This window comes from Pseudoalteromonas amylolytica (assembly GCF_001854605.1).
Classification (GTDB): Bacteria; Pseudomonadota; Gammaproteobacteria; order Enterobacterales; family Alteromonadaceae; genus Pseudoalteromonas; species Pseudoalteromonas amylolytica.
Map to the genome: position 1 here is coordinate 1 of NZ_MKJU01000022.1, position 387,647 is coordinate 387,647.

At 43.6% G+C, this 387,647-nt stretch carries 343 protein-coding genes, 13 tRNA genes, 1 rRNA gene and 1 riboswitch; of the genes, 235 read left to right on the forward strand and 122 right to left on the reverse strand.

Going from position 1 to position 387,647, the window contains the following annotated elements; translation table 11 throughout:
- Positions 1 to 23: 23 nt before the first annotated feature.
- Positions 24 to 977 (reverse strand): tyrosine-type recombinase/integrase, encoded by a 954-nt coding sequence (locus tag BET10_RS04350; RefSeq protein WP_070983698.1) that lies wholly within the window; start codon positions 975 to 977, stop codon positions 24 to 26.
- 116 nt (positions 978 to 1,093) lie between these two features.
- The gene (locus BET10_RS04355) at positions 1,094 to 1,984 is read right to left on the reverse strand and encodes a LysR family transcriptional regulator (protein ID WP_070983700.1); all 891 of its coding nucleotides are present in this window, start codon (positions 1,982 to 1,984) and stop codon (positions 1,094 to 1,096) included.
- A gap of 123 nt (positions 1,985 to 2,107) precedes the next feature.
- On the opposite strand from BET10_RS04355, the gene BET10_RS04360 reads away from it, so the two are divergent.
- The 9 genes from BET10_RS04360 (at position 2,108) to BET10_RS04400 (ending at position 10,118) form a co-directional block, all read left to right on the forward strand.
- On the forward strand, positions 2,108 to 2,743 hold the full coding sequence (locus tag BET10_RS04360; RefSeq protein ID WP_070983702.1) for an NAD(P)-dependent oxidoreductase: 636 nt from the start codon (positions 2,108 to 2,110) through the stop codon (positions 2,741 to 2,743).
- Between the two features lie 120 nt (positions 2,744 to 2,863).
- Positions 2,864 to 4,297: an NAD-dependent succinate-semialdehyde dehydrogenase gene (locus BET10_RS04365; RefSeq protein ID WP_070983704.1), complete on the forward strand. Its 1,434-nt coding sequence runs from the start codon at positions 2,864 to 2,866 to the stop codon at positions 4,295 to 4,297.
- A 112-nt stretch (positions 4,298 to 4,409) separates the two neighbouring features.
- On the forward strand, positions 4,410 to 5,261 hold the full coding sequence (locus BET10_RS04370; RefSeq protein ID WP_070983706.1) for an NTP transferase domain-containing protein: 852 nt from the start codon (positions 4,410 to 4,412) through the stop codon (positions 5,259 to 5,261).
- A 52-nt stretch (positions 5,262 to 5,313) separates the two neighbouring features.
- Positions 5,314 to 6,387, forward strand: a complete 1,074-nt coding sequence (locus BET10_RS04375) for a phosphotransferase enzyme family protein (protein ID WP_070984043.1) — start codon at positions 5,314 to 5,316, stop codon at positions 6,385 to 6,387.
- Between the two features lie 136 nt (positions 6,388 to 6,523).
- A complete protein-coding gene (locus BET10_RS04380) occupies positions 6,524 to 7,906 on the forward strand; it encodes a Gfo/Idh/MocA family oxidoreductase (protein ID WP_070983709.1) in 1,383 nt (460 codons plus the stop codon).
- An 11-nt stretch (positions 7,907 to 7,917) separates the two neighbouring features.
- Entirely contained in the window at positions 7,918 to 8,412 is a 495-nt protein-coding gene (locus BET10_RS04385) for a hypothetical protein (protein WP_083330438.1), read from the forward strand.
- 37 nt (positions 8,413 to 8,449) lie between these two features.
- Positions 8,450 to 8,698 carry a hypothetical protein gene (locus BET10_RS04390; RefSeq protein WP_070983713.1) on the forward strand — a complete coding sequence of 83 codons (249 nt, stop codon included), beginning with the start codon at positions 8,450 to 8,452 and terminating at the stop codon, positions 8,696 to 8,698.
- A gap of 24 nt (positions 8,699 to 8,722) precedes the next feature.
- Positions 8,723 to 9,325: a nicotinamide riboside transporter PnuC gene (gene pnuC / locus BET10_RS04395; protein ID WP_240503643.1), complete on the forward strand. Its 603-nt coding sequence runs from the start codon at positions 8,723 to 8,725 to the stop codon at positions 9,323 to 9,325.
- A complete protein-coding gene (locus BET10_RS04400) occupies positions 9,279 to 10,118 on the forward strand; it encodes a phosphotransferase (RefSeq protein WP_083330439.1) in 840 nt (279 codons plus the stop codon). Before pnuC ends, BET10_RS04400 begins: the two co-directional genes overlap by 47 nt.
- On the opposite strand, the gene BET10_RS04405 is transcribed toward BET10_RS04400, so the two are convergent.
- Complete coding sequence (locus BET10_RS04405; RefSeq protein ID WP_070983720.1) at positions 10,115 to 10,297, reverse strand: helix-turn-helix domain-containing protein; 183 nt, start codon at positions 10,295 to 10,297, stop codon at positions 10,115 to 10,117. The two genes, BET10_RS04400 and BET10_RS04405, sit on opposite strands and share 4 nt — an antisense overlap.
- Positions 10,298 to 10,548: 251 nt before the next feature.
- Here BET10_RS04405 and BET10_RS04410 point away from each other — a divergent pair.
- Positions 10,549 to 10,623 (forward strand) — tRNA-Arg (locus tag BET10_RS04410).
- Positions 10,624 to 10,655: 32 nt separating this feature from the next.
- Here BET10_RS04410 and BET10_RS04415 read toward each other — a convergent pair.
- The gene (locus BET10_RS04415; RefSeq protein ID WP_070983722.1) at positions 10,656 to 11,627 is read right to left on the reverse strand and encodes a zinc transporter ZntB; all 972 of its coding nucleotides are present in this window, start codon (positions 11,625 to 11,627) and stop codon (positions 10,656 to 10,658) included.
- A gap of 142 nt (positions 11,628 to 11,769) precedes the next feature.
- On the opposite strand from BET10_RS04415, the gene BET10_RS04420 reads away from it, so the two are divergent.
- The 3 genes from BET10_RS04420 to BET10_RS04430 are packed head-to-tail and all read left to right on the forward strand — an operon-like array spanning position 11,770 to position 14,157.
- The gene (locus BET10_RS04420; RefSeq protein WP_070983725.1) at positions 11,770 to 12,210 is read left to right on the forward strand and encodes an ATP-dependent zinc protease family protein; all 441 of its coding nucleotides are present in this window, start codon (positions 11,770 to 11,772) and stop codon (positions 12,208 to 12,210) included.
- Entirely contained in the window at positions 12,207 to 13,112 is a 906-nt protein-coding gene (gene rimK / locus BET10_RS04425; RefSeq protein ID WP_070983727.1) for a 30S ribosomal protein S6--L-glutamate ligase, read from the forward strand. Before BET10_RS04420 ends, rimK begins: the two co-directional genes overlap by 4 nt.
- A complete protein-coding gene (locus tag BET10_RS04430) occupies positions 13,099 to 14,157 on the forward strand; it encodes a succinylglutamate desuccinylase/aspartoacylase family protein (RefSeq protein ID WP_070983730.1) in 1,059 nt (352 codons plus the stop codon). Before rimK ends, BET10_RS04430 begins: the two co-directional genes overlap by 14 nt.
- A 44-nt stretch (positions 14,158 to 14,201) precedes the next feature.
- Here the strand turns inward: BET10_RS04430 and BET10_RS04435 are convergent, their stop codons facing one another.
- The 4 genes from BET10_RS04435 to recQ form a co-directional block, all read right to left on the reverse strand.
- Entirely contained in the window at positions 14,202 to 14,765 is a 564-nt protein-coding gene (locus BET10_RS04435) for a mechanosensitive ion channel domain-containing protein (RefSeq protein ID WP_170829112.1), read from the reverse strand.
- Between the two features lie 52 nt (positions 14,766 to 14,817).
- The gene (locus BET10_RS04440; RefSeq protein ID WP_070984045.1) at positions 14,818 to 16,467 is read right to left on the reverse strand and encodes a POTRA domain-containing protein; all 1,650 of its coding nucleotides are present in this window, start codon (positions 16,465 to 16,467) and stop codon (positions 14,818 to 14,820) included.
- 126 nt (positions 16,468 to 16,593) lie between these two features.
- Entirely contained in the window at positions 16,594 to 16,890 is a 297-nt protein-coding gene (locus BET10_RS04445; RefSeq protein WP_070983732.1) for a DUF3630 family protein, read from the reverse strand.
- Between the two features lie 18 nt (positions 16,891 to 16,908).
- Positions 16,909 to 18,726 (reverse strand): DNA helicase RecQ, encoded by a 1,818-nt coding sequence (gene recQ / locus BET10_RS04450; RefSeq protein ID WP_070983735.1) that lies wholly within the window; start codon positions 18,724 to 18,726, stop codon positions 16,909 to 16,911.
- 109 nt (positions 18,727 to 18,835) lie between these two features.
- Between recQ and BET10_RS04455 the strand changes: the two genes are divergently transcribed.
- Together BET10_RS04455 and rarD are read left to right on the forward strand one after the other, a co-directional pair.
- Positions 18,836 to 19,291 (forward strand): thioesterase family protein, encoded by a 456-nt coding sequence (locus tag BET10_RS04455; protein ID WP_070983737.1) that lies wholly within the window; start codon positions 18,836 to 18,838, stop codon positions 19,289 to 19,291.
- Between the two features lie 105 nt (positions 19,292 to 19,396).
- The gene (gene rarD / locus BET10_RS04460) at positions 19,397 to 20,308 is read left to right on the forward strand and encodes an EamA family transporter RarD (RefSeq protein ID WP_070983740.1); all 912 of its coding nucleotides are present in this window, start codon (positions 19,397 to 19,399) and stop codon (positions 20,306 to 20,308) included.
- Between the two features lie 12 nt (positions 20,309 to 20,320).
- Here rarD and BET10_RS04465 read toward each other — a convergent pair whose 3' ends face one another.
- Both BET10_RS04465 and BET10_RS04470 read right to left on the reverse strand, forming a co-directional pair.
- The gene (locus BET10_RS04465; protein WP_070983742.1) at positions 20,321 to 21,556 is read right to left on the reverse strand and encodes a response regulator; all 1,236 of its coding nucleotides are present in this window, start codon (positions 21,554 to 21,556) and stop codon (positions 20,321 to 20,323) included.
- 196 nt (positions 21,557 to 21,752) lie between these two features.
- Positions 21,753 to 22,124 (reverse strand): MaoP family protein, encoded by a 372-nt coding sequence (locus tag BET10_RS04470; RefSeq protein WP_070983745.1) that lies wholly within the window; start codon positions 22,122 to 22,124, stop codon positions 21,753 to 21,755.
- Positions 22,125 to 22,211: 87 nt separating this feature from the next.
- Here BET10_RS04470 and BET10_RS04475 point away from each other — a divergent pair, with 87 nt between their 5' ends.
- The 5 genes from BET10_RS04475 (at position 22,212) to BET10_RS21320 (ending at position 26,322) form a co-directional block, all read left to right on the forward strand.
- Positions 22,212 to 23,057, forward strand: a complete 846-nt coding sequence (locus tag BET10_RS04475) for a LysR family transcriptional regulator (RefSeq protein ID WP_070983747.1) — start codon at positions 22,212 to 22,214, stop codon at positions 23,055 to 23,057.
- Positions 23,058 to 23,271: 214 nt separating this feature from the next.
- Positions 23,272 to 24,201, forward strand: coding sequence for a porin (locus BET10_RS04480; RefSeq protein ID WP_070983749.1), 930 nt, complete (start codon positions 23,272 to 23,274; stop codon positions 24,199 to 24,201).
- Positions 24,202 to 24,423: 222 nt separating this feature from the next.
- Positions 24,424 to 24,873: a hypothetical protein gene (locus tag BET10_RS04485; protein WP_070983750.1), complete on the forward strand. Its 450-nt coding sequence runs from the start codon at positions 24,424 to 24,426 to the stop codon at positions 24,871 to 24,873.
- 351 nt (positions 24,874 to 25,224) lie between these two features.
- On the forward strand, positions 25,225 to 25,677 hold the full coding sequence (locus tag BET10_RS04490; RefSeq protein ID WP_070983751.1) for a hypothetical protein: 453 nt from the start codon (positions 25,225 to 25,227) through the stop codon (positions 25,675 to 25,677).
- 435 nt (positions 25,678 to 26,112) lie between these two features.
- Positions 26,113 to 26,322 (forward strand): hypothetical protein, encoded by a 210-nt coding sequence (locus BET10_RS21320; RefSeq protein WP_139158534.1) that lies wholly within the window; start codon positions 26,113 to 26,115, stop codon positions 26,320 to 26,322.
- Positions 26,323 to 26,375: 53 nt separating this feature from the next.
- Here the strand turns inward: BET10_RS21320 and BET10_RS04500 are convergent, their stop codons facing one another.
- On the reverse strand, positions 26,376 to 26,627 hold the full coding sequence (locus tag BET10_RS04500; protein WP_070983753.1) for a YfhL family 4Fe-4S dicluster ferredoxin: 252 nt from the start codon (positions 26,625 to 26,627) through the stop codon (positions 26,376 to 26,378).
- A 2-nt stretch (positions 26,628 to 26,629) separates the two neighbouring features.
- Positions 26,630 to 27,988, reverse strand: a complete 1,359-nt coding sequence (gene trhP / locus BET10_RS04505; RefSeq protein WP_070983754.1) for a prephenate-dependent tRNA uridine(34) hydroxylase TrhP — start codon at positions 27,986 to 27,988, stop codon at positions 26,630 to 26,632.
- 255 nt (positions 27,989 to 28,243) lie between these two features.
- Between trhP and ndk the strand changes: the two genes are divergently transcribed.
- The 10 genes from ndk (at position 28,244) to BET10_RS04555 (ending at position 39,093) form a co-directional block, all read left to right on the forward strand.
- Positions 28,244 to 28,675: a nucleoside-diphosphate kinase gene (gene ndk, locus BET10_RS04510; RefSeq protein WP_010377338.1), complete on the forward strand. Its 432-nt coding sequence runs from the start codon at positions 28,244 to 28,246 to the stop codon at positions 28,673 to 28,675.
- A gap of 193 nt (positions 28,676 to 28,868) precedes the next feature.
- Complete coding sequence (gene rlmN, locus BET10_RS04515; RefSeq protein WP_070983755.1) at positions 28,869 to 30,005, forward strand: dual-specificity RNA methyltransferase RlmN; 1,137 nt, start codon at positions 28,869 to 28,871, stop codon at positions 30,003 to 30,005.
- A 93-nt stretch (positions 30,006 to 30,098) separates the two neighbouring features.
- Positions 30,099 to 31,655 (forward strand): type IV pilus biogenesis/stability protein PilW, encoded by a 1,557-nt coding sequence (gene pilW, locus BET10_RS04520; RefSeq protein ID WP_070983756.1) that lies wholly within the window; start codon positions 30,099 to 30,101, stop codon positions 31,653 to 31,655.
- Positions 31,652 to 32,590 (forward strand): RodZ domain-containing protein, encoded by a 939-nt coding sequence (locus BET10_RS04525; protein ID WP_070983757.1) that lies wholly within the window; start codon positions 31,652 to 31,654, stop codon positions 32,588 to 32,590. The genes pilW and BET10_RS04525 overlap by 4 nt, the downstream gene beginning before the upstream one ends.
- 6 nt (positions 32,591 to 32,596) lie before the next feature.
- Positions 32,597 to 33,715, forward strand: a complete 1,119-nt coding sequence (gene ispG / locus BET10_RS04530; protein WP_070983758.1) for a flavodoxin-dependent (E)-4-hydroxy-3-methylbut-2-enyl-diphosphate synthase — start codon at positions 32,597 to 32,599, stop codon at positions 33,713 to 33,715.
- A gap of 168 nt (positions 33,716 to 33,883) precedes the next feature.
- A complete protein-coding gene (hisS, locus tag BET10_RS04535; protein WP_070983759.1) occupies positions 33,884 to 35,161 on the forward strand; it encodes a histidine--tRNA ligase in 1,278 nt (425 codons plus the stop codon).
- Between the two features lie 9 nt (positions 35,162 to 35,170).
- Positions 35,171 to 35,791, forward strand: coding sequence for a YfgM family protein (locus tag BET10_RS04540; RefSeq protein WP_070983760.1), 621 nt, complete (start codon positions 35,171 to 35,173; stop codon positions 35,789 to 35,791).
- Between the two features lie 11 nt (positions 35,792 to 35,802).
- On the forward strand, positions 35,803 to 36,981 hold the full coding sequence (gene bamB, locus BET10_RS04545; RefSeq protein ID WP_070983761.1) for an outer membrane protein assembly factor BamB: 1,179 nt from the start codon (positions 35,803 to 35,805) through the stop codon (positions 36,979 to 36,981).
- A gap of 73 nt (positions 36,982 to 37,054) precedes the next feature.
- Positions 37,055 to 38,530 carry a ribosome biogenesis GTPase Der gene (der, locus tag BET10_RS04550; protein ID WP_070983762.1) on the forward strand — a complete coding sequence of 492 codons (1,476 nt, stop codon included), beginning with the start codon at positions 37,055 to 37,057 and terminating at the stop codon, positions 38,528 to 38,530.
- A 173-nt stretch (positions 38,531 to 38,703) separates the two neighbouring features.
- The gene (locus BET10_RS04555) at positions 38,704 to 39,093 is read left to right on the forward strand and encodes a VOC family protein (RefSeq protein WP_070984046.1); all 390 of its coding nucleotides are present in this window, start codon (positions 38,704 to 38,706) and stop codon (positions 39,091 to 39,093) included.
- On the opposite strand, the gene BET10_RS04560 is transcribed toward BET10_RS04555, so the two are convergent.
- From BET10_RS04560 to BET10_RS04575, 4 genes are all read right to left on the reverse strand, one after another.
- Entirely contained in the window at positions 39,070 to 39,420 is a 351-nt protein-coding gene (locus BET10_RS04560) for a DUF2750 domain-containing protein (RefSeq protein WP_070983763.1), read from the reverse strand. The two genes, BET10_RS04555 and BET10_RS04560, sit on opposite strands and share 24 nt — an antisense overlap.
- Before the next feature lie 26 nt (positions 39,421 to 39,446).
- Complete coding sequence (locus tag BET10_RS04565; protein ID WP_070983764.1) at positions 39,447 to 40,025, reverse strand: glutathione S-transferase family protein; 579 nt, start codon at positions 40,023 to 40,025, stop codon at positions 39,447 to 39,449.
- Between the two features lie 68 nt (positions 40,026 to 40,093).
- Entirely contained in the window at positions 40,094 to 40,375 is a 282-nt protein-coding gene (locus tag BET10_RS04570) for a peptidylprolyl isomerase (protein ID WP_070983765.1), read from the reverse strand.
- Positions 40,376 to 40,453: 78 nt separating this feature from the next.
- Complete coding sequence (locus BET10_RS04575; RefSeq protein ID WP_070983766.1) at positions 40,454 to 40,999, reverse strand: glutathione peroxidase; 546 nt, start codon at positions 40,997 to 40,999, stop codon at positions 40,454 to 40,456.
- A gap of 71 nt (positions 41,000 to 41,070) precedes the next feature.
- Between BET10_RS04575 and BET10_RS04580 the strand changes: the two genes are divergently transcribed.
- The 3 genes from BET10_RS04580 (at position 41,071) to BET10_RS04590 (ending at position 44,803) form a co-directional block, all read left to right on the forward strand.
- Positions 41,071 to 41,559, forward strand: coding sequence for a GNAT family N-acetyltransferase (locus BET10_RS04580; protein ID WP_070983767.1), 489 nt, complete (start codon positions 41,071 to 41,073; stop codon positions 41,557 to 41,559).
- 76 nt (positions 41,560 to 41,635) lie between these two features.
- Positions 41,636 to 43,582: a hybrid sensor histidine kinase/response regulator gene (locus tag BET10_RS04585; RefSeq protein ID WP_070983768.1), complete on the forward strand. Its 1,947-nt coding sequence runs from the start codon at positions 41,636 to 41,638 to the stop codon at positions 43,580 to 43,582.
- A gap of 81 nt (positions 43,583 to 43,663) precedes the next feature.
- Positions 43,664 to 44,803, forward strand: coding sequence for a response regulator (locus BET10_RS04590; RefSeq protein ID WP_070983769.1), 1,140 nt, complete (start codon positions 43,664 to 43,666; stop codon positions 44,801 to 44,803).
- Between the two features lie 67 nt (positions 44,804 to 44,870).
- Here the strand turns inward: BET10_RS04590 and queG are convergent, their stop codons facing one another.
- On the reverse strand, positions 44,871 to 46,004 hold the full coding sequence (queG, locus tag BET10_RS04595) for a tRNA epoxyqueuosine(34) reductase QueG (RefSeq protein WP_070983770.1): 1,134 nt from the start codon (positions 46,002 to 46,004) through the stop codon (positions 44,871 to 44,873).
- 3 nt (positions 46,005 to 46,007) lie between these two features.
- Here queG and BET10_RS04600 point away from each other — a divergent pair, with 3 nt between their 5' ends.
- The 11 genes from BET10_RS04600 to BET10_RS04650 all read left to right on the forward strand — a co-directional run bounded on the left by BET10_RS04600 (position 46,008) and on the right by BET10_RS04650 (position 58,152).
- Positions 46,008 to 47,501, forward strand: coding sequence for a bifunctional ADP-dependent NAD(P)H-hydrate dehydratase/NAD(P)H-hydrate epimerase (locus tag BET10_RS04600; protein ID WP_070983771.1), 1,494 nt, complete (start codon positions 46,008 to 46,010; stop codon positions 47,499 to 47,501).
- 2 nt (positions 47,502 to 47,503) lie between these two features.
- Positions 47,504 to 47,974 carry a tRNA (adenosine(37)-N6)-threonylcarbamoyltransferase complex ATPase subunit type 1 TsaE gene (gene tsaE / locus BET10_RS04605; protein ID WP_070983772.1) on the forward strand — a complete coding sequence of 157 codons (471 nt, stop codon included), beginning with the start codon at positions 47,504 to 47,506 and terminating at the stop codon, positions 47,972 to 47,974.
- Between the two features lie 40 nt (positions 47,975 to 48,014).
- Positions 48,015 to 49,304, forward strand: a complete 1,290-nt coding sequence (locus tag BET10_RS04610) for an N-acetylmuramoyl-L-alanine amidase (protein WP_420820119.1) — start codon at positions 48,015 to 48,017, stop codon at positions 49,302 to 49,304.
- Positions 49,305 to 49,310: 6 nt separating this feature from the next.
- Positions 49,311 to 51,152 carry a DNA mismatch repair endonuclease MutL gene (gene mutL / locus BET10_RS04615; RefSeq protein WP_070983774.1) on the forward strand — a complete coding sequence of 614 codons (1,842 nt, stop codon included), beginning with the start codon at positions 49,311 to 49,313 and terminating at the stop codon, positions 51,150 to 51,152.
- Complete coding sequence (miaA, locus tag BET10_RS04620) at positions 51,145 to 52,062, forward strand: tRNA (adenosine(37)-N6)-dimethylallyltransferase MiaA (protein ID WP_083330440.1); 918 nt, start codon at positions 51,145 to 51,147, stop codon at positions 52,060 to 52,062. Before mutL ends, miaA begins: the two co-directional genes overlap by 8 nt.
- A gap of 79 nt (positions 52,063 to 52,141) precedes the next feature.
- Complete coding sequence (hfq, locus tag BET10_RS04625; protein ID WP_070983775.1) at positions 52,142 to 52,405, forward strand: RNA chaperone Hfq; 264 nt, start codon at positions 52,142 to 52,144, stop codon at positions 52,403 to 52,405.
- A 21-nt stretch (positions 52,406 to 52,426) separates the two neighbouring features.
- The gene (gene hflX, locus BET10_RS04630; protein ID WP_070983776.1) at positions 52,427 to 53,713 is read left to right on the forward strand and encodes a ribosome rescue GTPase HflX; all 1,287 of its coding nucleotides are present in this window, start codon (positions 52,427 to 52,429) and stop codon (positions 53,711 to 53,713) included.
- A 103-nt stretch (positions 53,714 to 53,816) separates the two neighbouring features.
- On the forward strand, positions 53,817 to 54,983 hold the full coding sequence (gene hflK, locus BET10_RS04635) for an FtsH protease activity modulator HflK (RefSeq protein WP_070983777.1): 1,167 nt from the start codon (positions 53,817 to 53,819) through the stop codon (positions 54,981 to 54,983).
- 5 nt (positions 54,984 to 54,988) lie between these two features.
- Positions 54,989 to 55,867, forward strand: a complete 879-nt coding sequence (gene hflC, locus BET10_RS04640) for a protease modulator HflC (RefSeq protein WP_070983778.1) — start codon at positions 54,989 to 54,991, stop codon at positions 55,865 to 55,867.
- Between the two features lie 178 nt (positions 55,868 to 56,045).
- Positions 56,046 to 57,362: an adenylosuccinate synthase gene (locus tag BET10_RS04645; protein WP_070983779.1), complete on the forward strand. Its 1,317-nt coding sequence runs from the start codon at positions 56,046 to 56,048 to the stop codon at positions 57,360 to 57,362.
- A gap of 178 nt (positions 57,363 to 57,540) precedes the next feature.
- Complete coding sequence (locus BET10_RS04650) at positions 57,541 to 58,152, forward strand: tetratricopeptide repeat protein (RefSeq protein WP_070983780.1); 612 nt, start codon at positions 57,541 to 57,543, stop codon at positions 58,150 to 58,152.
- A gap of 240 nt (positions 58,153 to 58,392) precedes the next feature.
- Here BET10_RS04650 and BET10_RS04655 read toward each other — a convergent pair whose 3' ends face one another.
- Positions 58,393 to 60,258 carry a cation:proton antiporter gene (locus tag BET10_RS04655; RefSeq protein ID WP_070984048.1) on the reverse strand — a complete coding sequence of 622 codons (1,866 nt, stop codon included), beginning with the start codon at positions 60,256 to 60,258 and terminating at the stop codon, positions 58,393 to 58,395.
- A 684-nt stretch (positions 60,259 to 60,942) separates the two neighbouring features.
- Here BET10_RS04655 and proB point away from each other — a divergent pair.
- Together proB and BET10_RS04665 are read left to right on the forward strand one after the other, a co-directional pair.
- The gene (gene proB / locus BET10_RS04660; protein ID WP_070983781.1) at positions 60,943 to 62,052 is read left to right on the forward strand and encodes a glutamate 5-kinase; all 1,110 of its coding nucleotides are present in this window, start codon (positions 60,943 to 60,945) and stop codon (positions 62,050 to 62,052) included.
- A gap of 3 nt (positions 62,053 to 62,055) precedes the next feature.
- Complete coding sequence (locus tag BET10_RS04665) at positions 62,056 to 63,303, forward strand: glutamate-5-semialdehyde dehydrogenase (protein ID WP_070983782.1); 1,248 nt, start codon at positions 62,056 to 62,058, stop codon at positions 63,301 to 63,303.
- A gap of 149 nt (positions 63,304 to 63,452) precedes the next feature.
- On the opposite strand, the gene BET10_RS04670 is transcribed toward BET10_RS04665, so the two are convergent.
- A tRNA-Ala gene (locus BET10_RS04670) sits at positions 63,453 to 63,528 on the reverse strand.
- A 134-nt stretch (positions 63,529 to 63,662) separates the two neighbouring features.
- Here BET10_RS04670 and BET10_RS04675 point away from each other — a divergent pair.
- Together BET10_RS04675 and BET10_RS04680 are read left to right on the forward strand one after the other, a co-directional pair.
- Positions 63,663 to 64,067: a hypothetical protein gene (locus BET10_RS04675; protein WP_070983783.1), complete on the forward strand. Its 405-nt coding sequence runs from the start codon at positions 63,663 to 63,665 to the stop codon at positions 64,065 to 64,067.
- Positions 64,064 to 64,567: a prolyl-tRNA synthetase associated domain-containing protein gene (locus BET10_RS04680; RefSeq protein WP_070983784.1), complete on the forward strand. Its 504-nt coding sequence runs from the start codon at positions 64,064 to 64,066 to the stop codon at positions 64,565 to 64,567. Before BET10_RS04675 ends, BET10_RS04680 begins: the two co-directional genes overlap by 4 nt.
- Here the strand turns inward: BET10_RS04680 and BET10_RS04685 are convergent.
- Positions 64,540 to 65,679 (reverse strand): MFS transporter, encoded by a 1,140-nt coding sequence (locus BET10_RS04685; protein WP_070983785.1) that lies wholly within the window; start codon positions 65,677 to 65,679, stop codon positions 64,540 to 64,542. The two genes, BET10_RS04680 and BET10_RS04685, sit on opposite strands and share 28 nt — an antisense overlap.
- A gap of 236 nt (positions 65,680 to 65,915) precedes the next feature.
- On the opposite strand from BET10_RS04685, the gene BET10_RS04690 reads away from it, so the two are divergent.
- The 4 genes from BET10_RS04690 (at position 65,916) to BET10_RS04705 (ending at position 68,960) form a co-directional block, all read left to right on the forward strand.
- The gene (locus tag BET10_RS04690; protein WP_070983786.1) at positions 65,916 to 66,458 is read left to right on the forward strand and encodes a DUF2058 domain-containing protein; all 543 of its coding nucleotides are present in this window, start codon (positions 65,916 to 65,918) and stop codon (positions 66,456 to 66,458) included.
- 107 nt (positions 66,459 to 66,565) lie between these two features.
- Positions 66,566 to 66,889, forward strand: coding sequence for a c-type cytochrome (locus tag BET10_RS04695; protein ID WP_070983787.1), 324 nt, complete (start codon positions 66,566 to 66,568; stop codon positions 66,887 to 66,889).
- Positions 66,890 to 67,007: 118 nt separating this feature from the next.
- A complete protein-coding gene (locus BET10_RS04700; protein WP_070983788.1) occupies positions 67,008 to 67,775 on the forward strand; it encodes a class II aldolase/adducin family protein in 768 nt (255 codons plus the stop codon).
- Between the two features lie 9 nt (positions 67,776 to 67,784).
- Positions 67,785 to 68,960 (forward strand): mandelate racemase/muconate lactonizing enzyme family protein, encoded by a 1,176-nt coding sequence (locus BET10_RS04705; protein WP_070983789.1) that lies wholly within the window; start codon positions 67,785 to 67,787, stop codon positions 68,958 to 68,960.
- A 122-nt stretch (positions 68,961 to 69,082) separates the two neighbouring features.
- Here the strand turns inward: BET10_RS04705 and BET10_RS04710 are convergent, their stop codons facing one another.
- The 3 genes from BET10_RS04710 to BET10_RS04720 all read right to left on the reverse strand — a co-directional run bounded on the left by BET10_RS04710 (position 69,083) and on the right by BET10_RS04720 (position 71,936).
- Positions 69,083 to 70,714 (reverse strand): methyl-accepting chemotaxis protein, encoded by a 1,632-nt coding sequence (locus tag BET10_RS04710; protein ID WP_070983790.1) that lies wholly within the window; start codon positions 70,712 to 70,714, stop codon positions 69,083 to 69,085.
- A gap of 125 nt (positions 70,715 to 70,839) precedes the next feature.
- On the reverse strand, positions 70,840 to 71,550 hold the full coding sequence (gene rsuA / locus BET10_RS04715) for a 16S rRNA pseudouridine(516) synthase RsuA (RefSeq protein ID WP_070983791.1): 711 nt from the start codon (positions 71,548 to 71,550) through the stop codon (positions 70,840 to 70,842).
- A 56-nt stretch (positions 71,551 to 71,606) separates the two neighbouring features.
- A complete protein-coding gene (locus tag BET10_RS04720) occupies positions 71,607 to 71,936 on the reverse strand; it encodes a tautomerase family protein (protein ID WP_070983792.1) in 330 nt (109 codons plus the stop codon).
- A 65-nt stretch (positions 71,937 to 72,001) separates the two neighbouring features.
- Here BET10_RS04720 and BET10_RS04725 point away from each other — a divergent pair, with 65 nt between their 5' ends.
- The 6 genes from BET10_RS04725 to BET10_RS04750 all read left to right on the forward strand — a co-directional run bounded on the left by BET10_RS04725 (position 72,002) and on the right by BET10_RS04750 (position 76,998).
- A complete protein-coding gene (locus BET10_RS04725; RefSeq protein WP_070983793.1) occupies positions 72,002 to 72,472 on the forward strand; it encodes a CreA family protein in 471 nt (156 codons plus the stop codon).
- A gap of 2 nt (positions 72,473 to 72,474) precedes the next feature.
- Positions 72,475 to 73,260 carry a hypothetical protein gene (locus tag BET10_RS04730; protein ID WP_070983794.1) on the forward strand — a complete coding sequence of 262 codons (786 nt, stop codon included), beginning with the start codon at positions 72,475 to 72,477 and terminating at the stop codon, positions 73,258 to 73,260.
- Positions 73,253 to 73,879: a LysE family translocator gene (locus tag BET10_RS04735; protein WP_070983795.1), complete on the forward strand. Its 627-nt coding sequence runs from the start codon at positions 73,253 to 73,255 to the stop codon at positions 73,877 to 73,879. Before BET10_RS04730 ends, BET10_RS04735 begins: the two co-directional genes overlap by 8 nt.
- Before the next feature lie 16 nt (positions 73,880 to 73,895).
- Positions 73,896 to 74,420, forward strand: coding sequence for a gamma-glutamylcyclotransferase family protein (locus tag BET10_RS04740; protein ID WP_070983796.1), 525 nt, complete (start codon positions 73,896 to 73,898; stop codon positions 74,418 to 74,420).
- Between the two features lies 1 nt (position 74,421).
- Complete coding sequence (locus tag BET10_RS04745) at positions 74,422 to 76,011, forward strand: serine hydrolase (protein ID WP_083330441.1); 1,590 nt, start codon at positions 74,422 to 74,424, stop codon at positions 76,009 to 76,011.
- 69 nt (positions 76,012 to 76,080) lie between these two features.
- Positions 76,081 to 76,998 (forward strand): histone deacetylase family protein, encoded by a 918-nt coding sequence (locus tag BET10_RS04750; RefSeq protein ID WP_070983797.1) that lies wholly within the window; start codon positions 76,081 to 76,083, stop codon positions 76,996 to 76,998.
- 7 nt (positions 76,999 to 77,005) lie between these two features.
- On the opposite strand, the gene BET10_RS04755 is transcribed toward BET10_RS04750, so the two are convergent.
- Positions 77,006 to 77,305: a hypothetical protein gene (locus tag BET10_RS04755; RefSeq protein ID WP_070983798.1), complete on the reverse strand. Its 300-nt coding sequence runs from the start codon at positions 77,303 to 77,305 to the stop codon at positions 77,006 to 77,008.
- A 77-nt stretch (positions 77,306 to 77,382) separates the two neighbouring features.
- Here BET10_RS04755 and BET10_RS04760 point away from each other — a divergent pair, with 77 nt between their 5' ends.
- A complete protein-coding gene (locus BET10_RS04760) occupies positions 77,383 to 79,899 on the forward strand; it encodes an EAL domain-containing protein (protein ID WP_070984050.1) in 2,517 nt (838 codons plus the stop codon).
- Here the strand turns inward: BET10_RS04760 and BET10_RS04765 are convergent.
- Together BET10_RS04765 and BET10_RS04770 are read right to left on the reverse strand one after the other, a co-directional pair.
- Complete coding sequence (locus BET10_RS04765) at positions 79,875 to 80,687, reverse strand: DUF2797 domain-containing protein (protein WP_070983799.1); 813 nt, start codon at positions 80,685 to 80,687, stop codon at positions 79,875 to 79,877. The two genes, BET10_RS04760 and BET10_RS04765, sit on opposite strands and share 25 nt — an antisense overlap.
- A 113-nt stretch (positions 80,688 to 80,800) precedes the next feature.
- Complete coding sequence (locus BET10_RS04770; protein WP_070983800.1) at positions 80,801 to 82,312, reverse strand: S10 family peptidase; 1,512 nt, start codon at positions 82,310 to 82,312, stop codon at positions 80,801 to 80,803.
- 346 nt (positions 82,313 to 82,658) lie between these two features.
- Between BET10_RS04770 and BET10_RS04775 the strand changes: the two genes are divergently transcribed.
- The 3 genes from BET10_RS04775 (at position 82,659) to mrcB (ending at position 86,724) form a co-directional block, all read left to right on the forward strand.
- Entirely contained in the window at positions 82,659 to 82,997 is a 339-nt protein-coding gene (locus BET10_RS04775) for a P-II family nitrogen regulator (protein WP_070983801.1), read from the forward strand.
- 10 nt (positions 82,998 to 83,007) lie between these two features.
- Positions 83,008 to 84,240, forward strand: a complete 1,233-nt coding sequence (locus BET10_RS04780; protein WP_070983802.1) for an ammonium transporter — start codon at positions 83,008 to 83,010, stop codon at positions 84,238 to 84,240.
- A 129-nt stretch (positions 84,241 to 84,369) separates the two neighbouring features.
- On the forward strand, positions 84,370 to 86,724 hold the full coding sequence (gene mrcB / locus BET10_RS04785; RefSeq protein ID WP_070983803.1) for a penicillin-binding protein 1B: 2,355 nt from the start codon (positions 84,370 to 84,372) through the stop codon (positions 86,722 to 86,724).
- A gap of 6 nt (positions 86,725 to 86,730) precedes the next feature.
- Here the strand turns inward: mrcB and BET10_RS04790 are convergent, their stop codons facing one another.
- From BET10_RS04790 to BET10_RS04810, 5 genes are all read right to left on the reverse strand, one after another.
- The gene (locus tag BET10_RS04790) at positions 86,731 to 88,566 is read right to left on the reverse strand and encodes a methyl-accepting chemotaxis protein (RefSeq protein ID WP_070983804.1); all 1,836 of its coding nucleotides are present in this window, start codon (positions 88,564 to 88,566) and stop codon (positions 86,731 to 86,733) included.
- Positions 88,567 to 88,708: 142 nt separating this feature from the next.
- Positions 88,709 to 89,989 carry a glutamate-1-semialdehyde 2,1-aminomutase gene (gene hemL, locus BET10_RS04795; protein ID WP_070983805.1) on the reverse strand — a complete coding sequence of 427 codons (1,281 nt, stop codon included), beginning with the start codon at positions 89,987 to 89,989 and terminating at the stop codon, positions 88,709 to 88,711.
- Positions 89,990 to 90,004: 15 nt separating this feature from the next.
- Positions 90,005 to 91,021, reverse strand: coding sequence for an aspartate carbamoyltransferase (locus BET10_RS04800; RefSeq protein WP_070983806.1), 1,017 nt, complete (start codon positions 91,019 to 91,021; stop codon positions 90,005 to 90,007).
- A gap of 109 nt (positions 91,022 to 91,130) precedes the next feature.
- On the reverse strand, positions 91,131 to 91,565 hold the full coding sequence (locus BET10_RS04805; RefSeq protein ID WP_070983807.1) for a CopD family protein: 435 nt from the start codon (positions 91,563 to 91,565) through the stop codon (positions 91,131 to 91,133).
- A 10-nt stretch (positions 91,566 to 91,575) separates the two neighbouring features.
- On the reverse strand, positions 91,576 to 93,258 hold the full coding sequence (locus BET10_RS04810) for a chloride channel protein (protein ID WP_070983808.1): 1,683 nt from the start codon (positions 93,256 to 93,258) through the stop codon (positions 91,576 to 91,578).
- A 186-nt stretch (positions 93,259 to 93,444) separates the two neighbouring features.
- Between BET10_RS04810 and erpA the strand changes: the two genes are divergently transcribed.
- The gene (erpA, locus tag BET10_RS04815; RefSeq protein WP_070983809.1) at positions 93,445 to 93,783 is read left to right on the forward strand and encodes an iron-sulfur cluster insertion protein ErpA; all 339 of its coding nucleotides are present in this window, start codon (positions 93,445 to 93,447) and stop codon (positions 93,781 to 93,783) included.
- Positions 93,784 to 94,324: 541 nt separating this feature from the next.
- Positions 94,325 to 94,567, forward strand: coding sequence for a helix-turn-helix domain-containing protein (locus tag BET10_RS04820; protein WP_070983810.1), 243 nt, complete (start codon positions 94,325 to 94,327; stop codon positions 94,565 to 94,567).
- 64 nt (positions 94,568 to 94,631) lie between these two features.
- On the opposite strand, the gene BET10_RS04825 is transcribed toward BET10_RS04820, so the two are convergent.
- Genes BET10_RS04825 through BET10_RS04840 form a run of 4 tightly spaced genes read right to left on the reverse strand, consistent with a single transcriptional unit; the run spans position 94,632 to position 98,365 of the window.
- Positions 94,632 to 96,029, reverse strand: coding sequence for an AmpG family muropeptide MFS transporter (locus BET10_RS04825; protein ID WP_070983811.1), 1,398 nt, complete (start codon positions 96,027 to 96,029; stop codon positions 94,632 to 94,634).
- A 15-nt stretch (positions 96,030 to 96,044) separates the two neighbouring features.
- On the reverse strand, positions 96,045 to 96,668 hold the full coding sequence (locus tag BET10_RS04830; RefSeq protein ID WP_070983812.1) for a peptidylprolyl isomerase: 624 nt from the start codon (positions 96,666 to 96,668) through the stop codon (positions 96,045 to 96,047).
- Positions 96,668 to 97,219, reverse strand: coding sequence for a YajG family lipoprotein (locus BET10_RS04835; RefSeq protein ID WP_070983813.1), 552 nt, complete (start codon positions 97,217 to 97,219; stop codon positions 96,668 to 96,670). The genes BET10_RS04830 and BET10_RS04835 overlap by 1 nt, the downstream gene beginning before the upstream one ends.
- 3 nt (positions 97,220 to 97,222) lie before the next feature.
- On the reverse strand, positions 97,223 to 98,365 hold the full coding sequence (locus BET10_RS04840; protein ID WP_070984051.1) for a methyltransferase: 1,143 nt from the start codon (positions 98,363 to 98,365) through the stop codon (positions 97,223 to 97,225).
- Between the two features lie 38 nt (positions 98,366 to 98,403).
- Between BET10_RS04840 and BET10_RS04845 the strand changes: the two genes are divergently transcribed.
- From BET10_RS04845 to ung, 21 genes are all read left to right on the forward strand, one after another.
- Entirely contained in the window at positions 98,404 to 99,024 is a 621-nt protein-coding gene (locus BET10_RS04845) for an alpha-ketoglutarate-dependent dioxygenase AlkB family protein (RefSeq protein ID WP_070983814.1), read from the forward strand.
- 20 nt (positions 99,025 to 99,044) lie between these two features.
- On the forward strand, positions 99,045 to 99,359 hold the full coding sequence (locus tag BET10_RS04850) for a BolA family protein (protein WP_070983815.1): 315 nt from the start codon (positions 99,045 to 99,047) through the stop codon (positions 99,357 to 99,359).
- A gap of 70 nt (positions 99,360 to 99,429) precedes the next feature.
- A complete protein-coding gene (gene fabV, locus BET10_RS04855; RefSeq protein WP_070983816.1) occupies positions 99,430 to 100,620 on the forward strand; it encodes an enoyl-ACP reductase FabV in 1,191 nt (396 codons plus the stop codon).
- 490 nt (positions 100,621 to 101,110) lie between these two features.
- On the forward strand, positions 101,111 to 102,454 hold the full coding sequence (locus BET10_RS04860) for a Na(+)-translocating NADH-quinone reductase subunit A (protein WP_070984052.1): 1,344 nt from the start codon (positions 101,111 to 101,113) through the stop codon (positions 102,452 to 102,454).
- Between the two features lie 2 nt (positions 102,455 to 102,456).
- Positions 102,457 to 103,656, forward strand: a complete 1,200-nt coding sequence (locus BET10_RS04865) for an NADH:ubiquinone reductase (Na(+)-transporting) subunit B (RefSeq protein ID WP_070983817.1) — start codon at positions 102,457 to 102,459, stop codon at positions 103,654 to 103,656.
- Entirely contained in the window at positions 103,649 to 104,395 is a 747-nt protein-coding gene (locus tag BET10_RS04870; RefSeq protein WP_070983818.1) for a Na(+)-translocating NADH-quinone reductase subunit C, read from the forward strand. Before BET10_RS04865 ends, BET10_RS04870 begins: the two co-directional genes overlap by 8 nt.
- Entirely contained in the window at positions 104,395 to 105,027 is a 633-nt protein-coding gene (locus BET10_RS04875; protein ID WP_070983819.1) for an NADH:ubiquinone reductase (Na(+)-transporting) subunit D, read from the forward strand. The genes BET10_RS04870 and BET10_RS04875 overlap by 1 nt, the downstream gene beginning before the upstream one ends.
- Positions 105,028 to 105,037: 10 nt before the next feature.
- Complete coding sequence (gene nqrE, locus BET10_RS04880; RefSeq protein WP_070983820.1) at positions 105,038 to 105,646, forward strand: NADH:ubiquinone reductase (Na(+)-transporting) subunit E; 609 nt, start codon at positions 105,038 to 105,040, stop codon at positions 105,644 to 105,646.
- Positions 105,647 to 105,663: 17 nt separating this feature from the next.
- On the forward strand, positions 105,664 to 106,890 hold the full coding sequence (nqrF, locus tag BET10_RS04885) for an NADH:ubiquinone reductase (Na(+)-transporting) subunit F (RefSeq protein WP_070983821.1): 1,227 nt from the start codon (positions 105,664 to 105,666) through the stop codon (positions 106,888 to 106,890).
- Positions 106,891 to 107,055: 165 nt separating this feature from the next.
- Positions 107,056 to 108,075 (forward strand): FAD:protein FMN transferase, encoded by a 1,020-nt coding sequence (locus BET10_RS04890; protein WP_070983822.1) that lies wholly within the window; start codon positions 107,056 to 107,058, stop codon positions 108,073 to 108,075.
- A gap of 90 nt (positions 108,076 to 108,165) precedes the next feature.
- Positions 108,166 to 108,378, forward strand: a complete 213-nt coding sequence (gene nqrM / locus BET10_RS04895; RefSeq protein ID WP_070983823.1) for a (Na+)-NQR maturation NqrM — start codon at positions 108,166 to 108,168, stop codon at positions 108,376 to 108,378.
- A gap of 80 nt (positions 108,379 to 108,458) precedes the next feature.
- Positions 108,459 to 109,058: a histidine phosphatase family protein gene (locus tag BET10_RS04900; protein ID WP_070983824.1), complete on the forward strand. Its 600-nt coding sequence runs from the start codon at positions 108,459 to 108,461 to the stop codon at positions 109,056 to 109,058.
- 6 nt (positions 109,059 to 109,064) lie between these two features.
- A riboswitch (cobalamin riboswitch) is annotated at positions 109,065 to 109,195 on the forward strand.
- 111 nt (positions 109,196 to 109,306) lie between these two features.
- On the forward strand, positions 109,307 to 110,122 hold the full coding sequence (locus BET10_RS04905) for an ABC transporter ATP-binding protein (RefSeq protein WP_070983825.1): 816 nt from the start codon (positions 109,307 to 109,309) through the stop codon (positions 110,120 to 110,122).
- Complete coding sequence (locus BET10_RS04910; protein ID WP_096348927.1) at positions 110,119 to 111,114, forward strand: FecCD family ABC transporter permease; 996 nt, start codon at positions 110,119 to 110,121, stop codon at positions 111,112 to 111,114. The genes BET10_RS04905 and BET10_RS04910 overlap by 4 nt, the downstream gene beginning before the upstream one ends.
- Before the next feature lie 8 nt (positions 111,115 to 111,122).
- Entirely contained in the window at positions 111,123 to 112,190 is a 1,068-nt protein-coding gene (cobT, locus tag BET10_RS04915) for a nicotinate-nucleotide--dimethylbenzimidazole phosphoribosyltransferase (RefSeq protein ID WP_070983827.1), read from the forward strand.
- Positions 112,187 to 112,960 (forward strand): adenosylcobinamide-GDP ribazoletransferase, encoded by a 774-nt coding sequence (locus BET10_RS04920; protein WP_070983828.1) that lies wholly within the window; start codon positions 112,187 to 112,189, stop codon positions 112,958 to 112,960. The genes cobT and BET10_RS04920 overlap by 4 nt, the downstream gene beginning before the upstream one ends.
- Positions 112,957 to 113,487, forward strand: a complete 531-nt coding sequence (cobU, locus tag BET10_RS04925) for a bifunctional adenosylcobinamide kinase/adenosylcobinamide-phosphate guanylyltransferase (RefSeq protein WP_070984053.1) — start codon at positions 112,957 to 112,959, stop codon at positions 113,485 to 113,487. The genes BET10_RS04920 and cobU overlap by 4 nt, the downstream gene beginning before the upstream one ends.
- Positions 113,487 to 114,965 carry a cobyric acid synthase gene (locus tag BET10_RS04930; protein ID WP_070983829.1) on the forward strand — a complete coding sequence of 493 codons (1,479 nt, stop codon included), beginning with the start codon at positions 113,487 to 113,489 and terminating at the stop codon, positions 114,963 to 114,965. The genes cobU and BET10_RS04930 overlap by 1 nt, the downstream gene beginning before the upstream one ends.
- Before the next feature lie 23 nt (positions 114,966 to 114,988).
- On the forward strand, positions 114,989 to 115,600 hold the full coding sequence (cobO, locus tag BET10_RS04935) for a cob(I)yrinic acid a,c-diamide adenosyltransferase (protein WP_070983830.1): 612 nt from the start codon (positions 114,989 to 114,991) through the stop codon (positions 115,598 to 115,600).
- On the forward strand, positions 115,600 to 116,442 hold the full coding sequence (locus tag BET10_RS04940; protein ID WP_070983831.1) for a cobalamin-binding protein: 843 nt from the start codon (positions 115,600 to 115,602) through the stop codon (positions 116,440 to 116,442). Before cobO ends, BET10_RS04940 begins: the two co-directional genes overlap by 1 nt.
- Positions 116,443 to 116,453: 11 nt before the next feature.
- Positions 116,454 to 117,113 carry a uracil-DNA glycosylase gene (gene ung, locus BET10_RS04945; RefSeq protein ID WP_070983832.1) on the forward strand — a complete coding sequence of 220 codons (660 nt, stop codon included), beginning with the start codon at positions 116,454 to 116,456 and terminating at the stop codon, positions 117,111 to 117,113.
- An 84-nt stretch (positions 117,114 to 117,197) separates the two neighbouring features.
- Here the strand turns inward: ung and BET10_RS04950 are convergent, their stop codons facing one another.
- Complete coding sequence (locus BET10_RS04950; protein ID WP_070983833.1) at positions 117,198 to 117,389, reverse strand: DUF3545 family protein; 192 nt, start codon at positions 117,387 to 117,389, stop codon at positions 117,198 to 117,200.
- 211 nt (positions 117,390 to 117,600) lie between these two features.
- Positions 117,601 to 118,551: a transaldolase gene (tal, locus tag BET10_RS04955; RefSeq protein ID WP_070983834.1), complete on the reverse strand. Its 951-nt coding sequence runs from the start codon at positions 118,549 to 118,551 to the stop codon at positions 117,601 to 117,603.
- Between the two features lie 266 nt (positions 118,552 to 118,817).
- On the opposite strand from tal, the gene yaaA reads away from it, so the two are divergent.
- The 3 genes from yaaA (at position 118,818) to BET10_RS04970 (ending at position 123,783) form a co-directional block, all read left to right on the forward strand.
- The gene (yaaA, locus tag BET10_RS04960; protein ID WP_070983835.1) at positions 118,818 to 119,597 is read left to right on the forward strand and encodes a peroxide stress protein YaaA; all 780 of its coding nucleotides are present in this window, start codon (positions 118,818 to 118,820) and stop codon (positions 119,595 to 119,597) included.
- A gap of 262 nt (positions 119,598 to 119,859) precedes the next feature.
- On the forward strand, positions 119,860 to 121,119 hold the full coding sequence (locus BET10_RS04965) for an ABC transporter substrate-binding protein (RefSeq protein WP_083330455.1): 1,260 nt from the start codon (positions 119,860 to 119,862) through the stop codon (positions 121,117 to 121,119).
- A gap of 12 nt (positions 121,120 to 121,131) precedes the next feature.
- Positions 121,132 to 123,783 carry an ATP-binding protein gene (locus tag BET10_RS04970; RefSeq protein WP_070983837.1) on the forward strand — a complete coding sequence of 884 codons (2,652 nt, stop codon included), beginning with the start codon at positions 121,132 to 121,134 and terminating at the stop codon, positions 123,781 to 123,783.
- Positions 123,784 to 123,847: 64 nt separating this feature from the next.
- Here the strand turns inward: BET10_RS04970 and srmB are convergent, their stop codons facing one another.
- Positions 123,848 to 125,080, reverse strand: coding sequence for an ATP-dependent RNA helicase SrmB (gene srmB / locus BET10_RS04975; RefSeq protein ID WP_070983838.1), 1,233 nt, complete (start codon positions 125,078 to 125,080; stop codon positions 123,848 to 123,850).
- A gap of 68 nt (positions 125,081 to 125,148) precedes the next feature.
- Here srmB and BET10_RS04980 point away from each other — a divergent pair, with 68 nt between their 5' ends.
- The 9 genes from BET10_RS04980 (at position 125,149) to BET10_RS05020 (ending at position 135,603) form a co-directional block, all read left to right on the forward strand.
- Entirely contained in the window at positions 125,149 to 125,850 is a 702-nt protein-coding gene (locus tag BET10_RS04980) for a tRNA1(Val) (adenine(37)-N6)-methyltransferase (protein WP_070983839.1), read from the forward strand.
- Between the two features lie 212 nt (positions 125,851 to 126,062).
- Entirely contained in the window at positions 126,063 to 127,340 is a 1,278-nt protein-coding gene (ribA, locus tag BET10_RS21425; protein WP_070983840.1) for a GTP cyclohydrolase II RibA, read from the forward strand.
- On the forward strand, positions 127,333 to 128,796 hold the full coding sequence (locus tag BET10_RS04990) for a hypothetical protein (protein ID WP_070983841.1): 1,464 nt from the start codon (positions 127,333 to 127,335) through the stop codon (positions 128,794 to 128,796). The genes ribA and BET10_RS04990 overlap by 8 nt, the downstream gene beginning before the upstream one ends.
- A gap of 14 nt (positions 128,797 to 128,810) precedes the next feature.
- Positions 128,811 to 130,646: a WD40 repeat domain-containing protein gene (locus BET10_RS04995; RefSeq protein ID WP_070983842.1), complete on the forward strand. Its 1,836-nt coding sequence runs from the start codon at positions 128,811 to 128,813 to the stop codon at positions 130,644 to 130,646.
- Positions 130,639 to 131,379, forward strand: a complete 741-nt coding sequence (locus BET10_RS05000; protein WP_070983843.1) for a hypothetical protein — start codon at positions 130,639 to 130,641, stop codon at positions 131,377 to 131,379. The genes BET10_RS04995 and BET10_RS05000 overlap by 8 nt, the downstream gene beginning before the upstream one ends.
- A gap of 10 nt (positions 131,380 to 131,389) precedes the next feature.
- Positions 131,390 to 131,905 (forward strand): KdsC family phosphatase, encoded by a 516-nt coding sequence (locus BET10_RS05005; protein WP_070984054.1) that lies wholly within the window; start codon positions 131,390 to 131,392, stop codon positions 131,903 to 131,905.
- Positions 131,906 to 131,915: 10 nt separating this feature from the next.
- Positions 131,916 to 133,226, forward strand: a complete 1,311-nt coding sequence (locus BET10_RS05010; protein ID WP_070983844.1) for a type III PLP-dependent enzyme domain-containing protein — start codon at positions 131,916 to 131,918, stop codon at positions 133,224 to 133,226.
- A gap of 146 nt (positions 133,227 to 133,372) precedes the next feature.
- Complete coding sequence (locus BET10_RS05015; protein ID WP_070983845.1) at positions 133,373 to 133,792, forward strand: hypothetical protein; 420 nt, start codon at positions 133,373 to 133,375, stop codon at positions 133,790 to 133,792.
- A 23-nt stretch (positions 133,793 to 133,815) separates the two neighbouring features.
- Positions 133,816 to 135,603, forward strand: a complete 1,788-nt coding sequence (locus BET10_RS05020) for a hypothetical protein (RefSeq protein WP_070983846.1) — start codon at positions 133,816 to 133,818, stop codon at positions 135,601 to 135,603.
- Positions 135,604 to 135,631: 28 nt separating this feature from the next.
- Here the strand turns inward: BET10_RS05020 and BET10_RS05025 are convergent, their stop codons facing one another.
- The 3 genes from BET10_RS05025 to BET10_RS21670 form a co-directional block, all read right to left on the reverse strand.
- Complete coding sequence (locus BET10_RS05025) at positions 135,632 to 136,648, reverse strand: glycosyltransferase family 8 protein (protein ID WP_070983847.1); 1,017 nt, start codon at positions 136,646 to 136,648, stop codon at positions 135,632 to 135,634.
- On the reverse strand, positions 136,645 to 137,478 hold the full coding sequence (locus BET10_RS05030) for a hypothetical protein (protein ID WP_070983848.1): 834 nt from the start codon (positions 137,476 to 137,478) through the stop codon (positions 136,645 to 136,647). Before BET10_RS05030 ends, BET10_RS05025 begins: the two co-directional genes overlap by 4 nt.
- 67 nt (positions 137,479 to 137,545) lie before the next feature.
- A complete protein-coding gene (locus BET10_RS21670; protein ID WP_070983849.1) occupies positions 137,546 to 139,012 on the reverse strand; it encodes a mannan-binding lectin in 1,467 nt (488 codons plus the stop codon).
- A gap of 271 nt (positions 139,013 to 139,283) precedes the next feature.
- Between BET10_RS21670 and BET10_RS05040 the strand changes: the two genes are divergently transcribed.
- Positions 139,284 to 139,775 (forward strand): hypothetical protein, encoded by a 492-nt coding sequence (locus BET10_RS05040; protein ID WP_070983850.1) that lies wholly within the window; start codon positions 139,284 to 139,286, stop codon positions 139,773 to 139,775.
- A gap of 142 nt (positions 139,776 to 139,917) precedes the next feature.
- Entirely contained in the window at positions 139,918 to 141,624 is a 1,707-nt protein-coding gene (locus BET10_RS05045) for a methyl-accepting chemotaxis protein (protein ID WP_070983851.1), read from the forward strand.
- A 5-nt stretch (positions 141,625 to 141,629) separates the two neighbouring features.
- Here the strand turns inward: BET10_RS05045 and fldB are convergent, their stop codons facing one another.
- Complete coding sequence (fldB, locus tag BET10_RS05050) at positions 141,630 to 142,151, reverse strand: flavodoxin FldB (protein WP_070983852.1); 522 nt, start codon at positions 142,149 to 142,151, stop codon at positions 141,630 to 141,632.
- Between the two features lie 80 nt (positions 142,152 to 142,231).
- Here fldB and xerD point away from each other — a divergent pair, with 80 nt between their 5' ends.
- The 10 genes from xerD to BET10_RS05100 all read left to right on the forward strand — a co-directional run bounded on the left by xerD (position 142,232) and on the right by BET10_RS05100 (position 149,711).
- Complete coding sequence (gene xerD / locus BET10_RS05055; protein ID WP_070983853.1) at positions 142,232 to 143,158, forward strand: site-specific tyrosine recombinase XerD; 927 nt, start codon at positions 142,232 to 142,234, stop codon at positions 143,156 to 143,158.
- A 62-nt stretch (positions 143,159 to 143,220) separates the two neighbouring features.
- Positions 143,221 to 143,958, forward strand: coding sequence for a bifunctional protein-disulfide isomerase/oxidoreductase DsbC (gene dsbC, locus BET10_RS05060; RefSeq protein WP_070983854.1), 738 nt, complete (start codon positions 143,221 to 143,223; stop codon positions 143,956 to 143,958).
- 78 nt (positions 143,959 to 144,036) lie between these two features.
- Positions 144,037 to 145,767 (forward strand): single-stranded-DNA-specific exonuclease RecJ, encoded by a 1,731-nt coding sequence (gene recJ, locus BET10_RS05065; RefSeq protein WP_070983855.1) that lies wholly within the window; start codon positions 144,037 to 144,039, stop codon positions 145,765 to 145,767.
- A gap of 121 nt (positions 145,768 to 145,888) precedes the next feature.
- Positions 145,889 to 146,987 (forward strand): peptide chain release factor 2 gene (gene prfB / locus BET10_RS05070; protein ID WP_096348928.1). Its coding sequence is split into 2 segments (ribosomal slippage): positions 145,889 to 145,963 and positions 145,965 to 146,987, totalling 1,098 coding nucleotides; the frame shifts between segments, so codons are not numbered across the junction.
- Between the two features lie 27 nt (positions 146,988 to 147,014).
- Positions 147,015 to 148,556: a lysine--tRNA ligase gene (lysS, locus tag BET10_RS05075; protein ID WP_070983857.1), complete on the forward strand. Its 1,542-nt coding sequence runs from the start codon at positions 147,015 to 147,017 to the stop codon at positions 148,554 to 148,556.
- A 209-nt stretch (positions 148,557 to 148,765) separates the two neighbouring features.
- A tRNA-Ser gene (locus tag BET10_RS05080) sits at positions 148,766 to 148,858 on the forward strand.
- 58 nt (positions 148,859 to 148,916) lie between these two features.
- Positions 148,917 to 148,993: transfer RNA gene (locus BET10_RS05085), tRNA-Arg, on the forward strand.
- Positions 148,994 to 149,127: 134 nt separating this feature from the next.
- Positions 149,128 to 149,204, forward strand: a tRNA-Arg gene (locus BET10_RS05090).
- Positions 149,205 to 149,423: 219 nt separating this feature from the next.
- A tRNA-Arg gene (locus tag BET10_RS05095) sits at positions 149,424 to 149,500 on the forward strand.
- Between the two features lie 134 nt (positions 149,501 to 149,634).
- Positions 149,635 to 149,711: transfer RNA gene (locus BET10_RS05100), tRNA-Arg, on the forward strand.
- 493 nt (positions 149,712 to 150,204) lie between these two features.
- Here BET10_RS05100 and BET10_RS05105 read toward each other — a convergent pair.
- Genes BET10_RS05105 through BET10_RS05115 form a run of 3 tightly spaced genes read right to left on the reverse strand, consistent with a single transcriptional unit; the run spans position 150,205 to position 153,244 of the window.
- Positions 150,205 to 151,182 (reverse strand): Gfo/Idh/MocA family protein, encoded by a 978-nt coding sequence (locus BET10_RS05105; RefSeq protein ID WP_070983858.1) that lies wholly within the window; start codon positions 151,180 to 151,182, stop codon positions 150,205 to 150,207.
- Position 151,183: 1 nt separating this feature from the next.
- The gene (locus BET10_RS05110; protein ID WP_070983859.1) at positions 151,184 to 152,770 is read right to left on the reverse strand and encodes a GMC family oxidoreductase; all 1,587 of its coding nucleotides are present in this window, start codon (positions 152,768 to 152,770) and stop codon (positions 151,184 to 151,186) included.
- Between the two features lie 12 nt (positions 152,771 to 152,782).
- Positions 152,783 to 153,244 carry a hypothetical protein gene (locus BET10_RS05115; protein ID WP_070983860.1) on the reverse strand — a complete coding sequence of 154 codons (462 nt, stop codon included), beginning with the start codon at positions 153,242 to 153,244 and terminating at the stop codon, positions 152,783 to 152,785.
- A gap of 651 nt (positions 153,245 to 153,895) precedes the next feature.
- Between BET10_RS05115 and BET10_RS05120 the strand changes: the two genes are divergently transcribed.
- A complete protein-coding gene (locus BET10_RS05120; protein ID WP_070983861.1) occupies positions 153,896 to 155,041 on the forward strand; it encodes an exo-beta-N-acetylmuramidase NamZ family protein in 1,146 nt (381 codons plus the stop codon).
- On the opposite strand, the gene BET10_RS05125 is transcribed toward BET10_RS05120, so the two are convergent.
- On the reverse strand, positions 155,038 to 155,886 hold the full coding sequence (locus BET10_RS05125) for a MurR/RpiR family transcriptional regulator (protein WP_070983862.1): 849 nt from the start codon (positions 155,884 to 155,886) through the stop codon (positions 155,038 to 155,040). The genes BET10_RS05120 and BET10_RS05125 overlap by 4 nt on opposite strands.
- Before the next feature lie 227 nt (positions 155,887 to 156,113).
- Between BET10_RS05125 and BET10_RS05130 the strand changes: the two genes are divergently transcribed.
- A complete protein-coding gene (locus BET10_RS05130; protein ID WP_070983863.1) occupies positions 156,114 to 157,490 on the forward strand; it encodes a Na+/H+ antiporter NhaC family protein in 1,377 nt (458 codons plus the stop codon).
- Here the strand turns inward: BET10_RS05130 and BET10_RS05135 are convergent.
- From BET10_RS05135 to BET10_RS05145, 3 genes are read right to left on the reverse strand one after another with little or no spacing between them, the layout of a single operon-like run.
- Complete coding sequence (locus tag BET10_RS05135) at positions 157,487 to 158,077, reverse strand: DUF4035 domain-containing protein (protein WP_070983864.1); 591 nt, start codon at positions 158,075 to 158,077, stop codon at positions 157,487 to 157,489. The genes BET10_RS05130 and BET10_RS05135 overlap by 4 nt on opposite strands.
- On the reverse strand, positions 158,070 to 158,612 hold the full coding sequence (locus tag BET10_RS05140; RefSeq protein ID WP_070983865.1) for an RNA polymerase sigma factor: 543 nt from the start codon (positions 158,610 to 158,612) through the stop codon (positions 158,070 to 158,072). The genes BET10_RS05135 and BET10_RS05140 overlap by 8 nt, the downstream gene beginning before the upstream one ends.
- 37 nt (positions 158,613 to 158,649) lie before the next feature.
- Positions 158,650 to 159,282, reverse strand: coding sequence for an energy transducer TonB (locus BET10_RS05145; RefSeq protein WP_070983866.1), 633 nt, complete (start codon positions 159,280 to 159,282; stop codon positions 158,650 to 158,652).
- 128 nt (positions 159,283 to 159,410) lie between these two features.
- On the opposite strand from BET10_RS05145, the gene BET10_RS05150 reads away from it, so the two are divergent.
- The 7 genes from BET10_RS05150 (at position 159,411) to csrA (ending at position 166,117) form a co-directional block, all read left to right on the forward strand.
- Positions 159,411 to 159,917, forward strand: coding sequence for a DUF3087 domain-containing protein (locus tag BET10_RS05150; protein WP_070983867.1), 507 nt, complete (start codon positions 159,411 to 159,413; stop codon positions 159,915 to 159,917).
- Between the two features lie 115 nt (positions 159,918 to 160,032).
- The gene (locus BET10_RS05155) at positions 160,033 to 160,659 is read left to right on the forward strand and encodes a GTP cyclohydrolase II (RefSeq protein ID WP_070983868.1); all 627 of its coding nucleotides are present in this window, start codon (positions 160,033 to 160,035) and stop codon (positions 160,657 to 160,659) included.
- 95 nt (positions 160,660 to 160,754) lie between these two features.
- On the forward strand, positions 160,755 to 161,552 hold the full coding sequence (locus BET10_RS05160) for a BPSS1780 family membrane protein (RefSeq protein WP_070983869.1): 798 nt from the start codon (positions 160,755 to 160,757) through the stop codon (positions 161,550 to 161,552).
- Entirely contained in the window at positions 161,552 to 162,016 is a 465-nt protein-coding gene (locus tag BET10_RS05165) for a regulatory protein RecX (protein ID WP_070983870.1), read from the forward strand. Before BET10_RS05160 ends, BET10_RS05165 begins: the two co-directional genes overlap by 1 nt.
- A gap of 4 nt (positions 162,017 to 162,020) precedes the next feature.
- A complete protein-coding gene (gene alaS / locus BET10_RS05170) occupies positions 162,021 to 164,624 on the forward strand; it encodes an alanine--tRNA ligase (protein WP_070984055.1) in 2,604 nt (867 codons plus the stop codon).
- 3 nt (positions 164,625 to 164,627) lie between these two features.
- Positions 164,628 to 165,827 carry an aspartate kinase gene (locus BET10_RS05175; RefSeq protein ID WP_070983871.1) on the forward strand — a complete coding sequence of 400 codons (1,200 nt, stop codon included), beginning with the start codon at positions 164,628 to 164,630 and terminating at the stop codon, positions 165,825 to 165,827.
- Between the two features lie 101 nt (positions 165,828 to 165,928).
- On the forward strand, positions 165,929 to 166,117 hold the full coding sequence (gene csrA / locus BET10_RS05180) for a carbon storage regulator CsrA (RefSeq protein ID WP_070983872.1): 189 nt from the start codon (positions 165,929 to 165,931) through the stop codon (positions 166,115 to 166,117).
- 36 nt (positions 166,118 to 166,153) lie between these two features.
- Here the strand turns inward: csrA and BET10_RS05185 are convergent, their stop codons facing one another.
- Positions 166,154 to 166,618, reverse strand: coding sequence for a YcxB family protein (locus BET10_RS05185; protein ID WP_070983873.1), 465 nt, complete (start codon positions 166,616 to 166,618; stop codon positions 166,154 to 166,156).
- A gap of 411 nt (positions 166,619 to 167,029) precedes the next feature.
- On the opposite strand from BET10_RS05185, the gene BET10_RS05190 reads away from it, so the two are divergent.
- The 4 genes from BET10_RS05190 (at position 167,030) to BET10_RS05205 (ending at position 170,499) form a co-directional block, all read left to right on the forward strand.
- Positions 167,030 to 167,266: an OadG family transporter subunit gene (locus tag BET10_RS05190; RefSeq protein WP_070983874.1), complete on the forward strand. Its 237-nt coding sequence runs from the start codon at positions 167,030 to 167,032 to the stop codon at positions 167,264 to 167,266.
- Between the two features lie 12 nt (positions 167,267 to 167,278).
- Complete coding sequence (oadA, locus tag BET10_RS05195; protein WP_070983875.1) at positions 167,279 to 169,066, forward strand: sodium-extruding oxaloacetate decarboxylase subunit alpha; 1,788 nt, start codon at positions 167,279 to 167,281, stop codon at positions 169,064 to 169,066.
- Positions 169,067 to 169,075: 9 nt separating this feature from the next.
- A complete protein-coding gene (locus tag BET10_RS05200; RefSeq protein ID WP_070983876.1) occupies positions 169,076 to 170,206 on the forward strand; it encodes a sodium ion-translocating decarboxylase subunit beta in 1,131 nt (376 codons plus the stop codon).
- A gap of 110 nt (positions 170,207 to 170,316) precedes the next feature.
- Positions 170,317 to 170,499, forward strand: a complete 183-nt coding sequence (locus BET10_RS05205) for a hypothetical protein (protein ID WP_070983877.1) — start codon at positions 170,317 to 170,319, stop codon at positions 170,497 to 170,499.
- A gap of 46 nt (positions 170,500 to 170,545) precedes the next feature.
- Here BET10_RS05205 and BET10_RS05210 read toward each other — a convergent pair whose 3' ends face one another.
- Entirely contained in the window at positions 170,546 to 173,335 is a 2,790-nt protein-coding gene (locus BET10_RS05210) for an ATP-binding protein (RefSeq protein WP_070983878.1), read from the reverse strand.
- 331 nt (positions 173,336 to 173,666) lie between these two features.
- Between BET10_RS05210 and BET10_RS05215 the strand changes: the two genes are divergently transcribed.
- The 9 genes from BET10_RS05215 (at position 173,667) to BET10_RS05255 (ending at position 177,562) form a co-directional block, all read left to right on the forward strand.
- A tRNA-Phe gene (locus BET10_RS05215) sits at positions 173,667 to 173,742 on the forward strand.
- An 11-nt stretch (positions 173,743 to 173,753) separates the two neighbouring features.
- Positions 173,754 to 173,829, forward strand: a tRNA-Thr gene (locus BET10_RS05220).
- Between the two features lie 199 nt (positions 173,830 to 174,028).
- Positions 174,029 to 174,104 (forward strand) — tRNA-Phe (locus BET10_RS05225).
- Between the two features lie 11 nt (positions 174,105 to 174,115).
- Positions 174,116 to 174,191, forward strand: a tRNA-Thr gene (locus BET10_RS05230).
- A gap of 68 nt (positions 174,192 to 174,259) precedes the next feature.
- A tRNA-Phe gene (locus tag BET10_RS05235) sits at positions 174,260 to 174,335 on the forward strand.
- A 281-nt stretch (positions 174,336 to 174,616) separates the two neighbouring features.
- Positions 174,617 to 175,414, forward strand: a complete 798-nt coding sequence (locus tag BET10_RS05240) for a helix-turn-helix domain-containing protein (protein ID WP_070983879.1) — start codon at positions 174,617 to 174,619, stop codon at positions 175,412 to 175,414.
- 369 nt (positions 175,415 to 175,783) lie between these two features.
- Complete coding sequence (locus BET10_RS05245; protein ID WP_070983880.1) at positions 175,784 to 176,023, forward strand: hypothetical protein; 240 nt, start codon at positions 175,784 to 175,786, stop codon at positions 176,021 to 176,023.
- Between the two features lie 157 nt (positions 176,024 to 176,180).
- Positions 176,181 to 176,930 carry a hypothetical protein gene (locus tag BET10_RS05250; RefSeq protein WP_070983881.1) on the forward strand — a complete coding sequence of 250 codons (750 nt, stop codon included), beginning with the start codon at positions 176,181 to 176,183 and terminating at the stop codon, positions 176,928 to 176,930.
- A 53-nt stretch (positions 176,931 to 176,983) separates the two neighbouring features.
- Positions 176,984 to 177,562 carry a hypothetical protein gene (locus tag BET10_RS05255; protein WP_070983882.1) on the forward strand — a complete coding sequence of 193 codons (579 nt, stop codon included), beginning with the start codon at positions 176,984 to 176,986 and terminating at the stop codon, positions 177,560 to 177,562.
- A gap of 35 nt (positions 177,563 to 177,597) precedes the next feature.
- On the opposite strand, the gene BET10_RS05260 is transcribed toward BET10_RS05255, so the two are convergent.
- Positions 177,598 to 178,305, reverse strand: a complete 708-nt coding sequence (locus BET10_RS05260) for a hypothetical protein (RefSeq protein WP_139158536.1) — start codon at positions 178,303 to 178,305, stop codon at positions 177,598 to 177,600.
- A 654-nt stretch (positions 178,306 to 178,959) separates the two neighbouring features.
- On the opposite strand from BET10_RS05260, the gene BET10_RS21765 reads away from it, so the two are divergent.
- The 6 genes from BET10_RS21765 (at position 178,960) to BET10_RS05285 (ending at position 183,146) form a co-directional block, all read left to right on the forward strand.
- Positions 178,960 to 179,196, forward strand: a complete 237-nt coding sequence (locus BET10_RS21765) for a phage integrase N-terminal domain-containing protein (RefSeq protein ID WP_240503646.1) — start codon at positions 178,960 to 178,962, stop codon at positions 179,194 to 179,196.
- A 32-nt stretch (positions 179,197 to 179,228) separates the two neighbouring features.
- Positions 179,229 to 179,843 carry an integrase domain-containing protein gene (locus BET10_RS05265; protein ID WP_240503647.1) on the forward strand — a complete coding sequence of 205 codons (615 nt, stop codon included), beginning with the start codon at positions 179,229 to 179,231 and terminating at the stop codon, positions 179,841 to 179,843.
- A gap of 13 nt (positions 179,844 to 179,856) precedes the next feature.
- On the forward strand, positions 179,857 to 180,075 hold the full coding sequence (locus tag BET10_RS05270; protein WP_070983884.1) for a hypothetical protein: 219 nt from the start codon (positions 179,857 to 179,859) through the stop codon (positions 180,073 to 180,075).
- Positions 180,068 to 180,997, forward strand: a complete 930-nt coding sequence (locus BET10_RS05275) for a hypothetical protein (RefSeq protein WP_070983885.1) — start codon at positions 180,068 to 180,070, stop codon at positions 180,995 to 180,997. Before BET10_RS05270 ends, BET10_RS05275 begins: the two co-directional genes overlap by 8 nt.
- A gap of 140 nt (positions 180,998 to 181,137) precedes the next feature.
- A complete protein-coding gene (locus BET10_RS05280) occupies positions 181,138 to 181,485 on the forward strand; it encodes a hypothetical protein (RefSeq protein WP_070983886.1) in 348 nt (115 codons plus the stop codon).
- Positions 181,482 to 183,146, forward strand: a complete 1,665-nt coding sequence (locus tag BET10_RS05285; RefSeq protein WP_070983887.1) for a conjugal transfer protein TraG N-terminal domain-containing protein — start codon at positions 181,482 to 181,484, stop codon at positions 183,144 to 183,146. Before BET10_RS05280 ends, BET10_RS05285 begins: the two co-directional genes overlap by 4 nt.
- 421 nt (positions 183,147 to 183,567) lie before the next feature.
- Here the strand turns inward: BET10_RS05285 and BET10_RS05290 are convergent, their stop codons facing one another.
- The 3 genes from BET10_RS05290 to BET10_RS05300 form a co-directional block, all read right to left on the reverse strand.
- A complete protein-coding gene (locus BET10_RS05290; protein ID WP_070983888.1) occupies positions 183,568 to 184,170 on the reverse strand; it encodes a HEPN domain-containing protein in 603 nt (200 codons plus the stop codon).
- A 1-nt stretch (position 184,171) separates the two neighbouring features.
- Positions 184,172 to 185,191, reverse strand: coding sequence for a DUF262 domain-containing protein (locus BET10_RS05295; RefSeq protein ID WP_070983889.1), 1,020 nt, complete (start codon positions 185,189 to 185,191; stop codon positions 184,172 to 184,174).
- 374 nt (positions 185,192 to 185,565) lie between these two features.
- Positions 185,566 to 185,784, reverse strand: coding sequence for a hypothetical protein (locus tag BET10_RS05300; RefSeq protein WP_070983890.1), 219 nt, complete (start codon positions 185,782 to 185,784; stop codon positions 185,566 to 185,568).
- 139 nt (positions 185,785 to 185,923) lie between these two features.
- On the opposite strand from BET10_RS05300, the gene BET10_RS05305 reads away from it, so the two are divergent.
- The 4 genes from BET10_RS05305 (at position 185,924) to BET10_RS05320 (ending at position 187,996) form a co-directional block, all read left to right on the forward strand.
- A complete protein-coding gene (locus BET10_RS05305) occupies positions 185,924 to 186,415 on the forward strand; it encodes a dual specificity protein phosphatase family protein (RefSeq protein ID WP_240503648.1) in 492 nt (163 codons plus the stop codon).
- A 267-nt stretch (positions 186,416 to 186,682) separates the two neighbouring features.
- On the forward strand, positions 186,683 to 186,910 hold the full coding sequence (locus BET10_RS05310; RefSeq protein ID WP_070983891.1) for a DUF4224 domain-containing protein: 228 nt from the start codon (positions 186,683 to 186,685) through the stop codon (positions 186,908 to 186,910).
- Between the two features lie 6 nt (positions 186,911 to 186,916).
- Positions 186,917 to 187,450, forward strand: a complete 534-nt coding sequence (locus tag BET10_RS05315; RefSeq protein ID WP_070983892.1) for a hypothetical protein — start codon at positions 186,917 to 186,919, stop codon at positions 187,448 to 187,450.
- Positions 187,451 to 187,504: 54 nt separating this feature from the next.
- Positions 187,505 to 187,996: a site-specific integrase gene (locus BET10_RS05320; RefSeq protein WP_139158537.1), complete on the forward strand. Its 492-nt coding sequence runs from the start codon at positions 187,505 to 187,507 to the stop codon at positions 187,994 to 187,996.
- Between the two features lie 115 nt (positions 187,997 to 188,111).
- Here BET10_RS05320 and BET10_RS21770 read toward each other — a convergent pair whose 3' ends face one another.
- From BET10_RS21770 to BET10_RS05365, 9 genes are read right to left on the reverse strand one after another with little or no spacing between them, the layout of a single operon-like run.
- A complete protein-coding gene (locus BET10_RS21770) occupies positions 188,112 to 189,743 on the reverse strand; it encodes a recombinase family protein (RefSeq protein WP_070983894.1) in 1,632 nt (543 codons plus the stop codon).
- On the reverse strand, positions 189,733 to 190,041 hold the full coding sequence (locus BET10_RS05330) for a hypothetical protein (protein ID WP_070983895.1): 309 nt from the start codon (positions 190,039 to 190,041) through the stop codon (positions 189,733 to 189,735). Before BET10_RS05330 ends, BET10_RS21770 begins: the two co-directional genes overlap by 11 nt.
- Positions 190,042 to 190,101: 60 nt before the next feature.
- Entirely contained in the window at positions 190,102 to 190,479 is a 378-nt protein-coding gene (locus BET10_RS05335) for a hypothetical protein (protein ID WP_070983896.1), read from the reverse strand.
- Positions 190,463 to 190,744, reverse strand: coding sequence for a hypothetical protein (locus tag BET10_RS05340; protein WP_070983897.1), 282 nt, complete (start codon positions 190,742 to 190,744; stop codon positions 190,463 to 190,465). The genes BET10_RS05335 and BET10_RS05340 overlap by 17 nt, the downstream gene beginning before the upstream one ends.
- Before the next feature lie 54 nt (positions 190,745 to 190,798).
- Positions 190,799 to 191,059 carry a hypothetical protein gene (locus tag BET10_RS05345; protein WP_139158538.1) on the reverse strand — a complete coding sequence of 87 codons (261 nt, stop codon included), beginning with the start codon at positions 191,057 to 191,059 and terminating at the stop codon, positions 190,799 to 190,801.
- 29 nt (positions 191,060 to 191,088) lie between these two features.
- The gene (locus tag BET10_RS05350) at positions 191,089 to 192,843 is read right to left on the reverse strand and encodes a type IV secretory system conjugative DNA transfer family protein (protein WP_070983899.1); all 1,755 of its coding nucleotides are present in this window, start codon (positions 192,841 to 192,843) and stop codon (positions 191,089 to 191,091) included.
- 16 nt (positions 192,844 to 192,859) lie between these two features.
- Entirely contained in the window at positions 192,860 to 193,717 is an 858-nt protein-coding gene (locus BET10_RS05355; protein WP_070983900.1) for a hypothetical protein, read from the reverse strand.
- Entirely contained in the window at positions 193,714 to 194,928 is a 1,215-nt protein-coding gene (locus BET10_RS05360) for a hypothetical protein (protein ID WP_070983901.1), read from the reverse strand. Before BET10_RS05360 ends, BET10_RS05355 begins: the two co-directional genes overlap by 4 nt.
- A 22-nt stretch (positions 194,929 to 194,950) precedes the next feature.
- Positions 194,951 to 195,250 carry a hypothetical protein gene (locus BET10_RS05365; RefSeq protein ID WP_070983902.1) on the reverse strand — a complete coding sequence of 100 codons (300 nt, stop codon included), beginning with the start codon at positions 195,248 to 195,250 and terminating at the stop codon, positions 194,951 to 194,953.
- A gap of 206 nt (positions 195,251 to 195,456) precedes the next feature.
- Here BET10_RS05365 and BET10_RS05370 point away from each other — a divergent pair, with 206 nt between their 5' ends.
- The 12 genes from BET10_RS05370 to BET10_RS05425 all read left to right on the forward strand — a co-directional run bounded on the left by BET10_RS05370 (position 195,457) and on the right by BET10_RS05425 (position 211,099).
- Complete coding sequence (locus tag BET10_RS05370) at positions 195,457 to 195,771, forward strand: hypothetical protein (RefSeq protein ID WP_070983903.1); 315 nt, start codon at positions 195,457 to 195,459, stop codon at positions 195,769 to 195,771.
- Between the two features lie 77 nt (positions 195,772 to 195,848).
- The gene (locus BET10_RS05375; protein WP_070983904.1) at positions 195,849 to 199,118 is read left to right on the forward strand and encodes an ankyrin repeat domain-containing protein; all 3,270 of its coding nucleotides are present in this window, start codon (positions 195,849 to 195,851) and stop codon (positions 199,116 to 199,118) included.
- 158 nt (positions 199,119 to 199,276) lie between these two features.
- Complete coding sequence (locus BET10_RS05380; RefSeq protein ID WP_070983905.1) at positions 199,277 to 199,651, forward strand: hypothetical protein; 375 nt, start codon at positions 199,277 to 199,279, stop codon at positions 199,649 to 199,651.
- 28 nt (positions 199,652 to 199,679) lie between these two features.
- A complete protein-coding gene (radC, locus tag BET10_RS05385; RefSeq protein ID WP_070983906.1) occupies positions 199,680 to 200,120 on the forward strand; it encodes a RadC family protein in 441 nt (146 codons plus the stop codon).
- Between the two features lie 537 nt (positions 200,121 to 200,657).
- Positions 200,658 to 200,843, forward strand: coding sequence for a methylation-associated defense system helix-turn-helix domain-containing protein MAD1 (gene mads1, locus BET10_RS05390; protein ID WP_070983907.1), 186 nt, complete (start codon positions 200,658 to 200,660; stop codon positions 200,841 to 200,843).
- Positions 200,844 to 200,877: 34 nt separating this feature from the next.
- Positions 200,878 to 203,907, forward strand: a complete 3,030-nt coding sequence (locus tag BET10_RS05395) for a type I restriction endonuclease subunit R (protein ID WP_070983908.1) — start codon at positions 200,878 to 200,880, stop codon at positions 203,905 to 203,907.
- Complete coding sequence (locus BET10_RS05400) at positions 203,900 to 205,153, forward strand: restriction endonuclease subunit S (RefSeq protein ID WP_070983909.1); 1,254 nt, start codon at positions 203,900 to 203,902, stop codon at positions 205,151 to 205,153. Before BET10_RS05395 ends, BET10_RS05400 begins: the two co-directional genes overlap by 8 nt.
- Positions 205,150 to 206,334 carry an AAA family ATPase gene (locus BET10_RS05405; RefSeq protein ID WP_070983910.1) on the forward strand — a complete coding sequence of 395 codons (1,185 nt, stop codon included), beginning with the start codon at positions 205,150 to 205,152 and terminating at the stop codon, positions 206,332 to 206,334. The genes BET10_RS05400 and BET10_RS05405 overlap by 4 nt, the downstream gene beginning before the upstream one ends.
- Positions 206,331 to 207,962 (forward strand): type I restriction-modification system subunit M, encoded by a 1,632-nt coding sequence (locus BET10_RS05410; RefSeq protein WP_070983911.1) that lies wholly within the window; start codon positions 206,331 to 206,333, stop codon positions 207,960 to 207,962. Before BET10_RS05405 ends, BET10_RS05410 begins: the two co-directional genes overlap by 4 nt.
- An 11-nt stretch (positions 207,963 to 207,973) precedes the next feature.
- Positions 207,974 to 208,999, forward strand: coding sequence for a PDDEXK family nuclease (locus BET10_RS05415; RefSeq protein WP_070983912.1), 1,026 nt, complete (start codon positions 207,974 to 207,976; stop codon positions 208,997 to 208,999).
- Positions 209,000 to 209,293: 294 nt separating this feature from the next.
- Positions 209,294 to 210,013 carry a hypothetical protein gene (locus BET10_RS05420; protein WP_070983913.1) on the forward strand — a complete coding sequence of 240 codons (720 nt, stop codon included), beginning with the start codon at positions 209,294 to 209,296 and terminating at the stop codon, positions 210,011 to 210,013.
- A 186-nt stretch (positions 210,014 to 210,199) separates the two neighbouring features.
- Positions 210,200 to 211,099 carry an HNH endonuclease gene (locus BET10_RS05425; RefSeq protein ID WP_070983914.1) on the forward strand — a complete coding sequence of 300 codons (900 nt, stop codon included), beginning with the start codon at positions 210,200 to 210,202 and terminating at the stop codon, positions 211,097 to 211,099.
- Positions 211,100 to 211,167: 68 nt separating this feature from the next.
- Here BET10_RS05425 and BET10_RS05430 read toward each other — a convergent pair whose 3' ends face one another.
- Complete coding sequence (locus tag BET10_RS05430; protein ID WP_071038870.1) at positions 211,168 to 211,452, reverse strand: hypothetical protein; 285 nt, start codon at positions 211,450 to 211,452, stop codon at positions 211,168 to 211,170.
- Positions 211,453 to 211,680: 228 nt separating this feature from the next.
- On the opposite strand from BET10_RS05430, the gene BET10_RS05435 reads away from it, so the two are divergent.
- Positions 211,681 to 212,292, forward strand: coding sequence for a tyrosine-type recombinase/integrase (locus BET10_RS05435; protein WP_070984057.1), 612 nt, complete (start codon positions 211,681 to 211,683; stop codon positions 212,290 to 212,292).
- A 29-nt stretch (positions 212,293 to 212,321) separates the two neighbouring features.
- On the opposite strand, the gene BET10_RS05440 is transcribed toward BET10_RS05435, so the two are convergent.
- Entirely contained in the window at positions 212,322 to 213,584 is a 1,263-nt protein-coding gene (locus tag BET10_RS05440; protein WP_070983916.1) for a relaxase/mobilization nuclease domain-containing protein, read from the reverse strand.
- Positions 213,581 to 214,024, reverse strand: coding sequence for a hypothetical protein (locus BET10_RS05445; RefSeq protein ID WP_070983917.1), 444 nt, complete (start codon positions 214,022 to 214,024; stop codon positions 213,581 to 213,583). Before BET10_RS05445 ends, BET10_RS05440 begins: the two co-directional genes overlap by 4 nt.
- A gap of 530 nt (positions 214,025 to 214,554) precedes the next feature.
- Here BET10_RS05445 and BET10_RS05455 point away from each other — a divergent pair.
- Both BET10_RS05455 and BET10_RS05460 read left to right on the forward strand, forming a co-directional pair.
- Positions 214,555 to 214,818: a helix-turn-helix domain-containing protein gene (locus tag BET10_RS05455; RefSeq protein WP_070983919.1), complete on the forward strand. Its 264-nt coding sequence runs from the start codon at positions 214,555 to 214,557 to the stop codon at positions 214,816 to 214,818.
- 136 nt (positions 214,819 to 214,954) lie between these two features.
- A complete protein-coding gene (locus tag BET10_RS05460) occupies positions 214,955 to 215,545 on the forward strand; it encodes a hypothetical protein (RefSeq protein ID WP_070983920.1) in 591 nt (196 codons plus the stop codon).
- 190 nt (positions 215,546 to 215,735) lie between these two features.
- On the opposite strand, the gene BET10_RS05465 is transcribed toward BET10_RS05460, so the two are convergent.
- Positions 215,736 to 216,956: an FG-GAP repeat protein gene (locus BET10_RS05465; protein WP_070983921.1), complete on the reverse strand. Its 1,221-nt coding sequence runs from the start codon at positions 216,954 to 216,956 to the stop codon at positions 215,736 to 215,738.
- A 538-nt stretch (positions 216,957 to 217,494) separates the two neighbouring features.
- On the opposite strand from BET10_RS05465, the gene hpf reads away from it, so the two are divergent.
- From hpf to BET10_RS05500, 7 genes are all read left to right on the forward strand, one after another.
- On the forward strand, positions 217,495 to 217,851 hold the full coding sequence (hpf, locus tag BET10_RS05470; RefSeq protein WP_070983922.1) for a ribosome hibernation-promoting factor, HPF/YfiA family: 357 nt from the start codon (positions 217,495 to 217,497) through the stop codon (positions 217,849 to 217,851).
- A 98-nt stretch (positions 217,852 to 217,949) separates the two neighbouring features.
- Positions 217,950 to 218,867 carry a glutaminase B gene (gene glsB, locus BET10_RS05475; RefSeq protein ID WP_070983923.1) on the forward strand — a complete coding sequence of 306 codons (918 nt, stop codon included), beginning with the start codon at positions 217,950 to 217,952 and terminating at the stop codon, positions 218,865 to 218,867.
- A 450-nt stretch (positions 218,868 to 219,317) separates the two neighbouring features.
- On the forward strand, positions 219,318 to 220,556 hold the full coding sequence (locus BET10_RS05480; protein WP_070983924.1) for an SAM-dependent methyltransferase: 1,239 nt from the start codon (positions 219,318 to 219,320) through the stop codon (positions 220,554 to 220,556).
- A gap of 5 nt (positions 220,557 to 220,561) precedes the next feature.
- Positions 220,562 to 221,494, forward strand: a complete 933-nt coding sequence (locus BET10_RS05485) for a formyltransferase family protein (protein WP_070983925.1) — start codon at positions 220,562 to 220,564, stop codon at positions 221,492 to 221,494.
- Positions 221,495 to 221,639: 145 nt separating this feature from the next.
- Positions 221,640 to 222,134, forward strand: a complete 495-nt coding sequence (locus BET10_RS05490) for a hypothetical protein (protein ID WP_070983926.1) — start codon at positions 221,640 to 221,642, stop codon at positions 222,132 to 222,134.
- Between the two features lie 131 nt (positions 222,135 to 222,265).
- A complete protein-coding gene (locus BET10_RS05495; protein ID WP_070983927.1) occupies positions 222,266 to 222,880 on the forward strand; it encodes a phage tail protein in 615 nt (204 codons plus the stop codon).
- Between the two features lie 175 nt (positions 222,881 to 223,055).
- Positions 223,056 to 235,466 (forward strand): Ig-like domain-containing protein, encoded by a 12,411-nt coding sequence (locus tag BET10_RS05500; protein ID WP_070983928.1) that lies wholly within the window; start codon positions 223,056 to 223,058, stop codon positions 235,464 to 235,466.
- A gap of 84 nt (positions 235,467 to 235,550) precedes the next feature.
- On the opposite strand, the gene BET10_RS05505 is transcribed toward BET10_RS05500, so the two are convergent.
- Complete coding sequence (locus BET10_RS05505) at positions 235,551 to 236,855, reverse strand: inosine/guanosine kinase (RefSeq protein WP_070983929.1); 1,305 nt, start codon at positions 236,853 to 236,855, stop codon at positions 235,551 to 235,553.
- Between the two features lie 268 nt (positions 236,856 to 237,123).
- Here BET10_RS05505 and tadA point away from each other — a divergent pair, with 268 nt between their 5' ends.
- Positions 237,124 to 237,627 (forward strand): tRNA adenosine(34) deaminase TadA, encoded by a 504-nt coding sequence (gene tadA, locus BET10_RS05510; protein WP_070983930.1) that lies wholly within the window; start codon positions 237,124 to 237,126, stop codon positions 237,625 to 237,627.
- Here the strand turns inward: tadA and BET10_RS21430 are convergent.
- A complete protein-coding gene (locus BET10_RS21430; RefSeq protein ID WP_170829113.1) occupies positions 237,618 to 237,776 on the reverse strand; it encodes a hypothetical protein in 159 nt (52 codons plus the stop codon). The genes tadA and BET10_RS21430 overlap by 10 nt on opposite strands.
- A 92-nt stretch (positions 237,777 to 237,868) precedes the next feature.
- Positions 237,869 to 239,236, reverse strand: coding sequence for a membrane-bound lytic murein transglycosylase MltF (gene mltF, locus BET10_RS05515; RefSeq protein WP_070983931.1), 1,368 nt, complete (start codon positions 239,234 to 239,236; stop codon positions 237,869 to 237,871).
- Positions 239,237 to 239,464: 228 nt separating this feature from the next.
- Here mltF and purL point away from each other — a divergent pair, with 228 nt between their 5' ends.
- The 3 genes from purL (at position 239,465) to BET10_RS05530 (ending at position 244,242) form a co-directional block, all read left to right on the forward strand.
- Positions 239,465 to 243,349, forward strand: a complete 3,885-nt coding sequence (gene purL, locus BET10_RS05520; RefSeq protein WP_070983932.1) for a phosphoribosylformylglycinamidine synthase — start codon at positions 239,465 to 239,467, stop codon at positions 243,347 to 243,349.
- 89 nt (positions 243,350 to 243,438) lie between these two features.
- Complete coding sequence (locus BET10_RS05525) at positions 243,439 to 243,750, forward strand: cupin domain-containing protein (protein ID WP_070983933.1); 312 nt, start codon at positions 243,439 to 243,441, stop codon at positions 243,748 to 243,750.
- A 33-nt stretch (positions 243,751 to 243,783) separates the two neighbouring features.
- The gene (locus BET10_RS05530; RefSeq protein ID WP_070983934.1) at positions 243,784 to 244,242 is read left to right on the forward strand and encodes a hypothetical protein; all 459 of its coding nucleotides are present in this window, start codon (positions 243,784 to 243,786) and stop codon (positions 244,240 to 244,242) included.
- Between the two features lie 78 nt (positions 244,243 to 244,320).
- Here BET10_RS05530 and BET10_RS05535 read toward each other — a convergent pair whose 3' ends face one another.
- Together BET10_RS05535 and BET10_RS05540 are read right to left on the reverse strand one after the other, a co-directional pair.
- Complete coding sequence (locus BET10_RS05535; RefSeq protein WP_070983935.1) at positions 244,321 to 245,037, reverse strand: hypothetical protein; 717 nt, start codon at positions 245,035 to 245,037, stop codon at positions 244,321 to 244,323.
- A 975-nt stretch (positions 245,038 to 246,012) separates the two neighbouring features.
- Positions 246,013 to 246,513, reverse strand: coding sequence for a lactoylglutathione lyase family protein (locus BET10_RS05540; RefSeq protein WP_070983936.1), 501 nt, complete (start codon positions 246,511 to 246,513; stop codon positions 246,013 to 246,015).
- 94 nt (positions 246,514 to 246,607) lie between these two features.
- Here BET10_RS05540 and BET10_RS05545 point away from each other — a divergent pair, with 94 nt between their 5' ends.
- Complete coding sequence (locus BET10_RS05545) at positions 246,608 to 247,483, forward strand: LysR family transcriptional regulator (RefSeq protein ID WP_070983937.1); 876 nt, start codon at positions 246,608 to 246,610, stop codon at positions 247,481 to 247,483.
- A 6-nt stretch (positions 247,484 to 247,489) separates the two neighbouring features.
- On the opposite strand, the gene BET10_RS05550 is transcribed toward BET10_RS05545, so the two are convergent.
- The gene (locus BET10_RS05550; RefSeq protein WP_083330447.1) at positions 247,490 to 248,152 is read right to left on the reverse strand and encodes a hypothetical protein; all 663 of its coding nucleotides are present in this window, start codon (positions 248,150 to 248,152) and stop codon (positions 247,490 to 247,492) included.
- A gap of 233 nt (positions 248,153 to 248,385) precedes the next feature.
- Here BET10_RS05550 and BET10_RS05555 point away from each other — a divergent pair, with 233 nt between their 5' ends.
- From BET10_RS05555 to BET10_RS05565, 3 genes are read left to right on the forward strand one after another with little or no spacing between them, the layout of a single operon-like run.
- A complete protein-coding gene (locus BET10_RS05555; RefSeq protein ID WP_070983939.1) occupies positions 248,386 to 250,923 on the forward strand; it encodes an intermembrane phospholipid transport protein YdbH family protein in 2,538 nt (845 codons plus the stop codon).
- On the forward strand, positions 250,920 to 251,099 hold the full coding sequence (locus BET10_RS05560; protein WP_070983940.1) for a YnbE family lipoprotein: 180 nt from the start codon (positions 250,920 to 250,922) through the stop codon (positions 251,097 to 251,099). Before BET10_RS05555 ends, BET10_RS05560 begins: the two co-directional genes overlap by 4 nt.
- A gap of 11 nt (positions 251,100 to 251,110) precedes the next feature.
- Positions 251,111 to 251,431 (forward strand): YdbL family probable chaperone protein, encoded by a 321-nt coding sequence (locus BET10_RS05565; RefSeq protein WP_070983941.1) that lies wholly within the window; start codon positions 251,111 to 251,113, stop codon positions 251,429 to 251,431.
- 78 nt (positions 251,432 to 251,509) lie between these two features.
- Here the strand turns inward: BET10_RS05565 and BET10_RS05570 are convergent, their stop codons facing one another.
- Both BET10_RS05570 and waaA read right to left on the reverse strand, forming a co-directional pair.
- Positions 251,510 to 252,061: a DUF1415 domain-containing protein gene (locus BET10_RS05570; protein ID WP_070983942.1), complete on the reverse strand. Its 552-nt coding sequence runs from the start codon at positions 252,059 to 252,061 to the stop codon at positions 251,510 to 251,512.
- Between the two features lie 13 nt (positions 252,062 to 252,074).
- Entirely contained in the window at positions 252,075 to 253,337 is a 1,263-nt protein-coding gene (waaA, locus tag BET10_RS05575; RefSeq protein WP_070983943.1) for a lipid IV(A) 3-deoxy-D-manno-octulosonic acid transferase, read from the reverse strand.
- A gap of 150 nt (positions 253,338 to 253,487) precedes the next feature.
- On the opposite strand from waaA, the gene BET10_RS05580 reads away from it, so the two are divergent.
- The 3 genes from BET10_RS05580 to hldE are packed head-to-tail and all read left to right on the forward strand — an operon-like array spanning position 253,488 to position 257,040.
- On the forward strand, positions 253,488 to 254,939 hold the full coding sequence (locus BET10_RS05580; RefSeq protein WP_070983944.1) for a capsule assembly Wzi family protein: 1,452 nt from the start codon (positions 253,488 to 253,490) through the stop codon (positions 254,937 to 254,939).
- Between the two features lie 53 nt (positions 254,940 to 254,992).
- Positions 254,993 to 255,583, forward strand: coding sequence for a D-sedoheptulose-7-phosphate isomerase (locus tag BET10_RS05585; protein ID WP_070983945.1), 591 nt, complete (start codon positions 254,993 to 254,995; stop codon positions 255,581 to 255,583).
- The gene (hldE, locus tag BET10_RS05590) at positions 255,583 to 257,040 is read left to right on the forward strand and encodes a bifunctional D-glycero-beta-D-manno-heptose-7-phosphate kinase/D-glycero-beta-D-manno-heptose 1-phosphate adenylyltransferase HldE (protein WP_070983946.1); all 1,458 of its coding nucleotides are present in this window, start codon (positions 255,583 to 255,585) and stop codon (positions 257,038 to 257,040) included. Before BET10_RS05585 ends, hldE begins: the two co-directional genes overlap by 1 nt.
- On the opposite strand, the gene BET10_RS05595 is transcribed toward hldE, so the two are convergent.
- A complete protein-coding gene (locus tag BET10_RS05595; RefSeq protein WP_070984058.1) occupies positions 257,037 to 257,756 on the reverse strand; it encodes a 3-deoxy-D-manno-octulosonic acid kinase in 720 nt (239 codons plus the stop codon). The two genes, hldE and BET10_RS05595, sit on opposite strands and share 4 nt — an antisense overlap.
- 122 nt (positions 257,757 to 257,878) lie before the next feature.
- On the opposite strand from BET10_RS05595, the gene BET10_RS05600 reads away from it, so the two are divergent.
- From BET10_RS05600 to glpG, 6 genes are all read left to right on the forward strand, one after another.
- Positions 257,879 to 258,925 carry a glycosyltransferase family 9 protein gene (locus BET10_RS05600; protein ID WP_070983947.1) on the forward strand — a complete coding sequence of 349 codons (1,047 nt, stop codon included), beginning with the start codon at positions 257,879 to 257,881 and terminating at the stop codon, positions 258,923 to 258,925.
- Positions 258,922 to 259,488: a D-glycero-beta-D-manno-heptose 1,7-bisphosphate 7-phosphatase gene (gene gmhB / locus BET10_RS05605; RefSeq protein WP_070983948.1), complete on the forward strand. Its 567-nt coding sequence runs from the start codon at positions 258,922 to 258,924 to the stop codon at positions 259,486 to 259,488. The genes BET10_RS05600 and gmhB overlap by 4 nt, the downstream gene beginning before the upstream one ends.
- Positions 259,489 to 259,655: 167 nt before the next feature.
- A complete protein-coding gene (locus BET10_RS05610) occupies positions 259,656 to 260,852 on the forward strand; it encodes a glycine C-acetyltransferase (RefSeq protein ID WP_070983949.1) in 1,197 nt (398 codons plus the stop codon).
- 42 nt (positions 260,853 to 260,894) lie between these two features.
- Entirely contained in the window at positions 260,895 to 261,920 is a 1,026-nt protein-coding gene (gene tdh, locus BET10_RS05615; protein ID WP_070983950.1) for an L-threonine 3-dehydrogenase, read from the forward strand.
- A gap of 66 nt (positions 261,921 to 261,986) precedes the next feature.
- Entirely contained in the window at positions 261,987 to 262,304 is a 318-nt protein-coding gene (gene glpE / locus BET10_RS05620) for a thiosulfate sulfurtransferase GlpE (RefSeq protein WP_070983951.1), read from the forward strand.
- Positions 262,301 to 263,116, forward strand: coding sequence for a rhomboid family intramembrane serine protease GlpG (gene glpG / locus BET10_RS05625; RefSeq protein WP_070983952.1), 816 nt, complete (start codon positions 262,301 to 262,303; stop codon positions 263,114 to 263,116). The genes glpE and glpG overlap by 4 nt, the downstream gene beginning before the upstream one ends.
- Here the strand turns inward: glpG and BET10_RS05630 are convergent.
- Positions 263,113 to 263,475 carry a flagellar basal body-associated protein FliL gene (locus BET10_RS05630; RefSeq protein WP_420820120.1) on the reverse strand — a complete coding sequence of 121 codons (363 nt, stop codon included), beginning with the start codon at positions 263,473 to 263,475 and terminating at the stop codon, positions 263,113 to 263,115. The genes glpG and BET10_RS05630 overlap by 4 nt on opposite strands.
- A gap of 209 nt (positions 263,476 to 263,684) precedes the next feature.
- On the opposite strand from BET10_RS05630, the gene BET10_RS05635 reads away from it, so the two are divergent.
- Entirely contained in the window at positions 263,685 to 264,236 is a 552-nt protein-coding gene (locus BET10_RS05635; protein WP_170829114.1) for a chorismate--pyruvate lyase family protein, read from the forward strand.
- Complete coding sequence (ubiA, locus tag BET10_RS05640) at positions 264,214 to 265,083, forward strand: 4-hydroxybenzoate octaprenyltransferase (RefSeq protein ID WP_070983954.1); 870 nt, start codon at positions 264,214 to 264,216, stop codon at positions 265,081 to 265,083. The genes BET10_RS05635 and ubiA overlap by 23 nt, the downstream gene beginning before the upstream one ends.
- A gap of 58 nt (positions 265,084 to 265,141) precedes the next feature.
- On the opposite strand, the gene BET10_RS05645 is transcribed toward ubiA, so the two are convergent.
- From BET10_RS05645 to BET10_RS05655, 3 genes are all read right to left on the reverse strand, one after another.
- Complete coding sequence (locus tag BET10_RS05645; protein ID WP_070983955.1) at positions 265,142 to 266,041, reverse strand: LysR family transcriptional regulator; 900 nt, start codon at positions 266,039 to 266,041, stop codon at positions 265,142 to 265,144.
- Positions 266,042 to 266,153: 112 nt separating this feature from the next.
- Entirely contained in the window at positions 266,154 to 267,680 is a 1,527-nt protein-coding gene (locus BET10_RS05650) for a DUF3369 domain-containing protein (RefSeq protein WP_070983956.1), read from the reverse strand.
- Between the two features lie 63 nt (positions 267,681 to 267,743).
- Positions 267,744 to 268,139, reverse strand: coding sequence for a DUF2721 domain-containing protein (locus tag BET10_RS05655; RefSeq protein ID WP_070983957.1), 396 nt, complete (start codon positions 268,137 to 268,139; stop codon positions 267,744 to 267,746).
- A gap of 36 nt (positions 268,140 to 268,175) precedes the next feature.
- Between BET10_RS05655 and BET10_RS05660 the strand changes: the two genes are divergently transcribed.
- The 3 genes from BET10_RS05660 to tsaD all read left to right on the forward strand — a co-directional run bounded on the left by BET10_RS05660 (position 268,176) and on the right by tsaD (position 270,182).
- A complete protein-coding gene (locus BET10_RS05660; protein WP_070983958.1) occupies positions 268,176 to 268,508 on the forward strand; it encodes a putative signal transducing protein in 333 nt (110 codons plus the stop codon).
- Positions 268,492 to 269,082, forward strand: a complete 591-nt coding sequence (locus BET10_RS05665; protein WP_070983959.1) for a YjaG family protein — start codon at positions 268,492 to 268,494, stop codon at positions 269,080 to 269,082. Before BET10_RS05660 ends, BET10_RS05665 begins: the two co-directional genes overlap by 17 nt.
- A gap of 86 nt (positions 269,083 to 269,168) precedes the next feature.
- The gene (gene tsaD / locus BET10_RS05670) at positions 269,169 to 270,182 is read left to right on the forward strand and encodes a tRNA (adenosine(37)-N6)-threonylcarbamoyltransferase complex transferase subunit TsaD (RefSeq protein ID WP_070983960.1); all 1,014 of its coding nucleotides are present in this window, start codon (positions 269,169 to 269,171) and stop codon (positions 270,180 to 270,182) included.
- Here the strand turns inward: tsaD and plsY are convergent.
- Complete coding sequence (plsY, locus tag BET10_RS05675) at positions 270,179 to 270,766, reverse strand: glycerol-3-phosphate 1-O-acyltransferase PlsY (RefSeq protein WP_139158539.1); 588 nt, start codon at positions 270,764 to 270,766, stop codon at positions 270,179 to 270,181. The two genes, tsaD and plsY, sit on opposite strands and share 4 nt — an antisense overlap.
- Positions 270,767 to 270,880: 114 nt before the next feature.
- On the opposite strand from plsY, the gene folB reads away from it, so the two are divergent.
- From folB to BET10_RS05690, 3 genes are read left to right on the forward strand one after another with little or no spacing between them, the layout of a single operon-like run.
- Entirely contained in the window at positions 270,881 to 271,234 is a 354-nt protein-coding gene (gene folB / locus BET10_RS05680) for a dihydroneopterin aldolase (RefSeq protein WP_070983961.1), read from the forward strand.
- Between the two features lie 2 nt (positions 271,235 to 271,236).
- A complete protein-coding gene (gene folK, locus BET10_RS05685) occupies positions 271,237 to 271,725 on the forward strand; it encodes a 2-amino-4-hydroxy-6-hydroxymethyldihydropteridine diphosphokinase (RefSeq protein WP_070983962.1) in 489 nt (162 codons plus the stop codon).
- Positions 271,722 to 272,525, forward strand: coding sequence for an undecaprenyl-diphosphate phosphatase (locus BET10_RS05690; protein ID WP_070983963.1), 804 nt, complete (start codon positions 271,722 to 271,724; stop codon positions 272,523 to 272,525). Before folK ends, BET10_RS05690 begins: the two co-directional genes overlap by 4 nt.
- A gap of 44 nt (positions 272,526 to 272,569) precedes the next feature.
- Here the strand turns inward: BET10_RS05690 and BET10_RS05695 are convergent, their stop codons facing one another.
- On the reverse strand, positions 272,570 to 273,676 hold the full coding sequence (locus BET10_RS05695) for a tRNA nucleotidyltransferase/poly(A) polymerase-related protein (protein WP_070984061.1): 1,107 nt from the start codon (positions 273,674 to 273,676) through the stop codon (positions 272,570 to 272,572).
- Positions 273,677 to 273,779: 103 nt separating this feature from the next.
- Between BET10_RS05695 and BET10_RS05700 the strand changes: the two genes are divergently transcribed.
- Both BET10_RS05700 and BET10_RS05705 read left to right on the forward strand, forming a co-directional pair.
- Positions 273,780 to 274,694, forward strand: coding sequence for an ExeA family protein (locus BET10_RS05700; protein ID WP_070983964.1), 915 nt, complete (start codon positions 273,780 to 273,782; stop codon positions 274,692 to 274,694).
- 10 nt (positions 274,695 to 274,704) lie between these two features.
- On the forward strand, positions 274,705 to 275,727 hold the full coding sequence (locus tag BET10_RS05705; RefSeq protein WP_070983965.1) for a general secretion pathway protein GspB: 1,023 nt from the start codon (positions 274,705 to 274,707) through the stop codon (positions 275,725 to 275,727).
- 3 nt (positions 275,728 to 275,730) lie between these two features.
- On the opposite strand, the gene BET10_RS05710 is transcribed toward BET10_RS05705, so the two are convergent.
- Together BET10_RS05710 and putA are read right to left on the reverse strand one after the other, a co-directional pair.
- Positions 275,731 to 276,951, reverse strand: coding sequence for a cyclic di-GMP phosphodiesterase (locus BET10_RS05710; RefSeq protein ID WP_083330449.1), 1,221 nt, complete (start codon positions 276,949 to 276,951; stop codon positions 275,731 to 275,733).
- 174 nt (positions 276,952 to 277,125) lie between these two features.
- Positions 277,126 to 280,929 (reverse strand): bifunctional proline dehydrogenase/L-glutamate gamma-semialdehyde dehydrogenase PutA, encoded by a 3,804-nt coding sequence (gene putA, locus BET10_RS05715; protein ID WP_070983966.1) that lies wholly within the window; start codon positions 280,927 to 280,929, stop codon positions 277,126 to 277,128.
- Between the two features lie 287 nt (positions 280,930 to 281,216).
- Here putA and BET10_RS05720 point away from each other — a divergent pair, with 287 nt between their 5' ends.
- Positions 281,217 to 281,702, forward strand: coding sequence for a winged helix-turn-helix transcriptional regulator (locus BET10_RS05720; protein WP_070983967.1), 486 nt, complete (start codon positions 281,217 to 281,219; stop codon positions 281,700 to 281,702).
- 39 nt (positions 281,703 to 281,741) lie between these two features.
- Here BET10_RS05720 and BET10_RS05725 read toward each other — a convergent pair whose 3' ends face one another.
- Entirely contained in the window at positions 281,742 to 282,383 is a 642-nt protein-coding gene (locus BET10_RS05725; RefSeq protein ID WP_237125483.1) for a TIGR04211 family SH3 domain-containing protein, read from the reverse strand.
- 165 nt (positions 282,384 to 282,548) lie between these two features.
- Between BET10_RS05725 and BET10_RS05730 the strand changes: the two genes are divergently transcribed.
- The 4 genes from BET10_RS05730 to BET10_RS05745 all read left to right on the forward strand — a co-directional run bounded on the left by BET10_RS05730 (position 282,549) and on the right by BET10_RS05745 (position 287,895).
- On the forward strand, positions 282,549 to 284,069 hold the full coding sequence (locus BET10_RS05730; protein ID WP_070983968.1) for a CYTH and CHAD domain-containing protein: 1,521 nt from the start codon (positions 282,549 to 282,551) through the stop codon (positions 284,067 to 284,069).
- 6 nt (positions 284,070 to 284,075) lie between these two features.
- The gene (locus tag BET10_RS05735) at positions 284,076 to 284,738 is read left to right on the forward strand and encodes an START domain-containing protein (protein WP_070983969.1); all 663 of its coding nucleotides are present in this window, start codon (positions 284,076 to 284,078) and stop codon (positions 284,736 to 284,738) included.
- A 105-nt stretch (positions 284,739 to 284,843) separates the two neighbouring features.
- Positions 284,844 to 285,770, forward strand: a complete 927-nt coding sequence (locus BET10_RS05740) for a DMT family transporter (protein ID WP_070983970.1) — start codon at positions 284,844 to 284,846, stop codon at positions 285,768 to 285,770.
- Positions 285,771 to 286,077: 307 nt separating this feature from the next.
- Positions 286,078 to 287,895, forward strand: a complete 1,818-nt coding sequence (locus tag BET10_RS05745) for an FAD-binding oxidoreductase (RefSeq protein ID WP_070983971.1) — start codon at positions 286,078 to 286,080, stop codon at positions 287,893 to 287,895.
- A 47-nt stretch (positions 287,896 to 287,942) separates the two neighbouring features.
- Here BET10_RS05745 and BET10_RS05750 read toward each other — a convergent pair whose 3' ends face one another.
- On the reverse strand, positions 287,943 to 288,758 hold the full coding sequence (locus tag BET10_RS05750; protein WP_070983972.1) for a sterol desaturase family protein: 816 nt from the start codon (positions 288,756 to 288,758) through the stop codon (positions 287,943 to 287,945).
- 457 nt (positions 288,759 to 289,215) lie between these two features.
- Here BET10_RS05750 and BET10_RS05760 point away from each other — a divergent pair, with 457 nt between their 5' ends.
- Positions 289,216 to 290,196 (forward strand): AraC family transcriptional regulator, encoded by a 981-nt coding sequence (locus BET10_RS05760; RefSeq protein WP_070983974.1) that lies wholly within the window; start codon positions 289,216 to 289,218, stop codon positions 290,194 to 290,196.
- A gap of 53 nt (positions 290,197 to 290,249) precedes the next feature.
- Here BET10_RS05760 and metK read toward each other — a convergent pair whose 3' ends face one another.
- Complete coding sequence (gene metK / locus BET10_RS05765; protein WP_070984064.1) at positions 290,250 to 291,401, reverse strand: methionine adenosyltransferase; 1,152 nt, start codon at positions 291,399 to 291,401, stop codon at positions 290,250 to 290,252.
- Positions 291,402 to 291,665: 264 nt separating this feature from the next.
- Here metK and tkt point away from each other — a divergent pair, with 264 nt between their 5' ends.
- Positions 291,666 to 293,657: a transketolase gene (gene tkt, locus BET10_RS05770; protein WP_070983975.1), complete on the forward strand. Its 1,992-nt coding sequence runs from the start codon at positions 291,666 to 291,668 to the stop codon at positions 293,655 to 293,657.
- 146 nt (positions 293,658 to 293,803) lie between these two features.
- Here the strand turns inward: tkt and BET10_RS05775 are convergent, their stop codons facing one another.
- The 7 genes from BET10_RS05775 to lptD form a co-directional block, all read right to left on the reverse strand.
- Positions 293,804 to 295,819 carry a methyl-accepting chemotaxis protein gene (locus tag BET10_RS05775; protein WP_070983976.1) on the reverse strand — a complete coding sequence of 672 codons (2,016 nt, stop codon included), beginning with the start codon at positions 295,817 to 295,819 and terminating at the stop codon, positions 293,804 to 293,806.
- 116 nt (positions 295,820 to 295,935) lie between these two features.
- Entirely contained in the window at positions 295,936 to 296,736 is an 801-nt protein-coding gene (locus BET10_RS05780; RefSeq protein WP_070983977.1) for a symmetrical bis(5'-nucleosyl)-tetraphosphatase, read from the reverse strand.
- A 5-nt stretch (positions 296,737 to 296,741) separates the two neighbouring features.
- Positions 296,742 to 297,131, reverse strand: a complete 390-nt coding sequence (apaG, locus tag BET10_RS05785; RefSeq protein WP_070983978.1) for a Co2+/Mg2+ efflux protein ApaG — start codon at positions 297,129 to 297,131, stop codon at positions 296,742 to 296,744.
- A complete protein-coding gene (gene rsmA, locus BET10_RS05790) occupies positions 297,115 to 297,921 on the reverse strand; it encodes a 16S rRNA (adenine(1518)-N(6)/adenine(1519)-N(6))-dimethyltransferase RsmA (protein WP_070983979.1) in 807 nt (268 codons plus the stop codon). The genes apaG and rsmA overlap by 17 nt, the downstream gene beginning before the upstream one ends.
- A complete protein-coding gene (gene pdxA / locus BET10_RS05795) occupies positions 297,918 to 298,910 on the reverse strand; it encodes a 4-hydroxythreonine-4-phosphate dehydrogenase PdxA (protein WP_070983980.1) in 993 nt (330 codons plus the stop codon). Before pdxA ends, rsmA begins: the two co-directional genes overlap by 4 nt.
- Before the next feature lie 6 nt (positions 298,911 to 298,916).
- Complete coding sequence (gene surA, locus BET10_RS05800; protein ID WP_070983981.1) at positions 298,917 to 300,209, reverse strand: peptidylprolyl isomerase SurA; 1,293 nt, start codon at positions 300,207 to 300,209, stop codon at positions 298,917 to 298,919.
- Between the two features lie 16 nt (positions 300,210 to 300,225).
- Complete coding sequence (gene lptD, locus BET10_RS05805; protein ID WP_070983982.1) at positions 300,226 to 302,472, reverse strand: LPS assembly protein LptD; 2,247 nt, start codon at positions 302,470 to 302,472, stop codon at positions 300,226 to 300,228.
- Positions 302,473 to 302,559: 87 nt separating this feature from the next.
- On the opposite strand from lptD, the gene BET10_RS05810 reads away from it, so the two are divergent.
- The 3 genes from BET10_RS05810 to djlA are packed head-to-tail and all read left to right on the forward strand — an operon-like array spanning position 302,560 to position 305,095.
- Positions 302,560 to 303,573, forward strand: coding sequence for an aminoglycoside phosphotransferase family protein (locus tag BET10_RS05810; protein WP_240503650.1), 1,014 nt, complete (start codon positions 302,560 to 302,562; stop codon positions 303,571 to 303,573).
- Positions 303,570 to 304,238 carry an N-acetylmuramate alpha-1-phosphate uridylyltransferase MurU gene (gene murU / locus BET10_RS05815; RefSeq protein WP_070983983.1) on the forward strand — a complete coding sequence of 223 codons (669 nt, stop codon included), beginning with the start codon at positions 303,570 to 303,572 and terminating at the stop codon, positions 304,236 to 304,238. The genes BET10_RS05810 and murU overlap by 4 nt, the downstream gene beginning before the upstream one ends.
- Positions 304,238 to 305,095: a co-chaperone DjlA gene (djlA, locus tag BET10_RS05820; protein ID WP_070983984.1), complete on the forward strand. Its 858-nt coding sequence runs from the start codon at positions 304,238 to 304,240 to the stop codon at positions 305,093 to 305,095. The genes murU and djlA overlap by 1 nt, the downstream gene beginning before the upstream one ends.
- On the opposite strand, the gene BET10_RS05825 is transcribed toward djlA, so the two are convergent.
- The gene (locus BET10_RS05825; protein ID WP_083330450.1) at positions 305,096 to 305,941 is read right to left on the reverse strand and encodes a DUF3530 family protein; all 846 of its coding nucleotides are present in this window, start codon (positions 305,939 to 305,941) and stop codon (positions 305,096 to 305,098) included.
- Between the two features lie 162 nt (positions 305,942 to 306,103).
- Here BET10_RS05825 and BET10_RS05830 point away from each other — a divergent pair, with 162 nt between their 5' ends.
- Together BET10_RS05830 and nhaD are read left to right on the forward strand one after the other, a co-directional pair.
- A complete protein-coding gene (locus BET10_RS05830) occupies positions 306,104 to 307,039 on the forward strand; it encodes a polyprenyl-phosphate transporter (RefSeq protein ID WP_476704240.1) in 936 nt (311 codons plus the stop codon).
- Positions 307,040 to 307,332: 293 nt separating this feature from the next.
- Positions 307,333 to 308,706, forward strand: coding sequence for a sodium:proton antiporter NhaD (nhaD, locus tag BET10_RS05835; RefSeq protein ID WP_070984067.1), 1,374 nt, complete (start codon positions 307,333 to 307,335; stop codon positions 308,704 to 308,706).
- Here nhaD and BET10_RS05840 read toward each other — a convergent pair.
- The 4 genes from BET10_RS05840 to BET10_RS05855 form a co-directional block, all read right to left on the reverse strand.
- The gene (locus tag BET10_RS05840; protein WP_237125496.1) at positions 308,698 to 309,693 is read right to left on the reverse strand and encodes a 6-phosphofructokinase; all 996 of its coding nucleotides are present in this window, start codon (positions 309,691 to 309,693) and stop codon (positions 308,698 to 308,700) included. The two genes, nhaD and BET10_RS05840, sit on opposite strands and share 9 nt — an antisense overlap.
- A 168-nt stretch (positions 309,694 to 309,861) precedes the next feature.
- A complete protein-coding gene (locus BET10_RS05845) occupies positions 309,862 to 310,263 on the reverse strand; it encodes an MmcQ/YjbR family DNA-binding protein (protein WP_070983987.1) in 402 nt (133 codons plus the stop codon).
- A 761-nt stretch (positions 310,264 to 311,024) separates the two neighbouring features.
- The gene (locus BET10_RS05850; RefSeq protein WP_240503655.1) at positions 311,025 to 313,106 is read right to left on the reverse strand and encodes a putative bifunctional diguanylate cyclase/phosphodiesterase; all 2,082 of its coding nucleotides are present in this window, start codon (positions 313,104 to 313,106) and stop codon (positions 311,025 to 311,027) included.
- Between the two features lie 249 nt (positions 313,107 to 313,355).
- On the reverse strand, positions 313,356 to 316,028 hold the full coding sequence (locus BET10_RS05855; protein WP_070983989.1) for an insulinase family protein: 2,673 nt from the start codon (positions 316,026 to 316,028) through the stop codon (positions 313,356 to 313,358).
- Between the two features lie 162 nt (positions 316,029 to 316,190).
- Between BET10_RS05855 and sixA the strand changes: the two genes are divergently transcribed.
- The 6 genes from sixA (at position 316,191) to yegD (ending at position 322,860) form a co-directional block, all read left to right on the forward strand.
- On the forward strand, positions 316,191 to 316,658 hold the full coding sequence (gene sixA / locus BET10_RS05860; RefSeq protein ID WP_070983990.1) for a phosphohistidine phosphatase SixA: 468 nt from the start codon (positions 316,191 to 316,193) through the stop codon (positions 316,656 to 316,658).
- 426 nt (positions 316,659 to 317,084) lie between these two features.
- Positions 317,085 to 319,403 carry a TonB-dependent receptor gene (locus tag BET10_RS05865; RefSeq protein WP_070983991.1) on the forward strand — a complete coding sequence of 773 codons (2,319 nt, stop codon included), beginning with the start codon at positions 317,085 to 317,087 and terminating at the stop codon, positions 319,401 to 319,403.
- Between the two features lie 121 nt (positions 319,404 to 319,524).
- Positions 319,525 to 319,824 carry a hypothetical protein gene (locus BET10_RS05870; RefSeq protein ID WP_070983992.1) on the forward strand — a complete coding sequence of 100 codons (300 nt, stop codon included), beginning with the start codon at positions 319,525 to 319,527 and terminating at the stop codon, positions 319,822 to 319,824.
- A 21-nt stretch (positions 319,825 to 319,845) separates the two neighbouring features.
- Positions 319,846 to 320,502 carry an HAD family hydrolase gene (locus BET10_RS05875; RefSeq protein ID WP_338053291.1) on the forward strand — a complete coding sequence of 219 codons (657 nt, stop codon included), beginning with the start codon at positions 319,846 to 319,848 and terminating at the stop codon, positions 320,500 to 320,502.
- 54 nt (positions 320,503 to 320,556) lie between these two features.
- Positions 320,557 to 321,393 (forward strand): DNA ligase, encoded by an 837-nt coding sequence (locus tag BET10_RS05880; protein ID WP_070983994.1) that lies wholly within the window; start codon positions 320,557 to 320,559, stop codon positions 321,391 to 321,393.
- Between the two features lie 102 nt (positions 321,394 to 321,495).
- Complete coding sequence (yegD, locus tag BET10_RS05885) at positions 321,496 to 322,860, forward strand: molecular chaperone (RefSeq protein WP_070983995.1); 1,365 nt, start codon at positions 321,496 to 321,498, stop codon at positions 322,858 to 322,860.
- A 36-nt stretch (positions 322,861 to 322,896) separates the two neighbouring features.
- On the opposite strand, the gene BET10_RS05890 is transcribed toward yegD, so the two are convergent.
- The 4 genes from BET10_RS05890 to BET10_RS05905 form a co-directional block, all read right to left on the reverse strand.
- Positions 322,897 to 323,355: a methylglyoxal synthase gene (locus BET10_RS05890; RefSeq protein WP_070983996.1), complete on the reverse strand. Its 459-nt coding sequence runs from the start codon at positions 323,353 to 323,355 to the stop codon at positions 322,897 to 322,899.
- Between the two features lie 8 nt (positions 323,356 to 323,363).
- Positions 323,364 to 323,993, reverse strand: coding sequence for a LysE family translocator (locus BET10_RS05895; protein WP_070983997.1), 630 nt, complete (start codon positions 323,991 to 323,993; stop codon positions 323,364 to 323,366).
- Positions 323,994 to 324,116: 123 nt separating this feature from the next.
- Positions 324,117 to 325,949 (reverse strand): S8 family serine peptidase, encoded by a 1,833-nt coding sequence (locus tag BET10_RS05900; RefSeq protein ID WP_070983998.1) that lies wholly within the window; start codon positions 325,947 to 325,949, stop codon positions 324,117 to 324,119.
- A 295-nt stretch (positions 325,950 to 326,244) separates the two neighbouring features.
- Complete coding sequence (locus BET10_RS05905; protein WP_070983999.1) at positions 326,245 to 327,432, reverse strand: multidrug effflux MFS transporter; 1,188 nt, start codon at positions 327,430 to 327,432, stop codon at positions 326,245 to 326,247.
- 157 nt (positions 327,433 to 327,589) lie between these two features.
- Between BET10_RS05905 and BET10_RS05910 the strand changes: the two genes are divergently transcribed.
- Positions 327,590 to 328,060, forward strand: coding sequence for a hotdog fold domain-containing protein (locus BET10_RS05910; RefSeq protein ID WP_170829115.1), 471 nt, complete (start codon positions 327,590 to 327,592; stop codon positions 328,058 to 328,060).
- Here BET10_RS05910 and BET10_RS05915 read toward each other — a convergent pair.
- From BET10_RS05915 to BET10_RS05965, 11 genes are all read right to left on the reverse strand, one after another.
- Positions 328,047 to 328,460, reverse strand: coding sequence for a bactofilin family protein (locus BET10_RS05915; protein WP_240503651.1), 414 nt, complete (start codon positions 328,458 to 328,460; stop codon positions 328,047 to 328,049). The genes BET10_RS05910 and BET10_RS05915 overlap by 14 nt on opposite strands.
- Positions 328,450 to 329,628, reverse strand: a complete 1,179-nt coding sequence (locus BET10_RS05920; RefSeq protein WP_070984001.1) for a M23 family metallopeptidase — start codon at positions 329,626 to 329,628, stop codon at positions 328,450 to 328,452. Before BET10_RS05920 ends, BET10_RS05915 begins: the two co-directional genes overlap by 11 nt.
- A gap of 123 nt (positions 329,629 to 329,751) precedes the next feature.
- On the reverse strand, positions 329,752 to 331,065 hold the full coding sequence (gene fahA / locus BET10_RS05925; RefSeq protein ID WP_070984002.1) for a fumarylacetoacetase: 1,314 nt from the start codon (positions 331,063 to 331,065) through the stop codon (positions 329,752 to 329,754).
- Positions 331,066 to 331,165: 100 nt separating this feature from the next.
- Positions 331,166 to 332,212 (reverse strand): 4-hydroxyphenylpyruvate dioxygenase, encoded by a 1,047-nt coding sequence (gene hppD, locus BET10_RS05930; RefSeq protein ID WP_070984003.1) that lies wholly within the window; start codon positions 332,210 to 332,212, stop codon positions 331,166 to 331,168.
- A 455-nt stretch (positions 332,213 to 332,667) separates the two neighbouring features.
- Positions 332,668 to 334,101 carry a peptide MFS transporter gene (locus BET10_RS05935; protein ID WP_070984004.1) on the reverse strand — a complete coding sequence of 478 codons (1,434 nt, stop codon included), beginning with the start codon at positions 334,099 to 334,101 and terminating at the stop codon, positions 332,668 to 332,670.
- Positions 334,102 to 334,470: 369 nt separating this feature from the next.
- Positions 334,471 to 338,538 carry a poly-gamma-glutamate synthase PgsB gene (locus tag BET10_RS05940; protein WP_240503652.1) on the reverse strand — a complete coding sequence of 1,356 codons (4,068 nt, stop codon included), beginning with the start codon at positions 338,536 to 338,538 and terminating at the stop codon, positions 334,471 to 334,473.
- Positions 338,528 to 342,787, reverse strand: a complete 4,260-nt coding sequence (locus BET10_RS05945) for a hypothetical protein (RefSeq protein ID WP_070984006.1) — start codon at positions 342,785 to 342,787, stop codon at positions 338,528 to 338,530. Before BET10_RS05945 ends, BET10_RS05940 begins: the two co-directional genes overlap by 11 nt.
- Positions 342,766 to 343,521, reverse strand: a complete 756-nt coding sequence (locus tag BET10_RS05950; protein ID WP_070984007.1) for a 3'-5' exonuclease family protein — start codon at positions 343,519 to 343,521, stop codon at positions 342,766 to 342,768. The genes BET10_RS05945 and BET10_RS05950 overlap by 22 nt, the downstream gene beginning before the upstream one ends.
- Entirely contained in the window at positions 343,508 to 345,721 is a 2,214-nt protein-coding gene (locus BET10_RS05955) for a hypothetical protein (RefSeq protein ID WP_070984008.1), read from the reverse strand. The genes BET10_RS05950 and BET10_RS05955 overlap by 14 nt, the downstream gene beginning before the upstream one ends.
- A gap of 43 nt (positions 345,722 to 345,764) precedes the next feature.
- Positions 345,765 to 348,875, reverse strand: coding sequence for a poly-gamma-glutamate biosynthesis protein PgsC/CapC (locus tag BET10_RS05960; RefSeq protein WP_070984009.1), 3,111 nt, complete (start codon positions 348,873 to 348,875; stop codon positions 345,765 to 345,767).
- Entirely contained in the window at positions 348,875 to 350,857 is a 1,983-nt protein-coding gene (locus BET10_RS05965; RefSeq protein WP_070984010.1) for a hypothetical protein, read from the reverse strand. Before BET10_RS05965 ends, BET10_RS05960 begins: the two co-directional genes overlap by 1 nt.
- Before the next feature lie 469 nt (positions 350,858 to 351,326).
- On the opposite strand from BET10_RS05965, the gene tyrR reads away from it, so the two are divergent.
- Positions 351,327 to 352,883 carry a transcriptional regulator TyrR gene (gene tyrR / locus BET10_RS05970; protein ID WP_070984011.1) on the forward strand — a complete coding sequence of 519 codons (1,557 nt, stop codon included), beginning with the start codon at positions 351,327 to 351,329 and terminating at the stop codon, positions 352,881 to 352,883.
- 17 nt (positions 352,884 to 352,900) lie between these two features.
- Here tyrR and BET10_RS05975 read toward each other — a convergent pair whose 3' ends face one another.
- On the reverse strand, positions 352,901 to 353,401 hold the full coding sequence (locus BET10_RS05975; RefSeq protein WP_070984012.1) for a hypothetical protein: 501 nt from the start codon (positions 353,399 to 353,401) through the stop codon (positions 352,901 to 352,903).
- A gap of 125 nt (positions 353,402 to 353,526) precedes the next feature.
- On the opposite strand from BET10_RS05975, the gene BET10_RS05980 reads away from it, so the two are divergent.
- On the forward strand, positions 353,527 to 354,060 hold the full coding sequence (locus BET10_RS05980; protein ID WP_070984013.1) for an acyl-CoA thioesterase: 534 nt from the start codon (positions 353,527 to 353,529) through the stop codon (positions 354,058 to 354,060).
- 54 nt (positions 354,061 to 354,114) lie between these two features.
- Here the strand turns inward: BET10_RS05980 and BET10_RS05985 are convergent, their stop codons facing one another.
- Positions 354,115 to 354,765 carry an OmpW/AlkL family protein gene (locus tag BET10_RS05985; RefSeq protein WP_070984014.1) on the reverse strand — a complete coding sequence of 217 codons (651 nt, stop codon included), beginning with the start codon at positions 354,763 to 354,765 and terminating at the stop codon, positions 354,115 to 354,117.
- Between the two features lie 273 nt (positions 354,766 to 355,038).
- Between BET10_RS05985 and dapE the strand changes: the two genes are divergently transcribed.
- On the forward strand, positions 355,039 to 356,220 hold the full coding sequence (gene dapE / locus BET10_RS05990; RefSeq protein WP_070984015.1) for a succinyl-diaminopimelate desuccinylase: 1,182 nt from the start codon (positions 355,039 to 355,041) through the stop codon (positions 356,218 to 356,220).
- Between the two features lie 175 nt (positions 356,221 to 356,395).
- Complete coding sequence (locus BET10_RS05995) at positions 356,396 to 356,842, forward strand: Hsp20 family protein (protein WP_070984016.1); 447 nt, start codon at positions 356,396 to 356,398, stop codon at positions 356,840 to 356,842.
- A 183-nt stretch (positions 356,843 to 357,025) separates the two neighbouring features.
- Here the strand turns inward: BET10_RS05995 and BET10_RS06000 are convergent, their stop codons facing one another.
- The 3 genes from BET10_RS06000 to BET10_RS06010 are packed head-to-tail and all read right to left on the reverse strand — an operon-like array spanning position 357,026 to position 359,735.
- Positions 357,026 to 357,544, reverse strand: a complete 519-nt coding sequence (locus BET10_RS06000) for a hypothetical protein (RefSeq protein ID WP_070984017.1) — start codon at positions 357,542 to 357,544, stop codon at positions 357,026 to 357,028.
- Positions 357,541 to 358,725: a peptidylprolyl isomerase gene (locus BET10_RS06005; protein ID WP_070984018.1), complete on the reverse strand. Its 1,185-nt coding sequence runs from the start codon at positions 358,723 to 358,725 to the stop codon at positions 357,541 to 357,543. The genes BET10_RS06000 and BET10_RS06005 overlap by 4 nt, the downstream gene beginning before the upstream one ends.
- A complete protein-coding gene (locus BET10_RS06010) occupies positions 358,725 to 359,735 on the reverse strand; it encodes a phospholipase C/P1 nuclease family protein (RefSeq protein WP_070984019.1) in 1,011 nt (336 codons plus the stop codon). Before BET10_RS06010 ends, BET10_RS06005 begins: the two co-directional genes overlap by 1 nt.
- Before the next feature lie 204 nt (positions 359,736 to 359,939).
- On the opposite strand from BET10_RS06010, the gene BET10_RS06015 reads away from it, so the two are divergent.
- Both BET10_RS06015 and BET10_RS06020 read left to right on the forward strand, forming a co-directional pair.
- Entirely contained in the window at positions 359,940 to 360,761 is an 822-nt protein-coding gene (locus tag BET10_RS06015) for a MipA/OmpV family protein (protein ID WP_070984020.1), read from the forward strand.
- Positions 360,751 to 361,155, forward strand: coding sequence for a DUF3019 domain-containing protein (locus BET10_RS06020; protein WP_070984021.1), 405 nt, complete (start codon positions 360,751 to 360,753; stop codon positions 361,153 to 361,155). The genes BET10_RS06015 and BET10_RS06020 overlap by 11 nt, the downstream gene beginning before the upstream one ends.
- Positions 361,156 to 361,178: 23 nt before the next feature.
- Here BET10_RS06020 and BET10_RS06025 read toward each other — a convergent pair whose 3' ends face one another.
- Together BET10_RS06025 and BET10_RS06030 are read right to left on the reverse strand one after the other, a co-directional pair.
- The gene (locus BET10_RS06025; RefSeq protein WP_070984022.1) at positions 361,179 to 361,685 is read right to left on the reverse strand and encodes a hypothetical protein; all 507 of its coding nucleotides are present in this window, start codon (positions 361,683 to 361,685) and stop codon (positions 361,179 to 361,181) included.
- Between the two features lie 56 nt (positions 361,686 to 361,741).
- Positions 361,742 to 362,221 (reverse strand): globin family protein, encoded by a 480-nt coding sequence (locus tag BET10_RS06030; RefSeq protein ID WP_070984023.1) that lies wholly within the window; start codon positions 362,219 to 362,221, stop codon positions 361,742 to 361,744.
- Between the two features lie 404 nt (positions 362,222 to 362,625).
- Here BET10_RS06030 and BET10_RS06035 point away from each other — a divergent pair.
- The 20 genes from BET10_RS06035 to BET10_RS06135 all read left to right on the forward strand — a co-directional run bounded on the left by BET10_RS06035 (position 362,626) and on the right by BET10_RS06135 (position 387,601).
- Positions 362,626 to 362,702: transfer RNA gene (locus tag BET10_RS06035), tRNA-Met, on the forward strand.
- Between the two features lie 261 nt (positions 362,703 to 362,963).
- Complete coding sequence (gene rimP, locus BET10_RS06045) at positions 362,964 to 363,419, forward strand: ribosome maturation factor RimP (RefSeq protein WP_070984025.1); 456 nt, start codon at positions 362,964 to 362,966, stop codon at positions 363,417 to 363,419.
- Positions 363,420 to 363,459: 40 nt separating this feature from the next.
- Positions 363,460 to 364,962: a transcription termination factor NusA gene (gene nusA, locus BET10_RS06050; protein WP_070984026.1), complete on the forward strand. Its 1,503-nt coding sequence runs from the start codon at positions 363,460 to 363,462 to the stop codon at positions 364,960 to 364,962.
- A gap of 26 nt (positions 364,963 to 364,988) precedes the next feature.
- On the forward strand, positions 364,989 to 367,637 hold the full coding sequence (gene infB, locus BET10_RS06055) for a translation initiation factor IF-2 (protein WP_070984027.1): 2,649 nt from the start codon (positions 364,989 to 364,991) through the stop codon (positions 367,635 to 367,637).
- A 111-nt stretch (positions 367,638 to 367,748) separates the two neighbouring features.
- The gene (gene rbfA, locus BET10_RS06060) at positions 367,749 to 368,171 is read left to right on the forward strand and encodes a 30S ribosome-binding factor RbfA (RefSeq protein ID WP_070984028.1); all 423 of its coding nucleotides are present in this window, start codon (positions 367,749 to 367,751) and stop codon (positions 368,169 to 368,171) included.
- Positions 368,171 to 369,106: a tRNA pseudouridine(55) synthase TruB gene (gene truB, locus BET10_RS06065; RefSeq protein ID WP_070984029.1), complete on the forward strand. Its 936-nt coding sequence runs from the start codon at positions 368,171 to 368,173 to the stop codon at positions 369,104 to 369,106. Before rbfA ends, truB begins: the two co-directional genes overlap by 1 nt.
- A gap of 108 nt (positions 369,107 to 369,214) precedes the next feature.
- A complete protein-coding gene (gene rpsO / locus BET10_RS06070) occupies positions 369,215 to 369,484 on the forward strand; it encodes a 30S ribosomal protein S15 (protein WP_070984030.1) in 270 nt (89 codons plus the stop codon).
- A 229-nt stretch (positions 369,485 to 369,713) separates the two neighbouring features.
- Complete coding sequence (gene pnp / locus BET10_RS06075) at positions 369,714 to 371,852, forward strand: polyribonucleotide nucleotidyltransferase (RefSeq protein WP_070984031.1); 2,139 nt, start codon at positions 369,714 to 369,716, stop codon at positions 371,850 to 371,852.
- 105 nt (positions 371,853 to 371,957) lie between these two features.
- Positions 371,958 to 372,836 carry a lipoprotein NlpI gene (nlpI, locus tag BET10_RS06080; RefSeq protein WP_070984032.1) on the forward strand — a complete coding sequence of 293 codons (879 nt, stop codon included), beginning with the start codon at positions 371,958 to 371,960 and terminating at the stop codon, positions 372,834 to 372,836.
- A complete protein-coding gene (locus BET10_RS06085) occupies positions 372,823 to 373,959 on the forward strand; it encodes a hypothetical protein (RefSeq protein WP_070984033.1) in 1,137 nt (378 codons plus the stop codon). Before nlpI ends, BET10_RS06085 begins: the two co-directional genes overlap by 14 nt.
- A gap of 279 nt (positions 373,960 to 374,238) precedes the next feature.
- A complete protein-coding gene (locus tag BET10_RS06090) occupies positions 374,239 to 377,031 on the forward strand; it encodes a monovalent cation/H+ antiporter subunit A (protein ID WP_070984034.1) in 2,793 nt (930 codons plus the stop codon).
- On the forward strand, positions 377,031 to 377,381 hold the full coding sequence (locus tag BET10_RS06095) for a Na+/H+ antiporter subunit C (RefSeq protein WP_070984035.1): 351 nt from the start codon (positions 377,031 to 377,033) through the stop codon (positions 377,379 to 377,381). Before BET10_RS06090 ends, BET10_RS06095 begins: the two co-directional genes overlap by 1 nt.
- Positions 377,378 to 378,898, forward strand: coding sequence for a monovalent cation/H+ antiporter subunit D (locus BET10_RS06100; RefSeq protein ID WP_070984036.1), 1,521 nt, complete (start codon positions 377,378 to 377,380; stop codon positions 378,896 to 378,898). The genes BET10_RS06095 and BET10_RS06100 overlap by 4 nt, the downstream gene beginning before the upstream one ends.
- Complete coding sequence (locus BET10_RS06105) at positions 378,898 to 379,434, forward strand: Na+/H+ antiporter subunit E (protein WP_070984037.1); 537 nt, start codon at positions 378,898 to 378,900, stop codon at positions 379,432 to 379,434. Before BET10_RS06100 ends, BET10_RS06105 begins: the two co-directional genes overlap by 1 nt.
- On the forward strand, positions 379,428 to 379,697 hold the full coding sequence (locus BET10_RS06110; protein ID WP_070984038.1) for a K+/H+ antiporter subunit F: 270 nt from the start codon (positions 379,428 to 379,430) through the stop codon (positions 379,695 to 379,697). Before BET10_RS06105 ends, BET10_RS06110 begins: the two co-directional genes overlap by 7 nt.
- A gap of 8 nt (positions 379,698 to 379,705) precedes the next feature.
- On the forward strand, positions 379,706 to 380,038 hold the full coding sequence (locus BET10_RS06115; protein WP_070984039.1) for a Na+/H+ antiporter subunit G: 333 nt from the start codon (positions 379,706 to 379,708) through the stop codon (positions 380,036 to 380,038).
- A gap of 273 nt (positions 380,039 to 380,311) precedes the next feature.
- Entirely contained in the window at positions 380,312 to 382,414 is a 2,103-nt protein-coding gene (locus BET10_RS06120) for a methyl-accepting chemotaxis protein (protein ID WP_070984040.1), read from the forward strand.
- Between the two features lie 160 nt (positions 382,415 to 382,574).
- Positions 382,575 to 384,503 (forward strand): DNA topoisomerase III, encoded by a 1,929-nt coding sequence (locus BET10_RS06125; protein WP_070984041.1) that lies wholly within the window; start codon positions 382,575 to 382,577, stop codon positions 384,501 to 384,503.
- Positions 384,504 to 384,567: 64 nt separating this feature from the next.
- Complete coding sequence (locus BET10_RS06130; protein ID WP_070984042.1) at positions 384,568 to 385,425, forward strand: tetratricopeptide repeat protein; 858 nt, start codon at positions 384,568 to 384,570, stop codon at positions 385,423 to 385,425.
- Between the two features lie 637 nt (positions 385,426 to 386,062).
- Positions 386,063 to 387,601: ribosomal RNA gene (locus BET10_RS06135) — 16S ribosomal RNA — on the forward strand.
- Positions 387,602 to 387,647 lie beyond the last annotated feature (46 nt).

Sequence of the window (387,647 nt, forward strand, 5' to 3'; positions counted from 1 at the left end):
ATAATTCCTAGTTATCCTTACTTTTAGAATATGCCTCCTCGGGTATTGGCTTTGGTGATTTGTTTTTGTAGCGCATTGTCGTTGACATGAGTGTACAGTTGCGTGGTCAAGATACTTTGATGGCCGAGCAAGCGCTGTACAAATCGAATGTCTACGCCTGATTCAAGTAGTTGGCACGCGGCTGAGTGTCGATACATATGTGGCGTAACTTTTTCGAGCTTGGCTGCATGTGATGTTTCTCTGATGAGTTTACGAATAAAGTGAGCGGAGGCCGGTTTTCCACGGCTGTTGGTGAGTAATAATGAGTGCCCAGCGGTGGTGATGTTTCTTAATGGCAAATAGGCCCTAATGAGTTCTACAACTTCACTACTAGGAATAAAAACATAGCGCTCCCTTTGGCCTTTACCAAATATTTTGATTTTCTTTTCGCTTAGATGAATGTGCTTTATGTCGATGTTGATCAGTTCACTCACTCTCACTCCTGTAGCAAACAACAGTTCTATCGCTAAAAGCGTGGTAAGTTGATTGAGTTGCTTGGGTGTTTTGATCAAAGCGCTTAGCGTAGTGATGTTATAGCTGTCATGCTTGCAAATATTAAGGTTCGTACGCGCGGCTCTGAGCATTTTTCTTAGGCTACTTTTTGGGATATTACGAGGTAGTTGAGTGGGTACCTTGATACTAATGTCTGCCTTATGAAATGGATTCGTTTGTATAAACTCTTCTCTTTCAAGCCATCTAAACATGGCTTTTAGGCAGGCGAGGCGCCTTTTTATTGTACGCACACTGAGGTTTGTTTGCTGCAATCTGTGTAGGTAGTTTTGTAGTTGCTTTTTATCAAATTCACTAATTTCTTGTTCGCGAACCAATGATTGAAAGGTTGTCAGGTCTTGGCGATATGCCTTTAGGGTAAGTGTTGAAAGTTGTTTATTGGTCTTACAGTAGGCTAGAAATTGTTCGCATGTTTCGCTGATTTGCATTGATACTACTCTATATAAATTCAATGAAATTAATATGATAGTGTAGTTGTTGCGAAAATAGAAATATTACCTACTAAGATGCACCAATCATTTATCTGTCAGTCCAAGCGCACCACTTAAGGTGCTTTAATATCCGTCTGCCACTGTGCGGCTAGGTGATCGATAAAGGCGCGTACAGCGGGTCTTTGATAGCTTCTGGACAAATACACTGCCCACAGTGACATGGTCGGTAATATGGTGCCCCGAAGCAGTCGCACCAGTTTGCCAGATTGGATGTGTGGATTGGCTAAATCGCAGGGGAGATAGGCAACTCCTAGGCCGTCGATACAGGCGTTGATCAAAACCGACACATCATTGGCTTTGATATTTCCATTTACTTCAATGGTGCGTAATTGCTCTTGCTCTATAAAAGTCCAGCTGCGTTGCGGCACATGCACAAGACAGTTGTGATGTTTGAGTTGACCAAGAGCGTCTATCTGCCCATGTTTTTGTATGTACTCGGGTGAGCAACATAGCGCACTATCTATGCTCATCAGTTTGCGCGCGATAAGGGAGTCATCGGGTTGGTTTGTGTAGCGTAGGGCAACATCGATATGCTCTTCGACAAGTTGGGCATTACTATCTGACATCACTAACTGAACACGTACTTTAGGGTGTTGCAAAGTAAACGGCACGAGCGCTTCATAGAGTAAGTTCTGGCCAAGTCCAATAGGGCTTGCGATACGGATCTCACCGATCAGCTCTTCATTGTGACTATGAGCAATCCTTTCTAAATGAGCAACTTCATGCAGTACGCGTTCGGATTGAGATATGAGCTCTTCTCCAGGTGCTGTTAAGCTCACCTTACGTGTTGTGCGGTGCAATAAACGCACATTAAGCCAGTCTTCTAATTCTTTGATATGCCTTGTGACTTTAACCCGACTAATGCCCAACTGCTCCGCCGCTTGAGTATAGCTACCGGTACTGGCCACCTCGGCAAAGCTTCTGAGCGCTGTGATCTTATCCATAACACACTTTAATTGTTTCTATTTGTGAACTAATTATGTTCATATTTCTATATTTATTACAAATATTGTTTTGAACATAATTGCACCACTGGCTAAACAGACATATCGTAATTGGAGACAAACATGAAAATAGCAGTAATAGGTGCAACAGGCTGGATTGGTTCAACTATCGTGGGAGAGGCGTTAGCACAAGGCCATCAAGTAATCGCTATCAGCCGTGAGGTGGTACCGACGGATAACTCAAATGTGGTTGTGCGCCCATTAGACTTGTTAGCGACAATGGGACTTAAAGAAGCGGTCTTGGGAGCGGATATAGTGATAAGTGCTATAGGCGGTCGTGCCGCTGGTAATCATGAGATAGTTGTAAATACAGCACAGCGTTTACTAGATGAGCTACCACAACTGGGAATTGCACGACTGCTGTGGGTTGGGGGAGCTGGCAGCCTGATCACCTCAAGTGGTGAGTCATTATTATCATCACCTAACTTTCCACCAGAGCATAAAGATGAAGCCATAGCACAAGGGCAAGCGTTGGATGTGTTCAAAAATACCCGAAGCGAATTGGACTGGGTGTTTGTCAGTCCTGCTGCGCAGATATTTCTAGGTGAGCGCACGGGCACATATCGTGTTGGCGGCGATCAGTTATTATTGGATACACAAGGTAATAGCACTATTTCGGTACAGGACTATGCCAAAGCGCTGGTAGATGAGGCGCAAAACTCGGTGTATCACCGCCAGCGCATCGGTATTGCATACTAAAGTGATACCATGGCGATTCGGTTTGTTCTAATGCAGGTTTAAGATTAGTATTACATCATTGAGCAAATAACTATAAACCGTAGTGGAAGCTGCGGTTTTTGCGCTTTTATGAGGTGAAAGATGAGTTTATTAGAAGGGCTGGAACATTCACTAATAGCGGGTGAGTCTTATCACACAGAGCAACATTTTTCAGTTTTGAACCCTGCCACAGGTGAGCCGTTGGCGTATGTTAGTGAGGTTGATGAGCGAGGCACTGCGCTGGCACTACAAAGTGCAACAGGCACCTATGAAGTGCTAAAAGCGACCAGTGCTAAGCAACGTAGTGAAGTGTTATGGCGCTGGTACGAGCTGGTAATGGAAAACAAACCGCTACTTGCTCGCTTACTAACACAAGAGCAAGGCAAACCACTCAAAGAAGCGATGGGAGAGGTTGATTATGCTGCTGGGTATATTCAGTGGTATGCGGAACAAGCAAAGCGCAGCTATGGTGAGATTATTCCGGCCAATGATGCGCAACATCATTTAAGCGCTATAAAACAAGGGGTTGGCGTAGTCCTTGGGATCACGCCATGGAATTTTCCACTGGCAATGATCACACGTAAAGTCGCCCCTGCTTATGCCGCAGGTTGTAGCTTTATCCTTAAACCTTCGGAGCAAACCCCATTATCCGCATTGGCACTGGCTCAACTTGCTTTGCAAGCTGGAATGGAAAAGGGCGCTTTCCAAGTATTGTTAACATCCGATTCTGCGGGGCTCATTAAACCGCTTTGTCAGACAAGCCGCATTCGTAAGCTCACCTTTACTGGCTCAACACAAGTTGGCCGTATTTTGCTTGAGCAATGTGCAAGTACGATAAAGCGCACCTCGATGGAGCTTGGCGGCAATGCGCCTTTCATCATTTTTGAATCCGCAAATTTAGATGAGGCAGTGGCTGGGCTGATGGCTGCAAAGTTTCGCAATGCAGGTCAAACGTGTATCGCTGCAAACCGTATTTTATTACAACAAGGTATTGAAGAGCATTTTCTTGAACGTTTGATTAAAGCAGTAGATAAGCTCATTGTGGGTGATGGCTTAGAAGAAGGGGTTGATATTGGTCCGCTTATCACGCTTGAGGCCAAGGAAAAAGCACAAAAGCTTATTGATGATGCCATTAAAAAAGGTGCAGAGGTTATTTATCAAGGTAAGCAGCAATCAGGCCTATTTATGGCGCCTGTGATATTGACGGGGGTTACCACAAACATGGATATTGCAAATCAAGAAATATTCGCCCCCGTGGTGAGCATTATGTCATTCTCAGGTGAATCTGATGCCGTTAAATTGGCCAATAGTGTAGAAGAAGGATTAGCAGCTTATTTTTACTCTCAGGATGTGTCACAAATACATAGGGTATCTTTATCCTTGGATTATGGCATGGTGGGTATTAATGAGGGCATAATTTCAAACCCTGTGGCACCATTTGGTGGTGTAAAGCAGTCTGGCTTAGGCAAAGAGGGCGGTCATCAAGGTTTGGATGAATACTTAACGGTTAAATACCTTTGCCAAAAGTTTGATTAGCGCATTTTTCGCAATGACTTTTCATTAATCACAAAGAGCGATAAACTTTCGCGCTGGATTATTTTTTTCTTTCAAGCAAGGAGCAAAACCATTGCAACACGTCAATACACCTATGTTGGTGGTTTTAGCAGCTGGGCTTGGTAGCCGTTTTGGTGGTGGCAAACAAATTGCGCTGTTACCGAAAGTAAATCGCACTATTATGGAGCTGAGTATTGAAGATGCTTATCATGCTGGTGTGCGTGAGGTTATTCTAGTTATTAATGCGCAGGTAGAAGCAGCAATACAGCGGGACATTTTGCCGCGTTTACCTTCGCAAATGAAAGTTACCTTGGTTGAACAAAGCATTAGGCAAGTACCAGAGCAGTTTGCAAGTTATGCTGCGCAACGACAAAAACCATGGGGAACGGGCCATGCTTTACTATGCGCCAAGGCATATATAACTAAACCCGCAATAGTGATCACTGCCGATGATTATTATGGTCCGACCGCGTATCAACAAATGGTAGAACACTTTCACAGGCGGCCTGAAGATATGGCAATGGTGGCTTACCCGTTATTGAACACCTTGTCTCAACTGGGTGGTGTTAACAGAGGTATATGCCAGTTAAATGATGATAAATTAATCAGTGTTAAGGAATATACAGATATCTATCATACCGCAAACGGGGTTGTCGGGTGTTATGAAGGCCGACAGCAACTTCTGCCTGACTCTGCGCTGGCATCAATGACATTCTGGGGAATAACGCCTAAGTTGATAGAAAGCCTAGAGCAGGGCTTTGTTGAGTTCTTAATGAGTTATGACAACGGTGTCAAAAAAGAGTATTATTTACCAAATTGTATTGAACAATGCATCGTATCAAGGAACCTGGATTTGATTGTGTATTCAGCCGAAGATCATTGGTATGGCGTTACGTTTAAAGAAGAATTAGCAGCGGTGGCAGGAAAAATACATGAACAACGCTAATAATGAAAGAGAAGTGCTCTTCGGTTGTATGCCATTATTCAATGAGGTTAGTATGGAAAATCGTGCAGTAGCGGCACACCTATCACAGCAGTTTGGACTTCAGGGTGAGCAGCCTGTCATGAATCCAATTGGCAATGGACACATTAATACCACAATGTTACTCAAAGATACAAAACAAGCTGTGGTCGTCCAAAAGCTCAATACCGATGTGTTTCCCAATCCAGAGCAACTGGTAGAGAATGCGCGTGCCATTGAGCAACATTTATCTGATAAAGTGGTACAAGGTGAATATGGCTTACATATTATTAAGCACTTGCCCACTGTCGAAAATGAATATCTAGTTAACCACAATGGCGGCGTGTGGCGGGCATTGGAGTTTATTGGCGGTAGTTATAGTGAAGATGTGGTTGACTCCACAAGTAAGGCGCAAACGGCGGCTAACGCATTTGGTCAATTTGCCAAGGCGCTTGAAGATTTTGAAGCCCAGCAGTTACATCATGTGATCCCTGACTTTCACAATCTTGCCAAACGTATTGAAACCTTTAAAAAGACACTCCAACAGGACCGCCACAATCGTGCGCAACTATGTATTGATGATATCGCTTTTTGTCAGTCTCAATTTAGCTTAGCTGATGAATTGCAAGTATTGCTTAAATCCATCCCATTGCGCCCTTGCCACAACGATACAAAAATCAATAACATGCTATTTTGCACTAAAACTAATCAAGGAAAGGCTGTGATCGATATGGACACATGTATGCCTGGCTATTGGTTATTTGATTTTGGAGATATGGTGCGCACGTTCTGCTCACCAGAGGCGGAGGATTCTCTTAATCTGGAAAATGTTGTGGTTCGCGAAGAAATATTCTCAGCGATTGTAAAAGGTTATGTGGAGCCGTTGGCAGATACCTTGACCGAGCAAGAAAAAAACAGCTTTTTACTGGGGGCTAAAGTGATGCCCTTTATGATTGGCCTACGCTTTTTAACTGACTATCTAGACGGAGATAATTACTTTGCAGTGCATAGAGAGCAGCACAACCTTCAGCGCTCTCGTAATCAGTTTAAGCTATATCAAGATGTGTTGGCTAAGGAGAAAATACTGAAAGATATTTTGGCTCAATACTGACATGAAAAGGCGCTACGGCGCTTTTTTAGTATCACGTGAATTATCTTAAGCCGTGGGGAGTTAGTCGCATTCTTTTTTGCATTGCTGCCCGTATGCGGTAGCGTGCAGATGAAGTATCTTTTAAGGAACAATAATAATGACAAAAATGAATCGTAGAGACTTTCTCAAAGCGGCAGGCAGCGCAGTGGGGGCAACAGCCATTGCTGGAACCGCTCTGACTGGGTGCGCACAAAATTTAAAAGGGAGCGTACCACCTCGTGCAGGGCAATCCGTGATGGGATTGGTTACAAAAAAGCTAGACATCGTGAGAGTTGGCTTTATTGGCGTTGGTCAACGCGGTTATGGTCATGTCAAACGTATGAGTCAAATTGAGGGGACGCAAATAGTGGCTATTTGTGATACTCATCAAGAGGTCCTAGACCGGTCGATTAATTTCCTGAGTGAACAAGGCCAGCAAAGACCAGCAACTTACACGGGCGCAGAGCTGGCCTATCAAGACTTGTTAGCGCGCGATGATATTGACATTGTCATTATCTCTACACCTTGGAAATGGCATGCACCGATGGCTATAGATACCATGAACAGTGGTAAGCATGCCTTTGTTGAGGTGCCTTTAGCGCTTAGCGTTGAAGAAATGTGGGACGTGGTAAACACCGCAGAGCGTACCCAACGTCATTGCATGATGATGGAAAATGTAAACTATGGTCGTGATGAACTAATGGTATTGAACATGGTTCGTCAGGGCCTGTTTGGTGAGTTGCTCCATGGTGAGGCAGCGTATATTCATGAACTACGCTGGCAAATGAAGGAAGTGGAACATAAAACAGGGTCTTGGCGCACGGATTGGCACAGCAAACGTAACGGCAACTTATATCCGACCCATGGCTTAGGTCCTGTGTCTCAATACATGAATATTAATCGGGGCGATCGATTTGATTATTTAACGTCGATGAGTTCTCCCGCTTTGGGCCGTGCCGCATACGCTCAGCGAGAGTTTTCGCCTGAACATATACGTAATCAGGCAAAGTATATCTCAGGGGATATGAACACGACTTTGATAAAGACGGTGAAAGGCCGCAGTATTATGGTTCAGCATGATACAACCACACCACGACCATATTCACGCCATAATCTTATTCAAGGTACTAATGGGGTATTTGCAGGGTTCCCTAATCGCATTGCATTGGAGCATGGCAGTGAGACCAGCTTCCATGAGTGGGATTATGAGATGAGCAGTTGGTACGCTAAGTACGATCATCCACTTTGGTTACGCATGGGCGAAGAGGCAAAACGTAATGGCGGACACGGTGGAATGGATTTTCTGATGTTCTGGCGTATGATTTATTGTCTACGCAATGGCGAACCTTTGGATCAAGATGTTTATGACGGTGCAGCGTGGTCGGTGATTTCTCCTTTATCGGCATTATCGGTGTCTAATCGCAGTGCATCTATTGATATTCCTGATTTTACTCGTGGAGCTTGGCAACAGGGTAAACCGCTAGGCATCGTAGGCGTTTAAGAGATTAAGTGATGAAACTACCAGTTCTTTTTATAGTTAGCACCCTGTTGCTCAGTGCATGTGTAACGCAAAAAGCTGATCTATCGCTTGAGCAAACCGTTAATCGGTATCTCGAAGTGTATCAACAGCGTACAGACTTCGATACGTTTTTATCATTTTATGATGAACGCGCGCAGCTCGAGGATATGGTATATGGTCACTACGCAGCGAACCGAGCTGAGATAGAGCAGTTTTATGCTTGGCCGACAAGTCAGGTTACGGTACTTGATAACAAACCCTTATTTAGTATCGAGCAGCAGATTATCGACGTGCAGCAACGAGTAGCAATCGTATCAGGTGAGTTTCATCGTTTTGATTATGGTGGTGATAAACTTGGGCCTTGGCGCTTTTTAATAAAACTGCAATTTAATGAACATGGCCTGATAACATATCAGCAAGACTGGATAAACTATACCCCTAAAGCCATGGTAAGCGATGGAAAAAACCTCAATCTACGAATAGATTAGGTATTGGTTTTTTAGTTTTACAAACGTTGGAATTGTAATGAAACTATCAGTTGAAATCAGTAAATATCCACTACATGAAGATTATGTACCATTTATTAAAGACTTCATTGAGCGCCTTAAAGCACATCAAGAGCTTAAAGTGATTAGTAATAGTATGTCTACACAAGTATTTGGTGACTATGATGTCGTTATGGGTCAGCTGCAAAAGAATATGAAACGCTCCTTTGAGGAGTATGGAAAAGTAGTGTTTGTATGCAAATTTATCAGCGGTGATTTGTCAGCCTGATGTTAGAGAGTTAGAGGAGGCATATTGAGTACATTCGTGACACTACCATATTGGGAGTATACGGCCGTATTGTTTGCGCTTCTTTATCTCGTTTTAGCGATTAAGGAGCACAATGGCTGCTGGGCATTCGGCTTTTTTAGTACATTTATGTATGCCGTGATGTATTGGCAAGGAGCCCTCTTTGTTGAGTCTTTACTGCATGGCTATTACATGTTGATGTCGTTCGTTGGCTGGTGGATGTGGCGACAGGGTTTTAATAACAACAAGTTACCCATTTGCTCGTGGCCCCTTAAATTGCATATGCTGCTTGTGTTTGTGGCCGCCTCCCTTGCTATTATGGTGGCATTATTAGCCAAGGTGGCGGGCTATTATATACAGGTCGCTTACATAGACTTTTTAACCGTTTTTTTCTCAATATTGGCAACCTATCTGCTGGTAAATAAAGTGCTTGAAAACTGGTTGTATTGGATAGTGATTAATACAGCGACGATGTATTTGCTTTTGGTGAAAGGTTATTATGCAACGCTGTTGCTAAGTGTTGTTTATACGCTGATGGCTTGTTGGGGTTACAAGTGTTGGTATGAAAGCTATGAGTATCGTCAGGGCAAGTCACTTGGAAAGCTATGAGATGAAAGAGCAAGCATTGATTGCCAAACTTACACAACTCAAACCTGAATTGAAGATTTATCAACTGAGACCACTCAACAAGGGCTTAAGCAATGAAAATTACTGGTTAGACTCTTCACTTGGTCCATTATTGCTCAAACTATATCGTAGTCACTTTCCACTGAGTGCGCTTAAAGCTCAGCAACGCCTTGCAATAGAAACAACCGTCACCCAGCCGGTCGTTATGTGGCACAAGGAAGAGAAGCTTGCTCTGTTTGCATTTGCACCAGAGATCAAACAGTCGCTCGACTTAAACGCGATTCTGTCATCTCTGTTTGAAATCCATGAATTTCAAGCCAAAGAAGACAGTGAAATTTTGGATATAGGAAAATTATTACAAGAGATAGACACGACACGTTATTCATTTGCTGAGTGTAGATTACATTGGGCGGTGGAGAAAATAGCATCCTTACCTAGGGATATGGCATTTTGTCACAATGACTTAGTTACTGATAATATTATTGCAAGTAGCCAGGGTATCAAGTTCATTGATTTCGAATATGCAGGCTATAACGATGTGTTTTTTGATTTGGCTGCGCTTTGCTGTAGTTTTAATTTAACAGTAGTACAGCAAAGTGAAATGCTGGACATGTACTTTTCATACAAGCATATGTCGACGCCTGAATATGCAACTGATAAGTTGCGGGCGTACCAGATTGGCTATTTACTGTTAAGCATACAGTGGTATGAAAGTCGCGATTACGTTGAGTTAGCAGCGCCTTTGCGACTTCAACTACAGGGGTTAGCGGTTTAAATACCGCCCAAGCGTTGTGCAAGTTCTTTATACTTTTCAACATCCGCGCGGTCAAAAATGGGCTGTCCCTGAGGGTCTTGCTCCTTCGCAACGAGTAGATTTTCTCTTGCCAAGCGTCTAACACGTTCAACTTTTACGCCAAGGAATTCTGCGACTTGCTCAGTGGTCATAGGGGTCATAAATATCGTCCTCTTGATGTACAAATACGTAATGACGCTTTGTTGTTAAAATGTGTGGTCATTACTTTGTTTTACGTTATTACAGTGCCTAGCTTAGGCAACCGTACCAATAAGCATAGTTAAATATCGTGTTTTTTGTGTCTTGTATAGTATTTTTTTGAATTTCAGGTGGTTTATTAACCATATAGCGCACAAATGCTAGTATTTATTTTTCGATGCCATTATCATAACGCCTCAGGTCATACTGATGTGCTCTCGTGGTGAAATGGATATCACGTAGCTCTCCGGAAGCTGAGTTGCAGGTTCGATCCCTGCCGAGAGCGCCAGTTACCTTATCCTCAACACTCACTTTTGTATGTTATAGCCAATGCTTGGCTCTGAAATAATAGCCAATTCCGCCCGTTAATAAGCACAAAGAGATGACAAACAGCGCAAAGGCATAAGGTGACTCTGTGCCTGGAATTCCACCAATATTGACTCCCAGTAAGCCCGTCAAAAATCCCAATGGTAGAAACAAAGCTGCGACGACTGACATAACATACATACGCTGGTTTAACTGTTCGCTCAGTTGGTTTGATAGGCTATGCTGTATGACCTGTGCTCGCTCTATTGCCGACTCCAATTCTTCAACATAACGACTCAATGCGTTATTTGCTTCATCCAATTTATGTATCGCGCTATCGTTAAGCCATGATGGCTGGCAATCAACAAGCTCTGATATGGCAACCTTTTGCGGCTTTAAGTAACGTTTTAAAGCGATGGTTTGACGGCGGGTGGTAGAGAGTACACCAGCATCAATTTGCCCATCATGATTATCTAGACAATCTTCAAAGGCATCGAGTTGTTCGTCAATTTGATAGATCACATCCTGCATTCTTGAGGTCAGGCGCTGAACCAAGCAGCTCAGTAGATCAGCAATATCACAGGGGCCCTTTTTATGCTTTAGTGACTGCAACACGTCTTGTGCAGACATCAATTGGCGTTTGCGTAGGGTAATCAACAGGTTCTCATTCACAAAGCAACGGATTGAGACCATATCTTCAGGGCTTTGTTGAGGATTTAAATTCACACCCCGTAAAAACAGTAGCAGGCCATGTTCCGCTTGGGTGACCCGTGGTCTCGTTTCATCTGTTGTGAGTGCTTGCCATTCCCACTCTTGCAAATAAGACTGAGCTTGAAGCCAAGTTATTGTGTCGTTAGCACTATAATCAAAATGCAACCAAATGAGCTTATTTTGCGCTTGTAGCTGGGTTACGTTTTGTAAATCATTTAGCTCAAGGGCGCCACCTAAGCCATCTAGTTGTACCGCATGTACTAAACCTGAATTCATTGTATTACTCCTTTGCGACAGCTTTATCATGGTTGTATAAAATTATTGATACTTCAATGTAATTTTCTAATTGTTTGGATAAATAATACTCGCTGTTATATGCTGAAAATTGCTGTATAAGACAGTTTTTTAAGGAGCGAGTATGTCTGACAAGATTAATGTTGGTTGGCGTGAGTGGTTATCGTTGCCAGAGCTTGGAATTGCTCGCATTAAGGCAAAAGTAGATACCGGTGCACGTACTTCTTGTTTACATGCATTTAGGGTTGAACCATTTGATAACCAAGGGCAGCCTTGGGTCAGGTTTTGGCTTCATCCAGAACAAGATCGCACAGATGTGGAACTCTATTGCGAGGCGGCAATTAAAGACGAGCGGCAGGTTACAGATTCTGGTGGTCATAGAGAAATGCGCTACGTTATAGAGAGTAACGTCGTCATCGCTGGGCAAACTTGGCCGATAGAGATTACCTTGACGAACCGCGACAACATGAAATTTAGAATGTTATTAGGACGTACAGCAATGGCTGGTCGAATAGTCGTTGATCCAAACGCTTCATATTTAACCAAAGAAACGGAACAACAATGAAAATAGCGATTTTATCCCGCAACAAGCAACTTTACTCGACTCGTCGCTTAATCGAAGCAGCGAAGCAACGAGGTCATGAAATTATTGTATTGGATGCGTTGCGCTGTTACATGAACATTAATTCTCAAGAACCTGAAATTCACTTTAAGGGCGAGCGCATCACCGAAGTAGAAGCCGTGATCCCTCGTATTGGTGCCTCGGTTACATTTTATGGTTGCTCGGTATTGCGTCAGTTTGAAATGATGGGCGTTTATCCGCTGAACGAATCTGTCGCAATTACGCGCTCACGAGATAAACTGAGATCATTACAATTGCTGTCACGAAAAGGTGTTGGTATGCCAATTACTGGGTTTGCCAGTAAGCCCGATGACGTAAAAGACCTACTTGAGATGGTCGGTGGTACACCTGTCGTGATCAAGTTGCTAGAGGGCACCCAAGGGATTGGCGTGGTATTGGCAGAAACCCGTAAAGCCGCTGAAAGCGTGATTGAAGCGTTTATGGGCCTCAAAGCCAACATCATGGTGCAAGAGTACATCAAAGAAGCAGGCGGTGCTGATATCCGCTGTTTTGTTATCGGCGATAAAGTGATTGCAGCAATGAAGCGCCAAGCACAAGAAGGTGAGTTTCGCTCTAACCTTCATCGTGGTGGCAGCGCCAGCCTTGTACGTATTTCTCCAGAAGAGCGCAAAACGGCGGTAGCTGCGGCTAAAGCGATGGGTTTGAACGTGGCTGGGGTAGATTTACTGCGCTCCAGCCGTGGTCCTTTGGTGATGGAAGTAAACTCATCACCAGGATTAGAGGGTATCGAAAAAGCAACGGGCAAAGACATTGCCGGTATGATCATTGATTTTATCGAAAAAAACGCTGCATCTAAGAGGACTGCAACACGTGGCAAAGGCTAGAATAAACAGGCCATTCACCCTACTAGATACCTGTATCGGTGTAGGTGAAAGAAAAACATTATCGTTGGAAGTTGCTAAGCTATACACGCACACGCCGTTGACCATCCCAATAGAGGTGGTTAACGGGCTTGAGAAAGGACCAGTTGTCTTAGTGTGTGCTGCAATTCACGGAGATGAACTCAATGGTGTTGAAGTGGTTCGTCAATTACTTGGTAAGATAGACGTTCGAGAACTTAAAGGCACCATTATCGCAGTGCCAGTGGTTAACGTATTTGGGTTTGTACAAAAGTCACGTTATCTGCCAGATAGACGCGATTTGAATCGTTGTTTTCCAGGTTCAGAGCGGGGCTCGCTTGGCGCGAGAATGGCGCACATGTTTTTCTCTCAAGTGGCCAGTTTATGTACGCATATTATTGATCTCCATACGGGGGCTATACATAGGTCAAACTTGCCTCAAGTGCGTGCTGACCTATCATGTCCTGAGACGGCTGAAATTGCCCATGCGTTTGGTACGCCTGTGGTGATTGACGCCACGTTGCGAAATGGTTCATTGCGTAGTGAAGCCAGTAGCCGAGGTATTCCAGTCGTCACTTATGAAGCCGGGGAAGCGCTAAGATTTGACCCCTTGGCCATAGCGGGCGGTTTACAAGGCGTTGAAAATGTCTTGAAAAAGCTAAAAATGCTAAAAGGAAGAAGGCGCAAAAAAGGGCCAGAACCTGTCATTGCAGCGTCAACCAGCTGGATCCGTGCAGAGGTAGATGGCATTGTTCGTGCCCAAGTCAATTTAGGCGCACGGGTCACCAAAGGGCAGGTGTTAGCTTATATCGATAACCCGTTAGGCAGTAACGAGCTGGCACTCAAGGCGCCACGCAGTGGTATTGTTATCGGCCAGCAAACGCTACCTTTGGTAAATGAAGGGGATGCAGTGTTTCATCTAGCCTATTTTGCACATGCAAACTCGCTGGTGGAGCAGCAGGTTGAGTCATTTATTGATGAACTTAGCGAAACCAATGAAACGAACGGTAGTGTAGAGTTAAATAACTAACTATCTACATAGCTTAGTAACCTGCATAAACACAGGTTACTCGTTTACTTTTTTGGGCCCAATACACGTTTTGGCGCGGGTACTTTGGGTTTGCTTGGCTCTTCACGAAGTACTAATACTGGACGGGTAACAAATAAGTTGTTTGGGTAGATTACACGGTGGCCATCAACGTTTTTCAGAACAACATTCATTAAGCCCATTTCAACGATACAGCCTTCAATGTGGTTTGCACCATCGACAATACGAACCCAGTTTCCGACACGACAATAGTTTTGTATAAACATCAGTAAAAATGAGGTCAAATTACTGAGCAAAGACCAGCCTGCAAACAGCGCTACACCTAGCATTGCGAACAACGAAGACCCAAGTACCAGTAAGCCTCTAAGCTCTATGCCCCAAAAAACAAGCAACAAACATATCAGCACGATGGCTGTGATTATTTTTAGCAATAGCTCCGCTCTGAGCTGACGATGCGTATCTATCTTGCCTTGAGTAACTCTATCAAGTACCCGTTGACTGTATTTAAAAATGATAGGAAAAAGTAGTAACACGAATGCCGTGACTACTAAGCGGTACTGTTCCGCTAATATAGTCGTTAAATAAGACAAGTCTCTATCCCATAACTGAAATTTGCATGGTTATAGCATAGTGATACAGTTCTTAAAAGCGATTCTTTACGGTGAATAACCATTGAATGTCGTCGATGTTTTCTGGCCCGTTGATTGGGGTCGCAACATCTAAATGCAGCACTAACCCCGCGTTGGCACGGCTAGGGGCAAGGCGCAGTCCCATCCCGATGTTTTTCAGGTAGTCAGGGTTACTGTCAACTAACGAATGGCCACGCACGCGACCTATATCGAAAAACACTGCTGCACCGACTTTGAACAGTTGCAGCAAGTCATACTCCCAATAGTAGCGTTTTTCTAAATTCACCAATACGCTTTTGCTGCCATGTTGATATTTAATTGGAAAGCCTCTCAAGCCTGTTTCGCCTCCCAAAGTCAGTTGCTTGTCTTGGGTAAGGTTTTTAGCAAATCGTAGTTGCACTTTGGCATACCAAGACTGGTATAAACTGGTATTGAGATAATATTCAAAATTGGCCTCAGTGACCATGTTACGTGCGGTATTTTGTTCGCTATTCCATTGTCCATCGACAGATAAAGCCATTCGCCACAGGCTTCTGTCCGATGTGAAGTGGGCTTTTTGTGCGGACAGTTGATAAACCAAGTGACTGGCCTCATTGCTCAACTGATCATCAGAATACCCAAGCATGGCGTTGATGTTCCAGCCCAGATTTAAATCCTCCGTGCGGTAGATGGAGTCAAAGTTTCTGACTTTGATGTAATTGTCCTCGAACCAGTGACCTTTGAGGTAGGGATAACTTACCGTTCTATTTTCAGCAATCGGCAAACGAGTATTTGAGGTGCTTTTAAATTCATCCTCTTGGTGATGAAAGCCGACACTTAGGCGTTGGGTCCAATCACGAGAAAGCGTGGTAGCAGCACCAAAATATATATCTGATATTTGGGTTAAATGTTCAAATTCAGACACCACTTCGCCAGCTTCGTACAAAGATTCAATACGCCGGTTTTCGTAATCAGACATACCATAGCTATAAGGCGTTTCTGTTGAAAAAAATGGGTAGTGCACACCGATGTAGTGGCGTTTTCCGTCGTCATTATCAGCATATTCAACACGGCCACGATAGCGGGTTGACAGTATGTTGGGGTCGTCATACACAAATAAGTAACCAGAGCGGTCTTTGTCACTGGTATGAGTCAGTGATAGGCGCTTACCCCAACCTAGTAAGTTAGTTTCTCTAAAGCCGATGCGTGATGAATTTTCGCCACCGCTACGGCTAAAGCTCAGTTCAGGCAGCAAGGTCCAAAGATCACGGGTAACGACACTCACATGAATGTTGCCATGGCAGTCTTCTTCGGCAAATACTCTGGCGTCGTACAAAAAGTTTTGGTTTCTGAGCAATCGCTCCGACTCAACAAGCCTTTTTTGCGAATACATATCGCCTTCTTGGAATAACAATATGCTACGCAATACTTCAGGTTTGGTGGTTATATGGGCGCGGTTAGCAAAGCGAAATAGTGCGTTATCTTCTTCTGGTAAACTGGTATCAAAAACATTGAGCTGATGAAAACTCACCGTTTCAATGCGCCTAGATTCACCTTCAGGAGGGAGGTTGGGTTCTTTATCCAGCTGGCGTTGTAAATTGCTGTTGAGTGGTTCTTCAGCTCTTTGATTCGCACAGCTTTGGGTTGCGTGTTCAAGGTTTTGAGCGACGCTTGGAGCGGACATTAGGGCGCTGAAAATGGCTAAAAAGTGATTGCATTTCAGTGCCTTCATTCGCAACTCCCAATCAATTATTTAACCATATGAATGCTTTACTATAAACAAACCTTAGTCTTTAAGTCTATTTCATAATTAAGAATTTGATAGAAATAATTGAGCGAGTTTTGGCAAAAAAGGTGCCGCATCTTGTCCTTCAGGGGCTATCCAAATACTCTCACTGTAATGTTCAAAGTTGAGGTTGAAGCTTTGCTGAGCGTAGCTAAATCGTAGTTGATGACGGTCAGCCCCTTGCGCAAACTCTATGATTTGGATGTGCTGTGGATGGTGCAAAAAAATACTGCTCCACAGTTCAAATTCATCTGCTTCGGGCAAGCATGTTGGTGTAATGATCAATATTTGGTATTCAGGGTCAAATTCGACTTGGCTCATGATTTTTCTCTTAGCTAATTAGCTGGCTGCCAGATAGTTGCGAATAAGTTGCATAAAAGGCGCGCCGTATTTGCTGAGCTTGGTAAAGCCAACTCCAGAGACTTTCAAAAACTCGCTGTCTGTGGTTGGCATAAGCTGCGCCATTTCTGCCAGCGTTTTGTCATTAAAGACCACATAGGGTGGTACGTCGTCTTCATCGGCCAGCTCTTTTCGTAAACTACGTAGCTTCGCAAAGAGCTTTTTATCGTAGTTAAATTGAGCCAGTTTGTCCTGATAAACGTGTTTAGCCTCAAGTCTTGGCTGTGCAAGTTGTAGCGTGTACTCGCCCTTTAAAACCGCTCTGGCGGCCTCAGTTAAACGCAGGCTAGCACCTTGTGTAATATCTTGTGCGAGTAATCCATGGTGAATAAGTTGGCGTAATACACTGAGCCAAAATTCATTGCTGTGTTGTTTACCAATACCGTAAGTGCTCAGTGTGTGATGTTGATTATCTCTGATACGGCTGGTATTTGCCCCTCGCAACAGGTCAACAATATACCCCAGACCAAATCGTTGTTCTGCCCTGTACACACACGAAAGCGCTTGCTGGGCTACTAAAGTGCCATCAAAGCGCTTCGGTGGGTTTAGACAAATATCACAGTTACCACACGGTTCACGCTGATATTCACTGAAATAGTTTAAAAGAATTTGTCTACGACAGGTTTGTGCTTCAGCAAAGCTGGCCATCGCGTTAAAACGTTGCTCTTCAACACGGCGTCTGTGCTCGTCTTCTATATCTTCAAAAAAGCGTTTCACGCGGCCAATGTCTGCAGGGTCAAAGTACATGATCGCTTCCGCTGCGAGGCCGTCTCTACCTGCGCGTCCTGTTTCTTGGTAATAGGCTTCGATACTTTTTGGAATGTCGTAGTGTAGAACGAAACGCACATTCGATTTGTTAATACCCATGCCAAATGCGACGGTGGCTACCACGATGTGAATATCGTCTCGAGCAAAGGCTGTTTGTACAAACTGGCGCTGTTCATTGCTCATCCCTGCGTGATAAGCCGCGGCATTAAAACCTGCATCTGCGAGCTTTTCAGCTATCTCATCAACTCTTTTTCTACTGGTACAGTAGATGATACCACTTTGGCCCTGCTGAGTTCTCAGATAGCGCATGAGCTGGGACAGCGGCTTGAACTTTTCTTCGATAGTGTAGCGAATATTCGGTCTATCAAAACTGCCGGTGTGGATATAGGGCTGGTTAAGCCCTAGCTGATGAACAATGTCTTTACGTGTTGCAATATCCGCAGTGGCGGTGAGTGCCATCATTGGAACGGTAGGGAACTGTTGTTTTAGTTCGCTTAGGCGGCAGTAATGTGGTCGAAAATCATGCCCCCAATGTGACACGCAGTGCGCTTCATCAATCGCAAACAAGCTAATATTGAGGTTTCTCAAGCGCTCTTTAAATTCGTATTGCAGTACTTTTTCTGGTGCGACATACAGCAGTTTTACATCGTTGTGATGTAGGCGTTGATAAATTTCTTGCTGCTGCTCGAAGGTGAGGCTGTTATTAATAAATTCAGCTTTGATCTCTAGCGCTTGAAGCTGAGCAACTTGATCTTGCATCAGTGAAATGAGTGGTGATATGACCACTGTCAGGCCCGGTAAGGTTAAAGCTGGAATTTGATAGCATAATGATTTACCACCACCGGTCGGTAGCAACACCAAAGCATCTTGTGCACCAAGAACAGCATTAATCACGGCGCTTTGGCCGTCACGAAACTCACTGTAGCCAAAGATTTCTTTGAGTACGGTGTGTATATCGGTTTGTTCTATAGTAAGGGCTTGGTTTTCCATCGCCGTGCATTCTAGATGTTTTTGTCACGCTTGTCTGTAACTTTTAGTGCTTGCAAAATGACCATTCTGGGCTTAAATTTACTGGTCAGATGAGTTTGAGGGGAAGTACATGGATAAGGCAGTGTTGCTAGATCAAGTTGGCAATATTTTTGTAGAAAAAATGCCGTTTAATCGCTTTTTAGGGATGAGTGTTCAAGCGCTCAGTGCAGAAAAAGCACAAGTTCAATTACCTTGGAAGGACGAATTTATTGGCAATCCAACACAAAAAATACTCCACGGAGGTGTGATCTCTGCACTTCTCGATAATGTAGGGGGCTTGCTCGCTGCTGCCTCAATTATTGATAAACTGCCAGAAGATGAGTTACATAGCGTTCCTAGTAAATTAGCGACATTGGGCACGATTGATATTCGCACTGACTTTATACGTCCTGGTAGAGGTGAATACTTTATTGCCAGCGCGACTTTGATACGCTCGGGCAATAAAGTATGTGTTTGTCGTATGGAGCTACACAATGAACAGGGAGTGCAGCTGGCCTTTGGCACAGGCACTTATTTAGTGGGATAGCAACTTACAATCTGCGCATAATAAATTTACGTCTATATGGCCAAATTAGTCATTAAACTTACCGCAAAAAAGGTATAATGCCGCCTCAAATTTTTAGGGGGTGGTATGGGCCAAACAGGAACTCAGCAACAGGGATATATTTTTGCTGCACTGGCATTTTTTATGTGGGGCCTTGCGCCTATTTACTTCAAACAAATAGATACTATTGATGCGATTGAAATTTTAACCCATAGGGTGATCTGGTCGATGGTATTTATCGCCATCATCATTGGTTTCTTAAAACAATGGCATAAAGTTCAGCACGTACTGAAAAAGCCAAAGTTATTGTTGATGCTGTGTATCAGTGCAGGGTTGTTAGGGTTTAACTGGGGTCTGTTTATTTGGGCGGTGAATAACAACCATATGCTTGATGCAAGCCTAGGTTACTATATTAACCCATTGCTCAATGTCTTACTGGGTATGGTGTTTTTAGCAGAACGATTGAGAAAGTGGCAACTTGTCGCGGTGGCGATGGCCGTAATAGGTGTTACCATTCAAGTGATAAGTTTTGGTTCTTTCCCCGTGATTGCTTTCTCACTGGCCAGTTCGTTTGCCGTGTATGGGTTGATCCGCAAAAAAATTCCTGTGGAATCTTTACCGGGGCTACTGCTTGAAGCGGTAATACTCACACCGTTTGCACTGGCCTATTGGTATTTTAGTGTGCCCACGGCCACATCTGATTTAGCCCAAAATAATCTGATGACGAACATACTGTTGGTAAGTGCTGGGGTGGTCACCACTTTACCACTATTATGCTTTACCGGTGCGGCGAAGCGTATTCCTTACTCAACACTCGGGTTTTTCCAATACATAGGTCCGAGTTTGATGTTTATCTTGGCTGTGGTGTTTTATGGTGAAGCGTTCTCCACACAGCGCGTGATTACATTTGCCTTTATATGGAGCGCGTTAGCTTTATTTAGTTGGGACTCTTATCAAAATGCACGAAAAGCCAGAAAGGGTGATTTAAAGGGCGTATAGCCCTTTTTACCGTTAATGTGCGATTTGGTTTCTACCATTGTCTTTGGCGACGTATAGCTTTCTATCAGCCAGTTTGAGTAGTTCATCAATCTTAGGTTCCAGTGCCGAGATAAAGCCAATAGAAACGGTGAATGCGACTTGGTGCGCCGAGAATGAGGCGCTATTGAACTCAATATACTGCCGAAACAGTTCGAGCTTTTCTAGGTTTTGCTCGGCTGTGTTATCTGTAAAGTAAACGGCGAATTCTTCGCCGCCCATTCTTGCTGCTAATTGACCTGGAAAGAACTTTTCAAACAACATAGCGAACGAACTCAATACGTCATCTCCTACATCATGTCCATAGTTGTCGTTAATACGCTTAAAATGGTCAATATCAATCATGGCTAGATTGCTCTTAAGCTTTTTGACGGTATGCAGCTTTTGCTCTCGATTAGCTTGTTCAAAAAAGTATCTGCGGTTGGGAAGCTTCGTCAAATAGTCTGTGTTAGCTTGTAGCCTTATGGTCGCGATGTGATCGAGCATATCCACGTTAAGACTGAGTCGGCAGTAAAATTCTTCTGCATTAAACGGTTTGCGTAAATAGTCATTGGCGCCGCTTTTTAAAAAGCGAGCAGATAAATGCGGTGTGTCTGATCCCGAGACACCAATGATCACTTTATCCTCATTGCTGTATAGGCGGCGGATCTCTGCACAGAGCTCCTCGCCATTCATTTTCGGCATTTCATTATCGACGATGATCACCGAAATATCTGGATTTTGCCTAAGTACTTCTAGCCCTTCAACACCGTCGGATGCCTCGAGAATTTGATATTTATGTCGTTTGAGCAGGCTACAAATGTACATTCTAGAATGGCGAGAGTCTTCAACAACCAGCACTTTTACGCTTTCGTTTCTGGGTAAACGTGTGAGTTGGTTTTTAAGATACTGATAGGCTTGTTTGTTCTCTTTGGTGATGTAGTCAATGATGGGGTACTTATCGACCGCTGCCCGAGTGCGGGCATCAATATTGCCTGTCATCACTATGGTTGGGATTTCATTTTTAACGGTAAAAGGTATCGCTTCGCCGCTTGGCGCATCGGGCAGTATAAAATCAACGACAGCGCAAAAATACTTGTGATCTGTAACTAATGTTTTAGCCTGCGCAAGTGATCCTGCAATATCAGCTTCATAACCACAAGATATTGCAATGTGTTTTTGTACCTTTGCAATTGTTGGGGTATCTTCAATAATAAGAATTCGTCGAGCCACAACCCAGCCTTGTTATTTTTATTCACCCGTTAGTTGTAAACTGATCTGCCATAAAAAGCAACGTTAGGAGTGAGACAAAAATATTAGTTTTGATATATTTTGAATAAGTTATAAGGGGTTAATATTTTGTTCAGTTGGGGTGGGGTAGTGCAGGTATACTTGGCAAAACAGTCTAGCATACACTGCACTAAATTATTTATAGCTCGTCGTCTGCGCTGCTATATTGATGCATTGATGGGTCCGGCACGATTCTTGAGCGGCCAAAAAGCGTGTGAAACTTGGTTTTACAGGTTGTAAGCTTAAGATATTTGGTCCAAGTGCGTTCAAAAATATTGCTTGGAGGCAGTTGGCCCTCCATCACATTAACAAACTGAACTTGAAAACTATTTTGTGGTTCACAGTCTTTGTTGTATAAGCTTTTTAGAATTACGCCATGTTGCTCTAAGACCTGTGCTTCAGCGAGAGTAAAGTGACCGCTGCGGCTAAAGCCTCTAGGAAAGTTAGCATCATCGTAAAAGGCGCGTGGGCTTGCAAAGGCGTTATGTAAGTTCGCTAGGTTTTGTTCCATAACTTTATCCTCACTTTGATATTGGGTGGAGTATGGATCAGGAATAGAATTTTTTTAAACAAGTTTTTTTTATCGTAAGGAACAAAAGTGGACATAGATCTGTTAAAGACTTTTGTGGAAGTAGTGAAGACTCGTCATTTTGGTCGAGCTGCAGAAAATTTGTATATAACTCAGTCGGCTGTCAGCTTTAGAATTCGCCAATTGGAGCAAAGCTTAGGGGTGAATTTGTTTATTCGTCAGCGTAACAATATTCAGCTGACAGCACCTGGTGAGCGCTTATTGCCTCATGCGACTATGATCTTGACGGGGATGCAGCGGGCGAAGGTTGATGTTGCGCTGGCAAACAATATGCACAAGCAGTTGTCACTCTCTGGTACGCCCAATATTTGGGATGCATTTTTGCAATTTGGTATCAATAATATCGTCGCTGCAATGCCTGGTGTTTCTTTGGTTGCAGAAGTTAAAGCACAACAAGAAAGTACGAGGCTGTTGTTGGAGCGTACACTTGATCTAGCGGTTTTATTTGATCCCCCAAAAGTTGATGAGCTGGTCGTAAAGTCTATTCGCGATTTGCCGATTATTCCGGTCAGTACCTTTGAGTGTGAAGATGCGTTGGCATTTTTTAATAATCAGTACGTCTACGTAGATTGGGGCACCGCGTTTTCACTATGGCACGCCAAGCAGTTTAGCGGCACTACGCCACCTTATTTTAGAACCAGCACCGGAAGAATTGCCCTAGATCTAATCATGCAATGTGGCGGGAGCGCCTTTATTCCACAGGCGCTGGCGCGAGATATGATTGAACAGGGTAAGTTATTTCATATTGAGTGTGTTGATCAGGTATCTCGAGAGATCTTTATCGCTTATCACAAAGACAATGAGCAAAAAGAGCAAATAGAAACCATCACAAGCTTACTTATGTCATTAAAATAATGTCACTTATATTGTTTTTTTATGACATGTTTTCTTTTTAGGTAATTTTGCATCTATTTGTTATTAAAGATGTATTTTGTAATATTTCTTAATGGTTTCATATTTAAGTCAGTTTTTTTACTTCTTTTGAGTGTATGTAATATTTCTGTCATTAAGCGCTGGCAAACTGCGCATGTTTTAAAAATTTACGTGTTGCGATATTGAGGAAATACACATGAAACTGACTAACTCTGCACTTTTGTTCTCTGTATTGAGTGCGCTTTCATTAAATGCCTATGCTGATGTAACGGTATACGGTAAAGCGAACGTTTCACTGCAATCGAGTGATGAAGGTGAAGGTTCAGCAACTGAGATCAAAAGTAATGCATCTCGCTTTGGCTTCAAAGGCGCTGAAAAGCTAGAAGGTGGTCTAGAAGTTATCTACAAACTTGAGTTTCAAGTAGACTTGTCGGATGCTGATTCAAAAGGCGATAAAGACAACATCACAGCACGTAACCAATACGTTGGTTTAAAAGGTAGCTTTGGTGAAGTAGTGATTGGCCGTAACGATACTGCATTCAAACAATCTCAAGGTAAACTTGATTTGTTCAACGACCTTGAAGGTGATATCAAAAACCTGTTCAAGGGTGAAAACCGTCTTGGCAACTCAATCTCTTATAAGTCTGCAAGTTTCAATGGTTTTAAATTCTTAGGTACTTATATCGCTGAAGATAACACAGACGGCGAAAATGGCTTTTCAACAGCGTTGACGTATGGTGATAGCAAGCTTAAGAAAGGTAGCGTTTACGCAGCGATTGCGGTAGATAGCGAAGTTAAGGGTCGTGACGCGGTACGTTTCTCAGTACAAGGTAAAGTAGCTGACTTTAAACTTGGCGCTATGTACCAAATGCAAGAGAAAGTGGATGGTTCTGAAGAAGCTGATGGCTACATGCTAAATGCCGCTTATAGCTTTGGCGCAAATACGTTAAAGGCTCAGTATCAAGTACTTGATTTTGACCAAGGCGACAAGCTAGACGGCGTTTCAATCGGTATCGATCACAAGCTGAACAAAGTAACTAAGCTATATGGTTTCTACTCAACATTTGATGGCGATAACCAAGTTGAGCGTGATTACCTTGGTTTAGGTATTGAATACAAATTCTAATAAAACAGAAGATTCCCACCAAAAGGCTCACATTGTGAGCCTTTTTTGTTTTTTCTTAAAGCTATCTGAGCAATTACATATTGAACAGGATACATATTAGGCATGATCGGCCAACTATTAGGGATCAAGTATAAATTTGTTGATTCGGTTGTACCTGTATCGTACCCTTATTTGCCCCTTGTACTGTCAAAAAGCTATAGCCATTACCATTGAAGGAGCTAAGTGCTAAAACTGAAAAAGAAGTTAATTAATTATGAAGTGATTATATCTCTTTATTTTACCTTGCATGGTGTTTTTTTATACTACAATCCAGAGTATATTGATGAGAGTAAAATAAAGATACTGTATTTTTTGACTCCTATGTTTTTTGTGGTTTTTTTATACGTATCATTTTCTTTTTTTAGAATGTATAAAAATGTCACTTTGTGTGAGAGTTATTTATCTTTAGATGACCGTAAGATTGATATGAATGAACTTATTTATGTTAATGTTCATATTATATATGCATTTGAGTCATTTAACTGGGCTAGAAAAGTCGAGGTCTACTATAAATACAATGATGGCGAAATGTTTTTCTTTTCAGGTGTTTTTAGCCTCAATGCTAGGTATGAAACGTTAATCGATATGTTTAAAGGTAATGGGAAAATAATCATTGACAAAAATAATGAGTGAGCACTGAGCGATATAGAGTTCTTACTTTATTTTCTAGTTTTTCCAGAGTCCACTTTTTAGAAAACTTATTTAGAGACTGATATTCCATACAAAGACCACGCTGCAGAAAGATAGTTAAACGAAATGATGTTTTTGAAAGCAAAGATAGCGTAGCGACATTAGACAGGAACAGTAATCTGGCAGATTTATTAGAAAGCGATGATGGATGCGCTACAAATGCTTGGCTGAAGCAAACTTGAATTCGCTAGATGAATTGTTCATTTGGCGTGGAGCTGGCCAGCTCACACATTACCAAACCTGATTTTTACAAAATGTGGAGAGTAATGTATCCACTGTGTTTTTAAGGAAAGTATGAAGAAACTACATCTAAAAAAGAAAAAAGTGAACTATGAAATTGTTTTGTCATTTTTTTTCTCATGCCAAGGCGTGTATTGGTATTTTAATGAAAATTTAGTTGATTATGGGAAAGAAAAGGTTTTGTACTTCCTAACACCATTTTTTATTATTTACTTTATTTACTCATTATATTCTTACTTTAAAGTTGTGAAGGGTATATTTCTTACTGACAAATATGTTTGCTTTGATGGCGAAAGAATTTCGCTAGATGAGTTGGAATCTTTAAGTTTTCATTTCTTTTATAGTTGTAAAAATAGAAATTGGATTAGAAAGGTTAGGGTTGATGTTAAACGTAAGGGGCAGGCCGACTTTAGGTTTTCTGGTCATTATAGTGTTAATCTGAAATATGAAAATATATTGGAGCAGTGGGGGGAGTATGGAAATATCATTTTTAATGAAAGTGAGTAGTAACAATATCTAGGTCGGGTTGCTTGGTGGTGACATAAAAAGGAGGTGCGAACATTTATCTAAACTTGACAGTATCGTGGATGGGATACGTGAAATAACACCAGAAATTATCCAACGAGGGAATCAATCTCTTCCTCATGAACAAAACTATTTAGTCTACAAACTGTATGCAAGCATTGGCCATAAAGTTCTTGATATCGTGATGCAAAACGCATGGTATATTAATTTTTATAAAGCTTCTTTTTTGGAGGCGGCGACGGATGACTACCATCAATTTTTGAATGATTAAAAAGCAGTCGGCAAAACATCTCCGTCTGTAATGTATGAAATGATATGTGAGCGTAACTATGGTCGTGCATTAGAGCTAGCAGAGGCATTTCCGTATTTAAATGCTATAAATTTGGTAGAGATAGCCTTCATTTACTGCTAGACAGAGTGATCCCTTTCAGAGCCGCCTATATAAACTCAGAGCAGAAAAAGCTACTGGACTACCTATTGAGTAATACTCAGTTAGATAAGTATCACTATCAGCGTTTACGTCGTCTTAAGATGAAGATGCCTATTTATTTTAGCGTGTTGGAGAGGAAGTTCACTCAGCTACAAGATGTTGACGCCTATGAACCCAGTCGCTTTTTGGGGCCTTAATAGCTTAAATAATCTGAACTAGCCTGTCATAAAGCTAGTTCAGAATGTTTGAATTAAATTTGACCTGTCAAACGCAAGTATTTTTCAGCCAAAGTATCTAAGTCTTCTTTGTGGTTAGGATCGGGTTTGATACAGTCAATAGGGCAGACACTCACACAGGTTGGGGTATCGTAATGCCCTACACACTCAGTGCATTTATTTGGGTCAATCTCATAGATTTTCTCACCAAAGTAAATAGCTTGATTTGGGCATTCAGGGTCGCACATATCACAATTGATGCATTTGGAATTAATCATCAACGCCATGTTTATGCCTTTTTGAATGGATTACGCGTATCTTGGTTGTCATCTAGATTACGCATTAAAATGGCGTGATCTAAATTTATGTCCTCAGGCAATGGAATTTTTACGATGTGACCGGAGCCCTTGGCATCATCAATGCGCTCACCTTTTTTGTTTTCCATGTGTTCAAGGTTAAAGGCAATATTACCCTGCGGTGTCATCAACTCCAAACTGTGACCGGTACAGAATTTGTTTTTAACGTCAATTTCGACCAAACCATTGTCATGGCGGCCAAGTACTTCGCCAACAAACTGTTGTTTATCAGAAACGGAGTGGCCGTATTCATAGTTTTGGTAGTCTTGATGGGCATGACGCTTCAAGAAGCCTTCGGTATAGCCGCGATGTGCCAAGTTTTCTAAGGTATGCATTAGATTGGCGTCAAATGGTTTGCCAGCAACGGCGTCATCAATCGCTTTACGGTAAACCTGTGCGGTGCGAGCCACATAATAAAAAGACTTGGTACGGCCTTCAATTTTCAAGCTATGTACGCCCATTTTTGTGAGCTGATCCACATACTGCACGGCGCGTAAGTCTTTTGAATTCATGATATAAGTACCATGTTCATCTTCAAAAGCAGGCATGTACTCGCCTGGGCGACCTTGCTCTTCGAGCATAAATACTTCAGATGTGGGCTGGCCTTCACCGAGTGTTGGTATCACGGATTTAGGGTCAATTTTGTGCACTACATCACCTGTTTCGGTTTCTTTACCCGGTTTGACGTCATATTCCCAACGGCACGCATTGGTGCAGGTGCCCTGATTGGGATCGCGCTTGTTTATATAACCAGATAACAAACAGCGGCCAGAATAAGCCATACATAATGCGCCGTGCACAAATACTTCTAACTCTGTTTGTGGACATAGTTCACGGATTTCTGCGATTTCTTCTAGTGATAGTTCGCGAGATAAAATGACTCGTTCAATGCCTTGCTTGGCCCAAAATTGTACGCTGGCATAGTTCACCGCATTGGCCTGTACAGATAGATGAATAGGCATATCAGGCCATTTGTCGCGTACTAGCATGATGAGGCCGGGATCTGACATGATCAGCGCATCGGGTTGCATGGCAATGACAGGTTCGATATCGCGTAAGTAAGTTTTTACTTTGCTATTGTGTGGCGCAATGTTTGAAACGACATACAGTTTTTTATTTTGTTGATGGGCTTCATTGATACCCAAAGCTAAGTTGTCTAAATCAAATTCGTTATTGCGAACACGCAAGCTATAGCGAGGCTGACCGGCATACACCGCATCGGCACCGTACGCAAAAGCGTAACGCATATTCTTTAAACTACCCGCAGGCGAAAGGAGTTCTGGTACAAACATAGTAAAACCTCATACATCGAACTGGTTACAAGCCAGCTGTTGGGGTCAAAATTGACGCTGAAATAAAAAAGCGGGGCAGTATAAGAGATGTATGAAGGGGTTATTTTGATGTAGATCATAAATTGTTTTATTGAGAATGTCGTTTGCTTGTGCATCAACTTCGCAACATTACAGGTAAATGTAGTAGGTTTTTGCAGCTAAACCGCGTATAATTCGCGCCCGTCAATAATCACAAACTATTTTGGAGCAAAAAAGATGGCTTTAGAGCGTACTTTTTCAATCATCAAGCCTGATGCGGTAGCTAAAAACCACATCGGTGCAATCTACAACCGTTTCGAATCAGCTGGTCTTAAGATCGTTGCTTCTAAAATGGTTCACCTTTCTCAAGAGAAAGCTGAAGGTTTCTACGCAGAGCACAAAGAGCGTCCTTTCTTTGGTGCTTTAGTTTCTTTCATGACTTCTGGCCCAGTAATGGTTCAGGTTCTTGAAGGTGAAGATGCAGTTCGTAAGAACCGTGAAATCATGGGTGCTACTAACCCTGCTGAAGCACTAGCTGGTACTTTACGTGCTGACTACGCAGACAGCATCGACGAGAACGCGGTACACGGTTCAGACGCGCCTGAATCAGCGGCTCGCGAAATTGCATACTTCTTCGCTGAAGAAGAGATCTGCCCACGTACTCGTTAATTTCGAGTGTGAGCATGAAAGAAGGGCTTTTGAGCCCTTTTTTCGTCCCTAGGGTGTTTTGCTAAGGCTTTAGCGACTCAAATGCTGAATATTTAGCAAAACACGCGTACTAAGATTGTTATAGTTGTTCGTTTTTTGTACAATGCGCGGCTACCTTATTAATGTATACCGTCACCTGAATTGAGGTTGTTTCATGGCCAATACCGAGAAAAAGATTAATTTACTTGATTTAAACCGCGAGGGGATGCGCGAGCTATTTGCTTCATTCGGCGAAAAGCCATTTCGTGCTGATCAAGTGATGAAATGGATCTACCACTTTGGTGTTGACGACTTTGAACAGATGAGCAACATCAATAAAAAGCTTAAAGCAAAGCTAGCTGCGGAATGTGAAATCAGAGCACCGGAAATTTCTGTCAAGCAGGTAGCCAGCGATGGCACCATAAAATATGCATTGTTATTGGATGGCGGTCAGGAAGTTGAAACTGTTTGGATCCCAGAAAAAGACCGCGCTACGCTATGTGTGTCTTCACAAGTGGGCTGCGCGTTGGAATGTACGTTCTGTTCAACAGCGCAACAGGGCTTTAACCGCAACCTAAAAGTATCTGAGATCATCGGTCAGGTGTGGCGTGTAGCAAAAGACATCGGTATGCACGATGGCGACAGTACGAAACGTCCAGTAACCAATGTGGTGATGATGGGGATGGGCGAGCCTTTGCTAAATCTTAACAACGTTGTACCTGCGATGGAATTAATGATGGATGACTGGGCATTTGGTTTGTCTAAACGTCGTGTTACATTAAGTACATCGGGGGTAGTACCTGCCTTAGATATTTTGAAAGAAAAGATAGATGTAGCGTTGGCGATCTCTTTACATGCCCCCAATAACGAATTGCGCGATGTGCTTGTTCCAATCAACAAAAAGTATCCAATTGAAGAGTTTTTAGCGGCTTGTCGTCGTTATATCGACGGCTCTAAAGCGAACAAAGATATCACCATAGAGTATGTTATGTTGCAAGGTGTGAATGACAGTACAGATCATGCCCACGAGTTAGTTAAGGTACTCAAAGGGACACCATCGAAAATCAATTTGATCCCGTTTAATCCATTTCCTGGCAACGAGTATGGCCGTTCAAGTAACAGTCGTATTGACCGTTTCTCAAAAGTGCTACAAGCTGCGGGCCTGACGTGTATTGTTCGTCGTACGCGTGGTGATGATATTGACGCGGCGTGTGGACAATTAGTGGGCGATGTTGTAGACAGAACCAAGCGTTTAGCCAAAAAACAGCAACGTGCCGATAATGCCATTGCTGTAAAGGTCAATGCGGGTTAACACTAAAAAGTTGTCCTTATGGTAAAAAATAGATGAATCATAAGGACTTTTAGGTAGTATAAGGGCACAATGTTATTACATGGTAGGTGGTGCATGCGTTCTTGTTTTATTTTACTGACAGTTTTGAGCCTTTTGGGCGGATGTGTGACTGAGACAAGCTCTGTGACCCGCAATAAACCAAATGTAAGAACTGAAGCAAATAACCAAGAGGCTGCAAAAACTCGTATTACCCTAGCGCTTCAGTATTTAAGAGCGGGTAATAATAGCCAAGCCAAATATAATCTCGAAAAAGCGCTTAAGCTTGCGCCTGAATTACCGCAAGGTCACTACTCATTGGCCTATTACTACGAACAGGTAGGAGAAGAAGAGCGTGCAGGTAAAGCGTATCGCAAAGCTCTCGAACTTGATCCTAGCGATCCAAACACCTTAAATAACTACGGCACGTTTTTATGCCGTATGGGCGAGTACCAAGCGGCTCAAGAACAGTTTTTTAAAGCCATTGATGTGCCTAGTTACTTACGCGTCTCTCGTAGCTATGAAAATTTGGCTTTGTGTGCCATCAAACAAGATAACTTTACGCAAGCACAAGACTACTTAAATAGTGCGATTGCCCATGATGGCCGCAGCCAGTCTGCGCTAATAAGTTTAGCGGCGTTGTTTTATGCAAAGAGTGACTTACATCAAGCAGTGGCAGTGATGGAAAACTACGCTGATAAAGGGTTTATTTCTCCTCGTAGTTTGTTGTTACAGCACTTGCTGTACACCAGTATGGGGCATCTGCAAAAAGCACAAGAAGTTGTCGATTTACTCATTAAGACTTACCCGGAGTCTTATCAAGCAAAGTTGGTAATAAACAACGAGCTGGCAGACAGTGAGTTTGTGCGATTAAAAGAGCAATATCGGTTAGCGCAGTTAAAAACTATCACGCAACAAGCCCCGGCTCATGTGGTAAAAAATCCACAGATAAAAATTAAGCGTAAGGTTATCTCAGAGCCAAGTGGTGCAAACCCAACTGTAACGTCAAATAGTGGCAGCGTTTCTTTAAGAACTAATGCTGAATTCACAGCGCATTCAGGCAACAAAACTACCATAGCGGACGAACAAAACGGTTCCAATCGCGACAACGGCAAGACAATAAACTCTGTCGGCAAAAAATCGAGTTACAATACGCCACCACCTGATGAACAGGGGGTTGGTAAGATTCGATTTTATGAGCCAGAACCTGGGGAAGTTAAATTTATACCAAACTCCGGTACGATAGTTAAAATGCGTCCTGTGCGTAGTGAAATTGCTGCCAGCCAATTACCGTTGGTGAATAACAAAGTGCAGGCACCTAGGGTGCCATTTCACATTATGAATGCCGGTGAAAATGTATTCAGTTTATCGGTAAAATACGACATTAAGTTGGTTGATTTGTTGCGTTGGAATAACTTAAAAGAATCGGATAAAGTGGCTGCGGGTCAAAAAGTTTATTTAAATAACCCAGCTATCACCCACGAGATTAAAACGGGTGAAACTTTGTTTACAATAGCGACTCAGTATGGACTGCAGATCGATGATTTAATGCGATGGAATGAGTTAACACCCGATGTAGCTTTAACAGAAGGCTACGGGATTCTGATAGTGGACCCTGATAGTTACGTTTTATGAAACAAGAAAACATTGAAATGGAAGAGCAGACTCCAACCACAGGACAATCGTTACATACAGCGAGAGTTTCTGCGGGGTTAAGTATTGATGACGTGTCAGCGCGTTTAAAGTTAACGGCATTACAGATAACAAAACTCGAACAAGATGATTATCAAGATTTAGGTCCGATGACCTTTGTGCGTGGTTATATCCGCAGCTATTGTGGTTTGCTTGAATTAGATGCTGAAAAAACGCTAGCATTGATAGATGCACCAAAAGCACCTGAGGCAACAAAGCGGATGCAAAGCTTCTCACGACGCACTGAAAAAGAAGCCAGTGACAACCGTCTAATGGTGTTTAGCTATCTTATTTTAGCACTTGTGATTGGCTCATCTGGCGTGTGGGTTTGGCAAAGTAGCAACAGCGCAGTTGAAGAGTTGCCTGCTGAAACAAAGACTTCAGTTGTCACGTCAGACGAAAATTTGCAGGAGCCGCTGAACCAAGATGGCACAACCGCTTCAAATGTTCAAAGCACCAGTCCTGTGCAAGATAGTAATAACCCAAAAATAACGACTGAAAGTGAGAACACCGCAGCACAAAATGATACTATAGGGGCTCTTGAAGAAGAGGCTCAAGGTGATGACGTAGTGACTGTGGCAGCACCACAGGCAAACACATCACAAAGTATCACTGAGAATAAAGATACCTCATTGAGTACCATAGTTATGCGTTTTAACGACGACAGTTGGGTTGAAATTTTCGATGCAACAGAAGAGCGTGTTGCCTTTGGCGTTAAAAAAGCAGGCTATACCATGACTGTGGAAGGCAAAGCGCCTTTTTCGGTGGTGTTGGGTAAGCATCAAGTTGTCGAGGTAGAGCTTGATGGCCAACTCGTCGACTTGTCAGCGCTACCTAGAAACCGTTTAGCAAAATTTAAATTACCGTTAGCAGAGTAATCGTCCATGTTTTCAGAATCTCCTATTAAACGCAGAAAATCGACTCGTATCAATGTGGGAAATGTGCCGATTGGAGACGGTGCACCTATTGCAGTTCAGTCTATGACCAACACCAATACGCTTGACATAGATGCAACGGTGGCACAAATTCGAGCAATTCAAGATGCTGGGGCTGACATTGTACGGGTTTCTGTGCCGACAATGGATGCTGCACAGGCGTTTAAAAGTATTAAAGAGCAGGTTGATATTCCATTAGTGACAGATATTCACTTTGACTATCGCATTGCCTTGAAAGTCGCTGAGTATGGTGCTGATTGTTTGCGAATTAACCCGGGTAACATTGGCTCAGAAGACCGTATTCGTGCTGTTGTTGAGGCGGCTTCAGAGCGCAACATTCCTATTCGTATTGGTGTTAATGGGGGCTCTCTTGAGCGTGACCTGCAAGAAAAGTATGGTGAACCAACACCAGAGGCATTATTAGAGTCGGCAATGCGCCACGTGGAAATTCTTCAGCGTCTTAACTTTGATCAATTCAAAGTGTCAGTTAAAGCTTCAGATGTATTCCTTGCAGTCGGTGCGTACCGTTTACTCGCAAAGGAGATAGATCAGCCATTACATCTTGGGATCACAGAAGCGGGTGGATTTCGATCTGGCTCAGTAAAATCTGCGGTTGGTTTAGGTATGCTGTTGGCAGAAGGGATAGGCGACACACTTCGAGTATCGTTGGCCGCTGATCCTGTTCAAGAAATTAAAGTCGGTTTTGATATTTTAAAGTCTTTGCGAATTCGTTCTCGCGGTATTAACTTCATCGCCTGCCCCAGCTGTTCTCGTCAGGAGTTTGATGTAGTCAATACGATGAACCAACTCGAAGAGCGCTTAGAAGACATTATTACTCCAATTTCTGTCTCAGTGATTGGCTGCGTGGTAAACGGCCCAGGTGAGGCCTTAGTGAGTGATATCGGTTTGGCGGGGGCGAATCGTCGTTCAGGCTTATACATCAATGGTGAGCGCCAGAAGCTGCGTATCGACAATGATAATATTGTTGAACAGTTGGAAGCCCAAGTTCGTGAGTTTGTTGCTAAAAAAGAGCAACAGGGCGAGATAGACATAAAAATTGTTGAGTAACTGATAGTTACCATTTAGCTATCAATAAAAGTGGACCTAGTCTGGCTATGTTCGCTAGTTGGTCGCATTTTTAGTCGGTTTGGGTATAATAAGCGATTCATTTTTTACGCAAGTACGGTACTTTGCGGCAATCGCTTTGATAAAAAACAGATTTATTTAGGAATTTCAGTGGCAAAACAAATTCAAGCAGTTCGTGGTATGAACGATTGTCTGCCTGGTACAACGCAAATATGGCAGAAGGTCGAAGCAACATTACGTGAAACGGTGGCGTCTTATGGCTATCAAGAGATCCGTTTTCCGATTGTTGAATCTACCGATCTATTTAAGCGGTCAATTGGCGAAGTGACCGACATTGTTGAAAAGGAAATGTATACCTTTGAAGATAGAAGTGGCGATAGCTTGACACTTCGCCCCGAAGGTACGGCCGTGTGCGTGCGCGCAGGAAACGAAAATGGGCTGCTATACAATCAAGAGCAGCGTCTTTGGTACATGGGTCCGATGTTCCGTCATGAGCGTCCGCAAAAAGGGCGTTATCGTCAGTTTCATCAGTTTGGTGTAGAGACATTTGGTATCGCCAGTGCAGATATTGACGCGGAAGTGATCCTGATGACGGCGCGTTTATGGAAAGAATTTGGGATTAGCCAGTATGTTCGCTTAGAGCTTAACTCGTTAGGTTCAAATGAAGCCCGTGCGCAATATCGTGATGCTTTAGTTGCCTTCTTAGAACAGCATGTTGAGCAGTTAGATGAAGACAGCAAGCGTCGTATGCATAGCAATCCTCTACGAGTATTAGACAGCAAAAACCCTGACGTGCAGGCACTACTTGTTGATGCACCTAAGTTGTCAGAGCACCTTGATGAAGAGTCAAAATCACATTTTGCAAATTTATGTGAACGTTTAGATGCAGCAGGCGTCGAATACCAGGTTAATGAAAAGCTAGTTCGCGGCTTAGACTATTACAATCGCACAGTATTTGAGTGGGTGACAGAGAGTCTAGGTGCACAAGGTACAGTGTGTGCGGGTGGTCGCTACGATGGTCTCGTTGAACAGCTTGGTGGTAAAGCCACCCCTGCTGTAGGTTTTGCCATGGGCTTGGAACGTCTAGTACTGATGCTCCAAGAGTTAGAATGTGTTGGTCAAATTCGTCGTAGTGCAGATGTTTATGTTGCTGCGATGGGTGATAAAGCCAGTATTCAAGCACCTGTGATAGCCGAACAACTACGCTCTGAGGTATCAGGGTTACGTGTCATGGTTCATGCCGGCGGCGGTAACTTCAAGAAACAATTGAAACGCGCAGATAAAAGTGATGCTTTAGTTGCCCTAATTTTGGGTGAAGATGAGCTTGCAGAGGGTAAAGTCACCGTAAAATATCTGCGAGAACAAAAAGAACAAATTACAGTGACGTTAGCTGAGGTGAAAACCTTATTGCAAGCACTGACAGTATAAGAGGTTAGAATGGAAATTTACTCAACAGAAGAACAACAAGCAGAAGCCATAAAACGATTTTTCCGCGATAATGGCGTGTCGTTGACGTTGGGCATTGTGATTGGCCTTGGTGGTTTATATGGCTGGAAAGCTTATAACCAGAATCAAATTGACAGTGCTGAAGCTGCATCAAATGCTTATAACCAGTTTGTTGAAAGTGATGATGTACTTACAGCTAGTGAGAGTTTTGTAAAAGACAATGCTGATTCTAGCTATGCAGTTTTAGCGGCATTCGTTGCAGCTAAAGAAGCGGCAGATAAAGAACAACTTGACGTAGCTGCGCAAAAATTGCAGTGGGCTGCTGATAATGTAGCAAGTCTTGAACTAAAGGCTACTGCATTAACGCGTTTGGCTCGTGTGCAATTAGCACAACAACAGTTTGATGCGGCAATGACGACTTTAGATCAGCCTATGCCAGAGAGCTTTAAAGCACAAATCGCTGAAATTAAAGGCGACATACTGTTGGCTCAGGGTGATAAGGAACAGGCAAAAAGTCAGTATCAAGCTGCTTTAGATGCATCATCTGGCAATGCAAATACTCTGCTGAAAATTAAGCTAGACGACTTAGCAGCCGCTCAGCCTGCTGCATAGGAGTCATCTGTATGAAAAAGCTTAGTATGGCAACCTTGGCGCTATGTATGGCGTCGCTGTTAGGATGTTCATCAAGTGACGATGATGAAGAAGAACTGGTATTGCCACAAATAACCAATCAGTTTGAAACGCAAATTGTATGGCAGGAGAGTGTCGGTAGTGGTGTTGAGCATTACTTTTCACGTCTGACACCTGCGGTATATCAGGATATGGTATTTGTGGCTGAACGCTACGGTAAAGTTAAAGCGCTCAACGCTGACACTGGTAAAACCTTGTGGGAAACAGACACGCGTAAATCCCCCGCATTTTGGCCGTGGGAAGATAATGACAGCGCCAAGTTGTCTGGCGGCATTTTGCAGGCATATGGCAATATTTACATCGGCTCTGAGCATGGCGAAGTGATTGCCATTAATAGAGATAGCGGTGAAATAGTTTGGCGTAAAAATGTGCCAGGTGAAGCACTTTCATCTCCAGCGGCTGGCGATGGACTGATATATGTAAATTTAGGATCTGGTAAGTTACTTGCGCTGCATCCTGATACCGGCGAAGAGCGCTGGCGTCATGAACAAGAAGTACCTGCTTTGACATTACGAGGATTAAGTTCTCCTACATCAGCAAATGGTGGTGTGCTGTTTGGTGAGGAGAGCGGCAAACTTTCAGTGTTGATTGCAGAAAACGGTTACAGTGCATGGAGCGTTGATGTTGCTTTGGCGAAAGGCTCTTCAGAGTTTGAACGTTTGGTTGATGTTGATACTAAGCCTGTAGTTAGCGGCGCTTTAGTGTATGCAATCGGCTATAATGGTAATTTAGCAGCAGTTGATGTTCGTAACGGTAATGTGGTTTGGAAGCGAGAATATAGTAGCTATCGTGATCTGACCATAGACCTAAATATTATTTATATTGTCGATAGCGATGGTGTGATCTATGCCTTGGACAAAGAGTCGGGTATTGAACGCTGGAGTCAACCGGCGCTTAGAGGGTGGTATCTAACTGCGCCAACGGTTGCTGGCAACTACATAGTTGTGGGTGATCAAGAAGGTAACTTGCATTGGCTTGATAAGCAATCAGGTCAGCTAGTATCACGCGAATCGTTTGATAGTTCGGGCTTTTTTACTGAGCCAGTGAAAGCTGATGATAGGCTTATTTTGTACACCCGTGATGGTGAAGTCAGCGCAGTTAAAATTCCGTAACACTTAATATTTAGTTAAGTTTGTTAAGGCTTCGCTTTGCGAAGCCTTTTGTTGTTTATTAAAGAGGTAGTCTATGCTTCCGGTGATCGCTCTTGTTGGGCGACCTAATGTGGGTAAATCCACACTGTTTAACCGCTTAACGCGTACTAGAGATGCTTTGGTGGCTGATTTTCCAGGTCTTACGCGTGACCGTAAGTACGGTCAAGCCAATTATGATGGTTATGAGTTCATCGTAGTCGATACCGGCGGTATTGATGGCTCTGAAGAAGGTATTGAAACAGAAATGGCCGAGCAATCGCTGTTAGCGATTGAAGAAGCTGATATTGTACTCTTTTTGGTAGATGCGCGTGCGGGCATGAATGCTGCCGATCAGGCCATTGCGCAACACTTACGTAAACAGCAAAAAAAGTGCTTTTTGGTGGCCAATAAAACGGATGGTATTGATGCAGACTCTAGCTGTGCTGAGTTTTACCAGTTAGCTCTAGGTGAGGTTTACCATATCGCCGCAGCGCATGGTCGAGGCGTTACCCAATTACTTGATGTAACTTTGCAGCCTGTTATCGCGGAGCTTGCTAGCCAAGAAGATGAATTACAACAAGATGATGCCGAGTTGGCCGAGCTTTACCTTGAAGGAGAAGATGGCGAAGCTGAGGATGGTAAAGCTGGCTTTGAAGACAAGCCAATTAAGCTTGCTATCATTGGTCGTCCTAATGTTGGTAAGTCAACACTAACTAATCGTATATTAGGTGAAGAAAGAGTGATTGTGTACGATATGCCTGGCACAACACGAGATTCTATTTATATCCCAATGACGCGAAATGAGCGCGAATATGTGCTTATCGACACGGCAGGTGTACGTAAACGTAAGAAAGTTAGTGACGTGGTCGAAAAGTTTTCGGTTATCAAAACGCTTAAAGCTATCGAAGATGCTAACGTTGTATTGTTAGTTGTAGATGCAAGAGAAGGCATCTCGGATCAAGATCTAAGCCTATTAGGCTTTGCTTTAAACTCAGGGCGTTCACTGGTAATTGCAGTGAACAAATGGGATGGGCTGGATGACTACGTAAAGGAGCGTATCAAGTCTGAACTTGACCGCCGTTTAGGGTTTATCGACTTTGCTCGTTTACACTTTATCTCAGCCTTGCATGGCACGGGAGTGGGCCACTTGTTTGAGTCAGTGGACGAAGCTTACGACTCCGCGACTAAGCGAATCAGCACGGCGATGCTGCGTCGTATCATGGATATGGCGCAAGCGGATCACCAGCCTCCACTGGTACGCGGTCGTCGTGTAAAGCTGAAATATGCGCATGCCGGTGGTTATAACCCACCACGGATTGTGATTCATGGTAATCAGGTTCATGACTTGCCAGATAGCTATAAACGTTATTTGATGAACTACTATCGAAAAGCGCTCAATATTATGGGTACGCCAATCAAGATAGAGTTTAGAGAAGGGGACAACCCTTATGCTGGCCGCAGCAATAAGATGACATTATCTCAAAAGCGTAAGCTAAGAGCATTTACTAAAGAGAATCGCAATAAGTCATAACCTCATCGAAAAACGGCACTTAATGTGTCGTTTTTTATGTCTACATACTATTCACTAGTTTGATTTAACGTTGTGGCTCCCTTTGATTGTATTTTGCACTGCTTTGATTTTATGCTTAAGTAAAACAAAACCAGTTATGAATATGGCTGATGGTATTATTGAGTGGTGTATCCATGCGCTATGCAAAAACAATCATATATGTAGATAACGTAGAAGAAGTCCTAGATTTTTATTACCAAGCGTTTGGTTTAAGCACCCAAGCGTTAACAGAGTCGGGTGACTATGGTGAAATCGACAGTGGGGAAGTGATTCTAGGGTTTGCATCTCACCCTTTGGCTCAGGCACAGTTTAAGCAAAGCTATATTCGGGCGCAGCCTAAACAGCCTGCGTTAGGCTTTGAGCTGACTCTATGTTGTGACAATGTCAGTGAAAGCTATGATAAAGCAGTTATTGCGGGGGCGGAACCGTTAATGCCTCCAAGTGTTAGAGGCGAAGGCGCGCAAGCATATGTACGCGCCATAGAAGGAACTTTGATTGCATTAGTCAACGAGTGCGCGGGCTAGTCCTACAGGCTCGATTTCTACACAAACATTATCATCATTCCAGTTAAGGCCGAACAGGGCTTGATCTTCATTCAGGTCTTCAACCCATTCGTCTAAAAATTCGTTCAGGGTAATTGCAACAGGAGCGTAATCTTGCCATTCATCTTTACATTGCGCCTGTGCTTTTTGCTCACTATCCCATATTAGAAGTACATCTGTTTCTTCGAACTGATTTGATTCACAGACTACAACGCCACCATCCTCTGCGCCAAGCGCCCAAATTTGTTCACTTTTGCGTACTTGCTCAACAAATGTGACCAATTCTGATTCTATTTCAATGTCGTTCATGACTCTTTACCTCTTTGATTTGACCATCATATTCTTGGATCAGAATGTGTACTTCCCGGTAAGCTTTTGTGAACTTCATAAAAGTCCAACAGTGCGTTGTAGGGGGCCAGTTCGGCTAAAGATCTAAATATGATCCAATCCAGCAAGCAGTATAAACTGATCTGCAAATAGTCGCAGTCTAAAAAATCAGTTTTAACGCATTGTTCATTTAAATCGGTTAATACCGCCGCAATTCGCTCTCGCTGTAGATTGAAAAACAACGTATCACTTTGAGTATCAAAACCAGAGCGCTCGCATAGCAGAAGCTCTACCAAAGAGTCATTACATGCATTAATATTAGTGAGTTGGTTTTCCTGCCAATACGTCATCTTAGACAAGTTGAACTTCTCCGTTAGGTAGCGGTACACCGCACCAGAGTCACAAATCGTGTGCTCACCATCCACAAGAAAAGGTATTTTCCTTGCAGGATTATTGGCCACTAGCACAGCCTTGCCCTGGTCACTGAAAATATCTAAATGTAGGTAGTCAACGTTTAAGTTATGGCGTGCGCAAAACATCCGAATACGGCGGGCGTAGGGAGACGTATTAGAACCGTACAGTTGCATGGTATTTCCTTATCAAAAAAGGTATAAAAAAAGCCGCATAAAGCGGCCTCACAAACTTAATTAGTAACTTACTCGGTGCGGCTGGTAACTTCAAGTAAATGATAGCCAAACTGTGTTTGTACTGGACCTTGCACCTCGTTAACTGGCGCTGAAAAAACGACCTTATCAAACTCTGGCACCATCATGCCTGGGCCAAATTCGCCCAATGCACCACCATCTTGTCCTGATGGGCAGCTTGAATACTGCTTTGCTAACTCAGCAAAGTCTTCACCGGCTGCGATGCGGGCTTTCAGATCTAAACATTCAGCCTCACTGTCTACTAAAATGTGTCTTGCACTTGCAACTGTCATATGGTCTCCATAAATTCTTATGATTATTTTTTTGCTCAAACTTTATTCTAATACAAGAACATCAAAAACTCACGGTTTCTACTTTAGCGACTTCTCAATCGCGCTGACCAATTCTTCAGACTGGGGCTTAGTACGACTGTTAAAGCGAGTCACTTGTTTTCTGTCTGCAGACACCAAATATTTGTAAAAATTCCAATTAGGTGAACTTGTTTGCTCATTCAGATGTTTGAAAATAGGGTTAGCATCTTCGCCACGTACAGCAGAGGTGGCAAACATATTGAAGGTTACGCCGTAATTTATAAAACAGACCTTTGCTGTTTCTTTTTCGTCATCTTCTTCTTGAAAGAAGTCATCGGACGGGAATCCTAGTATTACCAGCCCTTTGTCTTTATAGGTTTTATGTAGCGATTCTAAACCTGCAAATTGATCAGTGAAGCCACAATTACTGGCTGTGTTCACAATCAGTAACGGTTTGTTTTTAAACTGGCATAAGTTAACTGTTTCTTCTGAGCGCAACTTCCTAAGCTCAACGTTTGTAAAGTCGTCACACTCGCTGGCTAATGAGTGTGTATTGGCGAGCATGCCGCACAATACTAACGTTGGAAGTAATAATTTTCTGAACATCGGCTTTCCCTCTATGGTGAATATCTTCTATGATACGCCAACCCGTTATGATTTGATCAAGTTTTCACGAAATGACAATAAGAGTAGCACAACCAAGAGACCTGCAGCACATAGTAGATATTTATAATGAAACTATCGCCAGTCGTATGGTTACCGCGGATACCGAGCCGACAACTATTGAGCAGCGCTTGTCTTGGTTTGATAGCCATCACTCACAGCGGCCATTGTTTGTGTATGAAGAGGGGGAAGAAATATTAGCGTGGTTGAGCTTCAAGTCATTTTATGGCCGACCAGCATACGATCAAACTTGTGAAATTAGCATTTACATTGCCACCAGAGCCAGAGGTAAGGGACTTGGACACTCGCTTATGACATTTGCGCAAGAGCATGCACCAAGTATTGGTGTGACGACCCTGCTTGGGTTTATTTTCAGCCATAACATCCCTAGTATAAATTTATTTAAAAAGCATGGTTTTAGTTGTTGGGGAGAGTTACCAGCAGTCGCAGTGATGGATGAAAAACATTACAACTTGACCATTATGGGTAAGCACTTAAGCTAACCTTTGGTGCGCCACATTCAAGCGCGCAAAATTCGTCTACACTAGAAACACACGAAGGACAGATCTGTGTGGCAATATGACGAACAAGGTTTTGATCATCGATAGTAACAGTGTGTTGGCAATGCGCATTAAAGTATTGTTTGAACTGCTTGGGGGAGAGGTTGAGCATATTCATTATAGAATGTTGGAACAGCTTGATGATCTTACCAAGTACAACGCGGTGGCTATCGCCAATGGTATTCCAGATACTTGCTTAGAAAAACTTGCCACGTTACGCCATCACGATAAACTGATTTTACTTGCTCCCAAACCTGACAACGCGCAACAACTGTCTATTTTTAGCCAGTTCAATAAAGCTCTACCCAATGGCATTGTGGTATACCCATTTTTTTCAAACAAAGAGATAACCAACCTGCTTGAAAGGGTATTTGAAATCGGCTCAGAACACCGATTAATTTTACCAACGGTTCTGTTGGTTGATCATTCTCTGTCTCGTTTAGCTGATTTAGCGTCAAGCTTGTCGGGGGCTCAACTGCAAGTTTATACAGCGGAGTCTAGCTTTGCTGGTATCACTCAAGCGCAGCATCAGAATATTGATTTGCTCATCGCAGCGTTTGAACCACATGATAAAAGTGCTTTGGATCTATTCAGCCAGCTGAAATCTATCAATGCAGGAACGCGTTGTTTGTTGTACACCGAAAAAGCCGATCAGATAGATATGTTAGAGGCAATTCGACTGGGGGTTGAAGATGTGCTAATTAGCCCGTTTGATGACGGTGACTTACTAAAATCCTTACATAAGCTTTGGCAAACAGAGGTGTTAAAACGTCATAATCAGGAGCTGGTTGAACGACTACAAGATACAGTTGATGCACTTATTGAACGAGATAGTTTGCTGCGGGTAATTTATAAACATACCCCAGACTCAATTATGCTTTTCTCTCGCAATGGCAATATTATCGAAGGGAATGATGCGTGTGTAGAGTTGTTTCAATGTTCACAAGAGCAAATATGCTCAAGATCAATATTCGAAATTTTTGATGATGAATCAGTCGAGAAATTGAAGCAACAAATACAAGATCTGAAAGGGAAAAGAAGTTTTGACTGTGAGTTATTGTTGACTCACGAAAATAAAGACATTCCTTTGATGGGGACTTTTCATGAAATTGACCATCACGGTGAGCTAGCGTTTTCAGTGATCCTAAAAAATGTGACACACTTGAAAAAAAGGCAGCAGGTGTTGGAAGAGGCAAAGGAGGTGCTAGAGGCGGAAGTTCAGGCGCGTACAGCACAATTACAGAAAGCCAAAGAAGCCGCGGAAGCCGCGAACGTGAGCAAATCAGAATTCTTGGCCAATATGTCGCATGAATTGCGCACTCCCATGCACTCAATTTTGAGCTTCGCTCGTTTTGGTATCGACAAACTCGCCGGTGACGACGTGCCCCTTGATAAGCTAGGCAAGTACTTGTCTAGGATAGAAACCAGTGGTGAACGGTTACTGTTGTTACTCAATAATCTGTTGGATTTATCGAAATTAGATGCGGGACGTTTTCCGTTTAATCCCAGTCTTCAAGATTTATGTACCACAGTCAAAACGGGGATTGATGATGTCTCTGGCAGCGCATTAGCCAAGCAAATCCAATTTAAATTATCTGCACCGATAGAGCCATTTATGGTTGTTTGTGACCCAGAGCAGATGAATCAGGTTATACGCAATATATTAGGCAACGCTGTTAAATTTAGTCCAGAGAAGGCGATTGTGTTTATTAGCATTAAAGATCTGGGCAATTTAGTAAAAATTGAAATTCGAGATCAGGGAGTTGGTATCCCAAATGACGAGTTAGATCAGATTTTTTCGAAGTTTGTACAAAGCAGCACGACTAACAGTGGTGCAGGAGGCACGGGGTTGGGGTTGGCGATTTGTAAGGAGTTTGTGTTACTGCATAAAGGTCGAATTTACGCAACTAATAACGATGATGCAGGGGTGACAATGCATATTGAGTTGCCGGTAGATAAACAGTAACCCATCGCATTTACATTCGCATAACAGGGTAAGCGCAGCTATAACTATATAGAGGCTTACGATAATACAAGGAGTATAAGCATGGCATTACAACGTGTACTCGCCGTGGATGATGAACCATTCAACCTCGAGATCATCGAAGAAATTCTAGAAGACTTAGATTTTGAACTGCGCACTGCTTGCAGTGGTCCAGAATGTTTAGGCATGCTTGAGGATTTTGACCCTCAGGTGGTCTTGCTTGATGTTAGTATGCCTAATATGAATGGCTACGAGGTGTGCCGTAAAATCAAATCGAACCCAGAAACGAGTCATATTGTGGTTATGTTTGTGTCGGCTAGAGGTTCAGTTGAAGAGCGTATGGAAGGATATGCTGTCGGTGCTGAAGATTACATTGTGAAGCCCTTTGGGCAAAGTGAGCTCACATCAAAGCTTATTAAACTTGGCCAGATGTTGCTTGAGAAGGACATTTTAGAGCAACAAGTAGAAGATGCCACATCAACGGCATTCAGTGCTATGGCGACCAGCAGTGAAATGGGGCAAATTGTCAATTATATTGAGCACATCGGAAATATTGACAATATACCTGACTTGGCTGCAGCACTAATAAACTGTATGGCGAACTTTGGGCTTAGCTGCAATGTTGAGGTCCGCACGGATACACAAAACATGCACTTTGCGTCGTCAGGCGTCTGCTCTCCGATAGTTCTGGAATTGTTTGAGATATTAAAATCCAAGGGGCGTTTACATGAGTTCACCAGTAGGATTTTGGTGAACTATGACTACATCAGTGCACTAGTGTTAAACATGCCAGAGGGAGATGCGGATAAACATGGCCGTATTCGAGATCACATTTGTTTTATTGTGAGCGTTACGGAACAGCAATTATTAGCGATTCAAACTCGTAATGAATTGCGGCAGCAACAGCAAAACCTCAATGGTGCCATTGCCATGATTAACAGCAAATTCAAAGGGTTGATTTCCTTACTGGACAACAATCGTAAACAGAATGAGGCGGTTTTTAGAGGCTTACAGGAACAGTTTGAGCACCGAATTCCAACCATGGGCTTGGATGAAGACCAAGAATTGTATATTTATAATCATGTTGACGAAGCAATTCAAAAGTCAGTGGCAAGACAAGAAGCTGTTATGCAAGTTAAAGCCGCATTTGCTGAAATAGAAACCGATTTAGCGGCCTTGAGCCATAAAGTTGATGAGAAGTAAATTAAATTGGAGTGGGGACGTTTCGGATACTTCTGGTTACTAAGCGTCCCTAACTAAGCGTCCCTAACTAAGCGTCCCTAGGTAAGCCCTTTTCTATAATACGGATCAAGCGAGCTTGCTTACGTTGCGTTTGCTGTTGCTTATGGCTTTGTTGTTTCAGTGCCCAGTTGATATGTTCTTTAACCAAATCGGATGCATCCTCTAGGCGCTTTTCTAAAGCCTCGACAATACTTTCATCGTAGTCAGCATTACCTAGCCCAACAGCTAGATTACGTAGCCATCGTTGATGGCCAATACGGCGAATTGGGTTACCCTCAGTTACTTTTAAAAAAGTCGCTTCATCCCACATAAATAGCTCAATTAACGATCGGTCTTTCAGCTGAGTTCTAGCCATAAAGTCTTGCTCTTTGGTGAGCTGACCATATCTGTTCCAAGGACATACAAGTTGGCAGTCGTCACAGCCATAAATTCTATTGCCTATGAGTGAGCGATATTGCTCAGGGATTGCGCCTTGTAATTCAATCGTGAGGTAGGAAATGCATTTGCGAGCGTCGACGACATAAGGTTCTATAATGGCGCCTGTAGGGCATAAGGTGATACAAGCATTACACTTACCACAGCCTTCAAACGGATCTTTTTGGTCTACGGGTAGGGGAATATCAACAAACAATTCACCGAGGAAAAACCATGAGCCCGCCTGTTTTTGAATTAATAAACTGTTTTTTCCTCGCCAGCCTAACCCCGCCTTTTCCGCAAGCTGTCTTTCTAATACGGGAGCGGAGTCGACGAAAGGCCGATATCCTAACGGTTCAACTTCGCTAGATATTTTTTGGCCAAGTTGTTTTAGCCTGTTTCTCATAACCTTATGGTAGTCGCGTCCAAGTGCGTAACGACTGATATAGGCCGTACTTTTGTTTGCTAGTGCTTTAGCAAAGCTGGCATCAGGTGGTAGATAGTTCATCCGCACTGAAATGACTCTTTGCGTGCCAGGAACCAACTCATCAGGGCGAGCTCTTTTCATCCCGTGCGCTGCCATATATTCCATGTCGCCATGGTAGCTGTGATCAAGCCAGCGTTGCAATTGCTCTTCATGAGCAGATAAATCTATATCTGTAATACCTACATCGGCAAAACCGAGGGCTTTGCCCCATTGCTTAATTTTTTCGGCCAGTTCAATATAATTAATACTATCAGTCGTCACGGAATGTTTATCTTGGAAGCTAAATACTCGACTAATTTACCACAAGTTGCCTACAGCGCCCAACAGGTCAAGCAATATGAAGGTGAAGCCGCACGTATGTCCGCCACCAATCTATCACAATTAATGCACCGCGCAGGTCAAGCATTGTTCTCATTGTTTGACCACGAATTAGTGACCGCTCAACGAGTACTGCTACTTGCGGGCAAAGGCAACAACGCGGGTGACGCTTATGTGCTGGCTAAGCTCCTACATCACGCTGGGCGCGAAGTATGCGTTTATGCAGTGTTCCCTCCTGAACAACTGTTGGGTGACGCTCAGCAGGCTTATTTATCGGCTGGACAAAGTGGGGTAAATATTGTGACGGAGCAGCCCGAACTTCAAAATTTTTGCGTGATAGTTGATGGGGTATTTGGCACTGGATTTAAAGGGCAGCTTCCACCGCTATTAATAGAGTTATTCCGCGCTTGCAAAAATAGCCTAGCAAAGCGTGTCAGTATTGATATACCCAGTGGTGTTAACGGAACCACATCCGTGGTTGCACAGGGGGCTTTTGCTGCCGATATGACGATGACTTTTATCGCATTGAAACAGGGCACATTAACGGGATCTGCTAAAGCCTGCTGTGGTCAGTTACTGTATGCTTCATTAGATGTCGCTGATGCCTTCGAGCAGCTGGTGAAACCTAGCGCAACTTTGCTCGCTTCACATTCTTTGTTGAGCCAACTTAAACAAAGAGCGGAAGATAGTTATAAAAATAGCTGTGGTCATGTATTAGTCATCGGTGGCAATAAAGGTATGGCAGGGGCGGTGCGACTAGCCGCGGAAGCCGCACTTCGCAGCGGTGCTGGGTTGGTAAGTGTAGCAACACATCCAGATAGCGCTGCAAGTGTACTACAAGGGCGATACGAACTTATGGTACATGGCATCGATAAAGCGGATGAGCTAGAGCTGCTCATGGATAAGGCGGATGTAATAGTTATAGGCCCAGGTCTTGGTCAGAATGATTGGGCAAAAACAGTGTTCGAAAAAAGCCTATCATTTGAGGGACCAGTAGTGGTTGATGCGGATGCCTTAAACATGCTAGCAAGTTCACACAAACACTACGCTCATGCTGTGTTGACACCACACCTTGGCGAAGCAAAGCGTTTACTCGCAGACGCTCAAGATGTTGACCCTTTGTCTCGCTTTACATTGGCCACTTGGTTAGCGACCAATTACAAGGCTACGATAGTGTTAAAAGGACCTGGTTCACTGGTCGCAGATACCAAGCGCATAAATATTAACCGTTCAGGGTGCTCTGCTATGGCAAGCGCTGGGATGGGGGACGTTTTATCTGGTATAATTGGCGCTTTGAGAGCGCAAGGCATGGAGCCATTTGCGGCAAGCTCTTTAGCTGTGTATATTCATGGTTTAGCAGCACAAATCGCCGCAAAAGAAGGTGAACGGGGATTACTCGCCAGCGATCTTTTTGTGCATATACGACGTTTATTGGGGTAACCATGAGTAATACTTTTAGTCAGCATTTGGCCGATGAGGCCCAAACGGTGGCTATGGGCGCACGCCTGTGTAAATATATAAAAGACGGAGCAGTATTGTTTTTACACGGAGATTTAGGTGCTGGGAAAACCACTTTGTCCAGAGGTATAGTGCAAGGAATGGGGCATAAAGGAAAAGTAAAAAGCCCAACTTATACTTTGGTTGAACCCTATGAGCTCAATGAGGTCTCAATATATCATTTTGATTTATATCGTTTAGGTGACCCAGAAGAGCTAGAATATATGGGGATTAGGGACTATTTTAGTCCTGAGGCTATCTGTATTGTAGAGTGGCCAGAGAAGGGGCGTGGGTTTATTCCAAACCCTGATCTGAACGTTGAAATGGCATATGATGGGCAACACAGAAATATTACTGTGTCAGCAACAAGTGAACGTGGACAACAAATCATAAAACAATTAGGGCAAGATGCGTAGTATAGGATTTCTGATAAACAGCTTTTTTGGCATCATAATCATGATGCTAAGTTTGGTTGTCGAAGCAAAAAATGACATTGAAGGGGTGCGAGTTTGGCCTTCGCCAGATAGCACACGTGTTGTATTTGATTTATCAAACAAGCCTGATTATAGCTATTTTATGCTGAAAAACCCGCTGCGATTGGTTGTTGACTTCGATAACACAAGTAAAGCCGATGCGTTGCCACAGATCCCCGATGAACATCGTATCATATCTAAAATTCGCTACAGTAAAGCAAAGAACTCACGAAGTACTCGAGTGGTCTTTGATTTATCAAGCAGTGCAAAGCCTGTCGTGTTTGCGCTTGCGCCCACGCCACCTAAGAAACACCGTTTGGTGGTTGATTTATACGCGCAACAAACCAGCCTATATAGTAACGACAAGCCACAATCGAAAAAGCGTGAGAGAGTGACAGATCGCGATATTATCATTGCAGTTGATGCTGGGCATGGTGGTGAAGACCCAGGCTCAATAGGCCCTTCCGGTACATATGAGAAAAATGTCACGTTGCCAATAGCAAGACGCTTAGCAAGACTAATAGATAAACAACCGGGTATGAAAGCACGTTTAACTCGAACGGGCGACTACTTCCTAAAATTGAATACTCGTTCCGTCAAGGCTCGCGAGAAACGCGCAGACTTTTTTGTATCAATTCATGCGGACGCGTTTTTTACGCCGGGCCCAAGTGGTGCTTCAGTATGGGTTCTATCGTTACGCAGAGCGAATTCTGAAATAGGTAAGTGGCTGGAAGATAAAGAAAAACATTCTCAGCTCTTGGGTGGGGCTGCGGAACTCATTAAAGATACAGAAAACGAAAAGTACTTAGCAAAAGCCTTATTGGATATGTCGATGGACCACTCAATGCGAACCGCGGTACAGGTTGCCGATGAAGTGGTTGGTGAGCTAAAAAAAGTGACTAAATTACACAAAAAAAGACCTCAGTCGGCTAATTTAGGGGTTTTGAAGTCGCCGGATATTCCTTCAATTTTGGTTGAAACTGGATTCATATCTAACCCAAAAGAAGAGCGTTTGTTACAATCAAGTAGTCACCAAGAAAAGCTAGCAAGGGCTATTTTCAAATCCATTAAGAGCTACTATAAACGTAATCCGCCGGATGACTCGCTCTTTGCACGCCAAAAAGGGCCAGGTCAGCACGTGGTAAAAAGTGGCGAGTCATTAAGTTTGCTGGCCAGCCGCTATGGTGTATCCGTTGCGGCATTAAAGCGAGCAAACCAACTAACAAAAGACATTTTATATGTTGGCCAGGTTTTGACGATTCCAAAGGCTTAATTCGATATGACAATAGAGATTTTACCGGCGCGGTTAGCTAACCAGATCGCAGCGGGTGAGGTAGTTGAACGCCCCGCTTCTGTTGTAAAAGAGCTGGTAGAGAACAGTATTGATGCCGGGGCAACCCGAATTCATATTGATATTGAACGTGGCGGTCATAAACTAATTCGGATCCGTGACAACGGTAAAGGCATTGCTAAAGGTGAGCTGACGTTGGCGCTTTCTCGCCATGCAACCAGTAAATTAAAAAGTCTAGATGACTTAGAATGTATTTTGTCTCTTGGGTTTCGCGGTGAAGCGCTTGCCTCTATCAGCTCAGTATCGCGTTTGACCCTTAGTTCGAAACCTGCCGAGCAAGAAACGGCCTGGCAAGCCTTCGCGGAAGGGCGAGATATGGCGGTGCAAGTCCAGCCAACCGCTCACCCCGATGGCACAACCATTGAAGTGAAAGATCTGTTTTTTAATACCCCAGCGCGACGTAAATTTTTGCGTACTGAAAAAACAGAATTTAGCCATATTGATGAACTGGTTAAACGCATTGCGTTAAGTCGCTTTGACGTCGCCATTACCTTAACACACAATCAAAAAGTAGTACGCCAATATCGTGCTCGCAGCAAAGAGGACGGGGTAAAGCGCGTAGCGCAGGTTGGTGGAAAAGACTTCGAACAGCAAGCAACCTATATTGAGTCGGGCTCGGAAGGGTTAATGCTTCATGCTTGGGTACTACCAGTTGGTTGCACCAATAGTGCTCAATACACTTACGTGAATGGCCGTATGATGCGTGATAAGCTGATTTTACATGCTATTCGCCAAGCATTTGAGGAAGTGGTTGGTGAACAAGAAGTGCCAGGCTTTGTTGTGTATTTAGAAATAGACCCCCGACAAGTGGATGTTAATGTGCACCCTGCAAAACATGAGGTGCGTTTTCATCAAGCTCGTTTGGTCCATGACTTTATCGTGCAGGCCATAAAGCAGGCCGTGATGCCACTAAACTCAGAGCTGGCTAACGTGACTGTGGATACTCATGTGTCTGATGTAGATCATCAAGAGTATCGTAGTACTTTGCAGCCTCTATCTGATTCAGGTGCTTATAAAGCGACCAATTCGAGTGATGAATATGAACCTCGATCGCCAAGCTTTGGGCTATCCGCAGGGGGAGGTAACTTTAGCCAAAGTAAAGGGGGCACACGCCCAGAGGCAAACTCTCGACACTATAATGTGAATCAACTTTATCAAGGTTTGTCACATCAACAGGCGAGTGAGTTTGACGTTCAGCCACGCACCGAGGAGCAGCTACACAGCCAAGCTAGGTATGTATCATTGCTGACCTTAGAAGATGGCGTTGTGCTAATTGAGCAGCAAAAAGAGCTTCGGGTATCGCATTTCAAATATGCACTTCACAATTATTGGCTGGAACTGTTGGAAAAAGATGCAAGTTTGCCTTGCAAGGCATTGTTGCTACCTGTCAGGGTCAATCTTGAAAAGCAAGAAATTGCGCTGCTGGCAGAGTATGAGTCTTGGTTGACTTTACTTGGCTTTGATGTGCAACTGTTTGACCGTTACATCATGGTGAAAAAACTTCCTGTGAGCCTTTATAGTATTGATGTGGGAACATTTATTTCTAAAGTCATACTGGCGTGTCAGAATGGTTTAGACAGCGTGGAAGGGTGGTTAACTTGGTTGGTGGCGCACACTCCTAGCCGCTACTTTTCATCTGAGCAATTTGCAAAAGCACAGCAATATATTGAAAAAAATCAAAAATGTTTGGCGCGCATTCAGGAAAAAGCGGTTAAAATAGATCAGAAGATGTTTTCAACGTTATTACCACAAGAGTTTAAGAGTGAATAATTTACCTGTTATAACCCTGATGGGGCCAACTGCGGCAGGAAAAACGGCCCTAGCAATAGAGTTATGTCAGCACTTAGATACTGAAGTGGTCAGTGTTGATTCTGCCTTAGTTTATAAAGGCATGGATATTGGTACTGCCAAGCCAGATGCAAATGAATTAGCTTTGGCGCCGCACCATTTAATAGATATTATCGACCCACTCGAAAGTTATTCGGTTGCAGATTTTCGCCGCGATGCCTGTCATCACATAGATGCTTTGCATCAAAGAGGAAAAGTGCCGATCCTAGTGGGTGGTACTATGATGTATTTCAAAGGGCTGATTGAAGGGCTATCTCCACTACCTGAAGCTGACCCTGATGTACGCGCACAATTGGAAATTGAAGCCACCGAACTGGGATGGTCTCAGTTGCATAAGCAGCTTAGTGAAATAGATCCAGAAGCCGCTGCAAAAATAAGTGAGAACGACTCTCAGCGTATTAATCGTGCGTTAGAGGTGTTCCGTATCACTGGCAAAAACATGACAGAATTACAAAAACAAAAACAGTCGCCTTTGCCTTATCAATTTCATCAGTTTGCGATTGCTCCGACAGATCGAAAGGTACTTCACCAACGTATTGAAAAAAGATTCCAAATTATGTTGGAACAGGGGTTTAAAAATGAAGTTTTGGCCTTATATCGTCGAGGAGACTTACATCCTGATCTTCCCTCAATACGTTGTGTCGGTTATCGACAGATGTGGGAGCATTTAGCTGGTGACTGTGATTACGACCAAATGGTTTTCAAAGGTATCGCAGCAACCAGACAATTAGCAAAGCGGCAACTTACTTGGTTAAGAGGTTGGCCGGATGTGACTTGGTTAGAGACCGATGAGCAACAAAACTTGCAACGTGTATTAACTTCGCTAAGCTAATAGTAGCTGTTAAATCAAGCTACTGAAGATTTAATCGACGGCGAAACTAATAATAACACCTAGAACGAAGGAAAAGAAAATGGCAAAAGGCCAATCGTTACAAGACCCGTTTTTGAATGTCTTACGTCGTGAGCGCATTCCTGTTTCAATTTTTTTAGTTAACGGCATTAAATTACAAGGTAAAATTCAATCATTTGATCAGTTCGTGATTTTACTAGAAAACACGGTCAACCAAATGGTGTATAAACATGCTATCTCTACGGTCGTACCAGCCCGTGCGGTAAACTTCCAAAGTGCTCAGGGTAGTGAAGGTAGTGACCAAGTTGATGATGGTAATTATTAATTTTTAGTAGGAGCATAATGCTTGTTTGACCGTTACGAAGCCGGCGAACAGGCAGTCTTAGTTCATATCGACTTTCCCAATGAAGGCGATCGTGAAGATCTGCGCGAGCTGGAAATGTTGGTTTCTTCTGCAGGTGTTAGTAGTTTGGCGATTGTGCAAGGCAGTCGTCAAGCACCACATGCCAAACTATTCGTCGGTACGGGTAAAGCAGAAGAGATTGCTGAGATTGTCAAAATCCACAATGCAGATGTCGTTATATTCAACCATCAACTTAGTCCTTCTCAAGAAAGAAACTTAGAGCGTGTTTGTCAATGTCGGGTATTAGATAGAACAACCCTGATACTTGATATTTTTGCACAGCGAGCACGTACTCACGAAGGTAAGTTGCAAGTTGAATTAGCCCAACTTAGGCATATCTCAACTCGATTGATTCGCGGCTGGACTCACCTTGAAAGACAAAAAGGGGGTATCGGTCTGCGAGGGCCAGGTGAAACCCAACTTGAAACCGATAGACGTCTGTTACGTGAGCGTATTAAAAGTATCCGCAAGCGTTTAGAGAAAGTAGCCACGGTTCGTGAGCAAGGGCGTCGGGCACGTAGTCGCAATGAGGTACCAACGGTGTCCTTGGTCGGTTACACCAATGCCGGTAAGTCTACGCTGTTTAACCTCATCACTAACTCAGATGTGTACGCTGCTGATCAACTATTTGCGACGTTAGACCCAACGTTAAGAAAGCTTCAAATAGATGATATTGGGCCTGTAATATTGGCTGACACGGTTGGCTTCATTCGTCATTTGCCACATGACTTAGTGGCAGCATTTAAGGCAACGTTAACTGAAACTCGTGAAGCTGACCTACAAATCCATGTAGTCGATGTAGCCGATAGTCGCCGTAAGGAAAATATCGAAGAGGTTCAATCCGTTTTAAAAGAAATTGAAGCGGATGACATTCCGCAGTTGTTGGTTTATAACAAAATTGACCTACTCGAGGATGTGCGACCTAGAATAGATCGAAATGACGAAGGGCAGCCTATTCGTGTTTGGTTGTCGGCTCACTCTGGCGTAGGAACAGAGTTACTATCGCAAGCAATATCAGAGCTGCTTGCAAAGAAAATTTTTAATCATACCCTGTGTATTCCGCCCGCTTTTGGACGTTTACGAGGTGCGTTATTCAATCTAAATGCGGTACAGCAGGAGGATTATGATGAGCGAGGCAATTGGCTGATACGGGTGCGTTTACCGGAAGTTGATTGGGAGCGGCTAAAAAAAGAACAGGGTATGGACATCGAAAAATTTATTGAAACATAATTTTTACATAGAAAAGTGTAGTTTTGTTCGCATTTGGGTATGAGAATCGCCGCTTATTTGGTAGATTTACCTTAATTGACTTTAATAACAATGGAGTATAGCTATGGCCTGGAATGAACCGGGTAATAATGGCAATGATAACGATCCGTGGAAAAACCGCGGAGGACGGGATCAAGGCCCACCTGATCTAGACGAAGTATTCCGTAAATTCAGCAACAAGTTTGGTGGTTTGTTCGGTGGCAAGTCTGGTGGTGGAGGCAGTGGTGGCATTGGTGGTGCTGGCATGACCTTCATCCTACTAATTGCGGCTATCGTTTGGGCACTTAGTGGTATTTATACCGTAAAGGAAGCTGAGCGAGGCATAGTGTTGCAGTTTGGTCAGTTTGACCGTATTGCAGAACCCGGCTTACGTTGGAAGATGACCTTTATTGAACAAGTGATCCCTATTGATATTGAAGCGGTTCGCTCATTGTCGGCGTCTGGTTTTATGTTGACCGAAGACGAAAACGTGGTGAGTGTTGAATTTGAAGTTCAGTATCGAGTGATGGACCCAAGACTTTACAAGTTTAGCGTGACAGATGCTGATCACAGCCTACAGCAGTCTTTGGACAGTGCATTACGCTATGTTGTTGGTCATTCGAGAATGGACCAAGTGCTTACGACAGGCCGTGAATTGGTTCGTCAAAGAACTTGGGATGAACTAAATAAGATCATTGAGCCATATAATCTAGGTATTTTGGTCACTGATGTGAACTTTAAAGACTCTCGCCCACCTGCGGAAGTAAAAGACGCATTTGACGATGCAATTGCAGCACAAGAGGATGAAGAACGCTTTATCCGTGAAGCAGAAGCTTATGCTCGTGAAATTGAGCCTAGAGCACGTGGTCAGGTGACGCGTATGACGCAAGAAGCGGAAGCTTATCGTGAACGTGTGACTCTAGAAGCTCGCGGTGAAGTGGAGCGCTTTGAGAAGCTATTACCTGAATATCAGGCCGCTAAAGAAGTTACCAGACAGCGCTTATACATAGATGCGATGGAAGAAGTATTGGGTCGCAGCACAAAAGTATTGGTTGATGTGAAAGGTGGTAACAACATGATGTATCTGCCCCTAGATAAGATAATGGGTCAGAATACGTCTGGTACACAAATTACGTTACCAAGCAAAAACGATATCAATGAACTTAGAAAAACATTAGGCCAGTCTCGCAATAGTACTGTGAATGGTAGCAATGATCGTTTTTCGCAAGACAGATTCAATAACGGGAGATAAGCGCAATGAAGAATTTTAGTATTGTGATTTTACTCGCTGCGGTATTGATGTCTTTTTCATCGGTATTTGTAGTCACAGAAGGACAACGTGCAATCGTCTTACTGTTCAGTAAAGTACAAAAAGACAGTGAAGATAATGCGGTTGTTTATGCGCCAGGATTACACTTTAAAGTGCCATTTTTTAGTCAGGTGCGTAAGTTGGATGCACGTATACAGACTTTAGATGGCGCGCCAGACCGTTTTGTAACAAGTGAAAAGAAGGACTTAATTGTTGATTCTTTTGTTAAATGGCGCGTGAATGACTTCAGTTCCTTTTATCTGCGTGCTCGCGGTGATAAACAGTATGCCGAAACACTATTGAAGCAAAAGGTAAACAATGGTCTGAGAACAAACTTTGGTTCGCGTACCATCCGAGAAATTGTTTCTGGTGAGCGTAGTGAACTGATGGAAGAGGCGCTGGTTCAGGCTTCTGAAAGTGCAAAAGAGCTAGGTATTGAAGTACTAGACGTTCGTGTTAAGCAGATTAACCTGCCAAATGAAGTGAGTAGCTCTATTTTCCAGCGTATGCGTGCTGAACGTACTGCGGTGGCAAAAGAGCACCGTTCAGAAGGTCAGGAAAAAGCCGAGACGATTCGTGCTGAGGTGGATAGACGTGTAACAGTCATGCTGGCGGATGCGGAGCGTAATGCTCGCGCTGTACGCGGTCAGGGTGATGCTACTGCGGCTAAAGTTTACGCCGATGCATATAACAAAGATCCTGAGTTCTTTAGTTTTGTACGTTCGTTAGAAGCGTATAAGAAAACTTTCCAAAACAAAGGTGATGTGATGGTGCTTTCCCCAGATAGTGAATTCTTTGACTATATGAAAGGGGCAAACGGCAAATAATACATACAATTGCCTTCACCGCTTAAAAAAGCTCTGAAATTTATCAGAGCTTTTTTGTTTTAATTCAGTTGTTTTCAATAGTATTTCAGTGAATGCGGAAAAAACACTCAAAACGGGGTGATCTCCTACCCGATTTTCTGGTAAAATCTGCGCCTAATTTTTTCTAAGTGATTTTGCAATGGGTAAAAACGTCGTTGTATTAGGCACCCAATGGGGTGACGAAGGTAAAGGTAAGGTTGTAGACTTACTAACAGATAAAGCTTCTCTAGTTGTGCGTTATCAAGGTGGTCATAATGCTGGCCATACTTTGGTGATCAATGGTGAGAAAACAGTATTACATTTAATTCCATCAGGTGTTTTGCGTGATAACGTAAAATGTGTGATTGGTAACGGTGTGGTGTTAGCTCCAGATGCGTTAATGAAAGAAATCGGTATGCTTGAAGAGCGTGGCGTACCAGTTCGTGAGCGTTTATTAATAAGCGAAGCGTGTCCTTTGATCTTGCCTTATCACGTGGCACTGGATCAGGCTCGTGAATTAGCGCGTGGTGAGAAAGCCATCGGTACAACGGGTCGTGGTATCGGTCCTGCATACGAAGATAAGGTCGCACGTCGTGGTCTTCGCGTAGGCGACTTATTTAACCCTGAGCAGTTTGCTGCGAAACTAAAAGAAGTACTTGAGTATCATAACTTCACGCTAGTGAACTACTATAAAGTTGATGCTGTGGACTTCCAAAAGACATTTGATGACGCAATGGCTGTGGCACAAATTCTGAAGTCAATGGTTGTTGATGTGACTGAATTGTTAGATCAAACTCGTGCAGCTGGCGAAAACATCTTGTTTGAAGGTGCGCAGGGTACGTTGCTAGATATTGACCACGGTACTTATCCGTATGTGACATCGTCTAACACTACTGCTGGTGGTGTAGCAACAGGTGCAGGTTTTGGCCCACTTAACCTTGACTACGTACTTGGTATTGTTAAAGCATACACAACTCGTGTAGGTTCAGGTCCGTTCCCAACAGAGCTGTATGATGGACTAGACAAGCAAGACCCAGTTGGTAAGCACTTAGGTGAGAAAGGCCATGAGTTTGGTGCTACAACAGGTCGCTTGCGTCGTACAGGTTGGTTTGACGCTGTGGCAATGCGCCGTGCGGTACAGATTAACAGTATCTCAGGGTTCTGTTTGACTAAGCTAGACGTACTTGACGGTGTAGAAACGATTAAGATCTGTACCGGTTATCAGTTGGAAGACGGTACAGTAACTAACGTTACTCCGCTTGCCGCTGAGGGCTATGAAAAAGTAACACCAGTGTATGAAGAAATGCCTGGTTGGAGCGAAAACACATTCGGTGCAACCAGCATTGAGCAACTTCCTCAAGCTGCGGTTAACTATATTAAGCGTTTAGAAGAAATTACTGGTGTTCCAGTTGATATTATTTCAACGGGTCCAGATCGTATCGAGACTATGATTGTTCGCAACCCATTCGGCGCATAATTTAATAGTTGATTTGAAAAAAGCTGCATAGTGCAGCTTTTTTTGTGCCTATAATAAACGAGACTCCGTTGTAATGGGTTGCAAGCGTACTATCATGCAATGGAAAATGTGCCAATAAATGAATAACTGGTACGGACTTTGTATAATTTTAAAGCGTGTCAAAAAAATCAGGTAAGTTATGATCAAGAAGTTGTGTTGCATTGCTTTATTAATGAGTGTGACGGCGGTGGCACAGGAGCCACTCACCGCAGTACCTTTGTATACTGAAGCAGAGTTAATCGAGCTAATTAAGAAAAATCAGCACTTAAAGAGAGTTAAGGATGATGATTGCCAGCTTGTTCAGGACATTGAGGCTCGAGCAGAAACAATGGAGCTGCCCTCGTATCAATTTCTGTATGGCGATATGTTAGCTTATGCGGTGTGTGTCGATAGAAATGTTGAGCTGGGTTTGTATTTTATGCGCAAGGCCGCTGAGCAGGGCCTATCATCGGCATTAGAGCAATTAGGGCGCTACTACGATGTTGGTCAGTTGGTACAGGCTGACAAAGCGCTGGCGGTAATATATCTCAGAGAGGCTGCATCACAGGGGAATCTTGCTGCACAGTTGCGCTTGGTTAATCTATTTAACAGCGGACATGGTAGCCCAAGAGATTACGAAGATGCTTACCGCTGGTTGTTTCACTCTGCAGTGGCAGATAAAAAACTCCATCAGCAAATACAAAACGCACTTGCTCGCTTGGCTGAGAAAATGCCTGAAAGCGTTGTGCGCCGAGCCAGATTACCGATGTAATTTCAGCTACACATAAGTGAATTAGCCTAATAAAACTATCTTGTACATTATCTTCGTTATTTCTACTGGTAATAGCTGGCTATTACTGTGTAAAAACGCTTTAATTTTGCGCAAAATTTCATCATCGGATGCTACAATCGCAAAGGGTTAATTTCTTAATTCTAGTAAAACTTTTATCCGCAGCTGAGGTTATGTAAAAAGTCATCACCAATGTTGAGTTACATTGATGATGACCGACTTTTATTGACTCCCGAGCTTCTCTCCTAAAGTACCGCTTTGCTCTTTGTTTAGCGTGGGCTCTTTGAGCACTGACATTTTAGGTGGCTGTAAAGCTACGATACGTTCACCTTGCTCTGGTGGCTTTTTCATATCAATAACAAATGGCCTGATTTGCTGCTCTTCACCACTATTAGTGTCCGAAATAATAAATAGTGGGATGGCTTCTTTATTGACCTCAAGATACTGCTGCCAGCTAAACTCTTCTGATAAGCGTGTTGCACTTACTTTGCCGCCCTTTGCTATCAGGCTACTCAGTCTGGCGTAATAGCCTTGTTCACCAAACAAGATCTGTCTGGATAAAAAGGTGGCGCTGTCTTTGTTTGCTTTGGCATGATTGGTTGATGAGCGTAAAGAGTATACACTTTGCTCATTCAACAAGTGGGAGAAATATTGTACACCTAATGCGTTGTGGTGCCTGTTAGGTGATAGAGCTAAAACGGACTTAAGCGCTGTTAGCGGTAAATAGCGCTCGGCATGTTCTGACTGAGGGTTACCGTAATAGCAGGGCAGACCATCCATTCTTGCCATTTTACAGTTTTCCCACGCTGGGTCCGATAAGTACACATCAATGTTTTGTTCTTTTAATCCCTTGGCTATGGCGCGAGCAACGTGGTTCGCACCAATAATCAGCAAGGTATTGGGGCTTGGTTGACGCACACCTAGCAGCTTAGCCAGCGGCGTCGCTGTCAGGCTTTGTAGTACGACGGTAACAATAATAACGGTGAAGATTAGCGGCACTAGTTTGTTCGCATCGGGGATTTGCGAGTCTATCATGCTTAGCGCAAATACTGAGCCTACTGCCGCAGCGACAATCCCTCGTGGCGCGATCCACGAGAGTAATACCCGGGATTTAAATGGCAAATCTGTGTTGTGAGTTGAGATTGCAATACAAATAGGACGTGCGACAAATAAGACCACCGCTAAGAAAATAAAAGTTTCGACACCGAGCAACATTAAATCACTCAGCTGCAATCGAGCTGCGAGTAAAATAAACAGACTAGAGATCAAAATCATCGACAAATCTTCTTTAAACTCCAGCACAGAGTCAATTTCTAAGTCATCTTGATTCGCTAGCCAAATACCAAAAATGGTTACGGCTAAAAGTCCTGATTCATGGGCAAGATGGTTTGAAAATGTAAAACTAAATAGCACCAGTGCCAGTATGCCAAACTTATGTAATTCATAAGGGAGCCACTCTCGACGTATTAATGTGCTGGTGATCCAGCCCGCGACAACGCCTACGCTGATACCCACGCCTAGTGTTGAAAACAGAGCGATTAGCGTGTGACTGAGAACCTCCCCTTGGCCTACAAAACTAACAGCTTCAAATACAAGTACCGCGAATAGCGCGCCAATCGGGTCAATAACGATGCCTTCCCAGCGAAGTACACGGTCTATATCTTGATTTGGCCTCATGGCATTGAGCATGGGGGCAATCACTGTCGGACCCGTTACGACCAGAACTGCACCTAGTACAGCAGCGACCCGCCAATCTAAATCCAGAATAAAATAACCACATAGTGCAATGATGACAAAGGTTGCAAACATTCCTATGGAGCAGAGATTACGGACAATCTTGCCAATACCTTTGAGCTCTCGAAAATGTAAAGTGAGTGCACCTTCAAATAAAATAATAGCGACTGACAGTGACACGACTGGAAACAATAATTCACCCAGCAAATCATCTGGGCTTAGTTGGCCTGTAAAAGGGCCGAGCAGCAAGCCGATTAATAATAAAAACAAGATCGCGGGTACTTTGAGTACCCAAGCAAGCCATTGGGCAAGCACAGAAAATATGGCAATTCCAGCGATATAAATAGCTGACATAATGTCTCCAGTTAACTCTTTGGTTAACATAGTTAAAAATACACTAAGCGGGTTATACCACAGTTATATTACGGCGACGAAGTTGAATTCGTTGCTAAGCCGAACATTCTTAGTTAAACATAGTCTTTATCAACAAAAATGGATCATTACGTTGTTCTCTTTGATGGCAATCTATCATGCAGACTTTGTCCCTATAAAGTGCTATTTATCATATTTATGGTCGGTATATGAGATTATTTTGCTATGGAGTTGAAAAATGTCTGACGAATGCGTAAGCTATAAAGCGTTCGGTAGATGTACACCGAAATTCTTTTTGGCTTTGCTGTAGCAATTATAGCAAGCTAGCTTTTGGTACTGATTATAAGCTCATTTTTATATGTGCAAGATTTGGTACTGTTCAACAATTAAACTATTCATTGCGCAATCATTCATTGCGGTATAGGTCTTTTCAGCCTCATCAAACCATGATGTACCTGCTGAAAACGGCTCGACATTGTAGAAGTATTACAGTGTCACAATCCATTTTTTAGTAAAGCGACAGCCAGTGTTGGGCACATGTGTGTTAACGCGTAAGCTGTATTGTATATTTGTATTGTTCAACTCTGGTTGTTTTTACTCGCGCACGTCCAAAATAAGTTGGCGCTGCGTGAATTTTAATTTAGTAAGGCAACGACAGGAAACAATATGAACATTTCAAACTCTCGGCGTATCGTGATCAAAATAGGTAGCGCACTGATTGCACCAGACCAGGACGGTTGTCGTGCGCGTTACTTGTTGACCATTGCACAATTTATTGTTCGTTGCCGCTCTATGGGCAAAGAAGTCGTGCTGGTTTCATCGGGTTCCGTCGCTGCGGGGTCACACCTGTTTCCACAAGGTGCTAAAAACTCATCCGTAGTGCTCAAAAAAGCGATGGCAGCTGCTGGGCAGACTGAAATGATGGCCACTTGGGATCGATTTTTTGACTTCCCATCGGCACAAATTCTTTTAACGCATGGTGATTTACGTGATTTAGAGCGCTATAACAGCATTCGTGAAACTATATTCGCTTTACTTGATCATGGCATATTACCTATTATCAATGAAAATGATGCGGTGACGACCGACGACCTAAAGGTGGGTGACAATGATAACTTGTCAGCTATGGTTGCGGCGGCGGCTGATGCAGATGTGTTATTGATGTGTTCGGATGTCGACGGCCTTTATGACAAAAATCCAAATTTGCATGAAGACGCAAAGTTGATTCAGCAAGTGCCTGAAATATCAGAAGATATATATGCAATGGCAGGGTGCGCCACAAGTCAAGTGGGTACAGGTGGTATGAAAACCAAAATAGAAGCTGCTGAAAAAGCAACATCTCATGGTATTAGTACATACATAGTGAATGGCTTTAAAGATCTAACATTTGAGCGCTTACTCAGAGGAGAAAACCCAGGCACGGTATTCTTACCGTACGATGAGCCGATGCACGCTCAGCAGCACTGGATGACACATACCGCATCTGAACAAGGTGAAATTGTTGTTGAACATGATTATGCCGAAGAGTTGAAGGATCACGCCGAACCATTAGCTGCTAGTAATATTTCGCAGATTAATGGCGAGTTTTCGGTGGGAGACACAGTACTTGTGCGTACTGAAAAAGGTGAACGACTCGCTAAGGCTACAACTAACTACAGTAGCTGTTTGCTAAACTTTTTAGCAGAACAGGAACAAACTTCGGATAATGGGCAGTTACAACAAAATATAGGCCCCGTTGTTTCGGAACAAGATATTGCAATTTTGGAGAAATCGTAACTCATGAGTTTAATTACAGAATTATCACAACAAGCAGCAAGTGCAGCAAAACAACTGGCACTTCTGAGCACTAAGCAAAAGAATGCGGTACTGACAGACATGGCAGCGGCACTCGTAGCTCAAAGCAGTGATATTTTAGCGGCGAATGAGCACGACTTGTCCTTAGCACGTGACAACCATTTACCTCCCGCAATGGTAGACCGGTTAACATTAACGCCGGAGCGTATCGCTGATATGGCGGAGGGTATTAAAACCATCGTAGAACTAGACGATCCAGTTGGTTTAACTCGCGATATGGGCGTGCGACCAAACGGAATAAAAATTAGCAAAATGCGCGTACCTCTTGGGGTTGTGTGTATGATCTACGAGGCGCGTCCAAATGTAACAGCAGATGCAGGCGCTTTATGCTTTAAATCTGGTAATGGTGTGATCCTTCGCGGCGGTAAAGAAGCGCTACAAAGCTCTCAAGCAATTGCTAAGGTAATGCACAATGTTTTAGAACAGCATGGCTTACCAAAAGCACTTATCACCGTTGTACCAGATCCAGACAGAGCACTGTTGATGGAATTGATGCAGCAAAAAGAATATATCGATTTGATCATTCCTCGCGGTGGTGAAGGGCTTATCAACTTTGTTACACAGAACAGTACGATTCCTGTGATCCAACACTTCAAAGGGGTGTGTCATTTGTATGTTGATGAAGACGCTGATCTTGATATTGCACTTAAGCTTGCATTGAATGGTAAAACACAGCGTACGGGAGTGTGTAACGCATTAGAGGGCATTGTGGTCCACAAAGCAGTTGCTTCGCAATTTTTACCACGTTTACAAAAGGCGTTTGCTCATAAACAAGTTGTTATTAACGCCGATAGCCAATCAGCCAAGTACTTTGACAACGCAAATATCATTGCTGACGACCAGTTTGGTGAAGAGTACCTAAGCTTAGAAGTTGCAGTACGAATTGTTGAAGATTTTGCGGGTGCTATCGAACATATCGATCGTTTTGGTAGTCATCATACCGAGGTGATCTGTACGCAAGATAGTAATAAGGCGGAACTATTCCAGCGCAGCGTCGATGCATCTGTGGTGATGGTGAATGCTTCGTCACGTTTCTCGGATGGTTCACAGCTGGGTCTCGGTGCTGAAATTGGTATTGCGACAACTAAATTGCACGCTTACGGTCCAATGGGACTTGAGTCTTTAACGACAGAAAAGTTTCTAGTAACTGGCGAAGGTCAGGTAAGAGAATAATAGATATATAAAGAAAAATCTTAAAGCGGGCTAATTGGCCCGTTTTTTTATGCAAAAACGCGAGACTTAACAAAGATTAAAAGTGATAAAACTGAACAATCAGACCTATGTAATCATTGCAATGGAGTTTAGACAAGGAAGGCGGAAAGTGGTGGAGCTAAGCAGGATCGAACTGCTGACCTCCTGCGTGCAAGGCAGGCGCTCTCCCAGCTGAGCTATAGCCCCACATTCCGTTTCGAACGCTGCGAAATTTAAAACTTTTTGCATAACTCGTCAAGTCTTTATCCTGAAATTTTTTTCACATTTTTGTAAGTTGCTTTGATAGACTAAGCGAAAAGACTACCAAGATAGAATATTTGATGTTTCAAAAGAATGTACGTCTACTATTATCCAGTTTATGTTTTATTGTATTAGCTGGATGTGCCTCTGCACCTGAGCCAGTTGAATTTCAAATAGCAGAACAAACACTTCATACCAAGCAATCCGAGTCGGGAGATTTGCTTTTCGTATATATTGTTACTGTAGAACCAACGCCTATTATGAAAGTGAGCAGTCATAAACCGATGAGCCGTACCGAGCTAAAAAAGTACGCTGAACATCAACGAGTTGAGGACTCACCAGAACTGAAATTACAATTAGAAGAGCGCGCAGTGCAACTTTTAGATACGGCGCTTGCGCAGCGTAATTATTGTCAAACCGGTCACAAAGTAAACCGTGTTTATTGGCGCCAGCGCAGTGTTCAGCTTAGAGGTATGTGTTTGTGAGCGCTTTATTAGAAAGTGATCTTGCAAGGGCTCTACAAGCGCTAAATATTGAACCTGTTCAATATGAACATGCGGCACTGCACACCTGTGATGATGCGGATAGGCTACAACTTGAGCGCCAAGGAACAAGGATTAAAAACCTGTTTTTAAGAGACAATTATGGGCGTCGCCATATATTGTTATTGCTACAAGCTCATCTAAAGGTTGACCTAAAAGCTCTGTCTACGCAACAAGGTCTTTCTCGTCTGGGCTTTGCATCTGATCAACGTTTGGAAAAGTATCTAAAAATTCGTCCTGGATGTGTGTCAGCGCTGGCATTGTTCAACGATAATGAACACCATGTAGAGCTCTGGGTTGACAGTGGACTTTGGGATGCGCAATTGTGGCAGTGTCACCCGCTTGATAACCGCAAAACTTGGGTGCTATCTAAACGCCAACTTCTTCAGTTTTGGCAGCATACCGGGCATCAGCCTCATGTCATTGATGTGCCTTGTCTATAGGTCATATAGGACAGTAGTAAACCCGTTGCGCAAACGAGCAGCAGGGAAAACAAAAAGGCATGGTAGCCATAGTTTTGTAAAACGAGACCCGGTAAAAAAGACCCTAATGCGCCACCACTATAATAAAATGAGACGTAGGCGCCATTGGTTACGGTGGGCGGGGCATCGCTTATCTTATTTGCCAACGGAGCCGCACTGGCATGGATCATAAACATACAGGCGCAGAACAGCGTAAATGTTACCAAGAATACACTCAAAAATGGCATTTGCATGGCCACAAGTGTCATACAGTACATCGCAAATAAGGTGCTCAGCCACCGCCAAGAGTTGTTGAAATACTGATTAAGGCGCGGTGTGGCCATTGAAATAACCGCCCCTATCAGATAGCCGCTATATACCCAGCCAATAGTTTTACTGTCGGTTATATCGAACATGTCTTGAAGAATGAAAGGCAGGTAATTCATTAATGCTGCGAAGCAGAAAAACATGCAAAAAACGCAGCCAAATAAGCGTACGATTAACCGGTTATGTAAAGGTTTTAGATAAGCTTTTGGAGACGCAGGCGCCTGCTCTGGACGTTGACAGCGCTGAGGTTTGATGCACAAAGCTAAAACGAATAATGAAAACGCAAATAAATAGTAGAAGCTCTGCCATGAAAACCAACTGGCAAAGTTTGCTGCCAATACTCGCCCTAAATACCCTCCCAGAATTGTACTGCCAATATAGCGCGTCATATTTTGTTGTAGCTGCATGCCGCTGTACTGTTGGCCAATAAACCCTGTCATGGCCGTGAGGGCTGCGGGCAGTGTTAGCCCTTGGACAAACCTAAGCGCAAGCAGTAACTCAAAACTGGGTGCAAGGGTAAACAAAACACTGGTAAGTGCTAGTATCAGCATGGCCTTTTTAAGGATATCAAGCGGGTTCTTGCGGGCAAACAATAGGCCATAAAAAATAGGTGCGATAGCTAAAGGCACCATAGTGATAGACATAAGTACGCCGCTAGTGGCTGGAGAGACGGAAAAAGATTGTGCAAAAATTGCCAGCAGTGGCTGTGGTGCATAAAGCACAAAAAATATAAAAACACAGGAGATAAGCAGCTGTATTAAAGGCATTAAGGTTCCAAAACGTGGGTTGCACAGTCCGTCTCCATTATGCGTGGATTTGTATTAATTGAACAGTTTTGGATCAGTTAGTTAGTATTTCTTTGCGGTAAATCATATAAGTAAAACCAGTGCTTTGCTAAGGTAGCTTGTAAAGGTAAAAAAATCCGTTATTACAAGTTTTGTATATGGTCAAAAAAAACCACTGCGTTAAAATATGACAATTCGTATTTCATGGAGCATGCACAATGGGTTCTTTACAAGAGCAGCTACTAAAGGCAGGGTTAACGACAGAGCATAAAGCAAAGGTTGCTAAGTCGGAAAAGCGTAAAGCACAGAAGAAGAAAAAGAAAAAAGGTGCAACCAGTGATCCGAGTGATCTGCAAAAGCATATTGCTCAAACAAAACTTGAGCAACAACAAAAAGCTGAAGAGCTAAACAAGGCGAAGCAGGCTGAGCTAAAAGAGCGCGAGCAAATCGCACGCGTTAAGCAGATACTTGAACACCACAATCAGGATTCGATACGTGGCGAGGTTACCTTTAACTTTACCTATGAAAATAAGGTTAAAGAGTTGGATGTGAATGAGCAGACTAAACAAGCCTTGTCTAAGGGGCGTTTGGCTATTTGTGTGCTTGAAGGTCAGTTCTACGTGCTCCAAGATGAGCCCGCGCGGAAGATTGCTGAGGTGGATGAAAAGTACATTGTTTTCCATGTGGAAGATGATAGTAACGGACCTGATGAGGACGATCCGTATGCAGCTTACGAGGTTCCAGACGATTTAATTTGGTAACCGTTTTTACTCATCATAGGTCTACTAATTAGCAACTAATGTGTAGCGCTGACAAATGGTCTACACTGTAAAGGAATTATCCGTTAATTAATAAAAAGAGTAATGTTATGAGTAAGATAAAAAAATTAATATGTGGGGTTGGGTTGTCTGTGGCTGCGCTAGGTGCCAATGTGGTGCTGGCAGAGGATGGCAAAGCATTATATACCGCTAAAATGTGTCAAACTTGTCATGGTGCAGAGGGCAAAGCCCCAATCATGCCAATGTATCCAAAAGTTGCGGGTCAGAGTAAAGAGTACTTACTAGCCCAGATGAAAGACATTAAGTCAGGTGCTCGCAGTAATGGTATGTCGGCGGCGATGAAAGCCATGGTTGCGAATGTATCAGATGCGGAATTAGAAGCTATCGCTGAGTATTTATCGCAAGTTAAATAAGCATCTTCCACATGTTTTGCAAAAGCCACCGCTTGTCGGTGGTTTTTATTATGTTGAACAAATGCCCAGAGTCATTTAGACTTCTATACATCTATTTGGGCGTATTTGAGGACCCTCTATGTTTGAACTACCTAAACTCAACCTCAAAGGTAAAGTATCTGAGCAAGAATGGCAGTTAAGAGTTGATTTAGCTGCTTGTTACCGTTTGGTTGAGCACATGAGGTGGGGGGATTTGATTTATACCCATATGTCGGCGCGTTTACCGGGAACTGATCAGTATTTAGTAAATGCATTTGGTTTGAGCTTTGATGAAGTAACCGCGTCCAACTTAGTTAAGGTGGATTTGCAAGGTAATATTTTGGATGACACACCATTTAAAATAAACCCCGCGGGTTTTACCATTCACAGCGCAATCCATGAAGTAAGAGAAGATGCTCACTGCGTGATCCATTTACATACTAAAGAGACCGTGGCAGTTGCCAGCCTAGAATGCGGATTGCTGCCATTAAGCCAGCACTCAATGTTCTCACTGCCTTCGCTGTCTTATCATGGCTATGAAGGCTTAGCGGTAAATGATGATGAGCGTAAACGACTTCAGGATGATTTGGGCAATACCAACCATATGTTGTTGGTAAATCATGGCGGATTAACGGTTGGTCCAACGGTTGGCGATGCCTTTATGCGTTTTTATGACTTGCAGCGAGCGTGTGAGATTCAAGTGGCTATCCAGTCAACTGGCCAACGCGCTGTGCCAGTTCCTCAGCCCATAATAGATAATATTTATAATCAAGCTAATGTTGTTCACAGCGGCAGCACAGGCGGGCAACTCGCATGGCCTGCCATGCTCAGAAAAGCATACCGCTTAGACCCAGGCTTTGCACAATAGGAATCTGCAATGAAAGTTAATCGCGTCGAAGTATTTGATATTCACTGTCTTGATAGACCAGCATGGACCCCTGTATTTGTAAGAATTCACACCGATGAAGGTATCACTGGCGTAGGTGAGGCCGGTCTGGCATATGATTTAGGACACAGCGCTGCGGCCAGCATGATCAAAGAAATGGCTGAAGCATTTTTGATTGGTCATGACCCATTTCAAACGGAGTTACTCTGGTCACGTATGTTGCGTGAGAGCTTTTGGGGACTCGGTGGTGGGCCGGTGGTTTACGCTGCCATGAGTGCAATTGATACCGCACTTTGGGACATCAAGGGCAAGGCGCTGAACTTGCCTGTTTATCAATTACTCGGTGGTAAGGTGAACCCAGAGCTTAGAACCTATGCATCACAGTTACAATTTGATTGGGACAAAGAATTTAAAGCCTTGGTTGAACCGCAGGAATATGCCGAAGCTGCACTTAAAGCTATTGCTGAGGGATATGATGCCGTTAAGGTAGACCCAATTCAGTATGATAAATATGGTAATACCTACTACGATCGCACTAAGATCATCTCTCGTGCCGAAATGAAACTTTATCGCGCACGTATGCAAGCTATTCGTGAAGCGGTAGGGGATGAAGTTGACATTATATTTGAGTGTCATAGTTTACCGGGGGCGACTTCAGCTATCCAAATTGGCGAAATTGCAGAAGAATTCGATTGTATGTATTACGAGGAGCCAGTGAATTATCTAAACCATTCGCTACATGCTAAGGTTGCCGACAAAGTCGCGGTGCCCATTGCAGGCGGTGAGCGTTTGTATAATCGCTGGGGCGTGCGTCCGTATTTAGAAGACCAGAGCATTGACGTGCTTCAACCTGATATTGGCTTATGTGGTGGTTTTACTGAAACCAAAAAAGTGTGTGATTACGCAGATATTTTTGATGTTCGTATTCAGGCGCATGTTTGTGGTGGTCCGGTTGCTACCGCAGCGTCACTACATCTTGAAACGGCAATCCCGAACTTTTTAATTCACGAACATCACACTTATGCGATCAAAAAGTGGAACCGTGAACTGTGTATTCAAGATCCTCAGCCTAAGAATGGGGTGTTTAAGGTATCTGAGGAACCAGGTATCGGCATTGAGCTCAACGACGAAGTGGTGATGCGTTCACAGCGTGTAGAAATCAAATAAATGACAAAAGAGTAGTGGAGTCGTAATACGGACGAAGCTACTTTTTTGTTAAACATAAAAAAGGACCTGACGGTCCTTTTTAGTTACAAGGTATACAAATGTATGCTTTACATCAATGTAGGTTAACAGCTGAACTTGGCGATTTCTGACTCCAAATTCACGGTTAACTCTTTGATACTGTCGGTAGCGTGATGGGCTTTTTCAGACACATGAGCGGTTTGTGAGGCTGTGTCTGAAATGGTCACCACACGGCGCGCGGTGTCTTCTCCGGCCTCTAGTTGTTCTTTTGCTGCATGGGCAATTTGGTGACTCATTTGCGAGATCTCACCTAAAGAGTTGGCAACTTTACGCAACTCTTCCCCTGCTTCTTTAGACATACTGACGGTTTTCTCACTAGTATGAATAGACACTGTGACCGATGATTTAGCCTCCTGCGTGGCCGATTGCAGCTTGCCAATCATGGTATGGATTTCTTCAGTGCTGGTTTGGGTACGTTGAGCAAGTTGTCGAACCTCATCTGCAACAACAGCAAAGCCTCGGCCTTGTTCGCCAGCTCGAGCCGCTTCTATGGCAGCATTAAGTGCCAGCAAGTTCGTTTGCTCAGCAATGCTTTGGATCACACTCAATACATTGGCGATATTGGCCACTTCTTCATCTAAGGTTTGGATATTATTACCAGCGCTGTCAATTTGCTGCTCCAATAAAGCGATGGTTTTTGCTGCCTCAGTTGTCAGTTTATCGGCGTTTTGGCCCTGACGTTCTGCTTCTTGTACGGAGTTGGCGGTTTGCTCGGCATGTTCAACAACCGTTTGCGCGGATGCTGTTAGCTCGGTGATGGCTGAGGCGACCATTTGTGTTTCGCTGCTCAGGCTACGCGTAAGTTGCTCTAATTCGTTGGAACGTTTTTCGCCATCGTTGCTTTGCGCTTTAAGCGCGTCACTGACCGTAGCGATTCCACCAACCACGCCTTGTAAGCCTTTTTGCATATAGCTCATAGCGGCAATGATACTGTCTTCTTTGGCGGCACTGGTGTTGATCGGTGAGCTCAGGTTACCGCGAGATACTTGTTTAACGATGGTCAGTACATCATCTAATTCACCACCGAGCTTATTCGAAAGACCTAGACCAAATTTTGCCAAGGCAAAAGTCAGTGCCACCGCGATCAATAGTGATAGAGTTAATAGCCAGCGAGCTGTAGCCCAGTAACGTTCATCGGTCTCTTTGGCGCTGATCCCTGTACCTACATACCAGCCAAAAACAGGCGTCTTTTGTACCACAGAGGTTAGGTCTACGATTTCGCCTTCACGAACTGAATCCCACTCATAAGTGATAATTTGATTGGTTTTATTGCCAACTAAACGCTCTACCATTCGACCAATACTATTGCCTTTAGCATCTTTGAAGTCGTTAAAACTGGTGCCGTGTAATTGTGGGTCGTGTGGGGTGGCAACAAAATCTAGCTGGTCGTCGACCACATACACGTACTCAGAGTCATGATATTTATTTTCCCTGAGCATCTTAGTGGCGAGCTTTTTAGCCTGTTCTTCATTCAGGGCGCCGGATTGTACATATCCTTCAAATTGCTCAACAATGTTTACCGTGCTCTTCATCAGTTGGTTGATACGCGCAATGTTGTCAGATTCACTGGCATGGCGTAACGCTTGTAATCCTAAGATGGCGACTAGCAAAAGTGAGAGGAAAATAGCCGCTGCGAAAAGTATTATTTTAATTCTTAATGTTAAACCTGATAGCACAATACGCCCCTTTCAGATAATAGAATATTATTATCTACCATGTTTAATGAAATCATGTAAGTAACATATAGTGTATTTCGATAGAAATAGAGATGATATTTCCTCATAATGATGAGGAAATATCATTATTTTGCATTGATTATGTCGACTTCTTGGTCGGTCAGTTGACGGTACTCGCCACTGGCTAGGTTGGCGTCAAGCTCAATATCGGCTATTTTTTCACGATGTAGTTCAACGACTTTGTTGCCTACGGCTGCAAGCATCCGCTTCACCTGATGGTATTTACCTTCGCAGATTGACAATCGCAAACTGTAGCTAGCAAGTTGTTCGGCCATCGCAGGTAATGTGGGTTGTTTTTCATTGTGAAGCTGCACGCCTTCTCTCAATCGTTGCAATGTTTCTTCGGTTATAGGCTCTTGCGTTTCAACAAGATAGGTTTTGTATTTTTGCTTTTTGGGAGACGTAATTTGATGCGACCAGTCACCATCGTTGGTCAGTAGCACTAAACCTGTGGTGTCGATGTCTAAACGCCCAGCAACATGAAAATCTTTTAAGTTAGGCTCATCAAGTAATTCAAATACTGTTGGATGCATTTCATCACTATTTGCACAGACGTAGCCCACCGGCTTGTTGAGCATAAAGTAACGCTTACCAAGATATTGTAATGACTTACCCTGCCAAGTAACTTGATCATTTTGTGTAACCGAATAATCAAATTTCGTGATTACTTCACCGTTTACCGTTACATAACGTTTTTTAATACCTGCTTTGACTTTAGTTCGTGGTAACTCGGCCAGATGGCTCAAAAATTTATCCAGTCGGCAAGGAAATTTCATAATACTTTGTCTGTAAATTAAATAGGTTGATAGTATACGTGATCGTAGGGTTTTAATCAGTTCTTTCGGTAGATAGACGGGAGTAAATCATATGGATGTACACTCAGTAGCCAGTTTGTATCAAACATAGTTTGCAGTACTTCCAGCAGTGCGTTACTCAATAATTGCTTTTGTGCTTCGCTGCGACCCTCTATGAGATGTGCGTGAATGTGCACAAAACCGATTTTTCCTTCTGCCAGTTTATAATAGTCGGTGCTCTGGGTGCGCGTTTTTAATGTTGTGGGGTCAAATAAAGCAGTACTTTGTGTTGCGAGGTGGACCGCTTCGACCAATTGTTGTGCAGGTATAGGCAAGTTATTAGAGTGTTCAATGATAAGGTGTGGCATGATGACTTATTGCTTCAAGTATGAGTAAATGGGCCTATGTTAGGTGATTTATAGGGAAACACCAGATGTATAAACAAAAAATTTGGTTGATGTTGGCGGGCGCGATGACACTGTTTGGATGTAGCGATGATGCGGCGAAAGTTAGCCTTGGGCTATTCACCACCAAAGATGTCGTCGTCTCTGCACAACAAGATCCGATCGTTACGGGCGTTACATGTCATATCAGCCATGTAGAGGCGAATTTAGATTTTTCAGACCCCTCTGATATGTCGATAGCATGTCGACAGACCGGTGAGATCACAGCCGAGCAGATGCAACAAATCGATTTATCAAAAGATGGTGAAGTGGTGTTTAAAACATCCAAAAGCATTTTGTTTAAGTCTTTAAAAGTTCGTCGTATTTATGATGCTAAAGCCCGCACTTTATTGTATTTATCATATTCAACGAAAGAAACCAGCGGCAGTCACCATCATGCGCTCTCCACCGTGCCTTTATATAACACTCAAGCATGGCAGTGGGCCACAGAGACAGAGTAATTATGTTAGCGTTATTTAAATCAAAACCCTTGTTAAGTGATGGTGAAGTGGCATGGCTTGTCGATACATTTGCGTGGGCCTGTGAAAACTTTGACGGGCAACATTTTTTATCACAAACAAAGATAATTGAGCCGACAGGGCAGTATTTCCCCGATCAGGTATCCAGTGTTGAACAGATGGCACAAACAGTATTCGCTCGTGTGCGTGACTATGCGGGTATGCAAGCTTGGCCATTACAATTGGTAAACCCCGCACATTTACCGGCGCAGCAAAGCATTCCGGCATTTAGCTTCAGTGGTATATCAAGGGGTGAAACAGCGGAGATAGCAGTCGCGCCTTCACAGCCAGTGCTGTTGTCTTATAACCCCAATCAAATAAACCAGCCACAGGATTTAGTTGCAAGCTTTGCAGGAACACTGGCAACAATCGCTATCTACCAAAAAGGCGTATTACCCCCAGGTGGCGAAGCACAAATTGCCGCGGCAAGTGATGCTTTGGCCTGTTTTATGGGGTTTGGTGTGATGATGAGTAACACCGTGTACCAGTTCAAAGGTGGTTGCGGTTCTTGTTACAACCCGTATGCAAACCGACAAGCAGCATTAAGTGAAGAACAAACGGTGTTTATGCATGCCTTGATATGCTACTTCAAACCTGAAGTCGACGGCAAAAAGCATTTAAAACCGCATCTTAAAAGTGTTTACAAAAAGGCACATAAACAGATCCAAGAATACATAAAAGGCACTCCTAACCCATTACTGTTAATGCTCAAGGAGCAAAGCGGTGCTTGAATACGTAGATGAATTTTTATTGATAGCACTGGCGCACTTTTTTGCGGTAGCCAGCCCAGGCCCTGATTTTGCGATTGTTTTAAAACAGAGTATTCAGCGAGGCAGAGCCAATGCTTTGTGGACCAGCGCGGGTGTTGCGCTAGGGATTTTGGTCCATGTTACCTATTGTTTGCTCGGCGTGGCTATCGTGTTATCTCAATCTCCTGCGATGTTTAATGTTTTGAAGTATGTTGCGGGCGCTTACTTGGCGTATATGGGTATACAAGCATTACGTGCTAAACCTGCTGGCGACACGCAAAGTGTAAAAGGTGTAGAACATCAAACCTCAGAACGTGCGATACAAGCGCTAAGAAGGGGCTTTTTGGTTAATGCCCTCAATCCCAAAGCTACGTTGTTCTTTCTATCTCTATTCACCTTGGTGATATCACCCACGACGCCAACAATGGTTCAGGCGTTTTATGGACTCTATATGGCATTGGCAACCTGGGTATGGTTTTCGTTTTTGGCGATAGTGCTGAGCCGTACTCAGGTCCGATCATTTTTTCAAAAAGCAGGTCATTGGTTTGACAGAGGGATAGGCGTTATTTTAATCGCACTGGCAGTGCGCGTGGTATTGTAAAAGGTTTTAAGTCGTTATGAGTAATAAGCCGCATATTAATTTTGCATTTGGTTCTAACTTATCAACCAAAAGATTGTTTGCTCGTCTTCCACAAGCTCGATGCCTTGGCGTTGCTAAACTGTATCAACATAGACTGACGTTCAATATGCTCAGTACTGATGGTTCAGCAAAATGTACCATTGAACCTACAAGCTACCGTGATGATGTTGTCATTGGCGTGCTATACGGGCTTGATGATGAAGAACTCGCCATGCTGGATGCCATTGAAGGAGAGCGTTACGACAGGGTGAGTATCGAAGTGGACTCGGCTCAGCATGGTTTGATAGAGGCATATTGTTACATCGCTAACACCTTTATTGAAGATCAGCTTCCTTTTGATTGGTATGTTCAGCATGTACTAAACGGTGCGCTGGAGCATACCTTCCCAAGCGAGTACGTCGCACTCATTGAGGCCCAAACTCATGTTACGGATCACTTCACCGAGCGCTCAGAACGAGAGTGGCAGTTACATCGCCCACTAAAGAAAACTAAAAAGGCATAGTATGAATTTGCATAACATGATTGGTGCGGGTCTTGCGCTGATATTAACCCTGCCATCGTTGGCTCAACAAACTGACTCCTCTACTGCGAAAAACGCTGTGAATGTGCAAGATGTAGATACAGCAGTACGCCAAGCAATGACACGTTTTAATATCCCAGGGCTTGCGATTGCGGTTGTTGAAAAAGGGCAAGTCGTGATGGCTAAAGGCTATGGTGTTAGGCACCTTACAACATCAGAGCCAGTTGATAAGCATACTCTGTTTGGTATTGCGTCAAATACCAAAGCTTTCACCAGTGCAGCGTTGGCGATGCTGGTGGATGAAGGCAAACTCAATTGGGATGATAAGGTGATAAAGCATCTGCCAGAATTTAGGATGTTTGACGCTTATGTGAGCGCTGAAATGGCCATTAGAGACCTGTTGAGTCATCGAAGTGGCTTAGGGTTGGGCGCGGGAGATTTAATGATCTGGCCTGATACCAACAAAACCACAGAGCAACTCATAGCAGGTATTGCTAACATAAAACCCAGCTCAAGTTTTCGCAGTGAGTATGCCTATAACAATCTAATGTTTGTGGTGGCAGGAGAAGTGGTCGCCAGAGTCAGTGGTATGAGCTGGCAAGATTTTGTTGAGCAGCGTATGTTCACCAAATTGGGGATGGATGATTCAAAAGCTGGTTTCTCGCGTATTAGCCCTGACAATCGTAATTGGGCGACAGGGCACATCCCGATGGATGGTCAGCTGAACCCTTTTTTCGTGAATTATTTGGAAGATTTTCGTGGCGCTGGAGCTATTGCCTCAAATGTTGATGATATGAGTCAGTGGTTATTAACGCAGCTGAATGCGGGCAAAACACCACAAGGCCAGCAGTTATTTAGTGCGCAGCAACAACTGCAAATGTGGCAGCCTCATATCATGCGAGAGGCAAAGGAAGAGAGTTTTACAACCCATCGCCAGCAATTTAGAGGTTATGGGTTAGGCTGGGCAATTGAGGACTACTTTGGGTATAAGAAACTGGGTCATGGTGGCGGAATTTTGGGTATGGTGTCTCAGGTTGCGCTACTTCCAGAGCGGCAGTTAGGAGTCGTGCTACTATCAAATCAGCAAGCATATCCAGCACTGACAGGTATCATCGATGAGGTGTTTGAAGATGCCCTAGGATTGCCTGAGATAGACCGAGTGGAGGTCGCCTTACAAAACTATGAGCAAGAAAAGGCCAACAACTATGCCACTGCGGGCATAAAACCACTCACAACTGTTCAAGCAAGTTTACCACTGAAGCATTACACCGGTACGTTAACAAGTGACTGGTATGGTGATGTGATTGTAAAGCAAGTAGGTGGTAATTTGATGATAGATTTTACTCATACCGATTTGCTTAAAGGTAAGCTTGAGCACTATAGCGGTAATACCTTTGTGGTGCGTTGGCAGGAACGATTACTTGAAGCGGATGCCTATATCCAGTTTAACATGAATAACTTTCAGCAAGTAGTGGGTGCTAACATGGAGTTTGTGAGTCCAGATGTAACCGACTTTAGTTTTGATTTTCACGATTTAGAACTAACCGCTTTGCCTGCTGCTGAGGCAGAGTAACACCAAAGTCTCACTGTGTATGGTGAATAAGCTTGTTACACTGCTTGAAACGAAGATAAAGAGAGTGTTATGCGTACCGCTGTGATCACACACCCACACTGTAGAAAGCACAAAATGCCAGATGAGCATCCCGAGTGTCCACAGCGTCTGGATGCCATTGCGGACAGGCTGCTGGCATCGGGGTTAGATATTGCGCTTCAGCAGCTACAAGCGCCCAAAGCGTCTATGCAGCAAGTTGCGTTGGTGCACGAGCAAGCGTTGATAGATAAAGTATGTGCAAGTATCCCAAGCGATAAAATCAATGCTTTTTGTGAAGATGTGTGGCTAGCGCCAGAGTCTTTACAAGCGATAGAGCGTGCGGTTGGCGCGGGCATTCTAGCGGTAGATCAAATTCTAGCGGGTGATTTGGACGCAGCATTTTGCAGTGTACGTCCTCCGGGTCATCATGCTAATCGAAGCCATTCATCAGGTTTTTGCGTGTTTAACAATTTGGCGATAGCCGTGGAGTATGCCAAAAGTTTAGGTGTTGAGCGGGTCGCAATTTTAGATATTGATGTGCACCACGGTAATGGGACGCAGGATATCTTTAAAACGCATGAAGACGTATTGTTTTGCTCGTTATTTCAATATCCTTTTTACCCTAACAGTGACATTGAAAACAATGAACATATCATCAACTCACCGTTGCCTTTGGCGAGCAAAGGAGAAGATTTACAAGCTTTGTTCACTCAGCAGTGGCTCCCAAGGCTCAGGGAGTTTAAGGCTGAGTTGATATTTATTAGTGCCGGATTTGATGCCCACTTGGAAGATGATATGGGCGGCCTGCAGTTTGTTGAGGCTGATTATCAGTGGCTCACAGAACAAATCGTGCAGCTGAGTAAAGAAACTCAAGCCAAAGGAATAATCTCATTTTTGGAAGGTGGGTATGCATTATCTGCTTTGGGTCGCAGCGCTGTGACACACATCAAGGCATTGGTCGAGGGGTAGTCTTTACTTACCCAGAACAAAGCAGTGAAAAGACTTGTTTAATATCTGTAAGTACGACCTTTTGCACACAACACTGGCCATCATCGAGCAGTGCTTGCTGAACTCTCCCTGTGAGTTGAGATAGCGTAGGCAGCTCTTTCTTATAACCTTGTAAATCATAACATTGACCATTGTCATACAGGCATAGCGCGTGCTGTGTTTGCGTATTGCTCAGATAAAATAGGGCGTGATTGAGTGTTTCTTCACAATCAATAAACTCAATACTTTCTTCTAAATAGAGCAAGAATGGGTAATATTTTATTGGCATTGTTTGTTCTCAATCAAAGTATAAAAGGTGTACAACATTATACTTCGTATTCAAGTCAAAATGCGAGGTTGTGCTTAATGGTCTCTGATAACCGTCAATTACAAATCAAAGATATTTTCTCTAATCAACTATTGTCATGCGATCAGCAAACGCCGCTTAGTGAGGCGGTAAAAATGATGCGCAAGCGCCGAGTAAGCTCTATTTTTGTTACTCAGCAACAGCAGATTGTAGGCATTTGGACGGAATCAGATTGTGTCAAACTTAACTTTAATGACCCTGATTTTGCTAAAGCACCCATCGGCACATCGATGACGTCGCCAGTGCATGATATCCAAGTTGATAAAACACTAAGTGAAGCTACGATAAAATTTCATCAGTTAGGGATCCGACACCTGCTGGTCAAAGACCAACAACAAGCGCCGGTTGGTGTGGTTTCGTTGTCTGACATTGTGCGCAACCAAGGGCTCGACCATTACTTGCATTTTCGCCCAATCGAAGATCACTACAACCGCAACGTGGTTATTTTGAAGGCCACTGATTGCGTGTCAAAGGTGATTGAAGTCATGCGGTTAAAGCGGGTGACAGCGGTGTTGGTATACAATCATGAGTTGGTAGAGTATGGCATCATTACACAGCGTGATATTGCCTATATGCTGCTTAATCCAGATTGGCGAATGCCATGCTGGCGGCTCGCTACATACCCAATGTTGCAAGTCAGTCCAAAGGACAGTTTGTTTGATGCATATCGCTTAATGACCTCAGAATCGATTCGCCACTTGGTCGTAAAAGAGCCATGTTCTGGTAAAGTCATTGGTCTGCTGCCGTTGAAAAATGTGCTGACTGAGATAGAAACAGCTTACTGTAGTGAGCTTGAAAAGGTATTGGTACAGCGCGACCTTGCCTTACAAAAATCAGAGAAAAACCTGTATTTGGCTAACCGTATTATCGATGCCTCTTTGGATGGCATTATGATCACCCGTGGGGATGGCGAAATTTTACAGATCAACCCTGCTTTTAGTGAGCTTACTGGGTATCAGGACTATGAAGTGATAGGCAAGAACCCTAGCATCTTGAGTTCTGGCCTTCATGATCAAGAGTATTATGACCAAATGTGGGCTGAGCTAAGAAAAAATGGTGTATGGCAGGGGGAGATCTGTAATCGTAAGAAAAGTGGAGAGATCTATGTCGAGTGGTTAACCATCATCGCAATTAATGAGCCTTATAGCGATGATGTGTTATACGCGGCAATTTTCAGTGATATTACCGAGCGTAAAAATGCAGAAGAGAAGATAGCTCGGCTTGCTTATTTTGATGAATTAACAGCCTTGCCTAATCGGCGTTTATTTTATGACAGGTTATCCATGGCGTTGGCCTCCGCGCACAGAGATAACCATAAACTTGCTGTGATGTTTATCGACCTTGACCGTTTCAAGGAAGTTAATGACAGTTTAGGTCACAGTGCTGGAGATGAATTGCTGGTGCAGGTGAGCGAGCGTATCAAGAGCCTGTTAAATGAGGGCGATACCTTAGCGCGTTTGGGGGGAGATGAGTTTGTGGTATTGCTTACTGAAGTAAAACATATCTCCGATGTGGCAAGTTTTGCCAACAAAGTACTGTCAAAGCTAAGCGTTGCGTTTGAACTCAATGAGCTAAACGTCACCACCACAGCTTCGCTCGGAGCCGCTGTTTACCCCGAAGACGGGCTAGACAGTGAAACTTTATTAAAACATGCGGATGTGGCGATGTATCGCTCCAAAGAAATTGGTCGCAATTCATTTCAATTATACAAAGCGTCTATGAATGCTCGCTCCTTGGAGCGTTTGTCTATGCTGAGCCGTTTTCAGTATGCGTTGGAGCATGATGAATTTGAGCTATATTTTCAGCCCCTACAATGTTTAGCTAGTGGCCGAATATCCAGCGTCGAGTGCTTGTTGCGCTGGAATGATCCTAATTTGGGAATGATCTCTCCCGTTCAATTTATTCCATTGGCAGAAGAATTGGGGCTTATCATTAAGTTGGACCAATGGGTGATCAATAAAGTCTGTGAGAGCATGGCGCTTTGGCGTCGTCAGGGCAGTGATATTAGACGGATTGCAATAAACGTATCGGCACAGCACTTATGTCAGGGAGATCTTGCAATCACGGTTGCTAATGCTTTGAATAAACACGGTTTAGATGGTCGTTTCATTGAGCTTGAATTAACGGAAAGTAGTTTTATCAGTAATTTACATGAGGCAAAAAGCGAGCTACAAAAACTTAAGAGCTTGGGGGTTGCCATTGCATTGGACGATTTTGGAACAGGGTATTCGGCGCTCAGTTATCTAACCAAGTTGCCAATCGATACGTTGAAAATTGACGCGAGTTTTGTGGCGAAGATCCCTGATGAATACGGCAACAGTGAAATTGTCAGTGCCATTATTGCGATGGCAAAAGCGCTTAATTTACAGGTCGTCGCTGAAGGTGTTGAAAAAAGTGAGCAGCGCCAGTTTTTACAAAAACTGGGCTGCAATATCATTCAAGGCTATTGGTTTTGCAAGCCGCTGTGCGCCGACGAATGGTTGCGCTTTTATCATGCGCAGAAAGTGACTTCGTAAGCGGTAAACTTGCGAATATTGATAACGCCAGTATCAAAAATCAGGTACTGGCCTTTGATGCCGAGTAACGTGCCCGTCACCTCAGGGTTTTTATCAAAGTTAAAGGAAGTAATTTTGCTCGGGAACTGTTCAACAGGGAAGCTTAAGTCCACAACTTCCTCATCTAAGCGCTCAATGGCTGTAGCGCCAAACAACTCGGCCAACTCATCAAGCTTGCTTTGAATTTGTGGGATTAACTCCTGAGCAGTTGCTTTTAAATCTACTTCATTGCTCACGCCTTTGAGCATATTGCGCCAATTGGTTTTGTCTGCGATAAATTCAGCCAAGGCCACTTCCACAAGACCTGATTGCAATCTGGTTTGGACTTTAAAAATAGGTAATGCCTGTGTGGCACCTTGATCTATCCAACGAGTAGGAATTTGGGTATGGCGTGTAATACCTACTTTTAGTCCTGATGTATTGGCAAGGTAAACATAGTGGGGGATCATGCAATTTTCTTCGCCCCATTGCGGCTCGCGACAGGTACCCTGATCAAAGTGGCACGTTTCAGGCTTCATAATACACATGTCGCAGCTTGCGAGCTTTTTCATGCATACAAAGCAATGGCCTTGTGAGTAACTTTTTTTGGTTTTCTTACCACAGTTGCAGCAGTAGATGTTGCCTGTGTGGGTCAGTGTTAGCTGTTTGCCAATATAGTCATTTAAATTGACTCGCTCATCGCCAATGGGAAGCTGATATTGAATTGGTTGGGTGAGCTGTGCTTTGAGCTTGCTTAAAGTGCCTTGCATCTTTACGCCCCTAAAGATGTTAAAAGGGCGATACTACCAAGCTGGTGAATAAGTCACAATGGTTAGACGAGTTTGTTAAAAAGAAGCGGGTAGCTTTTGCTACCCGCCAAATGTTATTTGTACTTCGCTGAGCGCGTTTGGCTCGTTAATGATTCAAGAATAAATTCTCGCAGGTCATCGTTTGAAGCTTTTAGATCTTCATGTCTAAGATACATCATATGACCAGAACGGTAGCCTTTGAAGCTTAAACGGTCACGCATTTTTCCACTTGGGTCTAGCTGCCACATGGTGTACTTGGCGTCAAAATAGTTGGTTGCACCATCATAGTAACCCGCTTGAACCAATACGTTCAAATAAGGGTTTTCAGCCATAGCAGCACGCAGTTGTTCGCCGGTATGGTTATTAGTGCGATCCCACGGATGAACATTGGCCAGCATGTTGTATTGCACATCGGTTTTGTAGTTCAGCTCTTCACGAATATAGTGATTGATTGATGGTGTAAAGGCGTGCAACCAAGCGCTTAACTCAGGGAAGTAGTCTGGCGAGTCACCAGCGTCACGTTTGTCGATACCTAAATAACGAGAGTCTAAACGACCTAAGATGTAGCCTTGATCTCGCAGCAGTTCTTTCCAGAACGCATCATCGCTAACATCCAGATTGTTTTGTAATACAAATTGCTTTGACAGGCCGCTATACAGTGCCACACGTTCGGCAATGGATTGTTTATCTTGCTCTGAGATAAATGCGCCTTTTGCTAAGGCCGGTAAGTACTGATTTAAAGTGAAGGCTTCAACTTCTGACAATAACTCAAGTAAGTCTTTTTGTTGTAAGTGTGCTGGTAATACTTTGTGATGCCACGCAGTTGCTGCGAAATAAGGTAAACGGTTGGCGGCTTTCACAGGCCCATCTCGGTTGATACCAATATCCGTTGGAGAAACTAACACCACACCATTTAAGAACCACCAATGCGCTGATTGTAACTCTTTAGCAAGGCCTGATACTCGGGTGGTGCCATAACTTTCACCAATTAAAAATTTAGGTGATAGTGAGCGGCCATTACGGGTGACAAAGGTGTTGATCCAGCTGGCGAGATATTTAATATCAGCATTGACGCCAAAGAATTGTTTTTGTTGTTCTTCTTTGCTGGGCATTTTGCCATCTTTGTCAGGCAGCACGCGAGAGTACCCCGTGTTTACTGGATTCACAAACACAATATCTGCAACATCAAGTACAGAGTAAGGGTTGTCTTTCATGCCATAAGGCTGAACAGGATAACCTTCGTCATCGATTTTTAAAACGCGTGGGCCTGTATAGGCAATGTGCATCCAAACCGACGCAGAACCGGGTCCACCATTGAATGAAATAAGCAGTGGGCGTTTACTTAAATCGTCTACTTTGTCTTTTTTGTAGTAGTTGTAATACAAGGTAGCGGTGGGTTCACCCTGTTCATTCCAAACAGGCTGTGTGCCAGAGGCGACGCTGTAGTTTATACGCTCACCATTAATGGTCGCTTTGTGGTTGGTAACAACTTTACTATCAATATCAATCTTACGTTGGTGCTCAGCTGCGTTGCTACCAAAGCTTATTACTATGGTGCACACAACCAACAGTTTGGTTAAGTTCATACATTTCCCCGAACGATAATTTATTCCCATTAAAATTGCTTTTGTTCCAGTTTTCAAAGGGTATGAGTCGAATGCCCCCAATGGTGGGACGACTGGTGAACCCCGAGTGAAACTGTAAGTGCATTATGCATAGTCAGCAAATCGCTGACGAGCCCATAACAGCTACATTTTTACATTTGCACCAGTAATGAGCATGACGCGCAATATTGCACCCAATTGGTGCGAAATTATACAGAAATCGCCGATGGTAATCATCTAATTATTTGAAATTATTCATTTTAACTTTGTGGCACGAAGGTTGGATTAGCTAAGTAATCAGGATAAACCTGTCCTAAGGGGACCAACAATGAAAATGATAAGTGCAATAATAAAACCATTTAAATTGGATGAAGTTCGCGAAGCGCTAGCTGATTTGGGCGTAGAGGGTATGACAGTCGTAGATGTAAAAGGTTTTGGCCGCCAACGAGGTCATACAGAACTGTATCGTGGCGCTGAATATCAAGTCGATTTTATTCCAAAAATAAAGCTAGAAATAGCAACTCGCAGTGAAAACACACAGCGTGTGGTAGATACACTGACCAAAGCTGCCAGCACCGGTAAAATTGGTGACGGTAAAATATTTGTATATGACTTAGACCAAATCGTGCGGATCCGTACCGGCGAATTAGACGAAGACGCTATTTGAGGGGCCGAAGATGGAAAACGCAATCATAGAACTAAAATTCTCTTTGAATACATTTTACTTTTTAATTTCTGGTGTGTTGGTGATGTGGATGGCAGCAGGTTTTGCCATGCTAGAAGCGGGTTTAGTCCGCTCAAAAAATACCACAGAGATACTCACTAAAAACATTACGCTTTATGCCATCGCTTGTACCATGTTTTTACTCGTAGGGTACAACATCATGTATGTTGGCAATACTGAAGGTGGGATAGTACCAAGCTTTGGTGCGTTGATTGGTGAAGCGTCTGCGGATGCGGATCATGCCTTAGAATCTGACTTTTTCTTCCAAGTAGTATTCGTCGCTACAGCAATGTCGATAGTTTCTGGTGCCGTAGCTGAGCGTATGAAGTTGTGGGCATTTTTAGCATTTACTGTGGTGTTAACTGGGTTTATTTATCCTATTGAGGGGTTTTGGACGTGGGGCGGTGGCTTCTTATCTAAGCTGGGCTTTGTAGATTTTGCAGGCTCTGCGATTGTGCACGGTGCTGGTGCAGCGGCAGCGTTAGCCGGTGTACTATTACTGGGTGCTCGTAAAGGTAAATATGGGAAGAACGGGGAGATTTATCCTATTCCTGGTTCTAACATGCCGTTGGCAACATTAGGTACATTTATTCTATGGATGGGGTGGTTTGGCTTTAATGGTGGCTCGCAATTGTTCTTGGCAGATAAAGCAAATGCCGTTGCTGTGAGCCAAATTTTACTTAACACTAATGCTGCTGCAGCAACGGGGGCGATAGCTGCACTACTTGTGTGTAAAGCGTTGTGGGGTAAAGCTGATTTAACTATGGTACTCAATGGTGCACTGGCAGGTCTTGTGGTGATCACTGCGGAACCTGCATCTCCAACACCTTTATTAGCGTGTCTATTAGGTGCCTTGGGTGGCTCATTAGTCGTGTTTAGTATCGTATTTTTAGACAAAGCTAAAATTGATGACCCAGTAGGTGCGATTTCTGTTCACGGTACATGTGGCATGTTAGGTGTGATGTTGGTGCCATTGTCAAACGGCGATGCAACGTTTGTGAATCAGTTTATCGGCTTGGTATGTATTCTCGGGTTTGTATTTATTGTGTCTTACTTGGTATGGGCTCTGTTGAAAAATACCATGGGGATCCGTGTTGGCGAGGAAGAAGAAATTAACGGTATGGATCAGCATGATTGTGGCATTGATGCGTACCCAGAATTTGTCTCTGTGCGTGGCAATAGTTAATTCATCGAAATCACGTCGAACGTTATCACGTCGAACGGACCCATTGTGGTCCGTTCGCTCTTTCAGGCTTGGTTAATCTAGGGTACTCTATGCTCTGGCATATTTAATTTTGAAGTTTATATAAGTGGTATGGTAGATAAAAAGAATAACAACGCAACGAAGACAAACACTAAATCCACACGTACCACATCTAAATCCACACGCGCAAAAAACACTAAGGGCAAAGCGAAAAAAGCACCGCCGAGCTCGACATTGGGTCGCTTTAGGCAACGCACGTTGGCAACCTGTTGGCGCTTATTATGGAAAGGTACGCTGGCCATAGTAGTGTTAGTCAGCTTTTATATTATTTATCTAGATTCAAAAATTACCCGACAGTTTGAAGGCAGCAAATGGCAACTGCCTGTTCAAGTATATGCTCGCGCTATGAACTTCTATCCTGAACAATTTTTGTCTGAACAGGAGGTGATCTGGGAGCTAAAGCGCCTAAATTATTCGCAAGTTAACCATCTTAGCCGTACAGGTCAGTACATAATTCAAGGGCGGACGATAAAAATCTACCGCCGTGCATTTGAATTTTACAATGGTGTTGAAGAAGGTCAGATCTTTACCCTTAATTTTGCAGGAAAACGCCTTGCCAGTATTGTTGATAAAGGTGGGCGACGTATTGAGCAGGCACGTTTAGAGCCAGTTCAAATAGCGCGTATTGGTAATGAATCAAAACAGGATAGAGAGTTTCTACCGCTCGAAAAATTCCCAAATATTCTTAAACAGGCGTTGTTAGTGGTGGAAGACCGTGAGTTTTACGACCACCATGGTGTTTCTGCATGGTCTATTCTACGAGCGTTGTATACCAATCTAAAAGCTGGGCGTACGGTACAAGGCGGAAGTACGTTGACCCAGCAATTGGCAAAAAATTTCTATTTAAGTCGTGAACGTTCTCTAGTACGAAAAGTGAACGAAGCATTTATTGCTTTAATATTGGACTATCGATATAGCAAAGACGAAATTTTAGAAGCTTACCTCAACGAAGTGTTTATGGGGCAGGCTTATAATCAAGGGGTTCATGGCATGGGGCTGGCGGCTGAGTTTTATTTTGCCAAGCCAGTGGATGAATTGGAGTTTGATCAGATTGCTATGCTGGTGGCCATCGTTAAAGGGCCTTCATATTACAATCCCAGACGCTACCCTGAGCGTGTTCGCGAGCGCCGTGATTTGGTGCTACGCCTACTTGCAGAACAAGGCTATATTTCAACCAATGAACTACGTCAGGCTTTGGTGCGGCCGATAAAAATTCAGCCTTTGGACAAAAGCCGTCAACAGAGCTACCCAGGCTATCTAGAGTTGGTCGACAGAGAGCTTCAAACTTTGCTAACCAATCAAGAAATAATCAATGCGGGCGTGCGTATCTTCACTTACTTTGATCTACAAAAACAAGCTGCTATGGAAAACGCGGTGGAGCAAGGTCTACCGTATCTCGAAAGGCGATTTGATACGTCAAAGCTAGAAACAGCAATGATTTCAGTCAACGTTGAGAAGGGAGGGGTGTCGGCACTGGTTGCAGGGCGAAATATGCGCTTTAGCGGTTTCAACCGTGTGCTGGATACAAAGCGTAACATTGGCTCTTTGGTGAAACCTGCGGTGTACTTAACGGCATTAGAACAGCCGACATACAACCTAGGGACCTTAGTGGAAGATGGGCCTTTGCAAGTGACCGATGAATCGGGAGATGTGTGGCGTCCAGAAAACTTTGACCGAAAATACCGTGGTACATTACCTCTGTATCAAGCGTTTAGTAATAGCATTAATATCCCTGCAGTTAACTTAGGGCTTGATTTAGGCGTACATAATGTCGCATCGACGTTGCAAAAACTAGGTGTGGCAGAGCGGATTAACCAATACCCCTCTTTATTACTTGGAGCGCTAGAGCTGTCTAGCTATGACGTGGCGCAAATGTATACGACCTTGGCTGCCAACGGGCAGTACCGACAGTTAACGACCATTTCAGCCATGACTAACGCCACCGGAAAGGTTTTGTACGAGCATGATGTATTTAGCCGCGAGCGCTTTACACCCGAGGCGAGCTATATGACGAAGTTTGGCCTTAAAAAGGTCACCAAAGAGGGCACCGCAAAGCGTCTTAATCAGCATTTCCCTTCGATTCAATTAGCGGGTAAAACGGGTACTAGTAATGACTTACGAGATAGCTGGTTTGCAGGTTTTGACCACAACACGGTCACCGTTACTTGGATTGGCCGAGATGACAATAAGTCCACTGGGTTAACCGGTGGTAATGGTGCGTTGGAGTTATATATTCGTTATTTAAAACCACTTAACCCGCAAGCGATTGCTGATAACCGCCCCAAGGGAATACGCTGGGCGTTTGTAAATACTCTAACGGGTAAGCAGGCTCCACCGGGATGTGGCCGAGTGGTTCAGCTGCCAATACGCGTCAGCGAGTTTGAACCTAGGCCACTGTGTGAGTAACAGTTGCTAGGTCTTAAATTGACTCATGGCAGATTGTAGATGTTGTGCCATATTGGCCAGTTTCCTAGCGTCGCCTTCAGTGGACACCGCTGAGCTGAGTGTGTGTTCTGCCAAGTTGTTGATCTCACCAGCATCACTGAGTGCTTGTTGCGTGGCGTGACTTTGCTGACGAACAAGCTGGGCAATATGATCACCTTGTTCATCAATATTCACCATGCTTTGTTGGGCAAGCAGTAAAACTTGATTTGTTTGCTCTGCAGCGCTCACACCTTGCTCCATTTTTTCTACACTGCTGCGCATCTTTGTTTGTGTATCATTTGAGGCGTTTTGCAACGAATTAATAATGCTATGAATTTCTTCTGTTTGCTGTTGAGTACGCTTTGCCAGTGTGCGCACTTCATCAGCAACAACGGCAAAGCCACGACCTTGTTCTCCCGCACGGGCGGCTTCGATTGCGGCATTCAGTGCTAATAGGTTGGTTTGTTCGGCAATTTCACTGATAGCAGCACTCACTTTACTAATGTTTTGACTATCTTGCGCCAATTTATCCAAGGCAACTCGGCTTTCTTCGAATTCCTGCTGAAGCACGGCCATATGTTCAGCCAGTTGGGTGGTGTTATGCGACCCTTGTTTCACTTGTTCTGCCGCTGTACTGGCAAGCTCTGTGGCATGTTGCGCCGAGTGTTCCACGGAGTCTGCTGCTTGTGCCATTTCGCTTAGCGCGCCATGAATCGTACTGATTTTCTCTTGCTGTTGATCAACATCATTACGTGTATCTTGGCTGATCTGGCTAAGCTTTTTTGTTGCAGTATCAAGGTTTACACTGGTGCTATTGACTTCCTTAAGCAGCGCTACAAATGCGCTAATCACTTTATTGTACTGTTCAACGATGATAGACATTTCATCGTTGCCGAACGCGGTAGCCTTAGCGCTTAAATCACCTTGAGCTGCACGCCCTGCTGATGTGGAAAAGGCTGAAATACTATCGACTACTGCAAAGTAGAAACCAAACATCAGGTATATAGCCAACAACAGACTGATCATAGCCGCAGTGTCGACACTGTTTCTTATCCAACTTTGTCGCGTTACTTTTTGGGCTAATAACTGCTTGAGTAATGGAGTTGCGGTGCCAATGAAGCGACTTACATCTTTTATGACATTGTCGTGAATTTTTTGGAATTGTGCACCAGATAGTTGTAGCTCATCTGGGTCTAAGAGGTTCTTTTTAATATTGCTTTGGTAATTGTTTAAGCTGGCTTGTAAGCGCTCAAGATGAGGCTGTAACTGTGGTCTAATGTCATTATTTGCAGCCATTGCAACATTGAGTTTACTGCTTAGCTGTGTGAATAGAGCGGGCAGGGCTTTATTGAGATTGGATAGTGAAATAAAGCTATCGGGATTAAATTGCCCATCACTTATCACAACATTTGCTTGCTCTGAGAGTTTATTTACATGCTCAAGCAATTTTGGTGTTGATTCAACCAAGGCGCGGTTGATGTAAGAGCGGGCTAAATCATCATCAATTGCCAACAAAGATTGAATAGACACTTGCTCAATGACAGAGTTTTTGCCATCAACATTATAACCCGCGCGTTTGGCAAGCGAAGCGTTCGCTGCTTCTTGCATGTTCATGGTATTGTCGAGCAAGGCTGGGTAGAGGTTTAACCCAGCCTGTTGACCAATGCTGATGTTGATTGACTGAGACAAGATAGTTGTTAAGAAAAATAAACTAAGGCTCAGAGGTACCAATAAAATACCAAACACCAATCCGATTTTTGTTTTGTACTTGAGGCTCGCCATGAGCCGAATTGCCGGAGCGCAGAATGATCTTATGCCTTGCATGGAGTTCTCTTTAGGTTGCAGTTACAGTGATAAAGACCTGCCAAATGCTAATGTTAGTTCAATTTAGTTGAGTTTGTGCAAGGGAAGGAGAAATGTTTTGCTTCGGCCAGCGATTTGTACGCTGGCCGAAATGAGGCGCTAGTTACAGCTTTGCAAAAGCACGCTTGGCAGCGGCAATGGTATTTTCAATATCTTGTTGTGTATGCATGGTACTGACAAAACCCGCTTCAAATGCAGAAGGAGCAAGGTACACCCCTTCCTCAAGCATCAAGTGGAAGAATCGCTTAAAACGCTCTAGATCGCACTCGGTCGCTTGTTGATAGCTACTTACGCTATGAGCAGTTGTGAAGAAAAAGCCGAACATACCACCTGCGTAGTTAGTTGTTAGTGCAATACCAGCGTCATCAGCGGCTTGCTGGAAGCCTTCACAAAGCGCTTTACTCTTAGCTTCAAGTTGCTCGTGCAAGCCTGGCTCACAAAGTAGTTCTAACGCTTTGAGTCCTGCCGCCATCGCAATTGGGTTACCCGAAAGCGTACCAGCTTGATAAACAGGACCAACAGGGGCAATAAAGTCCATAATCTCTTGTTTACCACCGAATGCGCCAACCGGCATACCGCCACCGATGACTTTTCCTAGACAGGTAAGATCTGGAGTGATGTTATAGTACTGCTGTGCGCCACCTAAAGCGACGCGGAAACCGGTCATCACTTCGTCAAAAATCAGCACTGCACCATGTTCGTCACACACTGAGCGTAACCCCTCTAAAAAGCCAGGGGTTGGTGGAATGCAGTTCATGTTGCCCGCGACGGGTTCCACGATGATACAAGCTATCTCATCTTTGTATTGAGCAAAGATTGCTTTTACTTCATCTAAGTTGTTGAACGATACAGTGAGAGTATGCTTTGCAAAGTCCGCAGGGATCCCAGGAGAGTTTGGTACGCCCATAGTTAGCGCACCTGAGCCAGCCTTGACCAGTAGTGAGTCAGCATGGCCGTGGTAACACCCTTCAAACTTCAATATTTTATCGCGCCCTGTGTAGCCGCGAGCAAGGCGGATGGCGCTCATAGTTGCCTCTGTACCTGAACTGACCATGCGCACTTTTTCAATTGACGGAACCAGCTGTTTAACTTTTTCTGCCATTAAAATTTCGGTTTCAGTTGGTGCGCCGTAGCTTAGGCCATTTTCAACAGCTTCAAGTACAGCCTGTTTGATTTGTGGGTGATTATGACCCAAAATCATTGGCCCCCAAGAACCAACATAATCTATGTATTTGTTATTGTCAGCATCATAGGTGTGCGAACCTTCTGCTTTGGTAATGAATAGTGGTGTGCCGCCTACGCCATTAAATGCGCGAACTGGTGAGTTTACGCCACCTGGGATAGATGCTTGGGCACGAGTGAATAGATCTTGGCTAATCGTCATGGTTATTCCTATTAATTAACTGTTTCGTTTGCGGCTAAACCAAGGTACATCTGCTTCATACTTTTCAACCTGATTTTCGACCCCAAGGGTCAATGCAAACAGAGCCATACGAATCAGTACGCCGTTTTGTACTTGGCGGAAAATGGCCAGATTATCATTGCTATTTAAGTCGTTATCCAGCTCATTTGCATCTAAGCGACTATCACGTGGCAAAGGATGCATTAAAACTGAACTGGGCTTACAGTGTGCGTTGTAAATAGCCTGACTAATTCTAAAACCACCGCGATACTTGTTGGCTTCTTCTTGGGAAGGGAAGCGTTCTTCTTGGATGCGTGTTTGATATACGATGTCAGCGGCTAGATTGCCTTCCATTTGTGAGGCCAGTTCAATTTTGTGGCCCGCGTTAGTGACGCTATCCAAAATGTAATCAGGCATTTGCAAACCATCAGGCGCGACCATCGTGAAGCGAATATCTTTGTAATGACAAAGCAACTTGGAAAGTGAGTGAACAGTACGGCCATATTTAAGATCGCCCACCAAAGCGATGTGCATTCCATCAATAGCACTGTTAAAACGACCGAGTTCTCGCTCAATGGTGAGTAAATCTAACAATGCTTGTGTTGGGTGTTCGTTGGGACCGTCGCCACCATTGATAACGGGCACATCTGAACCTGTAGCAAATTCGCTCACTGATCCTGCATCAGGGTGGCGCATGGCTACCGCATCCGCATATGCTGAAATGACTCGTGCAGTATCGTATAGTGATTCACCTTTTGCTAAGGCCGAACTCTGCATTCCAGTGGTTTCGCGTACCAATCCACCTAATAAGTTAAATGCTGTACCAAAGCTTACTCGCGTGCGCGTGCTTGGCTCAAAGAACAAATTAGCCAAAATAGCACCTTCGAGTACGCGAGTTCGCTTGTGCTTTTTCGCGTAAGGTTCCATCTTTTTGGCAACAGTAAAGATATGCTCTATCGCTTCTCTGTCTAACTGATTGACAGAAAGTATATTTTCACCTTGGAAACTTAACATGGGGGCGGTTCCTAATCACACATAAACAACGGGTTGTATGTTACAGACAACCCAGCCGTGATAACGCGCACATAACATCGCGGTTATTTGGCGCGCTATCATAGCATAGTTATAGATTAGGTTTGAGTACTGCGAGCAGAACTATTGCTAATAAAAGTAACACTGGAAACTCATTGAAGTAACGATAAAAGCGATCGCTTCGTTGGTTTCTATCATGTTTGAAGTTGCTAAGTAGCTTAAAGCAGTAACCGTGATAGATATAAAGCAGGATTACGAATACCAGTTTGTAGTGCAACCACATGCTGTGACGAAACCAATCACGGCCATATTCAATGATGGTAAGTACACCAAACAATAAGGTAAACACAGCAAAAGGCGTGACAAAATAAAGTAAACGACGTTCCATTATTTTCAGCATGGCACTACAGGACTTCTCTTCGGTCATCGCATGGTATACAAACAGGCGGGGGACATAAAAAATACCTGCAAACCAAGCTACCATAAAAAATATATGTAGTGCTTTATAAATAAGTAATGCGCTCATAACGTCCTCGTTAAAGTAAGCTGTTTCGAATGGTTAGAATATGGCGAATCTGGTCCCAACGCAGTAGCCCCATTATTTGCTTTTTATCTTTTTGGTTGTAGACATAGACAGCACCACTGCGTTTATCTTTTAAAATATCAAATGCATCAGACAACGTCGCTTGGCTACTTAGCCCTTGCAGTGGAATATATGAAATACTCATGCTTTGATCACTCATCAAGCTGAGATCATATTCTGCTAGACGATAACCATTTTGCTCATCATATACGATGAGTGGTGTTTGGCTGTTGACGGCTGCTAAGGTATCTTTAATTTGCTCTTTGTCGTCGGAATAAAGTAATTTAAAGTTTTCATCCATTTCTTCCATGATCCCCACTTTTTGAAGTGCTTCACTGGCTGGTGACACTTGATAGGGCAAGCCTTGAAAGTCGAGCTGTTGTAAAAAGATGGAGCGATTACCAAACACTTGCAATGCGGTAATGTATGCAGCTGAGATCACTAACATCGCGGGTACGATAATTTTCGGGTTTGAAGTTAACTCCATTACAGCGGTCAGAGCAGCCAGTGGCGCATGTAAAGTTGCTGCCAACAACCCAGCCATACCTAGTACGCCATATGTACCACTCACATCGACACCAGGTGAAATATATTGTGCAAAAAAAGACATCAATGTACCCATCACAACTCCTAAGCCGATGACTGGACCTATCAGGCCCCCGGGGATCCCCAGTCCAATAGCAAATAAAGTGGCGAGTAGCTTTGCAATTAACACGGTAGTCAGAAGTTGGATATTATCGGGGGACTCAACGGCCAAGCGTATGGCACTCATACCTGAGCCCATCGCTTCCGGCACTAAATAGCCTATAAAACCAGCAATAAGGCCCGCCAGCATCAGTCGTGGAAACATGCTGACTGGGTTAAAAGCCCTGATAATGAGCATCAGATTTTGATTAAAGCTAAATGCAATAGCACCGAGAATTACGCCACACAGGATAAGGTACGGATAATGCCAAAAGCTCAAGGTGCTGATACTAATCAATGCCAACTCGCTGTCATTGCCGAAAACGAATTGTGTGGCTAACGCCCCTGTGACCGCAGCCAACATAATTGGCACAAAAATATGCACCTTGTATTCACGCAACACGACTTCCATAACAAAGATAACCGCCGCAAGGGGGGTATTAAAGGAAGCTGCAATCCCTGCTGCTACACCACAGCCTGCAAGCGTTCTGGCTGAGTTAAGCGGTAAGTGAAGACGCTCTGCTAAAATACTTGCGCCTGTGGCCCCCATATGTACGGATGGACCCTCACGACCAACAGAAAAGCCGCAGATCAGTGCAACGGCACCACCAAAAAACTGGTTTGCGGTATTCCAAATGGGCATTTGACCATAGTGATGCTTTATTCGGTGGATAACAAAAGGAATACCTAGGCGGTAGTGTTTGAAACCCGTTAAGTCTGCAAATACTGCAATCAACAACGCAGCGATAACTGGGAGAATAACGCGCTGATGCTCAGCAAGTGTTGAAAAATCCTCAGAAGTTTCTAAAAACAACCCTTGTACACTGGCAATTGTCAAACGAAATAGGATGATCAGAATAGCTGCTAGTAACCCAGCAGCAACACCAAGCAAGCATAACTGCACTGAAGTTTTAGGTTTAGCAAGGCGACGCCTGAGAGTATCCAGCGACATGTTTAAATTCCAAGTCATAATAAGGACTTAAGTCTACCAAAAAAATGTCATATCGTCCTTGTTCATTGCATATAAAGTTTCAAGGTTTAGTGCACAAACACGGATTTTTAGAGAAATAACTATACTTGATTAAAATACTCGGGTATTAGATAATTGCCTTATAGAGTGTATAAAGGTCGAGCGAATATGTCTGAACAGTTACCTATTCAATTTAGTGACGCAGCAGCGAAAAGAGTAAAAGAGTTGATTGAGGAAGAGGAAAACTCAAACCTTAAGTTACGAGTTTATGTAACAGGTGGTGGCTGCTCTGGTTTTCAGTATGGTTTTACATTTGACGAAAAAGCCAACCCAGGCGATCTGGAAATTGAAAAAAATGGTGTGACCATGGTGGTTGACCCTATGAGTATTCAATACCTAATCGATGGTGTTGTTGACTACACTGAAGGCTTAGAGGGGGCTCGCTTTTTTGTGAACAACCCGAATGCCACAACAACCTGCGGCTGCGGTGCAAGCTTCAGCGTTTAATTTTTATTTGATTTAGAAGCCACTCATAGCAGTGGCTTTTTTATGTATTTTGTGTGACTTGAATCATTAATACAAAGAAGCCTAATACAAAGGTACTAAATGCCAAAATATACACAAATCCGCGTTTTCCTTTCTTAATTGGCACTCCATTAGTGCGTAAAAAGCAATACCACGCTATGCAAAGTAAAATTGGTAACAAAAACAGCAATCTGATCATTTATATTCAGCCTACATTATAGTTAATATGTTAATATTAGACCTAACTATATATTTTTTAAAGAAAAATATTTTATTATTAAAAGTGGTACATTTTATAAAATTTTTGTTAAAGTTAAGGTGTCTAAACACTTAAACAAAAAGTTTTTCATAACAGAAGTTTTAATTAGGTGTTAAAAGAATTATAGTCTATACCTAATTTGGTACATGGGAACAAAGAGTGAATACTTGGCGTTCTTTATGGTATACAATACAACAGCTCAATCGAGACGGGCATATTTCGTTTGAGAAATTTATTAATATCATCTAGTAGGAGATGTTTAATATGATGGGAAAAACTGTTTCTTCTGAAGAGAACGGTAAGCTAACTAAATGGCTTAAGTCAAAGCGCCATGAAAAAGGCCATACAATGCGTAGCCTTGCTCAAGTGTTAGGAACGCCGCATTCGTTCATCGGTAAAATTGAAAATCAAGAGCGTCGCTTAGATGTCATTGAATTTTTACGTTATTGCGAAGCATTAGAAGTAGACCCGTATGAAGGTCTTCATTTATTGAAAGATGAGCAGTAACAGTTCATTTTGATAGGTGCAGGGATTTGCACCTCAATTATTCTCTCACCTTTTTAATCCAGTGCTAAACCTTTTCCTTAAAGTTTACTCTAGAATGATATGATGCCTCGATGGCGTATAATTTGTGCCTTATAAAGTATAAAAATGCCAATGATGGCGTGACCATCAGTGCTGTTAGTGCAAAAAATACCGCCCAGTTACCAGCTAGCCAATCATCAATAACTACGCCACTGTAGCTCGAAAGCACGGTTCTACCTAAACTACTGAGTGATGCTAACAGTGCATAATGTGTCGCACTAAATGCTCTGTCACAGAGCATAGAAATGAAGGCGACCATGGCAACCAAAGACCAAGCTTGAGTAAAACCATCAATCACAATAGCCATAGCGTATAGGTGCTCCTTTGGGCCCGCGATAGCAATCCACGAGAACATCAAGTTTGATGCGGCCATGGCAACACCACTGACAAACAATCCTTTGACGATTCCATAACGGTGATTAAATATACTGCCCAAGAAAGCAAATATGATAGTGATAACACCCGATCCGAGTTTAGAGTATTGTCCTATCTGACTGTTTGTAAAGCCAATTTCTTTGTAGAAGACGATCGACATACGCGCCAGAAATGACTCACCGATTTTGAACAAAAAGACAAATGCCAACAGGGCTATTGCTGTTTTTACGCCGTTTTTGCGAAAAAAGCTCTTGAACGGTTCTATCAGTGTAACCGCAAGCCATGCTGTGAGCTGACTAAGCTTTCCAGGGGCTAACTCAATTAACTTAGCTTGGTAGGCTTGTTCCAGTTGCGCTTGTACAACGTCACGATTAGATTCGGGCTCCTTTGCTAATAAGGTAACCACGACCAGCATTAACATAATTGCGGCGAGAAATACGTAAATGTGTGGCCAATTTAAGTTAGGAAGATCGGCTAGAAAAAATGGCATAGCGCCAAGTAAAGCATATCCTGTCCACCATCCCGATGTAGCCATAGCGGCCGCCGCAGTTGCTTTTTCGCTTTCTTCCTCGGGAAGTGAGTCAATACGAAAAGCATCAATGGCGATATCATGGGTTGCAGATGATAAGGCGATGACGAAGCAAAGTAGTGCGGCTACAAATAGCTGCTCTTTTAGCGCCACAGTAGACATCGCTAGGGTGGCGGCTGCGATGATACACTGGCACAGTAAAATCCAGCTACGTCGCTGCCCAAGTAAGCGTTCTAAGATAGGCAGTTTGACCCGATCTATAAGCGGCGACCATAAGAAATTAACCGTGTAGGCTGCAAAGACAAGGCCAAACAAACCTATCATACTGCGACTGAGGCCCTCGTCTTTTAGCCAAGCAGACATCACCGAGCCAATTAATACCCATGGGAAGCCACTGCTGATCCCCAACATGAAAATGGTCACTAAGCGTTTGTCTTTATAGTAGCTTAGGTACTCGCGCAAACTGGCTTTGAGGATCATATACTTCCTTGTTTATTAAAGAGGCTGTGCTTCTAATACACTGACATCAAAGATAATGACAGGAGTTTTAGGAATGAAGGTGTAGCCGAGTTTACTGTTATAGCCGGTCTCTACTTGCATAATTTTATCAAGTGTTTCATAGCCTTCTACAACACTACCAAAGACAGCAAAACCCCAGTCTCGACCAGGGTTTAGGTGATCATTATCGTTCATATTGAAGAAGAATTGACGGGTGCCTGAATGCGGCTTGTTATCCTGATAGGCCATTGCTACGGTATACATATCATTTTTTAAGCCATTGCCGCTTTCGTTAAAAATCGGTGCGCGCTCAAACATACCATCGTACTCTTTGTCGTATCCGCCACCTTGGATCACAAAATCGGTTTCATTTACTTCATCGCGCTCTACACGATGAAAAACAGAGCCTTTGTAATCGCCATTAATGACGTAAGTTAAAAAGTTATTGACCGTTATAGGGGCGCGCGAGCGATCCAGCTCAATCACAATGTCGCCAAGGCTAGTTGCTATTTTGACCCTTGGAAACAAATTGTCTTTTTGAACAAAGCGGCCTTCTTTGTTCATCGCTACGCTTGTAAATGAAAATAATAAGCACGATAAAAAAATGATGATATTTTTCATTATGATCCCTGTAAGAAGTGTATGAGTTCTTGGTCTGATACAATGCGAGTGATGAGCATTTCAGTCAAGTCATTGAGTTGAGATTCAATTTTTGCCTGATCGTGGCGCAGCGGACCATTTAGCTCAGATTTTGCTGAGTAGCTTTTCTCAAAGCTTCTATTTCCTTTTGTTACTGTCACCTTAAATTGAGCTTTGGCGATGCTGTGGTGCTTGCTCAGCGATTCAGTAATCAAGCTTGAAAATTCGTTAATGTGTAGCACTAACTGGTTGTTTGCAAGTGTCGACACCGTTGCACCATTAACTTGTAGCGCTTGCTTAAACGCGTTGCCCACGACGGTTGGCACATTGGCGTCGGGTAGGTAAAGTGCCGGCTCTTGATTGAGCACTCGTATGGTAAAGTTACCGATCCGATTGTCAGAAACAGACAACTGCACGGGTGCTTGAATATTTACAAGTGCCCCAGATGAATAGCTTGGATTGAGTATCACCGTTTTTGGTGAACTGGCACAACCGGCCAAAAAAATTAGTAAGATAGCAAAAATTAATTTCATTTATTAACCTCTTCTTATCGTACTCAGTACGGTAAATTTTTTGTTGTTGCCAATGATCTTACAGTTACCGAACAGTCGATTAAGTTTGTCTTGGTAATCAAGATGTCGATTGCCGATGATTCGTAATTCTCCGCCTTTTTTTAATACGTGCTTTGCCTGTACAAACATTTGCCAAGCGATATGGTCGGTAATTGCCTGTGCTTGGTGAAAAGGAGGGTTACATAACACTAAGTCAGCTGAACCTGAGGTGAAATCGCTAAGACAGTCGTTTTGGATAAACTGACAACGCTCTAGTGCTTCGGGTAAGTTTTGAGTGATATTGTCTTTAGCGCTGGCAACCGCCATCGCCGATTCATCCACAAAAGTGAGGCGTGCGTTTGGCATATGCTGCAAAGTTAGCAAGCCTATTACCCCATTACCACAGCCTAAATCAATGACTTTGAGTGGCTTTTTTCCTCGTGGGAGATAGTTCATAAAGAATCGCGCTCCGATATCTAAAGAGTCTCGAGAGAACACGTTCGCATGGTTCGTTAAAACAAACTCTGTTTTTTCCAAAGGCCAAGACACCGGAAACTTGCTCGTTACGGGCTTGGCAGTTGTCTCACTGAAAATGAGTCGGGCTTTTTTAACCGCCAAACTTGTGGTCGGTTCATGCAAATAATGGCTAAAGCTCTTTAACGTAGAGGTGTGAATTTCTTTAGCTTTGCCTGCCGCAATGACTTTTATATCGGCTGGTAATTGGCTTAACAAAGATAGCTGGTGTGCCAAAAAACCCGCATTCTTGGGGACTTTAAGCAACACTAGATCGACATCATTTGGTAGTGCACTCAGACTATCCAAATAACGAACATCACTATCATCTAACTGGTTTTCAATCAGGTTGTATTGACATGCTTGATGGGCGATGAAAGAGTCGCTCACGTTGGTAACTTGTCGCTTTGCATTGGTTGATAGTAATGCACAACTTAAAGCGCCAAAACCGTCATTGAGTACCAAAATACGCTGCGCTTGGTTATGATGCTCAAGCACGTAGTCAACGAGGTATTCGTCAGCAGCATCCCATGCTTGCAGACTGCGGTTTTTTTGTTCTAAAGGAAAACGGTGTAGGGTTAGGGTATTGCCACCTAATAACGCATCAGTTGTCATAATATAAAGAAACATGTATCGAATAGGTGAATAGTATCATGACATTGTCTCAGCCTGAACAGCTCTTACCCTCGGGTTTTGATTATCATCCCGCTGTCATCAGTCTAGATAAAAGCATTGCCCTGTATGATTATCTTTGTGAGCAGCTGATTTGGCAGCAGCCTCGCATTCAGGTTTTTGGTAAATATCACACTATTCCCCGTAAGCAATGCTTCATCGCTGACGATGATGTGGTCTATAGCTATTCAAAACAAACGCTCAACAATTCGCCTTGGCCTGCGCCTCTTTTGGCAATGCGACACCGGCTGCAACGCACGTATGGCTTTGACTTTAATGCCTTATTGGTCAATTGGTACCGAGATGGTCAAGATAAAATGGGCTGGCATAGTGATGATGAAGCTGAGCTTGGCCAAGAGCCATGTATCGTATCTATTTCTCTTGGTGCATCACGCAAGTTTAAGATAAAACACAAAGTGACAGGTCAGCAGTATGAACTGTTGCTACAAAGCGGTAGTGTGCTGGTGATGCATGGCGACAGCCAACAGTTGTACCAACACGCTTTGCCAGCGCAAGCAAAAGTATCGGGTGGGCGAATCAATTTAACTTTCAGAACGGTTGGTCAAGCGTTAACAAAAGCGTATAGTAACGGCCGTAAATAAATTCGAATTAAGGGGTTAGCATGTCGATGCAAGCGCAAATCTACGATAAATTGGCGGCGGCAATTAGCTGTAAACACCTCAATGTCGTAAACGAAAGTCATATGCATAGTCGTGGCGAAGAATCTCATTTTAAGGTCGTAGTGGTGAGCGAGGAGTTTGTTGGAAAACGTTTGCTACAACGCCATAGAAAAGTGAATGAGGTTTTGCAACAAGAGTTGGCAGAGCATATTCATGCTTTGTCTATCCATGCCTATACGCCTGAAGAATACAGCGAAAAAGCAGGGCAAATACCTGATTCACCTAATTGTTTAGGTGGCTCTAAGTTGGATAACTAGCTGATCAGACCTGTATTTGTCTGATCAACCATTAAACTATGACAGTTTTTGAAAAATTATAGGATTGATTATGGTCGTTAAACCGAAAATTCGTGGTTTTATTTGTACCAATGCACACCCAGTGGGTTGTGCTGCGCACGTAAAAGAGCAAATTGCTTACGTTAAAGCACAAGGCCAAGTTGCCAATGGCCCTAAAAATGTACTGGTGATTGGTGCATCAACAGGCTACGGCTTGGCATCGCGTATTACTGCGGCTTTTGGTGCCGGTGCTAAAACGCTAGGCATCTTTTTCGAAAAAGAAGGTTCTGAGCGCAAAACTGCTTCGGCAGGATGGTACAATACTGCGGCTTTCCAGCAAGCGGCTGATGAAGCAGGGTTATGGTCAAAAAATATCAATGGCGATGCTTTTTCTGATGAGATAAAAGCTAAGACCGTTGAGACGATTAAAGCTGAAATGGGTAAAGTAGACCTTATCATCTACAGCCTAGCATCACCTCGTCGTACAGACCCGAAAACGGGTGAAGTTTACTCTTCAACACTTAAGCCAATTGGTCGTGATGTTACGACTAAAAACTTAAACACGTCTAAGCGTGAAATCGATGAAGTGAAGGTAGAAGCTGCAAATGAAGATGAAATCGCTAACACCGTGAAAGTAATGGGCGGCGAAGATTGGGAGCTTTGGATTGAGGCTCTAAAAGATGCAGACGTACTGGCTGACAACTTCAAAACAACGGCCTACACCTATATTGGTAAAGAGCTTACTTGGCCTATCTACGGTCATGCAACCATTGGTAAAGCAAAAGAAGACTTAGACCGTGCAACGGCGGCCATTAAAGAGTCTACAGCTGCGCTAAACGGTGAAGCATATGTATCATCACTAAATGCGGTTGTGACGCAGGCAAGCTCAGCAATTCCGATTATGCCTTTGTATATCTCTGCATTATTTAAAGTCATGAAAGCAGATGGCACATATGAAGGGACCATCGAGCAGATTGATGCGTTATTCCGTGAAAACCTATATGGCGAAACACCTCGCTTTGATGACGGCGGTCACTTGTTCCAAAACTATAAAGAATTGGAAGATGACGTGCAGGCCCGTGTGCAGCATATTTGGGATACGGTAACGACAGAAACTATTGATGAGCTGACTGATTATGTAGGTTACCATAATGAGTTTTTACGCTTGTTCGGTTTTGGTATCGATACCATTGATTATGAGCAAGACGTTAACCCAGATGTGGCAATCAACAATCTAATCTAAGTCGAATTATATTAGATAAAGCGGCTAAGTTGACCATTGGCTTTGATGGTTGGTTAGCCGCTTTTTTATTGTCGCTATCTTCAGAAAATCGCAGCCTGTTTCTAGAACACTCACTCAGCAGTAACAATCGTTATTTTTATCTATGACTTTATCAACTCGTTGAACGATGTTGTTCAGTGGTCCAGCGCCACGGCGACTACGCATAGAGAAAGCGAACTCTCCAAAGGACAAACTTTCTATTGTGCTACTTTAGTCTATACTGCTCTCAATGCTGGCGGCAAAGCCAATGAAAGCCATATTAATTTTGCAATTCCACTCGCATAGTTTGAGTGATTAATGTTAAAATCACAGAAATATATGAGAATACAACTACGATGCTTGTTCGATATTTGTTCAAGTGGCTCTTTGATACTGAATTGATATGAGGCAACAAGCGCCGTGGTAACTAAAGATTTTTCAATTTCTTTCCGTTAATGTAATGCAAGTGCGTATGATCAACATAAAAAAAGGTCTGGACTTACCCATAGAGGGCGCGCCTCAGCAAGTGATTCATGATGGTTCTGCCGTCAAACGAGTTGCTGTGCTTGGCGAAGAGTTTATTGGTATGCGTCCTACCATGCATGTTCGTGTGGATGACCAAGTCAAAAAAGGCCAAGTTCTTTTTGAAGACAAAAAGAATCCTGGCGTCAAGTTTACTGCACCAGCTGCTGGTGTAGTTAAAGAAATCAACCGTGGTGCTAAGCGTGTACTGCAATCCGTAGTGATTGAGGTACAAGGCAACGAGCAAATCACTTTTGACAAGTTCTCTGCTACCGAGTTAAGTGGCTTAGAGCGTGACAAAGTGAAAGAAGTGCTTGTTGAGTCAGGTCAATGGCCTGCGCTAAGAGCACGTCCTTTTAGCAAAGTAGCTGCAATTGATGCAACACCAAGTTCTATCTTCGTGACTGCAATCGATACTAACCCGTTAGCTGCGGATCCAGCTGTGATTATTGCCCAAAATGTGGAAGCATTTGAAGCAGGTCTTGCAGTGGTATCTCGTTTGACTGATGGCAAAGTATTTGTTTGTAAGAAAGCGGGTAGCAAGGTGCCAAGTTCATCGCTTTCTCAAGTAGAAGTGCATGAATTTGCTGGTGTTCACCCTGCAGGTTTAGTGGGTACTCACATTCACCACTTAGACCCAGTATCTGCGAATAAGCAGGTATGGCACTTGGGATATCAAGACGTGATTGCGTTTGGTCAGTTATTCTTAACTGGCGAAATCTACGCTGAGCGTGTTGTTTCTCTTGCTGGTCCTCGTGTTAAAAACCCACGTTTAGTTAAAACTCAACTAGGTGCGTCGCTAACAGATTTAGTAGCAGGCGAGCTTGAAGACGGTGATAACCGAGTCATTTCTGGCTCTGTGTTAGCTGGTAAAACAGCAACTGGCCCTCACGCTTTCCTTGGTCGTTACCATGTTCAAGTATCAGTATTACTTGAAGGCCGCGAGAAAGAGCTATTTGGCTGGATTGCACCAGGTAGTGACAAATTCTCAGTAACACGTACGTTTATTTCACACTTAGCGCCAAGTCGTTTATTTAAGATGACAACCTCAACGGGCGGTTCTAAGCGTGCCATGGTACCAATCGGTAACTATGAGCGTGTTATGCCACTCGATATCTTACCAACACCACTATTACGTGACTTAATCTCACGTGATCTAGATGGTGCAATTGCGTTGGGTGCGTTGGAGCTGGATGAAGAAGATTTAGCACTATGTACCTTCGTATGTCCTGGCAAGTATGAGTACGGTTCAATCCTGCGCGATTGCCTGACTACTATCGAGAAGGAAGGTTAAAAATGGCCTTAAAGAAATTTTTAGAAGACATTGAACCTCACTTTGAACCTGGTGGTAAACACGAAAAGTGGTATGCGTTGTACGAAGCAGTGGCAACCATTTTCTACACGCCGGGTTATGTAAACAAAGGTGCAACTCACGTACGTGACAACATCGACCTAAAACGTATTATGATTTTAGTGTGGATGGCAACATTCCCTGCTATGTTCTTTGGTATGTTCAACATTGGTCACCAAGCAGCTATCGCACTTGGTAACGGTTTTGAACTAGCAAACACTTGGCAAGTAGCGATTTTCCAAGCATTGGGTGGTGAGTTAACCGCACAATCAGGTTGGGGCGCTAAGATGTTTTACGGTGCATGTTTTTACTTACCTATTTACGCCACAGTGTTTGCTGTAGGTGGTTTTTGGGAAGTACTATTTGCGTCAATCCGTAAGCACGAAGTAAACGAAGGTTTCTTCGTAACATCGGTACTTTTCTCTTTAATTCTTCCTGCAACGATTCCTCTTTGGCAAGCAGCCCTTGGTATTACCTTCGGTGTTGTTGTTGCAAAAGAAGTGTTTGGTGGTACAGGCCGTAACTTCCTAAACCCTGCGCTTGCTGGTCGTGCATTCCTATTCTTTGCATACCCTGCAAATATTTCAGGTGACACAGTATGGACAGCGGTTGACTCATTCTCAGGTGCAACATACCTAGGTCAAGCAGCTCAAGGTGCTTTAGACTTCAATAACATGGTTCTTTGGTGGGATGCGTTCTACGGTTTCATTCAAGGTTCTATGGGTGAAACGTCTACGCTCGCGCTGATGATCGGTGGCTTCTTCCTGATGTATGTTCGTATTGCATCATGGCGTATCGTACTAGGTGTATTCCTAGGTATGGTGGCGATGGCGAGCCTGTTTAACGCATTAGGTTCAGACACTAACGCTGCGTTTGCTATGCCTTGGTACTGGCATTTAGTATTAGGTGGTTTTGCATTTGGTATGTTCTTTATGGCGACTGACCCAGTTTCTGCGTCGTTCACTGATAAAGGTAAGTTTGCATACGGTGCACTAATTGGTGTGATGGTTGTATTAATCCGTGTGGTTAACCCTGCATACCCAGAAGGCATGATGTTAGCAATTCTTTTCGCTAACTTGTTTGCTCCACTATTCGACCACTTTGTAGTGCAGTCCAATGTTAAGAGGAGATTAGCACGTGTCTAGTAACAATGAATCTATCGGCAAAACATTAGGCGTCGTTGTTAGTCTTTGTTTGGTATGTGCAGTCGTAGTATCTGTTGCTTCGGTACAACTACGTCCATTACAACAAGCTAACAAAATCCAAGACGTGCAACGCAATATTCTTGCAGCTGCTGGCTTTAAAGATGTGAAAGACGTTGAAGCAACATTTAAAGCAAATATCGAACCTCGCGTTATCGATATGAAAACAGGTGAATATGTAGATGTAGATCACAGTTCATTTGATTTCGAAAGCACTAAATATGATGCAGCTCGTAGCTTTGCTATCCCTAAAGAGGATGACTTAGCGGGCATTCAGCGTATGACTCATAACTCTCCGGTTTATCTTGCAAAAGATGAAAGCGGTCAGGTGTCTACGGTTATCCTACCAATTCAAGGCTATGGCCTTTGGGGTGTTATGTTTGGCTTCCTAGCATTGGATGATGATGGTCAAACAATCAAAGCGATTCAATTCTACAAGCACAACGAAACTGCGGGTCTAGGTGGTGAAATCCAAAACCCTAAGTGGACAGCAACGTGGAATGGTAAGCAGCTTCCGGTTGATATCGTTAAAGGTACAGCAGGCGACAACGAGCATAAGATCGATGGCTTGTCTGGCGCTACCTTGACGTCAAACGGTGTGGATAACACGATTGATTTTTGGACTAGCAACAAAGGCTTTGGTCCATTCCTTGCGAAAGTACGTAAAGGAGCATTGAACTAATGGCTAACACTAAAGAAATGAAAGAAGTCTTGTTTGGCCCTGTCTTTGCAAACAACCCGATTGCCCTTCAGGTATTAGGTATTTGTTCAGCATTGGCGGTAACATCAAGCCTTAAAAATGCTTTGATCATGTCAATTGCTTTGACATTGGTAACCGCATTTTCAAGCTTATTCATCTCTATGATGCGTAACCACATTCCTTCGAGTGTACGTATTATTGTGCAGATGACCATCATTGCCTCATTGGTAATCGTTGTTGATCAGGTGCTACAGGCGGTTGTTTACTCAACGGCTAAAGAGCTTTCAACGTTCATCGGTTTGATCATTACTAACTGTATCGTAATGGGTCGCGCTGAAGCTTATGCGATGAAGTCACCACCTGCGATGTCATTCTTAGATGGTATCGGTAACGGTTTAGGTTACTCAGTGGTACTACTAACGGTTGGTTTCGTTCGTGAACTATTCGGTTCTGGTACTTTATTTGGTGTTGAGATCTTGCCACTCGTTTCTGACGGTGGTTGGTATCGCCCAATGGGTCTACTGATTATGCCATTCAGCTCGTTCTTCTTGGTAGGTATCTTTATTTGGATACTTCGTACATACAAGAAAGATCAAGTAGAAGCGAAGGCGTAAGGGGAGAGAGATGGAACAATATATTAGTTTATTCGTTAAAGCGGTTTTTGTTGAAAACTTAGCTTTATCTTTCTTCTTGGGTATGTGTACATTCCTAGCGGTATCTAAGAAAGTAACTACGTCACTAGGCCTTGGTGTTGCTGTAATCTTTGTACTAGGTGTTGCTGTACCAGTAAACAACCTAGTGTATTACGCTGTATTAGCACCCGGTGCACTTGAATGGTTAGGGTTCGCTGAAGCTGACTTAAGTTTCTTACGCTTTTTGACCTTTATCGGTGTAATCGCTGCGTTAGTTCAAATCCTTGAGATGGCACTAGACAAGTTCTTCCCTGCACTTTACAACGCGTTGGGCATCTTCTTACCTCTTATCACTGTAAACTGTGCAATTTTCGGTGCGGTTTCATTCATGGTTGAGCGTAACCTTAACTTTGGTGAGTCAGTGGTGTTTGGTATTGGTTCTGGTGTGGGTTGGGCATTGGCAATCGTATTGCTTGCTGGTATCCGTGAGAAAATGAAATATGCAGACGTTCCAGATGGTCTTCGTGGTTTAGGTATTACCTTCATCACTGTAGGTTTGATGGGCTTTGGCTTTATGTCATTCTCTGGTATTTCACTGTAAGGTAGCGAGGAAAAATCATGCTTGAGGTATATTTAGGCGTAGGGATGTTCATTGCTATCGTTGTTATCTTAGTTTTAGTAATTATTGCAGCTAAATCTAAGTTAGTAGCAAGCGGTGACATCACAATTGGAATTAACGGTGATCCTGAAAAAGGTATTACTACTTCTGCTGGCAGCAAGTTACTTGGTGCTCTATCAGAATCGGGGATCTTCGTATCATCAGCTTGTGGTGGCGGTGGCTCATGTGGTCAGTGTCGCGTACATGTAAAATCAGGTGGTGGCGATATTCTACCAACGGAACTTGATCACATCTCTAAAGGTGAGGCTCGTGAGGGCTGCCGTTTAGCGTGTCAGGTAAACGTGAAAAACGACATGGAAATTGAGCTTGAAGAGTCAATTTTCGGTGTTAAGAAGTGGGAATGTACAGTTATCTCTAATGATAACAAAGCGACTTTCATCAAAGAGCTTAAGCTTGCTATTCCTGATGGTGAGTCAGTACCTTTCCGTGCAGGTGGTTACATTCAGATTGAAGCGCCACCACACCACGTTAAATATGCAGACTACGATATTCCAGAAGAGTATCGCCCAGATTGGGAGCGTTTTGGCTTCTTTAATCTTGAGTCTAAAGTGGATGAAGAAACAATTCGTGCATACTCAATGGCTAACTACCCAGAAGAGTTCGGCATTATCATGCTAAACGTACGTATTGCGACTCCGCCGCCAAATAACTTGTCACTACCATGTGGTAAAATGTCGTCGTACATTTGGTCACTTAAAGAAGGTGATAAAGTTACTATCTCTGGTCCGTTCGGTGAGTTCTTTGCTAAAGACACAGACGCAGAAATGGTATTTGTTGGTGGTGGTGCAGGTATGGCACCGATGCGTTCACACATCTTTGACCAGCTTAAGCGTCTTAACTCTAAGCGTAAGATGTCTTTCTGGTATGGTGCGCGCTCTAAGCGTGAAATGTTCTACGTTGAAGACTTCGATGGCCTAGCGGCTGAGAACGATAACTTCGTATGGCATACTGCATTATCAGATCCACAACCAGAAGATAACTGGGAAGGTTACACAGGCTTCATCCATAACGTACTTTATGAAAACTACTTGAAAGATCATGAAGCACCAGAAGATTGTGAGTTCTACATGTGTGGTCCTCCAATGATGAACGCTGCAGTAATCAACATGCTGAAAGACCTAGGCGTTGAAGACGAAAACATCTTACTAGATGACTTCGGTGGCTAATTAGGCTTTTAGCACATGATCCAAAACATAGTTTTGAGATAAAATATCAGCCCCAAGGCGTTATCGTCTTGGGGCTTTTTTATACATAAAAATGAACGAACGCTATATACACAGGGATGAATGTGGTAGCGCTTGCGAATAAACAGATGAACGATAGGATGGAAGATGGCACGAATTTTTTTACCCGTTTTGATTTTGCTGACCTTAGTTTTAAGTGGGTGTGACAACAGTACAGTACAGACCTCTGGGGCCATGGTAATAAATGGTAAAACAATGGGCACTACCTATAACATTAAGGTTTTTCCAGAGGGGCAGGCGCTTGAACAAGCACAGCTGAAAAAACAGATCGATGACACCTTGGTTGCGGTAAATCAGTCGATGTCTCCTTGGGTTGAAGATTCAGAAATCAATCAATTCAATGCGCTTTCCCAGAGGGAAGTGATGGCGATTAGCGAAGATTTTCGTACGGTAGTGGCTGAGTCCATACGCCTTGGTGAGTCGACCAAGACATTGGATGTTACTATGGGTCCGTTAATCGATCTGTGGGGCTTTGGTCCTGATAAGCGTCCTACAAAGCGTCCATCTCAGGCACAGCTAGATGATATGCGTAGTCGTATTGGTGTCGATAAGCTGCTGTTGAGTGAGCAAGGCTTGGCGAAAACGGTTGATGGCTTAGAGGTATCGTTTTCAGCTACGGCAAAAGGTTTCGGTATAGATAAAGTCGCTGCTTTGTTGGAGCAACTTGGCATTCATAATTACATGGTTGAAATTGGCGGAGAGCTGCGTGTTTCGGGTAGTAAACCGAATGATAAACCTTGGATCATTGCCATAGAGCAGCCTGATGCTCCTATGGGGAAAAGGCAAGTACACCGCGAACTCAAGTTAAGAGATACCGGGATTGCGACCTCGGGTGACTATCGTATCTTTTATGAAATGGATGGTGAAACCTTTACTCATCTAATCGACCCCGCAACGGGCATGCCAGTTAAACATGAGTTGGTATCGGTGACAGTTTTGCACCCATCGGCAATGACGGCGGATGGCTTAGCCACTGCATTGACTGTTATGGGCACTGAGCGTGCCAAGGCGTATGCAGAGCAACATCAGTTGGCGGTGTATCTAATTAGTAAATCAGACCAAGGCCTTATAACTTATGCCAGTGAGGCGTTTAAACCTTATTTGTGACTAGAGAATAAGCGAGTTATAATAAAGTGGTCTTAGACCGTCACAGGCTCAGTACGCTGAGTCCATTTTTATATTTTAGAGGCCAGTACCATGTCACTGTTTTTACTTACCTTTGGTTTGCTTATTTTGATTGTTACAGCAATGGCTGTCGGTGTTATCGTACAAAAGAAATCAATGGCTAGCAGCTGTGGTGGATTAGGTGCTGTTGGCGTAGAAAAGGCCTGCGATTGTGATGACCCTTGTGACAGACGTAAAAAGCGTCTGGCGAAGGAACAAGCTTGGAAAGAAAATCAAATTTTGTAAGTCATTGCTTTAGTGAAAATGCGAGCCTCGGCTCGCATTTTTGATCACCACAACTAGATGTAGTAGACACAGGTGAACCTATGCAGCAAACTTGGTACTTTATCCGCCATGGTCAGCCGCAAGCTACAGGGCACTTGCTTGGGCGCAGTAATGTTGAGTTAAGTAAAGTTGGCTGGCAACAGCTTAGCAAAGCCGTGGAATCTGTGAGCAGTGGCGCGCTTGTTTTTAGTTCACCGTTAAAGCGCTGCAAAGAATTTGCTCAGCATTACGCACAGTTACATGGCTACCAGTTTGAGCTTGATGAGGCACTCAAAGAAATGGATTTTGGGGATTGGGACGGTCAATCTTACGAGTCACTATGGCAGCTCACAACTAAACCAACTCTTGGCCAGTTTTGGCAATCACCTCATTTATATACACCGCCAAATGGTGAGTCTTTACTGGAATTTAAAAGACGCGTCGAACAATGGTGGTGCTTTCAATTAGACAGCAATAGAAGCCCTCACAATGTAGTGTTCACACATGGTGGGGTCATAAAGCAACTCGTGGCATATATTTTACAGATACCGATTAGTAACAGCTGTATATTTAGCGCGCTAGACATTGAGTATGGCAAAGTGCTTAAAGTGAAAGTTTATTACGATGAGCAGGATAAAGGTTGGCCAAAAGTTGTATTTTAGACGTCTAGACAGCATAATGGCAACCAACTTTGTTGGTGAATCTTGGGAATGAGTTGCAAATACTCAACTGTCCCCGCAACTGTGAAGGTCCACGCTTGTGGCCAAAGTCAGATACCAAGACCGGCAAATATACTCTTAGCGGGCGTACTTTGAGTCACATGCAATAATACTTTTCCTAGTGTTCATGTCATTACGTGAATGCGCTATTGTTTGTGCTTACGACTCGCGGTTATGTGTTTAAGGTAAGCATGAATCAGTCAGTACACGCAACGTGCTCTATGTTGGATGTCCAGCAGGTTGGGTTGCAAATAAATCAATCGAATATCCTCAAAGATGTCAGCTTTAGCATCAAAGCTGGGCAGTTTGTGGGCCTACTGGGCCCTAATGGTGCAGGAAAATCGTCTTTATTGAGATGTATCTATCGTTTTATCAAACCAACCTATGGTCAAATTCAGTTGCTTAATGCGCCAATTGAGCGCTACTCAAGACCGGAATATGCAAAACAAGTTGCTGTGGTGCTGCAAGATGTACCAGAGCAATTTAATCTCGGGGTATTTGATGTGGTCGCTATGGGAGTGACACCACATAAGCCACTTTTTTCTTCCATAAATCATAAAGATAAAGATGATATTGCCATGGCGCTTGAAAAGGTCGGCCTTTCACATAAATCCAATCAGATGTTCAGTTCATTATCTGGTGGTGAAAAACAACGGGTGATGATCGCCAGAGCGATGGTGCAACAGCCGCAACTGTTAATCATGGATGAGCCAACGAGCCACCTAGATGTGAAATACCAAATTCAGATCATGGAGTTGGCGAAGTCGTTGGGCGTGAGCGTATTGGCATCATTTCACGATCTCAATTTGGCAGCGGCCGTATCAGACCATTTGTTGGTACTTCAAAATGGTGAATTGAAAGCACAGGGTGCGCCTTTACAGGTGCTCACCAGTGAGTTACTCAGTGATGTGTTTGGCGTATGTGCACAGGTGACTCAAGTGCCTAACGCCCACAGTGAGCAAACATTAGTGCCACACATTCGCTATCACTATGGATATATTCAATGAATAAGTTTGCATTGAGCGCTCTGTCACTAGCGGTGCTGACCAGCTTTGTATCGGCTTTGAGTCTGGGGGTGATAGCCATTGAGCTATCTGATATTTGGCAAGCTTTACTGTCCTATGATGCTACTAATCTAGAGCAAAAGATCATTATAGAGTTGCGTTTGCCGCGTGCCATATTGGCATTTTTAGCGGGTGGTGGCTTAGCAATGGCTGGTCTTATTTTACAGACTGTTACGCGTAACCCGTTGGCCGACCCGTACTTATTTGGGGTGTCATCGGGTGCTTCATTTGGGGTGGTGTTGCTATTTGCATTCACAGGAGTACAAGCGGGCTTAGTACTGTCAGGCGCAGCGTTTGCAGGCAGTTTATTGGCAATGAGTGCGTTGTTGTTAATTGCTAAAGCGCAACTGAATAACCAAGTGGAGTCTATGCTGCTGGCAGGCGTTGCTTTGTCTTTTTTGTTCAGTGCTTGTACTAGCTTGCTGCTGTACTGGAGCGACCCACAAGCGATCACTGCCATTGTATTTTGGACATTAGGCAGCTTCTCGCGCGCTGATTGGCAGACATTGTGGCTGCCAGCAATCGTGGTTTGTTTGAGCGTAGGTTGCATGTTGTTATTTCGAAGAACGCTCAACGCCATGCTGTTGGGCGATGAAAGTGCCACAACATTGGGCGTGAATGTGACTAAGTTACGTTTGGGTATGTTGCTATTAAGCTCGTTATTGACTGCGGTATTGGTTGCTATGTGTGGTGGCGTTGGATTTGTGGGTCTAATGATCCCACACATAGTGCGCTTTTTTGTGTCGCAAGCAAGCACCGCAGGTTTACTTATTACTGCTTTGAGTGGTGGGCTATTTATGTTGTGGGTGGATATTGTTGCTCGCACCGTACTTGAGAATCAAGAGTTACCAGTCGGTGTGATCACAGCGGCCATTGGTAGTGTGTTTTTCTTAACTTTGTTGGTGCTACGTAAGCGCACAACAGCCTCAATATAGGAAAGTATATGGGTGAGGTACGTAAATTAGACCTAGAATTTGCGGCGCAAATACAACAGAGAATTGATCTTAAAACAAAACCACTCGGTGCGCTGGGTGATCTTGAGGTACTGGCTAAACAGTTGGTATTGATCTTTTCTCAAGGTTTGAGCTTAGCGCAGTTTGAGTGCGCACGTTTTACCATTACTCAGCCTCAACTAGTTGTTTTTGCCGGTGACCATGGCATTGCAGCGCATGGGGTATCGATTGCCCCCAGCGAAGTGACAGGGCAAATGGTCGCAAATTTCGCCAACGGTGGGGCGGCTATCAATGTGTTTTGTCGTCAGTTTGACTGGCAACTCAGTGTGGTTGACTGTGGAATCTTAACTACGCCAGAACCCGAGTTAGGCGTTATTTCCCAGCGCCTTGGCACGAGTACTTCGTGTTTTACCACGTCTGCAGCGATGTCACATCAGCAGCTTGAACAAGGTTTGGCGTACGGCAAACAATTAGTAGAAAACAAACTGAATCGCAATAGCAACTTGCTGGCATTTGGTGAGATGGGCATTGGCAACACCAGCTCGGCGGCGGCAATTTTTTCGGCATTAAGTGGCTTGGCTCCGGAGCAAACTGTGGGTAGAGGCACGGGAGTCGATGACGATGTACAAGCCAAAAAGTTGCGATTGATAACACAAGCTTTGCAATTTCATGGCGAACACTTGAGTACAGCGCGGGATGTTTTACGCTGTTTGGGTGGCTTTGAAATTTGTCAGATGGTTGGTGCCATGCTGGCGGGCGCTCGGCTTCAAAAAGCAATTTTGGTTGATGGCTTTATCGCAACTGTCGCTGCGATGCTGGCGATTGAAATGGAACCAAACTGCCGTGATTACATGATTTTTGCGCATAACTCGGGTGAGCAAGGGCACAGCAAAATGCTGGCTTATTTGCAGGCTAAGCCTTTGTTGAATTTAGAGTTGAGGTTAGGCGAAGGGACTGGGGCCGCACTGTGTCTACCTATATTGCAAAGCGCATTAGCATTTTACAACGATATGGCCAGTTTCTCACAAGCGCAGGTCAATGATGTGGTGAGCGTGTGAACAAAGGTGCTTTTTTGTTGGCCGTGGTATTTCTCACCCGTTTGCCAGTACCAATTAAAGATAAGGTTGATGATTCACAGTTGAACCAAGCTAGCGGTTACTTTTCACTGGTGGGGCTGCTTGTTGGGTTGTTATTGGCGTTTATCTATCTATTACTGCAAAGCATTTTAACCGCTGAAGTCGCGGTCATATTAACACTCGCTACGGGAATATTCGTGACTGGTGCCTTCCATGAAGATGGTTTTGCTGACGTGTGGGATGGCTTCGGTGGGGGTTGGTCGGTTGAGCAAAAGCTCGACATTATGAAAGATAGCCGACTTGGCACATATGGCGTCGCCGCTTTGTGTTTATTGTTACTGTTGAAGTACCAACTGTTGGTTAGCCTTGCTGAGCATGGGTACTGGGTGTGTATTGCGCTTATCTGTGGGCATACCTTAAGTCGAGCCATGGCGACAAGCATAATCGCTCTTTTACCCTATGTACAACAGGATACGCAAAGTAAAGTTAAGCCAGTTGTTCAAAGCTTATCAAACCATGCTCGAGTGTATTTGTATGGCTGTGCATTAGCTGTGTTGGTGGTTTTTTGGTGTTTTGATTATTTTAGCATTTGGCACTGTGCGGCACTGATTGTGAGCTTAACGGTGGTGAGGCGTTTGTGTGTAACTTGGTTTAATCAACAACTCGGTGGATATACGGGAGATTGCCTAGGGGCTGCCCAGCAAATCTCAGAAGTAGTGATTTATATGGTGTGTTTAGCGATATGGCAATGAGCAAAGAGGTTCAACTGATACTAGGGGGAGCACGTTCAGGAAAAAGCGCGCTGGCGGAGCACAAAGCCAACACTTTACTTACCAATGGTAAGGTCGAGCAGATTGTATATTTGGCCACAGCGCAAGCAAAGGATGATGAGATGCTAAGTCGTATTGCTCATCATCAAGCACGTCGAGATAAACAATGGCAGCTTATTGAAGAGCCTTGGCTTGTGCCTGAACAGTTGATGGCACAGCCTTCACGCTGCTGTGTGTTAGTTGATTGTTTAACGCTTTGGTTGACCTATGGGTTATGTGAAAAAGGGCTGGCAGAATACTTGGCCAAGAAACAGCAGCTGTTGGCAGCTTTGCAAGGTACTTTAGCTGATGTGATCATGGTCAGTAATGAAGTCGGTCATGGCATTGTGCCTATGGGGGAGTTGAATCGTGAATTTGTTGATCAGTCCGGTTGGTTACATCAAGACATCGCAAACATCGCGACCCATGTTGAATTTGTCATGGCCGGATGTAGCTTGAGGCTCAAATAATGGCGAAAACACTGATGGTACAGGGGACCACCTCTGATGCAGGTAAAAGCACGCTTGTGGCGGGGTTGTGTCGTGTGTTTGCACGCAGAGGCATGCAGGTTGCCCCTTTCAAACCACAGAATATGGCACTGAACAGTGCGGTGACACCTTGTGGTGGAGAGATAGGGAGGGCGCAAGCGCTGCAAGCGGTTGCCGCAAAAGTTGCCCTCAACACGGACTTTAACCCTATATTGCTAAAGCCAAATAGTGATACCGGTGCACAGGTGATCATCCACGGCCGTGCAATTAGCAATATGGAAGCGGCGAAATACCATGACTATAAAAAAGTGGCGATGCAAGCTGTATTGCAATCTCATCAACGGCTAGAAGCACAATATGAGTTGATATTGGTCGAAGGGGCGGGCAGTCCGGCGGAAATTAACTTGAGGGAAAATGATATCGCCAATATGGGCTTTGCCTGCGCGGTTGATTGTCCTGTTATCATCGTGGCGGATATCGACAAAGGAGGGGTGTTTGCTCACCTTGTTGGTACCTTGGCGCTGCTTAGTGAGCAAGAGCAAGCCTTGGTGAAAGGGTTTGTGATCAACCGCTTTCGTGGAGACATAAGCTTATTACAATCAGGTTTGGACTGGCTTGAGGAATATACTGGCAAACCCGTGTTGGGTGTGATGCCGTATTTGCATGCACTTAACCTTGATGCAGAGGATGCCGTAACAATCGAAAACCATGTGGTAGACACACAGTTAAAGGTGAGTGTGCTGCTGTTGCCGCATATTAGTAATCACACAGATTTTGATAGTTTGCGGTTACACCCCAACGTGGATTTAACTTATGTGCGCCATGAACAACAAATAGGCCCAACGGATCTCATCATTATTCCGGGCAGTAAAAATGTGCTCGGTGATATGGCCTTTGTGAAGACGCAGAGTTGGCAGGCAGAGATAACACGGCATTTGCGTTTTGGTGGCAAATTATTGGGTGTCTGTGGTGGCTTACAAATGTTGGGGCAGGCGATTTATGACCCCGAAGGCATTGAGTCATCACAAAAACAAATCAGTGCGTTAAATCTTGCCCAGTTCACCACCACGCTTGGGGGCAACAAAACTTTAACCCAAGTATCGGGGCAATGTTTGCTGGGCGATGCAGCAACGGCCATCAAAGGGTATGAAATTCACTGTGGTATCAGCGAAGGGAAGGCTTTGAATCGGCCATTTATACGCTTTACTAATCACCCTGAAAATATCACTCAAGATGGTTTTATATCAGGTGATAATCAGATTGTGGGTACTTACTTACATGGGCTGTTTGATACCCCGGATGCAGCCAATGTGATACTTGCATGGGCCAGTGATGGACGCGTGCAGGCCAATGCATTTGACCTCGCTGCGCATCGAGAACAACAGCTAGAGCGTTTAGCCGATACCTGCGAGCAACACTTGGATATAGATAAGCTGCTAGCCTTAGCATCAAAAGCATAGAGAAAATTAATAACGAGGAATTTATGAGCGACTCAGAAAGTAACAAGAATCAGCAAAAGCATCGGCAAAGGCAGCAAAAAGTTAAGGAACAAGTGGACGCCAAGGTTGCCGCCGCTGACAAAGTGCAAGGCATTTTTCAAGTGATCACAGGTAATGGTAAAGGCAAATCAACCTCGGGGTTTGGGACAGTGGCACGCTGTGCCGGTCATGGTAAGCAAGCGGTTGTGGCACAATTTATCAAAGGAATGTGGGAATGTGGTGAGCGTAACTTGCTAGAAAAGGCGGGGGTTCCTTTTGCGGTGATGAAAACAGGATTTACCTGGGAGACGCAGAATCGTGAAACTGACACTCAAGCCGCGCAACAAACTTGGCAGCAAGCTAAGGCATGGTTACAAGATGACAGCATTGATTTGGTGCTGCTTGACGAACTTACCTACATGGTCAGTTACGATTATATTGATCTTGAGGAAGTACTTCATGCAATCGCACATCGCCCTAAAATGCAGTCAGTGATTGTGACAGGTCGTGGCGCGCATCGAAAACTTACGGAATTAGCTGATACGGTCAGTGAAGTTCGCAATGTTAAGCATGCCTTTGAGTCTGGTATTAAAGCGCTAGAAGGGTTTGACTTCTAATGTTTTATATACGTTTATGCTTAGTTATCATTGGCTTATCTTTTAGCTGTGGGCATGCCAATGAGGCAAAGCGGATCGTTGCATTGGCGCCTCATATTGTCGAAAACTTGTTTGCCATAGGGGCAGGTGAGCACATCGTCGGCACAGTAGAGTATGCAGATTATCCAGCTGCTGCGAACGACATTGTTCGTGTTGGAGGTCACAATGGCATCATGCTAGAAAAAGTATTGGCATTGAAGCCTGACTTAGTGATTGCTTGGCATTTGGGCAACAAAAAGGATGATCTTGATAAACTCGAAAAGCTGGGTATTCGTGTGATTTTCAGCGATACCAAAGACATTAGCAAGGTTGCAGATGAATTACGCTTATTTGGTACGTTAACTGGCAAAAGCGTGCGGGCAGAGCAACTCGCTCAACAGTTTACGACGCGTTTTAATAGCATAAAAAAGCGCTACCAAGGAGCTCAACGATTAAAGGTGTTTTATCAGCTTTGGCCCGAGCCAATGATGACGATAAACCGTAATACATGGATTCATCAGCTATTGGAATTGTGTAGTGTAGATAACGTATTTGCTGATAGCTCAATGGAGTATCCGCAAATTAGTGTTGAAAATGTGCTTAAGAGAAAGCCTGAAGTTATTGTGCTGCCCAATGAAAAAAGCAAAAAGGTGATGCCCACCACTAATTGGCAAGCTTGGCCTGAGATCCCAGCGGTTCAATCTCAACAATTTATCGAGGTAAATGCGGACTTACTGCATCGCTACAGTACACGGGTGCTTGATGGGGTGACGGATATGTGTGATAAAATGCAATTAGCTCGCGCACACTATGATAAAAACTAAAGGAAACCAGCATGACAACTTGGCAAGATGTACTGGGTCAGGAAAAACAGCAAGGCTATTTTCAAGATACACTAAACTATGTGGCGCAACGCCGCAGTGAGGGTGTCACGGTTTACCCACCACAAGAGCAAGTCTTTGAAGCCTTCAAGGCTACGCCGTTTGAAAACGTCAAAGTCGTGATATTAGGACAAGACCCGTATCATGGTCCAAATCAAGCCCATGGCCTGTGCTTTTCAGTGCTCCCTGGTATTAAGCCGCCGCCGTCATTAGCAAATATGTACAAAGAACTGGCTCAGGATATTGAGGGGTTTAGCATTCCTAATCATGGCTACTTATTACCATGGGCTGAGCAAGGTGTATTGCTGCTCAACACGGTATTGACTGTTGAGCAAGGTGAAGCGCACTCCCATAAAAAGTTGGGCTGGGAGCGCTTTACTGATGTGGTCATTGAGCAATTAAACACGCACAGTGACGGTATCGTGTTTTTGTTGTGGGGCGCACACGCGCAGAAAAAAGGTAAAAACATAGATAAGCGCCGCCACCATGTTTTGCACGCTCCGCATCCTTCTCCCTTGTCAGTCCACCGAGGGTTCTTTGGCTGCCAACACTTCTCTAAAACCAATCAGCTACTACAGGAGATGGGTAAGCAACCCATTAACTGGCAGGTTTAGAGCTAGATAGTGAAGAACATTTGACTTTGACGAACATTAAAAAAGGCTCAAAGGAGCCTTTTTTAATGGTTAAATTTAGATGAATTAGATGAAGTCTAATTCGTCTAAATCTAGGTTGTCTGCGAAGTAATCTAATTCCTGTAGTTCTTTGCGAAGACGCTGTTTATCTTTTAGCGCTTCTATTTCACGCCATTTTCGTTTTTGCTTTTTCTGAGAGGTTCGTTTTTGTATTTCAGGACCTTCTAATATTTCTATTATATCGTCTAGGCTATCCATGAATTTCTCCTATTGATTATTAACCTCAATAACGCTTTTGCGCTTAATTTCGCACGTTAAGCAACTTTGGTATATCACAACTTGCGTAAAAATAAAACACAAATGTGTCGATTGGGTTAAAGTCAAGTGACAGTTTGATGAAAATCAACAAATAGGAGGGATTAAAAAACGCCACATGAAGCGGCGTTATTTTAGGAATTAGTGGGCGCGATTAAAGGGCTTTAAAGCGCGTCTCTAGTTCTTCTTGCGCTTGGGCGAAAGCGCGAATACCTTCGGCTAGCTTTTCTGTTGCCATGGCATCTTCGTTATGTAACCAGCGGAATTGCGCTTCACTTAATGGTGCAGGTTTAGCCTCTAGGTCATAGTTGCTTTCGAGTAAATAATCAGGTGCATCGGTTAACTCACCTAACTCTTCAAGTAACGCAGGACTAATCGTTAATTTGTCACAGCCCGTTAGTGCGATTATTTCACCCGTGTTTCTGAAGCTTGCACCCATTACTACCGTTTTATAACCATGACGCTTGTAAAACTCGTAGATGCTGCGAACCGACTGAACACCAGGATCGGCAAGTGGATCGGTTGGTTTTTCTAAGCCGTTGGCAACATGCCAGTCTAAAATTCTGCCCACAAATGGAGAAATCAAAAACACGTTTGCATCAGCACATGCGCGGGCTTGAGCTTGGCTAAATAGCAAGGTCAAATTACATTTGATACCCTCTTTTTCTAATTGCTCAGCTGCCTTGATGCCTTCCCAAGTGGATGCAATTTTAATCAGTATCTTGTCTTGGCTCACACCTTCTTTGCGATAAAGCGACAATAAGCTTTTTGCTTTATCAATGGTCGCTTGTGTATCAAACGATAGGCGAGCATCCACTTCTGTAGAGATGTAGCCTGGGACGATATCTGCGATTTCTTTACCAATTAAAACTGCAAAATAATCACATGCAAGCTCTAACTGTTTATCCATGTCTGTGTGTGCTGACTTTGCGTAGTCCCATGCTTTTTGAAGATAAGCTTGATAGGCTGGCATTTCGCTCGCTTTTAAAAGCAGCGATGGATTAGTTGTAGCATCTTCTGGTTGATGCTTACGAATTGCTTCAATATCGCCAGTATCGGCAACGATCGAAGAGTGCTGTTTGAGCCTATCTAGTGCTGATGTCATTGGTTTTCCTCATTCCTATTTGCAGCAAAATTTCGAGAAATCTTAGTGCTCCTATGTTGCAGTACCATGACGGCCATTAATAGGTCAATTGTCCGTATTTATGCGGATAACACTATTAGGTGGGCGTTCACAGTGTACAAAAAGTAGGGACACTTGATTTGAATTGTTGTTATCCCCTATAAAATCAAGGGTTATTCAACACTTGAAGTAAATGGGGGATAGTGTTGAAATTGACATTAAACAAATTTTAAGTCAATAGGCTCACCATGATCACGGTTATCTCACCTGCAAAAAATTTAGACTTTGAAACGCCATCTCATATATCGCATTTTACACAACCAGAATTACTACAGCACAGTGAAGAGTTGATAAAAGTATGTCGCACCTTATCAATGCAACAGGTTGCTAGCTTAATGAAGATTAGTGACAAGCTTGCTGGGTTGAACGTAGCGCGCTTTAATGATTGGTCTGTGCCTTTCACGGCTCAAAATGCAAAACAGGCGGTACTGGCTTTTAATGGTGATGTATATAGTGGGCTGGAAGCCAACACGCTTAGTGAGGATGCGCTTGCTTATGCGCAGCAGCATTTGCGGATTTTATCTGGTTTGTATGGTGTATTAAAACCACTGGATTTGATGCAGGCGTATCGATTAGAAATGGGCACTAAGCTCGACAATCCCAAAGGTAAGAATTTATATGAATTTTGGGGCAGTATTATCGCTCAAAAATTAAATGAAGCGTTGGCACAGAGTAAATCATCACAGTTGGTTAACCTCGCTTCCAATGAGTATTTTAAGGCCGTGGATAAGAAATCTCTTGAGGGTGAGATTATTACGCCGGTCTTTAAAGATTGTAAAAATGGCCAATATAAAGTGATTAGCTTTTATGCGAAAAAAGCGCGAGGGATGATGGCTCGCTATATTATGGAACAGCAAGTGACAAGTCTGGACACGTTACGAGAGTTTGATATGGCAGGTTACTACTACAGCGAGCAAGCCACGACAAAAGCCAATGAGCCTGTCTTCTTGCGAGAAGAACAAAACTAGAACGATGAAAGCGTGCATTGCACGCTTTTTCAATTTGCTTCCAACCCCCTCCTATTTGCTAAGTTAAGCCATCTGTTTAGACTCGCAAAATGTCATCTTTTCTTTGTTATCTAATGGCTATGATGCCAAGGTAAAAATTTATACTGGCGCATACCAAATACCAGCTGCTCTTCTATACTTGATTAAAATTTAAGTAATTTATGTGTCGTACGGTAACGACAAAAAGGAAATAGTAATGGCTGACAAACCGCGGCATTGTGATATTGACCAAAGTAAGCGCAAGTTACTAAAGGGAGCAGCTGGGCTTGGAGCATGTGGCTTACTCGGGTTTAATGCGCCCTATGTGTTTGCCAAAAAAACACATACTGTTAGGGTGCTTGGCACGCATGTGACCTTACAAGCAGCGCTTAAAGAGCAGGCGCAGAAGGACTTGGGCATAAACCTGTCATTTGAACCTAAGGGTAGTGCTGCGGTATTGCAAAAGGCAGCAATGTCGCCAGAGTCTTTTGATTTGTATGAGCAATGGTCTAATAGTATTAACGTGCTGTGGTATACAGGGTCAATTCAGCCTATAGAAAAGAAGCGGTTACGCTACTGGGATGAAATTAACCCATTGACCAAAACCGGCCGCGTGCAACCGAATGCGAATATTGGCGCCGGAGACGCGCCATACAAATTACTACATGTGCAGCCAGATGGCAGTATTTCAGATAAAGAAACTGATTTTATTAGCTATTTACCTTATGTACACAATGTTGATTCATTTGGCTATAACACCAATATCATCGAACCTGGAATTCCGTACAAAACGGAGAGTTGGGGATGGTTACTTGATAAAAAGTATCGGGGTAAGGTGGGGGTAGTGAATGCGCCAACCATTGGCTTGTTCGATTTAGCACTCGCAGCTCAAGCCCAGCGGCTAATGACCTTCGGTAATATTGGTAATATTACCAATCAGGAGCTGGATCAATTATTTAAAATCTTAAGTGAGTTTAAGCAACAAGGTCACTTTAGTGGTTTTTGGACATCGGTGCCTGAGTCCGTTGATTTTATGAAAAGCAACCGTGTGGTTATTGAAAGTATGTTTTCACCAGCCGTGTCTGCGCTTAATGGCCAAAATGTGCCTGTGATTTATGCCGCACCGAAAGAGGGATATCGGGGCTGGCATGGCGTAATGTGTTTGTCTTCACATACACAAGGTGCGGTGAAAGATGCAGCATATGAATACATGAATTGGTGGTTGTCGGGTTGGCCTGGTGCCTTTATTGCGCGTCAGGGGTATTACATTTCTAACCCGCAGAGGGCAAAAAACTACTTGTCAAAAGATGAATGGGATTATTGGTATGAAGGCTTGCCCGCGGCAAGTGACTTAGCAGGGACTGATGGCCATTTGTCTGTGAAAAAGGGAGAGGTACGCACTGGAGGCAGTTATCTGAAACGTTTTAGCAATGTGGCGGTTTGGAATACGGTCATGCCCAGTTATGACTACAGTTTGCAAAAATGGTATGAGTTCATTAACTAGTAGGAGAGAGATATGAGGTTTTATCGCTCTCTGACATTTCAACTGGGCTTTGGTTTATTGTGTATTGGGTTGATGGCGCTAATATCAGCCTACTTAACTGACATAAGCTATCAGCTGTTAGAACAGCGCGATACGGAAATTGAGCAATCCAGTCAAATGGCAGAAATCGCTCATGATCTTGAGCTTGATGTCATTGACCTGCAGCGTAATGTACTCATCTACAAACAGTCGGCAAGTTTGGTTACGATGAATCGCAGTCAAGCGCTTATAGAAACGATCGAAAGCACATTGTTAAGACTTGAGCAGTCGCCCAATCGCACTGAGGAGGGGAGTGATATTATTAGGCGGATGCGTACTCACGTCAATGACTATCGAGATAATTTATTGATGGTTATTTCGGGTAGAGAAAAGCGCCAGTCTTTATATCAAGATGAGTTACTGGGTTTGATTAATCATGCACAACAAGCCATAGATAAAGACGTTGATGCAAACAACCGAGCACTTATATCATCTCATCTGCTTAGTGCTCACAATTCGGTACTTGCCTATCTGAATACACAAAGTGCAGAACATATTAGCAAATTTGACGCTCAAATATCCGCGGCAAAAGCAAAACTTAGCCAGTTAAATAAACCAACCGTAGCGGATCATTTTCAAAACATTCATTTGGCCTTTAGAAAGCTACATCAAACCATTCGTGGTTATTTGTATTTAACCAATGTTGTTTTAACGGGCAGTGCCAACGAGATATTACATCTATCTTCAAAGCTGCGTGAACTCGAAGAGCAGGAGATGCGCGCAAGAATTGTTGCGGCAAGACAAACCATGCACTCGCTGCAACAGCGTAGCGAGCTCTTCATCCTATTGAGTATGCTATTGGTTGCTGTGTATGCCGCGTTTTTAATTCTCAGGGTGATTAGACCAATTCGCACTTTGACTGCACTGTTTCAGCGACTCAGCAATAATTTACATGTCGCCGATATCCCCTATTTAAAGCGCTCAGATGAAATCGGCCAACTGTCACTCGCGGCCAGTGTATTCCATAAAAAGAATATTCAAATAACTGAGCTATTCGAACGGACAAAAGAGTTAGTAGTAGAGCAAAAAGAACTCAATAAGGAATTGGATATTAAGCGTCAGGAAGCTGAGCAAGCAACCGTTTCAAAAAGTTTATTTTTGGCAAATATGAGCCACGAAATCCGCACCCCAATGAATGGCATTATCGGACTGGTTGAACTTATGAAAAAATCTGATTTGCAGGAAGAGCAGCGCGAATGTCTTGATAAAATTGATTATTCAAGTGGTGTGTTAATGTCGGTGATCAATGACATTTTAGACTTTTCTAAAATCGAAGCCGGTAAACTTGATATTGAAGAAAAGGAGTTTGCACTTGATAAGATGCTTGAGAACATCCTTGCGTCAGTTAGCCTCAGAGCCGCTGAAAAGAATTTATATCTTAGGTGCTTATGTCCAACCGAATTAAGCCATTTTGTTGGCGACGAAGTACGTATCACGCAAATTATCTTAAATTTATGTAACAACGCCATTAAATTTACTTCGATAGGCGGAATAGACATACGATTGTCAGCGCATGGTAGTGCAACCGGTGAAGTGATCCTCAGTATAGAAGTTGAAGATACAGGTGTGGGTATGTCACAACAACACCAACGGGACGTGTTTGAGCGGTTTTCTCAGGCAGATGTATCAACCAGCAGAAAGTATGGCGGTACAGGTTTGGGGCTGGCGATTGTTAAGCAGCTTTGTGAGCTTATGCATGGCAGTATCAGCGTGCGCTCTCAACCAGACAAGGGATCGGTTTTTTCGGTCTTATTAAGGTTAAAACCGGCACAACATCAGGAGATATTAAAACTTCCCGAGTCAAATAATTTAGCAGTGACTTTGATATATCATAGCCACGACACGAGACCGCTCAACCTTGTCAGTGAATATTTTACGGTTAATAATTGTAAGGTCAATTACTTACAGTTGGGTAAGTCAAAGCACATATCTCAGCAGCAAATTGCCAGTAAACACGTGGTCTTGATGTTAGATCACGAACTATCTAAGACATTAAGCCTGTCAGATATGGCAATGCTACAGCACTATTGTGAAAAGCTATGTGTTGTTATTGATAAAAGAGATACGGTATTGCTTACCCGAGCAGGGATTGCTGACGATGTATTGGTCATGGAAATGCCATTTACTTACGTGACCTTCTATGACTATTCATGCAAGTTGTTTGGTCTGCGCAATGGGAAAAAGCAAGTTCATGTAGAGCCAGAAATAGAACTGAATTTACGTGGTCATATTCTGTTAGTTGAAGACAATGCCGTGAACCAGATGGTCGCTAAAAAGCTCTTAAATAATTTGGGGCTTGAGGCGGATATCGCCGAAGATGGCAAACAAGCAATCAATAAGTTAAGTAACACACCGTATGCATATGATCTCGTTTTAATGGACATACAAATGCCAGTAATGGATGGTTTTAAAGCTACTGAGTGCATCCGCAAAGAACTAAAATTGAATATTCCAATATGTGGTTTGTCTGCTAATGCAATGTCTGAAGACTTTGACAAAGCTATTGCACATGGGATGGACAATTTCCTAACCAAACCGATAGAAATGGACAAACTCAAGGCGGTCTTATTACAGTATCTTCATTGACAATCAAACAAAGCCTAAACTCAACGTGCTACAAGTGAGTTTAGGCTGCATTACGAAAGAGAGGTTACTTCTTTTTCTTTTGCTTAGCTTTAAGCTTTTTCTTTGCTTTGATTTTTACAGGGTCTTTTTTCTTTTTTGGGAGCTTAGCTTCTTTGTGTTTCGGTTCTATCCCTTTGATCACTCTACGCTTAAGACTTTGCTCCGTATAACGTTCAACTTTAGCCAGTATTGCCGCATCATGGGCTTCGACTAAAGAGATGGCTGTGCCTTTTTTACCAGCACGGCCAGTTCTACCAATACGGTGTACATACACATCAGCAGTTCGTGGCATGTCAAAGTTAATAACATGCGTAATGTCAGGCACATCAATACCACGAGCGGCAACATCGGTGGCGATCAAAATGCGAGTTCTACCACTGTGGAAGCTGGCCATCGCTGCCATACGTTTGTCTTGCGGCATTTCACCACGAAGCCAAGTTGTTTTAATGTCGTTGGCGTAAAGTTCGCCGACCAACTGCTCCAATCGCTCGCGAGTCTTTACAAACACAATGGCTTTTTGTACTTCTTCATCATTTTGTAGCAGGTGGGTGAGCATAGCGAGTTTGTGTTTGTAGTCATCCGCCAAATGCACCCACTGATGGATTTTGGCTTTTTCTTTTCGAGATGATTCAGCTTCTAGCAGCGCGGGATCATTAAGAATACGCTCGGCAAACAACTCAACACTATCACCTTCCAATGTTGCAGAAAACAAGAAACATTGACGGCGATTCTTTGCTTCATCACAAATACGCAGCATCTCTTTTTTGAAGCCCAAATCAAGCATTCGGTCGGCTTCATCTAAGATCAGTAATTCTACATTCTCGGCGTGGAAGTTTTCAGTCTCTAAATACTCCATTAGGCGCCCAGGTGTGGCGATAAGAATATCATTGTTTTTTTCAAAAATTTCCTTGTGGCTACCGTAGTTAATACCGCCTGTTACAACTCCTATGCGTAGATGAGTGTGTGCAGCAAGTAACTGACACTGCTCATGTACCTGATAAGCCAGCTCGCGAGTAGGTGCCATGATCAGCACGCGTGCGAATCCTGGGTCGCGGCGAGGAAAATCTAGCAAATACTGAATCGCAGGGATCAAGAATGCAGCGGTTTTACCGGTACCAGTGGGTGCTGAAGCTAAGATATCGCGACCAATTAAGGCTTCAGGTATCGCAAGTTGTTGAATGCTGGTGGCTGTTTCAAAGCCCATTTTGTCAATGGCGGCCAAAACTTTGGCATCAAGATCGAATTCAGAAAATTGCATAGCGCATCATAAATAAAGGACAATGTGCGCAATTATACGCGCGATGGCTATTTTGGAAAAGGTGAATCATGTCTGGGTTTGCATTTAAGCAGTTTAAAATACAACAAAGCAATACCGCAATGAAGGTGTCAACCGATGGAGTCATGCTCGGTGCATGGGTAAACTTGAATAACACCAAATATTTACTGGATATTGGCTGCGGCACGGGCCTGCTCTCTCTGATGTGCAAACAACGTCAACCAGACTTGCACGTGGATGCGGTGGAAATTGATTCTGGAGCGGTTAAGGATGCGAGGGTGAATATCAAGCGCAGTCCGTGGAGCGAGATCACTGTATACCAAGGTGACATTCAGTCTTTTGAATGCCAGTGTCAGTTTGATGTCGTTATTTGCAATCCGCCTTATTTTAATAACAGCTTAAAAGGGCCAAGCAAAGCGCGTAATACTGCTCGCCATACCGATAGTCTAACGTTTGAAGCGTTAATTAATGTGTTTTTAAGAGTCAGCCATAGAGAGTCTAGATTAGCGGTAATTCTGCCATGTAAAGAAGCACAGCAGCTACAGTCAATAGCGTCTGCAAACGGTTTATCTTTGTTACGCCATTGTTTGGTTTCTAGCACATCTGAGAAAGGTCCAACTCGCAGTATGATGGAGTTCCAGTATGCTCAGCCATATGCTATTCAAGTTGAAGCATTGTGTATTTATCAGCAGGATAAAACTTACAGCGGTGACTTTATCGAACTTTGCAAAGACTTTTATTTAAAAATGTAAATTTATCAATGGTGGGCAGTTTTCTCCCCCCCCCCTTCCACACATGCCAAATTACCCCCTTGTAAGCCGTTGTAATTTCTTTTTCAGGATTTTGAACTAGAGTAGTTATACATTGTTAATATTTTGTTTCGCATTGCTGTGAGCGGTAAGGGATGCGCGATTGATACTGGGTTTGTATGGCCCAGTCACCGGTAAGAAAAGGAATGTGCGTTATGATCTTAACTGCAAGTACCGTTTTACCCACCCAGCTTGGCTCGTTTGATGTAAAAATTTATCGCAACCACAAAGGTGAAGAGATCACCGCTATCTGCAAAGGTGATTTACAGGGCCATAATGACCTGCCCGTTAGAATGCACTCAGCATGTTTTACTGCAGAGGTATTAGGGTCATTAAAGTGTGACTGTAAACAGCAACTGGATTTTGCTTTGTCCTACATTGCAAAGCACCATGGCATGGTGATTTACCTGCCCCAAGAAGGGCGTGGTATTGGCTTGAGCAACAAAATTAAAGCGTATGCCCTACAAGAGCAAGGCTACGACACGATTGAAGCAAACGCGATGCTGAATCTACCGATAGATGCAAGAACCTATGATGATGCCGCGCAGATAATTCGCTTACATGATTTAGAGTCAGTACAGCTACTAACCAATAACCCATTAAAAATCAAGCAACTTACGGAGTTGGGGATCAAGGTAACAGGTCGGCTGCCAGTACCAAGTGACCCGACATCTCATGCAGTTGACTACCTTGAAACCAAACGTCAACAGATGGGCCACATGTTAGCCAGTCAAAACGCCAGATCTAAAACGATACCAGATCCCATAAGCAGGCCATTTATTCATATTAATTTCGCTATTGACGGGCATGCCAATACTTGTTGTCCAAATGGTGAAGCGCTATCGGTGTCGTGCAATTCAGATTGGCAGCGCGTGCATGAACTGAGGCAAAAATATGATGCCATTGCAGTGGGAGCAAACACTTGGCTCAACGATAGCCCTAAATTGACCGTTAGAGAAGAGGTCTTAGGTCGAGAGCCTATGCGCCAGCCTGCGAGAATAGTCTTTGCTGGTAAAAGAGCGGCAAAGCTTCAAAACTTAGAGGTCGATCAACCTAATATCCACAGAGCAACATTCTTGGTGGGCTCTGCCACTGTAAGAACAAAAAGAGGTCTGACCCATGTCAATGCTGACGATTATTTGTTGGCCCAGCCTCTTGCGCAACTAAAGCAAAAAAAAGTTGAGAGTATGCTGGTTGAAGGCGGGATCACGTTAATCCAGTCGTTTGTCTCTCAACAATTGTACGACCTAGTGACCATTTATGTTCGCACTCCTTCGATCTGCAAAGCTGTTAGGTTGGCAACTGAGGTGCTGCAGGGGATCTGTGCCGATCAAATTGAGGCGAGAGCTTTTGGTGAAGGAATTTTACTGAGTGTTGTTCTAGAACAATCACAGCTCGATGCGAGAAAAAAGCAGGAATTAGCTTATGAATAAACTCATTTTTGGTTTGCTTAACCCTTATGGCGAACAACTGAGTGCGCTACAAAGTAAACTTCGAGAGCTTACCATTGCGTTTTCTCGCTACCGCTACCGCCAAGAGATACTAGAAGGGCAGAGCATCGCTGAAACACTTAACATGGCTGTTGATAGAGGCGCACAGTATTGCCTTATCCAATCAGTCGGGCATGTGATTGACGAGCAGTGGTACTTACCTCATTGGCAGCGTCAGGGATTTCATAAAAGTATAGCGGCACTTTGCCAGCAGCAAGACTTTCTCGTAGCGGGGCAGTTGTACCGTTCAGAAAACCATACTTTGGGCATTGAACCCAATTGTATACTGGTAAACCTCATTCAATATCAAAAGGTTGGAATGCCAGAATTTGGTGAAGTGGATTGGCAACCACGGGAAGTTGTCACCGTCGTATCTGAATCGGCGCTTAGCAATAGCGCGCAATGGCAAATTAAAACCCAGCCTAGTGATGTCCAAGGCTGGCAATTCGTGCTGCATAGTTTGCAACATAACCTTGGTGTCAGGGCTTTTACTCAAGATATTAACTACAATCGATTTGACCTCAATGTACCAACAAGCCAACAACACTTTGCAAAGTGTTTGCTTGACTCTCACAGCTTATCAGAAGTTGAGAATAAGCTCGCACCGACTCAGTTGGCGTTTTTGCAGCGGGCGCAAAAGCAAATCCAAAACGCCAAAAAGGGCGTTTTTCTGCTGAATATTGAGTCATACGATGATTTGGATAATGAGCCTAAGGATCAGGCGCTTGACAGTGTATTTAGTGTTGCGGCGGGTTTTAAGGCTTACCGAATATTGGCCACACAAGGATTTCATGCCAATAGTGAAGTGGTGTTTTTCGATTACAGTCAACAGGCGTTGGCTGTTCGCCAATTCATTGTTGAGCATTGGGATGGTGAAGATTTTCCGGCATTTGTAAAAAGAGTCTTTGCGCATTTCCCTGAGCCAGGGTGCTTCTACCAACTATGGCATAACACTGATACCAAAAACATTGATTGGCAAGACTTAGAGCACCTGTGGCAAACAGAGTTAGAGCGCTGGGGTGGTGCACAGAGCTTTAAAGCACAGTGGCAACGTTTCAAAGCTTTGCCTCATCGTTATATGCACATCGATTTGCTTGCGGATAGGCAGGCATTGTTCGATGTAATTGAAAGTGCGGGCCACAGTTATATTTGGTGGAGCAATGCCTTCTTTACAATCTATAGCCATTGGCACTTTAACGCACAGCAACGCGAGTCTTTTTATCGTGATTGGGTGTCATCATTGGCACAGTGTGCTCCAAAGTGCCGAGTCAATGGCGCGGACCACAATAATTGTGCTGTCAATGGCTTAACGGCAGGGCGCTATCAAGGTTTGCTGGAGGAGCAAACAGGGGGGGAGTTAAACCCGCAGACACTGCCATGCTTGGATATGCAATTTTAATAAAGGAATGGATTATGAGTGTTTCAGAACAATTTCTACATCATCGAGGCCCAATCACTTGTGCGGCTCAAATTGGTAATAGTCAGCAGATCATTACCTCTGGTTACGATAGCGCCGTTGCTTTATTTGATATTGATACTGAGCAGGTTGAATTGCTTGGCTACCATGAGCACTTGGTTAATCGAGTCACGGTTAATCAAGCTGGGACATTGGCCGCCAGTGCCTCATCAGATTACAACATTTACTTGTGGGATTTGACGGATAAAAGTCTTAAACGTGTTTTAAAAGGGCATGACGATGATGTTGAGGACTTTGTATTTATCAATGACCATTTAGGCGCATCAGTATCTCGGGATTGGCGGATATTGCTGTGGGATCTTGATACCGGATCGATTGAGCGCGTCATTTTAGGGCATGAAAAAGATGTGCTGTCGATCAACTACTTTGCCGGGAAACTGTACACATCGGGCGATGATATGACGCTTCGTGTGTGGGATATAACCACGGGCAAGCAACTGGCCAAAATAGGTCCTTTTACGACGGAAACTGATAGCTGCGCAATTGATGAGCAAAATCACAGACTGGTACTCGGATGTGATGACGGCATTGTAAGAGTTTTTGATCTGCAAACACATGAGTTGATAGCGCAATTACAAGGCCACACTTGTGCAATTAAAAAGGTGGCGGTCTCGCCAACCAATGGAAATATTTTATCGGCGGCCTATGACCAACGGATTTTGATTTGGGATCATCAAAACTTTGAGCAAATACAGCAATTAGAAAGCAAAAATGCTTTATGGGAGCGCTCGTTTAACTGGGCGTCGGATGGTCAAAGAGTCGTTGCGGGTAGTTTTGATGGCACTGTGTTTGTCTGGGATGTTACATCAGGGGCCTGTATACATCATTTAGGTGCCCAGCACGCACATGGCAATGCATGCTTCAATGACGTTGCATCTAAAGGGGACGGAACTTTGGTGGCTGTCAGTGATGATGGCATTATTCGTGTTGGAGAGCTTACCAGCGAACAAGCGCGCTGGCATACCCAGTATGTTCCACAAAACGGACGTGTATTGATGAACGCTGTTCACTTTTGCCCACACATGCAAAAAGCTATAGCAGGCGCTCACAATCAACATTTGTACTTATTTGAACGCTCGCAACAAAACCTACATGAACAAGCAAGTATTGCGCTCTTGGAGGGGCCAATCAACAGCATTGTGAGCGCACATCATAACGGTTTTGAGGGAGACTTATTTGTAGCCTGTTATAGCGGTAAGGTTGCACATTTAGCCAGTGATGGTAGACAAATCAAAAAGATTGCTGCGCATGACAATGCTGTTAAAGCGCTCGCTCTGCATCCTCACAAACGCTTAGGAGTAAGTTGCTGCGCCGAAGGTGAGTTGGTGAGTTGGGATTTTGAGGGCAATATTTTACAGCACTATCTAGGCCACACTGCCATTATCGATGATGTAGCGATAGACCCAAGTGGCCAGTACGTTGCCAGTGCAGGGCGTGATTTCATTTTAAAAGTACACGGTCTTGAAGATGGCAGGTTACTTCACTGCATTCACATAGGAAAACGCTCTCCTAAAGGGTTGCTGTTTTTAGACCAAAGCACGGTGATCATCACCAATTACTGGGGAGAACTATTAAAAGTAGACTTAACGAACGGCGCGGTGATACGTAATTGTATTGCTAAAAATGGCATTAGCACGGTGGTACGCCATGGTGAGCTTTTGGCTGCGACATCTTACGATGGAGCAATTTATTTGGTCGAACCTACACAGTTAACAACCGTTAATAGTTTACGTTCTATGGCACAAAAAACTTCTGAGCCAGCTTATGCCTAATAAAAAAGTTGAGCGTTTTGTCATACTGTCTGCCCCGAGAAGTGGCAGCAATATGTTGTGTACTATGTTGCAATCTCACCCGGATATTTTATGCCATCATGAGATTTTCAATCCAAACGGGTTGTTTTACGCTTTGCCGTTGCGAACAAGTGAATTCAGTCTGGCCGATGGTATACAGCATAGGGACGCGCAACCACTGCGTTGCTTAAGTCGTTTATGGCAGTCGAACTTAGGTCACAAAGCTATAGGCTTTAAAATGACTCATTGTCAGAATCAAACGGTGTTCTCTCATTTACTTCATGACTCAGGAATAAAGAAAATCATATTGGAGCGTCGAAACCAGCTGAAAGTTCACGTCTCCAAATTGATTGCCGAACAAAGCGGCGTGTGGGAGGACTATAGCACTTTGCCACCGCATGCCCGCTGTCAGGTGAAGGTCGATATCGAGCAGCTACAAACCGACATCGCTTTGAATCAATCTTACTACCAGCAGATTAGAGATACGCTTCACCTCTCTGGGCAAGACTGGTGCGAGGTTGAGTATGAGGCTATCAATACGCCATCACAGCGGCGGCTTATGCTGGAATTTTTAAACCTAGACAATGTGCCGTTAGTCGCTCAAAGCCGTAAACAAACTCCCAAAGATTTAAGCGAGGTGATTGTAAATTATCAAGAATTATTACGCTGTGAGGAACCCGCATTACGTTCCCAATTGACTAGTTTAGATGGATAGCAGAGATAGTATGGATAGTGAAAAAGCAAAACAAATTCGCATGGTGTTGCTAGACATTGACGGGGTCATGACAAATGGCTTAGTTGGCTACGGGGGAGCAGAGAGAATCAAATTTTTTCATTCCCAAGATGACCACTTAATTCGCATGACGATTCGCGCTGGCATTCCAGTCGGTATTATTTCAGGTAGGGCTGATCCTGCCAATACTGAACACGCACAAGAGCTTGAAATGGCGCCATGTTGTTTTGGCGAAATTGTAAAATTGGACGCGTTTAAACGGGTGTTGGAAGCGCACCAGTTAAGTGCACAGCAATGTTTGTACATGGGTGACGACTTGATGGATATACCAGTGATGCGCCGTGTAGGCATTGCGGCGTGTCCAGCTGATGCCAGTGTTGAAGCCAAAGAGGTCGCGCATTGGACGACACAAGCTAGTGGGGGGCAAGGTGCGGTAAGAGAGGTACTTGTTGCCTTACTTAAAGCAAAAGGCCTGTGGCAGCAAGCAACAGCAAGATATTTAGAGTAAGGAGTAAGTTATGTCTACGTATAAGGAGTATACAGGTGTTCATGTTCCCAGCTTTGAAAAGTCTCCAGCCCGCTTGCAGCGCTTGAGCTATGCGCAGTTAAAAGAATTAGCGGATATTGCTGAGGATGCGTACTATTTATTAGACCTGAACAAGGTCAGTGACAACTACCACCAGTTTAGAAGCTGTTTTGCGCAGCAGTATGAAGCGTGTCAAGTCGCATATTCATTTAAAACCAATTACACGCCTGCACTGTGTCACCACTTGAAAGAACTTGGATGTTTTGCTGAGGTTGTGTCGAGGATGGAATATGACATTGCCACTAAAGTAGTGGGTTATCATCCTTCTCAAGTGATTGTAAACGGTCCTGTTCATAGTCAGCAGTTTGTAGAAACTGTGATGACGGATGGTGCGCTGTTCAATGCTGATGCTTGGTACTTGTTGGCGATGGTTGAAAAAGTGTGTCAACGCTATCCTGAGCGTCATTTTAAGATAGGCGTGCGAATTACCTATCCAATCACCGAAGGTGGTGATTCACGTTTTGGGATCCCAAGCGATAAAGCTAATATGAGCAAATTAATCAATTGGCAAAACAGTCTCAAAAATTGTGAAATAGTAGGCTTTCACAGCCATTACTCCAACTCATCTCGCAGTACAGTTTCTTTTGCTTCTAGAATTAATGGCTTGCTTAGCGCTAGTGAAGCTTTCTTCTCATCAACCACGCCTAATTTTATAAATGTTGGAGGCGGATTTTTTGGTCATATGCCGGATTCTTTGGCTGTTCAATATGGCGAAAGTGTCGCGACGTTCGAGCAATACGCCGAAGCTATCTGTACGCCTATTAGATCTCAATACACAGTGCAAGAAGGGGTAAACCAGCCGTTACTTTTGCTAGAACCTGGCACTGCTTTGGTGTCAAACGCCATGGTATTTGTGGCACAAGTCTTAGAGGTTAAAAGTTGCTCAGGTAGAAAGGTCGCACTTATAAATGGCAGTAACCACAACGTTAACCATAAATGGCAAGGTGAAACCTTGCCCGTGCAACTAATAACAAAGCCTGGCAGTCGCTCCACGTCTAATTCAGGTGAGACCTTTGATATTGTCGGCAATACCTGTATTGAGAAGGATATCATTTGCCAAACGGTCAATGGCACCGTACAGGCTGGAGACTTTGTGGTGTTTCAATACATGGGTGGCTATAGCAATGTACTCAAACAACCATTCATTCACCCATGCCAAGGGATCTATGCTTGGCACAATCAGCGACTGCTTCGGATTAAAAGATCAGGAGATATGCACTCAGTACTTAGTGATTATCAGTAGTGCAATCTTCAAAATGAATACATGCGTAGTCGGTGTTAATCAAGCATAACACCGTGCCTGTACACACAATAAGCAAAGAATATTGAATGCTTATTTAACTTCGCGAGCCATGCTCGCTTAAACGCATTGTTGAAGAGGAAATTAACATGTCTAATTGGTCAGCACCCCAGGCGCTTAGTATTCCAGCGGGAAAACTCGTCATTTTTTGTGCCACTCACCAAGCGCAATTCCAGCAGCAGATACAGATTATTGATACTAACGGTCAACCTATTACCTTCCAAACGTTTGATGGGCAATCACATTCATTTCCCATTACTGGACAAGGGACCGGCGTGAATCTGTTTGCCAATGGCAATGGTAAATTCATCATGGAATCTGGTTACCAAATCCAGTTCAGAAATGATCACTCACAGACTTCGCTGGTGGCGGCTAGTACTGTTGAGTTTGATCTCAATGGCATTGTTTATGGTGGTGGAACGCTATTTGTAACCGATGATCAGGGAGGGCCAGAGCCTGATTACAATGATACCAGTTTATCACTGCAATGGTTTAACTCTCAGGGTTAACTGTCGTCAAAAAGGAATTCACTATGAATATGCAAGTAAAAGGTTTATATAAATTTGTTTCACAGGCGGCATTGTCGGGGGCGATAGCTATGGGGTCAAGCGTTGTGGCAGCACAAAGTTTTCCTGGTGGGTCGCCTATCACTGCAAGTGATTTAACGGCAACGCCTGCGCAGTTACCAGCACCGCCACCACAATATCAGTTGAATGACCCAATAAGTCATGAACAGTTTGCACGTTTTGCTTGGCGGCAGTTTATTTACTTGAACTCGCCGACCAAGAAAGCCAGCTCGGGACAAAGCAATGTTTCTCCCGTTGTTAGGGGAACGGTCGATCCTAATGCAAACTTTGTGACATCGGGTAATCCACGTTTTTATCAATCGGGTAAAAGCTCAACGGATAATTTCAGTAATAATATTCTGCTCTGGGAGAGCTATGCGCATCGCTCAGAGCTGTTCCCTAAAAATGCGAAGGCCAGTGGTGACTTTCCGACTTTGTTACCGAAATACGACTTTATTAATCTGAGTGTGCCATCCAGCCAGGCGCGCTTTAACAACCTAGATGAAAACTCCCAGATAGGTCAGAATAAAATATTTTTTCCAAAAAATGGCAGTACGCCTTCGGCTAATCCATATGACGACTATGAAGTATTGTTTGAAGCTAAAGTCAACCAAACCGAATATGATTACATTAAAGGATTAAATGTTACACCTAATGAACCATTAGAGAACTTTGATTTACCAAATGAAACGATAGAAATAAAAGCAGCGTGGCGGGTACTAAGTGATGATTTGGCTCAATCTGGACGGTACCATACTGCAGAGGCCTTGTACTACAAGGGCGAAGGGAGTGAGGCACAAGCACATGTCGCCACCTTTGGTTTAATCGGTTTGCATATAATTAGGAAAATGGAAAATTACGAAGCGTTTGTATTTTCTACATTTGAGCACGTAGATAACCTGAAAAAGCCCAATGGCGCAGAAACAGGTTTGTATTTTTATACGACTTATAACCAGTTGAGCTATCAAAGTACGGTGTCATCAACGCCTCATGCGATTGTGAATACTGGTACAAATTTAGTGCAATTACCATTACCTACAGCGGGTGATATTACCCCTGCAAATGGTTATGAGTTTATCAATGGTAACTTTACCCAGCCAACCGCCACCTCAGCAGGGCCAATTAAAGTGGTTCAACCACCAACGATTACCAATGCGGTTACCAGCGTCAATCAAGAAGTGAAAAATGCCATGGCGCAATCAAAACAGTTTGGTAATTCTGTATGGCAGTATTACCAACTAAAAGGAGTTCAGCCATTACCTGTGAACGAAGACAGCAGTGTGGCCGGCAAAGCAAACCCACTCACGCAAGACTATTTCTTAGCAAATAATGTAATAGAAAGTAGCCAACCAGGTATTCAGTTGTTTAAAGGCGGGGCTCCGGGTCCACTTCCTCAACCACCTAATACGACTAATTGTAGTCAGCCCGTTCCAAGCGCAGGCCAGCCCAGTGTAAACTGTTTACCTAACCCACGAGCAGGTTCAACGGCGGCCAATATACAGAATGTGCCTAACTTAGTGGTTCCAGGTATTAGCCATGGGGATCAAAACTCCATTGTGATGGGGGGCTGCATGGGGTGTCATGGTCAGGCGAAATATACAAATAAAGACGGTACGACAAGCAGTATTTTTAGCTTCTTGATCAGTCAGCCAAACCTAGAAGGTAACGGAGGCTTTACCGCAGATCCATTCGACCAAACTGGCGTCAGCTTAAGTACAGCTGCACAAAAGTATATGGCTACACAAGGTAAGTAACAGTGAAAAGGAGTGCTTGGCACTCCTTTTATATTTGGTTGACGACTTTTACTGGGGAGAGCGGCGCTTCATATTCACAAGATAAAGCTTGCATTGTCAGGGGTTGTTTTGCACCACTGTGTTCTGTCCAATCATATTGTTGAGTGATTTTCCAAGCTGCGAACTGATCATCTGAGCCAAGGGTGCACTCAGTCCAAACATCTCGCCATAAATGCAGGTATTTTAGGTAATGTGGCGCTAATTCAAGTATTTCACTGTCATCATAATTAAACCATGGCTTGATAACGCCTGCAAAGTGAATGAATTTAGCATCTAATAGTGTCAGTTTGTCCAGTTGGTGTATGTACTGCTCGATAAATGGCATAAAGTTGTAACGACCATCTACCAAAGTCACTTTATGCTGAAAATAGATATTCAACAGCATTTGGTCGGTAAAGCCTTTACTACCGAAGTCTTTCCAGAGCGAAAGGTCGTCAATGAGACTGACAACGCCTTGATAATGCTCATCAGTAAGATAGGCGCTTGAAATAGCCATAAAACCTGAGTTAAATGTGTGAATGAGATTGTTCTGACCATAGCTTTGCGGAATTGTTAAGGCATCAAAAGGTGTTTTTTTCAGTAACTCATTTGCTCTGTGCTCGTATGCAAAACCGTCTCGTGCGGCTAAAAAGTCATTGGGGCTGTCAAACACCTCTTTGATGTTATTGCAGCACATACCATCGCTATCGAGAAACACCAACTTTTCGTAGTCACGTAAGCGCAGGATTTCAAGTGACAATAACCGCAAATGAAGATCCGCACGCAGAGTGGGCAAATGCTTGCGCAGCCTGTTGGTAGCGTTTTCAATTTGCTCAGAGCGCTTAATAAACTTAACTGGGTAATGAGCACTTAAACGCGCTTTGTTGGCCGATGACAAGTGGTCAATAAAGACGACAATGTCGCCGTCAAACCAAGGGTTATATTTCAAAAAACTATAAATTAAAACCTCTGTGCCGAGTGCGAAGTTATCGCAAGTTACAGTGGCCAAGCAATAAGCTTTTTTCATAGATTATGTGCTCCGATTGGGTTGGCAAATTCAGAGGTGGAATTATCAACAAGTAACTTATTGATTGCTCTATCGAAGGTTTCTGTCAGCATATCTAATGCAGCCTCTTTATCTTGGGGATGCCATGAAAAGTAATTTAGCATTCCATATCCTGCCGGTGTTTTATTAGCGTCTAGAATGAACAAACGCTGGCTTTGAGAGCACCTTACAATGTCTAGCTCGCCAAAATCTAAACCGATTAGTTGACAAAATTTGGTGATATTTACCTGCTCTTGGTAACTAAACATCATATGGGTACCTAATAGTTCAGGTGGCTTTTGGACACGGTAATCCAATGAGTCGTTAGCGACAGCTTGTTGTACTAAATAAACAATGGGAAGCTGGCCAAAAATAACAGGCACTCGGTACTCCTGTTGGTAGTCGCCGACTGTAGAGTCAATCAGTGCTTGATAAACTTTACTGTCATCGAAAGAATCTATCGGTGTGTCGATTACTCGACCACCCTTAACCCCATTAGCATTAGGCTTTTCGACGCAACGACCTTTATGAGTTAAAGGATCAATGAAGCTACCATACCCAAAAACGGCATATTGTAATTGTTCAACATGCTTCTTACTGATATCGAGACAGTTTTGGTTGATGATATGTTTGCCATCTGCTGCGTCAAGTAGCTCGGGTGGACAGTCCAACTCCGTTACATCGCTCCACAAAAAAGCCACGTCAAATGAAGCTTCTAAATCACGGGTTACCTGATAGCCCAATCTATTGATGATGTGGGTGATGGAGTAATACTCTTTGTCGGGGTACTGGGGATAAAAAAGTAATTTCATAGGATGGCGCGCCTTTAATAATACTGAGCCAATAACAAAGGGTATTGGCTCAGGTGTATGGATTAAGTTATTTACAGCAACCGCACACTGACATGACGCCCTCTTCGGTCGTACTCCATTGACCATTCCATGTTAACCCGAGGTTTGGACATACACCTTTTGCATCAGAGGTACCGTCTTTACATTTTTTTACCGCATCTTGCTGGCTATATATTGGTCCAGCTTGAACATCAACGCACTGACCCATACCAACAACGATGTCGTCAAATATGTGGCTTAGCAACCCAGAGGTCGTGTTCTTATTTTTTACCGTGTCTGTACCTGCATATCCATGGCAGCCAAAACAGTTAGAAGCGAATCCGTCATTAGTTTTTGGGTTCGTATCAACCCATTGAAATGTGGTCTCAGCAACGGTGTTTGCTAAACGTAAAGAGCCTCGTTGATTGCTGACATCGCCATTGACACTGGAGTCTTTGGTGATATCGCTTACCCAAATGGCACCAACATTAAAGTAGTTTTTGAAAATGCTCATATCACCCGTTAACTGCTTATGAACACTGCTGTTCATCGATACAATATCGCTAACATTTTCTTCCGCTTTCCAGTCATCGGCAGCGGTGCCATGCGGATAGACGCGGCATATTTCAGTGGGCACGCCGGTAAGTGTCCCGTTTGGTGCTGCTTGGTTTAGACACTTAGACATTGATGTATTGTCTGAGTTTGCAAGGGCAGCTGAACATGACTCACTGATAAATGACCAGCCAGTATTGGTGGCGGGTTTGTTACAGTCAGGCGCATTTTTATTGTGTTCAAATGTTGCCCAGATAAACTCTGGATGATCGGGGGTTGCGATAGCAAAATGAAAGCCAATCAAACCAAGCGTGGTGTTGGCGGGCGCGCCTTGTGGGTTGTTCCACACAAGGTAGTCTGCTTGATTGTCTGTTTTAGTTAAGACTTTCCAAGCGGTTTTTAACTCAGTTGTGCCACCTGGGAAATTGGTTGCATTCTTTATTTTATCTGCATCATCACACATGTTGCGGCTAAAGCGCATATCGTAATAAACAATATTGCCGGCTTGATCGAAAATTACATCGCCACCACCTGCCTCACCATGAATGAAGCTACCGCTTTTGTCTAAGGCGTTTTTCAACGTCACGCCCGTAATTGTGTTGTCACATGAGTTCGCAGGCGCGCCATTCGCACCTAGCTCATAAAGAGGGTAGTCGCTGGTGTTTGAGAAGTTTCGATTTTCTGCGTTGTTTTCAGAGTCGGTTGAGGCGCTTTTGTAGGGAGACATCAAACTGATGAATGATTGCCATGTAAATTGATAAAAATCACAGAAGTCATTACCGTTATTTGGTACTTCTTCGGGAATACCTGGGTCACCTGAAAACCAGCTTGCTGGCGCGGTACAGCTAGTCGTTTGCGTTTGAGCACTAATGGCTTGCTTAGCTGGTAGTGCTAAGATCAAACCACAGCTAACAATTGGTAGATATCTTTGCCACGGGAATTTGGCATTGCTTTTATTTTTCATGACTCGCCCCTGAGAGTGTAAAAGTAAACAGCGATTTAAAGGATACTGCGTTACATAAAAGTACAAGAGGCTAGACTGCTGCAAAGACGCGACCTATAAATAGGTGATACACAAGCTTCCTTACCATCCATACAAACTGGATGACTGAAGTATAGTTAGAAAGCCAAAAAACAAAAATTACATCTTATTACAAATATGACGATCTAGATTAATTAAACAGTAATATATACCTTACTTACAGATAAAAGCATTAGAAGAAGGACAACAGGTAATGCATGCAAGCGTATTGGCTATTTTGGATTTTCTTGAGCATATAGGCATCCCGCATGAGGTATGCTCCATCGAGCAAAAAACGTTTTTACCAGGACTGAGGCTCAAACGGGGCGTGTTACAGATAGACGCAGAAAAGTTACTTTATCCCGGTGATATATTGCACGAAGCGGGGCACCTAGCTGTTTGTGAACCGACAGAAAGGCATATGATGAGTGATGATGTATATAAAAGTGGCCGCAATCAAAACTGGATGCAAGGAGAAGAAATGGCGGCGATTGCTTGGTCGGTCGCGGCAAGTAGATTTATTGGCTTACCACTTGACGTTGTTTTTCATCCCCATGGATACAAAGGGGCAAGTGATCATTTTATCAAGATATTTTCTGAAGGAGAGGCATTCGGTACACCCTTGTTGAAAGCGTGGGATATGGTTGACCCTGATTTGGGGTTTCCATTCATGAAATGCTGGCTAAGGGAGCTTTCGTGGTATTAGGCAAGTATGTACCTGAAGGTGTTATACACATCTTTGATATTTATTGATTTTTATTTTACTCGGATATAGGGTGGGACCATGCATTTTTCTTAACCTGAACTAAACTTATTAACTATTCAAGATACACTGGTGTGAAGCTCAGATGGCTATTCCCTATTTTGATAAGCTCAGTACACGTTTATTTGCACCTTTGGTCTTCATTTTCTTAGTTGTCCTGTTGGTGTTGCTTATCTACGTGCCAAGTATTACCAAACAACATACCATTGATAATGCAATTGCATCGGCAGAAAGTACCGTTAAGCAATATAAGGCAATTCGTGGGTACTATACCAAGAACATCATCAAAAAAATCACCAGTGGTAGCGAGTTTTCCCCACATTTTGAGCACAAAGATAACGCCAAACACATACCGCTGCCCGCGACATTTATTCATGATATCAGTGAAGAGTTTTCTGAAAAAGGAATAATCGCATTAAAGCTTTATAGTCCATACCCATTTCCAATTAGACAGAATAGGAAGTTAGACCAATTCGCTCAGCAAGCTTGGCAAAAGTTGAATGATAACCCGAAGCAGACTTTTAGCTCGGTGGAAGAAGTTGCGGGCAAAGAGGTTGTGCGCGTTGCACTTGCAGACACTATGGTGGCACAAGGGTGCGTAAATTGTCACAACAGTCACCCCCAAACACCTAGAACAGGTTGGAAGCTCAATGACGTTCGAGGGGTATTGGAAGTTCAAGTACCTATTGACGGTGTATTAGCTGGTGCGCGAAGTTTAAATCTAGTCATCGCAGGGATTGTGGTCGGTGCTTTGGTGGTTACCATTGGTATTTTGTTCTATTTGTTTAGAAGGTTAATTTCCAATCGCCTACGTAGTTTGCACAAGGCATTAGATGAGATTGTAGCCGGTGAGGGTAATCTTAGTCATCGACTTGAAGAACACCCGAAGGATGAGATTGGTGTGGTATCGGTGGCATTTAATGAGTTTATGAACAAGTTTTCTTTGGCGTTAACCAGTATCGCAAGCCAAGTCGAACAGTTATCTGGTGCAACGTTTGAGATGCAAGAGATAAGTAAAACCACAAACAGCGGAGCGAAAAAGCAACAACAGATAACTACACAAGTTGCAGATTCCATGACGGATATGTTGTCGTCTGTAGAAGATATGAACTCTATTGCACAAGTAACGGATGAAAACACTAGAGCAACACAACAAGAGGCTTCGCATGGACGCAGTATTGTTAAAGAAAGCTTCGAATCTGTTGAAGCGCTATCTCGTGTAATGGAAAACGTTGCTGATGTAGTGCGAAACCTAGAATCAGATAGTCAAAATATAGGTGGAGTACTGGATGTTATTAAAAACATCGCTGAGCAAACTAATTTACTCGCACTAAATGCCGCGATTGAAGCTGCTAGGGCTGGAGAGCAAGGCCGAGGTTTTGCGGTGGTTGCCGACGAAGTCAGAACGCTCGCGAGTCGAACACAAGAGTCCACAGAAGAAATTAACAATATGATCACGCAACTTCAGGCGGGCGCTAAAAATGCGGTGCAAAGTATTGAGAATGGTGATCAGAGCATTCAAATGAGTCAGCAAAAAGCTAACGAAACCAAAAACATGATTGAAAGCATCAGCAATTCAATCAATGAGATACAAAAGCAAAATGAGCAACTCACGCAAGCAGCTAGATTGCAAGGGCAAACCATCAAAGATATTAGCTCTAGCATTACCGAAATACACGAAACATCAAGTACGACTAATGCCAGTGCGAGTGAAATTCTGGCAGCTGCTGATGAAATCAATCAGGCTGTGAAACAAATTAATGAGCAGCTACATAGATTTACAGGCAGCTAATTAGGTTAAAGTGAGTCGCTATATTCGGTCATGATCTGAGTAATCCAAGTGGCGATACGGTCGTCACTTTTATCATATTGGCTGTCTTCATCAAGGGCTAACCCGACGAAATGTTTCCCATCTTCGGTAAGTGCTTTGGAGGCTTCGAATTCATAGTCGGCAGTGTTAGGCCAATAACCTAAAAACGTTACCCCTTGCGGCGCTATCTTGTCATGTAACATCCCAAGAGCGTCTTGAAACCACTGTCCGTAGCCCTGCTGATCGCCCATGCCAAATAGCGCGATGGTTTTGCCTGCTAAGTTAACTCCTTCGATATCGTCCCAGCATGATTCCCAGTCTTCTTGCAACTCACCAAAGTCCCAAGTGGAAATACCAAAAATCAAAAAGTCATACTGTTGGGCATTGACCAGTGGCTCGTCTTTGATGTTGTGTAATGACACAATATCCTCACCAATAATGTCTCTTATTTTTTCGGCCGCCATTTCGGTATAGCAGGTGGTTGAACCGTAAAATAACCCGATTTGCATAGTATTTATCACTTTTAGATTGACTGATATGATAGGCGCGAAGTCTACCTTATGACGCATTAAATTGATACAGGAAGCCTGTGAGCGAAAATATCTCAAGAAAGCCATTAAACGACGTCAATGCGCAAGCCATAGAATTGTTTTTGGACACTTTATACCTAGAGCAAGGGCTAAGCGAAAATACGCTAGCAGCTTATCGCAGTGACTTAGATAAGTTTGCTCAATTTATTCAATCAATAGATAACAACTGCTCACTGTTAAAAGTTCAAAGTTCAGATGTTGAAGCGTATTTGGCACATCGACATGATTTAGGGCTAAAATCGCGCAGTACCGCTAGGGCGATCAGTGCACTCAAACGGTTTTATTTATTTTTTTTACGCCAAAAAGAGATCACCGCTACGCCACTTTTGAATATTGCACAACCTAAAACAACACAAGCCTTACCTAAGACTCTAACAGAGCAAGAAGTAGAAGCTTTATTAGACGCACCCGATTTAGGTGATGCCATGGGGCTCAGAGACAAAGCCATGCTGGAACTTTTATATGCCACAGGACTGCGGGTAACGGAGTTAGTTGGCATGAGAATGGAGCAGATCAATTTACGCCAGGCTGTTGTGTTGGTAAAAGGCAAAGGAGGTAAAGAACGTTTAGTGCCAATGGGCGAAGAAGCATTGCACTATATCGAACAGTTTCTGAAGGTCGGTCGCCCTGAAATGGTTAAACATGCTACCGATTTTGTGTTTCCATCAAAACGCGGCACCGGTATGACACGTCAAACTTTTTGGCATCGTATTAAACACTATGCTATTTTGGCAAATGTAACGTCACCATTATCACCACACACGTTACGTCATGCATTTGCAACACATTTGTTGAATCATGGCGCTGATTTAAGAGTTGTACAGATGATGTTGGGGCATAGTGACTTATCGACGACACAGATTTATACACATGTTGCCAGTGAACGTTTAAAAACGCTTCATCAGCAGCATCATCCCAGAGCTTGATGGAATTTTATTTGAAATTGTCGGTCTACTGGGTGATTGGATAATAATTGAAAGAGCATAATATGAAAAAACTAATGTATGTAGCGGCAATGGCATGCTGCTTCTCAACCTTCGCCAACACAGCGCCAGAAGTCGTTCCTGCTGAGCAGAGCGTAAACTCTATTGAAGAAAGTTTTGCTAAATTAGGCGTAACGGTATCAAGCATAGAAGATAGCCCAATAGCGGGTTTGAAAACAGTGCTGACCGATAAAGGCGTGCTTTATGCCAGTATGGATGGTAAATATTTGATGCAAGGCAATCTCATTGATTTGGAAAACCGCATCAACGTAACCGATCAAGCACTAAGTGGTGTACGTAAAGAGGGCGTTGCACAATACGAAGATTCAATGATCGTTTACAAAGCTGAAAATGAAAAGCACCAGATCACGGTATTTACGGACATTACTTGTGGCTATTGCCGCAAGCTACACAGAGAGTTGGAAGACTATCTGTCAGCTGGAATTACAGTGAAATATTTAGCGTATCCACGTGGGGGCCTGCAGGGCTCTGGCTATGAAGATTTAAGAAATGTGTGGTGTGCAAAAGACGCAGCAAAAGCACTTACAGACGCTAAAGCTGGTCAAAAAGTTGCTAAAGTAGAAAACTGTAGTGCGCCGGTATCAGAACATTACCAGTTAGGTCAGAGCTTTGGTTTGTCAGGCACACCAGCGATTATTCTTGACGATGGCACGCTAATTCCAGGTTATCAACCTGCAGACTCGCTATCAAAAATGTTAGAAGAGAAAAGCACGAAGTCGTAATTGAGGGTATAATACCGTCAACGAGAAAAAGGCCGTCAGGCCTTTTTTATTGCTCCAAATTTAAGGTTTAGTTAGTTAATGAACACCCATATTCAAGTGCGTTCGCGCGTTGATGATAGTCATCTGCCAAACCAATTACACCCGGTAATCAAACAGATTTATGCCAGCCGAGGCGTGCAATCCACCCATGAATTGGACAACAGAACCAATACGCTGATTGATTTTCGTTTGTTAAAAGATATCGACAAAGCGTGCGATATTTTACAGACGGCATTACACAGCCAAGCGAGGATATTAATTGTTGGCGATTTTGATGCGGATGGCGCGACCAGTACCACGGTACTGATGGAAGGGTTAGCGCTGTTTGGCTATCAGCACGTAGATTATTTGGTACCGGATAGATTTAGCTTAGGATATGGCTTGAGCCCAGCTTTAGCAGAGCAAATTGTTCAGTTACAGCCAGAGCTGGTGATCACCGTTGATAATGGGATTTCTTGTATTGCTGGAATAGACATTGTTAAGCAAGCTGGCATTAGCGTGATAGTCACCGACCACCATTTACAAGGTGAACAGCTGCCAAATGCCGATGCAATAGTAAACCCAAATCAGCAAGGGTGTCAGTTTCCTTCAAAATCAATCGCAGGTGTCGGAGTGGCGTTTTATTTGCTGATGGCACTTCGCAGCACGTTGAGAGAGCAGGGGTATTTTGAAAGATTAGGGCAAACACCACCTAATCTAGCCGCTTTGCTAGATGTGGTAGCGCTTGGAACTGTGGCAGATGTGGTGGCACTGGATGCTAATAATCGAACCTTAGTTTATCAAGGTCTAGCGCGTATACGCAGTGGCCATACACGACCTGGGATTATGGCCCTGATAGAAGTTGCCAATCGAAATGCGGCGCGATTAACAGCCAGTGACTTTGGTTTTGCGTTAGCACCTCGGCTCAACGCTGCTGGTCGTCTTGATGATATGAGTTTGGGGATAGCCTGCTTGCTTTCTAAGGACTTACATCAGGCGCGGCGTATTGCAAGTGAACTAGATAGCCTCAATCATGAGCGACGTGAAATTGAACAAGGAATGCAACAAGAAGCGCAAGCCGTGTTAGAACGCTTGGTATTGAGTAGTCAAAATGTGCCAGATGCCGTGTGCTTATACCAACATGATTGGCACCAAGGGGTTATAGGTATTTTAGCTGGGCGCCTCAAAGAGCAATACCATCGTCCAACCGTTGTTTTTGCTCAGGGGGATAACGGCGAACTTAAGGGATCATGCCGCTCTATCGAAGGTGTGCACATGCGCGATGTGTTAGAGTCTCTGAATACCTGTTACCCTGGTCTCATCGAGAAGTTTGGCGGACATGCTATGGCAGCGGGTCTCACTATTAGTGAGGCAAACTTTGATCGCTTTAAGCAAGCCTTTGTACAAACCGTGAGCGAGAACTTGTCTGACGAGCACAAGCAAAGCGTACTATTAACTGACGGGGTGTTACCTACAGATTGTTTTACGATGGAATTTGCCCAGCTTCTACAGCAAGCGGGCCCTTGGGGACAGCATTTTCCAGAGCCTGTTTTCTGTGGTGAGTTTGAGCTGGTTCAACAGCGAATTGTAGGTGAAAAACATCTTAAATTGGTACTCAAACACCAATCAGGAAAGTTGGTTGATGCGATTGCCTTTAACGTTGATGTGCGCTCATGGCCTAATTCACAAGCTACGCATTCACAAGTGGCGTATCAGCTTGACATTAACGAGTTTCGAGGCAAGTTTTCATTACAGTTGATAGTACGAGAAATCAGCGCAATAACCTCATAAAGGCATTTATAGCCAGAGCAAACTTTGCTATTATGGCGTGTTTAATAATTGTCGCCTTGTAGTGCCATTACTGGCGTTGTGAACAAGTGCAGAAGATCGATAAATTTTTGGAGTAATATGCATGTTTGAAGTGAATCCTGTGATTAATCAAATCAAGGACATTCGCGAACGTACTGAGCTGCTTCGGGGGTACCTTTGACTACGCTCTTAAACAAGAGCGTTTAGAAGAGGTTAATGCAGAACTTGAAGATTCGGCGGTATGGAACGAGCCTGAAAAAGCACAAGCTTTAGGGCGTGAAAAGTCAGCGCTTGAGGAAGTCGTTGAAACCATAGATAACTTGGTTTCGGGTGCTGACGATGCGGAAGGTCTCGTCGAGCTTGCTGTTGAAGCCCAAGATGAGGAAACCTTTGAAGAAGCGCAACAAGAATTAGATACATTGTTGGCCTCTTTGGAAAAGCTTGAATTCCGTCGCATGTTTTCAGGTCCTCACGATAACAGCGATGCATATTTAGATTTACAGTCTGGTTCTGGCGGTACCGAAGCGCAAGATTGGTGTAACATGCTCCTGCGCATGTATTTGCGCTGGGGTGAAGCAAAAGGCTTTAAAGTTGAACTCGTTGAAGCAACAGACGGCGATGTGGCGGGTATCAAAGGTGCAACCGTGCGGTTTGTCGGCGAATACGCTTATGGTTGGTTGCGCACAGAAACGGGGGTTCACCGTTTAGTACGAAAAAGTCCTTTTGATTCAAGTGGACGTCGTCATACCTCTTTTGCTTCTGCTTTCGTATACCCAGAAGTTGACGATAATATCGAGATTGATATCAACCCAGCCGACTTACGCATTGACGTATATCGTGCTTCGGGTGCCGGTGGTCAGCACGTAAACACCACCGAGTCTGCGGTTCGTATTACCCACGTGCCAACAAATACTGTTGTACAGTGTCAGAACGAACGTTCGCAGCACAAAAACAAAGCGCAAGCGATGAAGCAGTTAAAAGCCAAATTATTTGAGCTGGAAATGCAAGCGCAAAATGCTGAAAAGCAGTCACAAGAAGACGCTAAGTCAGATATCGGCTGGGGTAGTCAAATACGTTCATACGTATTGGATGACTCACGTATCAAAGACTTACGTACTGGCGTTGAAAACCGTAATACGCAGGCCGTATTAGACGGTGATTTAGACAAATTTATCGAAGCTAGCCTGAAATCAGGCCTTTAATCAACAAGCTAAACTAAGAGCTAAAAAATGACAGATCAAATCCAAGACGAAAATAAACTCATTGCTGAGCGTCGTACCAAGTTGGATGCGATTCGCGAGAATTGCAGTGCCAATGGCCACCCTAACAGCTTCCGCCGTGAAGACTATACGGCTGATCTACAGGCTAAGCTTGGTGATAAATCGAAAGAAGAGTTGGTTGAATTAGATCACCAAGTTGCAGTTGCTGGCCGCATTTTAGCTAAACGTGGTCCATTCTTGGTTTTACAAGATATGAAAGGCCGTATTCAGGCATATGCTTCAAAAGATGTACAAAAAGATTTGAAAGAAAAATATGGCCAACTAGATATTGGCGATATTATTGGCGTTAAAGGCCCTGTACACAAATCTGGCAAAGGTGACTTGTACGTGGATATGGTTGAGTATGAACTACTGACCAAATCATTGCGTCCGCTGCCAGAGAAGTTCCATGGCTTAACAGATCAGGAAGCTAAGTATCGTCAGCGTTATGTTGATCTAATCACTAATATGGAAACCCGTGAAACCTTTAGAATTCGCTCTAAGGTAATCGAGGGCATTCGTCGTTTCTTAGCTGAACGTGACTTTATGGAAGTTGAAACACCGATGCTACAAGTTATTCCTGGTGGTGCTTCTGCGCGTCCTTTTGTAACGCATCATAACGCCTTAGACATCGATATGTACTTACGTATTGCGCCTGAGCTTTACCTTAAGCGTTTAGTTGTGGGTGGTTTTGACCGTGTATTTGAAATTAACCGTAACTTCAGAAATGAAGGGTTATCAACGCGTCACAACCCAGAGTTCACTATGATTGAATTCTACCAAGCGTATGCGGATTACAATGATCTAATGAACCTGACTGAAGACATGTTACGCACGGTTGCTCAGGATGTGCTTGGCACGACTACAGTTGTGAATACCACAAAGAATGCAGACGGCGAAGTGGTAGATACGATTGAATATGACTTTGGTCAACCATTCACGCGCCTATCAATGGCTGATGCTATCATCGAACACTCAGAAGCTGCAGCAGCACAGGCACATATCTTTAAAGACCCTGAAAACCACTTTGAAGAGTTGAAAGCGTTTGCTAAGCAAGTACACGTTAAAATACCGGAGAACTGTGTGTGGGGTGCGGGTAAGTTCTTGTGTGAGATCTTCGAAGAAGTGGCAGAGCACAAGCTTATTCAACCAACTTTTATCACTGAATATCCGTGGGAAGTATCTCCACTTGCGCGTCGCAACGATGAAAACCCATTCATCACTGACCGCTTTGAGTTCTTTGTCGGTGGCCGTGAACTTGCAAATGGTTTCTCTGAGCTTAATGACGCAGAAGATCAGGCGGCACGTTTTGCTCGCCAGGTTGAAGAGAAAGATGCAGGTGATGATGAAGCGATGCACTTTGATGAAGACTACATTCGCGCGCTTGAATATGGTTTACCACCAACAGCGGGCGAGGGTATTGGTATTGACCGCTTAGTGATGTTATTCACTGACTCACCAACAATTAAAGACGTTATCTTGTTCCCGCATATGCGCCCGCAAGCTGATTAATTTAATCTTTGCTAAAAAGCCGCTCAAAAGAGCGGCTTTTTTGTATTTTTACAGACGTTTGTTGTATTTTTGGTCGCAAAGTGCGGAAAAGTTAAACGTAGTCATATAAATGACTTAAAAGCTGCACATTCTATGAGCATACGGTTCACTTTTACCATAAAAGTGTTTGACTTATTTTCTCAAGCCTTTATTATACGCATCCACAAGACGGAGAGGTGGCCGAGTGGCTGAAGGCGCTCCCCTGCTAAGGGAGTATAGGGTTTGTAGCCCTATCGAGGGTTCGAATCCCTCCTTCTCCGCCATTTTTTATTAAATGGCTTCTTGTAATCGAAAAGTAACGATCAATAATACTTAAACAACGGACGCGTAGCTCAGCTGGATAGAGTACCTGGCTACGAACCAGGCGGTCGGAGGTTCGAATCCTCCCGCGTCCGCCACTTCTCTCAAGTGGTTAAATATAGAGAATTGTGATGCAGGCAGTAGGAGGTTCACTCTTACAAGATACGCCCCGCGTCCACCACTTCTCTCAAGTGGTTAAATATAGAGACATTGGAAAATGAAAATTCACGATGGACGCGTAGCTCAGCTGGATAGAGTACCTGGCTACGAACCAGGCGGTCGGAGGTTCGAATCCTCCCGCGTCCGCCACTTTATCTCAAGTGGTTAAATATAGAGAATTGCGATGCAGGCAGTAGGGGGTTCACTCTTACAAGATACGTCCCGTGTGCGCCACTTTATCTCAAGTGGTTAAATATAGAGAATTGCGATGCAGGCAGTAGGTGGTTCACTCTTACAAGATACGTCCCGCGTCCGCCACTTATCTCAAGTGGTTAAATATAGAGACATTGGAAAATGAAAAGTCACGACGGACGCGTAGCTCAGCTGGATAGAGTACCTGGCTACGAACCAGGCGGTCGGAGGTTCGAATCCTCCCGCGTCCGCCACTTCTCTCAAGTGGTTAAATATAGAGAATTGCGATGCAGGCAGTAGGAGGTTCACTCTTACAAGATACGTCCCGCGTCCGCCACTTCTCTCAAGTGGTTAAATATAGAGACATTGGAAAATGAAAATTCACGACGGACGCGTAGCTCAGCTGGATAGAGTACCTGGCTACGAACCAGGCGGTCGGAGGTTCGAATCCTCCCGCGTCCGCCACTTTATCTCAAGTGGTTAAATAGAGAGAATTGCGATGCAGGCAGTCGGAGGTTCACTCTTATAAAATATGTCCCGCGTCCGCCACTTCTCTAAAACAGAGTGAGCAATCAACCGACATGTTCTTAAAAGACAGTCGGTTTTTTTTGCCTGAAATTTGTGCCTGAAATTTGAGTCTGCTTAAAGCATGTGAAATGCTCGGAGGTTCACTCTTATAAAATATGTCCCGCGTCCGCCACTTCTCTAAAACAGAGTGAGCAATCAATCGGCATGTTCTTAAAAGACAGTCGGTTTTTTTGTGCCTGAAATTTATGAGCAGGAAATGCTTACTTATCGGCGTTAGAGGTTGGCTGCTGTAAAATACGTCCCTCTTCTATGGTGGTGAAGTGAGCAATTAACCAATAGGCATGACTAGGCTATTAGTTAATTGCTAGAGCGAAAGCAGAATTCCTGACTATGGAGTAATGTAGAGATTTCTATATTGCCCTATAGTGCTTTATATTGTGTTTAAGATTTTATCCATAACCCAAGATGTATGTAGTGCAGTTAGGCCCGTAGAAGGGTGTTCGAGTTCGCCTAAAAGGTCACTTTTGATATTCTCAACATGATGGATTTGAATGTGCTTAGGATATTCGTGTACAGTTTTTTCAGTACCATTTGGGGTGATAAGTGTCACTTCTGGGTCTTGGAAAATCGAAAAATGGATTTCTCCCTTGCTGCCGAAAATGACGACATTATCTTGTCTTGTAAAGCTGCCAAAATTCCACATAGCAGAACCTGTCGCACCGCTTTGGTGAACCCAACAAGCGCTCACAGAATCTAGTGCGCTGTACAGCGCTTGTTGATTGCTTCCGACCCCTTTAGCCTCTTTATAACCTCCGAGCAGATATCCAAATATATCGAGCCCATGACTGGCTAGGTCATCAAAATAGCCACCCGGAGCAATATTTTTATCGGTTCTCCAGTTATACGTGTCAGACAAATCTACATCATATACGGGACGACTATAGTTCCAAGATACATGACGAACGTCTCCGATAGCACCTTGGTCAATGTACTCTTTTACTTTATTGAAAAGTGGCAGTGAACGCCGATAGTAAGCCGTAAACAGAGGGAGGTCACGTTCTTCAAATGCTTGGCAAATTTCTAAGCTTTCTTGATAGCTTGGCGATAAAGGCTTTTCTATACAACAGATTTTCCCTGCTTGAGCGACTTTTAATGCATAGTACAAGTGGCTATCTGGCGGAGTTGCGATATAAACAGCATCGATGTTTTGATCGTTAATCAACTCCTCTGCGTCTTTATGAACATGTGGAACGTTATGTCTTTGTGCATAGTCAATAGCAAGTTGATGATCTCTTCTCATCACGCTGAACACATCAAACCCTTCAACTTGCTGGTATGCAGGAAGGCTTTTTACTTCAGTTACGCTACCGCAGCCAATGACTCCCCAGCGTATTATTCTATTTTTCATACTATTTTTCCTTAATTAGTGAGCTTAATTTCTCGCTAAGCCTTATAGATAGTGCCGCAACGGTCAAAGTTGGGTTTACGGATGATGAGCTGGGAAACACAGCGCCACCTGCTACCGTAAGGTTACTATGATCATGGCTAAAGCAATCAGCGTTAACGACGGATGTTTTAGGGTCGTCTCCCATTATCGTGGTGCCAAGCATATGTGCGTTAGAGGCTAAGTTAACGTTGATTTTGGTGTCAGTAGCACCTAACAACTTACCAAGCTGTTGGTATACTTTGACACTGTGCTCAGCACTTTTGATGACATATTCTTCAACATCCCATGTCACTTCTGGGTAGGGTAAGCCTAACGCATCAAACTTTGTGCTACTTAATGTCACTTTGTTGTCTATCGATGGTAGTTGCTCATGTTGGGTATGAGAACCTATTCTACGAATCGTTTTGTGTTTTAGTTGGGCTTTAAAGTCTTTGTTCAGCAGTAGATCACCTATCATTTCAGTCGCGATAATCTCACTGAAGTTGCCATTGCCGATAGCCAGCTTTTTAGCGGCATAGTCTTTTCTAAAGTCACCATCCATGAAATCTGTAATTGCGGAAATCCCCACAGGGCCTCGTCCCGAGTATACGGGCTCTTCAATATCAAATGTCGCGTGAACTGTTGGGTGGTCCATTAAGTTTTTACCAACGAGTCCACTACTGTTAGCGATCCCCTTTGGGCTATGTACTGTTTTTGATAAGAGCAGTATTTTAGCTGACTCGATTGCATTGGCTGCCAATATAAAATATTTACCTTTAACACTGACATCTTTGCCGTCTGGTGTTCTATAAATAACGTTTGTTATTTCCCCTTTTTGATTATCCTCTAGGCGGTGTACGACTGCGTTTTCTATTAACTCAACGCCACTTTTTATCGCCTTTTCTAGTGTATGCATTGCACTATACTGTGCACCGATAGGGCAAATAGGGATACAGTTGTTGCTTCCACAACAGCTTGGCCTTTTGTCATAAGGCTGAGTGTTTCGTGCTGCAGGTTCCGCTTGAAGGTTGAGGTTGGCACTCGCAATTTTATCTTTAATAAAGCTATCCATGTAAGAGAGTGGCACCGGTGGAAGAGGATATGGTGCACTTCTCCATTGCTTTAGCTGTTTGATCTCTTCACCTGAGATCCCCATTTCTCGTTCGGCCAATACGTAGTAGGGTTCTAAATCTTGATAATCAATCCCCCAATCTCGGCCAACACCAAAGTTACTCTTTAACTTAAAATCTGATGGTAAAAAGCGCCACGAAGCCCCTCCCCAATGCCAAGTTGTGCCACCAACTGTTCTGATGTAACTTGTATCATATTGTCTTTTTTGAGAGCTTGGGTAGTCTTTTAATAAAACAGGATCTGGATGTGGTGCGTGGGGCAACAGGGGGTATGGCGACATTGAGTCATCGCGACCAGAGCGAAGTTGATTTAACACCAAGTCTGCTCGTTGTAACGTGTGTCCAGCATCGAGTACAGCAACCTTGAGGCCTTTTTTGACCAGCTCGTTTGCACATATGCTGCCAGCAACGCCTGAACCTACTATAACTACATCATACATAAATAATATCCTTTATACTGCCGTAGGAGGTTTTTGCCAAAAACCAGTTTGGCCACCACAATAAGCTTTAAAATTGTGTGTTTCTGCATTTGCTCTTCTCGCGATGGATGGATCTGAGCTATAGACTTTACATCTATCATTTAAAGTCGTGTTTAAGTAAAACGAAACGGCAATTTTGTTGACAAGGCTTTTAAATTTTGGCGTTTTTTTAATAACAGCCTTAGCGTGCACTTTCTCTCGTCTAAAAAGGTTATTCATTTGGGAAGTTAACTCGAGTTCCTGTTCAGAAAGCTCATCGAATATCCTATCTTTTTCGCCTCGACTGTCATTTAAATGTAAGTAATGTAGTAGTGATTCAAACTCTTCTCGGCTTTTATTAAAGCTAGTGCTTAAATAACTTCCTGCCGAAGAATATACTGGTGTTAGTAATAAGCAGCTTACTCCTAAGCAGCTTATAAAGCTTCGCCTGTCCATCAATCTTCCTTTTGTAAAATGATCTATAAATAATTTTATCTTTCAAATGACAGCGTTGTCAATCTGATAACCCACAAGAAATATCAATATGAAATTTTATTTAAAAATAGTGGGTTAAATTTGGTTTTGTTTTTGAAGAAGAAGGGAGGTGTGTATGTGGAATGTTGAGAGTTGTTCTTTTTTATCATTCATATAAATCAGTCTTTTTATAGTGGATACGGGGCTAATGAGTGGTATTTTAAAATAAATTTATAAATGTTTTTTAATTTGGGTGTCAGTTTTCTACTTTACTTTTTTATAAAAATTATTTCTAAATTTCACTAGCGAACTGTAGCCAGAGGTATGCTTATTTTCTGTGGTAGTTTAGTTGTGTTGCATTAGGAGGGCGATTGCCTTACTTGAATATACCGGAAAAATATTTCGTTTCTAGTACCAAGCGACAATTATATTTTGGTTTCTGTCACTCTGCAGATGGTTATAGTCCACATTCATATATAGATTGGTAGGATCGGTTAAACAATGAAGCGTGTTGGCTTTCTAATACGAGAGTGAGCACAGATGAAGTCATAATTTTATTTACCCGTCTAAATTGAGATTGCATCATCTGTGTATTTCTCCCATCATGAGGCAAACTTTCTAGGCTTTCAGATTATGCGTTGTTTTATTGTTTTGATACTTCTGTGTGTTTCAGCTTCGTCACAAGCTTTACAAGTTGGCGCTGAGCGATACAGTCACTACCTTCCTTTGTTAAAGGGCCAGCGTGTCGCTTTGGTGGTGAACCAAACGGCGCAAACTCAAGATGGACACTTACTCGATAGCTTACTCGCCAAAGGGGTCGATGTTCGCAAGGTCTTTGCACCTGAACATGGTTTTAGGGGGGACCATGATGCGGGAGCAAAAGTGGACTCAGGAAAAGACGCTAAAACAGGGCTACCCATAGTATCTTTATACGGTAAAAATAAAAAACCAAGCACAGAGGCGTTGCAAGATATCGATACGGTTGTGTTTGATATTCAGGATGTGGGGGTACGATTTTATACTTACATCAGCACCATGCATTACGTGATGGAAGCCTCTGCTGAGCATGACAAGCAGCTATTGATACTGGATAGACCTAATCCAAACATTGCTTATGTGGATGGACCTGTGCTTGAGGCAAAGTTCCGCTCGTTCGTAGGTATGCATCCAATTCCCGTTTTACATGGTATGACGGTCGGGGAGTTGGCAAAAATGATTTATGGAGAAGGCTGGCTAAAAACGAGTCGAGCACTTGATCTTAAAGTGATTTCCATCGCTGATTACAATGCTAGTATGGGGTATGAACTGCCGATTAAGCCCAGTCCAAATTTACCAAATGCGCAGGCCATTGCTTTATATCCGTCGCTGTGCTTTTTTGAAGCAACCCCTGTTTCAGTTGGGCGTGGTACGCCAATGCCGTTTCAGATATTTGGGCATGATAGCGTCAGATTAGGTACTTTTAGCTTTGCTCCAAAGCCTGTGATTGGTGCAGCGGCTAACCCTAAACTCAATGGCAAAACGGTCTATGGTAAGGACCTGCGTCAAGTACGCAGCAATGGGTTGAATTTGAACTGGTTTTTAGATGCATATAAGGCATTCTACGTAAAAAATGAGCCATTTTTTACGCATGCTGAGTTTATGGATAAGTTGGCTGGTACGGATAAACTACGCTTGGCAATCGAAGCTAAGCAATCTGTCGCACAGATCAAAAGTGGTTGGCAGGCTGACTTAGAAGCGTTTAAGCTTTTGCGTCAGCCCTATTTAATATACAAGCGTTAGCTGTGGCGGATATCGTACATATGCTCATTTGCCCGTTCAGCCCGCTTTTGCCATCGTAGATTTGACTGGGTTAGCGCGACAAATAGCACATCAATCAAATAGCTTTGTGAGACTCGAGTCAACATAGATGCATGTCTTACGGGCTCTTCACCTGTGACGTTATATAGATTAATGGATGCCATATCATGAAGTGGATTAACACCATAGCGTGATAGGCACAATATTGGGCAGTTGTTGTTCTTAGCTTGCCTAGCAACTCTAAGCACAGATTTACTTTGTCCTGAATCACTAATGGCGATTAGTAGGTCATCTTTACCCATAGTTGCAATGTAACTAGCCGCTGAAAGTTCATCTGTCTGTGCAATGGCCGGTAATCCTAATTTTTGCAATTTTAAAGCGAAGTCCTGGGCCATAGTAAAGCTACCACCAACCGCACAAAGTAGAATTCTTTTTGCTGATTTGATGGCACTAATAGCTGCTTCAAATTGTTCAACATCATTCAGCTTATTCGTTTCACTCAAAACTCCTTGCTGATGTGTTAGCAGTTTTTGTGCGATTAAATCTATGGAGTCTGCATGAGTAATATGTGAATGAGCCGGCTCAGGCTGACCTGCTTGTAAGTTTAAATCGTCTATAACTGCAAGTTTGAAGGCCGGAAAGCCCTTGTAGCCTAGTTTTTGGGCAAATTTCACGACGCTGGATTGGCTTACTCCGGCCTGCCTGGCTAGTTCTACGGATGATAAGGAGCGAATTTTTGCACCTGAGCTAAGTGTGAAATCAGCCAACTTCGCTTCACTGCTAGAAAGGCTGGGCTTGAGTGCCTTTATTTTTACAAATGTCGACATTTCGATACTTCTTAGTTACTGAGTTGTATTCATTATAGGTTCAAATGAATGTCAGTGATAGTCGATGAAATAACTATTGTGTTTTTATCATGTTTTCTTGGTTGTTTTAGGGACAAATGTTGCCAAGGTGAAGGCAAAGATGGTAAAAGCCTTGTTTTTAATAGGGAACCCTTTAAGCTACTAAGCCTTAATAATAATGACTAAAATGCTCTGCTGTAAGGGAATGTATGACCTGGTACTCAATTTTACCACCATTGATCGCAATTCTAGTGGTGTTTTGGCGTAAAGAAGTGATCCTTGCATTGCTACTAGCGCTGATTTCCTCTGAATTTTTGTTGCTTATGCAACATGAAACGAGTCAACTTTTAATGACGCCTGTAAACAGTATTGAACGTATAGTTGACGTTGTTACCTCTGCTGGCAACAGCCGTATCCTATTATTCAGTCTTATTATCGGGGCGTTACTCGCGTATATAAGAGAGTCTGGTGGTGTAGCCGCAACCGTTAACATATTGATGAATAAAGGTGTTGCTAAGAGTAAGCGGCAGGTTGGACTATTGACAATGTTTACCGGCACTGCAGTATTTATTGAGTCGAACATGAGCGTGTTAACATCAGGTATCGTCTCACGAGGATTATTTGATAAATTCAAGATGAGCCGAGCACGTCTGGCTTATATTATCGATAGTACCAGTGCGCCTGTGTGTATTTTGGTGTTGCTCAATGGCTGGGGCGCATATGTACTTGGCTTATTGAGTAACTATGAGCTAGAGCAGTCTGCGGTTAGCATTTTATGGAGCAGTGTTGCTTTTAACTTTTACGCTATTATTGCCTTACTTATTGTTTTATATACGATTGTGTTTGATAAAGTACATGGGCCTATGAAACATGCAGAGCTACAACTTGAAAAGCAACAGGTAGAGCTTGATGTTGGACCAAAGGCGAGCAAAGCACGTTTTATGTTGTTACCTTTACTTACCCTTATCGTGTCTATGGTCGGGTTCATGTTCTGGACAGGAGATGGCGTACTGGCCAATGGCAGTGGCTCTAAATCCGTTTTATATGCAACAGTGCTAGCTACAGCATTGGCATACTTGTTATTACTCAGTGCAAAACATTTTAGCCATCACGAATTGGTAGAAGTTGGTTTTAAAGGCATGGGCGAGTTACTTCCATTAGTGACCATTGTACTTCTGTCACTCACACTAGGTGCAAGTCTAAAAGAGTTGGGGACAGGTGTGTTTGTGGCGTCTTTAGTCGGTGACTATTTGCCAATTTACTTTATTGTACCAGTGCTGTTTTTAGCGGGGGCTATCATGTCATTCACCACCGGTACGTCTTGGGGAACCTTTGCCATACTGATCCCGATAGGTGTCCCTTTAATTCAAGCGCTTGGACTGCCACCAGCCTTGGTACTCGGTGCCATTCTAAGTGGTGGTATTTTTGGTGATCATTGCTCGCCTATTTCAGATACCAGTGCGGTGTCTGCACTGGCATCGGGCTGTGACTTATTGACGCATGTTAAAACTCAATTGCCTTACGCCTTGGTTGGCGGTGGGCTATCTTTGCTGTGTTTCTTTGTCGCTAGTGTCATCATGATCTAACTACAAGTGGTTGAATCACTATTCTCAAGGGCTGATAGGCTGACTAGCTGCCCTTGGGGGTTTCTTTTAAAAGCCAATAAAGTACCGATCTGATTAGCTTGATAATCACTTCGTTGAGTGAGCTGCGCGACGAGTTCCGTGCTTATTTCTAGTAAAGTTTGTTGCTGGCAGTCGGCAATAAACCAAGTATCCCCTTGTTTTTCTATTAATTTACCATGTGTTGCATACGCTTGATTTAGATTGCTTTTTGCGACTTGCATCTCATTATCTAACTGTTGTTTTTGTAATATCAAAGAGCGCTTGTATTGACCCGCGTGCAGTGTATGTTTCTCAACTCGTTGGTACTGTTCAAAGTCCAGCGTATATAGCGGTTGTTGGGTCACCTGAGATTCAGTAAATACTAAATATGCGAGAAATACAGCTGCAAGGCTGGCAAACGTCCATTGTACTCGTGGCCATACAGGCTTCACTTTTTGTGATGTACACTGTGTTTTCAACTGATTTATTTGCGCTCGACTGAGTCTGTTTTGCTGCTTTTGTTTGCTAAACTCAGCCCTCAGCTGGTTATCAAATTGCTCATCATTCATGAGTCTCTCCAATTGCACTTTTGAGCTGTTGTTTTGCGTACCGTAGCCGAGTTTTTATGGTCTCTCTATTGCTATGGGTGATGTCAGCAATTTCTTGCAACGAAAAGCCTTCCAACTGCAATGACAGTGCCTCTTTTTGCAAAAAGGGTAATTGTTTGATTGCCTGATTTAACGAAATGCTTTCTTGGCTAATCGCAATCGATTCTAACGAATTTATATCGTCTATACAGGTAAAGCGTTGCTGTTTTCTCAGCTCATCTATCAAGGCGTTACGGGCCACGGTAAACAGCCACGCTTTAGGTGACTGTTGTTGATGGTATAGATGCTTCTTTTCCATAGTATTCAGCCATGTTTTTTGGCATAAATCTTGGGCCAAAGTAGCGTTGCTTTGACTACATAAAAAGTAATACAAATCCTGGCTATAGCTATCAATAAGTTGTTCCAAGTATTTACTGTCACCGCTTTGTTTGTAGGCATAGAGCGCATCATCTACTACTTCATTATTGTAAAACCACGACTTTAGAGCTATCAGCATAGGCACTCTCTTAGGGGGAGTGTCCCCCAACTAAAAACTACTGAGCGAGTTTGAACTCTAACACAACGCTTTGGTTATTTTGTATAACCGCCTGACCATTTTCGATTTTAGGGCGGTACTTCCAGCGTTTGAGTGCAGCGACGGCGGCACGATCGAAGGTGCGTTTAGGTTCGGCATCTATCACGTTAATGTCAATCACTTCACCGGAAGTTGAGATAGCAAAACTTAATTGTACCCAGCCTTCAATACCATCTCGTGCTGCATGTATGGGGTACTTAGGCTCACTTCTAACAATTGGCGTCGCGCCTTGCCCTCGTTCACCAAATGTTGGCCCCGCAATTTTTATCTGAGTAGTTGATACTTCAGGGGCAAATGGTATACCTGTCGTCAGTGTTGGCTCTGAGCTTGGCTCTGCTACCGAGCGCACAGGAGGTGGCTGCATTTTTGGCGGTTCAGGTAGCTTTTCGATTTCCTGAACGGGTGTGTCCTCTTTCAGTTGTGGCAACTCTACGATTTCGGTAGGTGTTGCTTGAGGTACACGAATATTATCTTGTGTTATTAAACTGTGCATGAAAACAAACGCTGCTCCGGTCATCAATACGCCGCCAGCAATAGCAGAAGCTAGCTTGGTGTAGTTCATGTTGTTTTGTTGGTATTCGATGGCTTGCATAATGGCACCCCTTTATGTGTTTCTTTTTCTAATACAACGGTTCAGCTTTCCAAAAGGGGTGGATATTTTTAAAATTTTTTTTGCGCGCAGATCGCGATACAATGTCGGCCTGTTTTTTAGAGGTGACTATGCAGTTACAAAAAATTGATAAGGCGCGTTATCGCAGCCATCTGAACAAAGTGATATTCGCATGTATTATTTGCTTAACAGCGGGTAGTTTGGGAATTTCACAAACTTTGATTGTACTATTTCCAGATCAAGACGGTAGCCACTTTCACTGGAACTTACTAGGCGTGGTGACAAGTGCGCTGGTTATTGGTTGGTTGCTGAATAAATTTCGCGCTCACCCATTTATGTATGAGGTGGTTTATGTGTGGGATCTCAAACAAGCACTCAACCGAGTGACCCGTAAAATGCCTAAACTTAAAAAAGCAGCGCAACAGGGCGATGTGGATGCAATGTTAGCGATGCAATTTAGTTATAGCGGTTCAAAGCAATTGTGGGAGCTAGATGACAACACCATTACTTTAGAAGATTTGGGTCTTTGGCAGGCTGAATTAGACACATTGGCTGCCAAGTATCAGGTCACTTTGGATATTCAACAATATGATGAAGCTATACTGAAGAAGTTTTAGGTGGTGATATGAGGTAGTGGTGCTTGTTTTTCTAGATTTAGACACCATATCTATGTCATCAATACAATAATGTGATATTATAACACTTATCTATTTTTAAGGTCTTAATTAAGTCGTGGCAGAAGTAAGAGCAAGAGTTCAGTTAAACGTAGGGCAACACAGTCATATTCCTGCAGAGATAGTTTCTTTTAGTGGCCTTAAAGATGGTCAGGAACATGTTGCGCTGATTTTTAACAAGGCGGATACTACACAGGCAACGCCGTTAATTCGAATGCACTCGGAGTGTTTAACTGGAGATGTGTTTCATTCATCCCGTTGTGATTGTGGTGAACAGCTCAACGAATGTATTGAAAGTATGCATCAGCAAGGCGGTGTGCTACTTTATTTACGTCAAGAGGGCCGAGGTATTGGTCTTTACAATAAAATTGATGCCTATGTATTACAATCGCAAGGTATGAATACCTACGAAGCAAACAATCATCTTGGCTTTGCTGATGATTTAAGAGATTTTTCAGACGCGGTATTGATGCTCAATGCACTGGGGTTGAGCAAAGTTAAGTTAATGACCAACAACCCAAACAAACTCAATGCGCTGCGCGATGCGGGTATAGAAGTTGAGGCAGTTGTAGGTACTCAAGCGCATATAAAGGCGGGCCATGTAGGTAACCGCAGCTATTTAGAAACCAAAGTAAAGCATGGTTCACATATGTTGGACATAAAAAAGATTTCTAAACCCGAATAGATCTGGTGATAAGGTGTTTTTAAAGTGCGACCTGTTGGTCGCATTTTGCGTTCTAATAGGTATAATCACAGGGTTTTTACAAGCATAGAGTTAACATGTCAGCCAAGTTTAAAGTGTTTAAAGCAGCGATGGGCGTCCAGTGGCTAAAAGCCGGATGGGAAATTTTCAAAATGCAGCCCATGACATTTATTATGATGTATGTATTTATGGTCGCGGTTGCATTGAGCCCGTTGGTGGCTCCTCCGCTGCAATTGCTTGCTGCATTTGCAGCGCCGTTTCTTACAGCGGGGTTTTACATGGCTGTGTTGAGTAAACAGCGCGGACAAGCCATTTCTCTAGCCAGCATACTCGCTGCATTTTCTGCAAAAGGGCGGCGTCTACATTTGTTTCGCTTAGGGCTTTATCAGTTAGGTGTGGTGATCCTGTTAACGTGGGGAGCCGGCATTTTATTTGAAGAGGCTCTGAGCATGATGCAAAATGCCTCTCCTGATCAAGCGCCTGAAGTATTGATTAGTAATATATTGGCAACCATCTCAATAACAGATGTCATGTTGTTTTTTGTCGCACACTCAATAAATATCATGGCGTTTGCTTATGCTTTGCCCATCGTATTTTTTCAAGGTGAGACACGCATTACCAAGGCATTGGGATTGTCGTTGAAAGTGTTTTACTCGAACATGGCCTCGCTCGGTGTTTACGGGTTACTTATTGCGTTACTGGTTTTGGCGTCTATGCCACTGAGCATGATCCCACTGTTGGTGGTGATGCCCATCGCTTACATCAGCTTTTTTGTTACTTATCAGGCTATTTTTATCGACCAGCAAGATAATTCAGGCGAGTCTAAACAAAATGTTAAGCATCAATCGGAAGATTCAGGGCGCTTTGACGCATAATGGATGAACAAGAAAAGCAAAAATTAAAAAATTATGTACTTTGGCTGCTAGGCAGACAAGAGTACTCAAAAAAAATGCTCACACAAAAGCTCCAAGCCAAAGGTGCCGATGATGCGTTTATAGAAAAGTTACTCGCTTGGTGCGAATCACTTGGATATATAGATGAAAATCGGTATTGTGAGAGCTTTTTAAGAACACAGATAAATAAAGGCTTGGGTCTTAAAAGGGTACTAAGCGACGCGGGGAACAAGGGGGTTGATCGAGCCCGTTTGATGCAACTAGTTGAAACTCAGGAAGTAGACTGGTTTGAACTGGCGCAGCAAGCATATGCTAGGAAATATGCTACAACCCCAGAAAAACTCGATTATAAAGAAAAAGCAAAGCGCATACGTTACATGATGTACCGTGGCTTTAGCTATGAAGAAATAGATTTTGCAATGCAAGCAGCAACAATGGGTGAATAATCACATGCAGCACATGACTACCGCACAGATCAGGCAAGCGTTTTTAGACTTTTTTGCCAAACAACAACACCAAGTTGTGCCTTCAAGCTCGTTGATCCCGGGCAATGACGCCACTTTGTTATTTAACAATGCAGGCATGGTGCAATTTAAAGATGTTTTTCTAGGGGCTGAAAGTCGCCCATACAACAGAGCAACCAGCTCACAACGTTGTGTACGTGCCGGTGGTAAGCATAATGACTTAGAGAATGTGGGCTATACAGCACGCCACCACACTTTCTTTGAAATGCTTGGTAACTTTAGTTTTGGTGATTACTTCAAACAAGATGCTATCAAGTTTGCTTGGCAGTTTTTAACTGAAGTACTACAGCTACCAAAAGAAAAGCTGCTAGTCACCATTTATCACACCGATGACGAAGCTTTCGACATTTGGAACAAAGAGGTTGGTATGCCAGAAGATCGTATCGTTCGTATCGATACGGCTGATAACTTCTGGTCTATGGGTGATACAGGCCCATGTGGTCCTTGCTCTGAAATTTTCTACGACCACGGTGAACACATTTGGGGCGGACGCCCTGGCACACCAGAAGAAGATGGCGACCGCTTTATCGAGATCTGGAACCTAGTATTCATGCAATACAACCGTCATGCTGATGGCACGATGGAACCACTCCCTAAACAGTCTGTTGATACTGGTATGGGTCTTGAACGTATCTCTGCGATCATGCAAGGGGTGCATTCAAACTACGAGATTGACCTGTTCCAAGGCCTAATCAAAGCCGCTGCTGAAGTAACTAATGCGCAAGACCTTGAAGACAAGTCTTTACGCGTTGTGGCGGATCACATTCGTTCATGTGCGTTCTTGGTATCTGATGGTGTGATGCCTTCAAATGAAGGTCGTGGTTATGTACTGCGCCGTATTATTCGCCGTGCTGTTCGTCACGGTAATAAGCTAGGTGCAAATGGTGCGTTCTTCTACAAGCTGGTAGCGGCGCTGATCGAGCAAATGGGTCAAGCGTACCCTGAGCTTGCGAAACAACAAGCTATTATTGAAAAAGTATTGCGCATAGAAGAAGAGCAGTTTGGCAAAACTCTAGACCGTGGTTTGGCTATTTTAGAAGAGAGTCTCGCTGATATTAAAGGTGATGTGATCCCAGGTGAGCTGGTTTTCAAACTGTATGACACTTACGGTTTTCCAGCAGATTTAACAGCGGACGTGGCTCGTGAGCGCTTCATGACGATTGACGAGCAAGGCTTCCAAGAGTGCATGGACGTTCAGCGTAAAAAAGCGCAACAAGCAGGTAAATTCGGTGCTGACTATAACGATAAATTAAAATCAGAAAAAACCACTGACTTTAAAGGCTTCGATTCTGAGCATTACACAGGCACTGTGGTTGAGTTATTCCACGAAGGTAAGCCTGTATCTATGTTACAAGATGGTCAGCAAGGTATTGTGGTACTTGACCGTACACCGTTTTATGCGGAGTCAGGTGGTCAGGTTGGTGATACTGGCTCATTAACTGTCACTGGCGGCGAGTTTACGGTAACAGATACTACCAAGCTGGGTAATGCATTTGCTCATCACGGCACAGTGACTGGAAGCATCAGTATTAATGAAAAAGTTGATGCGCGTATCGACGCACAGCGCCGTGAAAGCATTAAGAAAAACCACACTGCAACACACTTGGTACATGAAGCTCTGCGTCAGGTATTGGGCGAGCATGTGGCGCAAAAAGGCTCTTTAGTAATGCCGGATCGCCTACGTTTTGACTTCTCACATTTTGAAGGCGTTTCTAAAGCACAGCTTCGTGAAGTTGAAGACATGGTGAACGCGCAGATCCGCACTAATTTTGCACTAAACACCGAGCTTATGAATATCGATGCTGCGAAAGAAAAAGGCGCAATGGCACTATTTGGTGAAAAGTACGACGATGAAGTACGCGTTGTTTCAATTGGTGACTACTCAATTGAATTATGTGGTGGTACACACGTAAACCGCGCTGGTGATATTGGTCTATTCAAAATCGTATCCGAAGGCGGTATCGCGGCGGGCGTGCGCCGTATTGAAGCGGTCACAGGTGTTGAAGCAATTAACTATGTTGCAGAGCAAGAACAGCAATTAAGTGAGATCGCAGCGCTGGTTAAAGGTGACATGAGCAATGTGCTGGAGAAAGTGGCCAGCTTACTTGAAAAGAACAAAGGACTTGAAAAGCAGATTTCGCAACTGAATGATAAGCTGGCCAGCGCTGCTGGTGCATCATTGTTAGAGTCCGCTGTTGACGTAAATGGCATCAAACTGTTGGTGGCAAACGTGGCAGGTACTGAGTCTAAAGCGCTACGCGGTATGGTTGATGACTTGAAGAACAAGATGGGCTCTGGTGTTATCGCATTAGGTGTTGCTGATGGTGACAAAGTAAGCCTAATCGCAGGTGTAACCAAAGACCTTGTTGGTAAAATTAAGGCTGGTGAACTTGTAAATCACATGGCTGCACAAGTGGGTGGTAAAGGGGGAGGTCGTCCTGATATGGCCCAAGCTGGTGGTTCAGAACCTCAGCACCTAGATGCCGCATTAGCAAGTGTTAATCAATGGGTTGCAGAGAAAACTCAGTAACTCGTGGCGTTAATCGTTCAAAAATTTGGTGGCACCTCGGTAGGCTCACTAGAGCGTATTGAGGCTGTCGCTGAACTCGTCATCAAGACCCAACAACAGGGCCATCAGGTTGTGGTTGTTGTCTCAGCCATGTCTGGCGAAACCAATCGTTTACTAAATCTAGCCAAGCAAATAGACAGTACACCGAGCGCTCGGGAGTTAGACGTGCTGCTAACCACGGGAGAGCAAGTGAGCGTGGCGCTATTGGCAATGGCAATTATTAAACGCGGTCATTCAGCTGTTAGTCTATTGGCTGATCAGGTGAGTATTAAAACGGATAACATGTCTGGTCGTGCTCGCGTAGAGCACATTGATACTGAGCGGCTACATCAAGAGCTTGAACACAATCGAATCGCAATCATCGCGGGTTTTCAGGGTCGCGATGGCGAAGGGAATATCACCACTTTGGGGCGAGGTGGTACAGACACCACGGCGGTGGAGGTAGCCGGTGTGCTACAAGCCGATGAGTGCCAAATCTATACCGATGTCGATGGGGTATACACTTCAGACCCGAGAATAGTGGCAAATGCACGCCGATTGCCTGAAATACATTATGCAGAGATGTTAGAACTCGCCAGTCTCGGCGCTAAGGTGTTACACCAACGCTCAGTGGAAGCTGCTAGTCGTTATCATACACCGTTACGGGTGTTATCCAGTTTTAAACCTGACAAGGGAACTTTGATTAGCTATAAGGAAGGATGTGTGTCAAATAATCCAGTAACAGGCATAGCCAATCAAGAAGCGGTGTATTATCAGTTCACTACGAGTAATGTGAAAATGCTCAGTCAGCTTTTGATGGCATTGGCTAAATTACAAATAGAAGTTGATATGTTACATCAATGGTGTCGCCAAGTAGGGATTTTCGACTATGCTTTTACTGTGCATAGCAATGATCACCTAGTTGTATTGGAGGTATTGCAGTCTGCGCCATTTGCACAGGATATCAACGAAATGACATTTGAGCAGGGCTTGGTAAAAGTCTCTGTTGTTGGTTTGGGTATAAAGTCTCACCCGCAAATACTTGCGCAAACTTTAGATGCGTTAGCGTATGAAGATATTTATCCCAAGTTAATGAGTACAACCGAAATTAAAGCTTCGATTTTAGTGGCAGAACTCGACCTGCAACGTGTTGTTAATAGGTTGCACGTAACATTTTTGCCTTAAAGTGCTACAAAGCTCGGTTTTTTGCTTACTTTTACGCTCACTTTTCATTAAAATGGCGAAGACGCGGAATCTTTTAATTATTGGAATACAGGAGCAAGAGAATGCTAATACTAACTCGTCGAGTAGGTGAAACCCTAATGATTGGTGATGAAGTTACCGTTACAGTACTAGGCGTAAAAGGTAATCAGGTGCGTATTGGTGTAAATGCACCAAAGGATGTGTCAGTACATCGCGAAGAAATTTATATGCGTATACAAGCTGAAAAGTCGAGCCCTTCTGGTAATATGTAGGCCAACAGCTTGTAAAGAAATATAGCCACAAAGTGGCTATATTTTTGTCTTTTCTAAAATAAAATCAAAGGCTTGTTGGCTAATTGCTGCCCGAGAAATATACTGCATTCCTCGCTTTGTTTTTAAGACAACACCCTTATCAGTCTGCTCAGCTGCTACTATTTCACTCCAGAGAAATTGATACTGCTTATATGGGTTAACCGCCTTAATACCGTCATTATCCATATCTAAAACCACTAAACTGCCCGCGGCTCTACTGAGCATTTGTCTGGCAACCCACCAAGGTTTTCGATAAACAAAAGCCACTACCTCAAGCACAGCCATTAGGGCTAAAAAACTTGCCAAGTACTGGTTTTTCACCACCACCCACGACAAAGTGGCCAACACTATTAGAAATACTAATAGAGGATACTTAGGTTTTGCTCTATCACTTAAGGGTAATGATTCGTCAAAACATTCTCTAAAGTATGCTTTATCTAGGGTGAATTTTTCCCTGAACATTAACAACTCCGAATTATCTAAAACGCCGCTATTGTAGCTTATTGCGCTGGGTAAAACAGTCTAAAGCTAGCAACTCAATAATGTACGATGTAAAGCAATGAAAATAACTATTGGTATTACCAATTTCACTGTAAATAAAAGGTTGTTTTCATCAGGATTAAGATGTCCTTAAAAGTAATATTGTGTGACACTATTTTGAATATTTTTCATATTTATAGCAGAAGTATGACGGGTGTTCGGTTGTTCTTTGTGTAAGTGGTTGAAAGTGCTTACGTACTTTGTTTGGTATTACCAATTTACAATGTTATTTACATGTCACATTGTTTTGTTATGATGGTGCATAAATATTTATAAAAAGCGATTAATAAATCGTGATGTGTCATAAAGCGCATCATCCAAGGGGAGAGCAGCATGGATATCATGAGCCTATTGCTACAGGCAGCCAACTTAATGCTGACAGGTATGGTTGGGGTTTTTATCTTTTTGTCGATTTTAATTTTTGCGGTGAAGAGTTTGGAAAAACTATCAGACCCGCAACAGCCAGAAGAAGTCGCTACACGTGCACCTAAGAAATCCTTTTCAGGTGTTTCAAATGCTCATATCGCAGCAATTACAGCAGCTATTGCACAGTACAGAACAAAAAAATAACAGGGGCCTACTATGTCACAACTAAAACTCACCGAGCTGGTATTACGTGATGCGCATCAGTCGCTACTCGCAACACGGATGCGTTTAGAAGATATGCTACCAATTGCAGAGCAACTCGATAAAGCAGGTTATTGGTCTGTCGAGTCATGGGGCGGTGCTACATTTGACGCATGCATTCGCTACCTTGGTGAAGATCCTTGGCACAGAATTCGTGCGCTAAAAGAAGCCATGCCTAACACCAAGCAGCAAATGTTGTTACGCGGCCAAAACCTGCTGGGATATCGTCACTATGCAGATGATGTGGTAGAAAAATTTGTACAGCGGGCGCATCAAAATGGTGTGGATGTGTTTCGTATTTTTGATGCGATGAACGATATTCGCAATCTAGAAACAGCCATTAAAGCCGCGATTAAAGTTGGTGCGCATGCCCAAGGCACTATTTCTTATACCGTAAGTCCTGTTCACACGTTAGATATGTGGTTAGAGCAAGCCAAGCAATTGGAAGCCATGGGGTGTCACTCAATTTGTATCAAAGATATGGCGGGACTATTAAAGCCGTACGATGCAGAGCAGCTGATCAGCGGTCTTAAAAGCACCGTGTCTATTCCAATCGCAATGCAGTGTCATGCCACAACGGGGCTGAGCACCGCAACCTATCAAAAGGCCATTGATGCGGGAATTGATATGCTAGATACCGCAATTTCATCAATGAGTATGACTTATGGTCACAGCGCCACAGAAACCATGGTCGCTATCACACAAGGAACCGCTAGAGATACAGGTTTAGACCTTGCTGAGCTGGAAAATATCGCCAGTTATTTCCGAGAAGTTCGCAAAAAATACGCAGCGTTTGAAGGCAGCTTAAAAGGGGTGGACGGGCGAATTCTGCTGGCACAAGTGCCCGGTGGCATGTTGACTAACATGGAAAACCAGTTGAAAGAGCAAGGAGCTGGAGACAAGCTTGATGCGGTGTTAAAAGAGATCCCAAGCGTACGTGAAGATTTAGGTTTCCTACCTTTGGTTACGCCTACGTCACAGATAGTTGGTACGCAAGCCGTGTTGAATGTGCTGACAGGCGAACGTTATAAAACCATTACCAAAGAAACTGCCGGTGTGCTCAAAGGTGAGTATGGTGCAACTCCTGCCGCCGTGAATACTGAACTGCAACTTCGTGTGCTCGACGGTGAGCAAGCAATTACCTGTCGTCCAGCAGATTTAATTGAGCCGGAGCTTGAGACTCTAGAAGCTGAGCTACTGAAGCAGGCAAAAGAAGATGAAATCGAGCTTGCCGATGAGCAAATCGACGACGTATTGACCTACGCATTGTTTCCGCAAGTGGGTTTAAAATTCTTAAAAAACAGAAACAACCCAGATGCGTTCGAGCCTAAGCCTAGTTTGGTAAAAGCGCCCAGTGAGAGCGAAAAGCAGACAACGAAAGCTGCCAAAAAGCCAGCAAGTGCGGCAGAGCGTTATAGCGTACAAGTAGATGGCAAAGTCTATGATGTGGTTGTGGCACCAGGTGGAGAGCTTAAAGAAGTTAAAGTACAAGACAGCGAATTGATGCCGCAATCGGCTTCGGTTAGCTCATCTGAAACCATGAACGCACCGCTTGCGGGCAATATCTTTAAGATCAAGGTAAAAGCTGGCGATCAGGTAGATAAAGGTGACGTCGTACTGATCATGGAAGCGATGAAAATGGAAACCGAGGTCAGGGCAACACACTCTGGCACTGTGTCTCAAGTATTAGTCAAAGAAGGCGACTCGGTGGCAACCGGTGAAGCTATCCTGGCATTGTCGTAGGAGAGAGACATGGACGGATTGTTGAATCTGTGGCAGGCCACAGGGCTTGCCAATTTTACGCTGCCTGCACTCGCTATGATGGCTGTCGGGTGTGGATTATTGTACTTGGCGATTGCCCGAGGGTTTGAACCGCTGTTACTCGTACCTATTGGTTTTGGTGCCATCTTAACTAATATTCCGGTGGCGGGCTTGGCGCAGCCGGGCGGGTTACTTTATTACGTTTATTACATTGGGATAGATAGCGGTGTGTTTCCGCTGCTTATTTTTATGGGGGTCGGGGCGCTAACAGACTTTAGCGCGTTGATAGCCAACCCAAGAATGTTGTTGTTAGGCGCTGCTGCGCAGTTTGGCATTTTTGCCACGTTGTTTGGTGCGATTGCATTAAACTTTGTGCCTGGGTTTGAGTTTACCCTCAAAGATGCATCTGCCATCGCAATTATCGGTGGCGCGGATGGCCCGACAGCAATATTTCTAGCGTCTAAACTTGCGCCAGAGTTACTCGGTGCAATCGCTGTAGCGGCATACTCATACATGGCGTTGGTGCCTATTATCCAACCGCCGATTATGCGTGCGCTCACCACGGAGCAAGAGCGTAATATTGAGATGCCACAACTAAGACCGGTATCCAAGAAAGAGAAGATCCTCTTTCCACTGCTGGTGTTGAGCTTAACCATTGTATTTTTACCAGCGGCAACACCGTTAGTTGGCATGTTTTGCCTTGGCAATCTGATGCGCGAATGTGGTGTGGTAGATAGATTGAGCAACACCGCGCAAAATGAGCTTATCAATATCACCACTATTTTCTTAGGGTTAGCGGTTGGTTCTAAGTTGGCCGCGGATCAGTTCTTAACGGTTGAGACAATCGGTATTTTGGTGCTGGGCGCACTGGCATTTTCAATTGGCACAGCCTCGGGTGTGTTTATGGCAAAAGCAATGAACCGCCTATCGAGTAACCCAATCAATCCATTAGTGGGAGCGGCGGGGGTATCAGCCGTACCTATGGCTGCTCGTGTTGTTAATAAAGTTGGCCTTGAGGCAAATCCGCATAACTTTTTACTGATGCACGCAATGGGCCCTAATGTGGCGGGGGTATTGGGCAGCGCTGTTGCTGCGGGGATTTTGCTGGCGCTGGTTGGCTAAGACTAACAAATCAGTTCACTTCCAACCGACTGCGCAGCGAAAGCTGCGCTTTTTTTGTGGTTATGGTTCGTGTTATAACAAGATAACACGAACCAATAATCTGCTAGCTCATGAATATTATCGTTATTTTAGTTTCTTTAGTGGTTGCGTTACTGATCTTAGTGCCTTTGCTAGAACGCTACCAACACACACTCGGATTACATAAAATGCAGCGCTATAGCAAATATGTTTTACCTTTGATCATGGTTTCATTGATCATCAAGCTGTTATATATGCTTTGGTATGAGGGCTAGTAAGCTGTGACTGAGGTTGTTAAAAAAGGGCGCTCTGCGCCCTTTTTTATTCTTCGTCTGGTGCAGGCGTTTGTAGATAGTTTTGAATAAACAGGGTTGCTTGTGTGTACACTTGGTCAAGCCCATCACGTAACGCTATCAGCGTATCTGACTCCAACTGTTGCGCTTTACATTGCGCTTCAAATTCGGTGGCAGCCTTAGCCACTTGTTCAGCACCAATTGTATTTGAGATTGACTTGAGCTGATGACAAGACTCCACGATTGCATCTTGATCCATTGAGATCACTGCGCCATATATTTCTCGTGTCAGCTGGCTACTTTGCTCTAAATACATTCTGAAGAAGCGACGCTGCTTTGCCTCGTCATAGTTCACGTACTTACTGAGCGTTTCTAGATTGATAGGGCAGCTGTTTGTACTAGGTTGCGAGTCATTCGTTTGCTCAGTAGCTTGTGCCTGTTCAGTAGCGGCCTCTGGGTGTGGCTTTTTGCTGGCCACGCTATCTACGTACTTTTGTAATGTGGCTTCTAACACATTGAGTTCAACAGGCTTGGTGATGTAATCGTTCATACCCGCGCTTAAACATCGCTCTCGTTCGCCTTTTAGGGCATTGGCAGTGACTGCGATGATGTATGGTTGAGCATTGATGTCATCGCTTTTTTCAGCCAAGTCGCGAATTTCTTTGACCATGTCATAGCCTGACATTCTGGGCATATGTAAATCGGTCAGAATGATAGGGTAGGTGCCGCTTTTCCAAACCTCTAGACCTTGCTCACCATTTTCAGCCACTTCAACGCCATAACCGAGTAGGTGTAGCTGATCTACCAGCACTTGTTGATTCAGAATGTTATCTTCAACTAACAATACCAGTCGGTTTTGTTGTTTCGCCTGTTCAACGCTTAGGTAGTTATTGAGTGTACGGGTGGGCTTAAGTTGCTTTGGTTGATGTAACCCAGCTGCAACAAGCACAGCGGTCATAAAACTGGTTTTACACAATGGTGAGGCATTGAGGTAAAAAATGTTTTTATGGTTGATAGCGGCTTCATCCATGGTGCTGAGCACAATGACTTGCTGATTGTTGTTCTCAAGCGAGTAAAGCAGTGAGCGGATTTGATCGTTTACATCGGCCATGTTTTCAAGTCCATCAAGGACCCAAATGATTGACTGCTTATGTTGAAAATCATCGGCGTCGTCAAATGAATTATGGGTTGTAGTTTTTGCCCCCATAAACGACAAGTAGCGTTGTAGTATCTTTTGGCGGTCATTGTTGTCTGTGATCATGACCACTTCTTTTTGATTGAGCACACTCTTGTTCACGTGTTGCACTTGGCCGTCGGTGCTAAAGGGTAGTTCAACGATAAATTCACTGCCCATGCCGATGTCGCTAGAAACATGAATGGAGCCGAGCATCAGCTCGATTAAACTTTTACAAATGGATAGTCCCAGCCCAGTCCCCCCAAACTCACGGGTAATACTGCCCTCGGCTTGAATAAATGGGTTAAAAATTTCTCTAAGTTGCTTTTGATCCATACCTTTACCGTTGTCGCTTACGGTAAAGCGTAAGGTGTAATGCTCTGAGGTGTTCTGAGCCACTTCAGCAGAAATCCTAACAAACCCTTGCTTGTCTTCATCTGTGGTGGTGAACTTAATGGCGTTGCTGCACAGGTTATACAGTACTTGGCGAACGCGCACTGTATCGCCAACTAAATTGTTGGGAATATCAGGGGCTATGGATAGTTGTAGGTCTAACTTTCTTTTTTTAGCAACCGATGACAGCACTCGAGCCACCTCTTCAACGGTCTCGGTCACTGAAAATGTGCGGCTGTCGATTTGTAATTTACCCGCTTCGATTTTTGAAAAGTCTAGAATATCATCCAAGATACCCAATAAAGAAAACGCTGAGTCTCTAATAATGGTGCTGAGCCTGTGTTGTGCGCCATCCAGCTCGGTTTGCCTCAATAGATCAATGGTGCCAATGACGCCATTCATAGGCGTTCTTATCTCATGACTCATGGTGGCAAGGAAGGTGGTTTTTGCCTCACTTGCGCGCTCAGCGTTTAGGGTGGCCTTTTCAAGCGCCAGAGTACGCGCCTGAACTTCTGTTTCTAAACTGGTTTGTAATTGCTTAAGTTCTTTATGAACTTCTTGGTCGCTATCAATTACAGACTGTATTTGGTCGAGCAACTGATTGATAAGGCCAGCAATGTGATTAAGGCCAAAACCTAATTGTGATGAGATATGAGCGTGGTAGTCTTGGCTGTTTATAATGCTTTGTAGTTCTTCTTGCAGTTGTTGATTGTGTTTAACTAACCCATTTGCCACGCGGCGACTGCTAAGCCAAGCCATCAACAACGCTACAAGAGCGGCTAAAATAAAGCCCGCATAGCCAAGCCATACCAATGATGAGCTACTCGTACTTTGATAGCGCAATATAAGCTCACCCACTAGTTGCCCATCAAGGTGCAAAGGCTGATGGGTCACTATGGTGTTGTTATCATGGCGAGTATCAACGGTAGAAAGGGTGCTTGGTACATCGCTTGATGACTGATAAATAATTTCAGGTTTGCTGGCACCAGTATGACTATATAAGTAGTACTGAATATCATCGGTTGCATACTCAACGCTGGCTAGCATTTTTTTCGCATCGTCAAAACCTGACTTAACCATCAAGCTTGCCAAAGGTGCGGATAGCTTAGTTGCTTGAATATCCAGTTGTGGTGCTTTTTGAGTTGTGGGTATAAAAAAGCTGGCAGTGGCACACATTGCGCCGGTTATTAGTGCCGTAATGAAAATTAACGGCATCAGGCTCGGTATTTTTATTTGCGAAGCATTTTGCATTATTGAAGTGTTCCAGTCTTTGCTATTCTGCGCTGAATAGCTCTAAAGCATACTACTTATCCAATCGTAACACTGTATATCTACAATTTCTCTACGTTTTTAGCTGCTAACGCTGTCGGTGCGATTTTACTATGAACAAGTATGTTTCATTCATTATTGACCAAAGCTTAGGCAAAAGAGTGTATTTTTGCTCACTCTGTCTGAAAACTGTGCAAACGCACGCTGGTTTTAAAAAAAGGGTTGACTTAAAAGGGCAAAACCCTTTTAATACGCCGCACGCCCAGACAGCGAAGTGATTAAAACTGCTCAGGGTTGTGTTGAAAAGTATTTTGCCCAGATAGCTCAGTCGGTAGAGCAGAGGATTGAAAATCCTCGTGTCGGTGGTTCGATTCCGCCTCTGGGCACCATCTTTCGGTGCGCCGACTTAGCTCAGTTGGTAGAGCAACTGACTTGTAATCAGTAGGTCATCCGTTCGACTCGGATAGTCGGCACCATTTCCTCGCTAGGAATAAAAATATAAGCAAAAAATTTTAATCTAGATGGTTCAATTAGTTGAACGGTTTAGTGTAGTATTGAAAATTCTGCTTAGGTTTTCTTTAAAAAGTGTTTTTGCCCAGATAGCTCAGTTAGTAGAGCCATTCGGGATAGCATTGAAAATCCTATTTAGAGTGATTTTCTTTAAAAAGTATTTTTGCCCAGATAGCTCAGTCGGTAGAGCAGAGGATTGAAAATCCTCGTGTCGGTGGTTCGATTCCGCCTCTGGGCACCATTATTAAGTGTGCCGACTTAGCTCAGTTGGTAGAGCAACTGACTTGTAATCAGTAGGTCATCCGTTCGACTCGGATAGTCGGCACCATTTAATTCTTAAGCAAGCCAAAAGCTTGTTCAAGTACTCACCCTAGAGTCACTTGACATAGTGTTTATGCCCAGATAGCTCAGTCGGTAGAGCAGAGGATTGAAAATCCTCGTGTCGGTGGTTCGATTCCGCCTCTGGGCACCATCCCCTCTCGCTTAGCGCGCATTTTTAAAATACCGTTTCCTACAAAAACACCCATTTCCTACAAAATCTATAACTTTGTCGCGCATGACGGAGGCGATTTAGCGAACGCCAGAAAGCAAAAAACCGCGATAAAGAAACTCAGATTAAGTTTGGCGACTTAAGTTTCCAACGCGGCTTTCATAAACATTCGAAAGTGTTTATATGGCTATCTTAGCCGTAGGGTAATCCTGTGTCTAGTAGGTAGTTAAAAATTTGCTGACGACGTTCCTGTCGAAAATGAGTTGAGTCACAACCAAAAAAATAAATTTGCACCAAGTGCAAAGCAAAACTTGGGCAACCAAGGTAAAAAGAAGCAAGTTTTCTTCTCGTTAGAAGTGCTGCATGAAACTAAATCTGATACCCAGACATTAGTTTTGGGCCATATTGCCTATCACCACGCTAAACACGGAAAATTTAACTCCAGCGTTTCATCTATTGCAAAACACCTTTGCTATTCCATCAACGCGGTAAAAAGTGCGCTGACACAGCTTCTCAGCGCTGAAAATAAAGAAAAACAGCCTCTGCTGCTTGAAGAATGTACAAAAGGCTACAGCCGTACATTGAGGCTTAATTTAAAACATCCACTAGGCTACCGGCTACTTCAAAGCTACACGCAAATCATTCATGGCCAACAAGCAGTGAATACTCTTCCCCTCTTTGGTCTTCAGTTACATTTATTCGACTCAAAAAGCCGATATGACTCTCGTCATCAACACAAAATGTTGATGCTACATGCGTTGATCAGTAGTAAAATAAAAGCTAGCAAACTATCTACACGTAATAAACGAGATACCTACCAACAAAGCATTTCTCAACTATCTAAAAAGTTGGGGTGGGCGTATATGACGGTAAAGTCTTTAATTGAAACCATGCGGCCACTTGGTTTGTTGTCTGTGACAAAAGAGCAAGTACGTCGTGTAGCAAAGTTTGTATTTGGTGAAGTGAAGGCAAGTAAAGCCAAAGAGCGCCGAACGATAATCCCCAAAAAAGAGCGCGAAGCACCTCCAATCGAGCGATACCGCGATATTCCTATAGCTTAATTCAGCTTTCGCAAAGCTAAATCAGAACTGCCTCGATGCAGGGCTTTGTCGTGTCTGAAGCTCAAGAAATAAAGCACGCAGACTTTCTGTTGGCTTCTTCAGGTGAATAAAAGTCAGAGTATTCCGGATTTAAGCAACTCGAGAGTCTGAAGGCGCTCTTTGCAACGCCTTTAGAGTACCGTGTGGATAAATCAGTGATAGGTGTTTTACGTTCAGTCTAAATCAGTGATCAAAGCTGAAAACTTAGTGATCTATCACTTTTAACTGGTGATGCCTTTAAATATAGTGTTTAAATATAAATAGATAGATTTTTACCAAAACGTAGTTTGGCCAAAATCATTTTTAAGTTTTTTAAAGGTAGCCGTTGTAATGGAAAAGATTGAGCTTGGAGTTGAGCCAGTAACGTTTCAGCATGATCTGAATGGTGAAAATGTATTTTTCTGTGTTGGTCAAACTGACTTTGAGCGATTTGGTGTCGAGTGCGTTTCAAAACGAGCTGTGTTGAAAGGTGTGTCAGATGATGAAAGTGAAGCAATTCATGACTATATGATGCAAGTTATTTTGAGCATGTCTGATGAAAAGCCTTTGAGTAGTAGTGGTACACACTAAAAAGTGAACAAGTCTAGGAGGTGGTGCGTTTCGCCGTGGTTGAGGCTTTAGATATTTCCCCTCTAGTTTCTTGCGTGGAGTACCTTCAGATTGACAATTTAGTTCAGACTATGAGAAAAGTTATGCTTAATCGACATTGTTTAAGGAAGGAGACGCTGTGAATTTATCTCAATTGATTGGACGCATGGTCAACTTTTTACAAAAGCATATTTGGCTATTGAGCATCTTTTTCTACTTACAAGGAACTGTTTATTATGTCGAGTATCTTAAGGTATTGAGAGTCGATCCCGATTACTACCCATTGACCTTCGAACAAGTCCTGTCATATTCAGTGACGATCTATATGCAAGAGCCTTTTTTAACCGGCCTTTTACTTCTTTTTTGTTTTGGTATATCAGCGTGCCTGTTGACTGATAGGGTTATGAACTGGGTGAGAAACAAGTTTAATAAAGTATTAAAAAAACAAAAGCGTAAAGAAAATATAGTAAGAGACATAGACTTGATTACGCCACTTGAAAATATTCAGCCGAACTCAGTGCAAAAGGGAGGATTACAGGTTGCAATTATTGTTTATTCGGTACTTGCGTTTCTAATTACAGCAATCTTACCTGCAGGAGTGGTGGGGCATATTGACGCTAAAGAGTTGCTAGAAGATGCAAAAAGCCAGATTGAATCAATGAGTAAAAACGAAGGTCTTAATGATGGGAAAATTCAGATAAAGTGTAAGTCATTTCATGATACCTTCTCAGGCCCATATTTTAGTTTAAAAAATTCAACTCAATATCACTCTTTGTTCAATGGAGTACATACCATAACTATTCCAAGCAGTTGTATCGAGTTCACAAGTGAAAGGCATGAGAGCGTAAAAGCTTTAAACAATGGAAGTTCTAAAGTTGCAGGTTCTTAGTTAAACGGCTGATATATGGTATTTATTCAGATTGTTAATATTTTGGAGTGAGTGTGGTAATAAATTTAGAACTAGTGAAAGTTGTTATTTCCGGCCTGACACCACTGTCAATTTTTATCGCTTATATGACATATCGCTCCAATGTTAAAAAACAGAGATTAGATATGGAAATGGCACAGGATATGGAGATTTTTGAACAAGCTGTACTCTCGTTAAAATGGGCTTATGATGCACTAACCGATGAAGGGAGGTGTGCTCCACCTTCAGCCGACAGATTAAACTGGCTAACTTGTGCTAGGCATTTATGTAGGTACTATCAGATAGCTAAAGCGATAAAAACAGATCTATACAAAACATCACTATCTGAACACGAAGAATATTGGCGGCATAAGTTCTATATGGTTCTAGATTTCAAAGAGTTAAATAGGAAAGACTATTATATGAATGAGAGAGAAGTACTGTGGCCTGAAAATATAGAACCAACTTCTGCAAGTATAATCAATGAGTTTTCTTCTTGGAAAGAAAGCGCTATTGATCCAATAGACTCATATGAAGTTGAAACTGTTAGTAACGGGGTGATAAGTAGAGGCCTAAGTGCTTATAGGAGTGTTTTTGACTCTCTAAGCAAGTAATTAGGCTCCATTATCAGGTTGCCGCTAAGAGTTCTTCATTCTAAGCAATTACGCTTATATTCACTGAGTTGTCTACAAACATCGCTATACTGGTAAAATTGGCCAGAAAGCCAACCCATATTTGGATTCTCAATCATATTTGCTTGTTCGTATACCGCTTTTTTAAGCGTGAGAGAGTGCAACTTTTGCAGAATGAAGATCAGCTCACCATCCATAAAATGTGATAGACGGATGAGTTGTGCAAGAAGCTCGTCATTTTCTCGTAAGCAAAGTTCCAAGTATTGGTACCAGTTAGCATTACAATTCATGCGTGCCAAAAACACGGGCGCAGTTTTGTCTCTAGGACATATTTTCGATAATGAAACTTCTAGCTCATCTTTTGTCGGGTACTGATTAAGTTCTGTATCGGTGTGATCTTTAAAATGCTGCAATTGCATCTGGTGAGATTTCAAAATTGTAGAAATAGGTGCCGTTATTGATGGCTTTATTGCTTGCCAGTCATCAAGCTCTTTTTTGTGCACAACAAACAAGTAGAATACATAACTTGCGATAATAGATAAGCAGATCTGACTACATATCAAAGACACTTCAGCACCCCACCAAAATAGCTCAGGAAGCTTTGAAAGCCAAAGCTCATAAACGACTACAAAAGTTACAGCACTAAATGCAACACAGTTGATAGGGAGCTTTACAGAGGCAACATACTTAAACAAGGATGTCTTAGGTTGGTTGTTATTTTGCATTTTTAAGCCTTTTTTGAGCATTCTGCTCGAACTCATAGTCTACAACTTTAACACAAATGACCGCGTCATTCCGCGAAGCAAAGAGGAATGACGCGGTGATAAGTCCCGCGCTAAACAAAGCAGAACAAAGAGGGGAAATTATTTGTTGAGCTTATGTGCGCGTTATGACACTCTAAACATGATTCCAACAATAGCGAGACATCGGTCATCGCGTCATCAAACAAAGCCTTTGGCTTTGTCATACCAGTGAGATCTACTCACAACTAGAAACCAAGCTTTCGGGCTTTTTACTTCACAAATTAGTTAATCTGATTTAGGCACTTTTATGCCTTAGATGTGGCTATTTGTACCTGCGTTTTGCAGAGAATTAAGCGATCCCTAACGAACCCAAATAGGAGAAATGTTATGACCTAACTGACCTGTGCTGAGCACATTTTTATTTGCGTTTTATCATGCACGCCCACTACGGGAAGCATCTAAAGCGAGGCTAATTTGGCCATTTTGAACTGTTGTGCCTTTATTCGTATTTATACGGAAATTGTACGCTCCAACGTGCAGTTGGCATTTAAAACTTACCATTTGGATATTGGTTCAAATAGTTAGTTGGGTTGGTAACGTGTAATCGAATTTATAAACACGGTGAGTGAACAAATATTGAGTAATTTAAAATATCAGCTTCAAGGGCTTATGCTCAGAAACCAAGACGGTAGTTTTGGAGTTAAGGCTGAGCGTAAAAAAGTACTGGTCCAGATCTCTGCTCAGCTTAAACAGGGCGGATACCGCTTGCAATCAGTACAATCACTCAAGCCCAAACACGTAAACTATCTTGTTGAGCGCTGGCAGGAGAAGGGCTATCTGCTGGCACCATTAAAAACCGACTTAGCCATGTAAGATGGTGGGCGGAAAAAATCGGCAAAGCCTCGATGCTGCCAAAGTCTAACAATGGTGCAAACCAAGCAATCAAACTGGATTTGGAAAAGCGAACCTACACACCTACCGAGTCAAAAGCAAAAGAACTAGAACAAAATAAGCTTGATAAAGTCAGCGACCCACTTGTTAAGCTCTCACTTCGGCTGCAGCGAGAGTTTGGCTTACGTAGAGAAGAAGCCATTAAATTTCGACCTAATTATGCCATTCGAGGCGAACAGTTAGTGCTAAAACCCAGCTGGACAAAGGGCGGTCGTCCCAGAATCATTCCTATTAGAACAGAATCTCAGCGACATCTACTTCAACAAGTGCAAAAGCAAGTCGGTGGAGGTGCGCTGATCCGCCCCGACCGAAACTATATTCAACAACTCAAAGCGTATGAACGGCAAACAAGCCAGGCAGGGCTAGATAAAAACCACGGGCTTAGGCACATGTATGCCCAAAAGCGCTACTTAGAACTAACCGGTTGGCACTCTCCAATTGCCGGTGGGCCAACAAGCAAACAACTCACACCAGAACAAAAACAGGTTGATAGGCAAGCGCGATTACAAGTTTCTAATGAACTCGGCCACAGCCGAGAGCAGATCACAGTCATATATTTAGGTCGATGATGGGGGCAATTAGATGGCAGAAAAAATAACGTACCGCGATGTGAAAGGTATATTCATTCCCGACGCTGAATGGGCACAATTTTTAGATGATGTAAGCACTATTAAGCAGCGTTCAACAGAACTGGAAAAAGTAAACGGTGAGCAACAGTACAAGTTAAAAAAGCTGGCAAGAATCATTCAACGCAAGGATAGACAGCTGGCTAAGTTCAATAAGGGAGGAAGCCATGTTTGAAGGAACACTTGATTTCAAAAATGAAGCGGCACAGTTGCTAGTTCAGGGGATATGTGAGCTTAGCGCTTATGATGGTATTGACTCCGCGGTTCAAGAACTTGGAATTAGCAGGCAGGCTGGTGTGTTTATTACCGAATTGACAGTATGTGAGCTGCATGAGTTTTGCCTTAAGCTGTCGAGTCAAAAAGCAGTTGAGCTAAAAGTTAACTTTAATACTGCTACAAAGTTGGCTGAGTTAGTTGCGGAACTAAATTTATCTCAATTACAAAAGCTTAATGTATCGACTCAATTATACGTAAAGAGTTTGGGCGCAAGGTTCGAACATGATCAACTTTTAGCGAGTAAGTTTTTAGGTTTGTTGAGTGGTGCAATGGAACATGCGGAGCAAGCTCCAAGCAATTACTTTATGTTTCCGGTACCGTCTGAGTTGATAGTTGTAATGCAACGGTTACAAGCCGTTCATCTCAATTTGTATATGAGATTGTTAATTCAAAAAAACGTGGTTGGACTTGAAGTGGATAGTGCTAAGGTCGATAGAGTGGTTGCGTCAATGAAGATTCAATTACAAAAGACTCGGCCAATTAAAGAACTTATCGCAGCCGGAGCTGATTTAAGCTTTGTCCGCAAATATACAGGGGTAAAGCATGTTAGCAGCAAGCTCTTTACTCAATGCCGAATGCTGTATGGAGCCCATTGGCAAACCGAGTTCATCACTGCAAAAGATTGTGAAACGGTGTATGAGCAATTCAAGTCAATGGTGCAATCAAGAGCTCCTGTGGTAAAGATATACCTAGGCTTGCATCACACATTTGGTTATCGAATTGAAACCTTATACCAGTTTATTCAAAAGACATTGGTTTCAGAGTTTGAACATGATGATTATCAATTAAATTTAGAGGTAAGCAAACTACTCAATGACTAATAGACCTGCTGAGTCTGTAAACCAGTAAACGTAATAACGAGGCATCGGCCATCGTGGATCAGAGCAAAAAAGAAGAATTTAGTTGAGGCGTGGATTGGCTGCGGCTCGATGTTTTTGATTTACGAAATACGGAGCTTTGTATGAAAACATTTCTTAAAAATACCCTTATCATTTCAGTTGCAGTTCTGGCGCTTCAAGCCTTGTTGTTAGGCCTTGTTATCAGTAATCCTAGTGCGATAGTGAACGGAGCTGATAGTTTCCTTGCTGGCTTAGTGGCCATGAATAAATCTACTGTAACTATTGGTTCTATCACTGATATTCTGGTCATCGTTGCCTCATTGGTGCTGACTTTTCGCTTTGAAAAAGGCTTAGCTTGGTTAGTGAGATCCAAGCGTCTATCACAAGCACAAGCAGACTATCTACAAACTAAGAAAGTGCGTGTTCTGGTTGCATTGTTAGCCGTTCCAATTTTGACGGTGATCGCATGACATTCACAAGCCTAAGCGACCTGTATTTTTTTGCTACAGGGGTATATGCCCTCAACACTATAACTGATATTGCTATCAGCACTAAACTGATAGTTGCACCTGTGATTGTGTTCATTGTAACCCAATTAATAAAAGCGTTTGAAGGTGATGAAGAAGCGAAGGTGGCCATACTTAACAAGCTGGAAATTGGCATCTATATGCAAATGTTTGTGTTTCTAGTTGCCTTTTATCCGATGGTGCCGCTTAAGGTAGATAGCTTTCAGCTATACAGCAAGCAGTGCGAAGGTTACAAGCAGCCAGAAATTAACAACGGCTTCTTTAAAGAAAACGGCCCCGCAAAGGATTTGGGGGTCTTGCTATCGAATAATGAGTTAAGAATTCCTCTTATTATTGGGCTGGCTAGAGCTTACGGAACTGGCTTTTCTATTGAAGCGGTGGACAGTTTACCTTGTGGTTTTAATTTAACAGGGGCTAGAAACACTTTGTTGAATAGTCGTATTGCTGATACAGCGCTACGCATCGAAACAAAGGAATTTATAAAACAGTGTTATCAACCGGCACTCAATAGAGCGTTACGCCAAGGCGATAAGAATATGCCGTGGATAGATGATCCTCGTACAGATGCTCAACCGTGGCCAGGACATAACTCATTTATGAATAACGCTTACTACGGAAACATAGGAAATGGCTTCTATTCTCAAGTCTTGTTACCTGGTTGGCAAGGAGCGCGAACCAATAAGCATATCCCTAAGTGGTCTGAGAGCCAGCAAGCGGAAAGTAACGGGGAAATTGATTGCAACGGTGGCCAGTGTATTCACCAAGTGGGCGGTTTCCCTTCGTGTCGTGAATGGTGGCAAGGTATCGGAGCAGGTTATGGCGGTATCAGCGTTAGCAGTAACGATATGAGCCTCCGTAAGCGTCTATGGGATAGTATGCCTGAGGATGATAAGAGCAGTATATGGGCGCTCTTGCAGGTATCTTACCATGACGTTTCTGATACCTGGTATGAAGATAAGCTAATGGAAAAGGCTTATTTCAGCAAGGTGGCCATGCACCGTATTCAAGGTGCAGAAACAAGAGACTATGGACTGCAAAGTGAAGGTTTCTGGGGGACTGCTGGCAATTGGTTTAACCGACTAATGGGTACTGTCGGTAATATAGTTTCTGCTGTTCCTGATTATGCCGAAGCTAGTTTAGTTCAATCAGCCGCGCCTATGATTAAAGGCGCTGCAATACTGATTCTATTGGCGGCCTTTCCTTTGGTTCTCATGGTAAGCCAGTATAGTATAAAAATGGCTACGACCGTTGGGGCGCTATTTGTTTCGATACAGTTCTGGCCATTCTTCTGGGAGCTTACAATTGTTTTTCAAAAGGCGTTTATTCAGACGGTTGCTAATAGCTCAAGCGTTCCCGTCGTTGATGTGTTAACGCAACCTAACGTTATGATGAACAGCCAGCGTATAACAGATATGATGTTTATTGCGTTCCCTTTCATCCTTACATCGTTATTAACCTATGCTGGTTTGGGCTTAGGTGGCGCTATTGGAAGCTTTCAGGGCATGAGTAAAGGAGCTGGCTCTGCCGGTCGAAGTGGTGGTGATGCTGCTAGAAAGGTTGGTGGTAAAGTTGCCCGAAAAGCGGCGAGCAAAGGTGCTAGGTAGTACATATTCAAAGGTGATTTTTTATGAGGATTATCAGGTTTAATTTCTTTGCAGCAATTAGACATGACATTAGCTGATTCTTAGCTGTAGTAGCTAAGATGAATAAGTCTTAACCTAATCTGCCAGGTTTGATTGTGAGGGCTTAATCAAAACTGATAGTCACATGAGTGCCCACAGCGAACCTTCAAGCATAACTCGTTTTTGCCCCCAAGTGACTTTCATCAATTAGATAGGTGGTCAAATTCAACTCCGTTTACTTATTTTCTCTCATGCTTTTTCGAACACAGCGCCTAACTTAAAACGCGTTAAGCCAGCCGAAGACGACTTTCTGTCCATTAAAGTCTTTATATTACAGGTATATAATCAGAAACTACGACAGACATAACCACTTTTCAACCTCATGTGGTTTTGACCTGTCATTCTAGTCAATTCGTAAACGATTTAGGCTGCTGCTAATTTCGCTATCTAAGACTCTCATGTATTGCTTTAGCACTTCGACATTTTCGATTATGTCTCTAGCTCCAACGTCACTTGCATCATCATTATAATGTACTATGTTATTTCTTTTAGTTACTATTGCTTCAACCTGATCACTTATATCAGAGAAGTCATCAATCGCTTCAAGGCGAATACCTAAACGAGCAAAAAACGGTATGGTCTTATGAGGATTTGCAGACAAGTTTTTATCAATATCGTCACTACTAATCCCTAAACTAAAAAAGTCACAAATTCCATCGTTGTTATGTTTATACTTTTCTCTTTGTACAGACCACCTGAAAAGGTTTTTGGGGTATGGAGAAGCAACTAAAGCCTCATCAACTTTATCTATGTAGTGCTTTGTTAAGTTTTTAAGATAAGACTCAAGGTACGCACACATCAAAACCATATAAGACCTGACGAACAGGTTCATGTGCTCGCCAAAAAGGTCGTCGTCTGCTTGAAATCGTAGTTCAGACTGTTCAACCAGCTCGACTAGGCTATCCATTAGCTCTTGCGAAGTTAAATACTGTTGAGTGTGTGGCATATCAAATACTATCCATCAACCGTGACCAAACCTTTTCTCTTGCAAGAATTTTGCTCTTCAAAAGAGTGCCACCACTCATAGTTCTTTTGATTGCTGGAGTATTGCAATACTCATTGAACTTCTCGACGATATCTTCTTTATTCTCACGCAAGAAATTTCTATCCCTATTAGAGAAGTCTTTCATCAATAAATCATAGTGAACTAAACTCTGTTTAGGTCTGCTCTTAGTCATGTCTTTGAATACTTCTTCACCGAAAACATCATGACATTTTTCTAAAGCTGACAAGAACATTGTTTTATATTCTTCCACCTTTTCATCAGTCAACTTTCGATTAGCTTGCATGTAATCATCTAAGAATTTCTTTAAGTTATCGTCATACTTATCAGACCAATACTTAAATGCAAAGAAACGTAAAACTTGCTCTTGAGGTTCTTGAGAGTGTTTTTCTTTAGTTCCCAGCTTCCCTTTGCCGAAATCGTATATTCTTGGGTCTGTAGCCAGCTCGTTTAGCAAGTTATTCAGTTGACCGGCATATAGCGCGTGGCGAATCTCCTGATGAGACAAAACTACTGAGCCCTCGTTCAGTCGGGCAAAAATGTCTTGAACTAAGTTTCGGGGATTATCATTGCGTAAAACTATGCAGCGAATAGTGTAGTTTTCTAGGTCATCTTTGAATTGACCTATTTCACTGAATCTTTTGCCATTCAGCTCAGTAAAGACTGTCAGACCGTCGAGCGCAAACTCATCGTCGAAAAAACGCTGAATCGTGGTTATTCGTTGAACACCATCAATAACAAGATGGTTTTTATTCTCATCTTCTGAAAAGTAACATGCCGGTAATGGAATTCTCATCAAGCAAGACTCTATGAAGCGAGAAGCTCTTACTTCACCATCTTTGTCCCATTTATACACTCGCTGAAAATCAGGATCCAAGATCAACTTCTTTTTTTTAACTCGCATGATAAGTGTTTCAAATGGATAGTCTATTGGATATAGATTTAGCGTTTGTACTGAAGACATAAATAGCCCAAAACAGAGAATTTTTTTTATTGTGCCTTAAAATATCATTACCGTAAATACTATCGATTTACCGGTCTATCAACTTATTTTCCAGCATAGTCAGGTGGTTATCCATTTCTTCAATTTTAACCTTCAATTATTGCACGTCTTCCCTCGACGCAACTCCCACTCCACTTGTAGTGATTCATCAAAATTGATTTATGAGATAAAGTCTTTCCATACATATTCTCATGCAAATGAGTTTGGTGTTGTTGCTATTCGTAACGCGAAATTGTCCAAAATGAGTTCGATCGACTATCTGTCCAACGAACCTTATTAAAGCTTGTTATGCGGAGTTATTGCAGTATCTAAGAATGACTGTGTTTCGTTAATCACTATTTAAAATTGCTCTCTTTTCTCAACCACTGACCACCTGTTTCTAGTGCATTATCCCCCTTTAGGTCAGTAATAATCTCGCATTGTTCATTCAGACGGTAAGAATTAGAAAAGTCATCGATATCGTTATAACAATGTTCAGAGGTAGCTTTGTTACTCTCTTCCATAGTTTCCAAAATTGCTTCACCAAGCATTTTCGCAAGAGATATGAATTTCAATTTATCATTCCTATACTTAACTGGGTTACGACTAAAGAAGAGCACATTTACTTTATTGAATCAAGACAAAAGCCCTTTTAGGCTCTTTTAATGAGCTAAAAATCTAGGAACTCAAACACTAAACTTCGTAGTAAGTTTTATGGAGAAAGAAATGTTAAAAATAGGTAACTTAGACTTATATGTTGGAACGAAGGAAGAATACACTGTTGCAAAATCACAAGGAATGAAAATCGTGTGTGCATTAAATCGAGCTGGCGGATTTGTCACTCACCAATCTGTAGTAGGCTGGACAGGAAGAGGTTGTGATAAAAACCATCCACATTACTTATTTAAAGAAACAGAAGAAGCAATTTATTTAAATATGATTGATGGTGAAGACCCAAAATATGTTAACGATGCGATGATAGATCCAGCACTCAACTTTATAAAAAATAACTTAGATCAAGGGTACTCTGTGTTCATATACTGTAGTTTAGGTGAATCTCGAAGCCCTTCGATAGCCCTTATGTATATGCTTGAAAATAATATGATAAATAAAGGAAATGCTGTTGAAGAGTTCAAGAATCAATATTACCCAGCTTACTCTCCAAAGTTCGGTAATTTGGGTTACATTCAACGACGATGGTTATAGATATAGACCCCATAGCAGTGTTTATTAATGAGCTGTTTTCTTCTTAAATAGCTCATGGACTGATTTCTAAATACTACAAATCGCCTCTCTAATTTCATTCGAACTATTGCAAACCAAAAACTCATAAAGTAGAGTAAAAAACGCTGAAATATTGGGAAATCAGCAGAAATAAGCAAAAGCGAAATTCTGATTATCGCGAATAAGGTTAGTCCCAAGCTGATTCACGGCTAGTTGTTAGTCGTGGTTACTTATTCGTTGGAGGATTTCGTGAGCACATTCCTATCTAAAACTGAAGTTGCTGAGTTAACTGGCCGTAAGCAGCGCCAGAAGCAAATTGAGCAACTGATCTCAATGCATATTACTTTCACCCTTGATTCCTTTGGCTGGCCCAAAGTTTTGCGTAAAACGATTGAAACAGAGCTGGGCGCGAGTGATAGCTGTCAAATTAAGCGTGGCGGGGCTACGCTTAGTGATGATGAGCTGTACACGGGGTAAGCGGTCATGGGAAGAAAACGTTCTGCAGAAAATGCAAACCTGCCCAAGGGCATGATCTTTAATAAAAAAGGGAATACCTATTACTTAAGGGCAAGTGGTCAGAAAGATATCCGCCTTGGTAAAACGCTGAGTGAAGCTTTTCGCAATTACTACGCTTACGCATCGATTAATTTTGAGTGTCAAACGATGCATGACTTGATTGACCGTTATCTCAAAGAGATTTCACCCAACAAGGCAGAATCGACCCATAAGAGTAATATTAGTGCGTCAAAGCATTTGATAAAGCGCTTTGGTCATATGAACCCAAGAGTGCTCAGAGCCTGGCATGCCTATCAATATCTCGATCTTAGAAATCGAGAGGAGGCACCGGTAAGAGGCAATCGTGAGTTTGCGTTACTGAGCACCATTATGTCTCATGCTGTGCGTTGGGGCGTAATTGACGACACACCATTTCATGGAATTATACGTAACCCAGAACAGCCAAGAGATCGGCTAGTCACAGATGATGAATTGGCAGTGTTTGTTAAGTATTGCCCTTGATGGCTGCAATTATATGTGGCGCTAAAGCTGGCAACCGGCTTAAGGCAAACCGGCATGCTTAAACTTAGCAGCAAAGACTGGGATGACGAAAAAGGACTCAAAGTTCAAGCATCAAAAACAGGTAGCCGGTTGCAGTTTGAAGCGGTGGATCACCTTAGCTTTATCATCAGCGAGCTTAAACAAATTAATGGTTACCGCACCACTAGAAAGCACAGAACGCCGTTATTACATTGGTATTTCTTTGCATCAAGCGCTAATGCACGAAAGGAACAAGCGCTGACGCCTGACGGTTTTAGAACTGCATGGAACAAAGCGATGCGTGCAGCAATCGAAAGTGGTGAGTTACAACCAGAGCAGCGCTTTCAGGATCGTGACTTACGAGCTAAAACAGCAAGTGAGTGTGAGACGATTACTCAGGCATTTGAGTTATTGGGCCACTCAAGTGTGGCAACAACAAAGCGTGTTTATCGGCGAGGTTACTCACAAGTAACGCCAGTCACGCCTAAGTCGCCAGATGATAAGAAAAAACAAAGCATTGAAAAGTAGTCATAAAAAGGCATTATTTTTAAATTAAGAATTGTATGTTTAGCTAAAATTTCTAAGCTATTAAAAACAAAGTAATTTTAGCTAAATTAACCATAAATATTAAACTAGACGAAAGTTATAGGAAATATTTTGTGGGTTTGTGTAGTAAAAACAGTATGTTAGATGCACAAGCGTTAAGGGTTGAAAATCCTCGTGTCGGTGGTTCGATTCCGCCTCTGGGCACCATTTCTCTTTTATACATAAAAAAATCTCCTAACACCTTAAATGGCAAAGAAAAATTAGGTGTTCGATACATGCCTTTTTCATCCCATGATAACCTCTGGTTTAGTGTTAGCTTTAGAACAGCTCTCTTTTCAGCAAGCCCACCATTTTCCCATATTTTATAAGGACTTGAAAGAAATTCTAAAGCGGTTCGATACATTTCATCAACTGGTTTCATTGGCTGGCCTGCATTGGTGAATTGCTCCTCTAAAAGCAGTTTTCTTTGCTCCATTTGTTCGATCCTTTTTTCGAGTGCTTTAATAACAGTACTGCTTTGCGTATCTATGATGCGATCTAAATACTGTTCAATCTCTCTATCGAGCTTTTTCATGCTTTTTTCTAATGAACTTTTATGCTCTTGTGCAGACCTTTCCCGGTGCTCCCAGAGTTTAGAAAACATTTTTTCAGCAAGCGTGATTAGATTATGGCGAGGTGTAAGTTGTCTGAGCATAGACTCAAACGCTCCTTCCAGTAGGTCTCTTCGGATCGACTTCCCCTTCAATTCACATTTACGGTTTTGACATAGGTAATATGGGTGCAATGTGCCACTTCGGCTTTTTGACCAACAGGCTGTTAGTGCTCTGCCACATTTACACTCGACACTTCCCCTCAAAGGAAAGTCTTCACTGATATTTTTTCGAGTTGGCGCATATGCACTGCCTTTGAGGCGATCTTGTATTTGACAAAATGTGTCATAGGAAATCAAACTTTCGTGACGACCTTTACGCATGCTCACGTCCCAAGGCTTATACTCTATCATCCCCGCATATAGAGGATTAGTGAGGATTTTATCAACTTGGCTGTTTCCAATTCGACCGCTTTTACCTTTTGGGAAGTCAACAGATGCTTCTAAAAAGAACCTCGCTTCTTGTTTGGTCTGAAAACGTCCTGAGGCATAGCCCTCGATCATTTCCTTAACAACGAGCGCAATTCGTTCGTCTTTGACTAATATTTTACCTTCTATCTTGTGTTTAATATATTTGTAGCCAGCAGGCGCGGTAAAGGTATGGTAGCCTTTTTCTAAACGAGATTTCGTTTTTTGTAATGTCTGACGCGCGTTAGATTCGCGCTCGTACTCGCCAGCTGCAACTGTAATTGATTGCTGTAATCGACCCTCAGGTGTTTTCTCGAACACAAAGTTTGGAGACATCGGGATTGCGTCGTATTGCTCTAATTCACGTATAAGCGCCCAGTAAAAATATACATCGCGGCTTGCACGTTTAATGTCATCAAACACAATTGCATATTTTGTATGGCGATTATGTTTTAAATAGTCCAGCAGCTCGGTCATAGCTGGACGTTTTTTAAAGTCACCACCGCCAGTCACATCGTCATGAAAAACACGTTCAACCAACATATTGTGTTGTGCCGCAAACTGAAAGCAGCGGTGTTGTTGACTTTCTAGGCCATGCCCATCTCGTTTCTGTTTTGGGTCTGAAACACGACAATATATAAGAGCTTTTCTCTCTATTGGTTTACTGCTCATTATCATTTTCCTCGCTGTTAGATATATTGTGAAGGTTGTGACGCTTAGATGAGTCACTATTAAACAGCTCAGGCAGTACTATTTGCACAGTATCTACGCCCCATCCAATATTGACCATTGTACTCATTATGTTCCAAAGAGTGGACAACAACTCATTAGCCTGTTCAGGCGTAAGGTCAAGATCTTGAATGTCTGAGTAATAATCTTCAGGAAAAAGCACCAAAGGCTTGGTAGGGGCATTTTCCTCAGCGGGAAGTTCGCTTGCTGTTAAATCAATGTCACTAGAATTATTTGCCATATATAACCCTTTTCTGTCAAAAAGTATTCGCTTGGAAGTTGAGCGCCAAGACATGTTTTATCATCGAGACCGCTCAAATTCGGGAAAATCAGGTGTATTTTTATGGTTGCTGTCATTATCAACTTCACGTTGGGCTTCATGCTGTTGTTGAGCATTTTTGAATTCAACCTGCCATTGCTTCTCAAAGTGCTTGCGCAAAACAGAAAGGCTTAGTGAATTATTTGGCCTTAGCTCTGGAGAGCATGCTTCCTGCTCAACCATGTTAGATTGCCGCTTTTTCCGTTCCTCTTTTATTTTGTGGTGTGCGGCCTGATTAAACTCAGGCCGCAAGGGGGCTATTACCAGCCACTTTTCATCCATTTGTTGGCGCAGTTCCCGATTACTCCACGCATATGTCACACCACTGTTTTTTGAAACAGCCTTATCGTGTGTGCTCATCGGAGCTTTCTCTGTTTTGCTTTAAGTATCCCTCCCCCTTGGAGCTGTTTAGCTTGTGGGTAGGCTGTATTTTCTCGGTGCGCAACTCTCTCAGCGTTAAACGGCCTGACACTGGCGTAGCATCTAACTGTATATCCATTCCCTGACCGTCTTTATGTGACCAAGCAGCGCCTATGCGGCTAAAATGGCCTTTCCCTTGTCGGTCTTGATTCACGTTATAGGCAATAAAGTCTGGACGTTTGCCCGTTGCGTTTTTATCCGTCATATCTATTTCCTCATGTGGAATAAAAAAATGGACTAAGCGCGTTGATTCGCTTTTTTAAAACCAGTGGCCGCGATCTAACATGATCATTGTGGGACATTGTTCACCATCCTGATAACGAACCACCCCATGAAAACCGAGATAGTGACAAACTGTCATTCGCTTCTGCCCGCTGGCATATAGTTTGTATTTGTAGGACCACAGAATGTGCGGTGAGACAGGTGCAACATATAGCCCAGCTAACATCAATAAAGGGCATAGGCGTAGTAAGCGCGCCAAAAAGCGCAGCGCAATGGCGCTCTTTCTGTAACTGTTCATGTAAGGCTTCTTAATCATGGTGGTTATCCTCACCGTTTGATTTTGAGTTTCACTTTCTTAATAAAAGGCTTTTTGTGATATGGGTTAATGCCAACTAGTCGCCGCCAAGGAGTTATCTCAGCATAAGAGACGGGCGCAATTTTTATGGGTGGTTTGTCCTTCACAAATAAAATGCCGTGCTCGGACTGGCGAATAGCATTTGAACTCATCAATGGTTTTTCGGCTTGGCTCACACTGTCTTGTATTCCTTGCCCATGTTTGTCCTGTGATTGATTAACACTGACAATAGCTTGCTGTCCTAGCATCTTGGATATGAGCTCTAAGATTTCTGGCGATTGCTGTTTTGGTAAAAAAAGTTTGTTTTGTGTTTCTGACAATAGGGTTTGCGCGTCTTCTTTGCCGTAAACACGTACGAACTCAGAGTACACCTGAATAAAAATAAATAGGCGAAGCCCAAAACCACGGCCCCATGTCATCAAAGACGATAATCCTTTAATTTTGTAATTGGTTGCTTCATCAAAAAATGCATAAACAGGCACATGCTTGTGTGGATGACGTTTGACCATCAACAAGAGTTGCCATTGCACAAGTTCAATGTATTTTTTGCTGGTTTGTAAGCGGCTTTCATCCAGCATGATAAAAATAGAACTCACGCTATCTGGACTTTTTAGCTCTTTGATGGGAATGGTCGTCTTGTTTGTCACTTTAGCTAATGAACCAAAAGCAAAAGGAGCGATTGCCTGCTGTGCTTGGGTCACAAAGCTATCAAACGTCTTACTGTCTTTACCGCTCATTAACTTGAGCATCGCCCCTGCACGAGCACGGATCAGGGCAGCAAACTCGTTTACGTCTTGCGATGAGTGTTGTTCAGCCCATTGTGCTTGCTCAATCGGCATAGCTCCATCTGACGAGGGCCCGCCATTCATATCGTGTCCGATAATCCAGCATAAATGTTGTTGTAAACGAATTCGATCTTCGATCAATAACGCGACCTGTGAAAGGCGAGCTTCACGACCCTCAATGATGCATTCGATCAATGTAGCAAGCTCAATCACAGATTTTGCGCCAAGCGGCCAAAATGGATCAGTATTGCCCGACGTGTCAGTTATGAGCATGTCGCTAAACTCGCGTACATCTTCCATGATATAGATGAGCTGTCCCGCATTGAACAAATCATCCGTGATCACATCAAGTGGATTCAAACTGGCACTTTTACCCACAATGCTTGAAAACTTGCCCGATGGATTCAAGGTATAAACTTGCTCGCCGCTGCGTGTTAAATAATCGACCATCATGGCGGCAAGTTCCCCCTTAAAATCCACGACTAACTTTGAATACTTGCCAGCCAAAGCGCAGATATTTGGAATAACACAGTAAATACCTTTACCAGAACCAGCAGGGCCAACTACAAGTGCGTTGCTTTCAAAGTCGATGAATAAAGGCGTTTTTTGTTTGTCGGTCATCACTCCCCAAAACGGCGTACCCCCTTTATAAATCAATGGCTTGATGTCTTTATAGCTCGCCCAACGGGAAGCATTTGCATTGGGCTTAGGCTGATGTAAACCCAACCAATCCAATAACCTTGCACCTTGGGTAAGAAGCTGCGCGGTTAAGTTAACAGCAGCTAAAACACCCAGCACACCACATATGGTTGGTAACCAATTAATCATCCCATCAGCGAATAAAAAGGGTTGATTATTCAAAGCGAACCAGCCACATCCGCCACAGACAATTGTCTGTGGCAAGATACGTGATTGGTTTTCAGTTGATGATGTTTGCGTCATAAGTCCAACCTCACGGTTAACGTATACGTGAAAGAGAAAAAGACGACGCTCCGTTATCCAAAGAGAATGCTTTCCAAAAGTCACGTAGTTCTTTTTCTGTGCAATACGGTAGGTAACCCGTTTGACCGTATCCAGATCGCATCAGCATGAGTGCTTCTAAGCTCGCACCGTTGAAAGATTCAGGCTTTAACACGCTATACTGGGAACGCTGCTTAAACCTCTCAAAGCTCGGTAGGTGGCCTTTGTGGCTACAAAAACGTGCAGATTCAGTATTTTGAATAAGGTCGCTTACAACGACAAAACGGTCTCCTGATTTAAACGGACTAATCTGACTAATAGAACGGATTGTTTCTAGAATCGGTGACTGCTTTTTCTGCTCACGTTTAACGTCAGGTGTGATTTTTAAAATCTCCTGCATGCTTGGCGCAAAAATTTGATCATAGTTTCGCTGGCGTTGACGTGATAGATAACCATCGGAGGCACTATCTAATCCTATCTTCGCCAGATCGTGCGCAGTTCTTGCACCACCGCAAAGCGTTAACCTCGGTGTAGGAACTGAAGAAATAACATCTCCCTCTGTTGTGTAAATATTCAGTCGTTCATTGAATCTCAACCCTTGATACAAGCGCGAGACATAGGTGTGTAGCCCCCTTTGTTGCTCGGTCGTCCAGCGTGGGGAAGACGCATCGATAAGCACAGTAGTTTGCGCCCCATTCACACTAGCGTAGCAACCATTTGCGTCAGCAACAGGTTTCCCTAGTGCTTGAACAATATGATAGCCTCCCGTCACTACGCTTCCCGCAAGAAGCGCAGATACTCCAAGCATAAGCGGTAGCTTCTTCTTTTGTCTTCGAGATAGGCGCATGTGTTTCATAGTGTTTCCTCCTTATTGGATGCGAATAGTGCGTCAAGTGCTTTTACTGCCTTGGCTTTTGTGATTCTAAGCGTATTGGGAAGCTTTGCTTCCTTAGGAGGCGGAAAGGCCTGTGGCACATCGACGCTCAACAATGAATCGAAGCGACAGACTATCTCTAGGTTCAAATCGGCAATCTCATCCGGTGTGAGTTTGAACTTACTAACCAGCGTTTGCGCGTTTTGATACAGGCGAGTTTGAGATTGGTATAGATGATTTTCTAAGTCAGAGATAAGTGCCTTAACATCCAGAACGGCGCTGTTGTATGCCTCTCTTGCCTTATCGTCGGCCTTCTTACGAGATTCAAACTCGTCTAAACAGTCCTCAATCAGAACTTCGATTTGTTCTGTTGCTTCTTCCCTTAAGTCTTCTTTGTCCTCAACCGCTTGCTCTAGGGCTCGATAAAGCGCGCTATAGCCAGGAATTGGATCACTAAAAGCTGTTCTCGCTTTTACGAACGACAAAAGAGACAAACAGCTTCCAGTAAGAATTAAGAAGATTGCTTCAGGAACATTAAATATGGCCAAGTAACTATCTACTGAATGCGTTACCACAAGAGATTCTTGCGAACGCACCAACCCTATCTCTAGGTGAAATAGGGCAGCAATAATGACGAACAACGTCAAGCCAACCTTGGCAAGTGATCGATTAAGCCCATAATCACTGGGATCAATCGCATTTTTGCCGTAACTAGAATAGCGCAATACAAAAAAGCCAAACGTTGCGCTAACGGTTACATTTGTAAAGGCAATAAGCCCTGCAAGTGTCAAGGCATCTACCGGCGATCCAGTTAGATGTGCTGTAGCAAAGAACGATGCATTTAATATACTTTCGCAGCCAGTTAGTGCAGCAAAAAACAGGAAGTTAAACAAAACGTTAGGCATAGTCGGATCACGTTCTATGCCTAATTCTGTCTTAAAGGTATTTATTTCATTTTGCGCGTTGTCAATCGCACAAAGCTTGTCGGGTAAATCCTCGGCGGTGCGGGAAAGAACATGATCAATTTCATCTTGTAAACCTGCACTGAAATCAATGCTGTTATTTTGTTCAGGCTCTAACGTCTCAACTTCTAATAAGCCTTGCTCGACTTTTGCTCGCTTATCCCCCAAGGGGGATAAAGCGCTTTGCCTTAAAGCTTCTATACGCTGCTTACAAGCAGTTACATTACTCATAGCATACCTCCTAAAAACGCCATTACGGGCGCTGATATTTTTGGGTTAAAAAATTGAACTCGCGCTCAAGACTGGCTTCCCAATCTCCGGCTTCATAGATATGAATTGCTAAACAACAGTCATAAAACTCTGTCGCGTGAAAGACTAAATCTCCTTTGCTAGTTCTAATGTGAATTTCGGTACTGTCATAGACCGCCGCTGTGATAGTGATACCGTCGTCAAACTCAATTATTTGAGTAAAAGAATCCCCTTCAACATATTCACCAATACTGCCCAGTTCTAAAGCTTGATGATGGATGGTTTCTACTCGGTCATTTTTCATGGTTAGCTCCCGCATCTGGTTGACACGGTTTTTATATCTCGGAAATTCAGGGCAATACGATGAGGGAAAACGGGGCAGAATTTGGACAACTTGTCCAAACTGTTAAAAAGCCATTACTATCAGTATTTTATGGTTTTTTCTTGCGCGATTTTCTTCGTCTGTGATAGGGCTCATTGAGCAAAAAACGAAATAGAAAGTCGAAACTCATGAAAAAAGAGGATAAACCTATTGAGGTTCAAACTGATGGTGATAGTGTAACTGTTACATTCAACGGTGCAGGATGGGCACCAGAGCACACTAGACTCTTGGAATTTATATCTGGCCGCAATCACAAACACGGAAAGTCTGGAACAGGGTTTTTAATGTCCATGATGGACAGCTATGTAAATACCTTATATCCGAACTCCATTGTGGAGGATGAATACGAAGATATGTTGGATACTGAAAAGAGAATACTTGATGGTGAAGCCAGAGAGGCCGCAGGACTACCACCTAAAGGACTCAAATTTTACGAGCCTTAAGGTAAGACGCTTTTGATAGCACTAAGTTTGTTTCATTTAAAATAGAAAGGGCATAACGGAAATAGGACGCTATATCTATGGGTGTAGGCAGCAATCAACCAGAATTTGAGATTTCAGGTGGACTTCTTGAACAACTATTTGATGCGGTAATAAACTGTAAAAATGTCGGTGACAAAAAGATATTTTATATAGGAAGTCAGACGTCTATCCAAAATGACGTGACTTACTATCAGCTTCGACAAGAAGACATTGTTTGCTTTATTCAAGAACAGCGCAAGCATATTGGTGCAACGCATGGCGCTATAAAAACTGCGATGTCCAGCATCGATCCCGATGCAAGTTGGAATACTTTCAGAAATACAGGGGAAGCCTCAGTCACACAAACTGGGGAAGTTCACCATAAAAAAAGTAAACCCCATAGAACTGCCGCGGCTTTTAAGGCCATCGCGTTATTAACGCCCACCACTCTTCAAAATGTCGTCATTGAGTTCTTTGAATTCTATGAAAAAAATCACCTAAAATCGCGACCAATTCATGACATTGAAGATAAGATTAGAAACACAATAACGTCCATATATGCTGGTCAGCCCCAACCAAAAGACGCCACACCAAAAGACGCCACACCAAAAGAGCATAAAGAAAATACACTAGCTCTCAAAACCCCGCTTTTAATTTCAGACGACGACTGGCTCAGCGCTAGTAATGAAACAGCTATCCCCTTTATAGGGCGCGAAGATGAGTTAAAGGCGCTGAATGATTTTGCCAAAGGCCACCCAAACAAAGGTCAGTTTCAAGTATGGGCAGTGGTAGGCCCCTCTGGTACGGGGAAAACACGATTGCTTAACCATTGGGCCAATCAAATAAAGCGAGATGGTTGGGCACACATAAAAGTAACACCAGAAACCAAGATAAATTGGCATGGGTGGACGCCACAAAGTCCGGCAGTTATCTCCATCGATTACCTATATGGCTATGATGAAGAAATTGCATCCATTATATCGAATGCTCAAAAAACGGCCTTCGATCACCCAGTTAGATTGCTGCTACTCGATCATGCAACCCCCAACAGTATGGAAGCATTATTACGTGATCCTCGTTGGGGCTTTGAGGATAGAGGAGGTGATAACTTTATCGTGAATGAAAAACCGCTTTTCTATGCACATGCTCCATTAAAGCTTGTGGTGCCTGATGAAGATGATGAAACGCAATTGGCGAAATACGATGAATTCCTGACACAAGTTATCTGTGCAGTAGTCTACAAGGAAAAAGAAAAACCAACTAATCCAAGTAATGAGCCTGAAATCCGCAATGGGCTAACTTATTTACAGACGACCACTGGTGCAAGGCACGCCTTGTTTGCGGCGCTGGTAGGGGATGCTATCAGACGAAAAAAAGAGCATAAAGAAAGCACAGAAGATTACTTTACGTTTAATCGGCGAGATTTAATTAAACACTATTTTCAAGGTAGCAATCGTCTTACATGGCGATTAAAAGGCAAAGATAAAAAAATGGGCAAATGGGCGGCCTGTTGTATTGCGGCTGCGACAGCTAAACGCGGCGCTAATTTCAGATCACTCATTCACGCCATGCCTAACTCAGCTTTAGACGCGATCGAAGAAACAGAAAAATTTCGAAGCCTCTGTCACAGTGTGGTGTCGGGAAATGATAGCGTCAAACTCAAGCCTTATGAACCTGATATCCTCGGGGAAACCTTCTTCTTACTCTTTCTAGAACACTGTCTGGATATAGAAGAATACCTGCCAGAATTAATCGTATCGGATAAAGGGGCAGCGAGAGAGCGAAGCGCTATTGAGTTTGTGGCCTTTTTAACACGATTAGCGCGCAACCTTTCTAATGATGATCAAAACGCTAGCGTAATCATTCAGTGTTGGGAACAAATAAGTGATCTGCTCCAATCTAAAGCCTTTGCTAACTGCGCGTTGTTTCGTTGGGCATCATCAATGGCTTGCTTTGAAATCTATTTAACCCTGAAAGGCAAAGGGCTAAGACGAAAAGAAAATACTCTTTACATCCGGAACAAAAAGTTAGAAGCAAAAGCAAGTGATTTTTTAAGTCAAGTTAATCCCGACGATCTTTATCAGCCGCCTCTCAATATATTACAAGCAGACCATGTATTGGCCGCGTTTGTATATCTCGGTCTTCATCAAGAAAGGGATCAAGAGCCACCCAAACATGTAATTGAACTCACCTCTATTTGGGATGATTTGGAGGATGATGAATATACTAGCCTGATGCTGGCCATTTTCGCTAACAACTCATTGATTGCTGAAATGCTAATAAATAATGGATCAAATATCATCAAGAAAGGAGGAGGCGGTTGGACTGCACTAATGTACGCTTGCAGTTATGGCCAGGAAAAGGTTGCGCTGATGCTAGTAGAAAGAGATGCAAATCTGATAGCACAAAATAATGAAGGTCGAACGGCACTTATGCTTGCTTGTCGTTATGGGCAAGAAGCGGTTGCGCTGTCACTAGTGGAAAAGGGAGTCGGTTTGGCGGCTCAAGATCACGAAAACTGGACAGCTTTAATGGTTGCCTGTCGTTTTGACCAAAAAAGAGTTGCACTGGCATTAGTGGAGGCTAACGCTAATCTGGAAGTAAAAAATAATGAAGGCTGGACGGCCTTAATGTTTGCTTGCGACTGTAACCAGAAAGAGTTGTCGCTTCAATTAGTAGATAAAGAGGCAAATTTAGCGGCACAAAACAATAAAGGTTGGACGGCGCTAATGATTGCTTGCGATTCCTCTCAAGAAGAAGTTGCGTTAGCGTTAATAGAAAAAGAAGCTAACTTAACTGCTCAAGATAATGAAAACAAAACAGCGTTGATGCTGTCCTTATCCTGTTTTTGTTATGTGAAAAAAGTGGCATTGGCATTAGTGGAAAAAGACGCTAATTTGGCGGCTCAAGACAATATGAACAACACGGCGTTGATGTATGCTTGCTGCCATAGACGAAAAGAAATAGCACTGGCACTAATTGAGAGAGATGCCAATCTGCCAGTACAAAATGATGGCGGTTGGACTGCACTTATGTTCGCTTGTCGGTATGGTCAAAAAGAGGCTGCATTGGCTTTAGTTGAAAAGGATGCGGCTTTGACAGTTAAAGATATTAATGGCTCAACAGCACTAATGGTTGCTTCTGCCAACGGCCAAGAAGAAGTTGTTAAAGCATTATTAGAAAAGAAGGTTGACACTGATAGCATTTTTGAAAAGGACACTGTAAAAGCAACTGCTCTTGGATTAGCAAGAAACGCTGGACACGATGAAATCACTGAAATGCTTGAAGCAGTCGGAGCACTAGAAATCCCTCCATTTAAACCAGAATAGTTTAATGCTACTACTCATAGACTGCATTCAATAGAATGTTAAAAAGCACTATTTACGAAAAATAGCACTAATCTTTCGTTCTTTCCCAAAATCTTCCCACACATCCTTTAGGTTGCAATTCCCCTAAAACAAAAACCTGTAATAGAAAGGAATGTGTAATGCACACTAAGTCTAAACGTGACGTTGTTTTTGTCGCCACTGATCAACAGTTGAATAAAAAAAGTTATTATCGCCGTCTCTGGGTGGCGACTAGAAATATCGATTTACCCCGTCGGTTATGGCTCGATGAAATAGCAGATACGCTAAGGGATTATCATGGTCTTATCTGTCACTACAATGGTAGGCGTTTCAACGTCCCAGTAATTGATGAAGTTTTTCAAGACAGTGATATGCGCTGGCTCAGCTACTTTCTTTCCCCAGACAGCTCTGGACTATCGCCTAAAATGCATGTTCGGAAGCTGGAACGTCTTCGCCTGATCGATTTGTATTTTCGCATCAAACATCCTCATATCGCCGATCATTTTGGACGATAATTAAACCTGTTAAAAGAAAGTTATATGAATGTCAGAACAAGATATCATCACTCAAGCTATTTCCATCCTAGAAAAACGACTACAAAAGCCAGCTCATGCGATTGAAAGCCCTGCTGATACCGCTCATTATCTCAGGTTACACTTATCAGAAAAGGAGTATGAATCCTTTTCAGTGATGTTTTTAGATTCTCAGCATCGGTTATTAAGCCTAAAAGAACTATTTAAGGGAACCATCAATAGTGCCCCTGTCTATCCCAGAGAAGTTGTTAAAGCGGTACTGAGCTTCAATGCTGCGGCTGTTATTTTAGCTCACAATCACCCTTCAGGATTAGCAACACCAAGTAACGCTGATCACCGTATCACTAACCGTATTAAAAGCGCGTTAGAGTTAATTGATGTTAAAACGTTAGATCACGTGGTAGTAGGCCATGACTCAGCGTATTCGTTTGCAGAGCATAATCTCATATAGAAGCTCTATTGTGGCAGGGCGCACTCTGCGCTCTACCTCTTCCCATGGTTAACTTTGTTATACCAAACCTAGGCCAATAAATATCACTAATAGTGACGTTTACGCTACGCGCAAGCTGTGCAATGTAATACCACTTACTCATTTTTTGCTGAACTAAAGTTCAAAAATGATGTGGTAGTACATTGCGCTTGCCAAAGGAGACGTTAACACTCTCCTGTTGGATACCTCTCGTTGTGACGCCGATGCAGCATCTAGCATTTCGATGTCATAAAACGTATCGCCGTTTCATCACTCACAAATAGGACTAATGCCTGTCCTCCTGACTAATCTTAGCAGGAGCTGAAGTCAGCCCCACCATGGTCAGGTGTACTCCCCTCACCGCTGCTATGGCCATAGGGCACTTCTTAGCCTTTTGGAAACTCCAAACGCCCTCTAAAATCGCGTAAATTGAGTATTAGCTGTTTAAACATGTGTTTATAGTTGCTGACTCCTCAATTTTCTCATACCCTACCCATAAATCTCATGGTGGGTAAAACGATGTCTGATGAAATTCTGACCTTGAAAGAAGTTGCTGACTATCTCAAGTTGGCCGAGAAAACAGCCTATAGATTAGCCTCAGAGGGTAAGCTTCCCGGCTTTAAGGTTGGTGGAAGCTGGCGCTTTAAGGCTGAGGATATAGATCGCTGGATAGAAGAAAAAAAGAATAAAGAGACGAATAAATGAGTTTTGGGTTTCGAATAAATGTTGGGGCAGATATATGACTAAAGAACAAGAGATCGAAAATGCTTTGATTGCTAAGCTTCAAGACCTTAAATATACCTATCGTGAAGATATACGTGACAAGGCCAGCCTTGAGCAGAATTTTCGCAAAAAATTCGAAGCCCTTAACCATGTTAAGCTTACTGATTCTGAGTTTGCTCGTTTACGAGATGAAATCGTCAATTCTGATGTATTTGTAGCCGCTAAAACACTGCGTGAACGCAATACTTTCCAGCGTGAAGACGGTACCCCACTTCAGTACACATTAGTCAATATAAAGGATTGGTGTAAAAACGAATTCGAAGTAATTAATCAATTAAGGATTAATACTGACAATAGCCATCACCGCTACGACGTTATTCTGTTGATAAACGGTATTCCCGTTGTTCAAATAGAACTGAAAACGCTAGGCCTCACGCCTCGCCGTGCCATGGAACAAATTGTTGAATATAAAAATGATGTGGGTAATGGCTATGCCAATACACTGCTTTGCTTTATGCAGCTCTTTATTGTAAGCAATCGCGACAACACTCTCTATTTTGCCAATAACCACAATCAGCACTTCAGTTTTAACGCTGATGAACGTTTTTTGCCAATTTATCAGCTTGCCAAAGAAGACAATTCAAAAATCACTCACCTTGACGATTTTGCCGATAACTTCTTAGCCAAGTGTACCTTAGGCCAAATGATCAGTCGCTATATGGTCTTGGTAGCCAGTGAGCAAAAGCTTATGATTATGCGTCCATATCAAATCTATGCGGTAAAGGCGATTGTCGATTGTATTCATCAAAATCGTGGTAATGGTTATATCTGGCACACAACAGGAAGCGGTAAAACTCTAACTTCCTTTAAAGCCTCCACGTTGTTAAAAGACAATCCCGATATTGATAAATGCTTATTTGTGGTAGACCGTAAAGACCTTGATCGTCAGACACGTGAGGAATTTAATAAATTTCAAGAAGGGTGTGTTGAAGAAAACACCAATACCGAAGCCTTGGTTCGCCGCATGTTATCGGACGATTACGCCGATAAAGTCATTGTTACGACAATTCAAAAGCTTGGACTTGCACTTGATGAAAACAGCAAGCGCAATCAACAACATAAACAAAACGGTAAACAAACCTACAAAGAGCGCCTTGAGCCACTGCGTGATCAAAGAATTGTATTTATTTTTGATGAGTGCCACCGTTCTCAGTTTGGCGATAACCATCAGGCCATTAAAACCTTTTTCCCTAAAGCTCAATTATTCGGCTTCACGGGTACGCCTATCTTTGAAGATAACGCGACCTATAAGAAAATTGATGGAACTATAGGTTCATACAAAACCACAGAAGATATTTTCCAAAAACAGTTGCATGCATACACCATCACAAACGCGATTGACGACCGCAATGTGCTGCGCTTCCATATCGACTACTTTGGTGAAAAACCAAAGCTAGAGGATCTTCGTAACTCCAAAGGGCAGAAGAAAACATCAAAACCCAAGCTGCCATCGCCTGAAGCCGTTGTTGGCGAAATACTTAAAAAGCACGATTCTGCGACCAACCATAGGCGATTTAACGCGATACTGGCTACAGCCTCTATCAACAACGCTATTGAGTACTATCAGCTATTCAAACAGGCGCAGGCGGCAAAAATGGAGGAAGATGATAGCTACAAGCAGTTGAATATCGTCTGCGTATTCTCACCGCCAGCAGAAGGCAATAAAGATGTGCAGCAGATACAAGAAGACTTGCCTCAAGAAAAAGAAGATAACCAACAAGCGCCTGATGAGAAAAAAGCTGCGTTGAAAACTATTATTGCTGATTACAACGCGCAGTACGGCACCAACCACACCATAAGTGAATTTGACCTGTATTATCAGGACGTGCAACAACGCATTAAAGATCAGAAGTATACAAACAAGGATTACCCACATAAAAACAAAATCGATATTGTGATAGTCGTCGATATGTTGCTTACTGGCTTTGATTCAAAATACCTCAATACATTGTATGTCGATAAGAACCTGAAGTATCACGGCTTGATACAAGCCTTTTCTCGTACTAACCGCGTTCTTAATGATACGAAACCATACGGGAATATATTGGATTTCCGTTATCAAGAAGATGCGGTTAATACCGCAATAGCGCGCTTTTCGGGGCAGGACAAAGACCGAGCTAAAGAAATCTGGTTGGTTGACCCCGCTCCACAGGTTATCGAACAGTTAGATTGCGCTGTTAGTGACCTAGAAAAGTTCATGGACTCTCAAGGGTTGACCTGTACCCCAGCGAACGTAAACAACCTCAAAGGTGATGCCGCCAGAAGCGAATTTATAAACCGCTTTAAAGAAGTTCAACGTTTAAAAACCCAGCTTGATCAATATACCGACCTAAATGAAGAGCAGGTAGAGAGTGTCAATACATTACTACCCGACGAACAATTGAGAGGATTCCGTGGGATGTACCTCGAAACGGCGAAACGCTTAAAGGCTCAACAAGCCAAAGGCAGTAATGACCCTGATGATCCTGTGCAACAGCTAGAATTCGAGTTAGTGCTGTTTGCTTCAGCTGTGATTGATTACGACTACATCATGAGCTTAATCGCGAAATCTACCGATGACGATAAACCAAGTAAGCATAAAATGAGCCGCCAACAATTAATCGACTTAATTAGCTCCAGCGCCAATTTGATGGATGAGCGTGATGATATTGTTGATTATATCAACAGCCTGCCAACAGATAAAAGCTTGAACGAAAAAGCTATTCGTGAAGGGTATCAAAATTTTAAGGCCGAAAAATCGGCCAAGGAACTCGCCTTAATAGCAGGTAAACACAATATCGAACATGAAGCCTTGCAAGGTTTCATTGATAATATTTTAGATCGCATGATATTCGATGGCGAACAGCTCAGCGAATTATTAGAACCACTAGATTTAGGGTGGAAAGCGCGTACACAGGCAGAGTTAGCGTTAATGGAAGAATTAGTGCCGCTACTAAATAAACTAGCCCAAGGGCGTGAGATTTCAGGATTGGCTGCGTATGAGTAAGTTGAAAAAAAAAGGTTTAGTTCCAGAACTCCGCTTTCCTGAGTATCGGTATGCCGATGAGTGGGGAAAAAAGCCGCTTAATAAAATCGCTAAAATTGTCATGGGGTCTTCACCCAAGTCATCAGCGTACAATAAAAATGGCGTTGGACTACCGTTACTACAAGGGAATGCTGATATTAAAAGCAGGCTATCAGTGCCTAGAATTTTTACGTCACAGATTACAAAAGAGTGTGAAATTGATGATATTTTATTAAGTGTGCGAGCCCCTGTCGGTACTGTAGCAAAATCCAAACATAATGCATGTATCGGCAGAGGAATGGCTGCAATACGGGCTATTCATGGTAATTACCAAGAGTTCATTTACCAGTGGCTGCTTCATTTCGAGCCATTCTGGAGCGATATATCGCAGGGTGGAACTTTCGATGCAGTTAACAGCGATGATATTAGAAAGTTGTTAGCTCCGATTCCAGAGAAAGAAGAGCAAAAGAAAATCGCCGATTGCTTGTCTTCTCTTGATGAACTAATCACCGCTCATACACAAAAGCACGAAGCGCTCCAATCTTATAAGAAAGGATTATTGCAAAAGCTCTTCCCCGCCGAAGATGAAACCGTTCCCGCACTGCGCTTTCCTAAATTTGGGGCTGAACCGGATTGGGTCGAGGAAAAATTTGGTGATATAACTAATTTTTCATCTGGAGGAACACCCTCCAAAGGTCGAGAAGACTATTGGGACGGTGATATACCATGGATTAGTGCCGCTTCTATGCATGATATTACGATTGAAGATTCTGAAAGATGTATTACCAAACTAGCAGTAGAGGAAGGGGCGCGTTTAGCCGTTAAGGGAACGCTCCTATTGCTAGTAAGGGGAAGTATGCTACACAAGCGAATACCACTTGGAATCGCTGGCCGTGATGTGGCTTTTAATCAGGATGTTAAAGCGCTCAACCTTAAAAAACCTATTTTTGAAGAGTTCTTACTTTATTTGTTAATAGCAAGCGAACTTAGGCTGCTTGGTGCTGTCACAAAAACTGGTATTGGTGCTGGAAAGCTTGATACAGCAGATCTTAAGGATTTTAGATTCAGAATTCCCCTAAATACTAAAGAGCAACAAAAAATCGCTGACTGCCTCTCGTCTGTTGACAATCTAATCAGAGCACAAGCGCAAAAAATTGAAGAGTTGAAAGATCATAAAAAAGGATTAATGCAAAAGCTATTTCCTAATATGGATGAGGTGAGTAGATGACGGCTATTCGCACCTATCAAAATCTACGAGGGCTTGTCACACGTCTGCGCGATGATTTAAATGATAAAGAACTTGTTCTTCTCTATGCGTACAATCGCACAGGAAAGACTAGACTTTCGATGAATTTTAAAGATCGAGGAAAGCAGAATAACGGCGGTAAACCAGATACGCTTTACTTTAATGCCTTCACTGAAGACTTATTTACATGGGAAAACGACTTAGAAAATGATGCTACACGTGGATTGCAGGTAAATCAGTATTCTAAGTTTTTTGATGGGTTTACCAACTTGGGGCTTGAACCAACGATTGATGAATACCTTAGTCGGTATGCTGACTTTGGGTTCGACTTTGAATATAAAGAAATTCAACAAGGGAATGAAACATTCACCAAGCCGCACTTTGTAAAATTTAGCAAAGATGGTGAGGAAAATATTAAAATATCCAGAGGCGAAGAGAGCATTTTTATCTGGTGTATGTTTATGGCCATCTGCGAGCGAGTGCTTGATGGTCAAGAGTCATATCAATGGGTAAAATACATCTACGTTGATGATCCTGTGTCATCGCTTGACGACAACAACGCAATTTCCGTTGCCTGTGATTTGGCTAAACTTCTCCGCAGAGCGACTAGTCGTAAGAATGATGATGGTACGCCCAATCCTATGAAAGTCGTGGTTTCTTCGCATCATTCACTCTTTTTCAATGTTATGTGTAATGAGATCGGCAGAGCAAAAGGTAATGAGCCAAAGGTAAGACACAAACGGTATTTTCTTCATCGTCCTAACAATGACAATCGTTACATTCTTCGTGCCACTGAAGATACGCCATATTTTCACCATGTCGCAACGCTTTCGGAACTGCAACGAGCCGCCGATCCTGATGGAGGAACGCTTTATACATTCCACTTCAATGCCTTGCGCAGTATTATGGAGAAAACCGCTGCCTTTTTCGGCCATGCCGATATTAGTTTTTGCCTAAAGGCTTTAGATGATGATGAGAATAGTGCGTTATTTAACCGCGCTCTCAATCTTCTAAGTCATGGGAAATATGCTATTCATGAGCCAACCCCAATGGGGGAAGATAATCAGGATTTATTCCGGCAAATCCTAAGAGCATTTGTTACCAATTTTCAATTTTATCTGCCGGAAATACTTGGCGAGAACACTAGAAGGGCAACACCATGACCGAACAACAATTAAAAGACCTAGGTAAAACACTTTGGGATATTGCTGATAATCTGCGCGGCGCAATGAACGCAGATGATTTTCGTGACTATATGCTGTCATTCCTGTTTTTACGCTACCTGTCAGACAATTATGAGGCTGCAGCAAAAAAAGAACTTGGATCGGATTACCCAACTCTAGACAGTGATGATAAACGCGCGTCGTTAAGTGTATGGTATGCACAAAATGAAGATGATGTTCCTGCATTTGAAAAGCAAATGCGCCGTAAAGTACACTACGTGATTGAACCCGCACATTTATGGAGCAGTATCGCAGAGCTTGCTAGAACGCAACACGATGAATTGTTGCTTACGCTGCAAAGAGGCTTTAAGTACATCGAAAACAAATCCTTCGAAAACAGCTTTCAGGGTTTGTTCTCAGAGATTAATCTGGATTCTGAAAAGTTGGGCAAAAATTACAGTCTGCGCAATGCCAAACTTTGCAGCATTATTACTAAAATTGCCGAAGGAATTTCAGGTTTTTCAACGGACAGTGACACTCTCGGCGACGCATATGAGTATTTGATCGGCCAATTCGCGGCAGGCTCGGGCAAAAAAGCTGGTGAATTTTATACACCACAACAAGTATCGACCATATTATCAGAAATCGTAACACTGGATAGTCAGGAACCTGCAACAGGTAAGAAAAAGAAACTCAATAACGTACTGGACTTTGCTTGTGGTTCTGGCTCGCTGCTATTGAATGTCAGAAAAAAACTAAAAGAAGACGGTGGCAGTGTAGGGCGTATTTACGGTCAAGAAAAGAACATCACTACTTACAACCTTGCTCGTATGAACATGCTGCTTCATGGGATTAAAGATTCTGAATTTGAAATTCATCATGGAGATTCGCTTCTTAATGACTGGGATCTACTAAATGAAATGAACCCAGCTAAAAAGCTAAAATGCGATGCAGTTGTTGCCAACCCACCATTCAGTTATCGATGGGAGCCAACTGAGGCTTTAGGCGAAGATTTTCGCTTCAAGGGCCATGGACTTGCACCTAAGTCCGCAGCTGATTTTGCTTTCTTATTGCACGGCTTTCACTTTCTAGGTGACGAAGGCACTATGGCGATCATCTTGCCGCATGGAGTGTTGTTCCGTGGTGGAGCAGAAGCTCGAATCCGTACTAAGTTGTTAAAGGACAACCACATTGATACGGTCATTGGCCTGCCTGCCAATTTGTTTTTCTCAACAGGTATCCCTGTGTGTATTCTTGTGCTGAAGAAATGTAAAAAGCCTGATGATGTACTTTTTATCAATGCAAGTGATGAAGACCATTTTGAAAAAGGAAAGCGCCAAAATAGCCTTTTGCCAAACCATATTCAAAAAATTGTTGATACCTATCAATTCCGTAAAGAAGAAGAGCGTTACGCTCGCCGAGTATCAATGGAAGAAATCGAGAAAAACGATTTCAACCTCAATATTTCAAGATATGTGAGTACGGCCAAACCGGAGGAAAAAGTCGATCTTCAAGCTGTTCATCAAGAGCTGGTTAATATAGAAAAAGATATTGTTGCTGCGACTGCTAAACATAACACGTTTCTAAATGAACTCGGTCTACCTCTATTACCTCTAGCAAAGGACTAAAAGGATTTGAAATGCCCTTGTACCAAATTACGAATGACGCTCTTTTAGAATTGCCTTCTACTTCGTTTCAGCAGGAAAGTTTGTGGGAGCGTCGTGATCTCCAACGGTTATTGAAGGTAAATATACAAGCTATCGATGAGAACGTTATGGTGATCGCTGAAGAATTTGGCGATTGGAGCGAAAGTGGTAGAAGAATTGATCTTTTAGCCATTGATAGAGATGCTAATTTGGTTGTCATTGAGCTTAAACGCACTGATTGCGGTGGGCATATGGAGTTACAGGCAATTCGTTACGCAGCGATGGTTGCGAATATGACATGGGATCATGCAAAGTCAGCTTTTCAAAAATATCTGATTAACAATCAAATTGATGCAGATGCAGAAGCCAAACTATGCGAGTTTTTGGGGTGGTCAGACCCGAATGAAGATGACTTCGCCCAAAACGTAAGAATAGTATTGGCCTCAGCAAATTTTTCAAAAGAAATTACAACATCGGTACTGTGGCTAAATGATCGAGATTTAGACATTAGTTGCGTTAGACTTTCATTACATAAAATTGACGATAAGCTGGTCCTAAGTGCAGACCAAATCATTCCACTGCCTGAAGCGGAAAGCTATCAAATTGAAGTGAAACAAAAGCGCCGACAGGAGCGGGTATCTCGCACTGAGAACAAAGACCGCTCTCTATTCTCCATTACTTACATGGAAAAGGTATACGCTGAAGGTTTCAAAAAATCGGACATCGCTTATCACACTGTATCATTGTTAGACGAAAAAGGTTTGATCGACGATGATGTTTTTGACTTTCTTCGGTCTGACACCTCTTGTAGCTTTAGGCTTCTTAAACACCTTGAGGAAATGACCGAAACAGAGAAAAGGTATTCTAAATATCGTTTCAATAGAGAGCCAGAAATTCGCTATGGCGACTCTGGTTATTACATAGCGCGCAACTGGGGGGTGAATAACGTCCAGAAGTTCATCGACAAGATTGAAGCTCGCTTTCCTAAGATCTGTTACAGCTCTAATTCAAACATCTAATAATAGGCATATAAGGCACATCTGTGCCTATTTAGTTACTGACACAGCACAAAGATAAGCTCTTTTTAGCCATTGTTAATCAGTTCTTACAACCTCTACACTTTGAACAATTTAACGGTTTATTAAACCTATCGCACTAGAATACAACTATCGATTTAATTCGTTCGGGTGAGACAAAGAGGCGAACAATGACGCATTATATAAATAGTTCTGAGTACATAGGGTCTGGTTCATCACGAATCTATGTGAGCAAAGCTTTAGATTTGCGCGGCGTTCCAGCATTCGGAGCCTTTTATGAATAAGGAATTCGAACAAGCCGAAGCAACTCGTTCAGCTAAGCAGCGCCAAGAAGACATAGATCAAATCAATCAAGAACGAGCTGGCATCGAAACGTCACGCATCCCCAAAACGGGCTTGCTAAAAGCCAAGCATGAAGAACGCCAGCGAGAAAAAGAACACAAAAACCGCATCAATTCACAATTACTGTCTCAGGCATATCAAGACGCACACGATCGTACTCTACGCTTATTAAATGACACGGAAGATCTGCTTTATCAGGCTTTAATCCAATCAAAAGACGACTTATTCCGCATTCAAACAGAGCATGAGAAATTGCTGGATAAGGCCATAACGCTCCCTAATGGCGAAAAAGCTTTTATCAGCGAGCAAGGGGAAGTCTATAATGAAAATGGTGAACGTCTGGAAATCGAGGACGTACAAGCCATTTATGCCAGTCACCCGAATGCACCAAGCTGGGAAGCCTTCTTAGCTAGTCAAGAAGCGTTAATCGCCGCCAATGACAAACACGATCAATTGCTCATTCATGAAGAGCGCTTAGTTGAATTACGCGAAGAGTTAGAGGATGAGAACAACCCGCCATCTATGGATCGACTGGAAAGTATCACTCAAGAACTTCGTGATGTATCAGCGCAGATTTCCCCCAAACCAGATCATGACGTTGCTTTAGAAGTCTCCCACACCCAGCCAGTAAAAGTACCAGACCTATCACTGTAAATACTTGCAGTAGCACATATATTGGTATTACGGTTACCATGTTAGGTTATGGTGATTTAATACCGATTCATTGGTTTCCTCTGTTTTTGACAGTCTATGAAGTTCTGTGTAGTTTGTTGCGAGGCATATCTGAGTAAAAAAACAAACTTTTGCCTGTTAGTTAGGCGTTGGTAACAAGGAAATATTGTGCAGTGTCTATTTTGTAAAGAAGCTAGCCATCATACCAAAGGGGTAGAGCATCTTATTCCTGAGTCATTTGGGAGCAAAAAGTTAGTTCTTCCCAAAGGACTAGTTTGCGATAAATGTAATAACTATTTTGCGAGAAAGGTTGAAAGACCAGTAATGTCTCACCCCTCGATGAGGAATGTCAGGGGTTGGTATCAAGTTCCTAATAAAAAAGGAAAGAGGCCGAGCGTATTAGGTCATATTGCCGGAACAGAAATTCAGATAAACATGAAGCTAGATAAAAATAAAAAGCTTCAAATAAAGGCTGAAAAGGGGTCCGAGCAAGAAATTGTCGACAAGTACTTAAAGGATATGGAAACTACTGGTGAATTTCCTCCATTTCTTTTCCCAATAGATATAGATCCTCCCCAAAAAGAAATGTCAAGGTTTTTAGCCATGTTGGCTTTAGAGGCCTTAGCGCTTAGGTTTTCTTATGGGAATGCGGAGGACAAGATAATTGATGAGCCAAGCTATGACTTGATTAGAGGTTACGCTCGATATGGGAAAGGGGTTGAAGAGTGGCCCTATCATCGTCAAGTACTTTATCCAATGGATACTCTCATGAAACATCCTGACTCAGGTGAATGGGTACAAGTTGGATTTGGTCATGACATTATTCTTACGCCTCACCCTGAGACATATGTATCTTTTAATTTATACGGAGTCCAATTTACTATAAATGTTGGAGGTCCATCCATTCACGGTTATGAAATGTGGCTTAAGGATAATGACCCTTTAGAAAGAACAGGTAGCAAACTCGTAAAAAGAACCGTAGATGGACAAGAAAAATACTACCTAGAAGGAGAGTTCTGCATGAAAAAAGGTGCAGAGTATGATCGAAAGAATTGGCTGGGAAAATAGTGTTGTTACATAACAAGTCAATCAACTACGCGCAGCGAAGCTGCGCCGGTTGTTAAGGCTTATTCAAATTACTTGTGATAAGTGCCGCATTCCCTTTCTGTAAGGGCGATAAATATTGCACTCGGATATGAAGACGGATATTTTTCCATACTCGCTAAAATTAGACTGTTGCGCTCAGCTCGCTTGTCTCCAAAGTACCAATCAATGACACATTTCCCAGTCTCTTTACTTTTGGCAGCAGCGACATGCCCAAGCGAATACATCGCGCCTTGAATCCAAAATTTTTTATAAGAATTATCAAGCTCTAAAAACTCAGCGTTAGTCATTCCAGTAGCAACAGCTTGAAAGCTCACCCCAACGGACAGGGCTCCATATAACAAAAACTTCTTTAATTTATATTTGAAAGTTGATAAAGGTATAATAACTGCGTACTCAGCAAGGATTTAATGGTGCGTCCCACCACACTTACAGCCTGTTGAATCCTTGCTAATCTATTTATACGTAAAGGGAAAATGGATTATGCCAACTTTCAAATAAAAGTTAACAAGCTCAAAAATTTGAGATGTTTTAAAAGACTGCGAATGCCCAAAAGTAACAACAGAAACCACCCTAAGCGGGGCTCTTCGATCAAAGTGCAGCCAATCCGAACACGCCAGGCAATCAACACCATCAAAGCACGCTTAAAACATCAACCCAGAAACCTTTGCTTATTTACCCTGGGCATCAACACTGCCTACAGAGCCAATGAGTTACTATCACTCAGCATAGGCCAAGTCGTACATTTGCAAGTGGGGGATTATTTAGAGCTTAAACAATCCAAGAACAAACAGTACCGTCCTATCACGTTAAACACCTCAGCCATCACCGCAATACAAAGCTGGCTAGAACACCATCCAGACCGCTTAGACCCCTCCGCCCCTTTGTTTGTGTCATTCCGAAGACTGAGGAAACCACTCACTGTACCTGCGTTAAATCGGCTGGTTAAAAGCTGGTGCGAGCATGCAAAACTCAATGGAAACTTTGGCTCACACACGCTCAGAAAAACATGGGGTTACCATCAACGCATTGAAAACCATGTGTCAGTAGCACTGCTAATGCGTGCATTTCGCCACGCCACCGAAGCCCAAACCTTAGACTACCTTGGCATCATCCCCGATGAGATCCATATGCTGTATTTGGGCTTAGAGCTGTAAAAATAAGCGACAATCATAGCTATCTTGAGCTAGCGCTCGGGTGCTTGCCTGCTAATTTCATGCTGGTATTTATCACGTTGCCCACTTTGAATATCTCTATATTGATCAATATCCTTTTCTAAGTAGTCTATTCGTTTTTGTTTGAGACTTTGCAGACGGTCAATTTTGTTATGAAGCTGTTTGACAGTTTCTAGCTGTTCAAAGACCTGTTTATCGCGTTCCTTCTGGTCGCGAATAGTGGCTAAAGCAGCTTCTCGTTCATTTTGTTGTTTTATTCTACGGTGCCTACCATTTAGCAAATCCCATATACCAGCTATGCCTTTGCGATAGCGTTCCTGTCTAATCGCTATCTCTTTGACTTGGCGTTGTTCATGCGTGATAGCGAGCTCTTTTCGCTCGGTTTGATGCCTCAAAATAAGTGTTTGGTGTTTTTTATTTAGGCTAACCAATTTACTGTCTGTACTTTGTATTCGATGGTTTTTCAAATGCGTTAAGCGCTGCTCCATTTGTTTAGCGATCTGCACTTTAACTTTATTAACCTGAACAAGTTCTTTAGTGCCACCGAGTTTGGTTTTTATTTCCTTGGTTTTTAAGCCCAACCAACGAGGCAGTGAGTAAACTTCACAATTCTGGTCCACCACGACATATGCGCGACGATTACCTTTAGCCAATGTGAAGCCTTGGGATTGAAGGCTTGATTGTAATGCGCTTGCTGTTTTGCTGGTGGACCAACAGCTTTTCAAGCGATCTTTGATGTCTTTAGGGTTTTGAGCTGTGCGTTTAGCCTGTTGCCATTGTCCTAGTGTAAAGTTGTTGGGGTCACGATTTTTTTTGCAAAGAAATCCATCTGGCATATCCCAACCATTCTCAAAATATAGCTCGCGTGATATTTCCATTAACTTACGTTTGGTAAAGGGCAGTGGTATAGCTTTCATTGACTCCCCATCAATTCTAGACCACACCACATGGCAATGGCGGCGAAGATTCTTTTCATGAAAAACGATAGCGCGCTGTTGGCCTGTTAGCTTTAGCTTGTCTTCAATGCGCTCTATCGTTTCTTCAAATATGTCTGTAGGTACGCATTCGTTTGCAGGTGGATTTAGACTAAGCGAGAATAAATACTGCTTAGCCTTAGTGCCTCGACTGATTGCTTGAATTTCTTTGAGCGCAGATACAAGGTCTTCTGATGCAAAACCTCTGAGCTCATGAATGGTTACATGGTCGTTTTCATCTTTAAGCAAGTGTAAGGCTAGGTCTCTAGCCCCACCTCGTGAATTACCGTGTAGTATCATTTATGCTTTTCCTCATGCAGCCCTAAAGCTTCAATCAGCATTGATCGCATAGCTATTACAGCAGCGCAGGCGGTTTGCAGTTCTTGCTCTAAATCACCTGTTAAAGGTAACGTGCCAGCATTCACCGCTTTAGCCAGCTGGTTTAGATTTGACGGAATATGAGAGCGGCCCAGAGCCTGTAACAAAGAAGCTAGTGCCTTTTCATCAGATTTAGGCTTTCTCAGTTTCCTCCTTTTTTGAGCTCGATCCTCAAGTATCTGAGCGCGAATATAGCTTCCGAGAGATTGAGAACCCGCTTTTTGCTCCAAGTAGCATCGTTCTTCTGGCGTTAGCCTTAGACAGAAAGGAGAAGGCCTCGAAGGCTTACTCTTTTTCGGGTTGTCATTTGCGCAATCCGTAAAGTCTTTTCTTAACGTTGGCGTATTGAGGAATGGGTTCATAGTGTATTCCTCAATATTGCTTCATTGGTTAGAACGTCTTTTTCCAAGTACTCGTTCCATTGAACAAGTGTTTGGAAGATTTTATCTATCTCTTCTAGGTCTAATTGGTTAATCAGAGGAGTGTCAGTGGAAGAGTTATTGAACGCGGCGTTTAGAAAATCATCCTGAGCAGAGTTCGAGCTATTTCCGTTTAGGGGCACCATCCCCTCTCGCTTAGCGCACGTTTTAAAAATACCGTTTCTTACAAAAATCCCCATTTCCTACAAAATCTATAGCTTCGTTGTGTATGTGAGGAAGTTATGTTTGAAGGGACACTTGATATCAAAAGTGCAGCTGCACAGTTGCTAGTTCAGAGAATATGTGGGCTTAGCGCCCACGAAAGAATTGCTTATTGAAAGAGCATAGATTGTCAAATGCGACGTTAGTAAACAATTGACATATCAATTGGCTTATTCTTATACTTCCCTTGTTGTTAATAGAGTGTGTTTACAATGTAAATCCTTCGGTCGCAAAATAAAGGAAAAAGGAATGTGATAAATGGTGATGATTTAAGTGCAATGCGACTCAATGCAGGGATTTCTCAAAAAGAGATGGCTAAAAAGCTTGGTGTTGATCGTAAAACGATCAGTAACTATGAGCTTGGAGTGATCCAAATTCGTGTAGGAGAGTTGTTTTCATGGTTTTATTACTGCAAGATTGATACAAGCACTGTCCTTTCACAAGTTAGGGTTGTACGTGAAAAAATGGATAGTAATAAAACAACACAATCAGGCACTGAAAGAGGTAAGGAATGAAAGACCTAACGTTCGACAATTGCAAAAAAGTATGTGGAAATGGACCGTATAGACCAGCTGAGCCTAAATCTCAAACTTCGAGCAGAATGGTTCCATATGACAATAAGGTTGGGGATGAAAGAGGAAGTCCTGCTCCATGAAAGCCTCTTATTTTGTTCTAATACTTATTATTGCTTTTTCAGCCTACCTCATTCAGTTGTGGGAACCAAAGTTTACAGCACCACTCTACATTGGAGTGTTGTCATTTTGCTTTATATTTGGTTTGCTTATAAGAAATGTAAATCTGGCGCATATAGCCCTTTTCCTATTTATAATAAATGGTATTGAGTATGTGATCTTCCAGTTTGGAGTGATTAACTTAGTTGCTGAAGATAGAGATTACCTAACACAGGGCACTCTAATATTTGGCACGCAGTTTATTATCAGCTTACTGTCTGTGTTTATATTTCTTTTTCGTGTACAGATATCAAGAAAAATCTCAAATTCTCAACAGGTTGTGTTAACTCACTTTGATACGTTTTTCCATTGGTTTTTTATTCTGTCAGCTTTCAATTGTCTTGCGGCGCTGTTAGAAAATACCTTTAGGAACATCTATCAATTTAATTTTCAACTTTTCTATGACATCTATCCTCTAGTTTCATACATTATATGGGCTCTTACATTAGGCGCCCTAGTGACAATGATGATACTTTCTATCAAAGAAAATGACGCTCAGGTAACCTATTAAAGTTTTTAGCGTACAATAAAGAAGCTTTTTGAAAGCTTCTTTATGACTTTATTTATCAGGCTGTTGCGTCATCTCATCAAATGCTACAAATCACCCCCCTCTAATTTCATTCCACCTACAGCGAACCAAAAATCATAAAGTGGCTTGAAAGCGCTGAAGAAAAGGGTTTGCAAACATCCCTCCACTATGTTTAATCCTCTAAATCAAGCATATACGCTGCGCCTGAGGCATTACCTTTGTCGTCGCGGTGGGGAGTGGCGATGATGGCTTTGTTGTTTGACAGCGCAAGGTTCCAGCCGAATCTGTCTTGTGGTTTGGCGTCACTGGCGAGTATTTTAGATGAATAACGCCATTGGCCGTGTTGTTTTTTGAAGATATACAGTGCGCCGGCGTTGTCGCCTTTGGCATCGTGATGCATGGCACTGATGAGGGCGGTGTTTTGATTAAGTGCTACGCCACGGGCAAATCTGTCGTCTGCTTTACCATCGGGGGCGATTAACTTTTGGGTTTGAGTCCAGTGCCCTTTTATGCGCTCAAAAATATAGGCAGAACCTGCATCGGTGCCTATGCCCTCAACATCGTCGCGTCTTGCGGAGATAAGTGCGGTGTCGCCAAACAATGCGACTCTCACACCAAAAATATCGGTGTTTGCACCATCGCTGGCCATTAATTTTGCTTGATGCAGCCATTGTTTACCGTTGAATACGTAGGCATAAACAGCGCCGGCTTTTTCGGCGCGTTCATCATTTAAATCAGCGCCCACTAAAATGGTATCACCGTCGATTGCCACGCTGATGCCAAATAAGTCGCCAGCAGCACCGTCTTTTGCTGTAAGTTTGCTATGAAAGCGCCATGTATTTTTGTCGCGCATGAAGACGTAGGCAGAGCCCGAGTCCTTGTGTGGTGCATCACTGTGGGGCGCGCCGATAACCACAAAGCGCTCACTCAGTGCTATGCTTTGGCCAAAAGCGTCGCCCGCCTTGGCATCTGTGGCGGTGAGTATTTGTTTTTGTGACCACAAGTTGCCCTTTTGCTCAAACGCAAATACCGCACCGGCATCTTCACCCTTATGGTCTCTTCTACTAGCCCCGAGCATGGCGGTATGGTTTTTAAGTGCCACATTGCCACCAAAAGTATCCCCCGCGTAAGCGGGGTTTGCGATGAGTTTTGCGTGCTGCTGCCAACCTGTTGTACTAAGGGTGTAGACATAGGCCGCGCCTGAATCTGTGAGATTATTCGTGTTTGCTTTGAGGGCGCCAACTAACGCAGTTGTGCCATCTAACGCAACGCTATAGCCGAACTGGTCTTCGGCTTTGCCATCATCAGCGAGCAACTTGTGTTGAGCCCCTAAGCTTTGGCAAGTTGCTAGCAAGGTGAAACAGGATAATAATTTAACAACAGCAGATTTCATGCTGACATCCTTGTGCTTGATAAGGGGAAAATTGTCACTTTATGCAACTTATATCGGCTGTACAAGCAATACTTTGTAAAGAAAAGCTAAGATGATCAATGTGATGGCGGCTACCTCTCGTATCCTGCTAATTCAGCATAGCCTTTAGAGGAGCTTTGGTAATGGTATTATTTTGCATGGATGGGGAGTCTGACAGTGCAACTTATCATTGGCTAGGTGATTTTGTGCCACCAGTCACACCATAAAAAGAGCGAGACATGGTTTAAGTGCGTTGAACCTGCGTTGCTATTTATATGCCAAAAGTGGTCTTCACAATTTGCATGTGACCCTTGACTAAAGTAGTGAATGGCTGGGTAAAAACAAATAAGAATTCTGATTCATAAACTTACCCATGTTTTTAGGCCTGCTCACAGTGAGTCACTTTTTTGATCCTGCGCAGTGGTTTCACATTTATGAAAATAATCTGACTTTTTATCCTTGAGGTTTTCGCAAATGGCCTCAATACTGTAATTGAGGTAAACAAGAAAAGGATAAATATATGAAGATAAATCTATCGGGCCACCATGTGGATGTAACAGATGCAGTAAGAGCTCACGTTCAAGAAAAGTTTGCCAAAACAGCGGTTCATTTTCCGTCGCTATTGTCACTAGACATCATTATAAGTAATGAAAACAAGAAGTTTTATACTGAAATATCGACTACGTATTCAGGCGTACGCATTGCCGTTAAGGGGGAAGGGGACGTAATGTATCCTGCGATCGCGAACGCCGCTAAAAAACTAGATGCCTCACTAAAACATAGAAAAGGGCAACTAAAAGCAAATCTACACAATAAGCCGGTGAGTACTACACCGGAAATCGCACATGAAATTATTCAAGAGATGGATTTACGTTAGGTAATAGTGCCTAGCGTGATATCAGCAAAGGGGGCCTTAACAGGCCCTTTTTTTATGCTAGACTGAGCCACAGTCTCACCCATAATAAAGTAGTTTAAATGACCGATTATCAAGCTGTTTTAGATACCGTGTTCTCGCATGTTCAACCCTTGTTACACTCAGGTAAAGTGGCCGATTATATTCCCGCATTAGCAGAGCAATCTCTCGGTCAATTTGCCATGGCATTACACACAAGTGATGGGCAAACTTTTACAGTGGGTGATAATCATGCGCGTTTTACGGTGCAATCGGTATCCAAAGTGATGACTCTCACCATGGCGTTGCAGCGCTATGAGGATGAGCTTTGGCAACGAGTGGGAAAAGAGCCCTCAGGCACTGCTTTCAACTCGCTAACACAGCTTGAGTTTGAAAACGGTATTCCTCGTAACCCTTTTATCAATGCTGGTGCAATTGTCACTTGTGATGCGCTTTTTTCTCGTTTAGGTGCGCCCATTTATACCATGTTGGAGCAATATCGTCGCCAGTCAGGTAATGATAAAGTGGTGATCAACAAAAAGGTGGCACAGTCGGAGTTTGAACACCGCTTCAGAAATGCGGCGATGGCTTATTTAATGAAGTCGTTTGGTAACTTTACCAATGAAGTTGAAGAAGTGCTTTGGTGTTATTTCAACTACTGCGCGATTGAAGTGAACTGCCGCGAACTTGCTCGTACTTTTTCTTACCTTTCCAACCAAGGGTATTGTGCTCAAAGCCAGCAGCAGCTACTTAGTGCAAAGCAGACTAAACAGCTAAACTCACTGCTATTTACCAGCGGCCTTTATGATGCCGCAGGAGACTTTGCTTATCGAGTGGGAATGCCGGGTAAATCGGGAGTGTCGGGTACGATTATTGCGGTTGTGCCTGAGAAGTTTACCGTTGCAGTTTGGTCCCCTGGGCTTGATAAGTTTGGTAATTCTGTTGCGGGAATTGCAGCTTTAGAGCGCCTGTCTGAACAGTTAAATACTGCCATTTTTTAGCGGTATTTAACGCAATCAGTTGAAGTAAGACTATTTCAAACCACTTCAGAATACACTTTTTCAATAAAAATCAAAGTAATGTGAAACCTTGCTAGCCACTCACTAGTTTAGTATTTCAGTAACAGCTAGTACAAACCTTTCCTCTTGTTTGCGTGTAATGCGCTGTAATTCCCTAAAATTAATGTTGTTGGCACAATGCTATTGGTGCGATTTTTTGAATGTCGTGATCTTTTGGTGGGTAACTACACGGGGTTGCCTAATCTTGGTTGAGCATTGAGTACGAAAACTACAGTTATTTTGAGATCAGTCAAAAAAGTAAGCAATTGCAGCTACTAAATATTTAGTGTTTTTTTTGTGGTTGACTAGACTGAAGGTGTAGTAATGAATACTGACTGAATCATTAGCAATGACTCGCTTTAGTCAAGGACCCTTTAAGCTAGGCAGCGATAAATGGAAAAAAAACAAGAAATTAATGAATCAAAATTGGGTTATGCAGATCCACAAGTAGACGATCTGCTAAAACACTCTATAAGAACTCAGCTCGAGTCTTTATTAAAATCAAAATTAACCACGAGCCAGCGCCTACAGTTATTGCAAAAGAGTTTTGTAGAGGCGATCACGCTGGTACTTAATGACACAAAAGTAGAGCACCAACAGTTAACTAAAGCATTTGAAGCCATGTACGATCAGGCTGTTCAGTCTATGGCTTTGGCAGAACTTAGCCAAGAGGTGCTGACCCGCCAGTATATTTCTGCCACCGGTTTGATAATGTCGGTGCAAAACTGCAAGCACACCATTAAAGATGTATACCGAATTCAAGGTTACGCACGGGGGATTGACCAAGCGATTGCTGGCAAGTTACAAAATAGCCCCTCTATAACGATTTTATATCCCGCCTGTGGCCCGTTTGCCCCGTTACTACTGCCTCTATTAAGTTATTACAAAGACAGTAAAAGCTACACGCCCGATCAGATACAGGTCATTTTGGTCGATGTGCAACCTGGTGCGGTGTTGAGCTTACAGCAGCTCGTAAAAGATTTACAGTTAGAAGACTATATTTCGCAAATAGCAGAAGCGGATGCAACCGAGTTTGTTCCAGATACAGGAATCGATCTACTGGTGCTTGAGGCAATGCAGCACGGTTTTACCAAAGAAGGGCAGTTGAGTATTGCCAAGCACTTGGTGAAGTTTCTCAACATTGACGGCTGGATGATCCCACAAAATGTGTCCATCAGGGGCATGATGGTGATAGGAGAAACTGAGTTTAACCAGCAATGGAAGCAAGTTGATTATAGCCATTCTATGAATATGTCTAGTGAGGCCCAACAAGACAGAATTGAGCTGGGTGAGCTACTCAAGATTAATAAATCGACCTTGTTGGAGATGCAAGAACTTGAGCTGCAAGATGGCATCAAAGTGATACCAGCAAATCAAATTGTATTGCCCACAGATGTTGCAGATATGAGCAAACGCATTTTTGCGGTATATGCTCACATCGAAACGTTTGCTCAAGAAGGGGTTGGTCAATATGACTCTGGGATAACGCACCCTCGACCTGACACAAGCGTGTATATCGACCTTAAACCAAAAGATATTGAGCATACGCATTTTGTGGCCAACAGTGGCGACACCGTGCAGTTTTATTATCAGCTCAGTGGGTTACCTGGCTTTGTGCCAGTAAAAGTGTAGGGGGCATGATGCAACGATTCGCACTATTTACTGGCAGTTGTCAGAGTATTCCAGCGATACAATATCTACACCATTACAGCAAACTTGCTTGCGTTGTGCTGGTGGATGCCGAGCCCACACCTGATTTAGCACAATTACAGTATTGGTTGCAGCAAAGCGGCATACCTACAATTTCTTATAATAAGCGTGATGACGGGGCCTTAATCGCAAAACTGGATGAGCTGGCAGTAAACCGAGGCCTGGTATATATGTTCAGGCATAAATTTCGCAGCAAGCTGATTCAGTACTTTAATGGTTATTTGATGAATATTCACCCCAGTCCGCTGCCTGAGTATCGCGGTCCATACCCACTTTATTGGCAGCTTCGTAACGGTGAAGAAGCGACCAAAATAACGCTCCATCAAGTGAGTGAATCGATTGACTGCGGCGATATAGCTACCCAGATTGATGTCCCAATTCACCCGTTCGATACCATGAACTGCTTACAACAAAAAGTATCGCAAGCGCTGCCACAATTGGTTGATACCTTGTGTCGGCTGGATGAGCAACAGATCCTTAACTGGCGCAAGCAGGCCGATCAAGCAGAAAAAACAGCCCCAGCCGTTGAGCCGCAACAGTTCATTGTCAATTGGTATAAACAATCAGCAAAGCAAGTGGTTGATATGGCACGTGCAGGTAATGTTGATTCTGGGTGTGCCATTTTTGCAGTCGGTCAAGACCAGTTTCAACTGCTACAAGCCAGCAAAGTGGACTGCCAGCTAAACGGTATACAGTCAGGAACGGTGCTTGAACTAGACAGACATCGGGGTCTAATCATTAAAACCATTGATGGTGCGGTGCGCCTTGATGTTATTGGTACGCAGCAGGGATTGTTTGACGGATATCGTTTTGCAACCTTGTTTGGGTTGGAAGCGGGTATGACGTTGTCGGGTAGGTGATAGGGTAAGTCGCCTAAATCGACAAGGTTTGCCAGCTTACTTTGGGAGAGCAATGTTAAGGAAAAACGGTAAATAGATGTGTGTGGGTATTATCGTTTTTAGTTACAACAGTGCTTTGAATTTTACTTCAGATGCGAGTTAACGAATGAAGATAAACGTAGATATTACCAATCAATACGGGTACGATATTGCGGTCTATCCGTATAACAATGGGGCGCTGCCGAGCAATGATAAAGCTGAGATTGTCGGTAAAAGTGAGGGAAAAGGCTCATTAAGTGTTGAACGTTCAGAGTCAGGGATCATTGATATTCCGGGCATGGGAAGCGTGTTAGTGCAGTTTATGGGTGAACAAAAACTCTCGGAATACCATGATAAGTTTTGCGAACACCCAGACGACTTTGACCAATGTGAGCAAATGGTGCTGATCCGTTATAAAACGTCTGAATTGTACTGGCGTTTTCCAAGTTCAGCAGACAATGCGCAGGTCACTTTACAGGTGAACGATGTTGGTACTGTGTGTTTAGGGAAGGTATCAACTGGGAGCGTTCGGCAGGTTGCACTTCCTGAGTTGTTTATTCCGCCAGTATTTTCGGTGAACCCAATGGCTGAGCCACAAGATGAGGCCCAGCAGCCTGAGTAAACAAACTGCACAGGCTTTTTTAGCAAGTAAACTAAGTTTTTGTAAACAATATAGTTGATGTGACACACGAGAGTCGTTATAGCAGTCCGCCTGTCACTGATAAGCAATATATCAATTTAAGAGGACTAATTATGTCAGCAGATTCATATATCGGTACGATGCGACCTTTTGGCGGCACCTTTGCAATTCGCAATTGGTCAATTTGTTTGGGGCAATTACTGGCAGTTGCTGAAAATACAGCGCTATTTTCTTTACTTGGAGATTTGTATGGTGGTGATGCTCGTACCTCGTTTGGCATTCCAGATTTAAGAGGGCGTAGCCCAGTTGGTATGGGGGTCATGCCTGGGGGGAGAGATTACCGATTAGGTATGCGTTTTGGTGTAGAAAATATCGCGTTGGGAGCAACACAATTACCAAAACACACACATAGCGCTGCGTTTATACCTTCAGGTGGTGGTGTTACAGGTTCTCTTCAGGCTGCAACAAATAACGGTAACACAAATACCCCAGACGCCACTGCGTACTTAGCGGGCAATACAAATACCTCGATGTACTACAAGCAGCAAGGCCTATCGCCAGCACCTACATTAACTGAGTTAGCAGGGTTAAGTGTTGATGGTGGTAGTGCTGGGGGCAGCGTAGTGGTCAGTGATACAGGCGCGTCAGAGAGTTTTAGCATTCTTAACCCATTACAAGTTGTGAACTGGCAAATTGTATTGGATGGCATCTATCCATCACGAAACTGATATAGGGCTGAACAGGTCCCGCAGTTAATACTGCGAGGCCTGTTTCTTCTGAGAGCATTTTGATTTGCGGTATGTTTGAACCTAAGGGGTTCAGTAACTCGACAGCTTATAAATAAAACGCTTTTTGAATCTTGGGTACTGTGGAATATACCAAATCAGTCATTTGGAGTGGAAAATGAAGTTGAATCGAATCACAGCAGTTATTAAGGGTACACTTTTTTTAGGGCTATCTTTATCTTGTTTGTCTGCCACGGCTGCCTCTATTGACTATAAAGTGAAGTCAGGTAGTGGAGTAGCGAACATTTCGCATACAGATAGCTCCGTCACGTACTTGCTAGATGCTGGTACAGCGACTTCCTATACGTCGTCAACGATGACCGTGTATGGAGGCACCGCAGCGGCAGCAGATGACTATATCAATGGTTCGCCTTCTGCAACCGCTGGTGGGTATATTTTCTATACCAGTGATTCTAGCAATAACTTTAGTTTTGACTCAATTTCCATTTACCCTAATTTACAAATAGCAAATGATAATTATCAGATCCTCTTGAAAGGATATGATGGAGGAACTTCAGCGACGCCCGTGACCGCTACTATTACCGTACCCCAAGGAAACGCTACAGATGTATTTACGATTACAAGAGACACAGATTTTTCAGGCAATGATTGGCAAAACGTTGATACCGTGGTGTTGGAGTTTTATGACTCGTTTAATAGTGTTTATGACAACCGATTTGCAGTAGATACGATCACCTTTTCCGCTTCTGCTGATAGCACTCCGCCTACAATTAGTGAGGTTACAGCGGTTACTACACCAACAAACGACAACACCCCCAATTATACGTTCACGACTGATGAGGCGGGTGAGTTGTCGATCGGAGGCAGTTGTGGCACATCTAGCTCGACCACAATCAGCACCACAGGCAACCAAACGATAACTCTAACTCAAACAGATAACAGCACGGCTCTAGCCGATGGCACCTATAGCGACTGTACGGTCACTGTGACAGATGCTTCAAGCAACGCAAGCGATGCTTTAAGCATTACCAGTTTTACGGTAGACACCACAGCGCCAACGGTATCAGAAGTGACCGCAGTGACGACGCCAACGAATGATACAACACCAAATTATACGTTTAGCACTACAGAGACAGGCACTTTGTCTGTTGGTGGAAGTTGTGGCACATCAAGTTCCACGACTATTAGCTCGACAGGCAACCAAACCATCACTTTGACCCAAACAGATAACTCGACAGCGTTAGCCCAAGGCACGTATAGCGACTGTACAATTACGGTAACGGATTCTGCGGGCAATGCGAATACAGCGCTGGCAATATCCAGCTTTACAGTGGACACTACCGCGCCGACTGTTTCAGAAGTCACTGCAGTAACGACCCCAACTAATGACAGTACGCCAAACTATGCTTTCAGTACGACAGAGACTGGGACGTTAGCTGTAGGTGGAAGTTGTGGTACATCAAGCTCAACTACAATTAGCTCAACTGGCAACCAAATAATTACTCTGACTCAAACGGATAATTCAACGGCATTAGCGGATGGTACATACAGCAACTGTACCATTACCGTGACAGATTCTGCGGGCAATGCGAATACAGCACTGACGATATCCAGTTTTACGGTTGATTCTACGGCTCCGACGGTTGCGGAAGTGACAGCAGTGACGACGCCAACCAATGACTCAACACCAAACTACACGTTTAGCACTACAGAAACAGGCACATTGGCTGTGGGTGGAAGTTGTGGCACATCAAGCTCGACCACAATCAGTTCGACAGGAAATCAAACTATCACCCTGACTCAAACGGATAATTCAACGGCATTGGCCGATGGTACGTATAGTGACTGTACCATTACAGTGACTGACTCGGCGGGGAATACAAATACAGCGCTGAGCATATCAAGCTTTACTGTAGATACATCTGCACCTTCGGTTGCAGAAGTGACCGCAGTGACGACGCCAACCAATGATTCAACACCGAACTACACGTTTAGTACTACAGAAACAGGCACATTGGCTGTGGGTGGAAGTTGTGGTACGTCAAGCTCGACCACAATCAGTTCGACAGGAAATCAAACTATCACCCTGACTCAAACGGATAATTCAACGGCATTGGCCGATGGTACGTATAGTGACTGTACCATTACAGTGACTGACTCGGCAGGTAATACAAATTCAGCTTTGACGATTACGTCATTTACCATAGATACCACAGCTCCCACGTTTGATGGTGCAAACTCCACGCCCAATGATAATGCCACAGGTGTCACAGCGAGCGATGACATTATTGTCGACTTTAGTGAAAACATCGCATTAGGGTCGGGCAGTATTACCATTCGTGATGTGACTGGCAGTAGTGATTTTGAAGCATTTGATGTAGCAACTGAAAGCGATGGCACGACGACCACCCCAAGTGCAGGCCGTATAGGCATTACCAATGATAAAATCTATATTAATCCAACCAGTGATTTAACTGGCAATCGTAGCTATGCAATTCGTATTGATACTACCGCGGTGGATGATTCTGCGGGTAATAGCTTTGCCGGTATTAGCGACGACACCACCTTTAACTTTACCACCGCCAATACTGCGCCTGTGGTTGATTTAGACTCAACAAGTGGTAGTGATGACAGCAGTGCTTCTTTCTCTGAGGGCAGCGGTGCTGTGGCAATTGCTAGCAATGCTGCGGTTACGGAGGCGGATGGTGATACGATTACGACCATAACGGTTACACTCACCAATGATCAAGACGGCGCTTCTGAGGGGTTAAATGTGAGTGCAGCGGCGCAAGATGCATTGACGGGGATTTCAGGCTCTTCAGATATCACTTTGCAAGACACCATTACTATCTCTGGCGCAACAGCAACCGCATCTGAAGTACAAACCTTCCTACAGGCAATCACATACAACAATACCTCAAGCTCGCCTAATGAAACTGCCAGAACCGTGACTGTGGTGATTAACGATGGCACTGACAATAGCACTTCGCGTACTGCCACGGTCTCAGTGAGCAATGTCACTGCGGCAACAAGTACCGCGGCCAGCTTTAATAGCAGCAATGGTACAAACTTATCACCCGCCATTACTTTCACCAGCGATGACGAAACGCTGACCATAGGTGCGACCACGCATATCACAGGGTCAACCGCAGATGGTGGGGGCGGTACGGATATTTTGAGCGTGCCAACAGGGTCAAATCTGGCTAACTTTACCTCATTGACTAACTTTGAGACGCTCACGCCAGACAACGATGCGTCGTTGACATTGACTGAAACACAGCATGACGCGTTTACCACCATAAATGGCTCGGGTACGAACCAGTTTACTATCTCCAGTGCCAATGGCGATCAGGCTCTAACAGGTGACAGCGACATTGAAACCTATGTGTTAGGTGCTGCAATGAGCTTTACCATGGGCGTGGTGACTCAAAATGTTACGGGTAGTAGTGGGGATGATACGGTCAATGTGACCGGATTTACCGCCACAGGTGTGCTCTCAGGTGGTACAGGTACCGATACTCTGCAAGCGGACACTGGCGCCAACATTAGCGGTGCCACTGTCAGTAGCTTTGAATCACTGACCTTAAGTGACAATGCATCAGTGACAATGACCGAAGCGCAGCATGACAGCTTCTCAACAATCACAGCAGCGGCAACCGAGACGATTACAATCAGTGATGTAAGTGATGGTTTAACGGGTAACAGTGTTATTGAGAGCTATGTACTTTCTGCCGCCAATACCTTCACTTTGGGGGCCGCAGGGCAGAACCTGACGGGCAGTAGTGGTAATGATACAGTCAATGTTGGCACCTTGAGCGCTACAGGCACACTCACAGGTGGTAACGGTACCGATACATTGTCGGTGAGTGATGGCGGTAGTATTGCTGGTGCAACAGTCAGTGGCTTTGAAAATCTATCGGTAACCAGTAATGGCTCTGCAACGGTTACCGTGTCGCAACTATCTTCCTTCACAGGCTCTATTTCGGGCAGTGGCACGGAATCGTTGACGGTATCGGGTGATGGTGATGTGACCACCGTCTCTGCCATTGAGAATTATACGCTGTCAGATGACTCTACCAATACAAGAACCGTTACAGTCAGTGATGCAGGTCACTCAGTGACAGGTACATCAACCACAGATGCTATCACATTTGACCTCGGTTCATTGACCTATACGGGCACCATCACGGGTGATAACACGGTTGCGGATACTCTGTCACTTAGCTCAGGTGCAGATATTACGGGCGGCACCGTGACGGATGTGAGCAACCTAACGCTGGCATCTGGTGCGTCGGTGTCGATGACGGCCACTCAGCATGAAACCTTTACAGGCACGATAACCGCAGCGGGCTCAGAAACCATTACAATCAGCGGCGATGGCGACATTACCACCTTGACGGGCATTGAAAGCTATAGCGTTGGTGATGATAGCACGAATACCAGAACTATCACGGTTTCCACTGGCACCACCTCGGTTACGGCAAGTTCAACAACCGATGCGATCTCATTTGCGATAGGTGGTAGCACCTATACCGGCACTTTAATTGGAGACTCGAGTGTAGCGGATAACGTACAAGTTACAGATGGCTCCGATGTCAGTGGCGGTGTATTTACCAACATCAGTACGCTTAATGTGGGCAGTGGTGCGACGGTTGCCATTGATACTGCTAACCTCAGTGATTTTTCAACGGCCATCACAGGTAGCGCAGGTAGTGAAACATTAAAGCTGATGGATGGCGGTACGTTTGATTTTTCCACTACAACCGTCTCCGCAATTGAAGGGGTTGCAATAGGCACAGACAATACGGCTACTATCACGTTGACGGATAATTTCAGCGTTGATGGACAAACTATTTCTGTGACGAATACCAGTGGCAGTGCTATCACGGCTGATTTAACCATTGATGCATCCGCATTTGTCAGTGATGTACTGCAAATTACCGCCACCGACTTGGATGGTTCAGACACCATTACTGGTGGTAGCGGGGCAGATACTATTCGTCCAGGTGCTGGCACTGACTCTATGACGGGCAATGACGGCAATGATAACTTTGCAGGTGAGGAAGCGGATTTAAATGGCGATACCATTGCTGATTTAGCAGCAGGTGACACCATCACCATTACCAACCTTACAGGAATGACCACCTCGAATGTACGCTTTAACGGCACTGGCACACTAGAGGTAGACACCAACGCCACGACGTTTGCCAGCCCAGAGGTAAGCATCACTCTAACTAATGCACCGGGTAATGACTTGGTGTTCACGGTTGCCGATTCTGGCAGTGATACCTTGATAACGTTTGAAGATGCGAATGACGCGCCGGTGTTTACAAGTCTAAACGGTGGTAACACCTTTACAGAAAATGGCTCAACCATTGTGATAGATAGCGATGTAACGGTCGCTGATACCGAGCTGGATGCACTTAACAGTGGCAACGGTAACTATGATGGTGCCTCACTGACCATTGCTCGTTCAGGTGGTGCAAACACAGAAGATGTATTCAGCAATACTGGTCTACTTGGTACGTTAACCGAGAGCAATGCATTCGACTACAATGGCACGTCAATCGGTACTGTTACCACGAACTCATCGGGTACTTTAGTGCTTTCTTTCAATAGCAGTGCAACATCTGCTTTGGTAGATAGTGCTTTACAGGCAATCGGTTACACCAATAGCTCAGAAGACCCAAGCTCATCGGTTACGCTTAATTACACCTTTAGTGATGGCACCACAAATAGCACAGGCACCAATCAAGCTACGGTAACTATCAGTGCGGTGAATGATGCACCGACCGATATTGCGCTAACAGCAACCAGCATCGATCAGTCAAGTACGGGGGTATCTGCTACGGTAGCGACGGCCAGTACTACAGATGTAGAAAGTGGCGACAGTCATACGTATAGCCTTGTGAGTTCGGGAGCCAGCGACAACGGCACATGTAGTGCAAGCTCGGGCAATGGCAGCTTCCAGTTCTCTGGTAGCACGCTACAAACTCAAGCTTCTACCTCACCGGGTGACTATGTTATTTGTGTGCAAACTAGCGATGGCACAGCAAGCTATCAAGAGTCATTTACTATCACGGTTAATGATGATGTGGCGCCAGATGCGCCTTCAACCCCTGATTTAGACTCTGGATCTGATACAGGTGCGTCGAGCACAGATAATATCACCAGCGACACAACGCCAACCTTTAGCGGTACTGCTGAAAGCGGTGCAACGGTTACTTTATACAGTGACCAAGAAGGAGGCGGTACTACGTCAATTGGTAGCGCTACGGCTACGGGAGGTAATTGGCAAATTACCACCAGTACCTTAACAGCGGGTGTTACACACGCCATTTCGGCTAAGGCTACGGACTCATCAAGTAACGTGAGTAGCAGCTCAAGTTCGTTGAGCGTTACGATTGATTCAACAGCGCCATCAGCACCAAGTACACCAGATTTAGCAACAGCAAGTGACAGCGGCAGCTCTAGCAGTGATAACCTCACCAACGATACCACACCGACATTTACTGGTACTGGCACAACGGGCGACACCATTACACTGATTTCAGATGTTGATGGTTCGGTTGGAAGTACTGTAGTCAGTGGTGGTACGTGGAGTATTACCAGCTCAACACTTACTTCTGGTGCGCACGCAATTTCGGCACGCTCAACGGATACTGCCGGTAACAACACAGATAGTGCAAGCTTGAGTGTTACCATAGACGCCACAGCGCCAACGGGAGTCACAGCTAGCATAGATCAAAGCAAAATAGATGCAGATAATGAAGCGGCAATGAGCTTTACATTATCTGGCTTAGAGGGCTCAGGTAGCTTCACCTATGAAATTTCCGATGGTGTTGACTCAGTTAGCAGCTCAAGTGCTACAACCATTACCAGCTCATCTGCGCAAGTTACTTCAATTGACGTAACAAGCCTTGATGAAGGAACGCTTACACTTTCTGTGACGGTGACTGATACCGCAGGTAATGACAGCTCAGCGTTTACGGATACCGTAACCAAACAGTATAACGATGTGCCTGTGCTCTCTGGTACGCCCGCAAGTAGTGTGGATGAAGACAGTGCTTACAGCTTTACACCTACATTAACGGATTCAGATTCAGGTGACACGCATACCTTTAGTATTAACAACCAGCCTTCTTGGGCAAGTTTTGATACTAGTACTGGGGCGTTGACTGGTACGCCAGATGACAGCCATGTGGGCACGACCTCTAATATCCAAATATCGGTGAGTGATGGCTCAGATTCGGGAAGTCTTAGCGCCTTTAGCATTGAAGTCGTTAACACCAATGATGCGCCAACAGGGCAAGATACTAGCTATACCATTGATGAGGGAGGCACAGCATCCGCCGATAGTAGTAATGGTTTATTGAGTCTGGCTGATGACGATGATTTAGACTCCAATGATAGTTTAACTATAGTGAAAGACAGCGATCCTCAATATGGCACGCTTACGCTCAGTAGCGATGGCAGCTTTAGCTACGTGCATGGTGGCAGTGAAAATCACACGGATAGCTTCACTTACCACGTTGAAGACAGCAGCAATGCCAGCTCGCCTGTTTATACTGTGACTATCAATATGAATGCAGTGGAAGATGCGCCTACAGCGGTAAATGATACCCTGACAACGCTTGAAGATACCGCTAATTCGCTCAATGTTCTGTCAAACGACAGCGACCCTGAAGATAATATGGTTGCATCATCGGTGGTTGTGAAAACATCACCGACTCTTGGGCAGGTATCGGTAAGCAATGGCACGATAACGTATACTCCAAATGCGAATGTCAATGGGTCTGACTCATTCACTTACACAGTGAAAGACTCAACCCAAGCTGAATCAAATGAAGCAACAGTGAGCGTTACCATTACGGCGGTAAATGACTCGCCTGTTGCGGCAGACTTTACACCCAATATTGACGAAGATACATCGACGTCAGCCCTTACAATCAGGAGCAGCGCAACGGATGTGGAAGATACCAATCCAACGGGTGATATTACGCTTGAAACACAACCGAGCAAAGGAAGTGCTAGCATTGACCAAACGGCTGGAACACTCACTTACACGCCTGATGCTAATGAAACAGGAACTGATAGCTTCACCTACTCAATCCTTGATAGTGAAGGTGGTCAGTCAAATATCGCGACCATTTCAGTTAACATTGGTGCTGTGAACGATCGCCCAGTTGCGGGAGATGACTCTACGACCACCAACGAAGACACAGCAACAACGTTGGCTATTCTAAACAATGATTCAGATGTTGAAGATAGCGGCTTCGTTGGTGCTGATATTGCGCTGGAAGATCAAGGCAGTGGTGCTGGCGTGTACAGCCTCGCGAATGTTTCGGTTGCTACAGATGGGGTATTAACGATTGCACCGAATCAGGATCAAAATGGGGTGCTTACCTTCACGTACACGGTTGAAGACAGTGACGGTCTACGTTCAGACCCAGCAACCGTTACCGTGAACATTACGGCAGTCAACGATGCACCTGTTGCGGTTGATAACACCGCGCAATTGGCTGAAGATGGCTCTATCGAAATCAACGTGTTGGGTAATGATACCGACGTTGATAGCCAGCTTAATAGCTCAAGCGTGACCGTTGTGACTGCTGCGCAAGGAGGAAGTACTCAGGTACAAGCATCAGGCAGCATTCTCTATACGCCGAATGCTAATTTCTTCGGCAGTGACAGCTTTACATACACCGTTCAAGACACCGAGGGGCTGACGTCCAATCAAGCGACAGTGACTATCACAGTGAATTCTGTGAATGATGCGCCGGTTATCTCGGGCACACCAGCTACGACGGTCAATGAGGATGAAGCGTATAGCTTCGTGCCAACGGCCAGCGATGCCGACGACGATACACTTACCTTTAGCGTGATTAATCTACCTATCTGGGCAAGTTTTGATACCGCAACGGGCGAGGTATCTGGCACCCCAGTTGAGGGGCAGCAAGGTACTTACTCTGGTATTGTGGTATCGGTCAGCGATGGGCAAAGCACCACCTCACTTGCCGCGTTCGCAATTGTAGTGAATGCGGTAAATGATGCGCCAGAAATTTCAGGCACGCCTGCCACATCGGTTAATCAAGATGAAGCATATAGCTTTACCCCGCAGGCTACGGATGTCGACTCCCAGACCTTAACGTTTAGCATTGAAAACGTGCCAAGTTGGGCGATCTTTGATACCGCAACGGGGGCATTGACGGGCACTCCTGACATTAATGATGTTGGTGTTTACTCTGGCATTATTATCTCTGTCAGCGATGGTGAGCTGCAAGCCAGTCTTGATGCATTTGATATTACAGTCGTCGCGATCAATGCTGCGCCAGTTGCCAACAACATGCAGCGCAGTGTGAATGAAGATGGCACCACCAGCTTTGTTGCGGATGTAAGCGATGCTGATGGCGATGCGCTAACCTTAACACTGCAAGACTTACCACAAAATGGTGTCGCCTCAGTGCAAGGTACGGTCTTAACCTATACACCGCTGCCAAACTTCAATGGCACAGATAGCTTTAGCTACCTTGCATCAGATGGCGTGTTGCAATCCGATGTGGCAACAGTGAGCATTAATGTTGTGTCTATTAATGATCTACCGATTGCATTGGATGATGCATTTACCTTCACTTCAGTGACTGCTAATCAATATACACTGCCGGTACTGGATAATGACTCGGACCCAGATGGTGGCGTGCTTAGCATTATCGGTGCAAAAGCATCCTTGGGTAGTGTCAGTATCAATGGCGATACCTTGACTTACCAAGCGGTACCAAATGCACAAGGCCCAATCGTTGTTGATTATGTGATTGAAGACCAAGGCAAAGCGCGTGCCTCAGCCAAAGCCATGGTAACGATTACCAATGCTGGAGGTGGCCAAGCGCCGACTATCACTGCACCAAGTGATGTGACCGTGAACGCGACAGGCTTGTACACCAAAGTAGAATTGGGCACCGCAGTGGCTACTGACTCTCAGGGCAATACGCTTCCAGTGTCTCTGTTGAATGGCTTCCCACTATTTGCGCCTGGTCAAAGCATTGCGTACTGGCAAGCAGTGGACGGACAAGGGTTGCAAGCTACTGTGAGTCAAAATGTGAATGTGAACCCTCTGGTATCGCTTCAGAAGAATAGTCGCATAGCTGAGGGTAACAAACACAGTGTGGTGGTTTACCTAAATGGTCGTTCTCCAAATTATCCGGTAACAATTCCATACACCGTATCGGGTACATCGGATAGTGCGGATCATGACCTATTATCGGGTGAGGTTGTTATCAACTCTGGTTTCCAAACCAGCATTGAGTTTGAAACATTTGCTGATAGTGACATTGAAGGCAATGAAACCATTGTTATAACCTTAGACAGCAGCCTGAATATCGGCACGCGTGGTTCATCAACGGTGACAATCTCTGAAGCGAATATTGCACCGACACTGAGCACGAAAGTAGTCCAAGAAGCACAAGAGCGAGAGCTGGTTACTTCAACAGACAATGAAGTGACGATTACGGCAACCGTGGCGGATGCAAACCCTAACGACCAAGTCAGTGTTTCGTGGCAAACCTCTGCTCCGTTATTGAATCTTTCTGTTGTGCCAGAGCTGTTTGTATTTAACCCACTGGATGTCGCACCGGGTATATACAAAGTGAAAGTTACCGCAACAGACAATGGTACGCCGAATTTATCCACACAGAAAGACGTCTACATTGAGGTCATCGAGTCGCTCGCGCCGCTTGGAGATACGGATTCTGATGGCGATTTAATTCCAGACTCACAAGAAGGGTACACAGACTCTGATGGTGATGGTATTCCTGATTATCAAGATGCGATTTCGGATTGTAATGTGATGCAGGAACGAGCGCTACAAGCCACTCAATATCTGGTTGAAGGTGACCCAGGCGTTTGTTTACGCAAAGGGGCAACAGTTGTACAAAACCAAACAGGTGGTATTGAGCTGCTCACTGAAGAGCTACCAAGTGACCCTGATGCGCTAAACATAGGCGGTTTGTTTGATTACATCGCGACTGGTTTGCCGCAAGAGGGCGACACGTATAGTATCGTACTCCCTCAGCGTGTGCCTGTACCAGCAGGGTCCGTCTATAGGAAACTAAAAGACGGCCAGTGGCATAACTTTGCAATTGAAGATGGCAACCAAGTATTAAGCGCACAGGGTGAGCCGGGCTTCTGTCCACCACCAGGTGACAATCAATGGACTGTCGGTTTGATTGAAGGTAGTTGGTGTATTCAGCTTAATATTGTTGACGGTGGACCGAATGACGACGATGGTGTTGCCAACGGCGTGATAGTCGATCCAGGCGGCATCGCGGTGCCTATCACTGACAATGCACTACCGGTTGCAACCGCAGACTCTGTGGAAATTGTGTCAGGGCAGACCATTATCATTGACGCACTAGGCAACGATAGTGATGCGGATGGAGATACCCTCTCTATCACAGGCGCAACGGTCGACTTTGGTACTGTGGTTGTGCAAGATAATCAATTGCACTATACCCCGCCTGCCATGTTTGTTGGTGAAGCCCTAATTCAGTACAGCATTACCGATGGAAATGGCGGGACTTCACACAGCACCGCGACTGTTTCGATCATCACCAATAAAGCGCCTGTGACGGTGAATGACACCGCGGTATCTAATGGTTCAGCATTGGTTATTGATGTGCTTGCCAATGACAGTGACCCAGAAGGTACAGCGTTACACTTGGTATCGGCAACCGCTGAGCATGGTAGTGTTGTCGTGAATTCGGATAACATGCTGAGTTACACCCCACAATCAGGCTTTAACGGTACAGATACCATCACTTATGTGGTGCGTGATGAGTATGGCGCGACATCGCAAGGTACTGTGGCTGTGACCGTTAACAGTCAGCAAACTACAACCATTACGAACAGTTCATCAGGCTCATTTGGAGGGCTACTAGTGTTACTAACTTCAGCAATGTTTATACGCCGCAGTAAGTCTTTATTACCGGCATTTGCAATTGTGAGTACTGCGTGTTTGGTCAGCACGCAGGCACATGCATCGGATTGGAAAATAACCGCTTCGCTCGGTCAGGCAAGTGCAGATGCAAACACGGCACAAGCTGACTTAACGACGTTAAAAGTTGATGACAAAGACACCAGTTGGTCTTTTGGGGCGTTTTATAATGTTGCGCCACATTGGTATGCGGGCGTTAGGTATATCAATCTAGGTGAGGGCAGTGTGAGCTTTACTGGCACGGTCAACGACCCTAGTCAAGTACACAGCGCGCTGGCTGATGTTGCCCCCGTATTGCCAGAGGGGATTGCAATTCAAGCTGATTACGCTAAGAGCTTAGCAAATCACTTTGAAGGTAAAGTCTTTTTCGGTGCTTTCAATTGGGAGTATGAGATTGACAGTATCCGTGATGGCGGTTCATCACAAAGGTATGAAGACAGTGGCACAAGTGCCTATCTTGGTGGCGGGCTCTATTACACGGTCTCTAATAGCGTTACTGTGGGTTTAGACTATAGCTACTATTTCGTTTCTAAAAACGACATAGATGAAATCGCTTTGAGTCTACAATATCGATTCTAAAATGTGATTGAATAAGAAAGCCCCATTAGGGGCTTTTTTATTTTTGACTCACGCTAACTTAGCGTGGAAGTGGATAAGATTAGCTTACTTATCCCAATAAGATTGTTCTAATGAGTCTTCTCGCTCAGGCAGACCGCGAGACAGACGAGGAGAGTGCTGAACCAGCACCTCATAGCTTGCTCGGTTAGCATATTTACTTATTTGCGCTAAAGAAGAATAGGTCATAGCCTGTTGTTCATGTTTCGCTGAGTTTGGTACGTTTAATTTATGGTACTCATTGGCTGAGAGGTCATGTAGAACGGCGGCCAAAGCACAGTCGCCAGCGCCATTGGTGTTTTTAATGGTATCTGGGCCACCCATGTACGGAGCTGTGTGGCTATAGGCTCGAATGGGGTTTTTACAATCGGCTTTGCGCATACCACGAGAAAATTCGTAGCGATTAAATTCAGCAATTGCACCCGGTAGCAATGGGTACTCCGTTTCGCGCTTAAAGTCGTCATCGATGTAACCTGCCATAAACAGCCCTCTAGGGCCTGCAGTACAAATTACAAGGTCTACCCAATCCAAAGCTTTGTCTGCGGCAAGTAATGGATCATTAAAGCCTGTGATGGCTTCGCCTTCCTCTTCATTCATCGCGAGAATATCAACATGCCTCTCAACAAACTCGGCCCACCATTGTGGGTCTTGTTCGATCAAAAACTTAGTGCCTAAGGTTAATACCACAGGCACACCAGCTTGGTTTGCATATTTGACCGCCTGCATGGTCGCTTGTGTCATCGTTTCATCTGCGGTGGTACGCATAAGATAAGCACTGATCACAAGCGCAGAAGCATTTTCAATTAAAGATTGAGAGATAGACTCAGGACGTAAATGATTCATCAGTCCTGCGCTAATCGCGAAAGTACGTTCACCACTGTCATCTATGAGCGTAAAACAGCGACCGATAGGGCCATCTACAGGTTGTAGATAATTCAAATCCACTCGGCTTGAGGTGTTACACAAAAACTTATAGGCATAGCTGCCAACTTTGATGTTTTCACTCATCACCCCGAGCAGCACCGAACGGTCATCAGCTAACACTGAGTAGTTGTGCATGGTGTTGCCTATGGTGCCGCCGGCAAACTCGTAATCAATCATATTGTCGCGCTTCAAACGCTCGTAAAGTGCGTTGGTGATGTCACTTTCTATGACTTGCGACATGCCACGTTGCAGACCAAACTCATCTAAAAAGGCTTGGTCAACTTTGGCTTCGATATCAACAACGATCTGGTCGATACCACAGATGTAACTGCGCTTTAAACCGTTATCATTGCCTAACTGGTTGATTAGTGGGTCTTTATCTTCCACTGGAAAATAATGCTTATGCCTACGGCGTCCCGGAAATTTCATGTTTTACCCGTGTGTGTTGAGCTCAGGAAATAAAAAAAGCGGCGAATTATAGCTTAAGTGTAGCCTTCAGGGCCACGTGATTTTGTGATTTTCTAGGATGATTACACTAATATGACGAAAAATAGCCAATTTTTTAGATGGATTTACCTAAAATGGTTAATTTTTGCGAGTCGCTTGCTCATTCGCTTGATTGAATAAAGCGCGTAGGTTTATCGCATGGGGTGTTCACGATATACTAAGCGCGATATTGTCACTAAATTTAACCTTCATGAACGAGCACGAACAAGATCAATACTGGATGTCACAGGCATTGGCCTATGCGGACAAAGCCAAGCAACAAGATGAAATCCCCGTTGGTGCGGTGGTGGTAAAAGACAACCAGTTAATTGCTGCAGGGTGGAACCAGTCTATTTGTCAGCATGACCCTTCAGCTCATGCAGAAATGCTAGCCATTCGTGAAGCAGGTAAGGTGTTGGAAAACTACCGTTTGGTCGATTGTACTTTGTACGTGACGCTAGAGCCTTGCCCTATGTGCGCTGGATTGTTGGTGCATAGTCGTTTAAAGCGAGTGGTGTTCGGTGCCAAAGATGCAAAAACAGGGGCCGCTGGGTCAATCATGAATATTGTCAAAGAACCTAGGCTAAACCATCAGTTAGAGGTTACTGAAGGCGTACTTGCAGAACAATGTAGTGAAAAGCTCTCAGCCTTTTTTAAACGTCGCCGTAAAGAAATCAAGGCGGCAAAAAAGCAAAAAAAAGCGGCTCAAGGTTGAGCCGCCATTTCTTCCATTTGCAATAAGGCAAATAATTTTCTTCGTAGTAGCACTTTTTTGTGTGCGTTTTTGAGCATGACACGACGTCTGTTTGGTGAGGTATGTCGTGTATTGCGTTTAAATTGATGAGTTCGACGTCTTTTTAGCATCTGAACCTCCTTATATGTGTGAGAGAAAAGCACGCTGGCAGCATTACAACTATACATTGCAGTTTAATGACACTTCATAATTAGGTTGCAAGCTACTTGCCAGAAGTTACATCGAGTGCATTATTTTCGTCTAACCAGACTAATGCGTCGTAGTAGCGTCGGATGTTGTCAACATACTGTACCGCAACATCTCCGCGTGCATATCCATATTTGGTCTTTCGATAGTAGCGCTTTTTAATTAACAGCGGTAGTCGTTTTTTTACATCGGCCCAACTGTCAGGATCGGCCCCTTGTTGCTGGGTGATGATCCTTGCATCATTCACATGCCCCCATCCAACATTATACGATGCTAATGCAAACCACGTTCTGTCTGGGTAGGCAATTCTTTTCGGAATACGTTTTAATAATTTTGCTAAATAATCGGCACCGCCGCGAATGTTTTGCTCAGGTTCGAGTCGATTCGTCACGCCAACTTGTTTTGCTGTAGGTTGCGTTAGCATCATTATGCCGCGTACCCCGGTCGGTGATTTGGCTCTAGGGTCCCACATAGACTCTTGATAACTCAATGCTGCAAGCAATCGCCAATCTATATTTCTCGCATATTGTTTAAACCATGCTTGATAGGTGGGTAACACCTCATGTGCAGCCTCAACAAATGCCAGTGCATTAACGTAGTTAAATGAAGATATATGGCCGTAATATTTTTCTTCAAGTGTATACAGTACATCAGTTTGCTTTAACTGAGCAAAAAAGGGCAGCAACAGGGCATATAGCGAATCATCGTCGTCATTACGCAGCACCCATGAAATGGGGTCACCACGGGTAATTGAAAAGCCGATACTCACCGTGGGGTGATAGCGGCGAAACAAGGCGAGTGTATGCGAGTCGGCTATGGTGTAATCTATTTGCTCATCGATAATTGCAAGCAATAGTTCTTCTTCGTCCATGTCGCTGATGGCGAACCAATCTAAAGATGGATGCTGTTGTTTAAGTGCTTGTAAGGTCAACACGTGGCTAGAACCGGCTAACACCGTAATGGGTTTATCTATGTCTTCGATGCTTCGAGGGCGTGTTCGACCTTGCTTAAATACCAACTTTTGGCTGACCGAACGATAACTTGGACCGAAACGATATAGTTGCGTTCTGTTTGGGTGATAGCTCAAACCTGAGGCGATTAAATCCAAGTCGCCTTTATTTAATCGTGCAAACATCTCTGGCAAGCTGAAAAATGGCACCATTTGTAGTTGTACGCCCAAGTAGTCGGCAAATTCGGCGCTGAGTTCGTATTCGTAGCCTTGCTCACCATTGCGAGCCTGAAAATAATTACCGGGGCCTGCCAAAGTGCCTACGCGGATCACTTGCTTTTGCTTAATCTGTTCAAGTTGGTTTTTTGGCGTCTTTTCGCACCCACACAGGATAGCGAACATAATAATGGCCAGTAGCCACTTAATTGCTTGCATTCGTTCTCCTGATTGGGGGTAGCCTTGTATTTCACGTTAGCTAACTTTGCTTGCGAACGCAAAATTTATCCGTCGCTGGCGTTTTAATAACGTATAACTATCTGGATTTACATCAAAAAGAGGTATTTTTGCGAGTTTTGGCATTATTAGTGTTAAACCCAGCCAACATTTCTACTATAATAGCGACCCTAAATATCGTTCAATCCCTAACCCCGGATGAAAATACCTATGTTGATCCTACGTGGTGCGCCTGCACTGTCTGATTTTAGAGTTCAAAAAGTCCTTAAAAACTGCGCGGATGCAAACTTACCTGTTTCAGGTGTGTATGCCGAATTTATGCATTTTGTTGATTTAACCGCTGAGCTTAGCGAGGCTGAACAGGTTAAGTTAAACAAGCTATTAAAATATGGTCCAACGATTGCGGAACACGAACCGCAAGGGCAGTTGATTTTAGTCACTCCTCGTCCTGGTACCATTTCTCCTTGGGCATCAAAAGCGACCGATATCGCAAATAACTGTGGTTTGAGTCAGGTTCACCGTGTTGAGCGTGGTATAGCCTATTACGTTGAAGGCGAACTGAATGCTGAGCAACTAGCACAGGTTGCGGCGTTATTACATGATCGCATGACTGAAGCGACGCATAGCCAACTAGAAGACGCAGCTTTACTATTCAAAGTAGATGAACCGCGCCCAATGTCATCGGTTGATATTTTAGGTGGTGGTAGTGAAGCGTTGGTTAACGCAAACATTGAACAAGGTTTTGCGCTTGCAGAAGATGAAATTGACTATCTGGTAGAAAACTTCCAAAAGTTAGGGCGTAACCCGAACGACATCGAATTATTTATGTTTGCCCAAGCAAACTCAGAGCACTGTCGTCACAAAATATTTAATGCAGATTGGACCATTGACGGGCAACAACAGCCAAAGTCACTGTTCAAGATGATTAAAAACACCTATGAAACACACCCTGAAAACGTATTGTCTGCCTATAAAGACAACGCAGCGGTAATGAAAGGTTCTAAAGCGGGTCGTTTCTTCCCAAATCAAGAGGGTGAATATGCCTATCATCAGGAAGACATTGAAATTCTGATGAAGGTTGAAACACACAACCACCCAACGGCGATTGCACCATTCTCAGGAGCGTCAACGGGCTCTGGTGGTGAAATTCGTGACGAAGGCGCAACGGGCCGTGGTTCTAAGCCTAAAGCGGGCTTGGTTGGCTTTACAGTATCAAACCTGCGTATTCCTGGGTTTGAACAGCCGTGGGAAAGCGACTTTGGTAAGCCAGGTCGTATCGTTGATGCTTTAAATATCATGACCGAAGGCCCACTGGGTGGTGCGGCATTTAACAACGAGTTTGGTCGTCCAAACCTGCTGGGTTATTTCCGTACCTATGAAGAGAAAGTAAATAGCCACAACGGTGAAGAGGTGCGTGGTTATCACAAGCCAATCATGTTGGCGGGCGGTCTAGGTAATATCCGCAACGAGCATGTGCAAAAAGGTGAGATCCCAGTTGGTGCAAAACTCGTTGTGTTAGGTGGCCCTGCGATGAACATCGGTCTTGGTGGTGGTGCTGCCTCGTCAATGGCATCAGGCCAATCAAACGAAGATTTAGACTTTGCTTCTGTGCAGCGTGAAAACCCTGAAATGGAACGCCGTTGTCAGGAAGTGATCGACAAATGTTGGCAACTAGGTGATGCAAACCCAATCGCGTTCATTCACGATGTGGGCGCCGGTGGTTTATCAAATGCTTTCCCTGAACTTGTGGATGATGGTGGCCGTGGTGGTAAGTTCCAACTGCGTAACATTCCAAACGATGAGCCGGGCATGGCACCTCATGAGATTTGGTGTAACGAATCTCAAGAGCGTTATGTACTTGCAGTAGCTGCAGAAGATTTTGCACGTTTTGAAGCCATTTGTAAGCGTGAACGTGCGCAATATGCTGTGATTGGTGAAGCGACAGAAGAGCGTCACCTAACGGTTGCTGATAGTCACTTTGATAACAATCCAGTGGACCTACCTTTGGATGTATTGCTAGGTAAAGCGCCAAAAATGCACCGTGATGTAACATCACAACGTGTTCAAGGCAGCGCATTAGATGTACAAAGCATTGATGTACAAGATGCGGCAAAGCGTTTATTACGCTTACCTGCAATTGCTGAAAAGACTTTCTTGATCACCATTGGCGATAGATCGGTAACGGGCTTAGTCGCACGCGACCAGATGGTTGGTCCTTGGCAGGTGCCAGTTGCAAACTGCGCAGTGACTGCGGCGGCGTTTGACACCTATCACGGTGAAGCAATGTCAATGGGTGAGCGTACACCTGCGGCGCTGCTCAACTACGGTGCTTCGGCGCGTCTTGCGGTGGCTGAGTCTTTGACTAACATTGCGGGTGCAAACATTGGTGGTTTAGAGAACATTAAGCTATCTGCAAACTGGATGGCCGCTGCGGGTCACCCGGGTGAAGACGCAGGTCTTTATGAAGCGGTTAAAGCGGTAGGTGAAGAGCTTTGTCCTGCGCTTGGTTTAACCATCCCAGTGGGTAAAGACTCAATGTCGATGAAAACCACATGGCAAGACAACGGCGAAGAAAAGTCGGTAACGGCACCGTTGTCGCTTATCATCACCGCGTTTGGCCGTGTTGAAGACATCCGCAAAACGGTTACCCCACAGCTTCGCACAGACAAAGGCGAAACATCGCTTATCTTGGTTGACTTAGGTGCAGGCCAAAACCGTATGGGCGCCTCAAGTCTTGCGCAGGTTTACAAGCAACTTGGTGATAAAACGCCAGATGTAGATAGCCCTGAATTGCTAAAAGGCTTCTATGACGCGATGCAAAGCTTAGTCGCTGATGAAAAGCTATTGGCCTACCATGACCGTTCAGACGGTGGTTTATTCACAACCGTTACTGAAATGGCGTTTGCAGGCCATACGGGTGTGACTGTAGAGCTTGATGCTCTAGCTGGTAGCGACATCGAAGTACTTTATAACGAAGAACTTGGTGCGGTTATTCAGGTTCGCAATGAAGATTTAAGCGCAGTCAATGCCGTATTAGCACAACACGGCTTAGCAGCAGTTAGTCACCCAATTGGTACGCTCAACAGCGACGATAGCATCGTATTTAACCGTGCTGGTAACGCAGTATTGAGCAACACACGTACAGAGCTACGTACTATCTGGGCTGAAACGACGTACCAGATGCAAGCGCTGCGTGATAACCCTGAGTGTGCAAAACAAGAATTTGATGCCAAGTTCGATGCAAAAGACCCAGGCCTAAATGTAAAACTCAGTTTTGATATCAACGAAGATATCGCCGCGCCTTACATTGCCACAGGCGCTAAGCCTAAGATGGCTATCTTGCGTGAGCAGGGTGTTAACTCTCATCTTGAAATGGCAGCGGCATTTAACCGTGCAGGCTTTGCAGCGGTTGACGTGCACATGAGTGATATTTTGGAAGGGCGTTTAACGCTTGAACAGTTTAAAGGGTTAGTGGCGTGTGGTGGCTTCTCATACGGTGACGTATTAGGTGCTGGTGAAGGTTGGGCGAAGTCTATCCTATTCAACGACATGGCACGTGAGCAGTTTAAAAACTTCTTTGAGCGCCAAGATACCTTCAGTTTAGGTGTATGTAACGGCTGTCAGATGATGTCGACACTCAGAGAGCTTATTCCAGGCACTGAACACTGGCCGCGTTTTGTAACCAACAAATCTGAGCGTTTTGAAGCACGCTTCAGCTTGGTTGAAGTACAAAGCAGCCCGTCGGTATTCTTTGATGGTATGGCAGGCTCTCGTATGCCAATCGCGGTATCACACGGTGAAGGTCATGCCGAGTTTGCCAATGCTGGTGCGGTACAAGCGGCGCTTGATTCAGGTACCGTAGCGGTTAAGTTTGTAGACAACTACGGCAACCCAACCACGCAATATCCAAATAACCCGAACGGTTCACCAGAAGGGATCACGGGTATTACCTCAACGGATGGCCGTGCAACGGTGATGATGCCACACCCTGAGCGTGTATTCCGCGCTGTGGCGAACTCTTGGCATCCAGATGAGTGGAAAGAGGACAGCCCGTGGATGCGTATGTTCCGTAACGCACGTAAGAACGTGGGTTAATCACTCGATCAATGTAATAAAAAAGCCGCTGCGTATATCACTACCCAGCGGCTTTTTGTTTGATACAGCTGATGAAATGAGCCAAAACAATGAAAGTTATTCGCAAAAAAGAATTCACAGCGCAGCACGCATGGGGCGCATTGGATATCGCCAATATGAATGGCATCACCACACGCTTACATTGGACCAACGAGCCATACAAGTGGCATATCAATGATGGAGAAGAGGTATTTGTGGTGTTAGATGGCAGTGTTGAGATGCGCTACAAAGAGCAGGGCCAAGAAAAATCAGCGCAACTCAACGTCGGTGATATTTTCTATGCAAGCATGGGGACTGAACACGTGGCTCACCCGCAAGGAGAAGCGCGTATTTTAGTGGTTGAGTCTGAGGGGAGTGTGTAAATTTAACCATAACGGACACATTCAGGAGGCAAAATGAATTCTACGGGTAATAAGTATCTTGTCACAGCGGCAATCGCCTGTTTTGTTGCTGCGCTGGCACATGTGGGCTGTATTGTATTTGGCGGTGATTGGTATCGATTTTTTGGTGCGGGTGAACAGATGGCGCTAATGGCAGAGCAGGGGCTTTGGTATCCTACTATTGTGACCACAGCCATAGCCTTACTGCTTTCGATTTGGGGGCTTTATGCCCTGTCGGGGGCGGGGGTAATTAAACGCCTACCCTTTACCAAACTAGCGCTGCTGCTTATAGCCTGTGTATTTTTACTTCGTGGCGTTTGTTTTGTTGGACTCATGCCAATGTTCCCAGAAAATAGCCTAACATTTTGGTTAGTAAGCTCAGGTATCTGTGTGTTTATTGGCGGCCTTTTTGCTGTGGGCTATTGGCAGCGATGCTCAGCAGGTCGGTTAAATAAAATGAGCTACAAAGATTAACAGTACAGCCTCTTTAAAAGCGCGAACCACACCTGTTTTAAAGACAAGTTTGTGTGCCTGTCCTTTTCAACTATCCTCCTACTGTATTTCTTCTGACTTACCAGACAAAAACTCTATAGCCTGTATAGATTTTACGTTTTGCAGCTTTTCTTGGTACTTCTTTATATCTAGGAACCAAAAGCTTCTCCCGCAAGGAGCACCTGTACGTCCTGGCTTGGTATTGAACTTTGTTTCTAGAAAATACCTTGTTCCCAAGCGGTAGCCTATTGCAGAGACAATCCTCTTGTCATTTTCCTCTGCAAACTCTTCCAAAATTTCTTCGGTGGCAATCTTTTTGAGTTTAGAAATAGCTGCCCACTTAACAGGCCACTCTTTTCCGGTTTGGTCTACAACTGCAACTTTGTATATTTCTGTAATGGAAATGCTATCTGGTAAAGAAACACTGACCTCAGCCTTTTCACACTCTCCCAGCTTTATCGTCTTTTTAGGGCTTTGCACCCAAATCCAGCGTCCTTTTTTATGCTGAAAGCGCTTGGTGAGTCTATGTGACCAAATTCGCGGAATAATGAAATATTTAATCTGATCTATTGCTACTGGTCTTCTGCCAACAGAGCGAATCGTAATTTTATGGGTGGGCCTACTTGGTGATTCAAAACCGAATGACGAGTCGCACATTAGTTTTGGCCTATCCATGCCATGCTGCCTAAATCTTAACCAAAGGCCGAGTACACCTGCAATGGTACCGATAGTGCCAGTTACTGCGCCCCACAATGCAAGAATTTCAGTTTGACTCATACCCTTCCTAGAAATTTAACAGCGTATTGCCGAGAATTCCTGTTAACACTCAAGATGTCTATTGCCAGAATTATCAAAATACGATGTTTAATAATTTAACTATTAGTAACTTACACATAACTACAAGGAATTATTATTGTTTAAACTAGTCTATAACCGAGAATTTACTTAATCGAGACTGAATAAAATTACATAACGAGCAAGTAGGTTGGATTAGGTGCGAAGCACCGCCATCCAACGCAAGCGTTTCAATGTCGGATAGCGCTACGCTTATCCGACCTACGGGTTACAAACCCACTCACCGTGTCTTTAACATCTGCTGTAAACAAACGCAGCTTAAGCGCTCATAAAAACAAATATAAAAGGCGCTTTAAACTCGTCCTATTGTTGTTTAGCAAGTAGGTTGGATTAGGTGCGAAGCACCGCCATCCAACGCAAGCGTTACAATGTCGGATGGCGCTACGCTTATCCGACCTACGGGTTACAAACCCACTCACCGTGTCTTTAACATCGGCTATAAACAAACGCAGCTTAAGCGCTCATAAAAACAAATATAAAAGGCGCTTTAAGCTCGTCCTATTGTTGTTTAGCAAGTAGGTTGGATTAGGTGCGAAGCACCGCCATCCAACGCAAGCGTTACAACGTCGGATGGCGCTACGCTTATCCGACCTACGGGTTACAAACCCACTCACCGTGTCTTTAACATCGGCTATAAACAAACGCAGCTTAAGCGCTCATAAAAACAAATATAAAAGGCGCTTTAAGCTCGTCCTATTGTTGTTTAGCAAGTAGGTTGGATTAGGTGCGAAGCACCGCCATCCAACGCAAGCGTTACAACGTCGGATGGCGCTACGCTTATCCGACCTACGGTTACAAACCCACTCACCGTGTCTTTAACATCTGCTGTAAACAAACGCAGCTTAAGCGCTCATAAAAACAAATATAAAAGGCGCTTTAAGCTCGCCCTGTTGTTGTTTAGTAAGCCCCTTCGCTATAAATTAGCTCGTAGCTGTGGCTGTATATCTCTAGGATGTTGCCAAAGGGGTCTTCCATATAAATCATTCGGTATGGTTTTTCGCCGGGGTAGTAATAACGCGGTTGTGCCATGCGTTTTTTGCCGCCAGCTGCCACGATTCGCTCTGCCAACGCTTCCACATTTGGGTCTTGCACACAAAAGTGAAAGATGCCCGTTTTCCAGTATTCAAAGTTATTTTCGGGGTTACTTTGATTGTTAAATTGAAAGAGTTCTACACCAATTCTGTCCCCTGTTGATAGGTGGGCGATACGAAAGTTTTGCCAGCCTGCACCAAATACATCGGTACACATTTGCCCAATGGCGCTGTTATCTTCTGTGATCTCAGTGGGCTCCATAATGAGATACCAGCCCAACACTTGCGTATAAAACTCAACCGCTTTATTTAAATCTGGCACCGAAATACCAATATGAGAAAAGTTCCGTGGATAGGTGTTGTTCATAAATTGCACTCCAAAATAGTGTGAGCGGGCAGGTTACAAACGATAGTTAATTAAGTAAAATTATCATTAATCATAAAAATGAGAATGTTTTGTAATGATTAATCTGACTTGGTTAAATACGTTTTGCACCTTGGTAGAAGTTGGGCACTTTACACACACCGCACAAAAGTTGTTTATGACCCAATCTGGGGTTAGTCAGCACATTCGCAAACTAGAAACGCAGTTAAAGACGGAGCTACTGATAAGAGAGGGTAAGCAGTTTTCTTTGTCGGATGCGGGCCAGCGGCTGTATGAGCAAGGTAAACCTTTGTTAACTGCAATGGTAAACATTGAGCGTGAGGTGACACGGGATGACCCCTACGAAGGGGGGGTGAAGGTGATGTCACCGGGCAGTGTTGGTTTAAAACTATACCCCAAATTGCTAGCCTTGCAAGCGTGCTACCCACGCTTAAGTATTGATTATCGCTTTGCGCCCAATGCAGATATTCAAAAAGCGGTAGGCGAGTCACAAATAGATTTTGGTTTTATGAGCATCAAGCCAACCTCACCCGATGTACGTGGCGAGTTGCTTGCCAGTGAACCGTTATTGCTGGTGACCCCTGCTGATATGCGCACTGTTTCGTGGCAAGGGCTAACTGAGCTGGGGTTTATCGATCACCCAGATGGGGCGCATCACGCCGATTTGTTGCTCAGTGCCAATTTTCAGCAATTTCAACATAGCGATTTATTACACAGGAAGGGGTTTTCCAATCAAATCAGCCTGATATTGGAGCCTGTCAGTAGAGGTTTAGGCTTTAGTGTATTGCCAGCTTATGCAGTTGAGGCATTTAACGCGCAACATGCCATTAAGGCTCATCACCTCAATGTGGCGGTGAGTGAGCCGCTTTATGTGGGTGTACACAGTAAAAAAAGCTTACCAAACCGAGCAAAAACAGCTTTGGATGAAGCGCTTAAGTGGCTCGGTTCGTAAGCAAGGTTATTCCAACCCCTGCGTATCGTAAAACAATGGTTTGAGTGAACCACAGTTGACGAACTTTAAAGTCAGTTCACTGTGCGGGGGCACGCGCTTTGAAGTGCGAAACTTTTGCATACAGGCGCTGGTCAGATCCACATAAATAAGGTGGTTGAAGCTCGGAGACTGTTGAATTTTATGAATATACATATTGCCATCTTCAGATATCGGGATGGCGTCGTATTCTTGCCATTGCGACGAGGGGGTTAAATCCGTGAGCACGCGGGAGTAAAGCTTTTTACTAAATACAATCGGAAAATTCTCATGCATTTGGCTGCCACCGTCGGCAAAGTGGCCGCTGTAAACATCCGCTTTTACTTCTAACTCCTCACCACGCATTAAGCGTTCAATATTAAACTTTTTAGGTTTAATGGTGACCAGTTCAGCATCTCGCACCAAGCTAAGAAATGCCACCCCTGGGGTTTCAATTTTATATACCACCTGGACATTATTTGGAAATTGATAGCGTGGTAGGTTCAGGGCATAAATTCCCGCGCCCTGATTAATTAAAACCATAGGGTGCTCCCCATAATATGCGGGATTGAGCGGAGGTGGCTCTTGCTCTTCTTTAGCGTGTACACACAAAGTTACCAGAGAAAGTAAGAGGGTCAGTATTGTTTTGTTCATCATCATAGCAAGGATATATGTTGGCGGCGTAGGCCGTTTCGTATAAGAAAATGCACCTGTCGGTGCTTAAGTATTAGGCTAGTATAAAGCATTATTCTTTTATCTGCTTGACTATGTAATACGATATTCCAGACTCATAAGCAGCTACAACTTATTACAATTAGTTTGCCACAGCGGTGGTATTTTCCTTTATTATTAGCACATGAAATTAATGATGTTTGGATTGCAACTATATGATCTTTAGGTGGTTAAAATGGCTGTTCGTGGTGGTGTGTGGCTTACTTTTAAGCCTGTACATTGCACGACAACCATTGAGCACTAAGCTTGCTAACCATTATTTGCAACCATACAACTTGCAATTGAGTTGTTTAGATTGGTCATTCGGCAGTTGGCGTGCAATCCATATTGAATCATTGTGTTTAACCGCAGAGACTTTTGCGGTTAATTTGCGCGATATTAATGCGACACGCTCTGATGTTTATATTTCTCAGCTAGACGCTCGGTTAAAACAGACACAGCAATCACAGCAACCGATGCGTTTTACACCCCTTGCTCTGCCTTTGCCAAACAGACCTTTGCTTCATATCGAGCATATCAGTATTGAAGGCGCTCCGTGGGGTGGACAAATCAACGCTTCTTTAACAGAGCGTAAAGCGAATCACTTTTCGCTGTTGGGGGATGTTATTGCCGATGTACATGTTCAACCCAGTGAAGTTCAGGCCAACGTTGATTTACAAAGCCCTTTGCTGCAAGGACTCTTGCCTGATTTTGTTACCTCGTTTACCGGTGATGCAGATGTGGTATTTCAAGGAGAGCATGCAACGGTAAGTGTCGCGCCAAAACTGGCTGCTAATATTCCAAACCAAGGCTGCCAGTTGCCGCTGCAAAGTACAGGAACAATCCAACTGAATGTGGCGCTCAACAGCCAAAAAGTTATCACCGATGCTTCGGGTTTAACTACTACTTTTACCCCACAGGAGTGCGATACCCTGTTGCCAAAAAATTATAGAGAGCAGCTTGAAGTGCTGGTGGGTGAGCCATGGACGTTGGCTTTGTCTACGCCGATTAATTTTCAGGATGGTCGCATCGAAACACAAGAAGTTCTTTTACGCACTAACGCGCAAAGTAGTGTGTTGGTGTTACAAAAGTTACAAGCACAAATACAGGATAAGCAATTTAAAAGCGAATTAACATTTGCTCACAACACTAAGCTACTCGGGGAGGCGTCACTTGATGGTACATTGCGCTATCAAAATAGCGAATTGTACATAGATAGCCAGCTAATGTACCAAAGTGAGCACTTACCTTTTGTGGCGTTTGAACACCAAAACAGCCAGCTTGAGGGTAGCGTTAAACTTGTTATGGGGCCTGCTGTTCGCACGCTGTCATTGGTGGCTAAGGGCGGTATTGAAAGCGCGTCAGTGAGTGGGGTTGAAATAAGTTCAGGTCAGTTAGATATTGAAGGCGCGCTTGGCTTTACTGATACGCTAAGTGGTGAGGCAAGGGCAAAGATAACCGCACCGGCGCTTAAATTTACGGACGGTCATAGCAAGCATAATCGGCTTGAAGTGAATGCAAAACTGAGCGCGGATCAGCAATTGACGTTAGACAGTGAGCTTAACGTAGATAAGGTCACTCACACCGACAAACAGCTGAGCGGGCTTACATCAAAATTTACCGTGAGTAGTGATTTAACACATGGTGAAATCTTCTCTGCGCTCTCGGGGCAAACAAGGTTGGCACAGTTACAGTTACCTAAACTCGCAATAAACGATATTCACATTGATAGCAAGGTACAGCAAAGTCGTGGCGGCGCGTTTGAGCATTATATCCAAGCTGCGGGTATGGAGGGAGTTTTAAAACACCAGTATTCGCCACAAGCGCACCCTTATCAGTTAGTGGTAAGTGCTAAGCCTGTGACTAAGCTACAACCGATATTAGCGCAACTTATCCCTCAGCTTCAGCTGAGTGAAGGGAATGTAAGCATTGTGGCGAATGGGGATTTAAACCTACAAACCGGTGACTTTAAAGCACAGTTCGACGCGGTATCAGCTCTGTATGACACTCATTATATTGATGATATTAATACACAAATTAGTGGTCAGTTTAGTTCAGGTAAGATTAATATAGCGGACTCTAAGGTGACCGTAGGGCAGGTACGCTCAGGTGTGGTGCTCACGAATGTGTCTGCACAGTTGCAAGTAGAAGACAACTTAGCGCAATTACATGACCTAACTGCGCAGGTGTTTGATGGTCAAGTTCACTTAGCGTTGCTTAAGCTATCGAGTGCACCGCAGCAGTTACAGCTCAAGGCTCAGGCGCTTGATTTAGCATTACTCGCGCAAGCAGGAAGAGATGCAGGTGTTGAACTCAGTGGTCGAGTATCAGGGATATTTCCGGTACGTATTGAAAATGGAACCGTGAGCATTGAGCAGGGCAAACTGTTCAATGCTGGGGTTGGCAATCTCAAGGTTGCACAAAATGCTTCAATTGAAGCACTTAAAACGCAGCAACCAAGCCTTGAGTCGGTCATTGGGGTTTTGGATGACCTCACAATAGATACGCTGAGTAGCGATGTGGTGCTAACCTCCGATGGTTGGTTGACCTTGGGGGTACAGATTGTCGGTGAGAACAAAGCCCAGGCACAGCCTGTGAACTTTAACTACACACACCAAGAGAACATATTTACGCTTTTTAGGGCGTTGCGGCTGAGCGACGAGATAACCCAAAAAGTGGAAGACGCTTTAACTAAACAGGAGCAAAGCCCATGAAATGGACCCTAATACTGGTGAGCTTTTTGTGTCTAAGCGCCTGTACTCACAAGGTACAGGTTGAGACCAAAGAGCCAATCACAATCAATTTGAACGTCAAAGTGGATCATGAGATCCGCGTTAAAGTTGACAAAGAACTTGATGATTTATTCAGCGATGACAGCGAACTATTCTAAGGGAGAGAAACATGAAAGCGAGCAAATTATTAGTGACATTCACAGCCCTTAGTATGGCGTTTTCGGCTTGGGCACTGAGCTTAGACAGCGCGAAAAACCAAGGTCTGGTTGGTGAAACGGCAAGTGGCTACTTAGCTGCGGTTAGCAGCAATGCTCAGGTACAGGCCCTGATAGATGATGTAAACGCCAAGCGTAAAGCCAAGTATCAACAATTGGCGAAGAAAAACGGCATCAGTTTGTCTCAGGTGGAGGCACTGGCGGGTAAAAAAGCCATCGAGAAAACGGCTAAAGGGCACTATGTTAAAGTGAATGGCAGCTGGGTGAAAAAGTAAAGGCTCACTAACGGGGCAAAGCAATGCCCCGTTATCTTCTTTTAAATCATTTGTGTCGTGTTAGCATAACGTCCATTGTTATTTTTTATAGCAATTTCTCAGTAATTGCTGCCAAAAAGTTTCACCTTTTCGTCTTGCCAGACGAATATTGTGCTCGGGAATACTCTCAGGTTCATCGTAACTGTCTAATGCCTCGGCCATGCTTTGTTCACGAATGATATGCAATGTTGGATAGGGCGCTCTATTGGTATAGTTTGCCGCGTCGTCTTCGTCACTGTCGGCAAATACGTAGTCTGGGTGGAAGTTTGCGATTTGATAAGTGCCTTCATAACCTTGTACTGCAATCATGGCATTGGCCAAATCGACTAAATCCAAAAAGTCGTCAAACTCTCCAAAACCTTCAGTAAAAATCAGTAAAGCAGTTTCTTTGCCTGTGTCGTCATTCATGGCTGCACATTCGTCTAACATGTCCATCACAGCATCGTCATGGCTGACAGCCGTTGAAACGCGATAATGAATCGCGTTTTGCTCCACTTCTTGGCGTGCAAACGGGCAAAAGTTAAATTTCACAATGACTGAGCTGACCCAATTTTGCATGATTTGCTGCGGGCTTAAAGAAGATGTTGTCATGGTCGATATCGCTCTAGTTTAGTTGCCTGTTTAATAAGTCTAATGTTTTCTCAACCGCGCCTTGGTTTTGCTTGAGGCACTGTAGCGCCAGTTGGCCTTGCTTTTGACGTTGAGGCTCGTCAGTTAATAGCGCACACACGCGCTGTGCTAGTTGTTCTTGACTTGCCACTGTGGTGGCACCTTTTAACGTTAGTAGCTCTGGGTAAATATGTGCAAAGTTATAGGTATGTGGACCACTTAGCACTGGCACTGCGAATGCAGCGGCTTCAAGTGGGTTATGGCCACCGCGTGCTATTAAACTGCCGCCAATATAAGCAATGTCAGCACAGCCAAATAACATCTTAAGCTCACCTAGCGTATCAGCGAGCAGCACCTGACTATGGCGGTCAAATGTTTGGCTACGACGACAGTAAGTTAGACCGGAACTGGTGAGTAGGGCTGCAACCTTATCAAATTGCTCGGGGTGACGTGGCGCTATGATCAGTAAGGCATCGGGATGAGATTGCAATACCTGTTTGTGGGCAGCCAAAACGTGCTCATGTTCATTGGGGTGTGTGGAACCTGCCACCCAAATTGGGCGGCCAGAAAATTCAGCCTTGAGCTGCTTTGCTGCTTTAATATCTGCGTCATTGGGCTGAATATCAAACTTGATAGAGCCCGTTACTGTGACTTTTTCTTCAGTCAGTCCCAATGCGATAAAGCGCTGCGCATCTTGCTCATTGTGGCTGGCAAGCGCGTCAATCGATGCCATTATCCAGCGGCTTATGTTTGGGAACTTTTGATAGCCGCGAAAAGACTTTTCGGAGAGTCGTGCATTGATAACGCACACGGAACAATTTGCTTGCTTGGCATGGGTGAACACATTTGGCCACAGCTCTGTTTCTAATACAACCAACAACTTGGGCTGAAAACGTTTTATAAATCGCTTGCTGGCAAAGTAAAAGTCGATGGGCAAGTAACATATAGCTATGTCGTGGCCAATACTTTGTGAAATTTGTGCTCGGCCGGTGGGCGTGTTACACGTGACCATCACTGACTCGCTCGGATGGGTCTGGATAAACCTTTTTATCAGCGGCGTAGCGGCGAGGACTTCGCCCACAGAGGCGCAATGAAACACCACAGGTTGCTTTACTACTCGCTGGGTATCATATATGCCCAAACGTTCTGCAAAGTGTTGCTTATAGCCAGTATTTTTCTTACCACGAACAACATATAGATACAGTAAAATAAGCGGGCTCAATAACGCGAGCGTAAGAGAGTAAAGTAAACGGGTCATAGCACCTTGGTAGCGATTTAAAACGCCATTTTAGCCTGTTCAGCGCATATAGTGAAATACTATAACAAAATTACACATTTGAGACCGTGCGAGTAGCACAGTTATTTGCTAACATGCTTTCACTTTTATCCACTTAACAGCTGTTATTTTATGTCGTTAAAACTCTCGTCCTGTGTCGCAGCGTTCGCGCTGGTGTTTTCGTGTTTTAGTTATAGTGCACCAACTGCCTATTTACCTATCTCAAAAGACACATCATTAGAATATCAGATAGACCGTATGTTTGCGCTGACCAATGGCGTGCCAATGGCAAAGCCCTATCGGGTCAGCGAGGTAAATATTGCGCTTCAAAAGTTGCGCAGAGTTGACGAACCGCTTTATCGCCATATTCGCGAACGGTTAAAAAAATTCCAAGGACAAGACGAGATTGTCAGACAGGGCGTTAAACTTAGGTACGACTCTGGCACACAAGTGAAACTGGCGAACGATAGAGGTAACATTTCGGGTGAATACGCGGAACTGTCACTTGATGGCGTATGGCGTGGTAGCAGCAACTCCTTGTTACAAGTTGGTATGGATTATCGAGTACGCCAAGGGGATTTAGTACCGTACAACACATTTTATGCTTTGGCGGGAGACACCTTCCAGCTAAACCTAGGCTACAAGGAGCATTGGTTTTCTCCATTTAAGAGCTTTGCACAGGTATACTCGAACAATGCAAAGCCTTCGGCGTCGGTATCGCTGGGTTTGATTGCACCACTTAAAAATTGGTGGAACTTTGACTTTGAGTTGTTTTATTCAGAGCTAGACCGCCAAGAGCAGGGCATCGTCTACCAAGGTCAATTGCACGATGGTTCGCCTAAACTTGCGGGAACCCATTTTAGCATTGAGCCCATTGAAGGCTGGACAATCGGTTTGAACCGTATGATGCAATTTGGTGGTGGCCCACGTGAAGTTGGCACAAGTGATGTACTTAAAGCCTATTTTGACCCCTCTGGGAATGACAACAAAGGGAATGGCTTGAGCCAAGATGATGAGTTGGGAGACCAGTGGGCAACGCTCACCAGCACATTACAAACCAATTTTTATACCCCCGTTGAGTGGTATATTGAATACGGTGGCGAAGATACTAAAAACCACAGCAACGTTCAGTTTGGTAATACTGCTGCAAGCTTTGGTGTGTATCTACCTCAGTTAACTCAGGCTACAACGCTACGTTATGAATATACTAATATGCACAGCTTATGGTATGTGAATGAGATATACCCCACAGCGGGCAACACTAACAAAGGCTTTGTGGTGGGTCATTTTGCAGCGGATCAACGGGTATTTGGCGATGCAGCACCAAGCAAAGTACATACTCTAGAGGCAACATACAGTAGCGATTACAGTACTATGTGGCGCTTGAAATATACACAAATAGATAACCAGAGCGGCTATTTGAATGAGTTTGACCAAGTTGGAGCTGACTACGAACAAGCTCGTGCGCTTGAGCTCAGTAACAGCCAAATTATTGAAGGTCGTCACGTTGAAACCACATTAAGTGTTGGTAAAGATGTATTTGGTGAAAGTTATACTTGGCTGTCGCTCAATGTATACTGGTAACATACGATTAAATTTAAGAAGTTATACCCAAAAGCGGTAATATAGGAATGAATATGTCGCAAAATGAACACATTCAACAGAGTTATTTAGCGAGTCTGGAGCGCCATCAGGCATTATTTGAAACCATGGCAAATTACCATGAAGAATGTCTAAGACTGTTAGAAGCTTGTCACAGTACTTTGGCCAAAGGCGGCAAGGTGATCTGGTTTGGTAACGGTGGCAGCGCAGCTGACGCTCAGCATTTGGCTGCTGAGTTTGTAGTGCGATATAAACTGGAACGTGGGCCGCTTGCGTCAATTGCGTTGACAACGGATACCTCTATTTTGACCGCACATAGTAATGACTATCACTTTGATACGGTATTTGAGCGACAAGTACAGGCATTATGTAAATCTGAAGATTTAGTCATTGGTCTGACTACCTCAGGCACCAGCGCCAACATTAATCTCGCTTTGACAGCTGCAAACGAAATTGGCGCGAATACCGTCGCGTTGACGGGCCGTGATGGCGGTGAAGTTAAAAATATCGCTAAATTACCTATCATTATTAAAAATGATGAAACAGCGCGTATCCAAGAGGCACACATGTTTATTGGTCACTGGCTGTGTGAAGCGGTAGATATGTTGGTAGCGGAGCAACAGTAATGGAGTTCTCTCGTTTACAAAAGCTAAACCAAGCACGGGTTTTGGTGGTTGGTGACGTGATGTTGGACCGTTACTGGCATGGTGATACTGGGCGAATTTCACCCGAAGCGCCTGTGCCGGTGGTTAAAGTAAGTAGCTTGGAAGACAAAGCGGGTGGTGCAGCAAACGTTGCGAAGAACATTGCTCATTTGGATGGTCAGGTGGGCTTGTTAGGACTGATTGGTGAAGACGACAATGGCGTATCGCTGACTAGGATCTTAGAAAGCGAGAAGATTGCTTCTCAGTTAGTGACGGTCGAAGAATTACCGACCATCGCCAAAATGCGTGTTATCAGTCGCCATCAGCAGGTTGTACGCTTAGATTTAGAAGAAACATTCAGCGAACAACACAGCCGTCTATTGCTAGCGCGCTTAGAGCAAGTGCTTGATGATTATGATTTTGTTTTGTTTTCAGATTATAACAAAGGTGCTTTGAGTGCGATTAAAGACATGATCGCATTGGCCAAGGCTGCGGGTAAAACGGTTTTAATCGACCCTAAGTCTAGTGATTTATCGTTGTATCGTGGCGCTGATTATATAACGCCAAACCTCAACGAATTTAAATTAGCAGGTGGCAAGGTTGGCAGCGAGCAAGAACTGACAGACAGCGCGCGACAACTCATTGCCGAGCATGGTATTGGTGCTATGCTCTTGACGCGATCTGAGCAAGGCATGTCACTTATTTGTGCAACGCAGAAGCACGATTTTCCAGCGCAGGTACTCGAAGTGAGTGATGTGACGGGTGCGGGAGATACCGTTATTGCAACGCTGACGACCATGCTGGGTGCGGGAATGGCACCTAAAGATGCTGTTGAAGTGGCAAATATCGCAGCGGGCATTGCGGTGAGTAAGCTAGGTGCTGCAACCGTATCACCTGAAGAGCTAAGCCGTAAAATGGGGCAGTATCTACGTCAAACCGGTGAGCATTATCAAACTCCGTTTGATGATGTACTCAAACACATCGCATTTGCCAAGCAAAACGGTGAGAAGATAGTATTTACCAATGGTTGCTTCGATATTTTACATGCAGGTCATGTTCGTTATTTAGCTCAAGCCAAAAGCATGGGCGACAGACTTGTGGTTGGCCTGAATAATGATGAGTCAATCACGCGCTTAAAGGGCCCACAAAGACCCATCAACGCGTTAAAAGAGCGCGCTATGGTGTTGAGCGCTTTGGCGTCAGTGGATTGGGTGATCCCATTTGGAAGCGAGGCTGAAAACGACACCCCTGCGAAGCTGATTGAGCAGATAAGCCCAGATATCCTAGTTAAGGGCGGTGACTATAAAGTATCAGAAATTGCAGGAGCCGATCATGTGTTGGCTCAGGGCGGGCAGGTTGAAGTGTTAGCCTTTTTAGATGGCTGTTCAACCTCTGGTATTATAGAAAAAGCCAAGCTTGGTAAAACCGCTAAGTCTTAGCTTTGTAGCGCTTGCCAATAAGATTGCTGTAATAGCAGCCAATCGTCTTGTGTAAAATAAAAGGTCGGCCATTTGTCGGCCTCTTTATTGAATGAGCGCTCCAAACGGCTAAGGTTAGCCTGCTGCCATGTTCTGCTTGGTGTTTTTAACTCGCCTCGGTCAAAGTCAATGAGATAGACTTCATCACACTCATCAAACAAAATATTATTAATATTTAAATCAGCATGATAGACACCAGCTTGATGAAAGCGCGCAACCGTTTGGGCAACTTTTTTCAGCGCTAGATGGTTGGCAGGTTCGGCTCGTAAGCGCTCACAAAGACTCTGCGCGCCCTTTACAGCTTCGGTAATGAGGCTGCCACGATAGACCAGCCCTGTTCGAGATATTTTGGCCGCCACTGGCTTTGAGATAGGTAAGCCGAGCTTTTCAAGCTGACAAAGCAGTGCAAACTCTTGATACACACGGGTGTTTTTTAAACCGGTATATAGGTATTGATCAGATAATAATTTACCGACTAAACCACCACGCCAGTAGTGTTTTAGTACATTAACTTTTTGATGATGCTCAAAAAACCATGCAGTGGAACGACCTTCTTTGGTGGCAACAATGGCATTTTTTGCTTGCCAAAATTGTGCATCAAACCAGTTTAGATCGATTGTATCTTTGTTTATATCTGGCGTTAATAAGTAGTGATTGTTGGTCGTGGTGATCTTCATCGACAGGTTAATTCGGCTAAAAGTTGCTGCAAGTGTAACGTGTTTTTTGTTGACCATAAACTTGCAAAGCAAATTGATTAATTTAAGATCTGGCGCAAATATTTTTGATAAGTAGGAAATTTGTGTCTCAGCCTCCTCGTTCTATTTGTATTCTCAGGCTCTCCGCGATAGGTGATGTATGTCATGCTGTTGCAGCGGTACAAGCCATTCAAGCGCGTTATCCTGATGCTGCGATCACTTGGGTGATAGGCAAAGTAGAAGCAATGTTATTGGTAGACTTACCAGGGGTTGAGTTTGTTGTTTTTGACAAAAAACAGGGTAAAGCGGCTTATCAAAATTTGAAAAGCACCTTTAAGGGGCGCAAATTTGATGTGTTGCTACACATGCAAGTAGCGCTGCGTGCTAACCTTGCCGCTCGATGCATTCCTGCCAAGGTTAAAATTGGTTTTGATAAGGGTCGTAGCAAAGAGCTGCATTCCTTATTTATCAATAAGCGTATTGCGCCACAAAACGAGCCGCATGTGCTGGAAGGCTTTCAGCAGTTTGCTCGCACCATTGGTGTTCAATGCGACACTCCAAGTTGGCATATGCCTGTATCTGCAGATGACGAACGCCAAGCATTGGCCTTGTTGGCACAGTGTAATGATAGAGTCTTGGTGATATCACCTGCGGCTAGTAAAGCGGCGCGCAATTGGTTAAGTGAGCGCTATGCAGCCGTTGCTGAGCATGCGGCTGCACAAGGGTTTTCAGTGGTGATCACCGGTGGACCTACATCCTTAGAGCAAGAGCTGGCCAACGCGATTTGCCAACAGGCACAATGTGATATCACCAACTTAGTGGGCAAAACCCAGTTAAAGGTATTACTGTGTGTTTTAAAACAGGCAAGTTTAGTATTAGCGCCCGATACAGGGCCTGCACATATGGCTGTAACGGTTGGTACGCCCGTCATTGGCTTGTATGCTCATTCAAACCCGAAACGCACTGGGCCTTATCTGTATCAGGACTATGTGGTTGAGGTGTATCATCAAAACTTGCTCAAGCAAAAAGGCAAAACGGCGCAGCAATTACCATGGGGCGTGCGCGTGAAAGGGGATGACTTGATGCAGCAAATTCAAACCGAGCAAGTTATTGAAATGTTTGACCATGTGGTAGAGACAGAAAAGCTATGAGCAAGCAGCAAAACAAAGCGATTTTTTTAGACCGAGATGGCGTGATTAATGTTGACCATGCCTATGTTCACAAGGTTGAAGATTTTGAGTTTATTGACGGCGTATTCGAAGCCTGTCAGCAGTTTATTGCCCAAGGTTATATTATCGTTGTGGTGACCAACCAATCAGGCATTGGCCGTGGGTATTATGACCAGCAGCAGTTTGCCACATTGAGTGAGTGGATGTGTGGTGAGTTTGCAAAACATCAAGTCACAATCAGTAAGGTCTATTACTGCCCGCATCACCCTGAAAAAGCACTCCCTGAATTTCAAAAAGAATGTGACTGTCGAAAACCTAGCCCAGGTATGCTCAATGAGGCAATCGCTGAGTTTGATATTGATGTCAGTGAAAGTGTGATGGTCGGTGATAAGCTGTCGGATATTGAAGCTGCCAGAGCCGCGGGAGTTAATCTTGCGATTTTGGTAGAGTCTGGCCAATCCTTCAGTGATGAAGCAAAGCGTCAAGCTGATCATGTGTGTGCCTCTTTAAGCCAAGTCCCGGCGTTATTACCGCTTGTCTCATAAGTATTTACTTTAAGACTTAGCGCACCATAATCACAACCCGTGCATTTACGGGTTGAACCTTTTACAATAGCAACCCAGTTTGATTGACCCAGTACACGCTTAGGCACTCTCACGTGATGGTAAAATGGCGTGTACATTGGGACCCGTGCAAATAATGGAGACTCCAAATGAGAGCATCGGCCTTTTATAGCCAGCTACAGCAACAGCTTGAAGAAGTAAAAGCTGAAGGTTTGTATAAAAATGAACGCGTGATCACTTCTTCTCAACAAGCGCAAATCGCAGTTGAAAGCGGCGAATCAGTAATTAACTTCTGCGCAAACAACTATTTGGGATTAGCAAATCATCCAAGCCTTATTGCTGCTGCCAAGCAAGGCTTGGACGCGCACGGTTTTGGTGTTGCATCGGTTCGTTTTATTTGTGGTACGCAAAACATTCACAAAACTTTAGAAGCAAAAATCAGTGAGTTTTTGCAAACAGAAGACACTATCTTGTACTCGTCATGTTTTGATGCCAATACGGGTTTGTTTGAAACGATTTTAGGCCCTGATGATGCAATCATCTCAGATGCGCTAAACCATGCCTCTATCATTGATGGTGTTCGCCTATGTAAAGCTAAACGTTTCCGCTATGCTAATAACGATATGGCTGATTTGGAGCAACAGTTGATTGCTGCAACACAAGCAGGTGCTAAAACTAAACTGATTGCTACAGATGGCGTGTTCTCAATGGATGGGGTTATCTGTAATTTGGAAGCGGTATGTGACTTGGCTGACAAATATGATGCATTGGTGATGGTTGATGACTCTCACGCGGTTGGCTTTGTAGGTGAAAATGGACGCGGTACACCTGAATACTGTGGTGTTATGGACCGCGTTGATATCATCACGGGTACCTTAGGCAAAGCGCTTGGTGGCGCTTCAGGTGGTTATACATCAGGTAAAAAAGAAGTGATTGATTGGTTGCGCCAGCGCTCACGTCCGTACTTGTTCTCAAACTCATTGGCACCATCAATTGTCACAGCCTCAATCGCCGTATTAGATATGCTAAAAGAAGGTAAAGAGTTACGTGATACTTTGTGGCGTAATGCCGCGTACTTCCGTGAAAATATGGAAGCGGCTGGTTTCACATGTGCGGGTAAAGATCACGCTATTATTCCTGTGATGTTGGGGGATGCTAAGGTTGCTGCGCAAATGGCTGATAAATTACTGGCAGAGGGCATTTACGTGACTGGCTTCTCATTCCCTGTCGTACCAAAGGGGCAAGCGAGAATTCGTACTCAAATTTCAGCTGCACACACACAAGAGCAGCTTGATAAAGCGATTGCTGCCTTCACTCGTATTGGCAAAGAGTTGGGTATTATTTAATTTTAAAGCGAAGCGGTGGCTTCCTTGTTTTGAGTAACGATTATGAAAGCTTTATCTAAGTTAAAAGCCGAACCAGGGATTTGGATGACGGATGCGCCTAAACCGGAAGTAGGGCACAACGATCTGTTGATTAAAATCCGCAAAACTGCAATTTGTGGCACCGATGTACATATCTACAAGTGGGATGAATGGGCACAAAACACCATTCCAACGCCTATGGTTGTAGGTCATGAATATGTGGGTGAAGTGGTTGATATGGGCCAAGAAGTACGTGGCTTTAACATTGGTGATAGGGTCTCTGGTGAAGGGCATATCACGTGTGGTCACTGTCGTAACTGTCGAGCAGGTCGCGTACATTTATGTCGTAATACGACGGGTGTTGGTGTTAACCGAGAAGGGTCGTTTGCAGAATACTTAGTGATCCCTGCGTTTAACGCGTTCAAGATCCCAGATAACATTTCTGACGAGCTGGCTTCAATTTTTGACCCATTTGGTAATGCTGTACACACCGCTTTGTCGTTTGACTTAGTAGGTGAGGATGTATTAATCACAGGTGCCGGTCCAATTGGTATCATGGCTGCTGCCGTTGCAAAGCATGTGGGTGCACGTCATGTGGTGATCACTGATGTGAATGAATACCGCCTTGAGTTGGCTCGCAAAATGGGCGCAACGCGTGCCGTAAATGTCGCTAACGAAAAACTTGAAGATATAATGAAAGAGCTGGGAATGACCGAAGGGTTTGATATCGGGCTGGAAATGTCAGGTGTCCCTGTGGCGTTCAATAGTATGCTCAACAACATGAATCACGGTGGTAAGGTCGCCATGTTAGGTATTCCACCTTCAGATATGGCGGTTGATTGGAACCAAGTGATTTTCAAAGGGTTAGTGATCAAGGGTATTTATGGTCGCGAAATGTTTGAGACTTGGTATAAGATGGCAAGCTTAATTCAATCAGGGTTAAACCTTGAGCCAATTATTACCCATCAATTCCATATCGATGATTTCCAGACTGGTTTTGATACCATGATCTCTGGTCAATCAGGCAAAGTGATCTTAAACTGGGATTAGTAGCCGTATTTTACATATCAAAGGCGACATCGGTCGCCTTTTTGCATTTTATGAGTAGTAAACTTTATGTCAATGAAACACATTTCTGTCGCACAGACCAAACAATTCTTAGAGCGTGATGATGTTGTGATTGCGGATATTCGTGATGAGAACAGTTTTTCGCAAGGGCATATTCCCGGCGCGGAGCACCTATCTAATGCGAATATCGCGCATTTTATGCAAGAAAAAGAGTTTGATCAGCCTATCATCGTGGTCTGTTATCACGGGATCAGCTCTCAAGGTGCCGCGAGCTATTTGATTGAGCAAGGCTTTGAAGATGTTTATAGCATGGATGGTGGCTTTACTCAGTGGGCTTCAGAGTTACCGGACTTTATAAGCAAATGATTTTACTAGGGACGCATAATAATCCTCGTGCAGTCCAAGGGGCTGTTGATTATTTCAAAACACAGGGCATATCTGTGAGTTTGCGCTCCAGCGATGGTGTTAATGTTGAAGTGTGGGTCCCAGAAGCCTATCAGGAAAAAGCCGAAACTCTTTGGCAGGATTTTGTTACTAACCCACATGATCGCAAGTATGCAGACGCCTCGTGGCAAAGCGGACAAACCAACTCGGCATTGATCTACAGCGGTAGTGAGCTCAATATTTGGCAGCGCTTTAGTGCTTTGCATTGGTTTTTGAAACTGATTTTTGTATTGTGCTTAATCGTATTCAGCAGCTTTTATTTATTTGATGCGAACGCTATTTTCGCCAATCTACAGTTTAAACCCGACGCGCCATTGAGCTGGATAACGCCCGCGCTGTTACACTTTGGTGCTTTACATCTGGTATTCAACCTCAGTTGGTGGTTGCACCTCGGCCATCAAATAGTTCAGCGTACTGGTGCGCGCTACCTTTTTGTGCTTTTTATAGTCAGTAGTCTCGTTAGCAATTGGGCTCAATTTTTGATGGTCGATAGTCGCTTTGGCGGGTTAAGTGGGGTGGTCTATGCGCTGCTTGGCTTCGCTTGGATTTACAGCGTAAAACACCCAACACAAGAGCCCATTGTTGGTAAACCAATTGTTGGGTTTATGCTGTTATGGATGATTTTTGGCTTTACCGAGCTATTTTTTATCAGCATGGCAAATTGGGCGCATTTGTTTGGCTTGCTCAGTGGTATGTTAATCGCATTCATACAACCTAGGCGAAAAACAGCCTAGTGATATAAATACTTGGTGAATAGTACGTCACGGATGATTTCTTCACCTGTTTCTTCTTTTAATAGGTTTTTAAGTCTATCTGCACAGCGTCGACGAATTTCTTCACGGCCTGTAAGTGACTTGATGGTTTCTTCAGGCTCTTTGCTTAGAATTTGTACTATTGCATCTCTAAGCAAGGGAGTGTGATGCTCAACAACACCTATATTGCCAACATCATCTAGCATCAAATCTACTGTTACGCGCACATAACCAAGTTTTTTATTTGATTGACCAATGTAATTGGTAATGATATCTGGCTCAAAACCAAAGTAGCCTACATTGGAATTCGCTCGTGCTCCAAAGCTGCTCACAGCCAGCATAAAAATCGCGACAAGTAGATAGTAAGGCTTATTCATAACAATTAGAATTCCCATTGGTTCAACGGTATAGTTTGCAAGGCTAAGTGTATACGTAAATGTAATTAATTTACATATTTGAAGTGTATATCCTATTAAAATATCAGTGAACTTTTGCCAAGAGCGGGGGAGTGCTATGATATACGCGAGTTTATTTGATAGCAGATATTGTTTTGTTAATAACCCCATTTACCATTGATTTTGAATGGCATTCCGCACGCGAATGCTCGTACCTGCCTAATCCTGATGCTTCGATGATCTTGAATGAAGGCTCGTTAACTGCATTACTGAAAAGCCAAAGTGACCAATTTAGAGTCGATGTGTTGCGTGAGCAGTGGTTGGCAAGTAATGTTTTACATAAAGACTTACTCGGTGAGCAGTGTAGACAGATACAATGTCGTGAGGTGCTACTCGTTTGCGACGATGTAGCTCGGGTTTATGCGCAAAGCTGGATTAGTACACAGGCCTCTGATTTAGGTGTGCGTCAACTCGGATCTCGACCCTTGGGAGAGGTTTTGTTTCAAGATGAATCATGGCAGCGCTCAGAATTAGAAGTTGCGTGCGTTAACAATCTTTCAGGATACGACGCTTTATTGAATGACTTGCAATTACCTCTACAAAGGATGTACGCGAGGCGCCGTGTGTTTACCAACCGAGAGGCCAAGATCATGGTCTGTGAAGTATTTTTACCTAAGGTGAATTATGCAGCTCAACTTGCTAAGTAGGTCGCATTTACCCGCTTATTTTCGGCTGATGAGAACAGATAGACCGATAGGCACTTTGTTATTACTATGGCCAACTTATTGGGCGTTGTGGATAGCAAATGCAGGTGTACCACCGATGCATTTATTGTTGGTATTTAGTTGCGGTGTTTTCATCATGCGCAGCGCTGGTTGTGTGATCAACGATTTTGCTGACCGAAAGGTAGACGGTGCAGTCAAAAGAACCTCAAATCGACCATTAGCCTTGGGGGAAGTACAACCGGGTGAAGCGCTAAGTTTGTTCATCGTACTAATTTTGTGTGCATTTGTGCTGGTACTGACGCTTAACTGGCAGACTATTTTACTGTCTATCGCTGCACTTGTGCTTGCGGCCTGTTATCCGTTTATGAAACGCTACACCCATTTACCTCAAGTTGTTTTGGGAATGGCGTATAGCTTTTCAATTCCAATGGCGTTTATGGCCAGTAACAATGCTGTACCTGTGCACGCGTGGTGGTTGTTTTTAGCAAACGTTTTATGGACTGTGGCCTATGACACTATGTATGCCATGGTGGATAGGGATGACGATTTAAAAATAGGCGTTAAATCAACGGCTATTTTATTTGGTTGTTATGATAGGCATTGGATAGCTTTGCTTAATATTGCGTTTGTGTCATTACTTGCTTATGTGGGTATGCAGCTGTCGTTAGCTGGGTACTATTTTGCTGGATTAGTTGTGGCCGTAGCATTATTGGTGAAACTTCAAATAGCCATACACACTCGTGATAGAGACCACTGTTTTAACTCATTTTTGCGTAACAATCGGGTTGGTTTGGTGATATTTGTTGGTATCGCGCTGAGTTATATATAAACCAGAATTTTTAAAAAAAGGATGCCTTAAGCATCCTTTTTCAAAAATATGAAAATATTTATATATTTGATGCGCAAGCTTTGGCTTTCGCTGAGTTTTCTATCAAACCAAGTAAATGTTTGATGTGACCATCTCTGTTAACGTGATGGTTAGTTTGCACAACTAACTGCTCGTGGTTGATATCCTTATTTGTTTTCAAAATCACTAAACTTGGATCCTGTGCGATAGTATTAGCATGCTCAATGCTGGCTATAGCGAAGTGATTCGATTGTTTTAGGCCATCCATGACTTGATCAATGTTACCAATCTTCATACTGCTACTTTTATTAAGCCCATCAACAGCTTCATTGAGCATGGTTTGTACTTGCTTGGATTGTGAAAAACAGCCGAACATAGGGTAATCGTACAGCTCTTCTTTACGTAGTGAGTCTTTACTAGCAAGCGGGTGGTGTTTTGCAACAAACAGAATAAGTTGGTCAGGAAGGTAAATATCACTGACAACATTGCTAGCACTTTGCAAATAGACACTAATATCAATTTCCCCAAGCTGCAACTTACGGGTTAACTCATGCTCGTCTTGCAACTGCATCTCAATTTTAATGTTTGGGTAATCAGCAAGGAACTGACCACATGACATAGGTACAATAGAGCTAGCGTCGTTGGTGTAACCAATGACCAACTTCTGTTGATCTCTACCAAACAGGCTTTGTTTGATAGTTTTCTTGGTCATTTCTAACTCTGACAGCGTTGTTTTACAGTAACTTAAAAACATTTCGCCCTGTTCTGTAAGCCTCACAGAGCGTGTTGAACGCTTAACAAGTTCGCATCCAATTTCATCTTCAAGCGTTTGAATGCTTCTAGTCAAAGCTGATGTACTAATCTTTGTTTGTTCAGCAGCTTGTCTAAAGTGGCGCAAGTTACCTAAAGCGACAAACTGTTCTAGTTGTTCAAATCTCATTCGAAATTCCTTTTAATTTCTACAAGTGACACAACGGTATTGTGTATTTTCCTAATACTAATACAAGTAATGGAAGATTGAAAGTGAAAATTTTACATTCTGCTTACAAAAGTCAATCGGGGTAGCTATCTCTAATTGCAATAAACTGATCTAAGTTGTTTATAAACAGATCAACAAGCTTTGGTTCAAACTGCTTCCCTTTCTCAGATTGTATCAGCGCTAACACTTTTTCTAAAGGCCATGAAGGTTTATAACATCGATCGCTACCTAATGCGTCAAACACATCAGCCAAAGCTGTGATACGGCCAACAATATCGATTTGTTCACCTTTGAGACCTCTGGGATAGCCAGAACCATCCCACTTTTCATGATGCTGATGGGCTATTGTAGCGCCACATTGTAAAATTTCGTTAGAAGAATGTTGTAAAATTTCGTAACCAGTCTGAGCGTGGGTCTTCATAATTTCCCATTCAGCATCGTTCAGTTTGTCTGGTTTATTTAAAATTTCATCTGGTATGCTGATTTTTCCAATATCGTGTAGTGGCGAAGCGAGCTTGATGATCTCGGCGTAATAATCAGACAAGCCGTACAGTTGCGCCATTAGCATACTGTAGTGAGCGACCCTTTTGACGTGTGAACCAGTCTCTTTAGAGCGACGCTCAACGGCCTCACCAAGAATATAGGAGAGTTCTTTTTGTGAATCTTTTACCGTTTCTCTTAATTTAATATTGTCGTAGGCCAACGCGATGTTGTTGGCAAAAAACTCCAGCAGCTGTCTGTCAGTGCTTTTCATTTGCGAGTCTTTGCCAACATACAGCATGGTTTCACCGCCACCAGCGGAAGGAAAGTAGCCGACGTATTCCGTCTCTGTAGATCGAGATGCCTTGAGGTTATGAGATTCGATGAATAGCTCTTTAACATGGTCGGGTATTACGGATGAATTTGGTTCTACGCCTTCACCTGATGCAGCTAATAGCTTGAAGTGTGAACCTGACTCTTTACGGTTATTAATGGCGGCAGCACAATAAATATCGTTATCACTGAGCCCCATCACGTTAGACACATGTGCCAAAATAGTGGAAGCGAACTCCCTGACACTGTTGCATTTCAAAAAAGAGGATGAAGCATTAATTATTTGTTCTAATCCTCGTTTGTGTTTTTCAATGGTTTGAATGTCTCGATGAGCACGTAATGCTGAGTAGAGTAACGTTTTCAATTTAACTGCGGTTAACTCAGTTTTATTCTTGTAGTCGTTAATATCGTAGTCTCTGATCACAGATTCTTCAGGTGCTTCCCCAGGTTGACCTGTGCGTAGAATAAGCCTCACATCATGATTGGCTAAATCGTTACGAATATATTTTATCAGATCGAGCCCAGCATGGCTGGTCTCCATGACTACATCTACCAAACCTACCGAAATGAGCTGCTCTTTTTCGAGTATTGTTTTGGCTTCTTTTGCAGAATAAGCATGGTGAAAACGTAATGGTTTTTTTTCAAATTCAAAACCAGACAGAACTAGTTTTGTAACTTGGTGAATATCCTCCTCGTCATCAACAATCAGAATGTCCCAGTATTCAGACTTTAATTGTGGGGTCGTTGGTTCTTCAATAGAATCATCAGAGAAAAGAAAACTGCTCACTCGTTGGCCCTTTAATGACTGTTTACTTTGTCAGTATAGTCATTAAAGTCAGCATCTGCTTAATCAAGAAGTTGGCTTTTTCTCGATATTTTGCAATTCTATTTCTATGGCATCACACGAAATATGTATCTCGTACAAAGAGATAATCAGTGACACGATGAGGCAGCATAAACTGGTGCCAAACAGGATGATGCCGGTCATCGCGACATCGATGAACAGTGCAAACATTGATAGAGTACACAGTAAAAATGCGACCACGCCCCATACTTGCATGAAGCGAATTAACTTAATGCGTCTTCTCAAGTTATCAATCTGTGCTCGAACTAATGGGCGGATACTGTCACCTTCACGGGCATTTAGCTCCCTGATGAGTTGTGCCAAAACTAAAAATCGATTTGTGTAAGCCAATAAAAGTAGTGATATCGCAGGAAATAAAAGTCCAGGAGTGGTTAGCGTCATTTGAGCCTCTTCAATAATCAAGATTGAGTAATAATTATGACAGATAATAGCTTTAAATGGCGATGCGTATTTACAACAGATAGCCTGCTTGAAGCGCATATCGTAAAAGGTTTGTTAAGCCAAGCTAGAATTGACTCTCGTGTGGATGGTGAACCTTTACTAGGAGGGATTGGTGAAATACCCGCTGATCAGGCAAAATTGAGTTTAATGGTTTATGAGATAAAAGTACGCGCAGCACAAAAAATATTGGTAGACTACGCGCAAAAGCAACTTACCTCAGACTGGCGTTGCAACCATTGTACAGAATTGAACGGACCAGCATTTCAATATTGCTGGCAATGTGGAAAACAAAATGACCAAAGCGAATAATTTCCAGCGCATCAGAGAACTTAACTATTTACAACAGGCTGTGTTAGCAGCGGCTATTATCGAAAGAATGTTGCCTAATTATGGACTATTTAGTGAAGCAACGGGATTTGGTGATGAATCAGCCCTGAGAAATGCACTGAATGTCTGTTGGGAGAAACTATTGTTACCGAAAAGTAAGATTAGTCTCGAAAAGCAGATAGAAAAAGTTGAACCTAATGTACCTGAACTTGCAGAGTTTGATATGTTTGGTACTTATCCCGCAATTGATGCGGCAACAGCATTGTTGGGGTTAATGCATGGTCTGATGGCTAAGGATGAGCAGGAGTTTATCAGTATCGCTAAGATATCTCAGGCGACGGTTGCTCGTTATGTTGAGTTTATATTGCTTAACGAAGACATTGAACCGGACAATAAATTAGTTCGAGATCATCCTGTGATGCAGTACGAGATAGAAGTTTTATCTGAGCTTATTGATTTTGTTGAGAATATGGGACGTATCGGCTCAGATAACGTCAAAGAGCTTAAACAACTCGCTATTGCTGATGGCCAAACGAACATAGGTTTGGCCATTTAAGCGCAAATTCGAGGGGATTCGCTTGCCCTACGAAAGTAGCAGCAGGTAAAATACTCGCCTTTTAATCAAGTCTTGGGAGAATCTGTGTGCGAATTTTAGGCATAGAATCATCGTGTGATGAAACCGGTATTGCGATTTATGATGATGAGCAAGGCCTACTTGCGCACCAACTGTACAGTCAGGTAAAAGTCCATGCAGATTACGGTGGCGTGGTGCCTGAATTGGCATCTCGCGATCATGTGCGTAAAACCATTCCCTTGATTGAAGCCGCTTTTGCGCAAGCTGGATGTGGTCCAGAGTCTCTTGACGGTGTAGCGTATACAGCGGGACCAGGCTTAGTTGGTGCATTATTGGTGGGCACGTCAATTGGTCGCTCTTTGGCTTTTGGCTGGAATATTCCAGCTGTCGCTGTTCACCATATGGAAGGTCACTTGTTGGCACCTATGCTTGAAGACGACCGCCCAGAATTTCCCTTTATTGCGCTGTTGGTATCTGGTGGCCACACTATGATGGTGAAGGTTGAAGGTATTGGTGAATACGAAGTGCTAGGTGAGTCAGTGGATGATGCCGCAGGTGAAGCGTTTGATAAAACGGCAAAACTACTCGGCTTAGATTATCCAGGTGGACCATTACTGGCTAAAATGGCTCAGCAAGGTGTTGCAAAACGCTTTGTGTTTCCAAGACCGATGACCGACAGACCGGGTCTTGATTTTAGTTTCAGTGGCTTGAAAACAGCAGCGGCAAACACCATTCGTTCAGCGGGGGATGATGAGCAAACTAAAGCGGATATCGCCCATGCTTTTCAAACAGCAGTCATCGATACACTGGCCATAAAGTGTAAAAGAGCCTTAAAAGAGACAAACATTAAACGTCTTGTTATCGCCGGCGGCGTGAGTGCTAATATTGAGCTAAGAAACAAACTTGAGCGTGTAATGCAAGGAATGCAGGGGAAGGTGTATTACCCACGTACCGAGTTTTGTACTGACAATGGTGCGATGATTGCGTTTGCTGGGATGCAGCGTTTAAAGGCCAAGCAATATGCACCGCTTGATATGAAAACGCAACCGCGTTGGCCATTGGATAGTTTAAAACCGCTTTAGGTCTTTTTTTGTCCTACTTTGGGCTCCTTACCTTGCAGGAGCCTTTTGATATTCTCTCTGTGTCTGAAGATAATCACTATGGTTAGGAAACTCACAGGTAACGTGTAAATTGGTTTAATCCACCAAGTATACAGTGGTGCCAGCGTCACGGCTGTGATGGCAGCCAAGGATGAGTAGCGAGTGATCCATAAAACTACTAGCCAAGTACCGATAAGTAACCCGCCGAGCGATAAGCCTATTGGTAGCAGCGCACCAAATGCAGTTGCAACTGCCTTACCACCATTGAAGTGAAAAAATATTGGATAAATGTGGCCTAAACATGCAGCCACGGCAACAGCGCCAAGCCAAATAGGTTCAATCTGTAAGAAATATGCCCCCCACACTGGGATTGTGCCTTTGAGTATGTCGAATACTAATACCAGCACAGCAGGCAACTTACCACCCAACCGCAGTACATTGGTTGCGCCAGGATTATGTGACCCTGCAAAGCGAGGATCAGGCAAGCCGAACATACGGCAAACCAACACGGCTGACGAAATAGAACCAATTAAATAGGCACACAGACAGATTAAACTAACTAACACGTTTTTCCTTATTTTGTCTTGTGACGTTTTCGGCTATGATCGGCGTTTCTATGCCGACTGTGGATAACTTAATAAGTAGTCACAGAACCCAGTTATGCAATCAGTGGAGTATCAATGGATAAGGTCTATATCTCACAACTACACGTCGAAACTATAATAGGAGTTTACGACTTTGAGAAGGAAAGTAAACAAAGCTTGTACTTTGATATTGAGATGTTGACCGACATTTCGGCTGCAGCCCAAAGTGATGACATAAATTTTGCGCTTGATTATGCCAAAGTCAGTGAGCGGGTGATTGAGCACGCGACAGCTAAACCTGTAGAGCTACTAGAAACTTTGTTAGAGCAACTGGCCGCCATAATCTTGGCCGAGTTTAATACTCAACAAGTAACAATAAAAGTGAGTAAACCTGCGGCGGTGCCTGCGGCAAAAACAGTTGGTGTTGAAATCACCAGAGTGAAAAGTTAGTTATGGCACAGATTTATATAAGCCTCGGTTCAAACGTAAATCGTGAACATAATTTAAAGGCGGGCCTTATAGCACTGATAGAGCACTTTCCTCGCTATACACATTCTAGCGTTTACGAAAGTGAAGCGGTTGGTTTTAACGGCAGTAACTTTTATAACTCGGTGCTTGGTGCCTCAACAGACCTTTCTTTAGAGCAAGTATGCGTGTTGCTCAAACAAATTGAGCTGGATAATGGTCGTACGCGTCAGGATAAAAAGTTTAGCCCACGAACTTTAGACCTAGATTTACTATTTTATGATGATGTGATTTGTGAGCAGCCAGCCCAATTGCCTAGAGATGAAATAACCAAAAATGCCTTTGTGTTGTTGCCGCTCTTTGAAATTGCGCCGGAACATATTCATCCCGTGTGTCAAAGAAGTATTGCCGATATTTGGCAAGCTTATAACAACCCTAATCAAAAATTGTGGAAAGTGGAGTTTTCGTTGCCGTGAGTATTATTGAAATTATCGTTTTGGCGTTAGTTCAAGGATTAACCGAGTTTTTACCTATATCGAGTTCTGCGCATCTTATTTTGCCATCGCAGATCTTAGGCTGGGCTGACCAAGGAACCGCTTTTGATGTGGCGGTACACGTGGGAACGTTACTGGCAGTCGTGATTTATTTTCGTAAAGAAGTTACAGACATTCTGGGGGCATGGTTTAGCTCCTTTGGTACGCAGGGGAAAAGTGATGATAGCCAACTAGGGTGGTGGATTTTGCTTGCGACCATTCCATCGTTAGTTATTGGCTACTTAGTGAAAGACTTTGTTGAGATATACTCACGCAATGCCTGGATCATTGCCACTACTACGGTGGTGTTTGGTTTACTGCTATGGTATGCGGATAAAAGCGCAAAGCAAATTAAGACCATCTATCAACTTAATTGGCTCAGCGCGTTACTGATTGGACTATCTCAGGTGGTTGCGATGATATTTCCTGGCACTTCACGTTCTGGGATCACCATGACTGTCGGCTTGTTGCTTGGACTAAATAAACAAAGCGCAGCACGCTTTTCATTTTTAATGTCTATCCCTGTGATAGCAGCTGCGGGGTCATATTACGTATATAAGCTTTCAAGCGGTGAAGAAATTATTAACTGGAATGCGATTGTGCTCGGGTCAGTATTGTCATTTATTACTGCCTACGCATGTATTCACTTTTTCTTAAAAGTCATTGAACGCATGGGAATGATGCCATTTGTGATCTACCGATTATTGCTCGGTGGCGCATTGTTTGCTTTCTTGCTCTGGTAATACCTATCGTTTAACCGGGCCCGCATCAAACGATGCGGGCTTTTTTATTTTAATGCCAATGCAATAGCCTCTTCTCTAGCTAATGCTAATTGATGTTTTATTTCTGCTCCCTTAAATCCTTGTTCGATGATACTTTGCGGCGCAACGGCCAGTGCAGCTTGAGCCGCTCGTTTTAGTGTATCGATCACTTGGTTGTTTATCTGCTTGTCTGCTTTGGCAACTTGGCATAACAGCTCAAAACGTTCGGGGCGACGCCAAATGTCTAACCGATTAAACATAGCCAGTGCAGTTTGTGTTGTAACTTGATTGTGTGACAACAGTGATTGATGTTGACAGTAATCTCGTGCACTTTGCGCGTATTTATTAGGGATCTTTAGTTGTTGTTCAATTCCCTGCAACGCATCTAGTGAACTTGGCGCAAGCCACAGGCTAAATTGAATAAGCTTGTAGTTTAGCAAAGTGTCGTCAAGAGATTGGATGGCGCTTGCTAATTGCCTAGCATGTTTTTGGTTCCAGTAAGTGAGCATTGGCATGATTAAGGTCAGCGCACCTAGTTCGTGTAAGATATTACTAAACACATCAATTTGGCCATCACTTAGACTTTTTTCAATCTCCATCCAAACACGCTCTTTGGTAAGTGTTGCCAGCTCTTGGTTTGCCACCATTTTTGCCATTAGCTGTTGGGTTTCAGGTGCGATACTAAACCTAAGGTAGTGGTACCGAGCCCCAAAACGGGCGACCCGTAGCACGCGAAGGGGGTCTTCACTAAATGCCTCGCTGACATGGCGCAAGACACGGTTGGCTATATCTTGCTGCCCACCGTAAGGGTCAATTAAATTGCCTTGCTCATCTTTGGCGATTGCATTGACGGTTAAATCTCGACGGTATAAGTCTTGCTCAAGTGTGATGGAAGGCGAAAAATCACAAATAAACCCACCATAGCCTTGACCTTGTTTACGTTCCGTTCTGGCTAGTGCATATTCTTCTTTGGTTTTTGGATGTAAAAAAACGGGGAAGTCTTTTCCGACTTGGCTATAGCCAAGCGCCAGCATTTGCTCAGGCGTGGCGCCAACCACCACATAATCTCTTTCTGTAATAGGACGTTGTAGTAATTCATCACGTACAGCGCCGCCAACTAAATACACTTGCATCTTAGCCTCAAATAAACAAATTACGCAAAATAAGAAACAGGGTTTTAACTTACCGTGTTTTTTTGCCATTATAGGCACCATCATAACAATAAAGAGACGCATCGTGTATTTACGCTATTTTGGACTAAGCGAAAAACCGTTTTCCATTGCACCTAATCCTGAATATTTATTTCTAAGTGATAGACACAAAGAGGCACTCGCACATTTAACATACGGCTTGGGGGATGCTGGGGGCTTTGTATTGTTAACGGGTGAAGTGGGCACAGGAAAAACCACCGTAACTCGTAGTATGCTAGCACAGTTACCAGAAACAACTCAGGTAGCATTTATTTTAAACCCGGCGCTGTCGGAGATAGAGCTGCTCGCCAGTATTTGTGACGAGTTGAAAATCGACTATCCGGCTGAGCAAGCAAGCTTGAAAGTGTTGACTGATTTAATTAAGGCCAGACTACTTGAGAACCATGCTCTTGGTGGTCACACCATGTTGATCATTGATGAGGCACAGCACCTTGCTGCTGAGGTTTTAGAGCAACTACGTTTGTTGACTAACTTAGAAACTGACCATAAAAAGTTGCTGCAAATTGTGTTGGTAGGCCAGCCCGAGCTGCAACACCTGTTGCAGCGTAATGAGTTGCGCCAGTTGGCACAAAGGATCACCGCTCGCTATCACTTACTGCCGTTAACTCAGTCACAAGTGTATGCGTATATCCAACACCGACTACAAAAGGCTGGCAGTCAAACCATGATTTTTGATCATGATGCGATTGCGTATATGCATAAAGTGACCGCTGGGATCCCTAGACTTTTGAACTTGCTTGCTGATAGGTGTTTGTTGGGCGCTTACTCGGCGCAGCAGCAAGTGGTGGATAAAAAGATTGCGATGCAGGCGGCCAAAGAAGCGTTGCCTCTTAATTTAGTACCTGAAAAGTCCAGACCAGTCCAGCCTAAAGTTTGGTGGTTGTCATCAGCTGCGTTCGCGAGCTTTGCGCTTGGTTTTGTCCTTTCATTCATTTTTTAATTGGTGAGTTATGTCGTATTTAGTTAATGCATTAAAGCAATCACAGCAAGCAGGGCATAGTGAGCAGGATCATTTAGCTTACCAGCACCAAAAACAACTTAAACTCTATCGCACCATGATACTAGGCTTATCAGCGCTCGTGCTTGTCGGTGGCTTTGCTTTTGTAGGCTACCTAAGTGGACACTACCTGCAATCCTCGCTGGCACAACCAGCTGAGCCGGAACTCGCCAAGGTTGAGCAAAGCGCTGAGAAACCAAGTGAAGGTAAAAGTGAGGCTGCTCAAAGGGATGTTGCCAATGCTCCCGTGACGGCTGCAACCCCCCAAATAACCTCATCACAACCGGTAACGGTTAATACCGCTTTACCTGTGCAAGCACAACCTGTGACTCCAGCGATGGTAAATAACGCGGTTATGAACCCACAGGTGCAATATCAATGGATGTCGGTGCAAATAGGAGTGGATGTCAGCGGTCAACCTGTATATAGGCAGCAATTAGTGCCCGTGATGAACCAACAGGTAGTCAATGCGCCACCACAGCAAGCAGCGCCACAGGCTTGGCCACAGTCGCAGGCTTCAGTGCAAGCGCCGTCAACAGTACAAGGTGCGACGGAGGATCTCAGTCAATATAGAGTGTTGGGTAAACCACTGAGCCAACCACTAGAGCAAGCCGCTCAAGACCCTGAGTTGGCTGGCGTATCAAAAGAGTTGCAAGAGGCGTTCGCGCAAGCTGTAGCTGACACAGAAAATGCCCAGCCACATAACGTTACCGCCAGCAGTAAAGACTCTGCACGGGCAACACCTGTTGAATTGTTACCAGACGCATTGCAGCAGTCACTGCCAACATTGCGTTATCAGGCTCATATTTACGCAACGGACCCAGAAAAGCGCTGGATTAAGCTAAACAATCGGGAGTTATATGAAGGAGATAACATCGGGGCTCTCAAGTTGCTAGAGATCACGCCAGAGCAGGCCTTGTTTAACTTTGATGGTTATGAATTCAGCATGAAAGCAATGCAAGATTGGCTGCCATAGGTGTTATGGCAGCATTGAATGTTTAAAGAACTTCATTAGATTGAGGCTGAACTCCTCAGGTTTAATAGCAGCTTCAATCTCATCTTCAACCCGTTTACTGGATAGGTCTATATCTCGCACCTCAGTATAGTGCATGTTCTTGGCGTGATAAAAAACCTTCACCACAGGTTGTAGCGGTGTCTCCGGGTTACTTTGGCTAATGATTCCAACGCGTTGACTCTTTAACTTAACCAACGTGCCCACAGGAAATACGCCAATACACTGAATAAAAGCATTGAAAAGCGATTCATCATAGTGGTGGGGAACATGCTCGCGCAAGATTTTAAATGCGGCGACGGGAGTTTTACCCGTTTTATAAACGCGATCCGCGGTGATGGCATCATAGCTGTCGACGATTGCGACCATACGTGCATACTGAGAAAGCTCGTCGGCTGCTTTTGCAAATGGGTAGCCGCTGCCATCTAAGCGCTCGTGATGAAATCCTGCAATTTCAGTTGCGATTTTACCCAACTTGGCACCGGAAACAATCTCATAACTATAGTGGGCATGTAGTTTCATCTGTTCATATTCATCAGGGCTCAGTGCACCTGGTTTATGTAGAATCTCATCTGGCACCTGAATTTTCCCGATGTCATGTAGCAATGCCCCCGTAGTGACTTGTTCAATAATGTCTCTCTCAAATGAAAGATGCTTGGCCAAAATACTGACTAAAATCGCCACATTAATGGAGTGCTCTAACAGATACGCGTCTTTTTCTTTAATTTGTGCAATACATGCCAGTGCATCTTGGTTTCTAAATACCGAATCAATCAAACCACTTGCTGTATCCTGAAACGGTGATAAATCTAGCTGTTTGCCTTCTTTTAAATCAGAGAAAGTTTTTTGCTGTAGGGCCTTAGCCTGCTGGTATAGCTCATTTGCTTTATCCAGCTCACTCTCTATTGAGGTAGATTTATGCCAAGGATCACGGGCCTTTTGAGGAGCTAACACTTGTTCAGGCTCACCACTTACAGACTCTTCAGCTTGAGAGCTTGCTTCTTGGCTTGCGCTGAGTGTCTTATCGGGGTCTATTTCTACTGCCATCACACCCGACTTGAGTAGGTGTTGGATACCATCTTGTGTTTTCACCCAGCCTTGGTTCTTAACTTTTACATGACCAGTCTGCTTGGTTACGCCAACTACGAACATCCCTGGTTTTAACTCACTGATATCTATAGTTTTCACGGTTTTATCTTACAAGTGACAGGTAATTTAAGGTTAGCAAAGAATCCTTCAAATAAAAGCCAAATAAGAACAAATTATGATGAGATTTTAGGAAAGAGAGCTACTAAGTCACAGTATCGCGAAGGGAAAAAAAAGCCAGCATACGTGCTGGCTTTTTCATTGTTGATAAGAGATTTATTCTTCGTCTTCAACCAAGGTCATCAGTGAGGTATTACCACCAGAAGCAGTGGTATCAATACTGATTGTCTTTTCAGTAACAAGGCGATTGATTAGCGTGTCATAGTACTCAGCACTGATCACAGGCAGAATCGCACCTGAGCGTGCAGCGAGTTGCTGACTGAAGTAACCTAAACGCGAAGAGCGAGCTGCAACGACCGCACCTGAAAGATGTGGGTGTGCCAAAATAGCCTGTAACTGGTTTGGCTTAGCAACTTGGAATACCCCTTCGGCAATACCTGTCGAGATAAACTTGTCTCTAAATGCTTGTGCTTCTTCGTAGAACAGCTCTGATGCCACGGTAATTACTGTGTTACCCGCAGCAAGTGCTGTGATAATAGAAATCGCCCAGAAGTTAAACGAGGTACTCTTATCCGCATAACATACCACACAGCCGCGTGGCTCAAGGTGTAGGGTATTTGATTCACCCGTTGGACCCGGCAATGTTGTAAATGTACGCATACGTTTTTCGAGTCTATTCAACTGCGCACGAGCATCAGCAAGCGTTTTTGCTAAGTCGTCAGCCAACTCATCGATAATCTCAACCGTTGCTATCTTAGCAAGCAACTGACGAACAGCGGATACGCGGTCATTTAGTGCGGTGTTGCGCCAAATCTTCTCATCACGCAGCGAGTTACCCATCAGTAAGTCAACTTGCTCAGAAGCCCCTGGGAAGTCATGGGTCTCAAGCTCATCAGATGTCAAGTTGGTCATTTGCACGTTCTCTGGTGAGGCTTTCTCTTTCACCAAACGATACAAGTAGTTAGGACCACCAGCTTTAGGGCCTGTACCTGATAAACCACGGCCACCGAACGGTTGCACACCAACAATGGCACCGATCATGTTACGATTCACATAAACGTTGCCCGCTCGAGACATTTTAGCTAAATACTGGCAACGCTCTTCAATACGAGAGTGAACGCCCATGGTTAAGCCGTAACCTGTGTTGTTGATCTGGTCAATGACCTTGTCTAAATCGTTTGCTTTGTAGCGTACGATATGAACGATTGGACCAAATACTTCACGCTTAAGCACGGATAAATCAGCAATTTCGTATAAACGTGGTGCAAAGAAGTAAGCACCATTTTCACTGTTATCTGGGATCTTAGATTCAAACAACAATTTACCGTTGCTCTTTAAGTATTCAACGTGTGCTGTTAGGGTATTCAGCGCTTTTTCATCGATTACCGGACCTACGTCAGTCGACAGTAAAGACGGGTCGCCAACATGTAGTTCTTGCAGTGCACCTTTTAACATCGTAATAATGCCATCGGCCACATCATCTTGTATGAACAATACGCGCAGTGCAGAACAACGTTGGCCCGTACTTTGGAAACCTGATGAAATCACATCATCAACTACTTGCTCAGGCAGTGCCGTTGAGTCCACTATCATACAGTTCTGACCGCCCGTTTCAGCAATCAAAGGCACTTGAATATCATTACGTTCAGCAAGAATTTGCGAAATTAATGTACCCGTCTCAGTGGAACCGGTGAACATCACCGCCTGAATACGCTCATCGGGTAGGATATGCTTACCAACTTCGCTACCACGCGCAACAACAGGTTGCACTACATGCTCAGGTAAACCTACCGTGTGCATTAGCTCGATACAACGTAGTGCGACATAGCTAGTTTGCTCAGCTGGCTTGGCAATTACGGTGTTACCAGTGACGATTGCAGCTGCAACCTGACCTAAGAAGATAGCCAGTGGGAAGTTCCAAGGGCTGATACACAAGATCACACCACGTGCTTCAAAACGTTCATCTTGCGCCAGCTCTTCCGCGCGAGCTGCGTAGTAGCGACAGAAATCAACGGCTTCACGTACTTCATCGATACTATCTTGTGCTACTTTACCTGCTTCTTTGATACAGATAGCAACCAGCTCATCGTGGTGACGCTCCAGAATGTCAGCGACGCGACGTAATAAATCTGCACGCTCTTTTACTGGTGTTTGTGACCAATCTGCAAATGCTTTGTCGGCATTTTCCACCATCGCTCTCATGTCATCACTTTGGTGTACGCGTACCTGACCGACCACTTCTTTGTGGTTGGCTGGGTTGCGAACTGCTAAGTAACCTTCTTTTACTGTGCTTTCGTCGATAAGGTGCTCGTTGAACCAAGTATCAAGGTTTTCTTTGAATGGCGTAAGCACATTGATATCAGTCAAGTCCAAGCCTTTTGAGTTAGGTCGCTCGTCACCATATAACTCGATTGGTAGCTTGATCTGCTTATTGAACTTATTACGAAGACCTTGCAGCGTTTCAACAGGATCTGGCAGTAGTGATTCAACTGGTTTAGAGGTATCAACAATGGCATTGACGAATGACGAGTTCGCGCCATTTTCTAGTAATCGACGTACGAGGTAGGCTAGCAAGTCTTCGTGTTGACCAACTGGCGCATAGACACGACACTGAATTTTTTCATTTTCAACGATCTGATCGAATAAAGACTCACCCATACCGTGCAGACGCTGGAATTCAAAGCCTTGATTATCGCCCTTAGCAACCTCTAATATCGTTGCTGCGGTGTAGGCGTTATGTGTTGCAAACTGCGGGAAGAGCACATCACGTGCTTCAAGTAGTTTAATGGCACATGCTTTGTACGATACATCCGTAGTTGCTTTACGAGTAAACACAGGGAAATGGTTTAAACCATCTTGTTGCGTGGTTTTGATTTCGGTATCCCAGTATGCGCCTTTAACTAGACGTACCATTAAACGACGGCCTACTCGACGAGCAAGATCCGCTAACCATTCAACAACGAAAATAGCGCGCTTTTGATATGCTTGAACTGCCAGACCAAACCCTTGCCAATCGCCTAGCTCATCGTTAGAAAATACGGCTTCAATGATATCCAGAGAAATATCTAGACGGTCTGCTTCTTCAGCATCAACGGTAAAACCAATATCATACTGTTTTGCAGCCAATGCCAGTTCTTTGAGTTTTGGCACGATTTCGCTCATCACACGCTCACGGTGACTAAACTCGTAACGAGGATGAATCGCAGATAGCTTAACTGAGATACCAGGGCTTTTAATTGGGCCTCGGCCATTTGCTGCTTTACCAATTGCATGGATGGCGTTCATGTAGCTTTTGAAGTAACGATCGGCATCAGCCATTGTACGCGCGCCTTCACCTAGCATATCGTATGAATATACGTAGCCTTTTTGCTCTTTTTCAGCAGCACGTTCGATAGCTTCATCAATATCTTGACCCATTACGAACTGCTTACCCATGATCTTCATCGCAAAGTTTACAGACTTGCGGATCACAGGCTCGCCTAAGCGGCCAATGGTTTTTTTCAATACGCCGAACTGTTGTTCTTTGTTCTTATCTGTGTAGTTAACCATTTTACCAGTAACTAACAGGCCCCAGCTTGAGGCATTTACGAATAAAGAATCACTGCTACCTAAATGAGAACTCCAGTCACCTTTGGCTAACTTATCGCGGATCAGGTTATCTTGAGTTTCCTTGTCTGGCACTCGTAATAACGCTTCCGCCAAGCACATCAGTACCACACCTTCTTCGGTAGAAAGTGAGAACTCGTTCAATAGCGCATCAACGCCATTTTGGCCGTCTTGGTCTTTACGAATGTTTAAAACCAGTTGACGTGCACGCTCCCATGCTCGGCTTCGAGCTGTAACGCCTACCTCAGCAAGTGGCAAAATATGATCGATAACTTCATTTTCATCAATACGGTAGAAGTCACGGATTTTTTGTCGGATAGGACAGCTAGTTGTCAAATCGCCGTTATAAAGCATAAGCAACCCTCAATAGTGTAGAGTCAAAAATACATGTAATTAGCGCCTGCACCCTTGGTGTAGTGCAGCAGGCCCATGGCCTTTTTAATTACGACAAATTTAATGCAGTGTGTTGAGTGCACCATATCATAATGATTTCAGTGTTTAAAATATCGCCATCACGCATTGTGTTGTATATCAGTTTTCGCGGCCATTCTATCCAAAATACAGCAGTATATGCTGTCTTATTTTTTCCGATTACGGTAAATTAGCGGGAGATTATTAACTCTCACAGAATAAAATGCTGAATGACTACTTCAATCAAAACTCGCGTACTTGATCGCATTGATTTAGCTATTTTAGATGTCTTACAGAAAAATGGCCGAATATCGAACGTAAATTTAGCCAAAGCGGTTAATTTAAGCCCCAGTCCATGTCTGGACAGAGTGAAAAAACTTGAGTCAGAGGGATATATAGAGGGTTATACCGCAAGATTGAACCCGATGAAGCTGGGGCAACATCTGGTGGCTCACGTTGAGATCACGTTAAAAAGTTCCACAGAATCTGTGTTTGATACGTTTAAACAGCACATTGCAGATCTACCTAATGTGGTTTCTTGCGATATGGTGGCGGGCGGGTTTGATTATTTGTTGAAAATTCGTGTACAGGATATGCGTCAGTATCGTGAAGTACTAGGTCAAATTGTCGAAATTCCGGGTGTTGGCACCAATCACACTTATATGGTGATAGAACATATCAAATCTGATATGGGTGTAGAGGTGCTGAACTTGTAATAAAAAAGGTCGCAATCAGCGACCTTTTTTATGTGGCTATTACCAGCCATCGTAACGTTTGCGACGTGACAGCAATAACGTGAGTATAACGCCAAACAGTAAACCCACCAGTGCGATGGCGGCTCCGTATGACAGCAGTAAATGCTGCGCTTTTTGCTTTTTGTTGATATTAGCTTGCTTCTCTTGCGTCAACGCTGTTTGTAACTCGGTAATGCTTTGCTGAAGGCGTTGGTTTTCAGCTCTTAAATCGTTATTGGCCTGCTGTAGGGTCGGTAATTCATCGCGTAAAGAATTAATTTCGCTTTGGCTATTTTCCAAAGCTTCTTTAGCTTGGGTTAGCTGTTGGCTTAATCCCGGCTCTCTAGATACAAACTTTGATTCAACCCAAGCTTCACGGCCTTTGTCATCGACAATTTGCACAAAGTCGTTCTGTTCATTAGAAATAACTGAAATAGCCGTACCCGCGTCTACTGAACCTAGAATTCGGTAGTTTTTCCCTGGGCCTGAATGTATATAAATAAACAAGTTATCGACAATGTAGGCGGCATCACCGGCTTGGATAGGTGCAGTTGTCGTTGTCTCTTCGACCGTTGAGCGTGTTTCATCTGTCTCTGCGACTTCTGCGATAGCCAAATGTGAGCATAATACCAGCAGCGTTGGTAAAACAATTCTGTTTAACATAGGTAGACCCAAGTTTTTGATAGTTTGTAGAAATAGTATGGATTTAACTCGTTAATAGCAAGTCGGCGATGAAACTTCACTGAACTTGCGGTAAAAAGTTTGCAAACAAGCCTATCATTGTATATTTTGAGCGTTCAATAACTATATAGGTATTAACTTGCCCAAATGGACACTGAAATAGAACTGAAGTTTTTACTTTCAGACAATGAAGTTCCTCTGATCCCAGGACTCATCATGCAGTTTGCGAAAACTGTTGTTAATAAACCCGCAAAGAACCTTCAAAATGCATATTTCGACACACCTAGCCGAGAGCTACGCGCCTTAGATATTGGCTTACGTACACGCTGTTGTGATGAAGAATGTGAGCAAACCATCAAGTTGGCGGGAGAAGTTGTGGGAGGGTTGCACCAGCGCCCAGAATATAATCTACCGCTAGACTCTGGCCGTCCTAACTTGCTTGCATTCGATGTGGGTATTTGGCCACATGGTATGCAAGTAGATGTTATTAATGAAAATTTATTCCCGATCTTCAGTACTAATTTCATCCGTCGCACTTGGCTCATAGAGACAGAGCAAGGTAGCAAGATAGAAGTCGTTTTGGACAAAGGTGAAATCGTTGCTCAAGGTCAAGTAGAAGCGATTTCAGAACTCGAAATTGAGTTGGTAGAAGGGCAGCGCAATGATCTGTTTTTATTGGCAGATCATTTGATTAATTTATCTGGGATGCGCTTGGGGTTGTATTCAAAAGCGGCTCGGGGCTATCGTTTGGCAGATAATAATCCACTTAAGCCCAACAAGTTCATTGGTTTTGTGCCTTTAGAACATGGTACGACGCAAGAGCAGGCATTTATTGCCACCATTAATTATTGCATTCAGTTTGTGCAAAAACATGAACAGTGCTACTTCGATAAGCCGAGCCTAAAAACGCTTAAGCGCGTGATTGATGGCATTACCTTAATTCGTCACAGCTTTAGATTGTTCAGTGCTATCGTCGATAAGTCGTCGACAGAGCACTTGCGCAGTGAACTCAAATGGCTTCTCAGTGAGCTTGAGTGGGTTGAAAATGCCATTCACCTGAAAACCTATACCTCCAAGCGCCATGCTTATTACAAGAAAATCAGTAATGCCCCTGAGTTGGCTCAGGTCATAGATGACCTGAAAGAAGTTCAGCCGACTGCCACAGACATCGAAGATTTATTTCATTGTGCCCGCTATAACCGTTTGATTTTATCTTTGACGCGTTGGTTGTTGGACAAAGGGTGGCGTCAAAACTGGGATCAAACAGCGCTCAATGGGGCTCAAATGCCACTAAGCGATGTAGCTAGAGAATTATTTGACCGAGATTGGCAGGAATTGCATGACTTGCTTCCTGAAGGAAAGGTACTGACCAAAGCCGATTACTTGCACCTTCGAGCCCGATTAGAGAATACATTACTCAATGGTAACTGTTTGGGTGAATTGTACGACAAAGAGGCGAGACAAGAGTTTAGAACGCCGTGGATTGACATCGTATATGGTATTTACGAGTTGGACACCTTGTCGTATTTGATGCAATTATGCCAAGGGCAGGAGTCAGAAAGTCTGGAAGATATTCAAGTTTGGCTTGAGAAAAAGGCTGACTTCTTGGTGGATGCGATGGAGCAAAGTCGCAGCGTGTCTTTTAAAAGCTTTCCATACTGGCGCTAATTTGAAATGTTAAAGCTCATTGTAATCGTGACAATTGCAATGAGCACTTTCTCTTGCTCAGCCACACAATGGCGTACTTGGCAAAAAGTTAATGATTTAAGCATCGCTTTTATGCCTCATGAAAGCGGCATTAACTATGTAAAAGTGAATGCCTTTTATGCGGGGGGCAGTGTTGATTCATTACTCAATGTCATGAATGACACAGAATCGGCACCACAGTGGCTAAGCAGTGTATCCTACGTCGAGGTGTTAGCGCGGCCAAATTCCGCAGAAGCTATCGTGTATACCTATTTTGATTCTCCCTGGCCCGTTAGTAATCGAGATATGGTCACGCATTCGTGTTTATCGCAACTGAGCGATACTCGGTTCCGATTAGATATTGTTAATAGCTCACTCGAGGTTCCAAAAAGCAAAGCGATACGGGTTGAACCCGTGCGTGGCTATTGGTTGCTGACGCAAACCGAGCAAGGACTTAATATAGAGCACCAAGTTTATGCTGACCCAAATGGTGCAATACCAAATTGGTTGGTCAACAAAACCGCGTTAAAAAATATTCGCAGTAGCTTTATTGCGTTAAGAGAGTTGATATCAGATGCAAAGTACCAGTCATCACCCAGTGCTTTTGTTGCGGGCAATTGTGAGGCATTTAACGAGCTCAAGGTGCAATAACGATAACCTTTAATGGAATAGATAATAAAAAACGTTTTCTTAACGCAGATTAGTCTGTACAACACATTGTTAAAAAGCGTGCGCTTTTCACCTATAAGGAGCAGTATGAACACATCAATTCAGGCGGAACGTCCCTCAGATTCTCCCATCATTTTGATGCTAGTAACGGCAATGTTGATATGGGGTGCCAGCTGGATCTCTGGTAAATATATTGCTGACCTTGCACCTGCCCCCGTAACAGTCTTTTATCGGCTAGGCATGGCAACGTTGGGTATGATCCCCATCCTTTGGTTGGTGAATCATTTTAAGTTAGTACGCTTAAGGTTCTCACGTAAAGCATTACTGTGGTCAGTTCCAGCAGGCATTATCTTAGCGCTGTACAACCAATTGTTCTTTTTAGGGTTACATGATGGTTTGCCGGGCAAAGGAGGCATGCTGGTTACCACTACCAATCCGGTATTGACCTTTTTGTTGACCATTTTAGTGTTTAAGCAAACCATCAAAAAGCTACAGGCGCTCGGTTTAGCGCTGGGTCTTACTGGTGGGTTGTGTATGATTGAAATTTGGCAGTTCAACTACCAGCAGCTTATCGCCACAGGTAATGCCTATTTTATTATGGCCTCGTTTACTTGGGCTATTCTAACCTTGGTGAGCCAGCAAGGTACTCGTTTTGCGGATTTTTTACTGTTTAGTACGTTGATGTATGCCAGTGCCACGCTCGTAAGCTATGGTTTTGCATTTGACTATTCTCCGCTTCGTAGTGTGACTCAGTACTCGACTTTTTATTGGCAGCATATGTTGTTTTTGTCTGTGATTGTTGTGAGTGTCGCAACCAGTGTGTTTTTTTTAGCAAATCAGCAATTGGGTTCTAATCGCTCTAGTTCATTTATTTTTGTGGTTCCCGCGTCGGCAATGGGGCTATCGGCCTGGTACTTTTCTGAGCCACTCTCGCTACCAGTGTTAGTAGGCGCAATACTCGCTCTTATGGCTGTTTACCTCATCAACAGTAAGCGTGGTAACAAGTTAGCCTGAACTCAGGATAAGCTACATGATACAGCACTGTGCTTTTTGCATATTTCTGCGTTGAATTCGCTATTACATACACGAACTCGCCTTGAACTACACAAAAAATACAGTATTGTATGCCTTTTTCACACAGTGCATTGATTTAATTGCTTTTCTCATATCTATTATCCCGAGTTCAGGTTAGTTATTCGGTGGGCTTAAAACCTGAGGTTATTAAGGTTGTGTTTGATGTAATGTTTTGTAATAGGACATCTTCTGAAAATCCATAATACTTAAGTGCTGATCTTAGCTATAAGTATAAGGATACATAAACATGCATAGTGAACAATCACGGATACAAGACGTTGTTGTTGGGTTAACGGAACACCTTACCCAAAGAGCCTCACAAGACACACCAGACCCACATAACCAGCGGCGTGAAGTACAAGCTGTATACGCTGAGACGGTGAATAGCTTTAAGTTGTTCTATCAAGCCGCCATTGAAGGTGGCTTTAGTCAGTCACGCCTGCTAACTCAGTTACTTAATGGCTTGAGTGATGTTGCTGGGTTGAACGATTATCAAACTGAAGCCATGATCTTCAATACGCGCTTTCAACAGCACCCTTTTGCAATCGCATTGTGTGAGTCGACGCTTGAAGTGCAATTTATCTATAAGTTAGCGATAAAATATAATTTGCCCATCAGAGTGCGAGCCGGTGGTCATGATCACGAAGGGGAGTGCAGTGGCAGCAATACCATATTAATTGATGTGAGTCGCATCAAACACTTCAGCTACGACCCTTCTACGGAAGTGGCAACAATCGGTGCAGGGTATCGGTTTTATCAATTAACACGCAAGCTGGTTGATTGTGGGCGTATGATAGCCCATGGCACGTGTGCTACGGTTGGTTTAACGGGTTACATTCAAGGCGGTGGCTGGGGTCCATGGACACGCAAATATGGCATGTGCTGTGAGTACTTAGTGGCTGCGACTGTGGTGCTCGGCAATGGTGAAGTGGTGAAGGTGAGCGAAAGCTGTGAACCAGATATTCTCTGGGCGCTGCGTGGTGGTGGTGGAATGAGCTGGGGAATTGTCACTGAGTTACAAGTAAAAACATTCGAATTACCTGATGAAATACATCGCTTTGAAGTTGTTTGGAATGCATTGTCAAAGCCTAAAAAAGGCCGCTATACACCTTTATGTCAAAAGCCGACGCTAGAAATACTCAAAGCGTGGGAAGAGGTCATTGAGGCGACTGATACACCTGATCTGTTGGGCACAAACTTGAAGATCAACGCAATTGCAAAAGACGCTGAAAACTCAGCGCTGCCATATGATGAATTGCACCATCCATGCACTATGTATGGTTATTGGCAGGGAACAGAGCAGGCTATGCGAGATTTTATTGATCAGGCATTTGGGCCTACTAAGAGTAATGTTGCTAAGCCAAAGATCACATGCACTAAGGTAGGTGGCAAAGTGAAGCCCAAAGGAAAAGCAAAGGCCAGTAGTACACCTGTGTATAGTTATGACCATACGTTACTTAGTAACTGGGCAAGAGAGAGCCTTGCAGATCAAGATGTGCCTTTACATCAAGATTTACAACAGCATAAGCAAGCGTTTACACCGGATTATGACGCGCCCGCTCCGCACAAAATCACCTCTAAGCTGGTTGAGCATAAAGGGCTCAGTGAGAAGGGATATCAACAGCTGCTGATGTCTTTAACATCTCCACTTCTTCAAGCCGATAACCCTTCCGTTGGGTTGTTTAGCTATGTGACTTTGGGCGCGATAGTGGGGGACTTCTACAACAACCTCAAAGAAGAGAGTAAAGCGCTTGGTGTATCATTTCCGTACCGTGATTGCTTGTATACCATTCAATATCAAACTTGGTGGAACGAAAGTGTAAAAGACAAGCTAGAACTTCAAAATAATGCGGTTTATGTAGACACGAACCGAGCGATGGATTGGATAGCAGCGAGCCGAAGCACTGAAATAGATGGTGCATATGGCGCGTTTATCAGCTTTAAGGATGCGTCCATTCCAACACCGGTTTACTTTCAACAAAACTACGAGCGATTGGTAGAGATTAAAAAGTCATATATCAAGGATGACTACAATCATCTGCGAACCAGAAAAACCATCATTTAATTAGTAGCACAGCTAGGGTTCTCACGGAATGGCAATTTCACTGGGCCCTAGCCAAGTTTTCTGGGACTACTTACTAATAGGTTTAATTTATCCCTTAGTCGCGGTTGATTTTGCATATTTCGTATGAGTACCAGCCAAGGCGTGAAAACCACATCTACAAATGAAAGGCTGTATAACCGGTCGGTAACGCCGTATTTAGGAGGGTGTGAGGACTCGGGTTGGACGAATGTACCAAACAACTTATCCCAGATGATTAATACGCCAGCAAAATTCTTATCTACATAACAGGCGTTATGGGCATGGTGTAAGCAATGGTGAGTGGGAGTGTTAAAAATTTTTCCAAACCACTTCAGCTCTGGTGCATGTTCTGTATGTACAAAAAATTGATAAGCGAGGTTGAGTGCGACGATGGTCATGACCAGTTCGGGTGAATAGCCTAGCAAAATCAAAGGCAACCAAAATAGCCACATACCCACCATGGGATAAAAAAGGCTTTGTCGCATTGCGGTCGAGAAATTCATGTTGATAGAGCTATGGTGTACAACGTGAGCTGCCCATAGCCAGTTACAGTGGTGGCTTGCTCGGTGAAACCAATAGTATAAAAAGTCTTGTAAGATAAACGCTGCAAGTATGGTGTAACCGTTGAGCTCAAATGTAAAGATGGCTCCGTGTTGGTAAAGCCAATGAAAAAATGGCATGAGTAAGGTGAGAGAGAGTAGATCTGTTGCCTGATGCGACAAAGCCAAGCTCGCATTTAATATAAGCTCTTTGAACGTATAACCGGCTTGTGCTTTGTGATATTCCAATAAGATTGCCATCGCAAACACAGGACCAAGTGCCAGAAGGATATACTCAGCTTGCATGATTGAGTTTCCTTAAGCGGCGCATTGCTGCTTTGAAGTCATAAAGTAGTATCAATTTCAGTAACCAATTGGGCAGCAGTGTATTGCTGAGCCCAAATATCTGATATCTGAGCCTCAGATGGGTATTCATTTTGGTTAATGAAATCACGCCTAGGTGATGTTTAATGGGTCCATGGCCTTCAATTTGATAGCACAGACGCTGTGCACTTGAATGTGTGATAACTTCAACGAAGGAGTGACCCCGCATTGTTACCTGCCGCCTTGTTTGCTGGTTAATACTAGGCAAGGCTTGAAATGTACCGTTAAAAATTTTGGCTAAGGTTTTTGAGTCACAAAACTGGGATAAAGTGAGCTGGCTATCCAAAGGTAAGGTAATAAATATATCGAGCAGTCTCATAACCTTCTGGCATTATTATGAAATCCTTGTACTAGCGTAACTTGGAAATAGGCGGCATACTTGACCTTAATTATTTTATTTTTGTCATTTTGCGCCACTATGTTTGATGTTTGTCGGCAATACTGCCAAGTCATTGCTGAATACCTACCAGCACAAGTGTTGGAACAAAGCCGAATTCCCATGTGGCAATATTTTACAGCCCTGGATAAAGGGGCTGTGCAGCACGGTGATCCCCTATGGGGCTTTGAGCTGGGTAAACGAGTCGATAGCGCACATTATGGTTTGCTGGGATATTTAGTTGAGTCTTCGTCTACGCTATTTGAAGCATTAGATGCGTTGCTGATGTTTGATAAAACAGTGGCAGATATTGGTGTGTGTCAATTTAGTCAAGCAAACAGTCACGGCTGTATTGTATGGCAACCTTATGAAAACAATCGCCATGCGATTTTGCGAAACATGACCGGTTGGGTGGCGATGGTACGCAAGATCACCGGAAAAGCTCTGTCTCCTCATCATGTTGAACTCACCAGCCACTGTACAGATACACAATTACAGCGTTTAGTATCTTGGTTTGGCTGCAAGGTGAGCGACAAGGCTATCCGTAATGCAATTACCTTCGACAGCGAGTTTTTAAATTTACCTATTCTAACTAAAAATGAACTAGTTAATGCTAACTTGTATCCGCTGATTCAGGATTTGCAACGAGCTTATAATAGTGGTCAAAGCTGGCTTGCGAAGTTGCAGCCGACATTACATAGCTGTGACTTACAGCTCATGTCGGTGTCGCAGTTAGCACATATGACAGGCACATCAGCAAGAACGTTGCAGCGGCATTTAAGGTTGCATGGATTGAGTTTCAGTAAGCTGGTGGAGCAAGAACGAAAACGCAGATTTACTTTGTTCTGTGAGGTATTAAACAAACAAGCTTTGAGCGAGCTGTTGGGTTATGCCGAACAAGCCTCTCTAAATCGCGCTGTGCGGCGTTGGTACGGTCAATCACCAAGTGAATATGTGGCCCAAAAACAACAAAATATGAGATAAACGCGCAATAAAAAAGGTGCCATTAGGCACCTTTTTTAACGTATGCTTGAAACTTAAAGACCCGCTGCTGCTTTTAGTGCCTCAGCTTTGTCAGTTTTTTCCCAAGGGAATTCATCACGGCCGAAGTGACCGTATGCCGCAGTGGGCTGATAAATTGGACGCTCTAGATCTAGCATCGTTAGAATTCCGTATGGGCGTAGGTCGAAGTGATCACGAATAATCTCGATCAAACGTGCTTCTTCAAGTTTACCAGTACCAAATGTTTCAACGCTGATAGATGTTGGCTCTGCAACACCTATAGCATAAGAAACTTGAATTTCACACTTATCAGCAAGGCCAGCAGCAACGATGTTTTTAGCAACATAACGTGCAGCATATGCCGCTGAACGATCGACTTTCGAAGGATCTTTACCAGAGAAAGCTCCACCACCGTGACGAGCCATACCACCGTACGTGTCAACGATGATCTTACGACCAGTTAAACCACAGTCACCCATAGGCCCACCGATCACGAAACGACCTGTTGGATTAATGAAGAACTTTGTCGCTTGCGTCACAAGCTCAGCTGGAAGTACTGGTTTGATGATAGTTTCCATGACTGCTTCAACTAAATCGCTTTGTGAGATAGTGTCACAGTGTTGTGTTGAAAGTACAACCGCGTCAATGCCTACAGCTTTACCGTTTTCGTATGCAAAAGTAACCTGTGACTTTGCATCTGGGCGCAACCAGCTAAGTTCACCACTTTTACGAACTTCAGCTTGGCGTTGCACTAAACGGTGTGAATATGTGATAGGGGCAGGCATCAACACATCAGTTTCGTTACATGCGTAACCGAACATTAGACCTTGGTCACCAGCGCCTTGCTCTTCAGGACGGGCACGGTCAACACCTTGGTTAATATCAGGTGATTGCTTACCAATGGTATTTAAAATAGCACATGAATCAGCATCAAAGCCCATGTCTGAGTGTGTATAACCGATTTCACGAACAGTTTTACGTGTTAGTTCTTCGATGTCTACCCAAGCGCTTGTAGTAACTTCACCGCCAACCATAACCATACCGGTTTTAACGTAAGTTTCACACGCAACACGTGCTTTTGGATCTTGTTCTAAGATTGCATCAAGTACCGCATCAGAAATTTGATCGGCGATTTTATCCGGATGACCTTCAGAAACTGATTCAGAAGTAAATAAGTGTTTTGCCATTTCATTTATGCTCATAAACATTGCGCTTCACAAACAACATGGATAAGCGCGAAAAAATAAGGCGGGTATTTTAACGAAATTTTGAGCACATGCCTAGTTTTTTTACGCCTAGACGTCCAAATTCATAAAAATACCTTGTAAGGCCCGAAAATCACGGGTCTAAGCAATTTTTTCTGGCATTTTCCGTTGCAGTTTGGCCCAAAAATAAGTAAGAATGGGGTCTTTCAACACCCGCGCATAACAAACTTAAAGGTAGGAGAATTCATGCCATCTCGCAAAGAACTTGCAAATGCAATCCGTGTTCTGTCAATGGACGCGGTTCAAAAGGCCAAATCTGGTCACCCTGGTGCCCCAATGGGCATGGCGGACATCGCTGAAGTGCTTTGGCGCGACTATCTAAAGCATAACCCGAGTAACCCAGAGTGGGCTGACCGTGATAGATTTATTCTGTCAAATGGTCATGGCTCAATGCTAATTTATTCTTTGCTTCACTTGAGTGGATATGAGTTATCGATTGAGGATCTGAAAAATTTCCGCCAGATGCACTCAAAAACCCCAGGCCACCCTGAATATGGTTATGCGCCAGGTATCGAAACAACGACAGGCCCTCTAGGCCAAGGTATCACCAATGCGGTTGGTATGGCGATTGCCGAAAAGTCATTAGCGGCGCAGTTTAACCGTGGCGAGCATAGTATTGTTGATCACTACACGTATGCGTTTTTAGGTGATGGTTGCCTGATGGAAGGGATCTCTCATGAAGCGTGTTCACTGGCAGGCACACTTGGTCTAGGTAAGCTTATTGCGTTTTGGGATGACAATGGCATTTCAATTGATGGTGAAGTAGAAGGTTGGTTTAGCGACGATACACCAAAACGTTTCGAAGCATATGGCTGGCATGTTATCGCAAATGTTGATGGTCACGACAGTGAAGCAATTAAAGCTGCAATTGAGGCTGCTCGCGCTGAATCAGACAAGCCAACACTGATCTGTTGTAAAACAGTGATCGGTTATGGCTCTCCAAATAAATCTGGCAGCCATGATTGCCACGGTGCGCCGCTAGGAGATGAAGAAATTAAAGCTGCACGTGAGTTCTTAGGTTGGGAGCACGGTGCATTTGAAGTGCCAGAAGATGTGTATGCGAAGTGGGATGCTACAGCACGCGGTCAGCAGCAACAAAGCGAGTGGCTAGTTAAGTTTACAGAGTATCAAATGGAATACCCTGAGCTTGCTGCTGAATTTGAACGCCGTATGAAAGGTGATTTACCAGCGAACTGGAGCGAGCATACCGAAACGTACATTGCAAACTTGCAAGCGAATCCTGCAAACCCAGCAACGCGTAAAGCATCGCAAAATGCGCTAAACGCTTATGGCCCGATTTTACCTGAGTTTATGGGCGGCTCTGCCGACCTAGCAGGCTCTAACCTTACGCTATGGGAAGGCTCAAAAGGTCTGACAGCGGAAGATGCATCAGGCAACTACATTTTCTACGGTGTGCGTGAATTTGGTATGTCTGCCATTATGAATGGTATTGCATTGCATAAGGGCTTTGTACCTTACGGCGCGACCTTCCTTATGTTTATGGAATATGCGCGCAATGCTGTGCGTATGGCTGCATTGATGAAGCAACCGAGTATTTTTGTATATACCCACGACTCAATTGGTCTTGGCGAAGATGGCCCTACACACCAACCGGTAGAGCAGCTTGCGAGTATGCGTTTAACACCAAACCTTGTTAACTGGCGTCCATGTGACCAGGTTGAATCAGCGGTAGCGTGGCAACAGGCCATTGAGCGTAAGAATGGTCCAACATCGTTGATTTTCACGCGCCAAGGGCTTGAGCAACAAGCACGTGATGAACAGCAGGTGCAGGCAATTAAGAAAGGTGGTTATGTGCTCAGTTGTGATGGCAATCCTGAGCTAATCCTCATCGCCACGGGCTCTGAAGTACAGCTTGCGGTTGATGCAGCGAAAGAGCTGCGTGAGTCTGGCAAGAAAGTACGTGTTGTTTCTATGCCTTCAACGGATGTATTTGACGCTCAATCGGCACAATACAAAGAAAGCGTATTACCAAGTTCAGTAACTCGTCGTGTGGCTGTTGAGGCGGGCATTGAAGACTACTGGTACAAATATGTTGGCTTAAATGGCGCTGTGGTTGGTATGAGTACCTTCGGTGAGTCGGCACCAGCTAACGAACTGTTTGAACACTTTGGCTTCACAGTACAGAATGTGGTTAACAAGGCAAACAGTCTGTTTTAATTGCTAAATAAAACAAATAAAAACCCCGCAATTGCGGGGTTTTTTTATCCAATGTGAAGCCATTTCGAGTGAAAGGAGGCGTAGGATTTAGCAAATGAGCAATAAAAAAGCGCCATGTGGGCGCTTTTTATATGGTCTGTATAATCTTATACTTTAAATTGTTCAACCGATTGTCTCAGCTCTTCAGCAAGCTTAGCTACTTCGCTGCTTGAGATAGACGTTTGGTTTGCGCCTTCAGCGGTTTGCTCGGCAATAGATACAATCGATTCAAGTCTTTCACTGATCTCCTGAGCGACTTGTTGTTGCTCGTTCGCCGCATTTGAAATCTCTTCACTCACGTCATGTGCCTGAGATACAGCAAGTGTAATACTGTTGAGCGCCTCGTTGGCCAAATCACTTTGCTCAACACAAGACTCGGCTTGCTGTTTACCCTTAGACATGGCTCTTACCGCTTCCTCAGCGCCAGCTTGTAGCGACTCAATCATGGATTGGATCTCTTGGGTTGATTCTTGAGTTTTACTTGCCAGTGAACGTACTTCGTCTGCTACTACAGCAAAACCTCGGCCTTGTTCACCTGCTCTGGCAGCCTCAATCGCAGCATTTAGCGCTAACAAGTTGGTCTGCTCCGCAATACCACGAATTACATCTAAGATACCGCCAATTGATGCGCTATCTTGATGTAATTTATTGATAACGGAGGAAGCTTCATCAACTTCACGTGCCAGTTGCTCAATGGTGTGCTTATTCTCATAAGAGATGCCTTTTACGCGTTCTGCTTCTTTGTCGGCGTTTTTAATTTCCAATAACGCTTGATGGGCACTGTTGCTTACACCATGTGATGTGCTACTCATTTGTGTTGTTGCCGTTGCAGCCTGTTCAACTTGTGCCTGTTGGTTACGTATCGCCTGACTTGACTCTGTGGTGATTGCCGAAGTTTCTTCTGAGGCCGCTGCAAGTTGCGTAGAGCGGGAAACAATACCCGTGATTAGCTCTCTTAAACTAGTGATTAGGGTATTACAACTGCGAGATAATTCGCCGAATTCATCTTTTGCAGAGTCATCAAGTCGCTGTGTCATATCTCCACGTGCAACGATGGTAAGCACACGGTTTACCTCTGTTAGAGGTTTCGTGATCAGGTTTACTGTAATATAAGCCACGACAACAGCCATTAATGTGGCAACGATCATCCCCACCCAAGTCCAAAGGTTTGCTGAATTCACATCCTCACGCACACCCTGTTGTAAATTGAATGCAACTTGACTTGCTTCATCTAACAGCTCATCTAACTGCTTGATAGCACCTTGTGTTGCTTGTTCTGAGTCTTGTAATTCTTTGCGTGTCATATCAAGCGCATTAAGTAGACTCTTTTTATTTTCGTATAAGCTTTGGGCTCCGTTGACTTGCTTGTCCAATGCTTGATAGTACGACTCAAGATCAGCAAACAGATCTTCGTCTAATGCTTTCACAGGGCCTTCCATCAAGGCCATATTACGAGCCAACTCTTCTACCAAGTAGCTTTGGTCGTTTTTAACAATTGAGAGGGTATTTAAATTGTCGATAGAAAGCATATCAGTGCTGTTTGTTACCAAAGAAGAGAAGTTATTCTCCATACTGGTCGCCGCTTGATACGCTCTGGTATTCTGCTCTTTAAGGCCATCTAAATCGATGATGTCCAGAACTACGGTTGTCGCATCTTCTGCATTGAGCTCAATATTTTCTAACTGCACTTGAAGTGTTTTACGCAGTTCTAGTTCCAGTGCTTTGTCTTTTTGCAGGCTGGTTACAGACTTAATGAAAGTATTGAAGCTTTTGCCTACATCTCGTGCACTGTTCGACAGCTTTGGGTTGGTCTGCACAACATCTTGCAACTGAGCATAGGTTTTTTCAAATGTTTGCTGCCTTTTGTCAAACTGTGACTTTAGAGTATCTAGTTCAGGCTGTGTTTGCGCATAGAAAGTTCCCTGTGCCATTTTGCTCATTAAAGAAAACTCAACCTGTAGCTCAGAGCTTTTATCAAGAGCGGGGAGCGATAATCGATTCACTTGTTGCGTGGAGTTATCGATGTTTGCAATCCTTAGCAAGGAGTTTCCGCCAATTAACAGCAGTAAAAGGGTGATAAATATAAAGCCACCCCAAATTCTTTGGCTAACAGTCAAGTTCATACAGATTCCATAAATTTACTAATAGGATTGAATAACTTATCGGTTTCATTCAGGATAAGTTAAGTATTTTATAGCAGAAGCGACTAAAAAATTCAGTAAAACTAGGCGAGTATACCTTATTTGCTTGAAAAATACTCACTTGTTTGTAGATCTATCATAGTCATCGGGCCACCCCAGACGCACCCTGTATCCAAAGCAACGACATTATTCATATTAGTTTTACCTTCTAATGCTGCCCAGTGACCAAAAATATAACGAGTTTTATCTTTGTTAAAGCGCTCATGCTTAAACCACGGTCTGAGGACTTTGGCAGAATGAGCAGGGCCCTTGTGGTTTAAATTCAATTGTCGCTTGTCATCTAAAAACCGCATGCGGGTAAAAACGTTGACGATGGCCTTAAACTTATCCTGTGTATTCAGTCTATTGATTGCTTGGTTTGGGTGCGGCCCATACATATTTGTATAGTACGATAGCGCTTCATCTGACTGATAACATTGTTGCGCAAACAGGGCGTACTCCATCGCTTGTGGGATGCTCCAATCCGGATGGATCCCAGCATGGGATATAAAAGTGTCAAACTCAGGCAGAAATACAGCAAGAGGTTGAGCACGCAATAAAGCAACGTATTGTGGCAGTTTATTGCTGACAAATACATTTTCAAGTTTATCTTTTGGGTTTGGGTCTTTGTTAAGTGCTACACATGCCAAAAAGTGCAAATCGTGATTACCAAGTGTAATACTAACAGCATGTTGATTATGATAAAGAAAGTCTAAGCAGGCTTGCGAGTCTTGACCCCGAGCAATAACATCCCCAACCAGATACAGATGATCTCGGCTGGGGTTAAAGTCGACAACTTCGAGCAGTTGCATAAAAGGTTTATAGCAACCTTGTATATCTCCAATCGCGTATTGAGCCATCGTATTTAATGTAAAATATTGGGGCAGGCTAAACGAAACACTTCAATAGGTGCTTTGAACTCGCTGCCAAACTCGTTACGCATTACATAGTAGCCCTGCATTGTACCAAGCGGCGTATCGAGTACAGCTCCGCTGGTATATTTATAGCTTTCGCCAGGCCCAATGGTGGGTGTTTCACCTACGACACCTTCACCTTCTACTTCGGTTTCCTTACCGTTTGCATCGGTGATAAGCCAATAGCGACTGTGTAACTTCGCATTACACAAGCTATGGTTTTTAATTGTAATGGTATAGGCAAATACGTATTTGTCTTTTTCGGGCTGCGACTGGGCTTCTACGTAAAATGTTTCTACAGAAACCTTAATCGGTGAGCCTATATTACTGCTTGTTGTCATATATCCAGTTAGCTATATCAATAAATTGTGCAAGTGATAAATTTTCAGCACGTTTAGAGGCATCAATACCTAATTGTTCCATTTCTTCACTGGTTAACAGGTTTGATAAGCTATTACGTAGTGTTTTACGACGCTGATTAAATGCCTCTAAACATACGGTGTTTAGTATTTTGGTCGACTTAGCAGTGCGCTGCTCAGGCTTTTTGGGAATTAGGCGAATAACCGCCGAATCAACCTTAGGTGCTGGCTTAAAACACTCTGGTGGTACATCAATGACCGGCATAGCATGGCAATAGTACTGTGTCATCACGCTCAAGCGACCGAAGGCTTTAGAGTCTGGGCCGGCAACCATGCGCTTAACGACTTCTTTTTGCAACATAAAATGCATGTGCTCAACATGGTCTGCAAACTCAAATAAATGAAATAGCAAAGGTGTTGATACGTTATATGGCAAGTTACCGAAGATCTTTAATTTCTCATCGCTTTTGATAAGGCTTGAAAAATCAAATTTCATCGCATCACCTTGATGCACCGTTAACTTGGGTCCCATAAAAGGATGGTGAATCAAACGCTCAGCAAGATCTTTATCAAGCTCCACAACAGTTAATTGCCCACTTAAATCAACGACTGGCTCTGTAATTGCGCCAAGGCCAGGGCCTATTTCAACTAGGTTGTCAGTGGGCTTTGGGTCGATGGCAGTCACGATTTTATCGATGATCATGTCATCGTTTAGAAAGTTCTGGCCAAAACGTTTACGGGCGCGGTGCCCTAAATGTACTTTATCTGTCATGAATTCTGTGCTTTTTCAGTGGCGAGCTTGATAGCTTCGCGGATCGCTAAGTCAAAACTACCCACCTCAATGTTATTGGTGGCGGCCAAATCTAGGGCCGTACCATGGTCAACAGAGGTGCGTATAAAGGGTAATCCTAGAGTGATATTAACCGAATTACCAAATCCTTTGTATTTTAACACAGGTAAGCCTTGATCGTGATACATAGCGAGCACGGCATCTGCATTATCAAGATATTTCGCTTGAAATAGCGTGTCAGCGGGTAATGGGCCGATAAAATTCATGCCTTGCTGGTTCAGCATTTGCAGGGTTGGCGAAATAGTGTCTATTTCTTCTCGGCCTAAATGGCCATCTTCACCAGCATGGGGGTTAAGTCCACATACCAACACTTTAGGCTGTTCAATGCCAAACTTATTCTGTAGATCGTGATGTAGAATAGACGCAACTTTGGCTAGGCGTTCTTTAGTAACGGCTCTGGATACATACTCAAGCGGGATATGTGTTGTGACCAGTGCTACACGTAATCCTTCAGTTGCCAACATCATCACCACATCGGCGGTGCCTGATTGTTGTGCAAAGTACTCCGTATGGCCACTAAAAGAAATACCCGCTCGGTTGATAATGCCTTTATGAACAGGGCCTGTGACTACCGCATCAAATGTACCGTCCATATTCTTTTCAGATGCCAGACGCAGTGTTTCTAAAACATAAAGGCCATTTTTCTCATCTAACACACCCGGAGTGACCTCACCACCTTTATCAACTTGCATGTAGTACAAGCTGCCAGCCTCTGCCGGGGTGGCAGGCTGGCTGGGGTCAAATTCGATCATATTGACTGATAGCCCAAGTTGCGCGGCGCGTTGTTCCATCAAACTTTTGTCAACTACAGCAATCAGTTGCACGGGCCAGCTTTTTTGTACCAGCTTGATAACTAGATCTGGTCCAATTCCAGCGGGTTCGCCCGGTGTGATCGCAATTCTTAAGCTCATAATTACTTACTCATCAGGGAAGATATCAATATGGGCTTGCTCTCTTATTTCGCTTTGCCACTTGAATGCTTCTTCTTTGAACTTACGGTTGTACAGCAAGCCATGAGCGCGGTTCAGTTTAGCCTGCTCGGTTTTGTCTGCTACACGTTTATCAAGCAACTGCACGATGTGCCAACCAAATGAGCTTCTAAAAGGTTCGCTGATTTCATCTTTTTCAAGCGATAATAGGGTGTCTCTAAATGCAGGCACATAAGTTGTTGGGTCTGTCCAGTCATATTCACCCCCTTTAAGGGCTGAGCCTGGGTCCTCTGAATGCTCTTTCGCTAATTCAGCAAAATCCGCTTTCCCCGCCCGTATGTCAGTAACAAAACCTGAGAGCATCTCTTTTGCTTTTTCTTCACTGAGAATGATAGATGGCTTAATCAAGATATGACGAGAGCGAACCTCTGTTGTTTCAACAACTTGACGACCACGAATATCTTGCACTTTCAAAATATGAAACCCTGCGCCTGAGCGAACAGGACCGATGATTTCATCTTTTTTCTTACCTTTGATTGCTTCGGCGAATAAAGAAGGCATTTCGTTAATACTCATCCATCCTAACTGACCGCCCTCAAGTGCTTTTGGACCACTTGATGATGCAATAGCAATACGTTTAAAGTCTCTACCTTCATTAAGAAATTCAATAACTTTGTCTGCGCGTGTTCTCGCGTCTTCGATTTCTTCCGGCGTTGCTTTATTTGGGATCTTGACCAAAATATGACCCAAATCAAATTCCTCGGCGCTACCGGTTTGCTCAGAAAGTATTTTTTGCAAGTTAGCAATTTCGCGAGGGCTAATGTAAATGCGACGGTCAACGTTCGCTCTTCGTACTTGGCCTATGGTAATCTCTTTACGAATTTGCTCACGGTACTCTTGAAAGTTTTCACCACTACTTTCAACTGTTTTTCTTAAATCTGCAATGGTTCCGCCTTGATCTTGCGCGATACTAGCAAGCGTTTGATCAAGTTGTGCATCGGAGATTTCCATCCCCATTCGCTCTCCAAGTTGAAGCATGAGTGTTTGATCGACAAGACGGTCAAGGGCTTGAATACGTAAGGTTTTATCAGAGGGAAGCTCGGTGTTTTGTTGCTTCGCTTGTTCTTTTACTCGCTGGATAATCTGATCTACTTCACTTTGTAGAATCACACCATCGTTTACGGTAGCGACTACTTTATCAATTTGCACTCGCTCAGCGAGTGCGTGTTGGTTGATGCTCATCCCGAATAGGGCAACCAATAACAGCTTTTTAAAATTCATAATGTTCTAATATTTATTAATTATTTAAAAAATAAGGGCGTCGATAATTAAATAGTCCCTGTTGCAGAACTTGTTCAATATCATAATTTGACTTGCCGCCAAGGCCTTTAAGCACAAAGCTAATACCTATACTTGAGTCAAATTGCGCATCGTTTTGATTAATTGTGCGATTTAAATCTGTTTCTATTTGCCTTTTACCCGTAATTTGAACGGCCCAGCAACAGCTTTCATAGCGTATCCCAGCAAACACTTCAACGCTACGCGAGGTGGTTAAGTCTCTGTGATAGCTAGCAACTACCTGCCAATTGTCATTTATTGGTAAACTAGCAAACATACCAGCTTGATCAATTTCATATCCTGAGACATCACTGGCATAACGATGGTTCAATTGAACTAACTTATTGTTGTCACCTTTATAATCCAGTGTTGTATGAGATTCAATGAGTTCTTTTGCGTCGGCGTCGTACTGAATACCTGCAGAGAAGTACCAACGTCTGTGCCAATGTATCATGGTTTCGGCTGCAAACAAGGCATTATAATTTGTTTGACCGTCAAGGCTCTGTGCGCTTGGCTTAACATCATCTTCCAAATAGATAATTTGTCCTGCGCTGAAATTGAACCTCTCTAGATTCTTGTCATCGAACAAGCGTGTCGTCGCACCTAATGTGATCTGGTTGGCTTGCGCGATTCTGTCTACACCAGAAAACCGTTGTTCGCGGAACAAACCGTAAAAGTCATCCTGCGTTTTGGTGGTATCATATAAGCCGATACTCCGTTGGTCACGCTCTGGGGTATATAAATACTGCATTTGTGGCTCTAAGGTTTGAGTGCCATTTTCAAAAAGCATACTGTCACGTTCAAAATTAAGTTGCGTATGCACCCTAACTTTAGGCAAGGTGCGCGTGACGTCACCTGCAAATTGCGTATTGTGTAAATCACCTTCTTGCTTATAGCGTGTGTGTAACAGGCTAACTTCACCAAGTAATGACCATGCGTAATCGCTAATTTTATAACTGGCTTTCGGTTCGATATGAAAGCGTGTCGCTTGTTCAATCAAAAGCGTTTTGTTGCGAAAGTGACTTAGTTCACCTTGCAGATTAAAATCTAAGCCTAACATGTTGTAAGCGTAGCGATTCCGCCAGCTAATTTGCGGCAAGGCGGCATACGATTCAGTATGATCACCTAAAACTTCGAAATTCTGTAATTTAATGTCTGCGAGCCATTGCTCGCCGAGATAGCTCAGGATGCCGGTTCTATCAAGTTGAGTCCCTGTTTCACTTGCATAGTCTGACGTCAGGTCGGTCAGATAGTTATCATCACTGACATTTGTGATATCAAGGCTCAAGCGCCAGTTGTTACTTAAATAGCTTTGTTGGTTCCAGTGAACCAAATAACGCTCGCCAAGCGTAGGCTCGGAATCATCCTTTTCAAGATATTCTATCCCGAGGAGACCCGAGTGATGTTCGGTTAAATACCTAAACTCACTGATAAGCTGCACACCCTGATTTGACATGTATCTCGGCGACAAGGTGGCGTCATAGTTTGGCGCAATATTCCAGTAATAAGGTAGTACCACCTCTAACCCATAGCGGCTCGATGGTGCAATTTTTGGCATCAATAGCCCTGATTTACGTCGATCGTCTATGGGAAATGTGAAATAGGGGATATATAACACTGGTGTATCAAGGATTTTTAGCACTGCGTTGTGTGTCTCACCCCAACCATCTTGTCTCGATAAGATGATGTCATCGGCTTCAAGCGCCCAAAATGGTTTATCAGAAGGACACGTCGTAAAACTGGAATTGAACAATGAAATTTTTTCGCCTGAGGCTGAGAACTTTTCAGCCCCGCCACGACCAAGTTGTTTTGTTAATTGGTAGTCAGCACCAAGTAAGCTAATTTCATTATCATTTAAATCTGCGTATAGCGCGTTGGCTTTTACATCGGTGAATGAGTCTCGGTAGCGCAGAGGGCCTGTGGCATTGAGTAGGCTTTGTTTTTTATCAATGAGTGCGCTGCTGGCAAATAACGACATCTTGTTGGTATTAATCACCACATTACCCGAAAACTCAGCGCTCTCTTTGCCTTGCATTTCGACGTCATCAGCTTGAATATCAATTGCATTGTTTGGTAATGAGCTCAGTGGTTGCCATGGTTGCGGTTGCAAAAATTGTCCACATAATTGTGATGTAGACTCTGATGCAGCCACCGCATTGGCATTGGCCAATACGACGCAGACGATTGCAGCCCATGTTTTGCTCATTTATTAACCTTGAACGCCGTTATTTATATTAAGCAAGACATGATAAAGTAAAACTTAGTGAAATACAGTAATTAAGAGTGGAATTTTGTGACAAATAAGCAAAATAGACAGAGCCTGTACGAAGGCTTTTTAAACTCGTACTTTGGTAATTGTGGTTACCAATACAGCGCAATTACCAGTGATGCAAGCTTTCGCTGTTATCACCGAGTGGTATCTGCACAGCACAGTTACATTTTAATGGACTCAGACCCTGATAAGTTAGACAATCGGCCTTTTGTTGAGTTGAATCGCTGCTTTACGCAAGCTGGCCTAAAGGTGCCAAATATTTTGCATATTGATATGGATAGTGGCCTTATGCTTTTAGAAGACCTTGGTTCGAAGCATCTAGCTGATAGGCTTGATGATCAGACGCGAATGCAAGACTATCAAGAAATAATTGCATTGCTTCCTCGTATCGCCAGTACACCGGCTTCTGATTTTATGAAGCCGTATGATGGCCAATTTATCAACATGGAATTAGACATTTTCTGGCAGTGGTTGATTGGCGATTGGTTGAAGTTAGATGAGCGCAATTTGCCTGTCACGCAGTGGACGACACTGAAAAAGCAATTAATTGATGCGATGCTTGCACAGCCTCAGGTAACTATGCATCGCGACTTTCATAGCAGAAATATCATGAATGTAAGTGGAGAATGGGCACTTATTGACTATCAGGATGCAGTGCAAGGGCCAGTCACTTATGACGCAGTATCCTTACTTAGGGATTGTTATTTTAAGTTGCCACAAGCTGAATTTAACATGCTCCAAAGCGCCAGCTTTGCAAAGCTGGATGAGGCAAACTTGTTACCACACATGACATTTGAGCAGTACCAAAGATACTTTGATATGACAGGAATACAGCGACACCTCAAAGCAGCAGGAATATTTTGCCGTTTGCTGTTACGCGATGGCAAAGCCGGGTATCTGCAAAACATACTTCCAACCTTGCAATATATCCATGATGTAGCGAAATGTTACGAGTCGTTTCAGTGGCTTGCAACTTGGTTACGGCATGACATAATGCCAAAAGTCGAAGCTAAGTTGAGTTATCAAACAGTATGAAAGCCATGATCCTTGCGGCTGGACGCGGGAAGCGAATGATGCCACTGACCGCTGATTTACCCAAACCAATGTTGCCGGTTGCAGGCCGCCCATTACTCGAATATCACATAGAGCGCCTACGTAATGCGGGCATTACACAGATAGTGATCAACCTCGCGTGGCAAGGTGAGAAAATCGTTCAGCATTTTGGTGATGGCAGTGCATTTGGTGTACACATCCACTACAGTTATGAACCGCAAGAGGGGCTCGAAACCGCCGGTGGAATACGCAATGCACTAGATGTATTAAGCGAATGTGATGATACTTTCATTGTGATTAATGGCGATATATTTACTGATTATGATGTGAGCGCTTTAACGCAACTGGCGCTGGGTGAGCAAGAGGCTCATATCGTATTGGTTGAGAATCCAGCACATAATCCTCAAGGTGACTTTCGTTTGGCTCATCAACCACTGAATGAGCAGCGTTACACCTTTGCCGGTATTGGCTTATATCACAGCTCTTTTTTCAGGCAGTTGGCACCTGGCTTTACTCCTTTGGGGCCAATGTTAAGAGAGGCACTTGAGCAAGGGCATGTATCAACGGAGCTTTATTTAGGGCTATGGAGTGACATAGGTACACCCGAGCGTTTATCTGAAATTAATAGCATGTGGGAGCAACAATAATGTGGGGTAAACTGCTTGGTACGTGCTTTGGATTTATGTTTGGACGCTGGGTAGGGGCGATTTTGGGCTTCTGGCTTGGTCATATGTTTGACAAAAGTTTAAAGCAAAATTTTGATAAGGTAGGTGGTTTCCAAGGGTTCTTTAGTGGTGATGATTTACATCAACGCCAAGCGCTATTTTTCTCTAGCTGTTTTGCGGTTATGGGGCATATTGCCAAGTCAAATGGGCGGGTGAGCGAAATTCACATTCAGGCCGCATCGGTGTTTATGGATGAAATGGGCCTACATGGCGAAAATAGACAAGAAGCTCAAAATGCTTTTCGTGCGGGTAAAAGCGCCGATTTCCAATTAAAAGAAGCAATCAGCGACTTTAAAGACGTATTTGCACGTCGCTATGATTTATTGCAGTTGTTCTTAGAAATTCAAATTCAAATGGCCTTTTCAGACGGCCACTTAGCGGCTCAAGAAAAGCAGTTGTTGCAAAAAGTGAGTCAATATTTGGGGATCTCCGCAACGCATTTCCAGTTTATCCTTAAGCGATATCAGGCAGAGTTTAGTTTTCGTCAGCAGCGAGCCCAAGAACAAAGCCAGCAAAATGGCCAACAACGGAGTCACTATCAGCAAAAACAACCCCCTAGCAATGAAGGCACCTTTTCTAAATCTCAGGCACTGGCGGTATTGGGATTGGGAAATGACGCGACCGAAAAAGATATTAAGCGCGCGTACCGCAAGCTGATGGCTCAGCATCACCCCGATAAATTGGTGTCACAGGGTTTACCTGAGCACATGATGGAGGTGGCTAAACGCAAAAGCCAAGATATTCAGTCCGCTTACGAGTTCTTGAAAAAAGCAAGCTGATCACAAGCGTCGTAAGAAACCGTTAAGCTCCTTTCTCAAACGCTGGTGCTGCATCGGTTCATTGCTTGCGCCAAAGAGTTCACGTTGGCGGTAATCATACTTGTTATTGCGTTTGACCCAACGCATTCTTTGCTGTGCGTTGTCTAGTAGGGTCTGATTATCTTGTGAATAGACAATGTCTAAAAGTGGCGGACCAACCAAAGAAAGAACCGCTGGCAAGTGTTTATTTCTTTTGATATTAGGGAGTTGTGCACTAAGGGTGATTAGGGCATCAATTTCAATGTCTGGCAAAGCTGCTAAGTGTTCTGAAAACACCCCCGCACTGGTTCCGGCTGCAATAACAACAAATTGTTGCTCAGAGTTCAAATCTAGGGTTTGCTGCAACGCCTCAAAGCTTGCCAGCAAGTGCTCTTTATATTCGTCTAACATCGCCTCTGACCAAGGGCCTTGGTATTCAGATGTATTACCCTGCGCACTGTCGTCGGGTGTAAACATCCCTGCCTGCCAATTCAGCTCTGGAGTTTGAATTGCATAGGTATCAAAGCCATCATCTGTGAGGGCTTGAGAAAGGTAGCCCAGACCGTGGGGTGATAATGGTCCTTGGTCTGCGCCTGGCAGCATAACAACAACACCACGTTTTATCGCACTCATATAGGGAGAAAATAACGCTAGTACTTTGCCTTGATCAGTTTCTAGCTCGATAAGTTGCTTAGCAAAGTATTTATTGAGGTCACCTTGCTCTACGTTGGTTCGAGCCGGTGGCATAATAAATTGTGCAGATTCTGCACGGCTATAACTGCTTGTCGTTACAAGGATTATGCTTAAAACTAGCAAAATAAACTTCATAACAATGTGTTTGAAAATTGGCTCATATCAGTGTATCGGCAGCAGCGCGATTTTATTTAATCAAATTACCTTACTCTGAATATTGCAGTCATCGCTTTATGGCGCTGTTTGCTAGCATCATTTTCCGTTAGACTAAGCCCAAATTAAAGATGGAGTAGATAAGTGACAAAGCATTGTGATTCCAAAAGAGACTATGTTTGGTTATTTTTGAAAGGGGCCGGAATGGGCGCTGCGGATGTTGTACCAGGTGTGTCCGGCGGTACTATCGCGTTTATAACTGGAATATATTCACGTTTTTTACATGCCATAAAAAGCGTGGATTTAGCCGCGCTGGGCATACTTAAAAACGATGGTATAAAAGCGTGCTGGCGTCATATTGACGGCTCTTTTCTGTTGGCTGTATTTGCTGGCTTAATAACAAGTGCAGCATCGTTAGCAAAGTTAATCACGTATTTGTTAGCTAATCATCAGATCTTGGTGTGGTCATTTTTCTTTGGGTTGATCGTGGCGTCGTTTATTCATGTGGCTAAGCAAGTCACTCATTGGCGTTGGCAAACGATACTAAGTTGCTTTTTAGGAGCAGTGATCGCTTTTGTGATTACGACACTGGCACCAAGTGAAGCTCAACCCCACTGGTGGATGTTTTTTGTTGCTGGTGCAATCGCGGTGTGCGCCATGATTTTACCCGGTATTTCGGGCAGTTTTATTTTGTTGCTTCTCGGTATGTACGGGCATGTGCTTAAAGCTGTCACACAAAAAGAGTTGCTGTTGGTGGGCCTATTCTTGATGGGGTGTGTGGTAGGGCTGATGGCTTTTTCTCGTTTTCTATCTTGGTTATTGGATAGGTACCAACAGGTAACATTTTCATTGCTAGCAGGGTTTTTATTGGGATCGTTGAATTTACTCTGGCCTTGGAAAACAGTGATATCAACTTACATCAACTCCAGTGGCATCGAAAAGCCCCTGTTGCAGCAAAATGTGAGTCCAATGGAGTTTGCTGCTGTAACTGGTATGGCACCACAAACTGGAATATGCATTGCGCTGGCAGTGGCTGGACTATTACTGATTCTAGCGATTGAAAAGCTCACCAATGATTAATTTTAAGCGACCAACATAATATTATGTTGGTCGCTTGTGCCTTTGCATTATTAAATAGACCACACTCTTCAGCATGTACCCACTCCTACAAGCACTTTAATACCAATGGGTAATTTTTAATCTTGACAAAAAAAGCGATCATATAAGCGACAAAAGTATTAATGTATTTCACGAGTGATTCGCCGTGATTTTAATATCTTTGCACACCTTTGTGTTCAGTTAATGAAAGGCAAAATATATCCATGAGTACAGTGAGTTATAAGTTAGGCTTATTGGTTTTTCTGTTGATAGGTATGACTTTTCCTGCCCAGGCAGGTGTCGAGCGGTTGGATTTAACATCCTCTTTATTAGGCCTGTTTTGTATCTTGGTCTTCGTTGTTGCCTATGCATTGGTCATGGTTGAAGAAAAGCTTCACTTGCGAAAGTCCAAGCCGGTTTTGGTTGCCGCTGGCATAATTTGGATAGTGATTAGCGCCTATTATGTTACTCATGATATCTCTTATGTTACCGAGGAGGCATTTAGGCATAATTTACTAGAGTTTGCTGAGCTAATGTTATTCCTGCTCGTGGCAATGACATATATTAATGCGATGGAAGAGCGCAAAGTATTTGACGCGCTGCGGGCTTGGATGATCCAAAGAGGGTTTAGTTATAATAGTTTGTTTTGGATTAGTGGCTTTTTAGCATTTTTTATTTCGCCCATCGCAGATAACTTAACCACCGCATTGTTAATGTGTGCTGTGGTGATGAAAGTGGCCGAGGGTGACAAACGATTTATTAATCTCAGTTGTATTAATATTGTGATAGCAGCGAACGCAGGAGGAGCATTCAGCCCATTTGGTGATATTACCACGTTGATGGTTTGGCAGGCGGGAATGGTGCAGTTTAATGAGTTTTTGGTGCTATTTTTCCCATCGCTTGTTAACTATGTGGTACCAGCATTCATAATGAGCTTTTTTGTTGAGAAGAAAATGCCATCAGCGCTTTATGAGCCGACTAAAATGAAGCGCGGTGCTAGACGCATTCTAGCATTATTTTTATTGACTGTTCTCACCGCGGTGTTGTGCCATAGTTTACTGCATATGCCGCCAGTTCTGGGCATGATGATGGGTTTAGGCTATCTACAGTTATTTGGTTACTTTTTACGTGTCACGCTCGAGAAAAGGCGTGACAAAGCAATACAAGCTGGGGATAAAAGACGTATTGATCTGCTTGGGAGTGTTATGCCATTTGATGTCTTCAATAAAGTGGCGCGCGCTGAGTGGGATACCTTGCTATTTTTTTATGGCATCGTGATGTGTGTTGGCGGCCTTGGTTTTCTGGGGTACTTGGGCCTGTTGTCGGAGGTGCTGTATGGGCAGTGGAGTGCAACGGCAGCGAATGTCTTTTTGGGAGTCGTATCATCTGTCATAGATAACATTCCGGTGATGTTTGCTGTGTTGTCCATGCAACCCGATATGTCGCACGGACAATGGTTATTAATCACCCTTACAGCAGGGGTCGGTGGCAGCTTGCTATCGATTGGCTCCGCTGCAGGGGTCGCTTTGATGGGTCAGGCGCGTGGTTATTACACATTTATTGGCCATTTGAAGTGGGCACCTGTCATTGGCTTGGGGTATGTTGCCAGTGTACTAACGCACCTCTGGCTCAATGCAGAGTTATTTTAAGTAATGAGTTAATTGTTGCTGGTGAGCGTTTACCCAATGAGCGCTCACAGGCTTTGCAGTATTGATCACTTGTTCAAGAGGCGTGGCAATGACTTTACCAGCTTCGCGGCCAATCATCACATTATCTTGTCCAGTGATGATAGCATCAACCGCTGCAAGGCCTAATTCTGTTCCTAAGTTTCTATCTTCAGGGACTGGGCTACCGCCTCGTTGAATATGTCCAAGAATACAGATTGCACTGTCTACTTTGCCTTGCTCGGTTAAGCTTTCTTTGAGCGCCTGAGCGCCACCAGGCCATAAATTTTCCGCTAGTACGATTAGAAAGCTACCGTGTGTGTGTTGTTGCTTATCAATAGCTTTTAATAGCTCTGTAACCTTTTGCAGTGCCCTGTCGGCAGAGAAGTTTTCAAATGAAATAATGGCTTCGGCACCTGTGGCTATGCCGACGTTAAACGCAATATGGCCACTGTGTCTACCCATCACTTCAACAATAAAGATCCGCTCGAATGCATTGGCTGTATCGCGAATTTTATCAATAGCATGAGTCGCCGTGGTGACGGCCGTTGCGAAGCCTATGGTGCAGTCCGTTCCGCTGAGATCATTATCAATCGTTCCGGGCAATCCTATGACTTGCTTTTCCCAGTGTTGTTTGATTGCCTGTAGCCCTCTTAAAGAGCCATCTCCACCTATCACAATCAGTGCGTCAATTTCGTGTTTTCTTAGGGTATTACATGCTTGTATAACTCCCTCTGAAGTTAGCATGGCTTGGCAGCGCGCACTTTTTAAAATGGTTCCACCTTGCTGCAAGGTTGGGTTGACATCAAAATGCTCCATTTCGACGTACTGATCATCAATTAAACCATTGTAGCCATGATAAAAGCCAACACATTGTAGTTGATGATAATTACAACTTAAAGTAATTGCTCTAATTGCGGCATTCATAGCCGGTGCGTCACCGCCACTTGTTAAAACCGCGATCTTTTTCATAATTAATCCTTCATCGAACTGTAACTGTAATTATAGATAACGCATAAGCTGCACAGCTAGCATACAAGCTTATTTAAAAGCTGAGAAGGGAAAAGGTATATCAATAAGGGGAGGTTGAAAAGGGAAATGGCCCTCGCAGGATCACGAGGGGAGCCAAATCCAATAGATTTACTTATTTAAAGACGCTGCAATTTTTGCTAGTTCTTCTTTTTGTGCGGTTGGCAAATTATCTACAACGATATTGTAAGAATTATCGATCATTTCTTTAATTTTCTCTTCAGGCACTGAGCCGTCTAGAATGATCGTATTCCATAAACGCTTGTTCATGTGGTAGCCCGGAACGATGGCTGGAAACTCATCTCGAAGTAACAAAGCTTCATCGGGATCGCACTTCAAGTTAAGCCACCAAATCGGCTCACCGTTGGCATCTACTTGACCTTCTTTACCCTCAGATAAAGTAGCAAACATTTTGTGCTGCACTTTGTAGACATCCACATCTTGAGCAAACGGCTGAGTAATAAACGTCGCAGGTTTACTTTGCAAATAGTCATGTACGCTTTTTTGATCCATATGATCGTGTCCTTGACGTAACTAAATAATTTAAAACAACATGGTTTAATTTTAGCAGCTATTATGAGAATACTGTAATTACCTGTTTATAAAACGGTCTGAAAGCTTCTGTTTACATAGGCCAATTTAGTATTACATATAAAAAACAACAATTTGTACTTAACTAGTTGTTTAAATCGTATAATATTCGACCCTTTATGCACGTTTTAACTCGAACGAGTTAAGAACTATGCGATGTTGGCTCGGCTATTGCTGATACGCATGTAACGCTCTCCAGCGCTAGCCAAATCAGGCTGCTAATGGTGAAAACCATACCTCGTAGTTTCAATTTTCAATGCAGTTTAGTTGATTAGAAAATAAATTATTTAATAATCAAGTAGCTACTATATTAACATCAATCTTATTGCTAATATTGCATCGAACTGAGCTGCTATTAAATTAAATAATGCAATATTTTGCAACAATTAATATTTAATTGTACAAATACTGCGCACTTTGGTACCCTTCGCGCCCTTAGTTAGAGTTGTGAGTTAAGCTGGTTTATGATGTGGATTGTGTTGTCGTTGTTCGGTGCAATATTACTTTATGTTGAAGCGGTTCGTAAGGGGATGCCTATTAAGCGGTGGGTGGTTGCCGGTATAATGTGTGGACCTTGTGCGTGGTGCTTACTGAGAGTTCATCATCGTCGGGCTTGGTTACGCAATCAATTACACCAATGCTGTATGTGGCGTGCCTAAGGACTGATTTAATCTTAGCTTCGGTTAATTGACAACTTTGAGCTGAGGTTGCGCTTCTCTTTGCTTTTGTGCACGCAAGAATGTGGTAAAGTCATCGGCGCAAAGTGGCTTAGAGTAAAAGTAACCTTGAATGGTCTGACAATTAAGTTGCTCCAAAGCACTTAATTGCTCGGCTTTCTCGACGCCTTCAGCCACAACGTGTAGGTCTAGGTTGTGGGCGATAGTGACGATAGAGTCAACCATATTGCGTCCTCTCTCGGAGGACATGTCATCTACGAAGGCTTTGTCCACTTTCAAGGTATTGAGTGGAAATTGCTTCAGGTAGGCTAGTGACGAGTAACCAGTACCAAAGTCATCAATGGCCAAATGTATGCCGCGAGCACTGAGAGAGCGCATAATTGAAATGGCTTCTTGCGGGTCATCCATGATAGTGCCTTCGGTGATCTCCAACTCTAGAAAATACGAAGGAAGTTGGTTTTTTTGCAAGATAATATCAATTCTGGTTGTTAAGTCGGGCAAGCTGAATTGCTTGGCTGATAAGTTAACCGCAACGCGGCCATCAAACAAACCTTGATCTATCCAGCGCTTTACATCTTTACATGCCTTATCTAGAACGACTTCACCAATGTCAATGATCTGCCCAGTTTCTTCCGCGATGGGGATAAATATCCCCGGGCTGATGATCCCTTTTTTCGGGGTGATGAATCGAACCAAGGCCTCCATACCCACTAGGCGGCCAGTTTTTATGTCCATTTTTGGCTGGTAGTAAACGACAAAGTGGTCCTCTTTTAAACCGAATCGCATCAGGTTTTCAATCTGTAATCTTTTTACTGCTTGTTCGTTCATGGAGTCGTTGAAGAACAAATAATGGTTACCTCGCTGTTTTGCGTGGTACATGGCTGTGTCGGCATTTTTAAGCAAAATTTCAGGAGTTGCACCATCTTCTGGAAACAGCACGATACCAACAGATGAAGTGATCACCAGCTCATGGTTTGCCATTTTAAACGGTGTGGCAATCGCTGCGAGGAACAGCTTGGCTGTTCTAGTAATGGTATGAATGTCGTTGGTTCCGGCCATGACCAAAGCAAATTCATCTCCACCTAATCGGTAAAAGGTATCTTTTTGACGAGCGAGTTTGTTTAATCGCATGGCGAGTTTGGCAAGTAGGCTATCGCCTAATTGATGACCAAGCGAGTCATTGATTTTCTTAAAGTTGTCTAAATCGAAAACCAGCAAAGCATGGTGTGTGTCCTGTTGAGCCAACTTTTTCAAATTGGTAAAAAATAGATTGCGATTTGGTAATCCAGTTGTGCGATCTCGATTAGATAAATTATGTAACTGTGATTCTGCTTTTTTACGTTCGGTGAGGTCGGAATAAACCACTACATAGTTTGTTACTTGTCCGTGACTGTTTTTGATTTCATCAATCGTCACTTCTATTGGCAACAAAATATCTTTGTGATTACGAAGTCGCAACTCTTCTTGCCAGTGTTCGGTTTCTTTAAGGCTGGTGATAACCTGATTGATATAGCGCTCATCGTAACCGGGTAAATTAAACGGTTTACCTACATATTGAGGTCGGTTGCCTCCAAACAGCACCAGATAGCTGGGATTTAAATCGACCAATCGAAAGTGGTCGTCATAGATGGCAATCGCGTCCGTCAGGGATTCTACGCATTTGGCGAATAGATTAAGGCGTTCCTCGGTGCTTTTTAGATGGCTGATATCACGGACTGTCCCAGTCATCCTAAGTGGGTTGAGGTTATTATCTTTCTCAATGATTTTACCTCTATCCAAAACCCAGTGATATTGCTCAAGATTGTCTTTTAGTCGGTAGCTTGCCTCAAAGAAAGCACTTTTCTCTGAAAAGTGTTGTTTAAGAAGTTTTTCTACCAATGGTAGATCTTGAGGATGAATTCGATTTGCATTGGGAATAAAGTGGCTAGATTTACTTTTGTGCAACATATATTTGTCGTTGATCCGCACCACTTCACCGGTCGCGATATTCCAATCCCATAGTGTGTCTCCGCTTCCTTCCACGGTGCTTTTTAAACGCTGTTCAGATAGCTGCAATACTGATTGTGCTTTTTTTAGCCTGTTGTTCATTACTAGCAAATAGCTAGTGGCTAGGAAAAAAGTCAAGCAGAGCCCAGCCCAGACTGGGTCTAGGAGTTCTAGCTGTTGACCGGAATTAAGTGCTTGCAGGGGAGCGCTAAGTACGGAGTACAACAGCATCATGATGGAGGTTTTTGTTATTGTTCGCTGTATCATAGATGCATAACTCTTTATTGCGAGCTTTAATCTAAATGATGCAAGAGTCGGAGTCAAAGAGAAATGCGCAAATTAGTTTCTTTTTTAGTTACAAAGAAGCGCTACTTTTGGATGAAGTGGAGAAAAAATCGTTTTAATGTATGCAATAAGCGTGTCTTTATCCATAGAATCAATTTGTGCCACAAGTCGTCGTTGCATATTAAACTTATGATCATCATTAGTGATAGCTATCCAAAAACGCTGGGCGCGAAGCCTTAAGTTTTTGTCCTTTTCTGCAACTTGTAACCGCAATGCCCCAATGGCTTCTAGCCATGTTGTATCATCAAGGTCTGTCAGCCGGTCAATAAATTCAGTCACAAACTGCTCATGTCTGGCGAGTAACTCTTTGGAGTCGTATTGTGGAGATTGGATATAAAATGCGATCCCGGCTCTGGTGTTAAATGGTGCGTAACCAGCACCGACCAAATAGCCAAGTTGCTGTTGAGTTCTTAAGGTTTCGAAGTATTGTTGACTAATAAGTTGGTTAAGCATCATCAGTGCTACTTTCTCAAACACATCTTCAGTTTGGGCTTGAATATAATAAACCAGCGCGTGCTCACTGCCACTTTTTTCTATGTGTTGTTGTTGATAGTTATCAAGTACCACCAAGGGGCGCTTTAAATCTTCTAAGATTTCGCTTTTTTCAAACAGGCGTCTGAGCTTTTTTTGCATAGCTAGCGCATGTGTTTCTTGCCAGTTACCATGTAAAAACGCTTTTATATGTACAGAATCAAAAAACTGATTTCTAAATTGACAAAACTCATTAAAGCTAATGGTTTTCAAGGCACGTGCCAGAGCCATCGGTTCTGGGTTCCAAGGCATTAACTTTGCGCCGAGAACACTGAATAGCTCACTGACTGGTTTGTTGTGGTTGTGGTTTTTCCAGTGTCTGATCAGTTGCTTTTTATATTCAGCGAAGCGGGTTGCACTGATCACGGCGTGCAACATGTGTTCTAGTAGCTGTAAAGCTAAGGTGATTTGATTTCCGGATAGTCCTGCTGTGTGTAAAGTAAGCCCACCTTGATGGGAGTTGATGTGGTAATTCAAGCCCGCAAGTTCAGCAGGGTAGTATTGCTCAGCCATGCTGTCCATTAGTAAGTCGGCGAACAGTCTTGTCAGAGCCATATGTTTAACGCTTTTAATACCAAGCAAAGAGTCTATTTCAATATAAAAATGGCCCTTGGTAACTCGGAAGGTGGCGTCTTGTTTGAACCAAAATGCAAACCCAGGTTTGTCTTTGAGTAAAGTTGGAGTACGACTTTTATTAGTCACATCATACAATACATTATCTACCTGTAAGTAAGGGTTCACTTTAGGAAGCTGCATCTCTGGCAAAGGTGTATCAATAGCGGCAAGCGCATTTAGCCATTCATGATTAAGTTGCTCAACGTCATACGGTGTATGGTACCACTTGGCTTGCATGGTAGGTTCAACATCTGGATGTATTAGTACCATGCGCATGTTGTGTGGTGACAGATAGTTACACAATTTTTTGTGTAACTGTTCATCAAAGCCTTGCATCACATAATCACCATACAGGTAGTCTTGTGGCTCATAGTGATGCATATTCACACTGATACTGCTTGCCCATTCGAGCAAACGGCTTGGTTCTTGGTTGTTAAATGCAATATCGAGCAAAGTTCTTTTATCTTGATAGAGTCTTGGTAATACAGCCAGTTGAGACTTTATGAGCGCAATATACTCAAACAGCATTTCTACGATATCCTCGTAGTAATCAATACCTTCATCAGTGAGTGCAAAGCTAACGTTGAAGTCTTTAAAGTTACTACCGCTTATTCCTCCGCCAGCAGAAAGTGCATTGATCCAACCCTGTTCTTTGAGGATAGAGTAGAGAGAGCCTTCGCCTTCATAGCCTAATAAATGAGCTAAGAAACTCACGCTTTTATGCTTGTACAAGTCATCAATGCCGTTCATAGCAAAGCTGACGATTAATTTCTGCATATGCTTGCGAGGCGCAATATGCAGTAATAAACCTAAATCCTGAGGACGATACAATGGTTCACTAATTTCTGCTTTGTTTTGGTGTGTCCCCGCAATTTGGCGAAAATATTGTTCGACTTGCTGTGCTAACTCTTCAATGGAGTGAGGGCCTGCAACAACTAAGGTCATCCATTGAGCTTGGTAGTGTGTGGTAAAAAAGTCGCGAACTTCTTGCGCGATACACACCTCCCGGTTGTCTAGAGTGGTTTTGTTACCCACCGAGAATTTGGCAAAAGGGTGTAGTGGGTTAACTGTTTCTTTATGAACCTGATAAATTCGACGCCCATCGTCTTTTATTTTCATTTTAAATTCGGCATCTATAGCGTTACGCTCGTTTTCAGTTTGTGACGCATCAAGCAGTGGATCAATAAAAAACTCCGCAAACAATGATAAAGCATTGTAAAACTGCTGAGGTGCACAATCGAAAAAATAACAGCTATGTTCTGTGCCAGTCCAAGCATTGCTTTGCCCACCAGCCTGACTGACAAACTGAGAAAAGTAACCTGGTTGAGGATGTTGCTTTGTACCCAAAAATAACATATGTTCAAGGAAGTGTGCCATACCTTGGCGATCAGCAGGGTCATCGAAATGTCCTGCATTGACAGTAAGCGCTGCGGCAGACTTATCGCTGGATAAGTCACTGACTAATAAAACCTGTAGACCATTGTCGAGTGTAAGCCGGTGGTAGTTGCGATTATCATTATTACTAACTTTCAAATTTTTGCCGCCGATACATAGAATGTAAATAAAGAAAGCTTACAATGCGAAATGAAGAACTTTGCTTTATGTTTATAGGGTCGTTTGTTTTAATATAGCGAACAAACGAGGTAATTAGCTACAGGTTAGCAGGCAAATTTACAAAGAACATTAGAGAGTGCAATGAAAACTATTTTAATTATGCGCCACGGTGAAGCTGTCCCTATGCAAGTTAATGATGAAGCTAGACCTCTTACGGAGCGAGGAATAAAGCAGGCAAAGGAAATGGCCTGGTGGCTTAAAGGGCACTTCAAACCGCAAGCCGCATTAGTCAGTCCATATACAAGAGCACAGCAAACCGCTCAACAAGTGCTAGCAATCAATGATTTCAGTTATGTGGAAATTTGTAAAGATGTAATCCCTACGGGAAATGCTGCGTTTGCCATCGATTATCTCGAAACGCTCATTAGTTTGAATGAACATCTTGATGTATGGTTGGTTGTTGCGCATATGCCCATAGTCAGTTATTTAGTAGAACAGCTATGCCCCGGTAACTCACCTATTTTTAATACGGCGGCTATTGCTGTGATTGAGTATGATGAAGTGACACAGCAAGGCGTATTTAAGAGTATGAACTCACCTTCTTTATAATTATTCGAGCACTTTCTTACCTATATTTGCAACATAATGCCATGACCTTAATTATCTGCTTGTAAAGCTTACGTTTCCAGTCGAGGTAAAAAGCTCAACCCCCTACATTTCAAGTGAAAACCAAGGAAGGACATATGTCCGTATTTTTTGGCTTTTTGGTAGCTAAAAGTTGTAAACGTCTGGCTTCTTGTTGCGAAAAAATCAAAAAAGGCGATTTTTTGTTGTTAGTGTGTCGGTAATATTTTATTTAGCTGCTATACTGTGGGCGTCGCGTTCAGCCTCGCAGGTTCGCTTTGCACTCTCGGTTGTGAGGTCCGCGCTAAATTGAAAAAACGCGCGAAAAATTGAACGTACCACGCCAACGTGATACGGCGACCATACATACCGTTGAACAAAAAGAGTGCACATAAAAGGTTAAGCCCAAACATGAAAGCAATGAAAAGATCTACGTTAGCAACTTTAATCAATGCAACGTTGTTCTCTGCTGTAGCAGGTACTTCATTTTCTACTCTCGCTGCTGAACAAACCCCTGAAGCAAAAAGTAATCAACTGGAAGTAATCCAGATCACAGCACGTAAGCGTGTTGAGAATGCTCAGGAAGTACCAGTGAGTGTATCTGCACTACAAGGGGACAGCTTGGATGCATACAGCTCTGCGGGTATGGATATTCGTTTTATGAATGCGAAGATTCCAAGCTTGTCTGTAGAGTCATCTTTTGGTCGTACATTTCCGCGCTTTTATGTTCGTGGTCTTGGTAATACCGATTTTGATCTAAACGCTTCTCAGCCGGTTTCATTAGTGGTTGATGAAGTTGTACAGGAAAACCCAATTCTAAAAGGCTTCCCAGTATTTGACGTTGCACGTGTTGAAGTTTTACGTGGTCCACAAGGTACATTGTTTGGTCGTAACACGCCGGCTGGCCTCGTGAAGTTTGATTCTGTTAAGCCAAGTCAATCTTTTGATGCTTATGGTGCAGTATCTTATGGCAGCAAAGGCGCAGTAGACTTTGAAGGTGCTGTAGGTACTGGATTAACGGATCGTATTTCGACTCGTGTGTCAGTACTTTGGCAAGATAAAGAAGATTATATTGACGTTAAAGCACCAGGTTTTGAGAAAGAAGACTCACTAGGTGGCTATAACGAAAAAGCGGCGCGCGTACAATTCTTGTATGAAGGCGACGACTTTACGGGGTTATTAAATTACCACGTGCGTGATTTAGATGGTCGTCCCATTGCGTTTCGTGCGAACCTAATTGAAAAAGGTTCAAACAACATTAACCCTCTGTATGATAATGACGTTGTGTATCATGATGCAGCTTCTCGTTCTACGCAGCAAGTAGACTCTCAAGGTCTAAACCTTAAATTAGAGTGGGACTTGGCTGAGCACACGGTAACATCAATTACAGCTTGGGAAAGCGCTGAAATATACTCTCGCGCTGACGTAGACGGTGGTTACGGTGCAGCATTTATCGGTTTCCAAGGTCCAGGTCTAATTCCTTTCCCATCAGAAACTGCGGATGCAATTCCTGATCACGACCAATATACGCAAGAACTTCGTCTATCAAGCAACTTCTCTGGTGATATTAACTATCAAGTTGGTATTTTCCTATTCGAAGAAGATTTAACGATTGAAAGCTTCTCATATGATACGTTGACGTATGACCCAACTGCGAACAACTACGGTTTGCAAAATGGTTATGCAGTTCAAAACCAAGATACATCTGCATGGGCGGTATTTGGTTCAGTTGACTACACGCTTACTGATGATTTAAAAATCACCGCGGGCCTACGTTATTCTGATGATGAAAAAGAGTTTTATGCAAAACGTACTATGAGCCCAATCGGAGCCGCTGCACTGTTAGAAAAAACAGCGAACCCTAGCGATAGCCATGTAAGCTGGGATTTGAGTGCAGCCTATAAATATAGCGATGACATTAACTTGTTTGCTCGAATCGCAAATGGTTTCCGTGCGCCAAGTGTTCAGGGTCGTATCTTGTTTGGTGACGTTGTAACAGTTGCTGATTCAGAGACAATTAATTCAATTGAAGCCGGTATTAAATCTGATGTACTTGATGGTCAGGGCCGAGTAAACGCGACGGTATTCTACTTCCAAATGGATGACCAACAGCTAACAGCTGTAGGTGGTGGAGCGAACTTTAACCGTTTGATCAATGCAGATAAAACAACTGGCTATGGCTTTGAATTAGATACAGAGTGGGTGTTAACGGATGAATTAAATGCAACGTTTAACCTAAGCTACAACAAAACTGAGCTGGATTCTCCAGGCTTAGAAGTGGGTGCATGTGGTTCTGCGTGTACAATCACTGACCCATACCGTCAAGTTGCCAATCCTTTTGCTGCAGATGGCGATGGGTTTGATGAGATTGCTATGATCGATGGCAATAGCTTACCTCACGCTCCTGAGTGGATTGCAAACGCGACACTACGCTATACCACTGAGCTAGAAGGCGGTGAATTCTTTGTGTATGGTGACGTATCTTATCGCAGTGAAATAGACTTCTTCTTGTACGAAGCGGTTGAGTTCAGAGGTGATGCATTGTTTGAAGCGGGCGTGCGTACTGGTTACATGTGGGCCGCTGGCGACAATGAATATGAAGTATCAGCGTTTGTTCGCAACCTGTTTGATGAGCAAGTGGTGATTGGTGGCGTTGATTTCAACAACCTAACAGGCATGTTGAACGAAGAACGTTATGTAGGTGCTGAGTTTAAAGTACGTTTCTTCTAAACGTCACAGTAACTTACAATGATGAAAAGCCCGCTTTCAAGCGGGTTTTTTGTTGTCTGTAATGAAAAGCTTGGCAAGAGCTGATAAAGTCATAGCCAAGTATGAAATGAAGAGAAAGATGATGTCTGGATTTTGGAATTACCGAGTGATTTTTTGTGAAGCGACTAAAGATGAGCAAGCGCTTTATCAAATTCATGAGGTTGAATATAACTTAAACGGAAAAGTTACAAACTGGTCAGAAACCGGTGCTGCGCCATTTGGTCGTAGCATCGAAGAGTTACAGGCCGATACAGAACGCTTAAAGTCAGCGTTTGATAAGCCCGTGTTAAAAGTAGTCAGAAAGCCTAGAGGCTATGAGTTAGTTGAAGTGGAAAGTGGATTAGAAGCCAGTGCAGAGCCGCCAGCAGGGTTAAGCGAATAAAGCCCTAATCAAAAGGAGCGAATGATGAGTTTACAGGCCATTTTATTTGATTTCGATGGAACCTTAGTGGATTCGGAAGCGCTCCACTATCAAAGCTGGATGCGTGTGCTAGAGCCTTGGCGGGTAAGCTATGATGAACTATCATTTTGCTCAGAGTTTTCAGGTGTACCCACACTTCAGGCTGCTGACACGCTCAATCAACGCCATGGGCTTAGTGTTCACGCAGAAGCTTTAACATATCAGAAGAATCAGTTCTTCGTTGAAGTTGCACGAACTGTGCAACCTAAACTGATGCCATATGCACAAGAGGTTTTACATCAAGCGAGTGAACACTTTACCTTAGCGTTGGTAACTGGCAGCACTCGTGCTGAAGCGTTGCCAGTGTTAGAGTTTTATAAGCTTGATCGGCTCTTTAAATATTTTATCTGTAAAGACGATGTGGTGCATGCTAAACCTCACCCAGAACCATATTGTAAGGCGCTTATACAGCTTTCACTAAAAGCCAATCAAGCTGTTGCAATTGAAGACACTTATACAGGTTTGAGTTCCGCGCGCGGAGCAGGTTTAAGAACTATTGTGGTGCCGAACCATCACTCGAAGCAGCAAGATTTTTCTCGCGCAAGCTTTCAAGCCGACAATTTACAAGTTGCTTGGAGGCAAGTACTACAACTGGCATAATGGCATAGTTATACTAAAGTTATAGGCTCATTACCTAGTGCAAGGAGCCTTTTAATGAAAGTATGGATACTATTATTGATAAGCCATCTGTGTATTCTATCCACGAGTAAAGCACATAGCCCACCCAGCGTAGAGTTAGCAAATACCTATCATGAGAGCACGCCTATTGCTCACTATTTAGTGAGCGAAAAGTTCGATGGTGTACGGGCCATTTGGAACGGTTCTGAGTTGTTAACTCGGGGTGGGTTTCGCATTAATGCACCGAAGTGGTTCACTCAACCGCTTGGCAGTATGTCTCTTGATGGTGAGCTTTGGTCAGGATATCAAGCGTTTGCATTTGTAAGCGCCTTAGTTCGTAGCAAACAAGGTTCGGATGAAGATTGGCAAAAAGTGCGTTACTTAGTATTTGATGCACCACACCCCAGCATGCCCTTTGTTAAACGTTATCAACGTTACCAAGATGAGTTAAATCGTATCTCTGCTGCCCACCTGCAAGCCATCAAGCAGTATGACTTTACAAGTAACAAAGAACTGAATGGCTATTATCACAAAGTATTGGCCCGCGGTGGAGAGGGAGTGATGTTACACCGAAAAGGTGCCGTACACCGAGCGGGTAGATCTGATAATGTGCTCAAATACAAACCCTATATTGATGCTGAAGCTATTGTTATTGGTTACACACCAGGAAAGGGGAAGTACCTAGGGATGGTTGGGGCGCTCAAAGTCCGCAATACACAAGGCATTGAGTTTAAAGTCGGGTCGGGGCTCAGTGATAAGTTACGTCGGCAGCCACCGACGATAGGCACACAAATCACCTATCGTTATCAAGGTTTTACTAAACATGGCAAACCCCGTTTCGCGCGTTTTTTAAGAGTGAGAGAGTGGCTATGAAGGCTAACAGTTGAAAACTAGGTATTGGGCGTTGTCATTGAGTTGAGGTTTGATCTGCAAGTGTGTTAACCTGCGCGACCTTTTTTCGGTCGTGAGGTAAGTATGATTGTTGGATTTGACTACGGTAGCTCTAATTGTGCCGTAGGTACAATGAATGGGCAAGACGTGAGCATGCTGGAACTGGAAGCTGGACGTGCGTATCTTCCTTCAACGCTGTATGCGCAGCACAATTCTTTGGTCGTCGATTTTGTTGCAAACCAACTTGCTAATACGCCTGATGACAAAGCTTATCGCCAAGCTCGTGTGGGGATGTTGAACAGCATTCAAGCCGTACGCAAAGATTTAGACTTGCAAAGCGGTGAAACGGGCATTCAAATAGGCAGTGCTGCAATTGACGAATATATAGACTTTCCAGAAGAAGGGTATTTTGTTAAATCACCCAAATCATTCTTTGGTGCCATAGGGCTTAAGCCACAGCAAATAGCCTTCTTTGAAGATATTGCCACAGCTATGATTATGCAGATTAAGCAACGTGCCGAGCGTCAGCTTGGTAAGGCTATAACGCATACTGTGATAGGTCGTCCGGTAAACTTTCAGGCCATAGGTGGTGAGCAAAGTAACCAGCAAGCAATCGATATTTTAACTACGGCTGCCAAACGTGCAGGATTCAAAGAGGTCGAATTTCTGTTTGAGCCGTTAGCCGCTGGAATCGATTATGAGTCAAGGCTGACACGAGACCAAAAGGTGTTGGTTGTAGATATTGGTGGTGGTACAAGTGATTGCTCTTTTGTGCAAATGGGGCCGAGCTATCGAGAGCGCACTGACCGAGAACAAGACTTCCTGTCACACACAGGTAAACGACTGGGCGGGAATGACTTGGATATAGCGATGGCCTATCATAATTTTATGCCGTTGTGTGGGTTGGGTTCGACATTAAAGTCAGGTTTACCTATGCCAAACCAATTGTATTGGCAAGCATGTAAGATAAACGATCTTCATTTGCAAACGGAGTTTTATGGGCAATCAAATAGGCGTGAACTTCACGCGATGCTTAGGGATGTAAATGAACCCGAAAAACTCGCGCGTTTACTTAAAATTCAACAGAATAAGCTAGGCCATCAAGTTGTTCGTCAAGGGGAGCTGTGCAAAATAGCACTGTCCAGTGATAAAGATTATTTAGCACAACTAAACTTTGTTGAGTCTGGCTTGAATACGATGGTGACTCAGGCACAGTTACAAGACGCTGTATCGGATAGCTTGAAACAGATCTGTACTTTAGCTAAGGATGCCATCAGCAGCGCGCAAGCTCAACCGGATGTAATTTATCTGACTGGAGGCAGTGCACAATCACCGTTACTCAAATCAGCTCTACAGCAATCGCTGGGTGACATACCGATGCTAAATGGCGACAACTTTGGTAGTGTTACCGCCGGGCTAACTAAATGGGCGAGCAAAATCTTCAGTTAAGTTCATTGTGAGTATCGTGTGCACGATACTCACAGCTCAATCTAGACGAGTCGCAAGGTATCCTTGGTAATCAGGCAAGTCACGGGTGATCTCATCACTGATGCTTGGTGAAGCGATCAGTAAATCTGCGGTTACTTCGTTACAGGCTACTGGAATATTCCACACCGCAGCGAGTCGCAACAGCGCTTTCACATCAGGGTCATGAGGCTGAGAAGCGAGTGGGTCCCAGAAAAATACCAACATATGAATTTGATGTTCGGCTATTTTTGCGCCAATCTGTTGGTCGCCCCCCATGGGACCGCTAAGTAGTTTCTCTACGCTGAGCCCAGTTGCTTTTTCAATTACATGCCCCGTGGTGCCTGTTGCAAATAGGTGATGGGTTTGCAACACGTTTTTGTGGGTGAGGCACCATGCTTTGAGGGCGGCCTTTTTGCCATCATGGGCAACCAGAGCGATGTTCTTCTTACTTGGTAAAGTTTGTATCTTAGTTTGCATGTTTGTTCTCATATTATCAGGTTGACGGCCAAAGCGATGAAAATTATTCCCGATGTTCTATCTATCCAAATGGGGGCACTAGGGTGGCGACGAAAATACCCAGCTATTTTATCGCCGCCATAAATATACGCACAGTCTATAGGAAAGGCCAAAATAGGGTACAGAAGTCCAAAGATAGCCAGTTGCAATGTTGGTGGTGACAGGCTTGGGTCAACGAACTGTGGAATAAAAGCGATGAAGAACAAAGCCACTTTGGGGTTAAGTACTTCGGTCATCATAGCTTGTAAAAACACATTACCTGGTTTTTTGGTGCTGACATGAGGCTTATCCTCACAGTCTATGCGCGCTTTTAAGGTCTCTCTAATTGTTGTAATACCAAGAAATGCTAAATAGGCTGCCCCTAAATATAACACCGCGTTATAGGCGGTCTCAGACGCCTTTAGAATTGCAGATAGGCCAACAACTGCAAAAATGGTATGAATAACGCCACCTACAGCAAAACCTAGCGCACTTTTCATACCCGCCACACGACCATGGGTAAAGGTCTGTGCCATTAAAAATGCATTTGAGGGGCCGGGGGCGACGGCAATGATGGTACTGGCAATGACAAATGAAACGAGGGATTCAGGATTGAGCATCGTAAATTGAGCAAAGTTCAACAATGCTAATTAGTCTAAGCGGTTTTGTGTAGAAAAGATACGATTAGTAGAGTGGACAGTAAAAAGCGGACCTAGAGGTCCGCTTATAATTTGGTTGGATGCTTAGAATGCAACTGTTTGTGTGTCAGAGCATACTGTCGTGCTGCCTTGCTCACATACTTGATAAATGAAGCTGCCGCTGTTTTTACCAATGTTGTCTGCAAAGCTATTATCGTTGCTAGTTGTTACAATCATGCTACCGTTGCGATAAATATCTACTTGGCTTGTGCTCGCACCTTGCCAGCTTAGGTCTGCATAGTTGTTACCTTTTTGCTTGTAACCAGAAACTGATAGGCTGATGCTACCATCACCTGGGTTACCGCCATTGTCACCGCCACCAGCACAACCATTTGCTGTTAGGTAAGCATCTGCGTCAGCCGCTTTAACGATACCGTAACCGAAGTATACGTCTTTACCTGCCGCACCCGCATCAGCAGCAGTTGCTTTAAGTGCTGCACGAATTTCTTGGCCAGTACATTCTGGGTGGTTTGACCATACTAGCGCCGCTACACCAGAAACCGCTGGCGTTGCCATAGAAGTACCGCTCATGAAGCCGTAATCGCTTGTGCCGATATCAACAGTAGCAGTGCTGCCAGCCATAAGTGTTGCACGGTCTTCAAGTGCAGCACCTACCGCAGGGATACTTGTAGAGTTAGTGTCACCTAGCGTGCCGTATAACATGCCAGCTTCGTTGTTCACGATGATTGCACCGATACCGCCTGAAGCTTCACAGTTTGCAACCTTGTCGTGGAAAGAGATGTTACCACGGTCGATTAGACAAACTTTACCAGCAGCACCTGCATCAGTCGCTTCAGCCGTACCCATGAAGAATAGGCTACCAGTGACTGTGCCAGAGTTTTCCATTGCAGAGCTTGCAACAACGTTACCGTCAACATCTAAGCTAGCAGAAGTTGCCATGCCCGCTGGGTAAGTAGAAAGTGTATCAACACCGCCCGCTGTTACTTCAACACAGATAGTTTCATCTTCAGATGCTTTTTTACCGCGGCCGCTTAGACAGCTAGGGAACTGTGAGAAATCAGCAATTTCGTTATTCGCATCGTTTGCACCGATCATCATTACTGAAGGGTAACCTGCTGGGTATGAACGTACGTCGTTACCATCGTTACCAGCTGCTGCGATTACTAGGCCACCTGCATCGTTGAAGCTAGCAAATGCGTTTGATTCAGTGCTGTTTGAACCACCACCACCAAGACTCATGCTGATGATGTTTGCGCCAGCTTGTGAACAAAGGTTCGCAGCGTGTGCTAGATCAGAAGAATATCCCCAACCTTCCGCGTTGAATACTTTGATGATGTGCATATCTACGCCTGGAGCCATACCAACAACACCAATGTTGTTGTCTGCAGCGCCGATAGTACCTGCTACGTGAGTACCGTGAGGACCACCATGATCATACCAGTTACCAGTACCTGAATCGTTGTCACCTGTGATGTTGCCCCAGATGAAGTCAGGGTTTGAGCTATCAAGACCTGAGTCGATAACACATACTTTCATGCCCGCGTTTGCGTTGAAAGTAACTTGATTTGCTTGAGACTGATAAACAGCATACGGTGTAAGCTGTTGGGTCATCGCATCACCAGCATCATCGTTATAAATAGCCATTGGCATACGTTTGAAGTCTTGCTCAACCAGTTTTACGTGTGGGTTATTTAATAAACCTTTAACTTGAGATAGGTCTTTGCCAGAAAAAGTTGCTGCGATGAATCCGTCACCATCAACGTGAAGTTGTGCACCTAACTGCTTAGCTAGCGCCTTAACAACGCCTTTATTATTATTCTCAACTTGAATGATGTAACGGTCGTCCGATGCTTGTGCGCTTGCTGCTGCACACATACCCGCAAACATTAATGCTGAAGTGAACTTGTTTAGTTTCATTATTATTATCTCTAGTTCGTTAAAATGAGTGAATCGCTTGTTAAACGAGGGTGTTAATTAGTCAAATATTGTTAAATAAATAACAATTGATTAACGGGTGAACAGAGTAGATCGAAATGACCCATGGCGTAAAGAATATTTTATTGCTTTTTTTATAAAAATTTAGAGTATTAAATTATTTGTATATACTATTTTAGTCTTAGTGGAAGTCTAGCAGGTTACATGGTTTACCGTAGTAGGTACATGATTTACAAAGGAAATGATAATTATACTTATTTATGGTGTAAAGTGCGGACTATACCGCACTGTGTAAAAATTGTTTATTTTTGCCTAATAATGCCAGTAAAAATGGGAAAGTTATAAGTAAATGTAATGCCAATTGATGTGGTGCTGTTAGGTGCAATTGTTGCGTGAGTAAAGCTAATACACCTGCGCCACTCATTTGCATAACGCCAATTAGCGCTGAAGCAGTACCCGCTTGTTTAGCAAAACCTGATAAAGCTTTTCCTGCTGCAGAACCGAGCGAAAAAGCAAAGCCTATGGAAGCAACATACATTGGCAGCATAAAAGCAGCTGGATGCGCGTATTGGCTTGCCCACAACATAGTAACGCCACCTAGCATGAAAAGCGTTAAGCCAACAATCAGTGCTAAGCGGCTGTGACGCTTTATAAGAATAGGGGCACAAAAGCTGGCGATGATGCTCAGTACAGCATTGCCAGTAAACCAACTGGTAAAGTCTGCTACTGAGCCATTTAGATGGTTCATTACCCAGCCCGGCGCTGTGGTGACAAAAACTAGCATGGCGGCCATACCAAACAGGGTTATCGAGGCATTAAACATGAATTCAGAGCTTGTCACCATAGGTTTAAAGCGACGTAAGTCTAAGATATGGCCTTGATAAATACTGTCGGCAGGTTTGGTTTCTCGATAAAGATAGAGCATCAGTAACAAACCAAGCGCCGCGAATCCAGCGAGGAAAACAAAGTTACTGCGCCAGCCAAACTCTAGGGTCAGCCATGCCCCCAGTAACGGCGCAAGCGCTGGAATAAAGCAAACAATCCCATTGAGGTAGGTAATCATTTGACCACTGCCTTTGTGGCCAAAACTGTCTCTTACAATGGCGAAGGCGGCAACGAACGTAGCGCAGGCTCCAAACCCCTGCATGGCACGGGCAACCATCATCCATAGCCAGCTATCTACCAGCGACGCCAGTATTGCCCCAATAGTGAAGAGCACAATACCCGCGTTAGCAATGGGCTTTCTTCCGTATTTGTCTGCAAGTGGCCCAGCGACTAACTGACCCAGTCCAACAGTCAGCATATACACGCTGATAGTTTGCTGAATTTTTGATTCGGCTACGTTTAGACCTTGCTGCATCGCTTGAAATGCGGGCAAGTACAAATCAATACCCAATGGGCAAAAGATGACCAGTAAAGCGAGAATAAATACTAAAGATTTGCTGATAGCTTGAGATTGCGGCATGACGACTCCTTTTGGCCGCTATTCTAGTGTGCTCTAACAAAAAGAACAGGACAAAGCGCCGGATCCGCAAAATAAAAGTATAAATGCACGAAGTAGCATATTTTCTCAACAGGTCGGATGTGTTAATTTGATATTATTAATTCGTATTACAGAGGGATTGACCGTGTCGGCACCATTACTCAAAATCTATAAAAGAATGCAGTGGTTACCATTTGGCCAGTGGTTTTTTAGCAAAGCTGTTTGTAGAAAAGCACCTTATTTTGGCTCGATTAAACCACGGATAACTAAGTTGGAACCGGGTGAGTGTTGTGCCACCATACCGAAGCGTAAAGCTGTTTTTAATCATATTGGTACTATTCATGCGATTGCGCAGTGTAATCTGGCAGAATTATGTGCTGGTGTGATGGTTGATGCCACCGTGCCTCACAAAACACACCGCTGGATCCCAAAAGGTATGACTGTGCAGTATCTAAAAAAGGCGGAAACAGATTTAACTGCGCAAGCAAAAATTGCTTTGCCACGTCAGTGGCAAGATAAGGAAGATTTGATAGTACCCGTAGAAATCTTTGACGCCCAGGGCACTAAAGTTTTTCATGCTGATATCAACATGTATATTACTGAGCGTTAGTTGTTTTATCTTTGCTTGAGGCTTTGTCTTTAAATGAAGTGATATTGGTCACTTCTGTTTTGTGAGTGAGTTTGCCTTCGATTAAAGCGCCGGCCTCTATGCTTAATGTGTCATGCATGATATCACCATGTACCTTGGCTGTTTTTTCGAGCATGACTTTATCTGCATCAATACCGCCATTAACGGTGCCTTTGATTCTTACAATGTGTGCTTTTACATTGCCTTCAATAACGCCGTGCAAGCCAATGACCAGAGTGTTGATTGCTAAATCACCAATCACTTTACCATCGACTTGTAATTCACCTTCGCACTTTATCTGGCCCTCAACGACAGTATTGGGAGAGATAATAGCGGGTAAACCTGAGGGCGCTTTGTCGCTGCCTATTAAACTACTGAACACGATTGATTACCTTCGTTAACTTAATGGGGTTGATATGTTTGCCATTTTGTAATACTTCATAATGTAAGTGAGTACTAGTGCTGCGTCCAGTACTTCCCATCAAAGCAATTACTTCAGATTTACTGATCTGTTGTCCTTTTTTTACTTTGATAGTGTGTAAATGGCCAAAACGAGACACCAATCCATGTTCATGCTGTATTTCAATAAACTTACCATAGCCGCCATTTTTTCCGGCTCGTAACACGACACCAGCAGCTGGGGCCACAATCTCAGTTTTGTGCCAGCCTGCTAAATCAACCCCTTTATGGTAAGCGCGCTTACCAGTGATAGGGTCTTTACGAAAGCCAAACTGACTGGAGATATAGTAGTTATCTTTAGCCACAGGCATTGAGTCCGGTAACGTGTTCAACACTTGTTCAAGGTTATTTAACACCACTAGGTTATCAATCGTGCTGAGGTATTCTTCTGGGAGTTGCTCTAGTTCGAGCTGGTGATATGGGCCACCTTGTGCAAGCGCTGAACTTTCATGTTGAGGGGCAATACCCACTTCAGCCAGGCCTGATGCTAACTTGGTCACGCGGGTCTGAATATTTTGCGATAGAGCTGAAAGTAAGTCTTGCTGATTTACAACGAGCAGTTGTGCTTGAGTATTAAAATCTTCCTCTGGCGGTTCCTCTTGCTGTTCACCGACACTCACTTCACTTTGCTCAGCGCTGCTCTCGGGGAGTGAAGCGTCAGAGCTGATGCTATTTTCCGCATTGGTATCATCATTACGAATATTAGTGTCGACAGTATCGACCTCATCGCTGGCTTCATGTAAAGAGCTAGGTAAAGCATCGACCAAGCTTTGTAGCATAAGCTGCTTTTCTGAGAGCTCATTAAGCGTTTGCTGCTGTTGTGCAAGTTGCGCTTGCATTTGCTGCTTCTCGTTTAGAAACCGCTGTTGGTCTGCTTCTGTTTGTGCTTGCAAATAAGAAATGGTGCTTTGCTGACGTTTAACTGACTTTGCATTTATCACAGACCAAGCGATAGCGCCTATCACAAGTGCAATTAGCAACGGTTGTAGCCAGCTAGCCAAGGTAAGCATATAAATCTCGCCATTTTGGCGTATTAGGATCTGCTTTGAGCGGAATAACGTCTTATAAATGCGACTGATTAATTTCAACATAGATAAAAAATATTTTAGACAACGCTTAACCATAACAAGATTGAAGCAAAAATCCAGCAAATTTATATAATAAAAAGGTGCACTTACGCACACCTTTGATTTTTATCTGCTTTTAATTTGGGATTATTTAGCAGGAAGAACAGTGCCTTCAACAGAGCCAAAGCCTATGCGATTGAAGCCATCAGCTTCACACCAACCACGCATAATGACCTTGTCACCATCTTCTAGGAATTTACGCTCTTCGCCGTTTGTTAAAGTGATACTTTCTTTACCACCACGAGAGAGCTCTAGTAATGAACCCGCTTCTTCATGCTCTGGGCCTGATTGTGTACCAGAACCTAACATATCACCTGGTAAGAAGTTACAGCCGTTTACGGTGTGGTGAGTTACCATTTGTGCAACGGTCCAATAGCTGTGTTTGAAGCTAGACTCAGAAAGCTTTGCAGCAGGTTGCTTTGCTTCACGCATTTTGGCTGTTTCAAGCAACACATCCATTTGAATGTCGAAAGCACCTGCTTCACGGTTGTGTGTTGACTCAAGGTAAGCCATAGGTTGCGGGTCTTGCTCATCACGGTGCCATTGTGTACGGTAAGGCGCAAGTGCCTCAGTTGTAACAATCCAAGGAGATACGGTTGAAGCGAAGTTTTTCGCAAGGAATGGACCTAGAGGTTGATATTCCCAAGCTTGCAAATCACGTGCTGACCAGTCGTTGAATAAACAGAAACCAAATACGTGGTTTTCTGCATTTTCAATCGCGATTTGTTCACCCAGTTCATTACCTTTACCAAGATAAATACCAAGCTCTAACTCATAGTCTAGACGCTTACATGGACCGAATGAAGGTGCATCGGCATCTGGCGCTTTAGTTTGGCCTTTAGGACGATGGAACGCTTGTCCAGATACATCGATAGATGATGAGCGACCATGGTAGCCAATTGGCACCCACTTATAGTTAGGTAGCAAAGGATTATCCGGACGGAACAATTTACCAACCGCTGTTGCGTGGTAGATTGATGTGTAGAAGTCAGTGTAGTCGCCAATATGACATGGCATTGAATACTCAACATCAGCTTGTGATACTAGCGCATTTTCCAGTGCTGCTTGATGTTCAGAGCCTTCACGTAGCGCTCTAGACAATGCTAGACGTAGCGCTGACCAGTAATTTTGGCCAAGGCCCATAAATTCATTTAATGCCTGTGCGTTGGCGGCTTCAACAGCTACCTGTGCATCACCTGAAAAAATGCTAGCTTGTGCAACTACCGCAAGGTCTAGAACTTGATCACCAATGGCAACACCACCGCGAAATTCTTCGTTAGTGCCTTTACGACGAAATACCGCAAACGGTAAATTTTGAATTGGGAAATCAGTACCTGCTTGGTTTGCACTCACAACCCAACTTTTCAGATTAATATCATGGGTTTCGTTAATAAAAGACATTGCCTTTCCTTTTTATTTTTGGTTAACGCTATTTTGCCTTAACTAAAATGGAAAAAGCAGCTTTAAAAAGCTGCTTGTGAAAATAATAACTCTAAATAGCTTAGATCACGCCGCGACGTTCTTGATCTCGCTCGATAGATTCAAATAGTGCTTGGAAGTTACCTTCACCGAAGCCGCCATCGTCAACACGTTGGATCATCTCAATGAAGATAGGGCCAAATAGGTTTTTAGAGAAAATCTGTAGTAGGTAACAGTTCTCGCTTTGGCTATCTACCAAGATCTGGTGCTGTCTAATTTTTTCGCGGTCTTCTTTAACCCAAGGTACGCGATCAAAGATAGTTTCATAATACTCGGGGATGATATCCAGTGTTGCAATGGTAGACTGATCAAGTTGGTCAAGAGATGACACCAAGTCATTTGTTAAGAATGCTAAGTGTTGTACACCAGGACCATTGTACTCATCCAAATACTCATCGATCTGGTTGTTGTTATCATCTTTACCTTCGTTGATTGGAATCGAGAAGGTGCCACAAGGTGACTTAAGGGCATAAGATAGTAGTGCTGTTTTTTGACCTTTGATGTCAAAGTAACGTACTTCTTCAAAGCCAAATACGTCTTTGTAGAAGTTAGCCCAAGTTTCCATTGTGCCCTTGTAAACATTGTTGGTTAAGTGGTCAATGCGCAAGAAGCCTTTGTCTTTAACAATGTTTTGCTCTTCAAGATCAACAAAGTCATTCTCGTAGATTGAACCTTTATCACCAAACACGTCGATGAAGTAAATAAGGCTGTCACCGATGCCGTAAATTGCAGGGTAAGGCAAATCTTTGTTCGCAGACTCTGTCGCTGGCTTTGCACCACGCTCAACAGCAACATCAAATGCTTTTTTAGCGTCTTCTACACGCCAGCCCATAGAACAAATAGCTGGGCCATGGCTTTTAGCAAATGCTGCTGAGAAACCTTCGCGCTCGTTATTTAGTAAAAAGTGAATGTCGTTTTGGTTGTAATAAACGATGTCTTTATCTTTAAACTTTTTAAGTTTTGAGAAACCAAAATCGGTGAACACTTTATCCATGTAGTCCGCATCTGGTGTTGCGTACTCAGTAAATTCGATACCCACTAAACCTAGTGGATTTTTTACTTCACTCATTGTCATACTCCCGCAATTAAGCAAATTGGGTTGCTTGTTAGATTATGTTCTTCAGTAGGTGGATGATTAATCAAAAATGGATAAAGAGGAAGATCAGGCCTCTATTTAGCTGACAGCCGATTTGTAAATTAAGTTGCACAAACCTTAATGCATTATGGGGATGTGCTGACACTTAGGTGAGAACTCAAAGGTTTTACTCTGAAACGGTGATTAAAGTGTTTTGAAATTCTTCAAAGAAGATTTCTGAAAATCCCTAAACTAATAATTATAAAGTGTTTTTTTGTTTGTTGTTCAAGCAAGCGTTTCCAGCCCTTTATCTTCAGTATGGCATTAGAAAGCAGCAGAACAATACATAGACTGTAAGCTTTTCTATACACCAATGTGATTTATGCGTCTTGGATACAAAAAAACCGCGTGCTTTTAACACGCGGTTTTTCATCGTTTACTCTGGATAACTACTGTTTAACAGCAGCAACTTCCAGTTCTTCTGCAAGAATATGCTCTTGGGTGTGAGGCTCATGTTGTCCTTCAGCACCATGCATCCAATCTACTAGGCGATCACTGAGTAAGTACATGGCAGCTGCTGAAAGTAGTGCAGTTGCGCCTAAACCGATAAAGATACTCATTGCGTTGTTCACTGCTTCATGGCCTTCACCAATGAATGAACCAACAAGGCCTGCGATCTTGTTTGCAATCGCTGTACATAGGAACCAAATACCCATTAGTAATGAAGCAAGGCGCAGTGGTGCAAGTTTACTCACCATTGACAGGCCAATTGGTGACAAGCATAGCTCACCTAGAGTATGGAATAGATAAAATAGTACAAGCCACATCATGCTAATTTGCATGGTGCCTTCTCCTGAACCTTCAGTAACCAATGCAAGCATCATCGTTAAGAAGCCAAGTGCTAAGAACACTAAAGCGATGGCAAACTTAATTGGAGAGTTTGGCTCGCGCTTATCTAGCTTTAGCCATATCATCGCAACCAGCGGTGCAAAGATAATGATGAAAAGAGAGTTTAGAGATTGAAACCAAGAAGCAGGCACTTCAAAACCCATTAGCATACGGTCAGTGTAGTCGTTGGCGAAGATATTCATTAGACCACCAGCTTGCTCGAAGCCCATCCAGAAGATGATACTGAATACACTCATTGTGAAAATAACCTTGATGCGGTCTTTTTCAACTTTAGTTAGCGGCTCTTTTTTACCTGTACTTGATTGGGCAGCTGATAGCTTAGCCGCAGGCACCACACCGATGTCGCCAAGATATTTTTTACTTAACACTAATTGCATTATCACTGAGATAACCATACCAATACCGGCTGCAATAAAGCCCGCTTGCCAGTTAATCAATGCTGCTACACCACCTGCTGCAAGTGGGCCAAGTGCACCACCTAAGTTGATACCCATATAGAAGATAGTAAATGCGCCATCACGACGTTTGTCGCCTTCTTTGTACAAGTCACCTACCATGGTAGAGATGTTAGGCTTGAATAAACCATTACCCAAACACAGTAATGTTAGGCCTAGATAGAAAACATTTTCTTCCATGCCAGCTACAACCGCATGAGGTACACCCATAATGAAGTGACCAGCAGCCATTAAAATACCACCAATAATAATAGCTTTACGCTGACCTAAGACGTTATCCGCTAACCAACCACCGAATAGTGGAGTCAGATAAACCGCCATAGTGAAGGTACCGTAAAGGCTCAGCGCGTCAGCATTAGACCAGCCAAATCCGCCGTCTTGGGTCATAGCTACAAGGTATAATACTAAGATGGCGCGCATCCCATAGTAGCCGAAGCGTTCCCACATCTCTGTGCCGAACAACAGGAACAAGCCTTTAGGATGGCCTAGAAACTCTCCTGAATTAGGTAATGAACTCATATGTGCTTCCTAATTAAATCAAATGTGTTGTGAGGCCTTATAATAATCATTACGTGCAAATAGTTATGTAATTTGAACGGGTGGCCAATTAAGTAAATATGCATGATTCAGCGCCTGCTCAGCGATTATCTATGCACTTAAAGCGCGTCAGTATACCCACATGAAATGGAATGGGGAAGTGGTTAAAGCTCAACGGAAAGTAATTATGTTGCAAAAAGGTTTATAGATATATTTTATAAAGTATGCAAACAAGGAGGTATGTTAGACCTTATGACAGCTAAAATTCCTGTGGATTTGGCACGGGCGCTGAAGAGCAAGGCACCGTTTTATGATGCTAACTTCATTGCGTGCTAGGCACTAAATTATTTGTTATTTAAGCTTTTTTCGCGCCATAAGCCAGCCTGGCTTTTGGCTTTGGCTAAGGTGAGTCAGCTCCATGGTAGCCCGTGCTAGCGTGATGCGTGTTGTGGCAATGTCTTTATATATCTGTTGCGCTTGTTTTTTGCGTTGTACAGCGGCGCCAGCTTCTAAAAAAGACTCAATAAGTTGGAAAAAAAATTGCTTAACGGGTGATGTTGATTGAGCTGGTGAATCCGATGACGGGGCTTCGTGGGTATGAGATTTTACTTTCGTAAGCAAACTTTGTAGTTCCGCTTGGCTTAGTTCACTTTGCGCTTGTGGTGCCTTTAATAGGTGGGTGATAGTTTGTTCTAGCGTAGCTGTTTCGAGGGTATTAAAACTCACTTGATGACTGAGCTCACTCAGATACTTTTTAAAGTCATTGGCATTGCATGTTTCTTGACGGAGATTATCACAGCGTTGCTTGGTTTTTTGCCATTGCTGCCAGCTTTGCACATAGCGCAGCCCTATGCCTTTAATATTTTGCATCCCAACAATGAGCTGATGTTGATTGTTACTGCCAAGTTGGGCGATTGTTTGGGTTAAATTATCACTGCTAATTTGTGCATCTTCAATCAATATCAGTTTAGCATTTAGAAGAGCAAGGCACATCTCTACGGTTTCATGCTGCAGCGGTGTATCTAATGTAAGCAACGATTGAGCTGTTTGCCACTGTTGAAAGCGCTCGATAAAAAGCCGCCTATGTCTTTCACATAGGCAAGTTCGCTGCTTGAGTGCTTTTTCAAGTGTTTGTTGTGATTCTAGATCTTGATGAGTCAATTCATCCTCTGGGCAGGATAGGTTGAACCGCGCAAGCATGTCATGATCAGTATGAATAAGTTTTAGCTGTTCTAAAAACTGTGTAATGGTCTGCATATCATTGTTGTTAACAGCTTTTTCGATACGTTCAGACACCGCGGCTCGTAAATATGTGGCGAACCCGCCAATATTAGTGCCCACAACAACGATGTAGTCAAAGCAAATATCTTCCGCCATGATGTGGGCAAACACCTTGGAGCGGGCCACTCTATCATCACGGTTATTGATAAGCGCTATGGTCTGAATATGCCTTTGTTGACTCACTTTTTGTAGTTCAAGTCGCTGCCAGTTTTCCAGAGTTGCTAATCGTTCGTTAGCAGACATTCCGTTCACAAAGGATTGTGTTAGGTCTCCTACCTTCGCTGGAGAGAAATGCTGTAACACACCTATATCAGGCACAATATGTTCTGCGGTAGTTTTGAAGACAAAGTCTTTATCGATACCTATATATTGTGCCATTTTGCAAACCAGTGCGATATTGTCAGGGTGTTCATCGTACGGGTAAAGCGCTCTGATCTCTGGTGTTATTTGAAAACCTTCTCCCCAATGTACTTGAATTAATGTGGAGCTTTTATCTTTGGCGGCGCTTTCTAAAATTGGGGCCATGGTTTGCTCACAGGTAAAAATTTGCGTGTTTTCGCCTACAAAAGCCGACATTTCGCGCGCCACATCAATCCCCGTTGGGCCCAGAATATCTTCGTGATCGGGGTACGCGTTGGTGATAGTGATAAAGTTATCTTTCATCCAGCGACGTAAAATCCTCACATACCGTGGCGTTAAGCCCATACATTCCCATAGGAACACATCAGCATGGACAGATTTGGCAAATTCAAGTACATCACTTTGTTCCCAAATGGTCGCCTTGTTGAAAGGTCGAAATATGGGGATTTCATATTGCTCGCCTGTGATTTTGCTGTATATCATCATCGCTTCACAGCCTGTTGTTTTGGTGATGCAGCGCAGTGCCAATGCACTGAACAAGGCGGCTTTCAATCGCTCAGTACCAGATTTACCTCGCGTGCCCCAGCCGCCGATACTGACAGCAATAGCATTGCGGTTACGAATAATTTTACGACTCACATACAGATGTCGGCCCCAAAAATAGGCGCTAAAAGTCACTACAAAGAATACCAATTGTGGCAGTGTGTTTTGATATACAGAATAGGCGTACTCTTTAAAACTAGACCAAATTGCTATCAAACTGGGGGCGACACTTAATTTTGAATATAGTTGTTTAATGCCTTCTTCAACAGGAAACTGGCAGTTGAGTACATCTCCATACGCTAAAAATCGACATTTGATCCCCAGCTTTTTAAGCGCATCCAAATAAAGCAATTGCTCTTGCTCATTACCTTTACGCAATACATCAATTTTTTGAAAATGTATAGAGATGTAGCTGTAGGCATACAGTCTGCGCCACAGCGTCGAGGGCTTGGTTACTTCTAGGATCCCGTCTGGCGTGTAACTAAAAACAGGCGTCGCTAGATTATCTTGGCTCAATATTGAGAGTATATAATCGAGCAGCGGTAAATGTGCTCGGGCACTGTGCTCGGCCACATGATATAAAGGTTCGCCAGGAACGTTAGTGTCGCTTATCTGCGCGATACTACAGCTTGGAACATGCAGCTGAGCACTGGGCTTTTTGGCTTTAGTATGACTGAACCCTTGACGTTTGTCGGAACTGGAGTGACGTAGCTCATGCAATACTCGCCAAAATCTTCGAGCGATTTTGTAGCCGCTTGTGATGTGCCAGCGCCTGCGCTTGATTTTACCGTTAAAGCCCAGCTGCCGCTGAGCTAAAAAACTCAATACTCTGCCAAGTGTGTGTGGCTCGTTGTCACAGGGTAAAATAATGTCGCCAGTTTCGTTAATCTGGTCGCTTATATTGGCAACCAAAGACTGATTATAGAAACTGACGAGTTGCTCTCTTGCTCGTGTGATATGACGTTTTACGGCGATGGGCTGCTGCTGCGATAAAGCCATATTCAAAGTCTCTATGTAGCGCTTAAATATGGCATCAGGGTCACTGCTATCAAGTTGCATATTGAGCATCAGCCGTGCGCTTTGCTCTATTGCAATGCGTTTAATCGGTATACTGTATTGTCCGAGTAAGGTTTTTTGCCATAGCTTAAAAGCAAAATCACGCTCGCTATAACTGCTATGAGTAAGCTGTTTGATAAGCGTAAAGCGTACTGCATCAGCTGACTCCACATCAAAGCGATTGTTGATGATTGTTATGGCTAGCTCATAGGGCATATTACTGACTTGCTCAAGTAATGCTTGTCGAACTCTGGGGTAGTGATGCTCCGACAGTTGGCTAAGCAGGGCTGTGTCTTTATCCGTCAGCTTTGTTTGTCGAGTTAGAACGCGAGGTAATGCAGCTAAGATAAACAACTGGTCATTATTGGTTTGCTCATCACTTTCAAGCAACATGGCCCACATGTGTACGCGCACAAAAGTTGGCCGTTGATGGATCAGAATTTCTAAGATGTCTATGATGGCAGTGTATGGGCTTAGTTTGTCGTCTAATAATTCAACCAGACGGGCGATAAGATCTGCACTGAGTTCGGTATCAATATTATGTTCTTGAATAAGTGCAACTTGGTTGACCAGTGCTCGAATAATACCGTGGCGGATGAAGGGCGTTTGATGGTGCTCTAACAGGTTCAAAAAAAATGGCTGCAAGTCCAGTGTTTGCCAAGTCTGTGACAATTGTTCCTGATTGATTGAAAGGTAACTTTTACTCAAGGTTCCTAAGCGGGCAATCAAAAATTTGATACTTTGTTCAATCTCGGCCACATGATTTTGATAACGCTCTTTAATCGCTCCTTCGTCAAACCAGCGATTAAAAGCGGCTTTGTCTTCTTTGAGCTGTTGTTTCGTTGCGCCTAGTTTTTCAGCATAATTTAGGATTTGCTTCTGTCGTTCATGCGTTATATCAGTTTTAGACAATCGAGCAACAAACTGCTGATACGTATTCGATAACGATAAAATTTGTGCTTGCTGTTGTTCAATTTTATGCCTGATAAATGAAATGGAATGAAGATGTAACCACGGCTGAATCTCTTCACCATCAGGTTTATTCATCAGCAGGGGCCACTCACACAGCTCATCAATTAAGGTTTGATATTTGTGATGATACAGGTTTATCCAAAATTTTTCGGTGTTCGCGAATAGTAACCCCTGCAATTGTTGTTTTAGCTGTTCTTTATTCATCATTCACCTGCTGCATCAATTGTGTAAACGACAGGGACTGAAATGATTGCTCCGTATAACCAAATGGCCCAAATCCGGTGGATGGCACGTTGCCAAATGTCACTTGAAGCGCCACAGAGTGTTCATCAAGTCGCCAGTTCTGCTCTAAATCCAATGCAATTTTTACAGCCAACTTTGGTGTGATGGCATACCATTTTTGCCAACCTATGCTAGACAAATATTGCCATTGACTCTGCGTTCTGTGTTCATCGCTGAATGCGTAACGAGCAGTCAGTTGTGCGCTCAATATGTGGCCTTGATAGAATTGACTTGCAAAAACATTGAAGCGGATATTATCAAGGCTATACCAGTCTTTGTTACTACTGAGCTGTGCTCGATAAGATAAGCGCTGGTCAACGCGATTTTGATACCCATGCTGATAACCAAAGCGCCAGCCATACGGATGGTTGTGTTTGTATGATGTTAAAATATCCGGGCTTACGCGATTAGATAGTGCCAGATCGCTACTTTTTGCATCGCTGTAAAAATAGTAGGGCTGCATCCACCATTGCTTGACGTGAGTTTCGTCAACCTGCCACCTTTGGCCAACTGCCAATGTTAGTCGCCCAGACAACAGGTTGTTAAACTCTTTTTGCTGTGGTTGCCAGTTTACTTGAAGTTGTGTTTGAGCGTACCAATCACTTTTTTCGGCTAGCCAGTCAGTTCGTCCAATTAATTGATAAGTGTTGTAGTAAACATCATCATGCTGTTTGGCAATACTCAACTTATACCAGTTGCTATTGGCTTTATAGCGAAAGTTTACACCCCACTCATGGGATTGATGTTGTTGTAATTGGTCGTCGAAATTACTTTCACCTTGATGTTCAGCCTTGATATAGCCCGTTATATTGACCGCATCTTGAGTGACAGCATAATTGCTTTGAATAAACGGTTGTAAAGTAGCTGGTGACATGGCGACTTTTGCCCAAGTGGAACTTGTATCGGCATTAGGAGATACAGGGAGTTTGTGATTGTTGTTTGTCATTTGCCAGATAAACGCGCGTAGTAAGCGAGCGTTTTCAACAGCCAGAGTATGTTTTCCTGACGGGTAAAAGCGTTCAACGTGATGGCGTTTGTTGTCGCTTAAATACTCAATCTTCACTAAAGCGTCTTGCGCCAGTTCAATGACCAGTGGTTGTTGTTCATCCGTCAAATAAAAGCGCTGCTTTTGTGCTAAATCTATATTTCGCCAATGCTTTCCTTGCTTTTCCAGTGTCTGTACGCTGAGCAGTTGAGACTGATAGGGATTGTGCCAACGAAGTCTTATAACGCCATTCGCTATATCTGATGTTGTGAGCAAGTGTTCAGTCATTGATACATCGTGTAAGGTGTAATCATAGTGACGCTCACCTGCTTGAATCGTCACTTTTGCGGTTTGTTGTCCGGCGAGTTCCGCCCCTGAGAAATGTATTCGTACCTTACTATTACTCGGTTCTAACTGGCTAACATCAAGAGACAGAGTATGATAGGGGCGCAGCAATATCCCTGAAAGATGAGTATTTTTAGAGGCATGTCTGGTTAATTGCTCGGCTAAGCTCAGCTGCTCAAGATCATCCAATAAGATAAGCTGAGTGCCTAAAAACGCCTTGTATTGGGTGACGTTTTGCCACTGCCCAAAATGTGCAATGCGTTTAAATAATATCATCTCGTCAGGTGTCAATATAGTAGGATCGACGCGGGCGAACAGCGCGGTGAACTGTGCTTCAGTTAGGTTTTGGTTTGAGAGACGCTTTAAGGTATTCGTCAGCTGGGTCTTAACCCCTATCTGAGCACTGCTTAATAGTTGAGAAAAGGGGAGGTGTTGATAATCGGTGGTGATATGGTTTATACCTTGATTTATCAGTAAGTTGTTGTGTAATGCTGAGATATTAATGTAGCTCATTTCACTGGCTGAAATATCAAGCCGCTCATTTGCTTGCAGTTGCACGTACCCCGTCGCAGCGACAGACATTAAGTGCTCTGAACCATCTAGAGTTCTGGAGGAGATGTCTGAAAAAATAGGCAGCATCATTGCTTTGTCACTGAGGTTTAGATGCAACCAAGCGGTACGTTGTTGCCGTGGATTTTGATGTTGCGTGCGCGCACCTATTTTTAAGGTAAGCGGTTGGCGAGCAACGATACGAATGCGCTGGTCTTGCTTTAGTGTATATGCTTGGTATGGTCCTGTTACGCTGTGCAAAGGGCTTTGACCATGGTGATAGATTGAAAATAATGGCGCAGCGTTGGTAGACCCTTTGCTTAGATGAAGGTAGTTTAAATCGGCCAGCAAAGTTGAGTTATGATCTAATTTTTCTCGGTAGTCGTGGCTTAACCACAGAGCAAATTGCCTTTTGCTTTGTGTTTCATAAAGTGTAGGTATGAGCGTAGAGCACTGAGTTAGATACTCTGAAAATAATGTACATAGCCCTTGAATTTTATACTCAAGACTTGCAAGTTGATATCTAGCAAGTAGTTGCTTTGCTGCAAATTGCCGCACGGTTGCGCTTTGGTGTTTGATTAACCCTTCTAGGTAGCGCTGAGCCAGTAGCCCATAGTTGAGTTTATCCAGCACTCTAATTCTTAACACCCAAGCTTCAAACACGATGTCATCATATGCACTATGCACTAGGCGCTTAAGATTTGGCAGTAAGCTCTGGGGAGAGTTGTGCAGTTGTACTGGAGCTTGCTCGATAATATGTCGTTGCTCACGGTAGCTGAGTGTTAGTGTATCTGGTTGTGTCGCTGAGTAGGGCTGCAAAGAGTCAAGGTAAGCTTGTGTCACTTCTTGCTGGTGTTGTGTGAGCTTAGCATAAAGGGCTGGTGACTTTTTAACGAGTTTACCTGGCTGCATAAAAAGCAGCTCACTATCAATCAATGGCGATAGCTCTTGTATAGCTACGGCTACCTCAAGCATTGTTTGTCCAGCGTCTAAAACCAACTGTTGGGCATGGTGAGCGTGGTTAAGCTCAATCCGATGAAATAGCCCTGTATGGTTGATTGCAATAGTATAACTACGCTTACCAAGTGTAGCGGTTAATTCAGTCTGTTGTTGTGCTCTTACATATAGCGTGATTTGTGTTGTGGCATTGACGCTATGCTGCAAATCAAACGTTAATTGCTTATCTAGCTGATGGTGCTCAAGTTCTAAAATACTTTGTATTGGGTATATCGTCTTGTTAGCAAACCGAACACCTTGTAAAGCTAGACTATGCTCATGTTTGGTTTTGGTACGTACGTCACTTTGCTTTGGTGTCAAAAAATTGCGCGTTGTTACCATACCAACAAATTGTTGATGACGTTTGTGTGCTAAAGGCGTCGCTTTAGCGTAATCAATTTGTGTTAGGGGGCGAACATCTTGTTTGACAATAATGCTATCTAACTGATTGGTTAAGCTATTAATCCAATATGGATTTAATAATGATTCTTGTTGTTTTTGTGCGCTGTCAGTATCTAGAAAAGGCCGGTTTGAGCGTGTTATTTGTACCAGTGCATTGCCGTAGCTTTTTAAGGTGAGGGTGCTTTGCGCGGGGACGTCAATGTAATCGTCATGGCTAATGCTTACTGGATGGCTGAAATACTCATCAGCCACTGCATTGCTTAGAGGCAATACGCTAACAGCTTGCTTATCGATAAAAGCGTAAACTTTACCTGTTTGGTGTGGTGAGTCTGTTAACAGCTGTTTGACGGATAATTTGAGTTTTTGTGCCTGTTGAAAAGTAACTGAGACTGTTCGATGGGGCTTCAGGTGATAAAACGTTTCATATTGGTGCGCTTTATTAATCGTGAGTATATCCAGTGGTAACGCTACTGTCTGTTTATAGGGTGAACGATGGTGTAGATATTGGCCTTCTCTAAGCTCTAATGACATGATATCGCTAGTGACATTTTCAATGCTAATCAGCCGATTATCTGCTGCGGCATTTATTTGACATCGTGTTGGTGTACAACTTAATTCATCCTTATACACTCGCCTTTTGCTACCTAGTGTATAGCTTTGCCAGACGAGCAACCGATTGTCGTCTAAATTCGGTAGTTCGAGCCAATGACCCGCTGGTAGAAATAGTTGACGATCTGTATGTGCTGCTAAAGAGAATGTCGCTGGCCCATCTTGAGCTACGTGCCTATCCCCTTGTTGAATAAGCCAAGCAGGTGAACGATGTAGTTTGTGTGGGGAGGCACACACCGTAAGTGTAAACGCCAGCAACACAAAGGCTATCGAATGGATTGCAGACATAAAATAAACTGCTCCATAAGTTGTGATTCCTTTGTTAGGCGTTGGCGCATAATGGCACTGATCTCAATATGATAGAAAGAGTGCGGTATCAGTGGCAGTTGGTGTAGCACGTTTTTTGTTCCCCCAAGTTCAGAGATCTGTTCTGGGTAGTAGAAACTATGAGGGCTGAGCGCGGTTAAACAGCTTGCCAGACGCTGCAATTTTGGCGTGCTTCGCCTACCTTGGCTGACGATAAAGTCTGCTAGTTTTCCCTTGTCGGTTGAACGTTTACTTTGACTAAAGCCATGAAGTTGAAAGACTTTCGCATCTTTGAAATTAGCCTGATAGGCCAGTATCGCATTGTGATGTAAGTTGTTGTGTCTTTTTGATAGATCCATGGATTCTTGGTGTTCATCCTGATGATTTCTATGATGTGAGTTACTAACGAGTAACTGACACATTTGCGCAAATACCGCTTGTCCAATGGGTAGCGTATTTTTATCAAAAAACTGATGTGGTACAGATACAACGCAAGTACTTCCTGCTGGGCGGTACCATAGATGGTTGCCACCTAGTTCATCAGAGTTAGCAACGAGCGTGTGTAACTTTTCTGTTGCAAGGTAGCGCCAAGGAGGCAAAGGCCCCGGCTTTTTAAACCAAGCTTGCAGCTGAGTTACAGATGGTAAGCTTGACTGTGCAAGAGTCTGGCTACTCGCAAAAATCACCAGAAAATAGAATAAATTATGTATCTTCATCTAACCACCAATTTAGTCGTTTCGGCTGTTGTGCATACTCGTCAATAATGTTTATCCAGATATCCGTATCAGAATGAATTACCAGTTGTTCAAGCTGTTTAATATCGTCATTTATCGGTACGGTTACATTTGGATATGGAGTTAATCGGCCAATAGTAGGATGTAGCATAAAAGCTTGAGTAAAGTCGCTCGGGTGCAAGAGTAAGCGCTTCCTTGCGATACTGTAGGTGTGCACAGGGGTGTTATGAAAGACACCCTTTAACCGGTAGTTAAGCTCAATGGCTCGATCGGTCTGTGATGCGACATAAGCTTTAACCACAACACTTTGCGGCAATGTGTTAAAAGACAGTGTGAGCGTTTTGTCGGCCTTGAGTAAAAACAACCGCTGTTTGGCCCAATGTCTATTGAGGCCATGATTTAGATACAGTGTAACCCCTTGTTCGTCGGCGGCCTGTGCTGCACTTATTAAATTGGCTTTTAGCTCTTGAATATAAGGAGGCGTTGAGCGTTGCACTATCAATGTTTGATCCGCCGTTAAGCTTTGTTGGAGCTGTTTGAAGGTATTACCGTCGGCAAGTTTTTTGAAATGAAATGTCTTTGGTTCTAATAGGGCGCGGTAATAGGGTTGTGATGTATTGACCAGCGCGGTGTTTGATACAGGCAGCTGCGCAGTAAGCTCTTTGCTTGAATAAAAAGAGTCTTTATTTTGGAGAGCAGGTGGCGCTAAAAACAGACGTACCTTACTTGTTTTACCTTGTGACTTCAGTGCGTGGTCGTTGTCAGCTTTTTGTGCGAACCAAGCTGGTATCTCAGTAACGTTCCCAGTACTCACGCTACATGCTGGCTTGCATAACGTATCTTGATAGTGAAAATGAGCTTGTCTTGTTTGTAGCTTGACTAGCACTTGCTTATTACTATAAACACGCAGGTATGCCGCTTCTTTTGATAAATTTCGTATATACCAAGGTTGAGAGTCGCTGACTTTTGCTCGAGTTGTGTCAGCAAGTATGATGCGGTCAAATTGCGACAGGTTAGGGGTTATGCTGATACTAAATTGGTCGATCACCTCGCCTTTTGAGTTATAGAGTTTAACCACAACTTGACTGGTTTGATTTGCTCTAAAATCAAATTTTAAATCACTATTGGGTACCGTTGAGTACTTCACATCACTGCCTTTATCTATTTGATAGTAAAGACTATGTAAGGGTGTGACAGGTTGCATATTCTGATAATACCATTTTGATACGACTGTGCGATTAGACGACATGTTTATCATGCCTGGTTTTATCAGAGCCAGCTTATAAAGGTTGGCTGTTGCAGTATGTTCGGGATGAAGCACCAAAGGTGGTGAAATTTCCTCTAAGTCATACCAAGTCAACCTAAGTTGCGTCGCTTGTTCACTCACAAAGTAAATATCCTGTGAGGTATCGACTTTAAGTGATGCGGATAGCTCGCTATCGGTGTAAAAAGCATCTTGATTAACAGGGTTATTGGGAAAATCGTTGCCTAATATGTTGTAAGGTAGCATTTCATACAGTGTGTCACTATCGAAATCAACACCAGGCACACCTTGTGGTGCGAGTTTGTTCCAGTCATAACGAACCGCGTTGGCAATTTCTTCTTCACTGACTGCATTGGGTCCTAGGGTGTGGTAGTGACTGATCCTTGCTCGCCAACTTAGCGGGTATTTTAACCAAGCGCTCATACTATCCTCAACCTTGACGTTTGTTTTTGCGTGAACTCTCGCCACGACCCCTTTGATGGTTTGGCCCTCACTTCGCAGCGAAAGCGCAATGGCCGTCGCATCACTAAAGCGCGCATTATTAATATAAAAAGATTGGCCGGAAGACACACTTAAACTTTCACGCTGTTCGATGATTTGTTTGGCTTTTTGCTGTTCGTTATCTTGGGTAGCATTCGCTGTGTGGTGATATGTTGCGCGATATATCACTCGTTGTTGTTTATCCAACAGTGCGTAGTCAATCGCGTAATCAACGGATTGTTGGTGGCTTTGAACCTGCCCTAAAATGGCGTTTGACAATATTCTTATTGATTCTGTACGAGTAGGAGAAAAGGTATAAATAAGCGGCTTGTGCTCACTTAACCAGTGTACTTTTGAACGTGTTTCATTACCCTGTGTTGCCATCAAAGGTTTAGCGTTACTCACCCAGTTATAAAAAATGCTAGCGAGCCAGAGCATAGCCCCCAAGACTGTTATGGAGAAGACGATCCTCATACACCATTTAATATAAAACACGCTCGCCTCCAAGCAATGAATCAGTAAAGTTCTCTTGATTGATGAGCATGTTACGGTTGGGCAAATAGATGGCAGTTATGGCGCTTTTATGTTTTAAAACCAGTGCAATTGTGCCTGAAGGCGCCAGCCTAGCGACATTTAAGGTGCACGAAGAGAGCGTGTTACAAAGCGTTGAAAGCTGCGCTAAATTGTGAGTTTGAGCATAGCTATGGGTGATTGTTTTGAGCCTGTTGTACTGTTCCTCGCCTAATGGGTGCCAAAGCAAAGATTTCGGTTCTGATAAGTCTAGGTTCAATGGTTGAGAGGATACACTGATTGCGCCAAAGCGTTGCAGTAAAGCATCATTAGACACCGCAAAGTGTTGCTTATAGTCCGATGCAAGCCACAAGGTAGCCAATTCACTATGAGCTGAAAAGACATCGTATCCACTTTGTGCCGACGAACCTATTTCTAGTCCTCGAGTTGCCTTTTGGCCTGATACCAACTCATAGTCAACACCCAGCTTAGTTAAGCCCGCGCGTAATTGTTGTATTAACGGTTGGTGCTTATCGCTTGCAAAGGTGTGGGCAAATGCTAATGCGGTCGGTCTGATATCCGATGGTGTGCTATGACTACGCAGTTGCAAATGCATACTGACGCGTTCGGAGTCGTAACGTAGTAGGCTTTGATGTATCACATTAAACAGCGAATTAACATTGATTGGTTTAAGTACATTGGCTTGTGTTGCTGCATAGGGATGTGCACCTGCAATCAATAGGGATTTGGCACGCGTAGCATCAAACAGCTCCGCGGAGAATTTTAGCGTATGACTTTCGAATAGAGGTCTTGGTACTTGTATGTTGAGATGACTAGCCTGACCCAATCGAATAAAATAAATCCCTTGCCCTAGCTGATAGAAGCGGGGCTCTGCACGAGGGGAGAGCATAAAGTAATGCGTGTTATTGCTGTGAATGAGGCTTAGTTGATAACCAACTATATGACTGACTCTGTTGATATAAGCAAGGCGGCCAAGGAGGTTTTCATCTAAAGCTTTTGGCTCGAAGCGCTCAGCAAGTTGATAAAGTGGTCTGAGGATTTCAAATTCCCATAAGGCTGCATCTTTGTGGGATAAAGGCACAAAGTGTCCGCTGCCTTTAGCACTGATATGGGGAGTATAATTTGCCACCGCTTGTGAAACAGGTATATCGTATTGGGCTATGGGAAAGCGCTCTTGATCGGTCTGTGTAAGTGCTACTTTTGCTAATAGATTTATGTAGCTATCAGTGTCTACAAATATCTCTAGCATCTGTTCCTTATACGCGGGATAAGGCAAGCTACTTGGTGATACCAGACCAAACTCAATCTCGCCGCACGCTAGCAAATTGGTTAGCTGTGTTTGATTGATAGAGCTAGGTATTTGGTGATATATCCAGCCATGGCATCGTGTAGTTTGGTACTGTTTGGGCAAAGTTTTACGACTTTGGCGATTGAGTTCTCTTAGTTGTAATACTTCATTTGCAGCGAGCGCTTCAATAAATGCGCCATAATAGCGACTTTGTGGTAGTCCGGTTTCGTTGGTGGAAAAGGTTTGAGCATTACCAAGCGCCAGCGCACTGCTCTTTAGGTGAGTAAACAAAATCCCCGCGACGTCACTCGCAGAGCGTTCAGTGACAGGATAAGGCATAGTTACAACGTGACTAGCCAAGGGGTATTTGTTTAATACAAACATGCCTCTGGGCGTTTCATTGGTGTGGTCTTGAATATAGATGTGACGTTGATCTTGATATAAATTAAAACCAATTTCAGCCAGCTCTATGGCTGTAGCGTTTAATACGCTTGGCTCATTTCTATTTGCTGCAAGTGCTGATATAGCACGTTTAAACTGGCTGATGTTTAAATTGTGTTGGTATTGTGCTACTGAGCTGGGAGTTTGGTTTGCTGTGTAAAGTAGGCTTTTGTACTCGCTTATTTCGGTCGATACCGAAAGGGGTTGTGCGTGAGCGGTCGAACTAGCTATTTTAGCTGTCGTAAATAAGCTGGGTACGAACATCATTAGAAAGCCAATCATGATGGCCAAAGCACCGCCCAAAATAGAGGTTTGGAAAGTTGCTCGAATGATCAAGCCCAATGCGCTTTTTTGATATATCTTAAGTGCTAACAGCGTTGATAGCATATATCCAAAAGCAAACGCATCGGTGACTTTGACACTCGGGTAAAAGTAGACGAGTAGGTAATTGAGTAGCAGCTTGTAAACAAAGCCCACATTGAAGAAAAAGAATAGCAACCCTGCGCCTTCCAAACCGAGTTGCTTAAGGCGAGTGAAGCGCAGCAAGCTACCAGCAATGAGTAAAATGATGGCTGATTCAACAAATGAAGTAAGCAGCTTAGTAGGCTCTAGTAGTTGCAATGCCAGCAATGCCGGCAACAAAATGCCATTAAACTCCCAGCCATAGCGCAAGTTTGCCCTTGATGCGATAAATGCTGTGAGCACCAAAATGATATAAGCTTTTGGTGCTGCAACAATTGAACTTGCTACGGTCTCATACATGATGGCGAGATTGGCGATGCTAAAGTTAGTAAATGGCATCAATACGTAGCGTACAGCAATATAGGTGCACAGTAGCTGAGTGGCGGTAACTTTTAAGCCATATTTAAACCCGTGGTTCCACATCACATTGGCGGCCAACGCGATTATCACCAGCCCAAGGCTATGTAGTTCTGAAGCGTAGTCAAACGTGATGTCCCATAGCCTTAGCTCGTTGGCAATGACAGGCCACAATAAGCTGTCCATACAAACTCTAACCAAGATACTAATCAAAATGATGGCAAAGAATCTGTCACGACCGAACATCTCGGCATAGCCCAACTTCTCCATCAGTATTTGTGCGCTTAACCGCATGAGCCAGTAGACGATAATCGCTTCAATTAGAATCACAGCGGCGGATGTTGGGCTTACAATGAGCAATGGGACAAGGTAGCCTGGCACGACCAGGCCAGTTAAGGGAAACCCAAAGCGCAGGTTAAAAAAACACACCACGGCAATGCCAATCCACACGGTTGTGATAACTGACTGACCAAGCCCACTGCCGCTGGGAAACAAGTGTATTACCCAGTCCATTAAGGTGTGCCCCAGTCATCATTTTGTGGAGGAGCATGCTGATTTCCCTGCGCAAGTCGCTCAATCATTTTGTCTGGGCTATCAAGCTTATCGAACAGTGCAGAGACATTGATAAATTCAAATAGCACGCCAGATATGGAAAAAGGCGAGGCCGATTGAGTAAGTTCGGTGAGTTTGTCGAGGCTACAGACCACCATAATATAGTGTTGTTCGCCCAGTGATACACTTAAACTAAATTGCCCTTTATTGAGCGTCAAGTACCTCAGCTTTCCTCTTGCAACATCAATGGGCAGGTTGCCCACCATCATTAATAAATCCAGAGCCGTAAGATCAAAAATCAACAGCTTTTGTTGCGCAGCAAGCTGTTCAAACGCTTTATTCACCTGCATCACTTGACCAAACAAGTTAAACATGACGCTCGCTGTACTGAGTCGGTTGAACAAGTGTTCCAATGTGAGAAGTTTTTGCTCCATCCCTGCGATGGAGGTATGCACTTTTTTGCTCAGTGGCTCATATACATCTAACGTAAGGGTTCTTATCAGAGTGTGGCTGTTGTCGCGTATTAAATTGCTATGGGTATGGTGGTGATATAACAGTTCACCTACTTGGCTTGCAAAGCGGTTTACATTGCGCATGAAAGCTTGTTCATTAAATCCGTCACTGTTGAGAATCGTCATGGCCCAGAAGCCACGGATGTCTCCAGCATACATAAGCGGGACAATATACTGCGATTCATTCTCGTTTAAGTTAGCAAAGAAGGGACTGGATATTTTAATCACCCCTAAAGCTTTAATTGCATCGCTATATGGAGGGCGCTCGTAGTCTCTACGTAGCTCTTTAATGTCATCTATCTGGCAGTTGATCGCATGAATTTCACGCAGTCGGTGGTCGTGTTCCACGCGGGTTAAAAATATGCCTTTATGGAGACTTAATAATTGGTTCGTAAGAGTAATTACAGCGTCCCAAGGTGTTGCTTGCTCAAAGATGGACTTAGGCAGATATCGACCAAACATTCGCTGCTCTGAGTCACTAAGTAGTTTTTTAAGGCTTTGTTCTTCTTTGGACTTGCTGTGGAAAAAAGCCCAAGCAAGTGCCGTCCAGATCACCAAGAGCAATTGCCCTACCGGAAGCAATGCCTGTAGATAATAAATAGCAATATAGCCGACTATTAACACTAGCATATTCAACACTAGCGCTATGGTAATGTTAAACGTAGCGCCATAGCGCTGATAAATGAGTATTAAAACAAGAGCGGCCGCAAGTTGTACCAAGGCTGATGCAAGCGTGTTCAGTGGCGTTATTAAGAGGTTTTGCTCAAGGTTGTGCGCAAGATAGGCGTAAAGGAGAACGGGGTTTTTTTCGTCTTGTAGACCAGGAGCACGCAGTGAGGGGGTGTAGTTAGGCGTGCGTTGAGTAATAAAAACAATCTTGTTCTTAATTTGCGCTAGGAAAATGTCATCTGTGAGTAATCGCTGAGCTGAAAATTTTGGTAATGTGCTTACAGGTAAGCTGAAGTTTATCAGCTGGTGGTGTCTAGATTTTACGTTGGGAAACAGTGCCTTGAACCACTTCTGGCAAGCATCTTTTGTGGGGAGTGAATAGACGATATCATAGCCAAGCCAGGTTGTGATCTCGTTATCACATGACCCTGTGCGTGCGCCAGTGTAGAAAATGTGCTGACTCTTAGATGGGTTAGTGCTAAGCGTCTGATCCATAAATACCACTACAGCACGTGCTTCCAAATTAACTACTTTATCAACAAGCTGTAAGTGCTCTTTAGTTAAACTATCAGATTCAATAATAACTAGGTTCGTTTGTTTGGTCCCATTTGTACTAATTTGCATATACGTGCTGTATATCGGTGCATTAATTTTTTCCAATACTCCAAATGCTTCGGCAATAAAAAGGCTGCATAGAAAAATGCCTAACAACCAATTAGCACTGTTAAGTTGAACTTTCTGTAGTTGATACCGTAGAGACACACACTACCTCATGTTTAAAGTTATCAGTCTTAATACATGTAATTTGTCATGAGTTGAGCCAAATGCAGCTTTTAGCTCTTTAGACATTAAAAGCGTAGAATAAAACACCAAAAATCATAGTAATAAGCGTTGAGTTTATATAAAAAGCGATGTTTTATTGCGCTGTTAGAGAATTAAGTTTGCTGTACTTTTAAGCCTTGCAGCATATGTAATCAAGTCTCAGTCGATTAATAGTACGTTTTGGCGGCTGCGTTGGATTTATTCGATTCTGTTATAGCTTAATGCCGATAAAGATGTGAGCTAGATGGTTCTTAAAACTAATTCATTATTATTGCTAATTGGATAAAAAGCAGTATTTTGACTGATTAAATCGGCTGATTTGTTCAAAATAGTTTACATTAATCTAGTCCCGTGGCTATTCTTAGAGTATGATCCAAACAAGTTGTGCTACCCCTTTTTTGAGGAACAAATGCGTCTTGAAATTCATTGTGCTGACCGTATAGGTATCGCTCAAGAGATACTCAATATCTTGGTTAGTTATCAGGTTGATTTGAAGGGTATAGAAGTAGATTCGGTAAATTGTCGAATGTACGTTAGTTTTCCGCCCATTGAGTTTGAACAGTTTCAAAAAATTATGCCTGAAATAAGGCTGATAGATGGCGTAGAGGATGTTCGAACAACGGCTTTCCTGCCATCCGAGCGTGAGCATAATGAACTATATACTTTGCTAAGTGCACTCCCCGATGGTGTCATTTCTATTGATGCGAAGGGTTGGGTGCGTCATTGTAACGACGCCGCGTGTAAAGACCTAAATCAGTCAGAGTCGGAAATTATTGGGGCCAATATCAACAACCTATTGAAAGGCTTTAATTTTACACGCTGGTTAGAAGGTAAAGAAGTGCTTGGTCAAACGACGCGTGTTGAAGTCAGTGGTGAAGATTACATTGCAGACATTTTACCAATCTCAGTGCCTCAAGGTAATGAAGCTGATGTGTTGGCAGGCGCCGTTATCAATATCAAGTCACAAAGTCGTCTTGGCCAACAGGTCAGTGCGTTCCGTCGCTATGGGCAAGAAAGCTTTGCAACCATCCATAATCACAGTACAGCGATGCGCAGAGTTGTGCGCGAAGCGCGAAAGATGGCTCAGCTTGAAGCGCCTATCTTAATTACAGGTGAAACTGGCACGGGAAAAGAACTGTTGGCCAGAGCATGTCACTACGCATCGAACCGTTCACTTAAACCATTCATTGCTCTATCATGTGCGTCATTGCCAGATGATGTTGCGGAGTCTGAACTATTCGGTTATGCCGGCTACGAAGATAATACAGCACCCAAGCGTGGGGTTTTAGAGCAAGCGGATGGTGGTACAGTATTTCTCGATGAAGTTGGCGAGATGTCAAAGCAACTGCAAACCAAGCTGTTAAGGTTCTTACAAGATGGGACCTTTCGCAAGGTCGGCGATGAAAACGAAGTCAAAGTGAATGTTCGCATTGTTGCTGCTACGCAAAAAGACTTGCCTGCGATGGTACAAGAAGGTAGCTTCCGTGAGGATCTGTATTATCGTATCAACGTGTTAACGCTCGAAATAGCGCCATTGCGTGATAGAAAAGCGGATGTTGGCCCGCTAGCTGAGCACTTTATTCAAAAGTATGCACAGCAAAATGGCCATCCAGCGCCTAAGTTATCAGCGGACTGTTTAGAGTTCTTGGAGCAATACCCGTGGCCGGGCAACGTGCGTCAGCTAGAAAACTCAATCTATCGAGCGGTATCGCTGCTTGATGACCAAGAGCTGCGCGTTGAGCATATGCAGTTGCCTACGTTTACGCACGACTTAGGGTATTTAGAGTCCGATTTTGAAGGGTCATTAGAACAGGCTGTAAAACGCTTTGAAGCGACCTTACTGCGCAAGCTCTATCCTGCCTACCCAAGTTCTCGTCAATTAGCAAAACGTTTGGGGTTGAGTCACACCGCGGTCGCCAACAAGCTACGTGAATATGGTATCAACAGAAAAACGGTTAAGGTATAAAATTATTCAATAGGGCATTAGTTTCTAATGCCCATATCTTTGGTTACGCCGTCTAGTTTGACGTTATCAATCCCGTCAGTTGTAAAAGAGATCTCGATACTCACATTGCTTCTGGCGAGGAAATAATCCACATTATTAAACGTTAACAGGTAATTGCCTTTAACGTTGTTATTAAAGTCTTGTTTGTGCAGTGAGAGCTTATGCTTACCAAGTTGCCAATCAAACCCCTCAATAAACCCCTTGTTGAACTCCTGTATCCAGACCTTGCTCTCATCTTTACTCAATGTGATGGCGATGGAATAAGATTCTGGTAACTCTGCCATTTCGTAACTTTTGTCGCCAATACGAAATTGTTTAGTTTTATCTTGCCAAGCAAACCCAAAAGAAAAGGGTTTTTCTGCACCCGTTGGGTATCGAAGCGTGCCCTCGCCAGGGTAGTTAAAATCGGCAAAACTCAAACTGGAAAACAGTAGGCTAAAGGCCCCTAGAATGGTCAAAATGTAATAGTTGTTTTTCATCTTAAATAATTTTGTGGACTTTTTTTGAAGACTAGTTGAGCAATTCTAAGATGGCAAGTACTTCTTGTTCCACCTCAGTTCTATGTTAGACTCAGAGCGAATTGCAACTGGTTGGACCATGATATATGAACTTATATTTTCGTTTGTTACTGCTGTTTTGGAAGATAAAAAACAATAAAGACTATCAACCGCTACTTGATACCATAGAGAGCCGTTTTCGGGTATTACCTAGCGACTGTGATATCAATTTGCATTTGACCAACTCTCGCTATCTAGCATTTATGGATCTGGCTCGAACTTGGATGACAGAGCGGATCGGATTGTTTTCAGTGGTTATGAAGAGGCGTTGGTTCCCTATTGTGAATGCGACAGCAATTACCTACATTAGGGATATTAAGCCTTTTGAATCATTTAGCGTATCTACTCGGTTGGTAGGCTGGGATCACAAGTACTTTTATATTGAGCAAAAGTTTCATTCCGAGCGCGGCTTGCACGCCATCGCCTACGTGCGGGGGGTGTTTCGTAAAAAGAAAGGCATCGTTAGTGTTGAAGAAATGCTAGAAGCGGCTGGTTTTGATGGCGAAGCGCCAATTTTGCCGACAGAAATCATGCATTGGAAAGCAATGCTAGAAGAAAAGAAGGTCAATAACAAACGATAAAAGGCCACTGTGCGTGGCCTTTAGGGCTGAGTAAAGTAACTGTATAAAGGTCGATTAAAACTTGTATTTGACACCAAACATAGCTACCACAGGATCAAGCTCTACATCAGAGGTCAGTGTTTTAACTCCGTTAGCGTAAACGGTAGCGTCAGTGTTGATATCGATTTTTGCCAACATACCGTGAAGGCCCCATTTCTCATTTAGCGCATAGTTGAAACCAACTTGTAGCGCGATACCGAATGAGTCGTCCAAATCCACTTTAACTTCATCTGTGCCTAGCGTGGTGCGCAAAGCGCCAGTCGCTTCTTCGTCAAAAAATACGGTGTAGTTCAGGCCTGCACCAACAAATGGGCGAAACTTAGCGTCGGCTGCGAAGAAGTGATACTGCGCCAGTAATGTAGGAGGTAAATGTTTTACCTTCGCAATTTCAGCGCCTTGGAGTCCACCTGCCCCTTCAACAGTGTGTGAAAATGGCGTTGCTGCTACGAGTTCGAAAACTAAATTGTCAGAGTATTGATAGTCGAACGTTAATCCCAGTTGGGTGTCTGAATCGGCAACAAGTCCCAGCGCCTCATTTTGGTCGATATGAGAGGCTGTATTGCTTGGATTTACGTTAATAGCACCAAGGTTAATGCTAAGCTGTGCTTGAGCAAAAGGGGCAGCAACAAGTAATGCTGAAAGTAATGCAGTGCTAAGTGTTTTCATTGTCATCTCCTGAACCTATACGAGGTATCTTGTTTTGATGAGTCAATATTAAGGTTCTGGCGGATAAAAAAACTGTTCTAGATCAAGATTTGCTGATGGATGTTTCAGAAATTTTTGAAACTTTGATTTAGATTAAGTTTTTAACTGAAAATACGCTGGAGCGAAGATGTTTTTGATTGGTGTTGTCATTGTGATGACCTAAAAGTGCCATGAAATCGCAACACAATCTGGCTGTAATAGTGCAAACGTGTTTGAGTATTAAGGCTTAACAACATGGCACAGCCACTCGCTGAAATTGCAACAGCTAACCTAACCACAGTTGAGAAACTACAAAAGTTAATTCAGGCACCATCGGTGACCCCCGACGATGCCGGCACCATCACATGGCTAAGCGCCCAGTTATGCCAACATGGCTTTGAAATACTTCTTCAAGAGGAAGTAAAGGGTGTGACAAACTTCATTGCTAAACGCTATTTTTCACCGGGTCCAAGTTTGGCGTTTGCAGGTCATGTCGATGTCGTACCAGCCAATAGTAAAGGGTGGCAGGTAGCCCCTTTTAGTGGTGATATTGTTGATGGCTGTATTATTGGCCGTGGTGCTGCGGATATGAAAGGAGGCATTGCAGCTATGCTTAGTGCGGCTGAGCACCTATGTGCCCAGTCAAATGTGCAGGGTACGTTCTACTGGTTGTTAACGTCGGATGAAGAAGGAGAAGCGGAATATGGTTCAAAGCGAATCGCTCAGTTTCTTAAGGAACATCACATTGAACTGGATGCGTGTTTAGTTGGAGAGCCAACCTCAGATAAAGTAGTAGGGGATACCATAAAAAATGGCCGTCGAGGCGCATTGTCTGGTAGGGTGCAAATAAATGGCAAAGCTGGGCACGTTGCCTATCCAGAAAATACCATTAATGCGGCCCATATAGCAGGTGAAATTGTAAGCGCATTGACTCGGTTGGTGTGGTGGAAAGATGAGCCTGGGTCAAAAACGCACTTGCAAGTTACCGGCATCACGGTGCCAAATATCGTTGATAACTTAGTGCCCAGCGAGTGTGAGGTCACTTTTAACATTCGTTACAGCCATGGCTATAAAAGTGACATGGTACAAGCATTGGTTGAATCGTTGTTAGAAGAGTGGAAACACCACCTGAAGTTTGTCTGGGAGCGCCCATGTGAGCCTTACTATACGGGCACAAAGGAACATAACTGTTTCTTATCGTTAACCGAAAGGGCTATCTATCTAGTGACTGGTCGCTATCCGTCTCTGAGCACTTCTGGTGGAACTTCTGATGGTCGCTTTTTTGCTTCACCACAAACGCAGGTGATTGAATGCGGTGTGCGAAACCACTCCATTCATCAAGTTAATGAACATGTGTCTATTGCAGACTTAACTCAGATCGAGGAAATATACAAAGCTGTTTTAAAAGACTTTTTTATCGATAGGGAAAGTTTTTAAAAAAATTTAGACGTGTTTACTTGAAAATAAGTTTGCAGACCATAAATCAGTTGTTGAAGACGCCGAAATGGGTCTTTAGAAATATAAGAAATTGAATTTAATGAAATAGTAGCTTTCTAGCTGGTTCCTAAGGAAGAGCAAGAAGCTAATATCGCTTAATTATGAGGATATTATTATGCGCACAGTAGACCTATCTCCACTTTACCGTTCATTTATTGGTTTTGATCATTTAGCATCGTTAATGGATGCCGCAGCTCGCACAGACAAACAAGCCACATTTCCCCCATACAACATTGAGTTGTTAGATCAAGACAAGTACCAAATTACCATGGCTGTGGCAGGCTTTAGTGAGCAAGAGCTAAGTATTGAATCTGAAAATAACACCTTGAAAGTATCGGGAACGAAAGCACAGAAAAGTGCCCAACCAGAGCGAAAGTTCATACACCAAGGCATTGCCGAGCGCAGCTTTGAGCGTAAATTCCAGCTAGGTGACCATGTTAAGGTTATTAATGCTGAGCTAGAGCATGGACTCCTTGTGATAAATCTAGAGCGAGAAATTCCAGAAGCATTAAAGCCACGCAAAATCGAGATCGGCGCCGCTAAGCTGCTAGACAATAAATAAATATAGCGTCACAAACAGATTTCCCTGACTGTTGTTGACCATAAGTAATGTAATAACGCCACTCATATGAGTGGCGTTATTGTTTTAGGGGTTAGGTAATCGTTTAAAGTTGTGAGTAAACCACCATAGCAAAGCGATGAATAAATAGGATAACGCTGTTAATCTCCCAACAGTTCGATACATTCATTGTTGTACAAGCTCCATCCTTAACTCTTCACTCATAGCCTTAATTCCGGCGATTTTCTGTTGTGCAAAGTCAAGTTGCTCTTTGCTGATCCCTTCGGCGCGGCCACGTGCTAATAGGGCTTCTAGGCGTTTTATTTTATCCGTGGCGGCGTCGATATATTGTTGTTTTAACTGTCGCTCTTGAGTTTCAGCAAATGCTTGATACTGCTCATGATCATTTAAATCCCCTTGATATGACGGTGCATGTGTCGGCTCGGCGATAGGGGGAATATACACTTCAATAACCTCTTCACGTGGCTTATCGATATTTTTGTACTGGCTCTCGGTTGTGGGGCGAGCAACTGGGTTATGTGAAATGTGCAGAGTCTTGGTTGAAGACTCTGCGGTCGCAGGTTTATTCGTATTGCTAGCATGTTGTGTGCTAGCTGCTGGCGATTCAGACGGGTAATTGACCCATACCATTAGCCCTGCAAGTACTGCACAACCTATGACAAGCCAAATACGATATTTCTTCATAGCATCGCCTTGTTTTGCTTAAGCCACTGCGCTCTTAACTCTGCATATTCAGCTTTTGCCAGATTGTCGGTTAAGGCGATTTTTGCTTGGTATTTCACTGTTTCACTATCTGCTTGATAGTATGCGTAATGGCGCTTGAGAGTGACTGCAATAAGCCATTCCCCGTTTGGGGTTCTTACAGGTCTAGATAGCTTTTCTGGGAGCAGGCTAAAGACTAATTGCTCAGCCCATGAATTTTGCTTTTGGCGTTTTACCACCCCTTGTGATTGCGCGAAAAGGTCTTGTAGTTTGAACTGAGTTAATGCCTGTGAAAATGAGTAATTTATGGCATAGTCATAGAACTTCGAGGCCATGTCTCTATCTGGAAAAAGTACAGCTTGGGCGTTAACCTGCGCAATGTATTTAAAGTCATCTTTATTGGCTTTAAAGTAATTATCAATGTGCTGTTGTGTGATTTTGTTTTGTAGCTGCTCAACATAGTCGCTGTGCTCACCATGCATGCTGTGCAGCACACCGAAGTAGTTAAGCATCACGGGTCGTAACAGTTCTGCTTTTGCTATTTCTAGAAGTCGCTGTTTTGATAGCCCAAGCTTTTGCAACTTATCGCTTAACGAATGCAGTGTTAGATTAAAGCGTCGATGTTCAGCGATGAGAGATTTAAACAGATCAATGTCCCCTTGGTGGAGCTTATAGCGGTTTTGCATTGATTGCTCATTCATGAGCGTCGCCAGCGTCAATGGCGCACCTACTAAATGTGTTAAGTCAATCCGTTCAAGGCGTGCTAGTTGTGGCTCAGAGTAGGTGTTATCGCTTGGGTAATCAGGTAAGTTCTGAGATAACCAGCTGGTGGTGTAGGGAGCAAAAGATTTGCCATCAAGTGGCAAGGTATCAGGCAGGTTAAACTCGCTTTTTAACAGTACCAAAGCAAAGCGTCGTGCATGATAGTCAGTGCTAAAACCAATCGCAGATTGTTTATGTAATATGGTTGGTTGGCGCAGTTTTGCTTGAGCTAATAAAAAGGCATTTTCAAACAGACGCTCTTTTGCCTGCTTCACGGACAAACTAGGCTGCTTCTTTTGTAAAACCTTGTGCACTAATTTTATTTCAGACTGACTAAAGCTGTGTTGTGCAAACAATGGCAGGCTCAATAAGCCCGCCAGTAATAAAACCAAAATATGCATTAACGCGCCACCATAGCGTGATTAAGTAAATGTACAACCATGGCAATGGCATGCGGGATCACCAGCTTGGCGGTGTTTAAACGGTCATAGTGGTCTTTTGAGTTAAGTACGATACCGCCTTGTGCGTAAGAAAAAGCACCACCTTGTGTTAAAAGTGGACGAATATCTTGGCTGTTTGTTGCAAGTGGATCAAAGCTTTCAAGTGCATCTTGCACTAGCTGCATGTTGTTTAGATTCTCCTGATCGTAATAGTCTTTCACCCAAGACTCCCAGCTTGCGTGGTTTAAATCGGAAGTTGTCCAAGTGTGGTGAGGTTGCAACAGATCAGTGGTATGGAATACAAACCCAAGTAACTGAGGGTTACCACTTTGTAGATATTTTTGATACCAATACTGACCTAGATTATCGATAGGCTGAAAAGGCATTTCTTCAAAGTCATCATACATGCTGTAGTTTGACTGGCTGTCGATACGGTAGTTAGCTTCAGTAATACCATAGCTGTTGTAACGCGTATCATCGGCGCGGAACCAACCTGTTTCGCCACCATGACCGTCGTCTAAGTAGTCACCTTTTAACCACGTCGCAGCCATGGAGTCAACGCTGCCCCAAACGGTCAATTCTTGGTAGTTATAACCGCCAAAATCATTACCATGTATATCTGCACCTTGAGTATGATTTTGAAAGTGCCAGTAGCTGGTATATTTTACAATGCTTTCAGCCGCTCCCCACAACGGTGCTTGTACACAATCTCCTGTGATTGCCCCACAAAAAAAAGTATCTTCAAAGTCATCAACATCGTAAGCAGCTTGTCCGAGTAGTTGAGCTAGTGCCGAAACACTCATATTGTTTGCCGCTGCGTAGTTCGCAAGTTTTTGATATTGGGTGGTTGATGGGTTTTGCGCCATGTAGTTTACAGCGTCGATCACGATTCGTTTATGTGTTTCTTGACTAAAGGCATGAACATTAAGTGTTGCTGCACCAAGCGCCGCGCAGAGTATTATTTTTTTCATAATTATCCTTAGGTAAAGTAATAACTCTAGTTCGAAGTGCGATATTTGACATCTCAATTGTTACTTTTTGATTTCATTTTGGTTAATTTTTGGCTTTTGTGGTTTGTATAAGATGAAAACTGTGATTGTTGATAACGGTTAGGTCGGGTATCATTAGGCAACAATTTCGGCACAAACTATATAAATAAAAAAGCATGCCCAAATATGATTAACAATATAAAAATATTACTGCTTCTATTGTTTTGCGCGCCTATGGCGAGTAATGCACAGCAAGAGTATGAACAAAGTGATGAGCTATATTGGCAGCTCAGCTTAGGCGCGTTCTGGGTTGATTTAACATTACCAAAGCTTAAAGGTGCTAAATCAACATTTAATGGTCTAAGTATTCTTGCAGATGCCCGGGTGGAGTATAAAAACTTTTATCTTCGCGTTGACTCAGGCGATTTCTTCGGTGGCGCAGACATTGGTTATCAATTATGGACCAATGGTCATGAAGGCATCGATATTATCTATGGTAATTACCGTTTGAGTTTTTCTCAAAGCGGCTACGTTGATGATGATCCTCCCGTCCGTGAACTTCGAGGTATCAAAGAACGTCATCAAGATCAATCTTTTGGTCTTGCCTATTATCGCACTGTTGGCGCATATAGTGCCGTGGTTGAAGTCGTGTATGACGCCTTTGGTGGCAGTAATGGCTGGGTAATTCATGGTGAGGCCACACGCAATTTTGAGTTACGCAACTGGGATGTATGGTTCAACTTTGGTGCAAACTACTATTCCGGTAATTTTATCGACTATTTCTACGGGGTTGATATTGATGAACAATCAATTCACTTACCCGCTTTTCAGGTGAATGGAGCTTCATCGGTGTTTACACAAGTTCAGGCAAATTATCCAATTGCAGTTGATTGGGTGTTTAGTGCTGGGGCATCAATACTTGTTGGTTCTTCAAACGTGACAAAAAGTCCTTTGGTTGAGTCTCGTCATGCAAGTGCTGTCTTTGCCGGAGTGAAATATGTATTTTAGACTCATTTCAGCTAAGTATTTGCTAGGAGCAATTTTAGGAGTCATCGCATTTGACAGCTATGGTGCAGAGCATGCGCCGAGCGAAATTTTACATGCGACTCCGAACAAGTGCGTTGCACTTAACCAAGGAAGAACCTGCTATGCGGATGTGAAGTTTAAGGTGAATACCCCCACAACAGGGGATTATTGTATTCGCGAGGGCTACTCAAAGAAAATTTTACAGTGTTGGGCAAACACTAAATCATTTACCTATACCTTGAGTTTTGGTTCGGCGCAAAGTCTGAGCTATGAGCTAATTTCGCAAGCCCAGCGAGATGTATTGGCGGTGACGACAATAGAGGTTAATTGGGTTCACAAAGTACAAACCAAAAAGCGTCGCTGGCGTTTGTTTTAAATTAAAAAGCCCCAACGGGCTTTTTAATTGCACTGCTCCACTAAGCCTCTCAAGTGCTCACCTATGTTTTGGCTCTGAGTTTGCCCATCTAGCAGTAGTTCGTGTGCTTGCTGTTGCAAATCTTGGAGTTCATACGTGCTCAATAATGTACGCAGATAACTGAGTGTATCAACACCTTGGCGCAGTAGGTTTGGAATACTCTCAAGATTTACCTCCTGCTCAGTTAAATTCTCAATAGTGTTAATAAGGTCAGCAAGGTTAGCACTGTCTTGTAGCGCTCCTTCAACAGCGATCAGGGAGCCCATAGGATCCATTTCTAACTGTTTGGCGACACAAGCTGCAACAGAGCCTTTTTCGGCGCTTGCTGAAAATGTATTTAAACCTTGTTGTCGAATACCTTCAACTGCTCGTTGCAATTCTTGATGTTGGGCCAAGTATTGTTGTTCGACAGCGACTTTTGAGTTTTCAAAAAGGTCGCAACCGCTCAGCGATAAACACCAAAGTGTGCAGATAAAAAATGGCTTTTGCATACGTACACCTTAAAAATTTATTTATTCAAGTGTACGTATGGCGAACGGGAATGTCATTAGATGGTAGACGCTTGTTGCTGTTTTTGCAGTTTAAACTCATGTAAGCAAACAACATTACTTGAGCCAAATATGGCACTTCTAATAATGTTGGCAAAAATGTGCAGCACTTTGCGCCATGCATTTCTCAGCGCCAGAGTAAATTGCGCGCCCAAGTGAAGCTGTAGCGTCGTGATCATGGCATTACACAGCACAGTAATATCTCTTTCTGAGGGGTTTAATAACATAAATCTTGGAGCATGCAATTGTATAAAGTTTGCGAGTTGCTCTTGTTGGGGCAGCAAATACAGTGCTTCTTGAATAAACTTACAGGCTCTTTGCTCGATGTTAATAATATGCTCGTTGTTGTTTGGTAACTTAAGTTGAACATCGTAACGATTCAACTGCGTACGCAGACTCACACAAAAGCAGTGAAAGTTGGGCTGAAGTGTCGCAAAGGATTGCGTTAACAGCTGGTATTGATAGGGAGAAATACTCATAATCGCCTCGTCGTCGATTAAGAGCGCATCCGTTTGCTCGAACTAAAATTACACAAGCAAAATGTTTACTTGTTACTAGATTACAGTCTGGGTAAGGTTGTCAGTCTGATTTATTAATTATAGTGCGAATATGAAAGGATGCGAGATGTTTGAAAAGATTGTACGAAAAAGCTCCGCTTTGTAAGAAAAATCTTACAAGCTAACCGCGTGGTAAAGCACGGTATTTACTCCATCACAGCAACAATTTTTTGTTTGTTATAGCACTAGGTATCGTGGGTGATGATATTTGACCATGCTCAGGCTATATTGCGATAAGTGCTGATTTATTTGAGTCTAAGGTTGCTTATTAATGGAACTGTCCTTATAATACAGCGCATATTTTGCAGTGCTTGCACTGCTGTTGGCGCGGGATGGAGCAGCCTGGTAGCTCGTCGGGCTCATAACCCGAAGGTCGTCGGTTCAAATCCGGCTCCCGCAACCAAATCTGGAATAATTTATATTCCTGTATGGTGTCGCGCATTCTCTGTAATGCGCGTTTTGCGTTTAAGCGTCTGCTTAATTTGGCTGCCGCCTTGCGCAACCAAGCAAGGCCTTTGGCCACACAGTTTTGCTTTAGGTGTGACGCCCCGCTTGGTTCGGGGCGTTGTTGTATCTGCGGCTTTGGTTGCTGACCCAAGCTTTGATCTGAAGCAGCTAAGTTATTGGGGCTAAGGCCCTTTTTTTGTTTGTATGGAGGAATTTTGTGACAAAACTCGAGCAAGAATTGACAGCAATGTTGGAGCCTGCGGTTGAAGCACTGGGGTTTGAATTATTGGGTCTTGAGTTTGTGCAAGCTGGTCGTCATTCTACGTTGCGTGTTTACATCGAACACGAAAATGGCATCACTGTAGATAATTGTGCAGATGTAAGTCGACAAGTCAGTGCGATTTTAGATGTTGAAGACCCCATTACAAACGAATATGACTTGGAGGTGTCTTCTCCAGGTGTTGATAGACCGTTATTTAAACAGGCGCATTACGAGAAGGCACAGGGTGAAGAAGTACGCGTACGTACTAAACTTCCTCAAGATGGTCGTCGTAACTTCAAAGGCGACTTAGTTGCTGTAAGTGGTGACATGATCACGATAAGCGTAGATGGCGCAGAGCATTTAATCATGCTTAGCAACATCGAACGTGCGAACATTATCGCAAAGTTATAAGTATTAAGTGCGAAGGACAAGGGCAAGCGAGGCATTACCTATGGCAAAAGAAATATTATTGGTGGCAGAAGCCGTTTCCAATGAAAAGGCAGTCCCAAAAGAAAAGATTTTTGAAGCATTAGAGTTCGCACTAGCGACTGCAACAAAGAAAAAGCATACTGGCGAAATTGAAGTGCGTGTATCGATTGACCGTAAAACAGGTGAATATGACACGTTCCGTCGCTGGATGGTTGTTGAACCTCGCGAAGATGGTTCACTTGAAAACCCTTATGCGGAAATTACCCTAGAAGCGGCGCAAGTCGAAGAGCCTGACATTAAACTGGGTGATTTTGTAGAAGAACAAATTGAGTCAATTAAATTTGACCGAATCACGACGCAAATGGCGAAGCAAGTAATCGTACAGAAGGTACGTGAGGCAGAGCGTGCACTGGTTGTTGAAGCATATAAAGATCAACAAGGTGAACTTGTAACTGGTGTTGTTAAAAAAGCGACCCGTGACGCTATCGTGATTGATTTAGGTAACAATGCTGAAGCGGTTATTTACCGTGAAGACATGTTACCACGTGAAAGCTTCCGCCCAGGTGACCGTGTGCGCGGTTTGCTATATGACGTAAAACCAGAAGCGCGCGGCGCACAGTTATTCGTAACTCGCTCTAAGCCAGAAATGCTGATGGAGCTATTCCGTATCGAAGTGCCAGAGATTGGTGAAGAAATGATTGAGCTTCGTGGCGCAGCACGTGATCCAGGTTCTCGTGCAAAAATCGCGGTGAAGTCAAACGATAAGCGTATCGACCCTGTAGGTGCTTGCGTTGGTATGCGTGGCGCGCGTGTTCAAGCTGTATCGTCTGAGCTAGGCGGTGAGCGTGTAGATATCGTACTTTACGATGATAATCCAGCTCAGTTTGTTATCAATGCGATGGCACCAGCTGAAGTTGCGTCTATCGTAATGGACGAAGATTCTCGCTCTATGGATATTGCTGTAGAAGCAGATAATCTTGCGCAAGCAATTGGTCGTAACGGTCAAAACATTCGTTTAGCAAGCCAGCTTACTGGCTGGGAACTAAACGTAATGACAGTAGAAGATATGGCAGCTAAAAATGCTGAAGAGTCGGATAAGTTAGTGAATCTGTTCACTGAAAACTTGGACATTGATGACGACTTTGCGGCGCTGCTAATTAACGAAGGCTTCTCAACATTAGAAGAAGTAGCTTATGTACCGGTTTCTGAGTTCCTTGAGATTGATGGCTTAGACGAAGAAACGGTTGAAGAGCTTCGCAACCGTGCAAAAGATGCGCTAACGACGAAAGCACTTAAAACAGAAGAAAGCTTAGAAGGCGCGGAGCCTGCTGAAGACTTATTAGCGCTAGAAGGTCTTGAACGTCATTTAGCATTTGTTATGGCAAGCAAAGGTGTAGTTACACTTGAAGACTTGGCAGAACAAGGCATTGATGAACTAGTAGAAATAACCGATTTATCAGAGCAAGAAGCTGGGCAGTTAATCATGGCTGCACGTAACATTTGTTGGTTTGGTGAAGACGCATAAATTTATTAACGGAGGTAACACACACTATGGCAGAAGTGAGCATTGAGAAACTAGCCGAGACTATTGATACAACTGTTGATAAATTACTGCAGCAGTTGAATGATGCAGGGATCACCAAAGGTAAAGACGACAGCGTGACTGAGTCTGAAAAAGCGCAACTACTTGACTACCTTAGCCGTCAACACGGCGGTAAGGGTGCAGAAGGTCCGGAGCGCATGACATTGCAACGTAAAAGCAAAAGCACATTGAGTGTGAAAGGTTCTACGGGTAAAGAAAAATCAGTGTCAGTTGAAGTGCGCAAAAAACGTACGTATGTTAAAAAGAGCGCAATTGATCAGCAAAAAGAGCAAGAGCGTTTAGCGGCGGAAGAAGCTGCTCGTCAAGAAGCTGAGCTTAAAGCACAGCAAGAGGCTGAATTAAGAGCCAAAGAAGAAGCTGAGCGTAAGGCCAAAGAGGAAGCCGAGCGTAAAGCCAAAGAGGAAGCAAAGCGCAAAGCAGACGCTGAGCGTAAAGCTAACGAATCGCAAGACAAAAAAGTGGATAGTGCGCAAGCTGAAAAAGATCGCCTTGAAGCTGAGCGTCTGCAAAAAGAAGCAGAAGAGGCAGCATTGAGAAAAGCTGAAGAAGAAGCGAAGCGCCAAGCTGAAGAGGCGCGTAGACTAGCTGAAGAAAATGAAGCTCGTTGGAAGAAAGAAGAAGAGGAACGTCGTCTTCGTGAAGAAACGGCCGACCATCATTTAACGACCTCAACTTACGCGCGTGAAGCGGAAGATGAATCGGACGCACGTGAAGAGAAAAGTGCGCGTCGTAAGAAAAAGAAAAAGGCTCCAGCTAAAGCTGAAGCGCCTGTGAGAGGTCGTAAAGGCAAGCTTAAAGCACCAACGTCTCTACAGCACGGTTTCCAAAAGCCAGTGGCAGATGTGAAACAAGAAGTACGTATCAGTGAGACTATCACTGTTGCGGAGCTTGCTTCACGTATGGCTGTTAAAGGTGCTGAAGTTGTTAAGACGATGATGAAAATGGGCGATATGGTTACTATTAACCAAGTTATCGACCAAGAAACCGCTCAGTTAGTTGCTGAAGAAATGGGTCACAAAGTTATTCTGGTTAAAGAAAACGAACTAGAAGAGCAAGTATTGAGTGATCGCGCAGAAGTTGACTCAATGGAAGCTCGTGCGCCGGTAGTAACGGTTATGGGTCACGTTGACCACGGTAAAACGTCAACACTTGACTACATTCGTAGCGCTAAGGTTGCCTCTGGCGAGGCCGGTGGTATTACTCAGCACATCGGTGCATATCACGTTGAAACAGAAGGCGGCATGATCACCTTCTTAGATACTCCTGGACACGCGGCATTTACATCAATGCGTGCTCGTGGTGCAAAAGCAACAGATATCGTAATCTTGGTTGTTGCGGCGGACGATGGTGTGATGCCACAGACTAAAGAAGCCGTTCAACACGCTAAAGCAGCAGGTGTACCTCTAATCGTTGCTGTGAACAAGATGGATAAAGAAGGCGCGGATCCAGACCGTGTTAAAAACGAATTAGCGCAATTAGATGTTATTCCTGAAGAGTGGGGTGGTGACACTCAATTCGTACATATCTCAGCTAAGGCTGGTACTGGTGTTGACGAGCTTCTTGAAGCAGTGTTGATGCAAGCTGAAATTCTAGAGTTGACTGCGCCAACCCAAGGTATGGCGGCTGGTGTTGTTATCGAATCTCGTCTAGATAAAGGCCGTGGTCCAGTTGCGACGGTACTTGTTCAGTCAGGTCAGCTAAGTCAAGGTGACATCGTTCTGTGTGGTCTGGAATATGGCCGTGTTCGTGCAATGCGCGACGAAAATGGTCAAGAGATTAAAACTGCGGGTCCTTCAATCCCAGTGGAAATTCTTGGTCTGTCTGGTGTTCCAGCAGCAGGTGACGAAGCAACGGTTGTTAAAGATGAGCGTAAAGCGCGTGAAGTTGCGCTATACCGTCAAGGTAAGTTCCGTGATGTTAAACTAGCGCGTCAGCAAAAAGCGAAGCTTGAAAACATGTTTAGTAACATGACAGAAGGCAACGTTTCTGAAGTTAACGTGGTACTTAAAGCAGACGTTCAAGGTTCAATCGAAGCGATTGCAGATTCACTAACTAAGCTTTCAACTGATGAAGTTAAAGTGAAGATTGTTGGTTCTGGTGTAGGTGGTATCACCGAAACTGACGCAACGCTTGCGGCAGCATCAAACGCGATTATTGTTGGCTTTAACGTACGTGCTGATGCGTCTGCACGTAAAGTGATTGAAGCTGAGAACCTAGACCTACGTTACTACAGCGTAATCTATAGCTTGATTGAAGAAGTTAAACAAGCTATGTCTGGTATGTTGGCACCTGAATTCAAGCAAGAAATCATTGGTCTTGCTGAAGTTCGTGATGTGTTCAAATCACCTAAGATTGGTGCAATCGCAGGTTGTATGGTCACTGAAGGTGTGGTTAAACGTAGCGCGCCAATACGTGTACTTCGTGACAACGTAGTTATCTATGAAGGTGAGCTAGAATCACTACGTCGCTTTAAAGATGACGTACAAGAAGTACGTAACGGTATGGAATGTGGTATCGGTGTTAAGAACTACAACGATGTTAAAGTTGGCGACCAAATCGAAGTATTCGAAACGGTTGAAGTACAACGTACATTGTAATTCAATGCCGATATAATGGTTGAAATGGGGGCAATTGCCCCCATTTTGTCTATTGTGTTTCAATAAAACTTATTTTTATTTTTCAATAAGTTAATTTTATAAGTGGTGAAAATGAGAGAATTTTCTCGCACAGACAGAGTAGCTCAGCAAATTCAAAAAGAAATTGCGGTCATTCTACAACGTGAAATCAAAGACCCCCGTTTAGGCTTTGTAACGGTATCGGCCGTGGAAGTGTCTAGGGACTTATCGTACGCAAAAATCTTTATTACGGTACTCAATACCACGGATGAAGATAAAACGAAGCAAAGCGTTGCTATCTTAAATGATGCGACGGGTTATATTCGCTCAGTATTAGGTAAGCGCATTCGCGCACGCATCATGCCAGAACTACGTTTTGTAGTAGATAACTCGCTACTAGAAGGTATGCGCATTTCTAACTTGGTTGATACAGTTATCCGTGAAGACAATGAAAAGCGTGGCCCAGAGTCTTCAGAAGAGCCTTCAGAGGATTCTTCAGGGGATGAGCAGAAGTAATGGCTAGGCGTTCAAAAGGTCGCCCAGTTGATGGCATTGTGCTTTTGCATAAGCGCGAAGGGATTTCATCAAACAAAGCTTTGCAACAGGCCAAGGGTATTTACTTTGCACAAAAAGCGGGGCATACCGGTGCGTTAGATCCTTTGGCAACAGGCATGCTGCCTATTTGCTTTGGTGAGGCGACCAAGTTTACCCAGTTTTTATTGGATACAGACAAAACGTATGTTGTGCGCGCCAAGCTTGGTGAGCGCACAACCACTTCAGACTCAGATGGTGACGTGGTAGAAACGCGTCCCGTAAACGTCGATAAGGCAACGATAGAAGCGGCCGTAGAGAGCTTTCTGGGTGAGTCTGATCAATACCCGTCTATGTACTCGGCGCTTAAATACCAAGGGCAACCTTTGTATAAATATGCGCGTGAGGGCATTGAGGTGCCTCGTAAATGCCGGAAAATCAACGTGTTTAGCTTAACACTTGATGAGTATGATGCAGAGCGTGAAGAAATTCAGATGACCGCACATGTCTCAAAAGGTACTTACATTCGCACGATTGTCGATGACTTAGGTGAACAACTTGGCTGTGGAGCTCACGTAATTATGTTACACCGCTCAAAGGTGGGCCACTATCCGAGTGAGAAAATGGTCACGATTGAGCAGTTAGAAGAAAAGCTCAATCAAGCTAAATCTGAGGGCTTAGAACCATCAACATACATTGACCAGTTGCTGTTACCGATGGACAGTGCCTTAGTTGATTTACCAACGGTAGAGATTTCAGCACAGCAGGGTATTGCCTTTAGCCACGGTCAGGTTGTGGTGTGTGGGAGCGTGCCGGACGGGGTTGTTAAGGTACTCGCAAATGGCCAATTTATTGGTATCGGGGAGCGTAATGCTGATGGTCACCTCAAAGCCAAAAGGGCGCTTGCCACCCATCAATAAGTTTTGCTAGTTTCTGGTGCGGATTGCTGATACAATGCGCGCCGCTTACTCGCTTTGGCTGAATTAGTGATCGGCTAAAGCACAATTTAAATTTATTTTGGAGTTATTATGTCACTAAGCAACCAAGAAAAAGCAGAAATCGTAGCAAAATTCGCACGTGCAGAAGGCGACACAGGTTCACCTGAAGTACAAGTTGCACTTCTTACTGCTGACATCAACAAGTTACAAGGTCACTTTGCTAACCACAAGCATGATTTCCACTCACGTCGTGGTCTTCTTCGCAAAGTTAGCCAACGTCGTAACTTACTAGACTACCTAAAAGGTAAGAGCGTTGATCGTTACTCTGCACTAATCAAAGAGCTTGGCCTACGTCGCTAATCACTTGATTATTTGTTGGCTTTTTGGTCAACATCAAAAAAGGGGCTGAATAGCCCCTTTTTTTGTGACCGTTGTCCAAGTATACTAGGTTACTTCGGCATAGGGTCGAAATTGCGCCGACATCGTTTGCCAATTGTAGTGCTTAAACAGATTCAATGAGCGAGGAGTCTGGTTAAGACTGTAATTGGTAGTTGTTGGCGTTTATATTTGTTTTATTAAGGAAATATTTGTGCAAGCAATTATTAAAGAATTTCAACTAGGTCAACACACTGTGACTCTAGAAACTGGTGCTATCGCTCGTCAAGCTGACGGCGCAGTACTTGCAAGCATTGGCGATACTTCAGTACTTGTAACTGTGGTAGGTAAGCGTGACGCAGTACCTGGTCAAGGCTTTTTCCCACTCACTGTTAACTATCAAGAGCGTATGTACGCTGCGGGTCGTATCCCAGGTGGTTTCTTAAAGCGCGAAGGTCGTCCAAACGATGGCGAAACGCTAATCGCACGTCTAATTGACCGTCCAATTCGCCCTCTATTCCCAGACGGTTTCGTAAACGAAGTACAAGTGATTGCTACGGTTGTTTCGGTTAACCCAGAAATTCAACCAGATATGGTTGCTATGATTGGTACATCAGCAGCGCTAGCTATTTCTGGTATCCCATTCAATGGTCCTATCGGTGCTGCTCGTGTTGGTTATATCGATGGCCAGTATGTACTGAACCCAACACTGAAAGAGCTAGAAGAAAGTAAACTAGACCTAGTTGTAGCTGGTACTGAAAACGCGGTACTTATGGTTGAGTCTGAAGCTGACGTACTTTCTGAAGAAGAAATGCTAGGTGCGGTTGTATACGGTCACGAGCAATCTCAGGCGATCATTAAAGCGGTTGAAGAGTTCAAAGCGCAAGCGGGTAAGCCTGCTTGGGAATGGACTGCGCCAGAGAAAAACGTTTCTCTAGCAGATAAAATTGCTGCACTTGCGTCAGAAAAAGTAGGTGAGGCTTACCGCATCACTGACAAAGTCGCGCGTAAAGAAGCGCTTTCAGTTGCTAAAGAAGCAGTTATTGAAGCACTAACAGCAGAACTTGCTGAAGGCGAAGAGCTTGACACGCAAGAAGTAGGTAAGCTGTTTGGTTCTTTAGAGAAGAAAATCGTACGTGGCCGTATCATTGCTGGTGAGAAGCGTATTGACGGTCGTGAACCAGACATGGTTCGTGCGCTAGACGTAATGACTGGCGTATTACCACGTACTCACGGTTCTGCAATCTTTACTCGTGGTGAAACACAAGCGTTAGTTACTGCTACTTTAGGTACTGAGCGTGACTCACAGATGATCGATGACCTAACAGGTACACACAAACATCACTTCATGCTGAACTATAACTTCCCTCCTTACTGTGTCGGTGAGACGGGCTTTATCGGTTCACCAAAGCGTCGTGAAATCGGCCACGGTAACCTTGCTAAGCGTGGTGTTCAAGCAGTGCTTCCTACTTTGGAAGAATTCCCGTACTCAATTCGTGTGGTATCTGAAATCACAGAGTCTAACGGTTCATCGTCGATGGCTTCTGTATGTGGTACGTCACTAGCACTTATGAACGCAGGTGTACCAATTAAAGCATCTGTTGCGGGCATCGCGATGGGTCTTGTGAAAGAAGACGAAAACTTTGTCGTTCTTTCTGACATCTTAGGTGATGAAGATCACTTAGGCGATATGGACTTTAAAGTTGCCGGTAGCAGCGAAGGTGTTACTGCACTACAGATGGATATCAAGATTGAAGGTATCAACAAAGAGATCATGCAAATTGCACTTAAGCAAGCAAAAGCAGCTCGTTTGCATATCTTATCTGTAATGGATGAAGCGATTGCAGCACCTTCAGCTGAACTTTCTGAGTTTGCTCCTCGTATCTACACGATGAATATTCCACCGAAGAAGATTGCTGAAGTAATCGGTAAAGGTGGTGCAACGATTCGTCAGTTAACTGAAGAGACAGGCACAACGATTGAAATTGAAGACGATGGCACAATCAAGATTGCTGCAACTGACGGTATCAGTGCAAAAGACGCGATTTCACGCATTGAAGCGCTAACTGCAGAGCTTGAAGTAGGCACTATCTACAATGGTAAAGTAGTACGTATTGTTGACTTTGGTGCGTTTGTAAATGTACTGCCAGGTAAAGATGGCTTAGTACACATTTCACAAATTAGTGCTGAGCGCGTTAACAACGTTGCAGACCATTTATCGGTTGGCCAAGAAGTTAAAGTTAAAGTACTAGAAGTGGACCGTCAGGGCCGCGTACGTCTAAGCATTAAAGAAGCACAAGAAACAGCACCGCAACAGCCTTCTGAGCAAGCGCCAGAAGCACCTGCAGAGTAATTTTGTGTAAATAAAACAAGATAGTAGTGAAAGGGGGCTGTATGCCCCCTTTTTTTATGTTTTAATGGCCGCTACATAAGCTCCAAGAGCGACTAGAGGAAGGACATGAAGTTAGCATCCAAATTTTTTTTACCCTTACTAGTTATTGGGTTACTCGGCTGTCAATCTAGTCCCGAGAAAAGTGCACAGCATGTGATTAATGTACCGTTAAGTGTGCCACTGGCATCCAATTTTAGTAACGAGCTTGCGATTGCACGTTATTCGGAGTTTTTACTTGCCAGTGATCTTCAACAAGAACAACGGGCTCAGCTTTTTTACAATCGTGGCATGCTTTATGACAGTCTAGGGCTGACAACGTTAGCGCGCATAGACTTTAACCGAGCTGTGAAAATGAAGCCTGATTTAGCTGAGGTCTATAACTTTCTTGGCATTCACCACACTTTGTTGCAAGAGTACGCCCAAGCGTACGATATGTTTGATACCTTACTTGAGTTAGACGAGTCCCATGAATATGGCTACCTTAACCGTGGCATTGCGCTGTATTATGGCGATCGCCCTGCACTGGCAAGTCAGGACTTTTCTACGTTTTTAGCACGAGACCCAGTCGATGCTTATCGAATGATGTGGCTGTATTTAGCTCAACAGAAGGTTGAGCCGCTCAAAGCAATAGAGCAGCTTCGCGCTAATAGTAGCACACTAGATTCACAAAAATGGTCAAGCCAATTGGTCCAGCTCTACTTGGGTGAGCTAAGCGAGGGGCAGTTTTTACAACAATTAGGTGACGGTATATCCAATCAGCAGGAGTACGCTGAGCGCCTGTGTGAGGCTTATTTCTACCTAGGTAAACTTTATCAGTCACGTGGTAAAACAGCCGTTGCTGTGGACTTTTTCAAGCTAGCGCTTGCGACCAACGTTTATGAGTTTGTTGAGCACAAATATGCTCGCCTAGAATTGGATCTCCTTGCCGGAAATGCAGCAGGTTAGCAAATTCATTTTGTTAGGCTTTGTGGTACTGGTATTGTCGCAAAGCCATCATCACCCACAGCTGTTAGACTCACAGACTCGCAATCATTATTTGGCAGCATATCCACAGAGTTATTTCTTTACACAACATCGCGTCAAACTAGAGGCGCTACCTGATTTGGCGATTCAGTCAATGTTAGTGTTAGGTGAGCCAGATGTACTATTTGAGTGGTCGATTAGACTCGCAAAGCGCATGCGTTATCATGCTAGTAGCTTGTATTGGAAAAAGCATTATGCAGATGTTTCAAAAGCTCAGCAGCAGCGCTTACAGCAAGTATTTACGCGGCGTAAAGCGTTTGAGGAACTAAATAGACTGAGCGAAGTTATGGAGTTAACTGAGCAAGCAAGTACATTGCTTGCCAGTGAACGAGGTGTATTGCCTCAGCAGCTCTCACGCTCAGCAATGGCTGAATATGGACTAGCGGCACTTGTTTCGCGTTGGCAATTTGCGCCGGCATGCCTCAATCGAGTACTGATGTTGAGTGATCATTATTCTGGGGTCATCAAACTTGACGAAATACGCGCACAATATTTACAGCAGCCAGAGCCTATGCCAGATAGTTATTGCTTGTCAGAGGTATTTTATGTCGGCGATCTTATGTCCTGCGCGGAATTATCTAGCGGATTTGCCCAGTGTGACATCGCACAGTTATTGGCTAACTATCGAAAACAGCTCGACAATGTAGACTATCTAGTTGTCATGACCAGAGCAGGCAAGGCCAATGTCTTCAAAGGAGTTATGACGCTTACGACAGCACATGATTATCAGGTTTTTTTACACGAGTTAATGCATTTTAGTGGCTTTGAGGATGAATATGCGATTGCTCCAAGTAAAGCTCAGTGGTTGTGCAAGCAAAGTGGTCAGCTTGCTCCAAATTTGATAGTGACTAATGGCAAGCCTCCGGAAAACTGGCATGTCAGTGAAACATGTCAAAATGGTTCAGCCTTTCAGGCGTACAAACCAAGTGAGCGTTGGAGCATAATGCAGTATCAGGAATTACCGTTATCTGATAGCTATCGTACTTTGTGGCAAAATGCCGTTAACTCAAAACGTTATCGATTAGAGACACTTTCAAGTTGGTAGTCTACAGTTACTGACACTCAGTTAACGCTACCAACAAGTACCGTTCAAGCTACAGGTGAAACACAGATATGAATTTAATCTGAATTGTTTGTTAAAGTTGTCTAAAATATCATCAGCTAGGATGTAGAACTATAGACAACTCAAACACTAATAAAGTATAACTGGGGAAGTTTTGTGTGCTCAAAGCGTGTCATTTAGAATTATTAAAATCATGCTAAGTTGGACACGCACTCAGTGTGGGTCGTGCATTTACGACACTGAAACAAAAAGGTTTAATCTATGACTTTGCTTTGGATACCCTTGCTATCCTTTATCGGCAGTATTCTTTCATCATTTTCGGGTAAGTTGTCACGCAACCAGACTACTGCGTTGACACTCGTTACACCGTTTATAGCGCTTGCTTTGGCGATACATATTTCACCTGCGGTATTTGCAGGAGAAGTATTACGTGAAAGCACCGCTTGGATCCCTCTATTGGGGCTTGAAGTAGCCTTTAGGCTTGACGGGCTTGCTCTGTTGTTTGTATTTATGATTCTAGGTATCGGTATTCTTGTCATTTTTTATGCTCGTTATTACCTAAGTGAAAAAGACTCAATGCCGAAGCTATTCTCCTACCTCATGCTGTTTATGACTGCAATGCTAGGCATTGTTATGTCTAACAACGTGCTACAGCTATGGATTTTCTGGGAACTGACAAGCATAAGCTCATTTTTATTGATCAGCTACTGGGGTCATAAATCAGAAGCGCGCAAGGGCGCAAGAATGGCGTTAGCTGTAACTGGTGGCGGTGGCTTAGCCCTGCTGGCCGGTCTATTGATCCTAGGCCATATCGTTGGCAGCTATAACCTTGATGTAATTTTGCAAAGTAAAGCGCTGATCCAGGCACATGGTTTGTACGAGGTGGCACTCATTTTGGTATTATTGGGCGCATTTACTAAGTCAGCACAGTTTCCGTTCCACTTCTGGTTGCCTCATGCCATGGCTGCACCTACGCCTGTGAGTGCTTACTTACACTCTGCGACAATGGTAAAAGCGGGGATCTTTTTGCTGGCACGTTTTTACCCCGCGCTTGCAGGAACTGACTTGTGGTTTGTTATGGTAGGCTTGACTGGGCTAACCACCTTATTGTTTGCGGCCTATGTAGCACTGTTTAAACATGATTTGAAAGGCTTGCTTGCCTACTCAACAATTAGTCACTTGGGCTTGATCACCTTGCTACTTGGTTTAGATACCGAATTGGCAACCGTGGCGGCAGTTTTCCATATTATTAATCACGCGACGTTCAAAGCTTCCTTATTTATGGCAACGGGTATCATAGACCATGAAACGGGCACTCGCGATATGCGTAAGCTTAACGGTATGTGGCGCTTTATGCCTTATACTGCCACATTGGCAATGGTTGCGGCTGCCGCGATGGCAGGTGTGCCATTGCTCAATGGTTTCTTGTCTAAGGAAATGTTCTTTGCTGAAACTTTATATCAGCAATTACTCGGCTCTATGTCGTGGCTTATTCCTGTTTTAGCAACAGTAGCGGGAGCCTTTTCAGTGGCATATTCAGCGCGATTTATTCATGACGTGTTTTTCAATGGTGACCCAATTGACTTACCAAAAGAGCCGCATGAGCCACCGCGTTATATGAGGGTTCCAATTGAAATATTAGTGGCACTTTGTTTGGTTGTGGGGATGTTCCCGAACCTTGTGATTGATGGCATTCTCAGTACTGCATCTTCAGCGGTACTCGGTGGTGATGCACCTGAATATCATGTTGCTTTGTGGCATGGCTTCAATCTGCCTTTACTGATGAGTGGTATTGCAGTGTGTGGTGGTTTGCTCATTTATACTCAGCGCCGTTACTTATTTCAATTCCAAGCATCTTTACCACCTTTGAATGCGAAAAGAGTATTTGATAACAGCGTGTACAATATTGTGAAGTGGAGCCAGCACAAAATCACAGCCATTGAAAATGGGTCGCTGCAACGTTACCTGATGTTAATGTTTGTGGTGGTATTGATAAGTGCTGGTTGGCCGTTATTCGAAATGGCACAACTCGTGGGAGGCAAAAGGCCCACAGAGGTTGATATGCATAACGGAATCGGTGCCGCATTATTGATGATAGGCGCAATCGGTACGGTGATCTGGCATCACGTACGCATGGTATCACTACTGATGGTTTCTGTGGTTGGTTTGATGGTGTCAGTGGCTTTTACCCGTTTCTCAGCACCAGATTTAGCATTAACTCAGCTTACAGTAGAAGTGGTGACGATCATCTTGTTAATGCTTGCCTTGTTCTTCTTACCGCAAAGAACGCCTAAAGAGTCAAGCTCGATCAGAGTGTTGCGCGATATTGGCATATCTTCGGCAATCGGTGTAGTGATAGGCAGTATTTGTTATGCCATGATCACCAGACCGCTTGATTCTATTTCAGAGTTTTTCATTGCTAATGCCAAAACTGGCGGTGGTGGTACCAACGTTGTTAACGTTATTCTTGTTGATTTCAGGGGCTTTGATACCTTAGGTGAAATCACGGTATTGGGCATTGCCGCACTGGGTATCTACAAATTGCTCATCAATCTACCGCTGTTTATGCCAGCGAGTGACAGTGAAGGGCGTCCTTGGGCTAAAGAGCGTTATCCACTGCTATTGGCGAGTATTTCACAAAGCTTATTACCGTTGGCGTTACTGGTCTCATTCTATATTTTCTTGCGAGGACACAATCTACCAGGAGGGGGCTTTATAGCGGGTCTAATAACAGCGATAGCGTTTATTTTGCAGTACATAGCTCATGGCTCAAACTGGATTGCAGAACGTTTAACCATAAACTATAGAAAAATCATCGCATCGGGTATAGCCATTGCCTTGCTGACTGGGGTTGGCAGTTGGTTGTTTGGTCGTCCTTTCTTAACCTCGTGGTTTGACTATTTTGATATCCCATTGATTGGAAAAATCGAACTAGCAAGTGCCTTGGCGTTTGACTTAGGTGTTTATATAACCGTTGTCGGTGCAACTTTAATGATTTTAGCGAGTTTGGGTAAAGTCACCGCGGATGCGCCAAAAGAAGAGGTAAACTTTTAATGGAATTGTTATATGCGTCTTGTGTAGGACTATTGGTAACTTGTGGCGTGTTTTTAATCTTACGCGCCCGTACATTTCCTGTTGTACTTGGGTTAACTATGTTGTCATACGCCGTAAATCTATTTTTGTTCTCTTCTGGTCGTTTGGCCCTTAATAAGGCTGCTGTATTGGGCCATGCTGAGGCTTACGCGGACCCATTGCCGCAAGCTTTGGTGTTAACAGCAATCGTTATTGGCTTTGCTATGACTGCCTTTGTGGTGATCTTAGCTATTCGCGGCCGAGCTGACTTAGGAAACGACCATGTAAATGGGCAGGAAACCTCTAAAAATAAAACTAAGGGTAAAGCATGATCCAGCATTTGACTTCTTTGCCAATTTTATTGCCCATGCTGGCAGGTGTTATTCTTTTGATGCCGCCTTGTGGGAAGAATTTAAAAATCAGGCGTGTCGCGTCAGTAATTTTTGCATTAGCGACTTTATTAGCGTCAGTTGTGTTGCTTTGCCAAGTAAAAAACCATGGCGCGCAAGTGTATGCAATAGGAGATTGGTCTGCGCCATTTGGAATTGTGATGGTGGCAGATCCACTGTCTGTGCTGTTAACGACTCTCACGGCAGTACTCGGTGTTGCCTGCTCGTTGTATGCGTGTGCGGGTGATGATGAAAAAGGCGCATTTTTTCATCCATTGCTACATTTTTTGATTCTGGGCGTGAACGGTGCGTTTTTAACGGGCGATATGTTCAACTTGTTCGTGTTCTTTGAAGTGTTACTTATCGCTTCCTACGCGCTGTTGATGCATGGTGGTGATAAGCACAACACACGTGCAGCATTGCAATATGTGATCTTGAATTTAGTAGGCTCGGCAGTATTCCTCATTGCACTGGGTACCCTGTATGGCGTGCTCGGTACGCTGAATATGGCGGATATGGCGCACAAAGTTACCACCTTGCAAGGTGATGACATCTATCTGGCTAAAATTGGTGGCTTATTACTGCTAGTTGTATTCGCACTTAAAGGTGCCTTATTACCTTTGCATCTGTGGCTGCCCAATACCTATGCAACGGCGTTGCCAGTTGTAGCGGCGCTATTTGCAATTATGACTAAAGTGGGTGTTTACTCCATGATGCGAGTCTACACGCTTGTGTTTGGCAAAAACGCAGGTGAGCTGAGCCTGATGGCACAAGGTTGGTTGTGGTGGTTAGCAATTGCGACCATTATTGTAGGCGCGATTGGTGTTTTAGCTAGCCAAGACTTACGTAAGCTAACGGCTAATCTAGTAATCGTTTCAGTGGGTACCTTGGTGGCTTTAGTTGCCGTTCAGAGTGTGCAAGCAAGTGCTGCGGCGATTTACTATTTAGTTCATTCAACACTGGTCAGCGCGGCTTTGTTTTTAATTGCTGACCTCATTGCACGTCAGCGTGGTAAAGTCTCAGATAGAATAACGGCAGGGCGTGCCGTCGCACAGCCATTGTTACTAGGAGGCGGATTTATCCTCGCTGCAATTACAGTGATTGGTATGCCTCCCTTATCGGGGTTTGTAGCAAAAATCTGGTTACTTAGAGCCACTTTTGAAACCGAGTATGTAATGGTGTTTTGGCCCGTTTATTTACTGGCCAGCCTTGCTGTATTGATGGCGGTATCCAAAGCTGGTAGCACTTTGTTTTGGCACAATACAACAGCCAAACCAGCAGACGCTGCTGAGCAAAATTTGGTTCATCCGGCTCAATGTTGCGCATTGTTCATACTGGTTACGGCATCACCCATGTTGATTATCTTTGCAGGCCCGCTAAGTGATTATGCTTTATTCACAGCCACTGAATTGCATAATTTTGCTGGTAATGTAAGCCTTGTTTTAGAAGGAGGGCAATAATGCGCTTAGAGGCACGTTTTGCATGGTTACCAACACCATTTCGCAGTTTAATGCTGTTTTGTGTGTGGTTACTTCTTAACAATAGTTTATCAGCAGGCCACATAATACTGGGCTTACTTCTAGCTATCGTGATCCCATTGGCTACTCAGCCGTTTCGGACTAAACAACCGTTAATTCTAAAACCAGGCCTTGCTATCAGACACTTATTTTTGGTGCTGTACGATATCATTACCGCCAATGTACAGGTTGCATTATTGATCTTGGGCCCAACAAAGCGACTTAAGCCAGGGTTTGTGAAAGTACCGTTGGATTTATCACATAGTATGCCAATTACTATCTTGGCAAGCACGGTATCTCTTACACCTGGCACGGTCAGCGCCGAGGTTTATCCTTGGCGAGAGTCTTTACCTGATGGTGACAAACCTGAAAAGCGTTATTTGCTTATCCACGTGCTTAATTTAGAGGATGAAAAAGCCCTGATACAAACTATTAAGCAGCGTTATGAAGCACCGCTTAAGGAGATTTTTGAATGTTAGAGACAGTGATCTTGATTGTTTTTGCAATGATAGGCTTGTCGTTGTTGTTGAATTTATGGCGTTTAGTGGTAGGGCCTTCAGTGCCAGATAGAATCTTGGCGCTAGATACAATGTATATCAATAGCATTGCTTTAATTATTTTGTACGGTATGAGTATGGGCACAGGTTTGTATTTTGAAGCCGCTCTACTAATCGCAATGCTAGGTTTTGTAAGTACGGTAGCAGTATGTAAATACTTACTTCGTGGCGACATAATCGAATAGGGGGTGTTATGTCTGAGTGGATAATTTCAATACTGTTATTGATTGGCGGCTTTTTTGTTTTGGTAGGCTCTATTGGTCTAGTGAAAATGCCGGATTTCTTTATGCGTTTACATGGTCCAACAAAGGCGACAACTTTGGGTATGGCCAGCTTGCTCACAGCGGCAATGATATACTTTAGCCAACTACAAGATGGGATCAGTGCAAAGGAAGTTTTAATTTCAATCTTCTTGCTACTCACCGCACCAATTAGTGGTTATATGCTAATCAAGTCTGCTATTCACCACAAACTAAACAGTATCGAACGCACCTCAGGTAAAAGTAACATTGAGGATGATGTTTGATTACCAAACGCTTTAGATTCTAAAAAAGGCATGATGATTATCATGCCTTTTTTAATGCGACTAAAAAGTGCAACGGTTGCACTATGAGTGTGTTTATGATGTTCTTGTATAATCAAATAAATTCATACATTTGTAGATTTTTGGATTGAGTGATAAGTCACCGCTTTATTGTATCGGGTTTTCGATATACAGATTTTTAAAGTATATGCCCTAGTCACTCAATCTATGATGTTTGCTAGAAGAACAGTAAAGGTTTTGCTCATAAGGAAGTTCATGAAATACGCCTCAATAAAAAGTAAATTATTAGTGTTTGTTGCTGCTTTGGTTACCGCTTTGGTGATGATACTGACACTATATATGTGGTCGCATTTAGGCACACAGAATGAAAAACAAAGCACACAGGTGCAGAAGGTACTTTATGAAGAAGCACAGAAAACGCTAACAGCGCAAGGTCGCTACTATGCTCAGAAAGTTTCAGCTTTTATTAATGAGGCATATCGCGTTCCTCTAACTTTTTCAGGAATACTCAACAACACAGCACAAACTCAGCCATTATCTAGAGATATTGTACAAAAAGCAGTAGCAGGCGCCCTAACAGAAAATCAATTTGTCTCGTCAATGTACGCGCAGTTTGAGGCCAATGGCTATGACAACAAAGATGGGCAGTTTATGGGAGGTGCCAGCCATTCTGTTGCAGGAGATGGTACGCTCGAAATTTACTTTACCCGTGATGGTCAAACTATTACACAACAAACAGTAGCCGCAGCAGCCGACAAATATCTTGATGCGAGAAACGAGTTTGGTTTGAGAGAGGCTGAGTGGTACTTATGCGCACGTGATAAAAATGCGCCATGTATCATGGAGCCGTATCTATATGGTGATATGTTGATGACATCACTGACGGTGCCTGTACAGGCTCACGGTCAGTTTGTTGGCTTAGTGGGTGTAGATGTGAACCTGCCAGTATTCCAGCAGCAAGTAGAAGAGCTCTCTAACAGTCTTTATCAAGGCGCTGCTAAAGTTACTCTATTGAGTGAACTTGGCTTAGTTGTTGGCTCGAGCCATTATGATAAGCTTGCCAGACCTCTGAGTGAATCAATTACAGCATCTTCTGCTGACAGCCTTGTGAAGTTACACAAAAGCAAAGGATTGTTGGATATGGGAGAGGACATTGCGCTAGCGTTGCCAATCCATATTGAATTGTCTAACACCACTTGGTCTTTACTCATTGAAGTGCCAAAGTCGGTTGTGTTGGCTCAGGCAAAACAATTGGCAGACGAATTAGATGCGTCATCGAGTGCATTGAGCCAAACAATGCTGTTGGTGGGGGCGTTGGTCGCGGTAGTGGGGATTACGGTTGCTATGGTCCTTATCAATAATATCATTAAGCCTTTGACTCATATTCAGCAACGCATAGAAAATTTAGCGAGTAGCGAAGGTGATTTAACTCATGAGTTAGAAGTTAGCTCCCACGCAGAACTAAAAGCCCTTGCCATGGGGTTTAATCAGTTCACTGATAAACTTAGAAAAATGATCGACGACTTAAAGCAGCTCGCGGAACAATCATATCAGCAATCTTTCAAAACCAATGAAGTCGCCATTAATATCAAGAACAAGGTTGCCAATCAGCACAATGAAATTGATAGTGTGGTTGCTGCAATTAATGAACTGAGCGCAACCGCTTCTGAAGTAGCGAGATCTTCAGAGCAGGCAGCTCAAAGTGCCAATGATGCATCGGAGCAAGTGCAAAAAAGTGAAGCAAGCATTGTGCAAACAACCAAAACCGTGCAAAACATGGCATCACAAGTACTAGATGCAAAGCATGCTATTAATAAAGTGGTAGAGAGAAGCACAGATATATCGCAAATTCTGGATGTGATCCGAGCCATTGCCGAACAGACTAACTTACTGGCGCTCAACGCAGCCATTGAAGCCGCCCGTGCAGGAGAGCAGGGGCGTGGCTTTGCCGTTGTGGCAGATGAAGTGCGAGCCCTTGCTTCTAAAACCCATGACTCAACTAATGATATTAATGAGCTGATTAATAACCTGAACCATGAGGTCAAGCAATCTGAGGAGATTATCGAAAACTCGGTATCCCAAGGTGAGCAAGCGGTTGTCTATTGCAAAGAATCAGCACAAGCTATGAGCACAATGGTGTCTATGTTGGCGAATATTTCTAACGAAGTCACACAGATTGCCACTGCGGCGGAAGAGCAAAGTGTGGTAACAGAAGAAATAAATAGCAACACTACAGGAATTGCTGATGCGGCAATGGAATTATCACAGCTTGCTGATCAAGTAGAACTGGCTGCAAACGCAATGACACAACTTGTCGAACAAAAACATATTCAATTAAACCTACTGAAAACTAAATAATGCAAATCATGATATATGGCTGACTTAATCTAAATACTTAGCTATGGGCATACCACGCTTAACTTAATGATTGCCCTTAGTGATTATTCACATACTGGCTTATTGAAGTAGGATGACTTAGAATGACTGTTAATTTATACAGTGTTGAGTTGCTTTTTCGATGAAACTTTACATAGCTGAAAAGCCATCTCTTGGCAGAGCGATTGCTGATGCTTTGCCAAAACCGCATAAAAAACAGGATGGATTCATAGAAGCTGGTGATGGCAGTGTGGTGTCTTGGTGCATCGGTCATTTGCTAGAACAAGCAGAGCCTGAAGACTATGATCCCAAATTTAAAAAGTGGCAGTATCAAGACTTACCGATAGTGCCCGAGCAATGGCAGTTTAAAGCCAAGGCCAAGACAAAAAAACAGCTAAGTGTATTAAAAAAGTTGATTAAGTCAGCGGATGTTATTGTTCATGCGGGTGATCCCGACAGAGAAGGGCAATTGCTAGTTGATGAAGTTTTACAGTTTGTTGGTCTAACAACACAGCAAAAGCAGCAAACGCAACGTTTACTTGTGAGTGATTTAAACATTCAGGCGGTAAAAAGGGCTTTATCTGCAATGCGGTCGAATCAGGCTTTTGTTCCTTTGAGCATTTCAGCATTGGCTCGCGCGAGGGCGGACTGGCTATATGGTATGAACCTGACACGAGCATTTACGCTGACAGGCCAAAAGTCGGGTTATCGCGGCGTGCTCTCTGTGGGTCGAGTTCAGACTCCAGTATTGGGGTTGGTAGTAAGGCGAGATAGAGAAATAGACGAATTTGTGTCAAAACCTTTTTATGAAGTCTTTGCCCATTTAACAACTGACTCAAACGAAAAGCTGGTTGCCAAATGGCAGCCAAGTGAGTCTTGTGAACCTTACATGGATGATGAGAAGCGGGTATTGCTCAAAGCGCTTGCCGAAAATGTCGCTTCGCGGATAGAAAATCAGCAGGGGGAAGTGGCGAAGCTTGAGCAAAAACCAAAGAAACAAAATGTACCACTGCCATACAACTTGTCAGCACTGCAAATTGACGCCAATAAAATGTACGGAATGTCTGCTAAGCAAGTGCTCGATATATGTCAAAGTTTGTATGAAAAGCATAAGCTGATCACGTATCCACGTTCAGATAATCGTTATTTACCTAGTGAGCATTATCAACAGCGTCATAAGGTGGTTGCAGCTGTTGCAAATAATAAGGGCTGTGAACAGGACAAGATAGATGATGCTGATTTGTCGCTAAGAACAATGTGCTGGAACGACAAGAAAGTTGGTGCGCACCATGCGATTATACCGACAGAAAAGCAGGTTAAAACCGCTCAGTTAGGATATCAAGAGCAGCAAATATATAACCTCGTTAGTCGTCAATATATCACGCAGTTTTATCCACCGTATAGTTACCTTGAAACAACAGCACATATTATTGTTGCTGGTGGTCTTTTTATCGCGAAGGCCAAACAGGTCAATGTCATGGGTTTTAAGGTATTGTTTACCAAGCAAGAGCAAGAGCAAGATAAGGACACACTTTCAAGTTTCTTACCGCCGTTGGTTGAAGGACAACAGCTGCTTTGTCATGAAGCACAAATTCAGGAAAAGCATACCCAGCCACCACAACATTATACGGATGCTACGTTATTAAGCGCTATGACTGGTATCAGCCGTTATGTTAAGGACAAAGAAATCAAGAAGATTCTCAAAGAAACGGATGGTTTGGGGACCGAGGCGACGCGTGCTGGTATTATTGAGTTACTCTTTAAAAGAGGTTTTTTACAGCGTAGCGGCAAACAAATAAAGGCTAGCGAAGTGGGCCACTCGATGGTAAATATGCTTCCAGAGTCACTCACATTACCTGACAGAACGGCTCTGTGGGAATCTCATTTAGCTAAGATTGCCGATAAAGAGTGTACCTACCAAGCTTTTATGGATCCTCTGATGATACAACTCAATGAATTCATTGATGCTGCCAAAGGGATTCAGGATGCAGATTTTAAGGGGCTAGCGACTCCTACCGCAAAACGCAGGTTTAAAAAGCGCGGTAAAAAAATGACGAATCCTGTTAATTGACCTTGTAATCAGAGTATTCGCCACAATATAAATCGCAAATACGTAAAAAATATAAATTGAAGATATGAGTAACCAAATCCAACTAACGCCAGATAATATTCAGCAAGTACTGGGTGAGCAAAACCAAGATAGCTTGATCTTGTTGACGTTCTTTAGCGCCCAGAATCCAGATTGTTTAGCACAAGCGTCAATATTGTCGAATTTAGCGATGAGTTATGGCGAGCATTTGATAATTGCCACAGTTGATTGCGACCAGCAACAAGCGTTAGCTTCACAGTTAGCGCAGCAAATCGGCCTGCAATCACTGCCGACTCTTGTGATGTTAAAAAATGGCGCCCCTGTTGATATGCTTCATGGTGCACAAAGCGAAGATGAAATTAAAAAAGCATTGACTGAGCATTTACCGAAGCCTGAAATGTTATTACTCGATCAGGCGAAGCAAGCATTGGCTACGGATGATTTGAACACAGCATTTAGTTTTGCCAAACAGGCTTACGATATTGATGCGGATAATACTCGAGTGAAACTTGTGTTGGCCAATATTTGTATCCAAATTCACAAGCTGGATGATGCCAAGGCGTTACTAGACTCTGTTGCTGAGCAAGAACAAGACGCTTACTTTCAAAATTTATGTGCTAAATTGCAGCAAGCTCAGGCACAACTGGAATCCCCTGAAATAAAAATGTTGAGCGAAGCACTAGAGGCTGAGCCGCAAAACAACGACGTAAAATTAAAGCTGGCGAAGTTGCTTGGTGAGGCAGGCAGAAAGGAAGAAGCACTAGAACTGCTTTTAAGTATATTAAAGCGTGATATGACCTTTGCATCAGCCAAACAAGACTTTATGGAAATTATCGCATCGTTGCCAGATGGTGATGCATTAGCTGCAACATATAGAAGAAAATTATACAGCTTATTATATTAATCACGCTATTGCCTTTATATGTACACTGGAAGTGAAGAGCGACTGGTGTACTTTTTTGCAAAAATTATTTGCATCTTTGCTTTTTTCTACAATACTTACTTTCCTTCTGGGTGAATTTCATACAAAACGTTGGGCTAAAAATACATGGAATGTATCTTTTTGATAGGTTTTGTGTGTTTTTTATTCGAATGGCGTGTTTTTACAAGTTTTCTTAAAAAAGTACTTGCCTTGCTGCAAGAGTTCTCTATAATGCGCCTCCACTGACACGGAGCGCTACGCTGAATAAGCAAAGCAACAACGAGTCAGCGTCGAGTAAAACTTAATTTTGCTTCGTTCTTACCAAGAAAAACTTAAAATTAAGTGTTGACAAAAAATAGGGAATGCTTAGAATGCACACCCCTAGCGAGATGAAGCCAAGCGCTGAATCATCGCAACGTTCTTTAAAAATATGAAGCAATCATCTGTGTGGGCACTCGTACAGATTGAGTTCTAACAAAACATTTAGAGTCTCAATTGAACTGAGTGACCAACGGAATAAACATAGTTTATTCAGCACAGTCAATTCGTTCTTGGTAACAAGAACAAAATCAGAATTCAATGAGCGCCGTTTGAAGTTTACTTCAAACAAAAAAACTTTTAATTGAAGAGTTTGATCATGGCTCAGATTGAACGCTGGCGGCAGGCCTAACACATGCAAGTCGAGCGGAAACGAGAATAGCTTGCTATTCGGCGTCGAGCGGCGGACGGGTGAGTAATGCTTGGGAACATGCCTTTAGGTGGGGGACAACAGTTGGAAACGACTGCTAATACCGCATAATGTCTACGGACCAAAGTGGGGGACCTTCGGGCCTCACGCCTAAAGATTGGCCCAAGTGGGATTAGCTAGTTGGTGAGGTAATGGCTCACCAAGGCGACGATCCCTAGCTGGTTTGAGAGGATGATCAGCCACACTGGGACTGAGACACGGCCCAGACTCCTACGGGAGGCAGCAGTGGGGAATATTGCACAATGGGCGCAAGCCTGATGCAGCCATGCCGCGTGTGTGAAGAAGGCCTTCGGGTTGTAAAGCACTTTCAGTAAGGAGGAAAGGTTAAGTCTTAATACGGCTTAGCTGTGACGTTACTTACAGAAGAAGCACCGGCTAACTCCGTGCCAGCAGCCGCGGTAATACGGAGGGTGCGAGCGTTAATCGGAATTACTGGGCGTAAAGCGTACGCAGGCGGTTTGTTAAGCGAGATGTGAAAGCCCCGGGCTTAACCTGGGAACTGCATTTCGAACTGGCAAACTAGAGTGTGATAGAGGGTGGTAGAATTTCAGGTGTAGCGGTGAAATGCGTAGAGATCTGAAGGAATACCGATGGCGAAGGCAGCCACCTGGGTCAACACTGACGCTCATGTACGAAAGCGTGGGGAGCAAACAGGATTAGATACCCTGGTAGTCCACGCCGTAAACGATGTCTACTAGAAGCTGGGGTCCTCGGACAACTTTTTCAAAGCTAACGCATTAAGTAGACCGCCTGGGGAGTACGGCCGCAAGGTTAAAACTCAAATGAATTGACGGGGGCCCGCACAAGCGGTGGAGCATGTGGTTTAATTCGATGCAACGCGAAGAACCTTACCTACACTTGACATACAGAGAACTTTCTAGAGATAGATTGGTGCCTTCGGGAACTCTGATACAGGTGCTGCATGGCTGTCGTCAGCTCGTGTTGTGAGATGTTGGGTTAAGTCCCGCAACGAGCGCAACCCCTATCCTTAGTTGCCAGCGATTCGGTCGGGAACTCTAAGGAGACTGCCGGTGATAAACCGGAGGAAGGTGGGGACGACGTCAAGTCATCATGGCCCTTACGTGTAGGGCTACACACGTGCTACAATGGCGTATACAGAGTGCTGCGAACTTGCGAGAGTAAGCGAATCACTTAAAGTACGTCGTAGTCCGGATTGGAGTCTGCAACTCGACTCCATGAAGTCGGAATCGCTAGTAATCGCGGATCAGAATGCCGCGGTGAATACGTTCCCGGGCCTTGTACACACCGCCCGTCACACCATGGGAGTGGGTTGCTCCAGAAGTGGATAGTCTAACCTTCGGGAGGACGTTCACCACGGAGTGATTCATGACTGGGGTGAAGTCGTAACAAGGTAGCCCTAGGGGAACCTGGGGCTGGATCACCTCCTTAACGATTTAGAACAGATTTGTTCGAAGTGTCCACACAGATGATTGTT

Excerpts from the sequence above, each read along its gene's own strand:
- BET10_RS04350 (WP_070983698.1), bottom strand. The coding sequence starts at position 977 with ATGCAAATCAGCGAAACATGCGAACAATTTCTAGCCTACTGTAAGACC.
- BET10_RS04355 (WP_070983700.1), bottom strand. The coding sequence starts at position 1,984 with ATGGATAAGATCACAGCGCTCAGAAGCTTTGCCGAGGTGGCCAGTACC.
- BET10_RS04360 (WP_070983702.1), top strand. The coding sequence starts at position 2,108 with ATGAAAATAGCAGTAATAGGTGCAACAGGCTGGATTGGTTCAACTATC.
- BET10_RS04365 (WP_070983704.1), top strand. The coding sequence starts at position 2,864 with ATGAGTTTATTAGAAGGGCTGGAACATTCACTAATAGCGGGTGAGTCT.
- BET10_RS04370 (WP_070983706.1), top strand. The coding sequence starts at position 4,410 with ATGTTGGTGGTTTTAGCAGCTGGGCTTGGTAGCCGTTTTGGTGGTGGC.
- BET10_RS04375 (WP_070984043.1), top strand. The coding sequence starts at position 5,314 with ATGGAAAATCGTGCAGTAGCGGCACACCTATCACAGCAGTTTGGACTT.
- BET10_RS04380 (WP_070983709.1), top strand. The coding sequence starts at position 6,524 with ATGACAAAAATGAATCGTAGAGACTTTCTCAAAGCGGCAGGCAGCGCA.
- BET10_RS04385 (WP_083330438.1), top strand. The coding sequence starts at position 7,918 with ATGAAACTACCAGTTCTTTTTATAGTTAGCACCCTGTTGCTCAGTGCA.
- BET10_RS04390 (WP_070983713.1), top strand. The coding sequence starts at position 8,450 with ATGAAACTATCAGTTGAAATCAGTAAATATCCACTACATGAAGATTAT.
- BET10_RS04400 (WP_083330439.1), top strand. The coding sequence starts at position 9,279 with ATGAAAGCTATGAGTATCGTCAGGGCAAGTCACTTGGAAAGCTATGAG.
- BET10_RS04405 (WP_070983720.1), bottom strand. The coding sequence starts at position 10,297 with ATGACCCCTATGACCACTGAGCAAGTCGCAGAATTCCTTGGCGTAAAA.
- BET10_RS04415 (WP_070983722.1), bottom strand. The coding sequence starts at position 11,627 with ATGAATTCAGGTTTAGTACATGCGGTACAACTAGATGGCTTAGGTGGC.
- BET10_RS04420 (WP_070983725.1), top strand. The coding sequence starts at position 11,770 with ATGTCTGACAAGATTAATGTTGGTTGGCGTGAGTGGTTATCGTTGCCA.
- rimK (WP_070983727.1), top strand. The coding sequence starts at position 12,207 with ATGAAAATAGCGATTTTATCCCGCAACAAGCAACTTTACTCGACTCGT.
- BET10_RS04440 (WP_070984045.1), bottom strand. The coding sequence starts at position 16,467 with ATGTCCGCTCCAAGCGTCGCTCAAAACCTTGAACACGCAACCCAAAGC.
- BET10_RS04445 (WP_070983732.1), bottom strand. The coding sequence starts at position 16,890 with ATGAGCCAAGTCGAATTTGACCCTGAATACCAAATATTGATCATTACA.
- recQ (WP_070983735.1), bottom strand. The coding sequence starts at position 18,726 with ATGGAAAACCAAGCCCTTACTATAGAACAAACCGATATACACACCGTA.
- BET10_RS04455 (WP_070983737.1), top strand. The coding sequence starts at position 18,836 with ATGGATAAGGCAGTGTTGCTAGATCAAGTTGGCAATATTTTTGTAGAA.
- rarD (WP_070983740.1), top strand. The coding sequence starts at position 19,397 with ATGGGCCAAACAGGAACTCAGCAACAGGGATATATTTTTGCTGCACTG.
- BET10_RS04470 (WP_070983745.1), bottom strand. The coding sequence starts at position 22,124 with ATGGAACAAAACCTAGCGAACTTACATAACGCCTTTGCAAGCCCACGC.
- BET10_RS04480 (WP_070983749.1), top strand. The coding sequence starts at position 23,272 with ATGAAACTGACTAACTCTGCACTTTTGTTCTCTGTATTGAGTGCGCTT.
- BET10_RS04490 (WP_070983751.1), top strand. The coding sequence starts at position 25,225 with ATGAAGAAACTACATCTAAAAAAGAAAAAAGTGAACTATGAAATTGTT.
- BET10_RS04500 (WP_070983753.1), bottom strand. The coding sequence starts at position 26,627 with ATGGCGTTGATGATTAATTCCAAATGCATCAATTGTGATATGTGCGAC.
- trhP (WP_070983754.1), bottom strand. The coding sequence starts at position 27,988 with ATGTTTGTACCAGAACTCCTTTCGCCTGCGGGTAGTTTAAAGAATATG.
- ndk (WP_010377338.1), top strand. The coding sequence starts at position 28,244 with ATGGCTTTAGAGCGTACTTTTTCAATCATCAAGCCTGATGCGGTAGCT.
- rlmN (WP_070983755.1), top strand. The coding sequence starts at position 28,869 with ATGGCCAATACCGAGAAAAAGATTAATTTACTTGATTTAAACCGCGAG.
- pilW (WP_070983756.1), top strand. The coding sequence starts at position 30,099 with ATGCGTTCTTGTTTTATTTTACTGACAGTTTTGAGCCTTTTGGGCGGA.
- BET10_RS04525 (WP_070983757.1), top strand. The coding sequence starts at position 31,652 with ATGAAACAAGAAAACATTGAAATGGAAGAGCAGACTCCAACCACAGGA.
- ispG (WP_070983758.1), top strand. The coding sequence starts at position 32,597 with ATGTTTTCAGAATCTCCTATTAAACGCAGAAAATCGACTCGTATCAAT.
- BET10_RS04540 (WP_070983760.1), top strand. The coding sequence starts at position 35,171 with ATGGAAATTTACTCAACAGAAGAACAACAAGCAGAAGCCATAAAACGA.
- bamB (WP_070983761.1), top strand. The coding sequence starts at position 35,803 with ATGAAAAAGCTTAGTATGGCAACCTTGGCGCTATGTATGGCGTCGCTG.
- der (WP_070983762.1), top strand. The coding sequence starts at position 37,055 with ATGCTTCCGGTGATCGCTCTTGTTGGGCGACCTAATGTGGGTAAATCC.
- BET10_RS04555 (WP_070984046.1), top strand. The coding sequence starts at position 38,704 with ATGCGCTATGCAAAAACAATCATATATGTAGATAACGTAGAAGAAGTC.
- BET10_RS04560 (WP_070983763.1), bottom strand. The coding sequence starts at position 39,420 with ATGAACGACATTGAAATAGAATCAGAATTGGTCACATTTGTTGAGCAA.
- BET10_RS04565 (WP_070983764.1), bottom strand. The coding sequence starts at position 40,025 with ATGCAACTGTACGGTTCTAATACGTCTCCCTACGCCCGCCGTATTCGG.
- BET10_RS04570 (WP_070983765.1), bottom strand. The coding sequence starts at position 40,375 with ATGACAGTTGCAAGTGCAAGACACATTTTAGTAGACAGTGAGGCTGAA.
- BET10_RS04575 (WP_070983766.1), bottom strand. The coding sequence starts at position 40,999 with ATGTTCAGAAAATTATTACTTCCAACGTTAGTATTGTGCGGCATGCTC.
- BET10_RS04580 (WP_070983767.1), top strand. The coding sequence starts at position 41,071 with ATGACAATAAGAGTAGCACAACCAAGAGACCTGCAGCACATAGTAGAT.
- BET10_RS04585 (WP_070983768.1), top strand. The coding sequence starts at position 41,636 with ATGACGAACAAGGTTTTGATCATCGATAGTAACAGTGTGTTGGCAATG.
- BET10_RS04590 (WP_070983769.1), top strand. The coding sequence starts at position 43,664 with ATGGCATTACAACGTGTACTCGCCGTGGATGATGAACCATTCAACCTC.
- BET10_RS04600 (WP_070983771.1), top strand. The coding sequence starts at position 46,008 with ATGTTTATCTTGGAAGCTAAATACTCGACTAATTTACCACAAGTTGCC.
- tsaE (WP_070983772.1), top strand. The coding sequence starts at position 47,504 with ATGAGTAATACTTTTAGTCAGCATTTGGCCGATGAGGCCCAAACGGTG.
- BET10_RS04610 (WP_420820119.1), top strand. The coding sequence starts at position 48,015 with ATGATGCTAAGTTTGGTTGTCGAAGCAAAAAATGACATTGAAGGGGTG.
- mutL (WP_070983774.1), top strand. The coding sequence starts at position 49,311 with ATGACAATAGAGATTTTACCGGCGCGGTTAGCTAACCAGATCGCAGCG.
- hfq (WP_070983775.1), top strand. The coding sequence starts at position 52,142 with ATGGCAAAAGGCCAATCGTTACAAGACCCGTTTTTGAATGTCTTACGT.
- hflK (WP_070983777.1), top strand. The coding sequence starts at position 53,817 with ATGGCCTGGAATGAACCGGGTAATAATGGCAATGATAACGATCCGTGG.
- hflC (WP_070983778.1), top strand. The coding sequence starts at position 54,989 with ATGAAGAATTTTAGTATTGTGATTTTACTCGCTGCGGTATTGATGTCT.
- BET10_RS04645 (WP_070983779.1), top strand. The coding sequence starts at position 56,046 with ATGGGTAAAAACGTCGTTGTATTAGGCACCCAATGGGGTGACGAAGGT.
- BET10_RS04650 (WP_070983780.1), top strand. The coding sequence starts at position 57,541 with ATGATCAAGAAGTTGTGTTGCATTGCTTTATTAATGAGTGTGACGGCG.
- BET10_RS04655 (WP_070984048.1), bottom strand. The coding sequence starts at position 60,258 with ATGTCAGCTATTTATATCGCTGGAATTGCCATATTTTCTGTGCTTGCC.
- proB (WP_070983781.1), top strand. The coding sequence starts at position 60,943 with ATGAACATTTCAAACTCTCGGCGTATCGTGATCAAAATAGGTAGCGCA.
- BET10_RS04665 (WP_070983782.1), top strand. The coding sequence starts at position 62,056 with ATGAGTTTAATTACAGAATTATCACAACAAGCAGCAAGTGCAGCAAAA.
- BET10_RS04675 (WP_070983783.1), top strand. The coding sequence starts at position 63,663 with ATGTTTCAAAAGAATGTACGTCTACTATTATCCAGTTTATGTTTTATT.
- BET10_RS04685 (WP_070983785.1), bottom strand. The coding sequence starts at position 65,679 with ATGCCTTTAATACAGCTGCTTATCTCCTGTGTTTTTATATTTTTTGTG.
- BET10_RS04690 (WP_070983786.1), top strand. The coding sequence starts at position 65,916 with ATGGGTTCTTTACAAGAGCAGCTACTAAAGGCAGGGTTAACGACAGAG.
- BET10_RS04695 (WP_070983787.1), top strand. The coding sequence starts at position 66,566 with ATGAGTAAGATAAAAAAATTAATATGTGGGGTTGGGTTGTCTGTGGCT.
- BET10_RS04700 (WP_070983788.1), top strand. The coding sequence starts at position 67,008 with ATGTTTGAACTACCTAAACTCAACCTCAAAGGTAAAGTATCTGAGCAA.
- BET10_RS04705 (WP_070983789.1), top strand. The coding sequence starts at position 67,785 with ATGAAAGTTAATCGCGTCGAAGTATTTGATATTCACTGTCTTGATAGA.
- rsuA (WP_070983791.1), bottom strand. The coding sequence starts at position 71,550 with ATGAAATTTCCTTGCCGACTGGATAAATTTTTGAGCCATCTGGCCGAG.
- BET10_RS04720 (WP_070983792.1), bottom strand. The coding sequence starts at position 71,936 with ATGCCACACCTTATCATTGAACACTCTAATAACTTGCCTATACCTGCA.
- BET10_RS04725 (WP_070983793.1), top strand. The coding sequence starts at position 72,002 with ATGTATAAACAAAAAATTTGGTTGATGTTGGCGGGCGCGATGACACTG.
- BET10_RS04730 (WP_070983794.1), top strand. The coding sequence starts at position 72,475 with ATGTTAGCGTTATTTAAATCAAAACCCTTGTTAAGTGATGGTGAAGTG.
- BET10_RS04740 (WP_070983796.1), top strand. The coding sequence starts at position 73,896 with ATGAGTAATAAGCCGCATATTAATTTTGCATTTGGTTCTAACTTATCA.
- BET10_RS04745 (WP_083330441.1), top strand. The coding sequence starts at position 74,422 with ATGAATTTGCATAACATGATTGGTGCGGGTCTTGCGCTGATATTAACC.
- BET10_RS04750 (WP_070983797.1), top strand. The coding sequence starts at position 76,081 with ATGCGTACCGCTGTGATCACACACCCACACTGTAGAAAGCACAAAATG.
- BET10_RS04755 (WP_070983798.1), bottom strand. The coding sequence starts at position 77,305 with ATGCCAATAAAATATTACCCATTCTTGCTCTATTTAGAAGAAAGTATT.
- BET10_RS04760 (WP_070984050.1), top strand. The coding sequence starts at position 77,383 with ATGGTCTCTGATAACCGTCAATTACAAATCAAAGATATTTTCTCTAAT.
- BET10_RS04765 (WP_070983799.1), bottom strand. The coding sequence starts at position 80,687 with ATGCAAGGCACTTTAAGCAAGCTCAAAGCACAGCTCACCCAACCAATT.
- BET10_RS04770 (WP_070983800.1), bottom strand. The coding sequence starts at position 82,312 with ATGAACTTAACCAAACTGTTGGTTGTGTGCACCATAGTAATAAGCTTT.
- BET10_RS04775 (WP_070983801.1), top strand. The coding sequence starts at position 82,659 with ATGAAAATGATAAGTGCAATAATAAAACCATTTAAATTGGATGAAGTT.
- BET10_RS04780 (WP_070983802.1), top strand. The coding sequence starts at position 83,008 with ATGGAAAACGCAATCATAGAACTAAAATTCTCTTTGAATACATTTTAC.
- mrcB (WP_070983803.1), top strand. The coding sequence starts at position 84,370 with ATGGTAGATAAAAAGAATAACAACGCAACGAAGACAAACACTAAATCC.
- BET10_RS04790 (WP_070983804.1), bottom strand. The coding sequence starts at position 88,566 with ATGCAAGGCATAAGATCATTCTGCGCTCCGGCAATTCGGCTCATGGCG.
- hemL (WP_070983805.1), bottom strand. The coding sequence starts at position 89,989 with ATGACGATTAGCCAAGATCTATTCACTCGTGCCCAAGCATCTATCCCA.
- BET10_RS04800 (WP_070983806.1), bottom strand. The coding sequence starts at position 91,021 with ATGTTAAGTTTCCAAGGTGAAAATATACTTTCTGTCAATCAGTTAGAC.
- BET10_RS04805 (WP_070983807.1), bottom strand. The coding sequence starts at position 91,565 with ATGAGCGCATTACTTATTTATAAAGCACTACATATATTTTTTATGGTA.
- BET10_RS04810 (WP_070983808.1), bottom strand. The coding sequence starts at position 93,258 with ATGTCGCTGGATACTCTCAGGCGTCGCCTTGCTAAACCTAAAACTTCA.
- erpA (WP_070983809.1), top strand. The coding sequence starts at position 93,445 with ATGTCTGAACAGTTACCTATTCAATTTAGTGACGCAGCAGCGAAAAGA.
- BET10_RS04820 (WP_070983810.1), top strand. The coding sequence starts at position 94,325 with ATGATGGGAAAAACTGTTTCTTCTGAAGAGAACGGTAAGCTAACTAAA.
- BET10_RS04825 (WP_070983811.1), bottom strand. The coding sequence starts at position 96,029 with ATGATCCTCAAAGCCAGTTTGCGCGAGTACCTAAGCTACTATAAAGAC.
- BET10_RS04830 (WP_070983812.1), bottom strand. The coding sequence starts at position 96,668 with ATGAAAAATATCATCATTTTTTTATCGTGCTTATTATTTTCATTTACA.
- BET10_RS04835 (WP_070983813.1), bottom strand. The coding sequence starts at position 97,219 with ATGAAATTAATTTTTGCTATCTTACTAATTTTTTTGGCCGGTTGTGCC.
- BET10_RS04840 (WP_070984051.1), bottom strand. The coding sequence starts at position 98,365 with ATGACAACTGATGCGTTATTAGGTGGCAATACCCTAACCCTACACCGT.
- BET10_RS04845 (WP_070983814.1), top strand. The coding sequence starts at position 98,404 with ATGACATTGTCTCAGCCTGAACAGCTCTTACCCTCGGGTTTTGATTAT.
- BET10_RS04850 (WP_070983815.1), top strand. The coding sequence starts at position 99,045 with ATGTCGATGCAAGCGCAAATCTACGATAAATTGGCGGCGGCAATTAGC.
- fabV (WP_070983816.1), top strand. The coding sequence starts at position 99,430 with ATGGTCGTTAAACCGAAAATTCGTGGTTTTATTTGTACCAATGCACAC.
- BET10_RS04860 (WP_070984052.1), top strand. The coding sequence starts at position 101,111 with ATGATCAACATAAAAAAAGGTCTGGACTTACCCATAGAGGGCGCGCCT.
- BET10_RS04865 (WP_070983817.1), top strand. The coding sequence starts at position 102,457 with ATGGCCTTAAAGAAATTTTTAGAAGACATTGAACCTCACTTTGAACCT.
- BET10_RS04875 (WP_070983819.1), top strand. The coding sequence starts at position 104,395 with ATGGCTAACACTAAAGAAATGAAAGAAGTCTTGTTTGGCCCTGTCTTT.
- nqrE (WP_070983820.1), top strand. The coding sequence starts at position 105,038 with ATGGAACAATATATTAGTTTATTCGTTAAAGCGGTTTTTGTTGAAAAC.
- nqrF (WP_070983821.1), top strand. The coding sequence starts at position 105,664 with ATGCTTGAGGTATATTTAGGCGTAGGGATGTTCATTGCTATCGTTGTT.
- BET10_RS04890 (WP_070983822.1), top strand. The coding sequence starts at position 107,056 with ATGGCACGAATTTTTTTACCCGTTTTGATTTTGCTGACCTTAGTTTTA.
- nqrM (WP_070983823.1), top strand. The coding sequence starts at position 108,166 with ATGTCACTGTTTTTACTTACCTTTGGTTTGCTTATTTTGATTGTTACA.
- BET10_RS04900 (WP_070983824.1), top strand. The coding sequence starts at position 108,459 with ATGCAGCAAACTTGGTACTTTATCCGCCATGGTCAGCCGCAAGCTACA.
- BET10_RS04905 (WP_070983825.1), top strand. The coding sequence starts at position 109,307 with ATGAATCAGTCAGTACACGCAACGTGCTCTATGTTGGATGTCCAGCAG.
- BET10_RS04910 (WP_096348927.1), top strand. The coding sequence starts at position 110,119 with ATGAATAAGTTTGCATTGAGCGCTCTGTCACTAGCGGTGCTGACCAGC.
- cobT (WP_070983827.1), top strand. The coding sequence starts at position 111,123 with ATGGGTGAGGTACGTAAATTAGACCTAGAATTTGCGGCGCAAATACAA.
- cobU (WP_070984053.1), top strand. The coding sequence starts at position 112,957 with ATGAGCAAAGAGGTTCAACTGATACTAGGGGGAGCACGTTCAGGAAAA.
- BET10_RS04930 (WP_070983829.1), top strand. The coding sequence starts at position 113,487 with ATGGCGAAAACACTGATGGTACAGGGGACCACCTCTGATGCAGGTAAA.
- cobO (WP_070983830.1), top strand. The coding sequence starts at position 114,989 with ATGAGCGACTCAGAAAGTAACAAGAATCAGCAAAAGCATCGGCAAAGG.
- BET10_RS04940 (WP_070983831.1), top strand. The coding sequence starts at position 115,600 with ATGTTTTATATACGTTTATGCTTAGTTATCATTGGCTTATCTTTTAGC.
- ung (WP_070983832.1), top strand. The coding sequence starts at position 116,454 with ATGACAACTTGGCAAGATGTACTGGGTCAGGAAAAACAGCAAGGCTAT.
- BET10_RS04950 (WP_070983833.1), bottom strand. The coding sequence starts at position 117,389 with ATGGATAGCCTAGACGATATAATAGAAATATTAGAAGGTCCTGAAATA.
- tal (WP_070983834.1), bottom strand. The coding sequence starts at position 118,551 with ATGACATCAGCACTAGATAGGCTCAAACAGCACTCTTCGATCGTTGCC.
- yaaA (WP_070983835.1), top strand. The coding sequence starts at position 118,818 with ATGATCACGGTTATCTCACCTGCAAAAAATTTAGACTTTGAAACGCCA.
- BET10_RS04970 (WP_070983837.1), top strand. The coding sequence starts at position 121,132 with ATGAGGTTTTATCGCTCTCTGACATTTCAACTGGGCTTTGGTTTATTG.
- srmB (WP_070983838.1), bottom strand. The coding sequence starts at position 125,080 with ATGCAATTTTCTGAATTCGATCTTGATGCCAAAGTTTTGGCCGCCATT.
- BET10_RS04980 (WP_070983839.1), top strand. The coding sequence starts at position 125,149 with ATGTCTGGGTTTGCATTTAAGCAGTTTAAAATACAACAAAGCAATACC.
- ribA (WP_070983840.1), top strand. The coding sequence starts at position 126,063 with ATGATCTTAACTGCAAGTACCGTTTTACCCACCCAGCTTGGCTCGTTT.
- BET10_RS04990 (WP_070983841.1), top strand. The coding sequence starts at position 127,333 with ATGAATAAACTCATTTTTGGTTTGCTTAACCCTTATGGCGAACAACTG.
- BET10_RS04995 (WP_070983842.1), top strand. The coding sequence starts at position 128,811 with ATGAGTGTTTCAGAACAATTTCTACATCATCGAGGCCCAATCACTTGT.
- BET10_RS05000 (WP_070983843.1), top strand. The coding sequence starts at position 130,639 with ATGCCTAATAAAAAAGTTGAGCGTTTTGTCATACTGTCTGCCCCGAGA.
- BET10_RS05005 (WP_070984054.1), top strand. The coding sequence starts at position 131,390 with ATGGATAGTGAAAAAGCAAAACAAATTCGCATGGTGTTGCTAGACATT.
- BET10_RS05010 (WP_070983844.1), top strand. The coding sequence starts at position 131,916 with ATGTCTACGTATAAGGAGTATACAGGTGTTCATGTTCCCAGCTTTGAA.
- BET10_RS05015 (WP_070983845.1), top strand. The coding sequence starts at position 133,373 with ATGTCTAATTGGTCAGCACCCCAGGCGCTTAGTATTCCAGCGGGAAAA.
- BET10_RS05020 (WP_070983846.1), top strand. The coding sequence starts at position 133,816 with ATGAATATGCAAGTAAAAGGTTTATATAAATTTGTTTCACAGGCGGCA.
- BET10_RS05025 (WP_070983847.1), bottom strand. The coding sequence starts at position 136,648 with ATGAAAAAAGCTTATTGCTTGGCCACTGTAACTTGCGATAACTTCGCA.
- BET10_RS05030 (WP_070983848.1), bottom strand. The coding sequence starts at position 137,478 with ATGAAATTACTTTTTTATCCCCAGTACCCCGACAAAGAGTATTACTCC.
- BET10_RS21670 (WP_070983849.1), bottom strand. The coding sequence starts at position 139,012 with ATGAAAAATAAAAGCAATGCCAAATTCCCGTGGCAAAGATATCTACCA.
- BET10_RS05040 (WP_070983850.1), top strand. The coding sequence starts at position 139,284 with ATGCATGCAAGCGTATTGGCTATTTTGGATTTTCTTGAGCATATAGGC.
- BET10_RS05045 (WP_070983851.1), top strand. The coding sequence starts at position 139,918 with ATGGCTATTCCCTATTTTGATAAGCTCAGTACACGTTTATTTGCACCT.
- fldB (WP_070983852.1), bottom strand. The coding sequence starts at position 142,151 with ATGCAAATCGGGTTATTTTACGGTTCAACCACCTGCTATACCGAAATG.
- dsbC (WP_070983854.1), top strand. The coding sequence starts at position 143,221 with ATGAAAAAACTAATGTATGTAGCGGCAATGGCATGCTGCTTCTCAACC.
- recJ (WP_070983855.1), top strand. The coding sequence starts at position 144,037 with ATGAACACCCATATTCAAGTGCGTTCGCGCGTTGATGATAGTCATCTG.
- lysS (WP_070983857.1), top strand. The coding sequence starts at position 147,015 with ATGACAGATCAAATCCAAGACGAAAATAAACTCATTGCTGAGCGTCGT.
- BET10_RS05105 (WP_070983858.1), bottom strand. The coding sequence starts at position 151,182 with ATGAAAAATAGAATAATACGCTGGGGAGTCATTGGCTGCGGTAGCGTA.
- BET10_RS05110 (WP_070983859.1), bottom strand. The coding sequence starts at position 152,770 with ATGTATGATGTAGTTATAGTAGGTTCAGGCGTTGCTGGCAGCATATGT.
- BET10_RS05115 (WP_070983860.1), bottom strand. The coding sequence starts at position 153,244 with ATGGACAGGCGAAGCTTTATAAGCTGCTTAGGAGTAAGCTGCTTATTA.
- BET10_RS05120 (WP_070983861.1), top strand. The coding sequence starts at position 153,896 with ATGCGTTGTTTTATTGTTTTGATACTTCTGTGTGTTTCAGCTTCGTCA.
- BET10_RS05125 (WP_070983862.1), bottom strand. The coding sequence starts at position 155,886 with ATGTCGACATTTGTAAAAATAAAGGCACTCAAGCCCAGCCTTTCTAGC.
- BET10_RS05130 (WP_070983863.1), top strand. The coding sequence starts at position 156,114 with ATGACCTGGTACTCAATTTTACCACCATTGATCGCAATTCTAGTGGTG.
- BET10_RS05135 (WP_070983864.1), bottom strand. The coding sequence starts at position 158,077 with ATGAATGATGAGCAATTTGATAACCAGCTGAGGGCTGAGTTTAGCAAA.
- BET10_RS05140 (WP_070983865.1), bottom strand. The coding sequence starts at position 158,612 with ATGCTGATAGCTCTAAAGTCGTGGTTTTACAATAATGAAGTAGTAGAT.
- BET10_RS05145 (WP_070983866.1), bottom strand. The coding sequence starts at position 159,282 with ATGCAAGCCATCGAATACCAACAAAACAACATGAACTACACCAAGCTA.
- BET10_RS05150 (WP_070983867.1), top strand. The coding sequence starts at position 159,411 with ATGCAGTTACAAAAAATTGATAAGGCGCGTTATCGCAGCCATCTGAAC.
- BET10_RS05160 (WP_070983869.1), top strand. The coding sequence starts at position 160,755 with ATGTCAGCCAAGTTTAAAGTGTTTAAAGCAGCGATGGGCGTCCAGTGG.
- BET10_RS05165 (WP_070983870.1), top strand. The coding sequence starts at position 161,552 with ATGGATGAACAAGAAAAGCAAAAATTAAAAAATTATGTACTTTGGCTG.
- alaS (WP_070984055.1), top strand. The coding sequence starts at position 162,021 with ATGCAGCACATGACTACCGCACAGATCAGGCAAGCGTTTTTAGACTTT.
- csrA (WP_070983872.1), top strand. The coding sequence starts at position 165,929 with ATGCTAATACTAACTCGTCGAGTAGGTGAAACCCTAATGATTGGTGAT.
- BET10_RS05185 (WP_070983873.1), bottom strand. The coding sequence starts at position 166,618 with ATGTTCAGGGAAAAATTCACCCTAGATAAAGCATACTTTAGAGAATGT.
- BET10_RS05190 (WP_070983874.1), top strand. The coding sequence starts at position 167,030 with ATGGATATCATGAGCCTATTGCTACAGGCAGCCAACTTAATGCTGACA.
- oadA (WP_070983875.1), top strand. The coding sequence starts at position 167,279 with ATGTCACAACTAAAACTCACCGAGCTGGTATTACGTGATGCGCATCAG.
- BET10_RS05200 (WP_070983876.1), top strand. The coding sequence starts at position 169,076 with ATGGACGGATTGTTGAATCTGTGGCAGGCCACAGGGCTTGCCAATTTT.
- BET10_RS05205 (WP_070983877.1), top strand. The coding sequence starts at position 170,317 with ATGAATATTATCGTTATTTTAGTTTCTTTAGTGGTTGCGTTACTGATC.
- BET10_RS05210 (WP_070983878.1), bottom strand. The coding sequence starts at position 173,335 with ATGCAAAATGCTTCGCAAATAAAAATACCGAGCCTGATGCCGTTAATT.
- BET10_RS05245 (WP_070983880.1), top strand. The coding sequence starts at position 175,784 with ATGGAAAAGATTGAGCTTGGAGTTGAGCCAGTAACGTTTCAGCATGAT.
- BET10_RS05260 (WP_139158536.1), bottom strand. The coding sequence starts at position 178,305 with ATGCAAAATAACAACCAACCTAAGACATCCTTGTTTAAGTATGTTGCC.
- BET10_RS05265 (WP_240503647.1), top strand. The coding sequence starts at position 179,229 with ATGCTGCCAAAGTCTAACAATGGTGCAAACCAAGCAATCAAACTGGAT.
- BET10_RS05270 (WP_070983884.1), top strand. The coding sequence starts at position 179,857 with ATGGCAGAAAAAATAACGTACCGCGATGTGAAAGGTATATTCATTCCC.
- BET10_RS05275 (WP_070983885.1), top strand. The coding sequence starts at position 180,068 with ATGTTTGAAGGAACACTTGATTTCAAAAATGAAGCGGCACAGTTGCTA.
- BET10_RS05280 (WP_070983886.1), top strand. The coding sequence starts at position 181,138 with ATGAAAACATTTCTTAAAAATACCCTTATCATTTCAGTTGCAGTTCTG.
- BET10_RS05285 (WP_070983887.1), top strand. The coding sequence starts at position 181,482 with ATGACATTCACAAGCCTAAGCGACCTGTATTTTTTTGCTACAGGGGTA.
- BET10_RS05290 (WP_070983888.1), bottom strand. The coding sequence starts at position 184,170 with ATGCCACACACTCAACAGTATTTAACTTCGCAAGAGCTAATGGATAGC.
- BET10_RS05295 (WP_070983889.1), bottom strand. The coding sequence starts at position 185,191 with ATGTCTTCAGTACAAACGCTAAATCTATATCCAATAGACTATCCATTT.
- BET10_RS05305 (WP_240503648.1), top strand. The coding sequence starts at position 185,924 with ATGGAGAAAGAAATGTTAAAAATAGGTAACTTAGACTTATATGTTGGA.
- BET10_RS05315 (WP_070983892.1), top strand. The coding sequence starts at position 186,917 with ATGGGAAGAAAACGTTCTGCAGAAAATGCAAACCTGCCCAAGGGCATG.
- BET10_RS05320 (WP_139158537.1), top strand. The coding sequence starts at position 187,505 with ATGCTTAAACTTAGCAGCAAAGACTGGGATGACGAAAAAGGACTCAAA.
- BET10_RS21770 (WP_070983894.1), bottom strand. The coding sequence starts at position 189,743 with ATGAGCAGTAAACCAATAGAGAGAAAAGCTCTTATATATTGTCGTGTT.
- BET10_RS05330 (WP_070983895.1), bottom strand. The coding sequence starts at position 190,041 with ATGGCAAATAATTCTAGTGACATTGATTTAACAGCAAGCGAACTTCCC.
- BET10_RS05335 (WP_070983896.1), bottom strand. The coding sequence starts at position 190,479 with ATGAGCACACACGATAAGGCTGTTTCAAAAAACAGTGGTGTGACATAT.
- BET10_RS05340 (WP_070983897.1), bottom strand. The coding sequence starts at position 190,744 with ATGACGGATAAAAACGCAACGGGCAAACGTCCAGACTTTATTGCCTAT.
- BET10_RS05345 (WP_139158538.1), bottom strand. The coding sequence starts at position 191,059 with ATGAACAGTTACAGAAAGAGCGCCATTGCGCTGCGCTTTTTGGCGCGC.
- BET10_RS05350 (WP_070983899.1), bottom strand. The coding sequence starts at position 192,843 with ATGACGCAAACATCATCAACTGAAAACCAATCACGTATCTTGCCACAG.
- BET10_RS05355 (WP_070983900.1), bottom strand. The coding sequence starts at position 193,717 with ATGAAACACATGCGCCTATCTCGAAGACAAAAGAAGAAGCTACCGCTT.
- BET10_RS05360 (WP_070983901.1), bottom strand. The coding sequence starts at position 194,928 with ATGAGTAATGTAACTGCTTGTAAGCAGCGTATAGAAGCTTTAAGGCAA.
- BET10_RS05365 (WP_070983902.1), bottom strand. The coding sequence starts at position 195,250 with ATGAAAAATGACCGAGTAGAAACCATCCATCATCAAGCTTTAGAACTG.
- BET10_RS05370 (WP_070983903.1), top strand. The coding sequence starts at position 195,457 with ATGAAAAAAGAGGATAAACCTATTGAGGTTCAAACTGATGGTGATAGT.
- BET10_RS05375 (WP_070983904.1), top strand. The coding sequence starts at position 195,849 with ATGGGTGTAGGCAGCAATCAACCAGAATTTGAGATTTCAGGTGGACTT.
- BET10_RS05380 (WP_070983905.1), top strand. The coding sequence starts at position 199,277 with ATGCACACTAAGTCTAAACGTGACGTTGTTTTTGTCGCCACTGATCAA.
- radC (WP_070983906.1), top strand. The coding sequence starts at position 199,680 with ATGTCAGAACAAGATATCATCACTCAAGCTATTTCCATCCTAGAAAAA.
- mads1 (WP_070983907.1), top strand. The coding sequence starts at position 200,658 with ATGTCTGATGAAATTCTGACCTTGAAAGAAGTTGCTGACTATCTCAAG.
- BET10_RS05395 (WP_070983908.1), top strand. The coding sequence starts at position 200,878 with ATGACTAAAGAACAAGAGATCGAAAATGCTTTGATTGCTAAGCTTCAA.
- BET10_RS05400 (WP_070983909.1), top strand. The coding sequence starts at position 203,900 with ATGAGTAAGTTGAAAAAAAAAGGTTTAGTTCCAGAACTCCGCTTTCCT.
- BET10_RS05405 (WP_070983910.1), top strand. The coding sequence starts at position 205,150 with ATGACGGCTATTCGCACCTATCAAAATCTACGAGGGCTTGTCACACGT.
- BET10_RS05410 (WP_070983911.1), top strand. The coding sequence starts at position 206,331 with ATGACCGAACAACAATTAAAAGACCTAGGTAAAACACTTTGGGATATT.
- BET10_RS05415 (WP_070983912.1), top strand. The coding sequence starts at position 207,974 with ATGCCCTTGTACCAAATTACGAATGACGCTCTTTTAGAATTGCCTTCT.
- BET10_RS05420 (WP_070983913.1), top strand. The coding sequence starts at position 209,294 with ATGAATAAGGAATTCGAACAAGCCGAAGCAACTCGTTCAGCTAAGCAG.
- BET10_RS05435 (WP_070984057.1), top strand. The coding sequence starts at position 211,681 with ATGCCCAAAAGTAACAACAGAAACCACCCTAAGCGGGGCTCTTCGATC.
- BET10_RS05440 (WP_070983916.1), bottom strand. The coding sequence starts at position 213,584 with ATGATACTACACGGTAATTCACGAGGTGGGGCTAGAGACCTAGCCTTA.
- BET10_RS05445 (WP_070983917.1), bottom strand. The coding sequence starts at position 214,024 with ATGAACCCATTCCTCAATACGCCAACGTTAAGAAAAGACTTTACGGAT.
- BET10_RS05460 (WP_070983920.1), top strand. The coding sequence starts at position 214,955 with ATGAAAGCCTCTTATTTTGTTCTAATACTTATTATTGCTTTTTCAGCC.
- BET10_RS05465 (WP_070983921.1), bottom strand. The coding sequence starts at position 216,956 with ATGAAATCTGCTGTTGTTAAATTATTATCCTGTTTCACCTTGCTAGCA.
- hpf (WP_070983922.1), top strand. The coding sequence starts at position 217,495 with ATGAAGATAAATCTATCGGGCCACCATGTGGATGTAACAGATGCAGTA.
- glsB (WP_070983923.1), top strand. The coding sequence starts at position 217,950 with ATGACCGATTATCAAGCTGTTTTAGATACCGTGTTCTCGCATGTTCAA.
- BET10_RS05480 (WP_070983924.1), top strand. The coding sequence starts at position 219,318 with ATGGAAAAAAAACAAGAAATTAATGAATCAAAATTGGGTTATGCAGAT.
- BET10_RS05485 (WP_070983925.1), top strand. The coding sequence starts at position 220,562 with ATGATGCAACGATTCGCACTATTTACTGGCAGTTGTCAGAGTATTCCA.
- BET10_RS05490 (WP_070983926.1), top strand. The coding sequence starts at position 221,640 with ATGAAGATAAACGTAGATATTACCAATCAATACGGGTACGATATTGCG.
- BET10_RS05495 (WP_070983927.1), top strand. The coding sequence starts at position 222,266 with ATGTCAGCAGATTCATATATCGGTACGATGCGACCTTTTGGCGGCACC.
- BET10_RS05500 (WP_070983928.1), top strand. The coding sequence starts at position 223,056 with ATGAAGTTGAATCGAATCACAGCAGTTATTAAGGGTACACTTTTTTTA.
- BET10_RS05505 (WP_070983929.1), bottom strand. The coding sequence starts at position 236,855 with ATGAAATTTCCGGGACGCCGTAGGCATAAGCATTATTTTCCAGTGGAA.
- tadA (WP_070983930.1), top strand. The coding sequence starts at position 237,124 with ATGAACGAGCACGAACAAGATCAATACTGGATGTCACAGGCATTGGCC.
- BET10_RS21430 (WP_170829113.1), bottom strand. The coding sequence starts at position 237,776 with ATGCTAAAAAGACGTCGAACTCATCAATTTAAACGCAATACACGACAT.
- mltF (WP_070983931.1), bottom strand. The coding sequence starts at position 239,236 with ATGCAAGCAATTAAGTGGCTACTGGCCATTATTATGTTCGCTATCCTG.
- purL (WP_070983932.1), top strand. The coding sequence starts at position 239,465 with ATGTTGATCCTACGTGGTGCGCCTGCACTGTCTGATTTTAGAGTTCAA.
- BET10_RS05525 (WP_070983933.1), top strand. The coding sequence starts at position 243,439 with ATGAAAGTTATTCGCAAAAAAGAATTCACAGCGCAGCACGCATGGGGC.
- BET10_RS05530 (WP_070983934.1), top strand. The coding sequence starts at position 243,784 with ATGAATTCTACGGGTAATAAGTATCTTGTCACAGCGGCAATCGCCTGT.
- BET10_RS05535 (WP_070983935.1), bottom strand. The coding sequence starts at position 245,037 with ATGAGTCAAACTGAAATTCTTGCATTGTGGGGCGCAGTAACTGGCACT.
- BET10_RS05540 (WP_070983936.1), bottom strand. The coding sequence starts at position 246,513 with ATGAACAACACCTATCCACGGAACTTTTCTCATATTGGTATTTCGGTG.
- BET10_RS05545 (WP_070983937.1), top strand. The coding sequence starts at position 246,608 with ATGATTAATCTGACTTGGTTAAATACGTTTTGCACCTTGGTAGAAGTT.
- BET10_RS05550 (WP_083330447.1), bottom strand. The coding sequence starts at position 248,152 with ATGAACAAAACAATACTGACCCTCTTACTTTCTCTGGTAACTTTGTGT.
- BET10_RS05555 (WP_070983939.1), top strand. The coding sequence starts at position 248,386 with ATGATCTTTAGGTGGTTAAAATGGCTGTTCGTGGTGGTGTGTGGCTTA.
- BET10_RS05560 (WP_070983940.1), top strand. The coding sequence starts at position 250,920 with ATGAAATGGACCCTAATACTGGTGAGCTTTTTGTGTCTAAGCGCCTGT.
- BET10_RS05565 (WP_070983941.1), top strand. The coding sequence starts at position 251,111 with ATGAAAGCGAGCAAATTATTAGTGACATTCACAGCCCTTAGTATGGCG.
- BET10_RS05570 (WP_070983942.1), bottom strand. The coding sequence starts at position 252,061 with ATGACAACATCTTCTTTAAGCCCGCAGCAAATCATGCAAAATTGGGTC.
- waaA (WP_070983943.1), bottom strand. The coding sequence starts at position 253,337 with ATGACCCGTTTACTTTACTCTCTTACGCTCGCGTTATTGAGCCCGCTT.
- BET10_RS05580 (WP_070983944.1), top strand. The coding sequence starts at position 253,488 with ATGTCGTTAAAACTCTCGTCCTGTGTCGCAGCGTTCGCGCTGGTGTTT.
- BET10_RS05585 (WP_070983945.1), top strand. The coding sequence starts at position 254,993 with ATGTCGCAAAATGAACACATTCAACAGAGTTATTTAGCGAGTCTGGAG.
- hldE (WP_070983946.1), top strand. The coding sequence starts at position 255,583 with ATGGAGTTCTCTCGTTTACAAAAGCTAAACCAAGCACGGGTTTTGGTG.
- BET10_RS05595 (WP_070984058.1), bottom strand. The coding sequence starts at position 257,756 with ATGAAGATCACCACGACCAACAATCACTACTTATTAACGCCAGATATA.
- gmhB (WP_070983948.1), top strand. The coding sequence starts at position 258,922 with ATGAGCAAGCAGCAAAACAAAGCGATTTTTTTAGACCGAGATGGCGTG.
- BET10_RS05610 (WP_070983949.1), top strand. The coding sequence starts at position 259,656 with ATGAGAGCATCGGCCTTTTATAGCCAGCTACAGCAACAGCTTGAAGAA.
- tdh (WP_070983950.1), top strand. The coding sequence starts at position 260,895 with ATGAAAGCTTTATCTAAGTTAAAAGCCGAACCAGGGATTTGGATGACG.
- glpE (WP_070983951.1), top strand. The coding sequence starts at position 261,987 with ATGTCAATGAAACACATTTCTGTCGCACAGACCAAACAATTCTTAGAG.
- glpG (WP_070983952.1), top strand. The coding sequence starts at position 262,301 with ATGATTTTACTAGGGACGCATAATAATCCTCGTGCAGTCCAAGGGGCT.
- BET10_RS05630 (WP_420820120.1), bottom strand. The coding sequence starts at position 263,475 with ATGCTGGCTGTGAGCAGCTTTGGAGCACGAGCGAATTCCAATGTAGGC.
- ubiA (WP_070983954.1), top strand. The coding sequence starts at position 264,214 with ATGCAGCTCAACTTGCTAAGTAGGTCGCATTTACCCGCTTATTTTCGG.
- BET10_RS05645 (WP_070983955.1), bottom strand. The coding sequence starts at position 266,041 with ATGAGATTTGAACAACTAGAACAGTTTGTCGCTTTAGGTAACTTGCGC.
- BET10_RS05655 (WP_070983957.1), bottom strand. The coding sequence starts at position 268,139 with ATGACGCTAACCACTCCTGGACTTTTATTTCCTGCGATATCACTACTT.
- BET10_RS05660 (WP_070983958.1), top strand. The coding sequence starts at position 268,176 with ATGACAGATAATAGCTTTAAATGGCGATGCGTATTTACAACAGATAGC.
- BET10_RS05665 (WP_070983959.1), top strand. The coding sequence starts at position 268,492 with ATGACCAAAGCGAATAATTTCCAGCGCATCAGAGAACTTAACTATTTA.
- folB (WP_070983961.1), top strand. The coding sequence starts at position 270,881 with ATGGATAAGGTCTATATCTCACAACTACACGTCGAAACTATAATAGGA.
- folK (WP_070983962.1), top strand. The coding sequence starts at position 271,237 with ATGGCACAGATTTATATAAGCCTCGGTTCAAACGTAAATCGTGAACAT.
- BET10_RS05695 (WP_070984061.1), bottom strand. The coding sequence starts at position 273,676 with ATGCAAGTGTATTTAGTTGGCGGCGCTGTACGTGATGAATTACTACAA.
- BET10_RS05705 (WP_070983965.1), top strand. The coding sequence starts at position 274,705 with ATGTCGTATTTAGTTAATGCATTAAAGCAATCACAGCAAGCAGGGCAT.
- putA (WP_070983966.1), bottom strand. The coding sequence starts at position 280,929 with ATGCTTTATAACGGCGATTTGACAACTAGCTGTCCTATCCGACAAAAA.
- BET10_RS05720 (WP_070983967.1), top strand. The coding sequence starts at position 281,217 with ATGACTACTTCAATCAAAACTCGCGTACTTGATCGCATTGATTTAGCT.
- BET10_RS05725 (WP_237125483.1), bottom strand. The coding sequence starts at position 282,383 with ATGTTAAACAGAATTGTTTTACCAACGCTGCTGGTATTATGCTCACAT.
- BET10_RS05730 (WP_070983968.1), top strand. The coding sequence starts at position 282,549 with ATGGACACTGAAATAGAACTGAAGTTTTTACTTTCAGACAATGAAGTT.
- BET10_RS05735 (WP_070983969.1), top strand. The coding sequence starts at position 284,076 with ATGTTAAAGCTCATTGTAATCGTGACAATTGCAATGAGCACTTTCTCT.
- BET10_RS05740 (WP_070983970.1), top strand. The coding sequence starts at position 284,844 with ATGAACACATCAATTCAGGCGGAACGTCCCTCAGATTCTCCCATCATT.
- BET10_RS05745 (WP_070983971.1), top strand. The coding sequence starts at position 286,078 with ATGCATAGTGAACAATCACGGATACAAGACGTTGTTGTTGGGTTAACG.
- BET10_RS05750 (WP_070983972.1), bottom strand. The coding sequence starts at position 288,758 with ATGCAAGCTGAGTATATCCTTCTGGCACTTGGTCCTGTGTTTGCGATG.
- metK (WP_070984064.1), bottom strand. The coding sequence starts at position 291,401 with ATGGCAAAACACTTATTTACTTCTGAATCAGTTTCTGAAGGTCATCCG.
- tkt (WP_070983975.1), top strand. The coding sequence starts at position 291,666 with ATGCCATCTCGCAAAGAACTTGCAAATGCAATCCGTGTTCTGTCAATG.
- BET10_RS05775 (WP_070983976.1), bottom strand. The coding sequence starts at position 295,819 with ATGAACTTGACTGTTAGCCAAAGAATTTGGGGTGGCTTTATATTTATC.
- BET10_RS05780 (WP_070983977.1), bottom strand. The coding sequence starts at position 296,736 with ATGGCTCAATACGCGATTGGAGATATACAAGGTTGCTATAAACCTTTT.
- apaG (WP_070983978.1), bottom strand. The coding sequence starts at position 297,131 with ATGACAACAAGCAGTAATATAGGCTCACCGATTAAGGTTTCTGTAGAA.
- rsmA (WP_070983979.1), bottom strand. The coding sequence starts at position 297,921 with ATGACAGATAAAGTACATTTAGGGCACCGCGCCCGTAAACGTTTTGGC.
- pdxA (WP_070983980.1), bottom strand. The coding sequence starts at position 298,910 with ATGAGCTTAAGAATTGCGATCACACCGGGCGAACCCGCTGGAATTGGA.
- surA (WP_070983981.1), bottom strand. The coding sequence starts at position 300,209 with ATGAATTTTAAAAAGCTGTTATTGGTTGCCCTATTCGGGATGAGCATC.
- lptD (WP_070983982.1), bottom strand. The coding sequence starts at position 302,472 with ATGAGCAAAACATGGGCTGCAATCGTCTGCGTCGTATTGGCCAATGCC.
- murU (WP_070983983.1), top strand. The coding sequence starts at position 303,570 with ATGAAAGCCATGATCCTTGCGGCTGGACGCGGGAAGCGAATGATGCCA.
- djlA (WP_070983984.1), top strand. The coding sequence starts at position 304,238 with ATGTGGGGTAAACTGCTTGGTACGTGCTTTGGATTTATGTTTGGACGC.
- BET10_RS05825 (WP_083330450.1), bottom strand. The coding sequence starts at position 305,941 with ATGAAGTTTATTTTGCTAGTTTTAAGCATAATCCTTGTAACGACAAGC.
- nhaD (WP_070984067.1), top strand. The coding sequence starts at position 307,333 with ATGACTTTTCCTGCCCAGGCAGGTGTCGAGCGGTTGGATTTAACATCC.
- BET10_RS05840 (WP_237125496.1), bottom strand. The coding sequence starts at position 309,693 with ATGAAAAAGATCGCGGTTTTAACAAGTGGCGGTGACGCACCGGCTATG.
- BET10_RS05845 (WP_070983987.1), bottom strand. The coding sequence starts at position 310,263 with ATGGATCAAAAAAGCGTACATGACTATTTGCAAAGTAAACCTGCGACG.
- BET10_RS05850 (WP_240503655.1), bottom strand. The coding sequence starts at position 313,106 with ATGAACAACAGGCTAAAAAAAGCACAATCAGTATTGCAGCTATCTGAA.
- sixA (WP_070983990.1), top strand. The coding sequence starts at position 316,191 with ATGAAAACTATTTTAATTATGCGCCACGGTGAAGCTGTCCCTATGCAA.
- BET10_RS05865 (WP_070983991.1), top strand. The coding sequence starts at position 317,085 with ATGAAAGCAATGAAAAGATCTACGTTAGCAACTTTAATCAATGCAACG.
- BET10_RS05870 (WP_070983992.1), top strand. The coding sequence starts at position 319,525 with ATGTCTGGATTTTGGAATTACCGAGTGATTTTTTGTGAAGCGACTAAA.
- BET10_RS05875 (WP_338053291.1), top strand. The coding sequence starts at position 319,846 with ATGATGAGTTTACAGGCCATTTTATTTGATTTCGATGGAACCTTAGTG.
- BET10_RS05880 (WP_070983994.1), top strand. The coding sequence starts at position 320,557 with ATGAAAGTATGGATACTATTATTGATAAGCCATCTGTGTATTCTATCC.
- yegD (WP_070983995.1), top strand. The coding sequence starts at position 321,496 with ATGATTGTTGGATTTGACTACGGTAGCTCTAATTGTGCCGTAGGTACA.
- BET10_RS05890 (WP_070983996.1), bottom strand. The coding sequence starts at position 323,355 with ATGCAAACTAAGATACAAACTTTACCAAGTAAGAAGAACATCGCTCTG.
- BET10_RS05895 (WP_070983997.1), bottom strand. The coding sequence starts at position 323,993 with ATGCTCAATCCTGAATCCCTCGTTTCATTTGTCATTGCCAGTACCATC.
- BET10_RS05900 (WP_070983998.1), bottom strand. The coding sequence starts at position 325,949 with ATGAAACTAAACAAGTTCACTTCAGCATTAATGTTTGCGGGTATGTGT.
- BET10_RS05905 (WP_070983999.1), bottom strand. The coding sequence starts at position 327,432 with ATGCCGCAATCTCAAGCTATCAGCAAATCTTTAGTATTTATTCTCGCT.
- BET10_RS05920 (WP_070984001.1), bottom strand. The coding sequence starts at position 329,628 with ATGTTGAAATTAATCAGTCGCATTTATAAGACGTTATTCCGCTCAAAG.
- fahA (WP_070984002.1), bottom strand. The coding sequence starts at position 331,065 with ATGTCTTTTATTAACGAAACCCATGATATTAATCTGAAAAGTTGGGTT.
- hppD (WP_070984003.1), bottom strand. The coding sequence starts at position 332,212 with ATGAGTGAAGTAAAAAATCCACTAGGTTTAGTGGGTATCGAATTTACT.
- BET10_RS05935 (WP_070984004.1), bottom strand. The coding sequence starts at position 334,101 with ATGAGTTCATTACCTAATTCAGGAGAGTTTCTAGGCCATCCTAAAGGC.
- BET10_RS05940 (WP_240503652.1), bottom strand. The coding sequence starts at position 338,538 with ATGATGAATAAAGAACAGCTAAAACAACAATTGCAGGGGTTACTATTC.
- BET10_RS05945 (WP_070984006.1), bottom strand. The coding sequence starts at position 342,787 with ATGTCTGCAATCCATTCGATAGCCTTTGTGTTGCTGGCGTTTACACTT.
- BET10_RS05950 (WP_070984007.1), bottom strand. The coding sequence starts at position 343,521 with ATGAAGATACATAATTTATTCTATTTTCTGGTGATTTTTGCGAGTAGC.
- BET10_RS05955 (WP_070984008.1), bottom strand. The coding sequence starts at position 345,721 with ATGCTCTGGCTCGCTAGCATTTTTTATAACTGGGTGAGTAACGCTAAA.
- BET10_RS05960 (WP_070984009.1), bottom strand. The coding sequence starts at position 348,875 with ATGGACTGGGTAATACACTTGTTTCCCAGCGGCAGTGGGCTTGGTCAG.
- tyrR (WP_070984011.1), top strand. The coding sequence starts at position 351,327 with ATGCGTCTTGAAATTCATTGTGCTGACCGTATAGGTATCGCTCAAGAG.
- BET10_RS05975 (WP_070984012.1), bottom strand. The coding sequence starts at position 353,401 with ATGAAAAACAACTATTACATTTTGACCATTCTAGGGGCCTTTAGCCTA.
- BET10_RS05980 (WP_070984013.1), top strand. The coding sequence starts at position 353,527 with ATGAACTTATATTTTCGTTTGTTACTGCTGTTTTGGAAGATAAAAAAC.
- BET10_RS05985 (WP_070984014.1), bottom strand. The coding sequence starts at position 354,765 with ATGAAAACACTTAGCACTGCATTACTTTCAGCATTACTTGTTGCTGCC.
- dapE (WP_070984015.1), top strand. The coding sequence starts at position 355,039 with ATGGCACAGCCACTCGCTGAAATTGCAACAGCTAACCTAACCACAGTT.
- BET10_RS05995 (WP_070984016.1), top strand. The coding sequence starts at position 356,396 with ATGCGCACAGTAGACCTATCTCCACTTTACCGTTCATTTATTGGTTTT.
- BET10_RS06000 (WP_070984017.1), bottom strand. The coding sequence starts at position 357,544 with ATGAAGAAATATCGTATTTGGCTTGTCATAGGTTGTGCAGTACTTGCA.
- BET10_RS06005 (WP_070984018.1), bottom strand. The coding sequence starts at position 358,725 with ATGCATATTTTGGTTTTATTACTGGCGGGCTTATTGAGCCTGCCATTG.
- BET10_RS06010 (WP_070984019.1), bottom strand. The coding sequence starts at position 359,735 with ATGAAAAAAATAATACTCTGCGCGGCGCTTGGTGCAGCAACACTTAAT.
- BET10_RS06015 (WP_070984020.1), top strand. The coding sequence starts at position 359,940 with ATGATTAACAATATAAAAATATTACTGCTTCTATTGTTTTGCGCGCCT.
- BET10_RS06020 (WP_070984021.1), top strand. The coding sequence starts at position 360,751 with ATGTATTTTAGACTCATTTCAGCTAAGTATTTGCTAGGAGCAATTTTA.
- BET10_RS06025 (WP_070984022.1), bottom strand. The coding sequence starts at position 361,685 with ATGCAAAAGCCATTTTTTATCTGCACACTTTGGTGTTTATCGCTGAGC.
- BET10_RS06030 (WP_070984023.1), bottom strand. The coding sequence starts at position 362,221 with ATGAGTATTTCTCCCTATCAATACCAGCTGTTAACGCAATCCTTTGCG.
- nusA (WP_070984026.1), top strand. The coding sequence starts at position 363,460 with ATGGCAAAAGAAATATTATTGGTGGCAGAAGCCGTTTCCAATGAAAAG.
- infB (WP_070984027.1), top strand. The coding sequence starts at position 364,989 with ATGGCAGAAGTGAGCATTGAGAAACTAGCCGAGACTATTGATACAACT.
- rbfA (WP_070984028.1), top strand. The coding sequence starts at position 367,749 with ATGAGAGAATTTTCTCGCACAGACAGAGTAGCTCAGCAAATTCAAAAA.
- truB (WP_070984029.1), top strand. The coding sequence starts at position 368,171 with ATGGCTAGGCGTTCAAAAGGTCGCCCAGTTGATGGCATTGTGCTTTTG.
- rpsO (WP_070984030.1), top strand. The coding sequence starts at position 369,215 with ATGTCACTAAGCAACCAAGAAAAAGCAGAAATCGTAGCAAAATTCGCA.
- nlpI (WP_070984032.1), top strand. The coding sequence starts at position 371,958 with ATGAAGTTAGCATCCAAATTTTTTTTACCCTTACTAGTTATTGGGTTA.
- BET10_RS06085 (WP_070984033.1), top strand. The coding sequence starts at position 372,823 with ATGCAGCAGGTTAGCAAATTCATTTTGTTAGGCTTTGTGGTACTGGTA.
- BET10_RS06090 (WP_070984034.1), top strand. The coding sequence starts at position 374,239 with ATGACTTTGCTTTGGATACCCTTGCTATCCTTTATCGGCAGTATTCTT.
- BET10_RS06095 (WP_070984035.1), top strand. The coding sequence starts at position 377,031 with ATGGAATTGTTATATGCGTCTTGTGTAGGACTATTGGTAACTTGTGGC.
- BET10_RS06100 (WP_070984036.1), top strand. The coding sequence starts at position 377,378 with ATGATCCAGCATTTGACTTCTTTGCCAATTTTATTGCCCATGCTGGCA.
- BET10_RS06105 (WP_070984037.1), top strand. The coding sequence starts at position 378,898 with ATGCGCTTAGAGGCACGTTTTGCATGGTTACCAACACCATTTCGCAGT.
- BET10_RS06110 (WP_070984038.1), top strand. The coding sequence starts at position 379,428 with ATGTTAGAGACAGTGATCTTGATTGTTTTTGCAATGATAGGCTTGTCG.
- BET10_RS06115 (WP_070984039.1), top strand. The coding sequence starts at position 379,706 with ATGTCTGAGTGGATAATTTCAATACTGTTATTGATTGGCGGCTTTTTT.
- BET10_RS06120 (WP_070984040.1), top strand. The coding sequence starts at position 380,312 with ATGAAATACGCCTCAATAAAAAGTAAATTATTAGTGTTTGTTGCTGCT.
- BET10_RS06125 (WP_070984041.1), top strand. The coding sequence starts at position 382,575 with ATGAAACTTTACATAGCTGAAAAGCCATCTCTTGGCAGAGCGATTGCT.
- BET10_RS06130 (WP_070984042.1), top strand. The coding sequence starts at position 384,568 with ATGAGTAACCAAATCCAACTAACGCCAGATAATATTCAGCAAGTACTG.